426 protein-coding genes, 1 tRNA gene, 2 pseudogenes, 4 riboswitches and 3 other annotated features (1 of these 436 only partly in view) are annotated in these 457,586 nt (G+C 27.0%); of the genes and pseudogenes, 339 read left to right on the top strand and 90 right to left on the bottom strand.

Annotation, left to right across the window (positions count from 1 at the left end; genetic code table 11):
- The 12 genes from BLP75_RS18110 to BLP75_RS05785 form a co-directional block, all read left to right on the top strand.
- Window positions 1-228 (top strand): hypothetical protein (locus BLP75_RS18110; protein WP_207645419.1); only part of this gene is annotated, 228 nt, incomplete at its 5' end.
- A gap of 50 nt (window positions 229-278) precedes the next feature.
- A complete protein-coding gene (locus tag BLP75_RS05835; protein WP_092724698.1) occupies window positions 279-812 on the top strand; it encodes a hypothetical protein in 534 nt (177 codons plus the stop codon).
- Window positions 813-964: 152 nt separating this feature from the next.
- Complete coding sequence (chbG, locus tag BLP75_RS05830; protein WP_092724697.1) at window positions 965-1,705, top strand: chitin disaccharide deacetylase; 741 nt, start codon at window positions 965-967, stop codon at window positions 1,703-1,705.
- A 137-nt stretch (window positions 1,706-1,842) separates the two neighbouring features.
- A complete protein-coding gene (locus tag BLP75_RS05825) occupies window positions 1,843-2,148 on the top strand; it encodes a PTS sugar transporter subunit IIB (protein WP_092724696.1) in 306 nt (101 codons plus the stop codon).
- Between the two features lie 174 nt (window positions 2,149-2,322).
- Window positions 2,323-2,514, top strand: a complete 192-nt coding sequence (locus tag BLP75_RS05820) for a CD1290 family small acid-soluble spore protein (protein ID WP_092724695.1) — start codon at window positions 2,323-2,325, stop codon at window positions 2,512-2,514.
- A gap of 53 nt (window positions 2,515-2,567) precedes the next feature.
- Window positions 2,568-3,725 carry a D-alanyl-D-alanine carboxypeptidase family protein gene (locus BLP75_RS05815; RefSeq protein WP_092724694.1) on the top strand — a complete coding sequence of 386 codons (1,158 nt, stop codon included), beginning with the start codon at window positions 2,568-2,570 and terminating at the stop codon, window positions 3,723-3,725.
- A 143-nt stretch (window positions 3,726-3,868) separates the two neighbouring features.
- A complete protein-coding gene (locus tag BLP75_RS05810; protein WP_092724693.1) occupies window positions 3,869-4,477 on the top strand; it encodes a site-2 protease family protein in 609 nt (202 codons plus the stop codon).
- 14 nt (window positions 4,478-4,491) lie between these two features.
- Window positions 4,492-5,214, top strand: a complete 723-nt coding sequence (locus BLP75_RS05805; protein ID WP_092724692.1) for a segregation and condensation protein A — start codon at window positions 4,492-4,494, stop codon at window positions 5,212-5,214.
- 2 nt (window positions 5,215-5,216) lie between these two features.
- Complete coding sequence (scpB, locus tag BLP75_RS05800; protein WP_092724691.1) at window positions 5,217-5,759, top strand: SMC-Scp complex subunit ScpB; 543 nt, start codon at window positions 5,217-5,219, stop codon at window positions 5,757-5,759.
- Window positions 5,760-5,977: 218 nt separating this feature from the next.
- Window positions 5,978-6,637 carry a DUF2953 domain-containing protein gene (locus BLP75_RS05795; RefSeq protein ID WP_092724690.1) on the top strand — a complete coding sequence of 220 codons (660 nt, stop codon included), beginning with the start codon at window positions 5,978-5,980 and terminating at the stop codon, window positions 6,635-6,637.
- Window positions 6,591-7,007, top strand: a complete 417-nt coding sequence (locus BLP75_RS05790; protein ID WP_170139172.1) for a spore germination protein GerW family protein — start codon at window positions 6,591-6,593, stop codon at window positions 7,005-7,007. The genes BLP75_RS05795 and BLP75_RS05790 overlap by 47 nt, the downstream gene beginning before the upstream one ends.
- 252 nt (window positions 7,008-7,259) lie before the next feature.
- Window positions 7,260-7,700 (top strand): MarR family winged helix-turn-helix transcriptional regulator, encoded by a 441-nt coding sequence (locus BLP75_RS05785; RefSeq protein ID WP_092724689.1) that lies wholly within the window; start codon window positions 7,260-7,262, stop codon window positions 7,698-7,700.
- Between the two features lie 279 nt (window positions 7,701-7,979).
- Here the strand turns inward: BLP75_RS05785 and BLP75_RS05780 are convergent, their stop codons facing one another.
- Entirely contained in the window at window positions 7,980-8,639 is a 660-nt protein-coding gene (locus BLP75_RS05780) for a TMEM164 family acyltransferase (protein WP_092724688.1), read from the bottom strand.
- Between the two features lie 228 nt (window positions 8,640-8,867).
- Here BLP75_RS05780 and BLP75_RS05775 point away from each other — a divergent pair, with 228 nt between their 5' ends.
- The 11 genes from BLP75_RS05775 to BLP75_RS05725 all read left to right on the top strand — a co-directional run bounded on the left by BLP75_RS05775 (window position 8,868) and on the right by BLP75_RS05725 (window position 21,206).
- A complete protein-coding gene (locus tag BLP75_RS05775; RefSeq protein WP_242872385.1) occupies window positions 8,868-9,836 on the top strand; it encodes a 2Fe-2S iron-sulfur cluster-binding protein in 969 nt (322 codons plus the stop codon).
- Between the two features lie 11 nt (window positions 9,837-9,847).
- Entirely contained in the window at window positions 9,848-11,131 is a 1,284-nt protein-coding gene (locus tag BLP75_RS05770) for an FAD-dependent oxidoreductase (protein WP_092724686.1), read from the top strand.
- Window positions 11,132-11,262: 131 nt separating this feature from the next.
- A complete protein-coding gene (locus BLP75_RS05765) occupies window positions 11,263-11,670 on the top strand; it encodes a bacteriohemerythrin (RefSeq protein ID WP_092724685.1) in 408 nt (135 codons plus the stop codon).
- 298 nt (window positions 11,671-11,968) lie between these two features.
- Window positions 11,969-12,442: a hypothetical protein gene (locus BLP75_RS05760; RefSeq protein WP_092724684.1), complete on the top strand. Its 474-nt coding sequence runs from the start codon at window positions 11,969-11,971 to the stop codon at window positions 12,440-12,442.
- Window positions 12,443-12,595: 153 nt separating this feature from the next.
- Window positions 12,596-14,446 carry an SH3 domain-containing protein gene (locus tag BLP75_RS05755; RefSeq protein ID WP_092724683.1) on the top strand — a complete coding sequence of 617 codons (1,851 nt, stop codon included), beginning with the start codon at window positions 12,596-12,598 and terminating at the stop codon, window positions 14,444-14,446.
- Between the two features lie 254 nt (window positions 14,447-14,700).
- Window positions 14,701-15,774, top strand: coding sequence for a uroporphyrinogen decarboxylase family protein (locus BLP75_RS05750; protein WP_092724682.1), 1,074 nt, complete (start codon window positions 14,701-14,703; stop codon window positions 15,772-15,774).
- Window positions 15,775-15,786: 12 nt separating this feature from the next.
- Window positions 15,787-16,464: a corrinoid protein gene (locus BLP75_RS05745; RefSeq protein ID WP_092724681.1), complete on the top strand. Its 678-nt coding sequence runs from the start codon at window positions 15,787-15,789 to the stop codon at window positions 16,462-16,464.
- Window positions 16,464-17,483, top strand: coding sequence for a methylcobamide:CoM methyltransferase MtbA (locus tag BLP75_RS05740; RefSeq protein ID WP_330385787.1), 1,020 nt, complete (start codon window positions 16,464-16,466; stop codon window positions 17,481-17,483). The genes BLP75_RS05745 and BLP75_RS05740 overlap by 1 nt, the downstream gene beginning before the upstream one ends.
- A gap of 12 nt (window positions 17,484-17,495) precedes the next feature.
- Window positions 17,496-19,289 carry an ASKHA domain-containing protein gene (locus BLP75_RS05735; RefSeq protein WP_092724679.1) on the top strand — a complete coding sequence of 598 codons (1,794 nt, stop codon included), beginning with the start codon at window positions 17,496-17,498 and terminating at the stop codon, window positions 19,287-19,289.
- Between the two features lie 11 nt (window positions 19,290-19,300).
- Complete coding sequence (locus BLP75_RS05730; RefSeq protein ID WP_092724678.1) at window positions 19,301-20,248, top strand: GTP-binding protein; 948 nt, start codon at window positions 19,301-19,303, stop codon at window positions 20,246-20,248.
- 85 nt (window positions 20,249-20,333) lie between these two features.
- Window positions 20,334-21,206 (top strand): uroporphyrinogen decarboxylase family protein, encoded by an 873-nt coding sequence (locus BLP75_RS05725; RefSeq protein ID WP_092724677.1) that lies wholly within the window; start codon window positions 20,334-20,336, stop codon window positions 21,204-21,206.
- 55 nt (window positions 21,207-21,261) lie between these two features.
- On the opposite strand, the gene BLP75_RS05720 is transcribed toward BLP75_RS05725, so the two are convergent.
- Entirely contained in the window at window positions 21,262-21,933 is a 672-nt protein-coding gene (locus tag BLP75_RS05720) for a hypothetical protein (protein ID WP_092724676.1), read from the bottom strand.
- 386 nt (window positions 21,934-22,319) lie between these two features.
- Here BLP75_RS05720 and BLP75_RS05715 point away from each other — a divergent pair, with 386 nt between their 5' ends.
- Window positions 22,320-26,615: a PolC-type DNA polymerase III gene (locus BLP75_RS05715; protein WP_092724675.1), complete on the top strand. Its 4,296-nt coding sequence runs from the start codon at window positions 22,320-22,322 to the stop codon at window positions 26,613-26,615.
- 139 nt (window positions 26,616-26,754) lie between these two features.
- On the opposite strand, the gene BLP75_RS05710 is transcribed toward BLP75_RS05715, so the two are convergent.
- Together BLP75_RS05710 and BLP75_RS05705 are read right to left on the bottom strand one after the other, a co-directional pair.
- Window positions 26,755-27,492 carry a LytR/AlgR family response regulator transcription factor gene (locus tag BLP75_RS05710; RefSeq protein ID WP_092724674.1) on the bottom strand — a complete coding sequence of 246 codons (738 nt, stop codon included), beginning with the start codon at window positions 27,490-27,492 and terminating at the stop codon, window positions 26,755-26,757.
- A 63-nt stretch (window positions 27,493-27,555) separates the two neighbouring features.
- Complete coding sequence (locus BLP75_RS05705; RefSeq protein ID WP_092724673.1) at window positions 27,556-28,491, bottom strand: sensor histidine kinase; 936 nt, start codon at window positions 28,489-28,491, stop codon at window positions 27,556-27,558.
- 205 nt (window positions 28,492-28,696) lie between these two features.
- Here BLP75_RS05705 and BLP75_RS05700 point away from each other — a divergent pair, with 205 nt between their 5' ends.
- From BLP75_RS05700 to BLP75_RS05690, 3 genes are all read left to right on the top strand, one after another.
- Complete coding sequence (locus tag BLP75_RS05700) at window positions 28,697-31,276, top strand: ABC transporter permease (RefSeq protein ID WP_092724672.1); 2,580 nt, start codon at window positions 28,697-28,699, stop codon at window positions 31,274-31,276.
- 10 nt (window positions 31,277-31,286) lie between these two features.
- Window positions 31,287-31,970: an ABC transporter ATP-binding protein gene (locus BLP75_RS05695; RefSeq protein WP_092724671.1), complete on the top strand. Its 684-nt coding sequence runs from the start codon at window positions 31,287-31,289 to the stop codon at window positions 31,968-31,970.
- Between the two features lie 174 nt (window positions 31,971-32,144).
- A complete protein-coding gene (locus BLP75_RS05690) occupies window positions 32,145-33,059 on the top strand; it encodes a DUF4300 family protein (protein ID WP_092724670.1) in 915 nt (304 codons plus the stop codon).
- Between the two features lie 64 nt (window positions 33,060-33,123).
- Here the strand turns inward: BLP75_RS05690 and BLP75_RS05685 are convergent, their stop codons facing one another.
- Window positions 33,124-33,954, bottom strand: a complete 831-nt coding sequence (locus BLP75_RS05685; protein WP_092724669.1) for a MerR family transcriptional regulator — start codon at window positions 33,952-33,954, stop codon at window positions 33,124-33,126.
- 86 nt (window positions 33,955-34,040) lie between these two features.
- On the opposite strand from BLP75_RS05685, the gene BLP75_RS05680 reads away from it, so the two are divergent.
- The 32 genes and pseudogenes from BLP75_RS05680 to BLP75_RS05525 all read left to right on the top strand — a co-directional run bounded on the left by BLP75_RS05680 (window position 34,041) and on the right by BLP75_RS05525 (window position 69,030).
- Window positions 34,041-35,390, top strand: coding sequence for an MATE family efflux transporter (locus BLP75_RS05680; RefSeq protein WP_092724668.1), 1,350 nt, complete (start codon window positions 34,041-34,043; stop codon window positions 35,388-35,390).
- Window positions 35,391-35,650: 260 nt separating this feature from the next.
- Window positions 35,651-37,807 (top strand): EAL domain-containing protein, encoded by a 2,157-nt coding sequence (locus tag BLP75_RS05675; protein ID WP_139149827.1) that lies wholly within the window; start codon window positions 35,651-35,653, stop codon window positions 37,805-37,807.
- Between the two features lie 113 nt (window positions 37,808-37,920).
- Window positions 37,921-38,121 carry a 4Fe-4S dicluster domain-containing protein gene (locus BLP75_RS05670; RefSeq protein WP_092724666.1) on the top strand — a complete coding sequence of 67 codons (201 nt, stop codon included), beginning with the start codon at window positions 37,921-37,923 and terminating at the stop codon, window positions 38,119-38,121.
- A gap of 1 nt (window position 38,122) precedes the next feature.
- Window positions 38,123-38,701 carry a 4Fe-4S binding protein gene (locus BLP75_RS05665; protein ID WP_092724665.1) on the top strand — a complete coding sequence of 193 codons (579 nt, stop codon included), beginning with the start codon at window positions 38,123-38,125 and terminating at the stop codon, window positions 38,699-38,701.
- A 183-nt stretch (window positions 38,702-38,884) separates the two neighbouring features.
- Entirely contained in the window at window positions 38,885-39,346 is a 462-nt protein-coding gene (gene rimP, locus BLP75_RS05660; RefSeq protein ID WP_092724664.1) for a ribosome maturation factor RimP, read from the top strand.
- A gap of 29 nt (window positions 39,347-39,375) precedes the next feature.
- Entirely contained in the window at window positions 39,376-40,455 is a 1,080-nt protein-coding gene (gene nusA, locus BLP75_RS05655; protein WP_092724663.1) for a transcription termination factor NusA, read from the top strand.
- Window positions 40,456-40,475: 20 nt separating this feature from the next.
- Complete coding sequence (rnpM, locus tag BLP75_RS05650; RefSeq protein ID WP_092724662.1) at window positions 40,476-40,751, top strand: RNase P modulator RnpM; 276 nt, start codon at window positions 40,476-40,478, stop codon at window positions 40,749-40,751.
- Entirely contained in the window at window positions 40,741-41,061 is a 321-nt protein-coding gene (locus tag BLP75_RS05645; RefSeq protein ID WP_092724661.1) for a L7Ae/L30e/S12e/Gadd45 family ribosomal protein, read from the top strand. The genes rnpM and BLP75_RS05645 overlap by 11 nt, the downstream gene beginning before the upstream one ends.
- 14 nt (window positions 41,062-41,075) lie before the next feature.
- Window positions 41,076-43,019 (top strand): translation initiation factor IF-2, encoded by a 1,944-nt coding sequence (infB, locus tag BLP75_RS05640; RefSeq protein ID WP_092724660.1) that lies wholly within the window; start codon window positions 41,076-41,078, stop codon window positions 43,017-43,019.
- A 21-nt stretch (window positions 43,020-43,040) separates the two neighbouring features.
- The gene (gene rbfA / locus BLP75_RS05635; RefSeq protein ID WP_092724659.1) at window positions 43,041-43,430 is read left to right on the top strand and encodes a 30S ribosome-binding factor RbfA; all 390 of its coding nucleotides are present in this window, start codon (window positions 43,041-43,043) and stop codon (window positions 43,428-43,430) included.
- A complete protein-coding gene (locus BLP75_RS05630) occupies window positions 43,420-44,394 on the top strand; it encodes a DHH family phosphoesterase (RefSeq protein WP_092724658.1) in 975 nt (324 codons plus the stop codon). Before rbfA ends, BLP75_RS05630 begins: the two co-directional genes overlap by 11 nt.
- Before the next feature lie 10 nt (window positions 44,395-44,404).
- Window positions 44,405-45,316, top strand: a complete 912-nt coding sequence (truB, locus tag BLP75_RS05625; RefSeq protein ID WP_092724657.1) for a tRNA pseudouridine(55) synthase TruB — start codon at window positions 44,405-44,407, stop codon at window positions 45,314-45,316.
- Window positions 45,317-45,413: 97 nt separating this feature from the next.
- On the top strand, window positions 45,414-46,358 hold the full coding sequence (locus BLP75_RS05620; protein ID WP_092724656.1) for a bifunctional riboflavin kinase/FAD synthetase: 945 nt from the start codon (window positions 45,414-45,416) through the stop codon (window positions 46,356-46,358).
- A gap of 86 nt (window positions 46,359-46,444) precedes the next feature.
- On the top strand, window positions 46,445-46,702 hold the full coding sequence (rpsO, locus tag BLP75_RS05615) for a 30S ribosomal protein S15 (RefSeq protein WP_092724717.1): 258 nt from the start codon (window positions 46,445-46,447) through the stop codon (window positions 46,700-46,702).
- Window positions 46,703-46,939: 237 nt separating this feature from the next.
- Complete coding sequence (locus tag BLP75_RS05610; protein WP_092724655.1) at window positions 46,940-48,082, top strand: pyridoxal-phosphate-dependent aminotransferase family protein; 1,143 nt, start codon at window positions 46,940-46,942, stop codon at window positions 48,080-48,082.
- A gap of 19 nt (window positions 48,083-48,101) precedes the next feature.
- Window positions 48,102-48,643 (top strand): annotated as a pseudogene (locus tag BLP75_RS18600) (ECF transporter S component).
- A 364-nt stretch (window positions 48,644-49,007) separates the two neighbouring features.
- Window positions 49,008-49,841, top strand: a complete 834-nt coding sequence (locus BLP75_RS05600) for a DegV family protein (protein ID WP_092724653.1) — start codon at window positions 49,008-49,010, stop codon at window positions 49,839-49,841.
- Window positions 49,842-50,027: 186 nt separating this feature from the next.
- The gene (locus BLP75_RS05595; protein ID WP_092724651.1) at window positions 50,028-52,142 is read left to right on the top strand and encodes a polyribonucleotide nucleotidyltransferase; all 2,115 of its coding nucleotides are present in this window, start codon (window positions 50,028-50,030) and stop codon (window positions 52,140-52,142) included.
- A gap of 201 nt (window positions 52,143-52,343) precedes the next feature.
- Window positions 52,344-53,084, top strand: a complete 741-nt coding sequence (locus BLP75_RS05590; RefSeq protein WP_092724649.1) for a polysaccharide deacetylase family protein — start codon at window positions 52,344-52,346, stop codon at window positions 53,082-53,084.
- A gap of 196 nt (window positions 53,085-53,280) precedes the next feature.
- The gene (locus tag BLP75_RS05585) at window positions 53,281-54,522 is read left to right on the top strand and encodes a M16 family metallopeptidase (protein ID WP_092724647.1); all 1,242 of its coding nucleotides are present in this window, start codon (window positions 53,281-53,283) and stop codon (window positions 54,520-54,522) included.
- Between the two features lie 25 nt (window positions 54,523-54,547).
- Window positions 54,548-54,793 (top strand): YlmC/YmxH family sporulation protein, encoded by a 246-nt coding sequence (locus BLP75_RS05580; protein ID WP_092724645.1) that lies wholly within the window; start codon window positions 54,548-54,550, stop codon window positions 54,791-54,793.
- A gap of 9 nt (window positions 54,794-54,802) precedes the next feature.
- Window positions 54,803-56,017: an aspartate kinase gene (dapG, locus tag BLP75_RS05575; RefSeq protein ID WP_092724643.1), complete on the top strand. Its 1,215-nt coding sequence runs from the start codon at window positions 54,803-54,805 to the stop codon at window positions 56,015-56,017.
- 160 nt (window positions 56,018-56,177) lie between these two features.
- Window positions 56,178-56,972, top strand: a complete 795-nt coding sequence (locus tag BLP75_RS05570) for a ClpP family protease (RefSeq protein WP_092724641.1) — start codon at window positions 56,178-56,180, stop codon at window positions 56,970-56,972.
- A gap of 125 nt (window positions 56,973-57,097) precedes the next feature.
- Complete coding sequence (locus tag BLP75_RS05565; RefSeq protein ID WP_092724639.1) at window positions 57,098-59,479, top strand: DNA translocase FtsK; 2,382 nt, start codon at window positions 57,098-57,100, stop codon at window positions 59,477-59,479.
- Window positions 59,480-59,481: 2 nt separating this feature from the next.
- Window positions 59,482-60,540, top strand: coding sequence for a tRNA 2-selenouridine(34) synthase MnmH (gene mnmH / locus BLP75_RS05560; protein ID WP_092724637.1), 1,059 nt, complete (start codon window positions 59,482-59,484; stop codon window positions 60,538-60,540).
- On the top strand, window positions 60,534-61,868 hold the full coding sequence (gene rimO, locus BLP75_RS05555) for a 30S ribosomal protein S12 methylthiotransferase RimO (protein WP_092724635.1): 1,335 nt from the start codon (window positions 60,534-60,536) through the stop codon (window positions 61,866-61,868). Before mnmH ends, rimO begins: the two co-directional genes overlap by 7 nt.
- Window positions 61,855-62,397 (top strand): CDP-diacylglycerol--glycerol-3-phosphate 3-phosphatidyltransferase, encoded by a 543-nt coding sequence (gene pgsA / locus BLP75_RS05550; RefSeq protein ID WP_092724633.1) that lies wholly within the window; start codon window positions 61,855-61,857, stop codon window positions 62,395-62,397. The genes rimO and pgsA overlap by 14 nt, the downstream gene beginning before the upstream one ends.
- Window positions 62,398-62,688: 291 nt before the next feature.
- On the top strand, window positions 62,689-63,735 hold the full coding sequence (gene recA, locus BLP75_RS05545) for a recombinase RecA (RefSeq protein ID WP_092724631.1): 1,047 nt from the start codon (window positions 62,689-62,691) through the stop codon (window positions 63,733-63,735).
- A 270-nt stretch (window positions 63,736-64,005) separates the two neighbouring features.
- Window positions 64,006-65,523 carry a ribonuclease Y gene (rny, locus tag BLP75_RS05540; RefSeq protein WP_330385784.1) on the top strand — a complete coding sequence of 506 codons (1,518 nt, stop codon included), beginning with the start codon at window positions 64,006-64,008 and terminating at the stop codon, window positions 65,521-65,523.
- Window positions 65,524-65,820: 297 nt separating this feature from the next.
- Window positions 65,821-66,744: a DUF523 and DUF1722 domain-containing protein gene (locus BLP75_RS05535; protein WP_092724629.1), complete on the top strand. Its 924-nt coding sequence runs from the start codon at window positions 65,821-65,823 to the stop codon at window positions 66,742-66,744.
- Window positions 66,745-66,813: 69 nt separating this feature from the next.
- A complete protein-coding gene (locus BLP75_RS05530; protein WP_092724627.1) occupies window positions 66,814-67,095 on the top strand; it encodes a hypothetical protein in 282 nt (93 codons plus the stop codon).
- A gap of 156 nt (window positions 67,096-67,251) precedes the next feature.
- Window positions 67,252-69,030 carry a DEAD/DEAH box helicase family protein gene (locus BLP75_RS05525; RefSeq protein ID WP_092724625.1) on the top strand — a complete coding sequence of 593 codons (1,779 nt, stop codon included), beginning with the start codon at window positions 67,252-67,254 and terminating at the stop codon, window positions 69,028-69,030.
- Between the two features lie 130 nt (window positions 69,031-69,160).
- Here the strand turns inward: BLP75_RS05525 and BLP75_RS05520 are convergent, their stop codons facing one another.
- Window positions 69,161-69,973: an undecaprenyl-diphosphate phosphatase gene (locus tag BLP75_RS05520; RefSeq protein WP_425262135.1), complete on the bottom strand. Its 813-nt coding sequence runs from the start codon at window positions 69,971-69,973 to the stop codon at window positions 69,161-69,163.
- 154 nt (window positions 69,974-70,127) lie between these two features.
- Here BLP75_RS05520 and BLP75_RS05515 point away from each other — a divergent pair, with 154 nt between their 5' ends.
- The 4 genes from BLP75_RS05515 (at window position 70,128) to BLP75_RS05500 (ending at window position 74,935) form a co-directional block, all read left to right on the top strand.
- On the top strand, window positions 70,128-71,036 hold the full coding sequence (locus tag BLP75_RS05515) for a tyrosine-type recombinase/integrase (RefSeq protein ID WP_092724621.1): 909 nt from the start codon (window positions 70,128-70,130) through the stop codon (window positions 71,034-71,036).
- 91 nt (window positions 71,037-71,127) lie between these two features.
- A complete protein-coding gene (gene purB / locus BLP75_RS05510; RefSeq protein WP_170139171.1) occupies window positions 71,128-72,567 on the top strand; it encodes an adenylosuccinate lyase in 1,440 nt (479 codons plus the stop codon).
- A gap of 147 nt (window positions 72,568-72,714) precedes the next feature.
- The gene (gene yjeM / locus BLP75_RS05505) at window positions 72,715-74,232 is read left to right on the top strand and encodes a glutamate/gamma-aminobutyrate family transporter YjeM (RefSeq protein WP_092724619.1); all 1,518 of its coding nucleotides are present in this window, start codon (window positions 72,715-72,717) and stop codon (window positions 74,230-74,232) included.
- Window positions 74,233-74,482: 250 nt separating this feature from the next.
- The gene (locus BLP75_RS05500; RefSeq protein ID WP_092724617.1) at window positions 74,483-74,935 is read left to right on the top strand and encodes a MarR family winged helix-turn-helix transcriptional regulator; all 453 of its coding nucleotides are present in this window, start codon (window positions 74,483-74,485) and stop codon (window positions 74,933-74,935) included.
- Between the two features lie 46 nt (window positions 74,936-74,981).
- Here BLP75_RS05500 and BLP75_RS05495 read toward each other — a convergent pair whose 3' ends face one another.
- Window positions 74,982-76,205: a pyridoxal phosphate-dependent aminotransferase gene (locus BLP75_RS05495; protein ID WP_092724615.1), complete on the bottom strand. Its 1,224-nt coding sequence runs from the start codon at window positions 76,203-76,205 to the stop codon at window positions 74,982-74,984.
- 385 nt (window positions 76,206-76,590) lie between these two features.
- Here BLP75_RS05495 and galT point away from each other — a divergent pair, with 385 nt between their 5' ends.
- The 3 genes from galT (at window position 76,591) to BLP75_RS05480 (ending at window position 78,849) form a co-directional block, all read left to right on the top strand.
- Window positions 76,591-77,547 carry a galactose-1-phosphate uridylyltransferase gene (gene galT, locus BLP75_RS05490; protein ID WP_092724613.1) on the top strand — a complete coding sequence of 319 codons (957 nt, stop codon included), beginning with the start codon at window positions 76,591-76,593 and terminating at the stop codon, window positions 77,545-77,547.
- An 88-nt stretch (window positions 77,548-77,635) separates the two neighbouring features.
- Window positions 77,636-78,388 (top strand): exodeoxyribonuclease III, encoded by a 753-nt coding sequence (locus BLP75_RS05485; RefSeq protein WP_092724611.1) that lies wholly within the window; start codon window positions 77,636-77,638, stop codon window positions 78,386-78,388.
- A gap of 131 nt (window positions 78,389-78,519) precedes the next feature.
- Window positions 78,520-78,849 (top strand): hypothetical protein, encoded by a 330-nt coding sequence (locus BLP75_RS05480; protein ID WP_092724609.1) that lies wholly within the window; start codon window positions 78,520-78,522, stop codon window positions 78,847-78,849.
- A gap of 19 nt (window positions 78,850-78,868) precedes the next feature.
- Here the strand turns inward: BLP75_RS05480 and BLP75_RS05475 are convergent, their stop codons facing one another.
- The gene (locus tag BLP75_RS05475) at window positions 78,869-79,642 is read right to left on the bottom strand and encodes a 3'-5' exonuclease (RefSeq protein ID WP_092724607.1); all 774 of its coding nucleotides are present in this window, start codon (window positions 79,640-79,642) and stop codon (window positions 78,869-78,871) included.
- A gap of 306 nt (window positions 79,643-79,948) precedes the next feature.
- Here BLP75_RS05475 and BLP75_RS05470 point away from each other — a divergent pair, with 306 nt between their 5' ends.
- Window positions 79,949-81,847: a type I glutamate--ammonia ligase gene (locus BLP75_RS05470; protein WP_092724605.1), complete on the top strand. Its 1,899-nt coding sequence runs from the start codon at window positions 79,949-79,951 to the stop codon at window positions 81,845-81,847.
- 44 nt (window positions 81,848-81,891) lie between these two features.
- Here BLP75_RS05470 and BLP75_RS05465 read toward each other — a convergent pair whose 3' ends face one another.
- The gene (locus BLP75_RS05465; protein ID WP_092724603.1) at window positions 81,892-82,269 is read right to left on the bottom strand and encodes a hypothetical protein; all 378 of its coding nucleotides are present in this window, start codon (window positions 82,267-82,269) and stop codon (window positions 81,892-81,894) included.
- 307 nt (window positions 82,270-82,576) lie between these two features.
- Here BLP75_RS05465 and mglB point away from each other — a divergent pair, with 307 nt between their 5' ends.
- From mglB to BLP75_RS05440, 5 genes are all read left to right on the top strand, one after another.
- Entirely contained in the window at window positions 82,577-83,614 is a 1,038-nt protein-coding gene (gene mglB / locus BLP75_RS05460) for a galactose/glucose ABC transporter substrate-binding protein MglB (RefSeq protein ID WP_092724601.1), read from the top strand.
- Between the two features lie 123 nt (window positions 83,615-83,737).
- Window positions 83,738-85,273 carry a galactose/methyl galactoside ABC transporter ATP-binding protein MglA gene (gene mglA / locus BLP75_RS05455; protein WP_092724599.1) on the top strand — a complete coding sequence of 512 codons (1,536 nt, stop codon included), beginning with the start codon at window positions 83,738-83,740 and terminating at the stop codon, window positions 85,271-85,273.
- Window positions 85,257-86,291, top strand: coding sequence for a galactose/methyl galactoside ABC transporter permease MglC (gene mglC, locus BLP75_RS05450; protein WP_092724597.1), 1,035 nt, complete (start codon window positions 85,257-85,259; stop codon window positions 86,289-86,291). Before mglA ends, mglC begins: the two co-directional genes overlap by 17 nt.
- 131 nt (window positions 86,292-86,422) lie before the next feature.
- Window positions 86,423-87,241 (top strand): M23 family metallopeptidase, encoded by an 819-nt coding sequence (locus BLP75_RS05445; RefSeq protein ID WP_170139170.1) that lies wholly within the window; start codon window positions 86,423-86,425, stop codon window positions 87,239-87,241.
- Between the two features lie 158 nt (window positions 87,242-87,399).
- On the top strand, window positions 87,400-88,107 hold the full coding sequence (locus tag BLP75_RS05440) for a hypothetical protein (RefSeq protein WP_092724593.1): 708 nt from the start codon (window positions 87,400-87,402) through the stop codon (window positions 88,105-88,107).
- Between the two features lie 6 nt (window positions 88,108-88,113).
- Here the strand turns inward: BLP75_RS05440 and BLP75_RS05435 are convergent, their stop codons facing one another.
- Window positions 88,114-89,238, bottom strand: coding sequence for an MGDG synthase family glycosyltransferase (locus BLP75_RS05435; RefSeq protein ID WP_170139169.1), 1,125 nt, complete (start codon window positions 89,236-89,238; stop codon window positions 88,114-88,116).
- A gap of 142 nt (window positions 89,239-89,380) precedes the next feature.
- On the opposite strand from BLP75_RS05435, the gene BLP75_RS05430 reads away from it, so the two are divergent.
- The 6 genes from BLP75_RS05430 (at window position 89,381) to BLP75_RS05405 (ending at window position 94,756) form a co-directional block, all read left to right on the top strand.
- Window positions 89,381-90,706, top strand: a complete 1,326-nt coding sequence (locus BLP75_RS05430) for a hypothetical protein (RefSeq protein WP_092724592.1) — start codon at window positions 89,381-89,383, stop codon at window positions 90,704-90,706.
- Between the two features lie 39 nt (window positions 90,707-90,745).
- A complete protein-coding gene (locus BLP75_RS05425; RefSeq protein WP_092724590.1) occupies window positions 90,746-91,777 on the top strand; it encodes a M42 family metallopeptidase in 1,032 nt (343 codons plus the stop codon).
- Between the two features lie 191 nt (window positions 91,778-91,968).
- A complete protein-coding gene (locus tag BLP75_RS05420; RefSeq protein WP_092724588.1) occupies window positions 91,969-92,301 on the top strand; it encodes a PadR family transcriptional regulator in 333 nt (110 codons plus the stop codon).
- Window positions 92,294-93,067 carry a DUF1700 domain-containing protein gene (locus BLP75_RS05415; protein WP_170139168.1) on the top strand — a complete coding sequence of 258 codons (774 nt, stop codon included), beginning with the start codon at window positions 92,294-92,296 and terminating at the stop codon, window positions 93,065-93,067. Before BLP75_RS05420 ends, BLP75_RS05415 begins: the two co-directional genes overlap by 8 nt.
- Window positions 93,051-94,091 carry a DUF4097 family beta strand repeat-containing protein gene (locus tag BLP75_RS05410; RefSeq protein ID WP_092724583.1) on the top strand — a complete coding sequence of 347 codons (1,041 nt, stop codon included), beginning with the start codon at window positions 93,051-93,053 and terminating at the stop codon, window positions 94,089-94,091. The genes BLP75_RS05415 and BLP75_RS05410 overlap by 17 nt, the downstream gene beginning before the upstream one ends.
- Window positions 94,092-94,201: 110 nt before the next feature.
- The gene (locus BLP75_RS05405; RefSeq protein WP_092724581.1) at window positions 94,202-94,756 is read left to right on the top strand and encodes a hypothetical protein; all 555 of its coding nucleotides are present in this window, start codon (window positions 94,202-94,204) and stop codon (window positions 94,754-94,756) included.
- Between the two features lie 51 nt (window positions 94,757-94,807).
- Here BLP75_RS05405 and BLP75_RS05400 read toward each other — a convergent pair whose 3' ends face one another.
- Window positions 94,808-95,110: a hypothetical protein gene (locus tag BLP75_RS05400; protein WP_092724579.1), complete on the bottom strand. Its 303-nt coding sequence runs from the start codon at window positions 95,108-95,110 to the stop codon at window positions 94,808-94,810.
- A gap of 278 nt (window positions 95,111-95,388) precedes the next feature.
- On the opposite strand from BLP75_RS05400, the gene BLP75_RS05395 reads away from it, so the two are divergent.
- A complete protein-coding gene (locus tag BLP75_RS05395; protein WP_092724577.1) occupies window positions 95,389-96,636 on the top strand; it encodes a hypothetical protein in 1,248 nt (415 codons plus the stop codon).
- A 66-nt stretch (window positions 96,637-96,702) separates the two neighbouring features.
- Here BLP75_RS05395 and BLP75_RS05390 read toward each other — a convergent pair whose 3' ends face one another.
- Entirely contained in the window at window positions 96,703-97,023 is a 321-nt protein-coding gene (locus BLP75_RS05390; RefSeq protein ID WP_092724575.1) for a YlbF/YmcA family competence regulator, read from the bottom strand.
- A gap of 213 nt (window positions 97,024-97,236) precedes the next feature.
- On the bottom strand, window positions 97,237-98,055 hold the full coding sequence (locus BLP75_RS05385; RefSeq protein WP_330385783.1) for a pyridoxamine kinase: 819 nt from the start codon (window positions 98,053-98,055) through the stop codon (window positions 97,237-97,239).
- Window positions 98,056-98,285: 230 nt separating this feature from the next.
- Between BLP75_RS05385 and BLP75_RS05380 the strand changes: the two genes are divergently transcribed.
- Window positions 98,286-99,434 (top strand): amidase domain-containing protein, encoded by a 1,149-nt coding sequence (locus tag BLP75_RS05380; RefSeq protein ID WP_092724571.1) that lies wholly within the window; start codon window positions 98,286-98,288, stop codon window positions 99,432-99,434.
- A gap of 171 nt (window positions 99,435-99,605) precedes the next feature.
- On the top strand, window positions 99,606-99,806 hold the full coding sequence (locus BLP75_RS05375; RefSeq protein WP_092724569.1) for a cold-shock protein: 201 nt from the start codon (window positions 99,606-99,608) through the stop codon (window positions 99,804-99,806).
- A gap of 126 nt (window positions 99,807-99,932) precedes the next feature.
- On the opposite strand, the gene BLP75_RS05370 is transcribed toward BLP75_RS05375, so the two are convergent.
- Window positions 99,933-100,700: a hypothetical protein gene (locus BLP75_RS05370; protein WP_092724567.1), complete on the bottom strand. Its 768-nt coding sequence runs from the start codon at window positions 100,698-100,700 to the stop codon at window positions 99,933-99,935.
- A gap of 205 nt (window positions 100,701-100,905) precedes the next feature.
- Between BLP75_RS05370 and BLP75_RS05365 the strand changes: the two genes are divergently transcribed.
- On the top strand, window positions 100,906-101,310 hold the full coding sequence (locus BLP75_RS05365) for a CBS domain-containing protein (protein WP_092724565.1): 405 nt from the start codon (window positions 100,906-100,908) through the stop codon (window positions 101,308-101,310).
- 21 nt (window positions 101,311-101,331) lie between these two features.
- Here BLP75_RS05365 and BLP75_RS05360 read toward each other — a convergent pair whose 3' ends face one another.
- Window positions 101,332-102,087, bottom strand: coding sequence for a peptidylprolyl isomerase (locus BLP75_RS05360; protein WP_092724563.1), 756 nt, complete (start codon window positions 102,085-102,087; stop codon window positions 101,332-101,334).
- 714 nt (window positions 102,088-102,801) lie between these two features.
- Here BLP75_RS05360 and BLP75_RS05350 point away from each other — a divergent pair.
- Window positions 102,802-103,059: a TIGR03905 family TSCPD domain-containing protein gene (locus BLP75_RS05350; RefSeq protein ID WP_092724559.1), complete on the top strand. Its 258-nt coding sequence runs from the start codon at window positions 102,802-102,804 to the stop codon at window positions 103,057-103,059.
- A gap of 55 nt (window positions 103,060-103,114) precedes the next feature.
- On the opposite strand, the gene BLP75_RS05345 is transcribed toward BLP75_RS05350, so the two are convergent.
- A complete protein-coding gene (locus BLP75_RS05345; RefSeq protein WP_092724557.1) occupies window positions 103,115-103,570 on the bottom strand; it encodes a hypothetical protein in 456 nt (151 codons plus the stop codon).
- A 509-nt stretch (window positions 103,571-104,079) separates the two neighbouring features.
- Between BLP75_RS05345 and glpK the strand changes: the two genes are divergently transcribed.
- Window positions 104,080-105,588, top strand: coding sequence for a glycerol kinase GlpK (glpK, locus tag BLP75_RS05340; RefSeq protein ID WP_092724555.1), 1,509 nt, complete (start codon window positions 104,080-104,082; stop codon window positions 105,586-105,588).
- Window positions 105,589-105,658: 70 nt separating this feature from the next.
- Here glpK and BLP75_RS05335 read toward each other — a convergent pair whose 3' ends face one another.
- Window positions 105,659-106,006, bottom strand: a complete 348-nt coding sequence (locus BLP75_RS05335) for a RidA family protein (protein WP_092724553.1) — start codon at window positions 106,004-106,006, stop codon at window positions 105,659-105,661.
- A 187-nt stretch (window positions 106,007-106,193) separates the two neighbouring features.
- Between BLP75_RS05335 and alr the strand changes: the two genes are divergently transcribed.
- Genes alr through BLP75_RS05320 form a run of 3 tightly spaced genes read left to right on the top strand, consistent with a single transcriptional unit; the run spans window position 106,194 to window position 108,926 of the window.
- Window positions 106,194-107,336, top strand: a complete 1,143-nt coding sequence (alr, locus tag BLP75_RS05330; RefSeq protein ID WP_170139166.1) for an alanine racemase — start codon at window positions 106,194-106,196, stop codon at window positions 107,334-107,336.
- A 30-nt stretch (window positions 107,337-107,366) separates the two neighbouring features.
- The gene (locus BLP75_RS05325; protein WP_092724550.1) at window positions 107,367-108,275 is read left to right on the top strand and encodes a S66 peptidase family protein; all 909 of its coding nucleotides are present in this window, start codon (window positions 107,367-107,369) and stop codon (window positions 108,273-108,275) included.
- Between the two features lie 60 nt (window positions 108,276-108,335).
- Complete coding sequence (locus BLP75_RS05320) at window positions 108,336-108,926, top strand: DUF3867 domain-containing protein (RefSeq protein ID WP_092724548.1); 591 nt, start codon at window positions 108,336-108,338, stop codon at window positions 108,924-108,926.
- Window positions 108,927-108,977: 51 nt separating this feature from the next.
- Here BLP75_RS05320 and BLP75_RS05315 read toward each other — a convergent pair whose 3' ends face one another.
- On the bottom strand, window positions 108,978-109,616 hold the full coding sequence (locus BLP75_RS05315) for a cysteine hydrolase family protein (RefSeq protein WP_092724546.1): 639 nt from the start codon (window positions 109,614-109,616) through the stop codon (window positions 108,978-108,980).
- Between the two features lie 210 nt (window positions 109,617-109,826).
- A complete protein-coding gene (locus tag BLP75_RS05310) occupies window positions 109,827-111,206 on the bottom strand; it encodes a YjiH family protein (protein WP_242872384.1) in 1,380 nt (459 codons plus the stop codon).
- A 131-nt stretch (window positions 111,207-111,337) separates the two neighbouring features.
- Window positions 111,338-111,558: a binding site (T-box leader), on the bottom strand.
- Window positions 111,559-111,766: 208 nt separating this feature from the next.
- Here BLP75_RS05310 and BLP75_RS05305 point away from each other — a divergent pair.
- Together BLP75_RS05305 and BLP75_RS05300 are read left to right on the top strand one after the other, a co-directional pair.
- Window positions 111,767-112,582 carry a tetratricopeptide repeat protein gene (locus tag BLP75_RS05305; RefSeq protein WP_092724544.1) on the top strand — a complete coding sequence of 272 codons (816 nt, stop codon included), beginning with the start codon at window positions 111,767-111,769 and terminating at the stop codon, window positions 112,580-112,582.
- A 156-nt stretch (window positions 112,583-112,738) separates the two neighbouring features.
- The gene (locus tag BLP75_RS05300) at window positions 112,739-113,251 is read left to right on the top strand and encodes an ECF transporter S component (protein WP_092724542.1); all 513 of its coding nucleotides are present in this window, start codon (window positions 112,739-112,741) and stop codon (window positions 113,249-113,251) included.
- Between the two features lie 72 nt (window positions 113,252-113,323).
- Here the strand turns inward: BLP75_RS05300 and BLP75_RS05295 are convergent, their stop codons facing one another.
- The 4 genes from BLP75_RS05295 to BLP75_RS05280 all read right to left on the bottom strand — a co-directional run bounded on the left by BLP75_RS05295 (window position 113,324) and on the right by BLP75_RS05280 (window position 118,487).
- Window positions 113,324-115,237 (bottom strand): ABC-F family ATP-binding cassette domain-containing protein, encoded by a 1,914-nt coding sequence (locus tag BLP75_RS05295; RefSeq protein WP_092724540.1) that lies wholly within the window; start codon window positions 115,235-115,237, stop codon window positions 113,324-113,326.
- A gap of 14 nt (window positions 115,238-115,251) precedes the next feature.
- Window positions 115,252-115,944, bottom strand: coding sequence for a M15 family metallopeptidase (locus BLP75_RS05290; protein WP_242872383.1), 693 nt, complete (start codon window positions 115,942-115,944; stop codon window positions 115,252-115,254).
- Window positions 115,945-116,115: 171 nt separating this feature from the next.
- Window positions 116,116-117,567 carry a MocR-like pyridoxine biosynthesis transcription factor PdxR gene (pdxR, locus tag BLP75_RS05285; protein ID WP_330385782.1) on the bottom strand — a complete coding sequence of 484 codons (1,452 nt, stop codon included), beginning with the start codon at window positions 117,565-117,567 and terminating at the stop codon, window positions 116,116-116,118.
- 23 nt (window positions 117,568-117,590) lie between these two features.
- Window positions 117,591-118,487 carry a D-alanine--D-alanine ligase gene (locus BLP75_RS05280; RefSeq protein ID WP_092724534.1) on the bottom strand — a complete coding sequence of 299 codons (897 nt, stop codon included), beginning with the start codon at window positions 118,485-118,487 and terminating at the stop codon, window positions 117,591-117,593.
- 189 nt (window positions 118,488-118,676) lie between these two features.
- On the opposite strand from BLP75_RS05280, the gene BLP75_RS05275 reads away from it, so the two are divergent.
- Both BLP75_RS05275 and BLP75_RS05270 read left to right on the top strand, forming a co-directional pair.
- Window positions 118,677-119,915: a competence/damage-inducible protein A gene (locus BLP75_RS05275; protein ID WP_092724532.1), complete on the top strand. Its 1,239-nt coding sequence runs from the start codon at window positions 118,677-118,679 to the stop codon at window positions 119,913-119,915.
- 100 nt (window positions 119,916-120,015) lie between these two features.
- Complete coding sequence (locus BLP75_RS05270) at window positions 120,016-120,798, top strand: HAD family hydrolase (RefSeq protein ID WP_092724530.1); 783 nt, start codon at window positions 120,016-120,018, stop codon at window positions 120,796-120,798.
- Between the two features lie 9 nt (window positions 120,799-120,807).
- On the opposite strand, the gene BLP75_RS05265 is transcribed toward BLP75_RS05270, so the two are convergent.
- Window positions 120,808-121,395 carry a zinc dependent phospholipase C family protein gene (locus BLP75_RS05265; RefSeq protein WP_092724528.1) on the bottom strand — a complete coding sequence of 196 codons (588 nt, stop codon included), beginning with the start codon at window positions 121,393-121,395 and terminating at the stop codon, window positions 120,808-120,810.
- A gap of 159 nt (window positions 121,396-121,554) precedes the next feature.
- Here BLP75_RS05265 and BLP75_RS05260 point away from each other — a divergent pair, with 159 nt between their 5' ends.
- Window positions 121,555-122,118, top strand: a complete 564-nt coding sequence (locus tag BLP75_RS05260; RefSeq protein WP_092724526.1) for a DJ-1 family glyoxalase III — start codon at window positions 121,555-121,557, stop codon at window positions 122,116-122,118.
- A 143-nt stretch (window positions 122,119-122,261) separates the two neighbouring features.
- Window positions 122,262-124,898, top strand: a complete 2,637-nt coding sequence (locus BLP75_RS05255; protein WP_092724524.1) for a cation-translocating P-type ATPase — start codon at window positions 122,262-122,264, stop codon at window positions 124,896-124,898.
- A gap of 112 nt (window positions 124,899-125,010) precedes the next feature.
- Here BLP75_RS05255 and mnmL read toward each other — a convergent pair whose 3' ends face one another.
- A complete protein-coding gene (mnmL, locus tag BLP75_RS05250; protein ID WP_092724522.1) occupies window positions 125,011-125,949 on the bottom strand; it encodes a tRNA modification radical SAM protein MnmL/YtqA in 939 nt (312 codons plus the stop codon).
- A gap of 223 nt (window positions 125,950-126,172) precedes the next feature.
- Between mnmL and BLP75_RS05245 the strand changes: the two genes are divergently transcribed.
- Window positions 126,173-127,591 (top strand): VanW family protein, encoded by a 1,419-nt coding sequence (locus BLP75_RS05245; RefSeq protein ID WP_092724520.1) that lies wholly within the window; start codon window positions 126,173-126,175, stop codon window positions 127,589-127,591.
- Between the two features lie 37 nt (window positions 127,592-127,628).
- Here the strand turns inward: BLP75_RS05245 and BLP75_RS05240 are convergent, their stop codons facing one another.
- The gene (locus tag BLP75_RS05240) at window positions 127,629-128,171 is read right to left on the bottom strand and encodes a hypothetical protein (protein ID WP_092724518.1); all 543 of its coding nucleotides are present in this window, start codon (window positions 128,169-128,171) and stop codon (window positions 127,629-127,631) included.
- Window positions 128,172-128,349: 178 nt separating this feature from the next.
- On the opposite strand from BLP75_RS05240, the gene BLP75_RS05235 reads away from it, so the two are divergent.
- The gene (locus BLP75_RS05235; RefSeq protein WP_092724516.1) at window positions 128,350-128,778 is read left to right on the top strand and encodes a DMT family transporter; all 429 of its coding nucleotides are present in this window, start codon (window positions 128,350-128,352) and stop codon (window positions 128,776-128,778) included.
- A 53-nt stretch (window positions 128,779-128,831) separates the two neighbouring features.
- Here BLP75_RS05235 and BLP75_RS18105 read toward each other — a convergent pair whose 3' ends face one another.
- Window positions 128,832-128,969 carry a hypothetical protein gene (locus BLP75_RS18105; protein WP_170139165.1) on the bottom strand — a complete coding sequence of 46 codons (138 nt, stop codon included), beginning with the start codon at window positions 128,967-128,969 and terminating at the stop codon, window positions 128,832-128,834.
- A 177-nt stretch (window positions 128,970-129,146) separates the two neighbouring features.
- Here BLP75_RS18105 and BLP75_RS05230 point away from each other — a divergent pair, with 177 nt between their 5' ends.
- Window positions 129,147-129,797 carry a YitT family protein gene (locus BLP75_RS05230; protein WP_092724514.1) on the top strand — a complete coding sequence of 217 codons (651 nt, stop codon included), beginning with the start codon at window positions 129,147-129,149 and terminating at the stop codon, window positions 129,795-129,797.
- Between the two features lie 74 nt (window positions 129,798-129,871).
- Window positions 129,872-130,681 carry a MerR family transcriptional regulator gene (locus BLP75_RS05225; RefSeq protein ID WP_092724512.1) on the top strand — a complete coding sequence of 270 codons (810 nt, stop codon included), beginning with the start codon at window positions 129,872-129,874 and terminating at the stop codon, window positions 130,679-130,681.
- 169 nt (window positions 130,682-130,850) lie between these two features.
- Here the strand turns inward: BLP75_RS05225 and BLP75_RS05220 are convergent, their stop codons facing one another.
- The gene (locus BLP75_RS05220) at window positions 130,851-132,284 is read right to left on the bottom strand and encodes a CehA/McbA family metallohydrolase (protein WP_170139164.1); all 1,434 of its coding nucleotides are present in this window, start codon (window positions 132,282-132,284) and stop codon (window positions 130,851-130,853) included.
- A gap of 124 nt (window positions 132,285-132,408) precedes the next feature.
- Between BLP75_RS05220 and BLP75_RS05215 the strand changes: the two genes are divergently transcribed.
- A complete protein-coding gene (locus BLP75_RS05215; RefSeq protein ID WP_092724508.1) occupies window positions 132,409-132,906 on the top strand; it encodes a hypothetical protein in 498 nt (165 codons plus the stop codon).
- 42 nt (window positions 132,907-132,948) lie between these two features.
- Here BLP75_RS05215 and pdaA read toward each other — a convergent pair whose 3' ends face one another.
- A complete protein-coding gene (pdaA, locus tag BLP75_RS05210) occupies window positions 132,949-133,788 on the bottom strand; it encodes a delta-lactam-biosynthetic de-N-acetylase (RefSeq protein ID WP_092724506.1) in 840 nt (279 codons plus the stop codon).
- A gap of 204 nt (window positions 133,789-133,992) precedes the next feature.
- On the opposite strand from pdaA, the gene BLP75_RS05205 reads away from it, so the two are divergent.
- A complete protein-coding gene (locus BLP75_RS05205; RefSeq protein WP_092724504.1) occupies window positions 133,993-137,100 on the top strand; it encodes a helicase C-terminal domain-containing protein in 3,108 nt (1,035 codons plus the stop codon).
- 309 nt (window positions 137,101-137,409) lie between these two features.
- Window positions 137,410-138,996 (top strand): AbgT family transporter, encoded by a 1,587-nt coding sequence (locus BLP75_RS05200; RefSeq protein ID WP_092724503.1) that lies wholly within the window; start codon window positions 137,410-137,412, stop codon window positions 138,994-138,996.
- A 49-nt stretch (window positions 138,997-139,045) separates the two neighbouring features.
- Here the strand turns inward: BLP75_RS05200 and BLP75_RS05195 are convergent, their stop codons facing one another.
- A complete protein-coding gene (locus BLP75_RS05195; protein ID WP_092724501.1) occupies window positions 139,046-139,897 on the bottom strand; it encodes a hypothetical protein in 852 nt (283 codons plus the stop codon).
- A gap of 157 nt (window positions 139,898-140,054) precedes the next feature.
- Between BLP75_RS05195 and BLP75_RS05190 the strand changes: the two genes are divergently transcribed.
- On the top strand, window positions 140,055-141,008 hold the full coding sequence (locus BLP75_RS05190) for a calcium/sodium antiporter (protein ID WP_092724499.1): 954 nt from the start codon (window positions 140,055-140,057) through the stop codon (window positions 141,006-141,008).
- Between the two features lie 47 nt (window positions 141,009-141,055).
- On the opposite strand, the gene nhaC is transcribed toward BLP75_RS05190, so the two are convergent.
- Window positions 141,056-142,492: a Na+/H+ antiporter NhaC gene (gene nhaC / locus BLP75_RS05185; protein WP_092724497.1), complete on the bottom strand. Its 1,437-nt coding sequence runs from the start codon at window positions 142,490-142,492 to the stop codon at window positions 141,056-141,058.
- 123 nt (window positions 142,493-142,615) lie between these two features.
- Window positions 142,616-142,788, bottom strand: a riboswitch (Lysine riboswitch).
- Window positions 142,789-142,983: 195 nt separating this feature from the next.
- On the opposite strand from nhaC, the gene BLP75_RS05180 reads away from it, so the two are divergent.
- The gene (locus BLP75_RS05180) at window positions 142,984-143,583 is read left to right on the top strand and encodes a ribonuclease H1 domain-containing protein (protein ID WP_092724495.1); all 600 of its coding nucleotides are present in this window, start codon (window positions 142,984-142,986) and stop codon (window positions 143,581-143,583) included.
- Between the two features lie 47 nt (window positions 143,584-143,630).
- On the opposite strand, the gene BLP75_RS05175 is transcribed toward BLP75_RS05180, so the two are convergent.
- Entirely contained in the window at window positions 143,631-145,412 is a 1,782-nt protein-coding gene (locus BLP75_RS05175; RefSeq protein WP_092724493.1) for a peroxiredoxin, read from the bottom strand.
- A gap of 251 nt (window positions 145,413-145,663) precedes the next feature.
- Between BLP75_RS05175 and BLP75_RS05170 the strand changes: the two genes are divergently transcribed.
- From BLP75_RS05170 to BLP75_RS05105, 14 genes are all read left to right on the top strand, one after another.
- Window positions 145,664-145,924, top strand: a complete 261-nt coding sequence (locus BLP75_RS05170) for a hypothetical protein (RefSeq protein ID WP_092724491.1) — start codon at window positions 145,664-145,666, stop codon at window positions 145,922-145,924.
- Window positions 145,925-146,032: 108 nt separating this feature from the next.
- Window positions 146,033-146,794: a protein phosphatase 2C domain-containing protein gene (locus tag BLP75_RS05165; protein WP_092724489.1), complete on the top strand. Its 762-nt coding sequence runs from the start codon at window positions 146,033-146,035 to the stop codon at window positions 146,792-146,794.
- 114 nt (window positions 146,795-146,908) lie between these two features.
- A complete protein-coding gene (locus BLP75_RS05160) occupies window positions 146,909-148,300 on the top strand; it encodes a UbiD family decarboxylase (RefSeq protein ID WP_092724487.1) in 1,392 nt (463 codons plus the stop codon).
- A gap of 198 nt (window positions 148,301-148,498) precedes the next feature.
- On the top strand, window positions 148,499-150,007 hold the full coding sequence (locus BLP75_RS05155; RefSeq protein WP_092724485.1) for a VanW family protein: 1,509 nt from the start codon (window positions 148,499-148,501) through the stop codon (window positions 150,005-150,007).
- Window positions 150,008-150,037: 30 nt separating this feature from the next.
- Window positions 150,038-150,631, top strand: coding sequence for a GAF domain-containing protein (locus BLP75_RS05150; protein ID WP_092724483.1), 594 nt, complete (start codon window positions 150,038-150,040; stop codon window positions 150,629-150,631).
- A gap of 202 nt (window positions 150,632-150,833) precedes the next feature.
- Window positions 150,834-152,204, top strand: a complete 1,371-nt coding sequence (locus BLP75_RS05145; protein ID WP_092724481.1) for a tetratricopeptide repeat protein — start codon at window positions 150,834-150,836, stop codon at window positions 152,202-152,204.
- A gap of 188 nt (window positions 152,205-152,392) precedes the next feature.
- On the top strand, window positions 152,393-153,358 hold the full coding sequence (locus tag BLP75_RS05140; RefSeq protein WP_092724479.1) for a WG repeat-containing protein: 966 nt from the start codon (window positions 152,393-152,395) through the stop codon (window positions 153,356-153,358).
- A 113-nt stretch (window positions 153,359-153,471) separates the two neighbouring features.
- Window positions 153,472-153,834: a CidA/LrgA family protein gene (locus BLP75_RS05135; RefSeq protein WP_092724477.1), complete on the top strand. Its 363-nt coding sequence runs from the start codon at window positions 153,472-153,474 to the stop codon at window positions 153,832-153,834.
- 1 nt (window position 153,835) lies between these two features.
- A complete protein-coding gene (locus tag BLP75_RS05130; RefSeq protein WP_092724475.1) occupies window positions 153,836-154,525 on the top strand; it encodes an LrgB family protein in 690 nt (229 codons plus the stop codon).
- Between the two features lie 403 nt (window positions 154,526-154,928).
- Complete coding sequence (locus BLP75_RS05125; protein ID WP_092724473.1) at window positions 154,929-155,795, top strand: YitT family protein; 867 nt, start codon at window positions 154,929-154,931, stop codon at window positions 155,793-155,795.
- Between the two features lie 350 nt (window positions 155,796-156,145).
- Entirely contained in the window at window positions 156,146-156,943 is a 798-nt protein-coding gene (locus BLP75_RS05120; RefSeq protein ID WP_092724471.1) for an MORN repeat-containing protein, read from the top strand.
- A gap of 144 nt (window positions 156,944-157,087) precedes the next feature.
- Window positions 157,088-158,062, top strand: coding sequence for a CAP domain-containing protein (locus BLP75_RS05115; RefSeq protein WP_242872382.1), 975 nt, complete (start codon window positions 157,088-157,090; stop codon window positions 158,060-158,062).
- A 29-nt stretch (window positions 158,063-158,091) separates the two neighbouring features.
- Window positions 158,092-158,787 (top strand): polysaccharide deacetylase family protein, encoded by a 696-nt coding sequence (locus BLP75_RS05110; protein WP_092724467.1) that lies wholly within the window; start codon window positions 158,092-158,094, stop codon window positions 158,785-158,787.
- A 219-nt stretch (window positions 158,788-159,006) separates the two neighbouring features.
- A complete protein-coding gene (locus BLP75_RS05105; protein ID WP_092724465.1) occupies window positions 159,007-159,330 on the top strand; it encodes a hypothetical protein in 324 nt (107 codons plus the stop codon).
- A gap of 38 nt (window positions 159,331-159,368) precedes the next feature.
- Here the strand turns inward: BLP75_RS05105 and BLP75_RS18100 are convergent, their stop codons facing one another.
- Window positions 159,369-159,539: a hypothetical protein gene (locus tag BLP75_RS18100; protein WP_170139163.1), complete on the bottom strand. Its 171-nt coding sequence runs from the start codon at window positions 159,537-159,539 to the stop codon at window positions 159,369-159,371.
- A gap of 208 nt (window positions 159,540-159,747) precedes the next feature.
- On the opposite strand from BLP75_RS18100, the gene BLP75_RS05100 reads away from it, so the two are divergent.
- The 16 genes from BLP75_RS05100 to BLP75_RS05025 all read left to right on the top strand — a co-directional run bounded on the left by BLP75_RS05100 (window position 159,748) and on the right by BLP75_RS05025 (window position 176,507).
- Window positions 159,748-160,332 (top strand): anthranilate synthase component II, encoded by a 585-nt coding sequence (locus BLP75_RS05100; protein WP_092724463.1) that lies wholly within the window; start codon window positions 159,748-159,750, stop codon window positions 160,330-160,332.
- Complete coding sequence (pabB, locus tag BLP75_RS05095) at window positions 160,332-161,681, top strand: aminodeoxychorismate synthase component I (RefSeq protein ID WP_092724461.1); 1,350 nt, start codon at window positions 160,332-160,334, stop codon at window positions 161,679-161,681. Before BLP75_RS05100 ends, pabB begins: the two co-directional genes overlap by 1 nt.
- Window positions 161,671-162,414: an aminotransferase class IV gene (locus tag BLP75_RS05090; protein ID WP_092724459.1), complete on the top strand. Its 744-nt coding sequence runs from the start codon at window positions 161,671-161,673 to the stop codon at window positions 162,412-162,414. Before pabB ends, BLP75_RS05090 begins: the two co-directional genes overlap by 11 nt.
- A gap of 55 nt (window positions 162,415-162,469) precedes the next feature.
- Window positions 162,470-163,171 carry a hypothetical protein gene (locus BLP75_RS05085; protein WP_092724457.1) on the top strand — a complete coding sequence of 234 codons (702 nt, stop codon included), beginning with the start codon at window positions 162,470-162,472 and terminating at the stop codon, window positions 163,169-163,171.
- Window positions 163,172-163,187: 16 nt separating this feature from the next.
- A complete protein-coding gene (folE, locus tag BLP75_RS05080) occupies window positions 163,188-163,760 on the top strand; it encodes a GTP cyclohydrolase I FolE (protein ID WP_092724455.1) in 573 nt (190 codons plus the stop codon).
- 16 nt (window positions 163,761-163,776) lie between these two features.
- Window positions 163,777-164,568 (top strand): dihydropteroate synthase, encoded by a 792-nt coding sequence (gene folP, locus BLP75_RS05075; RefSeq protein ID WP_092724453.1) that lies wholly within the window; start codon window positions 163,777-163,779, stop codon window positions 164,566-164,568.
- Window positions 164,569-164,577: 9 nt separating this feature from the next.
- The gene (gene folB, locus BLP75_RS05070) at window positions 164,578-164,943 is read left to right on the top strand and encodes a dihydroneopterin aldolase (protein WP_092724451.1); all 366 of its coding nucleotides are present in this window, start codon (window positions 164,578-164,580) and stop codon (window positions 164,941-164,943) included.
- Window positions 164,936-165,442: a 2-amino-4-hydroxy-6-hydroxymethyldihydropteridine diphosphokinase gene (gene folK, locus BLP75_RS05065; protein ID WP_092724449.1), complete on the top strand. Its 507-nt coding sequence runs from the start codon at window positions 164,936-164,938 to the stop codon at window positions 165,440-165,442. Before folB ends, folK begins: the two co-directional genes overlap by 8 nt.
- Window positions 165,423-166,211 (top strand): 3-deoxy-7-phosphoheptulonate synthase, encoded by a 789-nt coding sequence (gene aroF / locus BLP75_RS05060; protein ID WP_092724712.1) that lies wholly within the window; start codon window positions 165,423-165,425, stop codon window positions 166,209-166,211. Before folK ends, aroF begins: the two co-directional genes overlap by 20 nt.
- A gap of 436 nt (window positions 166,212-166,647) precedes the next feature.
- Complete coding sequence (gene dnaG, locus BLP75_RS05055; protein WP_092724447.1) at window positions 166,648-168,456, top strand: DNA primase; 1,809 nt, start codon at window positions 166,648-166,650, stop codon at window positions 168,454-168,456.
- Window positions 168,457-168,473: 17 nt separating this feature from the next.
- Window positions 168,474-169,637 (top strand): RNA polymerase sigma factor RpoD, encoded by a 1,164-nt coding sequence (gene rpoD / locus BLP75_RS05050; RefSeq protein ID WP_092724445.1) that lies wholly within the window; start codon window positions 168,474-168,476, stop codon window positions 169,635-169,637.
- A gap of 127 nt (window positions 169,638-169,764) precedes the next feature.
- Window positions 169,765-170,451, top strand: a complete 687-nt coding sequence (locus BLP75_RS05045; protein ID WP_092724443.1) for a tRNA (adenine(22)-N(1))-methyltransferase — start codon at window positions 169,765-169,767, stop codon at window positions 170,449-170,451.
- Between the two features lie 21 nt (window positions 170,452-170,472).
- Window positions 170,473-171,570 carry a Nif3-like dinuclear metal center hexameric protein gene (locus BLP75_RS05040; RefSeq protein ID WP_092724441.1) on the top strand — a complete coding sequence of 366 codons (1,098 nt, stop codon included), beginning with the start codon at window positions 170,473-170,475 and terminating at the stop codon, window positions 171,568-171,570.
- A 93-nt stretch (window positions 171,571-171,663) separates the two neighbouring features.
- Window positions 171,664-171,912: a binding site (T-box leader), on the top strand.
- A 132-nt stretch (window positions 171,913-172,044) separates the two neighbouring features.
- Window positions 172,045-172,608 (top strand): tryptophan transporter, encoded by a 564-nt coding sequence (locus BLP75_RS05035; RefSeq protein WP_092724439.1) that lies wholly within the window; start codon window positions 172,045-172,047, stop codon window positions 172,606-172,608.
- A 93-nt stretch (window positions 172,609-172,701) separates the two neighbouring features.
- Entirely contained in the window at window positions 172,702-174,042 is a 1,341-nt protein-coding gene (locus BLP75_RS05030) for an MATE family efflux transporter (RefSeq protein WP_092724437.1), read from the top strand.
- A gap of 110 nt (window positions 174,043-174,152) precedes the next feature.
- On the top strand, window positions 174,153-176,507 hold the full coding sequence (locus BLP75_RS05025; RefSeq protein ID WP_092724436.1) for an ATP-dependent DNA helicase: 2,355 nt from the start codon (window positions 174,153-174,155) through the stop codon (window positions 176,505-176,507).
- Between the two features lie 89 nt (window positions 176,508-176,596).
- Here BLP75_RS05025 and BLP75_RS05020 read toward each other — a convergent pair whose 3' ends face one another.
- Window positions 176,597-176,908: a phage holin gene (locus BLP75_RS05020; protein ID WP_092724434.1), complete on the bottom strand. Its 312-nt coding sequence runs from the start codon at window positions 176,906-176,908 to the stop codon at window positions 176,597-176,599.
- A 120-nt stretch (window positions 176,909-177,028) separates the two neighbouring features.
- Between BLP75_RS05020 and BLP75_RS05015 the strand changes: the two genes are divergently transcribed.
- From BLP75_RS05015 to BLP75_RS04990, 6 genes are all read left to right on the top strand, one after another.
- On the top strand, window positions 177,029-177,460 hold the full coding sequence (locus BLP75_RS05015; protein ID WP_092724432.1) for a hypothetical protein: 432 nt from the start codon (window positions 177,029-177,031) through the stop codon (window positions 177,458-177,460).
- Between the two features lie 411 nt (window positions 177,461-177,871).
- Window positions 177,872-179,362 (top strand): aminotransferase class I/II-fold pyridoxal phosphate-dependent enzyme, encoded by a 1,491-nt coding sequence (locus tag BLP75_RS05010; RefSeq protein WP_242872381.1) that lies wholly within the window; start codon window positions 177,872-177,874, stop codon window positions 179,360-179,362.
- 22 nt (window positions 179,363-179,384) lie between these two features.
- Entirely contained in the window at window positions 179,385-179,798 is a 414-nt protein-coding gene (speD, locus tag BLP75_RS05005) for an adenosylmethionine decarboxylase (protein WP_092724430.1), read from the top strand.
- A gap of 159 nt (window positions 179,799-179,957) precedes the next feature.
- The gene (gene speE / locus BLP75_RS05000; protein ID WP_092724428.1) at window positions 179,958-180,809 is read left to right on the top strand and encodes a polyamine aminopropyltransferase; all 852 of its coding nucleotides are present in this window, start codon (window positions 179,958-179,960) and stop codon (window positions 180,807-180,809) included.
- Window positions 180,799-181,680: an agmatinase gene (gene speB / locus BLP75_RS04995; protein WP_092724426.1), complete on the top strand. Its 882-nt coding sequence runs from the start codon at window positions 180,799-180,801 to the stop codon at window positions 181,678-181,680. Before speE ends, speB begins: the two co-directional genes overlap by 11 nt.
- Before the next feature lie 141 nt (window positions 181,681-181,821).
- On the top strand, window positions 181,822-183,114 hold the full coding sequence (locus BLP75_RS04990) for a hypothetical protein (protein WP_092724424.1): 1,293 nt from the start codon (window positions 181,822-181,824) through the stop codon (window positions 183,112-183,114).
- A 204-nt stretch (window positions 183,115-183,318) separates the two neighbouring features.
- Here BLP75_RS04990 and BLP75_RS04985 read toward each other — a convergent pair whose 3' ends face one another.
- Both BLP75_RS04985 and BLP75_RS04980 read right to left on the bottom strand, forming a co-directional pair.
- Window positions 183,319-185,469, bottom strand: coding sequence for a YhgE/Pip domain-containing protein (locus tag BLP75_RS04985; RefSeq protein ID WP_092724422.1), 2,151 nt, complete (start codon window positions 185,467-185,469; stop codon window positions 183,319-183,321).
- A gap of 315 nt (window positions 185,470-185,784) precedes the next feature.
- Window positions 185,785-186,357: a manganese efflux pump MntP gene (locus BLP75_RS04980; protein ID WP_092724420.1), complete on the bottom strand. Its 573-nt coding sequence runs from the start codon at window positions 186,355-186,357 to the stop codon at window positions 185,785-185,787.
- 219 nt (window positions 186,358-186,576) lie between these two features.
- Here BLP75_RS04980 and BLP75_RS04975 point away from each other — a divergent pair, with 219 nt between their 5' ends.
- Window positions 186,577-187,122, top strand: a complete 546-nt coding sequence (locus BLP75_RS04975) for an NADH peroxidase (protein ID WP_092724418.1) — start codon at window positions 186,577-186,579, stop codon at window positions 187,120-187,122.
- 113 nt (window positions 187,123-187,235) lie between these two features.
- Here the strand turns inward: BLP75_RS04975 and BLP75_RS04970 are convergent, their stop codons facing one another.
- Complete coding sequence (locus BLP75_RS04970) at window positions 187,236-188,000, bottom strand: PucR family transcriptional regulator (protein ID WP_092724416.1); 765 nt, start codon at window positions 187,998-188,000, stop codon at window positions 187,236-187,238.
- Between the two features lie 126 nt (window positions 188,001-188,126).
- On the bottom strand, window positions 188,127-189,236 hold the full coding sequence (locus tag BLP75_RS04965; protein ID WP_092724414.1) for an ABC transporter ATP-binding protein: 1,110 nt from the start codon (window positions 189,234-189,236) through the stop codon (window positions 188,127-188,129).
- Between the two features lie 317 nt (window positions 189,237-189,553).
- On the opposite strand from BLP75_RS04965, the gene BLP75_RS04960 reads away from it, so the two are divergent.
- From BLP75_RS04960 to BLP75_RS04940, 5 genes are all read left to right on the top strand, one after another.
- Window positions 189,554-190,102 (top strand): ferritin family protein, encoded by a 549-nt coding sequence (locus tag BLP75_RS04960; protein ID WP_092724412.1) that lies wholly within the window; start codon window positions 189,554-189,556, stop codon window positions 190,100-190,102.
- Between the two features lie 185 nt (window positions 190,103-190,287).
- The gene (locus tag BLP75_RS04955; protein ID WP_092724410.1) at window positions 190,288-190,836 is read left to right on the top strand and encodes an NADH peroxidase; all 549 of its coding nucleotides are present in this window, start codon (window positions 190,288-190,290) and stop codon (window positions 190,834-190,836) included.
- Between the two features lie 186 nt (window positions 190,837-191,022).
- Window positions 191,023-192,687: a glycoside hydrolase family 13 protein gene (locus BLP75_RS04950; RefSeq protein ID WP_092724408.1), complete on the top strand. Its 1,665-nt coding sequence runs from the start codon at window positions 191,023-191,025 to the stop codon at window positions 192,685-192,687.
- Window positions 192,688-192,766: 79 nt separating this feature from the next.
- On the top strand, window positions 192,767-194,419 hold the full coding sequence (locus BLP75_RS04945) for a PTS transporter subunit IIBC (RefSeq protein ID WP_092724406.1): 1,653 nt from the start codon (window positions 192,767-192,769) through the stop codon (window positions 194,417-194,419).
- Window positions 194,420-194,422: 3 nt separating this feature from the next.
- Entirely contained in the window at window positions 194,423-195,214 is a 792-nt protein-coding gene (locus tag BLP75_RS04940; RefSeq protein ID WP_092724404.1) for an endonuclease/exonuclease/phosphatase family protein, read from the top strand.
- A gap of 57 nt (window positions 195,215-195,271) precedes the next feature.
- Here BLP75_RS04940 and BLP75_RS04935 read toward each other — a convergent pair whose 3' ends face one another.
- Window positions 195,272-195,793, bottom strand: a complete 522-nt coding sequence (locus BLP75_RS04935) for a DUF5698 domain-containing protein (protein WP_092724402.1) — start codon at window positions 195,791-195,793, stop codon at window positions 195,272-195,274.
- Window positions 195,794-195,958: 165 nt separating this feature from the next.
- Here BLP75_RS04935 and BLP75_RS04930 point away from each other — a divergent pair, with 165 nt between their 5' ends.
- The 5 genes from BLP75_RS04930 to BLP75_RS04910 all read left to right on the top strand — a co-directional run bounded on the left by BLP75_RS04930 (window position 195,959) and on the right by BLP75_RS04910 (window position 200,126).
- Window positions 195,959-196,861, top strand: a complete 903-nt coding sequence (locus tag BLP75_RS04930; protein WP_330385780.1) for a mechanosensitive ion channel family protein — start codon at window positions 195,959-195,961, stop codon at window positions 196,859-196,861.
- A gap of 163 nt (window positions 196,862-197,024) precedes the next feature.
- A complete protein-coding gene (locus BLP75_RS04925) occupies window positions 197,025-198,572 on the top strand; it encodes an acyl-CoA carboxylase subunit beta (protein ID WP_092724400.1) in 1,548 nt (515 codons plus the stop codon).
- Between the two features lie 12 nt (window positions 198,573-198,584).
- Window positions 198,585-199,019: an OadG family protein gene (locus tag BLP75_RS04920; protein WP_092724398.1), complete on the top strand. Its 435-nt coding sequence runs from the start codon at window positions 198,585-198,587 to the stop codon at window positions 199,017-199,019.
- The gene (locus BLP75_RS04915) at window positions 199,003-199,416 is read left to right on the top strand and encodes a biotin/lipoyl-containing protein (protein ID WP_170139162.1); all 414 of its coding nucleotides are present in this window, start codon (window positions 199,003-199,005) and stop codon (window positions 199,414-199,416) included. Before BLP75_RS04920 ends, BLP75_RS04915 begins: the two co-directional genes overlap by 17 nt.
- 104 nt (window positions 199,417-199,520) lie before the next feature.
- Window positions 199,521-200,126, top strand: coding sequence for a TVP38/TMEM64 family protein (locus BLP75_RS04910; protein WP_092724395.1), 606 nt, complete (start codon window positions 199,521-199,523; stop codon window positions 200,124-200,126).
- An 82-nt stretch (window positions 200,127-200,208) separates the two neighbouring features.
- Here the strand turns inward: BLP75_RS04910 and BLP75_RS18590 are convergent, their stop codons facing one another.
- Window positions 200,209-200,745, bottom strand: a complete 537-nt coding sequence (locus tag BLP75_RS18590) for a metal-dependent hydrolase (RefSeq protein WP_092724393.1) — start codon at window positions 200,743-200,745, stop codon at window positions 200,209-200,211.
- A gap of 160 nt (window positions 200,746-200,905) precedes the next feature.
- Window positions 200,906-201,604: a superoxide dismutase gene (locus tag BLP75_RS04900; RefSeq protein WP_092724391.1), complete on the bottom strand. Its 699-nt coding sequence runs from the start codon at window positions 201,602-201,604 to the stop codon at window positions 200,906-200,908.
- Between the two features lie 273 nt (window positions 201,605-201,877).
- On the opposite strand from BLP75_RS04900, the gene BLP75_RS04895 reads away from it, so the two are divergent.
- Entirely contained in the window at window positions 201,878-202,591 is a 714-nt protein-coding gene (locus BLP75_RS04895; RefSeq protein ID WP_092724389.1) for a CPBP family intramembrane glutamic endopeptidase, read from the top strand.
- 121 nt (window positions 202,592-202,712) lie between these two features.
- The gene (asnB, locus tag BLP75_RS04890; protein ID WP_092724387.1) at window positions 202,713-204,545 is read left to right on the top strand and encodes an asparagine synthase (glutamine-hydrolyzing); all 1,833 of its coding nucleotides are present in this window, start codon (window positions 202,713-202,715) and stop codon (window positions 204,543-204,545) included.
- 60 nt (window positions 204,546-204,605) lie between these two features.
- Here asnB and aspD (BLP75_RS04885) read toward each other — a convergent pair whose 3' ends face one another.
- Together aspD (BLP75_RS04885) and lplA are read right to left on the bottom strand one after the other, a co-directional pair.
- Window positions 204,606-206,252 carry an aspartate 4-decarboxylase gene (gene aspD, locus BLP75_RS04885; protein ID WP_092724385.1) on the bottom strand — a complete coding sequence of 549 codons (1,647 nt, stop codon included), beginning with the start codon at window positions 206,250-206,252 and terminating at the stop codon, window positions 204,606-204,608.
- A 244-nt stretch (window positions 206,253-206,496) separates the two neighbouring features.
- Entirely contained in the window at window positions 206,497-207,483 is a 987-nt protein-coding gene (lplA, locus tag BLP75_RS04880) for a lipoate--protein ligase (RefSeq protein ID WP_092724383.1), read from the bottom strand.
- A 182-nt stretch (window positions 207,484-207,665) separates the two neighbouring features.
- Window positions 207,666-207,842: riboswitch (Lysine riboswitch) on the top strand.
- A gap of 176 nt (window positions 207,843-208,018) precedes the next feature.
- Between lplA and BLP75_RS04875 the strand changes: the two genes are divergently transcribed.
- The 3 genes from BLP75_RS04875 (at window position 208,019) to BLP75_RS04865 (ending at window position 211,260) form a co-directional block, all read left to right on the top strand.
- Window positions 208,019-209,761 carry a Na+/H+ antiporter NhaC family protein gene (locus BLP75_RS04875; protein WP_092724381.1) on the top strand — a complete coding sequence of 581 codons (1,743 nt, stop codon included), beginning with the start codon at window positions 208,019-208,021 and terminating at the stop codon, window positions 209,759-209,761.
- A 152-nt stretch (window positions 209,762-209,913) separates the two neighbouring features.
- Complete coding sequence (locus BLP75_RS04870; RefSeq protein ID WP_092724380.1) at window positions 209,914-211,104, top strand: pentapeptide repeat-containing protein; 1,191 nt, start codon at window positions 209,914-209,916, stop codon at window positions 211,102-211,104.
- Window positions 211,105-211,175: 71 nt separating this feature from the next.
- Window positions 211,176-211,260 (top strand) — tRNA-Leu (locus BLP75_RS04865).
- 110 nt (window positions 211,261-211,370) lie between these two features.
- Here the strand turns inward: BLP75_RS04865 and BLP75_RS04860 are convergent.
- A complete protein-coding gene (locus BLP75_RS04860) occupies window positions 211,371-212,438 on the bottom strand; it encodes a PTS sugar transporter subunit IIC (RefSeq protein WP_092724378.1) in 1,068 nt (355 codons plus the stop codon).
- 727 nt (window positions 212,439-213,165) lie between these two features.
- Between BLP75_RS04860 and BLP75_RS04855 the strand changes: the two genes are divergently transcribed.
- The 9 genes from BLP75_RS04855 (at window position 213,166) to BLP75_RS04815 (ending at window position 219,475) form a co-directional block, all read left to right on the top strand.
- Complete coding sequence (locus BLP75_RS04855) at window positions 213,166-213,855, top strand: radical SAM protein (RefSeq protein WP_092724376.1); 690 nt, start codon at window positions 213,166-213,168, stop codon at window positions 213,853-213,855.
- A 206-nt stretch (window positions 213,856-214,061) separates the two neighbouring features.
- Window positions 214,062-214,709, top strand: a complete 648-nt coding sequence (locus tag BLP75_RS04850; protein WP_092724374.1) for a hypothetical protein — start codon at window positions 214,062-214,064, stop codon at window positions 214,707-214,709.
- 93 nt (window positions 214,710-214,802) lie between these two features.
- Complete coding sequence (locus BLP75_RS04845; protein WP_092724372.1) at window positions 214,803-215,624, top strand: hypothetical protein; 822 nt, start codon at window positions 214,803-214,805, stop codon at window positions 215,622-215,624.
- 78 nt (window positions 215,625-215,702) lie between these two features.
- The gene (locus BLP75_RS04840; RefSeq protein WP_092724370.1) at window positions 215,703-215,882 is read left to right on the top strand and encodes a hypothetical protein; all 180 of its coding nucleotides are present in this window, start codon (window positions 215,703-215,705) and stop codon (window positions 215,880-215,882) included.
- Window positions 215,883-215,918: 36 nt separating this feature from the next.
- Window positions 215,919-216,125, top strand: coding sequence for a hypothetical protein (locus BLP75_RS04835; RefSeq protein WP_092724368.1), 207 nt, complete (start codon window positions 215,919-215,921; stop codon window positions 216,123-216,125).
- A 99-nt stretch (window positions 216,126-216,224) separates the two neighbouring features.
- Window positions 216,225-216,896, top strand: coding sequence for a response regulator transcription factor (locus tag BLP75_RS04830; RefSeq protein ID WP_092724366.1), 672 nt, complete (start codon window positions 216,225-216,227; stop codon window positions 216,894-216,896).
- Window positions 216,886-218,109: a sensor histidine kinase gene (locus tag BLP75_RS04825; protein ID WP_092724364.1), complete on the top strand. Its 1,224-nt coding sequence runs from the start codon at window positions 216,886-216,888 to the stop codon at window positions 218,107-218,109. Before BLP75_RS04830 ends, BLP75_RS04825 begins: the two co-directional genes overlap by 11 nt.
- A 133-nt stretch (window positions 218,110-218,242) precedes the next feature.
- Window positions 218,243-218,560 carry a thioredoxin gene (gene trxA / locus BLP75_RS04820; RefSeq protein WP_092724362.1) on the top strand — a complete coding sequence of 106 codons (318 nt, stop codon included), beginning with the start codon at window positions 218,243-218,245 and terminating at the stop codon, window positions 218,558-218,560.
- Between the two features lie 15 nt (window positions 218,561-218,575).
- Entirely contained in the window at window positions 218,576-219,475 is a 900-nt protein-coding gene (locus tag BLP75_RS04815; protein WP_170827932.1) for an NAD(P)/FAD-dependent oxidoreductase, read from the top strand.
- 23 nt (window positions 219,476-219,498) lie between these two features.
- Here the strand turns inward: BLP75_RS04815 and BLP75_RS04810 are convergent, their stop codons facing one another.
- Both BLP75_RS04810 and BLP75_RS04805 read right to left on the bottom strand, forming a co-directional pair.
- Window positions 219,499-219,954, bottom strand: a complete 456-nt coding sequence (locus tag BLP75_RS04810) for a hypothetical protein (protein WP_092724358.1) — start codon at window positions 219,952-219,954, stop codon at window positions 219,499-219,501.
- A gap of 22 nt (window positions 219,955-219,976) precedes the next feature.
- The gene (locus BLP75_RS04805; RefSeq protein ID WP_092724356.1) at window positions 219,977-221,242 is read right to left on the bottom strand and encodes an ArsB/NhaD family transporter; all 1,266 of its coding nucleotides are present in this window, start codon (window positions 221,240-221,242) and stop codon (window positions 219,977-219,979) included.
- Between the two features lie 416 nt (window positions 221,243-221,658).
- Here BLP75_RS04805 and BLP75_RS04800 point away from each other — a divergent pair, with 416 nt between their 5' ends.
- On the top strand, window positions 221,659-223,086 hold the full coding sequence (locus BLP75_RS04800) for an alanine/glycine:cation symporter family protein (protein ID WP_092724354.1): 1,428 nt from the start codon (window positions 221,659-221,661) through the stop codon (window positions 223,084-223,086).
- Between the two features lie 25 nt (window positions 223,087-223,111).
- On the opposite strand, the gene BLP75_RS04795 is transcribed toward BLP75_RS04800, so the two are convergent.
- Complete coding sequence (locus BLP75_RS04795) at window positions 223,112-223,525, bottom strand: hypothetical protein (protein ID WP_092724352.1); 414 nt, start codon at window positions 223,523-223,525, stop codon at window positions 223,112-223,114.
- Between the two features lie 298 nt (window positions 223,526-223,823).
- Here BLP75_RS04795 and recQ point away from each other — a divergent pair, with 298 nt between their 5' ends.
- The 21 genes from recQ to BLP75_RS04695 all read left to right on the top strand — a co-directional run bounded on the left by recQ (window position 223,824) and on the right by BLP75_RS04695 (window position 241,263).
- Window positions 223,824-226,286: a DNA helicase RecQ gene (gene recQ, locus BLP75_RS04790; protein WP_092724350.1), complete on the top strand. Its 2,463-nt coding sequence runs from the start codon at window positions 223,824-223,826 to the stop codon at window positions 226,284-226,286.
- An 87-nt stretch (window positions 226,287-226,373) separates the two neighbouring features.
- Window positions 226,374-226,601, top strand: coding sequence for a hypothetical protein (locus BLP75_RS04785; protein ID WP_092724348.1), 228 nt, complete (start codon window positions 226,374-226,376; stop codon window positions 226,599-226,601).
- A gap of 225 nt (window positions 226,602-226,826) precedes the next feature.
- Window positions 226,827-227,675 carry a DegV family protein gene (locus tag BLP75_RS04780; RefSeq protein ID WP_092724346.1) on the top strand — a complete coding sequence of 283 codons (849 nt, stop codon included), beginning with the start codon at window positions 226,827-226,829 and terminating at the stop codon, window positions 227,673-227,675.
- A gap of 351 nt (window positions 227,676-228,026) precedes the next feature.
- Window positions 228,027-228,788, top strand: a complete 762-nt coding sequence (locus tag BLP75_RS04775; RefSeq protein WP_092724344.1) for a threonine/serine exporter family protein — start codon at window positions 228,027-228,029, stop codon at window positions 228,786-228,788.
- Window position 228,789: 1 nt separating this feature from the next.
- Window positions 228,790-229,284, top strand: a complete 495-nt coding sequence (locus BLP75_RS04770) for a threonine/serine exporter family protein (RefSeq protein ID WP_092724342.1) — start codon at window positions 228,790-228,792, stop codon at window positions 229,282-229,284.
- Between the two features lie 254 nt (window positions 229,285-229,538).
- A riboswitch (TPP riboswitch) is annotated at window positions 229,539-229,648 on the top strand.
- Window positions 229,649-229,876: 228 nt separating this feature from the next.
- Window positions 229,877-230,071, top strand: coding sequence for a sulfur carrier protein ThiS (gene thiS, locus BLP75_RS04765; protein ID WP_092724341.1), 195 nt, complete (start codon window positions 229,877-229,879; stop codon window positions 230,069-230,071).
- A 1-nt stretch (window position 230,072) separates the two neighbouring features.
- A complete protein-coding gene (gene thiF / locus BLP75_RS04760) occupies window positions 230,073-230,870 on the top strand; it encodes a sulfur carrier protein ThiS adenylyltransferase ThiF (RefSeq protein ID WP_092724339.1) in 798 nt (265 codons plus the stop codon).
- 23 nt (window positions 230,871-230,893) lie between these two features.
- Window positions 230,894-231,676, top strand: a complete 783-nt coding sequence (locus tag BLP75_RS04755) for a thiazole synthase (protein ID WP_092724337.1) — start codon at window positions 230,894-230,896, stop codon at window positions 231,674-231,676.
- Between the two features lie 29 nt (window positions 231,677-231,705).
- Window positions 231,706-232,809: a 2-iminoacetate synthase ThiH gene (thiH, locus tag BLP75_RS04750; protein ID WP_092724335.1), complete on the top strand. Its 1,104-nt coding sequence runs from the start codon at window positions 231,706-231,708 to the stop codon at window positions 232,807-232,809.
- A complete protein-coding gene (locus BLP75_RS04745) occupies window positions 232,809-233,426 on the top strand; it encodes a thiamine phosphate synthase (RefSeq protein ID WP_092724333.1) in 618 nt (205 codons plus the stop codon). The genes thiH and BLP75_RS04745 overlap by 1 nt, the downstream gene beginning before the upstream one ends.
- A gap of 159 nt (window positions 233,427-233,585) precedes the next feature.
- A complete protein-coding gene (msrA, locus tag BLP75_RS04740; protein ID WP_092724331.1) occupies window positions 233,586-234,512 on the top strand; it encodes a peptide-methionine (S)-S-oxide reductase MsrA in 927 nt (308 codons plus the stop codon).
- Window positions 234,513-234,635: 123 nt separating this feature from the next.
- Complete coding sequence (locus BLP75_RS04735) at window positions 234,636-236,003, top strand: GTP pyrophosphokinase (protein WP_092724329.1); 1,368 nt, start codon at window positions 234,636-234,638, stop codon at window positions 236,001-236,003.
- Window positions 236,004-236,073: 70 nt separating this feature from the next.
- Window positions 236,074-236,451: a CoA-binding protein gene (locus BLP75_RS04730; RefSeq protein WP_092724327.1), complete on the top strand. Its 378-nt coding sequence runs from the start codon at window positions 236,074-236,076 to the stop codon at window positions 236,449-236,451.
- 86 nt (window positions 236,452-236,537) lie between these two features.
- Window positions 236,538-236,864 carry a YbjQ family protein gene (locus tag BLP75_RS04725; protein WP_092724325.1) on the top strand — a complete coding sequence of 109 codons (327 nt, stop codon included), beginning with the start codon at window positions 236,538-236,540 and terminating at the stop codon, window positions 236,862-236,864.
- On the top strand, window positions 236,854-237,009 hold the full coding sequence (locus tag BLP75_RS18095; RefSeq protein WP_170139161.1) for a hypothetical protein: 156 nt from the start codon (window positions 236,854-236,856) through the stop codon (window positions 237,007-237,009). Before BLP75_RS04725 ends, BLP75_RS18095 begins: the two co-directional genes overlap by 11 nt.
- Window positions 237,010-237,147: 138 nt before the next feature.
- A complete protein-coding gene (yqeB, locus tag BLP75_RS04720) occupies window positions 237,148-237,966 on the top strand; it encodes a selenium-dependent molybdenum cofactor biosynthesis protein YqeB (RefSeq protein ID WP_092724323.1) in 819 nt (272 codons plus the stop codon).
- A gap of 31 nt (window positions 237,967-237,997) precedes the next feature.
- Window positions 237,998-238,807: an XdhC family protein gene (locus BLP75_RS04715; RefSeq protein WP_092724321.1), complete on the top strand. Its 810-nt coding sequence runs from the start codon at window positions 237,998-238,000 to the stop codon at window positions 238,805-238,807.
- A gap of 25 nt (window positions 238,808-238,832) precedes the next feature.
- Complete coding sequence (locus tag BLP75_RS04710) at window positions 238,833-239,336, top strand: MogA/MoaB family molybdenum cofactor biosynthesis protein (RefSeq protein ID WP_092724319.1); 504 nt, start codon at window positions 238,833-238,835, stop codon at window positions 239,334-239,336.
- Between the two features lie 48 nt (window positions 239,337-239,384).
- Window positions 239,385-240,344: a GTP 3',8-cyclase MoaA gene (moaA, locus tag BLP75_RS04705; RefSeq protein ID WP_092724317.1), complete on the top strand. Its 960-nt coding sequence runs from the start codon at window positions 239,385-239,387 to the stop codon at window positions 240,342-240,344.
- A gap of 1 nt (window position 240,345) precedes the next feature.
- Complete coding sequence (gene moaC / locus BLP75_RS04700) at window positions 240,346-240,813, top strand: cyclic pyranopterin monophosphate synthase MoaC (protein WP_092724315.1); 468 nt, start codon at window positions 240,346-240,348, stop codon at window positions 240,811-240,813.
- 15 nt (window positions 240,814-240,828) lie between these two features.
- Entirely contained in the window at window positions 240,829-241,263 is a 435-nt protein-coding gene (locus BLP75_RS04695; RefSeq protein ID WP_092724313.1) for an MOSC domain-containing protein, read from the top strand.
- 22 nt (window positions 241,264-241,285) lie between these two features.
- Here the strand turns inward: BLP75_RS04695 and BLP75_RS04690 are convergent, their stop codons facing one another.
- Window positions 241,286-242,029 (bottom strand): lysophospholipid acyltransferase family protein, encoded by a 744-nt coding sequence (locus BLP75_RS04690; protein WP_092724311.1) that lies wholly within the window; start codon window positions 242,027-242,029, stop codon window positions 241,286-241,288.
- A gap of 237 nt (window positions 242,030-242,266) precedes the next feature.
- On the opposite strand from BLP75_RS04690, the gene BLP75_RS04685 reads away from it, so the two are divergent.
- A complete protein-coding gene (locus BLP75_RS04685; RefSeq protein ID WP_092724309.1) occupies window positions 242,267-242,542 on the top strand; it encodes a hypothetical protein in 276 nt (91 codons plus the stop codon).
- Between the two features lie 72 nt (window positions 242,543-242,614).
- Here the strand turns inward: BLP75_RS04685 and BLP75_RS04680 are convergent, their stop codons facing one another.
- Entirely contained in the window at window positions 242,615-244,225 is a 1,611-nt protein-coding gene (locus BLP75_RS04680; RefSeq protein ID WP_092724307.1) for a Na/Pi cotransporter family protein, read from the bottom strand.
- A 329-nt stretch (window positions 244,226-244,554) separates the two neighbouring features.
- Here BLP75_RS04680 and BLP75_RS04675 point away from each other — a divergent pair, with 329 nt between their 5' ends.
- On the top strand, window positions 244,555-246,006 hold the full coding sequence (locus tag BLP75_RS04675) for a C40 family peptidase (RefSeq protein WP_092724306.1): 1,452 nt from the start codon (window positions 244,555-244,557) through the stop codon (window positions 246,004-246,006).
- Between the two features lie 122 nt (window positions 246,007-246,128).
- On the opposite strand, the gene BLP75_RS04670 is transcribed toward BLP75_RS04675, so the two are convergent.
- Window positions 246,129-246,536 (bottom strand): hypothetical protein, encoded by a 408-nt coding sequence (locus BLP75_RS04670; RefSeq protein ID WP_092724304.1) that lies wholly within the window; start codon window positions 246,534-246,536, stop codon window positions 246,129-246,131.
- Between the two features lie 257 nt (window positions 246,537-246,793).
- On the opposite strand from BLP75_RS04670, the gene BLP75_RS04665 reads away from it, so the two are divergent.
- Both BLP75_RS04665 and BLP75_RS04660 read left to right on the top strand, forming a co-directional pair.
- On the top strand, window positions 246,794-247,219 hold the full coding sequence (locus tag BLP75_RS04665) for a MarR family winged helix-turn-helix transcriptional regulator (protein WP_170139160.1): 426 nt from the start codon (window positions 246,794-246,796) through the stop codon (window positions 247,217-247,219).
- Window positions 247,220-247,564: 345 nt separating this feature from the next.
- Entirely contained in the window at window positions 247,565-248,827 is a 1,263-nt protein-coding gene (locus BLP75_RS04660) for a cation:proton antiporter (protein ID WP_092724300.1), read from the top strand.
- Window positions 248,828-248,862: 35 nt separating this feature from the next.
- On the opposite strand, the gene BLP75_RS04655 is transcribed toward BLP75_RS04660, so the two are convergent.
- From BLP75_RS04655 to BLP75_RS04645, 3 genes are all read right to left on the bottom strand, one after another.
- On the bottom strand, window positions 248,863-249,168 hold the full coding sequence (locus BLP75_RS04655) for a DUF1540 domain-containing protein (RefSeq protein ID WP_092724298.1): 306 nt from the start codon (window positions 249,166-249,168) through the stop codon (window positions 248,863-248,865).
- A gap of 83 nt (window positions 249,169-249,251) precedes the next feature.
- Window positions 249,252-250,475 carry a sodium/glutamate symporter gene (locus BLP75_RS04650; protein ID WP_092724296.1) on the bottom strand — a complete coding sequence of 408 codons (1,224 nt, stop codon included), beginning with the start codon at window positions 250,473-250,475 and terminating at the stop codon, window positions 249,252-249,254.
- A 119-nt stretch (window positions 250,476-250,594) separates the two neighbouring features.
- A complete protein-coding gene (locus BLP75_RS04645) occupies window positions 250,595-251,101 on the bottom strand; it encodes a thioredoxin family protein (protein ID WP_092724294.1) in 507 nt (168 codons plus the stop codon).
- 369 nt (window positions 251,102-251,470) lie between these two features.
- Between BLP75_RS04645 and BLP75_RS04640 the strand changes: the two genes are divergently transcribed.
- From BLP75_RS04640 to BLP75_RS04625, 4 genes are all read left to right on the top strand, one after another.
- The gene (locus tag BLP75_RS04640) at window positions 251,471-252,226 is read left to right on the top strand and encodes a nitroreductase family protein (protein ID WP_092724292.1); all 756 of its coding nucleotides are present in this window, start codon (window positions 251,471-251,473) and stop codon (window positions 252,224-252,226) included.
- Window positions 252,227-252,232: 6 nt separating this feature from the next.
- Window positions 252,233-253,159, top strand: a complete 927-nt coding sequence (locus tag BLP75_RS04635; protein ID WP_092724290.1) for a potassium channel family protein — start codon at window positions 252,233-252,235, stop codon at window positions 253,157-253,159.
- A 112-nt stretch (window positions 253,160-253,271) separates the two neighbouring features.
- On the top strand, window positions 253,272-254,444 hold the full coding sequence (locus BLP75_RS04630) for a double-cubane-cluster-containing anaerobic reductase (RefSeq protein ID WP_092724288.1): 1,173 nt from the start codon (window positions 253,272-253,274) through the stop codon (window positions 254,442-254,444).
- An 8-nt stretch (window positions 254,445-254,452) separates the two neighbouring features.
- On the top strand, window positions 254,453-255,208 hold the full coding sequence (locus BLP75_RS04625; protein WP_092724286.1) for an acyl-CoA dehydratase activase: 756 nt from the start codon (window positions 254,453-254,455) through the stop codon (window positions 255,206-255,208).
- Window positions 255,209-255,305: 97 nt separating this feature from the next.
- Here the strand turns inward: BLP75_RS04625 and BLP75_RS04620 are convergent, their stop codons facing one another.
- On the bottom strand, window positions 255,306-256,364 hold the full coding sequence (locus BLP75_RS04620; protein ID WP_092724284.1) for a hypothetical protein: 1,059 nt from the start codon (window positions 256,362-256,364) through the stop codon (window positions 255,306-255,308).
- Window positions 256,365-256,672: 308 nt separating this feature from the next.
- Here BLP75_RS04620 and BLP75_RS04615 point away from each other — a divergent pair, with 308 nt between their 5' ends.
- The 10 genes from BLP75_RS04615 (at window position 256,673) to BLP75_RS04570 (ending at window position 269,843) form a co-directional block, all read left to right on the top strand.
- On the top strand, window positions 256,673-257,668 hold the full coding sequence (locus tag BLP75_RS04615) for a GIY-YIG nuclease family protein (RefSeq protein ID WP_092724282.1): 996 nt from the start codon (window positions 256,673-256,675) through the stop codon (window positions 257,666-257,668).
- Window positions 257,669-257,734: 66 nt separating this feature from the next.
- Entirely contained in the window at window positions 257,735-258,034 is a 300-nt protein-coding gene (locus BLP75_RS04610; RefSeq protein WP_092724280.1) for a DUF3892 domain-containing protein, read from the top strand.
- A gap of 531 nt (window positions 258,035-258,565) precedes the next feature.
- Entirely contained in the window at window positions 258,566-259,519 is a 954-nt protein-coding gene (locus BLP75_RS04605) for a protein kinase domain-containing protein (protein WP_092724278.1), read from the top strand.
- 234 nt (window positions 259,520-259,753) lie between these two features.
- Complete coding sequence (locus tag BLP75_RS04600; protein WP_092724276.1) at window positions 259,754-261,610, top strand: GGDEF domain-containing protein; 1,857 nt, start codon at window positions 259,754-259,756, stop codon at window positions 261,608-261,610.
- 33 nt (window positions 261,611-261,643) lie between these two features.
- A complete protein-coding gene (locus BLP75_RS04595; RefSeq protein ID WP_092724274.1) occupies window positions 261,644-263,491 on the top strand; it encodes a tetratricopeptide repeat-containing diguanylate cyclase in 1,848 nt (615 codons plus the stop codon).
- 265 nt (window positions 263,492-263,756) lie between these two features.
- Window positions 263,757-264,665 carry a ribokinase gene (gene rbsK, locus BLP75_RS04590; RefSeq protein WP_092724272.1) on the top strand — a complete coding sequence of 303 codons (909 nt, stop codon included), beginning with the start codon at window positions 263,757-263,759 and terminating at the stop codon, window positions 264,663-264,665.
- Window positions 264,666-264,669: 4 nt separating this feature from the next.
- The gene (rbsA, locus tag BLP75_RS04585; RefSeq protein WP_092724270.1) at window positions 264,670-266,163 is read left to right on the top strand and encodes a ribose ABC transporter ATP-binding protein RbsA; all 1,494 of its coding nucleotides are present in this window, start codon (window positions 264,670-264,672) and stop codon (window positions 266,161-266,163) included.
- Between the two features lie 2 nt (window positions 266,164-266,165).
- The gene (rbsC, locus tag BLP75_RS04580) at window positions 266,166-267,140 is read left to right on the top strand and encodes a ribose ABC transporter permease (RefSeq protein WP_092724268.1); all 975 of its coding nucleotides are present in this window, start codon (window positions 266,166-266,168) and stop codon (window positions 267,138-267,140) included.
- Window positions 267,141-267,152: 12 nt separating this feature from the next.
- A complete protein-coding gene (rbsB, locus tag BLP75_RS04575) occupies window positions 267,153-268,046 on the top strand; it encodes a ribose ABC transporter substrate-binding protein RbsB (protein WP_092724266.1) in 894 nt (297 codons plus the stop codon).
- A gap of 153 nt (window positions 268,047-268,199) precedes the next feature.
- Window positions 268,200-269,843, top strand: a complete 1,644-nt coding sequence (locus BLP75_RS04570; protein WP_092724264.1) for an N-acetylmuramoyl-L-alanine amidase — start codon at window positions 268,200-268,202, stop codon at window positions 269,841-269,843.
- A 26-nt stretch (window positions 269,844-269,869) separates the two neighbouring features.
- Here BLP75_RS04570 and mprF (BLP75_RS04565) read toward each other — a convergent pair whose 3' ends face one another.
- The gene (gene mprF / locus BLP75_RS04565; RefSeq protein WP_092724262.1) at window positions 269,870-272,410 is read right to left on the bottom strand and encodes a bifunctional lysylphosphatidylglycerol flippase/synthetase MprF; all 2,541 of its coding nucleotides are present in this window, start codon (window positions 272,408-272,410) and stop codon (window positions 269,870-269,872) included.
- Window positions 272,411-272,596: 186 nt separating this feature from the next.
- On the opposite strand from mprF (BLP75_RS04565), the gene BLP75_RS04560 reads away from it, so the two are divergent.
- From BLP75_RS04560 to BLP75_RS04460, 21 genes are all read left to right on the top strand, one after another.
- Window positions 272,597-273,193, top strand: a complete 597-nt coding sequence (locus BLP75_RS04560; protein ID WP_092724260.1) for a 3D domain-containing protein — start codon at window positions 272,597-272,599, stop codon at window positions 273,191-273,193.
- Between the two features lie 334 nt (window positions 273,194-273,527).
- Entirely contained in the window at window positions 273,528-274,631 is a 1,104-nt protein-coding gene (locus BLP75_RS04555) for a DEAD/DEAH box helicase (protein WP_092724709.1), read from the top strand.
- A gap of 103 nt (window positions 274,632-274,734) precedes the next feature.
- The gene (locus BLP75_RS04550; protein ID WP_092724258.1) at window positions 274,735-274,917 is read left to right on the top strand and encodes a hypothetical protein; all 183 of its coding nucleotides are present in this window, start codon (window positions 274,735-274,737) and stop codon (window positions 274,915-274,917) included.
- Window positions 274,918-275,151: 234 nt separating this feature from the next.
- Complete coding sequence (locus tag BLP75_RS04545; RefSeq protein ID WP_330385778.1) at window positions 275,152-276,342, top strand: D-alanyl-D-alanine carboxypeptidase family protein; 1,191 nt, start codon at window positions 275,152-275,154, stop codon at window positions 276,340-276,342.
- Window positions 276,343-276,552: 210 nt separating this feature from the next.
- Window positions 276,553-277,275 (top strand): 30S ribosomal protein S2, encoded by a 723-nt coding sequence (gene rpsB, locus BLP75_RS04540; RefSeq protein ID WP_092724254.1) that lies wholly within the window; start codon window positions 276,553-276,555, stop codon window positions 277,273-277,275.
- A gap of 82 nt (window positions 277,276-277,357) precedes the next feature.
- The gene (tsf, locus tag BLP75_RS04535; RefSeq protein WP_092724252.1) at window positions 277,358-278,266 is read left to right on the top strand and encodes a translation elongation factor Ts; all 909 of its coding nucleotides are present in this window, start codon (window positions 277,358-277,360) and stop codon (window positions 278,264-278,266) included.
- Between the two features lie 125 nt (window positions 278,267-278,391).
- Window positions 278,392-279,096, top strand: a complete 705-nt coding sequence (gene pyrH / locus BLP75_RS04530) for a UMP kinase (protein WP_092724250.1) — start codon at window positions 278,392-278,394, stop codon at window positions 279,094-279,096.
- 177 nt (window positions 279,097-279,273) lie between these two features.
- Window positions 279,274-279,831: a ribosome recycling factor gene (gene frr, locus BLP75_RS04525; protein ID WP_092724248.1), complete on the top strand. Its 558-nt coding sequence runs from the start codon at window positions 279,274-279,276 to the stop codon at window positions 279,829-279,831.
- Window positions 279,832-279,833: 2 nt separating this feature from the next.
- Window positions 279,834-280,037 carry a hypothetical protein gene (locus tag BLP75_RS04520; RefSeq protein ID WP_092724246.1) on the top strand — a complete coding sequence of 68 codons (204 nt, stop codon included), beginning with the start codon at window positions 279,834-279,836 and terminating at the stop codon, window positions 280,035-280,037.
- 30 nt (window positions 280,038-280,067) lie between these two features.
- Entirely contained in the window at window positions 280,068-280,793 is a 726-nt protein-coding gene (locus tag BLP75_RS04515; protein ID WP_092724244.1) for an isoprenyl transferase, read from the top strand.
- Window positions 280,794-280,805: 12 nt separating this feature from the next.
- On the top strand, window positions 280,806-281,585 hold the full coding sequence (locus BLP75_RS04510) for a phosphatidate cytidylyltransferase (RefSeq protein ID WP_092724242.1): 780 nt from the start codon (window positions 280,806-280,808) through the stop codon (window positions 281,583-281,585).
- 286 nt (window positions 281,586-281,871) lie between these two features.
- Window positions 281,872-283,023: a 1-deoxy-D-xylulose-5-phosphate reductoisomerase gene (locus tag BLP75_RS04505; protein ID WP_092724240.1), complete on the top strand. Its 1,152-nt coding sequence runs from the start codon at window positions 281,872-281,874 to the stop codon at window positions 283,021-283,023.
- A gap of 12 nt (window positions 283,024-283,035) precedes the next feature.
- The gene (gene rseP / locus BLP75_RS04500) at window positions 283,036-284,049 is read left to right on the top strand and encodes an RIP metalloprotease RseP (protein WP_092724238.1); all 1,014 of its coding nucleotides are present in this window, start codon (window positions 283,036-283,038) and stop codon (window positions 284,047-284,049) included.
- 105 nt (window positions 284,050-284,154) lie between these two features.
- Entirely contained in the window at window positions 284,155-285,207 is a 1,053-nt protein-coding gene (gene ispG / locus BLP75_RS04495) for a flavodoxin-dependent (E)-4-hydroxy-3-methylbut-2-enyl-diphosphate synthase (protein WP_092724236.1), read from the top strand.
- A 356-nt stretch (window positions 285,208-285,563) separates the two neighbouring features.
- Window positions 285,564-286,328: a hypothetical protein gene (locus BLP75_RS04490; protein WP_092724234.1), complete on the top strand. Its 765-nt coding sequence runs from the start codon at window positions 285,564-285,566 to the stop codon at window positions 286,326-286,328.
- A 35-nt stretch (window positions 286,329-286,363) separates the two neighbouring features.
- A complete protein-coding gene (locus BLP75_RS04485) occupies window positions 286,364-286,969 on the top strand; it encodes a DedA family protein (protein WP_092724232.1) in 606 nt (201 codons plus the stop codon).
- A gap of 155 nt (window positions 286,970-287,124) precedes the next feature.
- Window positions 287,125-290,877 (top strand): cell wall-binding repeat-containing protein, encoded by a 3,753-nt coding sequence (locus BLP75_RS04480; protein ID WP_170139157.1) that lies wholly within the window; start codon window positions 287,125-287,127, stop codon window positions 290,875-290,877.
- Window positions 290,878-291,018: 141 nt separating this feature from the next.
- Window positions 291,019-291,558: a VanZ family protein gene (locus BLP75_RS04475; protein ID WP_170139156.1), complete on the top strand. Its 540-nt coding sequence runs from the start codon at window positions 291,019-291,021 to the stop codon at window positions 291,556-291,558.
- A gap of 129 nt (window positions 291,559-291,687) precedes the next feature.
- Window positions 291,688-292,068, top strand: a complete 381-nt coding sequence (locus BLP75_RS04470) for a hypothetical protein (protein WP_092724226.1) — start codon at window positions 291,688-291,690, stop codon at window positions 292,066-292,068.
- Window positions 292,069-292,264: 196 nt separating this feature from the next.
- Window positions 292,265-293,584, top strand: a complete 1,320-nt coding sequence (locus BLP75_RS04465; protein WP_092724224.1) for an NCS2 family permease — start codon at window positions 292,265-292,267, stop codon at window positions 293,582-293,584.
- Window positions 293,585-293,855: 271 nt separating this feature from the next.
- On the top strand, window positions 293,856-294,797 hold the full coding sequence (locus BLP75_RS04460; RefSeq protein ID WP_092724222.1) for a polysaccharide deacetylase family protein: 942 nt from the start codon (window positions 293,856-293,858) through the stop codon (window positions 294,795-294,797).
- A gap of 63 nt (window positions 294,798-294,860) precedes the next feature.
- Here BLP75_RS04460 and BLP75_RS04455 read toward each other — a convergent pair whose 3' ends face one another.
- Window positions 294,861-295,133, bottom strand: a complete 273-nt coding sequence (locus tag BLP75_RS04455; protein WP_092724220.1) for a DUF1294 domain-containing protein — start codon at window positions 295,131-295,133, stop codon at window positions 294,861-294,863.
- Between the two features lie 136 nt (window positions 295,134-295,269).
- On the opposite strand from BLP75_RS04455, the gene BLP75_RS04450 reads away from it, so the two are divergent.
- The 6 genes from BLP75_RS04450 to thiE all read left to right on the top strand — a co-directional run bounded on the left by BLP75_RS04450 (window position 295,270) and on the right by thiE (window position 299,755).
- Window positions 295,270-295,875 (top strand): NUDIX hydrolase, encoded by a 606-nt coding sequence (locus tag BLP75_RS04450; protein WP_092724218.1) that lies wholly within the window; start codon window positions 295,270-295,272, stop codon window positions 295,873-295,875.
- A gap of 227 nt (window positions 295,876-296,102) precedes the next feature.
- Window positions 296,103-297,002 carry a cysteine synthase A gene (gene cysK / locus BLP75_RS04445; protein ID WP_092724216.1) on the top strand — a complete coding sequence of 300 codons (900 nt, stop codon included), beginning with the start codon at window positions 296,103-296,105 and terminating at the stop codon, window positions 297,000-297,002.
- A gap of 5 nt (window positions 297,003-297,007) precedes the next feature.
- Entirely contained in the window at window positions 297,008-297,568 is a 561-nt protein-coding gene (gene epsC, locus BLP75_RS04440; RefSeq protein ID WP_334292577.1) for a serine O-acetyltransferase EpsC, read from the top strand.
- Window positions 297,569-297,632: 64 nt separating this feature from the next.
- Window positions 297,633-297,950: a GIY-YIG nuclease family protein gene (locus tag BLP75_RS04435; protein WP_092724212.1), complete on the top strand. Its 318-nt coding sequence runs from the start codon at window positions 297,633-297,635 to the stop codon at window positions 297,948-297,950.
- A gap of 124 nt (window positions 297,951-298,074) precedes the next feature.
- A riboswitch (TPP riboswitch) is annotated at window positions 298,075-298,170 on the top strand.
- A 109-nt stretch (window positions 298,171-298,279) separates the two neighbouring features.
- Entirely contained in the window at window positions 298,280-299,119 is an 840-nt protein-coding gene (thiD, locus tag BLP75_RS04430) for a bifunctional hydroxymethylpyrimidine kinase/phosphomethylpyrimidine kinase (RefSeq protein ID WP_092724210.1), read from the top strand.
- Window positions 299,120-299,125: 6 nt separating this feature from the next.
- On the top strand, window positions 299,126-299,755 hold the full coding sequence (gene thiE / locus BLP75_RS04425; RefSeq protein WP_330385777.1) for a thiamine phosphate synthase: 630 nt from the start codon (window positions 299,126-299,128) through the stop codon (window positions 299,753-299,755).
- A gap of 33 nt (window positions 299,756-299,788) precedes the next feature.
- On the opposite strand, the gene BLP75_RS18485 is transcribed toward thiE, so the two are convergent.
- A complete protein-coding gene (locus tag BLP75_RS18485) occupies window positions 299,789-300,754 on the bottom strand; it encodes a collagen-like domain-containing protein (RefSeq protein WP_092724206.1) in 966 nt (321 codons plus the stop codon).
- A gap of 253 nt (window positions 300,755-301,007) precedes the next feature.
- Between BLP75_RS18485 and BLP75_RS04415 the strand changes: the two genes are divergently transcribed.
- The 6 genes from BLP75_RS04415 (at window position 301,008) to BLP75_RS04390 (ending at window position 311,471) form a co-directional block, all read left to right on the top strand.
- The gene (locus tag BLP75_RS04415; RefSeq protein WP_092724204.1) at window positions 301,008-302,966 is read left to right on the top strand and encodes a sensor histidine kinase; all 1,959 of its coding nucleotides are present in this window, start codon (window positions 301,008-301,010) and stop codon (window positions 302,964-302,966) included.
- Window positions 302,967-303,191: 225 nt separating this feature from the next.
- Entirely contained in the window at window positions 303,192-304,358 is a 1,167-nt protein-coding gene (locus BLP75_RS04410; RefSeq protein WP_092724202.1) for an AI-2E family transporter, read from the top strand.
- Between the two features lie 216 nt (window positions 304,359-304,574).
- Complete coding sequence (locus BLP75_RS04405) at window positions 304,575-306,008, top strand: YfcC family protein (protein ID WP_092724200.1); 1,434 nt, start codon at window positions 304,575-304,577, stop codon at window positions 306,006-306,008.
- 166 nt (window positions 306,009-306,174) lie between these two features.
- Window positions 306,175-307,815: a glycoside hydrolase family 13 protein gene (locus BLP75_RS04400; protein ID WP_330385776.1), complete on the top strand. Its 1,641-nt coding sequence runs from the start codon at window positions 306,175-306,177 to the stop codon at window positions 307,813-307,815.
- 36 nt (window positions 307,816-307,851) lie between these two features.
- The gene (locus BLP75_RS04395; RefSeq protein ID WP_092724198.1) at window positions 307,852-310,125 is read left to right on the top strand and encodes an alpha-amylase family glycosyl hydrolase; all 2,274 of its coding nucleotides are present in this window, start codon (window positions 307,852-307,854) and stop codon (window positions 310,123-310,125) included.
- Between the two features lie 164 nt (window positions 310,126-310,289).
- Window positions 310,290-311,471, top strand: coding sequence for a MalY/PatB family protein (locus BLP75_RS04390; protein ID WP_092724196.1), 1,182 nt, complete (start codon window positions 310,290-310,292; stop codon window positions 311,469-311,471).
- A gap of 80 nt (window positions 311,472-311,551) precedes the next feature.
- On the opposite strand, the gene BLP75_RS04385 is transcribed toward BLP75_RS04390, so the two are convergent.
- Entirely contained in the window at window positions 311,552-312,694 is a 1,143-nt protein-coding gene (locus BLP75_RS04385; protein ID WP_278335043.1) for a DUF3810 domain-containing protein, read from the bottom strand.
- Window positions 312,695-312,852: 158 nt separating this feature from the next.
- Between BLP75_RS04385 and BLP75_RS04380 the strand changes: the two genes are divergently transcribed.
- On the top strand, window positions 312,853-313,089 hold the full coding sequence (locus tag BLP75_RS04380) for a hypothetical protein (RefSeq protein WP_092724192.1): 237 nt from the start codon (window positions 312,853-312,855) through the stop codon (window positions 313,087-313,089).
- Between the two features lie 109 nt (window positions 313,090-313,198).
- Here BLP75_RS04380 and BLP75_RS18090 read toward each other — a convergent pair whose 3' ends face one another.
- Window positions 313,199-313,345 (bottom strand): hypothetical protein, encoded by a 147-nt coding sequence (locus BLP75_RS18090; protein WP_170139155.1) that lies wholly within the window; start codon window positions 313,343-313,345, stop codon window positions 313,199-313,201.
- A gap of 100 nt (window positions 313,346-313,445) precedes the next feature.
- The gene (locus tag BLP75_RS04375; protein ID WP_092724190.1) at window positions 313,446-314,366 is read right to left on the bottom strand and encodes an AEC family transporter; all 921 of its coding nucleotides are present in this window, start codon (window positions 314,364-314,366) and stop codon (window positions 313,446-313,448) included.
- A gap of 276 nt (window positions 314,367-314,642) precedes the next feature.
- On the opposite strand from BLP75_RS04375, the gene BLP75_RS04370 reads away from it, so the two are divergent.
- Window positions 314,643-316,511 (top strand): tetratricopeptide repeat protein, encoded by a 1,869-nt coding sequence (locus tag BLP75_RS04370; RefSeq protein WP_092724188.1) that lies wholly within the window; start codon window positions 314,643-314,645, stop codon window positions 316,509-316,511.
- Window positions 316,512-316,534: 23 nt separating this feature from the next.
- On the opposite strand, the gene BLP75_RS04365 is transcribed toward BLP75_RS04370, so the two are convergent.
- Together BLP75_RS04365 and BLP75_RS04360 are read right to left on the bottom strand one after the other, a co-directional pair.
- Window positions 316,535-317,521: a calcium/sodium antiporter gene (locus tag BLP75_RS04365; RefSeq protein ID WP_092724186.1), complete on the bottom strand. Its 987-nt coding sequence runs from the start codon at window positions 317,519-317,521 to the stop codon at window positions 316,535-316,537.
- A 305-nt stretch (window positions 317,522-317,826) separates the two neighbouring features.
- Window positions 317,827-318,762 (bottom strand): magnesium transporter CorA family protein, encoded by a 936-nt coding sequence (locus tag BLP75_RS04360; protein ID WP_092724184.1) that lies wholly within the window; start codon window positions 318,760-318,762, stop codon window positions 317,827-317,829.
- Between the two features lie 475 nt (window positions 318,763-319,237).
- Here BLP75_RS04360 and BLP75_RS04355 point away from each other — a divergent pair, with 475 nt between their 5' ends.
- Window positions 319,238-320,368 (top strand): aldo/keto reductase, encoded by a 1,131-nt coding sequence (locus BLP75_RS04355; protein WP_092724182.1) that lies wholly within the window; start codon window positions 319,238-319,240, stop codon window positions 320,366-320,368.
- Window positions 320,369-320,596: 228 nt separating this feature from the next.
- On the opposite strand, the gene BLP75_RS04350 is transcribed toward BLP75_RS04355, so the two are convergent.
- Both BLP75_RS04350 and typA read right to left on the bottom strand, forming a co-directional pair.
- Window positions 320,597-321,688, bottom strand: a complete 1,092-nt coding sequence (locus tag BLP75_RS04350) for an NAD(P)H-dependent flavin oxidoreductase (protein ID WP_334292576.1) — start codon at window positions 321,686-321,688, stop codon at window positions 320,597-320,599.
- A gap of 581 nt (window positions 321,689-322,269) precedes the next feature.
- Entirely contained in the window at window positions 322,270-324,093 is a 1,824-nt protein-coding gene (gene typA, locus BLP75_RS04345; RefSeq protein WP_092724180.1) for a translational GTPase TypA, read from the bottom strand.
- A 225-nt stretch (window positions 324,094-324,318) separates the two neighbouring features.
- On the opposite strand from typA, the gene BLP75_RS18085 reads away from it, so the two are divergent.
- The 11 genes from BLP75_RS18085 to BLP75_RS04295 all read left to right on the top strand — a co-directional run bounded on the left by BLP75_RS18085 (window position 324,319) and on the right by BLP75_RS04295 (window position 333,546).
- Window positions 324,319-324,462, top strand: coding sequence for a hypothetical protein (locus BLP75_RS18085; RefSeq protein ID WP_170139154.1), 144 nt, complete (start codon window positions 324,319-324,321; stop codon window positions 324,460-324,462).
- A gap of 208 nt (window positions 324,463-324,670) precedes the next feature.
- Window positions 324,671-324,862, top strand: a complete 192-nt coding sequence (locus BLP75_RS04340; RefSeq protein ID WP_092724179.1) for a DUF1450 domain-containing protein — start codon at window positions 324,671-324,673, stop codon at window positions 324,860-324,862.
- 245 nt (window positions 324,863-325,107) lie between these two features.
- Window positions 325,108-326,094 (top strand): PocR ligand-binding domain-containing protein, encoded by a 987-nt coding sequence (locus BLP75_RS04335; protein ID WP_092724177.1) that lies wholly within the window; start codon window positions 325,108-325,110, stop codon window positions 326,092-326,094.
- Between the two features lie 175 nt (window positions 326,095-326,269).
- On the top strand, window positions 326,270-327,934 hold the full coding sequence (locus tag BLP75_RS04330; RefSeq protein ID WP_092724175.1) for a propanediol/glycerol family dehydratase large subunit: 1,665 nt from the start codon (window positions 326,270-326,272) through the stop codon (window positions 327,932-327,934).
- 13 nt (window positions 327,935-327,947) lie between these two features.
- A complete protein-coding gene (locus tag BLP75_RS04325; protein ID WP_092724173.1) occupies window positions 327,948-328,511 on the top strand; it encodes a propanediol/glycerol family dehydratase medium subunit in 564 nt (187 codons plus the stop codon).
- A 19-nt stretch (window positions 328,512-328,530) separates the two neighbouring features.
- Window positions 328,531-328,953 (top strand): diol dehydratase small subunit, encoded by a 423-nt coding sequence (locus BLP75_RS04320; protein WP_092724171.1) that lies wholly within the window; start codon window positions 328,531-328,533, stop codon window positions 328,951-328,953.
- Window positions 328,954-328,967: 14 nt separating this feature from the next.
- Window positions 328,968-330,785: a diol dehydratase reactivase subunit alpha gene (locus BLP75_RS04315; protein ID WP_092724169.1), complete on the top strand. Its 1,818-nt coding sequence runs from the start codon at window positions 328,968-328,970 to the stop codon at window positions 330,783-330,785.
- Window positions 330,786-330,795: 10 nt separating this feature from the next.
- Window positions 330,796-331,152, top strand: coding sequence for a glycerol dehydratase reactivase beta/small subunit family protein (locus BLP75_RS04310; RefSeq protein ID WP_092724167.1), 357 nt, complete (start codon window positions 330,796-330,798; stop codon window positions 331,150-331,152).
- 11 nt (window positions 331,153-331,163) lie between these two features.
- Window positions 331,164-331,589, top strand: coding sequence for a GlcG/HbpS family heme-binding protein (locus tag BLP75_RS04305; RefSeq protein WP_092724165.1), 426 nt, complete (start codon window positions 331,164-331,166; stop codon window positions 331,587-331,589).
- 39 nt (window positions 331,590-331,628) lie between these two features.
- Window positions 331,629-332,789, top strand: a complete 1,161-nt coding sequence (locus BLP75_RS04300; protein WP_092724163.1) for an iron-containing alcohol dehydrogenase — start codon at window positions 331,629-331,631, stop codon at window positions 332,787-332,789.
- Window positions 332,790-332,838: 49 nt separating this feature from the next.
- A complete protein-coding gene (locus BLP75_RS04295; protein WP_092724706.1) occupies window positions 332,839-333,546 on the top strand; it encodes an MIP/aquaporin family protein in 708 nt (235 codons plus the stop codon).
- 43 nt (window positions 333,547-333,589) lie between these two features.
- On the opposite strand, the gene BLP75_RS04290 is transcribed toward BLP75_RS04295, so the two are convergent.
- Window positions 333,590-334,114: a 2'-5' RNA ligase family protein gene (locus BLP75_RS04290; RefSeq protein WP_092724161.1), complete on the bottom strand. Its 525-nt coding sequence runs from the start codon at window positions 334,112-334,114 to the stop codon at window positions 333,590-333,592.
- Window positions 334,115-334,360: 246 nt separating this feature from the next.
- Here BLP75_RS04290 and BLP75_RS04285 point away from each other — a divergent pair, with 246 nt between their 5' ends.
- From BLP75_RS04285 to BLP75_RS04250, 8 genes and pseudogenes are all read left to right on the top strand, one after another.
- Entirely contained in the window at window positions 334,361-335,032 is a 672-nt protein-coding gene (locus BLP75_RS04285) for a PspA/IM30 family protein (protein ID WP_170139153.1), read from the top strand.
- A 69-nt stretch (window positions 335,033-335,101) separates the two neighbouring features.
- Entirely contained in the window at window positions 335,102-335,779 is a 678-nt protein-coding gene (locus BLP75_RS04280) for a hypothetical protein (protein WP_092724157.1), read from the top strand.
- Entirely contained in the window at window positions 335,780-336,316 is a 537-nt protein-coding gene (locus tag BLP75_RS04275) for a hypothetical protein (protein WP_092724155.1), read from the top strand.
- 233 nt (window positions 336,317-336,549) lie between these two features.
- A pseudogene (locus tag BLP75_RS04270) lies at window positions 336,550-339,054 on the top strand (heavy metal translocating P-type ATPase).
- Window positions 339,055-339,135: 81 nt separating this feature from the next.
- Complete coding sequence (locus tag BLP75_RS04265; protein WP_092724153.1) at window positions 339,136-339,654, top strand: VanZ family protein; 519 nt, start codon at window positions 339,136-339,138, stop codon at window positions 339,652-339,654.
- Window positions 339,655-339,784: 130 nt separating this feature from the next.
- Window positions 339,785-339,994 (top strand): cold-shock protein, encoded by a 210-nt coding sequence (locus tag BLP75_RS04260; RefSeq protein WP_092723245.1) that lies wholly within the window; start codon window positions 339,785-339,787, stop codon window positions 339,992-339,994.
- A 173-nt stretch (window positions 339,995-340,167) separates the two neighbouring features.
- Window positions 340,168-340,836 carry a response regulator transcription factor gene (locus BLP75_RS04255; RefSeq protein ID WP_092723243.1) on the top strand — a complete coding sequence of 223 codons (669 nt, stop codon included), beginning with the start codon at window positions 340,168-340,170 and terminating at the stop codon, window positions 340,834-340,836.
- Window positions 340,820-342,088, top strand: a complete 1,269-nt coding sequence (locus BLP75_RS04250; protein ID WP_092723241.1) for a sensor histidine kinase — start codon at window positions 340,820-340,822, stop codon at window positions 342,086-342,088. The genes BLP75_RS04255 and BLP75_RS04250 overlap by 17 nt, the downstream gene beginning before the upstream one ends.
- Before the next feature lie 201 nt (window positions 342,089-342,289).
- On the opposite strand, the gene BLP75_RS04245 is transcribed toward BLP75_RS04250, so the two are convergent.
- Window positions 342,290-342,799 carry a permease gene (locus BLP75_RS04245; protein WP_092723239.1) on the bottom strand — a complete coding sequence of 170 codons (510 nt, stop codon included), beginning with the start codon at window positions 342,797-342,799 and terminating at the stop codon, window positions 342,290-342,292.
- On the bottom strand, window positions 342,796-343,275 hold the full coding sequence (locus tag BLP75_RS04240) for a permease (RefSeq protein WP_092723237.1): 480 nt from the start codon (window positions 343,273-343,275) through the stop codon (window positions 342,796-342,798). Before BLP75_RS04240 ends, BLP75_RS04245 begins: the two co-directional genes overlap by 4 nt.
- Before the next feature lie 138 nt (window positions 343,276-343,413).
- Between BLP75_RS04240 and BLP75_RS04235 the strand changes: the two genes are divergently transcribed.
- The 3 genes from BLP75_RS04235 (at window position 343,414) to nagE (ending at window position 346,057) form a co-directional block, all read left to right on the top strand.
- Window positions 343,414-343,641, top strand: coding sequence for a hypothetical protein (locus BLP75_RS04235; RefSeq protein ID WP_092723236.1), 228 nt, complete (start codon window positions 343,414-343,416; stop codon window positions 343,639-343,641).
- A 248-nt stretch (window positions 343,642-343,889) separates the two neighbouring features.
- Window positions 343,890-344,381, top strand: coding sequence for a PTS sugar transporter subunit IIA (locus BLP75_RS04230; protein ID WP_092723234.1), 492 nt, complete (start codon window positions 343,890-343,892; stop codon window positions 344,379-344,381).
- Window positions 344,382-344,623: 242 nt separating this feature from the next.
- Entirely contained in the window at window positions 344,624-346,057 is a 1,434-nt protein-coding gene (gene nagE, locus BLP75_RS04225) for an N-acetylglucosamine-specific PTS transporter subunit IIBC (RefSeq protein ID WP_092723232.1), read from the top strand.
- A gap of 51 nt (window positions 346,058-346,108) precedes the next feature.
- Here nagE and BLP75_RS04220 read toward each other — a convergent pair whose 3' ends face one another.
- Window positions 346,109-347,341 carry an LL-diaminopimelate aminotransferase gene (locus BLP75_RS04220; RefSeq protein WP_207645418.1) on the bottom strand — a complete coding sequence of 411 codons (1,233 nt, stop codon included), beginning with the start codon at window positions 347,339-347,341 and terminating at the stop codon, window positions 346,109-346,111.
- 221 nt (window positions 347,342-347,562) lie between these two features.
- Between BLP75_RS04220 and BLP75_RS18080 the strand changes: the two genes are divergently transcribed.
- The 4 genes from BLP75_RS18080 (at window position 347,563) to amrA (ending at window position 350,086) form a co-directional block, all read left to right on the top strand.
- Complete coding sequence (locus tag BLP75_RS18080) at window positions 347,563-347,730, top strand: hypothetical protein (protein WP_170139152.1); 168 nt, start codon at window positions 347,563-347,565, stop codon at window positions 347,728-347,730.
- A gap of 71 nt (window positions 347,731-347,801) precedes the next feature.
- A complete protein-coding gene (gene trxA, locus BLP75_RS04215; protein WP_092724705.1) occupies window positions 347,802-348,119 on the top strand; it encodes a thioredoxin in 318 nt (105 codons plus the stop codon).
- 162 nt (window positions 348,120-348,281) lie between these two features.
- Window positions 348,282-348,503 carry a hypothetical protein gene (locus BLP75_RS04210; RefSeq protein ID WP_092723228.1) on the top strand — a complete coding sequence of 74 codons (222 nt, stop codon included), beginning with the start codon at window positions 348,282-348,284 and terminating at the stop codon, window positions 348,501-348,503.
- A gap of 176 nt (window positions 348,504-348,679) precedes the next feature.
- Window positions 348,680-350,086, top strand: coding sequence for an AmmeMemoRadiSam system protein A (gene amrA / locus BLP75_RS04205; RefSeq protein ID WP_092723226.1), 1,407 nt, complete (start codon window positions 348,680-348,682; stop codon window positions 350,084-350,086).
- Window positions 350,087-350,261: 175 nt separating this feature from the next.
- Here the strand turns inward: amrA and BLP75_RS04200 are convergent, their stop codons facing one another.
- Window positions 350,262-350,669, bottom strand: a complete 408-nt coding sequence (locus BLP75_RS04200; RefSeq protein ID WP_092723224.1) for an RrF2 family transcriptional regulator — start codon at window positions 350,667-350,669, stop codon at window positions 350,262-350,264.
- A gap of 175 nt (window positions 350,670-350,844) precedes the next feature.
- Here BLP75_RS04200 and BLP75_RS04195 point away from each other — a divergent pair, with 175 nt between their 5' ends.
- The 4 genes from BLP75_RS04195 (at window position 350,845) to BLP75_RS04180 (ending at window position 356,088) form a co-directional block, all read left to right on the top strand.
- Window positions 350,845-351,594 (top strand): creatininase, encoded by a 750-nt coding sequence (locus BLP75_RS04195; RefSeq protein ID WP_092723222.1) that lies wholly within the window; start codon window positions 350,845-350,847, stop codon window positions 351,592-351,594.
- A 256-nt stretch (window positions 351,595-351,850) separates the two neighbouring features.
- A complete protein-coding gene (locus BLP75_RS04190) occupies window positions 351,851-352,867 on the top strand; it encodes an aldehyde ferredoxin oxidoreductase N-terminal domain-containing protein (protein ID WP_092723220.1) in 1,017 nt (338 codons plus the stop codon).
- A 19-nt stretch (window positions 352,868-352,886) separates the two neighbouring features.
- Window positions 352,887-354,107: a molybdopterin molybdotransferase MoeA gene (locus BLP75_RS04185; RefSeq protein WP_092723218.1), complete on the top strand. Its 1,221-nt coding sequence runs from the start codon at window positions 352,887-352,889 to the stop codon at window positions 354,105-354,107.
- Window positions 354,108-354,186: 79 nt separating this feature from the next.
- Window positions 354,187-356,088 carry a molybdopterin biosynthesis protein gene (locus BLP75_RS04180; RefSeq protein ID WP_092723216.1) on the top strand — a complete coding sequence of 634 codons (1,902 nt, stop codon included), beginning with the start codon at window positions 354,187-354,189 and terminating at the stop codon, window positions 356,086-356,088.
- A gap of 53 nt (window positions 356,089-356,141) precedes the next feature.
- On the opposite strand, the gene BLP75_RS04175 is transcribed toward BLP75_RS04180, so the two are convergent.
- The 5 genes from BLP75_RS04175 to BLP75_RS04155 form a co-directional block, all read right to left on the bottom strand.
- Window positions 356,142-356,684 (bottom strand): hypothetical protein, encoded by a 543-nt coding sequence (locus BLP75_RS04175; RefSeq protein WP_092723214.1) that lies wholly within the window; start codon window positions 356,682-356,684, stop codon window positions 356,142-356,144.
- Between the two features lie 231 nt (window positions 356,685-356,915).
- The gene (gene hydG / locus BLP75_RS04170; protein ID WP_092723212.1) at window positions 356,916-358,292 is read right to left on the bottom strand and encodes a [FeFe] hydrogenase H-cluster radical SAM maturase HydG; all 1,377 of its coding nucleotides are present in this window, start codon (window positions 358,290-358,292) and stop codon (window positions 356,916-356,918) included.
- Window positions 358,283-359,389: a [FeFe] hydrogenase H-cluster radical SAM maturase HydE gene (hydE, locus tag BLP75_RS04165; protein ID WP_092723210.1), complete on the bottom strand. Its 1,107-nt coding sequence runs from the start codon at window positions 359,387-359,389 to the stop codon at window positions 358,283-358,285. The genes hydG and hydE overlap by 10 nt, the downstream gene beginning before the upstream one ends.
- On the bottom strand, window positions 359,386-360,588 hold the full coding sequence (gene hydF / locus BLP75_RS04160) for a [FeFe] hydrogenase H-cluster maturation GTPase HydF (RefSeq protein ID WP_092723209.1): 1,203 nt from the start codon (window positions 360,586-360,588) through the stop codon (window positions 359,386-359,388). Before hydF ends, hydE begins: the two co-directional genes overlap by 4 nt.
- Window positions 360,589-360,599: 11 nt before the next feature.
- Window positions 360,600-360,851, bottom strand: a complete 252-nt coding sequence (locus BLP75_RS04155) for a TM1266 family iron-only hydrogenase system putative regulator (RefSeq protein ID WP_092723207.1) — start codon at window positions 360,849-360,851, stop codon at window positions 360,600-360,602.
- 621 nt (window positions 360,852-361,472) lie between these two features.
- On the opposite strand from BLP75_RS04155, the gene BLP75_RS18075 reads away from it, so the two are divergent.
- The 4 genes from BLP75_RS18075 (at window position 361,473) to BLP75_RS04135 (ending at window position 364,929) form a co-directional block, all read left to right on the top strand.
- Entirely contained in the window at window positions 361,473-361,634 is a 162-nt protein-coding gene (locus BLP75_RS18075; protein WP_092723205.1) for a hypothetical protein, read from the top strand.
- A 149-nt stretch (window positions 361,635-361,783) separates the two neighbouring features.
- A complete protein-coding gene (locus BLP75_RS04145; protein ID WP_092723203.1) occupies window positions 361,784-362,416 on the top strand; it encodes an endonuclease/exonuclease/phosphatase family protein in 633 nt (210 codons plus the stop codon).
- A 94-nt stretch (window positions 362,417-362,510) separates the two neighbouring features.
- Window positions 362,511-363,788 carry a VanW family protein gene (locus tag BLP75_RS04140; protein ID WP_092723200.1) on the top strand — a complete coding sequence of 426 codons (1,278 nt, stop codon included), beginning with the start codon at window positions 362,511-362,513 and terminating at the stop codon, window positions 363,786-363,788.
- Between the two features lie 157 nt (window positions 363,789-363,945).
- On the top strand, window positions 363,946-364,929 hold the full coding sequence (locus BLP75_RS04135) for a hypothetical protein (protein ID WP_092723198.1): 984 nt from the start codon (window positions 363,946-363,948) through the stop codon (window positions 364,927-364,929).
- Between the two features lie 85 nt (window positions 364,930-365,014).
- On the opposite strand, the gene BLP75_RS04130 is transcribed toward BLP75_RS04135, so the two are convergent.
- The gene (locus tag BLP75_RS04130; RefSeq protein ID WP_242872386.1) at window positions 365,015-367,174 is read right to left on the bottom strand and encodes a DHHW family protein; all 2,160 of its coding nucleotides are present in this window, start codon (window positions 367,172-367,174) and stop codon (window positions 365,015-365,017) included.
- A 195-nt stretch (window positions 367,175-367,369) separates the two neighbouring features.
- Window positions 367,370-368,149 carry a GDSL-type esterase/lipase family protein gene (locus BLP75_RS04125; protein WP_092723194.1) on the bottom strand — a complete coding sequence of 260 codons (780 nt, stop codon included), beginning with the start codon at window positions 368,147-368,149 and terminating at the stop codon, window positions 367,370-367,372.
- A gap of 292 nt (window positions 368,150-368,441) precedes the next feature.
- On the opposite strand from BLP75_RS04125, the gene BLP75_RS04120 reads away from it, so the two are divergent.
- Together BLP75_RS04120 and BLP75_RS04115 are read left to right on the top strand one after the other, a co-directional pair.
- Window positions 368,442-368,981, top strand: coding sequence for a sigma-70 family RNA polymerase sigma factor (locus BLP75_RS04120; protein ID WP_170139151.1), 540 nt, complete (start codon window positions 368,442-368,444; stop codon window positions 368,979-368,981).
- On the top strand, window positions 368,962-369,399 hold the full coding sequence (locus BLP75_RS04115) for a hypothetical protein (RefSeq protein WP_139149826.1): 438 nt from the start codon (window positions 368,962-368,964) through the stop codon (window positions 369,397-369,399). Before BLP75_RS04120 ends, BLP75_RS04115 begins: the two co-directional genes overlap by 20 nt.
- A gap of 124 nt (window positions 369,400-369,523) precedes the next feature.
- Here BLP75_RS04115 and cspD read toward each other — a convergent pair whose 3' ends face one another.
- Complete coding sequence (gene cspD, locus BLP75_RS04110) at window positions 369,524-369,724, bottom strand: cold-shock protein CspD (RefSeq protein ID WP_092723188.1); 201 nt, start codon at window positions 369,722-369,724, stop codon at window positions 369,524-369,526.
- 378 nt (window positions 369,725-370,102) lie between these two features.
- Between cspD and BLP75_RS04105 the strand changes: the two genes are divergently transcribed.
- Window positions 370,103-372,244, top strand: a complete 2,142-nt coding sequence (locus BLP75_RS04105) for an adenosylcobalamin-dependent ribonucleoside-diphosphate reductase (protein ID WP_092723186.1) — start codon at window positions 370,103-370,105, stop codon at window positions 372,242-372,244.
- A 266-nt stretch (window positions 372,245-372,510) separates the two neighbouring features.
- Here BLP75_RS04105 and BLP75_RS04100 read toward each other — a convergent pair whose 3' ends face one another.
- The gene (locus BLP75_RS04100) at window positions 372,511-373,095 is read right to left on the bottom strand and encodes a DUF3793 family protein (protein WP_092723184.1); all 585 of its coding nucleotides are present in this window, start codon (window positions 373,093-373,095) and stop codon (window positions 372,511-372,513) included.
- Window positions 373,096-373,280: 185 nt separating this feature from the next.
- Between BLP75_RS04100 and BLP75_RS04095 the strand changes: the two genes are divergently transcribed.
- The 8 genes from BLP75_RS04095 (at window position 373,281) to BLP75_RS04060 (ending at window position 383,203) form a co-directional block, all read left to right on the top strand.
- Window positions 373,281-373,901: a hypothetical protein gene (locus tag BLP75_RS04095; protein ID WP_092723182.1), complete on the top strand. Its 621-nt coding sequence runs from the start codon at window positions 373,281-373,283 to the stop codon at window positions 373,899-373,901.
- A gap of 259 nt (window positions 373,902-374,160) precedes the next feature.
- Window positions 374,161-376,920 (top strand): PAS domain-containing sensor histidine kinase, encoded by a 2,760-nt coding sequence (locus tag BLP75_RS04090; protein ID WP_170827930.1) that lies wholly within the window; start codon window positions 374,161-374,163, stop codon window positions 376,918-376,920.
- 459 nt (window positions 376,921-377,379) lie between these two features.
- Entirely contained in the window at window positions 377,380-378,771 is a 1,392-nt protein-coding gene (locus BLP75_RS04085) for an oxaloacetate decarboxylase subunit alpha (RefSeq protein ID WP_092723178.1), read from the top strand.
- Between the two features lie 15 nt (window positions 378,772-378,786).
- Window positions 378,787-379,074, top strand: a complete 288-nt coding sequence (locus BLP75_RS04080) for an OadG family protein (RefSeq protein WP_092723176.1) — start codon at window positions 378,787-378,789, stop codon at window positions 379,072-379,074.
- Window positions 379,075-379,353: 279 nt separating this feature from the next.
- Complete coding sequence (locus BLP75_RS04075; protein WP_092723174.1) at window positions 379,354-379,719, top strand: biotin/lipoyl-containing protein; 366 nt, start codon at window positions 379,354-379,356, stop codon at window positions 379,717-379,719.
- Between the two features lie 22 nt (window positions 379,720-379,741).
- The gene (locus BLP75_RS04070) at window positions 379,742-380,872 is read left to right on the top strand and encodes a sodium ion-translocating decarboxylase subunit beta (protein ID WP_092723172.1); all 1,131 of its coding nucleotides are present in this window, start codon (window positions 379,742-379,744) and stop codon (window positions 380,870-380,872) included.
- Window positions 380,873-381,095: 223 nt separating this feature from the next.
- Window positions 381,096-382,127 (top strand): threonine aldolase family protein, encoded by a 1,032-nt coding sequence (locus BLP75_RS04065; RefSeq protein WP_092723170.1) that lies wholly within the window; start codon window positions 381,096-381,098, stop codon window positions 382,125-382,127.
- Window positions 382,128-382,273: 146 nt separating this feature from the next.
- On the top strand, window positions 382,274-383,203 hold the full coding sequence (locus BLP75_RS04060) for an LCP family protein (protein ID WP_170139150.1): 930 nt from the start codon (window positions 382,274-382,276) through the stop codon (window positions 383,201-383,203).
- A 75-nt stretch (window positions 383,204-383,278) separates the two neighbouring features.
- Here BLP75_RS04060 and BLP75_RS04055 read toward each other — a convergent pair whose 3' ends face one another.
- Window positions 383,279-384,520: a peptidoglycan-binding protein gene (locus BLP75_RS04055; protein WP_092723166.1), complete on the bottom strand. Its 1,242-nt coding sequence runs from the start codon at window positions 384,518-384,520 to the stop codon at window positions 383,279-383,281.
- 338 nt (window positions 384,521-384,858) lie between these two features.
- Between BLP75_RS04055 and BLP75_RS04050 the strand changes: the two genes are divergently transcribed.
- The 21 genes from BLP75_RS04050 (at window position 384,859) to BLP75_RS03950 (ending at window position 405,892) form a co-directional block, all read left to right on the top strand.
- Window positions 384,859-386,385, top strand: coding sequence for an alkaline phosphatase (locus BLP75_RS04050; RefSeq protein ID WP_092723164.1), 1,527 nt, complete (start codon window positions 384,859-384,861; stop codon window positions 386,383-386,385).
- Between the two features lie 19 nt (window positions 386,386-386,404).
- Complete coding sequence (locus BLP75_RS04045; RefSeq protein WP_242872378.1) at window positions 386,405-387,580, top strand: YibE/F family protein; 1,176 nt, start codon at window positions 386,405-386,407, stop codon at window positions 387,578-387,580.
- A gap of 183 nt (window positions 387,581-387,763) precedes the next feature.
- Window positions 387,764-388,402 carry a DNA-3-methyladenine glycosylase gene (locus BLP75_RS04040; protein ID WP_092723162.1) on the top strand — a complete coding sequence of 213 codons (639 nt, stop codon included), beginning with the start codon at window positions 387,764-387,766 and terminating at the stop codon, window positions 388,400-388,402.
- A gap of 98 nt (window positions 388,403-388,500) precedes the next feature.
- Complete coding sequence (gene lepB / locus BLP75_RS04035) at window positions 388,501-389,037, top strand: signal peptidase I (RefSeq protein ID WP_092723160.1); 537 nt, start codon at window positions 388,501-388,503, stop codon at window positions 389,035-389,037.
- A 120-nt stretch (window positions 389,038-389,157) separates the two neighbouring features.
- On the top strand, window positions 389,158-390,162 hold the full coding sequence (pseB, locus tag BLP75_RS04030) for a UDP-N-acetylglucosamine 4,6-dehydratase (inverting) (RefSeq protein ID WP_092723158.1): 1,005 nt from the start codon (window positions 389,158-389,160) through the stop codon (window positions 390,160-390,162).
- A 26-nt stretch (window positions 390,163-390,188) separates the two neighbouring features.
- Window positions 390,189-391,385, top strand: a complete 1,197-nt coding sequence (gene pseC / locus BLP75_RS04025; RefSeq protein ID WP_092723156.1) for a UDP-4-amino-4,6-dideoxy-N-acetyl-beta-L-altrosamine transaminase — start codon at window positions 390,189-390,191, stop codon at window positions 391,383-391,385.
- An 8-nt stretch (window positions 391,386-391,393) separates the two neighbouring features.
- Window positions 391,394-392,137, top strand: a complete 744-nt coding sequence (locus BLP75_RS04020) for a cytidylyltransferase domain-containing protein (protein WP_092723154.1) — start codon at window positions 391,394-391,396, stop codon at window positions 392,135-392,137.
- A gap of 17 nt (window positions 392,138-392,154) precedes the next feature.
- The gene (pseI, locus tag BLP75_RS04015; protein WP_330385773.1) at window positions 392,155-393,207 is read left to right on the top strand and encodes a pseudaminic acid synthase; all 1,053 of its coding nucleotides are present in this window, start codon (window positions 392,155-392,157) and stop codon (window positions 393,205-393,207) included.
- Window positions 393,208-393,213: 6 nt separating this feature from the next.
- Complete coding sequence (locus BLP75_RS04010; RefSeq protein WP_092723150.1) at window positions 393,214-394,164, top strand: ATP-grasp domain-containing protein; 951 nt, start codon at window positions 393,214-393,216, stop codon at window positions 394,162-394,164.
- 5 nt (window positions 394,165-394,169) lie between these two features.
- Complete coding sequence (locus BLP75_RS04005; protein WP_092723148.1) at window positions 394,170-394,850, top strand: HAD family hydrolase; 681 nt, start codon at window positions 394,170-394,172, stop codon at window positions 394,848-394,850.
- A gap of 18 nt (window positions 394,851-394,868) precedes the next feature.
- Window positions 394,869-395,897: a UDP-2,4-diacetamido-2,4,6-trideoxy-beta-L-altropyranose hydrolase gene (gene pseG, locus BLP75_RS04000; protein WP_092723146.1), complete on the top strand. Its 1,029-nt coding sequence runs from the start codon at window positions 394,869-394,871 to the stop codon at window positions 395,895-395,897.
- A gap of 18 nt (window positions 395,898-395,915) precedes the next feature.
- The gene (locus tag BLP75_RS03995; RefSeq protein ID WP_092723144.1) at window positions 395,916-396,827 is read left to right on the top strand and encodes a class I SAM-dependent methyltransferase; all 912 of its coding nucleotides are present in this window, start codon (window positions 395,916-395,918) and stop codon (window positions 396,825-396,827) included.
- A 200-nt stretch (window positions 396,828-397,027) separates the two neighbouring features.
- Window positions 397,028-397,249 carry a peptidase associated/transthyretin-like domain-containing protein gene (locus BLP75_RS03990; protein ID WP_092723142.1) on the top strand — a complete coding sequence of 74 codons (222 nt, stop codon included), beginning with the start codon at window positions 397,028-397,030 and terminating at the stop codon, window positions 397,247-397,249.
- A 41-nt stretch (window positions 397,250-397,290) separates the two neighbouring features.
- Window positions 397,291-397,578, top strand: a complete 288-nt coding sequence (locus BLP75_RS03985) for a hypothetical protein (RefSeq protein ID WP_092723140.1) — start codon at window positions 397,291-397,293, stop codon at window positions 397,576-397,578.
- A 68-nt stretch (window positions 397,579-397,646) separates the two neighbouring features.
- Window positions 397,647-399,344, top strand: coding sequence for an Ig-like domain-containing protein (locus tag BLP75_RS03980; RefSeq protein WP_092723138.1), 1,698 nt, complete (start codon window positions 397,647-397,649; stop codon window positions 399,342-399,344).
- A 100-nt stretch (window positions 399,345-399,444) separates the two neighbouring features.
- Entirely contained in the window at window positions 399,445-399,738 is a 294-nt protein-coding gene (locus BLP75_RS03975) for a hypothetical protein (RefSeq protein ID WP_092723136.1), read from the top strand.
- A gap of 67 nt (window positions 399,739-399,805) precedes the next feature.
- Window positions 399,806-401,527, top strand: coding sequence for a motility associated factor glycosyltransferase family protein (locus BLP75_RS03970; RefSeq protein WP_092723134.1), 1,722 nt, complete (start codon window positions 399,806-399,808; stop codon window positions 401,525-401,527).
- Window positions 401,528-401,581: 54 nt separating this feature from the next.
- Window positions 401,582-401,878: a hypothetical protein gene (locus BLP75_RS03965; RefSeq protein ID WP_092723132.1), complete on the top strand. Its 297-nt coding sequence runs from the start codon at window positions 401,582-401,584 to the stop codon at window positions 401,876-401,878.
- 223 nt (window positions 401,879-402,101) lie between these two features.
- Entirely contained in the window at window positions 402,102-403,385 is a 1,284-nt protein-coding gene (locus BLP75_RS03960; protein WP_092723130.1) for a SulP family inorganic anion transporter, read from the top strand.
- 87 nt (window positions 403,386-403,472) lie between these two features.
- Window positions 403,473-404,258, top strand: coding sequence for an ABC transporter ATP-binding protein (locus tag BLP75_RS03955; RefSeq protein ID WP_242872377.1), 786 nt, complete (start codon window positions 403,473-403,475; stop codon window positions 404,256-404,258).
- A 2-nt stretch (window positions 404,259-404,260) separates the two neighbouring features.
- Complete coding sequence (locus BLP75_RS03950; RefSeq protein WP_092723126.1) at window positions 404,261-405,892, top strand: hypothetical protein; 1,632 nt, start codon at window positions 404,261-404,263, stop codon at window positions 405,890-405,892.
- A 75-nt stretch (window positions 405,893-405,967) separates the two neighbouring features.
- On the opposite strand, the gene aspD (BLP75_RS03945) is transcribed toward BLP75_RS03950, so the two are convergent.
- Window positions 405,968-407,599, bottom strand: a complete 1,632-nt coding sequence (gene aspD / locus BLP75_RS03945; RefSeq protein WP_092723124.1) for an aspartate 4-decarboxylase — start codon at window positions 407,597-407,599, stop codon at window positions 405,968-405,970.
- Window positions 407,600-407,791: 192 nt separating this feature from the next.
- Window positions 407,792-408,214, bottom strand: coding sequence for an acyl-CoA thioesterase (locus tag BLP75_RS03940; protein WP_092723122.1), 423 nt, complete (start codon window positions 408,212-408,214; stop codon window positions 407,792-407,794).
- Between the two features lie 212 nt (window positions 408,215-408,426).
- Here BLP75_RS03940 and BLP75_RS03935 point away from each other — a divergent pair, with 212 nt between their 5' ends.
- The 4 genes from BLP75_RS03935 (at window position 408,427) to mprF (BLP75_RS03920) (ending at window position 414,754) form a co-directional block, all read left to right on the top strand.
- The gene (locus BLP75_RS03935) at window positions 408,427-409,521 is read left to right on the top strand and encodes a DUF871 domain-containing protein (protein ID WP_092723120.1); all 1,095 of its coding nucleotides are present in this window, start codon (window positions 408,427-408,429) and stop codon (window positions 409,519-409,521) included.
- A gap of 211 nt (window positions 409,522-409,732) precedes the next feature.
- A complete protein-coding gene (locus BLP75_RS03930) occupies window positions 409,733-410,452 on the top strand; it encodes a response regulator transcription factor (protein WP_092723118.1) in 720 nt (239 codons plus the stop codon).
- On the top strand, window positions 410,430-412,055 hold the full coding sequence (locus tag BLP75_RS03925) for a HAMP domain-containing sensor histidine kinase (RefSeq protein WP_092723116.1): 1,626 nt from the start codon (window positions 410,430-410,432) through the stop codon (window positions 412,053-412,055). The genes BLP75_RS03930 and BLP75_RS03925 overlap by 23 nt, the downstream gene beginning before the upstream one ends.
- Before the next feature lie 146 nt (window positions 412,056-412,201).
- Complete coding sequence (gene mprF, locus BLP75_RS03920; RefSeq protein ID WP_092723114.1) at window positions 412,202-414,754, top strand: bifunctional lysylphosphatidylglycerol flippase/synthetase MprF; 2,553 nt, start codon at window positions 412,202-412,204, stop codon at window positions 414,752-414,754.
- A 124-nt stretch (window positions 414,755-414,878) separates the two neighbouring features.
- Here mprF (BLP75_RS03920) and BLP75_RS03915 read toward each other — a convergent pair whose 3' ends face one another.
- On the bottom strand, window positions 414,879-416,204 hold the full coding sequence (locus tag BLP75_RS03915) for a DUF1002 domain-containing protein (RefSeq protein WP_092723112.1): 1,326 nt from the start codon (window positions 416,202-416,204) through the stop codon (window positions 414,879-414,881).
- 301 nt (window positions 416,205-416,505) lie between these two features.
- On the opposite strand from BLP75_RS03915, the gene BLP75_RS03910 reads away from it, so the two are divergent.
- Together BLP75_RS03910 and BLP75_RS03905 are read left to right on the top strand one after the other, a co-directional pair.
- Window positions 416,506-418,230, top strand: coding sequence for an ABC transporter ATP-binding protein (locus BLP75_RS03910; RefSeq protein ID WP_092723110.1), 1,725 nt, complete (start codon window positions 416,506-416,508; stop codon window positions 418,228-418,230).
- Between the two features lies 1 nt (window position 418,231).
- A complete protein-coding gene (locus BLP75_RS03905) occupies window positions 418,232-420,076 on the top strand; it encodes an ABC transporter ATP-binding protein (protein WP_092723108.1) in 1,845 nt (614 codons plus the stop codon).
- Between the two features lie 34 nt (window positions 420,077-420,110).
- On the opposite strand, the gene BLP75_RS03900 is transcribed toward BLP75_RS03905, so the two are convergent.
- Both BLP75_RS03900 and BLP75_RS03895 read right to left on the bottom strand, forming a co-directional pair.
- Window positions 420,111-420,731 (bottom strand): hypothetical protein, encoded by a 621-nt coding sequence (locus tag BLP75_RS03900; protein ID WP_092723106.1) that lies wholly within the window; start codon window positions 420,729-420,731, stop codon window positions 420,111-420,113.
- 66 nt (window positions 420,732-420,797) lie between these two features.
- Window positions 420,798-421,352 carry a hypothetical protein gene (locus BLP75_RS03895; RefSeq protein ID WP_092723104.1) on the bottom strand — a complete coding sequence of 185 codons (555 nt, stop codon included), beginning with the start codon at window positions 421,350-421,352 and terminating at the stop codon, window positions 420,798-420,800.
- 381 nt (window positions 421,353-421,733) lie between these two features.
- Between BLP75_RS03895 and BLP75_RS03890 the strand changes: the two genes are divergently transcribed.
- Together BLP75_RS03890 and BLP75_RS03885 are read left to right on the top strand one after the other, a co-directional pair.
- The gene (locus tag BLP75_RS03890; protein WP_092723102.1) at window positions 421,734-422,243 is read left to right on the top strand and encodes a type I restriction enzyme HsdR N-terminal domain-containing protein; all 510 of its coding nucleotides are present in this window, start codon (window positions 421,734-421,736) and stop codon (window positions 422,241-422,243) included.
- Between the two features lie 527 nt (window positions 422,244-422,770).
- Window positions 422,771-423,655: a sigma-70 family RNA polymerase sigma factor gene (locus BLP75_RS03885; protein WP_092723100.1), complete on the top strand. Its 885-nt coding sequence runs from the start codon at window positions 422,771-422,773 to the stop codon at window positions 423,653-423,655.
- Window positions 423,656-423,799: 144 nt separating this feature from the next.
- Here the strand turns inward: BLP75_RS03885 and BLP75_RS03880 are convergent, their stop codons facing one another.
- Window positions 423,800-424,216, bottom strand: coding sequence for a DUF3783 domain-containing protein (locus BLP75_RS03880; RefSeq protein WP_092723098.1), 417 nt, complete (start codon window positions 424,214-424,216; stop codon window positions 423,800-423,802).
- A 97-nt stretch (window positions 424,217-424,313) separates the two neighbouring features.
- A complete protein-coding gene (locus tag BLP75_RS03875) occupies window positions 424,314-424,658 on the bottom strand; it encodes a phage holin family protein (protein WP_092723096.1) in 345 nt (114 codons plus the stop codon).
- 184 nt (window positions 424,659-424,842) lie between these two features.
- Here BLP75_RS03875 and BLP75_RS03870 point away from each other — a divergent pair, with 184 nt between their 5' ends.
- The 21 genes from BLP75_RS03870 to BLP75_RS03770 all read left to right on the top strand — a co-directional run bounded on the left by BLP75_RS03870 (window position 424,843) and on the right by BLP75_RS03770 (window position 448,216).
- Window positions 424,843-426,552, top strand: a complete 1,710-nt coding sequence (locus tag BLP75_RS03870) for a dynamin family protein (RefSeq protein ID WP_170139148.1) — start codon at window positions 424,843-424,845, stop codon at window positions 426,550-426,552.
- A 4-nt stretch (window positions 426,553-426,556) separates the two neighbouring features.
- Window positions 426,557-428,242: a dynamin family protein gene (locus BLP75_RS03865; RefSeq protein ID WP_139149825.1), complete on the top strand. Its 1,686-nt coding sequence runs from the start codon at window positions 426,557-426,559 to the stop codon at window positions 428,240-428,242.
- 241 nt (window positions 428,243-428,483) lie between these two features.
- The gene (locus BLP75_RS03860) at window positions 428,484-429,152 is read left to right on the top strand and encodes a DUF969 domain-containing protein (RefSeq protein ID WP_092723090.1); all 669 of its coding nucleotides are present in this window, start codon (window positions 428,484-428,486) and stop codon (window positions 429,150-429,152) included.
- 21 nt (window positions 429,153-429,173) lie between these two features.
- On the top strand, window positions 429,174-430,106 hold the full coding sequence (locus BLP75_RS03855; RefSeq protein ID WP_092723088.1) for a DUF979 domain-containing protein: 933 nt from the start codon (window positions 429,174-429,176) through the stop codon (window positions 430,104-430,106).
- Window positions 430,107-430,153: 47 nt separating this feature from the next.
- Window positions 430,154-430,795 carry a pyroglutamyl-peptidase I gene (gene pcp, locus BLP75_RS03850; protein ID WP_092723086.1) on the top strand — a complete coding sequence of 214 codons (642 nt, stop codon included), beginning with the start codon at window positions 430,154-430,156 and terminating at the stop codon, window positions 430,793-430,795.
- Window positions 430,789-431,205, top strand: a complete 417-nt coding sequence (locus BLP75_RS03845; protein WP_092723084.1) for a gamma-glutamylcyclotransferase family protein — start codon at window positions 430,789-430,791, stop codon at window positions 431,203-431,205. Before pcp ends, BLP75_RS03845 begins: the two co-directional genes overlap by 7 nt.
- Before the next feature lie 126 nt (window positions 431,206-431,331).
- Window positions 431,332-432,405, top strand: coding sequence for a tetratricopeptide repeat-containing glycosyltransferase family 2 protein (locus BLP75_RS03840; RefSeq protein WP_092723082.1), 1,074 nt, complete (start codon window positions 431,332-431,334; stop codon window positions 432,403-432,405).
- 420 nt (window positions 432,406-432,825) lie between these two features.
- Complete coding sequence (locus BLP75_RS03835) at window positions 432,826-434,307, top strand: UDP-N-acetylmuramoyl-L-alanyl-D-glutamate--2,6-diaminopimelate ligase (RefSeq protein ID WP_092723080.1); 1,482 nt, start codon at window positions 432,826-432,828, stop codon at window positions 434,305-434,307.
- A 228-nt stretch (window positions 434,308-434,535) separates the two neighbouring features.
- The gene (locus BLP75_RS03830; RefSeq protein ID WP_092723078.1) at window positions 434,536-435,504 is read left to right on the top strand and encodes a YybS family protein; all 969 of its coding nucleotides are present in this window, start codon (window positions 434,536-434,538) and stop codon (window positions 435,502-435,504) included.
- Between the two features lie 17 nt (window positions 435,505-435,521).
- Window positions 435,522-436,262: a glycerophosphodiester phosphodiesterase family protein gene (locus BLP75_RS03825; protein ID WP_092723076.1), complete on the top strand. Its 741-nt coding sequence runs from the start codon at window positions 435,522-435,524 to the stop codon at window positions 436,260-436,262.
- A 45-nt stretch (window positions 436,263-436,307) separates the two neighbouring features.
- Window positions 436,308-436,563 (top strand) — a binding site (T-box leader).
- 124 nt (window positions 436,564-436,687) lie between these two features.
- On the top strand, window positions 436,688-437,893 hold the full coding sequence (gene tyrS / locus BLP75_RS03820; protein WP_092723074.1) for a tyrosine--tRNA ligase: 1,206 nt from the start codon (window positions 436,688-436,690) through the stop codon (window positions 437,891-437,893).
- Window positions 437,894-438,120: 227 nt separating this feature from the next.
- Window positions 438,121-438,654: a hypothetical protein gene (locus BLP75_RS03815; RefSeq protein ID WP_092723072.1), complete on the top strand. Its 534-nt coding sequence runs from the start codon at window positions 438,121-438,123 to the stop codon at window positions 438,652-438,654.
- A 56-nt stretch (window positions 438,655-438,710) separates the two neighbouring features.
- Window positions 438,711-439,058, top strand: a complete 348-nt coding sequence (locus BLP75_RS03810; RefSeq protein WP_092723070.1) for a DUF4870 domain-containing protein — start codon at window positions 438,711-438,713, stop codon at window positions 439,056-439,058.
- Window positions 439,059-439,229: 171 nt separating this feature from the next.
- Window positions 439,230-440,159 carry a DMT family transporter gene (locus BLP75_RS03805; protein WP_270940116.1) on the top strand — a complete coding sequence of 310 codons (930 nt, stop codon included), beginning with the start codon at window positions 439,230-439,232 and terminating at the stop codon, window positions 440,157-440,159.
- A 224-nt stretch (window positions 440,160-440,383) separates the two neighbouring features.
- Window positions 440,384-440,935, top strand: coding sequence for an NADH peroxidase (locus tag BLP75_RS03800; protein WP_092723068.1), 552 nt, complete (start codon window positions 440,384-440,386; stop codon window positions 440,933-440,935).
- Between the two features lie 144 nt (window positions 440,936-441,079).
- On the top strand, window positions 441,080-442,228 hold the full coding sequence (locus BLP75_RS03795; protein WP_092723066.1) for a DUF362 domain-containing protein: 1,149 nt from the start codon (window positions 441,080-441,082) through the stop codon (window positions 442,226-442,228).
- A 149-nt stretch (window positions 442,229-442,377) separates the two neighbouring features.
- Window positions 442,378-443,592, top strand: coding sequence for a hydantoinase/carbamoylase family amidase (locus BLP75_RS03790; protein WP_092723065.1), 1,215 nt, complete (start codon window positions 442,378-442,380; stop codon window positions 443,590-443,592).
- Window positions 443,593-443,594: 2 nt separating this feature from the next.
- Window positions 443,595-444,872 carry a dihydroorotase gene (locus BLP75_RS03785; RefSeq protein WP_092723063.1) on the top strand — a complete coding sequence of 426 codons (1,278 nt, stop codon included), beginning with the start codon at window positions 443,595-443,597 and terminating at the stop codon, window positions 444,870-444,872.
- 208 nt (window positions 444,873-445,080) lie between these two features.
- Complete coding sequence (locus tag BLP75_RS03780) at window positions 445,081-445,326, top strand: (2Fe-2S) ferredoxin domain-containing protein (protein WP_092723061.1); 246 nt, start codon at window positions 445,081-445,083, stop codon at window positions 445,324-445,326.
- A 20-nt stretch (window positions 445,327-445,346) separates the two neighbouring features.
- On the top strand, window positions 445,347-447,059 hold the full coding sequence (locus tag BLP75_RS03775; RefSeq protein ID WP_092723059.1) for a [Fe-Fe] hydrogenase large subunit C-terminal domain-containing protein: 1,713 nt from the start codon (window positions 445,347-445,349) through the stop codon (window positions 447,057-447,059).
- Entirely contained in the window at window positions 447,056-448,216 is a 1,161-nt protein-coding gene (locus BLP75_RS03770) for a SpoIIE family protein phosphatase (RefSeq protein WP_092723057.1), read from the top strand. Before BLP75_RS03775 ends, BLP75_RS03770 begins: the two co-directional genes overlap by 4 nt.
- Before the next feature lie 73 nt (window positions 448,217-448,289).
- Here the strand turns inward: BLP75_RS03770 and BLP75_RS03765 are convergent, their stop codons facing one another.
- From BLP75_RS03765 to BLP75_RS03750, 4 genes are all read right to left on the bottom strand, one after another.
- Window positions 448,290-449,540 (bottom strand): ABC transporter permease, encoded by a 1,251-nt coding sequence (locus BLP75_RS03765; protein ID WP_092723055.1) that lies wholly within the window; start codon window positions 449,538-449,540, stop codon window positions 448,290-448,292.
- Window positions 449,541-449,543: 3 nt separating this feature from the next.
- Window positions 449,544-450,224 carry an ABC transporter ATP-binding protein gene (locus BLP75_RS03760; protein WP_092723053.1) on the bottom strand — a complete coding sequence of 227 codons (681 nt, stop codon included), beginning with the start codon at window positions 450,222-450,224 and terminating at the stop codon, window positions 449,544-449,546.
- 3 nt (window positions 450,225-450,227) lie between these two features.
- On the bottom strand, window positions 450,228-451,427 hold the full coding sequence (locus tag BLP75_RS03755; protein WP_092723051.1) for an efflux RND transporter periplasmic adaptor subunit: 1,200 nt from the start codon (window positions 451,425-451,427) through the stop codon (window positions 450,228-450,230).
- 382 nt (window positions 451,428-451,809) lie between these two features.
- Entirely contained in the window at window positions 451,810-452,403 is a 594-nt protein-coding gene (locus BLP75_RS03750) for a GNAT family protein (protein ID WP_092723049.1), read from the bottom strand.
- 666 nt (window positions 452,404-453,069) lie between these two features.
- Between BLP75_RS03750 and BLP75_RS03745 the strand changes: the two genes are divergently transcribed.
- The 5 genes from BLP75_RS03745 to BLP75_RS03730 all read left to right on the top strand — a co-directional run.
- On the top strand, window positions 453,070-454,302 hold the full coding sequence (locus BLP75_RS03745; protein ID WP_092723047.1) for a VanW family protein: 1,233 nt from the start codon (window positions 453,070-453,072) through the stop codon (window positions 454,300-454,302).
- A 392-nt stretch (window positions 454,303-454,694) separates the two neighbouring features.
- On the top strand, window positions 454,695-456,113 hold the full coding sequence (locus BLP75_RS03740; protein ID WP_092723045.1) for an MATE family efflux transporter: 1,419 nt from the start codon (window positions 454,695-454,697) through the stop codon (window positions 456,111-456,113).
- Window positions 456,114-456,365: 252 nt separating this feature from the next.
- Entirely contained in the window at window positions 456,366-456,731 is a 366-nt protein-coding gene (locus BLP75_RS18480) for a S8 family peptidase (RefSeq protein ID WP_278335042.1), read from the top strand.
- On the top strand, window positions 456,685-457,284 hold the full coding sequence (locus tag BLP75_RS03735) for a S8 family serine peptidase (protein ID WP_278335041.1): 600 nt from the start codon (window positions 456,685-456,687) through the stop codon (window positions 457,282-457,284). Before BLP75_RS18480 ends, BLP75_RS03735 begins: the two co-directional genes overlap by 47 nt.
- A 186-nt stretch (window positions 457,285-457,470) precedes the next feature.
- A protein-coding gene (locus tag BLP75_RS03730) for a sulfurtransferase (protein WP_170139147.1) crosses the window boundary here: on the top strand, window positions 457,471-457,586 show its 5' portion. 730 nt of this gene lie beyond the right edge of the window; the window shows 116 of its 846 coding nt (coding positions 1-116); it begins with the start codon at window positions 457,471-457,473; the stop codon falls past the right edge of the window.

Raw genomic sequence — 457,586 nt, 5'->3', positions numbered from 1 at the left:
GATGCAAACGCAGACGCAGATGGATCAGCAGATGTAGATGCAAATGCAGACGTAGACGCGAGTGCAGATGCAAGTAATAATAACCAATCAAAATCATGCAATAAAATAGGTCCAATCAATGTTAATACTCCGATAAATATCTATATAACTTGTGGATGCTGTGGCAAGAAAGAAAGACATGTAGTAGACGCAATAGTTGAGGAAGGGAAGATAGAATCAGAAGATTAAATAGTCAAATTAATTTATTAAAAACTATAGATAATAAGGAGCATATGGATATGAATAATTTGGATGGAAATAAATTACAAAATGAAAATAAACATTCAGATGACAGTAAACATGTAAAAGTTACTAAACCAGATAAAAATGAAGATCTAAAAGATGGTAAACCATCAAAAGATCATAAACATTTTCATGATAGTAAACACGTAAAGGTTACTAAACCAGATAAGAATGAAGATTCAAAAGATGGTAAACCATCAAACGATCATAAACATTCACATGATAGTAAACACATAAAAGTTACTAAACCAGATAAGAATGAAGGTTCAAAAGATGGTAAACCATCAAAAGATCATAAACATTTGCATGATAGTAAACACGTAAAAGTTACTAAACCAGATAAAAGTGAAGATTTAAAGGATAGTAAACCATCAAAAGATCATAAACATTTGCATGATAGTAAACACGTAAAAGTTACCAAACCAGATAAGAATGGAGAGTTAAAAGATAGTGAACCATCAAAAGATCATAAACATTCACATGATAGCAAGCATAGTCATGATCATAAATCATCAAATGATAATAATTAATTGATAAATGACACGCTATATATTATAAAGATATATAGCGTGTTTTATTTTGTACAAAAATAGGGCTAGGAAAACGATAAGTAAAAATGTATAATAAATAAAAGTATACATTTTTATAAAAAGTATATACATATTAAATGGGAGATGATTTTATGACAAAGCTAGTAATAAATGCAGATGATTTTGGATATACAGAGGGGGTAAATTTAGGAATAATATCAGCTTATAAAAATGGAATAGTGAGTTCATGCACAATAATGGCTAATATGCCTGGATTTGAACAAGCTATAGAGCTATTATCAGATAATCCAGGGTTAAGATGTGGTGTTCATATGACATTAACATGTTATAAGCCAATTATAAAATCTCATAAAACAATAATAGATAATAATGGTGATTTTTATAGAAGAGCAACTAAAGAAATTTTACAGACTATTGATATAAATGAAGTATACAACGAGTTTTGTGCTCAAATAGATAAGGTTATAAATAGCGGAATAAAAATAACTCACCTAGATAGTCATCATCATGTACATGGGTTAATAGAGCTACAGCCAGTAATTGACAAGATAGTTAATAAATATAAACTTCCAATAAGAGGTGCATTTGAATATAAAACAAAAATTAAAGATATAGTACCGGTAATAGATAGTTTTTATGCAGATAATGTAGACTATGACTATTTTAAAAAAAACATAGATGAAATAAAAAAGCACAAAATATGTGATTTAATGTGTCATCCATCTTTTGTAGATGAGTTTTTATTAAATTCAACTTCATATGCATTACAAAGAACTAAAGAACATAGCATTTTAACCTATAAAAATATTAGAGATTTTTTAGAATTGAATGGGATTGAGATAGCTACGTATGAAGATTTTAAATGGTTATAAAATTTAATATATAAATTAAAGATAAATGTATAGACAATTAAAAAAATATAGTGTATTATAAAAATATAAACATTAATAACGTTTTCAAAGTTGTAAATAAATGAAATTTTATATATAAATATTAGGAGGAAATAGTTATGATAAAAATAATGTTAGCTTGTTCAGCAGGTATGTCAACATCTTTACTAGTAACTAAAATGGAAAAGGCTGCTCAAGAAAAGGGAATAGAAGCAAAAATATGGGCTATAAGCGAAGCTAATATAGATAAAGAATTAGGTAACTTTGATGTTTTATTATTAGGACCACAAGTTAGATTTATGTTAGAAAAAGCTAAAAAGATAGTTGATGGAAAAGCTCCAGTTGAAGTTATAAATATGGCTCATTATGGTATGTGTAATGGAGAAGCAGTATTACAAAGAGCTATGGAATTAGCAGGGAAATAACATCTTAATTGATAAGAAAAGGATATCTCACAAGAGGTATCCTTTTTATTTAATAAGAGAATAATTTACAATATTGGAAAAAATAATAATAAAATACAAAAAATAACAATTATAAATACCTAATATTAGTAAAAAATATAGATATATATATAATTACTAATAGGAGGTATCGTTATGAGCGATATAAATGCAAAAATGGCTTTAAAACAAATGAGAATGGAAATTGCTGCTGATTATGGAATGGATTATGAATATGCATTTGATATAATTGAAAATGCACATAGTAATGGAGCTTTAGCTCATCATTTTAAAAAGTTAGAAGCAAAAAGAAATGCTTTTTCAAGTAAAACTAGTCAATCAGAATAAAAAAAGTATTTGGTGATAAAATAAGTTTAAAATAATGTTAAGAGGTGACAACTATGAAAAGATTGGCTAGTATAGTGGTAGCTATGTCACTTGCTATAATGCCTATGAGTAAGGCATATGGTAATGATAAAGACAAAAATGCGCCAATGAATATCTCTTCAAAATCAGCAATACTAATGGATGTTAGTAGTGGGCAAATATTATATGAAAAAAATGCACATGATAAGCTTCCTCCAGCTAGTGTAACTAAGGTAATGACAATGCTATTATGTATGGAGGCATTAGATGCTGGGAAGATAAAGCTAAATGATAATGTTCAAATAAGTGATACGGCAGCTAGTATGGGAGGCAGCCAAATATTTTTAGAACCTGGAGAAACACAAGATGTTAATACATTATTAAAAGGTATAGCAGTAGCATCAGCTAATGACGCATGTGTAGCGATGGCAGAGCATGTTGCAGGAAGTGTAGAATCTTTCGTAGAGCTTATGAACAAAAAGGCACAAGAATTAGGTATGAAAGATACTCATTTTTCTAACACAAATGGTTTACCTATTGCAGATCATTATACCTCAGCTCATGACATAGCTTTAATGTCTAGAGAGTTATTAAAACATGAATCTATAAATAAGTATTTAACAACTTGGATGGACAAAGTTGTTGTTGGGAAAAAACAAGTAACAGTTGGTCTTGCAAATACTAATAAAATGATTAAGCATTATCAAGGAGCGACGGGAGTTAAAACAGGATTTACTCAAGAAGCAAAGTATTGCTTATCTGCATCTGCTAAAAGAGGAGAAACACATTTAGTAGCAGCGACACTTGGAGCAGAAACATCTCCAGAAAGATTTAAAGATGCATCGAACTTATTAAATTATGGATTTGCAAATTATGAAAGTCTGAAATTATGTTCAAAAGATGATAATATGTCAACTTTAACTTTAGATAAAGCGGAAGATAATAAAGTAAACTTAGTTGCTAAAGAAGATTTAACAGTTTTAATAAAAAAAGGTGGAAATAGAGATTTTACTAAAAAGGTAAAAGTGAATGAAAATCCTACGATACCTATTAAAAAAGGTACAGCTCTTGGACAAGTTGAAGTATATCAAGGTGATAAGCTAGTTGGAAAAGTTGATTTGGTAAATACTAAAGATATAAATAAAGCTAGTTACTTACAAATGTTACAAAGGGTAATAGACAATATGATATAATAAAAAAGAAGTCGCATGACTTCTTTTTTAATTGAAAAAATTTTAAATTTAAATAATCAAAATACTATATAAATACTTTGATTATAATTTTATATATTGGTATAATAGTATTAAAATTGTAATTTAGGAGAGAGAAAAGAAATATGAATTTTGCAACGATTTTAAGCGATATATTAATAAGAATAGTAGCTATAGCTGTTGCTATATCAGTTCATGAATTTGGACATGCATATTCAGCACATTTGCTAGGTGATGATACAGCAAAAATGTATGGTAGAATGACTTTAGATCCAGCTAAGCATATAGATCCTCTTGGGATTTTAATGATGCTTATATTTAGAATAGGTTGGGCTAAACCAGTTCCTGTAAATTCGAGTAATTTTAAAAATTATAAAGTTGGAAATGTGATAGTATCTTTAGCAGGAGCTATAGGAAATATACTTGCAGCTATAGTTTGTGTAATAATAATGAAACATGTTAATATGGAAGCTGTTAGAGATATAGCGTCAGTTACAATGATGTATAACATATCATTTGCTGCATTTAATTTGCTTCCTATACCACCACTTGATGGATGGGGTGTTATATCACCATTTATACCATATAAGTACAATGAATTTATTTACAAGTTTGAGAGTATGAGCTACCCAATATTATTAGTTTTAATATTTACAAATTTATACTCTATAATAATATCTCCAATATTTAACTTTATATGGGGAATAGTACAAATGTTTTATAAAATAATGTAGCTAAGAGGTTGAAGATGAAATATAATATACAATTGCAAGTATACGAAGGTCCTCTAGACTTACTATATGACTTGATTTCTAAGCATAAAATAGATATTAAAGATATATCTATAATAGATATAACTAAACAATATTTAAATTATTTAGAGATGTTAGAAAAAATGGATTTAGAAATAACAAGTGAGTTTATAATAATGGCATCTAAGCTTTTAGAAATAAAGTCTAAATACTTATTATATAAACAAAAAGAAGACGAAGAAGAGCAAGATCCAAGATTAGAACTTATGGAGCAGTTAGAGGAGTATAAGAAGTTTAAGGTGGCGGCTGAAAATCTAAAAGACAATGTAAACTATATAAATGAATTATATTATAGGACTAAAGAAGAAATAGTAATAGATGAAAAAATAGATTTAGAGTCAATATCAATAGAAGCTATAAAAAATATACTTCCTCGTATATTGAAAGTAAAAAAGCAAGAAGATGAAATAAGCGATGATAAATTAAAAAAAATAGTTAGGGCTAAAATTATTTCGGTTGAAGAAAAGATAAGTTATATAAGGAATATAATAAATGAAGAAGATGAAGTTAGATTTACAAAAATAATAGAGACTAGTGATAAAAATGAAGTTATAGCTACCTTTTTATCAATTTTAGAACTAATAAAAGGTAAAGAAATAGTAGTAGAACAAGATATATTCTTTGATGATATATTAATAAAGAAAAACACGGAGAGGTAAGTATGAGACGTGAAGATATAAAAAATATTATAGAAGCTGTTATGTTTGCATATTCAGAACCAATAACAATAGAAGAATTAAATAATATTATAAATGAAGAACTTTCACGAAAAGAAATAGAAATAATGTTAAATTCGTTAATTGATGAATATAAAGAAAATAACAGAGGAATACAAATAATACGATTAGAAAATAAGTACCAAATGACTACTAATAAAGATTACTCAGAATTTATAAAGAAGGTACTAGAGCCTAAGAAAAAGAAGAGTTTAAGTCAAGCTACATTAGAGACACTTACAATTATAGCTTATAAGCAACCAATAACTAAAGTTGAAATAGAAGAAATAAGAGGCGTAAAGTGCGACAGAGTTGTTCAAGTACTTTTAGAGAATGAACTTATAAAAGAAGCTGGAAGGCTTGAGAAAATAGGTAAACCTATAATATATAAGACTACGGATGAGTTTTTAAAATTGCTTAGTATAGAAACACTAGAAGATTTACCTCCATTAGAGGAAAATCAAGAACTTAAAACTGAAGATAAATAGATTAAATGTGCTTAATTGTAAGATTGAATCTTATAATTAAGCACATTTTTTATGTACAAGAAAATTATGAGCATATTTAATTATAAAAAAGTACTTTAAATGTAGTTATATTAAAAAGCTTATACTAACTAAAATATATAACCATTAATTAATTCCTAAAAAGGAAAAATATTTTAAGAATAAGTATATATAGTTATTTTTTAGAAGATAATAGTACTATGAGATATAATGAGATATTTTTAATTACTATTTTAATTTTAATAATTTTTACATCTATGTTGATATTTAAATTTATAAAATCATCAATAAACATAATTATTATAGGTGAGGTAAATAATAATAATATAAATATAAATTTAAATATTAAGTATATGTTTAACTTAATAAATATTAAAATACCTATTTACCCATTAAATAAAGTAAAAGTAAAAAAAGATAAAAATAAAAGTAAAAAAAACATAAAGCATCAAAATATTAAGATAGATAAAAAATCTATAGAAGTAAACGATATAAAAAATATAATTAATTTAATATTTAAAGTAAAAGTAGAAGAAATATATAGTTATATTAGTTTTGGAAATGAAAATGTTATTTTTACAAGTTTTATATATGTATTTATAAATACTATCTATGGAAATGTTATAAATATATTTAGTCCTAATAAAATTTACTTAAATATTACACCTGACTTTACAAAAAATTATATAAAAGGAAATGTAAAAATACATATAAAACCAACTATTAAGGATATTATAAATATATCTATAGCTATGATTAAAATTTATAAAAAAGTTAAAGTAAATAAAAGAATAAAAAAGGATGGTGGAAAAATTGAGATCAACAGGGTCAATACAAAGTCTTATGGAAAAAACATTTGAAACCATAAAAGGTTCAATTGATGCAAATACAATAATAGGGGATCCTATAAGAACAGAAACAACAGTAGTAGTGCCCATATCAAAAGTTACTATAGGCTTTGGTATAGGTGGCGGAGAGTATTCTAAAGGATACGATGATGATAGAAAAGGTATAGATGAAAAATTAGACACAAATTTTGCAGGGGGTAGTGCGGGTGCTATCTCAATACAACCAGTAGCATTTGTAGTAGTTGAAAATGGAGAAACTAGACTTATGAGTTTAGATAATAGTATGAATATGGTAGATAATATACTGACGATAACACCAAAGGTAATTGAAAAAATTCAAAATTTATCTAAGGAAGATGAAAAACAAAAAAGGAAAAAATAATAGATGTCTACAGGTTATAGTTCATACCCTGTAGATAGTTTTTTTTGAAAAATGAAATTATAAATTTACTTCCTGATGGATAATCTGTATAATATACTTAAAAACTTACGTATTTAGCTTTTTAGTATTTAACTTTTAAAATCAAACTATTTTAATAGATAATAGTACGTATATGTAGTATAATATAAAATAACATTAAAGTAGATAGCGAATTAATACAAAAGTATAAGACTTAGATTTTGAGGTGATGTTATGGATAACAGAAAAATTTCTGCTATAATGATGGAAAATATGACTTATTTTACACATTTAATAAAGGTAGTAAATGATGAAAGAAATACAATAGAAAAGGTTTTAACAGAAAGACAGTTTTATGCTTTAGTCAGTATAAGAAAACACAAAAAGATAGAACTTAAAAATTTAAGTAAGGATCTATATGTTTCAACATCAAGCCTATGTATCCTATTAAACAAATTAGTAGATCAAGGTTATGTATATAGAGAAGAAGACTCAAAGGATAGAAGAAACACTTTCTACTGCATAACAGAAAAAGGTAATGAAATTGTACAAGAAGAAATAGAAAAGTTTTTAGGGATTGTAAGCAATAAAGTAGACAAATTAACTGAAGAACAAAAAGAAAATTTATTTAAATGTATGACAGAAGCTAAGCCAATTATAAAAGCATTATTTTAATTAAAAAAAGCTATATATTATATAAAACAGATATAATATATAGCTTTTTTATCATAAATTCATTATGTTAATGTAAGGAAAAATAAAATTTTACAATTTACTAAATTGTGCTATAATTTAAAGTAGCCTAAGATTTTTATTTTCTTCTTACACTAAATGAAAATAGAAATTTTTATGCTCGCTAGTAATAGCGAGCTTTTTTTATGGTTAAAAATTTATTGATAAAAATTATAATTTCAAATTTAATCAATATAAGACTAACTTTATATTGATTGATTGTCACCTTTTAACTTTAAAATTAAAGTTATCTCTATCAAAAACTAAGATAGGTATATAAATAATAGTAGTAAGGAATATAAAACTTATTATACTAAAATAATTAATGTTTGAAAAACTATAGTAATAGCTAGCATTTGTAAATTTATTTAATACAAATATAGATGTAAAGTAAATAAAACATATTATCAAATTATCTTTTATAGCACTTTTGCTTATCTTAAATTTTCTTACTTCAACCATATATACATTTGCATAAATTAATATGGCTTTAGAAAAAATGAATAAAAAATGAAGTATATTAGGAAATCTATAAGGTATGTTTTGGAAAAATATGATTTCTCCTATAGAACAAACCAAACTCCATGAAAAAAATACATTAAATAATTGATATTGTTTAAAAAATAAAATAGCTATACATATATAAGCACAAAATCTACTTGCACTTATAGGTAGTGATGTTAGTACATTATATCCACCCATAGAAACAATTGAAACTTGTTCGAAAACTATTTCTAGGATTATTAGTCCACATATTATTTTTTCAACAATATAGCTATACGGAAGTAAATTTTTAGTTAGCCTAGGACAAATATACATAAAAATAGAAAAAACTAAAAGTATAATTAGATGTTCTTTAGAAAAAATAAATACATTTTCCATAATACTCTCCCCTGAAAATTAAAAAATTTTTGTATGTAATATTTCATAAGCATGAATATAGTACAAAATTAAAAAGTAACCTTTTTATATATTATAGTATATTTGAATCAAAGAAAAATAGAATAAGTAAAAATATATAAAGTAAAAAAGCTAGTGTAACAAAATAGAGTTTAAATAATAAATTAATAATATATGCTTTAAGACATTTGAAAAAATCATTTTAAGGAAGTGGATAAGTTGAAAAAAGCCAATAATCAATTATGTGCTGATGCAGGGAGCAAGTATTGTCCATGTCATCTTGCATATTCAGGGGACTGTATAAAATGTCCAATTACACGAGGAGAAAAAGTCTGTGATTGTCTATGGCAAGGGGTATGTATTTATAATGAATTACAACATAATAAAAATGTTCCTGTATGTGAACGAAAAGAAACTCTTTGTAAAATCAATGAAGTAAATGAATTGGGTAACGAAACTTTTTTGATAAAAATAAATGTACCAAAGTCTATGTTGATAGATTTATGTAGTCCTGGAGCCTTTGTACTAATAAAGAGTAAAGACAGAAGTAGTGATATATTCAATACTCCAATATCGGTTATGGATGTAGATTTTGAGAACTCAATTCTAGAAGTGGTAATCAAACCTAGAGGAATTAAAACAAAGAATATAATAAACTTTGAGGAAGTTTGGGTAAAAGGTCCGTATTTTAATGGTATATTTGGAATAAAACAAATTAAAAGTGCATATCAAAAAAATACACTTGTAATACTAAATGGACTATCACAGGTGAATTCTATTAATGTAGTTAAAAGATTACTAGAAAATAAAAATAATGTAGTAGTGTTTATTAACAATCAAGCTACGATACTAGACGTCATAATTGAAAAACTTAAAGAGTTAGGTGTAAATATCCAAAGTACTGACTTAAATGAAGATAGAGATTTTTTAATAGACTATATAAGAAGAAATAATGTAGAGTTTGTATATAGTGGAGGTGCAGATTTATTCAATAAATATATAATGGATATTGTAGACTCAGTTGACCCAAATATAGATTTAGCCATTTCAAATAGTAACCTAATATGCTGTGGAGAAGGAATTTGTGGGGCATGTACAATAGAAGTAAATGGTAAAAGAATTAAATCATGCAAAGCACAAATTGATAGTAGAGCTTTTTTAAATTCTAAGAATTTATAGGGGGAATAGATATGCCAAAAGTGGTTGTAATTGGCGGTGGATGGGCAGGATGTGCATCCGCCATATCTGCTAGAAAAGCAGGTGCTGATGTTATTATACTTGAAAAGACAGATTTGTTATTAGGACTAGGAAACGTTGGGGGGATAATGAGAAATAACGGTAGGTTTACAGCTTGTGAAGAAGCGATAGCATTAGGTGCTAGTGAGTTATTTGAATTAACAGATAAATATTCTACTCATGAAAATATAGATTTTCCAGGGCATGAACATGCAACAATTTATAACGTAACAAAAATAGAGAAACCTGTTAGAGATAAAATAATAGGAATGGGAATAGAAGTTAAATTTTTCAGTAGAGTTGTAGATGTTGATATAGAAGATAATAAAATAAAGGCTGTTATACTTGAAAGCGGAGAAACTATAGAAGGAGATTCTTTCGTAGAAACAACTGGATCTACAGGTCCTATGGGTAACTGTGCTAAATATGGAAATGGATGTGCTATGTGTATTCTAAGATGTCCTTCATTTGGAGGTAGGGTAAGTATAAGTTCTAGATGTGGTATTGAAGATATGTTAGGAAGAAGAGGAAATGGGGATCCTGGTGCTTTTAGTGGTTCTATGAAGTTGTTAAAAGAATCATTAAGTGAAGACATTCAAAAAGAATTAAATGAAACTGGTCGTGCTGTTATACCTTTGCCTGAAGAGTTTATAAATGAAGAAAAATTAGATATTAAAGTCTGTCAACAATACGCACTGCCAGCTTTTGCTAATAATTTAGTTTTAATTGATACAGGTCATGCAAAATTAATGAGCCCATTTTATAACTTAGAAAAATTAAGAATGATACCAGGGTTTGAAAAAGCGATAATTGTAGATCCATATGCAGGTGGTAAAGGTAATTCAATAAGGTATCTATCTGTAGCTCCTAGAGATAATTACATGAGAGTTAAGGGGCTTAGTAATCTATTTGTAGCTGGTGAAAAATCAGGATTCTATGTAGGGCATACAGAAGCTATTTGTACAGGAAGTTTAGCTGGACACAATGCAGCTAGAAATAGTATAGGTATGTATTTATTACAACTACCTACAAATCTTTTAATAGGAGATTTTATAGCTCATTCTAATAGCGAAATGCATAAACCAGAAGGTGATACTTTAAGATTTACTTTTGCAGGAAGTATATATTTCAATAGAATGAAAGAATTAGGTTTTTATACTATAGATAAAAAAATTATATCAGATAGAGTTAAAAAAGCTAGCTTAGAAGGTATCTATAATAAACCAATAATTAAATAATTAAAAAGGTTAGGCATTAGCCTAACCTTTTTATGTTACAAAACAATATTTCAAATTGACCTTGTCAATATATTATGCTATTATGAATATCTGTAAAATATTAACAATATTAGTTTTGGAGGGGACAGAAGATGGCATATCAATGGTCTAGTGATTTAGAAACAGGTAACATGCAAATTGATACAGAACATAAGGCACTTATAAAAGCAATAAATGATTTATTAGATGCTTGTAATGGTGGAAAAGGAAGAGCAGAAGTAGAGAAAACAGTAAACTTTTTATCATCTTACACAAAAACTCATTTTGCTCATGAAGAAGTATTACAACAAAAATATAAGTATCCTGATTATAATAATCACAAAAAATACCATGAAGGGTTTATAGCAGCTGTTGACAGTATACGTGAAAAACTTTTAGCAAATGGGCCAAGTATTGCTTTAGTTGGGGAAGTAAACCTTAAAGTAGGAGATTGGTTAATTAGACATATAAAAAGAGAAGATGTTAAAGTTGCATCTCATATAAAAAATAGTACTAAATAATAAATAAGAGTATAATATATTTGCTAGATTGAGTTAACTTATATGTAAAGTAGTTACATAAACAATTTAATAAAATAATAGATAAAGTAAGCCACTATAAAATAAATTTATGAATTTTATAGTGGTTTTTTTTATATTATCTTAGTGAAGTTAAATTTTAAAAGTTTATCAATTGTGCTAATGGAAAAAATAGTTATTATAGAAGTTCAAAAATAAAAATGAATATTAGTCATATCAAGGAGGAAAACGTTAAATTGAGTCGAATATAAAAATAAAAATTAAAAAGGAGTGTATATATATGAACATTAACGAAGCAAACTATAGAATGTTTGAAATATATGCTAGAGAATATAAAAAAAATATAAAGGAAAACAATGAAGATCAAATTTTAAATATAGAATATAAGATGAATGAAATAAGTGAGGAACTTACAAAGTATACAAAGGAGTTTTGTAAACTAGACATAGAATTTTACCAAAATAGTAAGGAATTACCGGATCCAATAAAATACTTTATGGATAATGGCGAAATTTTAGAACCGTATGAATATATAAATAATACTTGTTGGGAAGGATTTTGGAAAAAATGTAGTGGAAAAGATTTGGAATATTTTATGTCTTATCTAGAATATCCAATAATTTATCCTAAGCATGAAAACTATTTAGACAATGATAGAAATTTAATTAAGGTATTTAAAAAAGAAACTGGATTCTCAAAGATTCCATATGGAATAAAATGTGCACAGGTTATTAATGAAAAATATTTTAGGTAGAAATATTGTATAAAGTTTTTCTCAATCTTACCGTAATATGTTAATTATAATGTTTATTTATATACGAAGGTTTAATAAGTATATAAACACTCGGATAATTTTTATGAAGTAAAACATCAATTAAATACTTATGCGGATAAGAGGGGGAGTAAGATGAATAAAAAAATTGCCCTAGCGACATTGGCTATAATACCGATGGCATTAAATAATGTATATGCATCAGGACAAACAGGTATAGTTACAACAAGTTCATTAAATGTTAGAAGTGGAGCAGGTACTAATAATTCAGTTCTATTTACTGTTAAAAAAAATGATAAGGTTTATATAAATGAAATATCTAATGGATGGTATAAAATAAAAAATAGTTTGGGACAGCAAGGATGGGCATCATCTACATATATAAAAATTCAAAATGAAAGTAGTTCTAATAGCTCAAATCAATCAAGTAATAATACTTCATCAAAAAAAATGAAGATAAACACAGATAATTTAAATGTTAGAAATGGAGCAGGTACTAGTTATAGAATAATAATGAAACTTAAAAAAGGAACGGTAGTAGAATTATTATCTCAAAGTAACGGATGGGCAAAAATAAAATACGATGGAAGGCTAGGATATGTCTCTATAAAGTATTTAAGTGAAAATCAATCTCAAGGATCGAGTAGTACTAATACAACAACTAAAGAAGTAAATACAGATAGTTTGAATGTTAGAAGTGGACCAAATACAAGTTATTCTATAGTTGGAAAGCTAAAAAAGGGTGAAAAAGTAAAAGTTATCTCAGAAAGTAATGATTGGTCAAAAATAGATTATAAGGGGAATGTATCATATACTTCAAGTAGATACTTAAGTAATGTGTCTTCACAACCTACAGATCCTACTCCAACACCTAAGCCAGAGGAAAAACCAGAAGCTATAAAAGAAAATAAGATTGTAAATACAAGTTCACTAAATGTTAGAAGTGGACCAGGTACAAATTACTCTAAGGTTGGGACTTTATCAAAAGGTGAAAAAGTAGGTATAATGTCAGAAAGTAATGGTTGGTCAAAAATAGATTTTAAAGGCAAAATAGCGTATACATCAACTCAATATTTAAGTAGTGAGAATACGCAAATACCACCAACACAACCAGATACAAATCCTGGAACAAATCCAGGTGGAGATTCATCTACAAATATAGATGGTTCAACAATAAACAATAAAGCTTTAAATTATACTTTAGAAGATCATATACTAGCTCAACTAGAAAGATCAAGTGTGGGAGCAAATGTCATCGATTCATCTAAACCTAGAAGTAGCCAAGTTATGACTACATTTATGATGAGAGAAGCAAGAGGATTTATACCTGCAGACAGAAGTGACTTAGAATATTTCCTAAATCCTGATAATTTTAAAAATAGCTCTAAAGGTATAATGCAATTTTTAAGATTAGATACTTACAAAGGAGGAATATCTGCAAGTGAACTAAATTCATACTTAAATTCATTATCACCAGCCTCATCTGGTACTAATGTATTCTATAATCAAGGACAAGCATTCATAAATGCAGCACAAAAATACAATATAGACCTTGTATATCTTGTTTCACATGCAATGTGGGAGAGTGGTTATGGAAAATCAACTCTTGCGCAAGGTCAAACTATAACATCATATAAAGGCCAGCCATTATCTAAACCTGTTACAGTTTATAATTTCTTTGGTATCGGGGCAATAGATAAAAGTGCAAATGTATCAGGGGCAGAAGCAGCATATTCTAATGGTTGGACTAGTATAGAAGCAACTATAGATGGATCGGCAGCATGGATAGCTCAAAATTACATAAAAAGTTCTAAGTACAATCAAAATACTATATATAAAATGAAATTTAACTATGATTATACATGGCATCAGTATGCAACAGATGTAAACTGGGCAAATGGGATATCAGGAATAATGACTAAATTAATTGGAATGTATGATACAAAAAGTAATTTAATATATGAAATTCCAAATTATAAAAAATAATAAAAAAGCTAACATATCTAATGTTAGCTTTTTTATTTGAGTAGAGTAAATATTTTAAAGTATTATTAATGATAAATAGAGTATTTCATTTATTAAGTTAAGAGAAAGATAATATATTATAGTATTAATAAAATGTATAGAAATAATTGATATATACAACTAATGCTATAGAATATAACTATTTGAATATTTATACCTAATACTGTAAAATATGCTCTGAATTGAGACGTTTTATAAAAAAAGGGGAGAAATCTATGAAATATATAATAAATAAAGATGAAATGACTCCAAAAGAAAGAATGAAAGCTTTTGGAGAAGGAAAAGCAATTGATAGAATACCATGTTCACCTTTTCTTGGGGAAAGCGTTGCGCCTACATTTGGTCATACAATATATGATTATAATCATTCTATAGATACGCTTGTAGATGTAGCTGTAAAAAGTTTTGAAACATTTAGACCAGATAGTATAGGTTTTGGACCAGGCCTTCAAGGTATACCAGAAGCTATGGGAAGTGAAGTTATGTTTCCATTAAATAACACACCTTATATTAACAGACCTGCAATAAATGATTATAGTGAAATAGGAAAATTAAGCCCTATAGATCCTTATAAAGATGGTAGAATACATTATTTTTTAGAAGCACTTAAAATAACTAAAGATAAGTTAGATAATGAAGTCGGCGTAGGAACATCAGTAGGAGGACCTTTCACAGTAGCTTCATTTTTAAGAGGAACAGATAAGTTTTTAAGAGATTTAACTAAAAATAAAGAAATGGCCCATCAACTTTTAGAAATTTCAACTCAGAGCGTTTTAAATTACATAGATGCAGCTTGTGATATAGGTTTAACTCCAGGAATTGCAGAGCCAAATGCATCTTGTACAATGATAAGTTCAAAAAACTTTGAAGAATTTGCTAAACCATATTTAAAAAGATGTATGGATAGGATTATAGAAAGAACAGGAGGAGGATCAACTCTTCATATATGTGGAAAAACAAAAAAAGTATGGGGGCATATGGTAGACATAGGTATATCTAATTTAAGCTTAGATAATGTTGATGATATAGGTGAGTTAAAAGAAGCATATGGACATAAAGTATGTGTAATCGGAAATGTAGACCCTGTTGAAACTATGTTAAGAGGTAGTATAGAAGATGTATATAAAGAAGCAAGAGAATGTATAGTTAAGGCACATGATAGCCAAAAGGGATTTGTATTAAGTACAGGTTGTGATGTTCCAATAGGAACGGATCCTAAAAATATAATAGCTCTTATGGATGCAGCAAGAATATTTGGATCAAGTAAAGTAAATATAAATGAATTATAAGGGGAGATATAAATGTCAAATTTAAAAGAAGAACTATTAAAGAAACTAGCAAGTTGTGTTGTAGAAATGGAAGACGAAGAAGTAATAGATATAGCAAATGAATATATAGCAAATGAATTTGAAGCATATGAAGGAATATCAAAAGGATTAGCAGCAGGCATGGAAGAAGCAGGTAAGCTATATGAAGAAGAAGAGTATTATATACCAGAGCTTCTATTATGTTCAGACGCTATGTATGAAGGCATTAATATACTAAAACCACATCTAAAAAAAGATTCAACAAAAGAGTCATATAAAGCCGTAGTTGGAGTTGTAGAAGGAGATACTCACGATATAGGAAAAAACTTATTTAAGATAATGCTAGAGACATCTGGATTTGAAGTATATGATTTAGGTAGAGATGTTCCTTGTGAAGAATTTATAAATAAAGCCAAAGAACTAGATGCTGATTTAATTGGATTATCAACACTTATGACAACAACTATGGATAATATGCAAAAAATAATAAATATGTTAAAAGAAGAAGATATAAGAGATGAATTTGTAGTTATGGTAGGTGGCGGACCTATATCTCAAAGTTTTGCAAATAAAATAGGTGCAGATGGATATGCACACGAGGCGTCGAAGGCATCTAAGCTTGCAAAAGAATTAATAAATAAGAAAAAAGCCACTGTAAAAGAGGTGGTATAATGACTGAAAAAGAAAGACTATATAAAGTTTTAAAAGGTGAAAAAGTAGATAGAAAACCATGCATATGCCCTGGTGGAATGATGAATATGATAGTAGAAGATATTATGGACATTGAAAATGTATTTTGGCCAATGGCTCATAGTGATTCACAAATGATGGCAAATTTAACACTAGGAATGTATAAAAATGGAGGATTTGAAAATTTTGGAGTTCCATTTTGTATGACTGTAGAAGCGGAATGCATGGGGGCTGATGTATATATGGGGACTAAAGTTACTGAGCCTAGAGTTGTAAAATACCCAATAGAATCTGTTTCAAATTGGAGAGAATTAAAAAAAATTGATGTAAATACGGCAAGAGCAAAAACAGTAATAGATGCTATAAAAATTTTAAAAGAAAAAAATAAGGATATTCCAATTGTAGCCAACTTAACAGGTCCAGTAAGTTTAGCATCTTCCCTTATGGAACCTATGACATATTACAAAGAGCTAAGAAAGAAAAAAAATGAAGCTCATGAATTTATGGAATTTGTAACAGACAATCTTATAGAATTTGGTAAAGCACAATTACAAGCTGGAGCAGATGTTTTAACAATATCAGATCCAAGTGGTACAGGAGAAATATTAGGAGCTAAAACATTTAACGAATTTGCAACTCCATATTTAAATAAAATAATAGATAACTTAAAGCCTTATGCAAAAGGTGGGACTATTATACATATATGTGGAAAATTAAAAAGTATATATAATGAATTAAACGATTTACATAGTGATGCAATAAGCTTTGACTCTATAACAAATGCAAAACAAGTTGTTGAAAATGTACATGGAAAAATTATAATGGGTAATGTGAGCACATTTGCAATTGAAAATGGGACTGAGGAAAGTTTAAAAAATATTTCTAATCAATGCTTAAATAGTGGGGTAGATATATTATCTCCAGCTTGTGGAATAGGGGTAAGAAGTAAACTAAATAATATAAAAGTTTTAGTAGAATGTGCAAAACAATACAGTAATTAAAAAGAGGTACATATGAGCTATTTACATATAAACAATAAACAATACAAATTTACACAAGGAAAAAGTCTTTTAAGTATAATACAAGAAAATAATTTAGGAATGGAAAGTCCCTGTGGAGGAAAAGGAACTTGTGGCAAATGCAAAATAAAAATAATAGATGGAAATATAAATGATTTGACGCAAGAAGAATTAAGATTTTTAAATGAAGAAGAAATAAGAAATAATATAAGATTAGGATGTTTAGTATATCCAAAAGAGGATTTAAAAGTAGAATTTATAAGTAATGAAGTACAAAAACATAAAATATTGACAGAAGGATATATGCCTGATTTTAAAAAATCGCCAGTTCTTACAAAAAAGGTATATAAATTAAACAAACCTACGTTAGAAAATAATCTATCGTTAGAAGATATTTTAAATTCTGAAGGTATAAAAATAAATAATAATTATCAAGCTTTAATAGCTTTACCAAGTATTTTTGAAAATGATGAATGTAGCGTTGTATATTTAGATGATAAATTAATAGGAATAGAATGTAGAGATACTAGTGAGCATTTATACTCAATAGCTTTAGATATAGGAACAACAACAGTAGTTGCATCTCTTATAGATTTAAATAGACAATGTGAAATTGATTGCGAAAGTGATATAAATCCTCAAAAAGAATATGGATTAGATGTTTTATCAAGAATAAACTTTTGCAAGATAAATAAAAATGGGCTTGATATATTAAATAAGGTATTAATAGATTGTATAAATGATTTAATAAATAAACTATGTAAAAAAAATAATATAAACAAAGAAAATATATATGAATTAGCTGTAGCAGCAAATACAACAATGATGCATACACTTATTAAAATTAACCCAGAATCAATAGGAAGAGCACCATATTCACCTGTATTTTTAAGCGGTAAGAGTATAAATGCAAATGATTTAGGAATAAATATATCTTCATTTGGTAAAGTTTATTTATTACCTGGTGTATCAAGTTACATTGGTGCTGATATTGTAGCAGGGGTTTGTGTTTGTGACTTGCAAAAAACAGATAAGAATATTTTATTTATAGATATAGGTACAAATGGGGAGATAGTTTTATCAAAAAAATCAAATTTAACATCATGTTCATGTGCGGCAGGACCAGCATTAGAAGGAATGAATATAAGCTGTGGAATGAGGGCAGGAGATGGAGCTATTGAAAATATAAAAATTGGTGAGTTAATAGAGAAAAAAGTAATAGGAAATAAACAACCAAAAGGGATATGTGGTAGTGGAATAATAGATGCTATAAGTGAGATGGCTAGGCTAAAAATTATAGGGAAAACAGGAAGAATACAAAAAAGAGAATCTATTGAAAGTGATGATACTTTAAAACATCTGAGTGAAAATATAGTAGATGAAAATAAAAAGAGAAAATTTATATTAGATATTAACAATCCAATATTAGCAATAACTCAAGAAGATATAAGACAAGTACAATTAGCTAAGGGTGCTATATTATCTGGATTTTATGCTTTATTGAAAACTATGGATATAGATATAAAAAGTTTAGATGAAGTTATTATTGCAGGTCAATTTGGTAAGCATCTTAGTGTTGATAGCTTAGTTGGAGTAGGTATTATACCTAAAGAGCTTAAAGATAAAATTAAGTACATAGGAAACTCTTCAAAAACAGGAGCTATAATGACATTGCTTTCTAAGGATATAAGATATGAGATGGAGAAAATCGCAAGGGATATAAGCTATTGTGAGTTATCAACAGAAGAAGGATATGAAAGGCTTTTTACAGATTGTTTAAAGTTTTAAAGGTGAAGTAAATGATAAATTTAGATATAATTTCAGGTTTTTTAGGATCGGGAAAGACAACGCTAATTAAAAAATATTTAGAAGCTTATAAAAATGAAAAAATAGTTGTTATAGAAAATGAATTTGGGAAAATCGGTATAGATAAGGATATTATAAAAAAAGATGGACTTGAAATAATCGAACTTCAAAATGGATGCATATGCTGTAGCATGAAACTAAATTTTAAAGATACTATTTTAAAGGTAGTTAATGATTTTAATCCTGAAAGGATAATTGTAGAGCCAACAGGAGTAGCAATGTTAAGTGAAATAGTATCTATTATTAGCAATGAAGAAATTAAAGCAAAGTGTAAAATAAGTTCTTTGATAACTGTATTAGATGCTATAAATTATTTTGATTATATAGATAGCTTTGGAGAATTTTTTGAGGACCAACTTTTAAATGCGAATTTAATATTACTTAGCAAAACCAAAAATTTAAATCAAAATGAAATAAATAATATTATAGATTCTTTAAAACAATTAGATAAAAACTTAAATATATTAATTAAAGATTGGGATAAAATCTCAATAAAAAACCTTAAAAGTGAATGTAATCTAAATACTTTAAAATACAAAAACAAAGAAGATAAATATAAAAATATTGATTTAAGTATGAATGAAATAAGTACTGTATCTTTTTCTGATTTTAAAATTAAAGACGTAGAGAAACTGAAGGAGATATTTGATAATTTTAAAAATAGAGAATATGGTGAAATAATAAGATCAAAAGGTTTTTTAAAAACTTCATCGGGAAAGGTTTTTGAATTTAATTATGTTAATGGAATCCTAGATATTTGTAATAGCGATATAGATACAAACTCAAAAATATGTATTATAGGAAAAAAACTAGAAAAAGAAAAACTCAAAAAACTTTTAAGTAAAGTACGAATTCGTGGATGCTATAAAGTATGGAGCTAACTCAGTGGGTTAATTAAATTGAATTTTAAACAAGGGTGAACTTATTATAAATATTAGCAAAATGAATTTTTATTAGGAGAAAGCTATGAAGAATATATTTAAATGCAATCAAAATGATAATGAAAACATACCCATGGAGATTATAGATAATACACATTTGAAATTTCCAGATTTACATACAAATTCAAAAGATATAGCTTACGTATCACAAAATTTAAAGTTATATAAAAATGATAGTATATGTAAGGTTCCATTTTGTACTACTGTTGAAGCGGAAGCAATGGGTGCTAATATAAAGTTGGGAGATGAAAAAAACTGCCCTAGAATAAGCAATTATGCATATAAAGATATAAATGAATTATTAGACATAGAAGACATAAACTTAGAAAGAGGAAGAATTAAAGAAGTTTTAGATTCTATTTCTATTTTAAAAAATAAAGGAGAAATAGTAGTATTGAATGTATGCGGCCCTTTTACAATTTTATCTTTATTAATAGATTCTAAATATATTTATAAAGCTTTAAGAAAAGATAAATCTACTGTAGAAAATATTCTTAATAAAATAGAAAATAATATAGTTAAATATGTGAAAAAGGCAATAGAAAATAAAGTAGATATAATTTCTTATAGTGACCCAATGTCATCGATTGAAATAGTAGGTCCTAAAGTATATAAAGAAATAGTAGGAAATACAACAATAAGGACTCTAGAGAAACTAGATAACTCTATAGAGAGTAGTGTAATACATCTTTGTGGGAAGGTCTCTACAAGCTTGCAAAGCTATAAAAACTTAGAAGTTGAAGAGATTAGTTATAATTTAGATTTAAGATATGGAGAGGCTATATATAATTTATTAGAAACTAAAAATAAAAATAATATTTTTATTGGTCATAATTGTATGAAAAAAACTCCTTATATATTAGAAGAGTCTATAATTTATAAAATTAAAATTAACTAAAAAAAGTGTCTCACAATGATTTTAATCATTAATTGAGACACTTTTTTTAGCGGATTTAAGCTGAATACTGTCTACGTTTAAAGAAAATATCCAGATGGTGCTCCTTAACAATATTTTTAAGATTTCCAAAATTATAAGTAGCTAATGCATATTCTTTCATTTTATTAAACAAAAACTCTTCCTTAGGGTTTTCAAAATCAACTATAGTTTTAGCAATATCCCATGCTTTAGATTCTCTATTTATTAAATTTTTTTTAAGATCAATTACACAAGACTCTAATTCTATAGGTATATTTCCTTTGTGAAAGTCATTTGTATCTATATCAATATTATATTCGACTAGTTTATCAATAAGATTGGATAAAATTACAGTATATTCTTCTTTTGACTTATAGATATCTGGATCAAGTATATGACCAACTTCATGAGAAATAACAAATTTAGCTATAGATGATATAGAAGAAGGACTTATAATTATGCAATTTTCATTAGAGTTCACAAATGTAAAAAAATTATAGCAAAATGATAAAAAACCAGATCTAGAAGATAAAACAAATTTTATCCTAGGTAATGCACATATTGGCACGTTGCTATATTTAGAGTAATAAAGAAAAACTCTTTTATCTATATTAAGATTAGATACAGATTTTTTTAAAAGTTTTTTTTCTCCTAAATCTTTATAATAAAATGCTATTTTTCTATATCTATTTGAATCAAAAGAAGTCATGCTAACACCGCCTTACATTATAGTCTTTTAATATATTATTAAAAAAAACGTAATTTGTAGCTAATCCAATTAAAAATACATTAAAATAAATGTATTAGAGGGTAAAATATATTACTTTCATTTGAATACTAAAAATAATATTGGTAAAAAAATAATATATGGGTTAAAATTAAATTTTATTAATTAGGCTATACATATATGATATAATATTTATCATTCTTATTATTTTAAAATATCTATCTAATAAAAAATAGAAATATTAAATTAATAAGAAATTTTTTACGTGTAATAATTTAAAAAAATTAATATAAAACAATAATAAATAAAAAGTTATGTATGTTTCAAATGATATATTTAGTGTATAAAATCCAAGGAAGGAGGAATTTATGGAAAGTGTAAAAGAATATCTTGATAAATTAGAAATAAATAATAATGTACTTTCAAAACAGTTAAAGGAAGTATATATAAGTAAAGTTACTTATTTTAAAGAAGATAAAATTGTATATTTTTATCTAACGTCAAAAAGTATAGTATCATATGAATTACTCGATGTATTTAGAGATGAGCTAAAAGAAAGACTAGATTATTTTAGAGATATAAAGATAAAAATAAGATATACAGGTTTAGATAGAAAGAAAAATAAAGATATATTAAAAGTATATTGGACAAATGTTATATATATACTTAAACAGCTATGTCCGTCTATTGCAGGATGGTATAAACAAGTTGAATATTTATGCATAGATGATTTATTAAAAATAAAACTTCCAAAAGGACTATTTTACGAAAGACTTATGAAACAAAACTTAATACATGTTTTAAAAACAGTATTAAGTGAAGAACTAGGTATGGATATAAATATTGAAATAGAAAGAGCTGTAGATGAAGAAGTAAACATAGAGAAAATAATTAGAAAATCGGAAAAAATAGTAGAAGATAGAATTAAAGAACTAGAAATAAGTTCGAAACAAGAAGATATAGAGGATGAAGAAGCTGCGTACGTTATAAAAGATGAAGATGAAGAATTAATATACGGTGAAAATGTAAATGCAATGCTTGAAAAAATAAATTCATTGAGCACTACATCAGGAACTGTTTGTATAATGGGAGAAGTATTTGACATTGAAGCTAAAGAGCTTAGAAATGGTAAAATATTAATGATAGCTTCTGTAACGGATTATACAAGTTCAATAAGTTGTAAGCTTTTCTTAAATGACATGAATAAAGATAGTGTCCTTGATCATGTTAAAAAAGGGTCATATTTAAAAATTAAAGGGGATGTAATATACGACACTTATCAAAGAGAGCTTACAATGACTATAAGTGGTATAAGAGAAGAAGTTAAAGTAGAAAGACAAGATACATCAGATGAAAAAAGAGTAGAACTTCATGCTCATACTCAAATGTCTTCGATGGATGCTATATGCCCTACAAAAAAATTAGTAGAAAGAGCGGCTAAATGGGGACATAAAGCAATTGCAATAACTGACCATGGTGTAGTTCAAGCATTCCCAGAGGCTATGGGAGCAGGAAAAGCAAATAATATAAAAGTATTATATGGAGTTGAAGGCTACTTAGTAGAGGATTCTGCTGAAATTATAGAGGATCCAAATGAAAAGCCACTTTCACAAAGCTTTATAGTATTTGATATAGAAACAACTGGTTTTTCGAATACAAATGATAAAATAACAGAAATCGGAGCTGTTAAAATAGAAGATTTTAAAGTTGTTGATAAATTCAGTGAACTTATAAATCCTCAAAGAGATATATCATATAAGATTCAAGAATTAACAGGTATAACTAATGATATGGTAAAGGACAAGCCAACTATAGAAGAAGTCTTACCTAAATTTTTAGAGTTTATAGGAGATAGTGTGCTAGTTGCCCATAATGCAGACTTTGATATGAGTTTTATAAAAGAAAAATGCAAACAACAAAACTTAGAATTTACCAACAAAAGTGTAGATACATTAACTCTAGCAAGAGTATTACTTCCTGATTTAAAAAGACACAGATTAAATGTTGTAGCAAAAGCTCTAGGTGTTCCACTTTTAAATCACCATAGAGCTGTAGATGATGCTCAAGCTACTGCACTTATATTTATCAAATTCTTAGATATGTTAGTTAAACAAGGTGCTAATACATTAGAAGAGGTAAATGAAGTTTTAGGTAAAATTGATTATACTAAGCTTGGAACAAATCATATAACATTAATTGCTCAAAATTATACTGGTCTTAAAAATCTATATAAAATAGTATCAGATGCTCATGTTAATCATTTTTATAGAGCACCTAGAATTCTTAGAAGCTTTTTAGAAGAGCATAGAGAAGGAATACTAATAGGTTCAGCTTGTGAAGCAGGGCAAGTGTTTAAAGCAGTTAAAAAAAATGTAAGTGATGAAGAAATGGCTAAAATAATAGATTTATATGATTATATAGAAGTAATGCCAATAGACAATAATAGATTTATGCTTGATAAAGGTGAAGTTGAAGATGAAGACGAACTAAGAGAGCTAAATCGCAAAATGGTAGAAGTGGCTAAGAAGTTTGGAAAAATACCAGTGGCAACAGGAGATGTTCATTTTTTAGATAAGCATGAAGCAGTGCTTAGAAAAATACTCAAGTACTCACAAGGATTTAAAGTTGATGATGAAGAAACTTATCTTCATTTTAGAACAACAAATGAAATGATGGATGAATTTATGTATTTAGGAGCTGAAACAGCTTATGAAATAGTAATATCAAATACTAATAAAATTGCTGATATGGTAGAAGACATAAAGCCTATACCTGATGGAACATTCCCTCCAGAAATAGAAGGATCAGATGTAGAGCTTAGAGAAATGTGCTATGCAAAAGCAAAAAGAATATATGGAGATCCTATACCTGAGGTTGTTGAAAAAAGGCTAGAAAGAGAGTTAAATTCAATCATAGGTAATGGATATGCCGTAATGTATATTATATCTCAAAAACTAGTTACGAAGTCTTTAAGAGATGGATATCTAGTTGGTTCTAGAGGTTCAGTTGGTTCATCATTTGCAGCAACTATGAGTGATATAACAGAAGTTAATCCTCTTCCAGCTCATTACATTTGTGAGGATGAAAACTGTAAATACTCATATTTCTTTGAGATCGGTGAGTATGGTTCTGGAGTGGATTTACCAGATAAGGATTGTCCTAAATGTGGTAAACCTCTAAAAAAAGATGGACATGATATACCGTTTGAAGTTTTCTTAGGATTTGAAGGGGATAAAGAGCCAGATATAGACCTTAACTTCTCTGGTGATTACCAACCAGTAATACACAAATATACAGAAGATTTATTCGGTGAAGGATATGTTTATAGAGCGGGAACAATAGGTACAGTTGCTGAAAAAACAGCATTTGGGTATGCAAGAAAATATGTAGAAGAAAATAATATACATGTTCCAAGTGCAGAGGTACTTAGACTTTCAAATGGATGTACAGGAGTTAAAAGAACATCAGGACAGCATCCAGGAGGAGTTATGGTTGTTCCTCATTATAAAGATGTATATGACTTTACCCCAATACAGTATCCAGCAAATGATACTAGTTGTGGAGTTATAACAACACACTTTGATTACCACTCAATAAGTGGACGTATACTAAAACTTGATATACTAGGGCACGATGCTCCGACCATGATAAGGATGTTAGAAGATTTAACCGGAATAATAGCAACAGATATTCCACTAGATGACCCAGAAACAATGTCACTGTTTACATCAACAGATGCATTAGGGGTAACACCAGAAGATATAAATTGTCCAATAGGATCACTTGCTATACCAGAGTTTGGAACTAAATTCGTTAGACAAATGTTACTTGATACAAAGCCTACAACATTTGCAGCTTTAGTTAGAATATCTGGACTATCTCATGGTACCGATGTTTGGTTAAATAATGCCCAAGATTTAGTTGTTGCTGAAGTAGTTGGAATAGACGATGTTATATCAACACGTGATGATATAATGAACTACCTTATATTCAAAGGACTAAAGCCTAAAAATGCCTTCACTATAATGGAAAATGTAAGAAAAGGTAGAGGTTTAAAGCCAGAGCATATAGAAGAAATGCACGAAAATGATGTTCCAGAATGGTATATAGGTTCATGTCAAAAGATAAAGTACATGTTCCCTAAAGCCCATGCCGTAGCTTATGTTATGATGTCATTTAGACTAGCATATTGTAAAGTTCATTATCCAGAAGCATTTTATGCAACTTACTTTACAACTAAAGCAGAGGATTTTGATGCTGATTTAATAGTAAAAGGTCTACCTGCTATAAAATCTAAAATACAAGAAATAGAAGCTCTTGGAAATGATGCAACTGCAAAAGAAAAAAATATGCTAACAGTACTTGAAGTAGCTCTAGAGATGTATGCAAGAGATATAAAAATACTTCCTGTTGATATATATAAATCAGATGCTACAAAATTCCAAGTTGCAGGAGAAAAACTGCTTTTACCTCCAATGATAGCACTACAAGGGGTAGGAGAAAATGCTGCAATTAATATCCAAAAAGAAAGAGAAAATGGAGAGTTTATTTCTAAAGAGGAATTAAGAAAGAGAACTAAGATATCTAAAACAGTTGTAGAAACTTTAACTATTCATGGATCACTTGAGAATATGAGTGATGAAAATCAATTATCATTACTTTAATTAATTATTAAAATTAATAAATATAAAAGGTCACGATAAAGTGAATTATTTTTCACTTTATCGTGACCTTTTTATTAATAAAAAAGTATTTAGCACATGTATTGTAGCATTATACATATTAGATTAAGTAAATTAAATTTTAAAATCTTTTAGTTCTATAAAATCTATAAAGAAAATCTTTTTCTAATGATTTACTAAGTGTAGCACTTTCTTGAAAGTTAATAAATTTAATCTCTAAAGACGATTTGCTAATAGGAATAACTTTATGTATAAGCTTTAAATTTACAATATAGCTTTTGTGGCTACCAAAAAAATTAGGAGGAAGCCTTTTTTCTAGGTCTTCAAAGTTTTCATAAAATTTAATAACATCATGATCTCTGGTGTACAAATTAACAGCTCTAGAATTTTTTTCAAACATAACTATATCATCAAAATTAATCATATGAACTTGTTTTCTAACTTTATAAATAAATAACGTATCTTCAATAAAATTCTTTTTAGCTAATTTATGAGAGTTAATATGATCAATAGCAATATTTAAAGAATCTAAAATTTTCTCTTTAGTAAAAGGCTTAACAATAAAATCCACAGGATGAACTTTAAAGCTTTCCAAACTATAATCTGCAAATCCAGTTACAAAAATAATATGAACATCCTTATCAATACAACTAATTTCTTTAGCGCATTCAATTCCATTTTTATATGGCATATCAATATCTATAATCAATAAATCGATTTTATCATTTTTAATAAATTCAATAGCTTCTAAACCATTATTAACTTTTTTTACATAGTCAACAAAACCACAATCTTTAATAGTTTTTTCTATATCATCTCTTACGATTTTATCATCATCACAAACTAAAACTTTTATCATAAATATTTTCTCCCTATAAAATTATATGACCCCACGTCGGATTTGTTTACCTGGGGTAGATTATTAACAATACTTAGGTATTAAAATTGTAAATTCAGTTATAAACTCATCACTACTTGCAAATATATGATATCCATATTTGTCTAATATATTTTTAACTAGATAAAGACCGTAACCCCTATTTTCACCGTCCTTAGTAGAAAAACCTTCATTAAATATATCTTCAGTATTATATATCTTAGGTCCATTATTTTTTATAGATATAACATATTGAAATTCATCTTCATAAACAAATAGCTTTATATACTTATTATCTTTATTAATAATAGATAATGAATCAATAGCATTATCTATTATATTAAGTAATACAGAACTCATTTCATTAGGCTCAATAATTAAGTTATCTATGAAATCTTGTATATAAACATCAAAAGAAATATTTTTTAGAAGGCATTCTTCATACTTTAAAGATGCAATTGCATCTAAGTAAGAAACTTTACCATATCTAGAATTTTTAGATCTAAAACTATTAGATATATTAGTTATATAGCTTTTAGCATCATCATTAAATCCATTATTAAGTAAAGAATACACAACTTGTAAATGTTTTAAATAGTCATGCTTTTGACTTCTAAGCTTGCCTATTATATTATCCTTATGCTCAATTTTACTGTTTTGATTTTTAATTTTAGTTTTATTACAATCATTATTATCTATTAACCTAATAACCTTATATCCTATATAAAAACAAATAAATCCAAATAAAAAAGATAAAAATATTTTAAATAATCCACTAAATAATAAATTAGAATTAAGTTTAATTAGACAAAAAACTAAAAAACTTCTTATAAGTAATGCTAGTAGAATTGATAAAAATATTGTTAATAGACCTTTCTTTGAAAGTGATAGTTTCTTGTAAAACATAAATTTATCAAGATAAAAATTAAGTCCTATAAATATAATCAAAATATATATAGGAAATACAATAATACTTTCCATAATTCACCCCTAACGATTTTATACACCGATTATAACATTTATAAAAAAATATGTAAAAAGTGGAAATTTGCAAATAAGCTATAAAAATGTGAAATTTAAGTTATAAATTTATGCAAATAAGCATTAAAAACTTGAAAAAGTGCAATTTGATACATTTTTTAAATGAATATATAATTAAGTTATTCAAAAGGAAGGAAGTGGGAATATGAAAAATGACTTAAGTATTGTATTTAAATATATAAAAAGTTATAAAGCAAGGTCATTAGCAATAATACTAAGTATAGTGCTGGGAACAGCTCTTATAGTAGGTGTAGGGACCCTATCTAGAAGTGCTCAACAAGCAGATGTAGACAGAATGAAAAGAGAATGTGGAAATTATCATGTAAGATTTAAAGACATAAATAAAGAGCAACTAGATATAGTAAAGCAAGGAAATGATATAAAAGATATTAGTATGACATCTAATTATGCATCAACTGATTTAGGTGAAAAATTGCCTATAAATATACAACGTGCAAGTGAAAATTACTTAAAAAAAGACTCTAAACTTTTAAAAGGAAGATATCCAAAAGGCAAAAATGAAGTTGTAGTAGAAAAATGGATTTTAAATTGCTTAGGATTAGATCCTAATATAAATCAGGAAATAACTTTTAAATTATATGAAAAAGAAAAACCAGAAACATTTAAAGTAGTAGGAATACTTAGTGATAGGTATAGTGCAAAAAGCGTTGGAATATGCGAAATGTTTACGAGTTTAGATGAATCAAGTAGTAATAAATTTGACACATATGTAGAGTTTAATGAAAAGACTGATATATTAAAAAATATAAATAATATATCTAAAGAAGCGAAATTTAGTAAAGAAGATAATATTAGAGTAAACAAAGAGCTTGTATCTTCTATTACGACAAATGGAGTATTAGATCAAGAAAGTAAAAACACAGCAATAGTTGTAAGTTTATTTGCAGGTTTTGTAATGTACAGCATATATAGTATATCAATATATCAAAGAATAAGAGAATATGGAGTACTAAAGGCTTTAGGAAGCACTAATTTTAAAATATTCAAATTTATGATATATGAATTAGTAATGCTTAGTTTTATAAGTTTGCCTATAGGAATATTAATTGGTATGGGTGGAGCACAGATTTTTAATAAATTATCAGGAAATGTAAAGTTTGAGATTAAAGGAGTTGCTACTCCATTTGTAATACCTATTAAGGTCATAATTTTAGCAACAGGTTGTATACTTCTGGTTAGTTTTATTATAAGTATATTAACTTATATAAAGATAGCAAGAGTATCTACAATAGATGCAATAAGAAAAAACTTAAATAATAATAAAAAAGTACAGAAAAATAATTTTATAGCAAATAAGCTAAGTAAATATATACCTGTAACGAAAAGTGTTTCTATGAGAAATATATTTAGAGATAAAGGTGGGCTAATAATAATTATTTTATCTATGAGTATAGGTGGATTAATGATTGTTAGAGATAATTATACAGACAAAGAATATCAAAAAAGAATGGAAAGGTTTGAATTAAATTATTACAATAATGGTGATTTTATTTTAACGTCAAAGGGTTCTTATAATTCAAATAGTGCTATAAGTAAAGAACAAATAAATGAAATAAAATCAATAGATGGGATTAAAGAAGTTAAAACTGCAAGTATTTTACAAACAAGAATGGATATACCAAAAGAAAAATTTAATGACTTAAATTATTATAAAGAAAAAGAAGAAAATGCTAAAAGGGTAGGAAAAGGGCATGAAATTTTAGAAAACAAAGAAAAAAATACATATACAATTCAACAACAGATAAAAGGTTATAATGATGAAATGATAAAGTCATTAGATAATTATGTTGTAAGTGGAAAAATAGATATAAATAAAATGAAAAATAACAATGAAGTTGTATTATATATTCCTCATACATTTAGTGAAGGAAGCTATAGTACTACAATTATAGATGGAGGTAAGCCAGCAGTAGATATAAAAGTAGGTGATACCGTTAAAGTAAAGTATCCAAAAGGTAAAATGAAAACTAGAGATGATGAGTCGAATTATTGGTTTATGAAAGATGGAGACAACTATGATTATGAATATTGCGAATTTAAAGTTGGGGCAATAGTAGACTATCCATTTGCAGATAACTGTCTATATTCATGGCAAAGTGGTATAGATATTATAACAAGCAATGAATATATGGAAAAAATTACAGGAATAAATACATATGACTTAGTTTATGCGAATATTAAAGATGGTGCAAATTATGAAGATATTAATAAAAAATTAGGAAAGATAGGTAGTAAAACTGCTGGAACAACAACAAAATGTATGATAAAAGAAAAAGAAATTGATAAGCAATCAGATAAGAAAGAAAATGTGTATCGATATGGTATTATAGCTATTATATTTACCATAAGTATGTTTAATATAATTAACAATGTTAGCTATAATATAACATCAAGAACTAGTGAATTCGGAATGCTACGAGCAGTAGGTATATCAAATGAAGACTTTAGAAAAATGATAATATATGAAGGTTTATTATATGGTGTACTTTCTAGTGTAGCAGTAATAGTGATTGGAATACTGATGCAAATTAGAATATATAATACTTGGGGATTTGAATATGTAGGGTTAGAATTTGAAATTGCTTATATGGATTATATATTAATAAGTATTGCAAATATATTAATAGGATTGTTTGCAACATACATACCAGCAAGAAAAATAAAAGAAAGCAATATAGTAGAATCTATAAATATAGTGGAATAGGGTGAATATTATGGTAATACTTGAAACAATAAATTTAGGGAAAATATATGGAAAAAAAGAAACAGCAGTACATGCATTAAAAGATGCAAACTTAAAAATAAATAAAGGTGAATTTGTAGCAATTGTAGGTCCAAGTGGAAGTGGTAAAAGTACATTCCTACATTTAGTAGGTGGTCTAGAACGTCCAAGTAATGGAACAATAAAAGTAGATGGAAAAGACATTTGTTGCTTAAGTGATAAAGAACTAGCAAAGTATAGAAGACAAAAAGTAGGATTTGTCTTCCAACAATATAATTTAATACCTGTACTTAATGTCAAAGAAAATGTTGAGTTACCATTAAAATTAGATAATCAAAAAGTAGAGGAAGACTATATAGAGGATCTTATGAATTTGTTGGGAATAGGAGATAGAAAAACACATTTACCAAGTCAATTGTCAGGAGGACAACAACAAAGGGTAGCTATAGCTCGTGCATTATCAGCAAAGCCAAGCATAATACTTGCGGATGAACCAACAGGTAACCTAGATACAAAAACAACAGAAGAAGTAATGAACTTACTTAAAGCTTCTATAAAAAAATACAACCAAACATTAATTATGATTACACACAATCAAAGTATAGCTCAAAAAGCAGATAGAGTAATATCTATAGTAGATGGTAAGTTAGATTGTTTGGAAAATATAAGTGTATAATATTGAAATTTATTAAGCATATAAAGAAAAAATATAACATACGATGATTTAATCATCGTATGTTATATTTTTATATTTCCATAAAAAGGAGTGCATTATTTTCATGAAATATAAAACTTTTTAAAAAAATAAGCCGTCTATACATATAGAACAATAAATAATAAGGAGAGGTTTATGAAATTAAAAGGATATATACTAACTTTAATATGTACAACAGCACTATTAACGGGATGTACAAATAAAACAGATGAGGTAATAATAAAGGATTCAGAAAAAAAACAAATGGAATCTATGCAATCAAATTATAGCAAGAACTATAATTTAATATACTCTAATTTAATCGATGAAAAAACTAAAGATGAATTTATAGATAAATTATATAAATCGGGTATAAATAATAAATATATTGAACAATTCGAAAGCCAATTAGACTTTTATAATAAAGTTATGGAAGGCATGGATGGATTAGAGGGAAAGTTTAAATCAACAGATAAGCCGCAAGCTGAATACGATGAGGTATATGCTATACATGAGTGGGAGAAGAAAGAATACCTTTATCAAGATTTTAACTGTAGATTAACAGCGTTTGAACTGTATAGAGATTACATAAATGCAAATGGAAAACATATAGATGAACCAATAAATTTAATGTTTGATTTAGATAGCATAAAAAATAATCCATTAGCTCAATTTAGCAAAGAGGATACTAATAAATTTATAAGTTTATATGATGTTATAAAAACCAAAGATACAACTGATCAAAATGTACATATTAACGAAATAAAAAAGGAATGGAAAAAAAGAGATATAACATTTAAGGATAATAAAAACGTATCCATGATTAATGCTTATCTTCATGATTATGATGAAAAAGAATTATTTATAGGTCATTCTGGGATTTTGATAGATGATAATGGTGAATTATTATTTTTAGAAAAGTATTCGTTTTTAGTTCCATATCAAGTATCTAAATTTAACAATAAAAAAGAGTTGTACTCTTACTTAATGGATAGATTAGATGTAGATAAAACCGGTAATGGATCAAAACCTATAATAATGGAAAATGGAAATATTTTAAAATTTGAATAATAAGTAAATATAATATAATAAAAAGCTTCCTAATTCAAATATGCATAGGAAGCTTTTTACATTCTTATAAACCTAAGTCGCTTAAAAGTTTGACTGGAATTTGAACTTGAGTAACATACTCATCTTCTATAGATGTTTCATAAACATCTATTTTATATATCTCAATAGGGTCTCCTAAAATGGTATATTTATTAATTTCAATAAATTTATAAAGCATATCAAATACTTTAGAATACTGCTTATAATCTCCTTTGTAGGTATATGTAACATAATATCCTTCATCTAAAATAAAGTTATAGTTAGGTGAATTATCATCAAGTAAACAAAATGTATGCTTGTAACTATTGTATATATCTTTAGAGATGCTATTAGAATCAAATACAGCACCAAAGTTACTGTTGCCCAATATATAAAATTTATTATCAAATTTTTCACTTAACCTTTGAATTAAATAATCAACATTTTCATCAAAAGAAACATTAGACTCTACAGTAAGTGCTTTTCTCTTATTCATATATAAAAGTTCTATTCTATTAAAAGTAGTATGTTTCACACAACTATCAATTGAATGCAATCTTTTTTGCAAAGATTTTTTATGAGAATTTAAATCATCAACTTTTTTTTCGATAAGCTCAATTTCTTCTTTAAGCATATTTTTAGTGTTCTCTATGTTTCTATTTTGTAAGTATTCTTTTATTCTTTGCATTGAAAATCCCAATGTTCTAAGTTCTCGAATAAGATTTAAATTGCAAATATCTTTAATAGTATACATTCTATAAGAATTTGTATCTCTAGTGGGATTCAAAAGCCCCAACTTCTCATAATACTTTATAGAATCTCTACCTATTTTATAGATTTTAGAAAGCTCTCCTGTTTTATAATATTTTCTTTTCAAATAATCACCTCAAAGATTAAAAAAATTTATTGACTTGTGTATTATACCACAGTTTATAGTCTTCTAGAATGAAAGGAGAGATATACATGGAAAATACAAAAGATTTAAAAACTCAATTTAAGAAATATGTAGTACCTTCTGTTACAGCTATGTGGGTATTTTCATTATATTCTATGGTAGATGGAATATTTGTAAGCAAAGGAGTAGGTAGTGACGCCTTAGCAGCAGTAAATATATCAACACCATACATAAATACAATTTTTGCACTTTCAATTTTATTCTCTACGGGAGCTACTACTATAGTATCTATGACTCTAGGGAATGGAGATAATAAAAAAGCTAATGAGTATTTTACATTAAACACAGTAACAGTATCTATTTTATCAGCAATTATAATAATATTTAGTTTATTTAACTTAGATAAGCTAGCGGTGTTTTTAGGCGCTACAAATTCAACAATAGATTATGTAAAAGAATATTTAGGGACAATAATATTATTTGTTGGATTTTATATAGTTTCGTATTCCTTAGAGGTTTTGATAAAGAGTGATGGTTATCCTCATCTTGCAACTATAGGTGTTTTAATTTCTGCAATAACAAATATAGTATTAGATTATATATTTGTCATTCAATTAAATTATGGTGTTCAAGGGGCTGCATTTGCAACTGGAATTGCTAGAGTACTATCATTTTCATTTTTCTTTATACATTTTTTAAGGAAAAAAGGAAAATTGCAATTTGTTAAATTTAAATTTGATTTCAAAATATTAAAAAGGATTATATCAATAGGAATACCGGATTTTACAACAGAGGTAAGTCTAGCTATAGTAGTTTTAATATTTAATCAAAGTATATTAAGAGTGATAGGTGAAGATGCTTTAGTAAGTTATAGTGTTGTTTGTTATATTAATATATTAGTACTAACAACTATGATGGGCATATCGCAAGGAATTCAGCCTATCTGTAGTTATTATTATGGCAAAAAAGACAATAAATCAGTTTTAGCAATACTTAATATGGGATTAAAGTCAGCAAAAATATCTTCTATAGTAGCATTTTTAATAGTAGTTATTTTTGCAAAGCCAATAGTTTTGATGTTTATAAGTAATTCAGATAAAGAACTATTTACATACACTGTAAATAATTTAAGGATATTCTCATTTGCATTTTTAGTAATGGGATACAATGTAGTAACAGCAGGCTTTTGTGTATCAATAGACAAACCTATCTATGCAGGGGCAGTATCATTAGGAAGAGGTATGGTTGTTATAATAGCAACACTAGGACTTATGGTGATTTTATTTGGTGGAATAGGTATATGGATATCTACGTTTATATCAGAAGTTATAGTTATGGTGTATGCAAGAAAAATATTATTAAAATGTAAAAATGATATAGAAAACAGAAAAGAAGATATGGAATTAATTGAAGCTTAATGTGCTCAATTAAAAACAAAAAAAATGAGGTAGATAGTACCTCATTTTTTTTGTTTTTAAAATTTATTATAAGAAGAAATAAACTTATTATACATATAATTTAAATAAAAAGTAATAAAAAGTTGAAAAAAGTATAAAAAAATAATAAAATGTAGAATGGTAAAAAATAGATAAATTAATTAATTAATAATATAAAGAGAGTGGGGATAGATATCAAGAAATTTAAAGTAGTATTTTTTTTTATAATATGTACCCTGATTTTGTGCTATTTTAATCAAAATACAAAAGATTATAACGTAGTAAATGATATAGAAAAAAATTATAAAAATAATGAAAAATTAGATGAAAAATTAAATAATAAAATAAAGATTGAATTAGAAAAAGACGCTTTAGATAATTCAGAAAAATACTTTATTTTAGGGTACTTACAAAAAGAAGAAAAAGAAGATGAAAAGGCTAAAGAATACTTTGAATTATCAAAAAATAGTATAAATAAGAACACACATGATTTTGTTAAAATATATTCAAATAAGTTTTTAGCAGACTATATGGTCAAAAACAATAATTTTAAAAAAGCTATAGAATATGCAGTAGAAGCATTTAATAATATAAATCCAGTAAATTATAATGAAAGTTATAAAATTATATGGGAAATATTTGAAGTAATTGACGATGAAGAAGAAGGAAGAGATATAGCTATACAAAATATAAAAAAAGTTATACATACTAGACTTCTATCAGTGGATTCTCAAATATATCTATATAGATCTTTACATAATTTATATATGCTCAACAGAGATTATACTGAGGGGATTAAGACGAGTTTAAAAATTATAAAATTAAGTGAAAAGACAAATAACACTTATTACATGTTAAAATCAGTAGTTGATTTATCATATATAGCAAGAGAGTTAGGGGGATATGATACAGCAATTAATATATTAAATTCTATTGAATCAGATTTAGTAGATGATAAAGATTTAAGAATAGATCTAGAGGTATATAGATTATTGAATTTAGCTCAATGTGAAAATATAACGATGAAGTATGATAGTGCACAAAAACATTTAAATAAGATATCTGAATACCAGAAGTTTATAACTACACCCAAAAATAAATCAATAGAATGTTTGAAAAATATAACTATTGCAGATTTATATTCTAGTCAAGGTAAGTCTGAATTAGCTCAAAAACATATAAATATAGCTAAGAAAACATTAGATGAAGCTGGCGAAACATATTATGGATTAAAATCATACTATTATATAGTATTGGGTCAAATAGAATTAGCTAATGGCAAAAATAAAAAAAGCATATATTATCTAAATGAATCAAAAAAACATCTAGAAATTAATCCAGATACTGAAATGTATACGAGAGCTTCTTATGGTTTAGTAAAAGCATATAAGGAAATTGGAGATACTGAAAATGTAGAAAAACAGCTTTTAAATTTATTAGAACTTCAAGAAGAAAAAAATGAGTTGATATCACAAAAATATTATAAATATGTAGGGTATAAAGAAGATTTTGAAAAAGTACAAAAAGATAAAAAAATTATAAAAATAGTAAATTTTTTTGCGTGTATAATGATATCGGGTATGATGTATTTCTTATTAAAACTAATAGTTATACCGAATATATTAACGGAGAAAATAAAACGTAAAATAAAATTGTATTTTAAAAATAATAATTACAAATTGAATTATCAGCCTATTGTAAATCCTAATAATAATGCTATCGTAGGATTTGAAGCATTAATTAGACTTAATGTAAATGGAAAGTTAATAATGCCAAATATAATTATAAGTGAATTAGAACAGTGTAATATGATGGGGGATTTATCTATATGGATATTAAAAAAGATAATAAAAGACTATTGTCAGATGAAAACAATAGATTATTTAGAAAAAGATTTTTATGTATCTATGAATGTATCATTAAAAGAAATAGAAAATGAAGTTATATGTGAAAAATTCAAAAAAATATTGAAGGAATCCAACATAGGTAAAGATGTAATCTGTTTAGAAATAACAGAGAACGTATGTGGTGAAGATTATAAAAAAGTATATAAAAATATTAGAGAACTTATAGATAGTGGATTTAAAATTGCAATAGATGATTTCGGTGTTGATTATTCCAATTTATCATTTTTAGAAAAATTTGATTTTAATGTAATTAAGTTAGATAAATACTTTATAGATAATATCGAAAATTCAATAATAGTACAGCGCTTAATAGATGCTATATATCACTTATCAATAAAAAGAAATATAACTGTAGTAATGGAAGGTGTAGAAGATTTAGATCAGGTAGAACTTATAAAAGAAATATCAGACCATAAATTTTATATACAGGGATATTATTATAGTAAACCAATAGAAATAGATAAATTAAAAGAAATAAAATTAACTCATTAGAAAACTAATGAGTTTTTTTATTAAATAAATTCACATATAATTGTGACTTTGTCACAGATATTAAATAAAAAAAACTATACAATGAATAAACAATAACAAGTAGGAGGGATTAAATGTTAAAGAAAAAAGCAATTGTAGATAAGAATTATTGTGTAGCCTGTGGTGCATGCGCAAAAGTTTGTCCATTAGGTATTATAAATATAGAACAAGGTGTATTTGCAAAAGTTAATCTAGATAAATGTGTAGGGTGTAGTAAGTGTGCGAAAACTTGTCCTGCATCAGTTATAGAAATACAAAAGATCGAGGTGAACTAAAATGAAAAAGAAAAAAACTTGGAAAGATTATATGTGGATTGTTAGTGCGTTGTATTTAACACTAGGAATATTTAATATATTATTTGCTTGGTTAGGGCTGTTATGTTTTTCAATACCATTATTAATATCGATATTTGGGGGAGGAAAAACATATTGTAATGTATATTGCGGTAGAGGTCAGATGCTAGATTTAATGGGGAATAAATTAAAGATGTCAAGACAAAAAAGCATACCACATTTCTTGAAAACGAAAGCTTTTAGATATGGATTTTTAATATTTTTCATGGTTATGTTTGGAAATATGATTTTTAGTACTTATTTAGTATTTGAAGGAACTAAAAATATGAAAGAAGTTGTAACTATTTTATGGACGTTTAAAATGCCTTGGAATTGGGTAAATACATCAATAGTTCAACCGTGGATAGCTCAATTTGCCTTTGGATTTTATAGTGTAATGCTTACATCTACAATATTAGGTGTAATTACAATGATATTATACAAGCCAAAATCATGGTGTGTATATTGTCCTATGGGAACAATGACTCAAATGATTTCTAAAGCAAAATATAAACCAGAATAATATATATATAAACTTTAAAAAATGTAATAAAACTAAGTAATAATCAAAAAATTTGCAACTGAAAGTAATATATGGTATTATAGTATATAAAATAGTATATTTTGCAGAAACTAAGAGTGAGACATGAACGTGCTCACTCTTTTGTTTTAAATTAAACTGACAATTGAATAAGGAGGGAAACCAATGAAAAAGAGTATAGAAGCTACAATTGAAGAAATGGTAGCTAAGATAACAGATCCTCGTGGATTTGAGATAGTTGACGTTGAATATGTTAAAGAAGCTGGAGAATACTACTTAAGAATATTTTTAGATAAAGAAGGTGGAATATCTCTAAATGACTGTGAAGCAGTAAGTAGAGAATTAAGTGAAGTTCTTGATGTTAAAGATCCTATAAAAGATAATTATTTCTTAGAAGTATCTTCACCAGGGCTTGATAGACCACTTAAAAAAGATAAAGATTTTGTAAGATACCAAGGAAGAGATGTTGAAATAAAATTATATAAACCAATGAACGGATCTAAGCAATTTGAGGGTGGGTTAGTTGGATTAACAGAAGAAAATAATATAAAAGTTATAATAGATGGAAATGAAGTTGAGTTTAGCAAAAAAGAAGTAGCACTTGTTAGACTAGCAATAAAGTTCTAGTTGAAAGAACATTAGGGAGGAAAAATAAAATGAACCACGAATTTATGGAAGCTTTAGACGAACTTGAAAAAGACAGAGGAATAGATAAAGAAACTCTTATAGATACTATAGAACAAGCGCTTTTAACTGCATATAAGAAAAACTTCGGTGCAGCTCAAAATGTTAGAGTTGAATTTGATAAAGATGGAGGAGACATAAAAGTATTCTCTCAAAGAGTAGTAGTTGATGAGTCTGATTTATATGATACTTTCTTAGAAATAGAGCTTAAAGATGCTTTAGAAATAAGCCCTAACTATGAATTAGGAGATATAATAGAACATGAAGTAACTCCTAAAGACTTCGGAAGAATAGCAGCTCAAACTGCAAAGCAAGTTGTAGTTCAAAGAATAAGAGAAGCTGAAAGAGAAATAGTATATACTGAATTTATGGACAAAGAAAATGAAATAGTTACAGGAGAAGTAGCTAGAGTAAATAAAAATGTTGTTCACGTAAATCTTGGAAGAATAGAAGCTGTTATGACTCAAGTTGAGCAAATACCAGGAGAGCATTACAAAGCAGGACAAAAAATAAAGGTTTATATACTAGAAGTGAAGAAAACTAATAAGGGACCTCAAATAGTAGTATCAAGAAGCCATCCAGGATTAGTTAAGAGATTATTTGAATTTGAAGTACCTGAAATATTTGAAGGAATAGTTCAAATAAAATCTATAGCAAGAGAAGCTGGATCAAGAACTAAAATGGCTGTTAAGTCTATAGATGAAAAGATTGATCCAATCGGAGCTTGCGTAGGTCCAAAAGGATCTAGAGTTAAAAATATAGTTGATGAACTAGGTGACGAAAAAATTGATATAATAAAGTATAGTGATGATCCAGCTGAATTTATATGTGCAGCTTTAAGCCCATCAAAGGTTGTTAAAGTTGATGTAAATGAAGAAGAAAAGTCAGCTTTAGTAGTAGTTCCTGACTACCAATTATCACTAGCAATAGGTAAAGAAGGTCAAAATGCTAGACTTGCAGCTAAACTTACTAACTGGAAGATAGATATAAAAAGTGAATCTCAAGCTGGGATTGAAGCTTCATCAAATGAAGATGATCAAATAGATGCATAAATGATAAGGAGGGGTGTTCTTTGCAAAAACAAAAAAAGATTCCTCAAAGAAAATGTATAGCTTGTCAAGAGAGAGACTCTAAAAAAGGCTTAATTAGAATAGTCAAAAATAAGGAGGGTCAAATATTTTTAGACCCTGCTGGGAAAGCAAATGGTAGAGGCGCATATATATGTAAGGACTGTGAATGTTTAAAAAAAGCTATAAAAACAAAAGCTTTGAATAAGGCATTTAAATTAGAAGTACCTAATGAGGTATATGAAAATCTACTTGAGGAGCTAAAGGCATATGAAGACTAATGAAAATAAGATATACTCTCTTTTAGGGCTTGCAACTAGAGCGGGTAAAGTAGTGTCAGGTGATGATTCAACACTACTTGAACTAAAAAGAGGAAAAGTAAAATTAGTTATAGTAGCTGATGACGCATCAGATAATACTAAAAAATTATTTAAAGATAAATCATCTTATAGAAGTATACCTTATGTATATTTCTCAACTAAGTTACAATTAGGATTGGCAATAGGAAAGGCTCCAAGAGCAGCACTAGGAGTAAAAGATGAGAATTTTGCCAAAACGTTAATGGAATTAATGGAAACAACAAAAATATAATAGGGGGTGATCTTGTGTCAAAAACAAGAGTATACCAAATAGCGAAAGAATTAGGAATGTCCAATGAGGATGTACTAGTTAAATTAAAAGAATTAGAGATAAACGTAGTTGATGAAAATTCTGAAATAGAAGAAGATGAATTAGAATTAGCTATGGATATATTAAAAGATGAAGTAGCAGCAACTAATGGACCAACTATAAAAATAGATGGAAAATTAACTGTTCAAGAATTAGCTAATAAATTAGATAAATCTGCATCTGAAATAATAATGAAGCTTATGAAAATGGGAACAATGGCATCAATAAACCAAGAAATAAGCTTAGAAATAGGATCGCTTGTAGCTAGTGAATACGGATTTGAATTAGTTCAAGGTGGATCTGATGAAGAAGAGTTAGAAGCAATAGAAGAATTACTTGAAATAGAAGAAGATAGAGAAGAAGATTTAGTAAAAAGACCACCAGTTGTTACTGTTATGGGACACGTTGACCACGGTAAAACATCTTTACTAGATGCTATAAGATCAACAAATGTAACTTCAAGTGAAGCTGGAGGAATAACTCAACATATAGGTGCTTCTGAAGTTATGGTAAATGGAGAAAAAGTAGTATTCTTAGATACTCCAGGACATGAAGCTTTCACATCTATGAGAGCTAGAGGTGCACAAGTTACAGATATGGCAATATTAGTTGTTGCTGCTGATGATGGTATAATGCCTCAAACAGTAGAAGCAATAAACCATGCTAAAGCTGCAAATGTACCTTTAATAGTAGCTATAAACAAAATAGATAAGCCAGGAGCAAACCCTGATAGAGTTAAGCAAGAATTATCAGAGCAAGGATTATTAGTTGAAGACTGGGGTGGAGATGTTATATGTGTTCCAGTATCAGCTTTAAAAAGAGAAGGTATAGATACATTACTTGAAATGGTACTTTTAGTTGCTGAAGTGGAAGAGTTAAAAGCTAATCCAAAGAAAAGAGCTGTTGGTACTGTAATAGAAGCTGAATTAGACAAAGGTAGAGGTCCAGTTGCTACTATACTTGTTCAAGGTGGAACATTAAATGTTGGAGATCCAATAGTTTGTGGTCTTGCAAGTGGTAAAGTAAGAGCTATGATAAACTCTAAAGGTAAAAGAGTAAAGGCTGCTACTCCATCTACTGCAGTAGAAATATTAGGATTATCAGAAGTTCCACAAGGTGGAGATCAGTTTGTTGCTGTTGCAACTGACAAAATAGCTAGAAATGTAGCTGAAAAGAGACAACAAATGGCTAGAGAAGAAATGCTAAAATCTAACCAAAGAATGAGTTTAGATGACTTCTTCTCTCAAATGGGAGATGCAGAAGTTAAGGAACTTAACATAGTTATAAAAGCTGATGTTCAAGGTTCTGTTCAAGCAGTTAAGCAATCTCTTGAAAAATTATCAAATGAAGAAGTTGCTGTTAGAGTAATACATGGTGGAGTTGGAGCAGTAACAGAATCAGATGTTATGCTTGCTGCTGCGTCTAATGCTATAATAATAGGATTTAGCGTAAGACCAGTTCCAGGTGCTGAAATGTTAGCTCAAAAGGAATCTGTAGACGTAAGAACATACACTATAATATACAAAGCTATAGAAGATGTTCAAGCTGCTATGACAGGTATGTTAGATCCTGAATATAGAGATGAAGATACAGGTAAAGCTGAAGTTAGAGAAACATTTAAATTATCTGGTGTTGGAACAATAGCAGGATGTTATGTAACTAATGGTAAGATATTCAGAGGATCAAAAGTAAGAGTAGTTAGAGATGGAATAATAATCCATGAAGGTGAACTAGCAGCTCTTAAGAGATTCAAAGATGATGTTAAAGAAGTTAACTATGGATATGAATGTGGTATGAGTTTCGTTAATTATAACGACATAAAAGAAGGCGATATAATAGAAGCTTATATAACTAAAGAAGTAGAAAGAAAATTAAAATAGATATAAAAGAGGTCGATACTAATGGCATCATATAGTAGAACTAAAAGAATTGCAGAAGAGATAAGAAAAGTTATAAGTACAATGCTTATAAGTGGAATAAAAGACCCTAGGATAAATTCTATGGTTAGTGTAACTGATGTTGAAGTTACAAGTGATTTAAGTTATGCATATGTATATGTAAGTATACTAGGTGGAGACGAAGAATCTACATTACAAGGACTAAGAAGTGCAGTAAGCTATATAAGAAGAGAAGTAAGTAAAAACGTAAAGTTAAGACATACTCCTCAAATAATATTCAAGGTTGATGATTCTATAAAAAACGGAATGTATATGGATGATTTAATCAGAAAAGTAAATAATGGAGCTACTGCATCTACAATAGATGAAGAAGAAGAGTTTGATGAAGAATAATATTGATAATATTATAGAATTTTTACATGGAAGTAACGACTTTGTCGTTACTTCTCATGTTAGTCCTGATGGAGATAATATAGGTTCTACACTTGGTATGTATTATAGCTTAAAAAAGTTAGGGAAAAACGTTTACTACGTTTTAGATGATAGCGCTCCTTTAAATCTAAATTTTTTAGTTGATGGAGTGAAAATATTAAAATCTAGTGAATTTGAACAAAAAGATTACAGTATAATAGCACTTGACTGTGGAGACAAAAGCAGAATATGTTTATCAGATGATATTAGAGATAGTGCAAAAACGATAATCTGTATAGATCATCATGCAAGCAATGATGCTTATGGTGATTTAAATTATATAGATGCAAATGCATCATCAACATGTGAGTTAGTATATAATCTTCTTGTTGAATTTAAAAATATTAAAGGTTTAGATTTAATAGATGAAAATATAGCTACAGCACTTTATACTGGGTTAGTAACTGACACAGGCAACTTTGCTTATTCAAGTACTCATCCAAGTAGTTTTGAAATGGCGAAAGAATTATTATTAAAAGGTGCTAAAAGAGATATGATAATACAACAAGTATTCCAAAGTAATCCTTATAATTACTATAAGTTGTTAGGAGAAGCTTTAAATACTTTAGATATTATAGATGGCAAAGTTGCAAGTATAAGTATAACAAAAGAAATGTTAAAAAATAATACTATAAGCTTTAATGATGTGGATGGAATTACATCATACACTAGAGATATCCAGGGTGTAGAAGTAGGTATTTTACTTAAAGAAAAGAAAGAAAATGAAGTCAAGGTAAGTTTAAGATCGAAAAATTATGTGGATGTAAGCCAAATAGCACAAAGTTTTAATGGTGGAGGACATGTAAGAGCAGCAGGATGTACTATCTATGATAGTGTAGAAAATGCTAAGAAAAAGGTCTTAGAAGCTGTATTAAAGACAATCTAAGGTGGATAATATGAACAAAATTGTAAATATAATAAAACCTACAGGTATGACGTCTCATGATGTTGTAAGTGCTGTAAGAAGAATATTAAATACTAAAAAGGTTGGACATACAGGTACCCTTGACCCAGATGCGTCAGGGGTACTACCTATATGTATAGGAAAAGCGACCAAAGTAAGTGAACTTATACTTAATAAAGATAAAGGGTATATTTGTGAATTAACTCTAGGAATAACAACAGATACTTATGATTCTTCTGGTGAAATAATAGAAATGGTTGATAATGTAGATTTTACTAAAGAAGAAATAGAAAATGCATTTGATACTCAAAGAGGACATATAGATCAACTACCTCCAATTTACTCAGCGCTTAAAGTAAATGGAAAGAGGATGTGTGATTTAGTAAGAAGCGGAAGAGCAGATGAGATAAATTTAAAAACTAGACCTGTTAATATAAAAGAACTTGATATATTAAGTATAAAAGAAAACAAAATAATGTTTTATGTTAAATGTTCAAAGGGAACTTATGTAAGAAGTATTTGTTTTGATATAGGTAAAGAGTTAGGTTGTGGAGGACATATGTCATTTTTACTTAGAACATCGTCAGGTAAATTTGACTTAGACAACGGTATAACAATAGAAGAATTAGAAGAATATAAAAATAATAACACGTTAGATAAGTATCTATATGATATTGACTATGTATTATCTAATTTTAAACACATTGTTATTCATCCTAATGCTGAAAAGTACTATATAAATGGTGGAATTATAGATGAAAGAAGATTCCTAGAAAAAACATTTGATAAAAATGATGAATTTGTAAGAGTGTACAATGAACAAAAAGAATTTATAGGAGTAGGTAAACTATCAAAAAAAGACAACACGATAAGTGTTAAAAGTGATAAACTATTTATAGTATAAGAAATTTAATATTTTCTATTTGTTTAGTTAATAGTGTTATATAAAATATAAGGTAATTAATAAACAAGTGAATTTTAATTTAAATGGGGATATCATTATGAATACTATAAAATCTATAAATGAAATAAATAATAAAAATAAAAGTGTTATAACTATAGGGAACTTCGATGGTCTTCATAAAGGTCATCAGGTTCTTATAAAAGAAACTGTAGACTATGCTAAGAAGAACAACATTCAAAGTATAGTATTTACATTTGAAAACCATCCGGGCAATTATTTTATACCAAATTCCGTAAAAAATATTATAAGTGAAAAGCAAAAGTTAGCTATACTTAAAAATATGGGCGTGGATATGGTTATAAGTATACCTTTTGATGATTATATGACTAAAATTACACCTAATGAATTTGTAAGAAATATTTTAGTTAATAAACTTAATATAGAGAAACTTATAATAGGGCATGACTTCACATTTGCAAGAAATAAAGAAGGAAACATTGATTCATTGCAGCTATTATCACATAAATACAAATTTAAGCTACAGGTAGTAAGTCCTATAAGAATAAATGGAATAAGAGTAAGTAGTACGAAAATTCGAGGTTTAATATTAGAAGGTAGTTTGGATAAAGTAAGACAATATCTAGGATATAATTATCAATTAGAAGGTAGAGTAATTCATTCAAAGAAACTAGGAAGAACAATAGGATTTCCCACTGCAAACCTAGAAAGTGATAATAATATGGTTATTCCTAAAAATGGAATATATGCAACTAAAGTATATGTTGAAGATAAAGTTTACTTTGGTGCAACAAATGTAGGTTATAATCCTACTGTAAATGGTAAAAGTTTATCAATAGAAACTAACATTTTAGAGTTTGATGAAGATATATACGGTAAAAATATAAAAGTTGAATTTTTAGAAAGAATAAGGGATGAAAAGAAGTTCTCATCTCTAGAAGAATTAAAAAATCAGCTAGGAAAAGATACTAATTATGTTTTTGAAAAGTATATTTGCAAAACTGAAAAATGTATGATAAAATAATTCAAGTAACCATTACTCGGCATTTAATTACTCCAATTAGTGCTTAGTGATAGGCGATTTTAAATTTATGGAGGTAAATCACAATGATGATGAACAAAGAACAAATAATAAAAGAATACGGAAGAAAAGAAGGAGATACAGGTTCTCCAGAAGTACAAATAGCTTTATTAACAGCTAGAATAAATGAGTTAAATGATCACTTAAAAACTCACAAAAAAGACCACCACTCAAGAAGAGGATTATTAAAAATGGTTGGTAGAAGAAGAAACTTATTAGCTTACTTAAAAGATAGAGACTTAGAAGGATACAGAGCGTTAATAGCTAAGTTAGGATTAAGAAAATAATAATTTACTTTATGATATAAAAGAGAAGGTATATACCTTCTCTTTTTTGTACAAGTATACCTATATCAATAATAAAAAAGAGCTGATTTTTAATTAGCTCTTTTTTTATTGAAGAAAATTAAATAGTTAATACTGTAAAAATGTATCCGTACAATTTTGAAATAAATTAAAATTGTACCATAATATAGGAAAGTAATATACAATATTTATGAAAAGGTATGCAAGGAGGTAAAAGGAATGAATAATAAAATAGTTTATACACCAGGACCAACAGATGTAAGAGAAAATGTAAGACTAGCTAGAGCTACTAAAACTACAAATCCTGATATAGATAAGGATTTTGTAAATTTTTATAAAAATACATGTGACAAAATAGGAAAAATAATAAATACAAAAAATGATATTTATATATTGAGTGGAGAAGGCATATTAGGTCTTGAAGCAGCGTGTGCATCTTTGACAGAGGCAGGGGACCGCGTGTTAGTCATAGATAATGGAATATTTGGAGAGGGATTTAAAGATTTTGTTAGCATGTATGGAGGAGAGGCTGTCCTTTTTAGTCAGGATTATAAAAAGGATATTGATATAAAAAGTTTAGAAGAATTTTTAGAAAATGATCATAACTTTAAATATGCCACTGTCGTGCATTGTGATACTCCTACAGGGGTACTTAATGATTTAAGTAAAATATGCCCATTATTAAAGAAATACGGAATATTAACAGTTGTAGATTCAGTTGCAGCAATGGTTGGAGAAGAACTTAAAGTAGACGAATGGATGATAGATATAGTTTTAGGAGGATCTCAAAAAGCCATATCTGCTCCTGCGGGATTAACTATAGTGTCTATTAGTAAAGATGCTAAAAATATTATAAAAAATAGAAAGTCTAAAATAATTGGATTTTATTGTAATTTAAGTATATGGGAAAATTATTATGAGAAAAAGAGTTTTCCTTATACAATGCCAATAAGCGATATTATTGGTTTGGACAAGGCTATAGATAATGTTTTAGAAGAAGGCATACAAAGTGTATTAGCTAGACATGATAAAATAGCGTACGCAACAAGAAATGCAATAAAAGACTATGGATTAGGGCTATTCTTAGAAAATGGTTATTCAAACACTGTAACTGCAGTAAAGATACCTGAAAATATAGGTGCATTAAATTTATCAAATTATATGCTAGAAAACTATAATACTTTAGTTGCAACATCATTATCACAATACAAAGATAAGCTACTTAGAATTGGACATATGGGGGAAAATGCTAGAATAGATAAGATATTAAATATATTAAACACAATAGATATAAGTTTAAGAAAAATGGGATTTAATGGTAAGTATAACTTAGTGGATAGATTTAACAAGTACTACAAATAAAAAATAGGGGGGAGTTTTTATGGAGGTAACAAGCAAAAGTAATCAAAAAAATACAACTAGGGATTTAGTTGAAACAGCATTACTTATTGCATTAGTATTTATAGCTACTAGATTTATAAATATAAGATTACCAATAGCATCAAGTGGCGGGCTTGTTCATTTAGGAAATACAATGCTTTTTATAGCAGCCATAGTTTTTGGCAAAAAAAAGGTGCTATTGCAGGTGCTTTTGGTATGGCTTTATTTGATTTATTATCAGAATGGGCAATATGGGCACCGTTTACATTTGTTGTAAGGGGAATTATGGGATATATAATAGGTCGTATAGCTTGGTCTAATGGCAAAGACGGAAATAATATTATAACTAATATAATAGCAATAGTATTATCTGGTATATGGATGATATTTGGATATTATATTACAGAAATAATATTGTATGGAAATCACATTAAAGCAATGGCATCTATACCTGGAAACATAACTCAAATAATTATAGGTATGATTATAGGTATTCCTGTAGCTCAGATTTTGAAAAAACATATAAAAATAAATATTAAATAAAATTTTAAGATAAGCATGTTTTTAAATTATTTTTTAGAAACATGCTTTTTATAATACTAAAAAACACACATATAATTTAATAAAATTATTATTTTAAGTTTTAGGACAAGGTTTTATGCTAAAAAAATACTGTGGTAAATTTTGCATCAAATTTAAATTTGATATAAAATATACTTTATAGAAATTTAAATCTATGAATAGTACTGTTTCTATGAAAATGATATAAGATGGATATAAGCTGTGATTATATTTTAGCGATTAAGATAATAATTCAAAATATAAAAGGTGATTTTGGTATATGTAGAGAAATAAAAAGGGTGGAAAATCAGAAATAAATAAAGCAAAATATGAGGAGGAATATGTAATGAAGATAAAATTAATTTGTGACAGTCTATGTGATGTACCCGAGGAATTAGTAAAGAAGCATAATATAGAAATTATACCATTAACTATAATAATAAATGAAAATGAATATAAAGATGGTGTCAATATAAGTAATGAAGAATTTTACAAAATGATGAAAGAAGGAAAGGATGTACCAAAAACATCACAAGCAACATACATGGAATTTAAAGAAGCCTTCGATAAATATGCAAAAGATTATGAAATAGTTTGTATAACAGGATCATCAAAATCATCAGGTACATATCAAAGTGCGGTTATGGCTAAAAATGATACAGAAGGAAAGATAGAAGTATTTGATACATTAACTTTATCATTAGGAAGTGCTCAGTACATAATTAAAGCATGTGAATTATTAGATACGGGAATAGATAGTAAAGGAATGATAAAAGAGTTAGAAAATATAAGAGAAAGTGTAAATTTATTCTTTGTGGTTAATACATTAGAGTATTTAAAAAGAAGTGGTAGAGTATCAGTGACAACAGCTACTATAGGTAATATGCTAAATTTAAAACCAATATTTGGTGTTAAGGATGGAAACATATCTTTATTAGATAAAGTAAGAGGTAAAAAACATGCTGTTCATACTATAATAGATTTAATAAAAGAGAAATATGAAACATTAGAAGATAAAAATATAATAATTGGATACGGATCAAATGAAAAAGATTTTAATGAATTAAAGAAAGAAGTAGAGGAAAATATAAAAGCAAAATCTATATATATGACAAGAGGAGGAGCTTGTATTTGTTCTCATACAGGTCCAGAAATTTTAGCGATAAGTTGTTCAAACTAGATATGATTAATTTTGATGTAATAAGTAAATAATAAATTAAATACAAGAAGTATTATTATCCTATAGTATGTTAAAAATAATCAATCAAAGCCAGTGTATTACTTTTATGTTGTTAATTTATACTATTTTTGATAATATAGTACATAGGATGATAAAAGCGGTTTTAAAAAGAGGAGGCAAGCATTAATGTTTGAACATAAAATATTTAAAATGGATTTAGCAGGAAGAGAACTTTCTGTTGAAATAGGAAAAATAGCAGAACTTGCTAGTGGTAGTGCTATACTTAGATATGGTGATACTATGGTAATGGTAAATACATCTAAATCAGCAAAGCCAAGAGATGGAATAGATTTCTTCCCTCTAAGTGTTGATTATGAAGAAAAATTATATTCAGTTGGTAAGATTCCAGGTGGTTTCTTAAAAAGAGAAGGGAAGCCTTCTGAAAAGGCAGTTCTTACTTCTAGACTTATAGATAGACCAATAAGACCTCTATTCCCAAAAGGGTTTAGAAATGATGTACAAGTAGTAGCTACAGTTTTATCAGTAGATCAAGATTGTACTCCTGATATAGTAGCTATGATAGGTTCATCAATAGCTTTATCAATATCTGAAATACCATTTAATGGGCCAACTGGATCTGTTTTAATAGGTTTAGTGGACGGAGCTTTTGTAGTAAACCCTACAGCAGAAGAAAGAGAAAAAAGTACTATGCATCTTGTAGTATCAGGAACTAAAGATGCAATAATGATGGTTGAAGCTGGTGGAGAAGAAATACCAGATAACTTAATGCTTGAAGCTATACTATTTGCACATGAGCAAATCAAAAAAGTAGTGGCTTTCATAGAAGAAATAGTAGCTGCAGTTGGAAAAGAAAAAATGGAATTCGAACTACATAAAATTGATGAAGAAGTAGAAAAAGCAGTTCGTGAGTTTGCTACTGCAGATATGAAAGAAGCCGTAAAAACAGTAGAAAAACTTGAAAGAATGGAAAAAATGGATGCAGTAAAAGAAGCTACTTTTACTCATTTTGAAGATATATTAGAAGAGTTCGGTATGGATGTAGAAGAAACTTTACATGCAATAATTAAAGAGGAAGTTAGAAAACTTATAGTTCATGAAAATGTAAGACCGGATAACAGAGGTTTAGAAGAGATAAGACCAATATGGTGTGATCATGGATTTATACCTAGAACTCATGGTTCGGGATTATTTACAAGAGGTCAAACTCAAGTTATGTCAATAACAACTCTTGGTGCATTAGGTGAAGCTCAAATATTAGACGGATTAGACGAAGAAGAAACTAAAAGATATATGCATAACTACAATTTCCCAGCATACAGTGTTGGTGAAGCTAGACCATCAAGAGGGCCAGGAAGAAGAGAAATAGGACATGGAGCACTTGCTGAAAGAGCTTTAATACCAGTACTTCCATCAAAAGATGAATTCCCTTATGCAATAAGAGTAGTTTCTGAAGTACTAAGTTCAAATGGTTCTACATCTCAAGGTAGTGTATGTGGATCAACATTATCTTTATTAGATGCGGGTGTACCTATAAAAGATATGGTTGCAGGTATAGCAATGGGTCTTATAAAGCATGATGATAAGGTAGCAGTACTTTCAGATATACAAGGGATGGAAGACCATTTAGGAGATATGGACTTTAAAGTTGCAGGAACAGAAAATGGTATAACTGCTATACAAATGGATATTAAAATAGCTGGTATAGATGAAGAAGTTCTAAGAAATGCTTTAACTCAAGCTAAAGCGGGTAGAATACACATACTTAATGAAATGAGAAAAACAATAGCTAAACCAAATCCAGAATTATCTAGATATGCACCTAAGATAATAACTATGAACATCAATCCAGATAAGATAAGAGATGTAATAGGACCTGGTGGAAAAGTTATAACTAAGATAATAGATGAAACAGGCGTTAAAATAGATATAGAACAAACAGGAGAAGTATTCATAGGTGGAGTTGATCCAGATATGATAAAACTTGCTCAAAAAATGATAAATGATATAGTTGCAGAAGCTGAAGTTGGACATACTTATACTGGTAAAGTAACTAGAATAATGAACTTCGGAGCCTTCGTTGAAGTACTTCCAGGAAAAGAAGGATTACTTCATATATCTCATATAGCTCACGAAAGAGTAGCTAAGGTTGAAGATGTTTTAAACATAGGGGATGAAGTTGAAGTTAAGGTAACAGAAATAGATGAAAAAGGAAGAGTAAATTTATCTAGAAAAGTTCTTTTACCAAAGCCAGAAAAAGCAGAAAAAAAAGAAGAAAAATAATAAGAAGTTAAATAAAAAAGAAGTCTATTACGGGCTTCTTTTTTATTTAGCGAAAATTTATATTAAGTGTTAAATATATAATGTTTTAAGGTTATCTAAGTTTTTAAATGTCATAAATACATACACAAGCTAATAGTATATATAGAGAATGAAATTGTACAGGTTACATAAATGTATAAATAGTTTTAGGAGGAATTCATAATGATAATGATGGTAGTTAACAAAAAAAAACTTAAAAAAATCATTATATCACTAGCAATAATATTGCTTGTAATATTAGGAATTGTATTTATGATTAAAAAAGGTAACAGCACTACGACATTTAACAGATTTGATTCTACTGAGTCTCCATATTACCAAGGAACAAAGGTAGAAAGTGGATACGTTGCACTAACTTGCAACGTAGACCTTGGATGGGAAAGTGAATATGTAGAAAAAATATTAGAAGTTTTACAAAAAGAAGATGTTAAAATAACTTTTAATGTTACAGGAAGATGGGCAGAAAAAAATCAAGATTTACTCCTTAAAATTAAGGGACAAGGTCATGAAATTGGAAATCATGGACATAGACATTTAGATTATGCAAAATTATCGTACGAAGAAAATTTAGAACAAATAAAGACATCAAAAAAAATAATAGAAGATGTTATAAAAGAAGAAACAAAATTTTTCCAAGCACCATCGGGTTCTTTTGGTGAAGGTACTATGAAGGCTGCTAAAGAATTAGGATATACTTGTATAAAATGGGATGTAGACACTATAGATTGGAAATATAGAGAAGAGCCAGACGTTATTGTAGATAGAGTTAAGAAAAAAGATATTCAAGATAATAGTATAGTACTTATGCATCCTACAAAGGCAACTACAGAATGCATCGATGATATTATTCAAATAGTAAGAGATAAAGGACTAAAACCAGGTAAGTTAAGTGATATATTTTAAATTGAAATAGTAGTAGTTGAATAAATAAAGTGTGTAACTTATAATTTAATACATGTAGGTGATATATTTACAGAATTAAATTGTGGACTATGATACAAATTAAATATAATTTACTAAAAAAATACTAAATTATATAGATTGAAAATAGATGTAAATAGAGCATATATTAAATAAAGACAAAAATATGGAGGATGTTATGTATAAAACGCATGTATTAAAAAATGGACTTACAATAATAGGGGAAGAAATACCGTATTTAAAATCTATATCACTAGGTGTATGGGTAAATGCTGGTTCAAGAATAGAAGAAGAAAAGGTGAGTGGGGTATCTCATTTTATAGAGCATATGTTATTTAAAGGAACTAAAAATAGAACATCTAAACAAATAGCTAGTGAGATAGATAATTTAGGTGGACAAATAAATGCATTCACAAGCAAGGAGTGCACATGCTATTATGTTAAATTATTGGATTCTCATATTGATATAGGAATAGATGTATTAAGCGATATGATTTTAAATCCGTTATTTGATAAAGACGATATAGATAAAGAAAGACTAGTAATATTAGAAGAATTAAAAATGTATGAAGATTCACCAGAAGATTTAGCGTATGATTTATTGACTGAGAATATATATGCCGGTGACGGTCTGGGAATGAATATAATAGGTACTAAAAAATCATTATATGATATAAATCAAAAAGAGATATTAGAGTATTTTGGAAAATATTATATACCAAATAATTCAGTTATAGCTATATCAGGGAATTTCAAATTCGAAGAAATGGTAAAAAAAATAGAAGATAAATTTAGTTTATGGGAAGGCAAAGAAGTAAATGTACAGGTAAATCAAGCTGAGTTTAAAAACTGTTTTATAACTAAGAATAAAGATACAGAACAAGTTAATCTTGCTATGAGCTTAGAAGCTATTCCTGTAGAAAACACTAAGGAAGTTTATGCATTAGCCATAATAAATACTGTTTTTGGAGGAAGTGTAAGTTCTAGGTTGTTTCAAAAAATAAGAGAAGAAGAAAGTTTAGTATACTCGATATATTCATCTCAAAGTTTGTATAGAAAGTGTGGAGAACTAGGTATATTTGCTAGTATGAGTAACGAAAATCTAGAGGATGTATATAATTTAGTTATAGAGGAAATTAAAGACATAAGAGAAAACTATCTTACTGAAAAAGAAATACAAGAAACAAAAGAGCAATTAAAAGGTAGTTATATATTAGGTCTAGAAAGTACTAGTAGCAGGATGATGTCTATTGGAAAATCTATGCTTTTAAGTAAAAAGGTAAAAGACACTAATGAAATATTAAAGCTTATAGATGAGGTAGATGAAGAAACAATAAAAGTAGTTATTGATAAGATATTTAATATAGACAAACTAGGGGTTTGCATAGTAGGAAAAGATGTAGAAAGTATAAAATTATAATAGAGAAACTATTGGGGGGATAAAAATGAATTTATCTGAAATCGCAGGTAAAGAAATAGTTAACCTAGTTACAGGAGAAAGATTAGGGGTAATTGGAGAATGTGACCTTATATTAGATGAAACTACAGGAGATATACTAGCGTTATTAATACCTAAAGAAAGAGGATTCTTTGGATTAAGAAAAGATAAGTCTGTTTTAGAGGTACCATGGAGAAATGTAAGAAAGATAGGTAATGACATGATAATAATTGAATATGACGGAATTTATTAGGGGGGTAGTATGGAAATCTTAGTTCAAAAATTTGGTGGGACATCAGTTGAATCATATGAGAAAATGAATGAGGTTTGTAAGATAATTAAAAGCTATAAAGAATCAAAAGAAAGTTTAGGTTTGGTTGTAGTAGTATCTGCTATGGGTAGACAAGGAGCTCCATATGCAACAGACACTTTAATAAGCTTATGCGATAAAATAAATAATGAACCTTCAAAAAGAGAACTAGATATAATAATGAGCTGTGGAGAAATGATATCAGGAACTATATTAGTAAATATGCTTAAATCTAGAAAAATTGATTCCGTATTTTTAACAGGAAATCAAGCTGGTATAACAACAACTGATAATTTCTCCAATGCTAAAATAACAGATATAAATCCTCAAAGGATATTTAAAGAATTAGAGACAGGTAAAGTTGTTGTAATAGCTGGATTCCAAGGTGCTACTGAATCTGGAGAAATAACAACTCTAGGTAGAGGTGGAAGTGATACATCTGCAGTAGCAATAGGAAAAGCTTTAGGGTGTGATGTTGTTGAAATATATACTGATGTGGATGGAATAATGACAGCAGATCCAAGAGTGGAACCAGAAGCTAAAGTTTTAAAATGTATAGACTATGAAGAAGTTTTTCAAATGGCTGATAAAGGTGCAAAAGTAATACACCCAAGAGCTGTTCAGTTGGCTAAAAGCGCAAATATAACATTATGTATAAAAAATACATTAAATCCAAGTTGTGAAGGAACTAAAATTTGTTTAGATTGTATATCAGAAATTGTAGAATATGAAAAGGAAAATAGCCTAATGACTGCTGTAGCACATAAGGATAAAGTAGCGCAAATAAAAGTTAAATCTGATGAAGAAACTTTTAGTAAGATATTAAATCAAATAGAAAATAAAAATATAAGTATAGATATGATAAATTTTTTCATAGAGGAAAAATCATTTGTTGTGGAAGAGGATTCTATAGAAGATCTAGAAGAAATATTAAAAAAATATAGTATAGAGTATAAAATAAATAAAGATTGTGCTAAAGTGACATTAATAGGTGCAAAAATAAGTGGAACACCTGGTGTTATGGCAAAAGTAGTAAGAGCGCTATCAAAATCAAAAATACAATTACTTCAAACATCAGATTCTAGTATGACAATTTCATGCTTAGTTAAAAAGGAAGACATGTCAAATACTGTACACGCAATTCATAATGAATTTTATCTAAAATAAATAAAAATTCCAAATAACTATAATATCAGTAATACTTTTATGCTTTCAATGTTAATAATTAATAAAATTAAATTATTTTACCTAAATTTTGGATAAATGAATTTTTTAAGCTGATTTGGTAAAAATAAATTGAAAGTAAATTTTGAGAGGAGTATTACATATGAGATATTACGATAACGATATTAATTATAATAATCACATAGAATTTGAAGGCAAAGAAAAGAAACAAACTTTAATAAAAAGTGAAAGTGATGAATCACCTAAAAATGAAACTCCAGAAATTCAAGATGTAAAGCAAATGGGAGTTCCAGAAATGCCTCAGAAATCATCTAAAGAAATACAATGTATAACTATTATTGGTGAAATAGAGGGACACTTTATTGGAAATCCTCAAAAAAAGGCTACTAAATATGAACATATAATACCAATGCTTTATTCAATAGAAGAAAATCCAGAAATAAAAGGAGTGCTAATAGTATTAAATACAGTGGGTGGAGATGTAGAAGCAGGCCTTGCTATGGCAGAATTAATAAATAGCACATCTAAAAAAGTAGTTACACTTGTATTAGGTGGAAGTCATAGTATAGGTGTACCTCTTGCAACAGCTGGAGATTATTCGTTTATAGCTCCAACAGCAACAATGATAGTTCATCCTATTAGAACAAATGGTTTAGTTATAGGTGTTAATGAAACTTTTGAGTATTTTAAAAAAATGCAAGAAAGAATTGTTCAATTTATAATAAGAACATCAGACATTGAAAGAGGAGAACTAGAAAAAATTATGCACTCAAAAGATGAATTAGTAAGTGATGTTGGTAGTGTTTTAATAGGTAAAGAAGCCGTTGAATGTGGATTAATAAATGAAGTTGGTGGATTAAAAGATGCCATTGCTAAATTAAAAGAATTAATAAAAGAATCAGATGAAAATAGCCAGAACTTCAAAGATAACAAATAAGATTTGTTTAAATAATATATTCTATGATATAATTAAAAAATACAGTAAAAAGTGTTAGTGTTAAGGCATTAACACTTTTTGCTGTGATTGGGTTAACTAAATAAAAAAAGTAAGAGGTGAGATGGGTGGCGAAAAAGAAAAAGAGTAAGAAAAAAGATAAAAAATCTAGTTTTAATGCAGAATATCATAACTTAGTAACCATATTTATAGGTATATTTTTATTATATAGTTTAAATTCAAGCTCTATGGGATTCATAGGCGGTATGATGCAATCACTATTTAAAGGCTTATTTGGAGCACTTTCTATAGTTATCCCATTTATAGTTATAATAACAGGTATACTTGGATTTTTTGAAGGTAACGAATATATATATAGATTAAAAAATACTAAGGTTTATTATGTAGGAATTTTATTTATATTTATATTCTATGGATTATTAAATGCTAGAAGTCTACCAGTAGATAGTCCCTTAAGTGGAGAAATGTTAAAACCTGTAATGGAAATGGGTGTAAATGGTGAAGGACCTGGACTAATATCTACAACTATAACTTATTATATAAGTAAAATGTTTGGTATAACAGGTGGTTGGATGATAAGTATATTTGCGCTTATTATAGTAGGTATGTTTATATTTAATATATCTGTTAAAGATTTAATATTAAATATAAAAGCTAAAACAACGGGAGTTAAAAATGGGAACATAAGTTTAAAAGATGCTGTTTCTAATGTGAAAAAATCTGCTTTAGATATGATGACGGATGAAGTTGATGAAGATACTATGATTGAAAAAGAAGGTTTCTTCAAGTCAATGAAAAAGAAAAAAGGAAAAGAAAAAGAAGAGCCTGCTATGGATATGGAAGATTCAGTAGATGATAAAACTATAAAGATAGTTGGATTTAACAAGGCAGAAGATGAATATCTAGAAATATTAGAAGGAACTCAGAGTATGCCTGAACTTGAAGTTATAAAAGAGCTTCAAAGCTTTAACAATACAACTTGTGAAGATGTAAAAGAACAACCAATAAAAACATCTAAAACATATGATGCAGATAAAACTCAAATGATAGATATAAAGCCAGAGGCTAACTATGAAAATTATAAAATGCCAACAGCTGATCTATTGAATAAAATGGAAAAAAAGACTGACGAGAATGGTAAGAAAAAAGTATTAAAAAATGCATCTTTATTAGAAAAGACATTATCAGACTTTGGAGTAGAGGCTAAAGTTAATCAAGTTACAGTAGGACCTACAATAACTAGGTATGAAATACAACCAAGTCCTGGTGTTAAAGTTAGCAAAATAGTTAACTTAACAGATGATATAGCACTAAGTTTAGCTGCTAAAAGTATAAGGATGGAGGCTCCGATACCTGGTAAAAGTGCAATAGGAATAGAAGTTCCAAATGAAAATGCTCAAATGGTATCGGTAAGAGAAGTATTAGAAAGTGAAGAGTTTAAAAAATTTGAGTCTCCGCTTGCAATGGCTCTTGGTAAAGATATAAGTGGAAAAGTTGTAATAAGTGATATTTCAAAAATGCCACATATGCTTATTGCAGGATCAACAGGATCAGGGAAAAGTGTTTGTGTAAATACATTAATAAGTTCAATATTATATAAAGCGAAACCTGATGAAGTAAAATTATTATTAATAGACCCTAAGGTAGTTGAACTTGCTAACTACAATGGAATACCTCATTTATTAATACCTGTAGTTACAGATCCTAAAAAAGCAGCAAGTGCACTTAATTGGGCAGTCGTAGAAATGAATAGAAGATATAAACTATTTGCAGATACGCAAGTAAAAGATATAACAAGCTATAATGAAAAAGCAGAAGAAAAATTACCTAAAATAGTAATAATAATAGATGAGCTTGCAGATTTAATGATGGCAAGTGCAAATGATGTTGAAGATTATATTTGTAGATTAGCACAAATGGCAAGAGCTGCTGGAATGCATTTAATAGTAGCAACTCAAAGACCATCTGTTGATGTTATAACAGGGGTTATAAAAGCTAACATACCATCAAGAATCGCATTTGCAGTTTCATCTCAAACAGATTCTAGAACTATACTTGATATGGGTGGAGCTGAGAAATTACTTGGTAAGGGGGATATGTTATTCTACCCATTAGGTGCAGCGAAACCAGTAAGACTTCAAGGTGCATTTATCTCAGAGGGAGAATCGGAAAGAGTAATAGACTTTGTAAAGAGCCAAGTTAAAGAAGAAGTAAAATATGAAGAAGAAATAATGGAAACTATTTCTAAGGCTACAATAGCTAAGTCTAGTGATGAAGATGAATTACTAAGTGAGGCTATAGAGTTTGTAGTTGAAAGTGGACAAGGGTCAGCGTCGATGCTACAAAGAAAATTCAAAATAGGATTTAATAGGGCTGCAAGATTAATAGATTCTATGGAAGAAAGAGGAATAGTTGGTCAAAGTGAAGGAAGTAAACCTAGAAAGGTTTTAATTAGCAAACAAGACTTACAAAATTTAGAAGGTGAATAAAATTGAAGACAATTAAAGTTGAAGAGGCACTTAAACTTGAAAATGCAATATTTATAGATGTAAGAACAGAATCAGAATATAATGAGGATAATATACTAAATTCTTTTAGTATGCCTTTATTTAAGGATAATGAGCATAATGAAGTCGGAACTATATATAAAATGCAAGGAAAGCATGAAGCTATAGAAATCGGGTTTGATTATGTATCATATAAATTAAAAGATATATACCGTGAAACTAATCGTCTAGCAAAGGAATATGATAATATAGTTGTATATTGCGCTAGAGGTGGAATGAGAAGTGGTTCGGTAGTTAACTTATTAGACTCATTAGGTGTTAATGTATACAAACTTGAAGGTGGATATAAGGCTTATAGAAATTTTGTGCTAGACTACCTAAAAGATGTAATGGAATATAAACACTTTATAGTGGTTCATGGACTTACAGGCGCAGGAAAGACTGATTTATTGAAAATGTTAGAGGAAAAGGAAGTAGATATGATAGACTTAGAAGGTAAGGCTAAAAATAGTGGTTCTACTTTTGGGTTTATAACATTTGATAAAAAGCCTCCATCACAGAAAAAATTTGAAAGTAAAATTTTTGAAAAGTTATATTTTTCAAAAACAGATTATATATTTATAGAAAGTGAAAGTAAAAGAGTTGGACATGTTTGTGTACCAAATGAAATTTATGAAGGCATAATAAGAGATGGATATCACATACTTCTAAATTGTAGTTTAGAAAATAGAGTAAAGAGACTTTGCAGAGATTATATATATGATAGAGACAAAGAACATATAGAAGTGTTAAAAAATTGTATAGATAAATTTAGAAAAAGACTAGGACATAAAAAAGTTGATGAGTATATAAATTTATTAGAAGAAGGAAAATATGAAGAGTTAGTCGAAAAGTACTTATTAGAGTACTATGATCCTTTATATATGCATTCGGTAGAAAAATATACTTACAATAAAGTTATAAATTTTGACAATATGGATAAAGCTTTAGATGAAGTAATTAATTTCCATAAGGCAGCAGCGGAAGGAGCAATAAAATGTTAAAGATAGCACTAGAATCACTAGGGTGTTCAAAAAACTTAGTAGATGCAGAAATAATGATGGGTATATTAAATAGAAAAGGTTATAAGTTAGTTGGAGATTTTTCAGATGCTGATATAATAATAGTAAATACATGTGGGTTTATTGAATCAGCAAAACAAGAGTCAATAGATACTATACTTGATTTAGCACAATATAAAACAACTGGAAATCTTAAAATTCTTATAGTAACAGGATGCCTAGCCCAAAGATATGCTGAAGAATTAAAAAATGAAATACCAGAAATAGATGCTATAGTAGGAACAGGAAGTTATCAAAATATAGATGATATAATCAATGGACTAAAAGAAGAAAAGCAAATAGTAAGTCTAAATGATATAGAATTTGCTTTTAATGAAGAACTTCCAAGATATATATCTACTCCAAGTCATATGGCTTATTTAAAAATAGGAGAAGGTTGTGACAATCATTGTACTTACTGTATAATACCTAAATTAAGAGGGAAATACAGAAGTAGAAAGATGGAAGATATAGTTAAAGAAGCTAAAGAGTTAGCATCTAGAGGTGTTAAAGAAGTTGTAGTTATAGCTCAAGATACAACTAAGTACGGTTGTGATATATATGGTAAAGAGATGCTACCAGAACTTTTAGAGGAACTTGCAAAAATAGAAGGATTCAAATGGATAAGAATAATGTATTCATACCCAGAGTCAATAACAGAGGAATTAGTTAAAGTTATAAAAAAATACGATAATATCTGTAATTACTTTGATATGCCTATACAACATGCAAGTAATAAAATACTTAAGTTAATGAATAGAAGAACAACTAAAGAAGATATACTATCTAAGATTGAAATGATAAGAACACATATACCTAATGCGACAATAAGAACTACTATAATAGTTGGATTCCCTGGAGAAACGGAAGAGGACTTTAAAGAAGTTATAGACTTTGCCCAAAAAGTAAAGTTTGACAGATTAGGAGCATTTGCATACTCAAGAGAAGAAGATACAGCTGCTGATAAACTACCGAATCACTTAGAAGAAGATATTAAGGTTGAAAGAAGAGATGCTTTAATGTTAGTTCAGCAAGAAATATCTCAAGAATTAAATGCAGCTAAGGTTGGAAATGTATATGAGGTGTTAATAGAAGAACAAGTAGAGGATAAAGTATATATAGGAAGAACGCAAGGGGATGCAGAGGAAATTGACAGTATAGTTTATGTAAAGTCTAAAGATCAACTTAATACAGGTGACTTTGTAAAGGTAAAAATCAACAATGCATTAGAGTATGATTTGATGGGAGATGTAATTGATGAACTTGCCTAATAAATTAACTTTATTTAGGATATTTTTAATACCAGTATTTATAATAACTATGTTACTTAATATACCAAACAAGTTTTTAATAGCATGTATAATATTTATTATTGCATCTATAACAGATGCTATGGATGGGCATATAGCTAGAAAATATAATTTAGTAACTGATTTTGGAAAGTTTATGGATCCGTTAGCAGATAAATTATTAGTTATATCAGCATTAACATGTATGATAGAAATGGGACTTGTAGCTAGTTGGATGGTAATAATAATAGTAGCAAGAGAATTAACTGTAAGTATTCTAAGAGCCATTGCCGCAGCTGATGGAAAAGTAATTGCAGCAAGTGGTGGTGGAAAGTTAAAAACAATAACTCAAATGATTGCTATAATAGTACTATTATTAGGAGCTAACTTTAATAATAAATTGTTAGTGACTATAGGTGATATATCTATATTAATAGCTACTCTTTTAACTTTATACTCAGGATGGGAATATTTATATAAAAATAAAGAATTATTTATGGATAGTAAATAGTAAAAAGCAGCGAGGCACTTAGTGTTATCGCTGTTTTTATTTTTTTGAGATATTATATTAAATTAAATATTTATAAAATTATTTAAAAAGTGTTAAGTTAAAATAATAAGGGTAAATATAATAATAAAATGTATAAAAGTACCTATAAAGGTTTATAAATAAAATGGGTGTGGTAATTTTATTATTATAAAATTTTTAAGAATTGACGTAAGTTTAAATTTGATATATAATCAATATAGAAAGTTACAGAACAAATGTTTGAATTTTATATAGATGAAGGGATGGATAAATATGAGTATAGACCAAGATAAATTAAAAGCACTTAACCAAGCGTTAGGTAATATAGAAAAAGAATTTGGTAAAGGTTCGGTAATGAAATTAGGAGAAGCTACATCTATGGCAATAGATATTATTCCAACAGGTTCAATTGGTTTAGATATAGCAGTTGGAATAGGTGGTTTACCTAAAGGAAGAATAATAGAAGTTTATGGGCCTGAATCTTCAGGGAAAACAACAGTTGCTCTACATACTGTTGCAGAAGCTCAAAAACAAGGTGGAATAGCGGCATTTATAGATGCAGAACATGCACTTGATCCAGTATATGCAAAGGCTCTAGGTGTAGATATAGATAATTTAATAATATCTCAACCAGATACAGGAGAACAAGCTCTTGAAATAGCAGAAGCACTTATAAGAAGTGGGGCTATAGATATAATAGTAGTTGACTCAGTTGCAGCACTTGTTCCAAGAGCTGAAATAGAAGGAGATATGGGAGATTCTCATGTTGGTCTACAAGCAAGACTTATGTCACAAGCTTTAAGAAAATTAACGGGTTCTATTAAAAAATCAAATTGTGTTGCTATATTTATAAACCAATTAAGAGAAAAAGTAGGTATTATGTTCGGTAACCCAGAAACAACTACTGGTGGTCGTGCACTTAAGTTCTATTCATCAGTTAGACTTGATGTTAGAAGAATTGATTCTATTAAGCAAGGGGATAAAGTTATCGGTAATAGAACTAGAGTAAAGGTAGTAAAAAATAAGGTGGCTCCACCATTTAAACAAGCAGAGTTTGATATAATGTATGGAGAAGGTATATCTAAAGTTGGGGATTTATTAGATATAGCGGCAGATGCGGATATAGTAAAAAAATCTGGAGCATGGTATAGCTATAATGATACTAAGCTTGGACAAGGTAGAGAAAATGTTAAAAAGTTCTTAACAGATAATCCAGATTTAATAACTGAAATTGATGAAAAAGTAAGAGCGCATTACAAATTAGATGAAAATAAAGAGAATACGCCACAAGAAGAAGATACATTAGAAAATTTAGAATAATAAAAGCAATACACACCTCCTATTAACTTGACATGAGTTAGAAAAAATTATAAAATTAAATAAAGATAAAATATCTAAATTTGATTTTATAGCAAAGTATTTTTAGAAATAGAAAAATAAAGGTATTTTGTTGATATTGCAATATATATTATGAATATTTAATGAAATTATATATCATATATGTACTTGTAATTATAAAAATGATAAAAAAGGTTTAGAAATGACATTTTGGGATTATTAACAAAGGAGGTGGATGTCATAGAGATCATAATGACTTTAATAGGTGCAGCCGTAGGTATTATAGCTGGATATTTTGTAAGAAAGAACATATCTGAAGCGAAAATTGGCCAAGCTGAGAACTTAGCCAAAGAAATAATAGATAAGGCACATAGAGACTCAGAAACTGTTCAAAAAGAAAAGTTATTAGAAGCTAAAGAAGAAATCCATAAATGGAGAACAGAAGCTGAAAGAGAAAACAAAGAAAGACGAAATGACTTACAAAAATTTGAAAAAAGAATGATACAAAAAGAAGAAGTACTAGACAGAAAGCTACAAAACTTAGAGTCAAAAGAAACGAGCTTAAGTGATAAATTAAAAAATGTAGCCAAAAAAGAAGATGAAGTAGAAGAAATAAAGGTTAGACAACTAGAAAAGTTAGAAAATATTTCGGGAATAACTTCAGACAAAGCAAAGGAAATCATTTTAACTAATGCAGAAAGAGAAGTAAGACGTGAGATGTCTATAATGATAAAAGAAATAGAATCTCAGGCTAAAGAGGAATCAGAAAAAAGATCAAGAGAAATTATAGGGTATGCTATTCAAAAGTGTGCAGCAGATCATGTTGCAGAAACTACTGTTACAGTTGTAAATTTACCTAATGATGAAATGAAGGGTAGAATTATAGGTAGAGAAGGTAGAAATATAAGAACCTTAGAAACATTAACAGGAATAGATCTTATAATAGATGATACTCCAGAAGCAGTAATTTTATCAGGATTTGATCCTATAAGAAGAGAAGTGGCAAGAATAGCTCTTGAAAAATTAATAGCAGATGGTAGAATACATCCAGCTAGAATAGAAGAAATGGTTGAAAAAGCTAAAAAAGAAGTAGATAACATAATAAAAGAATTTGGGGAACAAGCTGCATTTGAAACAGGTGTTCATGGATTACATCCAGAGTTAATTAGATTACTAGGTAGACTGAACTATAGAACAAGTTATGGACAAAATGTTCTTAAACATTCTATAGAAGTTGCTCATATTGCAGGTATAATGGCAGCAGAAATAGGAGCAGATGTTAAATTAGCTAAAAGAGCTGGTTTATTACATGATATAGGTAAGTCAGTAGACCATGAAATGGAAGGTACTCATGTTGAAATAGGTATGGATTTACTAAAGAGATACAAAGAATCTAAAGAAGTAATACATGCTATGAGTACACACCATGGAGACTATGAGCCACAAACAATAGAAGCTGTTTTAGTAACTGCGGCAGATGCTATATCAGCAGCAAGACCAGGGGCTAGACGTGAGACTTTAGAGGCATATATAAGAAGATTAGAGAAATTAGAAGAAATAGCTAATTCATATGAGGGAGTAGAAAAATCGTTTGCTATACAAGCAGGTAGAGAAGTTAGAATAATGGTAAAACCTGAAAATGTAAGCGATGAAGACATACATTTATTAGCTCGTGACATGACTAAGAAAATAGAAGATGAATTAGAATATCCAGGTCAAATAAAAGTAAGTATAATAAGAGAAACTAGAGCAATTGAATACGCTAAATAAAAAGAGAGGTTTAAAACCTCTCTTTTTTTTACGCTTAAGGAATTTGTGATACTTTAAAAACTGTGGATAAGTCATGAAGTATATTTATGTTAACATCTTTGTGAAAGTAAAAAATGACATTTTTAAGCAACAGATGAAGTCGTTGGCGACAGAGCGAAGCGACTTTTTTATTTGATTTATATTTTGTGTTTGTATTTACTCCATATATTATATATTCTTAGGAAAAAATTGAATAATAAAAATTGTTAATATGAAAAAAATATATATAAATATACAGCACATGGAGTGACATAAAATATGAGAAAGCCAAAGGTTATGATAAGTAAATGCCTAAATTCAGAAAAATGTAGATATGATGGACAAGGTTTTGATGATAAGGTAATAAGATCTATTAGAGAATATATAGATATAGAAACAGTATGTCCAGAAGTTGAAATTGGGCTAGCGACACCTAGAGATCCTATTAGAATTGAGAAACATGAAAACGACTTAAAGCTAATACAACATAATTCAAATATTGATTATAGTAATGAAATGTATGAGTTTGCAGAAGAATTTATAAAAAAAGTAGATGATTTAGATGGATTTATATTAAAGAGTAAATCACCGTCTTGTGGAATAAAAGATGTTAAAATTTATCCAAAAGGCCAAAAGTGTAGTATAAGTAAGAATGGAAATGGATTTTTTGCACAAAAACTAATAGAAAAAGACTTTAAAATTCTGATAGAAAATGAAGGACGACTAAAAAATTATATATTAAGAGAAGAATTTTTAACTAAAATTTTTACACTCAATAGACTAAAAGATTGTAATGATATAAAAAAATTCCATGAAAATAATAAAATGCTACTTAAATCATATGACTCAAATAGTGTTGAAGTTTTAGAAAATCTAATTAATAATGAAAAAACACACGATTTATATATAAATAAAGTTAAAGAAATTTTGAATAATAAAAGAAGTAAAACAAATAAGGCAGATATAATAAAAGATGTATTTAATAGATATAAAAATAAATTAAATAAAGAAGAATTAAGTTATAATGATGAATTAGTTGATTTATATATAAATGAAAAAATTCCTTTTTCATCTTTGCTTGTTGCTATAAAAATTTATGCTTTAAGATTTAATGATGCTGAACTTATTAAACAAACTTTTTTTAATCCGTATCCTCAAAAGTTAGTTAATATAATGGATTCAGGAAAAGGGCGAGAATTATAATAAAATAATTAGAAATATAAGACGGTAAAATGGCAATAATAAAAGTAAAATAATAAAAGAGGTGAAAGAATGTTAAATCAACTAGCTAAAAATCAATATGTTAAAATAGTAAAAAATGATACAAATAACAAAGAAGTTGAATATGGAGTAGTTCTTAATGAACATAATAAGCAATATGAGATAATGAGTATTGGCTTTGAAAATAAAAATGGTCATTTTTTAGAATATCCTATAGAAGTTCCTGATTTAGTTCAAACATACGCAATCAATGATGCTATGTTTGATGAAGTTAAAGAAAATGAAGTAAGAAGAAAAATGAATATATGGATGGAAAAAAATTATAAAAAATAATATTATAGATGGGGGGAGTGCTATGCTCTCCCTTTTGGATTATAAAAATTGAAAAGTTAGGTCGAAAATAAAGAAAAATAAATATATAAAACAACCAAATATAGTAAAATTAAGGCTGAAATGATATAATTAATATTAAAAGAGGGGGAATGTCAGGTGAATCAATATATAAAGATTAACTCAGAATTAGATGCCTTAAAGATAAAAGAAATTGAAAAAATCTTTTATAGTGAAATAGAAAATGAAGTTAATTTAATACCAAAAGTTACTCCTTTTAAAGGGATAAATACAGATTTAGTATATATAAAGGATAATAAGTTGATTTTTGTAAAGTTTATGGATACTACAGAAGATTTGTTTTTTATACTAGATGAAGAATTATTAGAAGTAATGAATGAGGAAAATGATTTACTAAAGTTAAAGATGAAACAATTAGATAAAAACATAATTTATAATTATATATTTATAATGCCTTATGTTGAAATAGATAATTGTTATGAATTTGAAGAATTTGTAAATAATCATATTGTAGATAAAAATAAATTAAAAAAAATTATGGAAAATAAAGAATTACTAAATGATTATTTAAATGAAGCTAACAACGAAATTGATTTAAATTTATTTTTATTAGATATATGCCCAGAATATTATTTATTAAATGATAAATCGCATTTTAATAAAAACTTTAAGAAAATTTCTTTTTATAATGATGAATATAAGTATAGCGCTACAATGCTAGATAATAAACAAATGGTAGACAGTATTTCTATAAAATATGGAAATACTTTATTTAAAGGTGGTTCAGGGACAGGAAAAACAACAGTAATGCTTTCTAGAGCCATTAAACTTGCGAGGGTATATCCTCATCATAAGTTTTTAATACTAACAGATTCTAAACAAATATGCAATGAATTGAAAGAAAAGGTAGGATTATTATATAAAAATAACACTAATTTAGAAATATATACTTACAGTTCATTTATATTTAAACTAGCTAAAAAATATAATCTTGTAATTGATTATAGTATGCTTAAAAAGGATTATGATAAAGCATTTAATAATATAGTTAAGCAAGCTAAAAATATAATAAAAAATAAGAATATGTTTAAAGGAATATTTATTGATGAAGTAGAAAGCTTCAAAAGTGAAGAAGTTGAGTTTATAAAAGAGTTTTTATACAAAACAAAATATATATTTAATGTGTTTTCTTGTGAATCCTTAAATATTAGTAGTGATTTAAATATATTTAAAGATAATCTTGAAAATATAGAATTTGATGATATTGTATATTTAGATAAAAACTATAAGCAAAGTAAAGGTCTTGTACAATTTACTAATAATTTTGCCCAAAATGCTAACTCATATGTCAAATCATTAAGAGAAAATAAAACAAATAATGAATTTTATACAACAAAACCTTTAAGAAAAGAAAGTACAGATGTTAATATTATTAAAGTAAGTGATTTAGAAGAACAAATTAGTTCTATTATTTGGGAAATAGAATACTTAGTAAATAAAAAGGGATTAAGTTATTCAGAAATAGGAATAATTTATCCTTATAATAAAAAAAGATTAAAAAGTGGAAAAACCATATACTTCCAATATATGTTAAAAAAAGCGTTGGAAGAGGCTGAAATACCTTTTATATATGCAGAAGAAAGTTTAACTAATATAAGCAAAAAAATAGGAATTACATTATCAAATATATATACTATAAAAAATCTTGAATATAAGGCTTTAATATTCTGTGAGTTAGAAATGTTATATAATCATACAATTAATGATAAAGGTCAAGATTATCAAATAAATGATTTTGTAGGTGATTTAAACAAAGTTTATTTAGCAATAACTAGGGCCTGTGATTATCTAAGTATTATTACTACTTTTAATGAAAAATCTAGTGATATAATAAAACTACTTATAGAATCTAAGTAAATATTTTAAAAAAATATTTCCCTGATATAAAACATATTAAAAGACATAAAAAGGGAGTGTATCTATAATTATAAAAATTAGTAGAAACACTCCTTTTGATATCTATTATTTAATATTTAAGAAATTGGAATTATTTTAAAAGGTAGAAGTAAGCTAGAACTATTATACCTAATATTATTCTATAATATCCAAATACTTTAAAGTCATGTTTTTTAATATAATCCATTAAAAGTTTTATAACGAATACTGAAACTATAAAAGCAACGATCGAACCAGTAGCTAATACAGCCCATTCTAAACCACTAAATGCAAAACCTGCTTTGGCAAGTTTTAATCCACTAGCTCCAAGCATAGTTGGTATAGCTAAAAAGAATGAAAACTCTGCAGCTACATATCTAGATGCTCCAAGTAATAATGCACCTATTATAGTAGATCCAGATCTAGAAGTACCAGGAATTAATGCTAAACATTGGAATAATCCTATTCCTATAGCTAATTTATATGTAACTTGAGAAAAATCATTAATTTTAGGTCTTTTATTTCTGTTTTCGATAGCTATCATTATTATACCGTAAACAATAAGTGCTATTGCTACAGTTGTAGGGTTAAAGAATGCTGCCTCAATTGCATCATCATATAAGAAACCAAGTATAGCAGATGGTATTACAGCAACTACAACTTTCATCCATAAATCTATAGTTTCTCTTCTTTGAAAGCTAGTTTTAGATCCATCAAATGGATTTAGCTTTTTAAAGAATATTGTAAGAACAGCAAGTATAGAACCAAACTGAATTACAACTAAGAAAGTACTAACAAATTGAGCACTTAAATTTAGTTTTAAAAATTCATCAACTAATATCATATGGCCAGTACTACTTACAGGTAGCCATTCAGTTATACCTTGAACGATACCTAGAATAATGGCTTTAAAAATTTCGATCAAAATAATTACCTCCAATACAAATCATAATAGACGTAATAAACGTCAACTTAGAGTATAACAAGAATCTTATTTAGATGTCAACTAAGACTAAGTTAAATGTTAAATAATCTTATTAGAGTAAATAAAAATAAAAAAATATAAGAAAGGAATTAATATGAATAAAACAATCGGATTAGATGAATATGAATATGAAGTTTTTAAAGCTTTTTCAAAAAAGCTTAACCCAGCAACAAAACATGACTATTTATCAAAAGTTATTGCTTTCAAGGAATATATAGAGGACAAAGATTTATTATATGCAGATAAAGAAGACTGTACTAAGTTTATGGAATATATAAAAGATAATTATGCAAAATCTACATCAGAAAAAATCTATAGTTATTTACATAGTTTTTATAATTATTTAAAAAAAGAAGAATACATAGAAATTAATCCATTTAGATATGTAGAAAAACCAGAAGTGACAAGAATAAAAACTAAAGATGATGTACTTAGTATTCAAGAAATAAATCAACTTATAGAGTCTTTATATAAGTTAAACATAAGGGATAGGGCAATTATAGTTTTTTTGGTAACAACGGGATGTTTACTAAATGAACTTGTTAATTTGAAATGGAAAGACCTTATAGTAGATGACAAAAACAATTATTACTGTAAATTAGGCAAAAACAGAAAAGAAAGAATAGTAAAATTACATCCATATTGTTTTAAATTATTAGAAGATTACAGAAATTACTCTGGATTATCAGAAGTTATAATTCCTACAGAAGAGTTTGTTTTTACAACTCAAAAAAGTAATTCTATAACTGATAGAAATGTAAGACTTATAGTAAAAAAGGCTTTAGATATTGCAGGACTATCTCAATATTCAGCTAAGGATTTTAGGCATTCTTTTGCGGCTATTTCTTTAAGATTAGGTGCTGATGAAATTGATATAAAAAAGCAATTAGGATGGAGTGACAAATATTACGCTATTAGATATAAATATGTTTTAAATTTTGTTGATAGTGAAAGTATAGATTATATGATTAATAAAGATAATATTAGTATAAACAAAAAGTAGATTGTGAACGTAACTTAAAAAAAACTTGTTATAGTTCGTAAAATTTTATATAATTATCATATAACAAGACACAAGGAAGGTGCAAACAATTATGGATAATAAATATACTACATACACAAATCCTTTAACGGATAGATATTGCAGCAAAGATATGAGCTATATATTCTCTCCTCAATTTAAATTCTCAACATGGAGAAAATTATGGGTAGCTTTAGCTGAAGGCGAAAAAGAATTAGGTATAAATATAAGTGATGAACAAATAGAAGAATTAAGAGCTAATATAGAAAATATAAACTTCGATGAAGCTAGAAAAATAGAAAAAGAAGTAAGACATGATGTAATGAGTCATGTAAAAGCTTATGGTCTACAATGTGATAAAGCAAAAGGAATAATACATTTAGGTGCAACATCAGCTTATGTTGGTGATAACACAGATGTAATCCAAATGAATGAGGCTTTAAAACTTATAAGAATAAAATTAGTTAATTTAATAAATAATTTAAAAGAATTTGCTTTAAAGTATAAAGATATGCCTACACTTGGATTTACACATTTCCAAGCTGCTCAGCTTACTACAGTAGGGAAAAGAGCAACTTTATGGGCTCAAGACTTAATACTTGATTTAGAAGATATAAATTATAGAATAGACAATATGAAATTAAGAGGAGTTAAAGGTACAACTGGAACTCAAGCTAGTTTCTTAAGTTTATTTGAAGGGAACCATGAAAAAGTAAAAGAATTAGATAAGTTAGTTTGTTCAAAAATGGGATACAAATCTTCTTATGCGGTAAGTGGACAAACATATACTAGAAAATTAGATGCTCAAGTAATAAGTGTATTATCAGGAATAGCACAAAGTATGCATAAAATGACTAATGATATAAGACTTTTACAAAGTTTAAAGGAAATAGAAGAACCTTTTGAAAAAAATCAAATAGGTTCATCAGCTATGGCATACAAGAGAAATCCAATGAGAAGTGAAAGAATATCTTCATTATCAAAATATATAATAGCTGAATCATTAAGTCCAGCACTAGTTCAAGCTACTCAATGGTTAGAAAGAAGCTTAGATGACTCTGCAAATAAAAGATTATCTATACCTCAAGCATTTATGGCAGCAGATGCTATAATAGAAATAGGATTAAATGTAACTGATGGATTAGTTGTATATGAAAATATGATAAATAAACATATAAATGAAGAGCTTCCTTTTATGGCTACAGAGACTATACTTATGGAAGCTGTAAAAAGAGGCGGAGATAGACAAGATTTACATGAGATAATAAGAGAATATTCTATGAAAGCTGCTTATAGAGTTAAGCATGAAGGAAAAGAGAATAATCTAATAGATCTTATAATAAAAGATGATTCATTTAAAATGAGCAAAGAAGAAATATTATCTATAATGGATCCTAAAAACTTCGTAGGTAGAGCTCCTGAACAAGTTGTAGAATTTGTTGAAGAAACTTTAGAGCCAGCTATAAGTGAGTTTAAAGAAAACATCGGATTAAAAATAGATTTACATGTATAAAATATAAAAAAGTACCTTATTAAATAAGGTGCTTTTTTTATATTTAAATAAAGATCTAAAGTTTTTACAGATAAGGAATTTATAACCATGGTTAAATTCCTTCTTATTGCAAAAAGTAATAATATATTTAAATAAGGAGGAATTAGCATGGCAGGAAACACAAATACAGCTAAAAAATTAACATTAGTGCCATTAATACTGATGATATTTACTTCGGTATTTGGATTTGCTAATATGCCAAGAGGATTTTATTTAATGGGATACGCAGCGATTCCTTGGTATATATTAAGTGCACTTGTATTTTTTATTCCATATGCATTTATGATGGCAGAATATGGAGCAGCATATAGAAATGAAACAGGTGGTATGTATTCATGGATGGAAAAATCTGTTGGAGGTAAATTTGCCTTTGTAGGAACATTCATGTGGTATGCATCTTATATAATATGGATGGTAAATGTTGCATCCTCTATATGGATACCACTTTCTAATTTTATATTTGGAGAAGATAGAACAGCAACATGGTCATTATTAGGATTAGGATCAACTCAAACATTAGGAATATTAGGTGCTTTATGGATATTATTAGTTACATTTATAGCTAGTAAAGGTGTAGAAAAAATAACTAAAATAACATCAGTTGGTGGGACTGCAATATTAGCACTAAATTTTGTATTACTTATAGGTGGTATATTTGTACTTATATCAAATGGTGGACAGTTTGCGGAACCAATTGTAGATGTTGCTAAATCATTTACTAAATCACCTAATCCAGCATACCAGACATCATTAACAGTACTTTCATTCTTAGTATTTGCTATATTTGCATTTGGTGGACTGGAAGTTTTAGGTGGATTAGTTGACCAAACTGAAAATGCAGAAACAACATTTCCAAAAGGTCTTACTATAGCAGCTATAGTAATATCAGTTGGATATGCAGTAGGCATATTTGCTTGTGGTATGTTTACAAACTGGAATCAAGTTTTAGCTTCAGAAAATGTACACATGGGTAATGTTGCATATGTCGTTATACAAAATCTAGGCTATCAAATAGGACAATCTTTAAATTTATCTCAAGCTGTATCCATAACAATGGGAGCTTGGTTTGCTAGATTTGTTGGGTTATCAATGTTCCTTGCTTTAACTGGAGCATTCTTTACGTTAGCATATTCTCCGCTGAAAACATTAATACAAGGTTCTCCAAAGGAAGTTTGGCCAGGTAAACTTGGAGAAATAACAGATGGAATGCCTTTATTTGCAATGAAAGTACAAGCAATAATAGTTATCGCTATGATACTTGCTATCTCCTTTGGTGGAGGAGCAGCAGCAGAATTTTTCAGCATACTAGTACTTATGACTAATGTTGCTATGACTTTACCATATATGTTCTTATCATCTGCGTTTCCTTTATTTAAGAAAAAACAATTAGAAGGAAAAGTAGATAAACCATTTATGGTCTATAAATCATATGGTGCAGCCTTAACATCAGCTATAGTTGTTACAGTATTTGTAGGATTTGCAAATGTATTTACAATAATAGAACCAGCTATGGGAGGGTCAATTTTTAAAACCGTAATGATGATATTAGGTCCTTTAGTATTTGGAATAATTGCATTTATATTATATACAGTATATGAAAATAAATATAATAAAAATAAAAAATAGCTAAAATAATAAAATAAGATTCAAAAATAATAATTATTTTTGAATCTTATTTTTTGTAGTTTGTTAAATAAAAGTTAAAAAATACTTTAAAAAGATTTTAATTTAATTAAAAAAATAAAAAAGGTAAAAATTTACTTTAAATATAGACAAAAAATAATCAAATTTAAAGTTTTATTATTAAAAGTATTGTACTAATAATCGTTTTAATGTAAACTAATAATAAATAAAAATAAACATCTGGGGTGATAAAATGAAGTGTATAGTGTCTGATACGATAGGATTTTTATCTAAGACATTTCCGAAAATATATTCAAGTCTATATCTAGAATATTTAAAGCAATATGCAGCTACTTATGATGTTAATAAAACTCAATTAAGAGCATTAATGTTTATAAGAAATTATGGTGCAATAAGTATGACTGATTTATGTGCAAAGTTAAACATAGAAAAGGGTAGTTTAACTAGCATGGTGGATGATCTTACTAAAAAGGGATACGTTATTAGAACAAAAGATTTATCGGATAGGAGAAAGTACTTAATAAGTATAACTGAAAAAGGAACAATTCTTGCTTCTGACTTTATGGGGAAACTTAGCGATAGATTAGAGGAAAAGCTTTTTAAATTGAATGAAGAAGACCAAAAAAGGTATATGGAAGCGATAAGTACATTACAGTATATATTAAATAAAGAAGAGTTTAATTAAAAAGCAACCTTATTTTAAGGTTGCTTTTTTATATTTAGATATAAATTTAAGCTTCAACAGTAGATTTTTGAATATTTTTATTTAATTCAACGTATTTTTCAAGACCTTCTTTTAGTATTGTAGCTGCTTTATGCAAGTCTGATTCATTTAGGATGTAAGCAAGTCTAACTTCATCACGTCCAAGACCTTCTGTAGCATAGAAACCTTCAGCAGGACAGACCATAACTGTTTCACCATCTTTGTTAAATTCTCTTAGCATCCAAATTACAAAGTCTTCTGCATTATCTACAGGCAATTTTGCAACTATATAAAATGCTCCAGTTGGTTTTTCACAAACAACCCCATCAACTTTCATCAATTCATTATATAAAACATCTCTTCTATGTTTATACTCTTCATTAACTTCTTTAAAATAAGATGCAGGCGTTTTGTATAATTCAACAGAACCTAATTGTTCTAATGTTGCAACACAAAGTCTTCCTTGGCACAATTTAAGAATTTCTGCTATAAGTTCTTTATTTTTTGATGCAATAGATCCTATTCTAGCTCCACAGGCACTATATCTTTTAGATACACTATCTATTATGACAACTCTATCTTCAACTTCCTTAACATTACCAAAACTTGTATAATCTAATCCATCATATACAAATTCTCTATAAACTTCATCAGCTATTATCCATAGATTGTTTTCTATAGCAATTTCAGCTATCATATTTATTTCGTCCTTTGTATAAACTGCGCCTGTTGGGTTACCTGGATTAGATAATAAGATTCCTTTAGTCTTAGAGTTGATTTTAGAACAAATTTTTTCTTTACTTGGCAAATGGAATCCGTCTTCTGCTTTAGTTGTTATTGGATTTACACTTACATTTACACATTGACCAAAACCATTGTAGTTAGTATAGAATGGTTCAGGAACTAACAAGTTGTCCCCTGGGTCACAAGTTGCCATCATAGTAAATAATAAAGCTTCGCTACCACCATTAGTTATAAGAAGTTCATCTTTTTCATAGTGCATGTCATAAGTAGCATAATAGTCTTGAAGTGCTGATATTAGTTCTGGAATACCATTTGATACAGCGTACTCTAAAACAGTACTATCAAAATTTTTAACTGCGTCGAAGAATCCTTTAGGAGTTTTAATATCTGGTTGACCTATATTTAAATGATAAACTTTAATTCCTCTAGATTTAGCTTCAAGAGCATAAGGAACTAACTTTCTTATTGGAGAAGCCTGCATAGCAGTTACTCTCTCTGAATATTTCATTTAAATTACCCCCTATTTTTTAATAATAATCAGACTATATATATTTTATAAACTATAGGTTTTTAAAATATAATACGTATCAATAATACTTTTTGTTTTAATGTAAAAATATTTTGAAAATTAAAAAGCTTATCGGATATCTAAATATTTTTTATATTCAAGATTATATTAACATAAGTATTCTCAAAAATCATTACAAACTAATAAGATATTAGTATAATAAAAACTATTAAATTAGACAAAAAATAATAAAATTTATTAATAAATATAAAATAAATACAATAATATATATATTTGATAAGAATTACATTATAATAAGTAAAAGAGTAAAGTATATTAATACAAGATAGTATATTTTAAAAGATATAAACAAGAGGTGTTAACTATGCAAGAATTAAGAATAGATGAAGTAAACAATGATCTAGTCATAGTTGCAAATAATAGATCAAAAAGGCCTATGGATAAAATTAAAAATCAAACTGAAGAAGAAATACAAGTTGAATATGATTTAAACTGTCCTTTTTGTAGAGGTAATGAAAGTTATGCAACTATAGAACGATACAAAATTGAAGATAACAGTGGATGGCTAACGAGATCGGTAGATAATAAATTTCCTATAGTAGATGAATTATCAGACGAGATATATGGAGTTCATGAAGTTATAATAGATACCTATAGACATAATGGAACATTTTATAATATGAGTGAATTAGAATTTCAAGATTTATTTAAAACCTATAAAAATAGATATAAAGAATTTATGAAAAGTGAAAGCGTACAATATGTAAATATATTTAAAAATTTTTTAAGAAAATCTGGAGCATCATTAACACATCCACATTCTCAAATTATATCACTATCTCTAGTACCTCCAGAAATAAATAAAGAAGAAGAGGTAGCTAGTAAATATTTTAAAGAAAATAAAACGTATTTATATGATGATATTATTAAAAAAGAAATAGAATATAAAAAAAGAGTTATTAATGATAATAGATATTTTTTAACAATAGTACCTTATGCTAGCAAATATAGTGGAGAAGTAAGAATTATCTTTAAAGAAAAAATAAAATTTGAACAAATTAGTGATGATCATATAAAAGAATTATCAAAGGTATTTAATAGACTGTTTAAAAATTTATACAAAGTAAATGGATATGATCCTTTTAATTTATGTATACATACCCATTCTAAAAAATTAGAAAATAAGGATGAATTTAATGTTCATATGCATATAATTCCTAGAAAATATAGCTTTGGAGGATTTGAATTAGGTACAGGGATGTATGTTTCATCAACAAATCCAGAAGAATTAGCAAATAAATTAAACTTTGAACTAGATTAGTAGAATTAAAATATAGATGATAGTAACAATATATGTTTGGGTAATATAACAAATATATAGTTACAGATTAGAATTATAGGAGGTAAAAATGAAATTTATATCGTGGAATGTCAATGGAATAAGAGCTTGTGTTACAAAAGGATTTTTAGACTACTTTAAAGAAGTAGATGCAGATATATTTTGTTTACAAGAAACAAAGCTTCAAGAAGGTCAAATTGATTTAGACTTAGATGGATATTATCAATATTGGAATTATGCACAAAAGAAGGGATACTCAGGAACAGCAATTTTTACAAAGGAAAAACCTTTAAGTGTATTGTATGGAATGAATATTGAAGAACATGATACTGAAGGTAGAGTAATAACATTAGAATTTGAAGATTTTTATTTTATAACTGTTTATACTCCTAATTCACAAAGCGAATTAAAGAGATTAGACTATAGGATGAAATGGGAAGAAGATTTTAAATCATATTTAAAAGATTTAGAAAAAAGTAAGCCAGTAGTAGTATGTGGGGATTTAAATGTTGCTCACCAAGAAATAGATTTAAAAAATCCAAAAACAAATAGAAAAAATGCTGGTTTTACAGATGAGGAAAGAAGTAAATTTACGCAGCTTATGAACGAAGGGTTTATAGATACTTATAGATATTTTAATCCAAATAAAGAAGGTGTATATTCTTGGTGGTCATATAGATTTAATGCAAGAAAAAATAATTCTGGATGGAGAATTGATTATTTTATAGTATCAGAAAGTATGAAAGAGAGATTAGTAAGTGCAGATATACATTGCAGTGTATTAGGATCAGATCATTGCCCAGTAGAACTTGTTATAAAATAAATAAAAAATAATAATAATTTCATATACTCCTTAATATAATTTAATATACATGAATATAGGAAGTTCAATTTTCATGTTAAAAATTAAGTATTAAATCATAAGAAAAATACTTTATAATAAGGGGGATTTATATGAAAATATTAACTTTAAAACAAAAACTAGAAAAAGGAAAATCTTTAGGTGGAGAAGTTATATATATAAAAGACGATAGTGCTTTATATGGAATAGATTGTGTGTATGAAGATCAAGAGACTAAAAGCGTAACATTATTAAGATCTAAAGAAGAATCTATAAAAGTTAATGACTTTTTACAGATACTAGAAAAACTGTATGCTAGTATAGGTGATACAGAAATATTTGTTGGGAAGAATGAATATATTAGAGATGAACAAAGACAAATAAAAAGTGTAGAATTTGCACAATATGAATTATTAAAAATGTTATTTATAAATATTGAATAAAAAAAAGATAGGTTTTTACCTATCTTTTTTTATATTTTGTGGGAGTAATTAAAAATTGATTAGTTTTTCCCATTTTATATGCAAGGTCAATAATTTTTTCTTCTTCTGTACTTAAATCTCTATTTAAGATCTTTCTAAATTCTTGAAATAATTTATCATAATCAACTACTTTTTTTGAGTATCTTTCAACAGTTGATGGTTTTACTGTTGTATAAATATAAACATCTGGTACAATACTTGGATTTTGGATTCTCATAAATACCTGTGCAGTATAATATGCATCGTTTAAGGCATCATGATAAGATTTATCTTGATTTAGGCCTAATATTTGAATCGCATTTTGAAGACCAATACTTTTACCTGCTGGATTTTCGAAGTAATTAGATGCGTAATGTTGTATATTTATATATGATTTAGGTAGAGATTTTGAAGGTAAGTCATAATAAGTTATATTTCTATATAATTCCTTTAAGTCTCCAGTACCCCATACACATAGTATAGGATTTTTACCAGATATAAATTTTTTGAAATCTTTATAAACTTTAGCAAAAGAAGGTGCATCTACAACGTTTTTTAAGGTAATACCTGTCATCTTACCAACAAAAGGATGTATATTTTTATATATTTCTGGTCTTACATAACTATTAAAAGTATCAATTATATTAAAATTACTATCTAATTTTATTGCTCCTATTTGAATTATCTCAAAAGGACATCTCTCATTAGAGACTGTTTTATTAAGAGTTTTATCGAATCCTTGATTGAATTCTAAATCGAAAACTATATATTCCATAATATTTATCTCCTAAATTATCTTATATCATAAACACTTTAAAAAGTATTAAATTTACTATTTTATAAAATACTTCTTATTTTAGTATACCCTATATTTAAAAAAATGTTAAACGATTGTGAGTAAGTAAAAAAAAATAAAAAATATTGCGAACTTTTAAACTCTCGGATATAATAAGTATAAATAAAATCACGAACAAAAAATGATTTCTTATATATAATATAAATATAAGAAAGGACAAGTTCCTTTTTTTAGAAATTTTTAATATTATATAAAATTATAGAAGCTGAAGGGGGGAAAGATTGTATGGAAAATTTATTATATACAATTGAAAAAGAAAATCATAATGAAAAAGAGATTAAATCGATTTTAAATGAAAATAAAAATATTAAATTTGTATCCTTAATGGGTGTAGATCTAGGCGGAAATGCAACTGATGAAAAAATTCCAGTAGAATTATTTTTAGATGATATAAGTGGTTTTTTAGAATCAGCTATTCAAACAGACGGATCAAGTGTTGAATTATATAATATAGCTACATTGAATAATGCAAAAGTAGATTTAATGCCAGATGTAAATTGCAAATGGTATATAGATTATAATTTTGAACATATCGATGAAAAAACAAATCTTCCAATTGGGACATTAAGAATACCTGCTTTTTTAATTCATGAAAATAAAAAGGTATGTTCTAGAGGAATACTAAGAAAATCAGAGAAATTTTTCAAAAAATCAATATTAGAAGTTTTTGAAGAGTATCCACATATGATACAAAATATAGGAATAGAAAATGTATCAGATATAGAAGAGATAATATTAACAGCTGCTACTGAATTAGAGTTTTGGGTAAATACTCCTGAAGATAAAGCAGACCTAGAAAAATTATATGTATCTCAAAGTTTAAAAGAACAATATTGGAAAAGAACACACGGAATAATAAGAACTTGCCTAGAAAAAACACTGATAAAATTACAACAATTAGGTATAGAGCCTGAAATGGCGCATAAAGAAGTTGGGGGAATAAATAGCTCTATAAGTATAGATGGAAAAACAAACCATGCTATGGAACAATTAGAGATATCGTGGAAGTTTTCTAATCCACTTCAAGCAGCAGATAATGAACTAATGGTAAGAGAAGTAATAGATGATGTATTTACATCTAATGGGTTAGAAGTAACTTTTAAAGCAAAACCAATATACGGAGTTGCAGGAAGTGGAGAACATACACATGTAGGTGTAAGTGCTAAGTTAAAAAATGGGAAAATAATAAATTTATTCTCACCAAGAGATATGAAAGAAGATTATGTAAGCGAAATAGGATATGGTGCTCTTATGGGAATGCTTAATAATTATGAAATATTAAATCCTATAGTAACAGCAACAAATGACGGTTTCAATAGACTTGTTCCTGGATTTGAAGCCCCTGTTTGTATTGTAACATCTTTAGGTCATAGTTATGAAGTTCCATCAAGAAATAGGTCAGTACTTGTAGGATTAGTAAGAGATATAAAAAATCCTAAAACTGTAAGATTTGAATTAAGATCACCTAATCCATTATCTAACACATACTTAGTTATTGCAGGGTGTTATCAAACTATGTTAGATGGTATAAAAGCAGCAGCAAAAAGTAAATTATCAACAAAGGAACTTGAAAAAGAAATATGTAAAGAGGTTGGTCAAGAAAGTTTTTATCTAGAAAAAGATAGAGCATATAGAGATGAAAATGATGTATTTGAACATTATACATTAGAAGAAAGAAATCAAAGATTCTCAGTTCCACCTGCAACTGTATATGAAAATATGAAAAACTTAGAAGTATATGAATCTAAATTAACTTGTTTAAAAGAAGGAAATGTATTTTCAAATGCTATAATAGAATCTTTTAAAATGGGAGCTTTAGATAAGTGGACAAAAGAATTAAAAGATAGAATAATCCAAGCACATATGGATACTATAAGAAGTTGTGTTAAGCTTCATAATAAAGAGAATATGGATGCATTAGATGAGGTAGCTTGGAATGCTATTTCAGATATAAAGTTTAATGTTATGAAAGATACATTAACTAGAAAGTCATTATTCACGAATATAAAAGAAGCTATTGAAAATAAGGATTATGAGACGGTCTCAAATCTTCAATTACAATTAAAGAGAGAAATGGAAAAAATACAAAATTTATACGTTCAATATAGAAAGAATATATATTAAAATAATGTAAATAAAAAGAAGAGCTATTTAGCTCTTCTTTTTATTTACATTATAAAATGGACAATTAAACTTCCTACTAGAAGATAGGAAAAAATATTAAAGTAGTAATTTGATTGATTTGATTTTGAAGGGAAAAATGTTAATTTTGTAATTAATATTAGTACAAATAAAACAACATAACCAGAGTTCAGTATATTTGCAAAGTTAAAGAAACAGCAAACATGTATTATTGAAAATAGTATTATAAGTATTAAAAACGTTAAATTATATTTAGAGAATAATGGCAATAACTTATTGATATATTTTTTTAGTGAATCATTATTTGATGCTGAGTAAAAATCTCTTAAAATATACATAAGAGCGTAAAGGAAAATAAACAGTGAGGATATGTAACCTGATAAAATACCTATATTTTTAATCATTTTAAATCCTCCTTTTATATAATATAAATAGTTAATAATATATAATATTTTACTTCAACTAATTATGTGAATAATTTTAAAAGCAAAAAAATATAAATAGCAACAAAAAATAAGAATTAAAGAATAAAAAATAAGTTAATTAATTAAAATAATTTTAAAATATAATGATTGTCGTAAAAACATGATAAATGTGAAAAATAGAAAAATAGAAAATATTGAAAATTTACAGAAAACAATTTACAATTAAAATGAAAATGTTTTCTTAAAGAGGGTATATATCAAGAAAGCTAGAATAAGGGGGATTATCATGAATAAAAGAAGAATTTTAGCATTATCTATGGCAGCAATGATGTTGTTTTCAGCAGTAGGGTGTAGCTCATCAGGAGGAGATGGGTCAAATGAAGGAGGAACAGGTGATCTTCCTAAAATAGGAGCAACAATATATAAATATGATGACAATTTTATGTCAGCAGTTCGTAGAGAGTTAGAAGGAAATGCTAAAGATAAAGCAGATCTAATAATAAATGACTCTCAAAATGATCAAGCTAAACAGTTAGAACAAATAGACACAATGATAGCTAAAGGAGTAAAAGTATTAGCTATTAACCTGGTAGATCCAAAAGCGGCTACAACAGTTATAGAAAAAGCGAAAGCTGCAGAGTTACCAGTAATATTCTTTAATAAAGAACCGGATCAAGCTGCTATGGATAGTTATGATAAAGCTTGGTATGTAGGTACAGTATCAAAAGAATCAGGAGTTATACAAGGAGAAGTTATAGCTAAAGAATGGGAAAAAAATAAAGAAAAATGGGATAAAAATGGAGATGGAAAAATTCAATATGTAATGTTAAAAGGAGAACCTGGACATCCAGATGCAGAAGCGAGAAGTGAATATTCTATAAAAACGTTAAATGAAAAAGGGATAAAAACTGAAGAATTGGCTATAGATACTGCAATGTGGGATGCAGCTAAGGCTACTGAGAAAATGGATGCATGGTTAGCTAAATTTGGAGAAAAAATAGAGTTTGTAATTTGTAATAATGATGGTATGGCATCAGGTGCTGTTGCCTCTTTAGAGAAAGAAGGATACTTCTCAGGAGATAAGTTTATGCCAGTAGTAGGAGTTGATGCAATACCAGAAATAGTAACACTTATAGAAAGTGGAAAAGTTGTAGGGACTGTATTAAATGATGCAGTAGGACAAGGTAAGGCAGTTATAGATTTATCTATAAATGCATCAGAAGGGAAAGATGTTTTAGAAGGTACTGAATGGAAGCTAGATGGAAAGGCAGTACGTGTTCCTTATGTAGGTATAACTAAAGATAACATAGATGATGCAAAGTAATTAGAATTATAGAATTTAATAGTCAAAGTTTAAAAAGCATACTGGATTAACAGGATATTTTGTTAGTCCAGTATACTTATAAAATATTTATTAGCTTAAATAAGTCAAAAGGGGGAGCAACTTTTGGAAAATATAAATAATGAATTTGTATTAGAGATGTTGAATATATCAAAAGAATTTCCAGGAGTAAAAGCTTTATCAGAGGTAAACTTAAAAGTAAAGCCAGGAACAGTTCATGCATTAATGGGGGAAAATGGAGCTGGAAAATCAACTCTGATGAAATGTTTATTTGGAATTTACCAAAAAAATTCAGGTAAAATATTTTTAGATAGTAAGGAAGTTAATTTTCAAAATACAAGACAAGCTTTAGACAATGGAGTATCGATGGTTCATCAAGAACTTAATCAAGTTAGACAAAGAAATATATTAGATAATATATGGCTAGGAAGGTATCCAAAGAAAGGGTTATTTATAGATGAGCAAAAAATGTATGAAGATACGGTTAAGATATTTAAAGATTTAGATATAACTGTAGATCCTAGACAGAAGGTAGGGTCTTTATCTGTATCACAAATGCAAATGGTGGAAATCGCTAAGGCCGTTTCTTATGATTCCAAGGTTATAGTAATGGATGAAACAACTTCATCTCTTACAGAAAAAGAAGTTGAACATTTATTTAGGATTATTAATAAATTAAGAAAAAATAATGTTGCTATAATTTATATATCTCATAAGATGGAAGAAATATTAAAAATATCAGACTATGTAACAGTTATGAGAGATGGGCAGCTAATAGGCACAAAAAAATCTAGTGACATAACAATCGATAATATCATAAGTATGATGGTAGGAAGAGATATGTCCAATAGATTCCCTCCAAAACAAAATCATCCCGGTGAAATAATATTAGAAGTAGAAGGATTAACTGAAAATATAAAGTTTGGCTTAAAAGATGTAAGCTTTAGCCTGAAAAAAGGTGAAATATTAGGTATAGCAGGACTTGTTGGATCTAAAAGAACAGAAATTGTAGAAGCTTTATTCGGAATGAGAAAAATAGATTCTGGAAAAGTTAAACTGCATAATAAAGAGATTATTAATAAAAATCCAAGGAGTGCTATGGAAAATGGATTTGCTTTAGTTACAGAAGAAAGAAGAAGTACAGGAATATTTCCACAATTAAGCATTGAGTTTAACTCTACAATATCAAATATGAATTCATACAGATCGAATTTATTATTTTTATCAAATAAAAAAATGGGAAATGATACTAAGTGGGTAATAGAATCTATGAAAGTAAAAACTCCATCAACAAAGACGCCTATCGGTAGTTTATCAGGAGGAAATCAGCAGAAGGTAATAATAGGAAGATGGCTTTTAACAAATCCAGAAGTACTTATGCTAGATGAGCCTACAAGAGGTATAGATGTTGGAGCAAAATATGAAATTTATCAATTGATAAATGAGCTAGCAAGTAAAGAAAAAGGTATAATAATGATTTCATCAGAAATGCCAGAACTAATAGGCGTAACAGATAGAATTTTAGTAATGAGCAACGGAAAAGTTGCAGGGATAGTTGATTCTAAAAATACTACACAAGAAGAGATAATGAAATTATCAGCAAAGTTTTTAGAGGGGGATAGTTATGAAATCACAAGTTAAAGAAAGTTTAAATAATAAAACTTCTATGAAGGAGTTTTTTACTAATAATGCAATTCAATTAGTTTTAGTTGCACTACTAGTAGTTATAATTTTTATAGAACCGCAGTTTCTTTCAATAAATAATCTTAGAAATATATTAGCACAATCATCTATACGTGTAATAATAGCACTAGGTGTAGGTGGTATAATAGTAACACAAGGTACAGACCTTTCTGCAGGAAGAATAATCGGTTTAGCGGCAGTGATATCAGCATCTTTGTTACAAGCAACTGATTATGCGTATAGAATGTATCCTGATCTTCAAAGATTACCTATAGTTATACCTATTTTATTAACTATGGGACTTTGTGGACTTATGGGAGTTATGAATGGATGGGCAGTAGCAAAGCTTAAAACACCGCCGTTTATAGCGACAATGGGGACTATGCTTATTGCATATGGTTTAACATCTTTGTATTTTGATAGGCCACCATATGGAGCACAGCCTATAGCAGGATTAGATCCTGTATTTACGAAGTTAGCTCAAGGTAATATAGGAACTGGTAATTTTAGAGTTCCATATCTTATAATTTACGCTGTTATGATTTCTATAGTAATGTGGTTTGTATGGAATAAAACAAAGCTTGGTAAAAATATGTTTGCAATAGGTGGAAATCCTGAAGCAGCGGAAGTGTCAGGAGTAAATGTAGCTAGAAATATTATCATAATATATTTAATAGCAGGAGCGCTGTATGGTTTAGCAGGATCACTAGAAGCAGCAAGGGTTGGTAGTGCAACTAATAATACAGGTTTTATGTATGAAATGGATGCTATAGCTGCATGTGTTGTTGGAGGAGTATCTTTTGCAGGAGGGGTCGGAAGTATAGGTGGAATTATAACGGGGGTGTTAATATTCCAGGTTATAAATTATGGTTTAGCATTTATAGGTGTTAGTACATATTTACAATTTATAGTGAAAGGTATAATAATAATAGCAGCAGTTGCATTAGATACAAGAAAATATACTAAAAAATCATAATATATATTAAAAGAATCCTAAATAAATTAGGATTCTTTTTGTGCTAATAAGGAGAAAAAATGAAATATAGTAATAAATTATCAAAAATAAGTCAATATTAATAGATGGTGACAAAAGGAGTGGTAAAAAACATGAAAAATGGTATAAAAATAGTGATAGCATTTATAATATTATCACTAAGTTTTCTTCTTAATGAAGATAAAATATATGCTTATACAGAAAATACAGATGTAGATTCGCTAATTCAAAATAAAGAATATCAAAAAGATTTAAAAAATAAAATTAGTAACCTTGAAGGTCAAATTAATGAAAAAAGAAAGTATATAGAAGAGGGACAGTCTCTAAGTTCAGATGATACAGAAGTTGTAAGTATAAGCTTTGTAGATCAAGAAATTTTAGCAAATGAAGATAAAGTTGAAAATGAAATTGAATCTATAGAACAGGAAAAATCAAATTTAGAAAAACAACTTGAAGAGAGTATAATTGAGGAAGCTTATTTAGAAAAAACAATCGAAGAAAATAAAAAAGCTTATTTAGCTAAAAATAATTTAGATTTTATATCAGGAATATGGCCAGTACCATTATATACTGATATAAGTTCTCCTTTTGGAGAAAGAATACATCCAATAACGGGTGAAAAAAATTTTCATAGAGGTATTGATATACCAGCTCCACAAAATACGGATATAATATCAACTGATGATGGAGTCGTAATTTTTTCAGGTATACAAAATGGATATGGAAATGTAGTTAAAATAAAACATTTTGATGGAAAGAAAAGCGTTTATGCACATAATACATCTAATTTAGTTAAAGAAGGAGATATAGTAAAGCAAGGTCAAGTGATAGCTAAGGTTGGTACAACAGGGAATTCAACTGGAAACCATTTACACTTTGAAACAATAGTAGATGATGAAAATATTAATCCGATAAATGCAGTAGATAGATAAATATGAATATTGAAAAAATTTACATTCTTATTAAAAAGAAGGGTCATATACCCTTCTTTTTAGCATAAAATTAATTATAAAAAAGGATTAATATAAATAGTAGAGAATTTATAAATTATAATGTTTGAATATTTAGAAAATTCACAAAGGAGGTTTTTATGAGAAATAAATTTATTGCAGATATATTTGTATACGTTGTTTCTCCAGTAGTTGTATGTAATGTAGTAAATAATCAAAAATACGATTATATAATAGTAGCGTTATTATTTGCTATGTTTTTTTATAGCTTTGTGACTAAAAAAAGAGAATATCGAATAAATATAACTGGATTAGTTTTTTCATTTATATATATAGGGTGGTATTTGTTAAAGCAAGATGTATCTGTTGCATTTGATGAATATATATATGACACATATTTTTATTTAATAGCATCTATAACTTTAATTGGGCTTAGATTTTTAAATGTTAATATGGTTAATCAACTATATAATGATATATTAAGGGCTAAGGGAAAAACTAAAGTATATATATGGAATAAGCTTAAGAAAAGCACAGTAGCTCAAGAGCTAGAAAGGACATTACAAATTATAATAATACATTTTATGTCAGTTGGATTTATAAAAGTTTACTCTATAGCTACCTATGGTATCAATGGATATAAAACAACATTAGATTTAGAATTTTTAGCAACTTTACTTTTTATAATTGCTGAAGGTTATATGGTTTCTAGAATCATGAATTTGGATTCAGACTTAAAAAGAAAGAAAAAAAGTAATAAGTTTAATATAATAACCATAAAACAAATTAAACCTAATAGTGATGATAAAATAATTTATTTAAATAAATATAAAAAAACTAATAAATAACAAGAGTTAACTCTTGTTATTTATTAGTTTTAGTATATAATCTGAAGCTTTATCATACTCAATAGCATTTTTGAAATTAACCATATTTTCTTTCATAAAACTTAAAATAGAATTAAAATCTCCTGAAGAGATTTTTATAAATACATTTTTTAAGTCATTCTCATCTGTATATATAAATCCTATGCCTTTATCTATTATAAACTTAGCATTTTCTATTTCTTGACCTACTTTAGGAACTTTTACAATAACTGGAGTTAATGAGTGAATTGCTTCAAATAATGTAGCACCTCCAGGTTTAGTTATCATAAGGTCATACTTTTTAACTAAGTTGTGCATATCATTGACATATCCTAAAACTTTTATATTAGATAAAGGTTTTTTTTCTGTAAGATAATTATATAATTTTTTATTTTTACCAGTGACAATTGTAACGCTTATTTTATCTTTATACGAATTCAAATACTCGTCAATCCAATACATAAAGCTTTCATCAACATCGAATAACCCTCTACCGCCACCAAGCATCAATATATTATATTTATTAGGAGTATTTGACTTTTTATCAGAATAGAACTTTTTATTTATAGGCACACCCGTCGCCTTTATGCAATTAGGAGAAATACCTTTTTGAACAAATCTATTTTTTATTTCACAAGATGGAACAAAATACATATCTGTTTGTGGATATATCCATTCAAGGCTATCTACAACGTCTGTAATTACAGTTAGTGTAGGTATATTAATGTCAGGGTACTTAACTTTGAAATTATATACACAAGCTGCAGCTAATGGGAATGTAGATACAATTAAACTAGGTTTAGTTTCTAGGATATACTCTGCTAGTTTAGGTGTATATAGTTTATGTGCTATGTCGTGTTTAGAATCGAATGATTTTTTTAAATAGTAATAATAATTATATAAACCTGGTGTATATTTAGTATTATTTTCATACAACTTAATCATAGGTTTATTTAATCTCGGAAGACTAGCATTTATAAAATTTTGAATTATAACATTTAAACTAGGATCCGCATCTATAAGATAATCCTTAATAGCATTTGCAGCGCTTATATGGCCAGCACCAAATTGAGCTGTAAGTATTAAGATCGTCTTGGGTTTATCTATATCCATTAATTATTCACCTCTATTAATTTAACTTTATAATTATAGTATTATACAGCTATAACAAAATTTAATCAACAACAATAAAAGTTGAGTAATATAAGAAGGAAATAACTAATATAAAGGTGAAAATATTATATGAGGTGGAGGTATGGAAGGTGTAAATAAAAACTGTGATGATGGAAAAGTATTAATTGAATTTGCCAATATTTTGAAGCTTATAATATATTCTATAATAGGTATAGTTGTATTTTTTATTCCTATAAAAATAAACGGACATTATTGGACTATCATATATCATATTTCTTATAAATTACAAACTCAAGCAAATAGTTTTTTAGAGTTATGTGTGATAGTTTATGTAAGTTTATCATGTATAAAATCAATATTCATAAGTAAAAAAAATGGAACTAATGAAATATTAAACTATATACGATTATTTAGTTTAATAATAATTTTAAGTATTTTTTATGGCAAAAATGAAATTATATTATTAAATGATAATGTATCTTTGTTAATCTATGAGTTAGTTATAAACATATCTACGGTATTTCCAATAAGTGCAATATTTATAACTTTTTTATTAGATTATGGATTATTAGACGTTGTAGAGTCGTATTGTCATGTATTTATGAAAAAAAACTTTAATTTAAGTGGAAAAACAATTATAAATATTTTATTATATCTATCAACAGATTGTTTTTGTGGTATGTTTATGACTAGTAAACTTTATAATGAAGGAAAAATAAGACTGAATGAAGCTTGTAATCTTGTATTAAATTTTTCTATACTTTCAATTCCTATGATTTTATATGTTTCGAAAGAGTTAAATATAAAGTGTAGAGACTTAACTATTATGGTTATTTTTTTAGTATTAATATTAAATATTTTAATGAGCAGATTATACCCAATTAAAAAAAAGAAAAAATCATACTTAACAAAAACTAGCTACAAAGAAACAATACACAAGAGTGATAAATTAGAAAAAGCGATTAAGAAATATTTGAAAAATAAATCTAAAACAAACATATTCAAATCAATGTTAAACAATTTGGAAGAATCAATATCGATACTTATGAAATTAATACCAAATTTAGTATTAGTGTTGTATTTAGGTCAAATTATAATAAATAGTAATTTAATATCAGAAACAGTACAAGTCATATTTTCTCCAATTCTACAATTACTAAAAATACCAAATAAATCAGATTTAAGCATATTCATTATAAATATATTTTATAATAATATTATAGCAATAGACAATGTTAACTTGCATGTACAATATTCAACTAGACTTTTGATAGCTATAATAGCAGTATTAAATTGTACTTGTATAAGTAGTAATTATATATATATAAATAATACAAATATAAAACTAAACAAAAAAGAATTTTTAGTATCTTATATACAAAGAATAGTTTTGATAATATTTATTTATTCATTAATGTACTATTTTTATAGAGGATACATAATGTAAGTATATGTAATTAAATAGAGTATAAAAGGAGAGGTTAAAATGCATAATAAAAATTTAATAAAAAAGTACTTAGAAGAACTATTAAATATTCCAAGTCCTACGGGATATACAGGTAATATTTGTGAGTATATAAAAAGTGAACTTAAAGAACTTAAAGTAGATTATAAAACATCTAATAAAGGTATAATTGTAGCTACAATAGATGGAATAAATCAAGATGAAGAAACAACTTTTTCTTCTCATATAGACACATTAGGTGCTATGGTAAAAGAAATTAAATCAAATGGAAGGTTATCAGTTTCTCAAATTGGAGGATATATGATGAATAGCATAGAAGGCGAAAATTGTATAATTCATACTAGAAATGAAAAATGTTATGAGGGAACACTTCAAACAATAAGGCCTTCAATTCATATACACGGAAATGATGCTAGAGAGCTACCAAGAGATTGTAAAAATTATGAAGTAATAATTGATGAAGAAGTCTTTTCAAAGGATGATATATTAAAGCTAGGTATAGATATTGGAGACATAATATCATTTGATACTAGAACTAGAATAACTAAATCTGATTTTATCAAATCAAGATATTTAGATGATAAAGCATCTGTAGCAGCTATATTATATGCGATTAAATATATAAAATTAAATAATATAAAACCTAAAAACACTATAAACTTTTTATTTAGCAATTATGAAGAAGTTGGTCATGGGTCTTCTGCTTTTATACCTAAAAATACTACTGAATTTATTGCTGTAGATATGGGATGTCCAGGAGAAGGGCAAAATTCTACTGAATATGATGTATGTATATGCACTAAAGATTCTAATGGACCTTATGATTATGATTTAGTAAATAGGCTTATCAGTACTTGCAAGTCTAGATCAATTAATTATAAATTAGATATATATCCAAATTATGGGTCTGATGCTACTGCGGCATTAAAGTCAGGTATGGATGCTAAATTTGCGCTTATAGGTCCTGGTGTATTTTCATCACATGGGTATGAAAGGACTCACATAAAATCAATTATAGAAACTATAAATCTTATAATAGCATATATTTCTTAAGTTTTATAAAGCATCTTAAATCATAAACAGTTTAAGATGCTTTATATTTGCTTAAAAAGGATAAATATATAGATAAAAATCAAAAATACTATTGTGTGAAACAAAGTACTGTGTTAAGATTTATGTATAAGAATATATAACATAGTACTGTGTAAAACAAAGTATTGTGTTTAATAGAAAGGAGGAGTAATGTGAATACTCAATTTAGAAAAGGTGTTTTAGAAATTTGTGTATTAGCACTTATATCTAAAAAAGACATGTATGGATATGAAATAGTTCAAAACATATCTAAAGTTATAGATGTTAATGAAGGTACGATTTATCCAATACTTAGAAGGTTAACAAAGGAAGAATACTTTGAAACATATATTTTAGAATCTAGTGAAGGACCAGCGAGAAAGTATTATAAATTAACTGAACTTGGAAATGAAAATTTACAGAAACTACTTATAGAGTGGAAGGAATTTGTAAAAGCAGTAAATATATTAATTGATAATAAAGAAGGAGGTAATAATTTTGAATAAAATAGAATTTTTAGAAATTTTAAAAGACTATCTAAAAAAGGATTTTTCAGAAAATGAAATAAATGACATACTAAGAGATTATGAAGAATACTTTGTAGATGGATTAATAGAAGGAAAAAGTGATATGGAGATAATAGAAGCACTAGGATCTCCAAAGGCTATAGCAAATGAACTAATATCACAGATAAAAAAAGATGGCAAAGGCGAATCTAGCTCTAACGATAGATTAAATGACAAACTTAACTTATTAAAACTAAGAATAAGAGAAAAATACAATCAGACAAAAGATTATATTAGTGAAAAATTAACGCCTAATATAAATAATGAAAACCATGAAAAGAATAGAAAATGGATACAAGTTATATTAACTATATTATCAATTATTTTGATTATACCTTCTATAGCGATATTAATAACTTTAGCCGGAATAGGTATAACACTTTCTGGATTTTTAATAGCTTATATTGCAACTATACCATTAGCTGTAAACTTTTTAAAAGGAACAACTGAAACTATATTACTTTACACATTTATGTCAATGGCATTTATAGGTGGACAAATTCTTGCATGGCAAATATACATTTTTTTAATATCTTTATGTATTAAAATAATAAAAAATTATAGACATTGGATAAAGACAAGAAATATATATATAAATGCTAGCAAAAAAAAGGAAGAGTATGATAAAAAAGAATTAGAAGAAGATTACTATGAAAATTTAGATACAGATAATGTAAAGGAGGAAGGCGATGAAAGGTATGAATAAGAAAATAACTATATTTGCTATTGTGTTAATAGTAGTAGGTATTATAGGATCTATCAGCTTTGGAATTGCATCTGTTCCTTATTTTGTAAATATGGCATCACAGATAGAGCAAGATTTAAATAAAGAGAGTGTAGTATTTAATAAAGAAATAGATGTTAACAAATTAAATATAAGTACTAATGAAGCTAATGTAATAATAAAAAAACATGACAAAGAAGGCATAATAATTACTAAAAAAGGGTCAAATAAAGAGGACTCATATGATGTAAGTAATAATGAAAATGAACTTTTAATTACTCAAAATAAAAAAAATGATAAAAATTATGGTGAATTTAAGGATATAAATGATATTGCTGATTTAATGATAGAAGAACTTTACTCATATAATACAAATACAATCACTATATATGTACCTAAGGAAATGGACGTAAATGTGACAACAGAAAATGGGGCTTTAATAGTAGAAGATGATATTTTATTGAGTACATTAAATTTTAAGACAATTACAGGAAATATATCATTACCTAAGAAGATAAAGAATTTAAATGATTTAAATATTAGATCTAAAAATTATATACAGATGTCTGTATCAGAACTATTAGGGATAAAGAATGTAAATATTATAGCAAATTCAGTAAATATATATTCAGATGAGCAAGATATATTCATAGATGATATAGAAAATTATATACCGCAAAATGTGGAAATAAATCAATCAGCTAATGAATATGGAGATATTGCAATAAGAGTAGATACACCTGTAGCTAAAAATTTAGTTGTTAATGCCAAACAATCAAGTACAGAGTTAGACTTGCCTATAGATAAATACAATGTAAATTTAGATTTAAAATCAATAGAAAGTATAGACTTTAGTGAGCTGATAGAAAGACATAAAATTGACAATAATAATATAGATAAATTACAGAATTCAAGAGAATTAAATATTAATTTAAATGATAATTTAAAAAACAATGAAAAAGAATATAAAATTCAAGTTAAATCTAATTATATAAGTATAAAATAATAAAAAATATTAAAATTTTAAAAATAAAGTAGAAAAATCGTGAAATAGCTAAAAATATATAGTATACTGTGATATAATATTAAATAATAATAAAAAGAAGAGGTATACTTATGAAAAAAATAGCGATAACTTTATTTTTAATTGCTACTACTTTATTAGCTACGTCGTGCGCAAATTATAAACAAAGTTCTAATATAATAGATGAGAAGCCATCTTCAATAATAGTTAATAGTGATAAAAAAGCATTAAATATAAGTGAAAATAGGATTAAAAGTAGCGAAACAATTAAAAAAAATACTGTGATTGAAATGCCTATAAGTGTTATGGCAAAGGATACAACTACTACTAAATATGTAAAAGTAGATGTTAATAGCTCTTTAGAAGAAAAATTAAATATTATAATAAATAGTATTTCTCAAGAATGTTTTAATGGATTACCTATGAATGTAAAAGTATTTGGTAAAAATACAGCTAAAATTAATTTAGTAGAGTACAAAGATTCTCAAAAAAGTAGGGTATCTTGGAAAGACGATTATTTAAATGATTCAACAAAAGAGTACACTATAAATACTATAGTTAAGAATATAATTCAAGATAATTATAATGGAGATTGGATAGAAAAGGTTCAGTTGTATTATAACGATGAATTAATACAAATAGACTAAAACAGCATTAGATATAATTTATATCTAATGCTGTTTTTTATTATTTAGTTTTTAATTTGTATCGTGTAAATCACTAGAATTACTAGTTATATAAGTTGCTATAGATAGTACACCGATACCTGCTAATAGTTTTAATTGTTGCTTTGCTAAAAATTTACATGTTGGGATCGTAACCTTTCTTACTTTAGGGCTAATGATAGTTGCAGCTGCTAAAGTGGATCCCACTAATAAACCTTTTGTTAATAAAGGGTTAGATTGAGTAAATGTCTTTAAATCGTCTCCTAAGTTGCAACAATCATCTTCGAAGTAATAAAGTTCCTCTTCATTAGTGTTGTTAAATTCATTAAAAGTCATAAAATCACTCCTATCAAGAAATTGCTACATTTTAATTTGCAATTCTTGTAAATATGATGTGCAAATAGCATAAAAAATATTATAAAAAAGGTAAAATATATTTTTATCATAAATTAAAAAAAAATTTTAATATACTAAATAAAATAGTAATTCTTTATATCAAAATACTTCAACTATAAAGAATTAGTAACCACATTGAAAGACAATCATATAATTATATTAGACAACATAAGTTTTTCTTATGGGGGTAAATTTACAGCAAAGGGGTTTGACGTTTTATGAGAAAAAGAAAAAAACAACAATGTTCTACAGTAAACTATGAAGAATGTAACATATGTAATACATGTAATGAACCAGTCAATACATGCAAACCAGCTAATACATGTAAACCATGTAAACCATGCAAGCCAAGTAATACATGTAAACCATGTAAAAAACCAATTAAACAATATGTAGAGTGTCCTTGTGAGGACTATGAAATAACTTGCGTAGATAAATGTGTTAAATTAGCTAAACAAGCAGAAGATTTATTTGAAAGAGCTTTAGAATGTGAATGTAAAGCTCAAGAAGCATATGAACAAGCTAAAGAATGTGAAAAATCATCTAAAGTTTTATGTGCTAAAGCTCAAAATTTAATACAAAATGCTAATTGTGATGAAAAAGAAGCAAAAGCAGCTGAATGTAAAGCAAAAGAATTAATGGAAAAGGCTGAAAAACTTTGTGAACGAGCTAAATGTTTATATAAAGAAGCTGAAAAGGTAGAAAAAGAAGCTGAATGCAATTGTGAAAAAGCTAAATGTTTATATGAAAAAGCTCAAGAACATAACGATAAAGCTAAATGTTTATATAATCAAGCTTTAAAATGTGATGAAAAGGCATTAGAATGTTATAAATCAGCAGGGGAAAAAATAAAAGAATATGAGCATAAATCTAAAAAATGTGAAGATATGATTAAAAAATGTAGTGATAAATTAGATTTATGTGAAACTAAACCTAAATGTGAAATGGAAATAGACTGTGAATGTAAAATAGAAAAATGTGGATGCCAAGCTCCAAAGAAAAAAGAATGCGGATGCAAAATAGAAAAATGTGAATGCCAAGCTCCAAAGAAAAAAGAATGTGGATGTAAAATAGAAAAATGTGAATGCCAAGCTCCAAAGAAAAAAGAATGCGGATGTAAAATAGAAAAATGTGAATGCCAAGCTCCGAAGAAAAAAGAATGCGGATGTAAAGTTAAACACAACAATTATTGCAATCCATGCTATGAAAAAGAAGAAATAATATATGTAGAAGATGAAGATATATGTATGAATAATGGATGTGCAACATATGTAAGCCCTATGTATGATATGTGCAATATGCAATATATAGGTGGATTTTCTCAAGAATATCCAAGTTTAGATATGCCTTATATGAATGCATATGTAAATCAATATCAAGATATGAATGATATGTGGATGAATTACTATATGATGATGCAAAATATGATGCAAAATATGATGATTCAACCTAGAGACTTTGACTAAAAATATAATATGTAAATAAAAAAGAGTGCCTATTTAGGCATTCTTTTTTATTTGTCAATTAATAGATTACTTTAAGAGTTCTTTTTCTATACTTTTATAAAGTTTTTCCATCATATTATTAAAATCTCTTGTAGCTTGCATATAATTAGCAACTATAGGAAGATTAAAAAAACTATGGTAATCACGATTTAATTGACTTATTTTTTTTGATGCATCTTCCATTCTATAATTTGAATAAATGTTATTTTTTTTATTAATATAACTATCTAGTTGTTTTTTTAGATTTCTATTTCTCTCTAATTCTAATTTACACTTATTCATATTTTTAAATTCATCAGTAGCTTTTACATATTGAGCAAACTCTTTTGATCTTTGATTTATATCCATGTAAATTCCCCCTTTTATTAAATCTATATATTATATTCTATAAATAAAATTTTAATTATAGAATAAATAAAGGTAATTAGAATTTGTAATAATAAAAAATATTAAATTAGTAACAAAAGGTATAAAAATTTAATAGTATATAAGGTATGATATTTGACATATAAGAAATTGACAACGTGGAATTGGGATACCTTTTTAGGTATCCCTTTTTAATTAAAGTGTTGTTAGCATATGTAAGTAATTCTCAAACATTACTCCATCATTTCGATTTGTATCAAATTGAGATGTATAGTTAACAGTTTCTGAGATAAATTTAGTAGCTTCTTTAGTAGCATCTTCTAGAGAAAAGTCTCTCATTAAAAGACCTGAAACGATAGATGTAAATATATCGCCAGTTCCACTATAAGATTTATTATTATATTTTATAGATGTCACAAAGTGTTTATTTAAATCTTTATCATATGCTAAGTTAATAATATTATCCTCTGATATTATCCCTGTTATAATAACTTTTTGAGGACCTAAAGTACATATTTTTTTAGCTATATCTAGAATTTCTAATTCTGAAAAAGTATCTTTCTTATATTCATAATTAGTTAAAAGGCATGCTTCTGTTAAATTTGGGGTTACTAAATTTGCATGTTTAACTAAGTTTTTAATTTTTTTGCACATATCATCATCAAAAACTGGATAAAGTTTTCCTTCATCACCCATAACTGGGTCAACAATAACAAATGAATTTTTATTTTCACAAATAAATTTACACACAATATCCACTTGTTCTTTAGAACCCAAAAATCCACTATATATACAATCAAAGTTTGCATTTAGATTTTTCCAAACATGATAATAATCATTCATATGATTAGTAAAATCTAAAAATGTATATTCTGGATACCCTGTCTGGCTAGACAATATAGCGGTAGGAAAGGGACAACATTGAACCTTTAATGCTGAAATTATGGGAAGTGCAACTGTTAAAGAACACCTTCCAATACCAGATAAATCATTAATTGCAGCTATTTTTTTCAAAATAATTACACCTCCAAAAACTTAAAATAATAGCACTAAGATAATAAACTACATAATTATATTACTACTATTATTTTAAAAAACCTAGTAAATAAAATAAAAATTTAAATGTATGATAACAATTTTAACTTAAATTAAATAAATAAAATTATTTACTTATGATTTGGACATAATAATAAAAAATAATTTAAAAATAATGACAGATGTACTCTTTGCTAGGAGGTGTAACTTTGAAAAAAATCATAATAAGAAATAAGTACATCAGATGTTTGATTATTTCACTTAGTTTAACTTTATCAATAGGCTTGTATGTATATATTAATCAAAATAAATATAATATACCTGAGAAACTAATACAAACAAGTAATATAAATGATGAAGAAGTAAATAATCAGTATAAGTTACTTCTTGAAAATCTATTTGATTATAGAAACAAAGCTTTACTGGAAAAAGATGAAAATATACTCAAAAACCTTTATGAAACAAATAAAAAATTTGGTTTGTGGGCATATGAACATGAAGCTAAAAAAATGAAATATCTTGAAAATTGGTCAAGCAAACAAGGAGTCAAGTTTAATGACATTAAAACGAAAGTTAAAGTAAAAAAAGTAAAAGAAAAAGAAGATGATTTGTATGGAATTATATGTACAGTATCTACTGAATATAAATATTCATATGAGAATCAAAAAGATATAATAAATATGTTTAGGATAGGAACATATCATTACTTAAATGTTAAGATAAAAGATAATCAATGTATTATTACTAAAGAATGGTATACCGATCCTTTTGCAGATTCATTAAATCTTGAAAATATAAAATCGGAAGATATAAGAAATTATATTTTAAGTCAAGATCCTAAAAAATTAGACTTAAGTCAAGAGCAATTAAAAGGTATTGAATATGCCCATAAATACTGTGGAGCAGCGGCTGACGAAGAATATGGTTTAAAATTTAATTCTAATTATAGAGATTATAATCCTGAAGGAGGAGATTGCGCTAATTTTGCATCTCAAATAATGTTTGAAAGTGGAAGATTCAAGAAAAATGATACTTGGAACTATTCGGATAATGCAGGGACTAAAGCTTGGGTAAATGCTCAAGCATTTAAGAACTACATATTATATAGTGGAAGAGGTAGCTTAATATCTAAAGGATCTTATCAAGACGTATATAAAAGTGCGTATAACTTAAAGCCAGGTGACTTTGTAGCCTATGAAAAAGGCGGACGAATAACTCATGTATCTACTGTAACTGGTATAGACTCAAAAGGTTATCCGTTAGTAACTTGTCACAACACAGATAGATTATTGGTACCATGGGATTTAGGTTGGAGTGATAAAGAAATAAGATTTCATATAATACAAGTACATTATTAACAAAAATTAAAATAAACTTAACTATAGCATGTATATTTTTAGAAAAAATATCATATATGTGTGTATAAAACTAATAATAATTGACAAATATATCTATATATGATAAAATAGTAATAAGATTACATTAATTGTAATTAAATAATTTTGTGTTTTTTTTAGGAGGATTTATTAATGAAAACTGGTGTAGTTAAGTGGTTTAACAACGAAAAAGGATTTGGATTTATATCTGTAGAAGGTGAAGGAGATGTTTTCGTACATTTCTCAGCAATAACTGGTGAAGGATACAAGTCTTTAGAAGAAGGACAAAGCGTTCAATTTGAAGTAGTTGAAGGAGCTAAAGGTCCTCAAGCTGCTAATGTAGCTAAATTATAATCTAAAGTTCATATATATTAGTAATTCTAGTAATATGTGAAACACAGCCGCTTTTTAAGCGGCTTTTTTAATACAATTACATAAATTAATTATATTAAGAAATATATAAGGGTAAGAATTAAATTCTTACCCTTTGATTAGTCCAATGCCTTCTTTAATCTTAAATCCTTTTTCTTTTATTAAAAAGTTAAGTAACTCATTTGAATTATATTTAAAGAATTTATTTATGCAATACTCAAGATCATCCTCTAATTTATCAAATTCATTATATATATGGAAAGTAGCGCTAAACTTACTCATTTCATCTCTTAACTTATCTAAATCAACTAAGTCTTGAGCATAAGAAAAATCTAAAGAACCATTTAATATCATATTTTTCACAGTTAAAGCTAAGTTATCAAGGCTATTAAATTGTATTACAATCTTAGAATTTTCATTATATTCATTTAAATTTTTCTTGAATTTAGGCTTAAGTATTTCTAGATGACTTTCAACAAATGAAGAAAAATCATTTTGATTAAATTTTATTTCAAGATCTTCTAATAAAAAATTGTTCATATGTGATTCCCAAAGTTGTATAGCAAATTTATTACTGTTTAAATTTTTTAACGGATTACCTAAATAATCATAAACTCTTGGGAATGAATAGTTATGGCTCTTTGCAATTTCACATCTAAAGAAATATCCATCCTTATCTTTAGGAATTAGGTTTAATATAAAATCGTAAAGTTCACTTCCAAAGTATATTTTAGTATTTTGAATTATTTCTTTATAATCAGAAATACTATCTATATTGCTATTCAAATCTTTATTTTTAGATATAATTTCAAATAATTTATATTCGTACACACTGTTTAATATATTTTCTAATTCTAACTTATAATTAAAATTCATAGTAATACCTCCGTAGATAAAGTTAAAAATGTATTACTATCTTTATACCCATAAAATATATTTTGAAATAAAAAAATATGAGATAAACGGATATTTGAATTTAAAATAATAGCTAATTATGTTAAAATTATAAAGGAGATAAAAATAAAAAAATATATTTAAAATTATATTTTTTAAACAAAAGAGTATTTGGAGGTGTAGTAAAGTGAACATATTATTTTTTCTGACACCTAAGAGTGAGGTTGCATATATATATGAAGACTACACTATGAGGCAAGCTTTAGAAAAGATGGAATATCACAGATATTCAGCTATTCCTATAATTGATAACGAAGGAAAATATGTGGGAACGATAACAGAAGGAGATTTATTGTGGACATTAAAGAATGATTTTTCATTAGATTTAAGAGCCGTAGAAGAAGTTCCTATAATGAATATAAAAAGACGAATGGATAATGCTCCAGTATCAGTTAATGCAAATATAGAAGACTTAATTTCAAAGTCAATGAATCAAAATTTTGTTCCGGTTATTGATGACCAGAAAACGTTTATAGGAATAATTAAAAGAAGAGATATAATTGAATATTGCTACAATAAATTAAAAGCCTAGCGAATGCTAGGCTTTTATATATTAGTCATTGTATTTAACATTAGTTCCATACTTAGATTTTAAGTCGTTTAATTTATTTGAATAAATTTCACTTTGTTTTTGGTACATTAAAGTTCTTTCTATTTCATTTTGAACTTCTTCATATTTAGATTCTCCACCTGGTTGGATATCTTCTAATTTTATTAAGTGATATCCGAATTGAGTTTGAACAGGTCCTCTTACTTCACCTTTTTGCATATTAAATACTTCTTCTTCAAACTCAGGTACCATTTGTCCTCTAGGGAATGAACCTAAGTTTCCGCCAGCGTCTTTAGATGGGCAAGTAGAATGTTCAGCTGCTGCATCTTCGAAAGAAACTTCACCAGCGTTTATTTTATTAAGTAATTCATTAGCTTTATCTTCAGTTTCTACTAATATATGTTTAGCAGAAGCAGTTTCTGATTTATTAAATTTGCTTTTATTAGCTTCGAAGAAAGCTGTTTTTTCTTCTTCAGTTAATGTTATGTTAGATAAAACTTTGTTTATAGCATATTGCTTTAACATATTTTCTTCAACTTTTTTCATTTCACTTTTGAAATCATCGTTGTTATGTAAGTTATTTTCTCTAGCCTCTATATAGAATAATTCTTGATTTACTAAATCTTCTAATAGTTGTTTTTTTCCTTCTTCAGTGTTAAAATGCATAGCTTGATATGGATCTAAGCTTTGTAATGCACTTTCAAGATCGTAGTTAGTTATTTCTTTTTCGCCAACAGTAGCTAAAATTTTTCTTTCCATAATATTTAACTCCTTTATAATTAAATTTAATTACTAATATTATCCTCAAAATAAATAATATCAGAAAAAAAGCTATATGTCTAACATTTCCAACAATAAGATTAAATATGTATTAATAAGAAAAAGTTATAGTAATTAATAATATAGCTGATAAAATTCCAACCACACCTTCATTCATTTTATATTTGAAATTTTTTAGGCATGAAATATAAAAATAAATAGCTATAAATATAAGTTTTAACGATAATAAAAGTATACTTTTAGAAAAAATTAGATAACTACATAAAAATAAAATAAATGCAATTAAAGTACTTATTCTATATAAGACAGTTATTTTCTCAAAAAGTTTAAAGTTATAAATAATTATAGCTATATAAATTATAGATAATATAGAAAATAATCCAAACATAAATATAACTGTTTCAAATTTAGGTATAGAAACTACATTATACCAGACTATAGGCCAAAATAGTAAAACTAAAAATTTAAAAAATTTATCAATAAAAGTTTCTCTAGTCATATTAGATATATCCTTTCTATTTAATAAAATGTATTTATAAGTAAATTAAAACATATAAATATTACAAATACTATAATTATTAACTATATATTATAAAAATATATGAAAGATTATAAAAAAAATTAATATATATTATATAAGATAATTAATTTTAAATCAAAATCAATAAATATTAATTTAAGGGGGAATTATTGATGTATAGATATTATACCAAAGGAGTATGCTCAAAATCTATAATAATGGACATAGATGAAAATATACTAAAGGATGTTGTATTTGAAGGTGGATGTAGTGGTAATACAATAGGAATAAAGCATTTAGTTGAAGGAAAGGATATAGATGAAATAATAGAATTATTAGAGGACATACCATGTAAAAATAGAGGTACATCTTGTCCTGATCAGCTAGCTAAAGCATTAAGAATATATAAGGAATATGCGTATAATAAATAAAAACTTAAATTTATAATCAAAAAATGCTATCTCATATAAGAGATAGCATTTTTTATTACTTAGTAGCAACTAATATCGCTATTTTTGCATCAGGGTTGTAACTTATTTGAACCATTTGGTTTTTCTTAACGTTCATAAGATCTTCACCACCATGATGTATTTCTAATTTAATAGGCATTTTACCTTGTTTTATGATAGCAATATATTCATTTTTACCTTTTTTCTCTAAGCTAATTAAATTACCAACATAAGGTTTAAAGTTTTGATATTTATCTCCTGCTTTTTTAACGTAGAAATAAGTACCTACAGCGATTAATAAGTTAATACCAAGTATAGCCCATGAATTTAATCCAGCTGCTATACCACCTATTAATACAACAACCATTAAAATAATAGGCAGAATCGCTTTCTTCATAAGAAGTTTCCCCATTATTTCATTAGCCTTTTTTTCAGGGCCAGTCATTGTTTTTGATCTAGCAAAAGATTCTGCGAATTTGTCTTTTAAGCCCATATTAATCCTCCTAGTTTTAATAAATATTTAGTTATAATAACGATGTCATGCTTGAAACTAAAGATTTACCTATTTATATTATGTACAAGTTTGCTATTAAAATTTATATTCAAGCAAAGCAAAATATATTCATTATTTTATCATAAAATTATGAAAAAGAAAATAAATGTACTGATAAAAAGTTAATTATTATTATTATAGGTGAAATTGATAAAATTAGAACAGATTTATAAAATAATTAAACACTAAAATAATAATTATAAGATCTATTTGATAATGCAAAAAAATAAATTTTTATATAATATAAATACTTAACCTTAGTGTTAAAGTGAGTAATAAACTTAATTTAGATATAATTGTAAAATATAATCAAAGTAAAAAGCAACTAAATATTTAGTAAAATATAAAACAAAGTGATATTTTAATATAAAATGTTGCTTTTGTTTTATTTTAATGCATTTATGATAAAATAAGTGTATATTAATTAAGTTTAAATAAGGAGAAATTTTATGGAAAAAAAATATATAATAGCTCTAGACCAAGGAACTACAAGTTCTAGAGCTATATTATTTGATAAACAAGGTAAAATTATAAAAACAGCACAAAAGGAGTTCACTCAAATTTACCCTAAAGCTGGTTGGGTAGAACATAATCCTATGGAAATATGGGGATCTCAAAGTGGAGTAATGAGAGAAGTTATAGAAACTACAGGAATAACACCAGAAGAGATTGCTTCAATTGGGATAACTAATCAAAGAGAGACTACAGTGGTTTGGGATAAATTTACAGGGAAGCCAATATATAATGCAATAGTATGGCAGTGTAGAAGAACATCTGAAATATGTGATGAATTGAAAAATAAGGGTTTAGAAAATAAAATAAAGAAAAAAACTGGATTGTTAATAGATGCTTATTTTTCTGCAACTAAAGTAAAATGGATATTAGATAATGTAGATGGTGCTAGAGAAAAAGCTGAAAATGGAGAACTTTTATTTGGAACTATAGATACATGGCTTATATGGAATTTAACCAGAGGAAAAGTACACGCAACAGACTATTCAAATGCATCTAGAACGATGATGTATAATATAAAAGAATTAAAATGGGATGAAGAAATAATAAAAGAACTAGATATACCGATGAATATGTTACCTAATGTATATCCATCAAGTTATATATATGGTCATACTGATGAGATGATGCTAGCTGGAGCGCAGATACCTATATCTGGATGTGCTGGAGATCAACAAGCGGCACTATTTGGTCAAACTTGCTTTGAAGAAGGAACTGCAAAAAATACATATGGTACAGGTTGCTTTTTACTTATGAATACAGGTGAAAATATAGTTGAATCAAAACAAGGATTGCTTACAACTATAGCATGGGGAGTAGACAATAAAGTAGAATATGCTTTAGAAGGAAGTATTTTTATGGCCGGAGCTTCTATACAATGGTTAAGAGATGAACTTAGAATGATAAAACACGCTAAAGATAGTGAAACTTATGCAAACAAAGTTGAAGATACAAATGGAGTATATGTAGTTCCTGCATTTACAGGACTAGGTGCACCATATTGGGATATGTATGCAAGGGGGACTATATTAGGTCTTACCAGAGGAGCTCAAAAAGAGCATATTATAAGGGCTACTTTAGAATCCATAGCATATCAAACAAAAGATGTATTAGAAGCAATGCAACAAGACTCTCAAATGACTCTTAAATTTTTAAAGGTTGATGGAGGGGCAAGCAGCAATAACTTTTTAATGCAATTTCAATCTGATATGTTAAATGTAAATATAGATAGACCTAAAGTTGTTGAGACTACAGCTTTAGGAGCAGCTTATTTGGCAGGATTAGCAGTAGGATTCTTTGAAGATAAAGAGGAAATTAAATCTAAGTGGAATGTAGACAAAGAATTTAATCCCACAATAGATGAAGAAAAAAGAAGTAAATTATATAAAGGTTGGAAAAAATCTGTAAGTAGAGCTCTTATGTGGGCAAAAGAAGATGATATTTAAAAAATAAATAAGGAATAAAATAGAGATGTCAAACAATGATATCTTTATTTTATTCCTTATAATTAAAAATTTACTCTTTTATAGCAGCAACAACGCTCATTTCAACTAATAAACATTCTCTAGCCATTTTAGCTTCTACACAAGCTCTAGCAGGAGCAAATCCTTTTTCAACCCATGAGTCCCATACAAAGTTCATATCAGCAAAATCTTTCATATCCTTTATATATATTGTTACAGATAACATATGATTTTTATCAGAACCGTACTTATTTAATAAATCTTCTATTTTAGCTAGTACACCAGCAGTTTGCTCTTTTATATCTCCCTCAGCATGAACTTGACCACATAAGTAAAGTGTATTATTATGAACAACAGCTCTACTCATTCTCTCATTTGTTTCAAATCTTTTTATTTCCATAATAAAAACCTCCTATAAATTTCGACAATATAAATTATAATATATATAACTTTAATAATCTATAGAGATTTACAAATGTGTAAAATTGTATTTTATTATTTTAGAGTTTCTGACATATTCTATACATAAAAAAAGATTAATTTATTATATATTAAGTAGGCAAATAAATTTTTACATGGAGGTAATTATGGAAAAGCTAAGACCTACATGGGTTGAAATTAATATAGATAATTTAATTTATAATATAAAAAGTATTAAAAAATTTATAGGATCAAATGTAAAACTAGGAGCGGTAATAAAAGCAAATGCATATGGGCATGGGAGTATTGAAATAGCTAAGTATATAGATGAGTTAGATATAGATTATTTATGTGTAGCTTCATTACAGGAAGCTAGAGAACTAAGAAAAAATAATATAAAAAAGCCAATATTAGTTATGGGATATGTTCCTGTTAATAATATAGAAACTGCTATTAAATATGATATAACAATTACTGTACTTGACTATAATTATTTTAATCAATTAAAAATAAATTTAAATAAATTAAATAAAAAATGTAAAGTACATATAAAAATAGATACAGGATTTAATAGATTAGGATTTAAGGTGAATGGAAATTTACAAATGGATACAATTGTATTTAATCAATTGTTAGAAATAATAAATAGTAGAGAAGTTGATGTTGAAGGAATCTTTTCGCATTTATCTTTAACTAATGAATCAATGGATCAAATACAGTTTGATAGATTTTTAAATACATTAAAAAATATACCTAACAAAAATATAATAGCGCATATATGTGATAGCATAGGAATGTGTAAATATAAAAACTATCACATGAATATGGTAAGAGTTGGATCTTGTTTATACGGATACAATTCAAGATCTAGTGAATTAAAATTAAAAAAAGTCATGACATTTAAATCAAAAATAATACAAGTTAAATTACTTAAAAAAGGAGAAAGTGTAAGTTACGATAGCACATTTATAGCCCCAAAGGATATGAAAATAGGAATTGTAGCATGTGGATATGCAGATGGGATTCCAAGAGAATTATCAAACAAAGGTTATGTTATGATAGGTAGTAAAAAATGTAGCATAATTGGAATGATTTGTATGGATCAAACAGTTATAGACTTAGATAATATAGATGAATCTATGTATGGAGATGATGTGATTTTTTATGGAGAAAGAGGACCAAATTTATCAGAAGTTTGTTGCATTGCAAAAACTAATAAAAATGAAATTCTAACTAGAGTATCAAAGAGAGTAATAAAAGTATATATAAATAAAGAGGGTACAATTAAGGTTGTAGATGAACTAAATTAAATAATACAATCATTGTTGAGGGGGAGTATCATGAATATACCTAAGCCTTTAAAAGTAGGAGACACGATAGGTCTAATTGCACCATCAGGACCTCTTAGAAAAGGAAATATAGAACAAATAAAAAGTGCTATTGAATCATATGGATACAATGTAAAAATAGGTGAAAGTTGTTATTTACAGCATAAAGGATATTTAGCAGGGGATGATGAAACACGAGCTAAAGATGTTGAAAAAATGTTTTTAGATAATAGTATAGATGCAATAATGTGTTTAAGAGGTGGATATGGAACTAGTAGAATACTTGATAAGATAGACTATAAAGTAGTACATCAAAATCCTAAGGTATTCATAGGATTTTCAGATATTACAGGTCTTCATATTGTATTTAATCAAATATGCAATTTATCGACCTATCATGGGATAATGGCTTATACTGCGCCTAAATGGGATGATTTTACTTATGCTTCATTTATAAATGCTATTAATTTTGATCAGGAATTAACAATACACAACCCAACAAAAGAAAAGATATATACTATATTTGAGGGAAAGGCAGAAGGAAAATTAACTGGAGGTAATTTATCACTTATAACATCAACCTTAGGAACAAAATATGAGATAAATACAAAAAATAAAATTTTATTTATAGAGGAGATTGGAGAATATATATATAGAATTGATAGAATGTTAATGCATTTATATCATGCAGGAAAATTAAATGATTGTAGTGGTATAATATATGGTGATTTTAATGATTGTAGAAAGTTTAATGAAGACGATAATGAAATTATTGATTTACTTAAAGAAATGTCGGAGAAAGTAAATAAGCCAGCTATATACAATTTACAAGCAGGACATTGTATGCCGATGCTAACGTTACCACTAGGAGCAAATTGTTATATGGATGCAACTAATCGTAGCGTTAAATTTATGAGATAAATTAATATATATATATGTTATAATCATATACAAGAATAACTTTTAGTAGGAGGAATAAACATGTCTGATGATAGAGTAATCGATTTTAATGATTTAAAAAATAAAGTCAAAGATTCTGATGTAGATAAATTTGAACAATATATATATAACTTGTATTTCTCGGTTATGGATGGTAGTTTAACTATGGCTGATTTTTCAAAAAAAATATTTGAATACATGAATGAAAATAATATTTCACAAGAAAAATTTATGAATATACAAAAGAAATTTATGGAAAGATATGGTATGGATTCTGAAGAAGTAGAAAAACATTTAAAAAACTTTGGAATAGATCCATCTACATCAGGATTTGGTGCTATGGATTTCAATAATATGACAAATGAAAACTTAGAATCTATAAGAAAAAGTGCTGGATTTTATGAGAAATATGGTCATAAAATTCAACCTAAAAGCTGTATAACAACTTATGTAAAAAATGATGTTAATGATATTGAGGTAATAATAGACCAAGAAAAGGTTATGCTTTATAGTGATAAAAAAATAAATCTGATGGATGCAGAATTAAATGAGCTTCTATTAGGATATAAAAATATGTTTAATAAAAAAATTAGAGTTTTATTATGTGAAAATTATACTGAATATGACTATTAATAAGTAATAAAAAGCTTTTAGTTTCTTTAACTAAAAGCTTTTTTATATTTATTAATACTTTATATTTTTTACAACTTTTATTCCATTTTGCATTAAACTATTAAAAAACACAATATTTAAAAGTTCAGCTGAGTGTATGTTAGGAATATCATATGTATCTACTAAATTTACAGGTATTATTATATTTTTATTCATATTATGTTGATTAAAATAAGATTTTAAAGTTATTGCTAATTGATATATACATATATCAGTACAATCACCAACAATAATTATATTTTCAGTACTTTCGAATTTAATATCATCTAAAACAAAAAAACCATTTGTAGAGTTTTTAGGTAATATTTTAATGTTTCCTATTTCTTTTAATTCATCTACAATTTCACTTTCAAAATCACTTATTAAACAGTGAGATGGGTAGTTTGAAAGTTCTAATGAATTTTCATCATGACAGTCTGTAAAAGCAATTATATTTTTGACTTTTCCAGAAATATATTTAGTAAAGTTTGTTATCGGGTTAATAAGAGCTTCAACTCGAGGAGAATACAATGCTCCAGATTTAGCAAATCCATTATTAATATCAACTATAAATAGCTCCGTTTTTGATAAATTAATATCATCTAAATTCTCTACAGGAAGATTCTCTAAATTATCTTTTAATATCTTTAAATCATTTAATAAATGTTCCATGGCGCACCCCCGTTTATAATATAGCTAAATTTTACAAATTAAATATTATAAAGTCAAGGTGGCAAATATATGTACAAATAAAAATACTACTCTTAATATTTAAGAGTAGTATTTTGCAGAGGAATAAAGTTATCCGCATAGGTCGAATACTGCCCTCTTATTAATATACTATGCGTTTTAATATAAAATGATACAAAATATTTGGAAAATTTATGATAATAATATCTTAGCAATAATAGTTATTATAGGTAATGCAATTAAAGTACGCATTAAAAATATTAAAAATAAATCTTTTAAATTTAAAGGAATATCAGATTTTAATATAACTGCACCTGTTTCAGTTAAATATATTAATTGAGTTATAGATAAAACTCCTATTATAAACTGTGTAACTTGGCTTATTCCTTCTCCAGAGATCATTATAGAAGGTAAAAACATATCAGTAAATCCAACTAATACAGCAGGTGCTGCAGCTTGTGCATCTGGTATTTTTAAAAACTCAAGTACATAAACGATAGGCAATGAAACAATGTTAAAGAATGGAGTAAACTCTGCTACTATAAGGGCTAAAGTTCCCCAGGCCATGACTAGAGGTAATAATCCTAAATACATATCTATTACAGTTTTACATCCATTTGTCAAAATTGTTGTGAATGATGGAGCGACTTCAGCTCTATCTAAAGCTTTAGTAAATCCAAACTTAATTACGCTTTCACCTTCAGGTACTAACTCCTCTTTTAAATGTTCTATATTATTAAAAGTAGTATTTTTAAATCCTTTAAGCGGGAATATGCGAGGCATAATTAGAGCACAGGCTAATGATGCTAAACAAACAGTACCATAAAATGGAACAAATAAAGGCATAAACCCTAATTGATCTGCTATAACAGTGGAAAATGGTAAAGATACTAAAGAGAAACAAACTGATATAATAGCAGCTTCTTTTGCAGTATAAAATCCTTGTTTATATTGAGTGTTAGTAATCATTATTCCTAAAGTACCATCACCTAACCATGATGAAATTGCATCAACAGCAGAACGACCAGGAACTTTAAATAATTTATACATAGACTTAGAAATCATAGTACCGAACAAATCCATAAGTCCAAAGTCTACAACCAATGGTAAAAGGAAACCTGATACTAAAAATATTGCAAGTAAACTAGGCAAAAGTCCTAACATTGTTTGTCCTGTTATTTCAGATTTTATAACTTCAGGTCCAAATCCAAATACTGCCATAGATATAAATATGGCACCAAGTATTCTACAAGTTAGCCAAAATGGAGAAACGTTTAATACACTGTTTAAAAATTCGTTTTTGATGTTTATAAATTTGCTTAAGACAGATAATATAGCAGATGTTACTATAACGAATAATGCAATATTAATCATATTGTCTCCAATTAATATTTTAATAAGTTCTGCTAAAAAACCAATACCTATGTTTATAGGGGACAATCCCTCTAATGGTATCATTGCTCCATAGGGTATGGGAATTATAAATAATAATAATCCGAAAAATGATGGTATTAAAAATTTAAATAATCTAGAGTTACTAGACGGGGTAGCAGTTGAAATATTTTTTTCCATAATTGTAATCCTCCAAATAATAAATTTTCTTAGATTGATAATAATTAATTTTTACCGGTAAATTTAATAGTTTTATCAATGTGGCAAAATATAAGAATAACTGAAATTAAAAAAGTCCCTTGGCTATAAAGCCAAGAGACGAAATTTCCGCGTTACCACTCTCGTTGATAAGATTGATTATATCCTTTTATCTTATCCTCTCAAACCTCTTAAGGCGAGGGACCTATTACCATACTTAATTTCAGGTAATATTCTCAAAAGCTCTCTTCAGATAAATTTCAATATCAAGCTTCCACCATCCTTGACTCTCTATAAAATTCATTTAACCTACTCTCTTTATCACTGAATTTAAAATGTTAACTTTTATATAATGGTAAAATAAATAAATTAAAAAGTCAATAAAATTGTTAAAAAAATTTTACAAACTTATTGGGATTTTGAAAAATCAGCTTAGTCATATATATTAAAATGCTCTAGATAATTAAAGTAACATTAACTGAAATAAAAAATAAAATAGAGTAAGACATAAAATATTTACTTGTGAGGGGGGAAGTCTTGCTATGGCTATAAATGAGATATTTAGAGAAATGTTTGATAATCAAAAAAGAGAAAAAGAAATAGAACATCAAAAGGAAATAATAAAAAAGACATTAGAAAGCCAGGGAAGTATGTTGAGTGATTTTGAGATTGGTATGGATTTATTAGAGGATGAAAATTATGAGGAAGCATTTATTTTATTAGATAAGTGTGCTCAAAAAGACAATTCACAAGCACAGTATGAAGTTGGACGATTATTAAAAGAAGGTTTAGGAGTAGAGAAAGATGTAGAAAAATCTAAAAAATATTTACTAGAATCTTATAAACATGGTTTTAAAAAATCTGGATTATTGTTAAGAGAAATGCGATATCAAGAACAAGGACAGTTAGATAAAAAAATAAATACAGACTTTAATACAAAACATAGTGAGCTTGGATTTAAAATAGATATGCCAATAGATTGGATAGAATTAGATTCAAAGAATAAGGCCTGTTTTGATGCAATAGCAATTGATAACTTTAATGGGGATGTAATTTTTAATATAAAGATGCAAGTTTTTTTAATAGAGATACCAGATAATATGACAGGGTGTGTGTCACTTGATAGAGTAGCAAATAATATGGGATGTATAGAGTCTGTTGATTTTAATAATGGAAATTGTAATGGAAAGTTAATATGTGGAGAAGGCATAGATGGAACGTGTAATTATATATTCATATCTAAGGGAAAAAGAGGAGTATATGATGTAAGAGTTATCGTGGATAAATATCTTGAACCTATATATGAAGATATAATAGACCATATTATATATAGTTTTGATATAATAGAAAAATTATAAAAATATAATTTAAAATTGTATTACTAAAAGACTCTATTTATTGAATTAGGAAAAGGTTTTAAAAAACTGATTGTATGATTACAATTAGTATTGAGTATTATTATTCATTTATTTATAATTAGTTGTAGAAAGACTTATTATAAGTGAGGTAATATTATGAATAATAAAACAAAAAAAATTGTATTAAATGGACTAATGATAGCTTTAGTTTGTATAGCAACAATGACTATTCAAATACTTACTCCTGGTACGAGTGGATATGTTAACATAGGAGATAGTGTGATTTTTATTTCATCAATTTTGTTTGGGCCTATTTCAGGAATGGTAGCAGGTGGTATAGGATCAGCAATGGCAGATATTTTAGGTGGATATTCACATTGGGCTCTATTTACACTTATTATAAAAGGGTTTGAAGGTTATCTTGTTGGAATAATTATGAAAAATAGTAACAATATGATTAGAACTATTTTAGCAACTGTAGTTGGAACTTTGATAATGGTAGTAGGCTATTTTTTAGCAGGTATAATACTGAAAGGCAGTGTTATAATTTCAGCAGGATCTATACCATCAAATTTAGTTCAAGGAATAATTAGTATGATATTAGCTATTCCACTTTCATATTCTCTAAATAAAGTAAAATATGTAAAAACACTTAAAGTAAATTTTTAAAAATTTGATTTATATATATAAAGCAACTATGAAAAATATTAATCATAGTTGCTTTTATATATTTACTAAAGGTTAATTTTTAGAATTAGCTATCTCTTCAGCTAAGTTATTTAAATATTCCCATCTTTCATACTTGTATTCAAGTTCAGATTCAGCCTTAGCTTTACTATCTAGAATTTCTTGAAGCTTAGTAAAATCAGTAGCATATTTAGAAGTACTAGCATCAAGTTCTTCTATTTTGATTTCAAGCTTTTCAATATCTTTATCGATAGTTTCAAATTCTCTTTGCTCGTTGTAAGTAAATTTAAGTTTTTTATCATTTTTAGGCTTTTCTTTTTTAGGAGTAGGAGTTGCTGATTTTTCTTTTTTATCTTCTTCAAATTCTATTCCTTGTATTTCTCTATATATTTGATAATCACTGTAATTACCTGTATAAATATTTATATTTCCAATACCTTCATATGCAAAGATTTTATTGCAAATTCTATCTAAGAAATATCTATCATGAGAAACAGTTATGACAACTCCTCTAAACTCATCTAAATAATCCTCTAATCTATTAAGTGTTTCTATATCTAAATCATTAGTAGGTTCATCAAGTAAAAGAACATTAGGCGCAGTCATAAGTGTTCTAAGTAGATGAAGTCTACGTCTTTCACCACCAGATAAGTTACCTATATGAGTATATTGCATAGTGGAATTAAATAAGAATCTTTCACACATTTGAGATGCTGATATTTTAGTTCCATCAGCAGTTTCAATATAATCACTTGCTTCTTTTACGTAATCTATAGCTCTCATTTCATTATGCATATGTGAATCATCTTGGTTAAAACATCCTATTTTAACAGTTTCACCAGTTTCAATATGACCACTATCTGGTGAAATTGAACCATTCAATATATTTATAAGAGTAGACTTACCCATACCATTTTTACCAATGATTCCTATTCTATCAGTACGAGCTAAAGTATAATCTAAGTCTTTTATAAGAACTTTATCACCAAATGATTTAGATATATTATGTATTTCTATAATTTTATTACCTAATCTAGTAGAACCAACAGATATATCCATTTTCTCATCAGTGGCAAAAGTCTCTTGGCTAGTTAATTCATCAAAACGTTGGAGCCTTGCCTTCTGTTTTGTCGTACGGGCTTTGGCACCTCTTCTTACCCAAGCAAGTTCTGTTCTCATAAGATTTTGGCGCTTTTCCTCCATACTTGCCTCAAGAGCTAATCTTTCCATTTTCTTTTCTAAAAATACTGAGTAATTTCCATCGTAGCTAAATAATCTACCTTTATCTAATTCAATTATTCGATTAGAAACTCTATCTAAGAAGTATCTATCATGAGTTATCATAAGTAGAGAACCCCGTCTATTATTAAGATATTCCTCTAAGTAATCTATGGTATCATTATCTAAATGGTTAGTAGGTTCATCTAAAATCAATAATTCACAAGGAGTTATAAGAGCAGAAGCAAGAGAGACTCTTTTTCTTTGTCCACCAGATAACTCTTTAATTTTTTGATTAAAGTTAGTTAAACCAAGTTTTGTTAAAACCATTTTAGCTTCACTTTCTAAATCCCAAAGATTAAGTGCATCAATTTTTTCTTGAAGTGAAATAAGTTTATTATTTAAATTATCATTAAAATCTTTAGTTAAACAATCTAAAGTTTCTTGATATTCAAGTAAAAGCTTCATTTCAGGAGAAGTACCTTTAAAAACTTGCTGCAAGACTGTAAAATCTTCATCATAATCAGGATTTTGAGGTAAGTACTCAATTCTAACTCTATTAGCTTTGATTATATTTCCGCTGTCACATGTTTCAGCACCAGCTATAATTTTAAGTAGAGTAGATTTTCCTGTACCATTAACTCCTATTATTCCTATTTTTTCACCTTCGTTAATACCAAGTGAAATATTTTCTAGAAGTGTTTTTTCAGAGTAACTTTTACATATATTTTCTAACGTCATTAAATTCATAATATCACCTATATTTAGTCTAAATTTTTTTCAAAGTGTTGGTAATCTGGATTTTTCCAGTATCCTCCCCAACTCCAACCTCTTTTAATGAAGGCATTGTATAAGTCATCACCTTCTACTATCATGCCCATTTGCATGACAGATCTATCTGCAAATGAACTACCTTCTTTTGGGCTAACTGTATCTCCAATTACATGGGGATTTTGAAGTGGATTTATATCAATAGCAAGTCCTTTACCGTGATTGGATATTTTATTTGTATTTGCAATAGTTCTATAGCAAAAAGAAGAACTATTATTATTAGACATTGATAAAGTATCAACTGCCTTATATTCATCAATAAGTTTTATTTTATCAATAGGATATTTTTTTTCAAATACTTCTTTAAATATATCAATAACTTCAGCTGCAATTCTTTTGTCTACAATCATTTCACCTATTTGTATATTTCCATAAAAGTCATAGTGACTAAGTTTTAAATAACTAAGTTTTTCAAAGCTTATTGGTTCGTTTTGGGGCATTGAATATCCTATCATACTTTTTTTGATTTCATCAGAAATAGGTGAAAATGAAAAAATAGGTTCAAAATCTTTATTTGAATTAGTTTCTTTGCTATCATCTTTAGATTTTTCGTACGAATTATCCTTAACTATATTACAAGACTGATTTATAACATCAGTATTTTTTATATTTTTAAAAAAGAGCAATCCAAGAAAAATAAAAATTATTATTGAAAAGTAAAAACATTTTTTTATAATAATCACTCCTTTTAAAGTGGATTTGAAAAAATATATATTGATATAATAATACTTAAATTATGAAATATATAAATAAAAACTATATATATTATAACTCATAAAAATAAGAAATAGCTAAATTTATTTAGCTATTTCTTTAATTATATTACCTATTGTTTTTATTCCGGATTCTATTTCTTCAAATGTTAATCTAGAAAACCCTAATCTAATGGTATCATTATGACTATTATTTACATAAAATATATCTCCAGGCATAAATATTACACCATTTTCATGACATTTTAAAAGTAAACTTCTAGAGTCTATATTTTTTAATTTTATAAAAATATGAAGACCTCCATCGCCTAAAACATATTCATTAGGAATATATTTATTCACACATTCATAAGCGAACGTAAATTTATCACCATAAAATTTTCTGATTTTTTTTACATATTTCTCAAATCCACCATTACTTAAATAATCATATAATATACCTTGATCCAAAAATGAAACATGTATATTTTTACAACGTTTTACACTTTCAAGTTTAGATATAACTTGTTTATCACATAAAATCCATCCAATTCTTAAACCTGGGAAAAGTATCTTTGAAAAACTTCCTATGTAGATAACACCATTACTCCCGTTATCTAAAGAGGCTATAGGGAAGATATGAGAACTTGAGTATAGCAGCTCTTCATTAAAACCATCCTCGATTATAGCTATATTATGCTTTTTCATTATGTTATAAAACTTATATCTATTTTCAGGACTCATAACAATTCCAGTGGGATTATGATAAGAAGGTGTTATATAAGCAAACTTTATTTTTTTATCTTTTAGATTATTTAAATTTTCTTCAAGCATATCAAAATCAAGACCATTATTATTTATATCTATACCTATAATATTAAGTCCTAAAGATTTAAATATTTTGATAGCTGTATTATGTGTTGGATTTTCACAAATTATATAATCACCTTTTTTTATGAAGGATGATAATAATAAGTCTAGTCCTTCAGTGAAACCATTAGTTATTAAAATATCTTTATTAGCTGTATCTACGCCTTTTGCATTCATATACTTTAATAAATAATCAATTAATGGTTTATACCCTTGTGCATATCCGTAGTTAAGTATCTTATGACCTTCAATAGATAGTCTATTTAAAAATGATTTTTTTAATTCTTCAATATCAAATAGCTCCCCATTTGGAGATATACTTTTAAATGATATAAGATCTTTTCTCCAAGGAATTTCATTTTTTACGATATCCATTTTATTTGCAGTTTTAGAATAATCATTTTCTAAGCAATCCCAGTTTATATTCCAAATACTGTCTGGTAGATTTTTCTTTGACTTAGCAAATGTACCTTTGCCAGAGATTGAATATATAATTCCTTCTGATTTTAGCTCTTCATAGGCTAAAACAACTGAATTTCTACTTACATTTAAAAGCTGGCTAAGCTCCCTTGTAGAAGGGAGCTTGCTATTGTTAGGTATAAGTCCTTTGTCAATCATGGAACTTATATGATCTTTTATTTGTATATAAATCGCTTCATTATCATTTAATTTTAAATTTGAGAACAACAACTCATCACCTCTAAAAAAATTTAATTTAGAGAGTATTCAATTATTTTATCTAATAACTCACTAAATTCTATTCCCTTAGCTTTAGCACTTTGTGGAATTAAACTTGTTTGTGTCATTCCAGGAAGTGTATTAAGTTCAAGCACATAAGGAACACCATTACTTATTATAATATCAACTCTAACATATGCTTTGCAATTAAAAACATCCCAACAAGTTTTTGAAATAGCATTTATTTTATTTTGTAAATCTTCTTCAAGATAAACAACTTCTTCAATTGCACCATTTGCGCTATACTTAGATTCGTAATCGAAGAATTCTGAGTTTGATTTTATAGATAAAGTAGGGAATACCTCACCATTTAGCACAAATGATGTATATTCTCCACCTGGAATATATTTTTCAATCATAACAGAAGTATCTACTTCAAGGCCACATTTAACTGCATTCAAGACTTCATCTTTAGAATGAATAAAAAATGTTGCAACACTAGAACCACCACAATTAGGTTTTATAAATACAGGATAACCAATTTCATCTATTTTATCATAATTTATTTCTTCGATAGACTTTACAAGTAGCCAAGGTGCTGTAGGAAGATTAGAGTCTCTAAGTATCTTTTTAGTCATATTTTTATCCATACATAGGGCACTAGTAAGAGGACCACATCCTGAATAAGGTATATCCATAGTTTCTAAAATTGACTGAATGCATCCATCTTCTCCAAATTTTCCGTGAAGAGCTAAAAATGCAAAATCTATATCACTAGATAACTTAGTGAATATATCCATTTTATCATCTAAGATTATTTTTACTACCTCATATTTATTTTTATCAAGATTATTATAAACGCCAAGTCCAGAGTTTAATGAAACTTCTCTTTCAGAAGATATTCCACCCATTATAACAGCTATTTTCATTTATTTCACTCCTAAGTATTTAAAATTTATATTAAAAGTATATGATTTATTTGCAATAGTTGAAAGTACCACTATCAACTAAGTTTTAGATATTAGTGGTCTTAATAAATTAAAATGATAAAAATTAGAAATTTATTACATTAAATTAAGATAAATAGTTTAAAATTATATACAGAAGGGGTGATTAATATGAAAGCTGAAATAATAAGTGTAGGCACAGAAATACTTTTAGGCGATATAGTAAATACAAATGCTCAATATTTGGCAGAAGAATTAGCTAATATAGGCATAGATGTATATTATCAAATAACAGTAGGAGATAATGAAGAGAGGCTATATGATACATTTAATGAATGTTTAACTAGAAGTGATATAGTAATAGCTACTGGAGGATTAGGTCCAACTGATGATGATATAACTAAAGAAGTTGCATGTAAATGCTTTGGACAAGAATTAAAATTACATGAACCGTCATTAAAGAAAATTGAAGATTATTTTAAAAAAATTAATATGAGTTTAAGTGAAAATAATAAAAAACAAGCATATTTTCCAAAAGAATCTATAATACTTGAAAATAATTATGGAACAGCACCTGGAGCTATACTAAAAAAAGACAATAAGATAATTATAGTACTTCCTGGACCGCCAAGAGAAATGAAGCCAATGTTTGAAGAAAAGGTTAAGCCATATCTTAAAAACAATAGTAATAGTGTATTAGTATCAAAAGTTCTTAGAACTTTTGGGATTGGTGAATCCCTATTGGAAGAAAGTATAATAGACATAATAAAAGAACAAAACAATCCAACTATAGCACCTTATGCAAAAGATTCAGAAGCTATACTTAGGATAACAGCTAAGGCATCTACGCAAAAAGAGGCTGAAGCATTAATAAATCCAGTAGTTGAAAAAATAAGAAGTAGAGTTGGAAATTATATATATGGAGAAGATGACACATCGTTAGAAGAAGAAGTTGCTAAAATGTTAGTTGAAAAGAACTTAACAATATCAGTTGCAGAGTCTTGTACAGGTGGATTAGTAAGTTCATCTTTAATAAATTATCCAGGAATTTCTTCTGCGTTTATGGAAGGTTGTGTAACGTATTCTAATGAAGCTAAAATGAAAAGACTTGGCGTTAAAAAAGAAACATTAGACAAATACGGAGCAGTAAGTGAACAAACAGCAAAAGAAATGGCTGAAGGTATTGCTAAACAATTTAGTACTAATATAGGCTTATCAACAACAGGTATAGCAGGACCTGAAGGTGGAAGTGTAGAAAAGCCAGTAGGTCTTGTCTATATTGGAATTTATATAAATGGAAAAACTTTTGTAAAAAGATTTATATTTAATGGAAATAGACAAATGGTAAGATTAAGATCTACTAAAAATATACTGAATGAATTAAGAATTAAATTAATAGATGTTAACTAAAAAATGACATTTTAAGCAACGGACGAAGTCGTTGGCGACATGAAGTGTAGCGCCCACGCAGTGGCTTAAGCGAAGCGAATTTTTTATAGGAGGCAATTAAATGATAAAGCATATATTTTGCGATTTAGATGGCACTTTATACCACAATGGAATAAATAAAGCAGATGCAGATGCAATAAATAGTATAGAAAAAAACGGTGTGGTGTTTAATGTTGCAACTGGTAGAATTTTTAAGCAAGCAGTAAAAATGACAGAGGAGCGTTTAAAGTTAAATGGATATTATATATGTGAAAATGGTTCATTTATACATAATAGCAACTATGATATGATTTATAAAGGAACTATAGATGATGAACTCGTAAAAAAAGTTATAGCTCGTTTTGAATCAAGTAATGCATATCTTTACTTTAAGCATGATGGGAAAATAGTTTTATTAGAAAATTTAGAAACTGTAAAATCATATACTAGTGATTATGTTATAGATAAAGATTTTATAAATAGAGATAAATTTGAAAATTTAGTAGGAAATATAGGTGTTATCTCTCAAGATATTGAAGAACTAAATAGAATTGAATTGTATTTAAAAAGTGAGTTTGGAGAAGTTTTAGACATATATTTCTCTGGCGAAAATACATTAAATATAGTTCCTAAAGGTGTATCAAAGAGAAATTCAATAAAGCATGTATGCAATATATTAGGCATAGATGAAGATGAAATAGCTACAATCGGAGATTCACCAAATGATATAAATATGCTAGAGGGTATTAAGTATAGTTTTGCAATGGAAAATGCAAGAGATAGTGTAAAAGAAAAAGCCAACTACATTGTAGAAAGTGTAGAAAAAGCAATCGAAGTAATACAAAAAATAAACGGTGTTGAGTAAACTCAACACCTAAATACAAATAAGCAACTTGTTTGATTCTAAAGAATTTTTTATTATATTTTCTAATATATAATTTACGACACTATTACATACAACAGATGAAAATAACAAATCATTTTTATGGTCAAGTTCATTAACATATTGATTATATAAATCAAAAAAGAAATCTTCAACAGAACTATGCGTTATTATATCTCCTTTAAATCTAGATAAGTTAGTTTCCTTAGCTACTAATGTAAGTTCTTTTTCATAAGTCATATGTTTTTTCATACTATGTTTAAATTCCCAGCGTTGGCTATGAGGAACACAAAAAAAGTCACAAAGGAAATGACAAATGACACCTAATTCTTGATTAAATTTGCTTAAAGAAAATTTTTTAGAAAGTGAATCTATACTTAATTTACATAAATACTTTATTTTTTTTATTATCATATCAAATGATTCAGCATGGTAGTGCTTCATAAATAAATATTTAGATGAAACATCAGGCTTTATATTTCCGTAAATAAAATTCTTTTCATTAACAAGAAAAGCTTTATTTTTATCTATATTTTCAAGTATTGAGTTTGAAATTAAATAATGAGAACTCATTAACATATTTTACACCTCGTAGGATAAATTTAAAAATCAAATATATAAATAAAAGAATACGTTATCTTAAATTAAATCTATTTAAATATTAGCAAGAAAATAATATATTGACAATATGTAAATAATGTTAAAATATAAATAGAAAGAATATTGGAGGTATTAAATATGAAAAAAGTATTAGTAATGTTAGCAGATGGATTTGAAGAAATAGAGGCTATAGCTGTTGTAGATATATTGAGAAGAGCTAATGTAGTTTGTGATATGTGCTCTATAAATAAAGAATATGTAAAAGGTACACATAATATATTGATAAAATCAGATTGTTGTATAGATGATATAAATGCAAATGAATATGATGCAATAGTACTACCAGGTGGATTACCAGGAGCAACTAATTTAAATGATGAAAGAGTAAAAGGATTTGTAAATGAATTAAATAATGAAGGAAAAATAGTAGCGGCTATATGTGCAGCACCAGAAACATTAGAATCATTCGGTATATTAAAAGGTAAAAAATGCACTTCATATCCTGGGTTTATAAAAGATAGAAATGATATAACTTATATAGAAGATGTTATTGTTAAAGATGAAAATATAATAACTAGTAGAGGTCCTGCTACATCAATGATATTTGGATTAGAAATATTAAAATCATTAGGGTATGAAAAAGAAGCAGAAGAATTAAAAGAAGGTATGATGATTAACTTTTACAATAAAGTAGTAAAATAATAAAAAGCTGTTTTAAAATAAATTTATTTTAAAACAGCTTTTTTACGTACATTTAAGGTAATAAAAGAATACATTTTATTAATAAATTAAATAATATAAGACGATAATATAAGAGTAACTATAATTGTAATAAGGAGGATAAAATGCATTATAAACAAAAATATATAGAATCAATAGAAAATCTAAATTCAGATTTAAAAGGATTAAGTAATGAAGAGATTAAAAAGAGGCTAGATCAGAACGGGTATAATGAATTAAAAGAAACAAAAAAAGTTCCTACATGGAAACTTTTTTTAGAAAGTTTTAAAGATCCTTTAATTATAATACTTTTGATTGCAGCAATAGTTCAAATATTTTTAGGCGAAGTTGTAGAATCAATAATAATACTTATAGTGATAATATTAAACTCAGTACTTGGAGTTACACAAACTAAAAAAGCAGAAGGATCTTTAGAAAGTCTTAAAAAGCTATCCGCGCCACAAGCTAAAGTGCTTAGAAATAATCATAAATTAAGTATACCAGCAAGAGAATTAGTAGTAGGTGATATAGTACTTTTAGAAGCAGGAGACTATATACCTGCAGATGGAAGAATTATAGAAGCACAAACACTAAAGATTGTAGAAGGAATGCTGACAGGTGAGTCAGAACCCGTTTTAAAGCACAATGAAAAGATTGATGAAGATGTAGGTATTGGTGATCAAAGAAATATGGTCTTTAGTGGATCTTTAGTTGTATATGGTAGAGGAAGTTTTGTAGTTACATCTACAGGTATGAATACAGAGATGGGGAAAGTTGCAGGTTTATTAGAAACAGCAGAAAATAAGCAAACACCATTACAAGAAAAGTTAGACGAATTTGGGAAAAAACTAGGGATTGCAATTGTAGGTATTGCAGTACTTATATTTATAATACAGGTAGTAAGAGGATTTATGGGTGGCGCAGAAGTAGATAGAAGTAAAGTTATAATAGATTCATTTATGTTTGCTATCGCTGTAGCTGTAGCCGCTATCCCAGAAGCTTTATCATCTATAGTTACGATTGTTTTATCGGTCGGAACAAATGCAATGGCAAAAAAACAAGCTATAGTTAGAAAACTTCCAGCAGTAGAAACTTTAGGTTCAACAAGTGTTATTTGTACTGACAAAACAGGAACTTTAACTCAAAATAAAATGACAGTAGTTGATTTTTATATGTATGAAACATCTAAAGATGATATGGATCCTAGTAATATAAATTATTCTTATCACTCCAAAACTCTTACAATAGCCTCTGCAATATGTAATGACTCTAATATAAATAATGAAGGCAAAGAAATAGGAGATCCTACTGAAGTTGCATTAATAAAATTTGCAAATAGACAAAATTTAGATTATAAAAAACTTAGAGAAAAATACGATAGATTAAGTGAAATTCCGTTTGACAGTGATAGAAAACTTATGTCTACTGTAAATGTAATACATGGTGATTCATATATGTTTACAAAAGGAGCTCCCGATGTTGTTTTTAGTAGATGTAAATATGCACTAGTAGATGGAGATACAGTTGAAGTAAATGATACTATATTAAATGCATACAAATCTATGAATGAAGAGTTTTCAAATAGAGCTTTGAGAGTATTAGCTTTTGCTATAAAAGACGTTGAAGATGAGAATTTTGTACCTGCATTAGAAGATGAAGTTGATATGACTTTAGTTGGTCTTATGGCAATGATAGACCCTCCAAGAGAAGAAGTATTTGATGCAGTTAAAGAAGCTAAAAGTGCAGGGATAAAAACAGTAATGATAACAGGTGACCATAAAACTACAGCAGCAGCTATAGCTAAAGATATTGGTATAATGGAAAAAGATGATATTGCTTTAACAGGTCAAGAACTAGATTCCTTAACTGAAAAAGAACTAGATGAAAAACTTGAACATATTTCTGTATATGCAAGAGTATCTCCTGAAAATAAAATACGTATAGTAAAAGCATGGCAAAATAAAGGTAAAATAACAGCTATGACAGGTGATGGTGTTAATGATGCACCAGCTTTAAAACAAGCTAATATAGGTATAGGTATGGGAAGTGGGACAGATGTAGCAAAAGATGCTTCAGCTATGATATTAGTCGATGATAATTTTGCAACCATAGTAAATGCAGTTGAAGTTGGTAGAACAGTTTATAAAAATATAAAAAAATCTATAACTTATTTATTTGCAGGTAACTTTGCAGGTATACTAGCTATACTATTTGCAGTTTTTGCAAATTGGGCTAATCCTTTTACAACATTACAATTGTTATTTATAAACTTAATAACAGATTCATTACCAGCAATTGCTTTAGGGTTTGAAAATCCTGAAAAAAATATAATGTCTAAAAAGCCTAGAGATCCAAATGAAAGTATATTAGCTGGTGGAACAATACAGGCTGTAGCTTTTAGAGGTGTGACTATAGCAATACTTGTAATATTAGCTCAATATATAGGTATGAAAATATCTCCAGAAGTAGGAACAGCAATGGCATTTTCAACTATTACATTAGCTAGAATTTTACAGACATTGCCTGCTAGATCAAATGAATATACATTAATTGAATTAGGTGTATTTTCTAATATGTATGTAATATATGCAGTATTAACTTGTCTTTTGATTTACAGTTTAACATTGCTTCCATTTTTAAGAGATATATTCTCTATACCATATAATTTTGGAGTAACTCAATTAGGAATATGCTTTGGATTAGCAATGGTATCTACAGTAATAATGGAAATCGCAAAGATAAGACATAAAAATAATAAATAAATTTCTTGGGAAATGAGTAAAAAAGCTGATTAAAAGAAAATAAATTTTCTTTTAATCAGCTTTTTATAATACTAATAAACTATAAAGAATTTATTGATATATAATATATTTATTATTTGTTAAACTTACAACCTTGATAGGAATCACGTCGTTTTAACTCATCATCTATAGCATTTAAAACTTCCCATTTTTTTAAGCTCCATAAAGGCCCAACAAGTTCATCTCTTTTTCCATCTCCAGTCAGTCTATGAACTATCATAGTTTCTGGTAAAATCTCAAGCTGATCACAAACTAGTTTTATATACTCATCTTGTTCCATTAAAGTCATCATATTATTATTTAACATTTTTTCCATTGGAGTATCTTTAATGACATGTAGAAGATGAATTTTTATTCCATCAACACCCATATTAGCTACGGCCTTAGCTGTCTCCATCATCATATTATAATCTTCTCCAGGAAGGCCATTTATAATATGAACGACAACTTTTATGTTTTTAGCTTTTAATTTTTCCACGCCTTCAATAAAAGATTTATAATCATGACCTCTATTTATAAGTTTTGAAGTTTTGTCATGAATAGTTTGAAGACCTAGTTCTACCCATAAGTTAGTTTTCTCATTAAGTTCACCTAGATACTCAACTACATCATCAGGTAAGCAGTCAGGTCGTGTTGATATAGAAAGACCTATTACATTATCAAGACCTAGTATTGTCTCATATTTTTCCTTTAATATATTTAAAGGCGCATAAGTATTAGTATATGCTTGAAAATATCCTATATATTTGGCATTTTGCCATTTTTTGTGCATCATTTGAGTTATATCATCAAACTGCTTAATTAAATTGTCATTAGGATTTCCGGCAAAGTCTCCAGAACCTTCTTTACTACAGTAAGTACATCCTCCAAAGCTAACTTTTCCATCTATATTAGGGCATGTAAAACCAGCATTTATAGAAACCTTAAATACTTTTTCACCAAACGTATTTCTAAGATAGTAATTCCATGTATGATATCTTTTATTATCAAAAGCATATTTGAATTTTGTCAATTATATCACCTTTTTCCGTTAGTATTGTACATATTAATTTATATTACCATAAAAAAAATATATATACAAACGATATATATTTATAAGAATAATACCCAAATTTTAATAAAATAAGCTTCAAATAAATCGTTTTGTTTTACAATACTGTTACTTATTTTGCTGAATAAATTACAAAAGTTACTAATAAGATATATAAATTAAAGTTATTCAAGGGGGGATTATCATGGACAATGAAAAAGATGATATGAAAAAAACAGATGAAGATAAAGATAAAGAAGCTCATGAAGAGATAAATACAAAAATCGAACTTGAATTAGAAAAAACAGAAAATAATATAGTAGATGAAGAAATTGTAGAAAATCAAATTAAAGATGAAACTAATTTAAATAAAGATACTAAGGAAAATTTATTAAAGAAAATAAATGAAAAAAGAAATCTATGTATAGGTATTTTAGTTTTGTTAGTTATAATTTTTTCTGTAATTATAAAAGCCACTGTATCTAAATACGATAATGTGGTATATCCTGGTGCCTACATATACAAAGTAAATATTTCGAATTTAAATAAGGATCAACTTTTAAAAAAACTAGTTGAAATTAAGTCTGAAATAGGAGATAGAGAAATACAGATAATGGCTAAAGATAAAACATATAAATTAAAAATAAATAAATTGGCTAAAGATTATAATGAAAGTGAGTTAGCACAAAAAATTTTAAATGAATACAATAACAAAAATATAATACAAAAATTTATTGCAATAATATCTAAAAAAGAAAAATTATATGCATTTAATATAGACATAAATGATAAATTTTTAGGTGAAGAAATTAATACTATATCTACTAAAATCAATCTAAAAAGTGAAGAACCTAAAGTTATAATAGATAATGAAAATATAACAATTAAAGATGGGAAAAAAGGATTTAAATTAGATGAAAAAACATTAATAAAAGATATAGTAATGAGTTTAAATAGCGCTGATGTATATAAAAACAATATATCTATAAAAGGAAAGTATATTGATGACAATCCAATGATAGATACAAAAGAATTATCACAAGTTAATCATAAGATTTCTACTTACACAACAACATACTCTCCAGGTGGAGGAAGAGGTAGCAATGTAGCTACAGCAGCTAAAAAAATAGACGATATACTTTTAATGCCTGGAGATGAATTTTCATATGAAGATGTAGTAGGTCCTGTAACGCAAGATAATGGATATACGTATGCACCTGTAATTAGCAATGGAGAATTAATACAAGGAATAGGTGGAGGTGTATGTCAGGTTTCATCTACATTATATAATACTCAGTTAAAAGCAGGAATACTTCCTACCGAAAGAAGAAATCATTCAAAGCCAGTAAGTTATGTACCAAGAGGTTTAGATGCAACTTTGGCTACTGGAAGCATTGACTATAAATTTAAAAATACTCATAAATATCCTATAGTAATAAATACGCATACAGGAGGAGGAAGACTTACAATAGAGTTTTGGTCAAATGAAAAAGCTTTAGAAGGTATAGATTATAAACCTGTAGGTTACGTAAGTGGAAATGTAGCTAACACATATCTTTATGGATATAATAAAGATGGCAAAAAGATTTATGAAAAGCATATAGATACAAGTGTTTATAGATAAAATAAAAGATGTGTTGATATTAATATCAACACATCTTTTATTTTATCTTGTTGCCTATTACCAATAAATTACCACCAATAAGTATTATAATTAACGATAATATTGATACTATAAAATTAGATAAGAAAAATGGAGAAAATACTAACGTAAGTCCAAATATTAAAACTATCACATTCCATATTGTAAATCTATAGTACGGATTATTTTTTCCTCTAAGTAATTTAATTAATTGTGAATACGCAATATATAAACCTAAAACTAAAGAAATAAAACCTTGGATTTTATTTGGGAAAATTATTAATAAAATAGATCCTCCTAATAAGAAAAATTGAATTCGATTATATGGTGCAATTTCCGCTTTAGATGCATACCTTTTTAATTCATTTAAATTTTTTAAGTTTAAATATGCTAGAAATAGTAGGGCAATAGCTAAAGTCCATGAAACTATTTTAATTCCAAAACCTTTATATAAAAAAGATACTACGCCTAAAACAAGAAGCAATATACCAATTATTCTAAATTTAGATGAATTTTCTTTTTTATAAAAATTATCAAAATTAAGATTAAAAATTTGAAACATTTTTTCACCTCATATTCTTAAATAAATTTAAAGTAATTATAGCAAAAAAATTAAATTGATTAAATACTTTAAATTCAAAATGATTTAATTATACTTAAATAAGTTTGTACCTAAAGGTTATTAATATGAATTTAAAATCATAATATTAATTATAAGTTATAAAAAGGAGGACAATTTTATGACCAATTTAGGAGCTGTTTTATTTGCAGTTTTAGCGGGTAGTTCTACCGCACTAGAGGCTTTTATAAATGGAGAGTTGGGTAAGAATACTACAGCATTAATTGCTACATTTATTAGTTTAGTAGTAGGAGCAGTATTTTTTTTAATAAGCATTTTAGTAACAGGTGATTTAAAAACATTAGTAAATATAAATGAAATAAATCCTAAGCTACTTCTAGGAGGTATTTTAGGAGGTCTTGTAATTTATTTTACTGTTAGAGCTATTCCTAATTTAGGCGTTTCAAATACATTAACCTTAATAGTTGTATCTCAAATGCTACTAAGCTTTTTTATAGATAGTTATGTTTTAGGACAAGGAACTATGCATTTATATAATTATATAGGAGCAGCACTTTTAGTTATAGGAACATTTTTTATATTAAATTAAGTACATATATTAAATAAAAATGAGGCTTAATATAAAATTAAGCCTCATTTTTATTATTTACTTATCTCTTGCCAGGCTATAACTACAAAATCTTTACCAGTCTCATTTTTTAACTCAGTTTCAGCTTTTTTTATAGCATTTTCTTCTTTTTCAGTTAAATGAGCGATTTCAAAATTTGATTGTAATTCCATAAAATCCTCCTTAAAAATAAGTTTAATATATTTTGTGCAAATAGAAAAAATATATTATGATAATAAAATTACATCAATGGAAATAAAAAAATATTGTACATTAGTATAATACCAAGGTATATAATTATAATAAGTATAAATAACAACATTTATACAAATTTAGCTAGGAGTGATATTTTGCGGTCAAAAAAACAAATCTTAAAAAGTATAGTATTAATAATTCTAGGATCAACTATACTGTCATTTGGAAGTTATAATTTTAATTATCAAAATAGTGTTACGGAAGGTGGAGTTTTAGGATTAATACTTTTAATAAAAAATGTATTTGATATATCTCCATCAATAACAAGTTTAATGATAGATTTATCATTATTTGCATTAGGATCTAAATTTTTTGGAAAGAAATTTTTACTTTATTCAATGCTTTCAACTGCTAGCTTTTCAACAACTTATAAAATTTGGGAAAGTATAGGTTTTTTAGTTCCAAGTTTTCAACATAATATGTTAATTGCGAGTATATTAGCAGGGATAGGTGTAGGGATAGGTGTAGGATTAGTAGTTAGAGGAGGAGGAGCTGCAGGCGGAGATGATGTAATAGCACTTTTAGGCGCTAAGTTTACAAAGTTTAAAGTAAATCATATATACTTATTTACAGACGCGGTAGTTTTAGTTATGTCATTAGTTTATCTAGACATTAAACAAGTATTTTTCTCTATTATAGCAGTTACTATTAGTGGATACTTGATAAGTATACTTTATAATGAAAATGATGAAAATGAAGACAATGATAAAGAGGATGAATATAAAGAGGAATCACTAATGATATAAACACTAACATAGCTATGAGATAAACTTTGATATTCTCATAGCTTTATACATATTTCTAAGAGGAGAGTAAAAATATGAAAGATTATTATAAAATAGGGGAAATTTCTAAAATTTATGGAATAGGAAGAGATTCATTAATGTATTATGAAGAAATAGGAATTTTAAAACCCTTTAGAGATAATAATGGATATAGGATGTACAAAATATCAGATATATGGAGATTGAATTTAATAAAAGAATTAAGAAGTTTGAATTTTCCTATGAAAAAAATTAAAGAATATTTAGATGATAGAAGCATAGAGAGTACTAATAAAATATTAAATGAAGAAATAGATTTGATTGAAAATAAGATAAAAGAGTTAATTAGTCATAAACAAAATATAAATAAAAGAATTAATTCAATTCACGATGCTAGAAATAATTCTAATTTTAATAATATAGAATTAAAATACATAGAAGAAAGAAAAGCTATAAAGCTAAATGCAGATATAAAAAAAGATGAAGAAGTTGATTTTTTAATTCAAAAACTACAAAAAGAATATGAAACTAGATTCAATATTTTAGGAAATAATAATATTGGTGCAATATTTTCTTTAGAGAAAATAAATAAAGGAATCTATAATGAATTTAAGTCAGTATTTTGTTTATTAGAAAATGAAGAAGAAGTTTTTAATATAATAGTAGAAGAAGGCCATTATGTTACTTTGACATATAGAGGTGCTTATAAAAATAATCAAAAACATTTAAACACTATGTTTAAATATATAAATAATAATAATTATAAAATTTTAGGAGATCCTATTGAAATTTACAAAATAGATATACATGAAACAGGTATTGTAGATGAATTTATAACAGAGATACAGATACCTGTAAAAATATAAAATATGTCGAAAAATATAAAAAATAGTAACAAAATCAATTAATTTATCATAATAATCAATATAGGTACTAATAATTTGATACCTATATTGATTATTATATGTCGAGGCTTAAATTTTATTGTTCGGGAATAAAAATAGCTATCTAATAAATATTAGATAGCTATTTTGTTTATTCAATCCATATAGGTGCAGTAACTGATATTTTATTATTTTTTTGAATTATTTTTATATAATAAAATTTATTTGGAAGAGCTTTTAGATTAAAGTCTAATTTAGCTAAGTTTGAGTTAAAGCACCTTTCTTTTATAATTTCACCTTTATTACTAATAACTTGTATTTTTTCAATATTATCTTCTATATCAGTATCAATAGCACTTATACAAAATCTAAGTTTTGAGGATTTATTTATTGTAGAGCCCATAGGTAAATCATTTATAGTATAATCTATCTTTAGATTCTTATCTTGTGTAGCATAAACTCTCATATTTTTTAGTGCATCATACAATGAATCTTTAGTTAAATCAGTTGCTAGTATAACTGTTCTAAATTCGTTAGCAATACCAAAATCAACTCTATGATTATCTTGATTACATGTAGGTGCTAAATGCCATCCGTTATCTAGCGCCAATTGATACATGTCTAATGAAATTATATTTTTATTCATATCTTTATTATAACCATTTCCTACCTCAATCAATGAAATAACAGAATCACCATAAGGGGAATATTTTAAATTATTAAATGTACCAAATTTCTTACAGGGATGATTGAACTGTCCTATCAAATCCTCTTGATTATAAATTAATTTATAAAAATTTTCTAATGTCATATCAGGATTTTCAGCGCATGTAAATCCATTAGAATTAAAAATATTAATATGACCTATAGGATTATCTACATTATAAGGATAAGTCATTTCAAATCCATTTAAAGATACAAAATTTCCGTTAGAATTAAACTTATCTCTACACTCCAAAAGTTCGTTCCACTTTTTAGATTTAGATCCATCATTAATATCACATTCTAAACTATTATCTAATAAGTTTGAATGCTCAGTTATAGCGAAAAAATTTAAATTAGCTTTATCGCGAGCTAAATAGTAAGCATCGCTATAAGACCCATGGCCATCACTTGCACTAGTATGAGAGTGAAGTAATCCTCTATAGTGATTATAAATAGGAGTACCTACAACAAAATACCATTCAAAACAGCCTTTATTTTTATTAGCTGATAAGTCAGATAGCTCTAGTTTAACTATTTGAGTTCCTCTTATAAATTTTGTATTAGGAGTATATGAAATTTCTTTTTCAGATATATTTGCTTCTTTAGTAACATCCTTATAATTAACAAATAATTTGACAGTAGATAAATCTACATTGCTTTTGTCAAAAAATCCAATCTTTATAGTAGGTTTTGATACTATATATTCTTGGCATTTTGATGGAAATGTATATTCTATAGATGGAGGATCACCATCTTCTGCCATAGACTCTATAGATTTTTCTTTAATTCTTATCATATCTGTATAGTTAAAGAAAATATTATATAAAACGATTCCTATCAATAGGGTGCTTAAAATAGTAATAAATCTTTTAAATGACATTTGAATCAGTCCTTTTACTAAAATATAATATTTAGCTTATGTATTTTTTTAATATACATACATGAAAACAGAGGCTATATTAATATAATTTATTAAAAGGGAAATTTCATCATAGGAGGGAATAATGAAAATAGAGGCTATAGAAGTGAGTAAAAACAAAAAAGACGCTTTAAGATATATTTTACGTAAGATACCATTAATGAGTAGAGTAGCCCAATTTAACACTGTAGTCACAGATTTACATTTAGAATATATAGAAATAAAAGTTTTATGCTATGAAATTATAAGTAAAGAAAAAACCAATAAGATGTTTAGACATGAAACTAAAACAAATTATATTACAATGCTAGTAAATACATACAATGGATACTCAGAATCAGTAGAAAAAGTTCCTACAACAACAAGAAGATATGTAACTAAAAGCAATATAAAAAAATCTAAAATTGGAGAAGAATATATTGTTGAAGGTGTAAAAAATGAAATATTAAATTTTTTAGGCCAAAATAATAACTCACTAGATAAAATAAGCTTGCAAAACATAAATATAAAAGAAATTAAAAGTATATATAAACCATACTGGGTAGCTAATTTTAGAGGAAGGAGTATTTTAGTTGATGCATGAGATATGAAGAAAAATAAGGGATATTAAAATATCCCTTATTTTTTATTTTTTTGTAGTATTATCTTTTTTAACTAAATGATCTAGTGTCTCTAGTTTGTATCCTTCTTTCTCCCAATGAGTTAATACTTCATCTAATATCTCTGTGTTTGTTTTTGAGTTTGGATGAAGTAAAACTATTGCTCCTGGATGCGTTCTTGAGTATATTTTTTCTTTTGCATATTCATGAGTAGGCTGTTTATCATTGTACCAATCTACATATGCAAAGCTCCAAAAAATTGAACTATATCCTAAATCTTGAGTATATTTCAATGATTTTTCACTAAATTTACCCATAGGAGGTCTAAAATATTTAGGCATTTCTTTTCCTGTTACCTCTTTGTAAGCTTCTTCAACACTTACTATTTCAGATTTGAATTTTTCAAAGTCAGTTATTTGAGCCATAGAAGGATGATTCTTAGAATGATTACATACAAGATGACCTTCTTTTTCCATTCTCTTTATTAGATCTGGATTATTTCTTATATAGCTTTCGACAACGAAAAATTGCGCTTTTGCATTGTGTTTTTTTAAGGTATTAAGAATACTTTCTGTAGTACCATTTTCATATCCGGCATCAAATGATAAGTATAGTACTTTTTCATCTGGATCTCCAACATAATATGAGTTGTACTTTTTAAAAAAGCTAGCTTCTTTTATAGGGTCTGGTTGTTTTCCATCATTTCTAGGATTAAAGTACCAGCTATACTCTTGTGTACTTAAACCGTCATTTAATATTTGAGTTTTTGACTTATTAATCATATGAAAATTAGTTCCAACTAAAATACCAACTGCAAGAACGAAAAACCCTATAATGAAATAAGTTCTTGAATTTTTACCATTCATAACATCACCTCAAGTAAGTTGTATAAATTAAAATAAATAATACTATCATATCTATATTTTCTATAAATAAGATTAAAATATACTATATAAATTCATTTATACAATTTAATTAAGTTTTTACTTTTAGGGTAAAATTATCATATAATAGTGTAGACATAAAAGGTATAAGAATGGATAATACATACTCGGAGAAAGGGTAAGAACATGAAAATTTTAATAGATATTATACATAAAACATTTAAAAGTATTTTAAATGATGTAGTATATTTAGATATAGAAACTACTGGAAATAACTATAAAACCAATGAAATCCTAGAAATAGGGGCGATAAAAATGTCAAATGGCCAAATAAGCACATTTAATAGCCTGATAAAAAATAAATATGAAATTCCTATAGAATTATATTCTTTTAGTAAAAATATTGATTTTGAGAGCTTAAAAGAGGCTTATGATATAAATGTAGTAGATTCACAGTTAAAAGAATTTGTAAAAGATTATCCTATAATTATTCATGATAATAAAAATCAAAAGAAATTTATAAAGCACTATTTAAAATCTGTAGATAATAAGATTCTTAACTCTGTGGAATTAGTTGCAATACTAGAACCATATCATAGTGATTTTAGTATAGATTATTTGAAAAAACAAATAACGACAGATAGAAGCAGTGAAAAAAATAGAGCTTTATATGATTCATGGGATATTGCTAAAGTAGTAAATTCATTGATTCTTAGATTAAAAAGTAAAGAAGAATCATCTTTAGAGCCACTAACATTTAGAATAAATTCATATTTACATAAGTTTGGCTTGAAAAAATGGGACTGGAGTGAATTTATAGATAACTCTATTAATGATTTTGAAGATTTTAAAAATGATATAATTTTACACAAAAATCAAAACTGTAAAACTGATAATAATAAAAAAGAACAAAAAATAATAAGAAAAATATTTGAACATGATAGACTTTATGAAGAATTATTAAAAGAGCAGAGTATATGGGCAAGTAAAGAAGGATTTATATATGAATATAGGCCAGGCCAATACGAATTAACCAAAACTATAAGAGAAACTATTAAAGGTAACTCAGGTAGTGCTAAAGTAGCTTGTATAGAAGCTCCTACAGGGATAGGTAAGAGTGTTGGTTATTTAGTACCTGCAGTTATAGAAGCTAGAATAAATAAAAAAAGAATGATAATATCAACTGATACAAAGGAGTTACAAATTCAGTTAATAAATAAAGATATACCAAATGTTCTAAATTCATTAGGTCTAACCAATAAAATAAAATATGGATACATAAAAGGGAAAAATAATTATATTTGTGTAGAAAAGCTAGAGCATTATAAAAATGATTATTTAAGCTCAAATCCAACATTTGATGAAGTTATGTCTATATTAATACTAGAACAGTTAACTAAAGATGGAATGTATGGAGATATAGAGGAAATAAATACCTGGATAATTACTAATTTTTCATATATTAATAACCATTTAATATATGTTAGTTGTGACCCTAATTTGTGTAGGCCTAAAAAATGTTACAAGGAGTGTTTGTATAAAAAAAGAGTAGAAGAACTAAAAGAAGAAGATATAACAGTTATTAATCATTCATTATTAGCAAAATGGCCATATAAAGAAGAGAAGCCGTTAGAAAATATCATAGTAGATGAAGGTCATAATCTAGTAGAAAAAGGATATGATTTTTTTTCAAGTACAGTTGAGTATAAATCATTTATGTATTTTTTAAGAGAAATTTATCCATATGAAAACATGGCTAATAGTAAATTTATTCATGATAATAGTGGTAAAAATAGAAAAATAAAACCATTTGATAAATTTTATCATCATGTACATTTTGATAGAAAGATAAAAGATAAAATAAGTAGAAATATTAACATTATAGTAGATGAGATAAATTCTATATTAAACTTTGGATTGAACTCAGAATATAATAATATAAGTAGCTATAATCTAAATTGGGAATTAAATTTACAAGAACATGAAGTAGCTGGAAAAAATAGGATTAATGATCAAATTATTCAAATAACATACAGTGATTATAGTAAAAAAATTAAGTTGAGTTGTGAGGCAATAATAAGAAATTTAGTATCAATACTTGTCATAATTGATAGAAACTTAGATGATGATAGCATAGATAAAGAATCTGATGTATATACTTTTGGAAAAGCAAAAGTTAAAGAATTAGAAGATATAAAAAATACTTTTGAGATATTTATGGAATATAGCGAAGATGATGATTATGCTAGAATTGTAGAAGTATCAAAAGAATTTACAAACTTTGAAATAAGAGTAGTTCCATTAAAACTAGCTCAGCTATTTGAAGAAAATATATTAAGTCAAGTTGATAGCGCTATATTTTTATCTGCAACATTAACAGTTGAAAATAATATGAATTATTTTAAAGATACACTAGGGATAAATAGAGTAAACAATGTTGAAAAAATTATAAGCCCTCTGTATAACTATAGGAATCGAGTTTTAACAATAGGTGTTAGTGATTTAAGTCTTTATAATAATATAAGTTTTCCTAGTGAAATAAGTGATGTATTAAGCAATATTTGCAAAGTTACTAAAGGGCATACATTATCATTATTCAATAGTAAAGATAGATTAGAAAAGACTTATGATAATCTTAAAGATAAACTTCATAATAATAACATTGAAATTTATATGAATAAAAAAGGAATAAGAAATTTAAAAGATATGAATCGAAATTGTGTAGTATTAGGATCAAAGGGGTGTTTTGAAGGAGTAGATATACCTGGTGATGGATTAACATGTGTTACCCTTGATAAAATTCCAAATTTAAATCCTAAAGATCCTCTATATTCAACTATAATGAAAAAATATAAACTACCTTACCATAAGATTAACTACCCTCAGATGACAATAAAAATAAAACAGGCTATGGGCAGATTATTAAGAAGTAAGTATGATTATGGTTGCTTTATAATATTTAATCCAGGTAATAATACTCATACATTAAAAAAATTAGAAAAAGATCTTCATGAATCAAAAATTAATATGGTTAGAAAAAGCGATATTAATAGATATTTATATAATCATTTTCAAGTTTGTAGGCAAAGCGTAATAAATGATGCATTAAATGATATTATTAATTTATTTAAATTAAATGAAATGAATAATCAACATGCTATAGACTTTATAAACTCTCAAATGAAAAATAGATATTTGAATGCATATGCAAGTAGACTAAATGAGAATGATTTGAAATTGAAATATTTTAACAAATCATATTTAATTCCAAAAGAAAAATTACAAGACAATTGAATTAAATAAAAGTTTGATTTCAAAATATAAAAAGTTTGAATTTTAAACTTAAATCCAAAGTTTATAAACTTAGCTTAATATTAAAATAGAGCTAAGTTTTTTTATTTGCTATCAAAAGAAAACTTTATAATATAAAATGATTATAAATAAAAACATAAAAAACAAAAATGAATATTTTAAATTAAATTATTTATTTTTTTAAATTTATAGAAAATTTAATTAATTTATATTGACATATATTTATATACATATATAATTAAAATATGTTAAAAAAATTTTACATAAGTATTAAATAAAAGGGGGAGCAAAATGGAACAAAGGAAAAGTTATAAAGAAAAACAAAAAAATAAAAATTTATTTGCTAAATGTTTAGATGGAATAGAAATGATAGGTAACAAATTACCTCATCCAGTAACATTATTTGGCTTATTTTGTATAGGAATTATGATAATATCTGCTATAGCTCAGGCTATGGGATTACAATCAACAGGAGAACTAATAAATAGAGCAACAAATGAATTAGAACTTCAAACGATAAAGGCTGTAAGTTTATTGTCGAGAGACGGTATAGTTTATATGTTAGAAAATGCTGTATCTAACTTTGTAAACTTTGCTCCATTGGGGATGGTTTTAGTTGGAATGCTAGGTATAGGAGTTGCAGAAGGTAGTGGATATATATCTGCATTACTTAAAAAGACAGTTGCAATAACTCCTGCTAAGTTAGTTACACCTATGGTAGTATTCTTAGGGGTTATGTCAAATATAGCTAGTGATGCAGGGTATGTTGTATTAGTTCCATTAGGTGCACTTATATTTATGTCTTTTGGGAGACATCCACTTGCAGGATTAGCAGCTGGGTTTGCAGGAGTTTCAGGTGGGTTTAGCGCAAACTTAATAATGGGAACAATAGATCCAATGTTAGGGGGGATATCAACAGAAGCGGCTAGAATGATAGATCCAACTTATACAGTTCAACCGACAGCTAATATATTCTTTATGATGGCATCTACATTCCTTATAATGTTTTTAGGATGGTTTATAACGGATAAAATAGTTGAACCAAGATTAGGTTCTTATGACAATAATTCTAAGATGTCTAAAGAAGATGATAACTTAAGAAACCTAAATGATAAAGAAAAGAAAGCTTTAAAAATGGCTAATGCTACGTTAATAGGATTAATATTATTAATTGCAATATGCGTAATACCTGAAAATGGGATACTTAGAAATGCAGAAACTAAGAGTATAATAGATCACTCTCCACTAATGAATGGATTTGTACCTTTAATGGCAATATGCTTCTTTATACCAGCAGTTGTTTATGGAAAAGTTGCAGGTGTATTCAAAAACGAAAAAGATGTTTGTGCTCAATTAGGAAGTGCAATGAGTTCTATGGGAGGATATATAGCATTATCTTTTGTAGCAGCTCAGTTTATAAGTTATTTTTCATATACAAATTTAGGTACTATTTTAGCAATAGAAGGTGCTAATTTATTACAATCTATAGGGTTAAACACTATAACACTTATGATTGCATTTGTACTATTCACAGGATTTATAAATTTATTTATGGGTTCAGCTTCAGCTAAGTGGGCTATAATGGCTCCAGTATTTTTACCAATGTTTATGAAATTAGGAATATCACCTGAATTAACTCAGGTTGCATATAGAATAGGAGATTCGACTACAAATATAATATCTCCTCTAATGAGTTATTTTGCAATGATAGTTGTATTTGCTCAAAGACATGATAAAAAGGCTGGTATAGGTACTATAATATCAACGATGATACCTTATACAGTATTTTTCTTAATAGGATGGATAATATTACTAGGAATATGGATGGCTTTAGGATTGCCATTAGGTCCTGATGCATTTATGCATTATTCAATGTAATAAAAAAGGTGATTTTCTTTAGAGAAAGTCACCTTTTTTTATTATTTTATTACTTAGTAAAAGTTTTATCCATAAGACCAAGTATAAAATTATTATCAACTATTTCTATGGATTGTATTTTATCATCTTTAGTATAAACAATTACTGCAGAATCAGCATCTTCATTAATATCTTTGCTGTCAGATTTATTTGTAGTACTAATATTATTATTTACAGGATTTACTGTATCTAGTTTAACATCACTGTTTGAAGCGTATTTAGGATGATTATGTTCCTTAGAAGGATAAACTTCATGAGGAACTAAAGGATAAAAATATAATTTATCTGTACTATTTGTTGTAGAGGCTATAAAATTAGCTGATTTAACATAATATGAATTTTCAAAATCCTTTATAGTTTTTCCTATTAAATTTTCCTTAGCATAATCTAAAACAAAATCTGTTTTACATATTACACCTTTTCCTTTATAAAATTCTACTTTGTATTCAGCGTTTTTAAATTTATCTTTATTAAACTTTTCAGATGTTCTTAAGTTATATCCTCCAGTTACTGAATCTTTAACAACACCATTTTCATAATAAACGTGTACATAATCGTCAGATTTTTTATTATTTTTATATGTTGATAATATAGTGACACTGTCACGGAGATCATCCATAGTTAAATTTTCTATGTTTTTGCCTTTTAAATCCTCAGTATTAATATAAAATGTAGATGAGTAAGGTGTTCCAAATGACTTTTCAATGTCTTTAAATTTAGAATCAATTAATTTATCCATATCATTAGAAGTTTGCTCTATTGCTTTATTAGTATTATTAGTTTCAGATTGCTTATTGCTCATAGAACATCCTACAGATAATATAGATATTAATGTAAATGCAAGTAAAGTTAATTTTTTCATTAAAATTCTCCTTTCATATGTAATGTTTTTATTAGTATTAAAAATGTAGTTGAAAATTATTCATACCATAAAGTATATATTTTGAATAAGATAGAATATTTTACAAAATATATATAATATATTTAATTAAATGAGGATGTACAGAAAGGATGTTTTTATGAGTTATATATTGCTTATAATAGGTTTTTTATTGTTGATAAAAGGGGCAGATACTTTTGTAGTAGGATCATCATCTATAGCTAAAATATTTAATGTTCCTACTTTAATAATAGGATTAACTATAGTAGCTTTTGGAACAAGTGCTCCTGAAGCTGCTGTTAGCGTTACAGCAGCATTAAAAGGAAACAATGATATGGCTATAGCAAATGTAGTAGGATCTAATATATTTAATATATTAGCGGTTGTTGGTATTGCAGCTTTTATAAATCCTATAAAAGTTCAAAAAAGCACTATAATAAAAGAATTTCCTTTTGCAATTCTAGCTTCTGTAGTTTTATTGATATTGGCTCATGATATTAAATTTCAAGGATATAATGAAAATTTACTAACTAGAGCAGATGGACTAATGTTATTATCATTATTTGGAATATTTATGTATTATTTAATAGAAATGGCTTTAACATCAAAAGAAGATATGAATGTAGAACAAGCAAAAGAAAATATATCAATGGGGAAAAGTATTTTAATGAGTGCTTTAGGTATAATAGGAATATTAATAGGAGGACAATTAGTAGTAAACAGTGCTAGTAGCATAGCTATTGCCTGGGGAATGAGTGAAAATCTAGTTGGGCTTACAATAGTTGCAGTTGGAACATCATTACCAGAGTTTGTTACTAGTATAATAGCAGCTAGAAAAGGTGAGAGTGATATAGCTATAGGAAACGTAGTGGGATCTAATTTATTTAATATTTTATTCGTTTTAGGTTTATCCGCTACAATAAGTAATATATCAGTTCATCCAGTTGTATTTATAGATATGCTGATAATGATAATAGTAACTATACTAGCATATGCATTAGCAGCAACAAGAAAAAGTATCAACAAATTTGAAGGTGCAATTTTAGCAATACTTTATATTGTATATATGGTTTTTGTAATAATAAGACAATAATTTAAATATTAAATAAAAAATGGCTATCTAATTTAGATAGCCATTTTTTAAGCTGCTTTTTGATCAATTAAAGATTTTTTTTCATTATCAGAAAGTTTTGCTATTGTTATACCTGTTGCACCATAGAATAAAGAAATTAAAGGACAAATTAAGTTAAAGAATGCAAATGGTAAAAATGCAAATGATCCGACTCCTAAAGTTGCTGACATATATGCTCCACATGTATTCCAAGGAATAAGAGGTGAAGTTATTGTAGCACTATCTTCTAATGCTCTAGATAAGTTTTTAGGATCAAGTCCTTGTTTTATAAAAGCATCTTTATACATACTTCCTGGTATTACTATTGCTAAATATTGATCTGCAACTGCTAAGTTAGTTCCTATACAAGTAAATATTGTTGCAGCTATTAAGCCGAAAGTTCCTTTAGCAACTTTCAATATAGCTCTAGCTAATGCCTCTAGCATACCTGTTTTCTCTAATATACCACCTACAGTTAAAGCACAAAGCATTAATGAAACAGTTCCAAGCATACTATCTAATCCACCTCGAGTAAGAAGTTGATCAACGAAATCCATACCAGTTGATGATACATAACCACCTTTAGCAACTACAAATACATCAGCTATAGATGCACCTTGGAAAACTACAGAAACTATAGCTCCTAATAAAACACCTGCTATAAGGCCAGGTATAGCTGGAACTTTAAATATAACCATTACTATAACTGCAACTGGTACTAAAAGTAATAATGGTGACAATGTATTATAATTGTTTATTAAAGCATTTTGAATTTGTGATATTTGAGTAGTATCAATTTGGCTACCTGCATATTTAAAACCTATTATTCCATAAAGAATAAGAGATATTAAAAGTGCTGGAATAGTTGTATATAACATATGATTAATATGTTCGAATAAAGTAGTTCCAGCCATTGCTGGAGCTAAGTTAGTTGTATCTGATAATGGTGACATTTTGTCTCCGAAATAAGCACCTGATATAATAGCACCGGCTATTATAGTATTAGGTATACCTAATGCACTTCCTATACCTAAAAGAGCGATACCTATAGTCCCTGCTGTAGTCCATGAAGAACCAGTAGAAATTGAAACTATTGCACAGATTAATGTTGTTGCAACTAAAAATATAGAAGGTGATAGTATATTAAGTCCCCAATATATCATAGCAGGAACAACACCACCAAGTATCCAAGTTCCAATTAGCATTCCTACAACTAAAAGGATTAGAATAGCTTGCATAGTAGTATTTATAGTTAATAAAATTCCTTCCTCTAATTCTTTCCAAGTAAATCCTAATTTGAATACAGCTATAGTAGCTGTAAATATAGCTCCAGCTACTAGTGGAACATGGGCAGAAATCTCATATTCTTTTAAAAATACCAAACATGTAACTAAAACTGTAACTAAAAAACCTACACATAAAATTGCGTCAAATAATGTTGCCTGCTTTTTACTTCTTGATGTCATAATAAATCCTCCAATAATTTATGACGAATATAACATAAAGGAGAAATTTTGAGATTAAAAAAAGTCTAGGATGAAGTTATCCTAGACTTAAGAATTCAATCAAAAAATTGAATAAAAACTTAATCTAAAGATAGTACTCCACATATTCATGTGACAGTGTCATATATATTTTACATGACCCCAACATATAAGATTAAAGCATTACTTATATATTTCGGCACAGTTACCTTTTATCTTGCTTCTACGTGCTTACCTCCACAAAATTACTAATTAACAATGCGACCTCTACCATTAGGTTATATCCGATTATTTTATTTGTTTAGAAAATTATATCATGAAAACTTAAAATAATAAAGCAGGAAATAATATACAACATAGAAAATATAAAAAATTTAGACAATTCTAATATAAATAAAACTTGTTAAAATCAATGTGTTTAGGATAAAATAGTGGTTATAAAAAAAATTGTAAAAATATGAGGAAGTGAGAATTTGGCAAAGAAAAAGTATTATGCAGTGAGAAAAGGTAAAAAAAATGGAATATATAATACCTGGGATAAATGTAAAGAGCAAGTAAGTGGTTTTTCAGGAGCTGAGTATAAAAGTTTTACATCTTTAGAAGAAGCTAACATATATATGGGAAACACTATATCAATTAATGAGCAAGAAGATGGTGAGTATTTAGAAGCATATGTAGATGGAAGTTATGAGCATTGCTTAAGGGCCTATGGCTCTGGTGTAGTTTTAATTAAAGATGGTATAGTTATAAAGACTTGCAGTGAAAAAGGAAATACCCCATCTCTTGTTGAAATGAGAAATGTTGCTGGTGAAATCGAAGCAGCAAAGATAGCTATGGAATATTGCATACATAATGATATAAAAAAATTAAAATTATACTTTGACTATGAGGGCATAGAAAAGTGGTGCAGTGGAGCATGGAAGGCAAATAAAGAAGGAACTCAAAATTATAAAAGATTTTATGATACTATAAAAAAAGATTTAAACGTTGAGTTTGTAAAGGTTAAAGCTCACAGTGGTGATAAATATAATGAGCAAGCTGATAAACTAGCAAAACAAGCATTAGGTATTTAAAAAAGTAGAGGTTATATAGCCTCTACTTTTTATTTATTTTATTAATATTAAAAAGGTCCAAACATTTTTTCTAATTCTTCCTTAAATAAAACTGGGTTGTTTATACTATTATACATAGCTCTAGCTAAAATATTTGCTTGGTCATAAGTCGATGTCCACGCGAATAATCCTCCTAAGCAATTTTTTAAAACATATTGACCTTTTAAATATATTGATAGTTCATTATCATAAGCCATAGCGAATAGTCCGTCTTTAGTTAAGTAAGGCACTTGAGCTTGATTATCAAAGTTATATATATAACCATTTTTATTTATATAATTTTCTCTTAAATCATCAAAAGATCGTGTTATTTTAGCACCCAATCTACCATAAAAAGGAAGACCTAACAATATTTTAGATTTAGGCATACCAGCATTTTCTAAATTTTTAATCCATTTATCTACACTATATCCAGGCAATGAAAGGCTTGATTCATAAAGATTTGATTGATGTCTTTGACCCATTTCCCCAGTTTCACCTGCTGTAAAATCATAGCTCATAAGATTAAAATAATTTATTAGTGGAGCTATCTTATCAACTTCTATACCTCTATTTAAAATAGCATTATCCCCTACAGAAGCTACACTTAACCATTTATTATCTCCAATTACATCTCTTATAGCAGTAAGCAATAGTGTGAAGTTTTCTTTATCTTCAGGTCGAGCTTTTATACCAGCAGCTTTACTTCCAGGATATTCCCAATCAATATCAACTCCATCTAGTTTATATTGATTAATAAGACTATTTACCTGTCTTGCAAAATTATATCTAGATGCAGGTGTTAGAGCAGCATCAGAAAAACCATCAGCACCCCAACCACCTATTGCAGCGATAACTTGCAGATCAGGATTTTCCTTTCTTAAGTTAACTAACTGATTGAGATATTTAGGAGTTGGTACAAGTAATGTGCCATCTGGCTTTATTTCTACAAAAGCATAAATAACAGCATCAAGTAAATTTGCATCAACATTTTTAGGATTTCCTAAAACATATTCCATTACAATTGGAGTTACATCAGGACAATATGTTACGTCAATTGGTTGATTTTTTAAATCAGTTATCTGAGGTCTAGAAGATTTTTTTGTTGTTTTTGTTTTTTTAGGAACACAAGGTATATAATTAGCAAAGTTATTATCTGATAATTCTACATTCTTATCAGGCACAAAGCATAGGTACCAGTCCATACATGTACAATTTTTATCACAACTTTTTATTCTTTTTTTCAATTCTTTATATGTTGTTGGATATGGCAATATGACCGGCATTCCTGGGAACCAATTAGCTGGAGTAACAACATTATCTTTATCTGTAGTTTGTAAAGCTTCTATAATTCTTAAAATTTCAGGAATATTTCGTCCTGTTGTTAATGGATAGTAAAGTATCGCTCTAAGTATTTGCTTATCATCTATTATAAACACAGATCTTATAGTAGATGTATTACTCATAGGTTCTGAAATCATACCATATAAATTAGAAATTTTCATATCTCGATCTTCTATTATTGGAAATGGAATTTCAACCCCTGTCAAAGTAAAAATGTTATAAACCCATGCTAAATGAGAGCTATTACTGTCAATACTAAGCCCAATTAAATCTGTATTTCTTTTTTGAAATTCGGGATAGTATTTTGCAAAGCATAAAAATTCAGTTGTACAAACTGGTGTAAAATCACCAGGATGAGAAAATAATACAACCCATTTACCTGTATAATCGGACAATTGTATAGGTCCAAATGTTGTGTTAGCCTTAAAATCAGGAGCTTTTGATCCTAAACTTGGCAGACATGGCATATATATCACCCCTTAATTTAAAATAAAATATAACCTATTTTTATTGTATTAAATAACCTAAGTTATTGTGACGTATAAAGGTATAACATTTTACTTCAAAATATATCAAAAAATATTAATATTAATTGCTATTTTTTGATATATTTGCTATAGTTAAATATAAGATTAAATGTAAAGATTTGCTATTATATGGGGTGATAAAGTTGAAAAAGATATTTAGAAAATTGAATAATGTCTTAAGGATGTTAATTATGTCGAGCTTTATGAGTTGTTTATTAATATTTTCATTGATAATAATAAACGCAGTAATGGGAATATTTATAGGTTTAGATATTTATTTTATGGTATTTATAGGAATTACATTGGGACTGACTTTAGGATTAGTTCTATTTAATTATAAAAAGATATTTTACAGTAAGAGAAAGATTCAAAAAACTAAGCCTGTTAGTACAACTAAGGTTTCTAGAAATAGACAAAAAGAAGTTGTTAGAAGTAGAAGAAAAATCTCATAATTAAATATAACAAAAAGCACAGCTTAAGCTGTGCTTTTTTGTTATAAAATTCTTTATTTAATAATAGAAAATAAGTATAGGTAAATTCAAAAACAAAGAGGTGAGAATATGGACTATAAAGTTTTGAAGGGTAGTGCAATAGGATATAAAAATATTATAAAAAACAATGGTTCACAAGATAGTTTAAAATATAAATCGTCTAAAGATTATATAATTTGTAGTGTGGCAGATGGACACAGCAGTGATTTTTTTGAATATAGTCATATAGGTTCAAAATTAGCTTGTGACATTGCTATTGATGTAATTGAGAATGAAGTAGATAAAGATAAAGGTGATATATTAGTAATGTTAAAAAATGAGATTATCCAAAAAAGTATATATAATAAATGGATGGCTGCAGTAAAAGATGATTATTATAAAACACACCCTAAAGCATATAAAATAGAATATCTAAAGTATTCTACAACTTTAGTTACGGTGGCTGTCACTAAACAATATATACTATATTTAAAAATAGGAGATGGAGAAATAATTGTTAATGACAATGAAAGCTTTTTCAAGGTTGTACCAACTAAAAGTAATAATATAGTAGACTCTCTAGGTAGAGAAGATGCATTTAAAAATATATTGTTTTATGTAGAAGATATAAATGACCGCACAATAGATAATATAATCTTATTTACCGATGGATATGGAAATTGTTTCGAAAGCGAAATAAATCTTTATAAGAGCTTAATAAAAACCATAAATAAATACAATAGCAATATATTTTATAGATTAAGGCTACTAAAGGAATATAATTCATATTTAACTAAATTAAGTGAGTTAAATAGTAAAGATGACATAAGTATAATCTTCCTTATTAGATAAATAATAGACACAATGTACTATTATAGTAACATATGGTTAATAATCTATATGTATGATATAATATAGAATATTATATCAGGAATAAATTACTAAAATTTAAGGAAGGTAAAAAACATGGGTTTTAAAGAAACTTTTGATAAATGTATAGATTGTATAGATTTACATAGGAAGAAAATTATTATAGGCTCATTATCTGTATTAGGCTTAATTTTATTAGGTATTATATTTGTATTAAGTGGTGACGAACTAAGTGTTGAAAAGGAATCTAATATATTATTGAAGAATATAGAGAGTCGCCAATACACAGTAGCTGTTGATTATTATTCCGACTGTAAGAAAAAGTTTTCAGAATCTAAAATGCAAAGGTTTGATAAGTCAATTACAAAGAAAATAAATAAACTGTTATTAGAAAGTGGAGACAACTATATAAGAGAGGAAATGCCAAAGGAACAGTATATTGGTCTTATAAATACTATAAATACGTTAGAGAATATTCAGATTGATTTAGAACGAATTATAGATCAATCAAAACGTGTAAGTGAAATGTATAAAGATGAAAATATAACTTACGATATTTCTTTATCATATATGAATACAATTTCTATGCTAAATGGAATTGTAAATGAATTAGATGGATATAAAAATAATATTAAAGAGCTATATCAATCAAGAAACGTTTATGAAGAAGCTAAAAAAAATCATGATAATCATATGTACTATGAGGCAATACAGGGATATGATAAGGTTTTAGAAAAAGATAAAAAATATTATGAACTAGCACAAAAGCAGAGAAAACAATGTATAGAGACTATGTATGACTATTATAGACAAAAAATAGATGAATGTGATTCTAACGGAAATTATGAACAAGCACTAAAATATGTCCAATATATAAAAACTTACTATGAAGATGATGAAAATATATTAAGCTTAGAAAAAGAGTATAGTAAAAAGCTATCTCTATACACATTATCTTCTAATGATATTGTTAATTTGATATCTAAAAAAAGTGGGAAGAAAAAAGATAATTTATCAATAAATTCATTTTATCAAATGATAGATGGTAATAAATATTATTACGTAGAAGTTTTTGAGTATGAAGTTTTAGTTAATGAAGTTTTGATAAATGCAAAAACAAAAGAAATATACTCTTATAGAGACAATGAAAAATATTATGAAAATAATTATTCAGATGGCTATTTTAGAGCAAAAGCAGATGGTAAAATTCAATTTACAATTAGTTCAGAAAAAGCTCAATTTATTTTAGATAACAAGTTACAAGAAAAAGAAGAAAAATATAAAGAAATAACTCAAATAGATAAGGAAAAAGCTAGTAGATATGTAGAAGATACGCAAAAATTTGATCAAATATTAAACTCAAATGATAATTTATACTATTATGAATTGGTAAATAAAGGTTTCTTTAAGCCTAAAGATGTTTATATGATAAACATGTATACTGAACAAATATATATCATTTCTACTGAAAAGATAGAAGAATTTTAAAGCGTGTTTATAACACGCTTTAAAATTCTTAATAATAAGGTTTAAATAATGCTATAATTTATAGTATCGATTTTTTTATGTTGAAGGATGAAGAAAAATATGCTTTATTAAAACTTTCTATCAAATAAAAGGAGAAAAATAATTTATATCTAAGTTATAATAGTATATGACGAAACTAAAGTTAAGGAGATACAAAATATGAATAATACACAAAAAAAGATAGCTATAGGCGTTGGTATTATATCAGTTTTATTAATAATGTTTGTAATAGCTATGAACATACAAATAAAAAGTGATAAGATATTAAAGCATACTTATATCAATGATATTAATATTGGTTCATTAACTCAAAAAGAAGCAATTGAAAAATTAAAACAAAAATATACCACAAAAAATGTAGATTTAACATATACTGATAAAAAGTGGTTAATAAAAGATGAAAGTTTTGATTTTGACTATGATATAGACAGTACTGTGAAAAAAGCATATGATGCAAATAGAAAATCAACATTTCTTAAAAACATAGAGAACACAGCTAAAGCAAATTTAGGATCAAAAAATTATGTTAAAATGGATATGCAATATAATGAAAAAAAGCTAGAAAAAGAAATTAAAAAAATTGCAAAAGATATAAATGTAGATGTAAAAAATGCCACAATTGCTATAGATAATTCTCAGGTTATAGTAAATGATGGGGAAAGTGGTTTAAGTGTAAACGTAAAAGAGAGTATAAAAAATATAATAAGAGCATTAGAAAAAGGTAAACACTCAGAAGAACTGATTGTAACTAAAGTTGAACCATCTATAAAAAAAGAACAATTGCAAGATGTTGATACATTATTAGGATCGTATTCAACTAAATTTGATTCTTCTGTTTCAGGAAGAAGTACAAATATAAAAATAGCTACTAGTAGAACTAGTGATGTTTTACTTATGCCTGGGGATACTTTCTCGTATAATGAACATACGGGTATGAGAACTTTGGAAAATGGATATAAAAATGCACCTGTAATAGTTCAAGGTGTTGTGCAAGAAGGTGTAGGTGGAGGCGTATGTCAAGTATCTTCTACATTATATAACTCTGTATTATATTCAGGATTAGAGTTAGTAGATATAAAAAATCATTCAATACCTTCAACATATGTTCCAAAGGGAAGAGATGCTACTGTAACTGATGGAGGAATAGATTTTGTTTTTAAAAACAACTTAAAATATCCAGTATATATAAAAAATTATGTATCAGGGAATATTATAACATGTCAAATATATGGTAGCTCGAAGGATAATCAAAATATAGAAATATCAACTAACATAGATGGTGTATCAGTAGCACCTATAAAAAAAGTTGATGATGCTACTTTAGAAAAAGGAAAAGAAAAAGAATTGGAGTCAGGTAGAAATGGATATACAGTTTCTACGTATAGAATTTATACTGACCAAAATGGTAAAGTAATAAAGAAAGAAAAGGTAGCAACATCTTATTATCCTAAAAAACAAGGAGTAATAGCTGTTGGAACTATGGAAGCAGAAAAACCAAAACCAGAAGTACCGCCAACAACAAAACCAGAAGTACCACCAACAGAGCCAGAAAAACCAGAAGTTGTGCCACCGCCAACAGAACCGGAAAATCCATCGACACCACCGACACAACCTTCTGTTCCACCACAGGAGAATCAGCCAGTAGAAGAGAGTGCAGTAGCTCAGTAAATTTTATGAGTAAAGTTAGGAGGGGCTAATTTGAATTTAAATGATATAACAAATTACATTCAAGGAATATGTGAAAATATATCAAGTATATTAGAAGTAGATGTAACCTTAGTTAGTAAAGACTTAGTAAGGATAGCTGGAACTGGAATCTTTAAAGAGAAGGTTGGTGAGAGTATATCTGATAAGACTGTATATTGCACAGTTTTATCAGAAGGAAATCCTTATGTTATAAACAAAGAAAGTGAAGAGAGTTGCTTAAACTGTTGCAATAGATTAAAGTGCAAAGAATTAGCGGATATATGTACTCCTGTTAAATTTGAGAATAATGTTGTTGGAGTTTTAGGAATAGCGGCCTTTGATGAAGAGCAAAAAAATAAAATTTTATCAAAAGATAAAGAGTTAATTGACTTTATTAATAGTATGTCAGACTTAATATCTTTTAAATTAAATGAACTATATAAAGAAGAAATAAAAACAATAGAAGAATTGGAAAAAATAGCTATAGAACAAGCTATAAAAAAATATGGCAGCAATACTGAAGGAATGAAAAAAGTAGCGGATGCATTAGATATAGGTATTGCAACTTTATATAGAAAAATAAAGAAATTTGATATAAAATACTAATTATTTAATCAATACTGTTTCAAAATATGGTTTAAATTTTGAAACAGTATTTTTATTTTTTTAAAAGTGTTATATAATAACTAAAAATAGTAAATAATGTATACTTTTGACTAAAAATAGTAAATATGTTATCTTAGATATATAATAAAAATAGGAGGCGATTATCATTTTAGGTAAAAACATAAAACAAGATATACATAAAATGCCTAGAAAGGTTTTAGATATCTCTTTAATAGAAGAAAATAAAAGTGATTTAACATTTTTTAATATAGATGAAGAAGAAAGCAATGAAACATTAAAAGCGTTAAAGCAAAGTTATGTTACAACAAACTATAAAGAGGAAACAATATTAAATTTACAAAATACATTAAACAGTAGTTCTGATGATACTTCAAAAGAGCTTAAAATAGAGTCATACAAAAGATATAATAATTCATTAGATTTAGCATATAAAAATTATATAACTAGTGCTTGTGAGCATATAGAAACAGCTCTAGAGATAAATCCTAAAGATGTAGACATATTAAATCTAAAAGGATTACTTACACTATTGAAATGTGATTTTTCAAAAGCGTTTGAAAGTTTTTATACAGCTATGTGTTATGGAAATAATGAAATGTCAAGAAAGTATGTAGATATGCTTTCTTCTGATGATTTTAAAGTATTTTTAGCTAGATATAATCATTCAATTAGATTTATAAATGAAGAGTTAAATGATGAATGTATACATATATTAGAAAATATTATAGATGAAGACCCAGATTTAATAGAACCATACGTATTACTTTCGCTTATATATGATAAATTAGGTGATATTAAAAGAAAAGAAAGTTATTTAAAACATTTAAGAGATGTAGATAAAGATAATCCATTATTTGAAGAACAAATTAAAACAATTGAAAGTGAAGAACAAGAAAAAGAGGAAAAAGTAGAAAATACAAAAAAAGTAAAACATAAGCATAAAATTCCTTATATTTTAATTGTTGTATTACTTTTAGGGGTAGGTTCTTATTATGCTTATAATAAAAACCAAATAGAAAATTTAAACTCGAAATTAAGTCAAAAAGAAGAAACACTTGACGCAGTAGGAAAGCAATTAGATAAAAAAGATGAAAAATTAAAGGAAAAAGAACAGGAATTAGATAAAGTTAAAAATGAAGAAAAAGAAAAAGAGACAAAAGTAGAACTTTTAGTATCTGATGAAGAAACATTATATAATGAAGCTATAAAAATGAAAAAAGAAGAAGATTATAAAGGTGCAATAGAAAGATTTAAGTATGTAATAAGTTCTGGTAAGACTAAAAAATATATATCTGAATCGATATATGAGGTAGCACTTTTAAATCAAAAAACAGGCAATAATGAAGATGCTATAAAGTACTATAATAAGTATATAAATACATATACATCAAGAGATCAGTACTATGATGATGCATTCTATCAGTTAGGTATGCTGTATTATAATACTGGAGAATTAAAACAAGCTCAAAAAACATTTTATGGTTTAAGAAGTGAAGTTCCAGATAGTATGTATAATAATTCTAAGGTTGATGAAATTCTTAAAGAAAGATAAAAAAGATAAAAAAGATAAGAAAGCTATTGTTAAAACATAACAATAGCTTTTTGTGATGCTAAAATTTTAATAAATGACTTTTTAGATAATAAAATAACACTACTAAAACAATAAGCATAGTATGAATAATAAGATAATAAAATATAATAACGATATTATGAGTTTATTATTTAGTAGGGGGGCTAAGTATGATAAAGAAAGACTTATTTCTTCCAGTACTTAGGGATGGAAAGTATGGATTTATAGATAAAAATAAAAATATAGTTGTAAAGCCTAAGTTTAAATATGTTTCAGAAAGATTTAGAGATGGATATTGTGTAGTTACCTATATAAAAAAAATAAGAAATTCAATTAGATGGGTTTTTGGTTATATAGATAATTGTGGAAATGTACAGATGTTTATTCATCTAGATAGCGCATCAGAATTTAATGATGGGTTGGCAAGAATAAAGGTAAATGATCATTATGGATATATAGATACTAATTTGATTGAAGTTATACCAACTAAATTTGATTCTGCAGCGAATTTTAAAGAAGGATTAGCGGGAGTTAAAATAAATAAAAGATGGGGATTTATTGATAAATCAGGAAAATTAGTTATACAACCTACATACACATACGTAAATCAGTTTTTTGAAGGCAGGGCGTTAGTCGAGCTAAAGAATAAATATGGTTATATAAACAAAATAGGAGATTTAATAGTTCCCCCACAATACGACATTGCTACAGACTATTGTGAGGGAATGGCTGCTGTTAGAATAGATGATAAGTGGGGATACATCGATATGGATGGAAATTTAAAGATAGACTTTATATTTGATAGAGCTAAACAATTTTCAGAGGGTCTAGCTGCAGTTTGTATAAATGATAAATGGGGATATATAAATAAACAGGGAGAAATAGTGATTGATCCAATTTTTGATTATGCATGTAATTTTAAAGAAGATCTAGCTAGGTTTAATATTGGATCAGATTCACTTACAAGAGGAATAAGTAACCCTAAAGGAGGAATGTGGGGCTTTTTAAATAAAAATGGAAAAATAGAAATAATACCAATTTTCGATTCTATTTCAGACTTTGAAGATGGATATGCGCAAGTAATACAAGGCAATAATAATAACTATATTGATAAAGATGGAAAATTAATACTATAAATTAAATTTGAAAAATAAGCAAGGAAGTAGTAATATAATGAAGGGAGAGGTTCTCCCTTTTATTTTTTTAGTTTTATAAAAAAATGAAATATTTTACAATTTAGGAGGGCAACATGAAAATATTTAATCAACTAGCTTTAATATTAGGTGTATGGGCTATAGGGGAGTATATTAGTTCCTTCATACAAAATATAGTGGTCATACCAGGTAGCATAATAGGTATGGTATTACTATTTATACTTTTACAATTTAAGGTTATTAAATTGGAAAAAGTAAATGAAATTAGTGATTTCTTTTTAGATAATATGGCTATATTTTTTATACCAGCAGGTGTGTCGTTAATAAACTCTTTAAACCTAATAATTGATAATATATTTGTACTTATAGTTAGTATTGTAATAAGTACAGCTATGGTAATGTATATAACTGGAATAGTAGTAGAAAAAATGATACAAAAAAAAATAAAGGAGAATTAAAATGTATAATATTTTAGAAACACAAGTTTTTGGGATTATAGTAACTATATTATTTTTTAATTTAGGTATATTTTTACAGAAAAAAACAAAGAATCCTTTAATGAATCCTTTGCTTATAGCAATAATTGGAATAATATTATTTTTAAATATAACTAAAATACCTTATGAAAGTTTTAAAATAGGTGCAGACAGTATTAATTTCTTTTTAGGACCAGTTACGGTAGTATTAGCTGTTCCACTTTATAAACAGTTCGATTTATTTAAGAAGCATTTACTAGAAATAGTTATAGGTATAGGATGTGGAGTATTTTCTTCATTCTTCTCTATAAAACTTATAGGTATGTTAACAAATGCAAATATAAGTATAATAAATTCTTTGATACCTAAATCTATAACAACTCCTATGGGACTTTCTTTAACTAATACCATAAATGGAGTAGAGGCTGTAACAGTTGTGGCTATAATATTTACAGGTATATTAGGAGCAATAATTGCACCGTTAGTATTCAAAGTAGGGAAAATTAATCACCCAGTTGCTAAAGGTATAGCATTAGGAACATCAGCACATGCATTAGGGACAACTAAAGCATTAGAAATGGGTGAAGTTGAAGGTGCTATGAGTGGACTATCGATAGGAATATCTGGAATACTAACTGTAGTATTAATACCGATTATACTGAATTTAGTATAATGAATACAAAAAAATAAATAAAAAATTAAATAAAAAAATTGAATGTAATAAATGGAAATATTCATATTATGAAAAAAATGAATTAATTATTGCATTTTTATAGTGTATTTAAACTGCGCTAATCGAAAAAATAAAAGTAGCCTTATTAGAATTTTAATAATACTACTTTTATTTTTTTGACTCAAAATAAAAAATATTGCAAGAATATATTATAAATTTTCTTTAGTTGATAGGAACAATAGATAATTATCCAAAAAAATGAATATATGGATAAATGTATATGGTATAAGAAAAAAAAGTAACTAGACATATTAAAAAAAGGTAATATAATATATTGTAGATTAAAAATAAATAATAATAGCTACACAAAATTAAGTGTAGAAAAATTTGAAGGGAGAAAAGAATGAGTAAAGTTAACACCGCCCTACAAGACAATCTTTTATTAAGATACTCTGTTATAATAGCAGGTATGACAATAGCATGTATAGGGATTAACGGTTTTTTAAGACCAGCGCATTTATTAAGTGGAGGTGTGCCTGGTGCATCAGCAGCAATAAACTATTTAACAGACATAAATATAGGTTTTTTAACATTTTTAATTAATGTACCTATATTTGTACTTGGATTTATCTATTTAGAAAAAGATTTTTGTGTGACTAGTTTAATTAATATGTTATTATTTTCTACATTATTAGGTGTAACTCAAGATATTGGTCATTTTATTCCTACTAAAGATATATTACTTCAAAGCATATATGGAGGTATTTTATCGGGAATAGGAACAGGTCTTGTTTTTAGAACTAAGTCATCTCAAGGCGGAACAGACATAATTGCAGCTATATTAAAGTTCAAAAAAAATATTCCGATGAAAGATACAACTTTTGGAATTAATATAATGATAGTATCTATAGGTGGAATATTATTTGGTTTAGATTTAGCACTATATACATTAATAGGAATGTTTATAAGTGCATCTGCAATGAATTTTGTAAAAGATGCAATGAACTATCAAAAATCTGTTATGGTTATATCTAAGGAAAGTGACTGTATAGCAAGGGATATAATGGAGATACTTCATAGAGGAGTTACATTTTTAGATGCTGAAGGTGCTTATACTCATGATAGAAAAAAACTTATTTACTGTATAGTATCATCAAATGAAATACCTAAAATAAAAGAAATAGCATTAAAATATGATAAAAAATCTTTTATTTCTGTAAATGATGTGTCAGAAGTAAAAGGTAGAGGATTTAAGGAAAAATTCTTATAATATTAAAAATTTGGTATAAAAAAACTTTATTTAAATATAATAGTTAAAGAGGGGCTGAATGCTCCTCTTTAACTCTAGAGTAAAAATAAAAATCATCGGACCCCACTATACGAAGGCGTATTGGGATACTTGTAAAAATTTCATAAATAAATCTAATCGGGTAGCGGAAGATATTTAAGCGAAATCGGGACAATGTAACAAAAAAAGATATACTATCGAAGTATATCTTTTTTTGCTACATTTTTTTATTAACAATGCTAAAATTTTATATAAATATAGAAATAAACAACATAATTAAGATATAATAAATTTATAATATACTCGACAAACATTGATAGGAGAAATGCAATATGAATTTATCTAAAGAATATATAAGCTTATATAATGAATATTTAAAAGCTATAAATGATATAAAAAAAGAAGTTAAATTAATAAGAACTATACAAAAGATTACTATAAAGAGGAAAGAGAGGGCAACTCAAGAAGAAATATTAGAATTAGAAGATGAAAATTATATGATAGATGAGGCATCTAAGGGGAAAAAGGTCGGAAATAAAATTTACAATTTTTCAAATGGGGATGTATATATAGGAAAAATTATAGATAACAAAATGAATGGAAAAGGTATATATACATTTTTAGAGGGGATAGAGTATATAGGGGAATTTAAAGATAATATGAAAGATGGAAGTGGTATATGCAAGTTTAGTAATGACAATGAATATATAGGGGAATTTAAAGAAGATACTATGTCTGGAATTGGTCAAATGATATATGCTAGTGGGAATGAGTATATAGGAAATTGGTTAAGCGGAAAAAGAAATGGAAAGGGAATCTATAAATGGCACGATGGTAGTATTTATGTTGGTGAATTTAAAAATAATAAAATGGATGGATATGGGGAGTGCTTTGATCTTAATGGAAATCTAATATATAAAGGTCAGTGGAAAAATAATTTAGCCAATGGTGAAGGTAAATATATATGGGAAGACGGAAAGTGGTATGAAGGGGAATTTTTACATGGAAAAAGGCATGGTAAAGGAACTTTTTATTTAAACAATGAATTAGTATATGAAGGTACTTGGAAATTTGATAAACCATCAATATTTAATAGAACATTAGATGAAATTTTTTCATTTATAATATAACTCTATCTTTAAAGATAGAGTTATTTTTTTTAGTCTAAAAATTATTAGATAATATATTAATTTTAAATTATTAAACGATACAAGTATGAATATCTTATAAGTGTAAACTATTTAAATAGTAAAAGTTTAATGGAGAGTGATAACTTGAAAAAAATAGTACTTATAGGATTTATTTTAATAGCTATTTTATTTTATAATATTGGATTAAATAGTAAAACATATAATAAAGAAAACTATAAAGAGGTTAGTGTATTTAATTCAAAACAGAAGACATTAAAAAATATAAAAAACTTTGAGAAAATAAAAATAGGAGACTCAAAAAATAATGTTTTAAACTTAATAGGAGAACCAGGAAGAATTGATAAAAGCGAATATGATTTTAATTGGTATGTTTATAATCAATATGAACAAGATTTTGCTATGGTAGGAATAAAAAACGATTCAGTAGTAGGATTATATAGTAATTCTTTGAATACATCTGAAATTAAAAATATAAAAATAAATGATAATAAAGGTTTAGTTAATAGTGAATTCCAACCATTGAAATTTAAAAGAAAAGGAAATACTAGATATATGATAAACTCAGATAATCAATATGACATAGTTAAATCTGATAATAATTATATTACTTTCTTCTATGATATATATGAAAATAATAGAGTTTGTTCATATCAGATTATAGATGAAAATTCAGAAATGAGCTTGACGGGAATTTATCCTGAGGAAAGTGAAGAACTTAAAAAAAGTTTTGAACTTCAGATTATAGATTTAACTAATAGTGTTAGATATAAAAAAAATTTAAATGGTTTAAAATATAGTGAAAATGCAACTGAGAGTTCAAGAAAGCATAGCACTGATATGGCATGCAGCAATTTTTTTGATCATAAAAATAAAAAAGGTCAATCACCTTTTGATAGAATGAAGAAAGAGGGAATATCGTATGTAGCAGCAGGTGAAAACATAGCAGCAGGGCAAACAAGTGCAATATATGCACATGAAGCTTGGATGAATTCAGAAGGACATAGAAAAAATATTTTGGGAGATTATAATAATATAGGAGTTGGAGTAGATTTTGGTGGATATTATAAAATATACTATACTCAAAATTTCTATAAATAATAAAAAATGCTGAAAGGAAGACATAAATTATGAGACACAATAAGTTTAAATTAGCATTTATAATGTTAGGTATTATAATAGTTCTAGGTGGATATAAAAGCTCATATGCAGGTGATGAAGAGGTATTTGTAAAAAATGGACCTAGGGATAAAAAGGTAATTGCTCTAACTTTTGACGATGGACCACATCCAAAAGAGACAGACCAAGTATTAGATGTATTAAAAAAATATGATATCAAAGCAACCTTTTTTATAGCTGGAAAACATGCTAATTGGTATTCGAAACCATTGATTAGAGCAAGTAAAGAAGGTCATGAAATAGGTAATCATACATTTAATCATCCAGATATAAGTAATTTGAGTAGAGAACAATTAGAAGAAGAAATAATTAAATGTGAAGATATTTTAATAAAGTTAACAGGTAAAAAGCCAACTTTATTTAGACCTCCGTATGGTAGTTATAAAAGAGAAACATTAGAGGATATAGCTAAAAAATATAACTATAAAATAATACTGTGGACTACTGTAGATGCTAGAGACTGGCAAAATCCTGGAGCTAATAAGATTGCAGATACAATTACAAATAATGCGAAAAATGGAGATATAATATTACTTCATGACTATGCTACAAATAATACTGTAGAAGCCTTAGATATATTGATTCCTAAAATGATAGAGAATGGATATAAATTTGTTACAGTTTCAGAACTTATAGAAAATAGATAAAGCTTCTTTATAAAGAAGCTTTATTTTTTATTACATCAATAATAGTTTTACATAAAGAAAATGAATATATTTGATATATAATGAATATATTCATTTTCTAACTACAATATATTTAGAAAATTTATAAAAAATTAAAAAAAAATTAAAAAAATATAAAACATTTGGAGAGTTGTTTAATATATATATAGTAAGACTATCTTGAGAAGGATTGATTAGTATATGTATAATAAAATCTATGAAAGAAAAGAATTTATAATATTTCAAGTGAAGGAAGGCTATGTGGTCTACAACACTAAAAAAAGTTTTCAAGAAGGTCATACTCATCTAAAGCACTTTGAGGCCGCAAAAACAGCAGTAGATTTAGTAATAAATAAAAAAATACCTAAAAGTACTGATGGATATTATCTATCAAGTCTTATAAGGCTTTCTGATGACGATAAATATATAAGTAAAATCAATGATTTAATAGAAACGAGAGAGCAGAAAGGAAAAAAATCAAAATACTATAATCCAGGATATAAATTATCAAAGAGGAGTGTATAGCACTCCTTTTTGATGTACAAAAAATAGTTAATAAAACTTTATAAGTTTGTTTTATTAAGCAAATCAAATTCTAAATTTTTACAATTAGAAACTATATAGCTTGAAATTCCTTCTTTACCATATTGTTTAAGTTTTTTTATAGCTTCTTGTTTTGGCATAGGAGGTGATATAGATTTAGTATCTGATCTTATAATAATGTAACTATTCATGTTAATACCTCCAACTAATTGTTTAAATATATTTTTTGCTATGATAGGATAAATATACTAAGAATTTAAACAATAAATAATACTTAAAGATGACTATATTGACACTTATTTCTATAAAAATATATAATTATTAATGAAAACAAAAAAAATACTAAAATCTACTTAAGATACAAATAAAAAGTAGGCGTTTAGCGGGGGGGAAATAGAAATGATCCTTATGATTGACAATTATGATTCATTTGTTTACAACTTAGTTCAGTATATAGGAGAGCTAGGAGAAGAAATAATAGTAAAAAGAAACAATGAGATAACTCTAGAAGAAATAGAAAGTTTAGACCCGGAAATAATAGTTTTATCACCAGGTCCATGTTCTCCAAATGAGGCGGGCATATGTATAGATGTAGTAAATAAGTTTAAAGATAAAAAACCTATTTTAGGTATTTGTTTAGGCCACCAAACAATAGGACATGTATTTGGAGGAAATGTCATAAAAGCTAAAAAGCCAGTACATGGAAAAGTACATAGTATCAAACATTCTAATAAGGGTGTATTTGAGGGATTAAACAATCCGCTAAATGTGACTAGGTATCACTCTTTAGTTATTGATTTAGAAAGTTTACCACAAGATTTAGAAGTAACAGCTCTTACTAATGAAAATGAAATAATGGGTATTAGACATAAAAAGTATATGATAGAAGGTGTACAATTCCATCCAGAGGCTATTTTGTCAGAGCAAGGACATGATATACTTAAAAATTTCATAAATCAAGCTAGAGAGGGGATAAACAAATAATGATAAGACAAATAAATACTAAATTAAATTCATTTGAAATTTTTACAATATTTAAAGATGAAGAGAACAGTTTTATATTAGATAGTGCAATGGATGCGAAAAAGCTAGGGAGATACTCTTTTATAAGTAGTAACCCTTTTAAAGTTTTAAAATATAAGAATGCACAAAAAAATCCACTTGATGATTTAAAAAAAGAATTAAGTAAATATAAGGTAGAAAATAAAAGCTTTCTTCCATTTATAGGTGGAGCAGTTGGTTATTTATCTTATGATTTAGGAAATTATATGGAAAAACTTCCAAGAACAGCAGTAGATGATACAAATGTATATGATTTATATTTTGGTTTGTATAATTGGGTGATAGTAGTTGATCACTTAGAAAATAAAACATATATAGCTACTCCTGATTTAGATGTACATAATGAAGAAATATTAGCTAAAAAAGTAGAAAAAAGAATCCAAGATGCCCAGCTAAATGGAATTGACAATATTTGTTATGAAGAAAAAGACGTAGAGCCTATAAAGTTAAAATCAAATTTTACAAAAATACAATTTGAAGATGCAGTTAGAAAAGTACAAAATTATATAAGACAAGGTGATATATATCAAGCTAATTTAACTCAAAGATTTAGTGGCAAAACACCTCTAACAAGTTATGAACTTTATAGAGATTTAAGAAAGTTTAGTCCTGCACCATTTGGAGCATTTTTAAATTTTGAAGACAGTAAAATACTTTCAAATTCACCAGAAAGGTTTATAAAGTGCATAGATAGAAAGGTGGAAACTAGGCCGATAAAAGGAACTAGACCAAGAGGTAAAACTATAGAAGAAGATTTAAAGCTTCAAGAAGAACTGAAAAATAGTGAAAAAGATAGAGCTGAGTTGCTTATGATAGTAGATTTAGAGAGAAATGATATAGGGAGAATATCTAAAATTGGAAGTGTTAAAGTTCCAGAATTATTTGTGATAGAGCCTTATGCAAATGTAAACCATTTAGTAGCTACTGTTGTTGGAGAATTAGATGATAAAAATGATAGTATAGATGCAATAAAAGCTACGTTCCCTGGAGGGTCTATAACAGGAGCTCCTAAGATTAGATCTATGGAGATTATAGATGAACTAGAACCTACTCAAAGAAATGTGTACACAGGATCTATAGGTTATATAGGATTTAATGGAGATATGGATTTAAATATAGCTATAAGAACTATAATTAAACAAAAAGAAGATGTATATTTCCAAGTTGGTGGAGGAATGACTTGGGATTCAAATCCTGAGGATGAATATCAAGAAACTTTAGATAAGGCAAAATCTATAATGAAAGCATTAAGAGGATACTATGAAGAATAACATATCTTTTGAAAGTAGTTTAGCCAAATTTGGAATAGGATTATTTGAAACTATCAAAGTTATTGATACACCTATAGATATAGAATTTCACTTAGAGAGAATGTTTAAATCTATTGAGAAGTTAGAGTTTAACTTTAACTTCTCTAAAGATTTTTTGAAAAATAATATTTTAAATTATATAACTGAAAATAAAATAAGCAATAAAGCGTTAAGACTAACTGTATTTGATGAGGGTTTTAATATTTCAACAAGAGATATACCTTATACACAAAAGCATTATGAAGACGGATTTAGATTAAACATATCTCCTATAAGAAGAGGGAATAGTGAAATTAATAGACATAAAACAACTAATTATTATGAAAATATTTATACAAAAAAAAATGCAACTAGTAATGGCTATGATGATGGGATATTTTTGGATTCAAAAGATACAGTATTAGAGTGTTCTATGAGTAATATATTTTTTATCAAGAATAAAGAAATATTTACACCATGTTCTAAATTACCTATATTAAATGGAACCAAAAAAAGAAGGATTATAGAGATTTGTGACGAATTAAATATACAAATAGAGGAAAGAGAAATAAAGTTAGAAGATATAAAAAACTTTGACTTTGTTTTTGTTAGCAATAGTCTTATGGGGGTAATGAAAGTTGTACAAATAGAGTCTATAAAATATCAAAAACAAAATGAAATTTATACCAAAATATCTAAACTTATAAATACTTAAAGTTAATGTCCTATTTTTATATGGATTTTAAATTAAAAAATAATGGAGAGATTAAATGGAAAATAGGATTTACAAAATTTATAAAAAAGAAATAGAAAATATAAAATCTAATGAAAATGTTAAAGCAATATTTTTAGTTGGATCATCAAAAAATGTTAACCTAAATAATAAAGAAGTTAAAGTTAATGACATTGATATATTTGTTATAAAAGCATCAAAATACTTACAAGTTAGAGAAGTTAAAAATATAGAGGGAATAGAGTTTGATATTAATTATTTTTCAAAAACAGGGATTGAAAAATTTATAGAAGACAGAGAATACTTTTTCTTAAAAGAAATGTCAAACCCAAAAATTATTTATAACGAGTTAGAAAATATTGATGCTATTATAAAAAGATGTAAAGATGCTTTTGACGAAGGTCCTTTAGAATTATCGGAAAGTGAGAAAATTTTTATAAAAAATGATATTAAATCTAAAATAGACAGATTAAAAAATCATGAAAAACTAGAAAAGTATGAATATGAGTTTTTGACGAATTTATATTTAAAAGATATAATAGTTGGGTATTTTAGTATAAATAGAAAATGGGTGCCTAAAGATAAAAAGATAATAAAAACCTTAAAAATAGAAGACTCTAAATTATTTGATTTAGTTCAAAATGTACAAAAATATTATAAGTATGAAGATTTACTAACAGTTTATGAATATATATTTAAAAATATAAACGTAAGCAAAAACATAAAAATAACTTACTAATCAAGGGGGCAAACCAATGAGCAAGGTAGATAAAGACAAAATAAAAAATGCAGTAAGAGATATATTAGAAGCAATCGGAGAAGATCCAGATAGAGAGGGATTAATAGGAACTCCAGATAGGGTAGCTAGAATGTATGAAGAGATATTTGCAGGACTTCATCAAGACCCAAGTGAACATTTAAAAGTTATATTCCAAGATGAAAGTCATGAAGAACTAGTTTTAGTAAGGGATATTCCTTTTTATTCATGCTGTGAACATCATATAGTTCCATTTTTCGGAAAAGCTCATATAGCATATATACCTAAAGATGGAAAGTTAACTGGCCTTTCGAAATTAGCTAGAGTAGTAGAAACTTTTGCAAAAAGACCGCAGTTACAAGAAAGAATAACAAAAGGTGTTGCAGATATAATAATGAAAGAACTTGAACCTTATGGTGTTATAGTTGTTGTTGAAGCAGAACATATGTGCATGACAATGAGAGGTGTTAAAAAACCAGGGTCAAAGACTACAACATCTGCAGTTAGAGGTATATTTGAAAAAGACATAGCTGCAAGAGCTGAGGCTATGAGTTTAATAACTATGAGATAAATAGGAGACTAAATAGATGTTTGAATATGGAAAAAAGACTTATATAATGGGAATATTAAATGTTACACCAGATAGTTTTTCTGATGGTGGAGATTTTAGTGAGGTAGAAAAAGCTTTAAAACATGCTAAAGAGATGATAAATGATGGTGCAGATATAATCGACTTAGGAGGCGAATCTACTAGACCAGGTCACAAATATGTGGATGCAAATGAAGAATTAAAAAGAGTTGTACCTGTTATAAAGAAACTTAAAGAAGAAATAAATGTTCCTATATCTGTAGATACATACAAATCTGAAGTTGCTGAAGCATCTTTAGCATTAGGTGTAGAAATGATAAATGATGTATGGGGACTTAGAAGAGATAAAAATATGGCTAGTGTAATAGCTAAACATGATGGTTATGTTTGTATAATGCATAATCAGGATACAACAGAATATGATAAAGATATAATGGAAAGTATAAAAGAATTTTTATTAGAAAGTATTAAAATCGGGTTAGACGCTGGTATCAAAAAAGAAAAAATAATGATAGATCCAGGTATAGGATTTGGTAAGACTTTTGAACAAAATTTAGAGGTCTTAAGAAGACTAAGTGAACTAAATGATTTAGGATATCCTATATTGCTAGGAACTTCTAGAAAGTCTGTAATAGGAAATGTTCTAAATGTAGAACCTAAAGAGAGAGTAGAAGGAACTATTGCAACTACGGTTTTAGGAATTAGAGATGGTGTTGATGTTGTAAGAGTACACGATATAAAAGAAAACATCAGAGCTGCTAAAATGGCTGATGCAATATATAGAGGATAGAGGTAAATTATGGACAAAATATTAATGCAAAACCTTGGGTTTTACGGATACCATGGACTTTTAAAAGAAGAAGGCGTATTAGGTCAAAAGTTCTTTTTAGATATAGAATTAAATGTTGACACTAAAGAAGCTGGACTAACTGATGATATGACAAAGTCAGTTAGTTATGCAGATGTTTACGATGTTGTTAAAAATATAGTTGAAACTAAAAGATTTAATTTATTAGAGGCATTAGCTGAAAATATAGCAAAAGAAGTACTTATTAAATTTGATTTAGTAAAAGGCATAATGGTAAGAGTAAAAAAACCAGAAGCTCCAGTAAATGGAATTTATGACTACTTTGGAGTTGAAATAAGGAGAGCTAAAGATGAATAAAGTTTATTTAGGTCTTGGAACAAACATGGGAGATAGAATTGAATATCTTTACAGTGCTTGTGAAATTTTAAATAAAAATGAAAGCATAAGTATAACTAAAAAGTCAAAAATATATGAAACAAAGGCCTGGGGATATACTGATCAAGCTGATTTTTTAAATATGTGTATAGAAATTGAAACTGATTTAAATACATATGATTTATTAAGTTTATGCCAAGAAGTGGAAAAAACTTTAAATAGAGAAAGAATAATAAGGTGGGGACCAAGAACTATAGATGTTGATATATTATTTTTTAATGATATAATAATAAACGACGAAAATTTATCTATACCTCACCCAAGGATAAGTGAAAGAGCCTTTGTTCTTGTGCCTCTTATGGATTTAAACTCTAAATTAGAAATAAAAGGAACAACTATAGAGAATTATTTAAATTCTTTAACTTGTGAGGAAAGAGAACAAGTAAAGGAGTATATAAATGATGAAAAAGAACATATTTAATGATACTTTAAAGTTTGAAATAAATGTATCTGAAGATAAAAAACTAATAATAAAAGAAGATACTCTTGTAATGGCAGGCCCATGTGCTATAGAAAGTTATGAACAATTATTAGAGACAGCGAAGTTTGTAAAAAGTCAAGGTGCAAATATATTAAGAGGTGGAGCGTACAAACCAAGAACATCTCCTAATTCGTTCCAAGGCTTAAAAGAAGAAGGCCTAGAAATATTGAAAGCTGTAAAGAAAGAAACTGGATTACCTGTTATAACAGAGCTTATGGATGCAAGAGAACTAGACAAGTTGTATGAAGTTGCAGATATTATTCAAATCGGATCAAGAAATATGCAAAACTTTACATTATTAACTGAGGTCGGTAAACAAGATAAGCCTGTGATGTTAAAAAGAGGAATATCTGCTAGCATAAGTGAATGGATTGGAGCTGCAGAATATATAGCAGTAGGAGGAAATCAAAATATTATAATGTGTGAAAGAGGTATAAGAACATACAATGATTACACTAGAAATACGCTTGATTTAGCTGCTGTACCTATAATACAAAAAGAAACAGGGCTACCGGTTATAGTAGATCCATCTCATGCTACTGGTGTTAGATATTTAGTAAAGCCTATGTCTATTGCAGCATTAGCCGCTGGTGCAGATGGTATAATGGTGGAAGTTCATCCAGATCCTGTAAATGCATTATCTGATGGAATGCAATCACTTCATTTTAATGAATTTGAAGATTTAATGAAATCTATAAATATAAAATAAAAAAGAGGTTATTAACCTCTTTTTTTATTTTTAATAAAAGTTAATCTAAATTAGATTTTATTATAAAATTGCTTATAAATTAAATAATTATGAATAAATAAAAAAATTATTAAAATATAAAAAAAGAGGGTAATTATAATTAAAATCGGTAAAATTAATAAAAATAGATAAATATCAAGTGTTAAAATTTTCCATTTTTATACTTGATATTTAAAAATTTTATATAAAAAAATAATAATTATATAGAAAAGTATTAATTGTTGAAAAATTTGTAAATAATTAATAGAGATAATAAATTAATAAAAAATAATAAAAATTTTAATTTTAAGAAGGATATTAACAAAAAAAGTCGAATTCTGTATAATGACTATTTGACAAATCTTGAATATAATGTAAAATAGAAATGTTAGAAAAAATTACACCAGAAGGTGATAATATGAATGATATAAAAGAAATAATAGATGAAATAAAAAGTAGATGCGACATAGTTAGCACAATATCCCAGTATATAGAGGTCAAACAATCTGGGGCGAATTATAAAGGATTATGTCCTTTCCATGGTGAAAAAACACCATCATTTTACATAAACACCTCTAAACAGATATATAAATGCTTTGGATGTGGAGAAGGTGGAGATGTAATAAATTTTGTCATGAAAATGGAAAATTTAGAGTTTATGGATGCTGTAAAATTGTTAGCGAAAAGGTATGGAATAGAAATCAATACTAATATGGATAATGAATCTAGAATTAGAATGGAAAAAATAAAAAGATTTCAAGATATACATGTAGAAGCTGCTAGATTTTATTTGGCTAATTTGTTAACTAGCAAAAATTATGGCTATGAATATCTTAGAAAAAGAGGATTAGATGATAAAATTATAAAAAAATTTGGATTAGGATATTCACTAGATTCATGGAATGCTCTTATGGAGCACTTAACTTCAAAAGGTCATACTAAGGAAGAGTTAATAGAGTGTGGGTTAATAAATCATAAGCTTGAAAGTAATAAATTTTATGACAAATTTAGAAATAGAGTAATGTTTCCTATATTTGATTATAGGGGTAATGTAATAGGCTTTGGTGGAAGAGTTTTAGATGATTCTATGCCAAAGTATTTAAATTCTCCAGATACTTTAATATTTAATAAGAGACAAAATTTATATGGACTAAATTTTGCTAGAAAAGAAATTAAAGATAGAACTATAGTTTTAGTAGAAGGATACATGGACTTAATATCTATTTATCAATATGGAATAAAAAATGTAGTAGCTACACTAGGAACAGCCTTGACAGAACAACAAGGAATGTTAATTAAACGATATGCGGATACTGCTATTATATCTTATGATTCAGATGAAGCAGGTATAAAAGCAACACTAAGAGCTATAGAAATTCTAAGTAAATTAGGTATTAGTGTTAAAATTTTAAATTTAAAAGATAGCAAAGATCCAGATGAATTTATTAGAAAATATGGATTAAATGAATTTAAAAAGGCTATGGACACTTCTACCCATCAAATAAAATATAAAATAGACAATCTTAAACGTAGTTTTGATATTCATAAGGATGAAGATAGAGTAAAGTTTGCTAAAGAAGCATCTAAAATAATAAAGGAATTAAAAAGTGCTGTTGAGATTGATTATTATACAAAGTATTTATCAAATCAAATCGATATAAGTGTAGAATCTATAAAAAGAGAAGTATATGGAAAAAATTATAATAAACTAAATAACAGTTATAAAAAATTTGATAAAAACAAAAAAGAAGAAAAAATAATTGAAAAACCAAAAACAATTACTAATGGAGAAAAAGTAGTTGAAGAAAATCTTATAAAAATCATATTAGAAGATAAGAAATTAAGAGATTTAATCTTATTAAAAGTTGATGAGAATGATTTTATATTAGAAGAAAGTAAAGAAATTTTAAATTACATAATTAAAAATAAAGAATTGGACAAAATAACTATTGACAAAATAGAAAGTTTAAATATATCCGAAGAATACCTGAAAGATTTAAAAAGTATATCTTTAGACAGTATGAACTTAGATAATGTCAAAAGTATTGATGAAATAATAAAAAATGTAAAGAAAAATACACTTCATGAAAAAATGAATAGATTGTTAGAAGAACAAAAGACACTTGAAAATAACAAAAATATTAATGACGCGAAAGAGGTAGATGGTAAGATTATGGAAATTGCTTTAAAAATCGTGGAAATAAGAAGAATGTTACAAAGGTTATAAAGAAGGGAGGTCTAAGTGTGGAAAAGAAAAATAATAAAAAAGAATTGAAAAGAGTTACGGCTAAGAGTTTAATAGAAAAAGGAAAAAAACAAGGATCTCTTACTCTTGGAGAAATAATGGAAGCTTTCTCTGAAACAGAATTAGATAAAGACCAAATAGAAAATTTATATGAAACTTTAGGTAATTTAGGTATCGAAGTAACTGAAACTAAAACGGAAAAAGTTGAAATAGATTTTTCTGCAGATGATGATTTAGATTTAGACTCTTTAGAAGAGGGTGTAGAAGATGAATTATCTAAAGAAGATGCACCTATGGAATTAGAAGCTATAGATTTATCACTTCCAAAAGGAATAAGTATAGATGACCCGGTTAGAATGTATTTAAAAGAAATAGGTAAAATTCCACTACTTAAACCGCATGAAGAGGTAGAATTAGCTAGAAGAATGAATGAGGGCGATGAATTAGCTAAACAAAGATTAGTAGAAGCAAACTTAAGACTTGTTGTAAGTATAGCTAAAAGATATGTAGGAAGAGGTATGCTTTTCTTAGATTTAATTCAAGAAGGTAACTTAGGTCTTATAAAGGCTGTTGAGAAGTTCGATTATGAAAAAGGATTTAAGTTTAGTACTTATGCTACATGGTGGATAAGACAAGCTATAACTCGTGCTATAGCAGACCAAGCTAGAACTATAAGAATACCAGTACACATGGTAGAAACTATAAATAAATTAATTAGAGTTTCTAGACAATTACTTCAAGAGCTAGGAAGAGATCCTAAGCCTGAAGAAATCGCTAAAGAAATGGAAATGACAGAAGATAAAGTAAGAGAAATAATGAAAATTGCTCAAGATCCTGTATCATTAGAAACTCCAATAGGAGAAGAAGAAGATAGCCACTTAGGTGATTTTATACCGGATGACGATGCACCAGCTCCAGCAGAAGCTGCAGCATATTCTTTATTAAAAGAACAAATAGAAGATGTTTTAGGTTCTTTAAATGAAAGAGAGCAAAAAGTATTAAAATTAAGATTTGGACTTGAAGATGGAAGGGCTAGAACTCTTGAAGAAGTAGGTAAAGAGTTTGATGTAACTAGAGAAAGAATAAGACAAATAGAAGCTAAGGCTTTAAGAAAATTAAGACATCCAAGTAGATCTAAAAAACTTAGAGATTACTTAGATTAATGATAAATAAAAAATTCGCCTTTATAATAAGGCGAATTTTTTATAATTCCAAATATAGCTGCTTATAAATGAGAAATAATATATGTATGTATTTTAGTAATACGCCATAAGTGAAAGGATGAAAAAATTGAAATTAACAGATAGATTATTAAAGATAGCATCATTAGTAACAAAAGGAAAAAAAGTTGCGGATATAGGTACAGATCATGGATATATACCTGTATATTTATTAAATAAAGGTGACATAGATTATGCTATACTTGCTGATGTAAATAAAGGACCTTTAGAAAATGCAAAAAAAGAAGTAAGACATAATGGATTAATGGATAAGGTTGATTTAAGATTAGGATCAGGTATAGAAGTACTAGAAAAAAATGAAGTAGATGAAATTATAATTGCTGGAATGGGTGGTATTTTAATAAGTGAGTTATTAGAGGCTAAAAAAGAAGTAGCACATAGTTTAGATAAATTAATACTACAACCAATGCAAGCTCAGAATGAACTAAGAAAATATTTACTAAATAATGGGTATGAAATACTGGATGAAGTGTTAGTGAAAGAAGATTTTAGATTATATGAAATAATAATAGCGAAATACACATCTAAGAACACTCAAGTTGAAGACGAAATATTTTATGAAGTTGGGAAAAAGCTAATCGAAAATAAAGATCCTTTATTAAATGAATTTATAGACAAAAAGATATTTATGTATAACTCGATAATCAAAAAAATAGAGGATAAAGCAGGCGAAAGTATAAATAAGAAAATCAAAGAAAGTAAAATAGCAATAGAAAAATTAGAAAAGTTAAAATAATATAATAAAGGGGATGTTATTATGAATTTAAAAAGTTTTATAAAGAAAGTAGAACAAAAATATCCTTTAGGCTTAGCTTATGATTGGGATAATGTAGGTCTTTTGGTAGGTGACTTTGATATGGATATCAAGAAGATTTTAGTAGTTCTTGAAGCGAATGAAAAAGTTATAGATGAAGCTATATCAAAAGATGTAGATCTTATAGTAACTCACCACCCATTTATATTTAAAAAAATGAACAAAATAAACACATCAGATCTAAAAGGAAAGTTAATTCATAAACTCATAAAAAATGATATAGCATTATATTCGATGCATACCAATTTTGATATAGCATTCGAAGGGCTTAATGATTATTTTATGGAAATTATAGGGATAGAAGAAACGAAGGTATTAGACATAACGAGCAGTGAAGTGTTATATAAATTAGCTGTATATGTACCGACTACTCATGTAGAAAAGGTAAAGGAAAGTTTGGCTAAAGCTGGTGCAGGCCATATAGGAAATTACAGTAATTGTAGTTTTAGTACGCAGGGGATAGGCAACTTTAAGCCTTTAGAAGGCACTAATCCATATATAGGACAAATAGGTGAAGTAGAGTCTGTAGAAGAAGTTAAAATTGAAACGATAGTACCACAGAGGGTATTAGGAGGAGTTATCAATTCTATGCTAAATGCTCATCCATATGAAGAAGTTGCATATGATATATACAAGCTTGAAAATAAAGGTAAAATATATGGGTTAGGTAGAATTGGAAAATTAGATAGCACTATTAATTTAAAAGAGTTATGCAATAATATAAAGAAAAAACTAAATATGTCGCATATAAGAGTTGTGGGAGATTTAAATTCTTCTATAAAAAAGGTAGCAGTAGTAACTGGGTCTGGAGCGGATATGATTAAAAAAGCTCAAAGAAGTGGAGCTGATGTTATAATAACTGGTGATGTGAAATATCATGATGCTCAAGATGCATTAGACATGAGTATGAATGTTATAGATTGTGGTCATTTTGATACAGAGGACATATTTAAAGATGTCATGGAAAGATTTTTATGTAATATAGATGAAATTGAAGTTATAAAAAGTGAGATTTATTTAAATCCATTTACGACTATTTAGATTTTATGAACGATATTTAAATTTTTGCATATAATCTTAATATAAAATGATTGACAATATTAAAAATTTACAATATTATAAAATTAATGAAAAATAAATCCTTTGATAAGGGATAGTAGCTAAATGTAGGTTCAAAATAGAGAGCTGAGGGTGGTGGAATCTTAGCAAGAAAAAGTTTAGTGAATGGGCCTTTGAGGAGCAAATCGAAATTTCTTAAAGTAGACTTTGCCGTGTATCGCACGTTATAGCGAATAGGGTATGATAGTACCTGAAAATGAGTGATGTATAGCTATTTTGTTATACATAATTTAGGTGGCAACGCGGATAATCTCCGTCCTATTTATATAGGACGGAGTTTTTTTATTTCCAAATTTATTTCAAAGGTGGTGATAGCTATGGTATGAACACTAGAATCAGAGAAAGAATCATTAGGAGATTGGCGTTTAAAAAATAAAAATATCTGGAGGAATTATAATGAAAACAAATACAAGAAAAATGGTTTTAAATTCAATACTTTTAGCTATGGGATTAATTTTACATCAAATCACACCAGCACTAGGGTTACCAATACAACCTGATATAGCATTAACAATGTTATTTACTATAATGATTTTAAATAAAGAGGATTATAAAAGTTGCTTATTTGCAGGTATAATTACAGGGATTTTTACAGCATTAACAACAAAATTTCCAGCGGGTCAGATACCTAATATAGCAGATAAAATTATAACAGTTAATATAATGTATATGTTTATGTTATTTATGTATAAGCTTTCTTTTATAAAAAAACAAAATGCAAAGAAACAGAACATTATAGTTATAAGTGCTATTTTACCGGTAGGAACACTAATAAGTGGATGTACATTTTTAAGTGTAGCTAAAGTTTTAGTTGGCCTTCCTGGAACATTTACAACACTATTTATGGTAGCAGTTGCTCCAGCTATACTTATAAATCTTATATTTGGAATTTTTTTATTTAAGACGGTAAGTATTTCTATGGCAAGGGTAGGATATAAAAGCGTTAATAGCAAGTATTAAATAATCTATTAAATATAGGATTAATATACTATAAATATCGAGATACTAATACTATAAAGTTTAATATACTAAAAATTTACAAAGGAGCAGTAAATGAGTGATAGAAAAGAAATATTGCTAAATGGAAAAATAGAAAAAATATATTATAAATATTTATTTAATAGTGTATTAGGTATGTTATCAGTATCATTTTGTATATTAGTAGATACTATGTTTATAGGCAGAGGTATAGGCAGTGAAGGGCTTGCAGCTCTTAATATATGTATTCCTATATTTAATATATTTAATGGACTAGGATTGCTATTTGGTATGGGAGGAGCTACAGCACTTAGTATCAGTATTGGGAAAGGTGAAATTGATGAATCACAAAGGGTTTTTACTCAAACTTTAGTAATCTCACTTTTTACAGGTATAATAATTTCTATAGTAGGTGTATTTAATAAAGAACAAATAGGATATTTATTAGGTGCTGATGAAAAAACTATAATACTAGTTAAAGAATATCTAAGTGGGGTTCTTTTTCTAAGTTTTAGTTATATACTATCTCATACAATATCTTCATTTGTGAGAAATGATCACAATCCAAAATTAGCTATGATAGCTACATCCACTGGCGGTATATTAAATATAATATTAGACTATTTATTTATATTTACATTTGGTATGGGAATGAAGGGAGCAGCATTAGCAACATCAATAGCATCTTTAGTAAATGTATCAATACTATGCACTCATTTTGTTTCTAAAAAGTGCAATTTGAAATTTACGAAGTTTAATTTTAGCCTCAAAAGAGTTACAAGAGTTTTAGCTAATGGGGCTCCTAGTTTTATAATTGAATTATCATCTGGTATAGTTATATTTATATTTAACTTATCTCTATTAAAAATGATAGGTGAAGTTGGGGTAAGTGCATATAGTATAATAGCTAATGTAGCATTAGTTGTTGCTGCTATATTCACAGGGATTGCTCAAGCTATACAACCAATAATAAGCATAAATTTTGGTGCAGACAAATATGATAGAGTTGAAAAAGTAAAAAAAATGGCTTTAATAACAGCTTTTATAGTTGGATCTATATTTTATATAACGGGAATTGTATTTCCACAAACTATTGTAAGAATATTTACTAAAGAAAGTGGTGAAATAGTTTTTATAACTATAAATGCAATAAGATATTATTTTATAGCATTTTTAATAATGGGATTAAATATAGTAATGGGAGCATATTATCAGTCTAAAGAATATACAGTAGCATCAAATATTATATCTTTGAGTAGAGGTATTATCTTTCTTATAATAGGAGTTTTAATATTGCCGAGAATATTTGGAGTAAATGGGATTTGGCTAACCGCTGTATTTGCAGAAATGATGACCTTTATATTAACATATGCCTATATTAAAATCAAAAAAATTAAAACTTTAAAATATGAATAAAAATCATAGTTAATACTATGATTTTTTAATTGTAGCGAAACTATATGATTTTTAATTAATTTTTATATATAATAAGATATAAATTAAGAATTAATATATAGAGGTAAAATATGAAAAAGAAAAAAAGAATTTCTATAAGGAATCTTGTAGAGTTTATAATGAAACACGGAAGTATAGATAATACTATTTCAAGCAATATAAAGCCTATAGAAGGAACAAGAGCTCATCAGATGATACAAAAATCATATGATGAAAATTATAGCGCAGAAGTTTCTTTAAAATATGAATTTGAACATAATGATATTAAAATACGAGTAGAAGGAAGAGCAGATGGTATTTTAATAGAAAATAATGAAATTATTATTGATGAGATTAAGACAACACTAAAAGATGTAAATAGCTATAATGATGAAATAAATAATTTACATTTAGCTCAAGTTAAATGTTATGGATATATATATTGTTTTGAAAATCAACTAGATTCTATAACATTACAGTTAACATATTATAATATAGAAAATACAAGTATAAACTATATAAGATATAAGTATAGCAAAGATGAGTTAGAAAAAGATTTTTTATATTTAATAGAAGAATATAAGAAATGGATAGATCTAGAAATGGATTATATTGAAAATAGAAATAATTCTATTGAAAATATGACTTTTCCTTATGATAATTATAGACAGGGTCAAAGAGAGTTAGCCGTATATGTATATAAAAGTGTTATTGAGGGTAAGAAGTGTTTAGCTCAAGCTCCTACTGGAACTGGAAAAACTATATCTACGTTATTTCCTACAATAAAGGCTATGGGTCAAGGTCACACCTCAAAAATTTTTTATATAACTGCTAAAACAATAACTAGAGAAGTATGTGAAAATACAATTAGTATTATGAAAAATAAAGGATTAAATATAAAATACACTACTATAACTGCAAAAGAAAAAGTATGCAAAATGGATGAGGTGAATTGTAATCCTATATACTGTAAATATGCTAATGGGTATTTTGATAGAATTAATAATGCACTAAAAGAAATTTTAGTATCAAAAAATGATTACAGTAGAAATACTATTGAATATCTAAGTGAAAAATACTGCTTATGCCCATTTGAATTAAGTTTAGATTTAGCATTATTCTCAGATGTTGTCATATGTGATTATAATTATGTATTTGATCCTAAAGTAAGTTTAAAAAGATTTTTTGATAATCGCAAAAATGATTTTACAGTTCTTATAGATGAAGCGCATAATTTAGTGGATAGAGCTAGAAATATGTATTCAGCAAGTTTAAGCAAAAAAGATTTTATGGAATTAAAAAAACAAATTAAAGGTAAAGATAAAAAAATTGAAGCTGCTATAAATAAAATAAATTCTTATTTTGTAAAAATAAAAAAGGAACTAGATATAAAAATATCAAAAGATTTACAAAATTATATAGAGTTAGATAAAGAACCAATAGAACTATATACCTTATTAAGAACGTTTATAGAAAAAGTTGATGAATATTTAAGTTTTAATAATGATAAAAATGAGGATTTATTAAATTTATATTTTGATGTATATAGTTTTTTAACTATTGGAGAATTTTATGATGAAAATTTTATAACTCTATTTAGTAAAAAACAAAATGATATAGAAGTAGAAATTAATTGCATAGACCCTTCTAATATAATACAAAATATAATGAAAAAAATAAAATCTACAATAATATTTTCTGCAACGTTAATTCCTAATGAATATTTTCAACATATGTTAGGCATGGAGGAGGATTATTTTATAAGTTTGAAATCTCCTTTTAATGTTGATAATAGAAAAATAATTTTTGGAACTAATATAAATACTACATACAATAAAAGGGTACAAACATCTGATGAAGTTGTTGAGTATATAAAGGCATGCGTAGAAGTTAAAAATGGAAATTATATGGTATTTTTTCCATCGTATGTATATATGAAATTAGTGTTTGATAAAATATGTTTAAAATATCCTAATATATGCTGTGTAGTACAGGAAGATAATATGAGCGAAGATGAAAAAGAGATGTTTTTAAATGGGTTTAATAATCCGAGTGAAGAAACTAGGGTTGGGTTTTGTGTACTTGGAGGACACTTCTCTGAGGGAATTGATTTAACTAGAGATAAGCTTATAGGAGTAATAATAATAGGTGTAGGAATGCCGCAAATTGGGACAGGACGAGATTTAATAAAAAAATATTTTGATAAAAATAATAATAATGGGTTTGATTATGCATATACATACCCAGGGTTTATAAAGGTGTTACAAGCAGCTGGAAGGTGTATAAGAACGACTGAAGATAGAGGTATAATAATGTTATTAGATAGTAGATATAATCAAAAAAAATATCAATATTTGTTTCCTAGAGAATGGTTTCCAAATTCTATTGCAAAAAGTAGTAATCATGTAAAAGAAATATGTGAAGCATTTTGGAATGATAGTAATTAATATAAAAAATCTGTATATATTTATGAAAATATATACAGATTTTTTTCGATTGAAAAAGTAAATTATAATATGAAATATATTTAAAAATATTAATTAGAAGAAGATAGTAATTTTTTTATATCATAAACTGCAGCTTCAATTAGTATTTGTGCTTGATTCTCAGTGATTTTGTTTTGAGTTAACTCTAATAGTTTATTTATAGCTAATTCTTTTTTGTCTATACCAGCTAACTGAGGATTAGATTGTTCTATAGCCATAACTATTTGTTTAGCTATTTGATAGTAGTTAGAAAGTTTCTCATTTCCTATTTTATGTCTTAGAAAATTAACTAAATATCCGCCTCCAACAGTTATAACTAATGTAATTAAACTCAATAATAAATTAAATAATGTTGAATCCATGTTATATTATCTCCTTTCTTATAAAATAGCAAAAAATGTAATTTGAAAATAGTATAATTTTTATTTGAATAATACAAATACTATCAATATAGTATATGACAGTTAAGGAGGAAAAGTACCGTGGTAAAATACTTAGTTAAGAAAAAAATGAAAAAAGAAGCAGAAGAAAAAGGGAAAAAAGCGTTGATATACACAGGTGCAGTATTGACAGGTGTTGGAGCATATTTTTCTTATAGGGCTATAAAAAATCATAAAATTAATAAAGAATTAGAAGAAGAAAGATTTTTAGAAGATAGTGAATATGAAATATATAACTATGAAAATGAAGAAGAAAGTGAATTAGAAGAAAAAGTAAAAGAGTTTAATTCTAGAAGAATAAACTTTGATGATTCGAATCATTCATCTAAAGAAGAATTAGAAAGTTACGTTAAAGAGTCTGAGGAAATTAAAGAAGAAGAAAAAGATGAAATAGCATTAGATAAAGAGATTTACAAAGAAAATGAGTATGATAAATATGATTATTATGAAGAAGATTTATCAAAAGAAAAATAAATAATAAAATAAAAAAGAACTATATTGATATCAATATAGTTCTTTTTTATTTTATTTAAAGAAAAATCAACTTTTATTTAAATTAAAAAATATTAAAATTGCTTACAAAATAAAAAAATAAAATTTGAAATAAAGTTACATATACTAAACTTTCGATAAAATAATATTAACTTAAAGTTAGATATACTAAACAAATTATAAATTAATATAAACTTAAAAAAATAAAATCAAAAAAAACATTAGTACTACAGGGTTTATTGCAAAAATGAAAAAACAAAAAAATAAAAAAAATAGTTGCAAAAAAATAAAAATGAAAATATAATATAAAAGGTAAGTTTAATAATAGTAAATTTAATAAATAGTTATAATAACCTTTGGTTTTAAAATATAGGCTGATAGGGGGGATTTAAATTGCAAGTATGTACAAATCAAGTTGATGAAAATATAGATATTAAGCAATCAGATATACCATTATTGAATAGTTTAAAAAGTTATTCCTTAAGGAATTTATCTTGTTTTGATGTTCCAGGTCATGTTAAAGATCAAGGAGTGGATATTCTAAATTATTATTTAGGAAATCATATTATGAGTATGGATATAAATTCGTCTCCAACAATGGATAACGTTTCAAATCCAAGTGGAATAATAAAACAATCACAAGATCTATTAGCTAAAGCATATGACTGTGATCAAGCTTTTTTTATAACAAATGGAACAACGCAAGCGATACATGCAATGATATTAAGTGTGATAGGGCCAAATGAAAAGATCTTATTACCGAGAAATATACATAAATCAGTTATCAATGCACTAATTTTAAGTGGCGGATGTCCTGTATTTGTACAACCAGAGTTTGATGAGGAATTAGGTATAAGTTTAAATTTAGATGTTAACAAGGTAGAAGAAGAAATAAACAATCATAAAGATATTAAAGCTTTATTTTTATTAAATCCTACATATTATGGAGCTTGCTCAGATTTAAAAAAGATTATAAATATTTGTAAACAAAAAAATATTATTGTGTTGGTAGATGAAGCACATGGAGCTCATTTTCCTTTCAATAAAGAGCTTCCACCATCTGCGATGAGTTTAGGTGCAGACATGTCTGCTGTAAGCATACATAAAACAGGAGGAGCTTTAACTCAAGCATCTGCATTATTATTCAATAAGAAAAATGTAGATATAGGAAAGGTAAGACGAAGTATAAATATGCTACAATCTACATCGGCATCATATCTATTAATGTCAAGTATAGATGGAGCTAGATACAATCTCGAAAAAAACGGTGAAAATCAATTATCAAACGCCCTAAATCTTTCGAGATATGCAAAACATAAATTAAATAAAATTAAAGGTATAAAAGTTATTTCAACAGAGTTAACAAAAAGTGATGGATGCAGATATATAGATGAAACGAAGCTTTGCATTAACACCAAAGGAATAAACTTAACTGGATTTGAAGTTTACGATTTATTATATAGTAAATTTGATATACAAGTTGAATTAGGTGATTTATACAATATATTGGCATTGGTATCTATTGGAACAACAAAATATGATATAGATAAACTAATAAATGCGATAGATACTATTTCTAAAGTATATAAAAAGAATAAGAGCATGAATGCTATAAAATTAAAAGAAATTATGCCTAGTATAGCAATAAACCCTAGAGATGCTTTTTATAAAGAAAAAGAAGCTGTTAAACTAGAATTAAGTTTAAATAGAATAAGCGGAGAGTCTATAATGGCTTATCCTCCAGGAATTCCTATAATTGCACCAGGAGAGATAATAACAAAAGATATTATAGATTATATAAAGATGCTTAAAGATGAAAAGGCTCATTTGACAGATATGAATGATAAAAGTATTGAAACTATACTAGTAATAAAAGACAGATAATTAAATAAGGAGAGTGGTTATTTTGAAGTTTGAGACATTAGGTAGACACATATTAGTAGAGTATTACAACTGTGATGAGGAGATATTAAGGAATCCAAGACTTATAGAAGATTATATGAATGATTCAGCTTTAAATGCAAAGGCAACTATAGTCGATTCAGTATTCCACCATTTTAACCCATGGGGAGTTTCAGGTGCAGTAATAATAGCAGAATCTCATTTAACAATACATACATGGCCAGAGTATGGTTATGCAGCGGCTGATTTCTTTACTTGTGGAGATATAGATCCATGGAAAAGTTTTGAACTATTAGAAGAACTTCTAAAAGCAGAGAAGAGTGAATCTACAGAAATACCAAGAGGTTTAACTACGAAAATTAAAAAATTCGCAAAAAAAGATTTAGGCAAAATTACTCATAAGCCAGAAGCTATATAAATAAAATATACCTAAATAAATAAAAAATAAATAAAATAAATTTGGAATAATATTTTATCATATTTAAAAAAAATAATCAAATTTATATGATATAGTATTAAAAAATATATAAAAATAAAATAAAAATATAAAATAAATAAAAAATTTGGAGGAAAAACTATGGAATTATGGTATACAGAAGAGTGGACAGAAAATGTACGTTTTTCAATAAAAGTAGATAAACATCTTTTTAGTGATAAATCTAAATTTCAACAAGTAGATGTTTTTGAAAGTAAAGAGCTTGGGAAGTTTTTAACGTTAGATGGATTAATGATGGTAAACTATAAAGATGAATTTATATATCATGATATGATAGTTCATGTTCCTATGGCTACAAATATGAATATAAAAAATGTACTAGTTATAGGTGGTGGAGATGGAGGAACAGTAAGGGAACTTACTAGATATCCTAAAATTGAAAAAATAGATATGGTTGAAATAGATAAAATGGTTGTAGATGTATCAAAACAATATATAGATATATGTGCGTGCAAATTAGATGATAATAGAGTTAACTTATATTACGAAGATGGAGTTAACTTTGTTAAGGATAGTAAAGACAAATCATATGATTTAATAATAGTAGACTCTACAGATCCTATAGGTCCAGGAGAAGGACTTTTCTCTGTTGATTTTTATAAGGATTGCTACAGAATACTAGGTGATGATGGTATACTTGTTAACCAAAATGAAAGTCCGTATTTTGAATTTAATGCAAAAGAAATGAAAAGAGCAAATGAAAAGATAAGAGGTTTATTCCCAATAACAAAAGTTTATCAAGCTCATATACCTACATATCCATCAGGACATTGGTTATTTGGGTTTGCGTCAAAGAAATTTGATCCTATAGATAATCAAAATAAAATAGAGTGGGAAAATTTAAATTTAAAAACTAAATATTACAATAGTGATATTCATAAAGGTGCATTTATGTTACCTCAATATGTGAGGGATATGCTAAATGAAAAGTAATATGTTTACAAATAATTTTAAATTTATGTCAATGGATTCATCTTATGAAAGCTCGGATTTAGTAGTATTTGGAGTAGGTTTTGATGGAACTACATCAAATAGGCCTGGTACGAGATTTGCAAGCAGTGCTATGAGAAAAGAATTTGACGGACTAGAAACTTATAGTCCTGTGCTGAATTTAGATATGGAAGACTTTAATATATGTGATATAGGTGATCTAGAACTTAGCATAGGAAACACTGAAAAAGTATTAGATGAAATATATGAAAATGTAAGAACATTAATAAATGATAATAAAATTCCATTTATGATTGGTGGAGAGCATTTAGTAACATTACCTGCATTTAAAGCAGTATATGAAAAGTATAATGACATTTATGTATTGCACTTTGATGCCCATACTGACTTGAGAGAAGAGTACAATAACTGTAAAAATTCTCATGCAACGGTTATAAAGAGGATATGGGATATAGTTGGAGATGAGAAAATCTTTCAATTTGGAATAAGATCAGGAACAAAAGAAGAATTTGATTTTTCTCTAAATAAAAATCATACATATATGGAAGTTGCAAATATTATAACATTTAAGGAAATAGTAGAATCCTTAGTAGGTAAAAATGTTTATTTAACTATAGATTTAGATGTATTAGATCCATCTATATTCCCTGGAACTGGAACTCCAGAACCCGGTGGGATAACATATAAAGAGCTAGAAAACACATTTAAAATATTAAAACAGTATGAAATAAATATTGTTGGGTGTGATATAGTTGAATTAAGCCCTGATTATGATATTACAAAAGTATCTACTATAACTGCATGTAAAGTACTTAGAGAACTAAGTTTAGTTATATCTAATAATAAAAAATAATAAGTAAGCATATTATTATATAAATATAGTTAAGGTAAACACTTCATAAAATTAAGATTAATTAATTTTATGAAGTGTTTTTTTAGATTAATTATATAATATATGCTACTATTATATTAGACATAAGATAGGAGGATTTATATGGAATCTGTATTAAGTTTTTTAGAAAATTTTTTTAAATACTCAACACTCTGGATGATACTTTGCTTAATTTGTACAATTCTATATTTGGACACTAAAAAAAATAAAAACGAAGGAAAAGAAAAATATGTATTATTAAAAATAATAGGATTTTGTATTCTTGGGTTTATTAATATAAAAATAAATACAAAACCTACTATAATAATACCTATTGGTTTTATAATTTATTATTTATTTATAAATAAAAAAATTAAAAGGAATTATAAAATTAAAAAGAATGCATGTATACTAGGTGTATTAGTTATATATTTAGGATCTTTAAATAGCTATATATACAAGGAATTAGAATATAGAGATAAAAGTATAATTGTTCAAACATTGAATTTAAAAGATTTACGAAAGCAGTGGGAAGATGCAAGGGAAAAATTAAATATAGATATAGGAAATGAAGTTTTAGCTAATATGGAAATTACTAGTGATAGAAATGGAAATATAAAAAATATGAGTTGGGAAACTTATGATGATGTAAATAATAATAAATATGAAGTTGAGTATAATAAGAATAAAAAAAGTATTAATAAACTTAATTTTAAAGTAACGGAAGTAGAAAATAATTTAAAAAATAAAAATTCAGATATTATACCTAATAATGAGCATAAAATTAGCATGTTTGAAATGATAGATAAAATAAATGCAATACAATTTAATGATATGATTAGTTCTGATTGTATTGAATATAAAATAAAATATAAGAAAAAATTTAAAAATGAAGAGTACAATAAAAACAATAAAAATTATTATATAAGTAGTTATGACGAAGAAAAATACGCTTATAATTTAGAATTAGGTCAAAAGATACACTTCCCAATGAAAGGAAATATAATAACTTTATCAGATACAAATAGCAAAAATAAGGAATTGATAAATATATTTATAGATAGAAATGAGTATGTTGATAATCAAATAGAAAGTATAGAAAAATTAAACTTATCTATAGAAAATAATCAAAATAGTAAAAAAAGTACTTCAACTTTACATATAGAAAAAGATAATTATTTACTAAATCAAGTAGTAAATGCCTTAGATTATTATACTTGGGAAGAAGTAAATAAAGATGAGTTAAAAGGTAAAAACAATCTAAAAAATAGTATAATTATAAGTTCAGGATTGGACGTAAATTTAAAAATTTATGAAGATTATGAGTTTATACATTATAAATATAATAATGATGAAATAATATATAAATGTAATAAAGATATATATAGTGATATAAAGTCATTATTGAAAAAATAGATTGAAAAAGAAGCTGACTATAATATTAGTTAGCTTCTTTTTCATTGGAAAAATTTATAGATTATATAAGTAAGGCTATTAAAATTTTATAGAATATTAAACAAAAAAGCCATGAAGGATATAAAACCTTCATGGCTTGATTAAATAATATACTATATAACTAAATTATAGCAGTTTTTATTAAAAATGCAATAATTATTTATTTTAATGACCAGTTAAATCACTCTCATTAAATTTAGCTTTAATACCTGCAGTAGCCTTATTTATAGGCTCTTTAAGGAATACAGTAAATACAATTGGTATAACCATAAATACAACTAATAGAAGTATATCTTTTGTTAAGTTAGGTTGATATATACCAGCAATAGCTTCACGTGATGCAGATATTGCATATGTGAAAGGTAAAAATGGATTAACAATCTGGAAGAACTTAGGAGTAACCTGTATAGGGAATGTACCTCCAGATGCTGCTACTTGTATAACTAGTAATACAACACCAATTGCTTTTCCAACATTTCCAAACATAGAAACAAATGAGTATACTATGGCTGTAAATACTATACTTGTAAATAAAGATAAAGCTACAAATAATACAGGATGTAAAACTTGAACACCCAATAATAACATATCACCAACACTAAGTATAAATGCTTGCACTAAAGCGATAGTTAAAAATGTAAGTCCTCTACCAAAATAAATTTCATATGCTTTATAGTTACCTCCATGTATCTCAGTAGACAGTAACGACATAAGTAGTAACACACCCACCCATAAAGATAAAACAGTATAGAATGGAGTCATTGATGTACCATAGTTTGGCATAGGGTATAATTTTTTACTAACTATATCCACTGGCTGTTTCAAGAAATTAGCGTGTTTTATAGCATCATTTTTTAATAAAGAAATTAATTCATTTATATCATCGCCATTATTTATTTTGTGCATGGCATCAACTAATTCATCGACAACTGATTTTGCAACAGGTAATTTCTCTTGTACATATTTTAAGTTATCTTGAGCACTTTTAGATAAAGCTACTGTAGAACTTAAAATATCATTAACTGCTGGAAGTTTTTGCTCAGTTTTTTCAAGTACAGCAATAACATCATTTGCAATTTTGAAGCTATCATTAAATAAATTATTTATAGGATCTGCTATTTGTGTATCAAAGTTACGTAATAAATCATTAGTCATATTATTTACATCGTCAACAATTTGTAAAAGTTTAGTTAATCCATACGTAGATACGACCTGACCATGGATTACTTGGCCTTTTATAGTGTCTAAAGTTGACATAGCTAAATCTAATTTATTTACAATATTTTGAAGTTTATCTATAGAACCTTGTAATAAATGATTTGGTGCAAATTTATTTAGATTTTTTAGTAGCTCTAATACTGTTTTAGCACTACCAGATAAAGAAGAAAGCTTAGCTCGTAAATTATCTATCAATTGTGGAACATTATCTGCACCACTGTTTATAGCATCTATTAAATCAGAAATACTTGATGATGTATTAGATGATAATTGTGATAATATTTGTAAGTCATTTTTTATAACAGGTGTAATATTATTTAAAATATCTTTACTATCCTGTAAAAATACTTTTAAATCTGATGCTAAATTTTTAGAATTAGTTATAGTATCTTGTATTAGAGGAACATCCTTTTGTAAAGACTTAACAACATCTTCAACTTTATAAGCAACATCAGAAGCTAGCGACACTGTATTTTCTATATCTTTGAACTTAGATTGAACTTCAACCAAATCATTTTCTAAGTTAGCTAACTTAGGTAATTGATTTTCTATTTCTATTCCTAATTCATTAAATACCTCAAATACAACCTCACTTACTGTTTTAACGACAGTTTGATTGACTTCATTTTGAATAGTTGAAGCACCCTTATCTGTTATTTTAGGAGCGATAGCATTAATTTTATCATTTACGGTGTAAATGATTTTACCTTTTCTAACATCATTACTAATTAAAGATGTTAAATCTTTAGAAAAGTTTTCAGGAATTTCTATTGCAGCATAATATGTACCTTTATTAACTCCATCTAATGCAGTTTCTTCGTCTACAAATTTCCATCCTAGATTTTTGTTATCTTTAAGCTTTTCGATAAGTTGATCTCCGATATTTATTTTATTACCTCTAAGCTCAGTACCTTTGTCTTTGTTTACGACAGCAACAGATATATTACCGGTGTTACCATAGGGGTCCCAGGATGCTTTAATATTAAACCATGCATAAAATGATGGTAAAATAGCAAGACCTCCGATAATAACTAATAATACTTTATTTGATAATATATCTTTCAAATCTCTTTTGTATATTTTGAATATATTTTCCAAGTCTATCCACCTCCGTGATTTCACAAAAGAAATAAAAAAAGTTCGAATTTAAACTATTTTATATTATATTTGTTTTTTATCAAATAGTAAAGTGAAAATATTGTAACTTTGCTATCTTTGCTTATAATAAATAAAATATAAAAATATTATATGAGTTTAAATTGATTTTTATATCAATGTATATAAATATAAATATAGAATATTATAGCAAAAATTATTATACATAGTATATGGATATATAAAAAAAACTATCTCAAAACATATTAAAATTATATTTTGTGATAGTTTTTCATTAAAATATAAAACTTATATCAATCATAATATATTAGATATTATTCCAGTATGATCATTTAATATATTTAATCCTATTAAAATAAGAATAATACCGCCTAATATCTGAGCAGAAGTTCTAAATAGGCTTCCGATTTTTTTTCCTATTAAAACCCCTAGAAAACATATTGAAAAAGTTATAATGGCTATAGATATACAGATAGGAATAATGTTAATTTTTAAAAATGCAAAACTTACTCCAATAGCTAAAGCATCAATACTAGTAGCAATTGATAAGATGAAAAGTTCCTTATTATTTAATTTAAAAGAATTACTTTCTGATTTATCATCTTTGGCATCAAAGATCATTTTTAATCCGATAAAGCCCAATAGGATAAAAGCAATCCAATGATCATAGGATTTTATATACGATTCAAATTGTATGCCAAGACACCAGCCAATTAAAGGCATAACACCTTGAAAAAAACCAAAAAAAAGTGCTATTTTTCCAGAAATTGAGTAGTTAACTTTATTTAGAGTCATACCTTTGGTAACCGAAACTGCAAAAGCGTCCATAGAAAGAGCGAAAGCTATAAGTAATATACTCGCTAAATTCATTAAAAATCCTCCTTAGATTAAATAGCTAGCTAATCCTATTTTATTTAGTAGAAATAAAAATATTACTATTAATTTATTAAAGAATGATTATAAAAATATATTTAGTAAAAAATATCTATTATATAGAAGTAGAATAAATTAAAGTTTTAAAGAAATAATATAAAAGTATACTTTAAGAAAAAGCTACATAAAGAATTAAAATAAGTTGGAGGTAATGACATGAAAAAATTTGTATGTACAGTATGTGGATATATTCATGAAGGAGAACAGCCACCTTCAAAATGTCCAGTATGTGGAGTAGGTCCAGAAAAGTTTGATGAAATGAAGGGTGAATTAACTTGGGCGGATGAACACAGAGTAGGAATAGCTCAAGGATTAGATGAAGAATTAGTAGAAGGATTAAGAGCAAATTTTGTAGGTGAGTGCACAGAAGTAGGAATGTACTTAGCAATGGCTAGACAAGCAGATAGAGAAGGATATCCAGAAGTAGCAGAAGCTTATACAAGAATTGCTTATGAGGAAGCAGAACATGCAGCAAAATTTGCGGAGTTATTAGGTGAAGTAGTTGCACCTTGTACAAAAACAAACTTAAAGGCTAGAGTAGAAGCAGAATATGGTGCAGCAGAAGGAAAGCTTAAGTTAGGGAAAAAAGCAAAAGAACTAGGAATAGATGCAGTACATGACACAGTACATGAAATGTGCAAAGATGAAGCAAGACATGGTAAGGCATTTTTAGGACTATTAAATAGATATTTTGAAAAATAAAAAAGAGAACATTACCAAATCATATATAAGTACTAAATCTAAATACAACTAATTGGTTAAATAAAAATAGTATAGTAAAAACTATACTATTTTTATTTTAAAATAAAATTTAATTAAAGTTTAGATATAAAATAAGATTTTATACTTATGTAAAATATAAAAGCATCTTTAAATGTTTTTATATCTAAACCTAATATTTCCTTGATTTTTTCTAACCTATATATAAGAGTATTTCGATGTAAGAATAAATAAGATGAAGTTTTAGAAATATTTAAGTCATTCTCTATAAAACTTATCCCTGTATGCAATAAATTTTTATCCATAGTTTTTATACTTTGAAAGTCAATTAAGCTATAAAATGATTTTTCACTATTTATCAAAGTTATAGCTTTATGTATGGTTAAATCATTTAAATTTATAAATTTAGTTGAACTCGAACTATTATTTAAAAATGGAATAACGTCTTTAAAAATAGAAATTCGTGTATTAAATGTTTCAATAGTATTTATCTTACCTATATAAGCAATTAGTGTATTTGTATATGTTTCAGATTCGATTATTTCAGGTGTTGATAAATTAATATCTAATTCACTAGAAGAGTTAAGTAATACGAACTTTTCATATTCAAATATTTCTATATCATCATATAAATTATCTAACACTCTTTTTAAATTTTCAAAATCTAAATTTTGTTGAGAAATAATATAAAAATAACCACTCGGATTGCTAATACTAAACTTCTCATGTGTCTCAATAATATATATTTCATTATTAAAACTTACGAGCTTTTGATTTAATTTTAACTTTTGATTAGAGTATTTAAATATGTTTATTTTTTTATTTGTTTCATTTTCAAAGAATTCTATCAGATTTTGCATGATATCCCCCTAAGTTTTTAATTTCATAGAAATCACAGTATTAAAAAAGTAAGATGAATAATCATCTTACTTTTTAATATAACACTAAGCCGTGTTTATTTATATAACATTTAAAAAGAAATTTAATTATCTTATAGCTTCTTGTGTTTCCTTATCAAATACATGTATTCTGTGTTTATCCATAGCTAATTTTAATTTATCGCCAATATTCATTTTATATCTACCATCAAATCTAGCTGTTATATTGCTTTTTCCAGACTTCAGATAAGCATATATCTCGGCACCCATAAGTTCACCAAGTTCAACTGTCGCTTCAAAAGTACTGTCTAAGCTATTTTCAACAAATACATCTTCTATATGTATATCTTCAGGTCTTATACCTAAAACAACCTCTTTACCAACATATCCTTTAGATATTAAAGCTGAACACTCACCCTTGTTTAAAGCTATATTCATAACTTCATTTTTTGCGTGAATTTCTCCATTTTCTTCAACTAGAGTAGCCTCAATAAAGTTCATTTGAGGAGCACCTATAAATCCAGCAACAAACATGTTGTTAGGCATATCATAGACATCTTGAGGTGTAGCTATTTGCTGCACTATACCATCCTTCATAACAACTATTCTATCTGCCATAGTCATAGCTTCAACTTGATCATGTGTTACATATATAAATGTAGTTCCAAGAGATTTGTGTAATTTAGTTATTTCTGTTCTCATGGCAGTTCTAAGTTTAGCATCTAAGTTAGATAATGGTTCATCCATTAAGAAAACTTTAGGATTTCTAACTATAGCACGTCCAAGAGCAACCCTTTGTCTTTGTCCACCTGATAAAGCTTTTGGTTTTCTATCTAATAGAGGTTCTAAATCTAATATTTTTGCAGCTTCCTTAACTTTTTTATCAATTTCATCTTTTGGTAACTTTCTAAGTTTTAAAGCAAATGCCATATTATCGTATACAGATAAATGTGGATATAGAGCATAGTTTTGGAAAACCATAGCTATATCCCTATCCTTAGGATCGACTTCATTAACTACTTTATCACCTATATATAGTTCACCAGAACTAATCTCTTCAAGTCCTGCTATCATTCTTAAAGTTGTTGATTTTCCACACCCTGATGGGCCTACTAAAACTACGAATTCTTTATCTTGTATATCTATGTTTACATCTTTTACTGCATTAAATCCATTCGAATATGATTTACATATATTTTTTAAAATTACCTCTGCCATTTTATTTCTCCCCTTGTTTTATAAATTTATTTTCATAAAAACTCTATGAATTATTTTCTTTTAGTAAATTTGATATTACCCAATTTGCTATATCAAATGTTAAGTTAATAATATCGAAAAAATGTTTTCCTGAAAATGTTTAAACTAACTGAATTTTTTTAGATAAATTATACAACTTCAATATAAATATTAAAGAATAACTATAAAAATTTTAAATTATAAAAATGTTTATATAAAATCACATCGGGTATATACATAGTATCTTAAAATAAAAAATAATTAAAATAACTATAGATAATGGCAGGAGGAGTTAGATTATGAAAAAATTTGTATGCAAACCATGTGGATGGGTATATGAAGGAGAAACAGTTCCAGAAATATGTCCAATATGTAAAAAGGGGCCAGAGGCATTTGAAGAAGTAAAAGGAGAAATGAATTGGGCAGATGAACATAGAATAGGAGTAGCTCAAGGGGTAGATGAAGAAATATTAGAAGGATTAAGAGCAAACTTTGTAGGAGAATGTACAGAGGTAGGTATGTATTTAGCAATGTCTCGTCAAGCAGACAGAGAAGGGTATCCAGAAGTAGCAGAAGCTTATAAGAGAATAGCATTTGAAGAAGCAGAACATGCAGCAAAATTTGCAGAGTTATTAGGAGAAGTAGTAGTAGCAGATACAAAAGCTAACTTAAAGGCTAGGGTAGAAGCTGAGTACGGAGCAACAGAAGGGAAATTAAAAATAGCTAAGAAAGCTAAAGTATTAGGATTAGATGCAATACATGACACAGTGCATGAAATGTGTAAAGATGAAGCAAGACATGGTAAAGCATTCTTAGGATTATTAGAAAGACATTTCGGTAAAAACTAGTGTAAAAGGCTATAAATAAATTGTGGATATCATTTGTATTTTTATTAGATATTATTATAAATAAAAAATATATTAATTTATGTTTTAACATAAAATTACAGGGTATCTACTATAGTGTAGCAATAAATGATAAATAAAAAATAAGAATTAATTAAATATAAATAAAAAATAGGAGGAGTTAAATTATGAAAAAATTTGTTTGTACAGTATGTGGATATATACATGAAGGAGATATGGCACCAGAAGTTTGTCCAGTATGTAAAGTAGGGGCTGAAAAGTTCAATGAAATGAGTGGAGAAATGGTTTGGGCAGATGAACACAGAATAGGAGTAGCACAAGGGATAGATGAAGAAATATTAGAAGGATTAAGAGCAAACTTTGTAGGGGAATGTACAGAAGTAGGTATGTATTTAGCAATGTCTCGTCAAGCTGATAGAGAAGGATATCCAGAGGTAGCAGAAGCTTATCAAAGAATAGCATTTGAAGAAGCAGAACATGCAGCAAAATTTGCAGAATTATTAGGAGAAGTAGTAGTAGCAGACACAAAATCTAACCTAAAGGCTAGAGTTGAAGCTGAGTATGGAGCAACAGAAGGAAAATTAAAAATAGCTAAGAGAGCTAAAGAATTAGGATTAGATGCAATACATGATACAGTACATGAAATGTGTAAAGATGAAGCAAGACATGGTAAAGCATTCCTAGGATTATTAGAAAGACACTTTGGTAAAAACTAATATAAATAAAAAAACTATCTAGATTTAATCTAGATAGTTTTTTTATTTATAGAATCTATAATTAAATATAAAAAAACGTTGAAAATGTTTTCAACGTATGATATATTAAGCTTAATAAGATTCGATGACGTTGAATCATATATTTTTTTAATAGTTGTGCAATCGATTGCACAACGGGAGGTAGAAATGAATAAAAAATGGTGGAAAGAAGCTGTTGCTTATCAAATATATCCTCGTAGTTTCATGGATTACAACAATGATGGGATAGGGGATCTAAAAGGGGTAATATCAAAATTAGATTATTTAAAAGACTTAGGTATTAATGTAATTTGGATTTGTCCTATGTATAAATCACCTAATGATGACAATGGTTATGATATAAGTGATTATCAAGATATAATGGAAGATTTCGGAGATATGAATGACTTTGATACATTACTTTATGAGGTTCACAAAAGAGATATGAAGCTTATAATTGATTTAGTTGTAAATCATACAAGTGATGAACATCCATGGTTTATAGAATCTAAAAGCTCTAAAGAGAGTCCTAAAAGAGATTGGTATATATGGAGAGAAGGCAAAAATGATATAGAACCTAATAACTGGGAGAGTATATTTAAAGGATCAGCATGGGAGTATGATGAAACTACAAATGAATATTTTTTACATTTGTTTAGTAAAAAACAGCCAGACTTAAATTGGAAAAATAAAAATATGAGAAGTGCTATATATGAGATGATAAATTGGTGGTTAGACAAAGGTATAGACGGATTTAGAGTAGATGCGATAAGTCATATAAACAAAGAAGAGGGTTTACTAGATTTAGATAATCCAGATAATTTAAGATACGTTCCATCTTTTAGCAAGCATATGAATGTAGATGGAATTCATAAATACTTAAAAGAACTAAAAGAAAATACATTTGATAAATATGACATAATGACAGTAGGCGAAGCAAATGGCGTAAAAGCAGAAGAAGCACATTTATGGGTAGGAGAAGATAATGGAAAATTTAATATGCTATTTCAATTTGAACATTTAGACTTATGGAATTCTGATAATGGAAAATCATTTAGTATAAAAGATCTAAAACAGATTTGGAATAAATGGCAAACTACTTTATCTAACAATGGGTGGAATGCTTTGTATATAGAAAATCATGATGTTACTAGAATAGTTTCATCTTGGGGAAATGATAAAAAGTATTTAAATGAAAGTTCAAAAGCATTAGGGCTAGTTTACTTTATGCATAAAGGAACTCCATTTATATATCAAGGTCAAGAGATTGGTATGACTGATGTTAGATATGATAACATAGATGATTATGATGATGTAAGAACTAAAAATCAGTATATAGAGTTATTACAGTCAGGTGTAAATGAAGAAGATGCATTAAATATAGTTGCATCAAGTTCTAGAGATAATACAAGAACACCTATGCAATGGAATGATAGTTTAAATGCTGGTTTTAGTAAAGGGAAAACATGGATAAAAGTAAATCCAAATTACGTTGGTATAAATGTAGAAAAACAATTAAATGATGAAAATTCTATACTTAATTTTTATAAGAAAATGATAAAAATAAGAAAAGAAAATAAATGTCTAATATATGGGGATTATAAATTGATTTTGGAAGATAACGATCAAATTTTTGCATATAAGAGAATATTAGACAATGAAAAATTTATAGTAATTTGTAACCTAAGTGATAGAGAAGCTTTATATGAATATGATAAAGAAGTCTTAGATTATCAAAATTTATTAATTTCAAATTATGAGGTTAATAAACATGAAAATTTAAGTACTATGTATTTAAAGCCTTGGGAATCTAGACTTTATAAGCTTAAGTAAAAATATTGTGCTAGTTATTTAACTAGCACAATTAAAATAAGATTTATATCGATAACTATTTAGAAAAGAGGGAGAAATTATGGGTACAGTAGTAGAAAAGAAGAAATTAATATCATTTGATTTTTGGCAAAAATTTGGAAAAGCTTTGCTTGTTGTTATAGCAGTTATGCCAGCTGCGGGATTAATGGTATCAATCGGTAAACTAATAGGAATGTCATCTGATGCACAACTTATAATGACTATAGCTAGAGTAGTAGAAGATATTGGATGGGGAATAATAGGTAATCTACATGTTTTATTTGCAGTTGCAATAGGTGGATCTTGGGCTAAAGATCGCTCAGGGGGTTCATTTGCAGCATTAATAGCATTTATATTAATAAATCGTATAACAGGAGCTATATTTGGTGTAAATGGAGATATGTTATTAGATCCAAGTGCAACTGTAACATCTTTAACAGGTGCACAACTTGTAGTTAAAGATTATTTTACTTCCATACTAGGAGCGCCAGCACTTAACATGGGAGTATTTGTAGGTATAATATCAGGATTTTTAGGGGCTGTTTTATATAACAAATTTTATAATTATGATAAATTACCACAAGCATTAGCATTTTTTAATGGAAAGCGTTTTGTACCTTTTGTTGTTATAGGTGGTTCTGTAGTTTCAGCTATAGTTTTATCTATAGTTTGGCCATTTGTTCAAGGGGCTTTAAACTCTTTTGGTATGTGGATTGCTACATCTAGAGATACAGCACCAGTGTTAGCACCATTTGTGTATGGAACACTTGAAAGATTACTACTACCTTTTGGACTTCATCATATGATAACTGTACCAATGAATTACACTGAATTAGGGAGTGTATATCAGATAGCAACAGGGGCAGCGGCAGGTACAGTAGTAGCAGGTCAAGATCCACTATGGTTAGCTTGGATAGCAGATTTAATTAATTTTAAGGGTGCTGGAGACATGGCATCTTACAATGAACTATTAAATACTATAACACCAGCACGTTTTAAAGCAGGTCAAGTTATCTTATCAACTGCATCTCTTGCAGGGATATCGATGGCTATGTATAAAAATGTTGATAGTGATAAGTTAAAAAGTTATAAACCAATATTCTTATCTGCATTACTTGCATGTTTCTTAACAGGAGTTACAGAACCAATAGAGTTTATGTTTATGTTTATATCACCTATACTATATGTAGCATATGCAATACTTACAGGATTAGCATTTGCTCTTGCAGATATAATAAACTTAAGAGTTCATGCATTTGGTTTTATAGAGTTCTTAACTCGTACACCAATGTTAATAAAAGCAGGATTAACAGCGGATTTAATAAACTTTATTTTATCTTGTATTGTATTCTTTGTATTAAACTTTGTAACATTCAATTTCTTAATAAAGAAATTTGATATAGCAACTCCAGGGCGTAAAGGCAATTATATTGATGATTCAGCACCTTCATCTAGTGATAAAAAAGTATCCGGGGATGAATTATCAGAAAAAATTATAAACTTATTAGGTGGAGCCGATAATATAGAAGATGTAGATGCATGTATGACTCGTTTAAGAGTTACGGTAAAAAATATGTCATTAGTAGCAAATGAAAATGAATGGAAACAAGCAGGTGCATTAGGTCTTATATTAAAAGATAAAGGGGTTCAAGCTGTATATGGACCTAAAGCAGATGTATTAAAATCGAATATACTTGATATGTTAGGAGCATAAAAATTGAAACTATTAACGCTTAATTGTCATTCTTGGCAAGAGGAAAATCAGTTAGAAAAAATCAAATATATAGCAAGTGTTATAAAAGAAAAACAGTATGATATAATAGCACTTCAAGAAGTGAGTCAATTGATAAAATCAAAAGTTGTGTATGATAATATAAAAGAAGATAATTTTGCATTATTAATAAATCAAGAGTTAAAAAACATAGGAGTAAATGATTACAAATTTATATGGGATATTTCTCATATTGGGTATGATGTCTATGAAGAGGGGCTTTGTATAATGACAAAGCTTCCTATAAAAGAATTTAAAAGTTTCTTTGTATCTAAATCGGAAGATATTAATTATTGGAAAACTAGAAAGATTGTAAAATTAAAATCATCATATAATGATAAAGATATAAACATTTATTCCTGTCACTTAGGGTGGTACTTAGATGAGGAGGAGTCTTTTACGCATCAATTTGATACATTAGCAAAAGATATTGATACAAATGGGTATTCATTTATTATGGGGGATTTTAATAATAGTGCAACCGTTATAAATGAAGGATATGAATATATACTTAAAAAGGGTTTCTATGATACTTACAATTTAGCTTTAAAAAAAGATAATGGAATAACTGTAAAGGGAAAAATAGCAGGCTGGGATAAAAATAAAAAGGATTTGAGGCTAGACATAATTTTTTCAAATAAAAAAATAGAAGTATTAAGTTCTAATGTTATATTTAACAGTAAAAATAAAAATATTGTTTCAGATCATTTTGGAGTAGAGATTGAATTAAAAATATAAAAGAAATAGCTAAATATAAGGTCTACATAAAACTTTTATATTTAGCTATTTTTTATATTAGTTGTTTTTTAGATGTCTAGAAAGATATCCTCCTTTAAATTGAGTTAAATCATAAGATACTATAAATGCACTAGGTTCTTCGTTTTGAACAATAGAAATAACTTCTGATTCTCTGATTCTATGCGCTAATATTTCTAATCTATATCTTTCTTCTCCATTTATTCCATGGCCGATAAAGGTCGTAACTCCAAATTTATTTTCACGTAATTTATTTACTAAATACTGGTTTTTACTCATTAAACTAATATGGATTGTTCTATATCCTATTGCAAGTTTAGATTCTACTATACCACCAATATAAACTCCAATAGCATATCCTATTACATAGGATATTATATTAGATATATTGGTTAAGTCTGAAAAAACTATTCCCAAACTAAAAATATAAATAATTGCTTCTAATAAAGCAGCTATAGATGCTTTATTTCTCTCACCTTTAACAACTAAAGTTGTACGTAACGTTAAAAGTGGAACATAAATAAGTTGAAGTACAAAAATTGCCAATGCCTTTAATAACATTAACATGACCCCCTATTATACAAGATACCTCATCATATGAAAAAATTATAATCATAATGATTATAAATATAATTCAAATAGTTTGAAAAGTAGACATAAAATCGAAAATAGTGTAATATAAACAAATAAAATATCGAATAATAAAGGAAAGATAGAGGTGATAATATGCCGAATACAACAGAAAAAGTTGCACAAGACATGGCTAATAACTTTTCAGAAGAAGTATCAAAATTAAGTAGTATGAATTTAGATACTATGGCAGACAAATTTATAGAGTGGGCAACGGTAAGTGGAGTTAAGTTGCTTATAGGATTGATAATAATATCTATAGGACTAAAATTAATAAAAAAAATAATAAAACATTTTATAATTATTTTAGAAAAGAGAGATGTAGATGTTACACTAAGAAGATTTTTACAATCTCTAATATCTGGAGGATTAAAAGGAATACTTTTTATATTTATCCTTGGATACTGGGGATTTGACCTAGCTGGTATGGCAGCTATTTTTGCATCAGCAGGGGTAGCTATAGGTTTAGCACTTCAAGGTAGTTTATCTAACTTTGCAGGTGGATTTATCATATTATTACTTAGACCTTTCAAAGTTGGAGACTATATAGAAGCAGGTATATATGGAGGTACTGTTGAGCAAATTGGATTATTTTATACTCAATTAGTAACTATTGATAATAAGCTTATATTAATTCCAAATGGAACACTATCAAATGGAAGCTTAATAAATTATTCAGCCAAATCAGAACGAAGAGTAGACTTAACGTTTAGCGTAGGGTATGAAAATGACTTGTCTCATGTAAAAAATGTATTAACTAATATAATAAATAGGCATGGTTTAATAATTAAAGAGCCAGTTCCATTCATAGGTGTAAGTGCACATGGTCCAAGCTCTGTAGATTTTGTAGTTAGAGTATGGTGTAAATCTGAAGACTACTGGGCGATACATTTTGATTTATTAGAACAAGTTAAATTAAAATTTGATGAAGAAAAAATTACGATACCTTATCCACAAATGGATTTACATTTAAAAAAGAGTGACTTAAAATTAGAATAAGAGATAAAAAGCTAAAATGGCGGTTAAGCTATTTTAGCTTTTTTTATGTATAAGTTTTTTATAAAAATTTTAATTATGCATAAAAATTTATCATATATGGAGTTAAAAGTAATAAACATATATAAGAAAGAGAATTTATATATCTACTATTGGAGGTAATTTTATGGAGAATGATAAAATTGACATTTTAATAGAGAGGACTAAAAAAATTAAGATGGGCGGAGGAGAGAAAAAAATAGACAAGCAGCATAGCTTAAATAAGTTAACAGCACGAGAAAGAATTGACTTGCTATTTGATAAAAATTCTTTCGTTGAGATAGATCGATTTATAACACATAGATGTACAAACTTTAATATGGAAAAACAAGAAATATTAAGTGATGGTGTTGTGACAGGATATGGGAAAGTAGATGGAAGACTTGTGTATGTTTATGCCCAAGATTTTACGGTTGTAGGTGGATCATTAGGAGAAATGCATGCTAAAAAAATATCAAAAATAATGGATTTGGCAGTAGATGTAGGTGCTCCTATTGTAGGCCTAAATGATTCTGGAGGCGCTAGAATACAAGAGGGAGTAGATGCATTAGCTGGATATGGAGATGTATTTTTCAGAAATGTTAAAGCTTCGGGAGTTGTACCTCAAATATGTGCAATAATGGGGCCATGTGCAGGAGGGGCTGTTTATTCTCCAGCTCTTATGGACTATATATATATGGTAGAAGGTAGTAGTCAAATGTTTATAACAGGTCCTCAAGTTATTAAAACAGTTACAGGCGAAGAAATAAGTGCCGAAAATTTAGGTGGTGCTTATACACATAATTCTGTTTCTGGTGTATCTCACTTTATTTGTAAAGATGATGAAGAATGTATAGAAAATATAAAGAAAATTTTAAGTTATTTACCATCAAATAATATGGAAAAGACACCAATAATAGAAACAGAGGATGAAGTTAACAGATTAACAGACTCAATAGAAAATATAATACCCGAAGATATTAATAAATCTTATGATATGAAAGAAATTATTTGTGAAGTGTTAGATGATAATGAATTTTATGAAGTTAATGAATTATTTGCAAAAAATATTTTAGTTGGATATGGAAGAGTAAATGGAGAAACGGTAGGAATAGTAGCGAATCAACCTAAATTTATGGCAGGGTGCTTAGACATAAATGCATCTGATAAATCTTCAAGATTTATTAGGACATGTGATGCATTTAATATTCCTATTATTACATTTGTGGATGTGCCAGGTTTTTTACCAGGCACAAGTCAAGAACATGGTGGGATTATAAGACATGGAGCGAAAATGCTTTATGCTTATAGTGAAGCCACTGTACCTAAAATAACTATAATAGTTAGAAAGTCATATGGTGGAGCGTACTTAGCTATGGGATCTAAACACCAAGGAGCTGATATTGTTTTAGCACTTCCTAGCGCTCAAATAGCTGTAATGGGACCAGATGGAGCTGCAAATATAATATTTAAAAAAGAAATTTCACAAGCTGAAGATAAAGACAAAGTTAGAACTCAAAAAATAGAAGAATATAAAAATGAATTTGCGACACCATACAAAGCTGCCGAAAGAGGTTATATAGATGATGTTATAGAGCCAAAATATACAAGAATTAGAGTAGCAGATGCATTAGATATGTTGAGTTATAAAAGAAAACAAACGATACCTAAAAAACATGGAAATATACCTTTATAGGATGTGGTGTTTATGAATATAAATGAAATAATAAATGGAGTAAAATTTGATATAGCTTCTTTATCTTTTGGAGAAAAAATGATTGGTAGTATTTTTTTAGCTATTTTATCAATGTTAATAGTTTTTTGTATATTAGCGTGTATAAGTGCAATTATTAGTTTAATGTATAACGTATTTTATAAAAAACGAGATAGTAAAGAACATTTAGCAATTGAGAAAACAATAGAATTAAAAAATGATAAATACAAAGATGAAAAAAATATAAATTCATTTGAAAAAAATGATATAAATCAAAATGAAGTAGTAGCAGTTATAGTAGCATGTATAAATCAATTTAGACAAAATGAAGATAGTGAAATAATAGTTAGAAAAATAATCAGAAGTAATAATAATTATAGTAGTTGGAATAATGGAATTGGGGGATTTAGCAATGATAAAAACTTATAATGTTGCTGTTAATGGTATTTGTTATGAAGTAGAAGTAGAAGAGGTTACAAAATCAAATAAAGTTAAATCTATGGATCCTATAGATAAAAATAATAAAATAAATGAACAAGTTAAAAGTAAAATAGAAAATTCAAATACTAATGTAAAATCAAATGATAAAGTAGATAAGATGGATAATAATTCAAAAGAGAATATATTTTCTCCTATGCCAGGTGTTGTAAATAAAATAAATGTCTCTAAAAATCAAAGTGTATCAAGAGGGGATATATTACTTATACTAGAGGCTATGAAAATGGAAAATGAAATTGTATCTCCTGTTGATGGAGTTATAAAAGATATACATATATCTGAAAAATCTACAGTAAATAGTGGTGAATTATTAATAAGTATAGAATAAATAAAAAAATATATAATTATGCACAAATTGTAAGGAAAATGTAATAATTTTGTAAGATAAATAATGTATACTTGAATTAGAAAAAATATTAAGGAGACATTTGTATGGATTATATTCAAGGCTTATATTATGTTGCAAAAGATTATTGGTTTCTTACAATGTTAGTTGGTTTAGTTACATGTTTTATAGAAAGCTTTTTACCAATATTACCTCTAATTGCTATAGTAGGTGCAAATGCGCTTTTACTTGGATTATTTGGAGGTTTAGTGTTATCTTGGATAGGATCAGGATTAGGAACTTTATTATTATTTATTATAGTTAGTAAATTTAGTGATAATAAGTTTTTTAATAAATTGAGAAATGAAAAAACTGAGAAGGCTATAAAATGGATGGATAAGCAAGGATTCAAATTATTATTCTTTGCATATTCTTGCCCCTTTATACCAAGTTTTTTAGTTACAGTAACATCAGCTTTTTGCAAAAGAGAATTAATAAATTTTGCACCTGCAATGCTAGCTGGAAAGTTTGTGATGTTTTTAGTAGTTAGTTATCCGGCCAGTGATATAAAGGGGTTTATTAGTAGTCCAACAAAGATAGGACTATTTTTACTACTAGTATTTTTATCTTGGAAAATAGGTAGTAAGGTAAATTCAAGTTTACAAGAAAATCATAAAGAAAATGAAAAACATTATAATGATATAGTTGAATAAAAATTGATTTAATTATAGAATCAACTATTTACATGGGTAATAAAAGGGAAATATCTCTAATTATAATTGAGATATTTCCATTTTATAATATAAAATAAAATCTATATCCTAGTAAAAATATAACTAAGAAATTTAAAAATTTACACAAAAACTTTTCTGTTTTGGAATTTGTTTTAATCGGTAGTAATGAAAAATTTATAGAAATAGGATAAAATATTTCTATACCCTCTTTTGTGAGAAAATCAAGAAATAAATGAGATACATATCCTAAAAAAAATCCTGAACATAAGCAAATAAAGACAATATTATTATTACTAGATAGTATTAGAATTTTGCAAATATATACTAAAATTGATAGAAACAATAAACTATGAGTAAATCCTCTATGCTTAAACTTTGATCCTAGTTTTTTATATAAAATAGGATATCTTTTACTAATATAAGAACCTCTCATATCTATATCTGGAAATAAAGAACCTAGATATGAAAAATATATATAAATAAATAGTAGTATTATCTTATAAATAATGTCATATTCTTTTAAAAAATTATTATTTAAAAATGGAATAGACAAAAGTGCAAAGACATAGCCACCTTTTACATGAGTCTCCTTTACCATAAGTCCTCCTTGAATGATATAATATTAAATGTCGATATAAATTAAAAGTTTAATTTATTTTTATTATATATTAAAAAAAATGTTTTTACAAAAATAATTTATAGAAAAATTTTAATTAAAGCACAAATAAGCCTTCATTTAATTTGAAGGCTTATTTGTATTATTTAAGAGCATTTTTATAGTTTTCTTTAGCTTTATTCCAATTAACAACATTAAACCAATTGTCTATGTAACTACTACGATTATTTCTATATTTTAGATAATAGGCATGTTCCCATACATCAAGTCCAATAATAGGTTTTAAATTTAAAGTAATTGTACTATCCTGATTTGAAGTAGTAGTTATAGATAAATTTCCAGATTCATCAGAAACTAACCAAGCCCATCCAGATCCGAAAATACCTAAGCCAGCTTTTTTAAAAGAATCTTTAAAGTTATCGAAAGAACCAAAGTCTCTAATTATTGCTTTTTCTAGTTCTCCATCTAAATTAGTTTTATCAGGTGTCATAATATCAAAAAAGAATTCATGATTGTAAACTCCACCACCATTATTTTTTATAACTTTGGACACTTCAGAGGGTAAACAATCTAGACATGCAAGAAGATCATAAATGTTAGAGCTATATAAATCTGGATAGTCTTTTATAGCATCATTAAATTTATCTAGATATGTTTTATAGTGTTTATCATGGTGAAGTTGCATAGTTTCCTTATCAATGAAAGGTTCTAATGCGTCATATCCGTATGGTAATGGTTTTAAATCAAGAGGTTGATATTTAGGGGATAATGCAAATGAAGTACTTGTGTTAAAAAATATTAGAAAGCTAAAAATAAAAACTATTAAAAAATTATTTTTCATAAAATCACCTCCTGATTATTATGCTTATTTAAAGACAAAAAAATTTACTAAATTTAAATATAATTTTATATAAAACTTGACAGATAAAGAATAGTATTATATTATTTTGATAAACGTTTAAAAAATAATAACTATTATATACCAGGGGAACCTTTTATATTTTATATAAAGGGTTCTTTGTCTGTAATTAAATTTAAAGCCTAAATTTTATAATTTAAATTGTAAAATTTAGGCTTTAAATTTATAATTAGGTATAAATAAGGGGGTATTAATTTGAATAAAGAACTGGAAAATATAAGTTTAAGTGAAAAAAAAATATATATAAATTTTATAATTTTCACATCTATACTATGTGTAGTAATTTTATTTGCAATCGAGCAGATATTAATGGTGGATTATTTGACTAAGACTGTAAGTAAAATTATTTTATTTACTATGAGTCCGGTTGTATTTATAAAGATAATTAGAAAGACAAGTTTAAAAGAAGGACTTAATTTAAAGCTAGTAGATAAAGAAACGATAGGTGTAGGAATTCTTTTAGGGGTATTATCTGCAGTTATATTAGTCGGAGCTTTTATGTTTTTTAAAAAAATAATAAATATGGATGTTATATTTTTAGAATTAGCTACAAAATCAAAAATAACATCTACAAATTATTTAATCGTAACTACATATTTTACATTTGCAAATTCTTTTTTAGAGGAATTTTTTTTTAGAGGATTTATATTTACTAATTTAAATAAAATGGGATATAAAAAAGTAGGATATATTTTTTCTTCATTGTTATTTGCATTGTATCATATAGGTATATTTAAAAACTGGTTTAGTATTGAATTAATTCTATTATGTATACTAGGGTTATTTATAACAGGAATTGTATTTAATTATGTTGATACTAAGTCGGATAATTTTTTAAATTCATGGGCAATACATATTTTAGCTGACTTGACGATAGTTATAATAGGATATATATATTTGTTCAAGTAAAGTACAATATTAATTAAGCAAATTTATAAAACTAAATTTAAATTTAGACTCCTATATGTATAGACTTCTATAATATGTAAAAAATAGTAAATAGAAGAATAGTAGGAGGAATAATAAAATTATGTGCGGACACGTTTCAATATATTATAAAAATAGGAATAAAGATTTAGAAATAGAAAAATTAGTAGAGAACATTAATCACAGAGGACCTAATCATACTGGTATATATAAAAAAGATAATATAGAATTTGCATTTAAAAGGTTGAGCATATTAGACTTAGAAAATGGAAGTCAACCATTTGAAAAAAATAATAATACTATTATTTTTAATGGTGAAATATATAATCATAATATCTTAAGAAGTAATTTAATTGATAAAGGATATGAATTTAAAACAAACTGTGATACAGAGGTTTTGTTGACTTCTTATATTGAAAATAAAGAAAAATGTGTAGAAAATTTAAGAGGAATGTTTTCATTTATAATTTATGATGAAGAAAGAAATTTACTATTTGGAGCTAGAGATCACTTTGGTATAAAACCTTTATACTATCTGGACAATTCTGATTTTATAGTTTTTTCATCAGAGTATAAAGCAATAGTAAATTTATTAGATGAGGTAAATTTAAATGAAAAAAGTCTTCAAAACTATCTTTCATTTCAGTATGTTCCATTAGAAAATACAATGATAGAAGATATTAAATTAATTCCACCAGGATATTCATTTACAGTAAAGGATGGAAAACTTGAACTTAAAAAATATTATAAAGTAGACTTTATACCTAAAAAACACATTACAGCAAATGATGTTAAAGAAGTTGTAGCAGATTCAATAAAGCATCATATGGACGCACATGTAGAAGTTGGTACATTTTTATCTGGAGGAATAGATTCGACTATAGTAGCGACAATAGCATCCCAGGTAAATCCAAATATTAAATCTTTTTCAGTTGGATTTGGAGTGGATGGATATGATGAAATAGAGGTTGCTAAAAAAACTGCTAGAGTTTTAGGTATAGAAAATATAGATATTAATGTTACCCAACAAGATTATATAAAGTCATTGCCAGAGGTTTTTTATCATTTAGACGATCCAGTAGCTGATCCATCTCAAGTTGGGATATATTTTTTATCAAAAGAAGCGAAAAAACATGCTACAGTAGTTTTATCAGGTGAAGGAGCCGATGAACTTTTTGGTGGTTACAATATATATAAAGAGTATAATAGTGTAAAGCCTATATTAAATATGCCTAGAGGTATTAAAAAGGCTCTAAATGGAGTATCTAGTGTAATGCCAAATATAAAAGGTAAGAGTTATTTATATAGAGCAACAACTCCATTAGAAGATAGATATATTGGGAATGCAAAGATATTTGAAAATGATGAAGTTAGAAAAATAGTAAAAAACTACAGTGAAAACAATGAATATCAAAAAATACTTTCTTCCATATATGAAGAAGCTAGAATTAATAACTATGATTATGTAACTACAATGCAACATGTAGATGTTAATACATGGTTAGAGGGAGACATCCTTCAAAAGGCAGATAAGATGTCGATGGCTCAATCTATAGAGCTTAGAGTTCCTTTTTTAGATAAAGAAGTGTTAGAATTAGCAAAACATTTAAAAATTGATCAAAAAATAAGTAATTCTAATACTAAGGTATTACTTAGAGAAGCGTTTAAAGATATAATACCACTACATATGGTAGAGAAGAAAAAATTAGGATTTCCAACTCCTATTAGAGTTTGGCTAAAAGAGGATTTAGGGGATGTTGTTAGACAAACTATACATGATGCTGATGTAGATGAGGTATTAAATAAAGATTATGCTATAAATTTATTGGATAATCACATAAAAGATCATCAAGATAATTCTAGAAAAATTTGGTCTATATATGCATTTTGTTTATGGCATCAAATGTTTATGGAAAATAAAATAATTAAATATTAATAATAGGAGTTATAATGAATACATATTTATTCATTATAACTCCTATTTTATAATATTTAATTATATAGTTAAATTAGAATGATTATTAATATAGTTCTTATAATCATTTACATAACCGCTTAATATATTTTTTAAAGCTTTTCCAATTTTAGAGTAAGATTCATCATTAAGATTGGCAAGAGAAACTCTTACAGACCAATCAGGGCCAGCAAAACCATTTCCACTAAGTAAAACAATTGAGTAGTTATTAGCTAATTTATATAAAACATCTACAGGAGAATAATGAGATTTTAAGTATTTTACGAAATCATCTCCATAATTAAATTTTGCCCAATTTTCTATATCAAATTGAGTGTAATAAGCAGCATTATTTTTATCTTCTTTAATAACTACTCCTAATGCATTATATAATAAGTCATGACGTTTATTACAAATACTGATATTTAACTTTTTATATGCATTTTCCTTATCAATTAATGCAAATGCAGAGAAAAATGCCATTTGAACTTGTTGTGGTGTAGATAAACCTGCTGTATGGTTAAGGGCAACTAATCTACTATCAGCAACTATTCTATCCATAAATGATAAAGTTGATGGATTTAAACTCATATCAGAATAACGTTTATTTAAAGATAATTTTAATTCCTCATCTAAATCATTTATTCTTTTATCAAATACATTAGTTTTGTGTAAAGCCATTGTACCTAGTCTCCACCCTGTAACTCCAAAATATTTAGAGTAAGAGTAAACTCCTATGGTATTATATGGTAGTTTACACATTAATGAGGTAAATTCATTTACAAAAGTGCCATACACATCGTCAGATATTATCATCAAATCTTTATTATAATTTTTAACTACATCAACAAGATTTGTAGAACATTCATCGCTTATTGCTATAGATGCTGGATTGTTAGGATTAACCACAAATAGAGCTTTTATAGATGTATCTTTAAGTTTATCTAATTCTTTTTTTGAATATTGCCACGTATGATTTCCATATTCATCGATTTCGTCTGCATTTATATTAATAACTTCAAATTCATATCTAGGAAGATGAGGTATTTCTAAATAAGGAGTAAATATAGGTGTCATTAGAGCAATTTTATCACCTTTTCGTAAAAGTTCATTAGCCATTAAAGAATCAAAAATATAGCACATTGCAGCTGTAGCTCCCTCTACTGCAAATATATCTAATTCTCCACCTAATTTAGTATTATATTTCATTTCTTGAACTAAATAATCATGAACTATTTTTTCTAAATGAGGCAACATTCTATCTGGAACTGGATAGTTATCACCAATTATAGCATCTGCTAATTCATGAACAAAATCATCACCATTAAAATTTAATTCGTTTATACCGTAATCAACTATGTTTTTTAATAATTCAGCACCTGGCATATCTTTATTTTCACTTATATAATTATAAAATCTATCACAGATACCAGTTTTTTGAGGCATACCTGCTAAATTTCCTAAATCCCAGTTTAAACGAGTCTCATTAACTGCAAACTGTCCAAATGTAAAAAATGCTTCTCTAGGTGTAGCTGCAGTCCAGTTAGGGTTTCCGCGACCTGCATCTAGTAAAGGCATGTTATTTTTATTTGAATTGTATCTTGCTAAATCTATTAGTCTATCCTTAAATTCAAAAGGACTTATTTTTCCATATATCATTTGAATCTCTTTATAACTATATTTTTTCATAAGATAATCTCCTTAAAGGTTAGTAAATAATATGTTTATAATAAAGATTATATAAATAAATTTAATAAAAGTAAATAATAAAAATAAGTATAAAAGTCATGGAACGTTAAAAAATAATGTTAAACATGAATGAAACATGAATAAAGTAAATAATATATGGATTTAGATTTAAAAAATAAAGACGTAGGTACTTAGATAGTGATAACTTTTAAAAAAATAAAAAAGAGCTTAAATTAGCTCTTTTTTATTTAACTCCTAAAATACCGGATAAGAGTATTTCTATATTTGCACCTAAAAAATAATTATTTATATCAATTAGATTTAATGCATCTTTTATGCTATCTTCGTCATGTTTTATTCCAACTAATAAATTCTCTATATAAGAAACATCAGATTCACCAAAAAAATCACCAAAGAATTTAATATTTTTTATAATTCCCTTTTCAACATTAAGATTGAACTCCACATTTCCGCCAGGGTATTTTAATTGATTAGTTAAACTATATTTAGGAGAGTTTCCAAAATTCCATTCCCAAGAGTTATATTTATTGTTAGCTAATAACCAGATATTATCGATATCATCATTTGTTAAATCATATGTTTTATTATTGCTATTAGTATTTAATAAATAATTTATAATTAAATCTTTAAATTCTAAAATAGATATATCTTTTTTTAAGTGTTCTCTTATATTAGTTACTCTTGATTTTACACTTTTGATACCTTTGCCTTCAAATTTTATGGGCTTTACCTTTAATGCATTTGAAAGGTCTGAAATTTGAGATGAAAACAATAATGTACCGTGATGCATGACTCTATTTTTATAGTTGTACTGTGCATTACCTGAAAATTTTTTACCATCTATTAATAGATCATTTCTACCAGAAAAAGTAGCATCAATATCTAAAGTTCTCAATAAATTTATTATTGGTTGTGTAAATCTTTTAAAATCACTAAATCCTTTTTTATCATTAGCTATAAATGTAAAATTAATATTTCCCAAATCATGAAAAACAGCTCCACCCCCAGATTGCCTTCTTACTACAGGAATATTATTTTCTTTTACATATTCAATATTTATTTCGGATAATGTGTTTTGATTTTTTCCTACAATGATTGATGGCTCATTTCTCCATAAAATAAATATATCATCACAGAAATTTTTTAGAAAATATTCTTCCATAGCAAGGTTAAAGTATGGATTAGTTTTATCGTTATAAATTAATAACATCGTCATCCCCCTAGATTTATATTATTTAATTAATAAAACTTTTTAATTAATCAAATAGTATCATATGATGTAAAAAAAAGTAAATATATATTATTTTTAGAATTTAACAAAAATTTAAAAAAATGGTTGATAAAACAAATAAGTTAATCTATAATGATTAATAAGTAAAACAAAAGTGAATAAAAAAGGGTAGAGGCTGCGATATTTATCAGTACTAATAATGAGGTAAGCACAATGATTTATTAGGAAAGGAACTATCGCCGAAGCTTATAACTAATGCTTTGAAGTTATATTGCTGGGTATGCATAAAATATATGCATAACTGTCACAAACTTGTTTTGTGGGGAGCTACATTTAAGGAATTTTTACAATACAGTAGACTATATATAGTACTGCTATATTTAAAATTTGTTGCGCGCAGAGATTAATCCAAATTTTAAATAAACTATGTAAATGAAAATAAGCCTTGAGTGTAAACTCAAGGCTTTTTTATTACCCTCCATATTCACAATAAAAATTAAGGAGGATATGTTTTATGAATAATAGAAAATTTAGATTAATACTAGTAACAGTAATTATGTTAATTTTATCGTCACCATTAGTGTTTGCAGGGGAGGTAGATCAAGCTACTATCAATGCTCAAAAGTTTCAATTAGTAACCTTACTACCGCCAGTTATAGCTATAGTATTAGCTTTTTTAACTAAAAATGTTGTAGTATCTTTATTTTTAGGAATTTTATCAGGTAGCTTTATAATTAATATATCTGGTAATAACGTATTTTCAGCATTAATACAAGCTTTTTTAGACTTAGTAAATAGAGCATTAAATTCTTTAGCTGATCCTTGGAATGCAGGCATAATTCTTCAAGTTTTAGCAATAGGAGGCGTAATAAATCTTGTTGCAAAGATGGGAGGAGCTAAAGCTATAGCAGAAGCACTAGCTAAAAGAGCAAAAACAGCAAAAGGAACTCAGATTATAACTTGGTTTTTAGGACTTTTAGTATTCTTTGATGACTATGCAAATTCATTAATAGTAGGTCCAATAATGAGACCTGTAACAGATAAAATGAAAATATCAAGAGAAAGATTAGCTTTTATAATAGATGCAACAGCTGCTCCAATAGCTGGACTTGCAATAATATCTACATGGATAGGACTTGAAGTTGGACTTATAAATGATGCTTTTACAGGGATTGGTGTAAATGCAGATGCATTTGGTATATTCTTAAATACTATACCATACAGATTTTACAATATATTAATATTAGCTTTTATAGTAATAACTGCACTTTTAGCAAAAGATTTTGGGCCTATGAGAGATGCTGAATTAAGAGCCAAGTCTGAGAGACTGAATAATTTAGTGGATGGTAATTTAGAGGATAAAGAAAAATCAGATCTAGAGCCTAAAGAAGGAATAAAATTAAGTATATGGAATGCAATAATACCTATAGGTACTTTGATAATAACGGCTTTAATTTCTTTTTATTATAGTGGATATAGTTCGATAATGAGCAGTGAGGATCAAATATTAATACAATTATTTACAAATTCTCCATTCTCATTTGAAGCTATAAAGGAAGCTTTTAGTGCTTCAGATGCATCAGTAGCATTATTCCAATCAGCATTATTCGCTAGTATAGTTGGTATAGCGATGGCTGTTTCTAAGAAAATATTTACAATATCAGAGGCTATAGAAACATGGATAGATGGAATGAAAGGTCTATTAATGACAGGTGTTATATTAATACTAGCATGGTCTTTAAGTTCAGTAATAAAAGAGTTAGGAACTGCTAAATATTTAGTAACGTTACTATCAGGATCTTTACCATATTTCCTATTACCAAGTATTATATTTATATTAGGTGCAGTTATATCATTTGCTACAGGGACTGCTTATGGTACTATGGGGATACTTATGCCACTTGCAGTACCATTAGCACATTCTATAAATCCAGAAATGTCATTTATAATAGTTACAACAAGTGCAGTTTTAACAGGTGCTATATTTGGAGATCATTGTTCTCCTATATCTGATACAACGATTTTATCTTCTATGGGGGCTGGATGTAATCATATAGACCATGTTAAAACTCAAATGCCATATTCATTATTTGTGGCTTTTATAACAGTAGTGTTTGGATATATTCCAGCAGGTTTAGGATTACCAATTTATATAGTATTACCTATATCTTTATTTGCAATATTTATAGGGGTTCAAATATTCGGCAAGAAAGTTGAAGTTGAAGAAAATTTAGAAATAATAGAAAATATAAATTAAAAAGTAACAGAATAATATAACCGAAAGTGAAAATAATAAAAATGATACAAAATAAACGTAACAGATTAGTTACGTTTATTTTGTATCATTTTAAACATTTCAATTATATACTAAGAATTTTAACTTAATAATTGTATAGAAGAGGTTATGTTATGGCATATATAAATTTTAAAGAAGAAAAAGCAGTATTAAAAGATCAGTTAGAAAGAAGAAAGAAGAATAATGAAAAGTTATATATTGATATAGTTAAACATAAAATTGATTTAACTGGATATATTCCAGATTCCAATTATAGTTATAATAAAGTTGAAAGTAAGCTTATTGGGAAAAAAGGATTATATGATGAAGAGAACTTTATGAATATTGATAGTTTAGATATAATTTGTGCAAAATTCATAGGATGTAGCTTTAGAAATATTAAATTCAAAAACTGTAGATTTATAGGGTGTATATTTGAAGATTGTATTTTTAATGGTGGAGGTGTTGTGTTTGAAAATTGTATCTTTATAAAAGAAGACAGTGAAAAGCTTCCGGCACTAAATAAAAAAGACAATTTAGGGTGCAGTTTTTATAAATGTGAAATTTATGCTAAATTTTTAAATTGTGATAATTCATACTTGATTTTTGAAAACTGTAAAATAAAAAATACATCAATAGAGTTAACAGCTATGAACAATGCAATTATTATGCATAGCGAGTTAAGTGTTGTGGATATTGTTGATAGCGATTTATCTGGATTTAAGACATATGAATGCTATATAGAAGATATTCAGTTTAATGATAAATATAAAACAAAATTTGATGAAAAAACATTTTTTGATAAAATTGAACCTAGAGTAAAAGATAAGAAAGAATATGAAGGTATTTATATGACCTATGAAAGCCTTGCAGATAAGTTTAAAGAAAATACTCTAAATAATAATTTTGGAGAGTATTATTACTTAGGCAAATGTACAGAGAGAAAATGTTCAAATATTATACCTAAAATTGGATCTTATTTATACTGGCTTTTATGTGGTTATGGAGAAAGACCTTGGTTTTGTGTTTTATCATCATTAGCAATAATTTTTATATTTTCTATAGCATATTTATTGACTGGCATGGATTTAGATGGAGAAACTGTTAGGTATACATTAACTAATATAAATACATGGAATATATGGAAATTATTGAAAGATTTTAATGAATCTACAAATTTAAGTGTAGGTATGTTTGCTGGTGTAGGTTGCAATAATTCAAAACCTACAGCGATTTCTTATACTGTAGCAAATATCGAAATGCTTGTTGGAGTAGTAATGATGGGGTTAGGTATAGGAACATTGACAAGAAAGGTAGTTAGATGATATAAAAATTACAAAAATCTATTGCATATTATATAAAACATAATTACAATTAAATTGTAGTAAATGTTTTCGCGGATGTGGCGGAATTGGCAGACGCACCAGACTTAGGATCTGGCGCTTTACGGCGTGGGGGTTCGACTCCCTTCATCCGCACCAATAAAAAAAGGATTATTATCATAAATTTATGATAATAATCCTTTTTTTTATTTTTATTATTAGGATATAACATAAAAAAGAATGTAGACAATCTACATCCTTTTTTTATATTAAGCTGCTTGAGTAGAATCTTCTTTAGTTCCTCTTATTTCATCAGCAGTTTTTATATTGTAATTTTTGAATATTGCATGTCCTAAGAATCCAGCAGCAACACTTACTACTACACAACCAGCAGCAGCTATTAAAGCAGGTGTTCCGTTTTGTCCAACTGCAACTGCAAAACCAGCTATAGGAGTTGCTAAACCAGGTTGGCTTATAGTTATTGGAGATACAAAGTAACTTACTAAAGCAACTACTAATCCAGATAATGCTCCACCTATAAAGTTAGTAACGAATACTGGAATTGGGTTAGCAGATATTATATCTGATTGTGTTAAAGGTTCTATAGCAACAGATATTGTATCTTTCTTTGAACCAAATTTCATCTTTGAGAAGAATACAAAGTTCATGAAAGAAGAACCGAATACTGCTAATGCACCGATAGCCATTGGAGTACCAGTTAATGATATTATAGCTGTTAAGGCCATTGAAGATAATGGAGCCGTAGCAACAACTGTTATTATTCCACCTAATATTATACCCATAATTATTTGAGAAGCTAATCCAGAACCACTAGATGCTTGTATTAAAACTTGTCCTATTTGCTTTAATGTTCCGTTTACTACTGGATCCATACCCATAGCGATTGCTCTTGAAAGCGGAGCAGCAACTAATATTATTACTATTAAGTCAAGTCCAGCAGGAACTTTCTCCTCTAAGAACTTAACAACAAATGATATTAAGTATCCAGCAACGAATCCTGGTAATATACCGAATCCTGAAACTGATAAACCAACTAAAACAGCGTAAACAGGAGAAACTCCTAATGCTAAAGGAACTAATATCCCAGCAGCTACACCACCTAAAGAACCGTTAGCTCCACCAACTTGAGCTAAGAAATCTATACCCATTTGTTGTCCAAATAATGAAGCATGGAAAGCTTCAACTAAAAAACTTGCGCAAGCTGCACTTGCTAATGCACCCATAGCTTTCATACCTTGAGGCGCTTTGTAACTGAATAATGTGAATAATGCCAGTACTACTAATAATAAGCCAGTACCCATAAGAATTTGTGCCATAATTTCTTTTCCTCCTAAAAATGTAAATAGACTACTACCTTTTGGTAGTGTTTTCCTTGTTTGCATTTTTCAAACAATTGATTAGATTAATTACAATTATAGAACAAACTTCGACAAATGTAAACACTTTTATTGATAAAAATTTATTTTTTTTAAGAAAAAGTTTTCTAAGGCTTAAAAAAAGTAGGAAAACTAATTCATTTTTCACTTTAAAATTACTTTCTAAAGCAGCTATATAGCCGATTGTTAGAATACTAATATTAAAAAAGGTGCTTGAAATTTGTTTTGAAATTTTATATTAAAATATGATTAAAAAAAACATAATAAAAACGATATCATATCAAAATTTGATAAAAAAACACAAAAACATTTTATAAAATATGTTTAATTATAAATTGAAAATAAATTGAAATCTGTTTTATAAAAAGTACATATATATAGTAAACTCTTTTTATATATAATATGAAATTTTTTATGGGTCTATATTAAAATAGAAGTCTAAATTTATAAATAATTAAGTAAACTTTCTTTTAGTTTTGTATAATAAAGAGTATGGTATAATCTACGAGAATATATAAATTAAAAATCTAAATAAGTTTTTGTTCTCATTAACCATAAATTAATGAGTAAATAAAATGCAGATAAACACCGATGTAAGGGCGCTTACGCTTTTAGGGTTTGGAGTAGCTGTTATTAATAACTGCAAAATAGATAGGAGATAGATATTATGGAAAGATACAGTGAAATAACAAATAAAAATCAACGTGAAATAGTTTTATTAAAAGGTTTCCCTTGTGCATGGGGAAAATGTAGTTTTTGTGATTATATATTAGATAACTCTACATCTAAAGAAGAAATAAATGAAATTAACTTTGAAGTTTTAGAAAAGATATCTGGTAAGTATAAGGTATTAGAAGTTATTAATTCAGGAAGCTGTTTTGAACTTCCTAAAGAAACGTTGGAAAAAATAAAGGAAATAGTGGTGGAAAAAAAGATAGAGAAGTTATTTTTAGAAAGCCATTGGTGTTATAAAAACAAAGTAAAGAAAATGAGAGAGTTTTTTGGAATCCCTATAATATTTAAAATAGGTGTTGAGAGTTTTGATTATGAGTTTAGAAATGAATTTTTAAATAAAAATGCTAAATTTAAAACCATTGAAGAATTAAAAGAATATTTTGATTCACCTTGTATGATGGTTGGTATAAAAGGGCAAACCAAAGAAATGATAGACAAGGATATAGATATAGTTATTAATAATTTTACCCATGCAACTATAAATGTTTTTATAAATAATAGTTCTAAATTGAAAAGAGATGATGAATTAGTTAAGTGGTTTATAGATAAATATAATTATTTAGATCAAAATCCTAATATTGAAGTATTATATAATAATACTGATTTTGGTGTAGGAGAATAAAAAGCTGGCCTAAGGTATTTCATATACACTAGGCTAGCTTTTTATATAAATTATTATATTAACATAAATAAAATATTCGATGCTTTACTTATAACTTTGATAGCTAAAAGTTTTAGTAAGCTTTGTACAAATAGAGTGATTTTGTGTAAAAATCAATATTGTGATACAATAGATAAAATAGACATTAAATTTTATGGAGGAAATAAATGAAAGGCAATGAAAGATTAAAAAAATTTATCGAACTTCAAGAAAAAGAAATGGAGTTTGAACATATATCAAAAGAATTGGGGATAATGCCTAAAACGCTTAGAGCATTTTTAAATAAAAGTGGATATAAATTAGAAAATAGAAAGTATAAGTTAAAAGAAGAAAATAAGGCAAGTCAAATAGCATTCAAAGAAATAAAAAAAGAAGAAAGTAAAAAGAAAAAGTCTGACACCGTAATTAAAAAAAATAGATCATCAAAGAGGGACGAAGAAAAGAAAACAAATAAAAAAAATACTCTTGCAAAAACAACTGAAAAGTCAAATGAAAATAAAAAAACAAATATAAAGCCCAGAAAAGATAGAAAAATTAATATAACAACTGAAGATCTAGATAAACTATGTGAAGTATATGATTGGTATTTACAAGTTAAAGATTACAGAAGTTTGCAGCCTAAAAAAACAGTATCCAAAAAAGATATAAATATAGAAAAAAAAGAATTAAAAGAACTTAAGTCTACAAGCATAAGAGTTGAGAAAAGTATATGGGAAGAGTTTGAAAGATTATGTAGTAACTCTCAATTTACTAAGCAAGAGATAATTACTCAGGCCCTTACAGATTTTATGAAAGAGTATAAACATTTATTATAAAAATAAAATTATTAAAAATGAAAAATATAATGAATTTCTTGCAAAATGAGAATATAATTATATTAATATTTAAATATGAGGAGTTAAGAAATAATGAGAATTTCAAAAAAGTCATATTTATTAGTAGTCTTATTGAGTAGTATTATAGGATTGAGTGGATGTGAAAAAGAAGTAAGTAAAAAAGAAGAACTCAAAAATACTGTATCAAGTATAAAAATAAATCAAGAAAATGCAAAAGCAATTAAAATAGAAAATACAGAGATTACTAATGTATCTAATTTAGATCAAAATAGTACAGTTACTAAAATAGAAAATAAAGAAAATTTTTATATAAGTAATATATGGGTTGGATATGAAGAAGTAGATAAAAATGGAAATGTAATATCTAACTCTCAAACATTTTTAGATTTAACATTATTGCCAGGAGATTTATCAGCTGTATCGTTTCCTCATAAAGAGTACGCAAACAGCATAAAGATAGTGTCTTACGGTTATGAAACAGAAGGAACAGGTGTAGTTGTAAATTTAAAAAAAGATTCTGTTAAAATAAAAGAAAATATAGCTAAAGTAGAAAATAGTAAATCTTATGAAGTCTTAGCATTATCTGAAATATATAAAGAAAATGAAACAGAGGATGCAAGTACATATATGGTAAAAATCAAAAACTCATCAGAAAAAGATTTAGGAAATATATCGTTAAAGATAGGGGAATTAAAAAGAGATGGAGAATATATAACAGTAAACCATTTACCAGCATATAATGTTTTAAAACCAGAAGAGGAAATCGAAATGGAAGTAGCCGTTTCAAGTAATGCAGATAAATTAAAGATATTAGGATATAGCTATGATGATGTAAAAGAAAAAGCTACTATAGATATTGATCTTAAATCTCATAGAGTTAAAATAAATAAATAATTATTACTTAGGAGGATTTTGGATGTATAAATCATATATTTATGATGAATAATAAATATTAATTAAGGGGTGGTAAAAATGAATGAAAATAACTTAAACCAAGGGAATTTAGATTTTGAAAAAATGAATGCAACACTAGCAGACCCAGAGTTTGCAAATTGGTATTATAATGAAATGTTAAACAAATTAGATTCTAACTTAACTATGGATGAATTCATAAACATAATCAATAGTTACAATCAAAATAAATTACAATAGTTTGATAAGTATCATTTTATGAAAGAAGGATTTCATATGAAATGGAAAAGCAAAAAACGAGAAAAATACTATGTAGGGATGTATAAAAACTATACGGATACTACAGATATAGTTAGTTGTTATTTTTCAGCTTTAAATCAAATGAAAGGGTGTTCTTATACTGGGCAATGTAATGACATTGATATGTATAGTGACTTATCTGGTTTAGAATATAAGGCAAATATAACTTATGAAAATCAATAGTAAAAGTAGTTAGCTCGGTGTATTTACTAATTATAATTAGATAATACAACGAGCTTTTTATGTTGTATAATAAAAATAAAAAAGAAAAGGGGGATGAGAGTGAAAATATTAATAGTAGAAGATAATAAAAGCCTTTTAGATAGTATTAGTAGTGAAATGAGCAAACATTTTGAAGTGGAAATATGTGAAGACGGAGATCATGCTTTATATTTAATAAATCAAAATATATATGATTTATTAATTTTAGATTGGATGTTGCCTCATATTTCAGGGATTGAAATACTAAAGAATATAAGAAAAAAAGATATAAATACACCGGTACTAATATTAACAGCCAAAGAAAGTTTAGATGATAAAGTAAGCGCTTTTGAAATAGGAGCTAATGATTATTTGACAAAACCTTTTTATATGGAAGAGTTAATTGCTAGAAGTTACGCAATTCTTAGGACAAATGGAAAAATAAAAAATAAAAATGGAATTATATTTAAGGATTTATATATAGATACAAATAAAAAAACTGCATTTATAAATGATGAAGAAATATATCTTCAAAATAAACAATTTAATTTATTAGAATATTTTTTAATAAATAAAGGATGTATTTTACTTAAAGAACAAATATATGACAGAATTTGGGGAATTGATTCAGATGCTACTATAGAAATTGTTGAGGTGTATGTAAGTAATTTAAGGAAAAAACTAAGTAAATATGGATATGATAAATATATAAAAACAAAACGCAAAGTGGGATATATTTTTGATGATAAATAAAAATGTATTTAATAAAACGAAGGTTAGTTTAATAAAAATAAATGTAGCCGTAGTTGTAAGTTTTTTTATAATATTTTCCATATTTATATATTCATACTTTCAGGGGCTTACATACAATAGTGTAGATAAAAATTTAAATGATGAGCTAGAAAATATTACAGTACAACTAACAAGTAGTGCAATGTTTTCTCCAATAGTTTTAAAAGATCCAAGCAATATGGTATATATATATGAAGGAAATAGAGTAAAGTATTATACAAGAAATGGTTACTTTGAAGACATGTTGCCAAAGCTTAGAGAAAATAAAAAAAATAGCTTTTTTACATATACAGAAAATGGATACACATTTAGGGAGTTAAGCTTAGAAATAGGAAAGTATAAAATACAAATAATAAGAAATATAGATTCACAAATAAATTCATTTAAGCAATTAATATATGTATTTGTTATTGGAATAATAATTGCAATCATTATAACTTATTTTATTGCACTTTATTTAACTAAGAAAGCATTGATACCTATAGAAACTGCATGGAATAATCAAGCAAAATTTGTCCAAGATGCATCTCATGAGCTTAGAACTCCTATATCAATAGTTTCATCTAAATTAGAAAGTATGCTAAGAAGCCCAGATAGTACAATAAGTGATGAAGTTGAATTGATTGCTGATGCCATGAAAGAAACTAGACGAATAAAAAAAATGATAAATGATTTATTATGCCTTACAAAGGAAGATTCAATAACAACTTTAAATAAAGAAGAAGTAAATATTGAACAGCTAATAAATGAAATAAGTAATGATTATTTAGACATAGCTGAAATACAAAATAAGAAATTTAATATAAATTTAAATGCAGAGAATAAAATAATAATTACAGATAAAAATAAACTAAGACAATTAATTTTAATATTCATAGATAATGCGTTCAAATATACTAATGAAAATGATATCATATGTATAAATTTAACTGAAGAAGGACGTGATATCATAATAACCATTGAAGATAGTGGTATGGGTATTAAAGATGATGAAATATCTAATATATTTGATAGATTTTTTAGAAGTGAAAATATTAGAAGTAAAGACATTGATGGTTCAGGTATTGGATTATCTATTGCGAAGATGCTATCAACAAGTTTAGATATAGATATTAATGTAAAATCTAAGCTAAATGAGTTTACTAAATTTAATTTGATAATTCATAATAAATAATGTTTATAGTTACTGGGTAGGGGTATATATATAAATAGATATTAATAAATAAAGTATTATAATATAATAAGTAATAACTATATTATATTATAATACATAGTATAGATTATAGAATATTTAGGAGGGCAAGAATATGGCTAAAGTTATAAATACTTCACAATTTAGAGGGGATATAGAAAATGGAAAAGGATTAGTCGTTGTTGATTTCTATGCAACGTGGTGTGGTCCTTGTAAAATGTTGGCACCAGTATTTGAATCACTAGGAGAAGAAATGCAAAATCAAGCGAGATTTGTAAAGGTTGATATAGATCAAAGTTTAGAGATAGCTCAACAATTTAATATATCAACAGTACCAACAATGATGATATTCAAAGATGGAAAACCGGTTGAATCTTTAGTTGGGTTTATGCCAAAAGAAAAAATAAAAGCTAAGGTTAAAGCATATTTATAAAAATAGGTGATTAAAATGAGATATGATATAGCAATAGTTGGTAGTGGTCCAGCAGGTCTATCAGCTGCAATAAATGGAAAAATAAGAAATAAAAGCGTTATAGTATTTGGAAATGAAAATTTAAGCAATAAATTAATAAAAGCGCCATCAATTGATAACTATTTAGGTTTCTTTGAGATAAGCGGTGATGAATTAAAAAATAAATTTAAAGAGCATATAGATAGTATGGGTATCGATATATGCCAAAAGAAAATAAATAATGTTTATGCAATGGGCGATTATTTTGCATTAATGTCAGGCGATGAAATGTATGAAGCAACAACAGTTATATTAGCTACTGGAGTTGAATATGGAAAGCCTATAAAAGGAGAAGAAGAATTTCTAGGAAGAGGAGTAGGATACTGTGCAACTTGTGATGCTCCTTTATATAAAGATAAAAAAGTTGCAATAATAGGCTATAACAAAGAATCAGAAGAAGAAGCAAACTTCTTAAATGAAATAGCATCTAAAACTTATTTTATCCCTATGTATAAAAATGAGGGATTAATGAGGTCTTCAAATGATTTAGACAGTTCAATTGAAGTTATAAATGATAGACCGGTTCAAATACATGGAGATAATCTTGTAAATAAGGTTGCATTTAAAGAAAAAGAGATAGATGTAGACGGTGTATTTGTAATAAAAGATAGCGCATCACCAAAATCCTTAGTGCCTGGTATAGAAACTGATGGTCCTCATATTAAAGTAGATATTAATATGAAAACTAGTATTGAAGGATGCTTTGCTGCAGGGGATTGCGTAGGTAAGCCTTACTCTTATATAAAATCAGCTGGTCAAGGACAAATAGCAGCATTAAATGCTGTAGCATATTTAGATAAATTAAAAATAGAACAAAGAAAACAACAGCAACAATAAAAACAAAAAGGCTCTAGTGATTACTAGAGTCTTTTTGATTTATCTTTAGAAAAATTAATTTCATTTACTATATCATCAAGTTCTTTATTAAGTCTTAAAAATTCATTTTTATCTACATTATAATTTAAAAATAAATCTTCCATTTTTGATGTTATAGAATTTACTTTTTTAGTTACATCTAAAAATAAACTAAAATTACTACTATTCATAGCGTTATTAAATTTTTTTAAATCTTTAGTTATAAATGATACTACCTCGTATTCATCTGAGAAAACACCTTGAGGAATTGGATAAGGTTTAATACGTTGCAAAAAATATTGCTTTTTAGCATTTATATTATAAGAATAAGAAATTTCAAATTTATCATTTAATTTAAATTTCATAAAGTATAGTAATCCTCTAACTTTAACTATGTCATAAGCTCCCATTTGACGTAATAAAGTTTCTATAGCATCACCTTGAGCACTATTTACATTCATAAAACATCACCCTTCTAAAAAATTAAAATCTTATAAGTAAATATAATGTAGATATTATTATTGTCAAAATCATGATAGGAAATCCAATTTTAAAATAATTTTTAAATGTAATTGGATGAGCATGCTTTTGCCCTACGTTAGCTAAAACTATATTAGCAGAAGCTCCTATTAAAGTACCATTACCTCCTAAACATGCACCTAGAGATGTTGCCCACCAAAGAGGCATTACATCAATTCCTTGCGTTTCCATTGTTAAAATAAGTGGTATTAATGTTGCGACAAAAGGGATGTTATCTAAGAATGAAGAAACTATAGCTGATAGCCAAAGTATTATAAGCATTGTAAATACTGGATGACCAGATGTTGCAGATATTATAAATGTAGCTAGTTGGTTTATAATACCTACTTCTTGAAGCCCACCTACAATTACAAATAATCCTGTAAAAAATATTATCGTAGACCACTCAATACTTGCTAAGATATCATCAATATCTTGTTTACCAATTAAAAGCATTACAGTTGCACCAGTAAGAGCAACAATACTAGAGTCTATATGAATTACATTATGTAAGCTAAATCCTAGTAAAATAAAAAACATTACAATCAAGCTCTTTATTAAAAGTGATCTATCTTTTATAGCTTTATGCTCATCAAGCTTTAATATAGCTCCTTTGTTTTCAGCATCGACTATAAGGCTGTTTTTATATATATATTTAAAACATATTATTAAAATTACTAATAATACAGCAACTATTGGTCCTAAATTAACTACAAAATCCATAAAGCTAAGGTTTGCAGCACTACCAATCATAATATTAGGTGGATCACCTATTAAAGTTGCTGTCCCACCTATGTTAGATGCCAAAATTTGAGTTATTAAAAATGGAACAGGATTAATATCTAAAATTTGAGTTATGACTATAGTCATTGGTCCTATTAATAGCACAGTGGTAACGTTATCTAAAACTGCAGATAAAATTGCGGTTATAACTACGAAGCTGATCATTATTTTCCAAGGATCACCTTTAGCTTTTTTAGCAGTATATATGGCTATATACTCAAATAGTCCTGAATTTTTTACTACAGAAACAAAAATCATCATACCTATTAACACACCTATTGTATTAAAATCAACATGATGTAAGCTTACTTCTAAAGGAAGTATATTAAATAAAATCATAAGAAGTGCACCGCATAAAGCTGCAACACAGCGGTTAATTTTTTCTGAAATAATAGCTATCATAACTAGTAAAAATATTAAAATAGCTAATATTTGCTTAGTCCCCATTAAAATCTCCCCCCTATTTAATTTGTTCAATAAGTAAATAATAGTACTTTTTCGTATTATTTGCAATTAAAGCAAAAGAAAAAGTTAGAAAAATTACTAATTAAAATTTAAATCATTGAAACATAGCATGATTAAAAAATAAACTTATTATGCAAAATTTCAAAAAAAAATATAGTGGAAATAAAAAATGAACGTTGATAGATAACGATTTTAAATATGTCTAAATAGAATGGAAAAATAAAAAAATGAAATATTAAAAAAAAATTATTCATTTTTACTATTGAAAAAGATTCAAATAAGCTTTATAATGAAAAATAAGTTAATACAATTTTCAATATACTAATTAATCAATTATTTGAAAAAATAAATAAAAATTTTTCGTTAGAATTTTAATTAAAATGGAGGAGGAGTTAAACATGGAAATATTATTAAAAATGATAGACAGTATAAATACTTTTTTATGGTCGTATATATTAATAGCGATGTTAATAACATTAGGATTGTATTTTACATTTAAAACAAAATTTGTACAATTTAGATATTTTAAAGAGATGTTCAGACTTTTAGGAGATGGAGCGTCAAAGGACAATAAAACAGAAGGAAAAGTTTCATCTTTCCAAGCTTTCTGTATAAGTACAGCATCAAGAGTTGGAACTGGTAATATAGCTGGTATAGCTATAGCTATCGTAGGTGGAGGGCCAGGGGCAATTTTTTGGATGTGGCTAATAGCTATTATAGGGTCGGCATCAAGCTTTGTTGAAAGTACTCTGGCACAAATATTTAAAGTTAAAGATAAAGATGGATACAGAGGTGGACCTGCATACTACATGGAGCAAGGTTTGAATAAAAGATGGATGGGAATTACTTTTGCGATATTAATAACAATATGTTATGGATTTGTATTTAACGCAGTTCAAGCTAATACAGTTTCTGCTGCATTTAGTAATGCATTTGGTATAAGTAATCTAATGATGGGTCTAATACTAGCAGTTTTAACAGCACTTGTTATATTTGGTGGCGTTCATAGAGTGGCAAAAGTTTCTGAAGTAATAGTTCCAATTCTTGCAGGATTATATATATTAATTGCACTATTTATAATAGCAACTAATATAACTCAATTACCTGGAGTATTTAAGCTAATATTTGAAAGTGCATTTGGAATTAGAGAAGTTGCAATGGGTACTATGGGTGGAATGATGTTAACAGGTATTAAAAGAGGTTTATTCTCAAATGAAGCTGGTATGGGTTCAGCTCCTAATGCAGCAGCAACAGCAGATACATCTCATCCTGTAAAACAAGGTTTAATTCAGTCTTTAGGTGTATTTACAGATACTATAGTTATATGTAGCTGTACTGCATTTATAATTCTTTTATACCCTACGTATATGGAAACTGGATTAACAGGAATAGAATTAACTCAAGCAGCTTTAACAGCTCATATAGGTCCGATAGGAAATATATTTATAGCAGTTTGTATATTCTTATTTGCATTTAGTTCTATAGTAGGTAATTATTACTATGGTCAATCAAATATGGAATTTATTAAGCTAAACAAAACAGTATTAAATATATTTAGAGCACTAGTTGTATGTATGGTATTATTTGGATCTGTAGCTAAAGTACAAATTGTATGGAATTTAGCAGATGTATTTATGGGGCTTATGGCGATAATAAACTTAATAGCAATAGCCTTATTAGGTAAATATGCATTTATAGCACTAGAAGACTATACATTACAAAAGAAAAATGGTATAAAAGACCCTGTATTTGATGCAAGTAAAGTACCTGGTTTGGAAAATGTTGAATGTTGGAACGGAAAAGAAGATAACACAAAAATAGGATAGAATAATTATGTTTGAAGGCTCTCATTTAATGAGAGCCTTCAAATGTTTCTAGGTAGTTACAAAATCGCTTAAACTCATCTATATCTTTTATAGATTGAAGGTTTCTTAAGTCAATAATTATATTGCTAGGTTTATGTAGTATAAACTCCATGTCAAATAGCTCGCACTCATGAAATCCAACTTTATAGTCATACTTATAAGGCTTAAATTTATCGAAGTTTTTCTCAAAATATTTTATTTTTGCATAACACAATCTATGAATATTAAATAAAAGAGCTAGTGTAGAATGCTTTATAGCGAATTTATTAGTAAAATATTTTATTGTATGATATTTATCATGATGAAACTCCCAAATCAAATCATCATTTAATGTAAGTGAATATTTTTTTATTAAATTATATTTTTCTTGAGTTAAACCATATATATTCTTAGAACTCATAATAGCCTCCTATGTGTACGATAGCTCATAGATTTATAGATGTTATTATATATTTGAATATAAAAAATAAAATGTGTAAAATTAAAAATTATTATAGTTACTTGTTTACATATAAATAAAAACAATGTATTTTTTCATTAATATAGATAAAAATTTTTAAAAAGCAAAATTTATGATAAAATTGAATATTAGTAAGTATAAGATTAAAAATGAACTGTGATAACATAGACAAACAGTGAATTATAAAATATAAACATGATTATAATTACATAGAATAAAGATTTTAAGGAGAGTATAGATGAATGTAAAACCTTTAGAGATACTATATAAGTACTATGGATATACAAGCTTTAGAAATGGACAAGAACAAATTATAAATTCTATAGTTAATAAAAATGATGTATTAGCAATAATGCCTACAGGTGGAGGAAAATCTATTTGTTATCAGATTCCAGCACTTTGTTTAGATGGAATAACTATAGTTATTTCTCCATTAATATCATTAATGAAAGACCAAGTAGATACATTAAAAACTATGGGAATAGAAGCCGAACTTATAAACAGTTCGCTTTCAAATAGCGAGTATAGCCAGATATTAGATAATATAGATAATAATAAATATAAACTAATATATGTAGCACCTGAAAGACTTGATAACTTGGAGTTTATAAATTTAATAAGAAATAAAAATATTGCACAAGTAGCAATAGATGAAGCTCATTGTATATCAAGCTGGGGTCATGATTTTAGAAAAAGCTATAAAAGGATACCTAATTTTATAAAAAGCCTATATAAAAGGCCTATAGTAACTGCATTTACGGCAACTGCAAGCGATGAAGTAAGATATGATATTATGAATATATTAAGTTTAGAGGACCCTGCAATTTATATAACAGGATTTGATAGAGAAAATTTATCTATTAATATAGTTAAATCATCATCTAAAAATAGATATCTATTGGATTATGTAGAAAACCATAAGGTTGAAAGTGGGATTATATATGCAGCAACTAGAAAAGAGGTTGATAGTATATATGATGGTTTACTTAAAAGAAATTATTCTGTATCTAAGTACCACGCAGGATTAAATGATGAAGCTAGAAAAGAAAATCAAGAAAAATTTATAAATGATGATATAAAAATAATTGTTGCGACAAATGCTTTTGGTATGGGGATAGACAAACCAAATATAAGATGGGTAATACACTACAATATGCCTCAAAGTGTAGAAAATTACTACCAAGAGATAGGGAGAGCTGGGAGAGATGGAGATCCTAGTGAATGTGTATTGTTATTTACTCCAGGAGATATACATACACAAAAATATTTAGTTGAAGTAGGAATAGAAAATCCTGAAAGAAAAAAAATTCAATACAAAAAACTTCAACAAATGGTAGATTTAGTTTATAGCAATGGATGCTATAGAAAAAGTATATTAAATTATTTTGGAGAAGAGAAAAAAGATGATTGTAACAACTGTAGCAATTGTTTAAATGAAGGTGAAATAGTAGATAAAACATTAGATGCTCAAAAAGTAATCTCTTGTATAGCAAGAATGAAAAGAGGATTTGGTGCAACTATGATTATAGATGTACTTAGAGGGTCTAAAAATAAAAAAGTAATAGAGCAAGGATTTAATACTCTTACTACATACGGAATTATGAAGGAATATTCAACTGAGGATTTAAAAACATTTATAAATACATTAGTCGCGCATGGATTTTTAGAAGTTGTAGAAAATTTAGGACTAAGAGGAAGCTATCCTACTATAAGACTAAATGAACAGTCTATGAAGGTAATAAAGAAAGAAATTAAAGTTGAATTTAAAGAATCTAAAGTTACAAAATCTAGATATGTAGAAAATGAATTGTATGAAAGATTAGTAGAGCTTAGAAGTGAGATAGCAAGACAAAGTAATATAGCGCCATATATGGTATTTGGAGATGCGACACTTAAAAATATGACCAGTATATATTCAACTAGTAAGGATGAAATGCTTAGTATATCTGGTGTTGGAGAAATTAAATATGATAGATATGGTCATCAATTTGAAAAAGTTATACAAAGTTATATAGACGAAAAAAATATAAATAAGAACGAGTTATTAAAAGAAAAGGCAAGCAATGATGTGGATACTAAAATTAAAAATGATGAGTTTTTTGAAGTTAACACAGATTTAAAGTTATATGAAAAGCTAAAAAGTTTTAGGCTAAGTGTTTCTAAACTTGAGGGCGTATTACCATATATGATATTAAGTGCAAATACTCTTAAAGAAATAAGTGGTAGGTATCCATTAGATGAAGAACAATTAAAAGATATAGGTGGAATTGGTCCAGTAAAAATAGATAAGTACGGAGAAGATATTATAAATATAATAAAAGAATATATTGAAGAAAATAATATAGTACCAAAATGGGAATATAAAAAAAGGCTTAAATTAATACTTGATGGAGATAATAGAAAAAATGATGAAATTGTACTTGATTTATTAAATCAAGGTATGACAATTAAGGATGTATGCGACGAAATTGAAATATCTACATCAACTGTATTAGGATATGTGTGTGACTATTTAAAGCAAAATAATATAATTAAATTTAATATAGACACTAAAAAATTCTATACTGAAGATGAAAAAAAAATTATATTAGATGTAATTGATAAATTTGGAGATGATAAAATAAGCTCAATAAAAAAAGCATTGCCCGATTATATAAAATACGAAAGTATAAGAGCTATAATTTTAGAACGATATTTATAATATACATAAATTTTAAGTATATAAATAAAGGTAATAAAATATAAATGTAGAAATTAAATAAAAATACTTATATGTGGGGGCGTTTAGTTGGATAGATGGTATAGAATTAATGTATGGTTAAGTGTTTTAGGAATACTAGTTTTTGGAGCAAGTTTAATATTTTTAAAACGAATGCAGTTATTTTTATTACCAGCAATGTTTGGGCTAGGAATGGCGATTAAGGGGGCGAAAAATATTTATAAAAATCAAGGGCCTCCTAAGACACAAAAGTCAAAAAGACCTGATTATAATAAAAGAAAGAAGAAGAAGAAGTGAAAAGAAATGCTAAGAAGTCATATGATTTTTTAGCATTTCTTATTTATCGTATAAATTTATTTTGTATATAGAGATTTAAAAAATTAATTGTACAAATTGAATAAAATATTTAATTTATTATTATAAATAGAATATATATTGAAAATATTAAAAAAATATGATAAAGTTTTAGTACCAGGTAATAATATCGAAGGATGAAAGTTACCATATATGGAGGAAAATATAATGAGCAATATAAAAATAGTGTGTGATAGTTTATCTGATATACCATCAGAATATATAGAAAAGTACAATATATCAATAGTTCCGTTAAGTGTTATATTTGATGGAAAAGAATATATAGATGGCGTAGATATAAATAAAGATGAATTTTATAAAATGCTTAGAGATAATGATAAGCTTCCGAAAACGTCACAAGTAACGTATATAAAGTTTAAAGAAGAATTTGAAAAACATATAAAGCAAGGTTATGAAGTTTTATATATAGGTGGATCATCTAATGCTTCAGGAACATATCAAAGTGCAGTAATGGCTAAGAATGATATTGAGGATGGTGTAGTAGTAACATTCGATACATTGTCATTATCATTAGGATGTGGATGTATGGTAATATCCGCAGCAAAATTAGCACAAGAAGGAAAGTGCATAGATGAGATATTAAACCATTTAAATAATACTAAAAAAAATTCGTCTGTTTTGTTTACTGTTGAGACGTTAGAATATTTACAAAAAGGTGGCAGAATATCATTAGCAAAAGCTACTATAGGCAATATGCTAAACATAAAACCTATCTTATGTATAGATGATGGTTTGGTAAAGCCTATATCTCAAGTTAGAGGTAAAAAACAAGTAATAGGTAAAATTATAGAGATTTTAAAAGATCAACACGGTGAGGATCTTAGCAACAAGTGTGTTATAATTGGATGTGGAGATAATAAATCAGACTTAGAAGTGTTTAAGAAGCGATTAATTGAAGAATTCAAGAATATAGATTGCTTAGAAGTGAGTATGGGAAGTTGTATTTGTGCTCACTCAGGACCAGGAGTATTAGGTATAGGATGTGTAGATAAGTAAAATAAAAACTGCTTTATATGAAATTCATATAAAGCAGTTTTTATTTTACTTAATTTATAAAATTAAATTTAATTTTAAGATTTAAAGTTAAATGTTTTTTATAAATAAATAAAAATTGTCCGTGTTATTAGAAAATTATAAATATTAGAACTTTGCATAAAAAAGTTAAAAAAATAAATTAAAAAACATAAAATAAATATATACACAATATATAATAAAACATAAGGTGGAAAAGGCTTTTTTAAAGAAAGTTATAGTTTTATATGTATATATTTAGGGAAAAAATGTATAAAATATGTAAATTTCATATGTTATAATGAGTTTATCGTTAGGTGATAGGGGGGAGATTTTATGGATATTAATAGAGTTCTCAATTTTTCCTCTAATGCAGGAAGAGCAATGCTACAAAGCGGTGGAGAAACGTATAGAGTTGAAGAAACTATATCAAGAATATGTCAAGCATTTAATGTTGATGATGTAGATGTTTTTGCAACACCGACAGCAGTAATGGTTTCTGTATTTATTGAAGGAAAAATTCATTCTATAGTAAAAAGAATAAAATCAAGAGGTGTAAATTTAAATAGGGTCCATAATATAAATTCTTTATCTAGAAAGATTAGTATGGAAAATTTGTCTATTGAGGAATGTGAGAAAGAATTAGAAAAAATATGTATTGATGATAGTTATGATACAGAAAAAATATTAGTGGCATCTGGGATTGCTTCGTCAGCTTTTACAATGCTATTTGGTGGAGAGATAAATGCTATTATAGTTTCTTTTTTAGTCGGAATTATAACTAAATTAATTTTTACGAGTTTAAGTAAGTCATCATTAAATGAATTTTTTATAAATAGTATATGCGGTTCAGTTATAGCTATTTTTTCTATATTACTTTTAAAGATAGGAATAATTAAAGAGATTGATAAATTAATAGCTGGATGTATAATGTTACTAGTACCAGGACTTGCACTAACTAATTCTATAAGGGATATAATAGAAGGTCAACTAATATCCGGTCTTACTAAGGCTGCAGAGGCATTTTTAGTAGCAGTATCGATTGCTGTAGGTACTGGAGCAGTAATACATTTATATTTAACAATGGGGGGGATTTAATATGATACTAGAAGCAATAGCATCAGCTCTATCTGCAATCAGCTTTGGTATTATTTTTAATATAAAAGGAAGAAGGCTTTTAGCAGCTGGATTTGGAGGAGGCTTAAGCTGGTTTACTTATAAACTTTGTTTAGCAAATGAAGTTTCTCAGGTATCTTCATTTTTTATAGCTGCAATATGTTTTAGTATATATTGTGAAATTTGTGCTAGAGTATATAAAACTCCAGCTACAACACTATCTGTGTGCTGTTTAATACCTTTAGTTCCAGGATATGGTGTATATAATACAATGTATGAATTTATAAAAGGAGATTATATAAAAGCTATAGATTATGGTATAAATACATTATCTTTAGCTGGAGCTTTAGCACTAGGTGTTATTTTTGTATCTACTATATTTAGAAATTTTAATTTGCACAAGACATTAGATAATTTGGTAAAGTCTCCAAAAAGGATAAAAAACACAAACCAAACATTAGAAGAAAGCTTTGAATAAATTTAAAATCCCCATTATAAAAATAATGGGGATTTGCTTAATTTAAATTAAGCATTTAATATATATTTCAAACTTAAACTGTGTAGTAATTTTGCAGTGGTTTTATACAAAATCCTTTTAATTATATAATTAAAGCAAGATAAAGTCAACTTAAAATTAAAAGATAAAAAAATAACAATGAATAAGATTAAATATTATATTAGATTGTTGAGATGGTAAAAACACTATGCTATACTCAAATTGTAAAAGTTAATAGAGAAAGCTAGGGGAGCTAGAATTGGCTAGCTGAGAGAAAAGCCTCAACTTAATACCCTACTAACCTGATCAAGGTAATGCTTGCGAAGGGAAGCTTTTAAGTATACTAATGTTTTTAAGTATACATTTTTTATATTATTTAAAAAAGTGCTTTCCTAGAAATAGGATAAGCACTTTTTTACGTATAAGGAAATTATGATTACACTATAATTGTTGATAAGTAGTTTAAATATAGCTATATCAGCAAAATTAGAGTAAGTAAAAAATCAGATTTTAAGCAACAGCCGAAGTTGTTGTCGACATTAGGGAAGCGAATTTTTGATTTAGAGGAGGTATTATGAAAGTAAATGGGAAGACTATAGAATTTGAAAAAAATAAAAATATTATAAGTCTTTTAGAGTATTTTAATTTAAATGAAGAACAAGTGGTAGTTGAGGTGAATTTTGAGATAATAGAGGTTGAAAAATATAAAAATTATATTTTAAGAGAAGAAGACATTATAGAAATAATAAGATTTGTAGGAGGGGGTTAAAATTAAAATTTTTTTAAATGAACTTCATACAGAAATAGATGAAGAATTAACTTTATATGAAGTTAGAGATAAGTATAAAAAAGAAAGTGATATTGTAATATTAAATGGTTATCCTGCTGATAAAAATTACAAGTTACAAGAAAATGATAAAGTTAGTTTAATTAAAAAAGGTGAAAATTTAGATTTACATGAAATAGAAAACCTATTAGCTGCAAGGCATACTCCTAATATACACAAAAAGCTAAAAAAGGGAAGTGTTGCTATATTAGGATTAGGTGGATTAGGATCAAACATAGCAATTTCTTTAGCTAGAATTGGGGTAGGGGAATTAATTGTAGCTGATTATGATATTGTGGAACCATCTAATTTAAATAGGCAGCAGTATTTTATAGAAGATATAGGATCTTATAAAATAGATGCTATTAAAAACCATTTGAATAAGATAAATCCTTTTATAAATGTAAGAGAATTCAATAAAAAAATTACTAACAAAAATATGAATTTATTTAAAAATGTAGACATTATTATAGAAGCTTTTGACGATCCAAAATCAAAAGCAGAAATAAGCAATTATGTTTTAACAAATATGAAAGATAAATTTTTAATAGCATCATGTGGAATGGCAGGATATTATGATTCAAATATGATACATACAAAAAAAATTAGAGAAAATTTTTACATCTGTGGAGATTTAGTAAGTGAAGCGAAAATTGGAGATGGTCTTATGGCACCTAGAGTTGCTATATGTGCAAATCATATGGCGAACTTAGTAATTAAAATATTAGTTGAAAAATATTAATTATAAAAACGTAGGGGGATAATATGGATAGATTAGTTTTAGGAGAACATAAATTTAATAGTAGACTACTTATAGGAACAGGTAAATACGGTTCAAATGAAATACTACCTAAGGTAATAAAAGAGAGCAATAGCGAAATAATAACCATGGCTCTTAGAAGAGTGGATTTAGATAATAAAGAAGAAAATATATTAACACATATACCAAATGAGATGACAATACTACCAAATACATCAGGAGCGACAAATCATCAAGAAGCTGTTAGAATAGCAAGAATTGCACGTAAAATGGGATGTGGAAATTTTATAAAGATAGAAGTTATTTCAGATACAAAATATTTATTACCAGATAATGATGAGACGATTAAGGCGACAGAGATTCTGGCAAAAGAAGGTTTTGTAGTTCTTCCATATATGAGCCCAGATCTTTATGCTGGTAAAAGACTTATAGATGCTGGGGCCGCAGCTGTAATGCCTTTAGGTTCTCCTATAGGTTCAAATAGAGGTATTAAGATGAAAGAAATGATAAATATTATGATTGAAGAATTAGATATCCCTATAATTGTAGATGCAGGCATTGGAAAACCATCTCAAGCAATGGAAGCAATGGAGATGGGAGCAGCAGCAGTATTAGTAAATACTGCAATTGCATCTAGTAAAGATCCAATAAAAATGGCAAGAGCATTTAGATTGGCAGTAGAAGGCGGAAGAGAGTCATATCTTGCTAAGTGTGGAATAGTATCTGACTATGCAAACTCATCATCACCTTTAACTGGTTTTTTATCAGAACTAAGCACGGTAGAATAAATATAAAATTTCAGGGGGGAGCGAGATACATGAGTTTTTATGATATTTTAAAGTCTTATAAAAATTTGGATATACATAGATATATGAATAATGTAACTGATGAAAATATATTAAATTCGTTGCAAAAAGATTCATTAGATGAATATGACTTACTTAATTTACTTTCAAAAAAAGCAACAAATTATTTAGAGCTAATGGCACAAAAATCTAATAAACTAACTAATCAATATTTTGGAAAAACAATATGCTTATATACACCTATGTACATAGCTAATTATTGTATTAATAAATGTGTATATTGTGGATATAACCTAGAAAGTGGTATAAAGAGAAAAAAACTAACAATGGACGAAATAAAGTATGAGGGTGAATTTATATCAAATGAAGGCTTTAAACACCTATTAATACTTACTGGAGAAAGTAATATACATTCAGATATAAAATATATAGGAGAAGCGGTAGAAACCTTAAAGTATAAGTTTTCATCAATTGGTATAGAGGTATATCCTATGGATGAAGAAGCATATGAGTATCTTGTAGATAAGGGCGTTGATTCTCTAACTGTATATCAAGAAGTTTACGATGAAGGTATATACAAAAAAGTACACATAAAAGGACCAAAGTCAAATTATAAGTATAGATTAGATGCCCCTGAGAGAGGTGCAAAGGCAGGTATGAGAAGTATATCTATAGGAGCTCTATTAGGTCTTAATGATTTTAGAGAGGAAACGTTTTTTACTTTATTGCATGGGAAATACTTAAGAAATAAATACCCACATGTAGAAATATCATATTCAGTACCAAGAATAAGACCATTTAAAGGGTGCTATGATGGTATAAAAGAGGTAAATGATACAGATTTAGTACAAGCTATTTTATGTATGAGGTTATTTGATAATCACGGCGGAATAAATTTATCAACAAGAGAATCTTTAGATCTTAGAAAAAACTTAATTCCTCTAGGAATAACTAAGTTAAGTGCTGGAGTATCAACAGATGTAGGTGGACACTCTCAAGGAGGTAAAGATACATCACAGTTTAAAATAAGTGACGAAAGTAATGTAGAACAAGTCAAGACGATGTTACATTCTATAGGGTATCAGCATGTATTTAAAGATTGGGAGAGATTTTAATGTACCTTATAACTAATAGGAGCTTATGCGGTGAAAATAAGTACTTTGATTCAATAAATGATTCAGTTTGTAATGGTATTGAAAATATAATAATAAGAGAAAAAGACTTAAGTAATGATCAACTTAAAAATGTATACTATAAAATAAAATCTAGGCTTAAAAATGTAAATAAAAAATACAATTTAATTATAAATTCCAATATAGATGTATTTGAAGAAGTTGATGCAGATGGTATTCATTTACCATTTATGATATTTAAAAAAAGTATAAAAGATAACTATGCATTTAAAGAGAATAAAATATTAGGAATATCAACTCATAGTATAAAAGAAATAGAATATTTAGAGCAGTTTAAAAAAAATAATAATTTAAATATAGACTATATAACAATATCTCATATATATGAAACTGACTGTAAAAAGGGTATTTCACCTAAAGGAATAGAGATATTAAAATGTGCTAAAAAAATAAGTAGTTCAAAAATTGTAGCATTAGGGGGTATAACACCTGACAATTCATTAAATACGCTGAAATATTGTGATGATATAGCTATAATGTCACAGATTATGAAGTCTGCTAATGTAGAAAAAACTATAAAGGAATATTTTGAATTTTAAAAAAGACGTATTATAAACGTCTTTTTTTATTTCAAAAATAAAAATTGAATATATGCTATAAAGTAAATTATGTATTTGAAATTTAGAAACTATATTGGTTAGTTGTCATTTACTTAGGGAATAAATATAGTATATGTTTTTATAATAGGAGTTGATAAAATGAAAAAGCTTGCAACTTTTGCTGGTGGATGCTTTTGGTGTATGGTAAAACCATTTAATGAATATGAAGGTGTGGAAAAAGTTGTATCTGGATATACTGGAGGTCATACTAAAAATCCTACATATGAACAAGTTTGTTCAGGAAATACAGGACACATAGAGGCAATTCAGATAGTTTATGATGAAACTATAATTGGATATGATGAACTTTTAGAAATATTTTGGAATCAGATTGATCCAACAGATGAAAATGGCCAATTTAATGATAGAGGAGAAAGATATAAAACAGTAATATTTTATCATGATGAAATACAAAAGAAAATGGCTGAGAAATCTAAAGAAGATTTAGAAAAAAGTGAAATTTATACAAAGCCAATTGTAACTATGATTATTGAAGCACAACAATTTTATGAAGCAGAAGAATATCACCAAAATTATTACAAAAAAAATAGGAAAAGTTATGAGGCATACTATAAAGGTAGTGGGAGATTTGATTTTGTAAAAAAGAATTGGGCTAAAAAGAATTTGACTGACTTACAATATCAAGTAACTCAAAATAACATGACAGAAAGGCCTTTTGAAAATGAATACTATGATAATTTTAAAGAAGGAATATATGTAGATGTTGTAAGCGGAGAAGTATTATTTTCATCTAAGGATAAGTTTGATTCAGGTTGTGGATGGCCGAGTTTTTCAAAATCTATTAGTAATGAATGTGTAGTTGGAAGATATGACTATTCTAATGGGATGAAAAGGGTAGAGGTTAGAAGTAAAGAAGGAGATAGTCATTTAGGTCATGTATTTGATGATGGACCTAAGGAATTAGGCGGAATTAGATTTTGTATAAACTCATCTGCATTGAATTTTATACCTAGAGAAAAAATGAAAGAGCTTGGCTATGGCAAATATATATACTTATTTGAATAAAAATTTTTTATAAGCTATATTTTATTGAATATGAAATGTATGTGAAGTATTTTTGAAGCATATTTACTTAATGTATAATACAGTGATAAACTAAGTAATAAATAAAAATACAGGAGAAATAAAATGAGTTTAAAAGAATTTGAGTTTATAGACGAATCTATAGATATGCTACAGTCTATGACTCCAACATTAGAGTTAATATCAGATGAGCTTAGAAAAAATTTTGAATATATACTACAAGATAAAAATCAGGAATATATAAATATTTCTGCAAGAGTAAAATCAGAAACAAGTTTACAGGAAAAAATAATAAGAAATAGATATTTAAAAAAATATAATGAAGCAACTAATCTTATTCATAATTTATCTGATTTAATAGGTATAAGAATTGAATGTAGATTTATAGAAGATGAAAATAAAATATATAGAGTCTTAAGACGATATTTTAACAAGACAGATGACAAAGTATATTATTATAATAAAAATAATAAAGACATAAAGCTTAAACTTAATGAAAAGCAACCTATGAAACAAAAAAATGGATTTGAGATTTATAGAATAGATGGATGCATTGATTATATGGACAAACAAATTAAGTTTGAGCTTCAGATAAAATCTCTAGTAAATATTTTTTGGAGTGAAATAGAACATAAAATTATTTATAAGAATAACACATATTTAATAGGAGATAATTTTTTAAAAGATATGATGTCATCTATTAAAAATAATTTGACTATGATAGATAATCAATTATTAAGTTTATATAAAAACTTCCAAACAGGAAAAACTAGCAATGAGGATGAAAGAACAAAAGCATTACAAAAGTTTTTAGCTAAAATAACTTATGATACTTTTTCAGCAAAAATGAAAGAAAGTATAGGTTTTGTTGTTGATTTTAAAAAGCCATGTGAAACTATAATTAGCTATTCATTTAATAAGAAACAAAAAAGCCAAGATGCATTTGGAGATCTTATGATAGAAGAATTAGGGAGATTAAATCATATTGCTAAAAAGGATATTGATTTTACAAAGCCAATAGTATTTGAAGAAGAAGTTATTTTTAAAGACGTATTTTGTAAAAGATTGGGCAAATATATAGAGTCTAAGTTAAATGCAGAATTTGCATGGAATCTATTCTTCAGGATACTATTTGAAATAGAACCTTATAATAATAAACAAGACTTTGAAAATTTTGTTTTATTTATAAAGGATATAGTTTTATCTAAAGATAATAAATCAATAATAGTAAGTAAGTTTGGAACAAAATCTAAAACTATTGTAAGAGATATATATGAGAGTATAGCAAATGGATTTACAAATGTAGATAGTGTAGAGATTTTATATGATTATAACTTAGAAAAAATAAATTCATTAACAACAGAATTTGTAACTTATATAAGCCGAGAAATAAATAGTTATGAAGAATATTTACAAAGTAAAGATGAAATAAAAAATGAGCTTGAGAAAAAAGTAATTCAAATATTTGAATAAATAAACTTAGCAAAAAAAATATAGTTAAATCATATTATATTAATGAAGTATTTATTTGGGGGTAAAGGGTATGAATTTTTTTAAGTATGATTCATGGGCGGTTGTTGCAAAAGATTATTCATCAGGTAGCAAATCGTATAAAATAATAGAACTTTTAAAAAATCATGAATGTAATGTTGTTGGGATTAACTATGAAAATAATATACAAACTAATAACATATTTATTTATGAAAGTTTAAAAGATGTTCCTCATAATATTGATGTAGTTGTAATAGTGGATGAAACTATAGAAACGTATGTTATATTAGAAGAAATGGAGCTTTTAGATATAAATAATATTTGGTTTGAAAAAGATAGTTACAATGATTCAATAATAAAAAAAGCAAAAAGTTTAAATATTAATGTAATATATGGAATAAGCTTATTCAAGGAATTTAATATATATTAATATTTGATTTAATTAATATATAATATGGTAAGTATAAAAATAATATATGTTATAATTTAGTTAAATAGTATTTAAGGAGGATAGAGATGTTAATATTAACAATAGATAATGTACCAGGGAAAAAAATCACTAAAGTTTTAGGTTTAGCAAAAGGTAGTACTATAAGAGCTAAACATATAGGAAAAGATATTGGAGCTGGCTTTAAACAATTAGTTGGTGGAGAACTAACAGGATATGATGAAATGATGACAGAAGCTAGAAAAATAGCTATAAATAGAATGGTTGAAGATGCACAAAGTCAAGGAGCAAATGCAATAATAGGATTTAGGCTAACATCAGCTGCGGTTATGCAAGGTGCAGCTGAAATGCTTGCTTATGGTACTGCTGTAGTTGTAGAAGGTGATGAAAATTAGTGCAGGGTTAATTATAGCTATTATATTAGGAGTATTAGTTCCAGCGCTATTAGCTCTAGGAAGTGTAGTGCTTCTTGTAGTTAAAATAATCGAAAGAAAAAAAGAAAAGAAAAAAGAAGATTGGGATAAATATAAAAATTACTAATGAAAACAGTGTATCTAGAAAAAATACTAGATACACTGTTTTTTAATAATTTACGAATTATTTTATATAAAAATAAATAAATGTATCGTATAATACTAATATATATTAAAAAAAGTATTGTAAAGTTTGGAGGTAGTGATGAAAAATATAATAGTAGTAAGAGGAGCGGGTGACTTAGCTAGTGGAGTTATACATAAATTAAGTAATTGTGGATTTGATGTAGTGGCATTAGAAGTTGAAAAACCTTTAGCTATAAGAAGAAAAGTTTCATTTTGCGAAGCTATATATGAAAATGAAGTTAAAATAGATAATGTTAGTTGTAAGTTATGTGAAAATTTGGATGACATATATTCTGTATTGAATGAAAAGAAAGTAGCTTTAATTGTAGATCCAAATGGAGATTATATAAAGCAAATAAAGCCCAAAATAGTTATAGATGCAATACTAGCAAAAAAGAATCTAGGGACTAATAAAAATATGGCTCCTTTAACAATAGGACTAGGGCCAGGATTTTTTGCAGGGAAAGATGTGGATATAGTTATTGAAACGATGAGAGGACATAATTTAGGCAAAATAATAAAAGAAGGATATGCATTAAAAAATACAGGAACACCAGGTAATATAAATGGAGTTGGAAAAGAGAGAGTAGGCTATTCAAGTGCGAGTGGAATAATTAATACTATAGCAGAAATTGGGCAGAAAGTAGAAAAAGGTCAAATTCTTGCGCAAATAGTAGATGAAAATCAGAAAGTTCATGAAGTAAAAGCTAGTATTTCAGGAGTATTAAGAGGAATTATAAGAAATAAGTCTAATATAGTAAGTAGGCTTAAAATTTTAGATATAGATCCAAGAATGGATGAAGTAAAAAATTGTTATACAATATCAGATAAAGCAAGATGTATAGCAGGTAGTGTATTAGAAACTGTAGTAAAGTATATAAACACAGGTAATATATAAAAAAGTAATTAATTTAAGTTGGAGGTTGCAGATGCACAGTGAAATATTAGATAAAATAAACAATGAAGTTAAAAATGGAAATAAAGTTGCTTTTGCAATGCTTACAGAGGTTAAAGGTTCAAGTCCCGGAAAAGCAGGAGCAACACTTGCATATTTTAAAGATGGAAGTATAATTGGAACTGTTGGTGGAGGAATATTAGAGTATGAGATTATAAATAAATGCAAAGAGTGTTTAGAGAATGAAAATGATAGTCTATTCAAACATTTATTAAATGATAAGTCAGAAGATACACCGATGCAGTGTGGTGGCAGTGTTACGGGATATATAAAAGTATTTAAACCGAAGCCTAAGTTATTAATAGTTGGAGCTGGACATGTTGGAATTAACTTATATAATGTATCTAGAACTTTAGATTTTTATACTATAATAGTTGATGATAGAGAAGAGTTCGCAAATGAAGAAAGATTTAAATTTGCAAATGAGATATATTCTGGAAATATAAAAAATATTTTAAGTAAGCTAAACATAGATGACAATACATATGTAATAATAGCAACTAGAGGGTATGAGAAAGACTTAGAAGCTTTAAGAGAGATTATAAAAAATGATCCTCCGTATATAGGAATGATTGGAAGTAATAAAAAATGGGAAAAAATAAAAGATGATTTAGCTAAAGAAAATATAAGTTCAGATAAATTAAATAAAGTATATGCACCAGTAGGACTTAATATATGTTCAAATGAGGTGAATGAGATAGCTTTTGGCATAATAGCAGAGCTATTATTAGTTAAAAACAAAGGAGATTTATCTCATAGAAAAGACAAAAAACTAAAAAGATAGATGAAATTAAAAAAGGAGATTGATTATGTATACAGTTGCGATAATAACACTTAGTGATAAAGGATATGAAGGTCAAAGAGAAGACTTAACTGGGCCTAAAATAAAAGAATATATTGAAGAAACTAATAGATATAATGTGGTAAGTTATAGATTATTAAAAGATGACAGTCAAATGTTGCAAGAAGAGCTTATAAAAATCTGTGATAATGAAATAGCAGACTTAATATTAACTAATGGAGGAACAGGTTTTTCTAAAAGGGATATAACACCAGAAGCTACTAAATTAATTATAGAAAAAGAAATACCAGGAATTAGTGAATATATGAGAATGAAATCTAGTGAAATAACTAAAAAAGCTATTTTGAGTAGAGGGGTTAGTGGAATTAGAAAAAATTCTTTAATAATAAATTTACCAGGGAGTCCTAAAGGGGCAATTGAAAACTTAAGTTTTGTAATGGATACTTTAGATCATGGAATAGATATTTTAAAAGGACAAGCTACGGAATGTGCCACGAATAGTCAAAAATAGTATATAATAACTATATATAAAATAGGCAAGTAAAGAGGGTAGCTAGTTATGAATGATAGATTTGGAAGAAATATAAATTATGCACGTATTTCATTAACTGATAAATGTAATTTAAGATGTGTTTATTGTATGCCATCAGATGCAGAATTTAAACAAAAGGGTATAAATGAATTATTAAGTACAAATGACTATAAGTTTATTATAAAAGGTCTTGTTGAATTAGGTATCAATAAGATTAGATTTACAGGTGGAGAACCTTTACTGCATCCAGATATTGTTGAACTTATAAGATACACTTATGAAGAATGTGGAATTGATAATATAGGGATAACCACTAATGCAATAGGACTTTGTGATATTGCAGATGAGCTTTATAAAAATGGACTAAAGAGCGTAAATATAAGTGTGGATTCATTAAAAGAATATAGATATAAAAGTGTTACTAGAGGTGGAGACCTAAAAGAGGTAATAAAGGCCATAAATAAATGTTTAAGTGTTGGGCTTAAAGTAAAGATAAACTGTGTAGTTATAAAGGATTTTAATGAAGATGAAGTATTAGACTTTATAATGATGACAAGTATATACCCAATAGATGTTAGATTTATTGAATTAATGCCATTAGGAGAAGGTAATAAATTATACCAATATGGATATTTTAATATATTTGAAATGATAGAAAATATAGATGAGATGTATAAGGTTAATAATGAAGAAAATAGTGCAGCACAATATTATAAGTATAAAGGTGCAAAAGGTAGAGTTGGAGTAATAACACCAATGAGTTGCTCATTTTGTAGTACATGTAATAGAATTAGGGTTACATCAAATGGATCTATAAAATTATGTTTACACTCTAAGGAAGAGTTAGATATAAAGCCCTATCTTAATAAACCTTTGATATTTAGGGAAATAATGAAGGAAAATATATTAGAGAAGCCACAAAAGCATCACTTAAATGAAAATCAGCAAAGTGATACAAATAGAAATATGTATCAGATAGGAGGCTAAAATGCTAACTCATATAAATGAAAAAGGTTATGCAAAGATGGTAGATATAAGTGAAAAAGAGGATACAAGTAGAACCGCTACAGCAGTAGCTACTATAACAATTAATAAAGAAGTAATAGAAAAGATAAAAAATGGTCAAGTAAAAAAAGGTGATGTACTATCGGTAGCTCAGGTAGCCGGAATTATGGGAGCTAAAAATACTTCTCTTAATATTCCTATGTGCCATCAAATTAATTTAGTAGGTTGTGATTTAGATTTTGAAATAGATGATAAAAACAATAAAATAAAAATATTTGCAACATGTAAATCTTTAGGGAAAACAGGTGTAGAAATGGAAGCATTAAATGCCTGTTCGATAGCTGCACTTACAATATATGATATGTGTAAAGCTATTGATAAAAGGATGATTATTGAAAACATTCATTTATTAGAAAAAAAGGGTGGAAAATCAGGTGATTTTAAATTTTAATTAGGGAGATATAAAATGGCAAAAGTAGTATCAATTAATATAAGTGAGAAAAAAGGGACTATAAAAGTACCTGTAGATAAAGCTGAAATAAAATTAAATCATGGAATTGTGAATGATGCGCATGCTGGTAATTGGCATCGTCAAATTTCAATGCTGGCAAGTGAAAGTATTGATAAAATGAAGCAAAAAGGGTTTAATCATTTGAAATTTGGAGATTTTGCGGAGAACATAACAACACAAGGAATAGAAGTATATTTACTGCCGATAGGATCTAAATTGAGAATTGGAGAATGTGAAGTTGAGGTTACTCAAATTGGTAAGAAATGCCACTCTGGATGTGAAATAAAAAAAATTACAGGAGACTGTGTGATGCCTAGAGAAGGTATTTTTGTAAAGGTAATAAAAGAAGGTAATATTAAAATAAATGATAATATTGAAGTATTAAAATAAAAGTATGGTAAAAACCATACTTTTATTTATTTCTAAAATCTTTTATTTTGTCAATCATTTTATTTTTTATATCATTAGATAAATGAGCAGACTTTAGTTTAGAGTTATTAATATGATCATATATAGGATCTAAAAATTCGACTTCTACTGGATGAGAGTGTATTTTACCAATTGGCTCAAATCCTTCGTATATATCTCGTGAATTTTTTATAACTAATGGTACAATAGGACAATTTGCCTTATAGGCTATCTTAAGTGCACCATTTCTAAAGTCAGATACTATTGCATTTGGGTCTTTTATCCAAGTTAAATCCCCTTCTGGGAAAACAGCCATACTATGACCTGAAAGTATGTTTTTAGATGCTTCTAATATGCTCTTTATGCCTTCTCGGTTGTTAGATCTATTTATATAGATACATTTTATAATATTTGCCCAGTCCTTTATTATAGGCATGTTTTTCCACACGGGTTCATCAGCTATTAAACATCCTACAGGTCTATCAACACTAGCCATAAGTATAAAACTATCTAACATACTTGCATGATTCATAACAAATAAAACCGGTTCTTCAGGAATTTTATCTTTTCCTAAAATTGTTAATTTTATATTTATAAAATCAAGAGATTTTTTTGCTTGATTATTAAGAAAAGAGAACTTTTCTATGGAAGAAAATTTTTCTGGTGATTTTTTAAACTTAATAAGTTTGGGCAGAGCCAAAGAAAAACCTATAAATTGATAAGTTGCAAACTTTATATAATTTAACAATATTGTTCATCTCCTAAAAATAAGATTATCTTCAAAGAATAATTTTATCATAAAATGATTAGTTTTACAAAAAAATAAGTACTAAATATTAGTATTTAGTCATAAAAAATATATGGATTAGAATATAAATCAATATGAAGATATATTATGAATTTGTATAAAAAATATTTACAAAAATAAAAAATAAAAATTAAAAATCAAAAATATTTTGTATAAATTATATTTTAGGAGGAGAACATGGTAAAGCAATTAAATAGAGGATCTGAAGAAAAGTTATTTAGAATAAGAATATTATCTCATAAGGGTGATAAAGTACATATAAAATTACCTATAACATTTGTAAAAAAACTTATTCAAAATAATGCATTAGATATATTCAACAATGAAGATGATATAATTGATAGTGAAAAGTTATTAGCATTAATAGTTAATGCATTTAATTATAATTTAAATGGTGAAATTGCACGTTTAGAAAGAAGTAATGGAGATATTATAAAAATAATAATTGATTAATAATTTAAAATATTTAATATAATAAATTATATTAAAAAAGAGTATTAAAAAATTTAATACTCTTTTTAGTGTTTATTTTATTTTTAAGACTTGTTTTGATATATTAGAAGCATGATCAGAAACTCTTTCTAAGTTTGAAAGTAAGTCTAGATATAATACTCCAGAATCTAGAGAACATGCATTCTCACTTAATCTATCCATATGAGATTTTCTAAATAATTTTTCTAAGTAATTTACTTCTTTTTCAGAATCTAACACCTTACGAGCTAAATCCAAGTCTCCATTATCTAATGCTATTAATGAATTTTTAAAATTAGCTAAAGCTTTTTCGTATATATCTGTTATTTCATCGATTGCATTTTCTGAGAACTTTAAGTCTGCATCTATAAGATTTTGAGCTATTTCTGCTATATTTTCTGCATGATCGGAAACTCTTTCAATATCATTTACTGTATGGAACAGTAAATCTGTTTTTACTCTTTCGTCGTCGTTTAGAGGAGACTTCGATAATTTTAAAAGATAATTTAATAAATCTTTTTGAAGTTTATTAACTATATTTTCAGTTTCAAATGTATCTTTTACTAATTGAGCATCTTTATTTATAAGTCCTTTTAAAGAGTAATCCAACGCAGTTGCTGCTTTGTTCCCCATTCTAAGTACTTCTTTAACTGTATTACCAAGAGCTATAGAAGGAGTCTCTAGCATTCTTTCATCTAAGAATTTAGTATTGCTTGTGTTTTCTTTCTCAGTTGATTTTTCTGGAACTAAAAGCATAGCAATTTTTACTATAAATTTAGAGAATGGTAAAAGTATTACAACATTTATTAGATTGAATAATGTATGAGCATTAGCTATTTGTCTAGCTGCGTCATTTGGATCCATTTTGGTAACTATAGCTTGTATAGGAATATTTAAAATAAGCATAAATATGATAGTTCCTATAACATTGAAAGTTAAATGCATTATAGCTGCTCTTTTAGCATTTCTACTTGCTCCTATACTAGATAACAAAGAAGTAACGCATGTACCTATATTATCCCCGTAAAGTATAGGAAGTGCGGATGTTAAAGGTAGCAAACCTTCAGAAGCTAGGGCAATTAGCATACCCATAGAAGCACTTGAACTTTGAACTATACCTGTTATTAAAAAACCAGCAAGTATTCCTAAAATAGGGTGAGCTCCAAAGTATAATAAAGCATCTCTAAATTGAGGTAAATCAGCTAAAGGTTTTACAGCATCTTTCATAAATTCCATACCAGTAAATAGTATACCAAAACCAATTAAAATTTCAGCTAGATGCTTATTTTTTTCTTTTGATGAAAATAAAAATATGATAATACCTATTCCAAGGGCAACAGGAGCAAGACCTTCTAAGTTAAAAGATACAAGCTGAGCAGTTACTGTAGTACCTATATTAGCACCCATTATAACACCTATTGCTTGAGGTAAACTCATTATCCCTGCATTTACAAAACCAACAACCATGACAGTAGTAGCACTAGAACTTTGGATAATACCAGTAACTACGACTCCAACTAAAACTCCCATAAGAACATTACTTGTAAGAAGTTCTATAATTTTTTTTAATTTATCTCCCGCGGATTTTTGAAGGCCTTCTCCCATAAGGTTCATTCCATAAAGGAAAAGTCCAAGACCTCCGATAAGACTTATTGCTATGTCCAACTTTGTGTCCTCCTTAAATGTAATTAAAATTATTCTTTTTATTAGTTTGTCCATAAAATTCAAAATAAAACTTTTTTAAGTTAGATTTGAACCCATGTACTAATATAAAAACGGTAAACTTTTATTTAGAAAATTAGATAATTAATAAGAAAATAAACAAAAACTTATTAGCCCCATATATAAATATAAACAAAAATGTAAAAAAAGTATATAAATGTAAAAAAAATATAACAAAAGATAAATTAACGTATATAATAGTAGTAAGGATAACCTTGAATATTTAGGATTTAAAATATATATTGTAAAGATTTAAAAGAGGAGATTGTTTTATGGTAGATAAAAAGGTAGCAGTAGCACTTTGTGCTACTACAATAGGGTTTGCAATGGCATCAACTGATTCGTTTGCAAATGAAAAGCAAGGTATTATAACAGTAAGTGCTTTAAACATAAGGAGTGGACCAAGTACAAGTTACTCTGTAGTAACAAAAGCATATAAAGGGGAAAAAGTAGAAATATTAGAAAGCTCTGATGGATGGCATAAAGTAAAATTGTCAAATGGAAACATAGGATGGGGAAGTAGTTCTTACATAAATTTAGATGGAAATCTAGGATCAGTAGCTCCAGAAACACCTTCTACAGGTAAAAAGGCTACAATAACAACAAGCTCATTAAACATAAGGAGTGGACCAAGTACAAGTTACTCTGTGGTAACAAAGGCATATAAAGGGGAAAAGGTAGAAATACTAGAAAACTCAAGTGGATGGTATAAAGTTAAGTTATCAAATGGAAAAGTAGGCTGGGGAAGTGGATCTTATATAAGTTTAGACGGTGATTCAGGGCAAATAGACCAGGAAAGACCTGTTAATCCAGAAGTACCATCAACAGGAAAAGAAGGAGTAATAACAACTAGCTCGTTAAATATAAGGAGCGGACCAAGTACAAGTTACTCTATAATAACAAAAGTATCAAAAGGAGAAACTGTAGAAATATTAGAAAGCTCTAATGGATGGTATAAAGTTAAGTTATCAAATGGAAAAGTAGGATGGGGGAGTGGATCTTATATAACAGTAGGTGGTAATTCAGGATCTACAAATCCAGAAAACCCAACAAATCCAGAAACACCTTCAATAGGTAAAAAAGGAAAAATAACGACAAGTTCATTAAATATAAGAAGTGGACCAAGTACAAGTTACGCTGTAATAACAAAGGCATCAAAAGGTGAATCTGTAGATGTAATAGAAAGTTCAAGTGGATGGTATAAGGTAAAATTATCAAATGGAAAAATAGGATGGGGGAGTAGTTCATATATAAGCCTAAATGGAGAATCATCTGATAATACAAACAATGGAAATAGCTCAAATAATGGATCATCTGAAAATAACGGTAATGGTAGTGAGTCAGTTCCACAAGATAAAGCACAGGCTATTATTGATATTGCTAAAGCTCAAATAGGAAAACCTTACGTGTGGGGAGCAGAAGGACCTGATACTTTTGATTGTTCAGGATTAACATATTATGTATATGGAAAAGTAGGAATAAAGTTACCTAGAGTATCAAGAGATCAATACAGCGTTGGGACATATGTAAATAGATCTAACTTACAGCCTGGAGATTTATTATTCTCAAGTACAGATGGAAGTGGAAATATAACACATGTTGGGATATACATCGGTAATGGAGAAATGATACACTCACCTAAACCAGGATCTAATGTTCAAATAACTAATATAAACAGCTCTTATTGGCAAAATGCTCATGTAGGTGCTAAAAGAGTTATATAGTGAAAAAAGTTGTCTAAAATAGTATTTTTATTTTAGACAACTTTTTTATATTACTATTCAGCTTAAGAATAAAAATTTTGAAAAAATTATTCTTAAATATTAGTTTAAGCACTAAAGTTAATTTATATAAATAGTGCAAATAATAATAACGAAGCTAAGCCAAAGCAAGCTATATTTTGATGGTTATTATTACAACTCTTATTAGAATAATACTTATTAGAACATTTAACGCTAGAGCAGTATTTGCACTTATTAGATTTATTATTATATTTATAATAATTTTTTCTTTTTTTACAACATTGAAATTTAATATTCTTATCATTAGAAGATTTATAATTATTTATCTTTGAGTTATAGCTATCGTCTATTAAGTTGCAATTGTTTTCATCTGAATAGATAGAACAAGATTTCAAACCACAATGACTATGATTTTGATTATTTTCAATAGTTTTGCAATTGCAAAAACATGGATAATGATTACAAGTGCTACAAATATTTATAGAAGTCTGATAAAATCTATTTTCATTCACAAAAATTCCCCTTTAAATTTATTTTTAATAAATAATATGACAAAAATGTTTAAAAAGTTACAATTTGTAGAATATAATATATAAACTTAATAATTTATTTAAAAAATTTATAAAATATAATATGGTTTATAAAGCTTACTAAAAAAAGGCTAATATTAATAATTTAAAAAGATTTTTAGCGTATAAAGTAAATAACTTTTGGATTTACCGAGTCTATCATATATAATAGAATAAATAAGTTAATAGAGGTGAGACATTTGGAGTTTGAGTTGGTTAATAGGTATAAGACCGAAATAAATAAAGATTTTAGAAAGTATGCAGAATCAGTACTAAAAGAATATGGTTTTACAGTAGCTAATTTAAAGTATTTATTTATAATTGAGAGAAATCAAGGTATAAATTTAAATGAAATAGCTACTGAGCTTAACATAGATAAAGCAATGGTTACAAGAGGAATAAAAAAACTTGTTGATTTAGGTTATGTAAATAAAAATCAAGATGAGAATGATACAAGAGCATATAAACTTACGCTTAGTGATAAGGGAAATCAAATATTAAATTCTCTTAGAGGGATATTCAAAGAATGGTTTGATAAAGTTACTCATGATTTTTCTGATGAAGAAAGAACAATATATATAAAGTTAATGAAAAAAGTATATGAAAATAGAGTATATAAATCATAATAAAATATTTTTACAAATAGTATTAAAAAAATTTAATACTATTTTTTTTATTTTAAAATAATTTTTCTATTTAAAAATTATTTTAAAAAATATTTTTATTTATAAAAAATAATCACATGTCTTATTAAAATATTAAAAAAATTACAAGGGAAAATGTTATTTACAATATGTGCTACTTATAGATATATATAAATAAGAAAATCATAGAAAAAAATTATTTGAATCATAAGAAAACGTGATAGTTTAATAACGACAAAAATAGTTGACTTAGTCAAAAGTTAGGAATATAATAAGTTCTATCGAAAAAATTTAACATAAATTTAATAATTCAAGAGGTGAGTACAAATGGAAAATACAGTAGAAGCAATTGCAACTAACAACTTATTATTAATATTTGCGGCTATTGCTATAACGGGTATAGTATTAGGAAAAGTTAGTGAAATTATAAAAGTGCCAGACGTTATATTATATTTAATTGCAGGAATAATAATTGGACCAGCAGTCCTTAACTTAATAAGTATAGAGTCTTTCCCTATAGAAAATAATTTAATACTTACATTTGGTTCAGCGTTCATATTATATGAGGGTGGTAGAGAAATAAATTTAAAAGTTTTAAATAAAGTAAAGATAAGTGTTGGTATGTTAGCAACAATTGGAGTTATAATATCAGCTGGTGTAGTTGGAATATTTGCTGGAAAAATATTCGGATTACCTATAATGACAGCATTACTTTTAGGTGCTGTTATAGCATCAACAGATCCAGCAGCTTTAATACCAGTATTTAAACAAGTAACTATAAAAGATAAAATAAAGCAAACTGTAGTTAGTGAGTCAGCATTCAATGATGCAGTAGGAGCCATATTAGTATCAACATTATTAGGTGTTGTAACAAGTGGACAATTATCAATAGCAAAAAGCTTAGAAGAATTAGTTATATCAACTGTTGTAGGAATAAGTGTTGGTGTAGCTATGGGGTATATATTCTCAGTATTAATATCTGACAAGAAGTGGGGAATATTTCATTCATATGCTCCAATAATGTCTATATTAAAAGTCGCATTAGCATATGAAGTAGCTGTACTTTTACATGGTAGCGGATATATGGCAGTATTTATAGCAGGACTAATAGCAGGAAATAAAAAATTATTTGGCCTTTGGGTTCCAGAATATGATTTCCATTCAGAGCATTGTTTTAGAGATAGTGTTGGATCATTATGTCGTATGGCTATATTTGTAGTACTAGGAACACAAGTTAATCTAGCTGCACTTTCAAAATATTGGGCTCCAGCATTAGCTGTTGTATTAGTATTGATGTTTATTGCTAGACCATTAGTAGTTTTAGTATCTACATCATTTGATAAAAGTGCAAAGTGGTCTTTTAAAGATAAACTATTCATGATGTGGGTTAGAGAAACTGGTGTTATACCTGCTGCACTATCAGGGATAATAGTTTCTATGAAAATACCTGGATATGAAATAATATCATCAGTTGTATTTATGACTATATTAGTAACTTTAATTGTACAAGCAAGTACAACTAAGCTAGTAGCTAAAAAGCTTGGAGTATTAGAAGAAGGACAAGAAGCAAAAATAAAATCAGTAGCTTAAAACTTTAAAACCCAGAGGAATTTTATCCTCTGGGTTTATTTAGCTTGGAATGTTTCACAACTATCATTTTCTAAGTTAATTTGAACGTGACTAGCACCACAACCACCGCTAAAATTGTATTTACAGTTAATAGCAGAGCAAGATATATTTTGAGTTCCTGTCAAAGATGAATGATCATCAAAACTTGACAAATTAAATGAATGAGCATCTCTAAAACTATCGCAATAAGTTTCAGGTGTTATATAAGCATCAAATCCTTCAATTTTAATATGAGATGCATAGCAATTACCAGATTTATTAAAAGCGCATGTACTATCTGCACAATTTAGATTACTTTGCATAAAATTACCTCCTAAAAATAACTATATTAAATAGTATGACAATTTTTTTATTATTTAATCACTAAAAGATAGAGATTTATTAGTTAGGATAATATATTAATGAAGAATATAATCGATGGCATAGTGAAAATGTCTAATAAAAATGCAGCAACAAGGGGAACTACTATAAATGCCTTTTCAGAATAACCGTAAGAACCACTTACTGAATGCATATTAGCTAATGCGTTGGGTGTAGCACCTAAACAATGTCCAATTATTCCACTTACCATAATAGCAGCATCTAAATTTTTACCTAAAGCTTTAAAGACTACAAATACAGAAAATAAAACTATAAATATAGCTTGGGAAATAACTATTAAAACAATAGGTCCAAATAAATTAGAAAGTTTAAATAAATCTATACTCATAAGGGCCATAGTCAAAAATAACCCTAAAGAAATTTCGCTTAATAATTCAATTACATTAAAGTCAAAATTAACAAAATTTATTTTATCATTTATATTTCTTAAAAATACTGAAATTATCATACATCCTGTTATACTTGGAATTAATATATTAGTAGTATTAAAAACAATCTTAGATATAAATTCTCCTACACTTATGCAAATTAAAATAATTAAAATTTGCTCTAAAAAAGATAAAACATCTAGTTTATATGAATTAGAGGGAGTTATAGAGAGATTATTAGCATTATTATTTTTTAATAATTTTAAATTTGAAGTATATAATTTTGAAGATAAATTATTTTTTTCTATAAGATATTTTGCAACAGGACCACCTAATAAACCAGCAAATATGAGCCCGAAAGTGGCAGCAGCTATTCCTACACTAATAGCATTATCTATTCCAAGTCCTTCTATTGTAGATCCAAATGCAGCAGCAGATCCATGTCCACCTACCATGGATATTGTTCCACACATAAGACCTAAAAGAGGATTTATATTAGTTAGTTTAGATAATAAAAGTGCTAATATATTTTGCGAAAATGCTAAAACTCCACAAAGTATCCAGTAAATAATGAGCTCCTTACCTCCTTTTTTGACAATGGAAAGACTTATTCCAAGCCCTACTGTAGTAAAGAAAAAACATATTAAATAACCCATTAGATTAGTGTTCATAGTTATAGTACAAACATTAAAATATCTTAAAAGCAAATTAAAGATACAAAACAAAAGGCCTCCAACTACAGGTGCTGGAATGCAAAATTTGTTAAATAAATTTATTTTATTTTTTAAAAAGTTTCCGATAAAAAAAAGAGAAATAGAAAGTATAAGTGTAGATATAATATTTAAATCAATTAATATCAAATGTATCCCTCCAAAATATTTATAATTAATAAAATATATTAATAATTAGGACAAAATATTAAAAAAAGAGATAATTAAAATAAATTTATTTTAATTATCTCTTTTTTTAATATGAAAGATTAGAGAGTATTTAAAATTTTGAAAAAATCGTTTACACTATCAGGTATATATCGACCTTTATAATAGTCTAATTTTATAGACTCAAAGTCTTCAACTGATTTAACTGATGTAGGTCTTTCTTCAAATATGCCTTTAAGATTAAAGTTTTTGTCAAGTACACACACTGTAGGACCTTTAAAGTTCTCCTTATCGATATTTAATATAGAAGATAAATATTTTTTACCTCTAGCCATAGTTATAATCGAGAGATTAAAGTTTGAATTTATATCACAAAATTTTTTTAATATACTTACATTAATTTGAAAATCAGGACACCAAATTTCGCCAGATACTAAAAAATTAACTTCAAAGTCAATGTTTTTTAAAAATTCAATTTTATCTTCTTCTAAGATTATTCTAGAATAGTTTTTAGGAATTCTAGCTCTTTCATTTTTTGTTCCTTGGCCAACTGCACTTTCAAAGTTAACACCAACATCGAATAATTCTTTTAGGCTCATTTCAGTCATAAGTTACCTCCTAAATAATTTTATATAAATATACTAACATTAATTAAATACATTATCTATAAGTATAATAAAAATTAAAATTATATGATGAGTTTATAAATTAATTAAAGCATAATATATACTAAAATTAACCGTATAATTGCATAAAGCATATATACGTCTGTAATATTTAGGGAGGAGAAAAATTAAGGATATTAAAATATTAAATGGATTATTAATAGTTACAATAGGTATAAATATTACAGTCAAGAAAATTTAAAAAAGGAGGTGATTTTGAAAAAATATCTAAAGATATAAATATAATTAGAGAAAATATCCAAACTATATAATATATCTATAAATATAAAAAAATAGAAAGGATATAAATTTATGGAATTAAGAGATCATTGGATAGAATCTATAAATATCAGAAAATCAAGACGTACGTATTTAGAAAAAGAATTAAATGATACTGATATATTATCGATTATAAAGTTAATCGAGGAGATAAATGAAGAGAGCAAATTAAACATACAGTTTATTAAAAATGGGAAACAGTGTATAAGTGGGTTTAAAGCTTCTTATGGAATGATAAGCGGAGTTAATTCATTTGTAGCCTTAGTGGCTAATAAAGATATAGAAAATTATAAACAAAAAGTTGGATATTATGGAGAAATGATTGTTTTACAAGCTACTTCATTAGGGCTTGGATCTTGTTGGGTAGGAGGAACATACGATAAATCATTATGTGAAACGTATATAAAGCTTAGAGATAATGAAGATCTAGTGTGTATAATTGTAATAGGACATACTCCAAAAGAGTTATCTATAAAAGAAAAAGTAGTAAAAAATTTAAATAAGAAAAATAAAAATATAAGAGACTTATTAATTAGTAATCAAAAAGATTTATATTCTTGGATGGAAAGCGGTGCAGAATTTGCATTAAAGGCTCCATCAGCACTAAACAAGAAAGAAATATCATTTGAAGTTAATGATGGAAGAGTCAACGCTATAATAGATAGTAAAAATCATGGATATGAAGATATTGATTTAGGTATTAGCATGTTACATTTTGAACTAGGTGCAAAAAAAGAGGGATATGTGGGAAATTGGCATAATGAAAACGGAAGCTATATTTTCTATTAATCTAACATGAGAAGAAAATATATTATATATAATGCAATTATGGCAATTCTTTCATTAGTAATTGCCATAATTTTAGTTTTAGAGCTAACTTTAGATTTAAGTTATGAGGTACAGTTTATATTAAACAGTATAGATTTGATAATATGGATTATATTTGTAGCAGATTATGTAATAAGGCTTTATAAGAGTAAAAATAAAACAAAATTTGTAAAACGAAACCTTATAGATTTAATTTCTATAATACCTGTATACTCTATATTTAGAGTTTTTAAAGCAATTAGAATACTTACTATAGGGCGGATAGCACGTATATCTGAATTAAGCAAAGTAATAAGGATTTTAGCAATAACAAGAAGGTCAAATAAAAACTTATCTGAATTTATGAAGACTAATAATTTTAATTATACTGTTGGAATAGCCATAGTTATTATATTTGCTGGGTCTGTAACTATGTCATATGTAGAAAATATTAGTCTAGGAGATGCATTATGGTGGAGTATTGTAACGATAACTACAGTTGGGTATGGAGATATTTCTCCAGTTACACCACTAGGACGCATTGTTGCATCTATTTTAATGATAATGGGCATAGGATTTTTAGGTTCATTGACATCAACTCTATCAACATATTTTATAAAAAAGGAAAAACTAAAATATCAAGAAATGTTAAAGGAAAATGAAGAATTACAAGAACAAAATGAAAAGGAAGATATTATAGAAATTTTAGGTGGCGAACAAGCTATAGACAATGGCAATGATAAAAAAGACAATAGTATAAACATAGAAATACCAGAAAATATAAATCAAAATGAAGTAGAATATAAAAATAGCGTAGTAAAAGATATAATTAATAGACTAGAAAAATTTGATCAAATAACAGAAGAAGAGCTTAAAACTATGTTTAAGGTATTAATGTCTTTAAAGGATGAATAAAATATTGAAAAAATCTATATATAGATGAATCGATATAGAAAAAAACATTAAGAATGGATGAAGAAAAATGTTAAAATTTAGGGAGGGATAAAATAATTTAAGGGGGATATTTATGATAAATTTACCAGATAAATTTGATAGTTTTAATGAAGCTAGAAGAAATGGATTTATAAAAGCGAAAGAATTAAAAGAAAGTGGCAAAAAAATGGTTGGTACATTTTGTACATATACTCCAGCGGAGATTCCAATGGCAGCTGGTGCTGTAACTGTTGGAGTTTGTGGTGTAAGTGAAGAGCCTATTCCAGATGCAGAAAAAGTTCTACCAAGAAATCTTTGCCCACTAATTAAATCAAGTTATGGACATGCTATAACAGACACATGTCCTTATTTTTACTTCTCAGATATGTTAATAGGTGAAACAACTTGCGATGGAAAGAAAAAAATGTATGAAGAATTAGCTAAGGTAAAACCTACTCATGTAATGCATTTACCTAATATGCAAAGAGGAGAATATACATATAAACTTTGGAAAGAAGAAATAAGAGTATTAAAAGAAGAAACAGAAAAATTATTAGGTGTGACTATAACCGATGAGGATATTAAATTAGCTATAAAAGACAAGAATGAAGAAAGAAAATTACTAAAAGAATATTATGAGTTAGCCAAATTAAAACCATCTGCTTTAACAGGTATGGAGTTACATCAAGTATTATATCAATCAGGATTTAAATTCGATAGAGAAGAGCTTAAATCAGAACTAAGAAACTTAATAGATGCAATGAAAAAAAGATATGAAGATGGAAATTGCCCAGTTAATAAAGATAAACCGAGAATATTAATTACAGGATCGCCAATAGCAGGAATAAATGAGAAAATTATAAAGACGATAGAAGATAGCGGAGCTTCAATAGTAGCATATGAACTTTGTGGTGCAATAAGAAACAATGATGAGCTTGTTGATGAAAATAATGAAGATGTATACGATGCATTAGCTAAAAAGTATTTAAATATAGGATGTTCTTGTATGATGCATAATGATAATAGAGTAAAGATGCTAGATAGATTAGTAGATGAATATGAAGTTGATGGTGTTATAGATGTAGTACTTCAAGCTTGTCATACATTTAATGTTGAAAGTTATAGAATGAAAGAATTTATAACTAATGAAAAACATATACCATACATGACTATAGAAACTGATTATTCTAAGTCTGATACAGAACAGTTAAGAACTAGATTTGAAGCATTTATAGAAATGATAGAAGATGGGGTTTGTGTAAAATAGGAGGAATAATGTATAGTATAGGGATAGACTCAGGATCAGTAGCTACAAAAGGGGTACTATTTGATGGAGAGAAAATAGTTAAGAAAGTGGTTATGCCAACAGGATGGAGTCCTAAAACTTCTTCTAAACAGGTGCTTGAAATATTATTAGAAGGAATACTAAAAGAGGATATAAAAAAAATAGTAGGAACAGGGTATGGAAGAGTTAGTATGGATTTTGTAGACAAAAAGGTAACTGAAATCACATGCCATACTAAAGGAATACACTTTTTAAATAAGAATATTAAGACTATTTTGGATGTTGGGGGACAAGACAGCAAGATTATAAATTTAGACAATGAAGGAAGTATTGCTAATTTTATGATGAACGATAAATGTGCAGCAGGAACAGGTCGATTTTTAGAGATAACGTCAAACTTATTAGGCAGCGATATACAAGATATAGATTCCCTAGCTAAGGATAAAGAGCCAGTAAATATATCATCTATGTGTACGGTATTTGCAGAAAGTGAAATTGTTAGCTTATTGGCTCAAAATGTAAAGAAAGAAAATGTAGCCGCAGGTATATTACAATCTATAGCCAATAAATCAGTAGCGATGTTAAATCGTGGTGAGATAGTAGATGAAATTGCATTTACTGGAGGTCTTGCTAAAAGTAATGTTCTTGTAGATATGATAGAAAAAATACTTGAAAAAAAATTATTTATAGCAGAGGATACTCAAATAATTGGAGCGTTAGGAGCTGCTGTAATAGGATTTAAATAAAATATCCCTATACAATAATATTTATTGTATAGGGATATTTATATATTAAATAAATTAATGTATTAAGGGGTATATAATACAAAAACTTTTGATAGCTTTAATTTAGAATAGATTTATAAAAATCTAAGCTGACTTTCTCTAAAGATGTTTTGTTCGGATTGAAATTTATATCTTTTAGATAGTTATAAAATTTCAAATCATAAACATAATTACTATGTTCATATGTACTACCATAGTATCTGTAGTCTAAATATTTTGCAAATCCTGAAATTAAATTTTCTAAGCACCAATCTTCAAATGGGTAAGATGTAGTATAAAGATCATTATACATATTTACAAAGTTTTGATTTTTTTGAAGTTGCGTAGATAAAGCTAAGAAATCCTCATTTGTAGATAATGTTTTAAATAATGGTCTAGAATATTTATAAAATGGTAAACTTACAACATCAAGTATTGTTGAATTTGGGCTTATTGTAGAAACCATAAAGTTATCATATTCAAAGGAGTGTGTTTCAACTGGATTAAAGCTATAATACATAAGAGATTTATAATTTTTATCCAATGTTACTCCGGATACTTTCTCTACAAATTTTAATGCATTAACATCGTTTATTGAAAGCTTTTTATTTAATTCATGAGCTTTTTTTTCGTAAAAGTTATCTTTTTTATTAATGTAATCTTTAAAGTACTCACTATAAAAATATTTTAAAAACTTGTCCAAATCTTTTTTTAAAAAATCTGGTAAATTGAGACTATTATCTGAATTTATTTTATTTACAATATCTTCAACCGAACAATCATCATCTAAGGTGATGACACTATTTATATAGTCCCAAGAATCTCTAGATAAAAATAAATTATTTAAAACTTTTTTCATTTCAATATCCATTGATTCGTAAGTCTTAACTAACCATTTGTAGTGTTTATAATCGCTCCTAGAAGAATTTTTATAATAAGATTCACTGAATTTATTAGGATTAGATACATTTACATTATACATTTCGTATGCTGTTTGTATTAGTGAAACTTTTAGTGTAAGACCTTTTACTACTATGTCAGGACTATTATTTTCAGAGATAGCATCAGTACTTGAGCAACCGCTAAAAATAAGCATGGATAATGCAATTAATATAATAAAAAATTTTCTTATGCTCAAGTTAAGACCTCCTTAATAATTATATTAATAAAGTATTTATAAAATAATAATCATAAATATTTTATTCAATTGCTATATATAATAAGTTAAATTAAAAAAATAAAATTCCTTTTAAAATCATTCAACAGTAAATGCTTATAAAATTTAGGAAAAATAATAGAAAATTGACAAAAAAAATGTTTTAAAAGGTTACAGTAATATAAAAAGTTATAATTGCTTCCATAAATATTTTGTATTTTGGAGAATTAAGTATATAATTAAAGCTAAAAATATTAAAAAATAAATCTAAGAAACAATAAGGTGCAAAAATGAATTTAAAAGATAAGATAAATACTTTTCCTAAAACTCCTGGTGTATATGTTATGAAAGATAAAAATGGAGAACCGATATATGTAGGTAAATCTAAAACATTACAAAGTAGAATAAAAAGTTATTTTATTAATTCTAAAGCACACTCTAGGAAAATTCAAAGGATGGTAAAAGGTATCTATGATATTGATATAATAAATACTGATACAGAATTGGATGCATTACTTTTAGAGTGCAAAATGATAAAAGAAATAAAACCAATATATAATAAATTAATGAAAAATCATGAAAATTATTTATATTTAAAAATAAATAATTCTATAAAATATCCATATTTAGAAGTGGTAAATGAGATGATTGATAATAGTTTATATTTTGGACCATATGCTATAGGAAAAAAATTATATGACATTAAAGATATAATAAATCAAACATACAAATTGCGTGGATGCAAAAGAATGAAAAAATGCATTAAATATGATTTAAGTCAATGTTTAGGTCCTTGTAGAAATGTAATAGATGAGCAGGATTATCAAAAAAAAATAAATGAAATTATAAGTGATTTAAAAGGTTATTCTAAAAATATATTAACAAATTTAGAAGATTGTATGAAAAGTGAAATTAATTTATTAAACTTTGAGAAGGCATCTGAATTAAAGGGAAATATAGACATGATAAATACTTTGTTCAATAAACAAAATATAATAAATGAAACTATATATAAAGAAAATATATTAGCTTGGATAAAAATAAATTGTGAGTATTATAAGATTTATATTATAAAAAATGGTAAATTAGTAGATTGTGAAGTATTAAAAATTAAACAATTTGAAAAATTAGAAAAAAAAGATTACTTTTTTTATAAACTTAATTTATTAGATCAAAAAAAAATTAGTAATAAAGGAATAGCAAATGAAAAGTATGACTTAGATTTTATAATTATAATAAATTCTTATATAAAGCATAGTAAAGAAATAATGTATGTTGTATTTTAATAAAATATTAATAAATTAATTCTAGAAGGAAAAACTAATATCAATTAATCTATAGGAGGTATTAGTATGGAATTAAAAAATGATGGAATGATAGGTAATTTACCTAAAAACATAAATAAAGAAATTCCAATTCCAAATTCAGATGCGTGTAGAATATGTAAATTAGTAAAAGATGCAGGAGAAGTAATTGGATATGAATTAACTAATGGTCAAATGGTAAATAAAGAACAAGCAATTACTATGGCAAAAGAAGGACAGATTGCAGGTGTAGCAGTAGCAACAAATAAAGGCAATGAATATTTAAGAAGTCTACCAGATGAAACTGAAAATAATAATTTAAGTAATTTACCTGTTCTAAAGCAGTAGATAAAATTATAGTTAGTTATGACTGGAAGTGAGTAAATATTAATAATAAGGAAGAGTTTGATATACTCAAAAACATATTAAAAAAGAAACAGATAAGTTATAATGAGTTTAATCAACTTATAGGTAATTATTTTGTAAAAGATTATGAAGAGTTAGAGGATAACTATTACTTAATAAAAGTAATAAGTAATTTAGTACCAGGAGAAAATTATTATATTGATTATATAGAAATTATAGAATAAATTTTGTATTTTTAATTAATATTGTTAGATTTAATAATCTAAAGTAATTAGATAAAAAACCGTACATATATAATGTATGGTTTTTATTTTTTTTTAGTATAAGTAGATAAGTAGTACTTTGACTAATAGAAAAATATTACAAAAATTGATATAATTATAGTGAATGTGATATAGATAGCATTAAATAAGAACATATAATACATAGTATTAAAACATTTTAGGTATTAATATGTAAATTTTTTATTTTTATAAATATTTTAGTTGGAAATAAAGGAAGGGGGAGAATAAAGTGAATTTTGTAGGTAATAGGTATGAATTATTAAACGTTGAAGAACATATAGAATTAAATAAAATGTATGAAGCTAGAGATGCATATACAAATGATAAAGTATTAATAAAGATAATAGAACATAATGATAATATATGTGGAAATTTTATATCGAATTTAATTGATGAAAGTACAATGCTACAACAGATTAATTCACCGTATATACTAAATATTATAGACGTAGGTATTCATTGTACAGAATTAACAACACTTTATTATATGGTAAGTGATTACTCAGATGGAATTACATTAGAAAATGTAATAAGAGGAAACTACCTTCACTTAGAGGCTATAGTTAATATAGCAACACAAGTTGTTAAGGCATTAGAGAGTATAAATGAACAGGGTATGTATCATGGTGATTTAAATCCATCTAATATATTAGTTGATGAATTTTATAATGTAAAGGTATGTAATTTTGGATTAACTAAAGCTAATAGCGGAATAAATCCAAGAGCTTGTGGGCAAATAAAGTATCTATCTCCTCATCAATTATGCATAAATTATACCGATTCAGAAAGCGATCTTTTTGCTTTGGGTCTTATGCTTTTTGAATCAATTTTTAAAAAGCTTCCTTTTGAAGAATGTACAAGTGAAGAAGATTTGTTACGTAAAATAGATAAAGGTGTTAATTGGAGAAAATATAAAGCAATAAATGGAAATGATGCACTTATAAGTATTATTAAAAAGCTTCTAAGTAGAGGGAAGAAGTATGAAAGTACCAAAGATATAATAATTGATTTAAGTTTAGTAATGTATGAAAAAGCGGATATAGAAGATGAAAGAATAGAAGATAAAATATGTTTAGAAAATATGTCAGTAGCGATTACAAACACAACATATAAAAAAAATAGGCTTATGGTAGCTTGTGCTATGCTAGGATTAATAATTGCAATGATAATTAGTATGATATAAAAAATGTCTCAAAGAAATTTGAGGCCTTTTTTTTATTAAAATTTACAAAAGAAAGGAGTTTACTATACTAAAGTATAATTTTATATATAACGTAAGTACTTTATAGATTTAAAAGTTATTTTAGTTTTTAAGTAACAGGCAAAGCCGCTACATCCATAAGCGAAGAGAGTTTTTTATTTAAAGATAAATACTTGGAAAATTTAAATTAAGAGCACTTAAAGTAGGTGATATTTTATGAATTATGAAGTTATTGAAACATACATAAATGATTTTAGACAAAAAGATGAGTATAATATTACACTAAGTTATATTAAAGAAATTCAAAAAAAGATAAATACATTTATTGAAAATTTAAATGAAAATAATTTTTATGATTACTCTAAAAGTTATTTTTTATTATTTTTAACAAACCAGTATAAACAAAATAAAAAACAAATTTTTACAAATTTAAAAAAAGCAATAAAGTTTTTGGAAAGAAGTCATACGGAGGATGAAATTTACGAAGCTATTTTATATGGGTATTTATCCAATTATTATATAAAATATGAAAATCAAATGGAAAGTGAAAAGATGTTTAAAATAGCTCGAGAAAAATTAATAAAACAACAAAATAAGGAAGAATTAATACAGTTTTATATAAGACATATTAATATTTTAATGATAAGTAGATATGATATAAGTAAAATTAATTCACTTATAGAAGAACTTCATTTACTTATAAAAAATAATACAAGTAAAAATATAGCTAAGTATTACTTAGATTTAGGTATAATATATTTAAATGCGCTTCAAAATACGGTAGTTGCAATATTTTACTTATCACAATCATTTGATTTGGCTAAAAAAACATGCCAAATTGAACTAGAAATAAAAGCACGTATATTCTTAGCAGCTAGTTATTATTCATTAGGAAATGAATCTGAATCTATAAATTATCTAGAAATCATATTGAAAAATGAAAAATATCAAAATATAAATCCAGTATATAAAGCGATAATTATAAATAATTTAATAACTTATTTTATAAAAAAAGAAGATTTCAAAAGTGCCAAAAACTATTTGATAAAATTTGATGAAAATATAAATGAAGTTAATAAAGATCTTAGTGAACAAGTTAAAATGATAGGATATATTTGTAAAGCTAAATATTATAGTATATCCAATGAAAATGTAGATCAAGGGGTTAAATATATAAATAAAAGCAAAAATTTATATGAGAAAAATAAATATAAATCATTATTTCAAGATATAGATATATTGATTGATAAAATAGAAGGAAATTTATATTATAAAATAGGAAAATATGATATAGCATGTAATTTACATAAAAGAGGGTTTAATAAAAGTATAAAAAGAAGCAAAAACAGATCAGTTATAGAGTTTCATAAGCTATTATCTAAAGACTATGAAAAATTGCAAGATTACCCAAAATCTATAAAACATTTAAAATTATATATGGAGTTAAAAGAGAACTGGTTAGATAAGCAAAGTCAAAAGTATACAGAAATTCTACTTAAAGAGAATGATATATTAAATAAAAAAAACAAGATATCGGAACTAACAGAATTAAAAAATGAATTAATAGACAAAAGAAACACCGATGTACTTAGTGGATTATTAAATAGAAGATTTTTAAATGAACATTTAGAATGTGAAGATGCTAAATTAGACATAAAATCTGGGGATTTATATGCATTTATGATAGATATAGATTTTTTCAAAAAATATAATGATAGATATGGTCATATAGAAGGTGACAAGGTAATAGATAAAATTGGAAAAATAATCAAAAATACTTGTATAAAGGACAATAATATAGCTATAAGGTATGGAGGAGAAGAATTTTTAATATTACTAAAAAACATAGATTATGAAGAGTGCATTAAAACTGCCAAATCCCTATTACAACAAGTTAATGAATTAAATATAAAACATGAAGATTCTCCTTTTAATACAACTGTAAGTATAAGTATAGGTATCGCTTCAAATGAGGACTGTAAAGATTATTACAATCTTATAAATAATGCAGATAAGGCATTATATATATCTAAAAGTGAAGGAGGAAACAAATACAGCTATTTTTTAAATTAGCATATAAACCTCAATTTTATTAAGGGGGAAAAAATGGATTTTAACATAGAAAAAGTTATATATGATATAGAAGTAAGAAGGACCTGTTTATCAAAGATAGATAACTTAACTCAATTTATAGAAAAACTTAAAGAGGATAATTTAAAAGAAAATTTAGATATTTTAAAAATGTATTATGTAAATGCAATAGAGAGAGAGTTAAAGTCTGATTTAGATGAAAGTTTAGAATATACAAATAGATGTTTAAATATATCTAATAAAATAAATAATAATTTGTGGAGAGGTAAATGTTATTGTAAATTAGCATGTATTTATTTAAATAAAAGTGAATATAAAATTTCTAGACGCTACTTTATTAAAGGGGTAAATATTTTAAAAAAAGAAAATAAAAAAGAATTAATATTAGTTTATATTCAGAGGTTGATAGCTTTAAGATGGAAGCGATGTCACAGAGGCATCTTAAATAAATATATAGAAAAAATTAGATTTTTAATGGAATCTTGCAATGGTAAGGAATGTGGATATTACTATCTATCTATTGGAACAACATATGCATATTTTTTACAAGATGAAATCAAAGCTATGAAGTATTTTATTAAGAGCATGAGAATTGGAGAAAAGTATGATGAATTGGAAATTACAGGATTAGTTTTATACTATTTTGCTAGTATTTACTTAGAGTGTATACATAATCCAAATGAAGCTATAAGGAATTTAGAAGAGTTAGTTTATAGTTCAAAGTATGATAATCTTAATATGGAATTAAAATATTATTCTATAATATCATTAATAGAATCATACCTTGAAGTGAATAAATTACATAAAGCTTATTATTGCATAGAAGTTATGGATGAATATATTAAAAATATCAACAATGAATTAGATGAAAGTACGAGTATAATGTTAATTTATTTAAAAGCTAAGTTTTTTTGTAAAAATAATAAAAATTTAAAACAAGGTATTAGTTTTGCATTAGATGCTTTAGATAAATATGAAAGATTTAAATATAACTTCAAATATACACATTTTGATTGTAATATTAATATGCTAATAGGTGATTTTTATTTTAAATTAGGTATATATGATAGTAGTATAAAATATTATAAAAAATCTCTAGAATATAGCCGTAAGTGGGGCAAATTCTATGAAAAAAAAGTATATTCACGTTTAGGTAAAGTATATGAAAGAATAGAAGATTATAAAAATTCTTTGGAGAGCTATAGGATTTGTGAATCTATATTTGATTATATTCAAAAAAAGCAAAGTTTTATAAAATATGAAAAAATGCAAAAAGAATTTGAGAAAATATACAATGAAGAAAAAATAAAAAATTTAAATATATATAATAAGGCTATAAAAGAGGAATCTTATAAAGATCCTTTAACAAAAGTTTTTAACAGAACATATTTAGAAGAATATATTTCAAAATCTTGTAATATTAAAAATATGTGTTCAATAATGATAGATATAGATTACTTTAAAACTTATAATGATAATTATGGTCATTTAAAAGGAGATAAAGTACTAATAAATGTAGCACAAATAATAAAAAATAGCTGCAATGAATTAACTGATATAGTAATAAGGTATGGAGGAGAAGAATTTTTAGTATTATCATGCAATGAAGATAAAGCTTATTTTGAAAAATTACCTTTAAAAATAAAAAATAATATAAATAGTTTAAATATATTACATGAACACTCTTTAATAAGTGATAGAGTTACAGTAAGTATTGGAGTAGCAAAATCAAATATATACAATAACTGTGATTGCATAAATTTAATAAAGCAAGCAGATAGAGCTTTATATATAGCTAAAGAGCAAGGGCGCAATAGGATAATTCAATATAATGCTAAAAAAACTCTTAAAGTAAAATTATAATTTTACTTTAAGAGTTTTTTTAGTGTGCATAAATAAAATATAAATCATTCAATAATGAACTAATAAACATTAAATGTTATAAAAATAACATTTAATGTATTCTTTTGTTTTTTTTTATATAAAAAATGTGTTTAATTGAATTAATGTGTTGCACTAAATGGTTGAATGTGATATTCTATAAAAAGTAAAATTAATAATAAAATAAAAACAGATAAATAGATTTAAATAAATTAAGCATTTTAGACGTTACAGTAGGAGGAAAGCTATGAAGAGAATATGTGTTATAGGTAGTTTAAATATGGACTTAGTAGTAAAAGTAGATAATATGCCTAAAGCAGGACAAACTTTAATAGGAAGCAATTTTAAAGAAGTACCAGGTGGAAAAGGTGCCAATCAAGCAGTTGCCATGGCAAGATTAAACGGGAATGTGTCAATGATAGGAAAAGTTGGTAATGATGGATTTGGACAAACTTTAATAAATGCACTTAAAAATGATAAAGTATGCACAAATTACATAAATGTTGAAAATGGACCAACAGGAGTAGCACTTATAACAGTAGACAAGAATGCTGAAAACTGTATAGTAGTAGCTCCAGGAGCAAATTTTAAATTAACACCAAATGATATAGATGAAAATATTGAGGCAATAAAAAATAGTGATATAGTAGTTGTTCAATTAGAAACACCACTTGACACTATAAAGTATACGCTAAAAAAAGCAAAAGAACTTGGAAAATATACAATATTAAATCCAGCACCAGCAGTAGTTTTAGAAGATGAGTTAATAGAAAATGTTGATTTATTAACACCAAATGAAACAGAGCTTGAAATAATAAGTGGTGTACAAATAAATTGTGAAGAGGATATACAATTAGCTGCTAAAAAAATGATACAAAAAGGTGTAAAAGAACTTATAGTAACATTAGGTTCAAAAGGAAGCTTATATATAAATAAAGAAAAAAGTATGTTTAAAAAAGCATATAAAGTAGAAGCGATAGACACGACAGCAGCAGGAGATAGTTATACAGGAGCATTATCAGTAGCATTTGCAAATAATAAAAATATAGAAGAAGCTATGGACTTTGCATCAAAAGTAGGAGCACTTTCAGTAATGAAAGAAGGAGCACAAAGTTCATTACCTACATTAAAAGACGTAGAAAACTTCAGGGGGTAGTTAAATGAAAGCACCTATTTTAAAAATGACAAATATAGTTAAAGAGTTCCCAGGAGTAAAAGCTTTAGATGGTGTAAACCTAGAACTATATGAAGGAACTGTAATGGCTCTTATGGGAGAAAATGGAGCTGGTAAATCTACACTTATGAAAATATTAAGTGGGGTTTATAAAAAAGATGGTGGAAAAATCTTTTATAAAGGAATAGAAGAAGATATAAAAGGGCCCAAAGATGCTACTGAAAAAGGTATAGCAATAATACATCAAGAGCTTAACTTATTACCTGATTTAAGTATTGGTGAAAATATATTTTTAGGTAGAGAACCTAAAAAAGGATTTAGAATAGATTTTACTAAACTTCATGAAGAATCAGACAAATTATTAAATAAGTTAAACGTAAATACAAGTTCAAAAGAATTAGTTAAAAGTTTAAGTATAGGTCAACAACAAATGATAGAAATAGCAAAAGCTTTATCATTAGATGCAAAAATAATAATAATGGATGAGCCAACAGATGCTTTAACGGACAAAGAAACTGAAAGCTTATTTAAAGTAATAAATGAATTAAAAGAAGAAGGTAAATCTATAGTTTATATATCACATAGACTAAAAGAAATATTTGAAATATGTGACTCTATAACTGTACTTAGAGATGGTAAATATGTTGGGAAAGAAAAAATAGAAAATTTAGATGAAGATAAAATGATAGAAATGATGGTAGGTAGAAAGCTTACAGACCAATTCCCAAGATTAGATGTAAAAATGGGAGAAAATATTTTAAAAGTAGAAAATCTAAATAATGAATATGTAAAAGATATAAACTTTGAGGTAAAGGCTGGAGAGATTTTAGGTATATCAGGGCTTATGGGAGCAGGAAGAACGGAACTTGCTAAAACAATATATGGACATATAAGAAAAACTAGTGGAAATATAATTGTAAAAGGAAAGAAAGTAGAAGCAAAAAGCTGTAAAGATGGATTAAAGCATAGAATTGCATACGTTAGTGAAGATAGAAAAGGTGATGGACTAATACTTGATTTATCAGTAAAGGAAAATATGACAATATCATCACTAGATAGAATATCATCTTTATTTAAAATAAATAAAAAGCAAGAAGATGAAAGAGTTAAAAGTTATATAGAAAGAATAAGAATAAAAACTCCAAGTCAAGATCAATTAATAAGAAACTTAAGTGGTGGAAATCAACAAAAAATAGCAATAGCAAAAGCACTTATGACACACCCTGACGTACTTATACTTGATGAACCTACAAGAGGAGTAGACGTTGGAGCTAAAAAAGAAATATATGACTTAATAAATGAATTTAAATCACAAGGAAAAGCAGTAATAATGATATCTTCAGAAATGCCAGAAATATTAGGTTTAAGTGATAGAATTTTAGTTTTAAGCCATGGAATGATAACAGGTGAATTTGACATAAAAGATGCAACACAAGAGGCTATATTAAAATGTGCAGTAGAAACTAAGGAGGCAATATAATTATGCAATCAAACTGTATACAAGATACGAAAAGCAAAAACCTAGATATAAAGGAATTATTAGTAAAATATAAAAGTTTAGTAGGACTAGTATTGTTAGTAGCAGTAGTATCAATACTAAGCCCATCATTTTTAAGTAGTAAAAATATATTTAATATATTAAGACAAACATCAATAAATGCAATAATAGCAGCTGGTATGACGTTTGTAATATTAACAGGTGGAATAGACCTTTCAGTAGGTTCAATACTTGCAATAAGTGGGGCAGTATGTGCAAGTTTATTAGCATCAGGACAAAGTATAGCAATTGGAGTTTTAGCTTCTATTATAATAGGAGCAGGAGTAGGTTTCTTAAATGGATTTATAATATCTAAAGGAAAGTTGCAACCATTTATAGCAACACTTGCTACAATGACAGTTTTAAGAGGTTTAACATTAGTATTTACAGATGGAAAGCCAATAACACTTGGAAGCTCTGACCTTGCAATAAACTTTGGGAAAATAGGTGGAGGAGAAATATTATCTATACCAACACCTGCAATAATAATGATATTAGTATTTGCTGTATGTGCATATATACTAAAAAATACTAAAATGGGTAGATATACATATGCTCTAGGGTCAAATGAAGAAGCAACAAAGTTATCAGGACTTAGCACTGATAAAATAAAAATATGGGTATACACAATAAGTGGAGTATTATCAGCAATAGCAGGTATAATAATAACTTCAAGATTATACTCAGCACAACCAACAGCAGGAACAGGATATGAACTAGATGCAATAGCAGCAGTTGTACTTGGGGGAACTAGCTTAACTGGTGGTAAGGGTAAAATAGGTGGAACAATAATAGGTGCATTAATAATAGGTGTATTAAGTAATGCTCTTAATATATTAGACGTATCATCATATTATCAAATGATGGTAAAAGGTGTGGTTATACTAATAGCTGTACTACTTGACAGAAAAAGTAATTAGGAGGAAATAAAAATGAAAAAATTTCTTTCTATTATAATAACGATAATATTATCATCATCATTACTTGTAGGATGTACTACAAAAGATAGTGGTGCAAAAAAAATAGGACTTATAGTATCAACACTAAATAATCCATTTTTCGTAGACTTAAAAACTGGAGTTGAAAACAAAGCAAAAGAATTAGGATATGAAGTAGTAGTACTTGATTCTCAAAATGACCCAGCAAAAGAAGTATCAAATATGGAAGATATAAGTGTTAAAAATGTAGATATAGTACTTTTAAATCCTGTTGATTCAGATTCAGCAATAGCATCAGTAATGATAGCAAACAATAATGATTTACCAGTAATAACAGTAGATAGAGCTGCGAATGGTGGAAAAGTTTTATCACACGTTGCATCAGACAATATAGCAGGTGGTAAAATGGCAGCAGACTTTTTAATGGATAAGTTAAACAAAAAAGGAAATATAGTAGAACTTGAAGGTATAGCAGGTTCTTCAGCTACTAGAGATAGAGGAGCTGGATTTGAAAAGGGTATTAAAAAAAGTGAATTTGAATTAGTAGCAAAGCAAAGTGCAGACTTTGATAGAACTAAGGGACTTTCAGTAATGGAAAATATAATACAATCAAAAGATAATATAGATGCAGTATTTGCTCAAAATGATGAAATGGCTTTAGGCGCTCAGAAAGCATTAGAAGCTGCAAATATGAAAAATGTATTAGTTGTTGGATTTGATGCAACTGAAGATGCTGTTGAATCAGTTAAAAAAGGAAAAATGGCAGCTACTGTAGCACAACAACCAATATTAATAGGTGAAACGGCTGTAGATGCAGTTCATAATGTATTAATTGGAAAAGATATAGATAATTATATACCAGTAGAATTAAAGTTAATAACTAAGTAAAGTTTAATTATTTGATAAAAAGGTATCCATATATTTGGATACTTTTTTTATGCAAAATTTTAAAGTAATTTAATTGAAATTAAATTTACATAAATTGACATAAGGGTCAAAATTAAGATAAAATTAAAATAAAAATATGAGGGAGGAAATCAATTGAAAAAAATAGTCAACAAAAGGGCTACACAAGTAGCAGCTTTAAGTATTTTATCCTCATTGCCTATCTTATCTAAAGTAGATATAGTAAATGCTAATAGCAATATAGAATTAGAATTTGAATCTATAGCGGATAAATATGATGCAAATGATATAATAGTCGAAAATGGCGTATCTATTAAAAAAGGTGAAACTCTAGATTTATCTCAATATTCTGGTTGGGAAATGTCTAATAATGAAACTGTAGAGATAGATGAAAATGGAATAGTATATCCTATAAAAGAAGGAACTGTATTTTTAAGCAATAAAATAGATAATAAAATACATATACTAGAGGTTTATGTATCTGGTGATAAGACAATAATGTATGCTAATCAAAGAGCAAATTCTGTAAATAGAGATTTTTATAAAGTATTTGTAGATCCAGGACATGGGGGAAGTGATAATGGAGCCAGTGGATTTGGAAAATTTGAAGATGAATTAAGTTTGCAAATAGCTAAAAGTGTAGAGCTAAAATTAAAACAAAAGGGTATTCAAGTAAAAATGAGTAGAACTTCTGATGTATTTATACCTTTAGGAGAGAGAGCTCAGATGGCAAATGCTTATGGAGCAGATGCTTTTATTTCTATACATCTAAATTCTTCAAGTAACGAATCGTCAAATGGGATTGAAACATATCATCATACGCAAAAAACAAGCCATAGGCCTTATTCTACGGGGATACATAATAATGCAATAAAGTCTACTCAGGGAAGAGACAGGGGAGTTAAGTCAGCTAACTTTGTAGTTTTAAGAGAAACTAATATGGTATCTTCTTTATTTGAAACAGGATTTATATCAAATGCTCAAGAAAATAATAAATTATCAGATCCCGTATATCAAGATAAGTTAGCAGTATCAATAGCTAATGGAATAGAAAGTTACCTAAAGGAAAATGTAAAGCTAAACCCAGGTAGTCAAATACCAGAAGAAAAGCCTCCTATAAATAGTAATGTAAAGTATGGTATAGTAACAGCAACAAATCTTAATGTAAGGAGTGGGTATGGTACTAGTTACTCAGTTATAGGATCTTTATCAAAAGGAAGTAAAGTTGAGATAGTAGAATCTAAAAATGGATGGTATAAAATTAAGTATGGAAGTAGATATGGATTTATATCATCGTCTTATATAAAAAATTCCGATGGAAGTGATGATATAACAAACTCGGGAGAAAAACCTTCTATAAGTAACTCTAAAAATGGAGTTGTAACAGCAACAAGTTTAAATATAAGAAGTGGATATGGGTCAAGTTATTCAAAAATAGGATCATTAACAAAGGGGAGTAAAGTTGAGATATTAGAAAGCAAAAATGGATGGCATAAAATTAAGTATGGAAATAGATATGGATATGTGTCTGGAGAATATATATCAACAAGTAATACAAATCAACCGCAAATAACACCTCCAAGTAGCAATGGTTCAAAAAGTGGAGTTGTGACAGCAACGAGTCTAAATGTAAGAAGCGGATATAGTTCAAGCTATTCAAAAATAGGATCATTAACAAAGGGAAATAAGATAGAGATATTAGAAAGTAAAAATGGATGGTATAAAATTAAGTATAAAAATGGATATGGATATGTATCTGGAGAATATATAAAAATATAAATAAAAGGCTACTTACTAAAGTAGCCTTATTTATATTTTATTTTTCTTGAAATTAACAATGTAACTTGCATCATAGTAAACAAAAGAGAAGATCTTTTTCTATATGCTAAATACTTAGGTTCCCATGTTGTAGCATACTTTTCTTTAAATGATCTAAGGCCTTGAAAAGAATAAAAATGTTGACCATGACTATAAACTTGAGATGCTATTTTTTCACTTAAAAAAGAATATTTTGAGGTTCCAACGTTAGATAGAGGGGCCATGCCTATATTAAAAAACTTAAATTTATTTTTACTTCCATAGTTTATTAGATTTACAAACATAAAATCCATAATACCTCTGCAGGCATTTTTAGAAAATCTCATTAAGTCTATAGAAAAGCTATCATTGTCATACATTGGCATTATATTAGAAAATCCCATTATATTATAATTCGCATCTTGAACTACACATATCGGTGACTTAGAAAGGTAATATTCATCAAAAAATCCTAGGGAAAATCCTTTTTCATCTTTGCCATCTAGCCAATTATCTGATACAGACTTTAGTTCATTTAAAAAGCTAGAAGTAAATGGTGGTTTTATAACTTCAAACATATAACCTTCTTTTTCTACTTTATTAATAGAAGTTCTGATACCCTTCATTCTTTTACCTGTTAGGCTGAATGAATCAATAGAAATCTTAGCCTCTTCGCCTAATTTTAAAAAGTCATATCCAAACTCATGTAAAAATGATAATGTATTTTTATCTACTTGATAAAAAACAGGAGTGTATCCGTACTTATTATAATAATCATAAAATTCTTCAATAGCAGATTGAATACTGTATTTATTGCCTATAGGACCTCCTAAAACAACTAACTTATCTGAATATACACTAAATTGAAATAGAACATCTTTATTCTTATTAAAATAAAGCATTTTATCCTTTAGATATATTAAATGAGTTAGTGGGCTTCCTTCATATATAGATAAAAAATTGTCTAGCTCATTTTCACATTTATCAAGTGTTAAATGAGGAGGGATTTTATTTTTATTTTTTTTATAAATTAGAAGTAAAAATGCTAATGCAATAATAAAACCTATAAAACTACTTATTATTAAATGTTTGTAATTTGTGTAAACTAGATTTTCTAAAAAGCTTGGTAGAATTAATTGACTAGAAGGCGCATTTATGTATCCTATAAATGCATAAATTATAAATATGAAAAATAATATGATAAAATCTTGTAAAATTCTCCCCCATGTCATGATAAATTTCTCCCTATAGAAGCTTTTTTTACTAATAAACAGTATAAATCCTACAATTGCTAAATACAGAGCTTCTTCGTAGTCGAGTCCTTTTGCAAATGTAAATATAGAACCACAAATGAGTAATAATAAAGTAAGCTTATATACATCTTTAGATTTATAATGAATTATCCTTGAGAGTGAAATAAGTAAAAAACCAATTATTACAGAAATCATATGAGAAAGATTAATTATATAATAATTAGCAATGTGACTTATAAGTTTTAGTCTATAAATTACAGAAGGCAAAGCTGCTGAAATTAGCAATACAATACCTGTTGAAAAAATTAAAAACATAAGTATAAAATTTGCAGAAGAAGATAGTATAAGCGAAGGAACACCATTAAACTTTGAATTTAAATTTTTCCAATTATCGTATAGATAAGTTATAAGCCCTAATATTAAAGGGATTATATAATAACTTAATCTATAAAGAATCAAAGCAATTACACCTAATTCTTTACTAACTCCTAATATCTCTAAATTTAATAAAAATGTTAAATCAAAACTTCCAAAACCACCAGGAATCATACTTACAATACCTATAGATACTGAAAGTATAAAAATAGGAAAATAATCTTTAAAGCTAATTGAGATATTGATTAATCTAGCAATAAAATACAAAAGTAATGTTGCTAAAATCCATTCTAGACACGATATAAGGATTATTTTAATCCATTTAGATATATTTTTAGGATTACTATGTTTAAATTGATTAAAAACTAAATAAACACATAATCCAATAATATAAGATGATAGTAATAATACTGTTAAAGTCGGAATTAAAGGTTTATTAATGTTATTAAGAAATAAAAACTTAAAATTAAATATTACGTGAAACAAGCAAAGTAGCGATAATCCAGAGATATTAAAAAATAAAATTTGACTAATGTGAGTTAGGAATGTTTTTTTATCTAAGTAATAATTTTTATAAAAGTGTAGCTTAAGTCCTATTGATGTAGAACCAGCAAAACCTATTATATTAGAGATAGAAGCGCAAATCCATGAATATTTTAGGATATATTTGTTTGTTATATTACTTTTTAGCACTGGTTTTAATGTGAAATCATATAAGCACATAGGTAAAAAAGCTAGAATACCTGAGAATATAATTATTAGATATTTTAACACGGAAATATTAGAAAGATAGTAAAAAATAGAATTGCTATTTACATCAAATATGAACTTTTTTAGCTCAATAAACAAAAAAAACAATATAAAAAATATAAATAAAATTTTAAAACTTTTTTTTAACCTCTCTTTAAGCTGTAGAGCCATTTTCGTGGAACCCCCTTATGCAATAAAAATTTCAAAAATGTAACTATTTTGTAATAAATATGAAAAAAATAGTTTACAAATTGGTAACAAATGTATAATATATAAATATAGCAAGTTACAAATTGGTAACAAGCGATTACAAAATAGTAACAAAGTTTATTAAAATTTAGAAAATGAGGTGCTTTTATGATAAAGAAAACTATGGTACTAGGTGCTTTGCTAAGTACAGTTATATTTACACTAGGAGCAACAGAAACATTCGCAGATAGTACAGCAGTAGCAACTACTAATTTAAATGTAAGAAGTGGACCATCTACTAAATATAAAGTTGTAGGGTCATTAAGTAAAAATAAATCAGTAACAGTATTAAGTAGTAGTCAAGGATGGAGTAAAGTTAGACTTCCTAACAACAAAGAGGGTTGGGCAAGTAGTAAATATATAAAGATGGACCAATCAAACAATAATTCAAGTAATACTAATAATAGTAGTAACAATGCATCAGCAAGTCAAGGCAAAAAGAAAATGACTGTTGTAGCAACAGCATATACAGGATATAGTACAACATCGACAGGACAAAAACCTGTTTGGGGAACGATAGCCGTAGACCCTAGGGTAATACCTTATGGAACTAAGGTTTATATACCTCAATTTGATCAAGTATTTGTAGCTAATAACTGTGGCGGGGCTATAAAGGGAAATAAAATAGATATATTTATGAACACTAAAAAAGAATGTTCTAACTGGGGAAGAAGAACAATAGATATAGAAATACTAGGAAAATAATAACTAAGTAAAAATAGTATAGTATTTAAATAAAGATGAATTTCAAGTTAACAAACTTTTAATATAGATTAATAAAATTAAAATGTTAATGCAATATACATAAAGTTAGATTGTATTAATTAAAAAAATAGATTTACAATCAGGAGGGCTATATGCCCTCCTTTTAATTATTAACAAATACAAAAAAAATATACAAAATATTATATAAATAAGTTATTTGTTACCTATAAGCTATTATGATATTATATATAGACATGTATTAAAAATTTAAGTCTAAACTTTGATAAAGATATTAAGGATATAATATATTACTTAAAGAAGGAAAGGTATGTTTATGAATTTTAAAGAATTAGGAATTAGTGAAAATATATTAAATGTATTAAATAAGAAAGGTATTAAAACACCAACACCAGTACAAATAGAAAGTATACCAATTATAACTACAGGTAGTGATCTTATATCACAGGCGCAAACAGGAACAGGAAAAACTTTAGCATTTTTACTACCTATATTTGAGAAAATAGATACATCTAAAAACTGCATACAATCATTAATTATAACGCCAACAAGAGAATTAGCTATCCAGATAACACAAGAAGCGGAAAGACTACAAGAAGGTAAAGATTTAGGGATTTTATCTGCATATGGTGGAAAAGATATTTCGTCTCAGATTAAAAAATTAAAAAAAGATATACACTTAGTGATAGCAACTCCAGGTAGACTTATAGATCATTTGATGAGAAAAAGCATAGATTTATCTAAGGTAAGTACAATAGTATTAGATGAAGCAGATGAAATGCTTTTTATGGGATTTAAAAATGATATAGAATCTATAATGAAGTTTATACCTAAAAAAAGACAGATGTTGTGTTTTTCAGCAACTATGGATTCTGCGGTTAAGAAGTTAGCTTATAGATATATGAAAGACCCGTCAGTAGTTTCTATAAAAAGTGAAGAGGTTACATTAGAAAATATAATTCAAGAAGTAGTTGAGACTACAGATAGAAATAAACAAGATGATTTATGTAAAGTACTAGAAGAAGATAATGCATTTATGGCTATAATTTTCTGTAGAACAAAAGCTAGAGTTGATAAGCTAGATGAAAACCTTCATCAAAGAGGATTTAATTGTGCGAAGATTCATAGTGATATACAACAGTCTAAGCGAGAAAGAATAATGAAGTCATTTAGAAATGCAGAAATTCAATATTTAATAGCAACTGATGTTGCAGCACGTGGAATTGATGTTACAGGTGTAACTCATGTATATAATTATGATATACCTGAGACTGTAGAGTCATATATTCATAGAATCGGAAGGTGCGGAAGATCAGGAGAAAATGGATATACATGTTTATTCGTAGATCCTAAAAATGAAAAAATGTTAACTGAAATCGAAAATAATATAAAATTAACTATAAAAAGAAGAACAATATAGGTTTTAATTGTATATAATATAGTTATCATTTAAAATTTATTCAACAAATGTAAATAAAAAAGAGTATTAAAAATATGCTCTTGAAGGAGGAATATCTACTTAGATGGACAGGTTTTTGTGTACTTTGCTATTTTTAGCAATGGGTATTTGTATGATTTCTTTTGATATATTTTACAAATCACATCAAATGATATTTGTTGTATTATCTGTTATAGGAATTGTATTTAGTGCCATAATGTTATTACTTAATAACAAGAAGTATCTAAGCAGTAAGTTCAAAAAATAAAACTTAATAAAATCAATTAAGGCCATGTTAAAAACATGGCTTTTTTTATGTATTAATAAAATAATGATTACATTATAATAGAGACTTTTAAACAAGTAAATTATTTTGATTTAAAAAATAGAAAATAAAATGATTTAGAAAATTATTACTGATATATTATAGATACAAAAAGGAAAAAACTAAATATGTACTTATTAATCAAAAAAACTTATAAAACCAAGAAGGTGAATGAAATTGAAACATGGAGCAAAAAGACTACTTGTATTAACACTTATTATTGCATTTTTAACTCCAAACCTTACATACGCTAAGGAGCAAAAAGGCGTAGATAAGTTTTCTAAGTCATCTATACTTATAGATCAAGATACTGGTAGAGTACTTTATGAAAAAGACCCTGATGCAAAAAGACCATTAGCGAGTCTAAGTAAAATGATGACATTTCTACTTGCAATAGAAGCTATAGAAAAAGGTGAAGTAAAAGAAAATGATATAATAACTATAGATAAGAGTATAGCAAGTGTAAGGGGTTCAAGTTATCATTTAAAAGAAGGTGAAAAAGTTCCACTAATAGAGCTTATGAAAGGTCTTATGATTGTATCTGGAAATGATGCTGCAGTTGCAATAGCGAGACATATAGGTAAAGATGAAAAAACATTTGTCCAAAAAATGAATGCTAAGTGTAAAGAAATTGGAATGGTGAATACTTATTTTGTAAATCCTAATGGACTTCCTATATATGATTTACAAAATCCATCTAAGCCACCTAAAGAAAATATATCTACAGCAAGAGATATTGCTAAATTAGGTAAATATATGTTTGACAATTATGAAAAACGAGTTGTAGCTATAACTAATATGGAGACATACTCTAACCCTCAAAGAGGTTTTTGTAAAAATAATACAAACTCAGCATTAATGGGTATATTACCTGAAGTAGATGGTATAAAAACTGGATATACAGGTAATGCGGGGTATTGCTTATCATTTTCTATGTTGGTAAAAGAAGATAAAAATAATGAAAAGCAACATAGACTTATAGGTGTAACTTTAGGGGCTAATCATAAAAATAAGAGACTTTCAGCAGCTTTAGGAATGTTGAAATATGGAAAAGAAAACTTTAGTACGAAAAAAGTAATGGAACAGGACAGATTAATAGGTAAGAAGTATATTAAAGGTATAGAAGAACTCGAAGTTAAATTAATAGCAGATAAAGAGCTATATGCTATATTAGGAAAAGAAGAAAATTTAAATTCTCAAATTACATTTAAAGAGATAAACTACCCTGTAAAAAAAGGAGATATACTTGGAGTAATAAAATATTACACTAATACAGGTGAAATTTTAGGAAGTGTAAATATAGTAAGTGCAAATGATGTTAATAGTGCATCTTTTAAAACTAAAATAAAAATGATATTTGCTGATTAATGAATGGAAAATATGTATATAATTTAGATAAAAAGCATTAAAATAAAACAAAGAAAAAATCTTGTAATTTTAAAAAGCCTATGATATACTACTAGAGGTGAAAATAATAAAACTATAAATCACACACGACAATGGGATCCTAAGAAGGTGCCTAAGAGGTTTTTTTGGGAGATGATCATGTCGGAGGTATAAAACCAAGGAGGAAAAACAATGTCAGTAATATCAATGAAACAATTATTAGAAGCTGGTGTTCACTTCGGACATCAAACAAGAAGATGGAACCCTAAGATGAGCCAATATATATTCACAGAAAGAAATGGAATATATATAATAGACTTACAAAAAACAGTTAAGAAAGCTGAAGAAGCTTACAAAGCTATGAAAGAAGTAGCTGAAACTGGAAAGCCAGTTTTATTCGTAGGAACTAAGAAGCAAGCTCAAGAAGCTATAAAAGAAGAAGCTGAAAGATGTGGAATGTTCTACGTTAACGAAAGATGGTTAGGTGGAATGTTAACAAACCACAAAACTATACAAACAAGAATAAACAAATTAAGAGAATTAGAGAAAATGGAAAACGAAGGTGTATTCAACGTTTTACCTAAAAAAGAAGTTATAAAATTAAGAGCTGAAAAAGAAAAATTAGAAAAATACTTAAACGGTATGAAGGATATGCCTGAATTACCAGGAGCTATGTTCGTAGTTGACCCAAGAAAAGAAAACATAGCTATACAAGAAGCTCATAGATTAGGAATCCCAGTATTCGGTATAGTTGATACTAACTGTGATCCAGAAGAATTAGACTTTGCTATACCAGGAAATGACGATGCTATAAGAGCTGTTAAATTAATAACTGCTGCTATGGCTAACGCTATAATAGAAGGTAGACAAGGTGCTGAAGAAGAAGTAGAAGCTGACGAAGAACAACAAGCTTAATCTTTAAAAGATAAACTAAAATAACAACTGAATGGTAAGGGTCTAAGCCCTTACCATTAATAGTATATAGGAGGTAACCCAAATGGCTATAACTGCACAAATGGTTAAAGAGTTAAGAGAATCAACAGGCGCTGGAATGATGGACTGTAAAAAAGCTTTACAAGAAGCTGAAGGAAACATGGAAAGAGCTATAGATTTATTAAGAGAAAAAGGATTATCTAAAGCTGCTAAGAAAGCTGATAGAATAGCTGCAGAAGGATTAGTTGCTATAGAAATAAATGCTGATAACACAGTTGCTGCTGTAGTTGAAGTAAACTCAGAAACTGACTTCGTTGCTAAAAACGAAGATTTCAAAGCATTCGTTAAAGATGCTGCTGAAATGGCATTAGCTACTGATAAAACAGAAATAGCTGATTTATTAGCTTCAACTCATAAAGAAGGAATAGCTTTATCTGATGTATTAAACAACAGAATAGCTACAATAGGAGAAAAGTTAGACGTAAGAAGATTTGCTAAAATATCTACTGACGGACAAGTTGCTGGATACATCCACGGTGGAGGTAAGATAGGTGTTTTAGTTGAAATGAAGACTACTGCTAGAGATGCAGAAGTTATAGCTATGGGAAGAGATATAGCAATGCAAGTTGCTGCTATGAACCCTAAGTATGTTTCAAGAAATGATGTTGATCAAGATTACATAGCTCACGAAACAGAAATATTAACTCAACAAGCTTTAAACGAAGGAAAGCCTGCTAACATAGTTGAGAAGATGATAAAAGGAAGATTAGAAAAGCAATTAAAAGAAGTTTGCTTATTAGAACAACCTTTCGTTAAAAATGGAGATTTAACAATAAAGCAATTAGTAGCTGAAACTGCTAAAAAAGTTGGAGCTGAAATAGAGCTTGGACAAGTTGTTAGATTCGAAGTTGGAGAAGGTATAGAAAAGAAAGAAGAAAACTTTGCAGAAGAAGTTGCTAAGCAACTTAAGTAATGACCAAAGGAGAACACTTAAGTGTTCTCTTTTTTTTAAAAAAGTAAATATAAAACTAAATATACGGAAAAAATATAAAAGTTACACAAATCGTAATTTTTAACTGAAAGAGGAGGATTTCTTAAATGAGTAAACCAAAATATGAAAGAGTGCTATTAAAACTTAGTGGTGAAGCATTAGCAGGAGAAAAAGGTTTCGGGATCAACAATGCAGTTGTTGATGAAATAGCTGTTGCTATAAAGAAAGTACAAGAGATAGGTGTAGAGGTATCAGTAGTTGTAGGTGGTGGAAACTTCTGGAGAGGAAGAACATCTGAAGGTATGGATAGAACTACAGCTGATTATATCGGAATGCTTGCAACAGTTATGAATGCTATGGCGCTACAAGATGCACTTGAAAATATAGATGTTCAAACTAGAGTTCAAACTGCTATAGAGATGAGACAAATAGCAGAGCCATATATAAGAAGAAAAGCTGTTAGACACTTAGAAAAAGACAGAGTTGTTATATTTGGTGCAGGAACTGGAAATCCATATTTCTCAACAGATACAGCTGCAGCGCTTAGAGCTGCTGAAATGGAGACAGAAGTTATATTACTTGCTAAAAATGTTGATGCGGTATATGACAAAGATCCAAAAGTACATGCTGATGCAGTTAAATTCGATGAATTAAGTTATTTAGAAGTTCTTCAAAGAGAATTAAAAGTAATGGACTCAACTGCCACATCTTTATGTATGGATAATCAAATTCCTATACATGTATTTGAACTTTCTACAGAAAATATAATAAAAGCAGTTATGGGTGAAAAAATAGGAACAATAGTGAAATAGTACTATTAATATGACACTAAAATAAATACCATAGAAATTAGAAATAAGTATTCTAAAAATAGATGAATAATTTTTATGAAAAAAATAAAAAAGTGTGTAAACTATTAATATAATACTAAAGTATTTTTATAAAATATGGTAAAATAGAAATAGATAAAATAATAGGAGGATACATATATGAAATTAGATACTCATAAGCAATTAGAAGCTAAAATGTCTAAGACAATCGAAGCTTTAAAATACGAATACACTACTATAAGAACAGGAAGAGCTAATGCTCAAATGTTAGATAAGATAAGAGTTGACTATTACGGGACTCCAACTCCAATAAACCAAATGGCTGCTATATCAGTTCCAGAACCAAGAACTTTAATGATAAGTGCTTGGGATAAATCTTCTATGGCAGAAATAGAAAAAGCTATAAGAAATTCTGATTTAGGATTAAATCCTTCTAATGACGGAGAAGTTATAAGATTATCTGTACCAGTATTAACAGAAGAAAGAAGAAAAGAGTTAGCTAAGAAAGCTCATAAAAGTGCTGAAGAATTTAAAGTTAGATTAAGAAATGAAAGAAGAGATGCTAACGATGCATTAAAGAAACTAGAAAAAGATGGAGAATTAACTGAAGACGAATTAAAGAAAGCTCAAGACGAAGTTCAAAAGATAACTGATAGATTCATCAAAGAAATAGATGCAGTTGCAGTAGCTAAAGAAAAGGATATAATGGAGGTATAATATTGAATAAATATTATAACCTTTTGGGCCTTCATATAAATAAAGTTGAAGAATTTTTCAAAAATCAAAATATAAAGTACACTATAAAAGCTATAAAAGGTAGAAAAGACCAAGAAAAGTTAACTATTCCTAAGGTCATTAAAATATCAGAAATAGATAATGGTGTAGAAATTTTAATAACATATTTTACTGACTCCTTAAAATAGGAGTCAGATTACTATTTGGAGGCATAAATTATGAATTCATATAATATAGATATTAATAAAGTACCTACACATATAGCTATAATAATGGATGGAAATGGAAGATGGGCAAAAGCTAGATTTCTACCAAGAACAGCTGGACATAAAGCAGGAGTTGAAACTATAAGAAAAGTTTTAATGGAATGTCAGAGATTAGGTGTTAAGCATTTAACGCTATATGCATTTTCCACAGAAAATTGGAAAAGGCCTAAATTAGAAGTAGATACATTAATGAACTTATTATCAACATATTTAAAAAAAGAAGTAAGAGAATTACATAAAAATAATGTTAAGATAACAACTATAGGAGATACTAGTCAACTACCTCAAGCTTGTATAGATGAATTAGAAAGAGCGTATGAGCTTACAAAATTTAATACAGGCGTAAATTTAAATCTGGCACTAAACTATGGTGCAAGATATGATATAAAAAATGCTGTAATAGATATAGTAAAAGACGCAAAATGTGGTAAACTAGATATAAAGGACATAACAGAGGATACTATAACAAATTATTTAAGCACAAAGTCTATACCAGACCCAGAGTTAATTGTAAGAACTAGTGGAGAAGAACGATTAAGTAACTTCTTATTATGGGAGGCTGCATATTCTGAATTTTATTTCACAAATGTACATTGGCCTGATTTTAATGAAAAAGAATTGCAAAAGGCTATATATGATTACCAAAACAGAGACAGAAGGTTTGGTGGACTTAAGTAAGGAGAATAATATATGCTTACAAGAATTATTGCAGCTTTAGCGTTGGTTCCACTGTTTATATTTTTAATAATAGGTGGATTGCCATTATACATAGCAGAAATAGCAATAGTAGCTATTGCTTTACATGAATTTTATAAAGCATTTCAAACAAAAAATATTAACCCTTTATTTAATGTAGGGTATATATTTGCAGGATATTTATTAATAAAAAATATATATGGGTTAGGAATAGAATATTCATATGCAGTAGCATTTGTTTTATTTGTAATTTCAATAACATATTTATTAAGATGTAAAAATAACATACTCGATATATCAGTTACATTTTTAGGAATCTTTTACGTTGCTATATTTTTAGATTATATAGTTTTAACTATTAGAGATTTTGAATTAGGACATTTATATGTATGGATAATATTTATAATATCTTTTGCAACTGATACTTTTGCCTACTTCAGTGGATATTTATTTGGAAAACATAAGTTAATACCTAAAGTAAGTCCTAAAAAAACCGTTGAAGGTTCTATAGGCGGAATATTAGGAAGTATAGTATGTTGTGTAGTGTTTGGATATATATTCAAACTTCAAATAATGCCATTAGTAATTATAGGTCTTATAGGAAGTGTAGTAGCGCAATTTGGAGATTTATTCGCATCATCAATTAAAAGATATGTTGGAATAAAAGACTATGGAAAATTAATACCAGGACATGGTGGTATATTAGATAGATTTGATAGTGTTATATTAGTAGCACCATTTGTATATTATGCAATTATGATTTTTATAAAATAAAGGCTTTTTCGAGAGAGATGCTATCAGTAATTAGCAGTATTAGATAAAATATAATATCATTATAAGTTTAAGTTTTATGTATGATATTATATTTTATTTTTTACTTAATTTACTATACTTCCTAAATCGAAAAAGCCTTTTATAATATGTAAAAATTGGAATAGGATATTTTAATTGTATTTTAAATTAGTTTTAATATGAAATTTATTTTAAATTGGATAAATTTATATAATTTAATGGTATAATATAAGGATGAATATATTAAAATTATAGAAAGGGAATTAATATGAAAAGAATATCAATACTAGGGTCTACAGGGTCTATAGGAAAGCAAACTTTAGATGTTGTAAGAAGAAATAAAGATAAATTTGAAGTTGTAGCAATTTCTGCTAATAGTAGTGTAGATTTATTATTAGAACAAATAAAAGAGTTTAAACCTAAATATGTTGCGGTATATAATGAAGAAAGCGCAATTAAACTAAAAAAAATGATACCAACTGATATAAATGTAGAGGTTCTAAGTGGGATGTCAGGTTTGAAGGAAATATCTTCACTACCTGAAATTGATGTTTTATTAACAGCTATAGTAGGAATGATAGGATTAGTGCCTACATTAGAAGCTATAAAATCAGGTAAGGATATTGCTTTAGCAAACAAAGAAACGTTAGTTTGTGCTGGAGATCTAGTTATGAGTGAAGCTAGAAAGCATAATGTAAGTATACTTCCTGTAGATAGTGAACACAGTGCTATTTTCCAATGCCTAAATGGGGAGAAAAATAAAGAAATAGAAAAAATTATACTAACAGCATCAGGGGGACCATTTAGAGGTAAATCTAAATCTGATTTAGAAAATGTGACTAAAAGCCAAGCATTAAAGCACCCTAATTGGTCAATGGGAAGAAAAATAAGTATAGATTCATCAACATTGATGAATAAAGGCTTAGAAGTTATAGAAGCTAAATGGTTATTTGGAGTTGAACAAAATCAAATAGATGTTGTTGTACATCCTCAAAGTATAATACATTCTATGGTTCAATTTATTGATAGCTCAGTAATGGCTCAATTAGGATGTCCAGATATGAGATTACCTATACAATATGCGTTATCTTATCCTAATAGAATTGTAAATGATTTTGAAAGATTGGACTTAGCTAAGATTGCAACTTTAACATTTGAACAGCCTGACTTAGAAACATTCCCTTGTTTAAAACTAGCATACGATAGTTTAAAAATGGGTGGTACATATTCAGCAGTATTAAATAGTGCTAATGAAGTACTAGTAAATGAATTTTTAAATGACAAAATAGGATTCTATGATATACCTTATTACATAGAAAAAACAATGGATGCTCATACTAGTATAGATAAACCGACGCTAGAACAAATACTAGATATAGATAGATGGGCAAGAGAATATGTGGCAAGTGCCATAAGATAGGAAGGTGTAAATTTGACTATTATAGCAGCGATAATACTATTTGGAGTATTAATATTCATACATGAGTTAGGACATTTTTTATTTGCTAAGAAGGCAGGTGTTACAATACACGAGTTTTCAATAGGAATGGGGCCTAAGTTATTTAGTGTTGAAAGAGGTGGAACTAAATATTCCGTAAGATTACTACCACTAGGTGGATATGTTAGTATGGAAGGTGAAGATGAAGAATCAAAAGATCCCAATTCTTTTGGCAAAAAGACTATTCTTCAAAGAGCAAGCATATTGATTGCAGGACCATTTTTTAATATTATATTAGCGATACTACTTTTAGTACCAGTGTATATGTCACTAGGTATTCCAAGTAATGAAAATGTATTAGGTAAAGTTATAGAAAATACTCCTGCTTATGAGGTAGGCCTTAAAGCAAATGATAAAGTTATAGAAATAAATGGGCAAAAAATTACTACATGGGAAGATATAGTAGAAAATATCCATAAATCAGATGGAGATGAAATAAATTTAAAAGTATCTAGAGATAATGATACTAAGGATATTAAAATTAAGCCGCAGAAAAATGAACAAGGAAAGTATGTAATTGGTATAGCACCAATATATGAAAAAAATATTCTTACATCTGTTAAGTATGCTTTTGTATCAACAGTAGATATGTCTAAGCAAATGTTCATGTTTGTAGGTCAATTAATAACAGGTACAGTTCCTGGAGGCGCAGGAAATGCAGTTGCAGGGCCAATTGGAGTTATAGGTATAGTATCCAATGCAGCAAGAGTGGGAATAGTAAATCTATTACATATAGCAGCTGTTATAAGTTTAAATTTAGGTATACTTAATTTACTTCCAATACCAGCATTAGATGGTGGAAGGCTATTATTCTTAGGTATAGAAGCTATAAGAGGTGGAAAAAAATTAGATCCTAACAAAGAAGCTACAATAAATCTAATTGGATTCGCACTATTAATGGCATTAATGATATTTGTAACATTTAAAGATATAACTAGATTATTTTAATTAATAAACAAATTTTATTTATGGTTAAGTGATAGTTGAATTGAAATTAACAATCAATAAATTTATTGTTGAAATATAATTAGACATTTAGAAAAAGGTGATGAAATGTATAAAAGAAGACCTTGTAGAGAAGTAAAAGTAGGAAGTTTAAAAATAGGTGGATATAATCCAATAAGCATACAATCAATGACTAATACAGATACAAGAGATGCAAAAGCTACAATAGCACAAATAAAAAGATTAGAAGAAGTTGGTTGTGATGTTGTAAGAGTAGCTGTGCCAGATATGGAAGCTGCTAAGAATATAGGAAAAATTAAATCAAATATTAATATACCTGTAATAGCAGATATACACTTTGATCATAGATTAGCAATAGAAGCTATAAACCAAGGTATAGATGGAGTTAGAATAAATCCAGGAAACATTGGTAGTATAGAAAAAGTAAAAGAAGTAGTAAATTTATGTAAAGAAAAAAATCTAAAGATTAGAATAGGTGTAAATGGTGGATCTCTAGAAAAAGAATTGCTAGAAAAATATGGTCATGCAACAGCAGAAGCTTTAGTTGAAAGTGCATTAGGTCATGTTAAAATATTAGAAGATCTAGATTTTTATAATATAGTAATATCATTAAAATCTTCAGATATATATAAGACACTAGAGGCATATGAACTAATATCACAAAAAGTAGATTATCCTTTACATATAGGAATAACTGAATCAGGAAGTGTTAAAAAAGGAACTATAAAGTCATCTATAGGTGTAGGAGCCTTATTATTAAAAGGAATAGGCGATACAGTTAGAATATCACTTACAGGAGATCCATGTGAAGAAGTTGTTGTAGGAAAAGAAATATTAAGAAGTCTAGGCCTATTAAATGATAAAATAAAAGTTGTATCGTGCCCAACATGTGGAAGATGTAATATAGATTTAATAAGTGTAGTAAATGAAGTTGAGGAAAAAATAAACCACTTAGAAAAAGATATTACAGTAGCTATAATGGGCTGTGCAGTAAACGGACCAGGAGAAGCTAGAGAAGCTGATATAGGTATTGCTGGTGGAAAGGGAGAAGGATTACTGTTTAAAAAAGGTGAAATAGTTAGAAAAATAAATGGTAATGATTTAGTAAAAGAACTATTAGATGAAATTGAAAAATATTAAAATATATAGTTAAAACATAAAATATTCTAAATAATAAATTATTAAAATTTATTATTTAGAATATTTTTTTACGCTTAATTTAATTATAATATATCAAAAAATGTGGATAATCTATAAAGCATAGTAATATCAAAATCTTTGTAAAAGTAAAAAAATTATATTTTTGAGTAACGGACGAAGTCGTTGGGGATATGAGTGAAGCGAATTTTTTCTTATAAATTTAGTTAAATTTTATAAGAAATTAAACAGATCTATTAATAAAATAGTATTATAAATTTTGAATTAAAGGGTAAATTGGTATATAATATAATTTATGTTATAATTTAGAATATATATTAAAATATGGAGGAGAGTTTATGAAGAATAATAAAATAAAAAAAATTATATTATCGGCATTAATGATGGCAGCTATATCAATACCTACATCATATGCAAGTAGTAACGTAGATAGCCAAAATGTAAATACAAAAAGTATTCAGTTTAAAACGATAGATGAAAGTACAAGGTCAAAAACAGGCTGGATAAAAAATAGTGATGGCAGCTGGAGCTATATAAATTATGGATCATACTTAAAGAGCAAGTGGCTTAAAGATTCTGGGAAATGGTACTACTTAGATGAAAGTGGATATATGTTAAGAGATGATGTATTCCTTGTTGATAATAAGCCTTATATATTTGACAAAAGTGGTGCAATGATAGAAAAGTATGGATGGATAAAAATAGATTATGTGCTTGATGGTGAAAATCTAGTAAATTGGTTTTATGGAAATGGAGATGGAACTGTAAAAGAGTTTCAATGGATACTTGAAAATAATAAATGGTACTATGTAGAAGATTTTGGAGTTATGGTATCAAAGAGAAGTGCAGTAGTTAAAGATAAAACATATTTATTTGATTATAGCGGAGTTATGGTTGAAAAAAAAGGATGGATTAGCGTAGACGGTACTTGGTATTATGGAAATGGAGATGGAACTGTAAAAAATAATCAATGGCTTCAATTAAATAATATATGGTACTATCTAGATGAAGAAGGAAAAATGATATCAGATAATTCATATACAATAAATAATAAGGTATATAAATTTGATAAAAGTGGAGCATGCTTAAATCCATATATTTAATTCATTTCTCTATACAATATATTGGAGGAAACTGAATGGAATTAAGTGCAATTATAGAACATTTTATAATGGAGTATGGGCTTATAAGTATATTTATAATAGTTATGCTTGAGTATGCAAATGCACCTTTACCTAGTGAAATTGTATTACCATTTGCAGGTGTGTTAGCTTTAAAATTTAGTATGAATTTAGCTAGTGTTATTTTTGTATCTATATTAGGTGGTATTTTAGGATCTGTAATTAATTATTACCTAGGTTATAAGCTTGGAAATCCATTAATAGACTTTTTAAAAAGAAAATATCCAAAGACTAAAAAATCTATTAAGTCATCTTACAAATGGATAACTAAATATGATAAAGTTTCAGTTATGATATCAAGGTTAGTTCCCTTAGCTAGAACTTTTATATCTATTGTAGCTGGGGTAACAAGAATGAATATAATAGCATTTATGTTATACTCAACTATAGGTATAGGAATCTGGAATACAATATTAATAAGTATGGGGTATATAGTAGGAAATAACATGGTATTAATAGGAGATATACTAAGTAAATATTCTATTTTTATAGGCGTATTAATAGTATTGATATTGGGATATTTAATTAAAGTGAAAATAAAAGAGTATAAAAATAAATATTAAGTAATAAAAAAGTCAAGTTATGGTTTTAACTTGGCTTTTTTGATATTTATTAATAAAAAATGAAATAATATAGAATATAAAAAACATAGACAAGTAATAATATGAAAAATACAATTTGTATTAGGAGAAAATATATAACGAGGGGGATAAATTATATGGGAAAGAAAAAGAGAGTTTTAACTACATCTTTAGTAGCAACAGCCATAGTCTCTTCTGTAATACCAGCACAAGCACTATCACAAACTAGTGATAATCAAAATGCTGATACATTTTCAAATTCAGATAGAAAGTCTAGAGATAAGTATGAACCAATAAGCAACAAATTAACTAGAAATAATATAAATGATTCAAATAATAAAAATTTATTACCAGATACACTTCAAGTTAGTGATAAGTTAATTTCCATGACTCAAAAAGAAAATATAAAAATAAATGCGGAGTTTAATTATGAGGTTAAAGAAGAAAATTTAAAATGGACTTTTGGAGGAAAGGATATAAGTTCATGGAAAACTTGGAGTCCTGATAAGAAAGATTATAGTGGACAAGAGTTTCTAAAAATAGAAAATTTAAAAATAAATACAACTAAAGATGAAAGTGGAAAACTAAAGAGTGTTGTTACTGCAGATTTAAATACAGAGCTATTATATGATACAGTAGATCTAAGTCCTAGATCTATACGTGTAAAATACCCTGATATGATAGGCAATTATGATTTAAAAATAGAAGACAAATCAACAAATACAAGTTTTAAAAATACAATGAAGTTAAACGTATATGATAGCTACAGAAAGTATGATGAATTAAAACCAGAGCTAGATCAAATATTTAAAAATGCTAAATCAAATATATATTTAAATTATGAGTCTATAGGAAAATCAGTAGAAGGAAGAGATATGCATTTTGTAGTTATGGCTAAAGATAAATCTTCTGTAGATAAATATCTTAATGAAACAGTTCCAATGATGCTTGAAAATCCAGAACAATTACAACAAAAAATAAAAAATAAAGCTCTTGGAGATTATAAAATACCTATATTTATAAATAATATACATGCAGATGAAGCTCCAGGTGTTGATGCACAATTAGACCTATTAAAGAAATTAACAACACAGGATATTATAAAATATAAAACCTTAGATAAAAACAATAAAGAAACTGAGGTTGAGTTAAATGTAAAAGATTTATTGGATAATGTCATATTCGTTATGAGCATAACTGAAAATCCAGATGGTAGATATTATAATACTAGGGCTAATGCAAATGGATTTGATTTAAATAGAGATAATGGCTATCAAACACAAGTAGAAACGTTAAGTATAGTTGAACAAATAGCTAAATGGAATCCAATTTCTTTCCTTGATTTACATGGATTTGTTAAAGGATTTTTAATAGAGCCATGTACACCACCACATGATCCTAATTATGAATATGATTTAATTGCTAAAAATGCAACGGCTCAAGCTCATGCTATGGGTAATGCTGGAATTGCTAATACTAAGTATGATAGTTATGAAATACCTTTTGAAGATTATGATGTAAATGGTGGATGGGATGATGCTACAGCTGCATATACAGGAACATATGCACTTCATCATGGTGCAATGTCTCATACAATAGAGGTACCAGAACTTAACCAAGATTCTGTAGACGCGTTTGTAAATGCAATATTAGGTGCGTCATCATTTGTATTAGATGGAAAAGATGAATTATTTATTAGCCAATTAGAATATTATAAACGTGGAGTTAATGGAGAGGATAATAGAGCAGCAGATAAATATTTTGTAAATTCTAAAGGAGAATCTATAGGTAGACCAAGAGGAAATTATGAAAATTTTTTCCCTGAATATTATGTGTTACCTGTAGATAGCAAACTTCAAAAAAATATACCAGAGGTTCAAGAAACAGTAAAATATTTATTAAGAAATGGAGTCAAAGTAGATACATTAGATAGTGATACTAAGGTTGGAAATACAATATATCCAAAAGGAAGCTACGTAGTTGATATGCACCAAGCAAAAAGAGGATATGCAAATTTAGTATTGTATGATGGAATAAATGCATCAGATTTTAAAGAAATGTATGCAGAAATAGTTATGAATTTCCCTGATGTTAGAGGATTTGATAACTATGAAGTTAGAAATAAAAATGTATTTAAAGGAAAACTTAAATCAGTTAAATCAGTAGAAAAAATAGAAACTAAAGTAAATGGAGATAGTGAAAAATATATAATAAAAAATAGTAATAATGATGCTATAAAAGCTATAAATGAGTTATTAAGTAAAAATAAAGATGTATATGTATTAGCTAAAGATAGTAAAGATAATGAAGAAGGAGACTACGTAGTAAATAAAAAAGATTTAAGTGAGATATCTAAAAAATATACATTAGATATTGAACCATTTAAAGATGATATACCAACTTTAAAGCTGAGAGAACCTAAAGTTTATGCTACTGGATCATATAGTAAATTTGTTTTAAATGAGCTAGGGTTTAAACTAGTTAATAAATCAGAAGATAGCAATATAATAATTGATGATATAGGGTCCACTAATCCAAAAGATCTGAAAAATGGAGTAGATTATTTAGGAATAGGAGAAGACTCAATTGTAAATGTAGGAGAAAAAGTTATACCAGGATTAAAACTAGGTAAAACAGATTCGTATCATGAGGGATTATTAAAAGGAGAATATTTAGATGATAGAGCAACAGGTGGATATGACAATGAAAAATATATATACACAGCTAATGGTTCATGGATAAATAATGTGCCAAAAGGAGTTAAAGAAATTGCTAAAGTTTCAAATGAAAATGACTTCTATGTATCAGGATGGTGGCCCAATAATGAACAAGTCAAAGGGAAAACTATGGGAGTAACTACTGATTTAGAGGATACTACATTAACTTTATATGCTAATACAATAACAAATAAAGCACATACTAAAGGTACATATAGACTTATTGCAAATGCTGTATATGACTCAGTAGATAGTGAATTAGGATATACTTCTATAGAAGGTAATGATAGATATGAAACTGCAATTAAATTAAGTCAAAGTAAATTTGATAAGGCAGATACTGTAGTTATAGTTAATGGAAATTCTTTAGCAGATGGATTAACAGCAACGCCGTTAGCTACTTATAAAAAATCACCGATACTTTTAACTAATGGGCATAATCTATCTAAAGAGACTAAAGATGAAATAAAAAGACTGGGTGCTAAAAACGTTATAATTGCAGGTGGAAATATATCAGTTAAAGATAACATAGAAACTGAACTTAAATCTATAGGAATATCAAAAATTGAAAGATTAGGTGGATCAAATAGATATGATACATCTCTAAAAATAGCAAAATATATAGATGAAAAGTGTTTTGATATTAAAGATGTAGTTATTACAGGGGGTAGTGGAGAAGCGGATGCATTATCTATCTCATCAATATCAGCAAGTAAAAAAATGCCTATAATTTTATCACAAAAACAAGATATAAATGATTCAACGTATAATTGGCTTAAGTCAGAACAATTAGAAGATGCATATATTATAGGTGGTAAAAATAGTGTTGATGATAAAGTGTTAGAAAAAGTAGATAAAATAACAGCTAAGGATATAAAAAATAATAGAATTGCAGGTAAAGATAGATATGAAACAAATGCTAAAGTACTAGAAAAGTTTTATAGTAAAGACTTAGAGACAGCATACGTAGCAAAAGGCAAAGAATTAATAGATGCTTTATCAACAGGGCCAATAGCATCTATGGATAATGCTCCGGTAATTATAGTAGGAAATGATTTAAATCAAGAACAAGTAAATGTTTTAAATTCTAAGAACGCCAAATCAATAGTAAAAGTTGGAGGAGGCATCCAAAATAAAGTAATAAACAAGGTAATATCACTATTAAGTAAGTAAAGAATCACAATTTTTTATTTAAAGACCCTGTATATAGGGTCTTTATTTTTAGTAAATGTATTATGATATAAATCTAATTGAAAAAAATATTAAAAAGTATGATATAATTTAAATTATTTATTTTTAGGGATGGTGATTAGAATGAAGAAAAAAATATATCCGATATTAATTGTATTATGGATGTGTTTTATATTTTATATGTCAGCACAACCAGCAACAGTATCATCAGCCCAATCTGGTGGATTTATATCTTTTTTAAGTCCGATACCATTTGTAGGAGATATAGTTTCATATCTTATGGATATTAAAATTGGTGAATTTATTATTAGAAAATCTGCCCATATGTTTTTATTTTTTGTTTTAGCAATATTAATTTATTTATACAAATATAATAAGGTAAATATATTAAAAACTTGCGCTATAGCATTTTTATTAACTTTTTTATATGCATGTACAGATGAATTTCATCAGCTATTTGTCCTAGGTAGAAGTGGAGAAATAAGAGATGTTATGGTAGATTCTACAGGCGCTTTTATAGGTGTTCTAGTAGCAGGATGTATAAGTAAGTTGATTATATTTAGCAACAAAAAAAAGAAAGATGATACTGAATTAAAAAAAGAATCAGTTGATAATCATAATGAATTAATAAAAAATAATGATATTTCAGATTCTAAAATATAAATAAAAAGTGAACTGTATAAAAACAGTTCACTTTTTATTTATATTAAAATGTAAAAAAATAAAATACAGTAATTTTAATACATCAACATGCATAATTATAATAAAAATACCTGTATAAGGGGGCAAGAGATGACTTTTGAAGAATTATTAATAGATTTGTATCCTATAAATAATAAAAATAATAAATTGAAAAAATTTATACAGAATCACTTACATGGGGAAAATTTGATTAATTATATACAAGAATTAGCTGTTTACATGGTAGCAGCTACAAAAGTTTCTGGAACTACAGTTTTAGAAAAAATATTATATGAACAAAATATAGATTCATTAAATAGTGAATTTAAAAAAGAAAAAGAAGAAATTGTGAGAGATGATATATACTTTGAGTTGAATGAAGACGAAGAGCTAAGTGGATATTTTTTTATAAAGGCAAATGATGAAGTAATAGCTATAGTAGAAGAAGATTTAGAATTATTTAGACATTTACAAAATTTTATTTTAGATTAGGTATTATTTTTTTTATTTAACTCAAAATAATGATAATGAATTAATATGTTTGAAAAATATTGACATTAAAATGAAAAATATTGACAGAAAGAGGTAAAAATATGTCTGAATATAGACTTATATTAAAAAAAATGATACTATATATAAGCATAATTAATGTGGGTGGGCGAGGGACATATTTTACGAGGGAAGAGGAATGAACGAAAGATTACCAAATAATTTAGAACAAAATCAAGCAAACGTATTCAAAACAGATCTAAAAACAGAAATATTAGCAGGAGTAACTACGTTTATAGCAAGTGTATATATTATAATGACAAATGCACTTATATTGTCTGATGCTGGAATTAATCCAGATGCTGCTATGATAGCAACAATACTTACATGTAGTATATCTACTGTGTTAATAGGTCTATTTTCAAACACACCATTCATAGTTGTGCCTGGTATGGGTATTAATTCATTATTTACGTACACAATAGTAAATTCAATGGGGTTACCGTGGCAAGAAGCCTTAGGAGCTGTATTTATAAGTGGAATAATATTCACTATTATTGCAAGTACTAAAATAACTCCAATACTTATGAAATCAATTCCAAGTAATTTAAAACATGCAATAACTGTTGGGGTAGGATTCTTTATTTTATTTATAGGTTTACAAAAAAGTGGCCTTGTAGTTTCAAATGAAAATACTATGGTAGCACTTGGAGATATTACACAGAAAGAAACATTATTAAGTATAATTACACTTTTAATTATTTTAGTTTTAAATGCTAGAAATGTAGGTGGAAACTTACTTATTAGTATAATAGCAGGAACAATACTGGCTTTATTTATGGGCGTTACAAGCTTAAGCAACTTAGATTTTGCATCATTTAACATAGGTGCATTTACAGATGTATTTTTAGCCATGTCGTTTAAAAATATTTTAACAATACCATTTATAGTTGCAGTATTTTCTATAACTATAGTTATTGTATTTGAGAATATGGGAATTTTATATGGTCAAATGGAGGCAATAGGAAGAAGTGATGAATTCCAAAAACCATTTACAATTGCAGGAATATCGAATATGATAGCAGGTATGTTTGGAACTAGTCCAACTATTGTTGCTGCCGAAAACTTCTCAGGTATAAGTGCAGGTGCAAAAGGCAAGATAGCTGCATTTACATCAGGTATGTTATTTTTAGCATCATTATTTTTAATACCTATACTTAAATTAATACCTGATGGGGTAATAAGTAGTGTATTAATTTTTATAGGATTTTTAATGATACAAACTTTCTTTGATTTAAAAAAGGGAGATTTAATAGATAATATAGCTATAATCTTTATAGTTACATTAATACCTCTTACTTACAATATAGTAAATGGTATAGCTTTAGGATTTATAGTATATACTGTCTTAAAATTAGCTTCTGGGAGAGGTAAAGAAGTATCTGTTCCAATGTATATACTTACAGCTTTATTTATATTAAGTTTTATCATGAATATATCAATGGGAATAGTTCATTAAAATAGCATAGGTAATTAATTCTTATTAAGAATTAATTACCTATTTTTAATTGTAAAAAAAATTAACTTGTGATACGATGAATCTTGTATAATAAAAATAAAAAAAGTCTTTTTGTGGTACAATTTAAATGAAAATGTAGCTAGACGTAAAAATAGCTTATTTAGTTTGGATACAAAACTGTAATTTTTATCTAGTAGACATTTTTTAAAAAAATAATATAATAATTAATAGATTGAAAAACGACAAAATAGGACAGAGGAGGGGGAGCTTAATGGCTAATCAAAAAATAAACTTTGGTAAAAAGAAAAAGAAATTAAATCCAAAAAAAATAGGAATAACAGTAGTTGCAGCGCTGTTAGTTATATTTTTAGGAGTAAAGGGAGTAGGAGCAACTACATCTTATATTGCTGAAAAGAAAGAAGAAAAAATATTACAAGAAAAAAGAGCTGAGGCTGAAAGAATTGCAGCTGAAAAAAAACGTAAAGAAGAAGAAGAAGCTAAAAAGAGAATGGTTGGAGTTAACCATGATGCGAAACAATACTCATATGATGCATTAAAAGTTTCAGAAAAGTTAAAAACTTATGATTATACAAATAACGGAGAAAAAATAGTATTTTTAACATTTGATGATGGATCTTCAACAACAGTAACACCACAAATATTAGATACACTAAAGCAAAACAATGTTAAAGCAACATTCTTTGTAACTGGTCAAAATATCGAAAGAGGTGGAAAACCTGCAGAAGCACTTGTTAAAAGAGCTTTTGATGAAGGAAATGCAATAGCAAATCACTCATATAGCCATGATTATAAATATTTATATCCAGGCAGAACTCTTAATCTAGACAATTTCTTAGCAGATTTTAATAAAACAGATGAAATATTAAAAAGAGTAATAAGCCCATATTTCTCTACAAGAGTTTTAAGATGTCCAGGAGGACATATGTCGTGGAAAGGTATGGATACATTAGATGCTTACTTAAATGAAAATAATATGGCATCTATAGACTGGAATGCTCTAAATGCGGATGCAGAAGGAAGAAAGAAAAATGCAAGTCAATTAGCAGAACATGCTAAAAAAACAGCTGAAGGTAAAGAAATGGTAGTAATACTAATGCATGATACTTACGGGAAAGAAGAAACTGCAAAAGCACTACCAGAAATAATAAAATATTTCAAAGACAATGGATATGAATTTAAAACATTAGCATAGTTTAAATAAAAAATGGTGTAAAAGATAACTCTTTTACACCATTTTTTATATTTAATTTAAGCATTATATTATTTGCATTATTAAAAAAGATTCAATAATAAATATTAGAGGTATGCCTACTGTAAATTTTTTCTTTTTAGTTTTATGTCTAAATTTATACATTCCAATAAAAGAACCAATACTCCCACCTAAAATACTTAATAATAAAAGTGTATTTTCACTTATTCTAAATTGATGATTTATTGCTCTTTTTTTATCTATGTACATAAATAAAAATCCTATAAGGTTTATAATTAAAATATAAATGAAAAAATATTTGAAATTTAAGTTATACATAAAAGTGCTCCTTTCAATCTTAAGTGTAACTTTTATATAAATATATCATAAATTTAAAACTAATGATAAAAAAATAAATTATTGTTATAATAAAAATTAGTACACTAACTTAAATGAGAGAAGGGAGTAGTAGTAAGTGAATAATAAAATTAAAGATGTAAAGACATTAGTTAAGACTAAATTTGTAGGATTATACGATGTTGAATATAAAAATAAGCAAAATGAAGATAGACATTGGATGGTTGCATCAAGAAAGAGTGAAGATGAATTAAAAGAAGTTTATTTAGAAGGAAAAGAAGATAAGATTGATGCTGTAGTAATAGCAGCTTTTCATGAATCAGAAAATAAATTAGTTTTGATAAAGCAATTTAGAGTGCCTATAAATAACTATATATATGAACTTCCAGCTGGACTTGTGGATAATGATGAATCTATGGAAAGTACAGTAGCTAGAGAGCTTAAGGAAGAAACAGGATTAGAACTTGTGAGAATAAATGATGTAAAAAGCAGACAAAAAGTTTACTTATCACCTGGAATGACAGATGAATCAGTAGCATTTGTATACTGTACATGTGAAGGCGAGCTAAGCAATGAGTTTTTAGAAGATGATGAAGATATAGAATCAATGCTTATCTCTAAGGAACAAGCAAAAGAAATTTTAAAAAGTGATGAAATTATAGATATAAAATCATATTTGATTCTTCAAATGTTTGCCAGTATGGGCGAAGAATTATTTAATTAATAAAAGATACCTGAAATATATTTCAGGTATCTTTTATTATAAATAAACCAAATAGAAAAAATATCTGATATTAAAAAACTATATATCTAAATGTATTTAACCTATAAATATGACCATAAAACTAAAAAATATTATATAAATAAAATTATATAGTTGCATTATCAAAATGATAATAATATAATAAACTTATCATTATCAATTTGATAATAAATATTGGAGGTAGCTATATGATAAATGAGAGTATATTAAATATGATAGGTAATACACCTATGGTTAAATTAAATAAATTAGAAAGTTCAAATATATATATAAAGTTAGAAAAATATAATCCTGGAGGTAGTATAAAAGATAGAGCTGTATACTTTATGATAGATGGATTAGAAAAAAGAGGAGCTCTAAAAAAAGGTGATGTATTGGTTGAAGCAACAAGTGGTAATACAGGGATAGCGCTAGCAATGATAGGTAAATTAAAAGGTTATGAAGTAATAATAGTTATGCCAGAGACTATGAGTATGGAAAGAAGAGAAATAATGAAGGCTTATGGAGCAAAGCTTATACTTACAGATGGAAAACTAGGTATGAGTGGATCTATTAAAAAAGCACAAGAACTTTTAAATGAAAATAAAAATTATAAAAGCTTAAATCAATTTGAAAATGAAGACAATCCAGATGGCCATTACAAAACTACAGGAGTTGAGATATTAAATCAAGTAAAAGATCTTGAAGTATTTGTATGTGGAGTTGGTACAGGAGGAACATTAACAGGAGTTGCAAGATATTTAAAAGAAAAAAATCCAAGTGTGATTATAGTAGCGTTAGAGCCTGAAAACTCGCCAGTTATATCAAAAGGTAGTAGTGGACCTCACAAGATTCAAGGTATTGGAGCTGGATTTATACCTAAAAATTACGATGCATCATTGGTTGACATGGTTATAACTATAAAAGATGAAGAAGCTTTTGAGGGTGTAAAAATGCTTTCTGAGAAAGAAGGAATATTAGTTGGATTGTCTGCAGGTGCAAATATTATAGGTGCATTAAAAGTAGCAAAAATATATTCTGATAAAAAAATAGTTACTATAGCTCCTGATGGAATTGAGAAATATATATCTATGGGAATATTTAAATAGAGGTGATGAAAGTGTTTAAAAAAATAAACAAAGACATAGAGTATATTATGGAAAATGATCCTGCAGCGAGAAGTAAGATAGAAGTTTTTTTACTTTATCCATCTATACATGCTAGGATAATTCATATTTTCACTCATTTTCTATATAATCATAAGTTATTTTTTACAGCTAGGTTATTATCACAAATAGCTAGATTTCTAACAGGTATAGAAATTCACCCTGGGGCTACTTTAGGAGATAGTATTTTGATTGACCATGGTATGGGAGTTGTAATAGGCGAAACTGCAGAGGTTGGGAATCGAGTAACTATCTATCATGGAACTACATTAGGAGGAACAGGTAAAGATACTGGAAAAAGGCATCCAACGGTTGGAGACGATGTAATAATTGGTGCAGGAGCAAAAGTATTAGGTCCGATAAATATAGGCTCTAACTCTAAAATAGGAGCAAATGCAGTAGTTATAAAGGATGTACCTAATGGAGCTACAGTAGTTGGGGTAGCTGCTAATATAGTTAAGATAAGGGGGCAAAAAAATGAAAATAATATTCTTAAGGAAATTAAATAATTAATTGAATAAAAGTGCATATTATAGTATCATTTTTTATTATAATAGATAAATGAGGTATAATATGCATTTTACATATATAATTAGATGTAAAGATAACTCTTTATATACGGGATATACAACTGATATAAAGAGAAGAATGAGAGAACATGAAAGAGGGATAAACTCAAAATATACTAGGGTTAAAGGGTATAAAAATTTAGAGATATTTTTTATAAGTGACAGCAGGAGCAAGGCTATGAAATTAGAAAGCTATATAAAAAGGTGCTCTAGAATCAAAAAACTTTGGATTATAGAAAATGGGGATATGTTTATAGAAGAACTTGAAAATGGATTAAATTATAAACTAGGAAAAATACAAGAATTAAAGAATCAAACTTAATAAATAATATTTATTAAGTAATATTGTTAATATAAAAAATTAAGATAATAGACAGAAAATTAAAAAATAATAATTAATTGACAATTATAGTAAAAATATTATAATTAAATTGTAAATAAATACTAAATATAGCTAGGGGAGCCTTTAGGCTGAGAAGTATAAACTGACCCTTATACCTGATCTGGGTAATGCCAGCGTAGGAAAGCTTGTACATAAGTCTAAATATTATAATATTTAAATAAGTGTATTAAAGCTATACCTAAATTGGGTATAGCTTTTTATTTTATAAAATAATACTATAAATTTTACTAATGGTAAGGGGGATAAAGATGAGAAATTATAAAATACCTACATTAACAATAGCGGGTTCAGATTCAAGTGGTGGCGCAGGTATTCAGGCAGATTTAAAAACATTTAGCGCAATAGGAACATATGGAATGAGTGTAATAACTGCAATAACAGCACAGAATACACAAGGTGTATTTGATGTAGAAGAGTTAAGTCAAAATATAATAAAAAAACAAATAGAGGTAGTATTTGAAGATATAAAACCTAAGTCAACAAAAATTGGTATGGTATCAAGTCCTGAAATTATACTTGAGATATCTAATACTTTAAAAAAATATGATGTAGAAAACTTAGTAGTAGATCCTGTTATGATTTCAAAGAGTGGATATAGTTTATTAAAACCAGAAGCTAAGGCTAAGCTGATAAAATATTTAATACCAATGGCATATATAGTAACGCCGAATGTTCCAGAAGCTGAAGAAATAACAGGAATTAAAATAAATACTGTAGAAGATATGAAGATAGCAGGAATTAAAATATTAAGCATGGGTCCTAAGTATGTATTAATGAAAGGCGGGCATTTAGAAGGAGATGCAATAGATTTATTAATAGGCGAAGAAACATTTGAAATATTTAAAAGCAAAAGACTAAATAGAAAAAATACTCATGGAACTGGATGTACAATATCATCAGCTATAGCATCACACTTAGCATTAGGATATAATATTAAGGATTCTGTGAAGTTAAGCAAAGAATATATAACAAGCGCAATTGAAAATAGTTTTGATATAGGGCATGGAGTTGGACCTGTACACCACTTTTATAAATTAGATGAAAAAAATACTAAAGGGGAGGAAAAACAGTTAATATTAGCTGAATAGATGATCATGACAAATACTGTAAGAAAAAAATTGAAATTATATTTAGTAACAGATAATGATATTTTAGGGGAAAGAGATTTTTATAAATGCATAGAAGATGCAATAAAAGGCGGAGTTACTATGGTTCAGCTTAGAGAAAAAGATGCGTCAGGTAAAGAGTTTTTAGAAAAAGCATTTAAACTTAGAGAAATAACAAGAAAATATAATATACCTTTTATCATAAACGATAGAGTTGATATTGCTATTATTTGTGATGCTGATGGAGTGCATGTTGGACAAAGTGATATAGATGCTAAATTTGTAAGAAGTCTTATAGGAGAAAATAAAATATTAGGGGTTTCTGCTAGGAACTTAAATGAAGCAAAAAAAGCGAAGGAAGATGGAGCGGATTATATTGGTGTTGGAGCTATGTACTCTACATCAACAAAATTAGATGCAAAATCAGTTTCTTATGAAACCGTAGAAGAAATAAAAAAAATATTAGATATACCGATTGTTTTAATAGGTGGAATAAACTTAAAAAATCTAGAAAATCTAAAAAAACTCAATTGTGATGGATATGCTGTTGTATCATCTATTTTGAAAGAGAAGGATATTTATTCTACAAGTGAAAATTGGATAGAAGCAATAAAATAAAAGTAGAGACTCTTTAGAGTCTCTACTTTTATTTTATTTTTTATAAGGCATTTTTTTTGGTGGCATATATTTTTCTTTTGTCTTAGGTTCAGGTTCAATAGGGCAATTACAAATACCTTGAGGACCCATAGGGCCTATGTCGCCTTTATCCCCTTTAGGGCCAGCAGGACCTTGAGGACCCATAGGACCTACATCGCCTTTTTCACCTTTAGAGCTTGCTGCTCCAGCAGGACCTTGAGGACCCATAGGGCCAACATCGCCTTTATTACCTTTAGGACCAGCAGGGCCTTGAGGACCCATAGGACCTATGTCGCCTTTATCCCCTTTAGAGCCAGAAGGACCTTGAGGACCCATAGGGCCTATGTCGCCTTTATCCCCTTTAGGGCCAGCAGGACCTTGAGGACTCATAGGACCTACATCCCCTTTATCCCCTTTAGGGCCAGCAGGACCTTGAGGACCCATAGGACCCACGTCGCCTTTATTACCTTTAGGACCAGCAGGGCCTTGAGGACCCATAGGACCTACATCTCCTTTATCCCCTTTAGGACCGGCAGGGCCAGGTATACCAGCAGTATTACAATTTCCTACATTACATAAAGGATTTATATAAGTTTCTTTACCTAAATCTACATACTGGATAGTATTTAATTTAATATAAATAGGACCTTTTCCAGAAGAAGTTTTCCCCATAACAGCACAATGATTAACTTTACAAATGCGTAGTCTTAAAACGCAGTCGCTGTTTTCTAATTTTAACCCCACAACTTTCCCAATACAACTACACAAAATATTATAGATTTGGCAATCAGCTAAATCTACTGGATATACAAATACAGGGCAAGCTCCTGTATTTATGTTCTTACAACTCTTTTTTTGAGATTTACTATGATTTACATCGCAATAACAAGATTTAGAAGAACATTTAGACGGTTTACAATAAGAAGATTTTGTGCAATCTTTGTTGCAATTGTTGTCTTTACCTATACAGTCTTTATACATATACAACACTCCATGTTAAATATTTTAATTTTGTAGTATTACTACGTAATATACATATATGATTTTAACGTTAAAAATGGGACATTAAATATCAAATAAATTCTAATACTCAAGCTAAAGGTAATTAATACAGGTAAAATAGCTTTAATTTAAATTGTATATGTGAATTTTTTATAAATAGATGTAGATAATAAAAATAATCTAATATAATTAAGACTTATATAAAAACATTCAAAGGAGAGTTTGACATTAAATGAATAAAATAAAGATACTGATTTCAATGATTTTATTTATTGCAATAGGTTTTAAAATAGATATTTTAGCGAAAGAAAATTATAAACTTGAAAGTAAAAATATACTTGTCATAAACTCATACGATAGTAAAAATTTGTGGGAACTTTCAGTGTTAAAAGGTATTCAAGAAGAATTAAAAAAAAATGATAGATATGATATAAATTTAAATATTGAATATTTAGATAGCAAGAAAAGAAATGATAAAGAATATATAGATAAATTTAGAGATTTATTAAAAAGTAAATATAGTAATATAAATGTTGATTTAATTGTTAGTGTAGATGATGAATCATACGATGCTATAAGTCCAGAAATTTTTAATGAATATAGTATCTTTAATAAAAAGCCATTAGTTTTTATTGGTGTCAATCAAGAGGTTTATTTAACTGAAGATGAAAAAAAGTATATAACAGGATTTATTGATTCGAAAAATAAATTGCAAATAATAGATCTTATAACTAGATTGCAATCTGATATACAGAATATAAATATTTTATTAGATAATACATTTTATAATGAAAAAATAAAATCTGATATAATAAATAGTTCATATTTATTAGAAAAGTATGTAAAAATAAATTTTATACAGAGCGATTATGAAGATGAAATATTGTCAAAAGTAAAAGAGTTGAATGAAAAAGAAGCAATTATAATATCTGGTGTATTTAAAGATAATGAAAATAATTATATAAGACCAAAAATATTTGTAAATAATCTTAAAGAAGTGTCAAATGTTCCTTTATATTCAGACAGAGCAGATTATGCAAAGTCAGGAATTATAGGTGGCTACATGGATATTGGTCAAAGAAATGGTATTGCTAGTGCTAAAATGATATTAAAAATATTAGATGGAGAAGATGTGAAAAATATTCCTCTTACTAATAAACCAGGTGGAAGCTATTTATTTGACTATAATGAAATCTATAATTATGATATAGATATAAAAAATATACCAAAAGGTAGTATTGTTTTAAATCGTAAAAAACATGAATTATTAATTCCTAAAAAAGACAAAAATGCAATAGTGATAATTTTTTCTATAGTAGGTTTTGTATTTGTTACTACTATGTGTATAATATATCTTGAAAAGAAAAGAAGCAGTAAAAATAAAAAATTATATGTGTTAGCAAAGGAAAGAGAAAAATTAAAAACAGATTTTATAGTAAACATGAGTCATGAATTTAGAACTCCTTTAAATGTAATAATAAGTATTTGTAAATTATTAGAAATCAAATTACAAAAAGATGAATTTAATAAAGAATATCTACTTGAAAAAATAAGTAAAATTAATCAAAATTCAAGTAGACTAACGAGATTAATTAATAATTTAATATATATATCAAAACTTGAAGCAGGTTTTTATGAATGCAAATTTAAAGAGGTAAACATTGTTTATGTTGTGGAAGAAATTGTTGAAGAAAGTATAGATTTTGCAAATCAAAAGGAAATAGAATTAATATTTGATACAGAAGAAGAGGAAATTATAACTTGTATAGATTTAGAGAAAATAGAAAGAGCTATTTTAAATCTGCTATCAAATGCTATAAAATTTACTAATAAAAATGGAAAAATAGAAGTATATATGAAAAGAAATAATGAAAATGTGAATATAGCTATTAAGGATAATGGTATAGGTATGGAAAAAGATAAAATAGAACAAATTTTCCATAGATTTTATCAAATTGACTCATCTTTATCTAGAAGCAATGAGGGAAGTGGAATTGGTCTATGTATAGTGGATGAAATAATAAAAGCACATGATGGTCATATAAATGTGTATAGCCAAGAACATAGAGGAAGCACATTTGAAATTGTATTGCCAATAAAACATTGTGATAAAGAAGTGCAAGATAAGAGTATAAAAAATATGGCATTTAAAGAGATTGTAAAATTAGAGATGTCTGATATAGAGAAGTGAAAATACCTTAAATATGTTTAAGGTATTTTTTTATTAATTATATAATATGCCATATGAAGAAAAATTTAAAATAGTTGAATGTTAAAACTAATGACAATCTAGTATATATATGATATATTACTTGTACAAATACCCTAGAATATACATGAAATTTAAGTACATGAAATTAAAATACAAAAATAGGGTATAATTAAAAAGTAATATTTAAAAAAAGAGGGAGGCAATATGAAGATTGATTGGAATAAAAAATATACAACAATAGCTGTATATTCATTTTTAGTAATATGTGCAAGTATAGCATTTTTTAGTATACTAAACAAAATTGATGAATTTACAAGTACATTAGGGTGGATAGTTTCAACTTTACAACCGTTTATAATAGGGTTTGTAATAGCATATTTATTAAACTTTATACTATCTTTTTATGAAAAGAAAGTATTAGTTTTTGATTCGATAAAGAATATGAAGAAAAAAGGAAAAAGAGGAATTGCTATTTTACTTACATATATAACTGCGTTTATAATACTTTATCTATTTACAAAGTTTGTGTTACCACAAGTTGTAGATAGTATTGCAGGATTAGTAAACGATGTTCCTACATATGTAACTAATGTAACTAAATTAATAGAAGAAATTAGTGCTAAGATTAATTTAGAAAGTGAATATGTAGGATTAGCTATGGACAAATGGAATGATTTTGTTAACTATACAATTAGCATAATTACAAATTTACTTCCAGTATTAGGTGAGACTGTTAGAGTAATATTATCAAGTATATGGAATATTATTTTAGGAATAATAATTTCAATTTATCTATTAATAGATAAGGAAAATTTTTGTGCTCTTAGCAAAAAAATAACTTATGCTATATTTTCTAATGAGCATGCAAATGTTGCTGTGGAATTAGCTCATAGAACAAATGATACTTTTGGTAAATTCTTAAGTGGAAAAATCATAGATTCTGCTATAATCGGAGTTTTAACATTTATTATTTTAACGGTATTTAAAATGCCATACACAATACTTATATCGGTTATAATAGGTATAACTAATATAATACCATTTTTCGGTCCATTCTTTGGGGCGATACCATCTTTCATAATAATAATGTTTGTATCTCCTGTAAAAGCATTATGGTTCTTAGTTATAATAGTTGTGATACAACAGTTAGATGGAAATATAATAGGGCCTAAAATATTAGGCGATTCTATTGGTATATCTGCATTTTGGATTTTATTCTCATTATTAGTAGCAGGAAAATTATTAGGTTTAGTCGGAATGATTATAGGAGTTCCTTTATTTGCTATAATTTACTCTATTATAAAAGATATAATAGAAGCTAAATTAAATAAAAAAGGATTACCTGAAGAAACTAAGGATTATATAAATTAAAGTTAAAAAAAGCTGAGACAATTTTAATAATTGTTTCAGCTTTTTTGATGAAAAAAATAAAGAAAAAAGGCATAACCTGTAAATAAAAAAAGTAAATAAACGCTATATGGTAAAAAAATAGCAACTTTGTCGAAATTACCATTTAAAAAAAATCAATTATATGGTATAAATATTTTAAGAAGTATTTTATATTTACGGGAAAAAGAGGCGATAAAAATGCAGTATACATTAGACAATCAATCTAATAATGAAGCAAAGCAGAAAAAAGAGTTTAGGTTACCGACAGCGTATACTATATTATTTTGTATAACAGTTGTAATTGCAATGATAACACAGTTTATACCAGAAGTGAAAAATGCATCTGTATCAGATGTTATCATGGCTCCCATACAAGGACTAAAAAATTCTATAGATATATCTTTATATGTTCTGCTAATGGGTGGTTTTTTGGGGGTAGTAACTAAAACTGGAGCACTTGATGCAGGTATAGGTTCAGTGGTAAAAAAACTTAATGGGAAAGAGCTTTTATTAATACCAATACTTATGTTTATATTTTCATTAGGTGGAACAAGTTATGGAATGTCAGAGGAAACTTTAGCATTTTATGCATTAGTAACAGCAACAATGATGGCCGCAGGGTTTGATTCATTAACGGCAGTAGCAACTATACTTTTAGGAGCTGGTGTAGGGGTTTTAGGTTCTACAGTAAACCCATTCTTAGTAGCAACTAGTATAGATTCATTAAAATCAGTTGGAGTTGTAGCTAATCAAGCCACAGTTATGGGAATTGGGGTGGCACTATGGTTATCATCACTTTCAATATCTATATTCTTTGTTATGAGCTATGCTAAAAAGGTTAAAAAAAATAAGGAAAGTTCATTATTATCTAAAAATGAAATGGATCAAGCTAAAAAAGCCTTCTTAGAGGGGAAAGAAGAAGTATTAGAGTTTACTCCAAAGAGAAAAATAGTAATGGCTCTATTTGCTTTATCTTTTATAGTAATGATACTTGGTGTTATACCGTGGGAAAGATTTGGAATAAATATATTCAAACATACCGCATTTTTAACAGGAAGCTCTTTAGGGAATTGGTGGTTTTCTGAGTTAGCAATGTGGTTTGTATTAATGGCTGTAATAATAGGTGTTGTATACGGATTTAGAGAAAAAGATATAGTTTCATATATAATAGAAGGTGCCTCTGAAATGGTAGGAGTTGCACTTATAATAGGTATTTCAAGAGGTGTATCTGTTATAATGGGAAATACGGGTCTAGATGCATATGTATTACAAAATGCTTCTAGTGCTTTAAGTGGTATGTCCCCAATATTATTTACTAATGTTGCATTTTTAATATATATTGGACTATCATTCTTAATACCGTCAACATCAGGATTAGCAAGTGTATCTATACCTATATTTGGACCATTAGCTCAAAGTTTAGGGTTTGCACCGGAGATTGTCATATCTTTATTGGGTGCAGGATGTGGATTAGTAAATCTTATAACACCTACATCAGGAGTTGTAATGGGTGGACTTGCTATAGCAAAAGTTGACTATGGAACATGGGTAAAATTTGCAACTAAAGTTGTATTAAGTATATTTGCATCATCAGTTGTTATATTATCAATAGCTATGATGATTATAAAATAGTAAAATAGAATGTCTAAAACGATTAAGCATCATTGCCTAGTTGTTAAGACATTCTATTTTTATTTTTATTAATTATTGCAACCGTATGCACAAATAGATATAATTAAGGTGAAAACGATATCAAAGTAATTTTAATTATATAAAAATATAATAGGGGGAAGTTAACATGATAGAAAAAAAATGGTGGCATAATTCTGTAGTATATCAAATATACCCAAGAAGCTTTATGGATAGTAACAATGATGGAATAGGAGATTTAAAGGGAATAACATCTAAGCTAGATTATCTAAAAGAATTAGGAATAGATGTTATATGGTTATCACCGGTATATAAATCACCAAATGATGACAATGGATATGATATAAGTGACTATAAAGATATAATGGACGAATTTGGAAAAATGGAAGATATGGAAAGATTATTAAAAGAAGCAAATGATAGAGGCATAAAAATACTAATGGACCTAGTTTTAAATCATACATCAGATGAGCATGAATGGTTTAAAGAAGCTAAGTCTAACAAAGATAGTAAATATAGAGATTACTATGTATTTAGAAAGCCAGTAGAAGGAAAAGAGCCAAATGATTTAGGTTCAATATTCAGTGGAAGTGCATGGGAACTAGATGAAGATAGTAATGAATACTATCTGCACTTATTTTCTAAAAAACAACCAGATTTAAACTGGGAAAATGAAGATATGAGAAATGAACTATATAATATGATAAACTTTTGGATAAATAAAGGAGTTGGAGGATTTAGATTAGATGTTATAGATTTAGTAGGAAAACAACCAGATAAATGTATAACAAATAATGGACCTAAACTTCATGAATATATAAAAGAAATGAACTCTAAAACTTTTGGAGATAAAGATTTATTGACAGTTGGTGAAACATGGGGAGCTACACCAGAGATAGCTAAATTATATAGCAATCCTGATGAAAATGAGCTAAGTATGGTATTTCAGTTTGAACATATAAGCCTTGATGAAATACCAGGAAAAAGTAAATGGGATTTAGCACCACTTGATTTTATTAAGTTAAAAAAAGTATTTGAAAAATGGCAAACAGAGCTTAAAAATGATGGATGGAATAGTTTATTTTGGAACAATCATGATCTTCCAAGAATAGTATCAAGATGGGGAAATGATAGTAATGAATATAGAGAGCTAAGTGCTAAGATGCTTGCAACAGTACTTCATATGCAAAAAGGTACTCCATATATTTATCAGGGTGAAGAAATAGGAATGACAAATGTTAAATTTGACACTATAAAAGATTATAAAGATATAGAGTTATTAAATATGTACAAAGATCGTATAGCTAATGGATATGATGAAAAAGAGATAATGAAGTCTATATATGCAAAAGGAAGAGATAATGCAAGAACACCTATGCATTGGGATGAAAGTGAAAATGCTGGATTTAGCAAAGCTAATCCTTGGATAAAAGTAAATCCAAATTATAAGTATATAAATGTTAGGAAAAACTTAGAAAATGAAAACTCAATATTTAACCATTATAAAAAATTAATAAAAATAAGAAAATCGATGGATGTAGTTGTATATGGTAATTTTAATCTTTTATATAAAAACCATAAGTCAATATTTGCATACACAAGAGAGCTAAATAAAGAAAGAATCTTAGTAGTTGCAAACTTTTATGATAAAAAAGAGGAGTTTATGCTAGATAAATCTATAAAATACAATGAAGTAAGTATATTATTAAGTAATTATAGCGATTCTGGCAAGAATTTAGATAAAATAACTTTAAGACCATATGAAGCTATAATATATACGTTAAAGTAAGTATTTGCTTAATCAATTTAATATAGGGGGCAATATATGAAAAAAGTATGGTGGAAAGAAGCTGTTGGATATCAAATATATCCAAGGAGTTTTATGGATAGTAACAATGATGGAATAGGAGATTTACAAGGAATAATACAAAAACTTGATTATATAAAAGATTTAGGTATAGATGTTATATGGATATGTCCGATGTATAAATCACCAAATGATGATAATGGATATGATATAAGTGACTATAAAGATATAATGAGTGAGTTTGGTAAAATGAGTGACTTTGATGAATTATTAAAAGAAGTTCATAAAAGAGGTATGAGACTTATAATAGATTTAGTTGTGAATCATACATCAGATGAGCATGAATGGTTTATAGAGTCAAAATCATCAAAAGATAACCCAAAAAGAGATTGGTATATATGGAAAGAAGGAAAAAATGGATTAGAGCCTAATAATTGGGAAAGTATATTTAAAGGCTCTGCGTGGGAAAAAGATGAATTTACAAAGGAGTATTTCCTTCATATATTTTCTAAAAAGCAACCAGATTTAAACTGGGAAAATGAAGAAGTTAGAAAATCTATTTATGAAATGATAAACTGGTGGTTAGATAAAGGAATAGATGGATTTAGAGTAGATGCAATAAGCCATATAAAAAAGGAAGAAGGTCTTTTGGATATGGATAATCCAAATAATTTAAAATATGTACCATCTTTTGATAAGCATATGAATGTAGAAGGCATACAAAAATATTTAAAAGAGCTAAAAAAAGAAACTTTCGATAAATATGATATAATGACAGTTGGAGAAGCTAATGGTGTGACTACAAATGATTGCAATGAATGGGTTGGAGAAGAAGGCGGAAAGTTTAATATGATATTCCAATTTGGGCATCTGTCGCTTTGGGACTATGAAAATCAAAAATCATTTGATGTATTAAAATATAAAAGAGAAATGAACAAGTGGCAAGAAGCACTACATGATAAAGGATGGAATGCTTTATTTATAGAAAATCATGATCAAGTAAGAGTAGTATCAAATTGGGGAAATGACAGAGAATATTTGGTTGAAAGTGCAAAATCTCTAGGGTTATCATATTTTATGCAACAAGGAACACCATTTATATATCAAGGTCAAGAAATAGGAATGACAAATATAGAACTTGATAGCATAAATGATTATGATGACATAGGAACTAAAAATGCATACTATGAAGATATAGAAAAAGGTATAAGTGAAAATTATGCTCTAAAAAAAGTATGGATGTCATCAAGGGATAACTCAAGAACACCTATGCAATGGAATAATTCCAAAAACGGTGGATTTAGTGAAAGTGATAAAACTTGGTTTAAAGTAAACTCAAACTACATAGATATAAATGTTGAAAAACAACTGGATGATAGAAACTCAATTCTTAATTTTTACAAAGAAATGATTAAAATAAGAAAACAAAATGAAGCATTAATATATGGTAAGTGCAATTTACTTATGAGATATGATGAAAATATTTATGCATATGAAAGAGTATTAAATGACGATACATTTATAATTATGTGTAATCTAAGTGACAATAATTCTATATACTATCAAAAAGAAATAAACATAGATTATAAAAACCTGATTCTATCAACACATGAAGTAAAACCTCATGAAAATACTACAAAAATAAACTTAAAACCTTGGGAATCAAGAGTGTATAAGGTGAAAAGTATAAAAAGACAACAACAAAAAATGATAGATGGAGATCTTTATATAGCATTTGGAGATGAAGGATTAGAAATATTTGAAGAAAGACAATATGCTAAAGAAGTTTTATTTGATTATAATAGCTTAAGACCAAGTGAAGTAGATGAAAGAAATAAAATGTTAGAAAATTTATTCGGATCGGCAGGTAAAAACTTCTATATAGAGCCACCGTTTAGATGTGATTATGGATATAATATATTTTGGGGAGAAGGATCTTATGCAAATTACAATTTAACAGTATTGGATTGTGCAAAAGTTAATATTGGTAAAAATGTATTAATAGGACCCAATGTAAATATATTCACAGCAGGCCACCCTGTAGACCCTGAGATAAGAGCTAGCGGATTAGAATTTGCAATGCCGATAACTATATGTGATAATGTTTGGATCGGTGGAGGAAGTACAATAAACCCAGGAGTTAGTATAGGTGAAAATTCAGTAATAGCATCAGGAAGTATAGTGACCAAAGATATTCCTTCAAATGTTGTAGCTGCAGGAAATCCATGTAAGGTGATAAGAAGTATAAATGAAGAAGATAAAAAAAGATATTTTAAAGGTAGATCTATTTAAAAAATTGAGATAAATAATTTAACCTAAAGATATAAAGTTAATAATAAAAGCTATAGAAGTTTAAATTTCTATAGCTTTTATTATTAAAAAATAAGATATAATAATAATATAATATAATAAAATTTAATACTTATAAATTTAAATTAATATATATTGGAGGATATATGAGTAAATATAATTTCGATAAAGCTGTTAATAGGGAAAATACAAATTGTATAAAATGGGACTTTAGAACAAGATGTAGCCAAAAAGCAACTCAGGATGGTCTTCCTTTATGGGTTGCAGATATGGACTTTGAATGTGCTGAGCCTATAGTAAATTCATTACGAAAGAGAATTGAGCATAAAATATTTGGATACACATCAGAAGACACTAAAGAATACAAAGATTCAGTTTGTAGTTGGTATAAGAGAAGATTTAATCTAGAAGTTGATGGAAATAATATATTTTTTAGTCCAGGGGTAGTTCCAGCTATAATAACTTTGGTAAAAATACTTACTGAAGAAAATGACACAGTAATAATACAACAGCCAGTATATACACCTTTTGAATTAAAAGTCAAAAATAATAACAGAAATGTAGTAAGTAATAGCTTAAAGTATGATGGAGTAAGTTATGAAATAGATTTCGATGACCTTGAAGAAAAAGCAAAAAATCCAAAGGCAAAGATAATGTTATTTTGTAGCCCACATAATCCTGTAGGAAGAGTATGGAAGACAGAAGAATTAAAAAAGGTTATAGATATATGCAAAAAAAATAATTTATGGCTGATATCTGATGAAATTCACTCAGATTTAATAAGAAAAGGAAATCAGCATATACCTACATTAAAAGTAGGCTGTGATTATAAAGATAAGATAATAACTTGTACAGCTCCTAGTAAAACGTTTAATTTAGCTGGTATGCATTTAGCAAATATAATAATAAACAATGAAGAAATTCAGAAAAAATTGTTATTTGAATTAAAAGATAAGTTAGATATTGGATCTCCAAGTCCATTTGCAGTGGTATCTGCAATGGCAGCATATAATGAATGTGAAGATTGGTTAAATGAATTGAACCAATATATAGATGATAATATGGAATTTATAGATAAATATTTAAAAGAAAATTTACCTAAGGCAAAGTTAGTAAAACCACAGGGAACTTATTTAGCATGGGTTGATTTTAATGAATATGGTTTAAGTGAAATTGAACTAGAAGATATAATGTTTAAAAAAGCTAAAGTTTTGTTTAATCAAGGATACAACTTTGGTAAAGAAGGTAAAGGATTTGTAAGAATAAATGCAGCATGCCCTAGATCAATACTAAAAGAATGTATGGACAGAATAAAAAATGCTTTTTAATTAATATAAAAAGGATAAAATTTATATAAATATAAATTTTATCCTTTTTGTTTGATAAACTTAAGATGTAAAAGGTAAGATTATTTATGTGTTTGAGGATAAAGCTTATAATAGGTTAAAAGTAAGTTAACCATTTTACCGTAGCTAGCAGAACCTTCTTTAATTCCATTAGCTTTTAGATAAGAGTCGTTGAATTTATTTGATATTTCATCAACCTTACCTTCATATATTTTCCAAAAACTTTTATTATTAATCAAATCTTTTTTTACATCATTAGAAATCTTTTTAGATAAATATATATATTTTTCATAATCAGCTTTATATAGTGCATTAGCAGTATGATTAAGTGCAAGTATATACCCAGAATATTTAAAGTCTATATCTGGATGATTTATAGCTGTTAAATACCCTATAAAGTTGGCTTCATCTTCACTGGCATAACCTCTTTGATGTGCCATTTCATGTAGTGTCGTTGAAGGAATGTAAATATCAGGAACTGCAATATTAATATTTGCTTCACCAGTAAAAGGAAAATAAATACCAGTTATACCTGTATAGCACATCAAATTAGATGATAATACATATTTAGGTTTAGAATAATTACCATCAATTTGAGGTAAAATACTTACAGTATTTTCATATCCTAAGTAAGCTCGATTAAGAATATCTTTGAAGTCCCCATTAGCTTTCATAATACCATTTGAACCTTCTTTTACGAGTTTTCTAGTCTCATTTGATTTAGAAATTAAAAAATCATATAAATTAGATAAGTCACTAGAAGTGTGATTACGTACATCTTTATTATATGTATAACCTATATTATTCTGCAAAGTATAATTTTTAATTAAAATATCCTCCAAAGGTATTCTATTATAGTTTAATCCCCACAATATTATAAATAAAAAATAAATTGTAGATAAAAAACTTAAGATGTTAAGTAAATAATATTTTAAAATATCTTTAAGAGAATATATATTATTACCATAAAGTTTTTTACGAAAGCCTTCATTAATTATAACTATAAATATATATAATAAAAATAAAGTAGTAAATAGTACTAGTAAATACATACAAAATTCATATAAAGAAAATGGAAAAACTCCACTTATATTGCTTAAAACTTCTATCATAAATTTGTTTATGTAGGATGAATAATATGTATCTATAGCTATAGGGAATTTGGAACTTATAAAGTTAATTAATAAAGCTAAAGGAAAAAGCAATATTGATAAAAATTTTAGTTTATTTATTTAAATCACCTCCAAATATAAATAAGTTAAATTATTAAAAATATTATACCTATATTATAAATGAATGGGCAGTTTGAGGAAACAATATACATATGATATAATTATATAAAATTAAATGGAAGGGATAAATTATGCAGAATTTAAACATTAAGCTAACAAGAGATAATTTTAATTTCAGATTTAAACAATATGAAGGAATGTATTTTCATGCAAATATAGATGAAGGTAGCGAAATTGTAAAATATAAAATAACCAAAGATAAAGAAGGGCAAGAATTAAAAGAGTTTGGGAATACACATATAAAAGAAGGTCATATGATGTATATACCTCAAATAGAAGCTTATATAGATTTAAAAAGTATAAAATAACATAAAAATTTTAATTTAAATAAAAAGCATCTCTTAAATGATATTAAATTTTCATATAAGAGATGCTTTTTTATGAAATATAAAAAGTAGCTTAAGCTAATTAAATTTTTTATATAAATAATTTGTATATCATAAGTACTACAAAAAGAACTAAAGCTATTTTAAATATAAAGCTAGTTATGAATTTTAATGCTTTTATAGCAACTCCGATAACTACTATCAATAAAACGATTTTAAAAATTAAATCTATATCCATACGAATTCCTCCTATAGTATTATTATCACAGATATTGCCATAAAAATACAGTTATAATATTTATTGATAAGTTTTAAAAAAATTTTGAAAAATTAAATTACTATTTTATTAAAACAGCACTTACCAAAGGGATAGTTACAACTGAAAATAAAGTTGTAAAAAAAACAGCTTGAGATGCTAAATGTGTATTCGCTTCGTATTCGCTTGCCATTATTGCGGTATTGGCAGCTGCAGGCATAGCTGATATTACAATAGGAATAGAAACCAACAAACTATCTTTTATTTGACCCTTTAAAACAAAGTATATAGCAACTGGAAGTATTATCAATCTAATAATTGTTACAAAATAAAGTTTTTTGTTATAAAAACAATCAATTGCGGAAGATGCACAAAGCATACTACCTATTATTAGCATTGACATTGGTGTAGTAATATTACCTAACATATCCATTGGTTTACTTATAAAAGCAGGTAATTTAATATTTAATATAAATACTATTAATCCTATAAAGATAGATACAATTACAGGATTAATAAAATTTTTTATACAAAAGGAATAATTTTCTTTTCCTTTAGATAAAAAATAAGTACCTAGAGTAATTGTTAATAGGCTAAATGGTAAATTAAATATTGCTGTGTAAAATACAGCCTCTTTCCCTAATACAGCTTCGACAACTGGATAACCCATAAAACCAACATTAGAAAACATTATAACATATTGATAAATCCCTAAGTCGTTACAAGATTTAAATATAAATTTTAGCAAATATGATGCTAAGTATGATATAGTATACATGACAAGCGATATTATTAATAATTTAATTATCTTGTCAATCATGTCAGGACTATAATCAATTTGCATAGAATTAATAATCATTGACGGTAAAAAAATGCTCATGGTTAAAGATGAAAGCTTAGATGTAGTATACTCGTCTAATAATTTTTTTTTTCGAGCAAAATAACCAATTATTATTAAAATAAATAAAATGAAGATTTGAGAAAATACATTACTAAAATTCATAACAAACCCCTCCCACACATATTATTATATAGTATCTTATTTATAATGACTATAATATGTAAAATACTTGGAATAAATCATGATAAATAGTAAAAGATAAAAAAGAAATAATTACCAAAATATATAAGAAATAATTATACTATAACGGAGGGTATTGTATAATTATCAATATTGTATCTATTATTACAATAAATTTACAAAAAGTTAAATATTATTTAGAAAAAATATTTTTATTATATAATAATCATTAAAAGTTAAAGTAATAGGGAGTTTAAGATGAAAGAAAATAAATTTTCAATACATAATTTAAAAAACATATCTCAAGATCCTAAGATGTTTCATGCTAAAGGAGCATTTTATGAGAAGATGGGAAAAATAGATAAGGCAATAGAAAGCTACAAACAAGCGTCTCAATATGATTATTTAAAATCACAATATGCTCTAGCTAACTTGTACCATTCTAAGGGTCAATATAATGAAGCTGAAAAATGGTATTCAATAGCATTTAAAAATGGTGAAGAAAGGGCAGCACTTAATTTAGGTAATATGTACTTTAAGGTAGAAGGTTATGAGTATGCACTGTATTGGTATGAAAAAGTTGCAGTATTAGGCGATTTAAGAGGACAAAACAATTTAGGTGTTACATATTTTAAATTAAAAGACTACGAAAGATCTGAAAAATGGTTAAAGCAAGCGTCTCAAAGTAATTTCGGAAAAGCATGTTTTAATCTAGGTGTACTTTATTACAATTTAAATAGGATAGATGAAGCAATTGAAAGTTATAAAAAAGGATCCGTATTATTAGATGAAGAATGTAAATTTAACCTAGCGGTATTGAGTCAAAGACAAGATGATGAAAAAAATGCTATAAGTTTATATAAACAGTTACATAAGTTAGGACACAAAAAAGGGTGTTTTAACATAGGCCTTATAATGGAGATAGATGAAAATTATGAAGAAGCAGAAAGATACTATCTAAAAAGTGCTGATAAAGATTGTAGCAATTCTCAATATAGATTAGGTTATATATATGATAGAGATGAAGAATATGAATATGCGATAGATTATTATGAAAGAAGTATTGAGCAAAATAATACATTTGCTAAGTATAGACTAGGAAACTTATATAATCAAAAAAATGATATTGAACAGGCTAAGATATATTATGAAATGGCAGCTAAAGATAATATGATAGCAGCTAAAAATAATTTAGCAGGCTTATATTTTGAAGCTAAGAATTATGAAGAGGCTATAAAGTATTACGAAGAAGCTATTGTAGATGGTTGTAAAGAAGCAATTGAAAATATTGGAGATTTATATTTCCAGCAGGGAGATGTAGATAAAGCTATATCTTACTATTTAAGAAATTCAAATGATTTGTCATGTCAGATTAAATTAGGAAGAATTTATGAAGATGGTGAAAATTATGAAGAAGCGAGAATTTGGTACACTAAAGCTAGTGAAAATGGAGACACTCATGCTAATTATAAGTTAGGGTGTATGTATGAAGAAGAAGGTAATATACTAGAAGCTAGAAAATATTTTGAATTAGCTGCAGAAAAAGCTCACTTAAATGCTAGAATTCATTTAGGTAAAATTTATTTTGAAGAAGAAAGCTATGAAGATGCAAAAAAAATGTTTGAAGTACCCGCTAATGAAGGTAATATATATTCTCAACACATGCTAGGCGTAATATTTGATAGCTACTTTAAAGATTATATAAATTCAAAGTATTGGTATGAAAAAGCGAGATCAAAAAATTGTGAAGAATCTATATACAATTTAGGTCAATTAAGCTTAAAGCTAAATGAGGATAATGAGGCTGAAAAATACTATAAAGAAGGATTTAAGCTAGGGAGTAAAAAATGTGAGTATATGTTAGCTGGACTTTATTATAAAAAAAGTTTGGAAATGTATAATTCTCTAGCTGATGAAAAATATGAAAATTCACAGGAAGTAGTAAATTCTATGCCTCAATTGAATATAAACTTTGATGAGGTGTTATTAGCTAAGTTCGAAGAATTAGAAATTGTAGTAGATGAAGAAGAATATGTTCCAATGTATATATTAGAAATAGAAGAAAATTTAAAAGAAGAATTTGAAGACATTATAAATGATATGATAATAGATTTTGATGAAAAATAAAAATATGACAGCTTAATATTATATTAAGCTGTCATGATTAAATAAGCCATGTAAAACAAGTAAAGACCAATAAGAGTTAAACTTTCAATTTTATTTACATCTTTTTTTCTAGAAGCAAATATGTATGTTATAAGAGTAACTATTATCATAAATATCCCATCTAATAAAAGTCCATTTTGTACAGTTATAGGAGATATAACAGAAGATGCACCTAGCACAAAAAGTATATTAAATATATTAGATCCAATAACATTGCCTAGGGCTATATCACTTTCCCCTTTTGTAGCAGCTATGATAGATGTTATAAATTCAGGTAATGAAGTTCCTATAGAAACAATAGTAAGTCCAATTAATTTATCACTAATACCGAATGTAGATGCTATATACGATCCACAATAAACAACTAATTTACCCCCAATTATTATCGCAATCATACCGAAAGTTGAATAAAATATAGATTTGTATAATGGTTGATCTATACTATATGAAATAGCATCGGAATCTATTGAGATGAAATTTTCTACCTCCGTAAATTCATCTCTAGATTTTAAAGCAGTTTTTATTAAATTGTAAAAAAATAAACAAAATAAAATTAGTAATATGATACCATCAAATTTACTTAAAATATTAACTGAATTATTTCTAAATAAAGAATCACCTGTTAGAAAAACAATTAATATTGAAGTGAACAATAAAAAAGGAAACTCTTTAGAAAGTATTGATTTTTCAACATGTAGTGTTTTAACATATCCAGCAGCCCCTACTACCATAAGCACATTAAATATATTAGATCCAATAACATTCCCCATAGCCATTCCATTTTGTCCATCTAAAGAAGCTGTAATGCTGACAGCTGCTTCTGGAGCACTAGTTCCAAAAGCGACAATAGTAAGACCTATTATAATAGGAGGTATGTTTAAAACCTTTGCTATACTAGATGAACCATCAACAAAATAATCAGCCCCCTTAATGAGTAAGAAAAACCCAAGTATTAATAAAATATAATTCATAATAAACCTCCGCATATTTTAGTATAATACATTAAAAAAACCCCCAAAACAGATAAATATCTGCTTTGAAGGTCTTGCTTTCAAGTATAAACTTGCTTAATCAACCGAGTGTATTACACTGAAATGACGACTGATTATCCACACTTGTATGTGGTAAGCTACTCCCCTTCAGGGAATTAATTTAATTATAATATCATTGTAATATTAAATAGAAAATTTTGCAATAAAAAATAAATATTTATATAAATAATACTGTTACTTAGTAAATAATATTTTATAGGCATATTGTATAAATATAATAAAATTTATAATAGCTTATTTCTAGACATGAAAAACGTAACTACTAAACAAATTAAAGTAGTAATTAACATTACAATCCAAAATCCGTTTATATCATTACCATATGGAATACCGCCTACGTTCATTCCGAAAAAGCCTGAAACTATAGTTGGTATAGTAGTTATTAATGTAACAGAAGTTAAAAACTGCATAACATTATTTTGATTGTTACTAATAATGGCACTGAACGCATCCATTACTCGACTTAATATATCACCGTATATAGTAGCCATTTCTAGCGCCTGCTTATTTTCGACTATAACATCTTCTAGCAAGTCCTCATCATCTGGATATTTTTTTATACTATTAGTTCTTACCATCTTGTTTAAAACTAATTCAATAGCTTTTAAGGAGGTAGAAAAATAAACAAGTGATTTTTCTAATTCTAGAAGCTGTATAAGCTCTTTATTTTTCATAGATTTAGTAACTTCTCTTTCTATTACAGAAGTCATTTTATTTATTCTTCTTAGGTAGTATAGATAATAACTTGCATTCTTATAGAGAATTTGAAGTATGAAACGAGTTTTTTTAAAAGTATAGAAGTCTTTAATATGCCCTACAATAAAATCATTTAATATTTTAGTTTGAGTAGAGCAAACTGTTAAAATAAAGTCATCTCCTATTATAATACCTAGAGGTATTGTTGAATAATGAGAAGAGTTACTATCACTTTCATCTACAGGTAAATCTATAAGTATAAGTGTATGATTATCTTCAACATCTATTCTTGAACGTTCTTCCTCATCCAGTGCAGACTTAATACTTTCAATATCTATATTTAGTAAAGAAACAATTTCACTTATTTCACTTTGATTAGGTTCAACAAGATTTATCCAACAGCCACTTTCGAAAGAATTTAGCTTTTCCAATTTGTTGTCAATAGTTTTATAGTATCTTATCATGGCAACACATCCTTTATTCAATTTTATAAATCTTATCACCTAATATTATCTATTAAATGATCGATTTATATAATCAAATAAAAAAAATCGTTCATTTTAAGATAATAATAAGTGATAGTTATTAAATTCCACATTCCGCAACGGACTGTGATCCATTTCCCATCACTCTCCTATGATTAAATATTTAATTAGTATAAAAATATACTCTCTAAATAGGATACATTGTAAATAAATATAAATCAAGAATTGATTTTAAATTTAATATATTTTTTTATAAAATATATATTTTTTCTATAAAAAATAAATTGCAAAAAATGATTTAGTTTATTTGGTTATGCAATAATGATAATAAACTTAAATTACATAATATTTATATATTAACATTATAATGATTTATTTTAAAATAAGTATTCTTTTGTTTTATAAACATATAAAATAATATATAAATAATACATATGTTAGGGGAGGAATATTTATGAAATATAGAAAGTTAGGTAAAACGGGAGAAGATGTTTCAATACTTGGATTTGGGTGTATGAGGTTTCCTCAACAAGATGGAAAAATAGATGAAGAAAAATCTTTAGAAATGATAAGGTATGCAATTGACAATGGGGTAAATTATATAGATACTGCATATCCATATCATAATGGAGAAAGTGAAATTTTTTTAGGAAAGGCATTAAAAGATGGGTATAGAGAAAAAATTAAATTAGCAACAAAGTTACCATCATGGGCAGTTAATACAAGAGCAGATATGGATAAATTTATAAATGAACAATTAAAAAAATTACAAACTAAACAAATTGATTTTTATTTGATTCATAGTTTAAATAAAGATGACTATAGTAGGTTAAAAGAAAATGGTTTATTTGATTTTATAAGAAAAATTAAAGAGCAAAAATTAGTTAAATATGTAGGATTCTCATTTCATGATACATTAGATGTATTTAAATACATTATAGACGACTATGAGTGGGATTTTGTGCAAATACAGTATAATTATATAGATGAGACGTATCAAGCTGGAACAGAAGGCCTTTTATACGCTCATAACAAAGGATTAGGAGTTGTAATAATGGAACCATTAAGAGGAGGTTCTTTAGTAAATAACCTAAGTGATGAAATAAACGCTATAATAAATAATTCTTCGGTTGAAAAAAATGCAGTAGAGTGGGCATTTAAGTTTTTATATGATAAAGAAGAAATTTCAGTAGTTCTTAGTGGGATGTCATCATTAGAGCAAGTTATAGATAATATAAAAGCGGTTGACAGCCAAGGTGATGCTAACTCTATGACTAAAATTGAAAAGCAGATTATAGAAGACTTAAGTAAAGAATTTAAATCAAAAATAAAAGTAAATTGTACTGGTTGTAAGTACTGCCTACCATGTCCTAAAGGTGTTCAGATTCCGTTATGTTTTGAGTTATTAAATAGTTCTTCTATGTTCAACGATACAAAAAAGGCAAAAGATATGTATCATGGATTTTTGGTTAGTGAAGGTAGTGATGCATCTAATTGTGTAGAATGTGGAGCTTGTGAGCAAAAATGTCCACAACATATAAATATAGTAGAGAAGTTAAAAGACGTGAGAGAACTTTTTGAATAAATACAAAAAATAGAGCTAATATTAGCTCTATTTTTTATGTATGATATTAATTATAAGATATTAAAAACTTATATACTAATAAATTGATAACTATATTGGTTGGAGCAATAAAGTTAAATATGTATTTAGTATATAATAAATTTTTTAGATATGAAAAGGTATAAACCTTAGGATTAGGAGTGTTTAAGGTTTAAATATAATTAATCTAAAATCTAAAAAATTATATATCTATAATTTACAAGTTAATTCACTTATAACCTCATCGACAGAATATAATCTATCTACCTTATAAGCATTTGAACCACAAAACAGCAATGCATTATCAACATCACCTTTAACAGCATTTATAAGGGCTTCTGATATGCAATAAGGCGTATCTTTAGGATTACAAGGAATTAAACAATTATAGCATTTAGTTATTTTAGGTCTATTTGCACTAACTTTTTCTATAAATTTATTGTGTATAGCACGACCTGGCATCCCAACAGGGCTTATTACTAAATTTATATCTTCTTTATTAGAATTTATATAGGTATTTTTAAATTCTGGTGATGCATCACATTCATGTGTAGCTACAAATTTTGTACCAACTTGAACGCCACTAGCACCTAGATTTATATATTTTAAAACATCTTCACCAGTGAAAATACCACCAGCAGCAACCACTGGAATTTTTTTGTTATATTTCTCTTCGTATTCCTTAGTTACTTTTAATATTTCAACAAACTCTTTATCATAATCAATAGAGTCCATATTTTTTAATTCTTCTTTATGGTAACCTAAGTGACCACCAGCATTAGGTCCTTCTACAACTATTAAGTCCGCAGTCATTTTTTCTTTTCTATCCCACATTTTTAAAATAACTTTACATGCTTTAGATGTAGATATAATAGGAGCTATCTTTACTTTACTACCTTTAACTAAAGAAGGCAATTTACTTGGTAAACCAGCTCCTGAAATAATTAGATCAACTCCAGCTGAGATGGCTTCCTTTACATGTTGTTCATAATTATTCATAGCAACCATTAAATTTACACCAATAATTCCTTTAGGTGCATTTTCTTTAGCTTTTATAATATGCTTTTTTAAAGCTCTTAAATTCGCATTTAAAGTATTTGTTTCAAAGTCTTCTTCATCATATCCTACATGAACACCAGAAATAACTCCAACACCTCCAGCACGGGCTACAGCAGATGCTAAAGATGATCTAGATATTCCAACACCCATTCCACCTTGTATTATAGGCACTTTTGCAATTAAGTCTCCAATTTGTAACGACTTTATAATAATCGCCTCCTTATATAAAATATACAAGTACATGATTATAATATTTGATATTATGACCTGGTACTAAAAATATTATACTACACATATTAAAAAAAGAATAGTTATATTTTTATAAAAAAATAATTTATGAAAAAGTTACAAAATTTAAACTGGTAATTAAATTAATAAATGTAATATAATGTATTTAATTTAGAAAAGACGTGCATAATAAGACGGAATAATCTATATAATTTAAAATTGGTAAATATATATAAATATTCAAGTAAAATTCATAAAAATTTCATACGCAATGGATATAATAATAATAAAAGGAGGGATTAATGAAATGGGAATAGTATTCATAACAGCAGGATTAGTTTTCGTTATGTATGGATTAACATTTTTATCTTACTTGACGGAAAGTCATGTATTAGATGATGTAACAACTGATCAGATATAAACTAAAAAATAAATATATAAGTTCAAGTCATAATAGTAAAGTATAATGTTAAATGTGTTATAGACTTTATGCTTATATAATAAACATAAATTGAAAAAATATAGATGCTAATTTTAGCATCTATATTTTTATATAAAAAAAGAACTATTAAAGAATAATAGTTCTTTTTGATTTATTATTTACCTTGTCTAGACTTATTGTATCTTAATCTATCATGTTCGTTTAAGTATTTTTTTCTAAGTCTTATAGCATCTGGAGTTATTTCAACTAACTCATCATCGTCTATAAATTCTAAAGCTTCTTCTAAAGTGAATGTTCTTGCAGCTTGTAATTTTACTGCATCATCAGTACCAGAAGCACGAACGTTAGTTAATTTCTTGTTCTTACAAGGGTTAACAGTCATGTCATCTTTTCTAGAGTTCATACCTATTATCATACCTTCGTAAACTTCAACAGCAGGATCAACAAACATTTGAGCTCTTTCACTTAAAGCATTAAGAGCATAAGCCATAGTTGTACCTGGTGTTTGAGCTATTAGTACTCCGTTAGTTCTTCCTGGCATTTCACCTTTATGTTCTTCGTATCTTTCAAATGATCTAACTAAAGAACCTTCTCCACGAGTATCATTTATGAATTCACTTCTGTATCCAAGTAATCCTCTTGTTGGAGCGATGAATGTTATTTTAACATAATCACCTTCTATTTCCATAGCTTCCATCATAGCTTTTCTTAAGTTTAATTTATTTATAACAGTTCCTGAGTAAACTTCAGGACAGTTAACTATAACTCTTTCCATTGGTTCTAATAATTTTCCGTCTTCTTTTATGAATAAAACTTCTGGCTTAGAAACACCTATTTCATATCCTTCACGTCTCATATTTTCAAGAAGTATAGATAAGTGAAGCTCCCCACGTCCAGATACTCTGTATCCATCAGTAGTATCCATTGGCTCAACTTTTAATCCAACGTTAACTTCTAATTCTTTATCTAATCTATCTTTTAAGTGTCTAGTAGTTACGAATTTACCGCTTTTTCCACAGAATGGAGAATCATTAACTAAGAAGTTCATAGATAATGTAGGTTCTTCTATGTGTATTAATTCCATTGGTAATGGATTTTCCGGATTACATATAGTTTCACCTATAGATATATCAGTTATACCAGCTATAACAACTATATCACCAGCATAAGCTTCATCTTTTTCAACTTGATTTAATCCTTCATATACTGTAAGCTTAGCTATTCTTCCTCTAGCTACTGATCCGTCAGCCTTACATATAGAAACTTGAGAACCATTTTTAACAGTACCTTTGTAAACTCTACCTATACCAAGTCTACCTACATAATCATCATATGCAAGTGCAGATACTTGTAATTGAAGAGGTTCTTCACTATAGTCAGGGTATGCTTCAACATGTTCAACAACAGTTTCAAATAATGGAGCTAAGTTAGTACTTTCATCTTCCATTTCTTTTTTAGCTATACCTTGTTTAGCTATACCGTATATTATAGGGAATTCACATTGCTCATCAGTTGCATTTAAGTCAACGAATAAGTCGAATACCTCATCAACAACTTCTTCAGCTCTTTGATCTTGTTTATCTATCTTATTTATGAATAATATTGGTCTAAGTCCAGCTTCTAAAGATTTTTGTAAAACGAATCTTGTTTGAGGCATTGGCCCTTCACTAGCATCTACTAGTAATATAACTGTATCAACAGTCTTTATAACACGTTCAACCTCAGAAGAGAAGTCACTATGTCCTGGAGTATCTACTATATTTATTTTGTAGTCTTTGTAGTTTATAGAACAGTTCTTAGAATATATTGTTATACCTCTTTCGGCTTCAAGGTCGTTACTATCCATTACACAGTCTTTTACTACTTCGTTATCTCTGAATGTTCCAGATTGATGTAAGAAAGCGTCAACTAAAGTTGATTTACCAGCATCAACATGGGCGATAACGGCGATATTTATGATTTTATTTTCATTTGTCATTATATTTGTTGCTCCTTTCGATTTAAAATAACTGATTAAGTATAACATAGTATAGGTGTGTATACAAGATACTATGTAGGTAAAATCAAAAAGCTGTCTAAATATTTTTGATAATATATTTTATGTAGAAAAAAAACTTTTAAAGCCGATTGATACCAAATATTGCATAAGCTATAATGTAATTGAAAAGGAAAATGTTTTAATCAAGGGGGAAAAGGGGTAGAAATGAAAAATGCATCAAACGTAATTTCATTCAGAAAAAGAAAGTTAGAGAAAAAATATGGCAAAATTATAAAAAAAAATAAATATAAATTTATATTTATTTTAATACCTATAATAGTAGCTTTTTTTATTATGATTGACAGTTAAACTATAAAAACTATATATAAATGATAGTGAATAAGGAGAGTTTAAGGAATTAAAAGAATTTTATAAAACACAATATAAAATAAAAACATATATATAAGAAAGTAATCTAAAACTAACTTTAAGATTAAAATAGAAAGCTTTGTTTAATAGCTTTTTTTATGGGTATAATTTTATATAACATTAATTAAAAATCAAAAGGAGATTTAACATGATAAGAGTATGCCCATATTGTTCTAATATAGATGTAAATAAATTAAAAGAAATTGCAGGAGAAGAAAATGTAAAAACAGGATGTATAGGAGCTTGTAGAGCATTTTCTAAAGAAGCAGTTGGTAAAATAGATGGAGAACTTGTAATAAAACAAAATGAAGAAGACTTCTTTAAACTGTGTAAAAAGTAATAGATTATAAAAAGGTAAATTCTTGAAAATAGAATTTACCTTTTTTGATATTAAGGTATTTATGATAGGTAAAAATATTTATCATAAACTTTCTACATAAATAATACAAAAAAGAACATAAAGTGGCTAAATTATGACATTAAAAACATTGGATGTCTAATTATTATTGAAAAATTTTAAATATAGCAATATAATGAAACTATAAAATTCATATAGAATGCTAAAAATAAAAGGGATGTGGAACATTGAAGAATACATTATCATTAGAAGAAATAATAAATATAGAATCATTCCAAAAAATACAAGATGATATAGCCAAAGCAACAGACATAGCAATAATAATGGTGGACTACAAAGGAAAACCTATTACTAGTCATAGTAATTGTAGTAAATTTTGTTCTATGATTAGGAACATAGAAGAATATTCTATTCTTTGCGAAAAATGTGATTCAAGGGGTGGTCTTGAATCTGTAAGAATAAAAGAAGCATATATATATAAGTGCCATAAAGGTTTAGTTGATTTTGCAGTACCTATAATAGTAAACAATCAATATTTAGGTGCAGTAATGGCAGGTCAAATATTAGTAGAAGATGAAAATAATGTAGACTTAGAAGAAATCGTAATGGCTAAAAAAAATTTTTACAACTTAGATGAAAACACAAAAAAGTTGCTAGAATCTGAGTATAATAAACTTCCAAAAGTTAGCTTTAATAAAATAAAGTCCATTTCTCAAATGATGTTTCATATAAGTAAGTATATAGTAGAAGAAGCAGTACTTAAAATGTCATTAAATGAAGCTAATTATAAATTAACGCAAGGAAATAAGATAGATATAAATATAGAAAATGATGAAAAAACAGCCACTATTGTTAATTTAAAAACTAACGATGAGGAAATTGAATCACCTATAATAAAAGCTATTGAATATATAGATGATAACATTCAAGAGAATATAACATTAGATAAAATATCATTTGTTTGTAACTTAAGCCAATGTTACTTTAGTAAGTTATTTAAAAAAGAAACAGGCCTTAATTTTGTAGCATATTTGAATGAAAAAAAAGTTATAAAAGCAAAGCAACTTCTGATAAATACAGATAAACCAATAAATAATATAGCAATAGATTTAGGATTTGAAGACTGCGGATATTTTATAAGGATATTTAAAAAAATAGAAGGCATGACACCTAAAAAATATAGAGATTTAAATAAAAAAGATAGTTCTATTTAAAAAATAGGACTATTTTTTTTATTTGAAAACAAAAAGACAAAAAAATCCTATTTTATATAAAAAAATAGACTAAAATTTGATATAAAAAGACAAAATTTTTAGATGTATTTAATGAAAAAACAAGTTAAAATTATCACAAGGAAAACGAAATTATAACTTGAGGGGGAAATGAAAAGTGAAATCAAAAAGATTTGAAGCTTTAGCTAAACGTCCAGTAAACCAAGATGGTCTTATTGGGGAATGGGCAGATGAAGGATTAATTGCAATGAATAGCCCTAATGACCCTAAACCTTCTATAAAAATAGAAAATGGAAGAGTTGTTGAATTAGATAATAAACAAAGAGAAAATTTTGACATGATAGATAGATTTATAGCAGATTATGCTATAAATTTAGAAAAAGCTGAAGAATATATGAACTTAGATTCTTTAGAAATAGCTAGAAGATTAGTAGATATAAATGTAGGAAGAGAAGAAATAGTAAATATTAGTACATCTATAACACCAGCTAAAATAGTTGAAGTAGTATCACATATGAATGTTGTAGAGATGATGATGGCAATGCAAAAAATGCGTGCGAGAAAAACACCATCAAATCAATGCCACGTAACAAATTTAAAAGATAACCCAGTTCAAATAGCTGCAGATGCTGCAGAAGCTGGAATAAGAGGTTTCTCAGAGCAAGAAACAACTGTTGCTATAACTAGATATGCACCATTCAATGCATTAGCTATACTTATAGGTTCTCAAGTTGGTCGTGGAGGAGTTTTAACTCAATGTTCTGTTGAGGAAGCAACTGAGCTTGACTTAGGTATGAGAGGTCTTACTAGCTACGCTGAAACCGTTTCTGTATATGGTACAGAATCAGTATTTACAGATGGAGATGATACTCCTTGGTCAAAAACTTTCTTGGCATCAGCTTATGCTTCAAGAGGGTTAAAAATGAGATACACATCAGGAACAGGATCAGAAGCGTTAATGGGATATGCTGAAGGCAAGTCAATGCTTTATTTAGAAGCTAGATGTATATATATAACTAAAGGTGCTGGAGTTCAAGGACTTCAAAACGGTGCAGTTAGTTGTATAGGTATGACAGGTGCGGTTCCATCAGGAATAAGAGCAGTACTTGCTGAAAACTTAATAGCTTCTATGCTAGATATAGAAGTTGCTTCTGCAAATGACCAAACATTCTCTCATTCAGATATAAGAAGAACAGCTAGAACGTTAATGCAAATGTTACCAGGAACAGATTTTATATTCTCAGGATATAGTGCAGTTCCAAATTATGACAATATGTTTGCTGGTTCAAACTTTGATGCAGAAGATTTTGATGATTACAATATACTTCAAAGAGACTTAATGGTAGATGGTGGACTTAGACCAGTAAATGAAGAAGAAACTGTTGCAATAAGAAATAAAGCTGCAAGAGCTATTCAAGCAGTATTTAAGGAATTAGGATTCCCAACAGTAACTGATGAAGAAGTAGAAGCAGCAACTTATGCTCATGGAAGTAAAGATATGCCAGAAAGAAATATAGTTGAAGATTTAAAGGCAGCTGAAGAAATGCTAAAAAATAGAATAACTGGATTAGATATAGTTAAAGCATTAAGTAAGCATGGATTTGATGATGTAGCACAAAACATATTAAACATGTTAAAGCAAAGGGTTACAGGAGACTACTTACAAACATCAGCTATATTAGATGAAAAATTTGATGTTATAAGTGCAGTTAATGATATAAATGATTACAAAGGTCCAGGAACAGGATATAGACTAAGTGAAGAAAGATGGAATGAAATAAAGAATATACCAAATGTAATAAAACCAGAAGATATAGATTAAGGGGCGAATATATATGAAAAATTTTGTAATGCCAACTCTTCAAATAGAAGAAATAGGTGAAGCTAGTGTTGGAACAAGATCAGATGAAGTTGTTATAGGAATAGGACCTTCATTTTTTAAACATCAAACTAAAACTATAGTTGGAATAAAGCATGATGAAGTTTTAAGAGAACTTATAGCAGGTATAGAAGAAGAAGGTTTACATGCTCGTATAGTTAGAGTATTAAGAACTTCAGATGTTTCATTTATGGGAAATGATGCAGCAAAATTTAGTGGATCAGGAATAGGAATAGGTATTCAATCAAAAGGAACAACTATTATACATCAAAAAGATTTACTTCCTTTAAATAATATAGAACTATTTCCACAAGCTCCACTGTTAGATTTAGAAACATTTAGATTAATAGGAAAAAATGCAGCAAAGTATGCAAAAGGGGAATCACCAAATCCAGTGCCTACTAGAAATGACCAAATGGCAAGACCGAAGTTTATGGCAATAGCTGCATTACTTCATATAAAAGAAACTAAACATATTGTAGAAAATAGCAAACCAGTTCAAATAGAAGTTAAATTCTAATTAAGAAAGGAGATACACCATGCAATTAACTAAAATGACTGCTAAAGAATATCCTTTAGCAACTAAGATCCCTGAAAGTATAAGTACACCAACAGGTAAAAAATTAAATGACATAACATTAGAAAGCGTTATGTTAGGACAAATAAAACCTGAAGATATAAGAATATCTAAAGAAACACTAGAAATGCAAGCTCAAATAGCAGAAGAAATGAAAAGAGATGCAATAGCTAGAAACTTTAGAAGAGCAGGTGAGCTTATAAGTGTTCCTGATGAAAGAATATTAGAAATATATAATGCATTAAGACCTTTTAGATCTACTAAAGAAGAATTATTAACAATAGCTGATGAACTTGAAGAAAAATATAATGCTAAAGTTAATGCAGATTTTATAAGAGAAGCAGCTCAAGTATATGAAACTAGAAAAAAACTAAGAGTAGAATAAAAAGGATGTAAAAAATGAAAATAATAGCAGGTGTAGATATTGGAAATGCTACCACAGAAGTAGCAATAGCAAAGGTAAGTTCTGATAAATGCGAGTTTATTTCAAGTGGCATAGTTCCAACTACAGGAATAAAAGGGACTAAAGACAATATATCAGGTGTTATTTCATCATTAAAAATGGCGCTTAAAAATGCAAACCTACAAATGAAAGACTTAGATTTAGTAAGAATAAATGAAGCAGCTCCAGTTATAGGAGATGTTGCAATGGAAACTATAACTGAAACAATAATAACTGAATCAACTATGATAGGCCATAATCCATCTACACCTGGTGGAGAAGGGCTAGGAACGGGAAAAACTATAAACATAAAAGATTTAGAGTTATTAAAAGAAGATGCTTTAGATGAAAGTTATATTCCATTAATACTAAGTGATATGAATTTCTTAGAGGCGGCATTTAGAATAAATCATGCAGTTGAAAATGGTATAAAAATAGCTGGTGCAATAGTACAAAGAGATGATGCTGTTTTAATTAATAATAGATTAAACAAAAGTATACCTATAGTAGATGAAGTTACTTTATTAGAAAAAGTTCCTTTAAACATGCTTTGTGCAGTAGAGGTAGCAACACCTGGAAAAGTCATTGATAAACTTTCTAATCCATATGGAATAGCAACAGTATTTAACTTAACTTCTGATGAAACTAAAATGATAGTTCCTATATCAAGAGCACTTATAGGGAATAGATCTGCAGTAGTTATAAAAACTCCAAAAGGTGATGTAAAAGAAAAGAAAATACCTGCTGGAAAAATAATTATTGAAGGTGAAAGAAGAAAAGAAACTGTTGATGTTGATGAAGGTGCAAAGAAAATAATGGATTCAGTGAACATAAGTTTACCAATTGAAGATATAAAAGGAGAATCTGGAACAAATGTAGGAGGTATGATTGAAAGAGTAAGACAAGTAATGAGTGAACTTACTAATCAAAACATCTCAGATATAAAGATTCAAGATTTATTAGCAGTAGATACATTTACTCCACAAAACGTAAAAGGTGGACTTGCTAAAGAATTTTCTATGGAAAATGCTGTAGGCATAGCAGTTATGGTTAAAGCTGATAAACTTCAAATGCAAATTATAGCTCAAGAATTAGAAAGTATGTTAGATATAAAAGTAGAAGTTGGTGGAGTTGAAGCTGATGTTGCAATCAAAGGCGCTTTAACAACTCCAGGAACTAGCGCTCCTCTTGCAATACTAGATATGGGTGCAGGGTCAACTGATGCTTCAATAATCAATAAGCAAGGTGAAATAAAGTCTATACACTTAGCAGGTGCTGGAAACATGGTAACTATGCTTATAAAATCAGAGCTTGGTCTTGATGATTTTTCAACAGCTGAAGATATTAAAAAATACTCTTTAGCTAAAGTAGAGTCATTGTTTAACATAAGACATGAAGATGGTAGTGTTGAATTCTTTGAAAAACCACTAGATCCATCAGTATTTGCAAAGGTAGTAATTATAAAAGACAAGGAGTTAATACCAATAGATGGTCAAAACTCAGTTGAAAAAATAAAAAACATAAGAAGACAAGCAAAAGAAAAAGTATTTGTTACAAATTGCTTAAGAGCTCTTAGTGTAGTTTCTCCTACAGGAAACATTAGAGATATAGAGTTTGTAGTATTAGTTGGAGGATCATCTTTAGACTTTGAAGTACCACAACTTATAACGGATTCATTAGCTCATTATGGTGTTGTTGCAGGTAGAGGAAATATAAGAGGTACAGAAGGTCCAAGAAATGCTGTAGCAACAGGGCTTATACTATCTTCTAACTAAGGAGTTTACTATGATTATAAGAAGTTATGATTTAGACACACCAAGTGTTTATGTAATTCACAGTGAAGATGTGAATATAGAAGATTTTAAAGAAGTTTTATGGGGAATTGAAGAAGAAGGTATTCCTTATAAAGTAGAAGTTAAAAATGATGATGCTTTAAATATTCTAAGCCATGAGGCATCTTTAAAGTCTAAATTAGGAGTAGGAATTGGAATAAATGAAAAGTCAATAGCTTTAACTACAAGCAAGTTAGATCCAAATAGTCCTTTGATTACTATAAAAATGAATAAAGATTATAGTAGATTAAGGAATATAGGTGCTAATGCAGCTAGATTAGTTAAAGGTATTGAACTTAAAAAAATTTAGGAGGTACACCTATGAAAAAGCTAAATGAATTTAAGGAATTAAGTTTAGAAATAGTTAAAGTAATGGCTAAAGCAGCAGAGGAAAAGGCTTTAGAAATAAATGTTCCAGTAGTAATTTCTGCAGTTGATAAAGGTGCAAACCTTATGTTAATGCATAGAATGGAAGATGCTTTTGTAACAAGCATAGATATATCAATAAATAAAGCATTTACATCAGCTTGCTTAAAGCAAGGAACTCATGAAATAGTAGATGCAGTTCAACCAGGAGCATCTTTATATGGGCTTCAACTTACAAATAATGCAAGAATAGTACCTTTTGGTGGAGGTCTACCAATAATAGTAGATGGTAATGTTGTAGGAGCAGTAGGTGTAAGTGGTGGAACAGTAGAAGAAGATATGTTAATAGCACAAGCTGCTGTTGATGCTTTTCATAAATAAAAAATAAAAATATTATTATAAATTTTGGAGGAATATAAAATGAGTAGAATGTATGATTATTTAGTACCAAGTGTAAACTTTATGGGACCAGGATGTTTAAAAGTTATTGGTGAAAGAGCTAAAATGTTAGGTGGAAAGAAAGTTTTAATAGTTACAGATAAATTTTTAAGAAATCAAGAAAATGGAGCAGTAGAACAAACTGCAAAATACTTAAATGAAGCAGGACTTGAAGTTGTAATATATGATGGAACTGAACCAAACCCAAAAGATACAAATGTAGCTGAAGGTTTAAAAATGTTTAAAGAAGAAAATTGTGATATGATAGTTACAGTAGGTGGAGGTTCTCCTCATGACTGTGGTAAAGGTATAGGAATAGCTGCAACTCATGAAGGTGATTTATACAATTATGCTGGAATAGAAACATTAACTAATGCACTACCTCCAATCATAGCTGTAAACACTACTGCAGGAACTGCAAGTGAAGTTACTAGACACTGTGTTATAACTAATACAAAAACAAAAGTTAAGTACGTTATAGTTAGCTGGAGAAACTTACCATTAGTATCTTTCAATGATCCAGAATTAATGGTTGGAAAACCAGCAGGACTTACTGCAGCTACAGGAATGGATGCATTAACTCATGCAGTAGAAGCTTATGTTTCTAAAGATGCTAACCCTGTAACAGATGCATCTGCTATACAATCTATAAAATTAATAGCAAACAACTTAAGACAAGCTGTAGCTATGGGAGACAATATAGAAGCTAGAACTAATATGGCATATGCTTCATTATTAGCAGGTATGGCATTTAACAACGGTAACTTAGGATATGTTCATGCGATGGCGCATCAATTAGGTGGATTATATGATATGCCACATGGTGTAGCTAATGCAATGTTATTACCTCATGTTTGTAAATACAACGTAATATCAAATCCTCAAAAATTTGCTGACATAGCAGAATTTATGGGAGAAAATATCGCTGGGTTATCAGTACACGAAGCTGCTGAAAAAGCTATAGATGCAATGTTTAGACTATCTAAAGATATAGGTATACCAACTTCATTAAAAGAAATGGGTATAAAAGAAGAAGATTTCGAATATATGGCTGAGATGGCTCTTAAAGATGGAAATGCTTTCAGTAATCCAAGAAAAGGAAATGAAAAAGACATAGTAAATATATTTAAATCAGCATATTAATATAGGTGTCCCCTTTCAGTGATGAGAGGGGAATTTTATGGGGGAAAAGATGAATACAAGTTTTTTTGCAGAATTAATAGGAACAATGATATTAGTATTACTAGGAGATGCAGTTGTTGCAAACGTAATACTTAAAAAGACTAAAGGAGAAAATGGCGGTGTTATAGCAATAACTGCAGGATGGGCATTTGCAGTTGCTATACCTGTATTTATGTTTGGAAGCATAAGTGGAGCACACTTTAATCCAGCTGTGACAATAGCATTAGCATCGATAGGTAGCTTTGATTGGGCAGATGTTCCTATGTACTTAATAGCGCAATTTATAGGGGCATTTATAGGTGCAGCCCTTGTATTAGTTTTATACTATGATCACTTTAAATCAACAGATGATAAATCAACTAAATTAGGAGTATTTTGTACAGGACCAGCTGTTAGAAACTTAAAGTTAAACTTTATAACTGAATTTGTAGGGACATTTGTATTAATGTTTGCAATTTTAGGTATAGGTGCATCTAAATTAGCTGATGGAATAAGTCCAATTGCTATTGGAATATTAATTTGGGGAATTGGGTTAAGTTTAGGAGGTCCAACAGGTTATGCTATAAATCCTGCTAGGGACTTAGGACCAAGACTTGTACACTTTTTATTACCAGTACCTCAAAAAGGAGATTCTGATTGGGGTTATGCTTTAATACCAGTTATAGCACCGATATGTGGAGCTATAGTGGCAGCATTTACATACAATATGATATTTTAGATAAAAAGTATATCTCAATAAATTTATATTGAGATATACTTTTTTACTTTAATAAATATTCATTATGTAATACCCATGTATTATCTATCCATTTATAAATACATATATTATCAAACATACAATCAAAATCACATTTAAATTTATGAACATAATGCCAAAGCTCACTATATATTTTTTGTATCTTTTTCGAGCTTATAGTTACATGAAAAATTTTGTTTTTACCATCTTCTTTATTGAAATTAATATAATCTATTTTATTTAATATATCAATTAATTCATCATGAACTTTTTTAGCATTAGGGCTCATAATAACATTCATAAATATAACCCTATCATCAAAATGGTCATAATTTTTTATATGATATTTTTCACAATTATGAGTTTTAGAAAATTCATCTAATGCACTTTCTAGCTCATCTATATTCTCACATTCAAATGGTGATTTTATAGTAAAATGAGCTGGAAGTTTAGAAGAACGAGCTTTAAATTTTTCTAAAACATCTTTTCTTAAATTGTTATTAAAATCTCCTGCATCACCTTTGACCACACTTACAATTACATATCTCATGAATACCTCCGTATAATTTAAAAAAATAATAAAAAGAGTATAGCTTTAATCTCTATTGTAATAATATTTAAAATATAGCTTTTTTAGGAAACTAATATTAATATGGTTAATAGATTAATATAATATACTAAGTATATCAATATAGACTTTATGTGTAAAATTCTTGATAATTATATTATAATAATACTAAACAAAAAATTAATGCGTTAAACCAAGACTAAACAATATAAAAGGATGGTATATATAATGGGATTTTTTAAAAGATTGAAAAATGTAGTAGATGCAAAGGCTAATAAAGCACTAGATAAGTATGAAAACCCTATAGAAATGTTAGAATTATCAATAGTAAAGAAAGAAAATTTATTACAAGATGCTAAAAAACAATGTGCAAATTTTATAGCATCAGTAGACTGTATTAGAAATGAAAAGAAAGAAATACAAGAAAAAATTAATAAGTACGAAGAAGCTACTAAAGCAGCCATATTAAAAGAAGACACTGAAAAAGCTCAAAGTTTTGTAAAACAAAAATTAGAGTTAGAAGATAAACTAAATAATACTGACTTAAGAATAAAAGAGCAAGATGAGAAAATCCAACTTATAAAAAATAAAATACAAGATTTAGAAATTGAAATATCTAAAATGAAGTCTAAAAAGCAAGAATTAGCAACTAGAATAGATGTAGCTGATATAAACAATGAAATAAATGAAACATTAGCAGGTCTTAGTGATGATCATGGAATAAATCTAGATGAATTAGAAAAGAAAGTTGCACAAAAGGAAAGCTATGGTAAAGCATTAGAAGATTTAAAACCTAAAAATGAAGATGAACTATTAGATGAATATATAAAAAGTTCACCATCAGCTGATAATAAAGTAGAAGAAGAATTACAAAGGATAAAGGAAGAAATGAAAAAATAATTTAAGTATATAAAGGTAGATAGTAAATAGCTATCTACCTTTTTAAAGACAAAATGAAGGAGGTAAATTATGGGAAATGAACTAATAGAACAAGAAAAAAATAAATATAAAAAAACATATTCAGATATGATGTTTGCTTGTGATGACTTAAGACAAATGCTAGATGAAAGCGAAATTAAAAAAAGAACGTTTGTATCTAAAGTAGAGGAATTAAAAGATTATATGAATTTTTTAGATAAATTAGAAATTGAAAGTAAAATGGAGAAGAATTTTTTAAAAAAACTAATCAATAAAGAAAAAAATATAGATAATAAAATACATGAGTACATGACAACTGATAAAAAAAATAATATAAATAAACTTGAAAAATGTATAAACTGTAAGTGTAAGAATTGCGTAAGTGAATGTAGAATGAACGGATGCTTAAATTGTAGAGAAAAAGAATATGTATATGAATGTAACAAATCAAGTGATTTATTTACAAAAACAAGTGAAACAGTAACTCTTTACAACCAAGATGAAGAGTTTATATTTAATGTTGCTGGGTATTTAGTTGAAAAAGATACAGAAGGAAATTTTAATAGATATGTTTATTTAATAGATAGCAAAGATTATGATAATCAACATATATTAAAATATTCGAAGTTTAAAGGGGAAGAATATTATGATTCTGTTATTAATGATGACAATCAAGGTGAACTAGTAAGATTAAATGAAAAATTTATAAAATTAGGATTAAAAGTATAAATGAAAAATAAAAAGATAAAATTAATACCCCTTTTAGCTTTAGTACTGTTTTTATCTATTTCGTCATTTAATATATTTTTACTAGAAAATTCATATTCGCAAGGTAATATATTTTATTTGGTTGAAGCAGCTCCAAAATCAGGTGGATTCAGATCAGGTGGAAGTACTAAGAGTTTTTCAACGCCAAAATCCACAACTATAAAGCCCGATTCAGGTAGTTTTTCAACAAAGCCAAATAAAGGATCTAGTAATTCTCCTGGAAGTAGTATAAAACCAGATTCAGGAAGCTTCTCAACAAAACCAAATAACAATAATAAAACATATGATAATAAAAAATATAACACATATGATGACTATGACAATTATCCTAGAAAAAGTAGACCTATATCAGGAAACTTTTATGGATTCTCTAATCCATTTTATGGAATGATGTATGGGTTTAGAACAAGTTCATGGATAATGAAAGCAGTAATGGTTATAACAGTTTTAGTGATTTTATATATAATTATAGATATAATAAGAAGCAGAAGAAGATAAAAGAATCCCCCTTATAGAAGCATACTTCATATAAGGGGGATTTTTACAACACCAATAAACTATAAGTTTTTAAATTATGAATAATATCTTATAAAAAATTATTTATTTAATAATAATATTATATATAAGCAACGTAGAAAATAAAAAAATCCTTGATTAAATAAAATAAATGTTTTAATATACCCTTATAGGGTATTAATGAAATATCTTTTTAAAGAAAGGAGAAACCTTAAATGGATAATAATATAATAAAGCAAGGCTATAAAGTAACAGGTATGACTTGAGCCGCATGTGGTAAAGCTGCTGAGAGGGCAGTAAAGAAACTTGACGGAGTAAAGAGTCAAAGTGTAAATATGGCTACAGAAAAAATTGAAATAGAATTTGATAGTAGCAAAGTAAAGTTTGAGGATTTTAAAAAAGCTCTTCAAAAATCAGGATATGATTTAGTAGAAGATATAAATTATAAAAAAATAGATTTAAAAATAGGTGGTATGACTTGTGCAGCTTGTTCAAAAGCAGTAGAAAGAGTAGTTAAAAAATTAGATGGGATAGAAAGTATAAATGTGAATATAGCTACAGAAAAAGCTACTATAAACTATGATCCATCAAAAGTTAGATTATCTCAAATAAAATCAAGTATAGTTAAAGCTGGATATGAGGTTTTACAAGAAAATAACAAAGAAAAAGAAATAGATGAAGATAAATTAAGAAAAGAAAAGGAAATGAAAACTTTATTTACAAAGTTTATCATAGCAATCGGATTTTCTATTCCATTATTTTATATAGCAATGGGACCTATGATTTCAAAGCCTATAGGGCCATGGCCAGTACCTATGGTTATAGATCCTACAAATAATCCTTTAAATTACGCATTAATACAGTTAATTTTAGTAATACCAGTAATGCTTGCAGGATATAAATTTTATATAAATGGATTTAAAGCACTTATAGGAAGAAGTCCTAATATGGATTCTTTAGTTGCTATAGGAACATCAGCTGCATTTATATATAGTGTATATACAACAATTCAGATAGCTAATGGCCAAGCCCATAATAGACATGGTGGAGGACACCACCAATTATATTTTGAAAGTGCAGGTATAATAATAGCGTTAATATTACTTGGGAAATATTTAGAATCAAGATCAAAAGGTAAAACAAGTGAAGCTATAAAAAAATTAATGGGGCTACAACCTAAAACAGCTATTATAATAAAAAATGATAAAGAGATGGAAATCCCTATTGAAGAAGTAGAAGTAGGCGATATTATAATAGTAAAGCCTGGAGGAAAAATACCTGTAGATGGTATAGTTGTACAGGGACATACTTCAGTAGATGAATCTATGCTTACAGGTGAAAGTATACCAGTAGAAAAAAATATTGGAGATAAAGTAACTGGGGCTAGTATAAATAAAAATGGAAGCATAAGATTTAAAGCACAAAAAGTTGGCAGTGATACAGCACTTGCTCAGATAATAAAGTTAGTTGAAGATGCACAAGGAAAAAAAGCACCTATAGCTCAACTTGCAGATACTGTATCTGGATATTTTGTTCCAACGGTAATTTTAATATCCGTAGTAGCAGCATTTTTATGGTTTATAGTAGGAAATAAAGACTTAGAATTTGTACTTACAATTTTCATTTCTGTGCTTGTAATAGCATGTCCATGTGCATTAGGCCTTGCAACACCTACAGCGATAATGGTTGGTACAGGTAAAGGTGCAGAAAATGGTATTTTAATAAAAGGTGGAGAAGCGCTAGAACTAGCTCATAAAGTGGATACTATAATATTTGATAAAACTGGAACTATAACAGAAGGTAAACCTACTGTTACTGAAATTATAGTAACTGAAAATATTGATGAAAATTACTTATTAAGTTTAGCAGCGAGTTCAGAAAAAGGTTCAGAACATCCATTAGGTGAAGCAATAGTAAAATATGCAGAATACAAACAAGTAGAACTTATGAAAGTTAATAAATTCAAAGCTATACCAGGCCATGGTATAGAAGTATCTATAGATAGTAAAGAAATATTACTTGGAAATAAAAAGCTTATGGTAGACAGAAATATAAGCTTAGAAACTTTAGAAATAGAAAGTGATAAACTTGCCAGCAAAGGAAAAACACCTATGTATGTATCTATTGATAATAAAATTGCTGGTATAATAGCTGTAGCAGATATAGTTAAAGAAAGTAGTAAAAAATCAATAGAAAAATTACATGATATGGGCATAAAAGTAGCCATGGTTACTGGAGATAATGAAAAAACTGCCCAGGCTATAGCTAAAGAAGTAGGTATAGATATAGTATTAGCAGAGGTACTTCCTCAGGATAAATCAAATGAAGTTAAAAAACTTCAAAGTGAAGGTAGATTTGTAGCAATGGTAGGAGATGGAATCAATGATGCTCCAGCACTTGCTCAAGCTGATATAGGTATAGCTATAGGAAGTGGAACTGATGTAGCAATGGAATCTGCAGATGTAGTATTAATGAAAAGTGATTTAATGGATGTATGTAATTCTATAAAACTAAGTAATGAAACTATCAAAAATATAAAGCAAAACTTATTTTGGGCATTTGGATACAATACTATCGGTATACCAATAGCTGCAGGTGTGTTATATATATTTGGTGGTCCATTATTAAATCCAATGTTTGCAGCCGCGGCAATGAGTTTAAGTTCTGTATCAGTAGTAACTAATGCGCTTAGACTTAAAAATTTTAAAACCTACAAATAGTATATGTATAATAAAATATAATACATTAAGTAGCACATGTGATATAATCTATTAATATTAAACTTGAAAAGAGGTATTAATATGAAAAAAATTATAGGCCTTGTGCTACTTATTTTATGTATGGGATCGATGTATTATTTTTCTAGCCAAGAGGGAACTAAATCATCAAGTCAATCAGGAAAGGCAGTGCAAGTTATTGATAATGTAAGAGATAAAGTTACACTAAATGATAGTAGATTAATTAGTGTGAAAGAGAAAGTCTTTGATAAATTAAAACAGTATGGAGACAAAGGGTATATTGTAAGGAAAATAGCTCACTTTTCTATATATGCATGTATAGGTATAAGTATGGCTTACATAATATACTTATTTTCAAAAAAAGTTTTTATATCATCTACATTAGCCTTTATGCTATCAATAATGTATGCTTATTATGATGAATATAGGCAACTATCTGTAGTTGGGAGAGTTGGTAGTATAAAAGATGTATTTATAGATTCTGCTGGAGCGTTAACTGGAATTCTAATATTTTGTATCTTAACAATTGGATTAAATGGAATAAAATCATTGATTTTTAAAAATAGAGGATATAATGATTAAAAAAAATAAGCTATCAAATTTGATAGCTTATTTTAATTTAGTATAAATTAACAAGAATTAGTTATTAAAAAAATTGAAATAATATTATCAAAACATGCTAAATGTTAATAAATTATAGGAGAATAAAATAATGGCAAATTACAATGGAGTAGTTAAGTGGTACAATGCAGTTAAAGGATATGGATTTATAACATCTGATAATGGAGAAGATGTTTTTGTCCATTTTTCTAATATAAAAGAAGAGGGTCATAATAAAGATCTTCATGAAGGTGAAGAAGTTAGCTTTGATATGATACAAGCTGATAAAGGTATAGCAGCTATAAATGTTCATAAATTATAATTTAAAAAATGACATCTTAAATATAGGTGTCATTTTTGTTTATATTAAAAATAAATATATTTAATAGTAAAATATTTGGATATTAAAATATAAATTCATAAAAAATTCATATATTAACAATTTATATATGATAAAATTAGATAGCATATAATTTTAAGATGGAGTTGATAATTATGAATGAGTCAATATTAGTTGTAGAAGATGACTTTAATATACAAGAACTTATAGTAGAATTTTTAAGCTCTCAGGGATATAAAGTAGACTATGCAAGTGATGGGCTAGAAGGAATACAAAAATTTAAACAAAAAAATTATGATTTAATAATTTTAGATGTAATGATGCCTAATTTAGATGGTCACTCAGTATGTAAAATGATTAGAAAAAATTCTAATGTACCTATAATATTTTTAACAGCGTTAAATGATGAAACTGATCAGGTTAAAGGGTTTGAGCTAGAATGTGATGATTATATAACAAAGCCTTTTTCTTTTAATTTACTTATAAAAAGAGTTGAAGCTGTATTAAGAAGGTCTTCAAAAACGACTAGCTGTGATTTTGTTACATTTGAAAAATTAAAATTAGATTTAAATACATATACAGTAAATATAAATGATGAAGTTATAGAACTAACATTAAAGGAGTTTAATATATTAAAAACTCTAATAGAAAAATACCCACAAGTTATAACTAGAGAAAGTTTATTAGATAGTATATGGGGGTATGATTACTACGGAGACACAAGAATAGTTGATGCACATATAAAAAATATAAGAAAAAAAATAGTATTACCATATATAAAAACAGTAAAAGGGATAGGATATACACTTGAGAAGGATATTTAACAAATGGGAAAATTTAAATATAAAATATAAATTATTTTCAATAACAACAGGGCTTTTACTAGTACTAGCCATAATAATATATTTGATATTATATTTTTTATTACCATCATACTATCATAAGTATAAAATAGGATTATTAGAAGATAGCATAAAAAGTCTTACACAAGAATCTGTAAATTATTCAACTGCACAATTAGAAGAACGACTTTTTCATTTAGCAAAAGATCAAAATCTTTCGGTATTATTAATTGATTCTAATGGCAGAATTGTTTATGGTAAAAATGAGTTTATAGTTTTAAAATATAGTAAGTATGTGATAAATAGAAATACAAAAGAATTTCCTATAACTATTCCTATTTATACAAAAGACTCTATACTTCCGTATAAATTAAATATAGTTATGCCACTTCAACCGATAGATGAAGCTAGCGATGTAATTAGAACTTTAATGCCATATATAATTGCTGTAGCAATACTTATAGCAATGTTAGGTGCTTATATCTACTCAGTTGTTATAACAAAGCCACTTATTGATATAATAGAAAGTGAAAGAGAGGCTGAAAATAGACGAAAAGATTTTGTAGCTACTATATCCCATGAATTAAAAACACCTATTACAATAATAAGTGGACAACTAGAAGGAATGATTTATAATATAGGTAAATACAAGGATAGAGATACTTATTTAAAAAAATCATATGAATCAACACAAGAATTAAAAGAATTAGTAAATGAAATGATAGAAGTATCAAAAAGTGAAATATTAGAACAAGATCTAATTTTAAAGGATGTAAATCTAAGTGAATTATTAAAAAAGTTGGTAAAGAGACAACAATTTTTAATAGATGAAAAACAACTAGAAACTATTTTGAACATAGAAGAGAGCTTATATGTAAAATGTGATGAAGAAAGAATTTCAAAAGCTATAAACAATATAATCAATAATGCCATAAAATATTCACCAAATGGTGAAAAAATTATAATAAGATTAAGTAAAAATAATTTAAGAGGTCACAAAAAAAGAAATAATATTAGAACTTATTTAGAAATAGAAAATACTGGTGTGAATATAGATGAAAAATATTTAAATGAAATATTTAAGCCGTTTTTTAGAGTAGAAAAATCAAGGTCGAGAAAAACAGGAGGAAGTGGTTTAGGATTATATTTAGTAGGACAGATTTTCAATAGCCATGGTTTTAGATATAGCTTAAAAAATAAAAATAACTCTGTTATATTTACAGTAGAACTTTAATAAAACATTTCAAGTATCATTCACATTAAACTCACATTAAATTCATATACGAGGTGTACTATATAAATATAGAAAGACTAGCTTAAAAAAACCATAATATAATACCCTATTTGCAATGGCAACCCTCCCTCACATCCTCCTATAGAGTTGTCATTGCAAAGCTTTATCCCCCATATACTCCAAACTATGGGGGATATTTTTTTATTTTTTCTTATTAACCAAATAATCTACGATATAACCCATTATTATAACTCCTGGAACATCTATTAAAAGCCGAGCAATTGTAAACTTATACCCTAGTGCACCTATTTCAAAGAGAAGAGTAGAAAATTTTGTTACGCACCATGCATTTAAAAATATTATTATATTAGAAAATTTAACCCCTTTTTTTATTAGAACAGCGGTAAAGGGAAAAGCAGCGTACATTGGACCAGCAGCAAAAAAAGCAATTAAAAAGGATAGTGCAATCCCTAAAATTCCAGAATTAGATCCCATATATTTCATAAAGTACTCCCGTGGAACCCAAACATCTAAAAGACCTAATAAGATCATTACAGGAGGTAGTATAGATAGCATTTGAATAATATTTGACTTAGTACTATCAAAAATATCTAAACCTAAATTATTATCAAAAATATATATAGCTATACATATTAATAAGCTGATTAAAAAATATTTATATCTATTTAATATGAATTTAATATTTATCATCCTAAAACACCTCCAATAAAAAATGCTACAACAAAAGCAAATAAAAATGCAATTAAGTTACGATAAAATGTAGCTTTTTTACCCATATAAGTTGCTTCTAGAGAAAAAGTTAAAATTCCAACCATAGTAAGTGTAGATATTAAAGCAGCGACTTGAGCATATCCAGCTCCGCTTTTCAATAATGAATCTCCTGTTGAAAATGCAACGAATGTGGGCATCATAGTTATAGATCCAACTATAGAAGATAAACTAATACCTATAAAACCAGAATCGGGACCTATAAGCTTTGATATAGAGTTAGGATCTGTTATGGATAGTAAAACAGCTACAATGATTACTATAAATAGAAATTGAGGCATAATATTTTCCCACGACTTGATACCATTTTTTATAGCTAACTTAGTTTTTTCTTTATCTTTAAAAAAGGATATAATTAAAAGTATTATGCAAAATGAATAGATAATATAGGATGTCACAAAAATCTCCCCCTTTTAGCTAATAATATATGATATGTAATGATAAGAAAAAATGAAATTGATGATAGTAAATTTTGTTAAATAATTTTTATCTATTTTGCAAAGTATAAGATATATATTAGTTAAGGAGGTTTTAAAATGAGCATGATGAAAAAACAAATGGAAAACTTAAAAGATGACTTGCAAAAAGGAATGAAAAAAGCTGAATTTGTACTAAAAGATACTGCAGAAGATATTAAAGATGATGCAAAAGGTGTTATGATGAGTATGGAAATGAAGAAAGATGAAATGGTAGAAGAATATGAGCAAAAAAAATTTGCTAAAGATTTAAAACATCAAATGGAAAAAGAAGAAAAATATAAATAGATTTAAAGTCAAAAGATATAGGGATAAAACTCTATATCTTTATTAAATTATAATACAAATTTTAAATATATATTGGAATTCAAATAAATAGTGAAGATATTAAATCAAAAAAATATAAATTTAAAAAATAAAATTAAATTTTATAAAAATATGTATTAAAAAAAATTATAAAATGTGTTAAACTACAACTAATAATTTGTTTGAAAAAATAAAAAACAGTTAAGTGAGTAGATAGGAGAATAATCAACATGGGAATATTTGATATGTTTAAAAAGAAGAAGCAAGAAGAAAAGGGTATCATAGCATTAACAAATGGAGAGTTATTAGAAATAACAGAAGTTCCAGATGAAGTATTTTCTAATAAAATAATGGGTGATGGATTTGCTATAAAGTCAAATGATGGAATAATAGTATCTCCAGTAGATGGAACTGTAGAAATGGTATTTGATACAAAGCATGCAGTTGGTTTAAAAGCTGACAATGGACTTGAAATATTGATACATTTAGGTGTAGATACTGTTAATTTAAAGGGTGAAGGATTTGAAGTGTTTGTAAATGCTGGAGATAAAGTATCTGCTGGTGATAAACTAATAAAAATGGATGTAGACTTTATACAGAAAAATGCTAAGTCAGACATAAGCCCAATAATATTCACTAACTTAGAAGAAAATCAAAGTGTTAAAGTTATAACAGGTAAAGTTGTAGCTAAAGAAGAAAATAGAATTGAAATCTTAAAATAATAAAAAAGCTTTTAGTATAAAACTAAAAGCTTTTTTTATATACTAATTTATTTATAAAAAAATAAAAATAAAACTCTTGCAAAAGAAAACTATTTCCAGTAATATATTGGTATAGACCATGCGGTATATACCAATATAAAAATATAAATATTAATTTAAGATATGAAAAGTATATTCTAGTTTATTTTATTTAATAAAGTAAGAATATATATCATAAATTTACAACAAAGGAGAGGCAAATTATGCTTAAATTTTTACAACGTATAGGAAAGTCATTAGTACTACCTATAGCAGCTTTACCTATAGCAGGTATAATGCTTAGATTAGGTCAAGGAGACGTAATAGAAAAATTAAACTTTTTACCATTTTTAGCAAACATATTACCATATTTTGGTGCAGCTGGTTCTGCTATATTTGATAATTTACCAATGTTATTTGCAATAGGAGTTGCAGTTGGATTTTCAGATGATCAAAATGGTGCATCAGCACTTGCAGGTATTATATCTTATTTAACATTAACAAAAGTTACAGGGCAATATTGGACAATGAATTTAACTCCTGAAATAGCCTCAACTTTAAATATATCTTTCTTGGGAGGTATATTAGCAGGTATTATAGGAGGATTATCTTATAATAAGTTTAGAGGAGTAAAATTACCAGAGTTTTTAGCATTTTTCGGAGGAAGAAGAGCAGTGCCTATAATGGCAGGTCTTATATCAGTAATAATAGCAATACCGCTTGGTATGGTATGGCCAACTATTCAAGGTGCATTATCAAATGTATCTGCAGGAATAGCTGGAATGGGTGCAATAGGAGCTGCATTATTTGCATTCTTTAACCGTTTATTATTACCGCTAGGATTACACCATGTATTTAATTCATTCTTCTGGTTCCAATTAGGTGAATTTGGAGGAAAAACTGGAGATTTAAATAGATTCTTTGCAGGAGACCCTACAGCAGGACATTTTATGGCAGGATTTTTCCCGATAATGATGTTTGGATTACCTGCATTAGCACTAGCAATGTATTTTGCAGCTAAAAAGGAAAAAAGAACAGCAGTAGCTGGTATGCTTTTATCACTTGCACTTACGTCATTTTTAACTGGAGTTACAGAACCTATAGAATTTTTATTTATATTCTTATCACCAGTATTATTAGTAGCTCATGCAGTACTTAGCGCAGCATCAATGTTTATAACAGACAGCTTAGGAATATTGCACGGATTTACATTCTCAGCAGGTGCCATAGATTATCTTATGAACTTTAACTTAGCTACTAAGCCAGCATTAATACTATTAATAGGTTTAGGTATCGGAGCTTTATATTTTGTAGTATTCTACACTTTAATAGTTAAATTAAACCTACCAACTCCTGGTAGAGAAGATGATGAAGATGTAGCTATTGGAAACAAAAACAAAAAAACTTCTGATGATGAACTTTACATAAAATATATAGAATATCTAGGTGGAGAAGACAATATAGTTAAAGTTGACAACTGTGCAACTCGTTTAAGACTAGATGTGCTAGATTCAGAAAAAATAAATGAAAAGGGATTAAAATCTATAGGAGCAAAAGGTGTTGTTAAATTAAGTAAAACTGCAGCTCAAGTTATAGTTGGAACAACTGTAGAATTTGTGGCAGATGGAATAAAAAATAATCTTAAAAAATCGGCTTAATATAAATATTTAATATAAAAAGGTGAGTGTAAATGCACTCACCTTTTTATATTAAAATTCTAAATTTAAATTCAAAAATCTTTCTTTTATATCATTCATAATATTAACTTCATCCTCTGGTGTATTTGCATCATAGGTAACTGAAAATCTTAAAAAATCTCCACAATCATCCCATGGTACTGTAGAAATTAGAGCATTTGATAAAATATATAATGAAGCATGTTCAGCATTTTTAAATTTTATCCCATTTTTAATTCCTTTAGGAATAGGAACATAAATATAAAAACCTGCCTTAGGCTTACTAGCTTTAAATCCTATGTCATTTAAAGTTTTGGTAAGTAGATCAAGTCTTCTAGAATATCTTTCACGATTAGAATCAACTAAACTATAGTTATCAAGTGCATATGCACCAGCTAATTGAATAGCTCTAAATTGGCCAGAGTCAGCATGAGATTTAATTGTAGAATAAAGTTTAATAAATTTTTTATTGCCTACTATAAATGCTAGTCTCCAGCCTGTCATATTAAAGGACTTAGACATAGAATGTATCTCAACACAAACATCTATTGCACCATCAATACTTAATATACTTAGTGGCTTGTAATCATCGTAAGTTAAATGACCATATGCGGCATCACATACTATAAAAATATTATGTTTTTTAGCAAATTCAATAGCTTTTTTATAAAATTCAACGCTAGCGACTTGTCCTGTTGGATTATTAGGATAATTTAGATATAGTAATTTTGCTCTTTTTAAAATATCATTAGGTATATTTTCTAAATCAGGATAAAAATTATCATCTTCACATAGAGGAAGATTGTATACTTCTCCACCTAAAAATTTTGTATAGGTAGCTAGTGTAGGATATGCAGGTTTAGGCATTAAACAAATATCATTAGGATTTATAAAACAAAATGGAAGCATAGCTAGTATTGATTTAGAACCTATACCATGCATAATATTATCTTTAGTTAAATTATTTAATTTGTATACATTTTTTAAATAATTACAAGCAGATTCTCGAAATTGATCAATTCCATTATCAGCATAAAATCTATTTTCTTTTTTTCTTGCCTCAGTATTTAAAATATCAACTATAGATAAGTCAGCCATTTGATCAGGCTCTCCCACTCCCATATCAATAAGTTTTACATTTGGATTTTTCAAAGTGGTTTCTTTTGTTAATTGTTTTATTTTCTCGAATTTATATAGTTCCTTAGCTTCTTTAAAAAAGGATGAACCACCCAATCTGTCAGATACTAAATTGTCCAAAAACTCCATCAAAAATCCCTCCAAAAAATTAGTATAATATATTGTATTAAATATTGAAGCAATAAGATACAATATATGATAATTTTATTATTAATAAATAAATTTTTTTGTTTTTATAAAATTTAAATTAGAAATTAATTTGGTGAAAATAAAACTATAAATAGTAATTAATTAACATGTGTAAAATATAGAGTAAAGGAAAAAATAATTTTATCAGAAAGGGTGGTAGAATGGAAAAAAATTTAAATAAAAATAATAAAAATGAATTAATAAAAGAGTTTGTAAACCAAATTCAAGGGACTATAAATAAAAAATCAAAAATTCAAGAAAGCCAAACTACTGATAAAAAAATGTCTAATAAAAGACAAGGTGCATCTATAAAAAATAATTTACATTAATTTAAAATATAAAAAAATCAGAAAGGAGAATCTACTTAATTATTTTGAGTAGAATAAATTAAATGGAAAATATAGTTAGAGTTATGAATAATGATGAATTTAATTCAAAAATTGAAAATGGATCTGGAATTGCAGTTGTAGACTTTTTTGCCACATGGTGTGGCCCTTGTAAAATGTTAGCACCTGTATTTGAAGAAGCTGCAAATCAAGCAGGTTCTAAAGCTAATTTTGTAAAAATAGATATAGATCAAAGTATGGAATTAGCAAGAAAATATAGCGTTAGCACAGTTCCAACAATAATGATATTTAAAGATGGGAAGCCAGTTGAAACTTTAGTAGGATTTATGCCTAAAGAGAAGTTGATGGAAAAAGTAAACATGTATTTATAATATATTAAAATAAAAAGGCTGGGATTATCCTAGCCTTTTTATTTTAATATATTATAAAAAATGTAGAATTAACAACAAAAATGTAACGTTGAAGGGTATTTAAACATAAAATGATACAAAGGGTAGAATTAGAAATGAAAAAACACTGAGGAGTGAATATATATGGGAAATAAAGTAGAAAAAACAGTAAAAAAAGTAACTGACCCAGTAACTAATGTAGGAAAAGAAGTAGTAAATGGAGTTGGAAATGTAGCAAAAGAAGCTGTAAAAGGAACTATGAATGTAGGAAAAGAAGCTGCTAAAACTGGATATAATGTAGGTAAAGAAACACTAAATACAGGGTATAATGTAGGCAAAGCAGTTAAAGATAGTATAAAAAAATAAATAATTAAGTAATGTAGGATATCTATATTTAGATATCCTATATTATTTTGTGATAAATAATAAGAAATTTAATATGTAATTGAGTAAATAAAGGCCAAATAGTTAAACATAAAATATATAAGAAGATAGGATAAATATAGTTATAAAATACATATGAAAGTAAAAGGTGAGTATTTATGGATAAATTTTATTTAATGCCTCATCCACCTATTATGATAGATGAGATAGGCAAAGGACAAGAAAAACAAATAACTAAAACTATAAATTCTTGTAAACAAATAAGCGAAGAAATTAATAGTATGGATATAGAAACTATAATAATTATATCACCACATGGCTTAGTATTTAGAGATGGAATAGCAATCGTTGATAGTGATAAATTAGATGGAGATTTAAGTAAGTTTGGAGCTGGAGAAATTAAATTACAAATGACTATAAACAGAACTTTGACAAGTGAAATAATAGAAAATGCAACGGCTGAAGGTATAGGTGTAGCTCCTCTTGATAAATATACATGTGCAAATTATGGAGCTACTCTAGAATTAGACCATGGAGCTTTAATACCTCTTTATTATATAACGCAGAAGAAAAAATATAATTTAGTACATATAACATATGGTATGCTATCGAAGTTTGAACTTTATAAATTTGGAATGATAATAAGTGAGAGTGTAAAAAAATTACAAAGTAAGGCAGTTTTAGTGGCATCAGGAGATCTATCTCACAGATTAAAAAAAGAAGGTCCATATTCTTATAGCCCTTATGGGGAAAAATTTGATACTGAATTTTTAAGTGCACTAGAATCAGGAAATATGAAAAATCTACTTAATATAAAGTATGAACTAATAAAAGAATCAGGAGAGTGTGGATTAAGATCTATGTATATCTTAGCAGGAGCGATGGATGGAAAAGATATAGATACAAATATTTTAAGTTATGAGGATACTTTTGGAGTAGGATATGGTGTTGTAAAATTTAATACAACAAAATCAGAAAAAAAATTATCAGTAGAATTAAAAAAAGATCAAGAAAACAATAAAATAGAAAAGCTTTCTAAAGGTGATTTATACACTCAGTTAGCAAGAAAAAGTTTGTATTATTATTATGACAAGGGACATTATTTAAAAGAGCCTGATGATTTACCTCATGAAATGTTAAATGAAAGACGTGGTGTATTTGTTTCGTTAAAGAAAGAAGGGGAGTTAAAAGGATGTATAGGAACTATTGGGGCAATAACAGATAATGTAGCACAAGAAATAATAAGAAATGCAATAAGTGCTGCCACACAAGACCCTAGATTCCCAAAAGTATCAAAAGATGAATTAGGATATTTAGATATTTCAGTAGACATACTTTTTGAGCCAGAGCCATGTACATTAAATGATCTGAATGTTTCTGAATATGGAGTTATAGTAAGTACACTAGATAAGAGGGGATTACTACTTCCAAATCTTGATGGAATAAATAGTGTAGATGAACAGATTAAGATAGCGCTTGAAAAAGCAGGTATAAATTATAATGAAGATTTCTTAATAGAAAGATTTAAAGTAGAAAGACATAAGGAAAATAATCTGGATTATTAGATAAGTTTTATTTATATGAAAAGTAAAATTAATATATAATTTATGTTTATAATGCATTGTATCGATATCAATTAGAATAGAGTACAATAAATGAAAAATTAATAAAAACATGGGTAAATTAATCATCTGTGAATTAAGATAACCATGTTTTTATTATAATACTATGTCTATAAATCTATTTTTTTTTATCTAAAACATCAGCTAAAGTATAATCGTCAAATACCTTCATAAAAGAATTAAGAGCATAACCGATTACCCCTTTAAGCTTACATGAAGAACTTATATTACAAGTATTATTATCTTTGGAGAAACATTCAACTACATTTAAATTATCTTCTGTAATTTTAAGTAATTCACCAAGATTTATATCACAAGGATTTTTGCCGAGGCGAATACCACCATTGCGACCTTTTGTAGACTCTATATAACCTTCTGTAGCTAATTTATAAACTATTTTTTTTATATGATGATTAGATAAGTTTAAAGTTTGTGAAATAGAGTCTACTGTAAATGTATTATCAGGATTATTTCCAAGAAGTATTAAAATTCTAAATGCATAATCACTAAATTTTGATAATGTCATAAAAACCTCCACAAATATATAATATTTATATTATAACTTAAATAACTATATATTAACTATTAACTTGTTATAAAAATATATTCAATAAGAGCTATTAACAAATATTATGTAATATATAAATTATGATATAATTAATGTATTGATAATATAGATATATTTTTTAGGAGGAGTTAAGATGACTTTAATGGCAAATATGACATGGTATGAGTTTAATCAAAGAAAAGATGAAGATGTAGTAATATTACCGATTGGTTCAGTAGAACAGCATGGACCTCATTTACCATTATCTACTGATACTATAATATCAGAAGGATTTGCAGAACTTTTAGGAGAGCATATTAATGGAATAGTAATGCCTTCTATTAATTATGGATACAAATCACAGCCAGCATCTGGAGGAGGTCCATTATTTCCTGGAACAATTGATTTAAATGGATTAACACTAATAAATCTAGTAAAAGATATAATAGAAGAACTTATAAGAGATGGTATAAAAAAAATAGTAATAGTTAACTCTCATTTTGAAAATCAAGCTTTTTTACTAGAAGCTATAGACTTAGTAAGTAAATGTATGCCAGAAGGTACTAAAATAATAATGATGAGCTGGTGGGATTTAATAAGTCAAGAGACTATAGATAAAATATTTGACGAAGTACCTTTTCCAGGATGGGCATTAGAACATGCTGCTATTACAGAAACATCACTAATATTAAAGTTTAGACCAGAGTTAGTACATATGGATAGGTTAATAGATGAAAAAATAGAAGAAGTACCTAAATATCAAATATATCCAATACCTAAAGATTTAGTTCCTAAATCAGGGCTATTATCAATAGGAAGAACAAGTACAAAAGAAAAAGGGGACTTAATAGTTACCGAAGCTCTAGAACAAATGATTAAAATAGTTAAAAAAGAATTATTATAAAAAGAAAAAGGACTGATATATCAGTCCTTTTTCTTTTTATAATAGTATAGAATAATATGACAAATTGTTATGTTTAGATAATTAAAAGATAACATAAAAAAAATAAAATATATATAAGGTTTAAAATATGTTTTGTGGCGACAAAAATGTTGGAATAAACGATTTCATTAAGGAGAGATAGCTTACGCTATATTCCAAAAAAATACAAAATATTTATAAATTTAGTGCTATAATATACTATAAGGGGGGAAGGCTGATGAAAAAAATACTATATATAAACTTAAATAATAAGAGAATAAAAGTAACGCATCAGTATGACGAATATAAAATCAATTTAAACGGTGACAATTTGGTATTTGAAGCACCACCTCTAGCTGGATACGGAGTTGTAGGGTTAAATCGATTAAGTGTTTATGATAAAAATTCTTTATCGCAAAGTGGAAGTCATTTTGCACATTTTATGAAATGCAATGGATATGATTATTTAGTAATGGAAGGGGAAAGTCAAGAACCTGTATATGTATATATAGATAAAGATAATATAAGCATTAAAGATGCAAAACACATATACAATGAAAGTTATAATGTTGTCAGGGAGTTATTAAAAAAGGAATTAGAAGAAGAAAAGATAGAAATAGCTACAGTGGGAATGGCGGGGATTAATAAGGTAGATTTTGCAAAAATAATGTTTAGGAATAATAAATCATGTGGTAAAAATGGATTAGGAAAACTTATGGCAACAAAAAAAATAAAAGCTATAGTATTAAAAAATCAAGAAAATCTAGTCCCATATGATGAAGAAAAATTTAAAAGATATAATCAAATAATAGGGCAAAGAATAATAAATAGAAGTAATGTAAATTGGTATGATGAGAATAATTCTTGTTATGGATGTTGTTTAAATTGCAAAAGTAGTGCTGTAAACACAATACATGAACAAGGTTTTAGTATAGAAGAATCTAATAAAATAAATGAACTATCAAATTACTATGGTATGGATAGTCTAACACTAGCTCAAGGAATAAATACTTATAAAAAAACATTTGACACAGAAATTATTGATTTAAATTATTTTGTAGAAAATATAATAAAAAATTATGAATATTATAGACCGTTATTCGTAAATGAAAATAGCAAAATAAGAAAAAGGAAAATAAAAGATAGTGATGAAAAATTAGGTTTTTGCAAGTTATTGTTACAGAAAAATATACTTACAGAAAAAGAAAAAAAATGCTTAATAAAGTGTATTTTAGGATTGAGTATGGCAATTTAACTTAATTAGGAGGAAATTTATGAAACTTTTTGATGTAGTAAATGTTGAAGATGCTTTAAGTATAATAAAAAGTACATTTATTCAGGATTTAAAAGTCGAGAGTGTTAACTTAGTAGACAGTTTTAATAGATATTTAGCAAAGGATATAGTTTCAGATATTAATGTGCCACATTTTAGAAAATCAACGGTAGATGGATATGCAGTTCGTTTTGAAGATGTTATATCAGCAAGCACATCAAATCCTACAAAGTTAAAACTACTAGGAGAAAGTCAAATGGGTCAAGTCTGTAAATTTGATTTAGATGAAGATGAATGTGTATATGTTCCTACTGGAGCAATGATACCATTAAATGCTCATGGTGTTATTATGATGGAGTATTGTGATAAATTAAATGATAAAGAAGTATATGTACAAAAAAATACTTTATTTAATGAAAATATTGTTGAAGTAGGAGAAGATATAAAAGAAGATGAAATCCTTTATAAAAAAGGTCATTTAATAAATGAAAGAGACTTAGGCGTATTAGCGGGAGCCAATATAAAAGACGTTTTAGTATATAAAGACTTAGTAGTTGGAATTATATCGACAGGGGATGAAATTCTTAACATAAATGAAGAGATAAATGATGCGAAGATTAAAGATATAAACGCATATATTTTATATGGCCAATTTAAAAAGATGAACTTAAATCCTAAAATTTATCCACCAGTAAAAGATAATTTAGAAGATATTATTAATTTAATGAAACAAGCTATAAATGAATGTGATATTGTACTTATATCAGGTGGGAGTTCTGTAGGAAAAAAAGATGAAACATTAAAGGCTATAGAAAGTTTTAAAAATAGCAAGGTATTTGTTGAAGGAATAGCTTTAAAGCCTGGGAAACCAACTATTATATCAAGTGTAGAAAACAAATTAGTGGTAGGCCTTCCAGGTCATCCTTTATCATGTGCTTTTGTAGTTGAATCATTGATTAAGCCTTATATAAATTCATTGTTTGAGTGTAAAGAAGATAAATATATAATTTGTGAGTTTGAGTATAATTATCATAAATCAAAGGGTAGAGAAGAAGTTTTAGCTGTAAATATAAAAAATGAAAATAATAAGGTTATATGTATGCCGATATTTTCAAAATCAAGCACGATTAAACAGTTTGCTAAATGTGATGGATATATAAGGATAAATAGAGAATTAGAGGGTGTAAATAAAGGTGATTTAGTTAAAGTTTATTTATTTTAAAAATTAATACATTATAAAAAAGTTGTATGTTTTAAATAAAAACATACAACTAATTACTATTTAATAGGGAGATTTTTGTATGGGAAAATATTTAATGAATATACCTCTTGAAGATGGATTAGATCAGTATTTAAATGAAATTAAAGATTTAAAAAAACTAGAAGGTGAATTTATAGATGTTAATGATTGTTTAAACAAGGTAACTTGTGAACCTGTTTATTCAAACTTATCATCACCTTTTTATAATTGCTCTGCAATGGATGGAATTGCAGTTAAAGCAAAGTCTACTTTCATGGCAAATGAACAAAATATAATTACTTTAAAGGAAAATATTGATTATATAGAAGTTGATACTGGAGATCCAATACCTAAGGATTTTGATGCAGTAATAATGATTGAAGATGTATTATCAAAAGAAAATAAAACTGCAAAAATATATAAGCCTGCTATACCGTGGCAGCATATTAGATGTATAGGAGAAGACATAGTAGAGCAAGAAATGATAATTCCTAGCTTTCATAAAATAAGACCTCAAGATATAGGAGCTATGATTAGTGCAAGAGTACAAAATGTAAAAGTATTTAAAGGTTTTAAAGTAGGCATAATACCTACAGGAACAGAACTTATAACTAAAGAAGAAACACCTAAAGTAGGAGATATAATAGAATCTAACTCAAAGCTATTTGAAGGTCTAATAGTAGGATATGGAGCTATACCTGTAATATATCCTATAGTTAAGGATAATTATAATCAGATAAAAAAAAGTGTTCTAAATGCTCTAGATGAATGTGATATGGTGTTAATAAGTGCAGGATCTTCTCAAGGAAGAGAAGATTATACCCATGATATAATAGCAGAAATAGGAAAAGTGTTGATACATGGACTAGCTATAAAACCAGGAAAGCCTGCTATATTAGGATATGCAAGAAATAAACCTATAATAGGAATACCAGGGTATCCTGTATCCGCATGGGTGGTAATGGAAAATATAGTAAGACCTACAATAAATAAACTTACATACAAGAAGTGTTCTAATAATAAGTATATAGCAGCAAAACTTGGAAAACGAATAATGAGCTCTTTAAAATATGAGGAGTTTATAAGAGTAAAGTTAGGTAAAGTAAATGGTGAGTATATAGCCATGCCTATAAAACAAGGAGCTGGAACAATAACTAGCCTAGTTAATGCAGATGGTGTAATAAGAGTATCTCAAAATATAGAAGGAATAGCACAAGGAAGTAGCGTAAAAGTAGAATTATTAAAAGATATAGATGAAATTAATAAAACAATACTTGCTATAGGTAGCCATGATTTAATTGTAGACTTGATAAGCTCAGAATTAACTAAAAATTCTTTGGGACAGTTCAAGCTAAACTCAATATATGTAGGAAGTGAACAAGGTATATTAGCTCTCAAAAATGATGAATGTAATATATCTCCAGCACATTTGTTTAAATTAGAGGATGAGGATTATAGCAAATATTTTATAGACGAAGATATATCTATAATAAAGTTAGCTAAAAGAACTCAGGGGATAATTGTTAAAAAAGGGAATCCACTAAAAATTGAAAGCCTAGATGAGTTAGTAAAGTATAGGATAGTAAACAGACAAAAAGGATCAGCATCAAGAATATTACTTGATAATTTTATAGATAGTAAAAATATTAAAAAAAGCAGTATAAACGGATATAAGAGAGAAGAGTCTACTAATATGTCAGTTGCTAAAACGATACAAAATGATGATGCAGATTGTGCTATAGGAATATACTCAGTATCAAAAGCTTTTGGCTTAGATTTTATACCTATATGTGAACATGAATATGGTATACTTGTAAAAACTAAAAATTTACAAGATGATTCTATAAAAAAAATGTTAGATGTAATAAATTCTAATCCATTTAAGCAAAAAATAAATAGTCTTGGTGGATATGACTTGAGTCAATGTGGTGAAGTTTTAAAATATGAAAAAAGTTATAATTAAAATAAAAAGGTAGCTCTATTAATAAAAATAGAGCTACCTCTTTTATAGTGTATTTATTTTAAATATTCTTTTCCATCTATAAGTAAGGACTTTAATTGCTTGTTTTCAAATATAGCATCAAAATAGATAATATTATCCTTATTTAGTGATACATCACCTTGAGAATAAATGTAATTTCCGTTTTTATGCATTGTTTTTGTTTTTACTGAATGTTCACCACTTAATTTTAAGGCACTCCTCACTGATGATTCTGTTTTATCTGAGAACTGAGAAAACTCAGTTTCAGAAACTAATAAACTAGAAGAAGCTCTAGAATGAGATTTTAAAGGTTTTCCATTAGGACCATACTTGTCTTTCAGTAAATTATTATCAATAAAGGAAAGTAAAGAGAAAAACATTATCAGCCCAAGGACTATAACAAAAAACTTATTATTTTTTATTATTTTAACTCCCTTATCTTTCTTTTTTTTGTATTTTGGGTAACGAATAACTTTAGATGATCCACTGTTTTTGTTAATGTCAAAATTATATTTAGAATTTTTCTTATCTTCATCCCTTTTTTTGAAAGGAATAGTTTTACTAACTGTAGTTTTCAATTCTCATCCTCCCCTAACATATACAACATTCCCTTATAAGATAATAGTACTATCATTAGGACTAATATACAATAAAAGGTAAAAGTTATAATCTTACAAATACTAATAAATTTCTTCAATATATAACAAACTTATATTATAAAAATCAATTATCTTTATATAAGATATGAAAATTTAAAAAATTATGTTCTTTGAAAGTCATAGTTAACGAAGAATTAACATGAAAAAAATCTATAAATATAAATCTCTTTTACCTTCATTTAATGAATTGATGTTATTATATACAATTTCCCTTACATCATCCCTTTTAATTTTAGAAAGTTCTTTTTGAATTAATTTTTCTCCCATAGTTTGAAGTTCATCATCTCCGTAGTCTAATAAAAATTCCTTCAATGTAGTAAGGGCATTAGGAGTACAAACGTTATGAATTTCACCGCTTTTAGCTAAACTCATAAATCTATCACCAGTTCTTCCCATTCTATAACATGCTGTACAGTAACTAGGAATATATTCATCATTAATAAGCTCTTTAAGAACTTGAATAGGTGTTCTATGGTCATCTAATGTAAATTGATCTACATTCTTGCCGTCTTCACACTCTTTATATCCTCCAACACCTGTTATAGACCCCGCACTAATTTGAGAAACACCGTATTTTAATAGTTCATTTCTCATAGATGCTGATTCTCGAGTGGACATAATTATACCTGTAAAAGGTACAGCTAATCGAGTTATAGCAACTATCTTTTTGAATGTATCGTCATCAACTATATGAGGGAAATCATTTAGTTCCATACCTTCAGCTTTTTTTAATCTAGGGAAGGATATAGTATGAAAACCTACTCCAAATTTATTTTCAAGATGATCATTGTGCATCATAAGAGCTAATACCTCAAATTTAGGATCAGAAAGTCCAAATAGTACTCCAGCTCCTACATCATCAATACCGGCTTCCATAGCTCTATCAAATGCTGTTAGATGATAATCGTAGTCATTTTTTATAGATTTACCATGCATTTTTATAAATGTAGGTTTATTATAAGTTTCTTGGAATAAAATATATGTACCTATCCCTTTTTCTTTTAATTTTTTATAATTATTCACTGTTGTAGCAGCTATATTAACGTTCACTCTTCTTATATTACCATTTTGGTTATAAGTAGAATAAATTGTATCAAGTGATTCTAATATATATTCAATAGGACAGTTGTTAGGGTCTTCTCCTGCCTCAAGTGCAAGTCTTTTATGTCCCATTTTTTCTAAAATTTTAACTTCTTCTCTAATTTCATCTTGAGTTAGCTTTCTTCTTTCAAACTTATTACATCTTTGGTAGCCACAATAAACACAATCATTTACGCAATAGTTAGATATATATAAAGGTGCAAATAAAACAACTCGGTTACCGTAAATACTATTTTTTATTTCTCCAGCTATTTTAAATAGTTTTTTTAATTGAATATCATCATTTATCTGAAGTAGAGTAGCTATATCACTATAAGTCAAATTTTCTCTACTTGAAGCTTTAAAAAGAACTTTATCTATATCACTTTCTGTAGAATTTTTAGCATTTTCCAGTAATTCATTTATAAGTTCATGATTTATAAACATTTAACACGCCTCCAATTTATATTATCACCACGAGAATACTCTATTTTTAAATTAAGATTACTAATATTTTCTTCTAATTTTTTATTATATTCAAATGCTTCTAAGCCGGTAGACAATTTATTATCGTAAAGAGAATATTTACTTCTAAACTCATAAGGAGAAAGGTTTGGCATAATAACATTACAACCAGCAAGTAGTCCCAAATTACGTCCATTAGAATCAATAGAAGCAAGAGCAGTAGTTGCAGGGAGCAAAACTGACGGAAGTAGCAATCTGGCTAAAGCTAATAATAATAATGTTTTTTCAAGATTACCAGGCTTGCAATTTTTAAAGATGGTATCTTTATGAGGAATAAAAGGACCAATACCAACCATATGAGGATTTAATTTTTTTAAATAAAGAAGGTCATTCATTAGGTCTGGATTGCTTTGAAATGGAGAATCTACCATAAATCCTGCTCCAATTTGAAAACCTATTTTTTTTAAATCATTAAGACACTTTTTTCTATTTGATAATTTAAGGTTAGATGGATGAAGCTTATTGTAATGATCTGAACTGGACGTTTCATGTCTTAATAAATACCTATCAGCACCACATAAAAAATATTTATTATATGTTTCGTAAGATTTTTCTCCTAAAGATAGGGTTATGGCACAATCTGGATACTTACTTTTTATCGAAGATATTATGTCACACATTTTTTTATCATCAAAGTATAAGTCTTCTCCTCCTTGCAAAACAAATGTCTTATATCCTATTTTATAACCAATGTCACAACACTCTAGGATTTCAGATTTAGTAAGTCTATATCTATCTATGTTTTTATTGGAGCATCTTATGCCGCAATAGTAACAATCATTTTTACAAAAATTACTAATTTCAATAAGTCCTCTTAAAAAAATTTTTTTATCATAATATTTATCACGAGTATGACAGGCTAATTTATATAGATAATTCCTGTTGCTAATATTATTTTCTTTTAATTTATAATCTAAGTCATTATCAATATTTTCAAATAAGTAAAGTAGCTCATCGTATTTTAGAAAGTTTTCTTTGTATAATTTATCTATTAGATTTTTTATATTATATTTAGTCATACATTAAAAGGCTCTAGAGTTCTGTCTAATATATTATTAGCATAAGCCATAAGAACTCCGTAATTTACAATAGGGACATCTAACTCTCTACAAGATTGAATTCTACTTAACATTGCATTTCTGTTCATCATACAAGCCCCACAATGAACTACAAGTGAATAATCAGATAAATTATTACTAAAAGAAACACCAGATGTAAAATCAAAGAATAGATTTTTATTGGTTTTAGTTTTTAGCATATTAGGAATTTTAAAAGTACCTATATCATCATCTTGCCTATGATGAGTACACCCTTCTGCGATAAGAATTTTATCACCATCTTTTAAATTATTAATAGCAGAACATCCATCTATTAATGCTTTTAAATCACCTTTAGCTCTAGCAAATAATATAGAGAAAGATGTAAGTGGTATATCATTAGGTATACTTTCACTAACTTTTTTAAATACTTGAGAATCTGTTATAACTAATTTTGGTTTTGACTTAAGATTAGATAAAGTTTCGTTTAAATTATCTTCTTTAGTAATAATTGCATTACATCCAGAGTCTAAAACATCTCTTATAACCTGTTGTTGAGGTAAAATAAGTCTACCTTTTGGAGCAGCTTTATCTATTGGAATAACTAATAAAATAAATTCATTTGGGTTTATTAAATCACTAACTAATTTGAACTCATTTAGGCCTTTAGGCAAAATATTTATAATTTCTTTTTTTAATATTTCTATTCCAGTTTTATTTTTAGCAGATAAAAATACTACAGGACATGTTATATATTCATGTTTTAAATTTACAGATTTATCATTTAAAGAATCAATTTTATTTAAGACTAAGATATGAGGTATATTTTTTGATTTGAATGTTTTGATTAAAGCAAAGTCGTCTTCACTAAGTCCTACTAAACTATCTACAACTAAAAGAGCAATGTCAGTTTTAGATAATACATCCAAACTTTTATTTACTCTAAGTTCACCTAAATTACCTATATCATCAAGACCAGCAGTATCTATTAATACACAAGGTCCAATTGGTAAAATTTCCATAGGTCTAAACACAGGGTCTGTAGTAGTTCCAGCAACATCAGATACAATAGAAATTTCTTGATTGGATATGGCATTTATTATGCTTGATTTACCAGCATTTCTTTTGCCAAACAATCCAATATGTACCCTAACACCTTGAGGAGAGGAGTTAAGACTCATATTTTCACCCCCTAAAGTTCTTTTTTTGAAATACTAGTTTTTACTAATACATTATCAATATTTCCTAATTTACCTGTTAAGCTATTTATAGTGTTCATTTCGGCTAAAACTACTATACAGATTATAGATACTCCCTCTTCTTCACAAGGGATGCCCATTCTTCCTTTTATAATACCTTTGAAATTTGAAACAATTTCATTAAATTCATGTTGGGATTTATCAGGTTCTTCTAATATAGCACTTATAACAGCTACTTTTTTCATAATACCTCCTTTTCAATAACATACGCAAAATTATTTACATATAATAACTAACAACTAACCCAGGCTAAATTTTATAAATAAAAAAACTTTTCCTATATAAATTTTAAGGAAAAGTTAATATTTGCACACAAATAAGAGTGTTATTTATAAACAATTCCTTTCAGATTAGATAAACTCTTTTCTGGTAGGGTAGTTTGTTAAATTTTAATATCAATCAACTAAAGAGAGTATTTTAAAAATCTAAAGAAGATTGAAGTTAATTAAATAATAGTACTAAAAATTATATAAGTCTATATTTAAATTTTGTTTTTGGAAAGTTTTTATATAAATATAAAAGTAATAAAAAATTATTTAATTCATAAAATATAAAAGAGTTAAAAATTTCATCTTAAGTTAAACATATTAAAAAATCATTACGAAATAAATACAAAAAAATATAAAAAAATACAAAAGATGCTATAAAAATAAAATTTTATATTGATGCGAACAATTGTTTGTTATATAATAAAACAGTCGGAAAAATTGTTCGGAATTGTATGGTTAATAAATATAAAATAGTAATATTTTAAATAAAGGTAAAATATAATAGAGTATAACAAATTCAAAAAGGAGTGGTAACTAATGATGATTTCAACAAGAAAGGTACAAGAAATAACTTTAGCAAATTTAAAAAATGGAGAAGTAACTTTAATGGAGTTAAATGAAATCTATGAAAAATTAGGGTTTGTATTTGTTGTAAATCAAGGTAAACTTACTCGAATAAAAAAAGAAATTAAGCATTAAGAAATGTTAATATATAAAACTATTAGAAAAAAACCTAGCTTGGTAGGGGAGATTTATAACTAAGCTAGGTTTTTTATATTATACAACTAAAAGTAAGTATTAAGATTTAGATAATATAAATTTAGGGTATATTAATAGGAGATAAAACTATGAAGATGGTAACTTATAATATTCATAAAGGTATGGATGGAAATGATAAAATTACATTAAATAAGATAAGTAAATATTTAAAGGAATTAGATTGTGATGTTATTTGCTTGCAAGAGGTTTTGTATCCTCAATTTGCAAAATTAAAGTTAGATTTAAAGATGGATGGTGTATTTGCTATGAATGTGAATAAACCAAGTTTGATGTATGGTATATGTACATTTGCAAAAAATGAAATACAATATCATACTCATGTTTTTTTAACTAGTAAAAAAGAACAACGAGGCTTTTTATATACAAACGTATTTTCGAAACAGGGAAAATTTAATATTATAAACACTCATCTTGGGTTAGATCAAGAAGAAAGAAAAATACAAATAAGTGAAATATTAGATTACAAACAGACTATAGTCGGTAAAAATATAATATGCGGTGATTTTAATGAAAAAAATATTAATATAAATACATTTTCTGATGCAGCGGTGATTACAAAGAATAATAATTTATGCACATTTGAAAAATCAAACGCTAGGATAGATTATATATTTTCAGATTATAATATCATTATAGAAAATTATAATGTAGAGAAAATATATTACTCTGATCACTATCCAGTCATAGGTATATTTTGCTAAAATGTAACAATATGGTTACATATATGACATAAATGTTGTTTAAAAAAATTTAATCTCATATAATTTAGATAGTCTTAAAAATGAGGTGGGGGTAATGAGTAAAAGTACACAAAAGAAAAAAGGTAGGCTAGAGAGCCTAAAAGAAAATAAAAAAAGAAATATGGTAATAGGTTGTATATCAGCAGTTATTTTTTTAGGAATTATTATTAATCATTTCAATACAAATCATCTTTATAATGATAAAATTGCAAAGCATATATTTATAGATAACATAGATGTATCAAACTTGACAAAAGATGAAGCACTAGAAGTAGTAGGTAATAAAAAACAGCCAAAAAGTATGTATTTAATATATGAAAATACTAATCATGAAATATCTCCAGAGGATATAAATTTAAAATACAACGTAAAAGAAACTATAGAGGAAGCTTATAATTACACTAAAACTGATAGTTATTTTGAAAATGTAAAACGATATTTTGGACTTAAAACTAATGATAAAATCATAGAGTTAAAAGCATCATATGATGAAGCTAAGCTTAGTGAAAAAATACAAGCTGTATCAAAGGCTATAAATGTAGAAATGGTAGATGCAACAGTATATGTGTCTGGTGGTATAGGTGTAACACCATCTAAAGTAGGGAAAGAATTAGACATAGCATCAACTAAAGAAAATATTATAAAAAGTATAAAAGAAAAGAAGTATGGAGATATAGATCTTAAAGTTAACCTAAAACAACCTAAAGTAACGACTAAAGATGCTCAAAGTGTAAATGCACTACTAGGTCAATATACAACTAAGTTTTCGACTGGATTGTCTGGAAGAGTTCATAATATAAGAACTGCAGCGTATAAAAGTAGTAATGTATTATTAATGCCAGGAGAGGTTTATTCATATAATAATTTGACAGGAGATAGAAATAGATCTAATGGGTATAAAGGAGCTCCTGTTATCATAAATGGAGGACTTCAAGATGCTTTAGGCGGAGGTGTTTGTCAGGTATCGACAACACTATATAACTCTGTTTTAAGTTCAGGAATGGAGCTAGTATCAATAACTAATCATTCATTAGCATCAAGTTATGCACCACTAGGAAGAGATGCTATGGTAAATGACGGGGGAACAGATTTTAAATTTAAAAACCCTTATTCACATCCTGTATTTGTAAAAACTACAGTTGGAAATGGAACTGTAACGTCTAGTATATATGGAAATGCAGGAGATAAACCTAATTTAGATATATATGTAAAAACATTTAAAATAAATGGACGAGACGCAGCAGATACATATAGAATATATAAAGATTCTAACGGAAAGGTTATAAAGAAAGAATACGTGGATAGAAGTGTATACAAAAAACCTAAGAAATAATTAATAAAAACTCTAGTAAGCTAAATTAGACTTACTGGAGTTTTTTATTATAAAAAATCACTTAAATTGACTCATAATAAAACTTTTTATTATATAAAGATAACCTGTTCAATATAATGATTAAGAGAATAAGTTTTATAATGAAGGGTGAGAGGCTATGCTAAAAAATAAGAAAAGGTTAATATGCACTGCTATATTAGGTGTTATATGTATAAGTTTGTACTTTGACAAGAAGCAATCAAGTACAGATACTGTAATTATGGGTGGGAAATACATAAAAGAGTTTTGTATGGAAAATGATAAGGAAGTAGATAACCAAGAAGATTATTATAGTTTAGAACGATTTTTTAGACCATCTAGTTCCAAAATAATAAATGATAGAATTGAAAAATCACTATATGAAATGTATGGAAATAAGCCAAATGAAGTTAAAATTGATAAGAACATGTTAAAAACTCCAGAAGATACAATTATAAATTATTTTAGTGTTTTAAGAGAAGCTGCAAATCCATTATATAATACCAACACAGGGTGTGGTACTATGGGTGATGCTAAAGGACCTTATCCAGTTGCATATAATTTTTTAACTGATGAATATAGAAAAAAAATGGACTATAACAAATATGTTAAGTCATTTGAAAATAAATTACATATTAATTTAGTGAAGTTAAATAGGGTTCCAGGGGATAAAAATAATCCAAATGATATTAAATATTTTGTAGAGATAGAAGTGATTGAAGGGTCAAAAGAGAAGAAGGGACTATTTGCATATTACTATGGATATATACATTTAGAAAATTTAGGGGATATATATAAAATAAAAGATATGGTTTATAATGATGAAAATTATTTATGTGCGCCATATCATGGATGGTCATATGATGCTAAATCTTTTTTAGAGATAGAATATGGTGATTGGTGTTCTTTAATTGATTCAGAGATTAAAATAGAAGAAGATGGATATGAGAAAAAAGCATATTTTAAAGACAAAAACAATAATGAATATTATGTACTTTTTTATCAACTAACAAATGGAGTAGATCTAAAAATTGCTGATTATAAAAAAGATAAAAATGGAGAGTGGAAAGTAATATATATTGAACCAGAAAAATGTTTAGATAAAAATAAAGTAAAGAATTAAATTGGTATGCATAGTTAGAAAGAAATATTTAAAAATGTAAACAAGCAAGGAGATAATAATTTATAAACTCCTTGCTTTTGTTGTATTACTTAGAATTTAGCAAATTTACTAAACTTGTATCTTTAAAAAATGTATTTGCATTGTATAAAAACAGAACATCTGTAAATTTGTTGTCATTAATTAAACCATATAAGTCATTAGAATAATATTTTGGATCTATAATTATAATTTTACTATAAGAGTCAAGAAGATAAGGTACCATTGAATTTGCATAAGAATCTTTAATTAAAAGTAATTGTCTAGGTGTATTAGTGGTTGTATTAATTTCGACTATAGGATGATCGCCATTTAAAAATACTGAATATTTATCTTGAGAATCAAGTTTACTAGTATTATAAATCGTTGATTTTTTTACTTTATTATCGTAATTAACCACAAAATCTATATTTGTATTTGAAGGTAAATAAACACTTATATCATCAGAGTTATTGCTAGTAAATCCACTTTGAGAGCATAAATTACCTGTAAAGTTATTACTAATTTTTTTTACATCATAATAAGTATCAGAACTTAATAACATATCTTCTTGAAGCTTTAAGAAAGTAGTGTATGCGCCCAAAGAAGTCCAGTGTTTATCAGTTTTATAATAAATATACTTATCAGATACTTTTTTAAGAGTGTCAAATGTATTAATATATTTTATGTTATTATTTAATTTTTTTGTAAATTCATCAATATAAGATTTTTGATTTTTAACTGGAGCATAATTAGGCAACTTGTTTTCTAAAATACTAACTGAGTTTGGTATTATCGCCAAATAGGTATTTAGGTTTTTATTTTTAATAGAAAATTTATCTATTGATTCAACAGTTTTATTTATTTCATGATTATTATTAGGCACAAAATTTTCGATAAGATAGCCATCTTTGCCTAAAAAAACATCATTATTATCTTTATTAAAAGCTATTAAATCAATACTGGATTTAACTTTTATAAAAATTTCTTTTCCTAAGAAACTAGAATCTGCTGGAATACTACTAACTAAATAAGATAAAGAAATTAAAAATATTAAGATATTCATGAAAGTTGGCAAACCATATCCATTAAGTTTTAACTTATAGAACTTTTTACTAATAAAAGGAGTACATAAAACAATTGATATAATTATTAAAATAAAGTTAGTGTAAGTGTAATACAAAGAAGAATTATCGAAAATAGAATTACCAGACATAAATAACATTACTCTAATGTAATTAAAACAAGAGGATAAATTATTCATACTAAACAACATCCATCCAATTGAAACAAGTACAAAAGTATATAGATGGCAAATAAAGCTTGGAAGTGTTTTTAATTTATTTTTCAAAAATGTCTTTTCTAATAATATAATAGTCGCAAAATATATTGAAAAAAATAAATAGTTCAAACTAGAACCAGCCCAAATACCTACTAGAACCCATACTAATAATATATTTAAATATTGTTTCTTTGAAGATACTTTGTTTCCACCAAGAGGGATGTATATATAATCTTTAAACCAGTTTCCTAAAGATATAAACCATCTTCTAAAAAAGCCACAGACACTTTTAGACATATAAGGATAATTAAAGTTTGGAGTTATTTCAAAACCAAACATTTTGCTAATACCAATGGCCATATCAGAATAACCACTAATGTTAAAATAAATATGTAATGACACGGCAGCTATACCAATCCATGAAGTAACAACTGATAAATTTGAGATATCTATATTAAGAATATTGTTCCAAATTATGCCTAAATTATCTGCGATTAATACTTTCTTAGCGAGACCGATTAAAAATAGTTCGATCCCTTTACCAAGTTTACTTACACTTTCATTTCTATTAAATAATTGGTACTCTATATCTTTATATTTTACGATAGGTCCAAATATTAGTATAGGAAGTAATGAAATATAAAGTGCTACTGAGATGAAATCTTTTTGAACTTTAACGTTACCTCTATAAATATCAATTATGTAAGAAATTGATAAAAGTGTATAAAATGATATACCTAAAGGTATATATGCGCTTATTGAAGTTATATCAAAGCGTAATAAACTAGATATATCATGTACTAAAAATGCGTATAGCTTAAATGATAATAGTATAGATACGTTAACTATTATAGTAAATATAAAAAATTTTTTTCTTATTGGTTTATTTTCCTTATTTTTATCTATAAAAATTGCCATATAATAATTAAATACTGTTGTAAATAACATTAACAAAATATAGATTGGTTTTCCAAAAGAATAAAATAATAAACTGGATATAAGTAAAATCAAGTTTTTGAATTTTTTTGGAAATATATAATATAAGATTAATGTTATAGGTAAAAATATAAAAATAAAATATATATTAGTAAAATTCATATAAAAAACCTCTTTTTCTATTGATTTTTAATTTGAAATAATTAATTATAAATTAGCTTGTTTTTTTAATTGTTCTAACCATGCAGGGTAAAACAATGGTTTTAAATGAATACCGTCTTTTTCATGTAATTCATCATTATTAAGAAATAGATTAGATGTATCAATAAAAGTTATATTTAATTCTGAACACATTTTTTTTAATTCTTTATTATATTTATTTATATTTTTATAAATTGGATTTTTATCTTTTACCTGTTCTTGAACAGGAAGTATAGAATTTATAAAAATTTCAGATTTAGGCAGTGATTTTTTAACTTCTATTACTAAAGATTTATAATTTTTAATAAACTCATTCACATTATCTTTATAAATAATCATATCATTTAGACCATATAACATAAAAACTTTTGAAGGTTTTATATCTTTTAATATTTGGCAGTTAGACTTTGAATTTACTAAATTTGAACCTTTTTTTGCAATTATAGAATTAGAGTTTAAAAAATTATAAACTGCTAATCCCTCCACTTGAGAATCTCCCATAATAACACATTTTTTGAATATATTATTATAATCTATTTTGTGAAAATCTTTATCTATACCATAATAGGAAATTTGAATTTTATTAATCTGTTTTTCTATTTCAGACAAATCCCTTTTATTAAGATCGTTTATCATAGCTACATTTTTATTAATTTCTTTTGTTTCTTTTAATTTAATTTCCTTTGTTGAAGACTTAGTAGCAAAGGAGTATGTAGCAATAGCTGGTACAAATATTACACAAATCATAGAAAATGTTATTAAGAAGTTTTTCGAACCTTTTTTCATTTAACAACACCCCTTTAAAATAAATTATTTATGACTATATATTATATTAGGACAACATATCTATAATGATTAATAACAAAAAATAAAGGTTACAATATTTAAACCTTAAACTCAATGAATAAAATAAGAATCAAATAATATTTATTTTGTAAATATAAAATTAAGAACTATAAATTTTTAATTGATAGGTTTTATAGGGTTAAATATGTTAAAATATTATATTGAAATAAATACTAATAAAAATAATCCATATTATGTTAAAAACGAAATCAAATATAGTAAGGGAGAAATAATGGAAGATATAGTAACAGTAAAAAGAGCAATTAATGGCGATAGGCAGGCATTTGAAAATTTAATAGAAAAGTATTCTGATAGATTGTATAGAGAAGCGTATATAAGGTGTAAATATGAAGAAGATGTAAAAGATATTATTCAAGAGACAATTTATAATGCGTATAAAAATATTCATACATTAAATGAACCTAAGTATTTTAAAAGATGGATAACTAAAATTCTTATAAATGAATGTAATAATTTTTTATGTAAACACGGTATGATAGATTTAGAGCATAGTAAAAAATCTTATATAAAAGAACTTATAATTGGAGAGAAAGTAGAAACTAAAATATATTTATATAATGCAATAGATGAATTAGAAAATAAATATAAAGATGTAATAATATTAAGATATATAGAAAGATTAAAATTAGATGAAATATCAAGTATACTAGACATCACTATTGATGAGATAAAATTTAATTTGAAAAAAGGAATACTAGATATGAAAAAATTGTTAAATGAGGTTGATGATATTGATTACAAAAAAGAATAATAAAGACAACAATATAAGTATAAGAGAAATTGATAGATATATGGATGATTTTTATATAGATAAAAATAAAATAGAAAATATAAAGGCATCAAGAGATATGAACTTATGGGTAAAAGAATCAATAGATCAAGCTCAGGCAGATATAGAAGAAGAAAAAAAGGTTAAGAGAAGAAAAAATAAAAAGGTAGCTGGAATTATTATTTTGATTTCAATTTCTTTTTTAATATATAGTCCTGAATTAGTTCATAAATTTTATCCTGTACAAATTATATTAAAAGATTTAAATAAAGTGTTAAAAGTAGATGAAATAACATCAAAACTAGGTATAGATAAAATAGTACCAAAAGCTATAGTAGATGAAAATGGAGAACTTAAATTTAAAAAGGCTCCTAAATATAATATAGATAACTTAGATTAAGTGTTAGATTTAAATATGAATTAGATGTAAATGAAATTATGAATTTAATAAAACAACAAAAAAAGAAGCTTTGAAGCTTCTTTTTTTGAAATAAAAATATATATATTAATATTAAAAATAATAATTATATTCTATTTACATTTGCAGCTTGAGGACCTCTGTTTCCTTCAACTATTTCGAAGCTAACTTCTTGTCCTTCTTCTAAAGTTTTGAATCCGTCACCTTGTATAGCTGAGAAATGTACGAATACGTCATCTCCACCTTCTACAGATATGAATCCAAATCCTTTTTCGCTGTTAAACCATTTTACTATTCCGTTTTTCATGAGAAAAAACCTCCATATATTAAAAAAAATGCAAGCTTATTACTTAAGCCTGTTCTCTAAGTATAGCTTATATAAAAAATAAAATCAAGTATTAAGTTAATAATAAATGAAAAAAATTAAAATTTTTTCAAAATTTAGTAAAAATACAATTCTAAGGAGTACTTTAAAGTAAAAATTTTAATGTTTAAAGATAAAAAATGTCTCTAAAAAGTATAAATATACTTTTAAAATGAGAGATTTTTATTTTGAATAAATACTTTATGAAAACACAATATATAGTAGAGATATAGAAAAATGTTCGATATATTGTGTTAAAAAATTAAAAATGGGTATAAAAAAATAGTATTAAAAGATAAAGAATGGGAGCGTAGAACTTTTATGAAAATAATAAAAAGGGATGGAACTAAAGAAAATTTTGATAAAAATAAGATAATAAATGCTATATATAAGTCAACAATAAATAGCAAGTATGGAATAGATGAAAAATTAGCAAAAAATATAGCTATAAAAATAGAAGAAAAAGTATTATCTTCAAATGAAGATATAAGTGTAGAAGAAATTCAAGATAATGTAGAATTATTACTTATGGAATCAAATAGAAAAGATGTTGCTAAAAAATATATATTATATAGAGAAAAAAGATCAGATATAAGAAAATCAAAATGGCAAATGGACCAGTTACAAAAATCAATTTGGAACAATAAATACCAATATAACCATGAGAACTTTAATGAATGGTTAGTAAGAGTTTCAGGTGGAAACAAAAAAATAGAAAAGTTAATAAGAGAAAGAAAGTTTTTATTTGCAGGAAGGATATTGGCTAATAGAGGATTACCTAATGATGGAATTAAGGTAACCTATTCAAACTGTTATGTTTTACAGCCACCTAATGATAATATAGAATCAATATTTGATACTGCAAAGTATCTTGCAAGAACATTTAGTTACGGTGGAGGAGTTGGAATTGACATATCTAATTTAAGACCTAGAGGTTCTAAAGTACACAATTCAGCAAAAACTACAACAGGATCTGTTTCGTTTATGGATCTTTACTCAATGACTACAGGCCTTATTGGACAAAGAGGAAGACGTGGGGCTTTAATGATATCTATGGATGTAAATCATCCAGATATAGAAGATTTTATAGATATAAAGACAGACTTAGATAAGGTAACAAAAGCAAATGTTTCAGTAAGAATCAATGATGATTTTATGAAAGCTGTTGAACATAAAAAAACATATGAATGTAAATTTGAGATACAAGAAACTAAAGAAACTATAATTAAAAAAGTAGATGCTTATAAGTTATTTATGAAGCTTATAAAAAATAATTGGGATTTCGCAGAGCCTGGTATATTATTTTGGGATAATATAGAAAAAAATCATTTATTAAGTGAAGATAAAAACTTTAAATATGCAGGAGTAAATCCATGTGCAGAAGAACCACTTCCAGCAGGTGGAAGTTGCTTACTGGGTTCTATAAATTTAGCTGAGTTTATAGTAGAATCATTCACAGAAAATGCTATTTTTGATATTAAAAAGTTTAAAGCATGTGTATCTGATTGTGTTAATGGATTAAATGAAGTATTGGAAGAAGGATTACCATTACATCCATTAGATATTCAAAAAGAAACTGTATCTAAGTACAGACAAATTGGATTGGGAGTTATGGGAATAGCTGACATGCTTATAAAATTAAATATAAGATATGGTAGTGAAAAATCTATAAAACTTTGTGAAAAGTTATCCAGAATAATGTTAAATGAAGCAGTTAAACAATCTGCATTGTTAGCTAAAAGTCATGGAGCATATGAAATGTACAATGAAGATGCTGTAATGAATTCAAGATTTTTTAAAGAAAATATTGATGAAGACACATCTATTTTAGTCAAAAAATATGGTCTTAGAAATTCACAATTACTAACAATACCACCAACTGGTTCTATATCCACTATGCTAGGTATAAGTGGTGGAATAGAGCCAATATTTAATCTATCATATATAAGAAAGACAGAAAGTTTACACAATGAAGATGTGTACTATAAAGTTTATACTCCGATTGTAAAAGAGTACATGGATATAAATAGTATAGATAGTGAAGAAGAGTTATCTGATATTTTTGTAACCGCAATGAATCTAAAAGCAGAAGAAAGAATAAAAATGCAACAAGCATGGCAAAAGCATATTGATGCTTCTATTTCTTCTACAATAAATATACCATATGAATCAACTGTAGAAGATGTATATGAAATATATATGAATGTATGGAAAAATAATTTAAAAGGAATAACTATATATAGAGATGGATGCCAAAGAGGTGGGATCCTTTTAAATGAAAAGCCTCAAAACACTAAAAAGGAAAATATGTATGAAGAAAAAAATGTAGAAAGCGAATTAGCTATAACTACTGAAGAAAATGAAGTTGAAAATTTTGTATGCCCTGAATGTGGAAATGAGTCTATAATTCCAACTGGTGGATGTGGTATATGTCTACAATGTGGATATAGTAAATGTAATTAAATAATTCAAAACAAATAATATTAAAAAAAATTAACATAAAAAAGGATTTTATGGTGATTATGTAGAAATATGTATATGATTTGCTATTAGTATTAAAAGTGGGGTGACACGTTATGTCAGGAATAATTAAAGACATATGTGAAAATTTTATAGCAGGGCAAATTATTCGCTATAATAGATAATTTCATAAAATCTAAAAAAGATATTTACACAAATACAATAGTTGTAAATATCTTTTTTATTTATTTTAAGGGTGAATAGGCTTATTAAAAGTTAGAAAGTATAAATTTTGCACTATGGTTATTTAATAAATTTCTAATATTTTCTCGATGACTTAAAAATTTAGAATATAAATCTTCTGAGGGTCTAGGGTCTCCATAAACTTTCCAATATTTAGTTGTTTGAAATTCGTAGTTTCCATACCCCATAAATCCAACTACATCTTTAAGTGGGTATCCTAAAAATATACCTATTTCATCAGGAAATTCATCTGAATATAATTTTTTTATTAAGTGATTTAAACAGTCATCTAAATCATTTGGATTTGGATAATCTAGATATTTTAAAAAGTTTTTTATTTTAATATTACTTAATTGCTTATTTAAAGATACTTTGTTAATAAATAAAATTTTTAATCCTTTTTCTTGTTTATCAATTATTATAAATTTGATTTTTGAACAAAGCTTAAAGTGTTTTTTTATTTCAGTTAATTTATACTCTTTATTATTATCAAATGTAGGTATAGATAGTATTTCACAAGGTTTAGATCCCATAAGAACTGGACCTAATAATTCTAGTAACCACTTTATATATGATGAATTTAATTTATTTTCGCATGCATAGCATTTCATAATGACAACTCCTTATTGAAAATGATTATTGATATTAATAATATTATAATACGAATGATAATTAATATCAATAAAGAAATTAAAAAAACTAATAAAATTTTAAATTATACAGATAATAATATAGTAACTTACTTAATTTATTTTATGTATACACATAAAATACATACAAACATAGGAGGGTAATTATGAATTTTAAAAAAATCGCGACTACAGGACTATCATTAGCATTAATACTTGGTGTAACAGGGTGTACTAGCAAAACTAAAACTGTTGAAGAGAAAAAAGTAGAAACGCCTACTACAGAAGAAACTAAAGTTGTAGATAAAGAATATGTAAATAAATATTCTAAAATCTATGGAGATTACGAGACTGGGCTTAAAGATTATGAAATGTATTTAACTCCAGAAAAAGTAACAGAATATTATACTACTAATGAATATCCAGGAAATGAAAAATATTTAGAAAATGTAAAAATGGCTTATAAAACAAGTAAAGAAAAAACACAAGCATATGTAGATTCATTAAAAAATGATATGAAAACAGATGACGCTGATCTTAAAAAAATGAATGAGGGCTTAATAGCGGAAGGTGAGAAAACTATAGCTAATATAGATGAAAAATTAAAAAGATTAGATGAAATTCCAAAAGATGCAGTGTCAAAAACACAAGAAGAGTATATAAAAGTAGTTGATGAAAGTATTAAAATTAAAGATGAGACTAAAAGTGAATTTACAAAAATGATTGATGAAATGAATAAAAAATTAGGTATAAATGTAAATAACAATACAAATGAAAAAGTTAAATAAAATTTTAGTAAATATTAAATTAGATAATTTAATTTAGTTATGTGTATACAATTAAAATTGATTAATCAGATAAAAAATTTATAAATATTATAAAATTTAAGCTTAAAAAATATACAATTAGTATATTTTTTAAGCTTTTTTAACAATTAAAATTAAATTATATATGTAAATTATTTATTTTTAACACTATAAAATGACAAATTTTTTGGGAATAATTTGATATTATATGTATAACTAAATGAAAAAAGTGGGGAAAAATATGGATACAAAAGTAATTAGTAATAAAGATAAATTGCTAAGAATTAAAATGTTTATTAAAGAATATAAAGTAATACTTTTTCTAAACTTAATTTTTATAGTTATTGCAATTTTAAATAAATATTATTACTGTAAAACAATTAATTTATTAAGAACTACTTTGCTTTGGATATTTTTATATACTGTATCATATGATGATGAAGGTGAAGAGCAAAATACTTTACTTAAAATTTTGAAAATAAGTAGTTTAGCTATTATAGTTTTATCGGGCGTTGGCTCTGTTTATGATATAGATTATAAATTTATCCCATTTAATATAACATTAACTATAATGAATTTATCTAACTTAATTTATATACTTAACAAAAATAGTAAAGTAATTAAAACTACAGTAGTTATATATACTATTATTATAATTTCTATCTTAACATTATATTTTTTTATAGGAATAGCGCCTGTTAATAAAAGTATTATATTTATAAATATATGTATAAATATTGTGACTTTGTTTATATACAGAAATAAGCAAATAAAATATAAAGATATGATAAAAAATTTATCTTGTATTAATTTTGTTTTAAATATTATTGTACTAGCTATTGTATTTATAAATAAAAATGAAATTAAAGAAAATCTAGGATATATAGTTATGATTATATTACTTAATCATACCTATTATGGATACAATTATATAATAAAAAATATAATAAAAAATCCATATTTTGAACTAGAATTAAAAAATATAAAGTTAAATTCTAGTTCACAAAGATTAAAAAAGTTAAATACTATTATTAGTAAAGATGTAACAATTCAAAATAAGATTAAGGAATTTATAATTGAAAGGCAAGCATTATTAGAACAAGCATTAGATACTGTTCCTAGTGCATGGATGATTACTGATTATGAATTTAATATAATTTATAGAAATAATAAATGTATGGAGGTATTTGATAATAATATAAATAATTTCAAACATATTAAATGTATACTAGAAAATGATAGTATAATTAATAGACTAAATAATATAGATGTAAATAAAAATATGTTGGAGACAGTATTGCCTGTAGGCAACAAGCAATATTTATTGAATATAACTAACAATGATACTGATTTTACCTATTTAATAAGTTTTATAGATGTTACTAGTGAATTACATATGGAAAAAGAGTTAAAAGATAAAAGAGAAGAATATGAAAGTATAGTAGAGAGTATTCCGTGCCCTATAATGATAAGAAATGTAAAAGAAAATGTAAAAGAAGCTAACTTGCAGAGTATAAATAAAGCTTTTGAAGAATTTTTTGGATACAATTCAAGAGATATAAATGGAATAGAATTAGTAAAATACTATGATATGTTTGACATAAACATTTATGATAATAAAAATTACAAAAAAGTAAACTTATCTCATGAAGAACAAATTAATTTTATACATGAAAATAGTAATTGTAGCTTTATTATGAATTGTACTATGAAAGATAAACAACAAAAGGAACACAACCTAGAAGTTCATATAAATAATTACAATGAAGGTTCAGAAGAATTAAAATTGTTAACCTTTATAGATAAAAGTAAGGAAATTAATATTTATCAACAAATAAATAAACAAAATCAGCTATATCATAAAATATTAAACAATATACCTGATGGGATAATTGTAGAGGCTTTAGGCAGTGGAGAAATAATTTATGCAAATCAAAAATTTAAAGAAATTTTTTCAATAGAGAATGACAGTGATGGAATTTGGGTTCAAAAATATAGGGATAGACTAGAAACAAAACATTTATACAATTTACAATCAGGAAACAAAAACAAAACAATTTATATTGTAAATGAAAATAAAGATATAAAAGAAGTAAAATTTTATTCTAAAATTTGGATTTTAGATAATTTAAAGCACAGGCTTAGAATAGTTAAAGATTTAGGTGAAAAAAGAGAAGCAGAGAGAATGAAAGAGATATTGAGAAAACAAAGAGAATATGACAAGATGAAAATGGAGTTTTATGCAAATATATCCCATGAATTAAAGACACCATTAAATAATATATATAGTTCAACTCAATTAGTAGAAACACTATATAATAGCAATAAAATAAAAGATCAAAATGAAGAAATTAATTCTCATGTTAAAATAGTAAAACAAAACATGTTTAGGTTGATGAGATTAATTGACAATATAATTAATATATCTCAAGTTAAATCAGAAATTTATAAAATAAATAAAGTTAACTTTGATATTATTTACTTAATAGAGGAGATAGTATTATCAATTAATTCATATGCAAAATCAAGAGGCATAAATTTAGTTTTTGATACAAACGAAGAATGCTTATTAGTTGGATTAGATCCTGAAGCTATAGAAAGAATTGTTCTTAATGTATTATCAAATGCAATAAAATTCACACCAAGTGGAGGAGAAATATTTGTAAGTATTTACAAGCTAGAAGATAAAGTACAAATAACTATAAAAGATAGTGGAGTGGGCATAGAAGAAGATAAGTTAATGGATATTTTTGAAAAGTTTAAACAAATAGAAAATGGTAATATAAATAATGAATTTGGTAGTGGAATAGGGCTGTATTTATCTAAATCTTTAGTTGAAATTCAAGATGGAAGCATAGACTTAAAGAGTGAAGTAAATAAAGGAACTAAAATTATAGTAGAATTTCCAATAAAAGAGGTTATTGAGGATGATGAGGACATCATTGAATATGGGGGAAACATTGAAAAATTTAAAATAGAGTTTTTTGATATTTACAAGTAAATATTTTGGTTTAAATAGTAAAGTTTTTAATGGTTTTATAATTAAATTATTAAAAACTTTTTTTATTTTAATATAATAAATTAGTTTTTTGTAAAAAATAACAAAAAATAATAAAATATAAAATTAATACATAAATGATGTATTGAAGTAGTTCCAATATGTCTGTATATAAAATAAGAAAAATTAGTAATAAAAAATTATAAAATAAAAAATTTGCTATAGTTTGTAGAAGGATATTTTAAAAGAATATAGAACAAATTAAATAAATAAAAATAAATAAAAATAAATAAAAGAGATTAATTATTTAGGCTAAATTAGCATAAGTATTAAATAAATAACTTAAAATATTAATAATAACATGGGAAAAGAGATATTTACTGCTAAATATAAAAAAAATTATATGGATAAGTCAATATTAATATATTGTCGAAATAAATAAAAAAGGGGTGTGGTATTTGAATGAGTAAATTAAAAATAACAGAAACTGCATTAAGAGATGGGCATCAATCTTTAATTGCAACAAGGTTAAAAACAGATGAAATAATACCTATACTTGAGACTATGGATGACGTAGGATATCATGCATTAGAAGTTTGGGGTGGAGCAACATTTGACGCGTGCATACGTTTTCTAAACGAAGATCCTTGGGAAAGATTGAGACTTATAAGAAAACATGTTAAAAAAACAAAACTACAAATGCTTTTAAGAGGTCAAAATTTACTTGGTTATAGAAATTATGCTGACGATACAGTAGATAAATTTGTAGAATTATCATTAAAAAATGGCATAGATATTATAAGGGTATTTGATGCATTAAATGATGTAAGGAACTTAGAAGCTTCAATGAAGGCCATTAAAAAATATAATGGTCATTGTCAATGTGCAATATCTTACACTACAAGTGAAGTTCATACTACAAAATATTATTTAGATTTAATTAAAACAATGGAGAGTATGGGCGCTGATTCTATATGTATAAAAGATATGGCAGGCGTTTTAACTCCATATAATGCATATGATTTAGTGAAAAAAATAAAAGAAATAACTAATCTACCGATAGAATTACATACTCATTGTACTAGTGGTATAGCTGACATGATATATATGAAGGCTGTAGAGGCTGGAGTAGATATAATTGATACTGCAATATCACCATTTAGTGGAGGAACTTCACAACCTCCAACAGAGTCATTAGCTGTTACATTTTCTGAAATGGATAGAAACCCAGGACTTAACATGGAAAAGCTTTTAAAAGTTGCAGAATACTTTAAGCCGATAAGAGATAAATATATGAATGATGGAATATTAAATCCTAAAGTTTTATTAACAGATCCTCAAACTTTAAAGTATCAGGTTCCAGGGGGAATGCTTTCTAATTTATTATCACAACTAAAACAACAAAACGCAGTTGATAAATATGAAGAAGTTTTAAAAGAAGTTCCAAGAGTTAGAGCTGATTTAGGATATCCACCGTTGGTTACTCCGATGAGTCAAATGGTTGGGACACAATCATTGTTTAATGTATTAAGTGGTGAAAGATATAAATTAATACCTAAGGAAATAAAAGATTATGTAAGAGGTAATTATGGTAAATCTCCAGCTCCAATTAGTGAAGAAATAAGAAAGAAAATCATAGGAGATGAAGACGTAATAACTGTTAGGCCTGCAGATTTAATAAAACCTGAATTTGAAGCAATAAAAGAAGAAGCTAGTGAATTAGCTAGATGTGATGAAGAGGTACTAATGTATGCTTTATTCCCACAAGTAGCCCCTAAGTTTTTAGAAGAAAAATATTCTATAAAAAAAGAAGAAAAAGAAGATGAAGTTATATATATAACAGTAACTATGTAGAAAGTAGGTGATAATATGACTGGAAAAATAAGTATAATGCAAGGGCTTTATGTTACAGTAATCAGCATGGGAATGGTTTTCATAACTTTATTCTTAATATCAGTTATACTGGGTTCTTTTAAAAGCTTATTTAAAGATAAAGTTAAACCTTTAAACAAAGAAGACCATCATAAAGAACTTGCATTAACAGATGAAGAAGATGAAGAAGAAAAAGTAGTAGTAGCACTGGCAGCATCAATAATGGCAGGGCAAGGAAATATTAATCCAAACCTTCGTATAAAGAGTATTACAAGGATTAAATAAATTTATATAATTTAAGAAATTATAACTATTATATGAAAATAATTATATATTGTGATAAAGAAATTCTAATTTATATTCATAAATTTTAATATTAAGTAGTATAAAGATAGTGGGTAAAATTTAACGTATACTTAACGTAGTGAAAATATGATATATCCACTAAATATATATTACTAAGTTAAAAATATAAGATACGATTGTAATTATATAAAAAAAATTAAATTTAAATAAAATTTATAACTTAGATAAAACAATATAAATATAAAGGAGATTTGAAAGATGAATGCTAAAAAATATCATATAACATTAAACGGGAAAGTATATGAAGTAGAGATAGAAGAAGTTATAGAAGGCGTAAATGACAATAAAGTAGAGCCAAAAGCACAACCACAAATACAAAAAACAGTGACTAAACCAAATGCTAACTCAACTGGAGAAAGTATAACAGCTCCTATGCCAGGAACAATAGTAAATGTATTAGTAAAACCTGGTCAATCTGTAAAAAAAGGTCAGGTGGTAGCTGTTCTTGAAGCGATGAAAATGGAAAATGAAATTGTAGCTCCAGTAGATGGAAAAGTAGAAACTGTAAATGTGGATAAAGGACAAAATGTAAGTCTAGGTGATAATTTACTAGAAATAGCTTAATTAATTTTTGGGGGAGTTTAAAATGGGTGATATAATAACTAAGTTTATTACTGAATCTGGTTTTGCAATGATAACTTACAAAGAACTTATAATGATAGGTATAGCATGTATATTTTTATATTTAGCTATTAAAAAGGGATATGAACCATATTTATTAATACCTATATCAGTAGGTATGTTACTTGCAAATATGCCAGGCGCAGATTTAATGAAAGAAGCAACACAGGATAGTACAGGGGGGTTATTCTACTATTTATACCAAGGGGTTAAATTAGGAGTATTTCCACCACTAATATTTTTATGTATAGGAGCTAGCACGGACTTTGGGCCACTTATAGCTAATCCAAAGACTTTATTACTTGGAGCTGCAGCACAATTTGGTATATTCTTTGCATTCTTAGGAGCTATATTCTTAGGATTTACAGGACCTGAGGCTGCATCTATAGGTATAATTGGAGGTGCGGATGGACCTACAGCGATACAATTAACATCTAAGTTAGCACCACATCTTTTAGGACCAATAGCATTAGCTGCCTATTCATATATGGCATTAGTTCCGGTTATACAGCCACCAATAATAAAAGCATTAACAACAGAAAAAGAACGTAATATAAAAATGGAACAGTTAAGACCTGTTTCACAAAAGGAAAAAATAATATTTCCAATAGTAGTTATGGTATTAGTTATAGGTCTACTTCCAACGGCAGCTCCTCTTATAGGAATGCTTATGTTTGGTAACTTATTAAAAGAGTCAGGAAGAGTACCTAAACTAGTTGAAACTGCCCAAAATTCATTAATGTATATAATTACAATAATGTTAGGACTTACAGTTGGGGCAACAGCTAATGCAGATACATTCTTATCAACAAAAACATTAGGAATAACTGCTATGGGTCTTTTAGCATTTGCAGTAGGAACAGCATCTGGAGTATTATTTGGTAAAATAATGTGTAAGGTTACAAAAGGAAAAGTAAATCCTATGATAGGTGCAGCTGGAGTATCAGCAGTTCCTATGGCCGCTAGAGTTGTACAAAAAGTAGGGCAAGAAGAAAACCCTTCAAACTTCTTATTAATGCACGCTATGGGACCTAACGTAGCTGGTGTTATAGGATCAGCAGTAGTGGCGGGTATACTTCTTAAATTCTTTGCATAATTAAATACATAAAAAAAGAGCTATTTTATAAAATAGCTCTTTTTTTATGTAAAGTAAAAGATAAATTGAAATTTGATAATATAAGAAATTATGGAGGAAAACGTAATTATATATATTAATTTAGGAAATTTAATTGTATAATATATTTAAATTAAAATGATAACATGAAATTATATAATTTAAATGTATTTATATAAAAAATGTATCTAAAGGGGGAGACAAAATGTATAGTTTAAAAAATGATTATAGCGAAGGTGCACATCCTAAAATATTAGAAAAAATAGTAACAACTAATTTAGAACAGTGTGAAGGTTATGGAGAAGATATATATTGTATAGAAGCTAGAGCTTTAATAAAGGAAAAATTAGAAAATGATAATGTAGACATACACTTTATACCAGGGGGAACACAGACTAATTTAATAGCTATAGCATCTTTTCTAAGACCTCACGAGGCTTGTATAGCAGCAAATACAGGTCATATATTTGCAAATGAAACAGGTGCTATAGAATGCACTGGACACAAGGTAATAGCTATGAACTCTAATGATGGAAAGCTTAAGAGTCATCATGTATTAGAGGCTGTTAAATCTCATACTAATGAACATGTAGTAAAGCCAAAGCTTGTGTATATATCAAATTCTACAGAAATAGGTACTATATACACTAAAAAAGAGCTAAAAGAATTAAAAGCAGTTTGTGATGAACATAATTTATTATTATTTATGGATGGAGCAAGATTAGGATCAGCTCTTTGTTCACAAGAAAATGATTTAAGCTTAAACGACATATCAAACCTTGTACATGCCTTTTATATTGGGGGAACAAAAAATGGAGCATTATTAGGTGAAGCATTAGTAATTTGTAAAGATTCTTTGAAAGAAGACTTTAGATATCATTTAAAACAAAGAGGAGCAATGCTTGCAAAAGGAAGACTTTTAGGAATACAGTTCGTAGAATTATTTAAAGATAATTTATTTTTAGAAATAGGACAACATGCAAATGATATGGCAAATATATTAAGAAATGGAATAAGTGAGCTAGGATACAACTATTTAGTAAATTCACCTTCAAATCAAATTTTCCCTATATTTCCAAATGATGTTATAGATAAGTTAAAAGAAAATTATTCATTTGCTATATGGAAAAATATAGATGATGAAAATACTTGTATAAGATTGGTTACTTCATGGGCAACAAAAAAAGATATGGTAATAAAGTTTGTAGAAAATTTAAGATGCATATCTAAAAATTAAAATAAGAATTATTAAAAATAATATTTTTTTAGAAAGTCATATTTTATTATAATAAAATATGACTTTTTTATATAAAATGTTAAAGTTGATTATATGAAGTATGATATTATAGACATAAAAAATATAGAATACTAAGGAGAATAGATGTGAAAAAACTAAATAATAAAATAATTATTGCTATATTATTATTTTTATTAATTTTAGTAGGATTATTAGGATTTATAATATATAAATCACAAAACGAAGAAAATCCAACTAAAAATATACCAAATATAGAAAATGAATTAAAAAATGAAAAACATATAGATATAGCGTTATTTGGTATAGATAAAAGAAATGAAAATGAAAAATCAAGATCGGACTCTATAATAATAGCTAGCATAGACTTAGAGAAGAAAACTATTAACTTAGTTTCACTATTAAGAGACACGCTAGTAGAAATAGACGGACATGGGCAAGATAAATTAAATCATGCATATGCTTATGGTGGTTCGAAGCTTTCACTTGAAACAATAAATTCAAATTTTGATCTAGATATTGATAAATATGTATCTGTAGACTTTTATAGTTTAGCTAAAGTTATTGATATAGTAGGTGGAGTTGATATTGAACTTAAAGATTATGAAATTGAGCAGATTAATGCAAACTTAGTAGAAATAAATAAAATAGAAAACTTAAAAAAAGGTACAGACTATATAACGCAAAATGGAATTAAAACATTAAATGGAAGACAAGCAGTTGCTTATTCTAGAATTAGAAAAAAAGGTAATGGAGACTATGAAAGAACTCAAAGACAAAGAAATGTTTTAAAAAGCATTTTAGAAAAATATGAAAAACAGCCTTCAGATAAGAAGTTTGAAATCAATATGGAGATAATAGGCCAAATAAGTACAAATATTCCAGTAAGCTATATTAAAGAATTAGGATTAAAGATATTCTCTGATAAAGAATTTGAAGTTAATCAATATATGATACCTTATGAAGGTAGCTTTGAAACCATAACGTATAAAAATATGTGGTGTATAAAGCCTAATATGAAAGAAAATATAATCAAGTTAAAAGAATATATAAAGTGAAATAAACACGCAATATAATTTTAAAATATTAAATAATAAAGAGGATTATAACCAAGTTATAATCCTCTTTATTATTTAATCATTAAATTCTGCTATTTTAGTAACAGCTACATAAATTTTAGATATAGCATACCAAGTCGCAAAATCAACTACACCACTTTGATTCATTCTAAAGATTTCTTGGAATTTTAGTACGCTGTTTCTAGTGGCTGGACCATATATACCATCAACTGCAATTTTAGGTAAAGCTGGATATGCATTTGATATTGCATTTAATTGTTCTTGAATTATTTTAACACTTTCTCCACTTGAGCCAAGAGAAAGAGTATATCCAGGAAATGATGATGGAACACCTTTTATCATATCTGTTCCTTGAAGTCCTATGTTATATCCGTAATAATATTTTAATATATCTTCAAATTGGTATCCTTGATCTCCTAAATATTTACTACCCCACTGAGTCATTTTTCCAGGGCACTGTGTCTGTACACCATCACAATACTGAGCTAAAAGTGGTTGGTTAGCACCTTTAGGTCTTTGTATATAAACATTAAATATATTATCAACAACAATACTTATAGTGTCAAAAATATTTCTGTTATAAATAAACTTATGATCATATTGTGTACTTGAAGTAATAGTAAAGTTATATCCCATGTTTCTATACCATTCTGTATAAACTCTATTTAAGGTGAAAGAAACTATAGCAATAACATTTGCATATATGGTTTGAGTAGGCCAAGTTGCGTAAATCTCAGAACTTGCAACATTTTTTATATAATCTCTAAATGGTATCCAATAGTTTGGAGCATTTTTATCACTTGGCAACCCGTCATGAACTATTATATATTCGGGCACAACAACATAAGGTAAAACATACGGTACTTTTTTTAAAGATGGTTCTAATATTTTTGATTCATAAGGTCCGTATAAAGAATGCTTTCCTATAGTGTAAATTTTTATATTGGATTTCGATAGCTTAGAAGACCTAGGTAATGATATGTTTTGAATAGCTTCGATACAAGGTAATATTTGGACTCCTTCTATTATTATTGTTTCATAGCCATCCTTTTCAACTTCAAGTAGATAAGTACTGTATGCTCTAGGAGAATTAGGCACCTGAGAATACATGAAATTAGGAGCATCGAGCAATACTTTTTTTACTTGCCCAGAAGAATTAGTAAGTAGATTATCGTAGAGAATTTTACTTTTTTTACATTCATCTTTAGGTATTGTAGATATTTTAATTTTTGCACCCTCAATAGGAAAATTATTTTCTTCATCAGTAATTTTTATTGTTAAGTACCCCTTATACAAAATAATCACCTCTATAAAATTCAACTTATGATATATAATATTAAGAAACTCTTTAAAAGTGAGTTGTACTATAAATTAGACTAAATTTATTTATATAAAACGTAAAAACATACAATGGCAAATTCAGAATTATTAGAAAAAATATATGGATATAGTTTAATTGATTTCATATTAAAAGAGTATTAAACTTTAATAAGTAGGCAAAAACTATTCTATAGTTGGCATAATTTAAATAATATTAACAGTTGATTAAGCAATACCTAATAACATTTTAATAAAATAACTTTATGATAATAAATATAAGAAACAATATATGTACAAAAGGTGAGGAAGTAAAAATGAAAAAAATAAAAAATATTATAGTATTAGGATTATCATCACTACTTATAATGAGTTCGTTAGTAGGATGTTCAACAACTAACGAATGTTTAGAACAAATCAAAGAATCACAAGTAAATGTAGGACAAGTAAATATTAAAAAGCCCAAATATGTGTTTCTATTTATAGGGGATGGAATGTCACACACACAAGTTAATGCAGCACAAGTATATAATGGAACTATAAAGAATAAAGATAAGGTTGAATTAGAAAAACTAGGATTTACACAATTTCCTGTTATAGGAAATGCAACAACTCAAAATGCCACATCATTTATAACAGACTCAGCAGCAGCAGCAACATCTATAGCAGGTGGTGTTAAAACTCAAAGTGGGGTTATAGGATTAGCAGCAGATAAAAAAACTAAAACAGAAACTATTGCAGAAAAATTAAAAAAAGAAGGTTATAAAGTAGGAATTGTAAGTAGTGTAGCATTAAATCATGCTACACCAGCGGCTTTTTATGCTCATACAAAATCTAGAGGAAATTATTATGATATAGCACAGCAAATGGCCAATAGTGACTTTGACTATTTTGCAGGAGGTGCTTTATTAAATCCTAAAGGATTAGATAAAAATCAAAAAGATGCTTTTGATATATTAAAGGAAAAAGGATATAACATTACAGATAATAAAGATGAAATAATGTCTTTAAATAGTGAGTCAGGAAAGGTATATGCTATAAATCCACAGATACAAGATTCTTCTGCTATGGAGTATAGTATAGATACAGATAAAGATTCTTTGATGTTAAATGATTTTGTGAAAAAAGGAATAGATGTACTTAAAAATGATAAAGGATTTTTTATGATGGTAGAATCAGGAAAAATTGACTGGGCAGGACATGCAAATGATGCTATGACAAATATAAGTGATGTATCAGAATTAGACAAAGCTGTCAATGAAGCTGTAAAATTTGCAGATAAGCATTCTGACGAAACTTTAATATTAGTTACAGGAGATCATGAAACAGGTGGGATGTCTATAGGACAAGCAACAACTGGATATGATACTGCATTTGATATATTACAAAATCAAAAAATATCTTATGTAGAATTTAATGAACTGTTAAATAAATACAAAGAAAAAACTAAAGAAAAAGATGGTAAATTAGAGGATTTATTACCTATAATAAAAGAAAATTTTGGTCTTATTACTAAAGATGATAAAGACGCATTAAAGAAAGATAATAAAAATTTAGTTATTTCTGATTATGAATATAAAAAATTACAAGATGCCTTTAAAGAAACGATGAAAGAAAAAGATAAAAGAAAAGAAGGTGAAGTAATATATGGTAATTATGAGCCTTTATCTGTAACACTTACTCATATAATAAATAACAAAGCAGGGATAGGATGGACATCATACTCTCATACAGGTGTTCCAGTGCCGGTGTATGCTATGGGAGCATCTAGTGAAGTGTTTAATGGGTCTTATGATAATACTGATATATTTAAAAAATTAGTTGAAGTATGCGGATTAAAATAAAACATATTAGGAGAGAAAATTGATTAAAAAAGAAAATTTGAGAAATAAAAAATCATTAATAAAAAATAAAGATTTTCTATTTTCTATTATCTGTATAATTGGGATAATAATATTATTATTAATTCCAACTGGTTTTGAGAAACAACTATATATAAATTCTCAAGGTGTAAAAGCTGAGGTTATAAGTGTAGATAACTCTAATGTCTATCAAGTTGGTCTGGTAAAACAAGGTGAGCAAAGATGTAAAATAAAAATACTTAATGGAAAACTAAAAAATAAAGAAATTGAAGGAGTAAATTTATTAAGTGGAAAGTTAGAAGAGGACAAGATATTTAAAGAAGGAGATAAAGCCTTTGTACTTATAGAACAAAGCAAAGAAGGGGAAATTTTATTTGCTAATATGATAGATCATTATAGAATAGATTCAGAAATTTTTTTGATAGGTTTATTTGTGGTTTCACTATTAATATTTTCTGGTATAACAGGTATTAGAACAATTATATCATTTGCGTTTACATTGGCTTGCATATTAAAATTATTTATACCAATGCTGTTAAAAGGGTATCAGCCTATATTACTAGCTTTATTTATAGGAGGAATTATTTCTATAATTACATTAATATTAGTTGCTGGATTCACTAAAAAAGCTTATTGTGCAATAATTTCTAGTATATTAACATCTCTTTTAACTTGCATATTAGCTATAGTATTTGGAAAAATGTTTAATATACATGGATCAGTTATGCAGTGGTCAGAATCACTTTTGTATGCAGGATACCAAAATGTTAATTTAACGCTTATATATCAAGCTGGAATTTATTTGTCTTGTTCGGGAGCAATTTTAGATCTTGCCATTGATATATCAGCTGCAATTGAAGAGCTAGTAGATAAAAAACCAGATATATCTAAAAAAGAAATATTACTTTCAGGAATTACTATAGGTAAGTCTATAGTAGGTTCTCAAACGACAACATTATTATTAGCATATATGGGAAGCTTTATAGCCGTTATGATGGTTTATATGGCACAAGGGACTCCTTTACTTAGCATACTAAATACAAAGTTTATATCTTCAGAAATTTTGCATACATTTGTAGGATGTATAGGGCTTGTTATAGTTTCTCCACTTACTTCAATTATATGTAGTTATATTTATACAAAAAGCAAAGCTATAAATTTAAAAACAATAGAATAAATAAATTTATGAAAAACTACCTCAAAAGTAGAAGCTAATTAGAGGTAGTTTTTTATTGGGTTTAAACTTACATAAAAACTAAAAAATATGTTATTGAAAATATGAATTATATAAAACTATATTAAATGGTATACTTAAAATATAAATATTAAAATAATTTTTTTTATAAAGAGAGGTATAAAGTTGGACAGAGAATTTTTCAATCAAGATGGTATAAATGTTGCAAAACAAATACTTGGCAAATATTTAATAAGAAAATATGAAGGAAAAACTATAGTAACGAAAATAGTAGAAACTGAAAGCTATATGGGGATTACGGATAAAGGAGCCCATGTATATGGGGATAAAAAAACTGAAAGAACAAAGCCACTATATTTAGAAGGAGGACATATATATGTTTATTTGATTTATGGAATGTATTATTGTTTAAACGTATCAGCTAATAATGAAGGTATACCTGAATGTGTTTTAATAAGAGCAGTAGAGCCAATAACTAATTTAGATGAGATAGCCTTTAATAGATTTAAAAAAGAATATGCACAACTGACAAACTATCAAAAAAAGAATATAACAAATGGTCCAGGTAAACTTTGCATGGCTTTAAATATAAATAAAACTCTAAATAGTAAAAGTATTTTAGGTGATGAATTATATATAAGTGATTTTTACTATGAAGGAGATAATAAAATATATAGCGATAGCAACTTTGAAATAGAAAATGGAAAAAGGATAAACATAGACTATGCACAAGAAGCAAAAGATTATTTATGGAGATTTTTTATAAAAAATAATAAACATGTATCTGTAAATAAAAATAAATAATATATATGAATATGAAGAAAAACTCAAATTATAAATAATTTTAAATAGTATATTTTTATGATAAAATAGTATAGAAAATACAAGTTAAGGAGTATGTTATGAGCAGTAAATTAAAAAAAGAGATTTTTGAGTGGGTAAAAACTATAGCTGTAGCACTAGTATTAGCAGGAATAATAACTTCAGTAGTAGCGCCTACTATAGTAAGCGGAGAGTCTATGTATCCTACTTTAAAGGATAAAGATTATTTATTTGTAAATAAACTATCATATAAGACAAAGGATCCAAAAAGAGGAGATATAATAGTATTTAAAACAGACTTAGTTGACTATGAAAGTGGAAAGAAAAAGGACTTAGTGAAGAGAGTTATAGCATTACCAGGAGAACACTTAGTCATAAAAGATAACCAAGTTATAATAGATGGAAAAGTATTGAAAGAAGACTATATACATGATGCATATACAGACGGAGATATAGATATAATAGTCCCAGAAAATCATATATTTGCTATGGGGGATAATAGACCAAATAGTGGAGATAGTAGACAAGTAAATTTAGGTCCTATAAATGAAGATGAAATAATAGGAAAAGTTGTGGTAAGGCTATATCCATTTAATACTATAGGAACAGTTAAATAAATTTTAAGTCACCAAATGAATTTGGTGACTTTTTTTTGTACCAATCACAACCTTAAAAGTATATATTGTAATAAAAGTATTAATTTAATACTTTTATCTAATTAAGAAGGAGACATATAAATGTTAAATGATAAATCAATATTAATCACAGGTGGAACGGGTTCGTTTGGAAAAGATTTCACTAAAAATATTTTGAATAATTACAATATAAAACGAATAGTTATATTTTCAAGAGATGAGTTTAAACAAGATTTATTTAAAAAAGAATTGTCATTGATGTTTCCTGATAAAATTCATAAAGTAAGGTTTTTTATAGGAGATGTTAGAGATAAGGATAGATTATATAGAGCTTTTACAGGGATAGACTATGTAATTCATGCTGCAGCAATGAAGCAAGTGCCTGCATGTGAATATAATCCATTTGAAGCTATCAAAACTAATATTCACGGGGCGCAAAATATAATTGATGCGGCTATAGATAAAAATGTAAAAAAAGTAATAGCACTTTCAACAGATAAAGCAGTTAACCCTATAAATTTATATGGAGGAACTAAATTAGTTTCTGATAAATTGTTTATATCTGCGAATGCATATTCTGGAGGAACGGGAACAAGATTTTCTGTTGTTAGATATGGAAATGTAGCAGGTAGTAGAGGATCAGTAATCCCATTTTTTAGAAGTTTAATACAACAAGGATACACAGAACTCCCAATTACAGATTTAAATATGACTAGATTTTGGATAAGTCTAGAAGAAGGGATTGAATTAGTGTTGAAGGCTTTAAAAGAATCTAAAGGGGGAGAAACATATATATCCAAAATACCTTCTTTTAAAATTACTGATTTAGCAAAGGCAATGCTTTCAACATGCACATTAAAAGAGGTCGGAATAAGAGAAGGTGAGAAGTTACATGAAGTAATGATAACAAAAGATGATTCAAGAACTACTTATGAATATGAAAAACACTATATCATTTATCCGAATTTAGAATGGTGGAATAAGTCTGAGTTTTTCTCAGAAGGAGGAAAGCTTATAGAAAATGGATTTGAATACAATTCAAACAATAATAATCAGTGGCTAGATGAAAATGATTTGAGAAAAAAAATAGAAAAGATAGGATTGTAAAAAATAAAAAGATAAGGAGTTTTTATATGGAAGAAAAATTAGCTATATATGGAGGCAGTCCAATTAGAAAAAACTATTTATCATATGGAAAACAAAAAATTGATGAAGATGATATAGAAGAAATTATAAAAGTATTAAAATCAGATTATTTGACTACAGGTCCAGTAGTATATGAATTTGAAGAAAAAATATCAAAATATGTGAATTCAAAATATGCGGTATCTTTTTCTAGTGGAACCGCAGCGTTACATGCAGCATGTTATGTAGCAGGGATAAGATCAGGTGATGAAGTAATAACCTCTCCAATAACATTTGCAGCATCAGCAAATTGTATATTATATTGTAATGCAATACCAGTTTTTGCAGACATAAATTCTGAGACCTATAACATAGATCCTGAGGATATAGAAAAAAAAATAACACGTAATACTAAAGCAATAATACCTGTGGATTTTACAGGACAAAGTGTAGATTTAGATGCTATAAAAGAAATTGCAAGGAAAAATAAACTTATAGTAATTGAAGATGCAGCACATGCTATAGGGACAAAATACAAGGATAAATGCATAGGTAGTATATCAGATATGACAGTATTTAGTTTTCATCCTGTAAAAACTATAACAACTGGTGAAGGAGGAATGGTAACTACTAATAACGAAGAATTTTACAAAAAATTAATTCTATTTAGAACTCATGGAATAACAAAGGAGAAAGATCTATTAATTAGCCAAGATGAAGGACCGTGGTATTATGAGCAAATAGATCTAGGTTATAACTATAGAATAACAGATATACAATGCGGTTTAGGAATTAGTCAGCTAAATAAAATTAATGATTTTATAAAAATAAGAAAAGAGCTTGTAAAAATTTATAATGAAGAACTTTCAAAAATAGATGGGATAATTATTCAAAAAGAAGAACTATTCTCTGATACAAGTAGGCATTTATATATAATAAAACTTGAGTTAGAAAAATTTAAAGTTGGAAGAAAAGAAATATTTGAAGCATTGCTTGCTGAAAATATAGGAGTTAATGTACATTATTTACCTGTTTACCTTCACCCTTATTATAAAAACTTAGGATACAATAAAGGCTTGTGCCCTAGAGCAGAAGAATTATATAAAGCCATGATAACATTACCACTTCATATAAGTATGACAAAAGAAGATATAAGTGATGTTACAAATGCACTAAAAAAAGTGCTTAATTATTATAGAAAGTAGATGGTATTATGGGTGTACTATGTATAATACAAGCAAGATTAGGATCTACACGTTTACCAGGAAAAGTTTTAAAAAAACTATCTGGGAAATCTGTACTAGAACATGTAATATATAGAGTTAGTAAAAGCAATTTAATAGATCAAATTATTGTAGCTACAACAACAAACAAAGAAGATGACAAGATTGTAGATGAATGTTTAAAAATAGGTGTTAACTATTATAGAGGGGATGAAAATAATGTACTTTCAAGATACTATGAAACAGCATTTGACAAAGGCTATGAGACTATAATTAGAATAACATCAGATTGCCCCTTAATTGATCCCAAAATAATAGATAATATGATAATAGATTTTAATAATGAAAATGAAAAATATCAATTAGATTACTTAAGTAACTCATTAAAAGAAACTTTTCCAAGAGGATTTGATGTAGAGATTTTCACATTCAATTCATTAAAAGAAGCATATGAAAACGCAACTCTAGAATATGAAAAAGAGCATGTAACCCCTTATATATATTTAAATCAAGATAAATTTACAATAAAAAATTATTATAATAGTAATAAATATCAAAATTACAGATTAACATTAGATACGTATGAGGATTATTTAGTTATAAAAAATATATATGACAATATTTATAAAGAAGATAGTATGTTTTTTTATGAAGATATAATATCATATTTGAATCAATATCCTGAAATAGCCAATATAAATCAACATATAAAACAAAAAAAACTAGGTGAATAATTCAAGGAGTGATGAATTTGGTAAATATAGATGGAAGAATTGTTGGAGAAGGTGAAAAAACATTTATAATAGCTGAATTATCAGCAAATCATGCAAATAATATAGAAATAGCAAAACAAACCATAAAGGAAGTAAAAAGAGCTGGTGCGGATGCAATTAAATTACAAACATACACTCCAGATACTATAACACTAGATTGTGATAATAAATATTTTCAAATTAATCAAGGAACTATATGGGATGGAACTACATTATATAAATTATATGAAGAAGCGTATACACCATGGCAATGGCATAAAGAACTTTTTGAGGTAGCTAGACAGGAAGGACTAATTTGTTTTTCAACTCCATTTGATTTTACCGCTGTAGATTTTCTTGAGACATTAAAAGTACCTGTATATAAGATAGCATCATTTGAAATAAATGATATAGAACTTATAAAATATGTTGCATCAAAAGGAAAACCAATAATTATATCAACAGGAATAGCTACTTTAAGTGATATAGAATTAGCAGTAAAAACTTGTTTAGAATGTAATAACAATCAAATTATATTATTAAAATGTACGAGTGCATATCCAGCACCAATAGAAGAGGTAAATTTGAAAACAATTAAAAATTTAGCTGAAACTTTTAACGTCATAACAGGAATATCAGACCATACATTAGGTAGTGTAGTTCCTATAGGTGCAGTAGCTATGGGAGCGAGAGTTGTAGAAAAACACGTAATATTAGATAAAAATTTAGGTGGTCCTGATTCACGATTCTCTCTGGATATAAATGAATTTAAAGAATTAGTAGACAATATACGCTTAATTGAAAAAGCTATTGGAAGGGTAACGTATGAGCTAAGTGAAAAAGCTGTGAAAAGCAAAGAACATAGTAGATCTCTATTTGTTGTAGAGGATATTAAAAAAGGGGAGAAATTAACTAACAAAAATATAAAATCAATAAGACCAGCTTTTGGATTAGAGCCTAAATATTACAATGAAGTACTTGGTATGGAAGCAATTTGTGATTTAAAAAAAGGAACGCCTCTTAGTTGGGATGTAATAAGAAAGAGTAGGTAAAAAAATATGAATGTATTAATAACAGCTATAGGAAAAAGAGTTCAATTATTAAATTATTTAAGACGAAGTTTAAATATAGTGGGTATAGATTGTTCAAGTCTAAATGCAGCTAAAAATTTTGTTGATAAATTTTATGAAGTACCAAATTGTACAGACGAATCATATATAAGAGAAATAATAAAAATATGCAAAATAGAGAATGTAGATTTAATAATACCTTTATATGAAAAGGAGTTTGAAGTTTTAGAAAATAATAGAGAAAAATTCAAATCTATAGGAGTTGAAATTTTATTATCATCTAAAGAAATAATTGAGATTTGTAATGATAAAATTTCAACACATAAGTTTTTTAAAGAGAATAATATAATAAGTCCTACCTCATACTCTAAAAAACAAATTCAAAGTAGAATAGACAACAATCAAGATATAGATTATCCTTTAATGATAAAACCTATAAATGGAATGGGAAGCATCGATGTATTCAAAGTAAATAATAGCTATGAGCTTAAATTTTTTTTAAATTATGTCAAGAATCCAATTATACAATCATTCATAGAAGGAACAGAATATACTATAGATGTATTACTAGATTTAGATGCAAATATTATATCTTTAGTTCCAAGGGTAAGGATAGAAGTAAGAAGTGGAGAGGTAAGTAAAAGTAGGGTAGAAAAAAATATTAAAATAATTAAAAAAACAGAGGAATTAATATATAAGCTTAAAAAATATGGAGATATAAAAGGACCATTAACTATACAATGCATAGTTAATGATAGTGGAATTTATTTTATAGAAATCAACTGTAGGTTTGGTGGAGGTGTACCTCTATCCTTTGAGAGTGGAATAGATTATGGCAATTATATAAAAAAAATGTATGATGGGGAGAGTATAGAGCGAATCTACAATTTTAAAGAGTTGACAATGATTAGATATGACTTCGCTGTATACGAAGAGTAATTAATATGATAAAAGCAATTGTATTTGATTTAGATGATACATTATATAGTGAGAAAGATTTTGTTTATGGTGCATTTGAGATAGTAAGTGAATTTATTGCTAATAAGAAAAACTTAGAATCAAAATTTATTTTTGAACAAATGATGAAGACTTTAGATGCTCATGGCAGAGGAAAAATTTTTGATATAGTGTGTGATGAAAATAGTATAGATATACCAATAGATGATCTAGTTGAAGTTTACAGAAATGCTAAGCCTAAAATTAGTCTATTTGTTGAAAGCTTGGAAATTTTAAAATTTTTAAAAAAAGAGGGCTATAAGACTGGGATTATAACAGATGGTATCTCTATTGTTCAATGGAATAAAATTAAGCAATTAGATATAAAAACATACGTTGACAATATAATAGTAACAGGTGATTTTGGAGACGGCTTCTCTAAGCCAAATACTAAATCTTTTATAGAAATGGCAAGATTATTTAATGTAAAACCATGTGAAATTATTTATGTGGGTGATAATCCTAATAAAGATTTTATTGGAGCTAGAGAAATAGGATATAAAACGGTACAAATAAAAAATAAATATAGTGAGTATGGTGATTTACAATTAGAGAAAAAATATGGACCTGATTATATAATTTATAATTTGTTAGATCTAATATTGATTTTGCAGGAAATAAAAAAATAACTCGGATAAGGAGATAAAATGCCTAAAATAGCGATAAGAGCAGATGGAAGTAAGAATATAGGTATGGGACATATTGTAAGATGTATAGCTCTTTATAAAAAATTCAACCAAAAAAATTTAGAAATAATATTTATAACGAATCAAAATGAAGATGTAGAAAGTTTATTGAAATATGAGAAAATAAAATTTATAGGTATAACTTATGAAACATTATATGAAGAGCTAAAAATAGTGAACAATATAATAAAAGAGAATGGAATTGATATATTAATAACAGATTCGTATTATATAAATGAATATTACTTAAGAGAAATTAAACCTAAACCTAAGTTACTAGTATCTATAGATGATAATGGAATATGCAAATATCCAAGTGATATAGTAATAAATGGAAACTTATACGCAACTGATATAATATATAATAAAGTAGACCAAAATATAAAGTTATTATTAGGTAGTAAATATACAATATTGAGAGAAGAATTTGCAAATAAAGAACCTATTGAAATAAAGCAAAATGTTAATAAAATACTTGTTACCATGGGTGGATCTGATATAAATAATTTTACCAAAATAGTATTAGAAAGTATATATGAACTAGATTGTAAGGTAGATATTGTAATAGGAAATTCATATAAATATAAAGAAGATATAGAAACAATAATTAGAGATAATACTAAATTTAATGCAATATACAATCCTAAAAGCATGAGTCGGGTAATGTTAAATAATGATATAGCAATAACTAGCTCTGGAAGTACGATTTATGAACTTGCAGTTCTTGGTATACCATCCATAACTACGATTCAATCTGAAAATCAAATCAATGCAGCTAAAAAGGTAGAAGATTTAAATATAATGATTAACCTAGGAGAATTTTCTAAAATAACTAAATCACAATTAAAAAAATCAACAAAAGAATTAATGAGTAATTATGATAAAAGAAAGCAAATGAGTGAGACATCTCTAAGATTCGTCTCTAAGAATGGAACTGATAATATAATTATGGAAATATTAAAATATTATAATAATAAATACTATATTTAAAATCAAAGGGTGATTAGTATGTATAATGATGTAGAGTTAACATTAGAAGGATATTATAGATATAAGAATATGCCTAAAGAAGAAGATTTAAAACATTTATATGAAGAAGAGTACTTTATTAAAACAGAAGAAGAGAGTATAGAGAACAAAGTTGGTCAAAATTATAAATTTAATTATACTGAAGATGAAATAATTTATATAAATAATGAATCTGAAAAAATATATTATTTAGATCAAAAGCTAAATAATGCTGAAAAAAAATCGTTTTTAGATATTGGTTGCGGAGAAGGATTTGCACTTAATTTTTTTGATAAAAAGGGTTATCAAGTAACTGGATTAGATTTAAATAAATATGCATGCGAAAATCAAAATAAAAGAATTAGTGATAAAATAATACTAGGTGATTTGTATAGAAGCATGGATAAATTAATTAATAATGGTTCAAAATTTGATTTAATAGTTTGTATGAATGTATTAGAGCATGTATTATGGCCAAATGAATTAATAAAAAAAGCAAAATCTCTTTTGACGACTAAAGGAGTATTTGTTGTTAGAGTTCCAAATGATTTTTCGGTGTTACAAGAGTATTTATGGAAAAAAGAGTATATAAATAAGCCATATTGGGTAGCTCCTCCAGATCATATAAATTATTTTTCTTTACAGTCCTTAAAAAATCTAGGTAATAAATTAGGGTTAAAAACAGCTGATTATTATATGGAATTTCCAATTGATATAAATTTATTAAATAAAAATACAAATTATATAATAAATAAGCAAGTAGGTAAGGATTGTGCAAAAGCTAGAAATGAACTGGATAATTTAATGTGTGAAATATCTATAGAAGAAACTATAAATGTATATAGAAGCTTTGCAGAATTAGGAATAGGACGTAATATATGTATATACTATCAACATGATAGCTTAGAGTAAAAATATATGTAGTTAGTAGTTTTTTTAGATAAAATATAATTTTAAGTGTAATAAAAAATAAAGGTTCTAAATTAGTACAAATTCTTAATTTGTGCATTTAGAACTTTATTTTTTTACAAATTGTTTGAATTTAGTCTCAAAAAAAAGATTAAATCATATGCTGGTAATAAGAGATGTAATTATTTTTTGGAGGCAATACAATGCCAGAAAAAACATATATTTTAAAAGGTACTATATATGATGAAAAACAAGAATTGGTAAGTGGTGCAGTTGTAACCGTAACTGAAGTAGACCCTTTAAGTAAAACTACGAAATTTTTAGGATATACTATTACAGATATAAATGGATACTATTTAATAGCTATAGAAGCATTTGAAGATAAATTTTATGAACTTGGTATATTTCCACCACTAAATTCCTAAAAATCATCAAGTTAGAAATCAGAGATAAGTAGGAGAATATGATGAGTGAGCCTAAAAAAATAATAGTATCAGGGAAAAAAATAATTGAAGAACAAATATTGGATATAAGTACTACTTTAGCAAATAATAAATACTTTTTTTTAACTGGAATCGTATATCAACCAAATGGTATACCTTTGGAAGGCGCAGCTATAGTAGTCTATGAAATATATAATGATGGAGATACAGAAAATAAAAACTTGGTAGGCATAACGTTCACAGTTGAGGGAGGTGTTTATGGAATCTCTCTTTTAATAGACAAAAAATATTGCTTGGTCACTTATTCATAAAATGGTAAGTGGCCATTACTTTTTATAGTTAATAGTACGCTGTTAATTTTTTATAGGGAGGAGATAAAATGATACAACTAGATGTTTCAAAGCAAAATATTGTGATAGATGAAGAGGGAGATTATCAAATTATAGGAAAGACTACAGAGTATAATATCTACATAAATTGTAAAGCCAGTATAGAATTAAATGAAATTGATATAGATGTACAAAAAAAATCAACAGGAGCGATAATATTAGGAACAAAGGCAGATGTTATAATAAGTTTTTTGTCTAATAATACTATAAGAAGTGCTGATAATTATGGTGGAATAGATATTAATGGAAAAAGTGTACTTTTATTAAAAGGGGATAAAAATTCTTATTTAAATATATATTCAGGAACTTCTGCAGCAGGAATAGGAGGTGGGTATGGTAAAGACTTAGAAGGTGAAGTTACTATAGATAGTGGAAATATTAATATAATATCAACAAGAGAAGGAGCAGGAATAGGGGGAGGAAATGGTACTAATGGAGGCGGTCATTTATCAGGTAAATTAACTATAAATGGTGGAATTATAAATATAACACCAGGTGATTATGGAGGAGCAGCTATAGGAGGAGGATGTTGTGGTGATTTAAGTGGAAATGTATATATAAATGGAGGAGTTATAAATTGTATATCTGGAAAGTATAGTATAGGTTCAGGTATAGGAGGAGGATATGATGCCAATTTAAGTGGAAATGTTTTAATAAACAGTGGAGAGATTTTAGCCTCTGGCGGAGAAGGGGGAGCGGGAATAGGAAGTGGCATTAAGGTGAAAAATGGAGGTGATTTAAGTGGAAATGTTATTATAAAAGGAGGAAAAGTAAACGCTATAGGAGGCGCTTATATAGGTGAATATGGTGGAGCAGGGATAGGCAGTGGTTATGGTGGAAATCTAAGTGGAAATATACTTTTAGTTGCTGGAGAAATAACTGCTAAAGGGTCAGGAAGTGCTTATGATATAGGATCAGGATCAAATGGAGAGATAACGGGTGATGTAGGTATAAAAGTAAAAGAAATAGAAGTAACACCTACATCTTTATTTTTAAACATTGCACAATCAAAAAAAATAAGTACAAATGTAATCTTAAATCCAACAATACATGCAGATATTTCAAATTACCAAAAAATTGATTATGAATCAGAAAACATAAATATAGCTATAGTAGATGAAGATGGGGTAGTAACAGGCCTTGGTGAAGGTAAAACTAAAGTAATAGTGACATCATTATTTGATAAGACTAAGTCAGCAACTTGCGATATAGAGGTAAATGGAAAAAATATCATTATAGGTAAAATTGATTTATTAATAGATGTTGAAAAAGATGAGATAGACCCTGTAGATTTGGATAGAATAGTTTGCTATGGAAATAATCCTAGAATAAAGAAACTTTATACTAACTCAAGTATAGATGAAATTAATTTTAAATTGACACCCCCTGAATGTGAAGATGTTATAAATGCAATTGCTAAGTATAAGCATATGTATATTTATTTATATTTAAATTATTCGATAGCCCTTTATACATCATCTAAATGCACTGAAGATTTAACAATTTATGCACTACAGCCAGATTGTATCTCTTGTAATATAGATTTTTGTTTAAATATAGATGAAACTTTTGTAATAGATGACTATAAAATACTAATAAATCCTACCTATGAAATTGATAAAACATATTCACAAAAATATTATATCTTTAAAATTAAAGGAAGTATTGAGTTAGTAAAAGTATTATAAAGTGCAGAAAAAATAAAATTATGTAACATAAGTAGGTGAAATTAATATATTATACTAAGGAATTAAATCCTTAAATTTAATATATTAGGAGTTGACATTTATGGCAACTAGAAACAGTTATATGCCAAATCAATATACAGCTATATCAGTAACTCAGCAGTTACATCCAATATTTTCTAAAAACTTAACAGGTAAATTATGGACGAATGCTATAGTGAGAGGGACTGCAAAATATAGTAGTGCAATATTATCAGGAGCAGCTGTAGTAGTTTGGACAGGTGCAGTTGGTAGTATAGGTAACGCATATGCTATAACATTTACAGATGCAAATGGTAGATATGCAGTAACAGTTAAAACTTCAAACAATAATATAGCTATTAAGATATATGGATAGATAAAATATGAGATTAGCCAGTTGGCTAATCTCTGATTTTATAGATATTATATTTTTAGGAGGAATTATGTCTAAACTAAAAAAAATTAAAAGCGAGGATGGTTATTATTTATATGAGCTACAGAAAAATGATAAAATATATTGCTTAGGTGATAAGAGAAATTATAAGCAAAATATAGATGATCTAATCGATAAGTTAGGTGGACTATTATTTGATTCAATAGTATTTATATTTGGACTAGACACTGCAGAGTATATAGAGAAACTAAAAGATAATATATGTAGTTATAATAAGGTAATAATAATAGAACCGAATAAAGATATATACGATATTTATGATGAAACTGTTGCAAGAGACAATATAAGTTTAGTTTTATACGAGGAAGAAGTAATAGAAGGTGTATTAAATTTTTTAATAAATTATAAAAATTTTAATAGACTTCATGTGCATTGTTTTGGAAATTATGATAAAGCATATAAACAAGAGTATGAAAAATTTATAGAACTTTTAGATGAAAGGTATTATGTAGCATTTTCATCATTGAGTCTAGACAATGTATTTAAAGATTTATTTTTTGAAAATATGCTATCAAATTTATATCAGATAAATAGCTCATCTCCTTTAAACTCTTATATAGACTGCAATAAGAATATTCCAGCTATAATTGTATCAGCAGGACCGTCATTAGATAAAAATATTGAAACAATGTTAAAGCATAAGCAAAATTTAGATAAATTTTTTATAATAGCAGGAAATAGAACTTTAAAAACGCTTATAAAAAATGATATTATACCAAATTTAGTAGTATCAATTGATCCTGCTATTGTGAATTATGAGATGATGAAAGGCTTTATGGATGTAGATACACCACTTGCATTTTATGAGTATAGCAATAAAAAGTTAATGAAAGAATACAAAGGAGATAAGATATATATATCGCAATTATTTTCAAAAACAATAGAAGATTTTAGTAATTTAACAGGAACGTATAGTGGAGGATCTGTAGCCCATACTTGTATAGATATAGCTAAAATAATGGGATGCAATCCTATAATTTTAGTAGGGCAAGATTGTGCCTACACTTATGGAAATCATCACTCTAAAAATGCCACTTTTGATGAGGATAGTAAAGTACCATGCCCTAATTTTATTACAGTAGAAGATGTATATGGAAATAATATAAAAACTACGAAAACACTAGATTTTTTTAGACAAAAAATAGAAGAGTATATAAGGCTTATACAGGATGAAAATGAAGAACTAGAATTTATAAACTCATCTTATGGAGCTAAAATAGAAGGAGCCAGACATCAAGATCTAGATGAATTATTAATATCAAATAGATATGAAAAACGTGTTTATAAATTGAAAGCTGATAAAAATATAAGTTTAAATGCAGATGAAATAATAAATCAAATATATAATCATATAGATACTTTTATTAATAAAAGTGATGAGTGCATAAAAATTTGTAGTGAATTATTAGAAAAGCAAATTAAAGAATCATTAGTAGAAATGGATGAAAATGATGAAAATTTACAAAAATTTTTATATGTAATGCAAGTGGTAGATGAATTTGAATTTAATCCAAATAGCTATTATATAGGAAGCTATCTTACAAAATTTTTATTTGATGTAAGACAAAAATATTTTGAAATGGAATCAAAAGATTATAAAAAATTAACATCAGATATTAATTATCAAAGTATGACATTTATTAACTATTTTAAAGAATTAAAAAATATGCTAAATGAAATAAAAACAGTTCTTTTAAATGCTTCAAAATAAAATAGATATGCATACTAATAAAAATAAGTATGTATTTTGATTATGGAGGACAAAATGAGTAATAAAGTTATAATAGATGGAAAAGAGTATACTGAAAAATCTGTAGATTTTATGAATGTCAATGGTGAAAAAATAGAATCTAACATTATAACAGCTGATACGGCTAATAGAGAAAATATATTAAATGTAACTATAAAAATAAAAGAAGACAATAATGAAGAAGTACAAAACCAAAAGAACGATACTTTAAATATAGAATCAGTAGAAAATATAGATTCATTAAAAGGAGAAGAAAAAATATCTTGGCTGAAAAAGATTTGGACTTCAATAAGAAATATTTTTACAAAATAAATAGTATAATTAAAAGTATTATAGTGGTGAATGAATTATTATTACACCACTTTTTTTTGATTTAAAATAAAATATTAAGAATTGTTATTAAAAAACACTATATTTTAATAAAGAGTTAATATAATAACTTAAAAATATTATAAATATAGCAAAAAAACCTTTTGACTTTAATAATATAGAGGAGTATGATGTATAAGGATGAAAAAATGAAAGGAGTAAATTAATGTCACCAAAGTTATTTAAAATGTTAAGTCAAAAAGACTTAGATAAGCAACAAATTAAAAAAGATATAGTATCTGGTATTATAGTAGCAATAATAGCACTTCCATTATCAATAGCATTAGCTATATCTTCTGGAGTTTCACCGGAAAAAGGACTTATAACAGCTATATTTGCTGGATTTGTGATTTCCTTATTAGGAGGAAGTAAAGTACAGATAGGTGGACCTACAGGAGCTTTTGTAGTTATTGTTTATGGAATAGTTCAACAACACGGTATTGACGGTCTTATCATAGCTACTATAATGGCGGGTATTATACTTATAATTATGGGAGTATTGAGATTAGGAGATCTAATAAAATATGTTCCAAAAACTATAACAGTAGGGTTTACTAGTGGGATAGCAGTAACATTACTTATAACGCAATTCAAAGATTTCTTTGGATTACAAATTCAAAATGTACCAGCAGAAGCACTTGAAAAGTTAGAATGCTACATAGAAAATATAAATACATTTGATATAATGGCATTTATAGTAGGACTAGCTTGTATAATTCTTATGATTTACTGGCCTAAAGTAAATAAAAATATTCCAGGTTCTTTAATAGCACTGATAGTAGCAACAGCAGTTGTTAAAATATTTAGTATAAACATAGATACAATAGGAAGTGTGTACTCTAACATATCTTCAAGCATACCAGCACCATCTATACCTAAAGTGGATATAAAATCAATAATACCATTGATTCAACCTGCTATTACGATAGCAATATTAGCAGCCATTGAGTCTTTATTGTCGTGCGTAGTTTCTGATAATATGATAGATGATACTCATGATTCTAATGCAGAACTTATAGCTCAAGGTGCAGGAAATATAGCATCAGCTTTATTTGGTGGAATACCAGCAACAGGAGCAATAGCAAGAACAGCTGCAAATGTTAGAAGTGGTGGAAGAAGTCCAATTTCAGGTATTGTACATGCAGTAACATTACTTCTTATAATGGTAATACTAATGCCGCTTGCAAAACTAATTCCTATGACTGTATTATCGGCTATACTTATAATAGTTTCTTATAATATGGGAGAATGGAAGGAAATGAAGGAAATGTTACATTTACCTAAAAAAGATGTAATAGTTCTTTACACAACTTTTATACTTACAATAGTATTTGATTTAGTATTAGCGATAGGTGTAGGAATGGCAATGCATATAGTGTTTAATATAATATCAAAATCTAATAAAGCAGATGATATAGATCAAAATGAAAATTTAGAAAAAGCAATATAAAATAATAAGAGTATGTTTGGCTTATGAAGTTAGATATACTCTTATTTTATGATATAATGGCATAAAGTATAGATTGAGGTGATGATGATGGATAATGTTCAAAAGGTTATACAAATAAAAGACCTTAAGATGAATTATGGTGATAAGGAGGTTTTAAAGGGGATTAACCTAGAGATAGAAAAGGGGAATATTATAGGATATATAGGTTCTAATGGTGCAGGTAAAAGTACAACTATTAAAATACTTTTAGGTCTTGTAAAAGGATATAGTGGGAATGTATCTATATTTGGCAAAGATATAGAAGATGAAACTAATGACTATAAGCATAGAATTGGTTATGTACCTGAGATAGCAAAAGTATATGAGAGTTTAACAGCTAAAGAATATTTAACATTTGTAGGACAAATATATGGTCTTGAAAGCAATAAATGTGATGAAAAATCTAAAAGGCTAATGAAAGTTCTTGGAATAGAACATGCTTATGAATCTAGATTATCATCTTTTTCAAAAGGTATGAAACAGAAGGTTGTAATAATTAGTGCACTTCTTCATAATCCAGACATATTATTTTTAGATGAACCATTAAGTGGTTTAGATGCAAATAGTGTATTATTAATAAAAGAAATCTTATATAAATTAAAAGAAGATGGGAAAACTATTTTTTACTCGTCTCATATAATGGAAGTTGTTGAAAAATTAAGTGATAGAATAATATTATTAGACCAAGGAAATATAGTTTGTGATGGCGATTTTGAAGAAATAAAAAATTCTAGCTTTGAGGGATCTTTAGAAGAAATATTTAACCAATTAACAGGTTTTGAGGAACATTCTGAATTATCTGATGAATTTGTTAGAATATTAAAAGAGGTATAATTATGAAGGATTTTTATATATTAAAAATACTAGATTTGTTTAAGGGAATATACCAAGGTCTAGGTATAAACTATGAAATAATGAGGCTTATAGTCCAATCTAAATTAACAATGGATGGAAGACGTGGTCAAAATATATTAAATCAAGAAGAAGAAGTCAAAGATAAAAATTCTTTCTATATGTCTTTACTAATATACGCAGTAGTAGGGGTGATATCAGCTCCAATTATACTTATGGACACAAACCCTATTATAAAAATGAGTTTGTATTTTAGTTTTTTTATGGTACTTATATTAAGTGTATTTATATCTGACTTTTCAAGTGTAATATTAGATATAAATGATAAGGATATAATTGTTACAAAAGGGGTAGACTTAAAAACTTTAAATGCAGCAAAATTTACTCATATATTTATATACATATCACAGCTAAGTTTGGCTATATGTATAACCGCTGTTATTGCAGGTCTTAGATATGGTCCTAAATTTATAATATTATTTTTACTTAGTATTATTTTGATTGATATTCTTATGATAATAATTACAGCACTTATGTATTTTGTTATTTTAAAAATATTTAGCGGAGAAAAGTTAAAAGACATGATAAATGCTTTCCAAATACTTTTTTTATTAGTATTTATAGTAGGATATCAATTTGTAGGAAGAGCTTTTACATTTGTTGACTTTAATTTTGTGTATAAGCCAAGTGTATGGCATGTATTAATGCCTCCTATGTGGTTTGCATCAAACTTTAATATAATAAATGGAACTAATGTAGATAGTTTAATTAAAGTTATGAGTGGACTATCAATCGTAATACCGATAATTTCAATAATAGCATATATTAAATTAATACCAGTATTTGAAAATAATTTACAAAAACTGAGTGATAATACATACAAAAGTAAAAGAACTAAAGAAACTATTTCCCAGAAAATGAGCAAAATTATTTGTAAAAATAAAGAAGAAAGAACATTTTTTAATTTTATTTATGATGTACTAAGTAAAGATAGAGAATTTAAAACAAAAATTTATCCGTCATTGGCAATGGGAGCATTTATGCCATTTATAATGTTAGTATCATTTTATGATGGCAACGGATTAGTACAATTTTTAGATAGTTTAAAGGGTAGTAAAAATTATTTTATGGGATATTTATGTGTATTGATGTCTCAAAGTATAATAACAACACTTAAGTTCTCAGCTCAATATGAAGCTGCATGGATTTATGATGTACTGCCTATAAAAGAGAAATCAAATGTTTATAAAGGAATGTTTAAAGCTAGTATATATAAGCTTATATTACCTGTATTTATTATTATGAGCATGGGATTTATAATACTATTTGGAACGAATGTTATTCTACATTTATTTGTAATGTTTGTTTCTCTAATAATAACATCAATGGTTACATTTAAATTAAATGATAAAATAATGCCTTTTTCAAAGGAGTATAAAAATACTAACTCTTCTGATAATATAATAACTATGTTTAAATCTATGTTTATAGTAGGGATAGTTGTTGCAATTCATTTTTTAGTAAGTAAAAGTATGTTAATGACATTAATTTATTTTATCGTGTTAATATTATTTATTAAATTAAGTTGGAATAAAGTTTTTAATATAAAAGATTAAAAATACGACTAGTAAATAAAAAGCACTAAAAGATTTATTAAATAAATCTTTTAGTGCTTTTTATATAAAAACGTATTATATAGAATTAGATTTCCATTTCTCGATGTATTTATCTAATATTTTTTTTAGTGCGATGCCTATTTCTGAATAAGCTTTATCATAAAGATTAGCAAGAGAAATCCTAATTGACCATTTAGGTCCTGCAAATCCGCCTCCACTTAGTAAAACAATAGAAGATTCTTCTGCTAAATCAAATAAAAGATCTACAGGTTTGTAATTCATTTCTAAATAATTAGCAAAATCCTCCCCATGATGACGTGTAGCCCATTCTAGTAAGTCGAACTGAGTATAATAGCAAGCATCATTAGGATCGTTAGGAATTTCTAATGCAAGGCTATCAAATAACAATTTTCGTCTTGTATGACAAATATCAATAGTTATATTTTTGTATATATTATCCCTATCAATAAGTGCAAAGGCAGAAAAGAATGCCATCTGTACTTGCTGAGGTGTAGAAAGTCCTGCGGTATGGTTAAGAGCAACTTGCCTACTATCTGCAACTATTCTATCTATGAAAGGAACTTTCTCAGGATTAGTATTCATATCAGCATATCTTCTATTGGTTCTTTTTCTTATAGAGTATGGTAACTCAGATATTAACTTATCAAAAATATTATTTTCATGAAGTGCTAAAGTACCAAGTCTCCATCCTGTTACTCCAAAGTATTTAGAGTAAGAATAAGAGCCTATTGTATTATATGGTAGTTCTGCCATTAAAGATTTAAATCCATGTACAAAAGTTCCATAAACATCATCTGATATAATCATTAAATTAGGATTATGATTTTTAACTATGTCAACTATCTTTGAAGTTGATTTAGGGGAAATTGCAACTGATGGAGGATTACTTGGATTAACAACAAATAGTGCTTTTATATCATTATCACAAAGTTTTTCTAACTCATTATCTGAACATTGCCAAGTATGTTTACCATCAGGAGTTGTTTCATCAGCTGTAATATAAACAACATCAAATTCATATCTAGGTAAATGCGGAATTTCTAAATAGGGTGTAAATATAGGTGTCATTATAGCTATTTTATCCCCTTTTAATAATAAATTATTAGCGATTAATGAGTCAAAAATATAACACATAGCAGCCGTAGCACCTTCAACGGCAAATACATTAAAGTTTCCTCCGTTAGTTACATCATATTTCATTTCTTGAATTAGATATTCTTTAACGATTTTCTCTATATGTACAAGCATTCTGTCAGGAAATGGATAGTTATCTCCTATTATAGCATCTGCTAATTCATGAACAAATTTATCTGGATCGAAGTTTAGTTTATTTATTCCGTAATCAATAATTTGTTTTAAAAAGTCTATTTGAGGAAGAGTTGGATTATCTTCTATAAATTTATAAAGTCTATTGCATATACCTGTTCTTCTAGGCATACCAGATAATGGTCCCTTATGCCAAGACTCTAAACTTTCATTTATAGCAAAATGACCAAATGTAAAAAAAGCCTCACGAGGAATATGTGCAATCCAGTTAGGATTACCTCTGCCTGCATCTAGTAATGTACGAGTACTTTTTTTATTAGGCTGAGTAGCTAGTTCTAAAAGTTTGTTTTTAAACTCAAATGGGCTAATTTTGCCATAAATATTTTCTAACTCTAAACGTTTTATATTAATAGGTTCCATAAAATATCTCCTTAATGTAACTTTAGTTAAAATATTTGTATAGTATGTATTATTTGTATTTTAGAATATATTATGTTACTGAAAATAATGTGTTCTACATAATATATTCTAAAACAGTAGACTATATTAAATATTTAAACTTTAATCTTTTGTAAATATAATATTTAGATATGTAAAGGTAAAATAATGGTACTATTTTTTAAAGCTCTTTGCTTTGGCTTCTAACTTTATATCTTCTTCTGAAGTAGGAGGGTTCATAACTAAGTTATGGTTCATTTTACATCCATTTTCATCTATGCATACAAATGTTAGATAACCATCAACAAGAACTTTTGCATCATTATTTCTAGTTACTTTCCCATAAACAGTTAAGCTAGTTTTACCAAGTAAGCAAATTTTAGATTGTATATGAATAATATCTCCTTTTCTTATAGGGGTATAAAAATTAAGTTCTTGAACTTTTACACAAACTAAATTTTCAGGATGTTTGTATTCAACCGCTGTTGTAATAAAACAACTCTCAACAAACCATTCAGACATTCTTCCTGCAAATAATGTACCGTGATGATTTAAATCTTCACTTTTCACTAATTTATAAATATCATAATAATTCATAAAAGCCTCCAAATAAAAAAAATTAAAATCTTATAAATATTATGCACTAATAAGTTAAATCAAGAACTTGTTTTTGGACAAATAGTGTTAAATTAAGGTTAAAAATCAAAATTTAACACTAGAAAAAACTAGTAAGGTAGTAGTATAATATAAAATATAGAATGTATATACATTTAAAAGATTATATATATACATAAAAAGGAGAGATGAATATGGGGAAATTAGGAATATCAATATATCCTGATAAAACTAGTGAAAAAGAAATTTATGAATATATAGATAGAGCCTATAAAAATGGATTTTCTAGAATATTTTCATGTTTATTATCTGTTCATGAAAGCAAGGCAAATATAATAAAAAAGTTTAAAGGAATAAATGAATATGCTAAATCTAAAGGATTTGAAATAATATTGGATGTAGCACCTTGTGTATTTAGTGAGTTAGGAATAGATTATAAAGACTTATCTTTTTTTAAGGAAACAGGCGCAGATGGAATAAGGTTAGACTTAGGATATACAGGCAATGAAGAATCACTAATGACTTTTAATCCACAAGATTTAAAAATAGAGATAAATATGAGTCAAGATACACATTACTTGAATACCATAATGGACTATAGGCCTAAAAAAAATAATTTAATAGGTTGTCATAATTTTTATCCTCATAAATATAGTGGATTAAAATTAGAACACTTTTTAAAGTGCACACAAAGGTTTAATGAGTATGGATTAAAAACAGCAGTATTTGTCACTAGTCAAAATAAAAATACATTTGGACCATGGCCTGTTACTGATGGATTACCAACTCTTGAAATACACAGAAACTTACCTATAGATATACAAGCAAAACATATAATAGCACTAGATTGTATAGATGATATAATAATATCAAATTGCTACCCAACAGATAATGAACTAGAAGCGCTTGGTTCCATGAGAAAGGATTTAGTAGAGTTTGATGTTATACTAGATAAAAATACTCCTGAAGTGGAGAAAAAAATTCTATTTGAAGAATTACATTTTAACCGAGGAGATATAAGCGAATATATGATTAGGTCTACTCAGCCTAGAGTTAAATATAGTGGACATGACTTTAAAATATTTAATGCACCTGAGATACTAAAAAAAGGTGATATAGTAATAGAAAGTAGTGAATATGGTCATTATGCCGGTGAATTACAAATAGTACTGAAAGATATGAAAAATAGTGGTAAGTCAAACGTTGTAGGAGGAATAAGAGAAGAAGAAATTTTTATAATAGACTATATAAAACCATGGCAAAAATTTAAATTTAAACAATATAAATAACTCAAAAAAGTTAATAAGATAAAAATAAGGAGTAAATTTAAGTTAAATTTACTCCTTATTTTTATAAATATAAGATATACTTAAGAAAACTTAAGTATATCTTAAGAAAAAAGTTAGAATTATATTATAATATAGAAGTATTAAACATTATAAATGAAATAGTTAATAAATATATAAATAAATGATATAAATGTAGCATGGAGGGTTTTAAATGAAGTATAAAGTATTAATAGCAGAAGATGACAATGATATTGTAGATATTTTAAAGCTTTATCTTGAAAATGAAGGATATGAAGTATTAGCTGCTAATGATGGTCAGGAAGCATTAAATATAATAACAAAAAATAAAATAGATTTAGCAGTATTAGATATAATGATGCCAAAGCTAAATGGATATGAAGTAACAAAAAATATAAGAGAAGTTAGTAATATGCCGATTCTTATTTTATCTGCTAAAAATTTAGATAGTGATAAGATCTTAGGGCTTGATTTAGGTGCAGATGATTATATAGCAAAGCCATTTAATCCATTAGAAGTAATTGCAAGAGTTAAATCATTGTTAAGAAGATGCTATAGTTTAAATAATGATATGACAAATAATGAAAAAGAAAGAAAAGAAAGCGTTATAAAAGTAGGAGATATAAAAGTAAACTTAGAAACTTTTGTAATTAGCAAAAACGATGAGGAAATAATATTAACGCCTAGTGAGTATAAAATACTTACTACATTTATGAAATCACCTGGAAGAGTATATACAAAAGTTCAGATAGGAGAAATAATAAAAGGAGATTATTCTATGATAGATGAAAATAGTATAATGGTCCATATTTCTAGGCTTAGAGAAAAGATAGAAAATGACCCTAAAAATCCAACATATATAAAAACTATAAGAGGAGTAGGATATAAAATTGAAAAAATTAAAGAAAATTAAGAAAAAAAGCTTCTTTAATCTCCTGATAAAAAACTATGTTCTTTTTACAATAACAAATGCAATTATAGTTTGTGCAATGTTTTTCATAGGTATACTTATAACAGATAAGTTTTTAGGATTTCCATATGGGCACCCTAAAAATCAATTAGACATACTTAAAAAAGGGAATTATACTGAATTAAATATAAAAGACTTAGTAGGTAAAAATGGGTCTATTCAAATTTTAGATAAAAATAATAAAGTAATATATAAGAGCAATAAAAAGAAAGAACAAATAGCATCATATACAAATAATGAACTTAAATATATACCTGAATATGATGAGTATGAATCATCAATACACTTAAAAACCTATAAGGATAAAAATAACAAAAAATTTACAATAATATCTAAAAATAAATACACAGATGATTTAGATAAGAACTATGATAGTAATGAAGGTTGGTTTGAAATATTAGATGAAAATTTAAATGTTGTGTATAGTGGTGGTAATCTAGAGAGTAACAAAACTTCTTATACAAAAAAAGAGTTTGATTATTTAACTGGCAATATATCAAAAAAATATTATATAAGTAAATATCAGTTTGAAGATAAAGATAAAAATAAATATACAATGATTTTAAAAATTAGTAAATTAAGTGAAGATAAAATAGCTACTATATTAGATAAAAGTTTAATGATAACTTTTGTTATATTTTTAATAATATATACAATTTCTACTGCTTTATTTGTTATGTGGCTAAATTGGAAGGTAAAAAAACCTCTTGAAAAATTAAATAAAGCTATGATTTCATTATCAGAGGGTGGAACTTATGAAAGTATTGAATATAAAGGATCACATGAATTTATGCAAATCTGCGAGAATTTCAATGCTATGTCACAAAAGTTAAATAAAAGCAAAGAAGAAAATGAACATTTACAGTCAGAGAAACAAAAAATGCTTGCAGATATATCTCATGATTTAAAAACACCTATAACAATTATTCAAGGATATGCAAAAGCATTATCAGATGGAATAATATCTAAGGATGACCAAGAAAAATATCTGAAAATAATATATGAAAAATCGAATAATTTAACTGAACTTATAAATGTATTTCATGAATATAGTAAGTTAGAACATATAGATTTTAAACTTAATTTAGAACAAAAAGATTTAAGTGAATTTATAAGAGCTTATGTAGCTCATAAATATGAATATATTTATGATATTAATTTTAATATGGAGGTAGAAATACCTGAGCATAAACTTTTATGTTACTTTGATGAGGTACAATTAAAAAGAGCATTTGAAAATATTATATCAAATAGCATAAAACATAATAAAGAAGGAACCACTATATGTATTATTTTAGAGGAAGAGCTTAATGATTATAAAATAACTATTGGGGATGATGGTATTGGTATACCCGAAGATATAATAAATAGTATATTTGATGCATTTGTAGTAGGAGATGATTCTAGAAATACAAAGCAAGGTTCGGGTCTTGGACTAGCTATAACGAAAAAGATAGTTGAAAAACACAATGGAAACATAAAGCTTATATCAGATTTAAATTCAGAATTTAAGACTATTTTTGAAATTAGAATTCCTAAAAAGTAAAAGTAAGATGGTAGATTTTTCATATCTACCATCTTGTTTTTTATTTTTTACAACCTTACTAAATTGTAAGGTTAATGTAAGGTAAACTTTAGACTAAAATGATATTATAATATATAGATATCAAGAGGTTAGGAGGTATTTAAGTTATGAATTTAGGCATGGAAGATAGTCAGTCTAAAATATTAGATATTAAAAATAGTAAAAACAACTTAAATAAAGATAAGATAAAAAGTATATTAAAAATAATATTAATGATAGGTATTTTAATAATAGTTTTAAAAGAATTTTTAGGTATAATAAGTTCTTTTGACATAAGCAAGTTTGAAAGGTATACAAAAGAACTATCTCTGTTAAATATAATTTGCATAGCGTTCTTAGGTATTATTTCATATATCCCGCTTAGTTTTTATGATTTTGTATTAAAAAAGAGAGTTAATATAGAACTAGATAATAAAAAGTTATATAAGTTTTCTTGGATAGCTAGCTCAGTAGCTAGTATAGCAGGATTTGGTGGTAGTACAGCATTAGCATTAAAAACTCATTTTTATAATGATTATGTAAAAGACAAAAAATTATTAATAAAAGAAATTTCTAAAATAATTGCTTTAAATTTAAGTGGCTTCTCAATGGTTTGTTTAGTATATATGATGATGAATACTAAAACAATACAACTTAATAATCCAAAAGTAATAGGGATTATACTTATAAGCATATACTTACCAGCTTTAATTGCATACCTTGCATATAAATATTTAACAGGAAATTTAGAAGAAAAAACAGATGCTAAAGATGCTATAAAAATAATATTGATATCAGCATCAGAGTGGTTAACAACTATAATATTAATATATAGTATATTAGTTATATTAGGAATAAAAATATCTATAGCAGAGTTTTTCCCTATTTTCGTAATATCAATTGTTGTTGCTATTGTAAGTATGTCACCAGGAGGTATTGGATCTTTTGACTTAAGCTTTATGTTAGGATTGCAAGCTCTAGGTGTAGAAGGTGAAAAAATATTATTAGCTATATTTTTATATAGAGTTTCATACTACTTGTTACCTCTTTCTATAGGGGCTATATTGTATGCCAATGAAATTTATTTAAAAATGGATAATAAAGTAAGAATAATAGCAACCAATGCGGTATCAAAAGTATCATACTTAATATTAGTAGGTCTTGTATTTTTCTCAGGTGCAAGCTTACTTATAAATGGGCTTATTCCGAATTTGAATGATAACATAAAAATAATAAGAGAAACATCATATTTATTAATGATGAATAGATTAGATTCATTATATTTTGATCAAATAGCAATAATATTAGGCTTTGGATTAATTGCTACTTCTAGACTTATAATGTATAAATCAAAAAAAATATATAATATAACAACTGTACTTGTTCTAATGTTTGGAGTAATAGCGATAATGAATCATGTAGGCTATCTAGCAGTTATATATGTTATTTCTATAGCGGCAATACTTTGCTTAAGTAAGCCACAGTTTTATAGAGAAGGCTTTGTAATGAAATGGGAAAAGTTTTTAAGAGACATTTTAGTGTTAGGGGTATTTGAAATAATGTATATGTATGTTCTTCGTACAAATACATATTGGCTGTACAGTCCATATAGCCATAATATATTTATTTATAGTATGATAGGATTTACTATGGCTGTTGCATATATAGCTATAATGTACTTAGGTAGTAAATCAGAAAATTTCCCTAAGCTTACATTAAAACAGTGTGAAGGTGATTTAAAAAATATACTAGAAAAATACCAAGGATCAAATATGATACACTACATTTATTTAGATGATAAATTTATTTATTTAAATGAAGATAAAGATGTTATTATGCAGTATCAAATTTGTTTAGATAAAATATTTATATTAGGAAGCCCTGTTGGAAATCCTGATAAAATATTAGATGTAGTACAAGAATTTAGTGAATTAGCAGACAAATATGGATATACACCTGTATTTTGTTCAGTTGAGCAAAGTTTAATACCACAGTTACATGAAATAGGTTATGATTTTATGAAATTGGGTGAAGAAGCTAGTGTAGATCTGCAGGAATTCACTTTAGAAGGACGAAAAATGAAAAGTGTAAGAAATGCTATATCTAGAGTTACAAAACAAGAATATACATTTGAAATAGTGAAGCCACCTTTTACGGATGAATTTTTAAATAGTTTAAAATCAGTATCAGATGAATGGCTAGGTAATAGAAAAGAAAAAGGATTCTCAATAGGGTCTTTTAAAGTTGATTATTTAAGCAGAGAGCCAATTGCTGTTGTTAAAAATAAAGAAGGTGAAATTAAGGGATTTGCAAATCTTATGCCTATGTACGATGAAGAAACTTTATCAATAGATTTAATGAGATTTTCAAATAGTACTTGTAATGGTGTAATGGACTTTATGTTTGTAAACTTATTCATATGGGCTAAAGAAGAAGGTTATTTAAAGTTTAATATGGGATTAGCACCATTAGCTGAAGTTGGAAAATCAACACAATCTAGAAAAATAGAAAAGTTAGGTGGATATGTATATTCTTGTGGAGAAAAAATATATTCATTCCAAGGTTTAAGAAAGTTTAAAGAAAAATATTGTGATGATTGGAATGGTGTATATATAGCTTATAAGAAAAAGAGTTCAATTGCTATAATTATTGCTCAAGCTTTAATACTAATATCTAAATAACAAAATAAAAAAAGATATCTTATTTAAGATATCTTTTTTTATTATAATAATATAAGTAGTTTATTAAAAAAGTTGCCAATTAGAATTAACATCTAACTGGCAACTTTTGATTATTTAAATTTATTTATTGAGCAGGTGGTATTTCAGATGTTTGATTATTATCTTGTGAATTTTGTTCCTGCGTATTATTTTCAACTGGACTACTATTTTCATCTACTGAAGGTTGTTGAGTTTCTTTTTTATCTTCAGTATTAGAAGTTGGAGTATTTTGCTCTAAAGATGAATCTTGATTATTTAAATTTTTAGAAGCATCATCTTTTGGTTCAATAGCATTGTTTTGTTCAGGTGTAGAGTTAACGTTAGAATCATTAGTTTTATTTTCTGAATTTGAGTTAAACAATCCAGTAAACCAATTCCAAACTTTAGCAAAGAATCCTTCGACTTCTTCACTTGAAGGCATATTTATTGCTTTATCATCTGTAGCGTCTATTTGAGCATTTGAACCTAATAATTCATCATTAGTATTTTCAAGTATGCCTAAATCTTTACTATTAGAATTGAATAAGTTACCAAACCATTCACCTATTCCTCCAAAAAAATCACCTATTGAATCAAATAAACCAGAGTTACCAACATTTTCACCAAGAGCTGATAAATTTTTATCTACATTATCAGAAACATTAGCTAAAGTATCTTTTATTTTATTATATTCATAATCTTGTTGAGATATTTTTAGCATTAAATCTTCTATTTTTTTAAATTGTTCATCAGTTAGATTTATGTTGTAGTTATTTGTTATGTTATTTATAGTATCTGCTATTTGAACAGTATCTTTAGTACCATTTTTTATTATCTCACTTTTTATATCATTGATAACACCAGTAGCTTTATCTTGACCTACTTCATCTCCTAAGTCACCTGTAGTAATTAACTCTTCTGTAGCTAATTCTTTTTTATCTTCAGGTAGAGGTTTACCTGTAGCATCTTCAAATGCCTTCATAACACCTGTTAAAGCTCCTGTACCAGATACAGGGAATGGAGCAGCTGCTATTACGTTAGCATTTTCTATACCAGCAGTAGATAAAGTAGTTGCTATCATAGAACTAGTAACCCAAGTAAGATTAGCTGTTTTTACGTTTATACCGTTTCCTTTAGTAGTTGGTTCAACATAAGAACAAGAAATAGTTATTTTACCTAGTTGTTCTTCGCTTGCAACACCTTGTAGATATTTTCTTTCTTCTTGATTATTAACATCTAAAACAACAGCTTCATTATCATTAACACCAAAATATTTTAACATCTGTTGCTTTTGCTCTGGTTTTAAGTTTGCACCAAGTGTAACAACTTTTGAACTATCTGCAAATGAAAGAGTAAGTGTAGACAAACTAAGCACAGCAGCAAGAGTAAGCGTAGTAGCTTTTTTTCTAAAATTTTTAAATACTTTATTCATAAATTTTCATTCCTTTCAACTTTTAAAAGTTAAACCATAATATGTGTCCCCACTATAGTATACTATAAACTATTTTTTATGATAAGTGAATTACAAGTTGGTAACAAAATACAGAAAATTGTCAATTTTCAAAAATATAAGTTATGATTATTTAATAAAAAAATAGAAAATTATAATAAAATTTATAACGAATAAAAATTAAGCCATTATAAATATATTACTGGTGAATTTTAGTTATTCGTATAGGGTAAAATAATCACATCAATTTGAATATAAATAATCCAATAAAAGGAGGGAACATATGATTAAATTATTAAAAGGCCTTAAATCTTACTTAGGAATAATAGTTGTTATATTTATATTAGTATTTTTACAGTCTTTATCCGATGTTTATTTACCAAATTTAATGAGTGATATAGTTGATAAAGGTGTTGTTAATAAAGATACTAATTATATTATAAATACTGGATTTAAAATGATTTTGGTAACTTTTTTAGGAGGAGTAGTTACTGTTAGTGCAAGTTATTTTTCATCAAAAGTCGCTATGGGCTTTGGTCGAGATTTAAGAAATAAAGTGTTTGAAAGAGTTGAAAATTTTTCTTTGCATGAGTTTAATCAAATTGGAACAGCATCACTTATAACAAGGACTACAAATGATATAACTCAGATTCAACAAGTTGTTATGATTATGCTTAGGATGATGCTTTACGCACCGATGGTAGCTATAGGAGCAACTATAATGGCAGTTAGAAAAGATGCTAAATTATCATTAATAATATTAGTTGCAATGCCTATTCTTATAATAAGTATAGGGTTAATACTTAAAAGAGCAGTACCTTTATTTAAATCAATGCAAAAAAAAGTAGATAATTTAAACAGAGTACTTAGAGAAAATCTAATAGGTGTAAGAGTTATTAGAGTATTTAATAAGGTAGATTTAGAAAGAAAAAGATTTAAAAATGCTAGTTTAGACTTATGCGAAGTTGCAACTAAAGCTAACCAAACTATAACATTACTTATGCCTCTTATGATGCTTATAGTAAATATAAGTATTATATCTGTTGTTTGGTTTGGTGGAATTAGAATAGATAACGGAGAAATGCAAGTTGGAGATTTAATGGCGTTTATACAGTATTTATCCCAAATAATGTTTGCACTTATGATGCTTTCTATGATGTTTGTTATGATACCACGTGCATCAGCATCAGCAACAAGAATAAATGAAATATTAGATATAGAAAAGACTTTAAGTGACAAAGAGAATGCAATCAAAGATACGGATAAAAAAGGATTTGTAGAATTTAAAAACGTAAGTTTTTCATATGAAAAAGATACTGAAAAAGTTTTAAATAACATAAGTTTTGTAAGCAAGCCAGGAGAAGTAACAGCTATCATTGGAGGTACAGGATCTGGTAAATCAACTTTAGTAAAGTTAATTCCTAGATTTTTTGATGCCACAGAAGGTGAAGTTTTAGTGGATGGAGTAAATGTAAAAGATTTAGAGCAACATGCATTAAGAAGTAAAATAGGTTATGTTCCTCAAAAAGCTATATTATTTAGTGGAACTATTTTTGAAAATTTAAAATATGGGAAGGAAAATGCAACAGAAGAAGAAGTTAAAAAGGCAATAGAAATAGCGCAAGCAAAAGAGTTTGTAGATAATATGCAAGACAAAGAGAATTCTTTTATAGCTCAAGGTGGTACAAATGTATCAGGAGGTCAAAAACAAAGATTATCAATTGCACGTGCTATTGTAAAAAAACCTGAAATATATATTTTTGATGATAGTTTTTCTGCACTTGATTTTAAAACGGATGCAGCACTTCGAGCATCTCTTTTAAAAGAAACAAAAGATTCTACAGTAATACTTGTAGCACAAAGAGTATCAACCGTAATGGATGCAACAAGAATAATAGTACTAGATGATGGATGTGTAGCGGGAATAGGTACTCATGATGAATTACTAAAAACTTGTGATATATATAATGAAATAGTATCCTCACAACTTTCAAAGGAGGAGATGTAATATGGCAAGTGAAAATAAGCAACCAAAGCCAGCAGGTATGGGTGGACCAATGAGAGGTGCAATGCCAACTGATAAAGCAAAAGATTTTAAAGGTACATTAAAAAGACTACTAGGGTATGTAAAACATTATAAAAAAAGTATTGTATTAGTTTTTATAGCTGCTATTTTAAGTACAGTATTTTCTATAGTGAGTCCCAAAATATTAGGGAAAGCTACAACTAAAATTTTCGAAGGAATAATGATGAAAGTTAAAGGTGTACCTGGAGCTTTTATTGATTTTAATTATATAGGCAAAATATTAATATTATTAATAGTACTGTATGTTATAAGTAGTATATTTAGCTATATTCAACAGTATATAATGGCAATAGTAGCCCAAAAAACAGTATATGATATGAGAAATGATGTCTATGATAAGCTAAATACACTACCACTAAAGTTTTTTGATGCTCATACCCATGGGGAACTTTTAAGTAGAGTTAGTAATGATATAGATAATATAAGTTCTACATTACAACAAAGTATAACTCAGTTAATAACATCTATTGTAACTATAATTGGAGTAATAGTAATGATGTTAACTATAAGTCCAATTATGACAATAGTAACAATAGTAACACTACCACTAGGGGTAATATTTGTAAGACCTATAATTAAAAGATCACAAGGTCAATTTATAAAACAACAAAGAGTTATAGGCGAGCTAAATGGACATGTAGAGGAAATGTATACAGGACATGACGTTATAAAAGCTTTTAATAGAGAGGGTAACTCTATAAATACATTTAAAAATATAAATGAAGATTTATATTCAGCTGCATGGAGAGCTCAATTTATGTCTGGAATAATGATGCCTGTTATGAATTTTACAAATAATTTAGGCTATGTGTTTGTATCTGTTATAGGCGGAATACTTGTAACACGTGGCAAAATACAAATTGGGGATATACAAGCATTTATACAATATTCAAAGCAATTTGCTCAACCAATAAGCCAAACTGCAAATATTGCAAATATAATACAATCTACAGTTGCATCAGCAGAAAGAGTGTTTGAGCTTTTAGATGAGGAAGAAATGATCAAAGATCCAGTACCTAGCAAAAAAATAGAAAATCCACAAGGAATGGTCGAATTTGAACATGTTAAATTTGGATATGAAGAAGATCATATATTAATAGATGATATGAATATAAACGTACTTCCTGGACAAACAGTAGCTATAGTTGGACCAACAGGAGCAGGAAAAACTACTTTAGTTAATTTACTACTTAGATTTTATGAATTAAATGGAGGTAGGATTTTAATTGATGGAGTAGATATAAAAGAAATGAAAAGAGAAGATCTAAGGGATATGTTTGGAATGGTTCTTCAAGACACCTGGTTGTTTAAAGGAAGTATAAAGGAAAATATAGCATATGGGACAAAGGAAACTACGGATGAACACATTGTAGCTGTGGCTAAAGCTGCAAATGCAGACCACTTTATTAGAACATTACCAAAAGGATACGATACAGAAATAAATGAAGAAGCATCTAATATTTCTCAAGGTCAAAAACAATTATTAACTATAGCAAGGGCTATGCTTAAAAATCCTAAGATATTAATTCTAGATGAAGCTACAAGTAGTGTTGATACAAGAACAGAAATAAATATACAAAGAGCTATGAATAAAATGATGGAAGGTAGAACTAGTTTTGTTATTGCTCATAGACTATCTACTATAAAGGATGCTGATATAATTCTTGTTATGAAAGCTGGTAATGTTATAGAAAAAGGCAATCATGAAGAACTATTGGCTAAAGGCGGTGTATACGCTGACTTATATAATAGTCAATTTAGCAAATAAAGAAGCTGTCTAAATTAGACAGCTTCTTTATTACTTAAGGTTTCATTTGGATTTCAACTAAAGGATAAACTCTAAATACAAAAGTACCTGTAGCTGTAGCTGGTAGAGCTGTAGGATCATCAGCAACAAAGCTAATTGCATCATATCCAGGTGCACTGTCAACAACAATATAAGGCTTAGGATCATCAGCTGACATTAAATCGTATACTATATATTTAGTAGGGTCAGTAGGATCTTCCTGACTAAATGGTTCGAAAACCATAGTATAGTTAGTAGGATCAGTAGGAGCACTACCTACTGGATAACATCCGAATTCTTGTTCTAAACCTACGAATTGTTGGCTGCCTGCAAGTAAAGTTGTAGGAGAAGAGTGTAACATTGGTTCATATGGTGCAGCACCAGAAACGGTAACTTCATCTATTTTATAGTAAATTTTAACTATTTGATTATTACAACCTGGATTAGTGTAGTTATAGCTATTTGATGTTTCTTCAACCGATACTTTAAAGTATTGATCACTTGTCACATTTATGAAACAACTTACAAAAGGTACAACCTGAGTATAGTCATATGGATTTGTGATATTTATACCTATATTTTGTAAGTTAGATCTTCTCACTTGAAGATAAACAGGAGCTTCTTTTTGAAAAGCCATCTTAACATCTCCTTTTTATATTTTTTAGGATATATATTTATATTAAATATATGTTAATTCATTAAGTTATTTTGCTATAGCTTCAATAGATAAAGTTCCAGCTATAACAAAGAAATAAAGGTTTTGTGAAGCTGCTTCAGTTTCAGCAGAATCAAGTTTTAAATCAGTTAAAGTAACACTTAGATCATATTGATCAGTTGGATTATCAGTATATGCTAAAAGTTTTTTATCTATATTGATAGTACCTGAAGTAGAAGGCCATGCTAAGTTAAAGCCTTTAGGTTCAGGAATAGTACTTTCATCAAATAAATTAGCATTAGCTACAAACTGTATAGCTCCTTGAACACTTACTTGATTTACTGTAACATCACTAACTGATATAAAACCTTGAGGATTGCAATCTACTGGTATGTCTATAGGTGGATCGATTTGTTCTACAACCTCTTCAACTTTAAGGATAAGGTCAGATGTATTTAAAGCTATTCCTAGTTTGTCTATAGGAAATCCTGTTTGAGAAGAAAAAAAGTCAATTGTATCTTCATTGAATTGCATAGGATAGTTAACTGTTATACCACCTTTAAATTCAACAATAAGGGGTTGTTTTGCACAAGGTATACCCATTTATATATTCCTCCAATACTTGGTTATATTAGAGAGAAGAACTCTCTAATATAATTTATTACTTATAGTGAAAAAGTGTGATACTTTAAATTAACTTAAAATAAAAAAAATATTAAATTAAGTCGAAAAGATATATTGAAAGAGTATTTATAAGTTTCGAAAATCTAGTTAGGAGCTTTTTATAATTATAAATTTATACTGCATATACTAAGACTATATTAAAGATAAAATAAGGTAAGTATTAAAAAAATGTTAATGAGTAAAAATAATTTATATTTATGATTATTTTTACCTTAAAGATTGAAAAAATTGTAAATGTGGTATACTATAAAGAAGAAAAGTTTGGACAACAAATAGTTAGAAACTGAAAGGAGAATTATTATGTCAAAGCAATTAGTAAAAGAAAGAGTTATAAAGTACTTAATGGAGGACTTATTAGTTCCACATGATATGATAGATACAGATGTAGCATTATCTGAATTTGAGGAAGGTGCAGAAGGTGTATTAGATGTAGTTGTTAATGTTAAAGATAAAGAAGACTACTATGCACCAGTTATGATAGTTCAATGTATGGATGAAGACATAAAATTAGAAGGTGAAGTTGTACAAAAACAAATAGACTTCTTAGAAGATGTAGACAATATGACTATGGCCGGAAGATTAGTATTAACTAATGGTGATGCTATGATGTATGCAGACTGGACAGGAGAAGAATATGACACTGAAGCGGCTTTACCAACTTATGATACAATGGTAGAGGAATTCTTCAAAATGGAGGAATTAGCAGAAAATCATGAACAACATCATAATGAAGATGGTCATGAATGTGGATGTGGACACGATGATAATCATGACTGTGGATGTGGAGACGACTGTGGTTGTAAGCACTAATAAAAATACAAAAATATACAAACTTGACTATATTTTTTAATGGTGGTATTATTAAATGGTTAAAGATTCTCTATAAAAAACCGTAAGTGTTGGGGCAAACGCTAAGGATTTGTTAATAGAGGGGTTTATAACGTCGTTCGAGGAAAAAAGACTGCATTTTGCAGTCTTTTTTTCTATATATAGTCTAAATACTAAGTAATTAAAAGATACTATAGAAATATATTAAAAAATAATATATAAATGTATAAATAAAAAATTTTGAAAAATTAAAAAATATACTATTTTTTAATAAAAAACAGTTGAAAAATCTATGAAAATTTACTACAATAAATTACCAAAAAAAAACTATAAAAAAAAGAAGGAAATTTGGAACGTAAAGTAGAATAATAGATAAATAAACTTATTGACATTTAAGTTAATTGAATGGTATTTTTCAGTAATAGAAATCATATTATAGAATTAGATGAAGCTAAAAAATACTTAAATATTTTGATTAACAAACTAATATGGATAGAAGGGGTTAGATTATGGGGGCTAAAAAAGAACATACTTATGAAAACTATATTTATGGGGACTCATCAAACACATCAAATGCAATGAAAATGTACTTAAAAGAAATTGAAGAGTACAAAATGCTATCAGCCGTTGAAGAAGTAGAACTAGCAAAGGCAATAATTAACTCTTCACCAGAAGCGAAAGAACAATTTATAAATGCCAATTATAGATTAGTTGTAAGTATTGCTAAAAAATACAGAAAAGAAAGTGTAGATATGTTAGATTTAATTCAAGCTGGAAATATTGGATTAATAAAAGCTGTAGAAAAGTACGATTATAAAAAGGGGTATAAATTTAGTACTTATGCTACGTGGTGGATAAAACAAAGTATAACAAGATACATAGATGACTGTGAAAATACTATTAGAATACCTGTGCATCTACATCAAAGAATAAATTTCGTTAAAAGAAAAAAACAAGAGTTGGCTAATGTGCTTCAAAGAGATCCTAGCCTAGATGAGCTAGCAGAAGTATGTGATCTTGAAGTAGAAAAAGTTATAGATATATTAAAGAGAGATAAAAACGTAGTATCTTTAGATACACCTATAAAAGAAGATGAAGATAGCAGTTTAGTTGAATTTATTCCATCAGATGCAGATTTTGGCGATGTAGTAATGCATGAAGTAGAACAAAATAATTTACGTGAAAAAATAGAAGAATTATTAACTGGCCTTAGCGAACAAGAACAAAGAGTTCTTAGAATGAGATTTGGTCTTGATGATGATACACCTAAAACATTAGAAGAAATAGGAAAAGTATTTGGTGTAACAAGAGAAAGAATTAGACAAATCGAAGCTAAGGCAATAAGAAAATTAAGACATCCAAGTCGATTAAAGCAACTAAAACATTTTTATTAATTAGAACTTACTCTTCTTAAGATAAATGATAGCACAAAAAGTTCTAGAAAACATCTAATATATTTTAAATTTACAAAAACTATAAAAAATAAATTTTATTTAAATAAAAATAGTCTCAAACTTATTATAAGTTTGAGACTATTTTTAATGTTTAATAGTTTTTCCACTTTTTAAAGCATTTCTTTCTTCTAATAAATGAGAGACAAGAGTATTTAAAGTCCAGTTTATATTATTTTCAGTAACAAATGCTATAAGAGGTCTGCTAATTCTAAACTTCTTCATATTATCTATAAAAGAACTTACTTTAATAGACTCAATATTATTGAAAATCAAAGATTTTTGATTTAGACCTTCTTTTTCACTATGATCTAATTTATTATTAATTATGTCTTTAATTATAGAGTTTGAATTACTTTTAGTTAAGATTTCTATATCTTTAATACCTAATAAATTACAAATTATTTTAATTACAGAAAGTTCTTTAGCATTAAAGTTGTATGCAATTACAAAACTTCGACTATCGTTATTTATATTAATATCACTTATTTTAGTAAAACTCATAAAATACCTCCAAAAAACTATATTGTATTATATTTATTATTACCCAATAATTATTAGTTTAAAAATACATTAAAAAAGAAGAGGATATCCTCTTCTTTTAGTTATCACTAAGTACACTATATAAAATCATATTTGCAATAGATAATAATATAGATGCAATAATTGCACTTACAAATCCACTTAGGTGAACTCCAGAAACAATTGAAAATGCAAGTTTTAAAACAGCTCCGTTAATAACTAAAGAAAAAAGACCTAAAGTTAAGAATGTTATTGGTAAAGAGAAAAACTTTATAATAGGCTTTACCGTAAGATTCAAAATACCAAATATTAAGGTAAGAATAAGTAGTGATTTAAAAGATCCTATATACATACTATCCATTAATAGGGAAACTAAATATATAGAAATTGCATTTACAACAATAAATGATGATGCTTTTTTCATATCAAACATCTCCTTTCAGTAAAAGTATATGAATACTTAATATAATATTTATACATTTAATTTATAAAAATTGCAAGGCTAATAGATTAAACTAAAATAATATAGTTAGGTATTGAAAAAATAAATTATTCATATAATGTAAAATAAATAATTAAATACAGTAAAGCTAAAAGGAATGGTAACTATGTATGAAAGTAGGCAAATAGAGCTTTCACGTATGATAAATATAATAAACAGTATAGAACAATTGTTAGATATGCTTAAATTAGATGTAGATTTTTCACAAGAAAGTAAATCATCAAATTTATTAAATTCATTACAAATAGAAGTTGAAAGGACTTTAGATAGTATTTTAGAACTAAAAAATCCATTTTTATTATTTGTAATAGGATCCGGAAATTATGGAAAATCAACATTGATAAACGCTTTATTAAATCAAAACATTGTTGAGACAAATGACATACCAAATACATGGAAGTTAGATGAATTTATAATGGCAGATGATGAAAAAATAGAGATTTATTACACTGATAAAGAAAAAGATATAATAAGTATAGATAAGGGAAAATATATCTTAAATAATGAAGAATATAAATTTAAACAGTCAAAAAAATATATATCTAGTATTATAAAGGAATATAAAAAAAATAAAGATATAAGTACTAAAGAACTTAAAGAATATAAGATAAAGTTAGAAGAAAAATATTTGTATGAGTCCAATATAGAAAAAGTTAAATATTATTTAAAAAAAGGTTCTATTTTAAATGATTTTATAATTGTAGATACACCTGGATTGAATCAAACTTTATTAAAAAACACATTAAATAGAATGAAAACATATTACGAAAAAGCAGATGGCGTTATATGGTTGATAGATGCTTCAAACGTAGTATCAAGTGAAACTAGTAAATTAATAAATGAAATAAATTATATTGATGAATTCTATAAAACTAAGAAAAATAAGATAGCAGTAGTAAATAAGATAGATATAATTAAAAAAGAAAACATAGCTAACCTTGCTAAAGTTAGAAGACGTATAACTGAAATATATGGAAGCGAATTTGAAGATATAGTGTATGTTTCAGCAAAAGAAGCTTTAAATGGTTTTTTGAATAATGATTATGAATTAGTAAAAAAAAGCAATATAGAAGGATTATATAATAGTATAAATGAGAACTTTACTAAATTATGTGAACATAACCAGATAGCTTCAAAATACAGAAATCTAGATATGATGAAAACCAATGTAATGAATTTAATTTATGATTACAAAAGAGAGCTTTATAATGATATGTCTATATATAATCAAATTGATTTTGATATAAATAAAAAATCTAAAAAATTATATATATTTACAAATGATTATATTGATAGTATAAAAAATAAAAACATTTGTATAGATAAATTTAATTGTGTATTGAGAGATAACGTAGAAAATTTGCAAAATCAATGTAATATAGAGCTAAAAATGTTATATGATGAGATACAAAAAAAAGCAAATTTAAATAAGATAAATAAAAAAGATAAATTAGATACAAAAATATATTTTACTAAAAGTAAAAATCTAGTAATTAACTATCACATGTCAAGTAGCATACATAGAGAAATTAAAACTAGATATCTAAGTAAAAATATTTTTGATAAATTTATAACTAAAAAAAACTGTAAAATTCAAACCAATGATATCATATTCAAAGAGCAAATCTATAAGAAAATCAATAATTTAAAATATGAGATAAATCAAGCACTAAGTGATAAAATTGAATCAATAAAGATTGACATAAACCAAACTAAAAATAATGCATTTGAAAAAAAATACATTCATTATTCAAACATAAAAAAACATATACAATACTTAAACGATATAGAAAAAATACTAAATGATTTGAGGTGAAATTTTGCAAAAAAATAATATTGATATTTATAGTGTAAAAGAACAGTTTTTAGATTCTCCTATTAGAAAAAAAATAATAGAAGGAAACTCCCTTCCATTTAAAGATTTAATTTATAAAAAATTAGATGAAACGTTAGAAAACATAAAAGTTATAGAAAATAATAAACATGATCCTTTAAAAATAGTTATTGTAGGTGAAGTTAAATCAGGAAAATCTAGTTTAGTAAATGCACTTTTAGGTTGCGAAGTTAGTGAAGTTGATGTTTTAGAAGCTACATCTAATATATTAGAAGTAATTTATGGCTCAGAATCATATATAACAAGAGATAAACATGTTACTAAGGTTAGATTAAATCTAGAGTATTTAAAAAATATAAACATAGTAGACACTCCAGGTCTTAAGAGTATAACAAAACAAAATGAAGAAAAAACTATGTCATATATTAAAAATGCAGACTTGATTTTATTTGTAATAGATGCAACTCATCTAGGTCAAGAAGATATATCTGATGTACTAGATTTAATTTGCGAATATAAAAAGCCTATTGTAGGAGTTATAAATAAAAGTGACTTATTAGATAAAAATAAAAATGATACATTAGAATATATAAATGATGAGTATGGGATTTATATGGATAAATTTTTTATGGTATCTTCTTATTTAGAATATCAGGCAAAAATTAGTAAAAAGGCAATAGCTAAAGATAATGACTTAGTAATATCTAACTATACAGATTTGAAAAAAAATTTTAATGATTTAAATAAATATATAAAAAATATATATGAAAATTGTGATGATATAAAAAAAGAAAGTAGAGAGCTATCAATTAAAGGTGTTATACAGAAAGAAATAATAAATCACCATGATTATATAAAATCAATATCTATTACTATTGATGAACTTAATAAATATGAAAAGGTACTTCAAAATAAGTTTGAATATATAAAGTCTAAAATGGATTTTGAAATTGATGATTGGTCAAATCGTCTATTTTTCAATGAAGAAATGGAAAAGATAAAGGAAAATATAGCTAATGCAAATCTATATATAAATGAAAATTATGTAGATGAAATTATTAATAAAAAAAAGGTAGAATTAGATGATTTATTTTTTGTAGAGTGGAGTGAATGTATAAAAGAAGTAAGTCAAGAACTTGATGAAAATATAAAAAAATATGTGGAAGAAATAAATTATAAAAAAGAATTTTTAAGTAGCCCTAACTTTAATTTGGAAAAAGATAAAGCTAACATGAATGATATGTTAGCAGTAGTAGGAACAGGAGCTGTAATAGGAGCAACATCTGGAAGTATTGTGTCACTATATAGTGCTTTGATTGGTGGATCTGCTGCATCAGTTACTATAGGCAGTGCATTAATGATGTATTGCCCTCCATTATTAATTGCAGGTACAGTAAGTGGTGCATTAGCAAAAGCTATATATGATAAAGTTAGGTTAGAGCAAAAAAGCAAAGATATATTAAAGGATGTAGATGATTTTATAGAGGAATTAAAGTATAAGACAGTAGAAGATTTGAAAAAGGGATATGAAAGTGCAAGTAAAGAAATCCTTTATACTACTTTAGATATTTTAAAAAATATAAAAGGTATATATAATAGCAAATATGACTTAGAAACTTTAGTAAAAGATAGTGAAGAATATATAAATAATTTTAAAAAAGTTTTAATATGAAATGAATAAAAAAGAAATTAAAAATATGTAAATAATAAGTAATTAAGGGTGTTTTAATAATATTAAAGCATCCTTTCTAATATATAGAAAATTTAGAAAATATATAATTTACAAAAAAATGGGACTTGCGCCAAAATTCGACAGAGTGTATAATAGATACAAATGATTTTAGATTCAATTGAATCAAAGTTAAACATCTTGGAAGAATAAAATTAAGTCAAAACGAAAGGAGCATTAAACCATGATAAAACTTATAGGAGTTTTAATTGTCGTAATAGGGTTTATTTTTAAAATTGAAACTCTTTTTACAGTATTAGTAGCGGGTCTTGCTACAGGTTTAGTAGCTGGTTTAGATATAAACCAAATAATTACCATTTTAGGTGAATCATTTGTCGCTAATAGAGCTGTATCATTATTCATATTAACATTACCTGTAATAGGAATTTTAGAGAGATATGGTTTAAGACAAAGAGCAGTACATTTAATAGAGAGCTTAGGAAAGCTTACAGCAGGTGGCGTTTTTAGTATATATATGCTAATAAGACAAATTGCTGGAGCACTATCAATAAGAATGAGTGGACATCCTCAGTTTGTTAGACCATTAGTAAATCCAATGGCTCAAGCAGCTGCAATAAGTAAGCATAAAGAAATAAAAGAAGAAGATGAAGAGGCTATAAAGGCATTAGCAGCTGCATCAGAAAACTACGGTAACTTCTATGGACAAAATTTATTTGCTGGAAGTAGTGGAGTTCTACTTATAGCATCAACTTTATCAGAACAAGGATTTAAAGTTTCAGAATTAGAAATAGCTAAAGCAAGTATAATAATGGCTATTGTAGCGTTTTTAGTATCAGCAGTTCAAAATTACTTATTTGATAAAAAGTTAAAAAGAAAATATGGACAAAAATAATTAAATAAGGAGGGAAACGACGTGCAAAACTTTATAAATATATCTTTAGAAATTTTTTATGCTCTTATGGGTTTTTTAATGATAGTTATTGCAATAAAGTCATATAAGACAATAGATAGTAATAAAAAATACGGAACAGCATTATTTTGGACATTAATGTCTATACCATTTATATTTGGAACATTAATACCTGCTAACATAATAGGATTAATTTTAATATTATCAAGTTTACTAACGCTTACAAAGCAAGTTGTATTCGCAAAATACGATATGCCAAGTGAAGAATTTGGTCAAAAGCAATCAGAAAAACTTGGTAATAAGATATTCTGGCCATCATTAGTATTAGCAGTTGCAGCAGTTGCAGTTGCAATGGGATTAAAAGCTTATGGAAGTTCTTCACAATTTGCAATTGGCGCAGGCGCAGTAGTTGCATTAATATCAGCATTTATGTTAACTAAAGCAAAAGTTTCTACAACAGTAGATGATAGTGCAAGGCTTTTACAACAAATGGGACCTGCAAGTATGTTACCACAACTTCTAGTTGCGCTTGGAGCACTGTTTACTACAGCTGGAGTTGGAGAAGTGATATCAAATATAATTTCAGGAGTAGTACCTGCAGATAGTAGATTTTTTGGAGTAGTTGCATACGTGATAGGTATGGCAATATTCACTATGATAATGGGAAATGCATTCGCTGCATTTGCTGTTATAACAGCAGGAATAGGTATACCGTTTGTTTTAGCACAAGGTGCTAATCCAGCGATAGTTGGTGCTTTAGCATTAACAGCTGGATACTGTGGAACATTATTAACACCAATGGCAGCAAACTTCAATATAGTCCCAGCGGCACTTTTAGAAATGAGAAAGCAATATGATGTTATAAAATATCAAGCACCAGTTGCTATAGTGTTATTAGTACTTCATATATTTGCAATGTATTTCTTAGCATTTTAGTAAAACAATAAACATAGAAGAAAAAAAGCATCACAGGAGGTAGCAAAATGAAAGTTTTATTAACGGGATTTGATCCATTTGGAGGAGAACTAGTAAACCCAGCAGAAGAAGCTGTAAAAATGGTAAGTAACAATATAAATGGAGCAGAAGTTATAAAAATAACTATACCAACAGTTCAAACCAAATCAGTTAAAGCTATAGAAGAAGCGGTTGAAAAGCATAATCCAGATATAGTTATATCTGTAGGACAAGCTGGAGGGCGATTTGATATAACTCCTGAAAGAGTTGCTATAAATATGGATGATTTTAGAATAAAAGACAATGAAGGAAATCAGCCAACAGACGAGATAATAAAAGAAGATGGGCAAACTGCATATTTTTCTAACTTACCAATAAAGGCAATGGTTAAACATATGAATGAAAATAAAATACCTGCGACTGTATCTAATACAGCTGGGACTTTTGTTTGCAATCATGTAATGTATGGAATATTATACATGATAGATAAAAAGTATCCTAATATAAAAGGTGGTTTTATACACATACCATATATGACTTCTCAAGTTATAGATAAGAAAAATACTCCATATATGTCTTTAGATGAAATTGTAAAAGGGCTAGAACTAGCGATAGAGGCATGTACTTTATATAAAGAAGATATAAAAACTATAGGTGGAGAAATATGTTAATAGATAAAATATTTGTATATGGCAGTTTGAGAAGTGATATGTTTAATTATAATAAGCTTTTAAATGGTAAAGTATCTAAAGTTTATAAAGGAACTATAAAAGGTCAACTATTTCACTTAGATAACAAGGGATATCCTGCAGTTATTCCAGGCAATGATAACATTTCTGGAGAATTAATGGAACTTAAAGATTTTGATAAAAGTCTTGTAGAGTTAGATAAATTAGAAAATTATACAGAAGATAATAATTTAAACTGTGAGTATTTAAGAAAAGAAGTAAAAGTTAAATTAGAAGATGGAAGTATAGAAAAAGCATACTACTATGAATACAATCCAGAATCTAATATAAATGAAAATGATAATTTAATACCAGTTTATTATGGTGATTGGAAAGTATATATGAATAAGTAAAAAATAGCCTTATAGGATAAATTTATCCTATAAGGCTATTTTATTTTAAATATGGATATGATTTAACAAAATATGTCGTCTTATCATACATTAAAGTATAATAAACAAAAGTAAGGAGTAATTAACATGACTACAATAAGCCTATGTATGATCGTTAAAGACGAAGAAGAAGTTATAACTAGATGCCTAGAGAGTGTATATGAAATAGTAGATGAAATAATAATCGTCGATACTGGATCAAAAGATAAAACTATAGACTTAGTAAGAAAATACACATCAGATATTTATAATTTTAAATGGATAGATGATTTTTCAAAAGCTAGAGACTTTTCATTTAGCAAAGCCACGAAAGATTATATATTGTGGCTAGATGCAGATGAAATTATAGATGAATTAAATCAAAAAAAGTTGCTAAGTTTAAAAAAGAGCTTAAAAGATAATATTGATGCTATAACTATGGAAACCCATATGTGTATAGATGAAAATGGAAATCCTAAAATAATATCAAGAAGAAATAGGATTGTAAAAAGAGAAAACAATTTTAAATGGATAGGTTTTATTCATGAATATATAGATATAGATGGAAATATATTAGAAAGTGACATATCAATAATACATGACAAAATAAAATGTATAGATGATAGAAATTTAAGAATATATAAGAAAAATTTAGAATTAGGGAATAAATTTAGTGATAGAGATTTGTACTATTATGGAAAAGAACTTTATTGTAATCTAATGTTTGATGAAGCTATAAATATATTGGAAGAGTTTGTATCTAGGGATGTTTGGGAAGAAGAACTTGTCGATGCTCTTTGCAAAATAGGTGAATGTTATATGTATAAAAAAGAAATGAAAAAAGCTAGAGAGTATTTTTATAAAACTTTTGAGTATGTAGAGCCTAGAGGTGAGATAATTTATAATATAGCTCAATCTTTTGAAAAGGAGAGAAAATTTATTCAAGCTATAACATGGTATGAGGTTATATTAAATTTACCTATACCAAAGAATTGCAGACAATGTATTAATCTAGGTTGCTGGAGATTTAAGCCACATTTAAATTTATGTGCATGTTATTTTGAATTAAATGATATATACAAATCATATTATCACCATAAAAAATGTCAGGAAATAAATCCGTTAGATAAAATTGTAATTGAAAATGAAAAATACTTTAAAAGTATTATAAGAGAAAAATAATATAAAAAAGAAAAAAGATGGGATTAACCCATCTTGAAAATATGTACAATTCTTACTTTTGGGGAAAGTAGAATATAGAATAAAAGTTAACACTATTTTCAGTTAAGATAGAAACAAAAAAGTCAGAAGACACAAGTCTTCTGACTATACTTAAGATATTTTCAAATATCTACATTTCTACTAAATATGTAACTCTTAACTTAAGTATAAAACGATTTCATATAAAATGTCAATCAATAAATTGACAAAATTTAATAAATATATAGAAGGAAATTAGCGTTAAATCATCTAAATATTATTCATATGAATTAAATTGTATTTAAAAAGATAAATACTTTAGTTATTAAAATATAGAAATAAGTAGCATAAAATAGAAGTTTAAAAAATATATTTTATTAACAGTAAGAAAGGAGCTATACTATGAAATTATACAAGCTTATAGAAAATTTGAATATAATGTCTATTGATGGAAACATGGATATAGATATAAGTGATATACATTACGACTCTAGATTAGTGACACAAAATAGTTTGTTTATTTGTATAAAAGGATTTAATAGTGATGGTCATAAATACATAAAAAATGCTATTGAAAAAGGTGCAAAAGCATTTTTAATACAAGATGATATAGATATTGAAGCTAAAGGAAATTTTACCTTTATAAAAGTTACAGATACTAGGGAAGGGATGGCAACAATAGCCTGTAATTTTTATAAAAATCCAGCTAACACATTAGAGGTTATCGGTGTTACAGGAACCAATGGAAAAACTAGCATAACAACATTTTTAAAACAAATTTTAAGTAAAAGAGCTCAAACAGGATTGATTGGAACAATAAATATAAATGATGGGAAAAATGAGATAATATCAAAAAATACTACACCAGAAAGTATAGACTTACAAAGTTATTTTAATGATATGATAAATAATAATTGTAAGTATTGTGCTATGGAGGTATCTTCTCATTCTCTGGCTTTAAATAGAGTAGGGAGTGTTAATTTTTCTATAGGGATATTTACAAACCTAACAGAAGATCATTTAGATTTTCATAAAAATTTAGAAGATTATAGAAATGCAAAAGAAAAATTATTCCATAAAACTAGCATTGCAAATATTATAAATATAGATGATGAAGGCGGAAAAGTAATTTTTGACAATATTAAAAAGTTAAGCACCCCAGTATATACATATGGTATAAATTCTGATGCAGATTTTACTGCAAGTGAGATAAAACTATATCCAAATGGAGTTTCTTATAAATTAAAAACACCAACATATACTGATTACATTTATGTAAATATACCAGGAAAATTTACAGTATATAATACACTAGGAGTAATAAGTGCATGTTATATTTTAAATATTGATATAGAAACTATTAAAGATGTTTTAAAAAATACACCTGGAGTTAAAGGACGATTTGAAAATATTAAAAATGATGAGGGGCTAACTGTTATTGTAGACTATGCCCATACTCCAGACGCATTAGAAAATGTATTAAATACATCTAAAGAGTTTGTAAAAGGAAAGATAATAACTGTTGTAGGATGTGGCGGAGATAGAGATAAAACAAAAAGGCCTATAATGGGAAAAATAGCTCAACAAAAATCTGATATAAGTATAATAACTTCAGATAACCCTAGAACAGAATCCCCAAGTCTTATAATAAAGGATATGCTAAAAGGTATAGATATGGACAATGATAATTTTATGGTAATAGAAGATAGAAAAGAAGCTATATACAAAGCAATAGAACTTGCAAACGTAGGGGATGTTGTTATGATAGCTGGGAAAGGGCATGAAAATTATCAAATAGTAGGTACAACTAAACATCACTTTGATGATAAAGAAATAGCTTTAGAGGCAATTGATGTATTAAAATCATCAGCATATAATATATAATTTAGTGAGCAAACAAACTCATATATAAAGCAGGTTTTTTTAGATTAAATATCTTGAGATCCTGCTTTTTGTAATGTTAAGAATTTTAAATTATATAAATTTTATTTATGTAAACAATTATAATGTAGCTCATTATATAAAAATATTCTTTATAAATTTGAAAATAAAGCTTATTATATTATAATGAAATAGTTTTAATTAACAATTAAATATGTACGGGAGGCAATAATGAATAATACTAAAAAAATGACAGAGGCAGGAATATTGTCTGCTTTATTTATAGTCAGTACTATATTGGCAGTTGGAAGTGGTTTTGGATATACCATTTATCTGGATTTTGTTGTTCCTGTATTTTTTTGCATAGTGCTTTTAAAGTGTGATTTTAAATACACAGTTTTAGCCGGAATAGTTTCATTAATTATAGTTGGGCTAGTACTTGGTAATATAGGTACTGCTATTTGGGCAAGTCAAAGTATAATTCTTGGAATTTTATGTGGTTGTTTAATGACTAAAAATACTAGCATTATGGATGACTTAGTATATGGGTCTATATTAGGGGTTATACTTATGGTATTTATAGATATATATGCATCAGGTTTAATAGGGTATAGCTTTATGAAAGAGTTCAGAGGCTATGCAAATATGTTTCCATATAAAAAATATATGGATTTTATATATTATGCTTTGGTATCAACATTTCCATTTGGAACAGTATTTAGCATATACTATATATCTCTAATATTAGGTAAAAAAATAAATATACTAAAAGGCAATAGTAAGAAAAAATTCCAAGTTATAAGAAATTTTAGAACTTTTTCTAGGTTTGTATGTTGTTCTAAAAAAGTATTTTATGGATGTTGTATATACATTATAGCTTTAGAATTATTAAGTCTACTTAATATGAATTTAAATGGAGTTTATTCAAGCACTATTTTAATTTCTATAAAATATTTATGTTATTATTTTGTAATAAGAGATGGATATATAACTGCTCAAAATTATTTAATATCTAAACATCAAAATATATCATATGTGAGAATAACATCTATAATATCTCTTATATTTTTAATTTTCTTATTTAAAATAACAACACTAGCTATAATATTAATAAATATAATATTAGATATAAATTTAAACATAAGGAACAAGCAAATAAGCATAATAAATAATTATATAAACGCTTTAGAAAATAAATAATATAGAGGTGTTGTACGGTGTCTAAAAATCTAGATTGGCTTAAAGACATTCCATTTGCACATAGAGGGCTTTATAATGAGGTAATACCAGAAAATTCTATGGGTTCATTTAGAAATGCAATAAAATATGGATATGGAATAGAACTAGATGTTCAGTACACTAAAGATAAAAAAATTGTAGTTTTTCATGATAATGAACTTTATCGAATGACAGGATACAAGGGCAAGGTTTATGACTTAACTTACTTAGAGATAAATAAATTAACTTTATTAAATACAAATGAAAGAATTCCATTATTTAAGGATGTTCTAAATTTAATAAATGAAAGAGTTCCCTTACTTGTAGAAATAAAAAAGAGCAAAGAATACATAAACTTGAGCGAAGATGTTTATAATACACTTAAAGATTATAAGGGAAAATATGCTATACAATCATTTGATCCAAGAGTGATTAGTTGGTACAAACAACATGTAGATAAAGTAATAAGAGGTCAACTATCCTTTAATTTTAGAGACACATCTTTTAAATGGTATGAAAAAATTGCCTTAAAAGACATGATATTTAATTTTTATAGCAAGCCAGATTATATTTGTTATGGTTTAAGAGGAATAAATAGTTTACAGATTAAGTTTTTAAGAAAGAAAAAGCCGATAATATCTTGGACTATAAAAAATAAAAATGAAATGGAATTTGCAGATAAATATAGTGACAATATAATTTTTGAAGGATTTATGCCTAAAAAATTCAAAAAGGGTTGACAAAAAAGTTCATTACTAATATATTAATATTAAATATTAAAATATTTAAAAGCGTTGATAAGAACAAGTAAAACTAATGTAGTCTAACAGAGAGTTTCCGGTTGGTGAGAGGAGCAAGTTAAGTTAGTTTGAATACATCTTAGAGCAATTTTTCTGAAAGATAACAACCAGTAAGAAAAATCGGAATGGCACACGTTATAGTGCAAAGGTATAACCAATTATGGCGTACCTAATAAGGTTAGTATTGTGAAGTACTAATAAATTAAGGTGGTAACACGTGAGCAATGCTCTCGTCCTTTTACAGGATGAGAGCTTTTTTAATACAAAAAATTAAACAATATTAAAAATTATAATATTGGCGCCAATGTATTGTTTAATAAAAATAAATTTTAGTAATTTAAAACATAAATAGTTGGAGGTAAAAAATGATAAACTTAGATGATCAAGTAAAAATAATATTAAAAGGTGTAGATGATATAATAGATGAGAAAGATCTTAGAGAAAAATTAGTTAATGCTGATAAAGAAGGACGTCAACTAGTTATAAAATTAGGGCTTGACCCATCAGCTCCAGATATACACTTAGGTCACACTGTTGTTCTTAGAAAAATGAAGCAATTACAAGACTTAGGACATAAAGTAGTAATAATAATAGGAGACTTTACAGGTAAGATAGGAGATCCAACAGGGAAATCTAGTGCTAGAAAAGCATTAACAACTGAACAAGTTTTAGAAAATGCAAAAACTTACCAAGAACAAATATTTAAAGTTTTAGATAAAGAAAAAACAGAAGTTAGATTTAATAGTGAATGGTTAGCGAAATTAAACTTTGAAGATGTTGTTAAGTTAGCTGCAACTATAACTGTTGCAAGAATGTTAGAAAGAGAAGACTTTAAAAAGAGATATGAAAGTCATACTCCAATATCAGTGCATGAGTTCTTCTACCCATTAATGCAAGGATATGATTCAGTAGCTATAAAAGCTGATATAGAATTAGGTGGGACTGATCAAAGATTTAACTTACTTATGGGTAGAGCATTACAAAAAGAATTTGGTCAAGAGTCTCAAGTAGTTATAATGATGCCTTTATTAGAAGGATTAGATGGTGTTAACAAAATGAGTAAGAGTTTAGGAAACTACATTGGAGTAGATGAAGAAGCTGGTGTAATGTACCAAAAATCTATGGAAATACCAGATGAACTTATAATAAAATACTACAACTTAGTAACAGATATTCATCCAGATGTAGTTAATAAAATAGAAAAAGACTTAAAAGAAGATAAAGTTAACCCAAGAGATATAAAGATGGGTCTTGCTAAAGAAATAGTAAGATTATACCATGGAGATGAAAAAGCTAATTTTGCAGAAGAAAGATTTAAATCAGTATTCCAAAAAGGACAAATACCTGTAGATATATTAACAGTAGAAGCAAGTGCTACAGATTTTGATTTAGCTCAAATAGTTGTTGATAATAAATTAGCTCCAAGTAAAAGTGAATTAAGAAGATTAGTTAAACAAGGTGGAGTTAAAGTAAACAATGAAAAGATAGATGATCTTCAAGCAATAAATGTAGAAGGTGAATTAGTCGTACAAATAGGTAAGAAAAAGTTTATAAAAATAATTGTAAAATAATAATAAATATAAAAAGCAGATTTGAATAAATTTTAAATCTGCTTTTTTTTATTACTGAACAAATCATCTGAAGATTACATACTATATGAAAGCAAAGCTATATTAACTTTATACAATTAATTTACAAAATAATTAAAGATGTTGTAAAAAATGTATATAAATGTTATATTTTATCTATCAAAGGTGAAAGATAAGCAAAATGAGATTTATTGAGAAGAGGGAATTACATGTATTTACCAAATAGAATAGTTAAAATATTAGCTAATATAAACAAGTCTTATATCATATATTATACTAAGGGAAAAATATCTTCAGTAATTATTGATAGTGAAAATATAAAAATAGAAGCTTGCACTGATGGCTATTGTATAAATCTTAAAGGTTCTAAAGTCATACTAAATGATTTAAAGTCTATAGAACCATTACTTCATAAAGTTTGTACTCATAACAAAAATGATGAAAATAAAAGTAAACTTAAAATTGCAGATAGTTTAGTGGAGATATTTTCTAATAATGAAAAGACATTTGCAGTTAAATACCTAAAAGGAAATATAGTATCTATAATAATGGATGAACATAAGTTAGCAATAAATAAAACATCTGCAGGATATTTGATGAAAGTGAACAATAAAAATATTGCAGTAGAAAGTTTTGCAGCAATAAAAAAATTACTTTTAAAGATGAACATAATAAAAGAAAAACAAAAAACAAAAAATAATGAAAATAAAATTTACTTTGAACAGTTAAAATTAGACATTTAAAATGTTTTCCTGGGAAATGATATAAAACTCAAAATGATTAATAAAAAGGAGATAGTATGGAAAATTATAATAAATCAATACCAAGAGAAAATCTAATTATGTTATTAATGGCAGGGTCAATAGTGGTATTTAATATAATTGGATTTATAGTATCCTATTTTGTATGGAAAGAATATAGTAAGGATTCAGCTTTCATTGAAATAAATGGAAAAAGGCTTTTAAACTTTCATATAACATTTGTTATATATGAAATTATCGCATTTTTATTAATAATAGTTTTAATAGGAACTATATTAATGCCTATAGTAAGTATTGCATACTTTGTAATGACTGTAATAGGTATGATAAAATATGGGTATCACAAAGACTATGAATACCCTTTTACGTTTAAATTTATAAAATAGTAATTAAAAAGGCTATATTTAATATAGTCTTTTATAATATATTTAAAAATTTTTAGAAAATAAAAAAATATATAAAAACTATATTAATTATGTTTACAAAAATCATTTATTATACTAATGTTAAATTAAGAGGGCTTGATCAAAAATTTAATACTTGAGGGGGGATAAATCTTGTTTAAGGGGCATATAGCGGAATTTGGATTAATACTAATTGCCATGATTTGGGGTAGTGGCTTTGTTGGTACACAGTTAGCTTTAGATGGAGGTCTAACTCCATTACAATTATTAACTATAAGGTTTTTTATAGGGGCTGTTTTAATTAATTTAATATTTTTTAAGCAAATAAAGGAAAATATAAATAAAGAAATATTAAAAAGTGGAGTTATACTGGGGTTTTTCTTGTTTATTGCATTTGCAGTTCAAACAATAGGAATATTATATACTACTCCAACTAAAAATGCATTTATAACAGCTGCAAATGTTGTTATAGTTCCATTTATAGGTTTTTTTATTTACAAAAGAAAATTAGACAAATTTGGTATAATAAGTAGTATAATGACGCTTATAGGAATAGGCATATTATCTTTAGAGGCTGATTTTTCTATAAATATAGGAGATTTTCTAACTTTAATATGTGCATTTGGATTTGCATTTCATATATTTTTTACAAGTGAATTTGCTTCGAAGTATAATCCCATTATATTAACCGGAATTCAGTTTACAGTTGCATTTATATTATCTTTAGTTTGTCAAATATTTATGGGTGAAATGAAAATAGAGGCACAAATAAATGGGTACTTAGGTGCACTATATTTAGGTGTATTTAGTACTACAATTGCATTTTTACTACAGACTATATGTCAAAAAATGGTAGATGGAACAAAAACAGCAATAATACTTTCTACAGAAGCTGTTTTTGGAACAATTTTTTCTGTTTTGATTTTAAAAGAAATTGTTACTTTAAAAATGCTTATTGGTATAGCAATTATATTTACTTCTATTATAATGGCTGAAACAAAGCTATCTTTCATCAAAAAGAAAGATGTATATGTAGAAGATATGTGTAGTGCTATAGTAAAGGAAAGTGAAAATGAATTATAAAATTTAAAAAATATGAGAGAAAATATGTTTAAAGGAATATAGGCGGGGTATTTATATATTATAATAATCTTTAACAGAAAAGTTGAGAATTATTAGTAAAAAATGTTAAAATAATTAATAGAAAAATTTAAAAATTTGTTTAAATCAAATATACTCGGGTATATATAGAGTATAAGAAAATAAACAATAAATTAAATTAATATAAAAAAGTGGAGGGAATAATTATGAAAAAATTTGTTTGTACAGTATGTGGATATATACATGAAGGAGAAACTGCACCAGAAGTCTGTCCAGTATGTAAAGTTGGAGCTGAAAAGTTCGACGAAATGAAAGGTGAAATGGTTTGGGCCGATGAGCATAGAATAGGTGTAGCTCAAGGTGTAGATGAAGAAATATTAGAAGGATTAAGAGCTAACTTTACTGGTGAATGTACAGAAGTAGGAATGTACTTAGCAATGAGTCGTCAAGCTGACAGAGAAGGATATCCAGAAGTTGCTGAAGCTTATAAGAGAATAGCATTTGAAGAAGCAGAACATGCTGCTAAATTTGCTGAATTATTAGGAGAAGTTGTAGTTGCAGATACTCAAGCTAACTTAAAAGCTAGAGTTGAAGCTGAATACGGAGCAACAGAAGGTAAATTAAAAATAGCTAAGAGAGCTAAAGAATTAGGATTAGACGCTATACATGATACAGTTCATGAAATGTGTAAAGATGAAGCTAGACATGGTAAAGCATTCTTAGGATTATTAGAAAGACACTTTGGAAAACAAAACTAATAGATATAAAGTAGAGAGAGCGTAAGCTTTCTCTATTTTTTTTGCAATTAATAATATTTATAAGTTATATAATTAAGTTTTTATAGACATAACTATTCTAAAATTTTACAATTAAAATTAATATGAAATAAAAAGGAGTCTATTATGAATTTAGTATCGTTAAGAAAGTGCAATGATTATGAGTATGACAATATAAAAAAATCTATAGAAATGATGTTAGATGATTTAGGTGGTATAGAGAAATTTGTAAGTAAAAATAGTAAGGTTCTTATAAAACCCAATTTACTTATGAAAAAAAGACCAGAGGAGGCAACAACAACACATCCTATGGTTGTAAAAGTATTGTGCGAAAAATTATTGAAATTAAATTGTGAAGTTATAATTGGAGATAGCCCTGGTGGACCATATACTGTAAGTTCATTAAAGGGGATTTATAAATCGAGTGGAATGAAAGATGTAGCTGATGAATTAGGGATAACTTTAAATTATGATATAAGCGATGTAAAAGTAGAAAATTATGATGCAAATGCATTAAAATACATGGACATTATTACACCTATAACTAAAGTCGATCATATAATAAATATTTGTAAATTTAAAACACATGGTATGGCTACATTTACTGGTGGAGTTAAAAATTTATATGGATGCATAGCAGGATTAAAAAAAGCTGAAATACATTATAGATTCCCTACAGAAGAACTATTTTGTGAAGAAGTATTATTAGATATATGCTCTTATGTAAATCCAACGTTAACTATAATGGATGGAGTGGTAGGTATGGAGGGTGATGGACCATCTGCAGGTGTACCAAGACACTTAGGGGTGATGTTAGCATCTCAAAGTCCTTATGCACTAGATGCTGTTGCTTGTAAAATTATAAATTTAAATAGTGATAGAGTACCAACATTAAGGGGATCTATAAAAAGAGGATATATAAAAGAAGATTTTTCAGATATAAACATATTAGGGGAAGATATAGAAAAGTTAATAATAAAAGATTTTAAAATACCAAGTACTAGCAAAGATTTTAGACTTTTAAAATCAAGCCTACCTAAATTTTTACATGAACCTATAACAAAGTTAATAACACCTAAGCCGGTTGTTAGGCATAAAGACTGTATAAAATGTGGGAAATGTATACAAGCTTGTCCAGCTAAGGTTATGAGTTTTAATGAGAATAAAGTAACTATAAACTTAGACAATTGTATAAGATGTTATTGTTGCCATGAACTATGTCCTAAAAAAGCTGTTGATATCAAAAGAAATTTTATATTTAAGCTAATAAAATAAATAATTATAAATCTAATTAAAATATGAATTATATAAGCATAAAAATAAAAATAATTCGTAATTATGTTTAAAATAAATTTTACATAATGTATAATAGAATAAAAATACACACAAATGTGTTAAATATTCAAACAATGGGGGACAAGAAAATGGCTTCAAAAAGAGAAGATATAGAGTATTTAGAATATATTTTTAGCAAATTTTACGATATTGGAGCCAATTCATATGGCGGAGTAACTAGACTTGGATATACTAAAGTAGAAGATGATATGCACAATATGTTTAAATCATTGGGTGAAGATGAAAAATTTTATACTTATATAGATGAAGTTGGAAATACATATGTTGCAAATGATATATCACAAAAGCCATATTACTTAATGGGATCTCATTTAGATTCTGTAGTAAATGGTGGAAGATACGATGGGGTAGCTGGAGTAATAGCTGGACTTTTAATTTTAAAGTGGGCTAAAGATGAAAATTTAGATATACCAATAAGAGTAGCTGCATTTAGATGTGAAGAATCAAGCAACTTTGGAAAATGTACTATAGGTAGTGGACTAATAACAGGGGAATTAACCAAAGATGATATAAAAGGATTAGTCTCTAAAACAGGTAGACATATAGTGGATATATTTTATAGCAATGGATATAGTTTAAATCCTAAAAAGATTGAAAATGTAAAGCAGTACTTAGAATTACATATAGAACAAGGAAAAGTATTAGAAGAATATGGAATAAAAGTAGGAATAGTAACTGATATAGCAGGTCCTAGACGATTTGAAATAAGTGTATTAGGAGAAGCTGAACATTCAGGAGCTACACCTATGGATATGAGACATGATGCTCTTTGTGCAGCATCAGAACTTATATTAGAATTAGAAAAGATTGGAATGGATGAAAGTTATAGAAAATCTGTAACTACAGTAGGTGTTATAAATAATGGACCTAATGTATTAAATGTAATTCCTGGTGATGTGACTCTTGGAGTAGACATAAGAGGAATAGACACAGACAGTCTAGATAAAATCGAATCTTATATGAAAAGCACTATAAGAGAAATTATGAAAAAAAGAAATGTAGAAATATTTGCTCAAGACACAGGTAGATTTGATCCTGTTAAAATGAGTTCTTATATGCAAAAAAAGTTAATAGAGAGTAGTGAAAAATTAAAAATATCTCATAAGGTTATGCCAAGTGGCGCAGGTCACGATGCTATGGCGTTTAGCAAAATTTGTGATACAGCCATGATATTTATACCTTGCTACAGGGGGATAAGTCACAATAAAAGTGAATTTTCATCACTATTAAGTATATACGATGGATGTAAAGTTATGTATGAATATCTAAAAGGAGAGCAATAGACATGATACTTATAAGAAATGGTAGAGTAATAGACCCAAGCACTAAAAGAGATGAAGTTTTAGATATAGTCATAAAAAATGATATTATAGAAAAGATAGGGAAATTTCAAATAACAAGTGAATATGAAGTAGTAATTGATGCAAGTGGAAGTATAGTTTCACCTGGATTGATTGATGTACATGTACACTTTAGAGATCCTGGATTTACTCATAAAGAAGATATAGAAAGTGGATCTAGATCAGCAGCAAGAGGAGGATTTACAACAGTAGTATGCATGGCAAATACAAATCCTATTGTTGATAATGAAGAAACTTTAAACTATATAAAAAATAAAGCTAACAATTCACCTATAAATGTATTGCAGGTAGGATCAATAACAAAGGGATTTAAAGGTGAAAAATTAGTAGACATGGAAAATCTTAAAAATAGCGGTGCTGTAGGATTTAGTGATGATGGTTTACCAATAATGAATAGTGATATAATTTTAGATGCTATGAATAAAGCCAAAGAATTAAATGTACCATTAAGCTTTCATGAAGAAGACCCATCACTAATAACTTGTGCAGGTATAAATGATGGAAAAATATCTAAGCAAATGGAGCTAGTAGGTGCATCACATGTAGCAGAAGATGTTATGGTTGCTAGAGATTGTATGTTAGCGTTAAAATCTGGTGCAAAGGTCAATATACAACATATAAGTTCAAAAGCCTCTATAGAAGCTGTAAGGCTTGCTAAAAGATTGGGAGCTAATGTATATGCAGAAGCTACACCACATCACTTTACATTAACAGAGGATGATGTTTTGATATATAAAACTAATGCAAAAATGAATCCACCTCTTAGAACTGTAGATGATAAATACAGCATAATTGAAGCACTACAAGATGATACTATAGAGATAATTGCAACTGATCATGCGCCACATACAAATGAAGAAAAAAATGTAGATTTCGCTAAATCGCCAAGTGGAATAGTAGGACTTGAAACCTCTTTAGCTTTAGGTGTAACTCACTTAGTTAGAAAAGGACATTTAAGTATAATGAAGCTGCTTGAAAAAATGACTATAAATCCTGCTAAGCTTTATAATTTAGAAAGTGGATGTATAAAAGAAGGGTCTAAAGCAGATTTAGTAATATTTAATCCTAATGAAGAATATGAAGTAAAAGAATTTGTTTCAAAATCATCGAATTCACCATTTATAGGCCATAAATTATATGGAAAAATTAATTATACTATATGTAATGGAAACATAGTATTTGAAAGTATAGAACAAGATTAATAAAAAATACCTAATTCTATTATTTAGAATTAGGTATTTTTTTACTTTTTGTAGATATATAATAATCAATAAACTAAAATTATCTCATAGGACATTTTAAGAAACGGATGAAGTTATTAAGCATATAAAGTATCGTTTCTAAGCGGTGGTTTAAGCTAAGTGAATCTTTTATAAAATAGAGGTATATAGGTTAGGGAGAGTGAGATATATGAAGTCTATAAAAATATGTATAGGAAGTGCATGCCATATAAAGGGATCATATGAAGTTATAGAAATTTTTAAAGAAGAAATAGACAAGTATAAATTAGGAGATAAAATAGAACTTTGTGCTTCATTTTGCCTTGGGAAATGCAGGGATGCAGTTTCAGTTATGAGATGGGATGATATTGTATTTTCTGTTTCTAAGGAAAATGCAAGGCAAATATTTGAAGCGGAGTTTATGCCATATATTTAAAAGATAAAGGGGAAGATAAAATGTGGGTTATGGGTTTTTCTAAAGTTAATTGTAAAAATTGTTATGCATGCTTAAGAGCTTGTCCAGTACATGCTATAAGGGTTAAAAATGATCAAGCTCAAATAATGAAAGATCGATGTATTGTATGTGGTAGATGCTTTAGAGCATGCCCTCAAAATGCAAAATTAATACGTTCAGAAATTGATATGGTTAAACATTATATAAGTGGTAGAAAAAAAGTAGTAGCGTCGATAGCTCCAAGCTTTGCATCTATATTTGGGAAATATAGTAATAAAATTCCTAAGGCACTTAGATTGCTAGGATTTGATTATGTAGAAGAAACCGCATCAATAGTAGATCCGATTATAAATGAATATGAAACATATGCAAATCTAGATGATGATAAAACATATATAACAAGTTTTTGTCCTTCTGTAAATAAGTTAATTGAAAAATATTATAAAGATTTTACTGATAATATTATACCTGTAGCATCTCCAGCAATATTTCATGCAAGAGTATTAAAAAATATATATGGAAAAGAGACAAAAGTTATATTTATAGGTCCATGCTTAGCTAAAAAGACAGATGGGCATGATGATGAATCTATAGATATAGTATTAACATTTGAAGAACTTCAAAATTGGCTAAAAGAAAAAAACATAGATTTAGAAACTATTGGGGAAGAGCCGTTTGACTATGTTAGTAAAGAAAAAAGATTGTTACCTATAATTGGAGGGCCAACAAAGCATATAGAAGAAAATAATCCTAAAAAGAGCATTATACAAGTCGATGGAATCGATGATTGTATAAAAATATTAGATGAATTAAAAAAAGGAAAACTAAAAAATTCATTAATTGATATGAATAGCTGTAGACATAGTTGTGTAAATGGATCTGGTATGCCTCATGATAATATAACATGCTATGAAAGAAAAGAAAATCTTAAACAATACGCTAAAAGAGCTAACAAAGAAAAGAATCAATATAATCCTAAAATAAATGATATAATCTCTCAAGTTTCTATAAAAAAGAATTTTGTATCTAAAGAAATTTTATTAAAGCAACCAACAGAAGAAGAGCTAAGAGAGATAATGAAGAGTATGGGTAAACATGACAAAAATGATGAATTAAATTGTGGTAGCTGCGGATATCACACATGCAAAGAAAAAGCTATAGCAGTATATAATGATATGGCGGAAGTAAATATGTGTTTACCTTTTATGAGAGAAAGGGCTGAAAATTTAACAAATATAATATTTGATATGACTCCTAATATGATAGCTATAATAAATAAAAATTTAGAAATAGTACAATTAAATCCAGCAGCTGAAAAATTTTTTGATATTACAAATAAAAAAGCTACAGGGCTTCCTATATTAATGTTTTTAGACGAAAATAAATTTGAAAATATTAAAAAAAGTAAAGTTAATACTTATAAAGAAAAAGTAGTGCTAGAGTATAATCAATCAACAATAATACAAAGTATAATATGGTTAGAAAAAAATCAAGTTATGTTATGGATTGCAGATGATATAACGAAAGATGAAAAATTACAACAATCAATTCAAAATATGAAAATAGATGCTATAAATATGGCTCAAAAAGTTATAAATAAACAAATGACTGTAGCCCAGGAAATTGCAAGTTTATTAGGTGAAACTACGGCAGAAACAAAGGTAACATTAACTCAGCTTAAAAATCTTATTCAGGAGGATAACAGTAAAAAATGAAATTTTTTATAGACTTTGCAAGCAGTAGTTTAAACAAATATGGAGAAGAGTTATGTGGAGATAAAGTTGAGTTTTATCATGATGAAAAAAAATTTATTGCTGTTTTATCAGATGGATTAGGCAGTGGCGTAAAAGCTAATATATTGGCAACTTTAACTGCTAAGATAGCTTTAACAATGTTAAAAGAGGGTTTATCTATAGAAGAAGTAGTAGATACTGTTATACATACACTTCCAGTATGTTCGCAAAGAAATTTAGCATACTCTACATTTACTATAATAAAAGTTGCCAGTGATGGTATGGCGTATGTCGCTGAATTTGATAATCCAAGTATTTTCTTTTTAAGTGATAGAGAAATAAAGAAAATAGAGTGGTGTACTACCGAAATTAATGGAAGAAAAATTAAGGAAAGTAGATTTAAACTTAAGGAGAAAGATATATTAGTTTTTGTAAGTGATGGAGTAGTACACGCTGGAGTAGGGAAGGTATTAAACTTAGGATGGCAATGGGAAGATATTGAAAAATATCTAAAGGAAAATACAAATAAAAATATGTCAGCTAAGACTGTAACTAACTTGTTATTAGGTGCATGTGATCAGCTATATATGCAACAGCCTGGAGATGATACAACCGTTGCAACTATAAAAGCAGTTATGCCTAAAAAAGCTATATTATTTTCAGGTCCTCCTATAGACCCTGAAATGGACAATGAAATAGTTAAAAAGATAATGTCTACTTATGGGAGACGAATTGTTTGTGGAGGTACTGCTGGAAATATTGTTGCCAGGGAGCTAAATGAGGAGGTTAAAACAAGTTTTAAAGTGGTTGATAAAGATATACCTCCAATTGGGTATATAAAGGGAATAGATCTTGTTACAGAGGGTGTTTTAACTATAAGAAAAGCAACTGAAATATTAGAAAAAGTAAAGATGGCAACTGATTTAAAATTTTTATATGAAGAGGATGGAGCATCTAAGTTAGCTCGTATGCTTTACGAGGATTGTACGCATGTAAAATTTATAATAGGGAGAGCTATAAATCCAGCACATCAAAATCCAGATTTTCCAAATGAACTAAGTATTAAGTTATATGTTTTAAATGAACTAAAAAATACTTTATCAGGATTAGGTAAGATTATAGAAGTTGAATTTTATTAATAATAGAAATTAAAAAATGAGTATATCTTAAGCTTAAGATATACTCATTTTATTTATACAAAATTAGTATGTATTATTTGTAAATGGCCTTAATTGGATCTAATTTAGATGCCTTAAGAGCAGGAACAATACCAAATATTACTCCAGTTAAAACAGTTGCAATAAATGCGTAGAATAAACTGTTTGCATTAGGGATAGCTTTAAATGGTAAATAGTTAGATGCATAGTTAACTACTATAAATCCTATTATTATCCCAAGTATTCCACCACATACCGTTATAAATACAGCTTCAGTTAAAAATTGGAATAATATATGTCTAGGCTTTGCACCTATAGCCCTTCTAATCCCTATTTCTCTTTGACGTTCCATAACAGATACATACATTATATTCATAACACCTACACCACCTACAAACATAGATATAGCAGTTATAGCAGTTATAAATAAATTTATTTTAGAAACCATTGCTTCAAGCTCTTGAGTTTGTTCTGACGGATCTTGTGGGTTATATGAACCGTTAATATCCGGATGTAAATCATATAACTTATCGCAAACTCTGTAAGCTACTTCAGACACATCATATCCTTTAGATACTATTAAATCAAGTCCATAAATTTCAGTTGGATAAGCGTTTTGATTCATTAAAGAATCAAAAGATTTCTTTGGCATATAAGATGTAGCATAAGTAAAGTCACCACCACCATACATACCACCAAGCATGCCACTGTTATTTTCTTCAGTGTCAGTAGTTAGAGAACTCTCATCAACGACACCGATTACTTCAAATGTTGAGCCGCTAATAGTTATACCTTTACCTATAGCTTTTTCTGCATCACCAAATAAGTCTGTTGCATTTTGCATGGTTATCATAATTACTTTTCTATCGTTATCTTCTAAAGAAAAATTTCTGCCATATAAAGCTTTTACTTTTGTATCTTTTTTTAATTCATTTACTTCAATAGAAGTAGTTTTTTTATCAAAAGACGCTTCAGAGTAATAACTAGAGTTCATATCAAAATCTTCCTTAGCAGGTCCTATTCTTTCAACTCCTTCGACAAAAGATAATTCTTCAATATCTTTTAGAGCAAATGGTTGTAAAAATGCTGTCATACTAGACATATTTTGATCTGTAGGCTCAAATGAAATTCTTGTTTTATTAGGGTTGACCTTGTCAACTGAACTAAAAACTTCTTTTTTTAGACCATTACCGATAGAACTTACAAGTATTACTGATGTAATCCCCATTATAATCCAAAGTAAAGTTATAAATACTCTAAGTTTATGACCTTTTAAATTGGATAAGGAACTTTTTATTAAATTCATAGGCTACACCTCCATTGAAACTACACCATCTTTTAGTTTTACAACCTTAGTGGCGTATTTTATTAAATCATTATCGTGAGTAACCATTATTATAGTTTTTCCTTGTTCATTTAAATTTTTTAAAAGTTCCATGATGTCATTACTAGTCTCACTATCTAAAGCACCAGTTGGTTCATCTGCAAAAATAAGAGAAGGACTATTAACTAGTGCACGAGCTATAGCAATACGTTGTTGTTGACCACCTGATAATTGAAGTGGCATATTTTTTAATTTATCTAGTAGACCAACTGATTCTAATTTTTCACAAACTAGCTTTTCTCTGTCAACTTTATTTAGTAAACCCTCATAAATAAGAGGTAATTCTATGTTATGGTACACATCTAATGTTTCTATTAAGTTAAATTGCTGAAAAATAAAACCTATATTTTTATTTCTAAATTCAGATTTTTGGTTTTCATTTAAATTTGTAACATCTTCACCATTAAATAAGTATTTTCCATCATCAAATTTATCAAGGAAACCTAAGCTGTTAAGTAGTGTAGTTTTACCACTTCCTGATTTACCCATTATCATAACAAAATCACCAGCTTCTATTTCTAAGCTTAAAGACTTAAGAACATGGAATTGTTCTTTACCAACTTTATAAAATTTTTGAACATTTTCTAGTTTAATTATATTACTCAAGAATTACTCAGCTCCTTCTTCAGAAGGTGCCTTATCTTTTTCATCTGATGAATGCTCAGCTCCGTCTTTAGTAGTGGCTTTATCTTTTTCATCTGATGAATTTTCAGTTCCATCCTCACTATTAGGAACACTTCCTGTATTTACAGGATCACCTTCCTTCATATCTTCAGATGGATATCTTATTATAGAAATATTTTTATCAAGTCCAGATTTTACAGTTGTAAATTCTTCATTTTGATCATAGATTTCGATAACTCTCTTCTTAAGTATTCCATTTAAATCTTCAAACACATAATTTTCTGTTTTATCATCTGTTTTGCTCTCTAATACAGCAGATGTTGGTATTTTAACTATTGAATCACGTACTTCTATAGATGCTTGAACGTGGAAACCATTAGTTAATTCTTCTTGATTTTCAAAAGATATAATTATATCATAATAAGATAAATTACTTTGACCACCCATATTCATATCATTTGTAGCAGTAGATGGTCTATCTGATATATAGCTTATTCTACCTGTTAATTTTTTGTTATTAGAGAAAACTAAAACGTCAACAGGATCATCTATTTGAAGTTTTGGTAAATCTTGTTCGCTAGCTTGTCCCTTCATATAATACTCGTTACTTTCAAGAGTCATAAATGCAGACTGCTCAGGTCCGTCAGAAGTCTCATTTAAGTAAACTTTACCTGCAAAAGGAGCATATGTCTCTAAATATGCCTTTTTTTCTAAAGAAGATATTTGAGAGTTTAATTTGCTAATATCAGAATTTAATCCACTGATTTCAGAATTAACCCCTGAATCATTAGAGCTATTAGCTTTTTTTAGTTTATCTACTTGATTCTTTAGAGTATTTACTTGAGATTTTAAATCATCGATTTGATCTATTGCATCTTGATTTTTCGTAGTATACAAAAGATCTCCTTCATTTACAACTTTTCCGTTAGTAACATTTACTTTACTCATATTTTCTTGATTAGGATTAAAATCCTGTGTTTTAGTAGGTGTTATAACACCATTTATAAAAATCTTTTCGTTATCAGCGATAGTATACGTCTCGATATAATTTTCATCCACGCTTAAGTCATCGCCATTTATTTTATTTTTATTATAAATAAAGATTCCAACGCCCAATGCAACTATTACAAAAACACCTACACCTATAGCCACTTTTTTGTTTTTGAACTTTTCTAAAAAAGACATAAATTCCTCCTTGTGTAAACTTATACTGACTTAAATTATAAAAGAATTTATATATATAAGTCAAATAAAAATGGTAAATAATACAATATTGTAAATAAGCTTAGAATATATTGAAGATAAATGTAATTAAATGTAAAAAATACTTAATAATTAAGAATATTAATACAAATTCTACCTTATACTTTTTATGAAATTTATCCATATCTTATATGGCATATTATGTGCAATATATATAAAAACATAAATACATTATAAAAGTAATCGTGAAAAATATTTTAGTTAATAAATTTGTATATAACATAAATGTTATAGTTATAAAAATACTTTTGTTATAACAAATAAAAGAGAGAGAGATAAAATTATCTCTCCCTTATATTACTTTCTAAGCTGTAATTTCTATTTCCTGTTCTGATAGATTAACCAATTGTTTTATAAGTATATTTCTTGTTATACCATATTGGTTTTCTTTTTGTAGTTTTATTTCAAAACCTAAATTAAGTACTGTTTTTAGACTAAAAATATTTTCAGTAGCTATTGCAGTTACAATATGGTTCTTACCTCTAATGATAGATTCTTGCATTCTAGTTTCCATTAATATTTTATGAAGGGAATTGCCACGGTAAAGAGGGTCTACCATTACATAACCAGATACATAACTAGAATTTATTTCTTCTTCAGTAAGTCCCATTTCATAAAGATAATCTAAATAATCACCACTAGGCAATTCGCATAGTGCTGATGCAACTAAGGTTTCTTCAACATAACATCCTATTATAAATCCACCCTTGTCTAATACATCCATTAAATAGAGTTGATCGCGAAACTTAAGCCAATTTTTATTTTCCATCGCATCATTTACCCTATTGTATAAATTAGTAATGTCTTCAAATTTTGATGCAGTTATATAACATACATCAGCGTATAAGTTTTCACAAAGCTCTCCATTAAATTTAGATAATTTTACTTTCTTTATCAAAATAGACACCATGTTGTTCACATAAGTTCGCTAGACTTATGCAGTTCTCTAATGAACTTCTCACACTTTCATATGAGAGCAGACTATTTCTTCACCCTCGACCTTACTCGTTAGGGGCAACCTACTTCCACTATCAATCGCTTATAGTGTACGAGACAACTCTCTAGTCGTTGAAGGTTTCCCTGTTCGGGACTTCCCTGCATGAACATCCATTGTATTAGCACTTAGGGTTTAACCATATGCCATCCTAAGACTTTTTTCTACTTTCGTTCCATCACGCTTAAAGCTATTCGCTTTTACGTTGTGGCACTTAGGCTTTAGGAATTATCTGCAATTCAAGTTGTGTCCTATGCAGATTTCTCTACATACGAGGCTTAAATCGTTACCTCTTTTCCGAAATTAGAGATCATAGATCTCTTTAATAAAATATTAAGCTGTAATTATTTGTTAAGTTATTAAGTTAAGGTGTAATTATTATACCATAATACTTAAGAATGTGTAGTATTTTTTACATATTTTTAATCAAAAACTAATAATCTTAACTCAAATTTAAAATAACTAATTAAAATTTATTAATTAGTTATTATTTAAGTATAAAAAAGCAGTAGCATATAAAAAAAAATATCGGAAAATATAAACTTATAAAATATATTTAAGGAGCAAGTTATGAAAAATAAAAAGACAAAAAAAATATACATAACAACACTTATATTTTTGATAGGATTATTTAGTTTAGGTATGAGTAAACCTAATCAAACTGATGATGGGAAAATTTTTAAAAAAATATATATAGAAAATCAAGAAGTGGGACATTTAACTATTAATGAAGCAAAAAAACTTATATATAAAAAATATCCTTTAGAAGTAATACATATTAGATATAATGATAAAAATTGGGATATAACACCTGAAGATATAAACTTAGATTATAATATTGATAAGTCTATAAAAAAGGCTTATTTATATACAAGAGGAGAAGATAAGGTAGAAAATATAAAAAAGATGTTTAATTTATCTTTTAAAGATTCATACATAATAAAATTGCATGCAAGCTATGATGAATCAAAATTAAGTAAAATTTTAGATGAAATTTGTAATGAAATAGATGTAGAAGTAGTTCAAGCCACTATAAAAATAAGTGAGGGATCCGAAATTAAGACAACCAAATCTAAAGATGGAATAGAAGTTGATATTATTAATTTAAAAGAAACCATATATAATATGATAGATAAAAAAAATATATCAACTATTGAATTGCCTATAAAAATTATAAAACCTAATGTAACTACAGAAAGTGTAAAGTCTATAAATTCAATATTAGGTCAATGTAGTACTAGTTTTTATGATAAATCATCTAGAGGCAGCAACATACATGTCGCAGGTAAAAGTACGAGTGATTTACTTGTTATGCCAGGTGAAATTTTTTCATATAATAAAGCTACAGGAGCCAGAACTTGGAGCAATGGCTACAAATCTGCTAAAGTGATTGTTGGAGGTAAGTATGTAAATGGAGAAGGTGGAGGAGTGTGTCAAGTATCAACAACAATATATAATGCAGCTCTATTATCTGGAATGGATATAAAAGAAGTTCATAATCATACATTTACATCTCATTATGCTCCAAGAGGCAAAGATGCTGCAGTATCATATGGATATACAGATTTTAAATTTAGAAATCCTTATTCACATCCTATCTATATTAAAAATATTGTAAATAATGGAGCTATAACAACAAAGATATATGGATGTGATCAAGATAGAGAAAGAATCTATATAAGAACGCAAGAAAAATTCAATAAAGATAAAATTAATGTAAACACATATAGAATTTATTTAAATGAAGAGAATAAGAAAATTAGAGAGGAATTAATATCTGAAAGCACCTATAAAGTAAAGTAATCTCAGTGATGAAATAAACACTGGGGTTTTTTATTTTAGAAATAGGTTTTATAGAATTAAAAAAATAGTTCAATTTTAAATTTAAATAGCCGTAATAAATAAATTTATATTTTTTAATTATTTTATATGTAAGTAATTAATGTATTTATATTTTCAAATACATTAAAAAGATATATAATTAATATATACATAAATTAGTGTAGATAGTTATTTTACAAATAAATTTTAGTACTAAATATTTTACTAAAAAGTATATAAAATTAAATTAGATATTAATGTAAAAATAAGATATAATTTTACTAATATAGTTGCGTAAACAACTAAATTATCATAAAGTAATAGTTGCATAAGCAACTAATATATAATTAATAGATTAATATAGGAGGAAAAAAATGGGTACACAACAAACTTTAGGAACAGAATCTGTATATAAACTACTTATAAAGTACTCGATACCAGCCATAATAGGAATGATGGTAAATGCTTTATATAATGTAGTTGATAGAATGTTTATTGGAAACATACCAGGTGTAGGGCCGTTAGCTATAACCGGTCTTGGTGTAACTATGCCTATCGTAACTATAATATTAGCTTTTGGTATGTTAATAGGAATAGGTACAACAACTAATATATCTATAAAATTAGGTCAAGGTAAAAAAGAAGAAGCAGAAAAGTTAATCGGTAATGCAATGACTCTAGCTATATTAATTGGAGTAATAATCACTATAATTGGTCTTTTATATGTAGATAAAATACTAATTTTATTTGGAGCTAGTGAAAAAACATTAGTTTATGCAAAATCGTATATAACTATAATTTTTTTAGGTACAGTTGTTAACTTACTATCATTTTCTCTAAACCACTCAATAAGGGCTGATGGAAGTCCTAAAATATCAGCTGGAATAATGATTGTAGGGTGCTTAACTAATATTATATTAGATGCAACATTTATATTTGGATTTAATATGGAAATAAAGGGTGCCGCTTTAGCTACAGTTATTTCTCAGACAGTTACAGCCATACTTACTATGGCATATTATCTTTCTGGAAAATCTAATTTGAAATTTAGTAAATCAAGTTTAAAACTTGATAAAAGGTTAATAATAGGAGTTTTTGCAATAGGAATATCTCCGTTTTCAATGCAAATTGCAGCCAGTTTAGTTCAAGTTATATCTAATCATGCTTTAAAAACATATGGAGGTGATTTAGCTATAGGAGCTATGGCTACAATTTCATCAATTTCTATGTTATTCTTAATGCCTATATTTGGAATAAATCAAGGGGCACAACCAATCATAGGTTTTAACTATGGAGCTGAAAAATACGAAAGAGTAAAAAAAGCATACTTATCATCTGTAGCTGTAGCAACAGTTATTTTAACAATAGGATCTTTAGTAGTTCAAACATATCCCGAAATTATGATAAGAATGTTTAATAAGGATAAAGAACTTATGAGAATTTCAGTTGAAGGGATAAAAATTTACTTGCTTATGATGCCTATAATAGGGATCTCTGTAACAGGAAGTAACTTTATACAATCAATAGGAAAAGCTAAAATAGCAATGATACTTAGCCTTCTTAGACAAGTGATTTTACTTATACCAGCTATATTAATTCTTCCACGATTTTTAGGATTAAAAGGTGTTTGGCTAGCTCAGCCAATAGCTGACTTTATAGCAACTTTAATTACATTTATAATATTATTTAAGGAAATAAAAAGTTATAATAATAAAGTAGAAGGAAATATTGAAACAAATCATTTAAAAGGGAAATGTATTGAAGGTGAATTCGCTATAGAGAAAAACAAATAATAATAAAAAGTTAGTTTCCTTTAATACAGTATATGAAATCTAAACTTTAATTTAGCTGAATATTTCATCTATTGATTAAAATAACTATTATATAAATATTCTTAGTTGAATATTTAGTATTTATACCCCAAAAATGTAACCTTTTATATATAAAATCCATATTCTAATTATGAAATATAAGTTTAAAAGTTTTGATTTAAATTACTTATATTCATATAAAAGTAATGAATTTTATATAAAGGGTGATTCATTATGAATGAAAATTTAAACTTAACACCGTTTACAGTAGAAAGTGAAGTTAATAAATTAGATTATACAATTCCATATGGAGTTACAATGTTAAATGCGACAGAAGCTTGGAAGAAGGGCTATACAGGAAAAGGAGTTGTTGTTGCAATTATAGATACTGGATGTGATACGAAACATCCTGCACTAGAAGGTAGAATTATAGGCGGTAGAAACTTTACTTCGGATGATAATTCAAATCCAGATATATTTGATGATTATCAAGGTCATGGAACACATGTTGCTGGAACCATAGCTGCAAATACAACACCAGTTGGTATAACAGGTGTTGCACCCAGGAGCAAGTTTATTAATATTAAAGGCATTGGATAAAAGTGGGTCAGGAAAAATGCAGTGGATTATAAATGCTATTAACTATGCGGTATCTAAAAAAGTAAATATAATATCTATGTCACTTGGAGGGCCTCAAGATACGAAAGAATTGCATAATGCAATTTTAAATGCAGTTAATAACAATATATTAGTTGTATGTGCAGCTGGTAATAGAGGTGATAAGGGTAATGTAAAAACTGATGAATTAGATTATCCAGGTGCATATGATGAAGTAATAGAGGTTGGTGCAATAGATTCAAATAAAGGAATTGCTCCATTTAGCAACTCTAATTTATATGTAGACTTAGTTGCTCCAGGAGTGAATATTTTGTCAACATATAAAAATCAAGGATACGCGACACTAAGTGGAACAAGTATGGCAACTCCGCATGTATCAGGTGCTTTAGCAATAATTATAGAATGGGCAAATAAAGAGTTTGAGAGAAATATGACCGAATCAGAATACTATGCTCAGCTCATTAAATTTACAAAAGCATTGCAGTTATCAAGAAGGCTTCAAGGTAATGGATATATTACTTTAAATTTACAATAGATTTCAAGAGCGTATCTAAAAATGATTAATTTTATTTATAGATACGCTTTTTTATTGATTATATACAAATTTCAAAATTATTTTATATATTGTGATTTGAAATAATTTGATATAATGTAAGGAAAAGGTTTGAAATGTTAATAATATGACATATTATAAAACGTATATTATTGAGGAGTGATTAGATTGAGTAATTTAGTAAGTGTAGAATGGCTAAAAAACAATATAAATAATGAAAAATTAATTATAGTAGATTGTAGATTTAGCTTAATGGATAAGGACTATGGAAAAAAAAGTTATGA

It is taken from the genome of Romboutsia lituseburensis DSM 797, assembly GCF_900103615.1.
Classification (GTDB): Bacteria; Bacillota; Clostridia; order Peptostreptococcales; family Peptostreptococcaceae; genus Romboutsia_F; species Romboutsia_F lituseburensis.
The sequence above is the reverse complement of the archived record's forward strand: the minus strand, read 5'-3'. Positions and strand labels throughout refer to the sequence as shown.

Bases quoted from the DNA above. Each gene is read 5' to 3' on its own strand.
- BLP75_RS05835 (WP_092724698.1), top strand. From the start codon at position 279: ATGAATAATTTGGATGGAAATAAATTACAAAATGAAAATAAACATTCA.
- chbG (WP_092724697.1), top strand. From the start codon at position 965: ATGACAAAGCTAGTAATAAATGCAGATGATTTTGGATATACAGAGGGG.
- BLP75_RS05825 (WP_092724696.1), top strand. From the start codon at position 1,843: ATGATAAAAATAATGTTAGCTTGTTCAGCAGGTATGTCAACATCTTTA.
- BLP75_RS05820 (WP_092724695.1), top strand. From the start codon at position 2,323: ATGAGCGATATAAATGCAAAAATGGCTTTAAAACAAATGAGAATGGAA.
- BLP75_RS05815 (WP_092724694.1), top strand. From the start codon at position 2,568: ATGAAAAGATTGGCTAGTATAGTGGTAGCTATGTCACTTGCTATAATG.
- BLP75_RS05810 (WP_092724693.1), top strand. From the start codon at position 3,869: ATGAATTTTGCAACGATTTTAAGCGATATATTAATAAGAATAGTAGCT.
- BLP75_RS05805 (WP_092724692.1), top strand. From the start codon at position 4,492: ATGAAATATAATATACAATTGCAAGTATACGAAGGTCCTCTAGACTTA.
- scpB (WP_092724691.1), top strand. From the start codon at position 5,217: ATGAGACGTGAAGATATAAAAAATATTATAGAAGCTGTTATGTTTGCA.
- BLP75_RS05795 (WP_092724690.1), top strand. From the start codon at position 5,978: ATGAGATATAATGAGATATTTTTAATTACTATTTTAATTTTAATAATT.
- BLP75_RS05785 (WP_092724689.1), top strand. From the start codon at position 7,260: ATGGATAACAGAAAAATTTCTGCTATAATGATGGAAAATATGACTTAT.
- BLP75_RS05780 (WP_092724688.1), bottom strand. From the start codon at position 8,639: ATGGAAAATGTATTTATTTTTTCTAAAGAACATCTAATTATACTTTTA.
- BLP75_RS05770 (WP_092724686.1), top strand. From the start codon at position 9,848: ATGCCAAAAGTGGTTGTAATTGGCGGTGGATGGGCAGGATGTGCATCC.
- BLP75_RS05765 (WP_092724685.1), top strand. From the start codon at position 11,263: ATGGCATATCAATGGTCTAGTGATTTAGAAACAGGTAACATGCAAATT.
- BLP75_RS05760 (WP_092724684.1), top strand. From the start codon at position 11,969: ATGAACATTAACGAAGCAAACTATAGAATGTTTGAAATATATGCTAGA.
- BLP75_RS05755 (WP_092724683.1), top strand. From the start codon at position 12,596: ATGAATAAAAAAATTGCCCTAGCGACATTGGCTATAATACCGATGGCA.
- BLP75_RS05750 (WP_092724682.1), top strand. From the start codon at position 14,701: ATGAAATATATAATAAATAAAGATGAAATGACTCCAAAAGAAAGAATG.
- BLP75_RS05745 (WP_092724681.1), top strand. From the start codon at position 15,787: ATGTCAAATTTAAAAGAAGAACTATTAAAGAAACTAGCAAGTTGTGTT.
- BLP75_RS05740 (WP_330385787.1), top strand. From the start codon at position 16,464: ATGACTGAAAAAGAAAGACTATATAAAGTTTTAAAAGGTGAAAAAGTA.
- BLP75_RS05735 (WP_092724679.1), top strand. From the start codon at position 17,496: ATGAGCTATTTACATATAAACAATAAACAATACAAATTTACACAAGGA.
- BLP75_RS05730 (WP_092724678.1), top strand. From the start codon at position 19,301: ATGATAAATTTAGATATAATTTCAGGTTTTTTAGGATCGGGAAAGACA.
- BLP75_RS05725 (WP_092724677.1), top strand. From the start codon at position 20,334: ATGAAGAATATATTTAAATGCAATCAAAATGATAATGAAAACATACCC.
- BLP75_RS05720 (WP_092724676.1), bottom strand. From the start codon at position 21,933: ATGACTTCTTTTGATTCAAATAGATATAGAAAAATAGCATTTTATTAT.
- BLP75_RS05715 (WP_092724675.1), top strand. From the start codon at position 22,320: ATGGAAAGTGTAAAAGAATATCTTGATAAATTAGAAATAAATAATAAT.
- BLP75_RS05710 (WP_092724674.1), bottom strand. From the start codon at position 27,492: ATGATAAAAGTTTTAGTTTGTGATGATGATAAAATCGTAAGAGATGAT.
- BLP75_RS05705 (WP_092724673.1), bottom strand. From the start codon at position 28,491: ATGGAAAGTATTATTGTATTTCCTATATATATTTTGATTATATTTATA.
- BLP75_RS05700 (WP_092724672.1), top strand. From the start codon at position 28,697: ATGAAAAATGACTTAAGTATTGTATTTAAATATATAAAAAGTTATAAA.
- BLP75_RS05695 (WP_092724671.1), top strand. From the start codon at position 31,287: ATGGTAATACTTGAAACAATAAATTTAGGGAAAATATATGGAAAAAAA.
- BLP75_RS05690 (WP_092724670.1), top strand. From the start codon at position 32,145: ATGAAATTAAAAGGATATATACTAACTTTAATATGTACAACAGCACTA.
- BLP75_RS05680 (WP_092724668.1), top strand. From the start codon at position 34,041: ATGGAAAATACAAAAGATTTAAAAACTCAATTTAAGAAATATGTAGTA.
- BLP75_RS05670 (WP_092724666.1), top strand. From the start codon at position 37,921: ATGTTAAAGAAAAAAGCAATTGTAGATAAGAATTATTGTGTAGCCTGT.
- BLP75_RS05665 (WP_092724665.1), top strand. From the start codon at position 38,123: ATGAAAAAGAAAAAAACTTGGAAAGATTATATGTGGATTGTTAGTGCG.
- rimP (WP_092724664.1), top strand. From the start codon at position 38,885: ATGAAAAAGAGTATAGAAGCTACAATTGAAGAAATGGTAGCTAAGATA.
- nusA (WP_092724663.1), top strand. From the start codon at position 39,376: ATGAACCACGAATTTATGGAAGCTTTAGACGAACTTGAAAAAGACAGA.
- BLP75_RS05645 (WP_092724661.1), top strand. From the start codon at position 40,741: ATGAAGACTAATGAAAATAAGATATACTCTCTTTTAGGGCTTGCAACT.
- rbfA (WP_092724659.1), top strand. From the start codon at position 43,041: ATGGCATCATATAGTAGAACTAAAAGAATTGCAGAAGAGATAAGAAAA.
- BLP75_RS05630 (WP_092724658.1), top strand. From the start codon at position 43,420: ATGAAGAATAATATTGATAATATTATAGAATTTTTACATGGAAGTAAC.
- truB (WP_092724657.1), top strand. From the start codon at position 44,405: ATGAACAAAATTGTAAATATAATAAAACCTACAGGTATGACGTCTCAT.
- BLP75_RS05620 (WP_092724656.1), top strand. From the start codon at position 45,414: ATGAATACTATAAAATCTATAAATGAAATAAATAATAAAAATAAAAGT.
- rpsO (WP_092724717.1), top strand. From the start codon at position 46,445: ATGATGAACAAAGAACAAATAATAAAAGAATACGGAAGAAAAGAAGGA.
- BLP75_RS05610 (WP_092724655.1), top strand. From the start codon at position 46,940: ATGAATAATAAAATAGTTTATACACCAGGACCAACAGATGTAAGAGAA.
- BLP75_RS05600 (WP_092724653.1), top strand. From the start codon at position 49,008: ATGAAGATAAAATTAATTTGTGACAGTCTATGTGATGTACCCGAGGAA.
- BLP75_RS05595 (WP_092724651.1), top strand. From the start codon at position 50,028: ATGTTTGAACATAAAATATTTAAAATGGATTTAGCAGGAAGAGAACTT.
- BLP75_RS05590 (WP_092724649.1), top strand. From the start codon at position 52,344: ATGATAATGATGGTAGTTAACAAAAAAAAACTTAAAAAAATCATTATA.
- BLP75_RS05585 (WP_092724647.1), top strand. From the start codon at position 53,281: ATGTATAAAACGCATGTATTAAAAAATGGACTTACAATAATAGGGGAA.
- BLP75_RS05580 (WP_092724645.1), top strand. From the start codon at position 54,548: ATGAATTTATCTGAAATCGCAGGTAAAGAAATAGTTAACCTAGTTACA.
- dapG (WP_092724643.1), top strand. From the start codon at position 54,803: ATGGAAATCTTAGTTCAAAAATTTGGTGGGACATCAGTTGAATCATAT.
- BLP75_RS05570 (WP_092724641.1), top strand. From the start codon at position 56,178: ATGAGATATTACGATAACGATATTAATTATAATAATCACATAGAATTT.
- rimO (WP_092724635.1), top strand. From the start codon at position 60,534: ATGTTAAAGATAGCACTAGAATCACTAGGGTGTTCAAAAAACTTAGTA.
- pgsA (WP_092724633.1), top strand. From the start codon at position 61,855: ATGAACTTGCCTAATAAATTAACTTTATTTAGGATATTTTTAATACCA.
- recA (WP_092724631.1), top strand. From the start codon at position 62,689: ATGAGTATAGACCAAGATAAATTAAAAGCACTTAACCAAGCGTTAGGT.
- rny (WP_330385784.1), top strand. From the start codon at position 64,006: ATGACTTTAATAGGTGCAGCCGTAGGTATTATAGCTGGATATTTTGTA.
- BLP75_RS05535 (WP_092724629.1), top strand. From the start codon at position 65,821: ATGAGAAAGCCAAAGGTTATGATAAGTAAATGCCTAAATTCAGAAAAA.
- BLP75_RS05530 (WP_092724627.1), top strand. From the start codon at position 66,814: ATGTTAAATCAACTAGCTAAAAATCAATATGTTAAAATAGTAAAAAAT.
- BLP75_RS05515 (WP_092724621.1), top strand. From the start codon at position 70,128: ATGAATAAAACAATCGGATTAGATGAATATGAATATGAAGTTTTTAAA.
- purB (WP_170139171.1), top strand. From the start codon at position 71,128: ATGGATAATAAATATACTACATACACAAATCCTTTAACGGATAGATAT.
- yjeM (WP_092724619.1), top strand. From the start codon at position 72,715: ATGGCAGGAAACACAAATACAGCTAAAAAATTAACATTAGTGCCATTA.
- BLP75_RS05500 (WP_092724617.1), top strand. From the start codon at position 74,483: ATGAAGTGTATAGTGTCTGATACGATAGGATTTTTATCTAAGACATTT.
- BLP75_RS05495 (WP_092724615.1), bottom strand. From the start codon at position 76,205: ATGAAATATTCAGAGAGAGTAACTGCTATGCAGGCTTCTCCAATAAGA.
- galT (WP_092724613.1), top strand. From the start codon at position 76,591: ATGCAAGAATTAAGAATAGATGAAGTAAACAATGATCTAGTCATAGTT.
- BLP75_RS05485 (WP_092724611.1), top strand. From the start codon at position 77,636: ATGAAATTTATATCGTGGAATGTCAATGGAATAAGAGCTTGTGTTACA.
- BLP75_RS05480 (WP_092724609.1), top strand. From the start codon at position 78,520: ATGAAAATATTAACTTTAAAACAAAAACTAGAAAAAGGAAAATCTTTA.
- BLP75_RS05475 (WP_092724607.1), bottom strand. From the start codon at position 79,642: ATGGAATATATAGTTTTCGATTTAGAATTCAATCAAGGATTCGATAAA.
- BLP75_RS05470 (WP_092724605.1), top strand. From the start codon at position 79,949: ATGGAAAATTTATTATATACAATTGAAAAAGAAAATCATAATGAAAAA.
- BLP75_RS05465 (WP_092724603.1), bottom strand. From the start codon at position 82,269: ATGATTAAAAATATAGGTATTTTATCAGGTTACATATCCTCACTGTTT.
- mglB (WP_092724601.1), top strand. From the start codon at position 82,577: ATGAATAAAAGAAGAATTTTAGCATTATCTATGGCAGCAATGATGTTG.
- mglC (WP_092724597.1), top strand. From the start codon at position 85,257: ATGAAATCACAAGTTAAAGAAAGTTTAAATAATAAAACTTCTATGAAG.
- BLP75_RS05445 (WP_170139170.1), top strand. From the start codon at position 86,423: ATGAAAAATGGTATAAAAATAGTGATAGCATTTATAATATTATCACTA.
- BLP75_RS05440 (WP_092724593.1), top strand. From the start codon at position 87,400: ATGAGAAATAAATTTATTGCAGATATATTTGTATACGTTGTTTCTCCA.
- BLP75_RS05435 (WP_170139169.1), bottom strand. From the start codon at position 89,238: ATGGATATAGATAAACCCAAGACGATCTTAATACTTACAGCTCAATTT.
- BLP75_RS05430 (WP_092724592.1), top strand. From the start codon at position 89,381: ATGGAAGGTGTAAATAAAAACTGTGATGATGGAAAAGTATTAATTGAA.
- BLP75_RS05425 (WP_092724590.1), top strand. From the start codon at position 90,746: ATGCATAATAAAAATTTAATAAAAAAGTACTTAGAAGAACTATTAAAT.
- BLP75_RS05410 (WP_092724583.1), top strand. From the start codon at position 93,051: ATGAAAGGTATGAATAAGAAAATAACTATATTTGCTATTGTGTTAATA.
- BLP75_RS05405 (WP_092724581.1), top strand. From the start codon at position 94,202: ATGAAAAAAATAGCGATAACTTTATTTTTAATTGCTACTACTTTATTA.
- BLP75_RS05400 (WP_092724579.1), bottom strand. From the start codon at position 95,110: ATGACTTTTAATGAATTTAACAACACTAATGAAGAGGAACTTTATTAC.
- BLP75_RS05395 (WP_092724577.1), top strand. From the start codon at position 95,389: ATGAGAAAAAGAAAAAAACAACAATGTTCTACAGTAAACTATGAAGAA.
- BLP75_RS05390 (WP_092724575.1), bottom strand. From the start codon at position 97,023: ATGGATATAAATCAAAGATCAAAAGAGTTTGCTCAATATGTAAAAGCT.
- BLP75_RS05375 (WP_092724569.1), top strand. From the start codon at position 99,606: ATGAAAACTGGTGTAGTTAAGTGGTTTAACAACGAAAAAGGATTTGGA.
- BLP75_RS05370 (WP_092724567.1), bottom strand. From the start codon at position 100,700: ATGAATTTTAATTATAAGTTAGAATTAGAAAATATATTAAACAGTGTG.
- BLP75_RS05360 (WP_092724563.1), bottom strand. From the start codon at position 102,087: ATGGAAAGAAAAATTTTAGCTACTGTTGGCGAAAAAGAAATAACTAAC.
- BLP75_RS05350 (WP_092724559.1), top strand. From the start codon at position 102,802: ATGTATAGATATTATACCAAAGGAGTATGCTCAAAATCTATAATAATG.
- BLP75_RS05345 (WP_092724557.1), bottom strand. From the start codon at position 103,570: ATGGGCTTAAAAGACAAATTCGCAGAATCTTTTGCTAGATCAAAAACA.
- glpK (WP_092724555.1), top strand. From the start codon at position 104,080: ATGGAAAAAAAATATATAATAGCTCTAGACCAAGGAACTACAAGTTCT.
- BLP75_RS05335 (WP_092724553.1), bottom strand. From the start codon at position 106,006: ATGGAAATAAAAAGATTTGAAACAAATGAGAGAATGAGTAGAGCTGTT.
- alr (WP_170139166.1), top strand. From the start codon at position 106,194: ATGGAAAAGCTAAGACCTACATGGGTTGAAATTAATATAGATAATTTA.
- BLP75_RS05325 (WP_092724550.1), top strand. From the start codon at position 107,367: ATGAATATACCTAAGCCTTTAAAAGTAGGAGACACGATAGGTCTAATT.
- BLP75_RS05320 (WP_092724548.1), top strand. From the start codon at position 108,336: ATGTCTGATGATAGAGTAATCGATTTTAATGATTTAAAAAATAAAGTC.
- BLP75_RS05315 (WP_092724546.1), bottom strand. From the start codon at position 109,616: ATGGAACATTTATTAAATGATTTAAAGATATTAAAAGATAATTTAGAG.
- BLP75_RS05310 (WP_242872384.1), bottom strand. From the start codon at position 111,206: ATGGAAAAAAATATTTCAACTGCTACCCCGTCTAGTAACTCTAGATTA.
- BLP75_RS05305 (WP_092724544.1), top strand. From the start codon at position 111,767: ATGGCTATAAATGAGATATTTAGAGAAATGTTTGATAATCAAAAAAGA.
- BLP75_RS05300 (WP_092724542.1), top strand. From the start codon at position 112,739: ATGAATAATAAAACAAAAAAAATTGTATTAAATGGACTAATGATAGCT.
- BLP75_RS05295 (WP_092724540.1), bottom strand. From the start codon at position 115,237: ATGAATTTAATGACGTTAGAAAATATATGTAAAAGTTACTCTGAAAAA.
- BLP75_RS05280 (WP_092724534.1), bottom strand. From the start codon at position 118,487: ATGAAAATAGCTGTTATAATGGGTGGAATATCTTCTGAAAGAGAAGTT.
- BLP75_RS05275 (WP_092724532.1), top strand. From the start codon at position 118,677: ATGAAAGCTGAAATAATAAGTGTAGGCACAGAAATACTTTTAGGCGAT.
- BLP75_RS05270 (WP_092724530.1), top strand. From the start codon at position 120,016: ATGATAAAGCATATATTTTGCGATTTAGATGGCACTTTATACCACAAT.
- BLP75_RS05265 (WP_092724528.1), bottom strand. From the start codon at position 121,395: ATGTTAATGAGTTCTCATTATTTAATTTCAAACTCAATACTTGAAAAT.
- BLP75_RS05260 (WP_092724526.1), top strand. From the start codon at position 121,555: ATGAAAAAAGTATTAGTAATGTTAGCAGATGGATTTGAAGAAATAGAG.
- BLP75_RS05255 (WP_092724524.1), top strand. From the start codon at position 122,262: ATGCATTATAAACAAAAATATATAGAATCAATAGAAAATCTAAATTCA.
- BLP75_RS05245 (WP_092724520.1), top strand. From the start codon at position 126,173: ATGGACAATGAAAAAGATGATATGAAAAAAACAGATGAAGATAAAGAT.
- BLP75_RS05240 (WP_092724518.1), bottom strand. From the start codon at position 128,171: ATGTTTCAAATTTTTAATCTTAATTTTGATAATTTTTATAAAAAAGAA.
- BLP75_RS05235 (WP_092724516.1), top strand. From the start codon at position 128,350: ATGACCAATTTAGGAGCTGTTTTATTTGCAGTTTTAGCGGGTAGTTCT.
- BLP75_RS18105 (WP_170139165.1), bottom strand. From the start codon at position 128,969: ATGGAATTACAATCAAATTTTGAAATCGCTCATTTAACTGAAAAAGAA.
- BLP75_RS05225 (WP_092724512.1), top strand. From the start codon at position 129,872: ATGAAAGATTATTATAAAATAGGGGAAATTTCTAAAATTTATGGAATA.
- BLP75_RS05220 (WP_170139164.1), bottom strand. From the start codon at position 132,284: ATGTCATTTAAAAGATTTATTACTATTTTAAGCACCCTATTGATAGGA.
- BLP75_RS05215 (WP_092724508.1), top strand. From the start codon at position 132,409: ATGAAAATAGAGGCTATAGAAGTGAGTAAAAACAAAAAAGACGCTTTA.
- pdaA (WP_092724506.1), bottom strand. From the start codon at position 133,788: ATGAATGGTAAAAATTCAAGAACTTATTTCATTATAGGGTTTTTCGTT.
- BLP75_RS05205 (WP_092724504.1), top strand. From the start codon at position 133,993: ATGAAAATTTTAATAGATATTATACATAAAACATTTAAAAGTATTTTA.
- BLP75_RS05200 (WP_092724503.1), top strand. From the start codon at position 137,410: ATGGAACAAAGGAAAAGTTATAAAGAAAAACAAAAAAATAAAAATTTA.
- BLP75_RS05195 (WP_092724501.1), bottom strand. From the start codon at position 139,897: ATGAAAAAATTAACTTTACTTGCATTTACATTAATATCTATATTATCT.
- BLP75_RS05190 (WP_092724499.1), top strand. From the start codon at position 140,055: ATGAGTTATATATTGCTTATAATAGGTTTTTTATTGTTGATAAAAGGG.
- nhaC (WP_092724497.1), bottom strand. From the start codon at position 142,492: ATGACATCAAGAAGTAAAAAGCAGGCAACATTATTTGACGCAATTTTA.
- BLP75_RS05175 (WP_092724493.1), bottom strand. From the start codon at position 145,412: ATGCCATGTCTGCCAAGTTTAGGATCAAAAGCTCCTGATTTTAAGGCT.
- BLP75_RS05170 (WP_092724491.1), top strand. From the start codon at position 145,664: ATGTCGAGCTTTATGAGTTGTTTATTAATATTTTCATTGATAATAATA.
- BLP75_RS05165 (WP_092724489.1), top strand. From the start codon at position 146,033: ATGGACTATAAAGTTTTGAAGGGTAGTGCAATAGGATATAAAAATATT.
- BLP75_RS05160 (WP_092724487.1), top strand. From the start codon at position 146,909: ATGGGTTTTAAAGAAACTTTTGATAAATGTATAGATTGTATAGATTTA.
- BLP75_RS05155 (WP_092724485.1), top strand. From the start codon at position 148,499: ATGAATAATACACAAAAAAAGATAGCTATAGGCGTTGGTATTATATCA.
- BLP75_RS05145 (WP_092724481.1), top strand. From the start codon at position 150,834: ATGCCTAGAAAGGTTTTAGATATCTCTTTAATAGAAGAAAATAAAAGT.
- BLP75_RS05140 (WP_092724479.1), top strand. From the start codon at position 152,393: ATGATAAAGAAAGACTTATTTCTTCCAGTACTTAGGGATGGAAAGTAT.
- BLP75_RS05135 (WP_092724477.1), top strand. From the start codon at position 153,472: ATGAAAATATTTAATCAACTAGCTTTAATATTAGGTGTATGGGCTATA.
- BLP75_RS05130 (WP_092724475.1), top strand. From the start codon at position 153,836: ATGTATAATATTTTAGAAACACAAGTTTTTGGGATTATAGTAACTATA.
- BLP75_RS05125 (WP_092724473.1), top strand. From the start codon at position 154,929: ATGAGTAAAGTTAACACCGCCCTACAAGACAATCTTTTATTAAGATAC.
- BLP75_RS05120 (WP_092724471.1), top strand. From the start codon at position 156,146: ATGAATTTATCTAAAGAATATATAAGCTTATATAATGAATATTTAAAA.
- BLP75_RS05110 (WP_092724467.1), top strand. From the start codon at position 158,092: ATGAGACACAATAAGTTTAAATTAGCATTTATAATGTTAGGTATTATA.
- BLP75_RS05105 (WP_092724465.1), top strand. From the start codon at position 159,007: ATGTATAATAAAATCTATGAAAGAAAAGAATTTATAATATTTCAAGTG.
- BLP75_RS18100 (WP_170139163.1), bottom strand. From the start codon at position 159,539: ATGAATAGTTACATTATTATAAGATCAGATACTAAATCTATATCACCT.
- BLP75_RS05100 (WP_092724463.1), top strand. From the start codon at position 159,748: ATGATCCTTATGATTGACAATTATGATTCATTTGTTTACAACTTAGTT.
- pabB (WP_092724461.1), top strand. From the start codon at position 160,332: ATGATAAGACAAATAAATACTAAATTAAATTCATTTGAAATTTTTACA.
- BLP75_RS05090 (WP_092724459.1), top strand. From the start codon at position 161,671: ATGAAGAATAACATATCTTTTGAAAGTAGTTTAGCCAAATTTGGAATA.
- BLP75_RS05085 (WP_092724457.1), top strand. From the start codon at position 162,470: ATGGAAAATAGGATTTACAAAATTTATAAAAAAGAAATAGAAAATATA.
- folE (WP_092724455.1), top strand. From the start codon at position 163,188: ATGAGCAAGGTAGATAAAGACAAAATAAAAAATGCAGTAAGAGATATA.
- folP (WP_092724453.1), top strand. From the start codon at position 163,777: ATGTTTGAATATGGAAAAAAGACTTATATAATGGGAATATTAAATGTT.
- folB (WP_092724451.1), top strand. From the start codon at position 164,578: ATGGACAAAATATTAATGCAAAACCTTGGGTTTTACGGATACCATGGA.
- folK (WP_092724449.1), top strand. From the start codon at position 164,936: ATGAATAAAGTTTATTTAGGTCTTGGAACAAACATGGGAGATAGAATT.
- aroF (WP_092724712.1), top strand. From the start codon at position 165,423: ATGAAAAAGAACATATTTAATGATACTTTAAAGTTTGAAATAAATGTA.
- dnaG (WP_092724447.1), top strand. From the start codon at position 166,648: ATGAATGATATAAAAGAAATAATAGATGAAATAAAAAGTAGATGCGAC.
- BLP75_RS05040 (WP_092724441.1), top strand. From the start codon at position 170,473: ATGAATTTAAAAAGTTTTATAAAGAAAGTAGAACAAAAATATCCTTTA.
- BLP75_RS05035 (WP_092724439.1), top strand. From the start codon at position 172,045: ATGAAAACAAATACAAGAAAAATGGTTTTAAATTCAATACTTTTAGCT.
- BLP75_RS05030 (WP_092724437.1), top strand. From the start codon at position 172,702: ATGAGTGATAGAAAAGAAATATTGCTAAATGGAAAAATAGAAAAAATA.
- BLP75_RS05025 (WP_092724436.1), top strand. From the start codon at position 174,153: ATGAAAAAGAAAAAAAGAATTTCTATAAGGAATCTTGTAGAGTTTATA.
- BLP75_RS05020 (WP_092724434.1), bottom strand. From the start codon at position 176,908: ATGGATTCAACATTATTTAATTTATTATTGAGTTTAATTACATTAGTT.
- speE (WP_092724428.1), top strand. From the start codon at position 179,958: ATGGAATTATGGTATACAGAAGAGTGGACAGAAAATGTACGTTTTTCA.
- speB (WP_092724426.1), top strand. From the start codon at position 180,799: ATGAAAAGTAATATGTTTACAAATAATTTTAAATTTATGTCAATGGAT.
- BLP75_RS04990 (WP_092724424.1), top strand. From the start codon at position 181,822: ATGGAATCTGTATTAAGTTTTTTAGAAAATTTTTTTAAATACTCAACA.
- BLP75_RS04980 (WP_092724420.1), bottom strand. From the start codon at position 186,357: ATGAATTTAGCGAGTATATTACTTATAGCTTTCGCTCTTTCTATGGAC.
- BLP75_RS04975 (WP_092724418.1), top strand. From the start codon at position 186,577: ATGAAAAAATTTGTATGTACAGTATGTGGATATATTCATGAAGGAGAA.
- BLP75_RS04970 (WP_092724416.1), bottom strand. From the start codon at position 188,000: ATGCAAAATCTGATAGAATTCTTTGAAAATGAAACAAATAAAAAAATA.
- BLP75_RS04965 (WP_092724414.1), bottom strand. From the start codon at position 189,236: ATGGCAGAGGTAATTTTAAAAAATATATGTAAATCATATTCGAATGGA.
- BLP75_RS04960 (WP_092724412.1), top strand. From the start codon at position 189,554: ATGAAAAAATTTGTATGCAAACCATGTGGATGGGTATATGAAGGAGAA.
- BLP75_RS04955 (WP_092724410.1), top strand. From the start codon at position 190,288: ATGAAAAAATTTGTTTGTACAGTATGTGGATATATACATGAAGGAGAT.
- BLP75_RS04950 (WP_092724408.1), top strand. From the start codon at position 191,023: ATGAATAAAAAATGGTGGAAAGAAGCTGTTGCTTATCAAATATATCCT.
- BLP75_RS04945 (WP_092724406.1), top strand. From the start codon at position 192,767: ATGGGTACAGTAGTAGAAAAGAAGAAATTAATATCATTTGATTTTTGG.
- BLP75_RS04935 (WP_092724402.1), bottom strand. From the start codon at position 195,793: ATGTTATTAAAGGCATTGGCAATTTTTGTACTTCAACTTATTTATGTT.
- BLP75_RS04930 (WP_330385780.1), top strand. From the start codon at position 195,959: ATGCCGAATACAACAGAAAAAGTTGCACAAGACATGGCTAATAACTTT.
- BLP75_RS04925 (WP_092724400.1), top strand. From the start codon at position 197,025: ATGGAGAATGATAAAATTGACATTTTAATAGAGAGGACTAAAAAAATT.
- BLP75_RS04920 (WP_092724398.1), top strand. From the start codon at position 198,585: ATGAATATAAATGAAATAATAAATGGAGTAAAATTTGATATAGCTTCT.
- BLP75_RS04915 (WP_170139162.1), top strand. From the start codon at position 199,003: ATGATAAAAACTTATAATGTTGCTGTTAATGGTATTTGTTATGAAGTA.
- BLP75_RS04910 (WP_092724395.1), top strand. From the start codon at position 199,521: ATGGATTATATTCAAGGCTTATATTATGTTGCAAAAGATTATTGGTTT.
- BLP75_RS18590 (WP_092724393.1), bottom strand. From the start codon at position 200,745: ATGGTAAAGGAGACTCATGTAAAAGGTGGCTATGTCTTTGCACTTTTG.
- BLP75_RS04900 (WP_092724391.1), bottom strand. From the start codon at position 201,604: ATGAAAAATAATTTTTTAATAGTTTTTATTTTTAGCTTTCTAATATTT.
- asnB (WP_092724387.1), top strand. From the start codon at position 202,713: ATGTGCGGACACGTTTCAATATATTATAAAAATAGGAATAAAGATTTA.
- aspD (WP_092724385.1), bottom strand. From the start codon at position 206,252: ATGAAAAAATATAGTTATAAAGAGATTCAAATGATATATGGAAAAATA.
- lplA (WP_092724383.1), bottom strand. From the start codon at position 207,483: ATGTTATTAATTTATAACGATAAAACTAATCCATACTTTAACCTTGCT.
- BLP75_RS04875 (WP_092724381.1), top strand. From the start codon at position 208,019: ATGAATAATAGAAAATTTAGATTAATACTAGTAACAGTAATTATGTTA.
- BLP75_RS04870 (WP_092724380.1), top strand. From the start codon at position 209,914: ATGGCATATATAAATTTTAAAGAAGAAAAAGCAGTATTAAAAGATCAG.
- BLP75_RS04860 (WP_092724378.1), bottom strand. From the start codon at position 212,438: ATGGCACAAATTCTTATGGGTACTGGCTTATTATTAGTAGTACTGGCA.
- BLP75_RS04855 (WP_092724376.1), top strand. From the start codon at position 213,166: ATGGAAAGATACAGTGAAATAACAAATAAAAATCAACGTGAAATAGTT.
- BLP75_RS04850 (WP_092724374.1), top strand. From the start codon at position 214,062: ATGAAAGGCAATGAAAGATTAAAAAAATTTATCGAACTTCAAGAAAAA.
- BLP75_RS04845 (WP_092724372.1), top strand. From the start codon at position 214,803: ATGAGAATTTCAAAAAAGTCATATTTATTAGTAGTCTTATTGAGTAGT.
- BLP75_RS04840 (WP_092724370.1), top strand. From the start codon at position 215,703: ATGAATGAAAATAACTTAAACCAAGGGAATTTAGATTTTGAAAAAATG.
- BLP75_RS04835 (WP_092724368.1), top strand. From the start codon at position 215,919: ATGAAATGGAAAAGCAAAAAACGAGAAAAATACTATGTAGGGATGTAT.
- BLP75_RS04825 (WP_092724364.1), top strand. From the start codon at position 216,886: ATGATAAATAAAAATGTATTTAATAAAACGAAGGTTAGTTTAATAAAA.
- trxA (WP_092724362.1), top strand. From the start codon at position 218,243: ATGGCTAAAGTTATAAATACTTCACAATTTAGAGGGGATATAGAAAAT.
- BLP75_RS04815 (WP_170827932.1), top strand. From the start codon at position 218,576: ATGAGATATGATATAGCAATAGTTGGTAGTGGTCCAGCAGGTCTATCA.
- BLP75_RS04810 (WP_092724358.1), bottom strand. From the start codon at position 219,954: ATGAATGTAAATAGTGCTCAAGGTGATGCTATAGAAACTTTATTACGT.
- BLP75_RS04805 (WP_092724356.1), bottom strand. From the start codon at position 221,242: ATGGGGACTAAGCAAATATTAGCTATTTTAATATTTTTACTAGTTATG.
- BLP75_RS04800 (WP_092724354.1), top strand. From the start codon at position 221,659: ATGGAAATATTATTAAAAATGATAGACAGTATAAATACTTTTTTATGG.
- BLP75_RS04795 (WP_092724352.1), bottom strand. From the start codon at position 223,525: ATGAGTTCTAAGAATATATATGGTTTAACTCAAGAAAAATATAATTTA.
- recQ (WP_092724350.1), top strand. From the start codon at position 223,824: ATGAATGTAAAACCTTTAGAGATACTATATAAGTACTATGGATATACA.
- BLP75_RS04780 (WP_092724346.1), top strand. From the start codon at position 226,827: ATGAGCAATATAAAAATAGTGTGTGATAGTTTATCTGATATACCATCA.
- BLP75_RS04775 (WP_092724344.1), top strand. From the start codon at position 228,027: ATGGATATTAATAGAGTTCTCAATTTTTCCTCTAATGCAGGAAGAGCA.
- BLP75_RS04770 (WP_092724342.1), top strand. From the start codon at position 228,790: ATGATACTAGAAGCAATAGCATCAGCTCTATCTGCAATCAGCTTTGGT.
- thiS (WP_092724341.1), top strand. From the start codon at position 229,877: ATGAAAGTAAATGGGAAGACTATAGAATTTGAAAAAAATAAAAATATT.
- BLP75_RS04755 (WP_092724337.1), top strand. From the start codon at position 230,894: ATGGATAGATTAGTTTTAGGAGAACATAAATTTAATAGTAGACTACTT.
- thiH (WP_092724335.1), top strand. From the start codon at position 231,706: ATGAGTTTTTATGATATTTTAAAGTCTTATAAAAATTTGGATATACAT.
- BLP75_RS04745 (WP_092724333.1), top strand. From the start codon at position 232,809: ATGTACCTTATAACTAATAGGAGCTTATGCGGTGAAAATAAGTACTTT.
- msrA (WP_092724331.1), top strand. From the start codon at position 233,586: ATGAAAAAGCTTGCAACTTTTGCTGGTGGATGCTTTTGGTGTATGGTA.
- BLP75_RS04735 (WP_092724329.1), top strand. From the start codon at position 234,636: ATGAGTTTAAAAGAATTTGAGTTTATAGACGAATCTATAGATATGCTA.
- BLP75_RS04730 (WP_092724327.1), top strand. From the start codon at position 236,074: ATGAATTTTTTTAAGTATGATTCATGGGCGGTTGTTGCAAAAGATTAT.
- BLP75_RS04725 (WP_092724325.1), top strand. From the start codon at position 236,538: ATGTTAATATTAACAATAGATAATGTACCAGGGAAAAAAATCACTAAA.
- BLP75_RS18095 (WP_170139161.1), top strand. From the start codon at position 236,854: ATGAAAATTAGTGCAGGGTTAATTATAGCTATTATATTAGGAGTATTA.
- yqeB (WP_092724323.1), top strand. From the start codon at position 237,148: ATGAAAAATATAATAGTAGTAAGAGGAGCGGGTGACTTAGCTAGTGGA.
- BLP75_RS04715 (WP_092724321.1), top strand. From the start codon at position 237,998: ATGCACAGTGAAATATTAGATAAAATAAACAATGAAGTTAAAAATGGA.
- BLP75_RS04710 (WP_092724319.1), top strand. From the start codon at position 238,833: ATGTATACAGTTGCGATAATAACACTTAGTGATAAAGGATATGAAGGT.
- moaA (WP_092724317.1), top strand. From the start codon at position 239,385: ATGAATGATAGATTTGGAAGAAATATAAATTATGCACGTATTTCATTA.
- moaC (WP_092724315.1), top strand. From the start codon at position 240,346: ATGCTAACTCATATAAATGAAAAAGGTTATGCAAAGATGGTAGATATA.
- BLP75_RS04695 (WP_092724313.1), top strand. From the start codon at position 240,829: ATGGCAAAAGTAGTATCAATTAATATAAGTGAGAAAAAAGGGACTATA.
- BLP75_RS04685 (WP_092724309.1), top strand. From the start codon at position 242,267: ATGGTAAAGCAATTAAATAGAGGATCTGAAGAAAAGTTATTTAGAATA.
- BLP75_RS04675 (WP_092724306.1), top strand. From the start codon at position 244,555: ATGGTAGATAAAAAGGTAGCAGTAGCACTTTGTGCTACTACAATAGGG.
- BLP75_RS04660 (WP_092724300.1), top strand. From the start codon at position 247,565: ATGGAAAATACAGTAGAAGCAATTGCAACTAACAACTTATTATTAATA.
- BLP75_RS04655 (WP_092724298.1), bottom strand. From the start codon at position 249,168: ATGCAAAGTAATCTAAATTGTGCAGATAGTACATGCGCTTTTAATAAA.
- BLP75_RS04645 (WP_092724294.1), bottom strand. From the start codon at position 251,101: ATGACTGAAATGAGCCTAAAAGAATTATTCGATGTTGGTGTTAACTTT.
- BLP75_RS04640 (WP_092724292.1), top strand. From the start codon at position 251,471: ATGGAATTAAGAGATCATTGGATAGAATCTATAAATATCAGAAAATCA.
- BLP75_RS04635 (WP_092724290.1), top strand. From the start codon at position 252,233: ATGAGAAGAAAATATATTATATATAATGCAATTATGGCAATTCTTTCA.
- BLP75_RS04630 (WP_092724288.1), top strand. From the start codon at position 253,272: ATGATAAATTTACCAGATAAATTTGATAGTTTTAATGAAGCTAGAAGA.
- BLP75_RS04625 (WP_092724286.1), top strand. From the start codon at position 254,453: ATGTATAGTATAGGGATAGACTCAGGATCAGTAGCTACAAAAGGGGTA.
- BLP75_RS04615 (WP_092724282.1), top strand. From the start codon at position 256,673: ATGAATTTAAAAGATAAGATAAATACTTTTCCTAAAACTCCTGGTGTA.
- BLP75_RS04610 (WP_092724280.1), top strand. From the start codon at position 257,735: ATGGAATTAAAAAATGATGGAATGATAGGTAATTTACCTAAAAACATA.
- BLP75_RS04600 (WP_092724276.1), top strand. From the start codon at position 259,754: ATGAATTATGAAGTTATTGAAACATACATAAATGATTTTAGACAAAAA.
- BLP75_RS04595 (WP_092724274.1), top strand. From the start codon at position 261,644: ATGGATTTTAACATAGAAAAAGTTATATATGATATAGAAGTAAGAAGG.
- rbsK (WP_092724272.1), top strand. From the start codon at position 263,757: ATGAAGAGAATATGTGTTATAGGTAGTTTAAATATGGACTTAGTAGTA.
- rbsA (WP_092724270.1), top strand. From the start codon at position 264,670: ATGAAAGCACCTATTTTAAAAATGACAAATATAGTTAAAGAGTTCCCA.
- rbsC (WP_092724268.1), top strand. From the start codon at position 266,166: ATGCAATCAAACTGTATACAAGATACGAAAAGCAAAAACCTAGATATA.
- rbsB (WP_092724266.1), top strand. From the start codon at position 267,153: ATGAAAAAATTTCTTTCTATTATAATAACGATAATATTATCATCATCA.
- mprF (WP_092724262.1), bottom strand. From the start codon at position 272,410: ATGGCTCTACAGCTTAAAGAGAGGTTAAAAAAAAGTTTTAAAATTTTA.
- BLP75_RS04560 (WP_092724260.1), top strand. From the start codon at position 272,597: ATGATAAAGAAAACTATGGTACTAGGTGCTTTGCTAAGTACAGTTATA.
- BLP75_RS04555 (WP_092724709.1), top strand. From the start codon at position 273,528: ATGAATTTTAAAGAATTAGGAATTAGTGAAAATATATTAAATGTATTA.
- BLP75_RS04550 (WP_092724258.1), top strand. From the start codon at position 274,735: ATGGACAGGTTTTTGTGTACTTTGCTATTTTTAGCAATGGGTATTTGT.
- rpsB (WP_092724254.1), top strand. From the start codon at position 276,553: ATGTCAGTAATATCAATGAAACAATTATTAGAAGCTGGTGTTCACTTC.
- tsf (WP_092724252.1), top strand. From the start codon at position 277,358: ATGGCTATAACTGCACAAATGGTTAAAGAGTTAAGAGAATCAACAGGC.
- pyrH (WP_092724250.1), top strand. From the start codon at position 278,392: ATGAGTAAACCAAAATATGAAAGAGTGCTATTAAAACTTAGTGGTGAA.
- frr (WP_092724248.1), top strand. From the start codon at position 279,274: ATGAAATTAGATACTCATAAGCAATTAGAAGCTAAAATGTCTAAGACA.
- BLP75_RS04515 (WP_092724244.1), top strand. From the start codon at position 280,068: ATGAATTCATATAATATAGATATTAATAAAGTACCTACACATATAGCT.
- BLP75_RS04510 (WP_092724242.1), top strand. From the start codon at position 280,806: ATGCTTACAAGAATTATTGCAGCTTTAGCGTTGGTTCCACTGTTTATA.
- BLP75_RS04505 (WP_092724240.1), top strand. From the start codon at position 281,872: ATGAAAAGAATATCAATACTAGGGTCTACAGGGTCTATAGGAAAGCAA.
- ispG (WP_092724236.1), top strand. From the start codon at position 284,155: ATGTATAAAAGAAGACCTTGTAGAGAAGTAAAAGTAGGAAGTTTAAAA.
- BLP75_RS04490 (WP_092724234.1), top strand. From the start codon at position 285,564: ATGAAGAATAATAAAATAAAAAAAATTATATTATCGGCATTAATGATG.
- BLP75_RS04485 (WP_092724232.1), top strand. From the start codon at position 286,364: ATGGAATTAAGTGCAATTATAGAACATTTTATAATGGAGTATGGGCTT.
- BLP75_RS04480 (WP_170139157.1), top strand. From the start codon at position 287,125: ATGGGAAAGAAAAAGAGAGTTTTAACTACATCTTTAGTAGCAACAGCC.
- BLP75_RS04475 (WP_170139156.1), top strand. From the start codon at position 291,019: ATGAAGAAAAAAATATATCCGATATTAATTGTATTATGGATGTGTTTT.
- BLP75_RS04470 (WP_092724226.1), top strand. From the start codon at position 291,688: ATGACTTTTGAAGAATTATTAATAGATTTGTATCCTATAAATAATAAA.
- BLP75_RS04465 (WP_092724224.1), top strand. From the start codon at position 292,265: ATGAACGAAAGATTACCAAATAATTTAGAACAAAATCAAGCAAACGTA.
- BLP75_RS04460 (WP_092724222.1), top strand. From the start codon at position 293,856: ATGGCTAATCAAAAAATAAACTTTGGTAAAAAGAAAAAGAAATTAAAT.
- BLP75_RS04455 (WP_092724220.1), bottom strand. From the start codon at position 295,133: ATGTATAACTTAAATTTCAAATATTTTTTCATTTATATTTTAATTATA.
- cysK (WP_092724216.1), top strand. From the start codon at position 296,103: ATGATAAATGAGAGTATATTAAATATGATAGGTAATACACCTATGGTT.
- epsC (WP_334292577.1), top strand. From the start codon at position 297,008: ATGAAAGTGTTTAAAAAAATAAACAAAGACATAGAGTATATTATGGAA.
- BLP75_RS04435 (WP_092724212.1), top strand. From the start codon at position 297,633: ATGCATTTTACATATATAATTAGATGTAAAGATAACTCTTTATATACG.
- thiD (WP_092724210.1), top strand. From the start codon at position 298,280: ATGAGAAATTATAAAATACCTACATTAACAATAGCGGGTTCAGATTCA.
- thiE (WP_330385777.1), top strand. From the start codon at position 299,126: ATGACAAATACTGTAAGAAAAAAATTGAAATTATATTTAGTAACAGAT.
- BLP75_RS18485 (WP_092724206.1), bottom strand. From the start codon at position 300,754: ATGTATAAAGACTGTATAGGTAAAGACAACAATTGCAACAAAGATTGC.
- BLP75_RS04415 (WP_092724204.1), top strand. From the start codon at position 301,008: ATGAATAAAATAAAGATACTGATTTCAATGATTTTATTTATTGCAATA.
- BLP75_RS04410 (WP_092724202.1), top strand. From the start codon at position 303,192: ATGAAGATTGATTGGAATAAAAAATATACAACAATAGCTGTATATTCA.
- BLP75_RS04405 (WP_092724200.1), top strand. From the start codon at position 304,575: ATGCAGTATACATTAGACAATCAATCTAATAATGAAGCAAAGCAGAAA.
- BLP75_RS04400 (WP_330385776.1), top strand. From the start codon at position 306,175: ATGATAGAAAAAAAATGGTGGCATAATTCTGTAGTATATCAAATATAC.
- BLP75_RS04395 (WP_092724198.1), top strand. From the start codon at position 307,852: ATGAAAAAAGTATGGTGGAAAGAAGCTGTTGGATATCAAATATATCCA.
- BLP75_RS04390 (WP_092724196.1), top strand. From the start codon at position 310,290: ATGAGTAAATATAATTTCGATAAAGCTGTTAATAGGGAAAATACAAAT.
- BLP75_RS04380 (WP_092724192.1), top strand. From the start codon at position 312,853: ATGCAGAATTTAAACATTAAGCTAACAAGAGATAATTTTAATTTCAGA.
- BLP75_RS18090 (WP_170139155.1), bottom strand. From the start codon at position 313,345: ATGGATATAGATTTAATTTTTAAAATCGTTTTATTGATAGTAGTTATC.
- BLP75_RS04375 (WP_092724190.1), bottom strand. From the start codon at position 314,366: ATGAATTTTAGTAATGTATTTTCTCAAATCTTCATTTTATTTATTTTA.
- BLP75_RS04370 (WP_092724188.1), top strand. From the start codon at position 314,643: ATGAAAGAAAATAAATTTTCAATACATAATTTAAAAAACATATCTCAA.
- BLP75_RS04365 (WP_092724186.1), bottom strand. From the start codon at position 317,521: ATGAATTATATTTTATTAATACTTGGGTTTTTCTTACTCATTAAGGGG.
- BLP75_RS04360 (WP_092724184.1), bottom strand. From the start codon at position 318,762: ATGATAAGATACTATAAAACTATTGACAACAAATTGGAAAAGCTAAAT.
- BLP75_RS04355 (WP_092724182.1), top strand. From the start codon at position 319,238: ATGAAATATAGAAAGTTAGGTAAAACGGGAGAAGATGTTTCAATACTT.
- BLP75_RS04350 (WP_334292576.1), bottom strand. From the start codon at position 321,688: ATGTACTTGTATATTTTATATAAGGAGGCGATTATTATAAAGTCGTTA.
- typA (WP_092724180.1), bottom strand. From the start codon at position 324,093: ATGACAAATGAAAATAAAATCATAAATATCGCCGTTATCGCCCATGTT.
- BLP75_RS18085 (WP_170139154.1), top strand. From the start codon at position 324,319: ATGAAAAATGCATCAAACGTAATTTCATTCAGAAAAAGAAAGTTAGAG.
- BLP75_RS04340 (WP_092724179.1), top strand. From the start codon at position 324,671: ATGATAAGAGTATGCCCATATTGTTCTAATATAGATGTAAATAAATTA.
- BLP75_RS04325 (WP_092724173.1), top strand. From the start codon at position 327,948: ATGAAAAATTTTGTAATGCCAACTCTTCAAATAGAAGAAATAGGTGAA.
- BLP75_RS04320 (WP_092724171.1), top strand. From the start codon at position 328,531: ATGCAATTAACTAAAATGACTGCTAAAGAATATCCTTTAGCAACTAAG.
- BLP75_RS04315 (WP_092724169.1), top strand. From the start codon at position 328,968: ATGAAAATAATAGCAGGTGTAGATATTGGAAATGCTACCACAGAAGTA.
- BLP75_RS04310 (WP_092724167.1), top strand. From the start codon at position 330,796: ATGATTATAAGAAGTTATGATTTAGACACACCAAGTGTTTATGTAATT.
- BLP75_RS04305 (WP_092724165.1), top strand. From the start codon at position 331,164: ATGAAAAAGCTAAATGAATTTAAGGAATTAAGTTTAGAAATAGTTAAA.
- BLP75_RS04300 (WP_092724163.1), top strand. From the start codon at position 331,629: ATGAGTAGAATGTATGATTATTTAGTACCAAGTGTAAACTTTATGGGA.
- BLP75_RS04295 (WP_092724706.1), top strand. From the start codon at position 332,839: ATGAATACAAGTTTTTTTGCAGAATTAATAGGAACAATGATATTAGTA.
- BLP75_RS04290 (WP_092724161.1), bottom strand. From the start codon at position 334,114: ATGAGATATGTAATTGTAAGTGTGGTCAAAGGTGATGCAGGAGATTTT.
- BLP75_RS04285 (WP_170139153.1), top strand. From the start codon at position 334,361: ATGGGATTTTTTAAAAGATTGAAAAATGTAGTAGATGCAAAGGCTAAT.
- BLP75_RS04280 (WP_092724157.1), top strand. From the start codon at position 335,102: ATGGGAAATGAACTAATAGAACAAGAAAAAAATAAATATAAAAAAACA.
- BLP75_RS04275 (WP_092724155.1), top strand. From the start codon at position 335,780: ATGAAAAATAAAAAGATAAAATTAATACCCCTTTTAGCTTTAGTACTG.
- BLP75_RS04265 (WP_092724153.1), top strand. From the start codon at position 339,136: ATGAAAAAAATTATAGGCCTTGTGCTACTTATTTTATGTATGGGATCG.
- BLP75_RS04260 (WP_092723245.1), top strand. From the start codon at position 339,785: ATGGCAAATTACAATGGAGTAGTTAAGTGGTACAATGCAGTTAAAGGA.
- BLP75_RS04255 (WP_092723243.1), top strand. From the start codon at position 340,168: ATGAATGAGTCAATATTAGTTGTAGAAGATGACTTTAATATACAAGAA.
- BLP75_RS04245 (WP_092723239.1), bottom strand. From the start codon at position 342,799: ATGATAAATATTAAATTCATATTAAATAGATATAAATATTTTTTAATC.
- BLP75_RS04235 (WP_092723236.1), top strand. From the start codon at position 343,414: ATGAGCATGATGAAAAAACAAATGGAAAACTTAAAAGATGACTTGCAA.
- BLP75_RS04230 (WP_092723234.1), top strand. From the start codon at position 343,890: ATGGGAATATTTGATATGTTTAAAAAGAAGAAGCAAGAAGAAAAGGGT.
- nagE (WP_092723232.1), top strand. From the start codon at position 344,624: ATGCTTAAATTTTTACAACGTATAGGAAAGTCATTAGTACTACCTATA.
- BLP75_RS04220 (WP_207645418.1), bottom strand. From the start codon at position 347,341: ATGGAGTTTTTGGACAATTTAGTATCTGACAGATTGGGTGGTTCATCC.
- BLP75_RS18080 (WP_170139152.1), top strand. From the start codon at position 347,563: ATGGAAAAAAATTTAAATAAAAATAATAAAAATGAATTAATAAAAGAG.
- BLP75_RS04210 (WP_092723228.1), top strand. From the start codon at position 348,282: ATGGGAAATAAAGTAGAAAAAACAGTAAAAAAAGTAACTGACCCAGTA.
- amrA (WP_092723226.1), top strand. From the start codon at position 348,680: ATGGATAAATTTTATTTAATGCCTCATCCACCTATTATGATAGATGAG.
- BLP75_RS04200 (WP_092723224.1), bottom strand. From the start codon at position 350,669: ATGACATTATCAAAATTTAGTGATTATGCATTTAGAATTTTAATACTT.
- BLP75_RS04195 (WP_092723222.1), top strand. From the start codon at position 350,845: ATGACTTTAATGGCAAATATGACATGGTATGAGTTTAATCAAAGAAAA.
- BLP75_RS04190 (WP_092723220.1), top strand. From the start codon at position 351,851: ATGAAAAAAATACTATATATAAACTTAAATAATAAGAGAATAAAAGTA.
- BLP75_RS04185 (WP_092723218.1), top strand. From the start codon at position 352,887: ATGAAACTTTTTGATGTAGTAAATGTTGAAGATGCTTTAAGTATAATA.
- BLP75_RS04180 (WP_092723216.1), top strand. From the start codon at position 354,187: ATGGGAAAATATTTAATGAATATACCTCTTGAAGATGGATTAGATCAG.
- hydG (WP_092723212.1), bottom strand. From the start codon at position 358,292: ATGTTTATAAATCATGAACTTATAAATGAATTACTGGAAAATGCTAAA.
- hydE (WP_092723210.1), bottom strand. From the start codon at position 359,389: ATGACTAAATATAATATAAAAAATCTAATAGATAAATTATACAAAGAA.
- hydF (WP_092723209.1), bottom strand. From the start codon at position 360,588: ATGAGTCTTAACTCCTCTCCTCAAGGTGTTAGGGTACATATTGGATTG.
- BLP75_RS04155 (WP_092723207.1), bottom strand. From the start codon at position 360,851: ATGAAAAAAGTAGCTGTTATAAGTGCTATATTAGAAGAACCTGATAAA.
- BLP75_RS18075 (WP_092723205.1), top strand. From the start codon at position 361,473: ATGATGATTTCAACAAGAAAGGTACAAGAAATAACTTTAGCAAATTTA.
- BLP75_RS04145 (WP_092723203.1), top strand. From the start codon at position 361,784: ATGAAGATGGTAACTTATAATATTCATAAAGGTATGGATGGAAATGAT.
- BLP75_RS04140 (WP_092723200.1), top strand. From the start codon at position 362,511: ATGAGTAAAAGTACACAAAAGAAAAAAGGTAGGCTAGAGAGCCTAAAA.
- BLP75_RS04135 (WP_092723198.1), top strand. From the start codon at position 363,946: ATGCTAAAAAATAAGAAAAGGTTAATATGCACTGCTATATTAGGTGTT.
- BLP75_RS04130 (WP_242872386.1), bottom strand. From the start codon at position 367,174: ATGTTATTTACAACAGTATTTAATTATTATATGGCAATTTTTATAGAT.
- BLP75_RS04125 (WP_092723194.1), bottom strand. From the start codon at position 368,149: ATGAAAAAAGGTTCGAAAAACTTCTTAATAACATTTTCTATGATTTGT.
- BLP75_RS04120 (WP_170139151.1), top strand. From the start codon at position 368,442: ATGGAAGATATAGTAACAGTAAAAAGAGCAATTAATGGCGATAGGCAG.
- cspD (WP_092723188.1), bottom strand. From the start codon at position 369,724: ATGAAAAACGGAATAGTAAAATGGTTTAACAGCGAAAAAGGATTTGGA.
- BLP75_RS04105 (WP_092723186.1), top strand. From the start codon at position 370,103: ATGAAAATAATAAAAAGGGATGGAACTAAAGAAAATTTTGATAAAAAT.
- BLP75_RS04100 (WP_092723184.1), bottom strand. From the start codon at position 373,095: ATGAAATGCTATGCATGCGAAAATAAATTAAATTCATCATATATAAAG.
- BLP75_RS04095 (WP_092723182.1), top strand. From the start codon at position 373,281: ATGAATTTTAAAAAAATCGCGACTACAGGACTATCATTAGCATTAATA.
- BLP75_RS04090 (WP_170827930.1), top strand. From the start codon at position 374,161: ATGGATACAAAAGTAATTAGTAATAAAGATAAATTGCTAAGAATTAAA.
- BLP75_RS04085 (WP_092723178.1), top strand. From the start codon at position 377,380: ATGAGTAAATTAAAAATAACAGAAACTGCATTAAGAGATGGGCATCAA.
- BLP75_RS04080 (WP_092723176.1), top strand. From the start codon at position 378,787: ATGACTGGAAAAATAAGTATAATGCAAGGGCTTTATGTTACAGTAATC.
- BLP75_RS04075 (WP_092723174.1), top strand. From the start codon at position 379,354: ATGAATGCTAAAAAATATCATATAACATTAAACGGGAAAGTATATGAA.
- BLP75_RS04070 (WP_092723172.1), top strand. From the start codon at position 379,742: ATGGGTGATATAATAACTAAGTTTATTACTGAATCTGGTTTTGCAATG.
- BLP75_RS04065 (WP_092723170.1), top strand. From the start codon at position 381,096: ATGTATAGTTTAAAAAATGATTATAGCGAAGGTGCACATCCTAAAATA.
- BLP75_RS04050 (WP_092723164.1), top strand. From the start codon at position 384,859: ATGAAAAAAATAAAAAATATTATAGTATTAGGATTATCATCACTACTT.
- lepB (WP_092723160.1), top strand. From the start codon at position 388,501: ATGAGCAGTAAATTAAAAAAAGAGATTTTTGAGTGGGTAAAAACTATA.
- pseB (WP_092723158.1), top strand. From the start codon at position 389,158: ATGTTAAATGATAAATCAATATTAATCACAGGTGGAACGGGTTCGTTT.
- pseC (WP_092723156.1), top strand. From the start codon at position 390,189: ATGGAAGAAAAATTAGCTATATATGGAGGCAGTCCAATTAGAAAAAAC.
- BLP75_RS04020 (WP_092723154.1), top strand. From the start codon at position 391,394: ATGGGTGTACTATGTATAATACAAGCAAGATTAGGATCTACACGTTTA.
- BLP75_RS04010 (WP_092723150.1), top strand. From the start codon at position 393,214: ATGAATGTATTAATAACAGCTATAGGAAAAAGAGTTCAATTATTAAAT.
- BLP75_RS04005 (WP_092723148.1), top strand. From the start codon at position 394,170: ATGATAAAAGCAATTGTATTTGATTTAGATGATACATTATATAGTGAG.
- pseG (WP_092723146.1), top strand. From the start codon at position 394,869: ATGCCTAAAATAGCGATAAGAGCAGATGGAAGTAAGAATATAGGTATG.
- BLP75_RS03995 (WP_092723144.1), top strand. From the start codon at position 395,916: ATGTATAATGATGTAGAGTTAACATTAGAAGGATATTATAGATATAAG.
- BLP75_RS03990 (WP_092723142.1), top strand. From the start codon at position 397,028: ATGCCAGAAAAAACATATATTTTAAAAGGTACTATATATGATGAAAAA.
- BLP75_RS03985 (WP_092723140.1), top strand. From the start codon at position 397,291: ATGAGTGAGCCTAAAAAAATAATAGTATCAGGGAAAAAAATAATTGAA.
- BLP75_RS03980 (WP_092723138.1), top strand. From the start codon at position 397,647: ATGATACAACTAGATGTTTCAAAGCAAAATATTGTGATAGATGAAGAG.
- BLP75_RS03975 (WP_092723136.1), top strand. From the start codon at position 399,445: ATGGCAACTAGAAACAGTTATATGCCAAATCAATATACAGCTATATCA.
- BLP75_RS03970 (WP_092723134.1), top strand. From the start codon at position 399,806: ATGTCTAAACTAAAAAAAATTAAAAGCGAGGATGGTTATTATTTATAT.
- BLP75_RS03965 (WP_092723132.1), top strand. From the start codon at position 401,582: ATGAGTAATAAAGTTATAATAGATGGAAAAGAGTATACTGAAAAATCT.
- BLP75_RS03960 (WP_092723130.1), top strand. From the start codon at position 402,102: ATGTCACCAAAGTTATTTAAAATGTTAAGTCAAAAAGACTTAGATAAG.
- BLP75_RS03955 (WP_242872377.1), top strand. From the start codon at position 403,473: ATGGATAATGTTCAAAAGGTTATACAAATAAAAGACCTTAAGATGAAT.
- BLP75_RS03950 (WP_092723126.1), top strand. From the start codon at position 404,261: ATGAAGGATTTTTATATATTAAAAATACTAGATTTGTTTAAGGGAATA.
- aspD (WP_092723124.1), bottom strand. From the start codon at position 407,599: ATGGAACCTATTAATATAAAACGTTTAGAGTTAGAAAATATTTATGGC.
- BLP75_RS03940 (WP_092723122.1), bottom strand. From the start codon at position 408,214: ATGAATTATTATGATATTTATAAATTAGTGAAAAGTGAAGATTTAAAT.
- BLP75_RS03935 (WP_092723120.1), top strand. From the start codon at position 408,427: ATGGGGAAATTAGGAATATCAATATATCCTGATAAAACTAGTGAAAAA.
- BLP75_RS03930 (WP_092723118.1), top strand. From the start codon at position 409,733: ATGAAGTATAAAGTATTAATAGCAGAAGATGACAATGATATTGTAGAT.
- mprF (WP_092723114.1), top strand. From the start codon at position 412,202: ATGAATTTAGGCATGGAAGATAGTCAGTCTAAAATATTAGATATTAAA.
- BLP75_RS03915 (WP_092723112.1), bottom strand. From the start codon at position 416,204: ATGAATAAAGTATTTAAAAATTTTAGAAAAAAAGCTACTACGCTTACT.
- BLP75_RS03910 (WP_092723110.1), top strand. From the start codon at position 416,506: ATGATTAAATTATTAAAAGGCCTTAAATCTTACTTAGGAATAATAGTT.
- BLP75_RS03905 (WP_092723108.1), top strand. From the start codon at position 418,232: ATGGCAAGTGAAAATAAGCAACCAAAGCCAGCAGGTATGGGTGGACCA.
- BLP75_RS03900 (WP_092723106.1), bottom strand. From the start codon at position 420,731: ATGGCTTTTCAAAAAGAAGCTCCTGTTTATCTTCAAGTGAGAAGATCT.
- BLP75_RS03895 (WP_092723104.1), bottom strand. From the start codon at position 421,352: ATGGGTATACCTTGTGCAAAACAACCCCTTATTGTTGAATTTAAAGGT.
- BLP75_RS03890 (WP_092723102.1), top strand. From the start codon at position 421,734: ATGTCAAAGCAATTAGTAAAAGAAAGAGTTATAAAGTACTTAATGGAG.
- BLP75_RS03885 (WP_092723100.1), top strand. From the start codon at position 422,771: ATGGGGGCTAAAAAAGAACATACTTATGAAAACTATATTTATGGGGAC.
- BLP75_RS03880 (WP_092723098.1), bottom strand. From the start codon at position 424,216: ATGAGTTTTACTAAAATAAGTGATATTAATATAAATAACGATAGTCGA.
- BLP75_RS03875 (WP_092723096.1), bottom strand. From the start codon at position 424,658: ATGAAAAAAGCATCATCATTTATTGTTGTAAATGCAATTTCTATATAT.
- BLP75_RS03870 (WP_170139148.1), top strand. From the start codon at position 424,843: ATGTATGAAAGTAGGCAAATAGAGCTTTCACGTATGATAAATATAATA.
- BLP75_RS03860 (WP_092723090.1), top strand. From the start codon at position 428,484: ATGATAAAACTTATAGGAGTTTTAATTGTCGTAATAGGGTTTATTTTT.
- pcp (WP_092723086.1), top strand. From the start codon at position 430,154: ATGAAAGTTTTATTAACGGGATTTGATCCATTTGGAGGAGAACTAGTA.
- BLP75_RS03845 (WP_092723084.1), top strand. From the start codon at position 430,789: ATGTTAATAGATAAAATATTTGTATATGGCAGTTTGAGAAGTGATATG.
- BLP75_RS03840 (WP_092723082.1), top strand. From the start codon at position 431,332: ATGACTACAATAAGCCTATGTATGATCGTTAAAGACGAAGAAGAAGTT.
- BLP75_RS03835 (WP_092723080.1), top strand. From the start codon at position 432,826: ATGAAATTATACAAGCTTATAGAAAATTTGAATATAATGTCTATTGAT.
- BLP75_RS03830 (WP_092723078.1), top strand. From the start codon at position 434,536: ATGAATAATACTAAAAAAATGACAGAGGCAGGAATATTGTCTGCTTTA.
- tyrS (WP_092723074.1), top strand. From the start codon at position 436,688: ATGATAAACTTAGATGATCAAGTAAAAATAATATTAAAAGGTGTAGAT.
- BLP75_RS03815 (WP_092723072.1), top strand. From the start codon at position 438,121: ATGTATTTACCAAATAGAATAGTTAAAATATTAGCTAATATAAACAAG.
- BLP75_RS03810 (WP_092723070.1), top strand. From the start codon at position 438,711: ATGGAAAATTATAATAAATCAATACCAAGAGAAAATCTAATTATGTTA.
- BLP75_RS03800 (WP_092723068.1), top strand. From the start codon at position 440,384: ATGAAAAAATTTGTTTGTACAGTATGTGGATATATACATGAAGGAGAA.
- BLP75_RS03795 (WP_092723066.1), top strand. From the start codon at position 441,080: ATGAATTTAGTATCGTTAAGAAAGTGCAATGATTATGAGTATGACAAT.
- BLP75_RS03790 (WP_092723065.1), top strand. From the start codon at position 442,378: ATGGCTTCAAAAAGAGAAGATATAGAGTATTTAGAATATATTTTTAGC.
- BLP75_RS03785 (WP_092723063.1), top strand. From the start codon at position 443,595: ATGATACTTATAAGAAATGGTAGAGTAATAGACCCAAGCACTAAAAGA.
- BLP75_RS03780 (WP_092723061.1), top strand. From the start codon at position 445,081: ATGAAGTCTATAAAAATATGTATAGGAAGTGCATGCCATATAAAGGGA.
- BLP75_RS03775 (WP_092723059.1), top strand. From the start codon at position 445,347: ATGTGGGTTATGGGTTTTTCTAAAGTTAATTGTAAAAATTGTTATGCA.
- BLP75_RS03770 (WP_092723057.1), top strand. From the start codon at position 447,056: ATGAAATTTTTTATAGACTTTGCAAGCAGTAGTTTAAACAAATATGGA.
- BLP75_RS03765 (WP_092723055.1), bottom strand. From the start codon at position 449,540: ATGAATTTAATAAAAAGTTCCTTATCCAATTTAAAAGGTCATAAACTT.
- BLP75_RS03755 (WP_092723051.1), bottom strand. From the start codon at position 451,427: ATGTCTTTTTTAGAAAAGTTCAAAAACAAAAAAGTGGCTATAGGTGTA.
- BLP75_RS03745 (WP_092723047.1), top strand. From the start codon at position 453,070: ATGAAAAATAAAAAGACAAAAAAAATATACATAACAACACTTATATTT.
- BLP75_RS03740 (WP_092723045.1), top strand. From the start codon at position 454,695: ATGGGTACACAACAAACTTTAGGAACAGAATCTGTATATAAACTACTT.
- BLP75_RS18480 (WP_278335042.1), top strand. From the start codon at position 456,366: ATGAATGAAAATTTAAACTTAACACCGTTTACAGTAGAAAGTGAAGTT.